The following is a 461,373-nucleotide window of genomic DNA, read 5'->3' as shown; positions in this document are numbered from 1 at the left end:
ATGTTTCAACTTCACCGGTAAAGTGCCCGCAAAAGATAATCGTAGAGGTCCAGAGGTTACGTAATAAATTAGCGGCTAGGTTACCCGTTAAAACCCACAAAAATAAAGGGCCGGCAATCAGAGGGAAAAGCAGGTAGTCTTTCACTAACTGGCGTGCTCCTTTACTAAAAAAGCGTTTTTTGAGTTCGCTATGCGATACCGTGTAATCACGGCTATCTTTTTTCTTACCGAAAAATACCCGCTCGGCAGCCATTTCATGGTACGACACACCCCATTGGAACAGCACGCTTAGCAATAGGTAAGTGATAAATTGCCACAGGTTTTTTACCCGCCAACGAAAGTCATTAGATAAACGCAGTAATCCATAGCCGAAGTCACGATCTTTACCAATAATATTTGTATAGGTGTGGTGCTCGTAGTTGTGAACGCGGTTCCAACTTGAACCATCGCACGCTATATCCCACTCGTAAGACTTTGAATTTATGTGTTTATCATTCATCCAGTCATATTGGCCGTGCATCACATTATGGCCAATTTCCATGTTATCGAGAATTTTTGCAGTGGCTAAACTAAGCACACCGACTATCCATAAAGCAGGCTGAATAAAGCCTAGCATTAAGAGAATACGGCCACTCCATTCAAACACACGCTGGCAAACAATAACGCGGCGAATGTATTTCGCATCTTGCTCACCCAGTTTCGATTTTATATCTGCTTTAACGCTATCGAGTTGGGTTGCTAGTTTTTCAAAATTGACTGTTTTTGTCGTGTTCATGCCGATAACTCCACGTCACTGACTGGTTGCGATATGCAAAGTTGAATTAATTGCTCTGAGCTATCAGAGAGCTCGCCGGTGCGAATATCACGCACGATGCCTTGCTTTTTAACGCATTGGCATTGATGGCAAATTCCCATGCCACAGCCAACTGTCACTGGTTGCTTATTCGCTTGTAAGTGAGTAAGTAAGGTTTGTTGGTTATCAATAGTGAATGTTTTGCCCTGATGAGTGAGTGTTAGTTCGAGCTTATCAGAGGTTGCTAAAACAGCAGGGACTGCACTGAAATGCTCACTGTCGATAGGCGTATTTAACTGCTTTGCTAAAGTTGCTGCTTGCTTATATAAAGCAGCTGGGCCGCAGACTAACCAGTGTTTATGCGCGTTTGTTGTCAGCCATGTCGTCGCATCGCCGTCTTTGCTGCGCTCAAGTAAGTGATAATCAAAATTGCTCAGTGATTGCTTTAGTTGCTCAAGCTCATCTTTAAGCCAGTGGCTGTTCGGCTTTGCATAGTAAAGCAGGGTTATAGTTTGTTTGCTATCTGCAGGTAAAGATTTAAGCATGGCTATAAATGGCGTAATGCCAGAGCCACCGGCAAGCATAATTATAGAGCGCGCGGTATTTGGCATAACAAACTGGCCTTTAGGCTCAGAGATATTAAGCCATTGTCCAGGCTTCAAATTTGCTAGCTTTGACGTAAATGCGCCAATCTCTTGGCTGCGGATCAATAAACGAATTTGTCGCTCTTGCTTTGCCAATTTTGGTTCGCTTGCGATGGTAAACACGCGAGTCAGTAGTCGCCCGTTCGTTTGTATTGTTAACGCAATATGCTGGCCTGCTTGATGATTTGGCCATGCTTTTTCTGGCTCAATAATCAGCTCGATGCTTTGTTCAGCAAACACGTGTACATGTTTTAGTTGTGCGCGAAAATACCCATCGCGCCAGCCAGGTTTAAAGCACTGGAGCACAGGTTCCCAGTATCCTGACCAAGATTGATGATGCAATAAATGTTTTGATAATGAATTTAATAACATTCTTTTTTTGCCTTTAGCTTACAAGTGTACGCTCACTAGGCGTACAAGTGTAAGCTGAAAAAAGATAATTTCAAGTCTAATTTGAGTGTTAGCTCTAAATTGGCGGGGAAATCCAACTTTTGAGAATTTAAACTTAATAAAAAGAGCTGAGAAAATTGCTAGTTTTTCATTTTAATTCATTGCTATATGCTTGATAGAGCTAACCCGAGTTGGCATGCATCTAGAAAAGAAGCCTTGAGTTCTTTTACAAAGAAGTATTTTCGGCTATTAATTGAGAACGACTTTAACCGTTTTAGTTTGTAGCTCTGCCACCGACATTGGGGCAAAGCTTAATTTACAGATTGAGGTGTAAGATGAGGGGATTCATTGTATTTGGAGCCAATCCAACCTAGTTAATAGCTAGGCAAACATTATCTCATCTGGGTTTCGTTTGAAGCTATCCTTACCTTCTAGATTACGCCAAACCTTTTCGTGAAAGTAAAACGCAACCGTATTGACTGCAGGCTCAACAATGGCGACCAGGCCACCAATTAAAAAACTACCTGTTAAAAAGTAGGTCACTGTAAAAGCGATTGTGAAGTGCATCATTGCAAAAGTAACTGTCTTAACCATTTTGAATACCCCAACTCTCATAATTTGATGAGTTTAGTATTGCTCATCATTTTTAATCTTTAAAATGGAATAATAAGATTGTAGTGATTTATTAAATGGAATGGTTGTGCCCAGTGTTGCTTGTTAATTTTCAAGTCAATATGCGCACATTGATGAAGAAGTTTTGAGCTTTTCGTCAATTTACTTTTCTATTGCGATAGTTCTAATGCATTGTTTGTAAATATATTTATGGATTTTTGATGGCTGTGAGTGAGTTGTGTGCTACTTGTTTTTTGAAGGGGGCGTTCAACGTTCTAGAGGGCCCAGACTTTTTGAAAGTCTAGACCCACAGCGGTTTGCTTGAGTGCAACTAGCTAATTTAAAAACTACTCTGCTGCATGGGGTAAAATAAATGAAAGTGTTGCTAAGTGCTCGGTCTTATCAAATACAGCGAGATTTGTACTTTTTTCATCATATATAGCGGCGACTACGTTTAAGCCTTGATTGCGTAGTGGCAATGTCACGATGCCTTCATCATTGCTTATTAGGGGCTTTTGATCTGGGTCATTCACAATATCATTAATCACTTTAGCGCCTTGAACTGCCTTACCATTAAATAGTATGCGATAACTAACTAATGCACCTTTCTGATCTGAAAAGCTGTTTCCTATTGGGATAATTTGTAACTGTTGTTCTTTAAGTTGAGGAATTTTAGTAAGAGGCCCACGCAAATGTACAGCATGTTTTTTTGTATGTTCGCTTAAAACTGCATCAGGGATTTGGTCGCGGCCACTTGCAAACCATTTACCATCTTTAGTTTTGCTCCATAAACCGTTATCGAGCATTCCTGTAACAGCATAAACCGTGTTATCGCTCAGTATCATCATATGCCCTGACTCAACAAGTTTTACACTTTGTTCTTGCCAATTTTTGTTATAACCAGTAACTCTTTTAACTTTGTCTTGGCGCTTAACAGTGTCTAAATCTTGTGCACCTTCACCATATATCAGTGCTAATTGTGATGAGCGCTCAGCAAACCATATTGCATGTGCTTGTGTTTTTGCGCTGTAAATGCTGGAAATTGATATGGCTAATGTAATGCAGGCTAAAGTAACTTTGTTCATTCTTCTCTCTAAGTGTTTATTAATTAAGCGTTAATTTGAGTTTTTTAATTTCTGTTGTTTGCGAGGGTAGTTCTCAGTGGTTTAATTGTTTATCATACTGCAAATGATAAGTATTGTTAATTGTATGTTCAAATGATGGATAATGTAAATCTTTACCTAATAACTACAAGCTTTATTGAATAACTACAATTCATACCTGAGAGATAGAATGAACAGATATCAAAAATCAGCCCTTTCAATCATGATTAGCGCAATTTTTACATCTTCCGTATATGCCACTACAGAGCCATCAGAGATAGAAAAAATATCAGTGTCGGGTGTAAGGCAAGCTTTTCGTGGGGATGTTCCTTTAAATGAGCAACCACAATCTGTCGAGTTTATTTCATCAGACACACTCAATGAGGCTGGTGTAACCACCTTAAGTGACATTTTCGATTTAACCCCAAGTATTTCAGAACAAAATGACTTTGGTGGTTTATGGGAAAGCTTTGCAATACGAGGTTTAGTGGGTGATGAGAATATTCCATCAGGCTTTTTAATTAACGGTTTTTCATCTGGGCGAAGCTTTAGCGGTGTTCGTGATACGAGTAATATTGATTATGTAGAAATCATGAAAGGAACAGGCTCTGCACTCTATGGACGCTCTGAGCCTGGCGGTACGATAAATATCATTACAAAAAAACCGCAGTTTGCACAACAAGGCTATGTAAAAGTCACTGCCGGTAGCTGGCAAAGTTATCGCACTGAAGGCGACTACACGAACGCAATTACGGACCAAGTGGCCTTTAGAATTAATGGTGCTGTGGAAGATAGTGAAGGTTTTAGAGATTATCATGAATCAGAAAAAACTGTATTAACGCCTTCAATTTTATGGCTAATTTCAGATAAAACGAAGTTGAATTATGAGCTAGAGTACGTTGATCAAAGTTTAACTTTCGATCGAGGTATTGTTGCTGTAGATGGTAAAATTGATGCGCTACCCATTGAAACTTTTTTAGGTGAGCCAAGTGATAAACCTACAGAAGTTAAGGCTATTTCTCATCAGCTTACCCTTGAGCATCAATTAGGAGAATGGTCGCTTCTAACAGGTATTAGTTATAGCGATTCAGAGTTTTTAAGCGAATCAAGTGATGCTGAGCTTGCTCCAAGCCGACAAGTATATTTCATTGATGGCGTGACACTGAGCAGACAACATAACCAGCGTGACTTTCAAACTAACTATATATCTGCACGCTCAGAGCTTAGCGGTAGTATAAAAGCTGCAGGTTTCACTCATCACCTTTTAATTGGTGCTGATGCCAGTAAGTTTGATTTTGATAAGGTTTGGTACAGATATCGCCCGACTATTGATGACACGAGTTACGCTATAAATATGTATGAGCCTGAGTACGGTAAAACGGCGCCTGAAGGTTCTCTGTTATTCGACACCACAGAAGTACAGAATAGCTATGGTATTTATATTCAAGACCAAGTCGACATCACTGAAAAATGGAAAATGCAAATTGGTGGTCGTTACGATTGGTTTGATCAAAGAATTGATAACCATAAAAACTTAACGCGTTCAGAGGCTGACAAAAGCACCTTCAGCCCTCGAGCAGGTTTAGTATATGCTCACTCTGAAGATCTACAATTTTATAGCAGTTATTCTGAAGGTTTTAGACCTAATAGTGGTTTCGATGCTGATGGAGAAGCATTTGAGCCTGAGGAAACAACCTCTATTGAAGTTGGAGTTAAATTTAATACAGACATTGTCAGTGGTAGCTTTACAGTATTTAATGCGCAAAAGAGCAACATGTTAAGCACTGACGTACAAGCAGGTGTATCTAGGGCTCTAGGCGAGGTTACGAGTGAAGGTGTTGAGCTAGACTTACACGGTAATATTACTAGCCAAACTTCGTTTGATCTTGCATATACTTACACTGATGCTAAAACAGCAAAAGATACTGTTAATACCGATTGGTGGGTTAGTTTGCCAAAAGGCACCCCTTTATTAAACATTCCAAAACATAGTGCCAATGTGCGTATTAAGAGAGAGTTAAGTGATTTAATCGATTCGAACTCAACAGTTGGTGTGTCGGTTCAATATGTTGGGGAGCGGCTAGGTGAAGCGATTGACCCTAGCTATTATTTGCCTTCATATACTTTGGTAAATCTGTTTGCAAACTACCATGTTAATGATGATTTGAGCTTACAGTTTGTTGTAAATAACGTATTGGATAAAACCTATTACGCTAATTCATACTCTGCAATTTGGACCCAACCAGGTGAGCCGTTAAATTATAAGGTTAGCTTACAATATAATTTTTAACGTAGGTTTAATTGCAACTTGCTTAGACTCCAAAGTCATTGCCTGCATTCTTGAGCGAAAGTTTTGCAGAACATTCTTTGACTTAAATAAAAAAACGAACCGTTGGGTTCGTTTTTTCTTATCATCGAATACATAGTGCTTCTTATAGTTATAGAAATAAAAGCTTCTGTATAATTATATTACTATTTGTTTATCACTTTAATTATAATATATTTTTATGTCTTAATTTAGGGATATAGCGCAATGATGAAATTTAGGATATTCGGTAGTTTTATTTTCTTTCTTTTAATATATAGCTTTCAGGTTTCAGCGCAAGAAAACAGGCCAAATCAGGTTTCTATAACCCAGTTAGCTGATGGGGTATGGCTGCATACATCATATTATACTTACCCAAATGGTACAGAATTTCCCTCAAATGGCTTAATTGTGAAAGAAGGAGATAGTTTAACCCTTATCGACACAGCGTGGGGGGAATTACTCACTTTAGATTTACTCGAAGCAATTAGCTCAGAAATAAAACTGCCAGTAAGCAAAGCATTTGTTACGCATGCGCACGGTGACCGAGCTGCTGGTGTCGATGTACTTGAGTCTAAGGGAATCAATGTTTTTGCTCATCCATTAACTGCTCAGTTAACCATAGAGCAAGGCGCGGCAGTACCTAACAATATTATCAAAGAACTTAGAGTAGCAGATTCAGTTGTTAAATTTGGCTCTCTTGAACTATTTTTTCCAGGCCCTGGGCATGCAATGGACAATGTTATGGCGTGGTTACCTGAAAAAAGAATCTTATTTGGTGGCTGCGCAGTTCGGTCACTTCAGTCATCATCTGTAGGTAACCTAGTTCATGGTGACATACACTCTTGGCTTAATATAACAAAGCAATTAAAAAGGAAATTTAAAAGTGCAGTGATTGTCGTCCCTGGACATGGCGCTGTTGGTGGATATGATTTACTCTCACATACAGAAAAAATAATAACCGATCATCTCAAATAGGTATAGGTTATGGCGGCTTTAGGCTCACATTGAACATTCTAAGGCCGCTTTCTCCCTTGTGCTTTGCGCGCCAAAAAAGTACGTAGAATCTCGCTTGAAAGTAACATTAAATTCGCTTTGTATTATTTGAAACTCGCCTTGCCGAATTTGGCTGGTAATGAAAAATGAACCTGCAGATACTGTTAATTAAAAGTAAATTCTTTTAAATCTGAACACACATCTAAAGGTTAAATATGCACACAATAAATAAAAAGGCATTAGCAGTTGCTGTCGCTTTAGCTTGCTCATTACCTGTACATGCACAAAACGAAAATCAGCAGGATATTGACAATAAAGTATCAAAAGAGCCGCAAAGTGGCTTAGAAATCATTTCTGTTACGGCAACAAAACGCAAAACGAAGTTGATGGAAACACCGGTAGCAATTACGGCGTTAACAGAAGCTGAGCTTAAAAAAAATGGTGTTAATAATATTAAGGATATTGCGAACCTTGTTCCTAGTCTTGATATTTCAACAGCAACAGACCAATCAGCACCCGTTATTTCAATGCGCGGGGTACGCTCAACCAACCTAACAGAGCTAGGTGATCCAGCGGTTGGTGTGCACTTAGATGGTGTGTATTCACCTAGAATGCAAGGTGCACTTGCACTTATGTATGATATTGACCGTGTTGAGGCATTGCGAGGTCCGCAAGGTACCTTATTCGGCCGAAACTCTACGGTGGGTAGTATCAATGTCATATCTGCAAAGCCACAATTTGAAAACTTCTTTGGCAATGTGAATGTTGAAGCAGGTAAGTACAACAGTAAAAACATTGATGGCATGATTAATATTCCAATTAATGAGGAGTTTGCAGTTCGTTTCGCTGCAAAAGGTTTGAAGCGTGACTCCTACTTAGAAGGCTACTACGATCCTAACCAATACGATACTCGCAGGCTCTCTGATGATGTATTAAATGCCCCAGTAATATCTGAAGACTCATATCAAGGCGTGGGTCAAACTGTCACTCAAAGAGAAAACTGGTGGATTGATGGTGCTGGTACAGACCCTGAAGCACAAAAAGTTCGCGCATTAACACCAGCGGATAAAAGTGATTTTTATAATAATGCCGATGAGTATTCATTTCGTATCAGTACACTTTGGGAGCCATTAAATGGTAATTTCTCAAACCATACGGTTTTCCAAAAGTACGTAAACAACAGCAGCAATAATCTTGATTTAGTTAACTGTGATAAGTTAAGAGGGCGCCCAGCTGAAATGGGAGGTGATTGCTCAAACTTTTTGCCAAGTGATAACACATATCAGGCTGTCGTGAATGTCCCAGGACAATTAGATTTAGATATCACATATCTTCGCAACACGTTAAATTATAACCTAAATGATGAATACAATATTGTGTGGTTGATGGGTTATGAAGACATGGAAAGAGAGTCTTCACAAGACAGTGAAGTGGGACTTGACCCTTGGGATGGTGCCACTTACTTCCTAGACGGCACTGGGGCTGAATCGTTTTCAACAGAATTACAACTTCAATCCGATGAGTACGGTGACTTTATATGGATTGTGGGGGCAAACTACTTCCACGAAAAAACAACAACAGTGGGTTATTATGATAATCCAATGGATGATAAAGCGTTTTGGGACCAACCGGATCGCTCAACAGATGCATTTGCCATTTTTGGTCAAGGAACATACAAACTAACTGAGAAGTTACATGCAACTTTAGGCTATCGTTTTAGTGATGAAACAAAGCAAGACAAAGGCGGCAGAACGTATCGATGCTCAAATGCAGATGGGTGTGCTGTAGGTTGGTTAAATAGAACAGAACTAAATAATCTTCCAGTCGACTATTACGAAGACCCATCTATCTATGCGTCTTACTTTGAAAATGACAACAAAGGAAGCTGGCAGCATCATGACTTCCGTGTTGGCTTAGATTATGACATTTCATCAGAAACCATGCTTTATGCATACTTAGCGAGTGGCTTTAAAGCGGGCGGTATTGGTGATGTATACGAAGTAGTTAACGATAGAACCGGTGACGTTACACGATTCGAAACGAAGTTTGACCCAGAAGAAGTATTAACGTGGGAGCTAGGTGCTAAATCAAGCTTTTTTGATAACTCACTTAACTTAAAAGCTGCTTTTTTCTATACAGATTATACCGATATGCAGTACGCATCGGTAGGTTCGATTGGTAATGTTGAACGCTTATCAGTTGTGGAAGATGACAACGGAACACCGATTTTAGGTGATGATGGCGAGCCTCTTCTTGATTATCAAAATCAACCCGTGATTGCATATTACACGCAGAATGTTCCAGCATCGACGATTAAAGGTATTGAATTCGAATTTGACTGGAAACCATATCCAAATGGTCGTATCACAGGTTACGTAACCTGGACTGATGCTAAAATTACGGAAGATTGGAATACCAAGTGGGACTATGATTCTGAGTATCTATTCGATATCTCTTATGAAGAATCAAAAGATCCTGAAAACACATTGTTAACCACTAACCTCAAGGGTAACAATCTAGCAATGACACCTAAATACACTGCGAATATTAGTTATACGCATACGTTCAATTTAGGTGAATATGGCTTTATTCATGGCTGGTTTAACGCAAGCTGGAAAGATAAATCGTATTCAACGGTGTGGAACCTTGATAAGCATTTAGATGATATGGATTTCGCTGTTTCAGACGAAGCGACACAGTATATCGATGATAGCCGAGATGCATTCGCGGTTTATAACGCTTCTTTGAAATATGAGCCGCAAAGTCAAAAATGGTATGCAGAGCTGTTCATCAATAACGCATCTGATGAGACTATTCAATATTGGAACAACACAAGCAAAGGTGTACCAAAAGGTAGTTTCGGTATGCCGAGATATTATGGTGTTAGAGCCGGTTTCTCATTTTAACCCTACTACTAAGCGCTCTCATATTGCTCAGCAATATGAGAGCTAAACAGATTATGAGGCAAAAAAATGAAAAAGTTTTGGCTACGTATATCAATTTTCTGTATCGCATTTTTATCCCCTTGTCTAAGTGCTAACTACTTTAAAGATAACTTTTCTTGGGGTTACGACACCAGTATTTGGACTGCACGACAAGGCAATAATGGCACGCCATTTGGTTGTACTTTTCAACCTAATATGCAAAGCCCCAGTGAACATGGTTTAACGCTGTCATTATCGCAGGGCACATGCTCAGAGTTACAAAGTAATCAGTTTTATAGCTATGGCAAAATACAAGGTCGTTTAAAATCAGGAAATGTTGCGGGTACAGTTTCATCGATATTTACTTACACATCATGGTGGGATAGCCCAGGTCGAGCATGGCAAGAAATTGATATTGAACTGCTGCCTTCTCTTGGCAATGTTGTACACACAAATATTATTTATCAGCCGCAAGGTGGGGTATATCAGAGCTGGGAGCAAGACATCGACCTAAGTCAATATGGGCTCGATTATCGTGAAAACTTGCTGATGATAGGTTTCGATTGGTCCAGTCGTGTTATTCGTTGGTATCTTTATGATGCCAATGGCCAAGAGCAAACTATTCGTATCGTTTATAAAGATAATGGTGATGGTGTGCTCGCAAATAATGAGATACCAGCCTACGCTTGGCCAGTGGATAACACCAAGATTATGATCAATCACTGGCATGGCGATAACTCACAAGAAGCCAATTACTTTCCTGGTCAATACTATGGCACTTCATCATGGGTATATTATGACTTTATTGAATACATACCTAATTAATCATTTAATTTTCAACGTGTTGTTTTATAGGTTTTAAATGTCTAGATTTAAATTTTCACCGCTTGTATTAAGCCCATTAGCCTTGATTGGACTTGTTTATACTCAGTGTCCGCTTGCTGTCGAGGTAGGTCACGTAAAATGGCCTGATGTAAACACTAAACTTAAGCAAGACCCTGCTGTTGAGAAGCAGGTTGACGAGCTCATTCAGACGATGACAATTGAGCAAAAAGTAGCGCAAATGGTTCAACCTGAAATCGGTTATTTAAGTGTCGAGCAAATGCGCAAGTATGGCTTTGGATCGTACTTAAATGGAGGTAACACCGCGCCTTATGGTAATAAACGTGCCTCGATGAAGCAGTGGCTCCAATATGCAGATGAGATGTATCAGGCATCAGTAGATGCTTCATTAGATGGGGCTGCAATCCCGACGATTTGGGGCACAGATGCAATGCATGGACATAGTAATGTTTATGGAGCTACGTTATTTCCTCATAACATTGGTTTAGGTGCAACCAGAGATAAAGATCTAATTAAACGTATCGGTCAAGCTACAGCAAAAGAAGTTTCTGCAACTGGAATAGAATGGAGTTTTGCTCCCACTGTCGCAGTGGTCAGAGATGATCGTTGGGGCAGAACGTATGAGAGTTATTCTGAGAACCCAGATTTAGTTAAAGAGTATGCCGGTGAAATGGTTGTTGGTATTCAAGGTAGCATCAACAATAATTTCTTAAAAGCGACAAATCGTATTGCAACAGCAAAGCACTTTGTTGGTGATGGTGGAACCGAGCGAGGTATAGACCGTGGCAATACTATTATTGATGAAAAAGGGTTAAGAGACATTCATAGTCCAGGCTATTTTTCAGCGATAAATGAAGGGGTTCAGTCAGTTATGGCGTCCTTTAACAGCTGGAATGGCCAACGTGTGCATGGTGATAAATATTTACTAACTGATGTACTTAAGAAGCAAATGGGCTTTGATGGGTTTGTAGTTAGCGACTGGAATGCCCATAAATTTGTTGAAGGCTGTGATTTAGAGCAATGTGCTGCTGCTATTAATGCCGGTGTCGATGTTATCATGGTCCCTGAGCACTTTGAGGCCTTTTATCATAACACGGTTGCGCAAGTGAAAGATGGCACTATCTCTGAAGAAAGAATTAATGATGCTGTTCGACGCTTTTTGAGAGCGAAAATAAGATGGGGAGCTTTCTCAAGAGGTAAACCATCAAGCCGTTCTGAATCACAGCATCCTGAATGGTTAGGCGCTTCTGAGCACCGTGAGCTCGCTAGAGAAGCTGTTCGTAAGTCATTAGTGTTATTAAAAAATAATGACCAAATACTCCCTATTAAAGCAACAAGCAAGATATTAGTTGCTGGCGATGGTGCCGATAGTATTGCAAAGCAAGCGGGTGGGTGGAGTGTTTCATGGCAAGGCACAGACAATACTAATGACGATTTCCCAAATGCAACGTCAATTTATGCCGGTTTAAAGGAGCAAGTTGAAAGTGCTGGTGGTCAAATTGAACTAAACGAAGCGGGAAACTACTCCGTTAAGCCAGATGTAGCGATTGTTGTTATAGGCGAAGAACCTTACGCAGAATGGTTCGGTGATATCGAGTTTCTTGAATATCAATATAAAACAAAAGCTGATCTTGCATTACTGAAAAAATTAAAGGCTGATGGTATTGCAGTTGTCACCGTATTTTTAAGCGGTAGACCGCTTTGGGTAAATAAAGAGCTCAATGCATCTGATGCATTTGTGGCTGCATGGTTACCGGGCTCAGAAGGTGAGGGGGTAGCAGATGTGTTATTGACAGATGCGAAGGGTAACACTCAGTTTGATTTCTCAGGTAAATTAAGCTTTTCATGGCCAAAGTATGATACGCAATATACATTAAACCTAGGTGACAAAACTTATGATCCATTATTTGCTTATGATTATGGATTAACTTATCAAGACACGGTTAATGTGCCTTTATTAAGTGAAGATACAACACCTAAAAAGGTGGCAAATGATGACGCTAAGCCTTTATTTGTAAGAGGACTTTCAGAGAACTTAGTGTGGGAACTGAAAGATTCAAAAACAGCAGCCATTGAAACAACAGGCTCTTCGGCAACCAGTGGTGATGGTACCAGCTTGTTAATGCAGTCTGTTAATTTGTCTTATCAGGAAGATGCAAGACAGTTCATTTGGCGAGCTGGGGCAAAAAAAGCAACCTTGAGCTTAAGCTATCAGCAGCCTGAAGTACTGAGTGATGCGAGTAAATCTGGTTTTCTTGAACTTAAAATGAGAATTAACACTGCGCCAAGTAATCAGGCTCAATTGCAAGTAATGTGTAATGAAGGAAATTGCTTGCGCAACATTACGTTTGAATCAATAGAAGCCTTGATGAATGATAAGAAATGGCATACGTTAGCCATACCGTTAAATTGTACATCTGCGTTAAATAATACGACAAAGGTGGCAGAGGTGTTAAATGTTTCAGCAAAGGCTGCCAGCTTAGCTGTTGCTGATATAGCACTGTCTAGTAAACCAAATGCAGATGCTTATTTACTCACATGCTCTGACTAAATCTTAGTAAAGCTGATGGGCAAGTAATGCCTATCAGCTTTACCTTATGGATTGAATAATTTGAATACTAGTAACCCTCGCGGCCATTTATTTTGGCTGTTTCAGATTTGTGGTTGGGTTGTTTACGCAATGCTAACCGAATTGATGATTAAAGTCCCAAGTGATGAGCCTTGGACTATCCATATCCCGCATTTGATTATTGATACAATTTGTGGGTTTATAATTACCCTCTCCCTTAGAAAAGTATTTACTTGCATCAACTTTATAGAGCTAAAGTTGAAGATTGCACTTCATATTTTCATTGTCATAACTGCAACGTTAATTTGGACACAAATTAAGTGGATAACACTGCAGTGGTTTTATGGAAACTTTTGGCAGCCAATGACATGGTTTGATTTTGGAACATGGACGTCGGCGTCATTAACAGTGCTTTCAACTTGGACCGCGTTTTATTATGGGATTAAAATTTATTTAGATAATTTAGAACAAACGCAAAAAGCAGCAGAAGCCACACACTTAGCTAAAGAATCACAATTAAAAATGCTGCGCTATCAGCTGAATCCCCACTTTATGTTCAATAGTATCAATGCAATTTGTACATTGATTTTGAAGAAAGAAAGTTTAGAAGCTGTAAAAATGCTCGAGAAACTGTGTGATCTATTGCGACATAGCTTATATACAGATCCGCTGGAAAAAGTAACAATTAAAGAAGAAATTGGCATTCTTAGCAATTATTTAGATATAGAAAAGTGCCGTTTCACAAATAAGCTTGTTGTTGATATTTCTGTTGCAGATGGCTGCAACGAGTTACTGATCCCATCTATGTTGATACAACCCCTTGTAGAAAATGCATTAAAACATGGCATGCGTTCAAACCAGCTAATGTGCATTACTATAGCCATAGAAAAAACTAAGAGTTATTTAAATATAAAAGTGTCTGATACTGGCAAGGGATTTGGTGATGAAAGCACAAATAAAAGAGGGATAGGATTAGCAAATTGTGAGCAACGTTTGAAGCTAATGTACGGAAAGTCACACCGTATAGAAAAGGGCAACTTAAGTGAAGGTGGTGCTTGGGTATGTATAACATTACCTATGAGTGGTCATAATAAATGATAAAACTAAACACGATACTGGTTGATGATGAATACAGCGCCGTCGAAGGTTTACGTATTCGACTTGAACAATTTCCTGAAATTAATATTGTTGGTAGTGCATGCAGTGTTGACGATGCTATTGAGCTTATAAATAACAACGAAATTGATTTAATCTTCTTAGATATCGAAATGCCCACCAAGTCTGGCTTTGAATTGATAAAGTATTTTCAACCCGAAGCATGTCCAGCAGTCATTTTTGTCACTGCTTTTCATCAACATGCAGTACAAGCTTTTGAAGTTAGAGCTATCGATTATTTATTAAAACCAGTCAAACTAGACAGGCTTGCAGAAGCTATAGAAAGAGTTGTAAGTAACGTAAAGTTATTCCAAAAAAGTGAGTTGATAGCGCTACAACAAGAAGTGAGTAACAAGGCTGAGCAAAACAAACACTCAGCCAATCAGTCAGACTATAATTTTGATAGTGATCACTTGGTTATCCGGGATGCTAAAAACCCGATTCAAATAATTTCATTCACCGATATTCTTTGGATTGATGCAGCTGGTGATTATATGTGTGTGCATACTGCAACCGAAACCCATGTTATGAGAGCTAGATTAAAAGAACTTGAGAATAATATGCTGCCTGAGGCCTTTTTGCGGATCCATAAGTCTACCATTGTCAATTTAACTTATGTAAGACAGCTTGAGCCATTGCGCAACTCAGAGTACATGGCAACCTTAACTACTGGTAAAACATTAAAAGTAAGTCGAACCTACAGTAAGCAATTAAAAAAGCTGATTTAAATAAATCGGTGCTGTTTACAATACCTCGTTATAAACAGCACCTTACTATGCAGTAGTATTTACGGCTGTTTTGACCAAACTGATTTTAGAATGTTAACCCCAATCGCACCGAGAACGATACCTGTTACTTTATCAATATAAAATGCGGCTCTAATGAATTTTTGTCTGATAGTCGTTTTTGACAACATATAAATAATAGCTACATCCCAAAAAAAGACGACTAATGTCATCCATACTCCTAAAAGTACTTTAAAGCTAATACTGACTTCGGGGGTTAGTGCAACAGTAAACAAGCTTAAATAAAATAATAAATTTTTAGGGTTTAAAATACCTGAGAGAAACCCAGTTACAAACTCTTTGCAAAAGCATGATAATGAAAATTCACTTGCAGTCTTAGTGCTTGTAGAAAAGTTAGCGTAGGCATTTTTAGGTGCTTTTAATGCATGATAGGCAATATACATTAAAAATAAGCCTCCAATAACTTTGAGCGTTACCATCAAACCAATTGAGGTGGATAATATGGCGCCAACTCCAATTAAGCATAAGGTAATATACACAGCATTAGCAGTTGCAATACCTAACGCAACGCCAATGGCGTTTTTTTGGTTACCTTTCAGCGCACTTTTAACAACGAGTACAAAATCAGGCCCTGGACTCAGTAATGCCAGAAAGTGTGCAGCTGCCACTGAAATAAAAATACTTATTAAGCTAATATCCATTAATTCCTCAAAGTCTATATATGAAAAATGAAGAGCGGGCTAAATTAGGCGTTCTTCCTTGCTTTAATTGAAAACACTAAAGGAACTTGATGTCCTTTGTGAAGTAATTGGTAACCTTTATCATGAACATATTCTAAGCCTTCAAAGCAGTCATAAGGGCTATATGGGTATTCGTCGAATGATTCTATCGTCAAACCAGCCTGAATGAGTGAGTTTATAATGTCACTAATTGAGTGACTCCAGGTTACTGTTTTTGACTTTGTACCATCACAATTTTCGGTGTATGTTCCTTCTTCTTCAATGGTAGGTTCAGAGTCATGAAAATAAGAGTAGCCATTTAATAACTCATTAAAAGAGTGAAATTCAACCAGACATAAAGTGCCGCCAGCTTGTAAAGAGTTAGCAATTACCTCAGCCCATCGATTTAAATCTGGTAACCAATTTAGAACACCATAAGAAGTGTATACAATATCAAAAAGTTGCTGGTTGATAGCGTCAAAATCGTAAACATTACTTTCGATAAAAGTGGCTTCTAAATTTAAGTTTTGTTTGAGCTCATTGGCATACTCAATTGCAGTAGGCGACAAATCAACACCCGTTACACACGCGCCAAGCCTTGCCCAAGAGAGCGTGTCTTGACCAAAATGACACTGTAAGTGCAATAGCGATTTATCTTTCACATCTGGGAGTAGGGCAAGCTCGATGGGATTGAGTGAGTTTCTCCCATTTTTAAACATTGGTATATTGTAAAAACTAGACTGGGTATGAAGATCAGTTCTTTTATTCCATGTATCTCTATTTACTTTAATATAATCCATATGCGTCCTATCCAGCTAACTTCTAATTAGGCATTGCTCAATCATTGCAGCAATGCCTAATAGAAATAATAATATATTATATTTTACACAACAAACATAAGCCTTTAGTCACATAGAGAACCTAGCTCAGCAACTGTTGTTTTCCAGTTCGATTTTTGATTATCATCTGAGAGAATGACAGAGCCAAAAAAGTTAACTTTCGGCTTTTCAAAACCACAATATTCGAGAGTGTAGCGGCATAACTGTTCTACTACGGGCTTTGCTAGTTCCTGAGCGAGCTCTTGGGGTGTATCCATGGTTAAGATCACTCTCGCAGTTTTGTCAGTTAGCAGTGGCGTCGGCAATAAGCTGTTTTGTTCGAATTTAAAGGTCACACCGGGTAAAAATACGCGGTCGAAAAGGCCTTTTAGTTTAGCTGGTACACTTCCCCACCAAATTGGCGCAATAAGTACTAGATGATCGGCCCATTTAAGTGCATCAGTAAAGGTGTCTAGGCATGGCTCGAAAGGTTGCACTTGGTCATAGCCGAACATCAGGTTAGGGTTAAAGTCCATTTCAGAGAGTTTAAATATGCGGATATTCGCCGCTTTTTTAGCTGTAAACTCATACGCACTCGTTAATGAATCAGCAAAGCTATGGGCTTTAGGGTTTCCGTTTAAAATGAGTATATTTTTCACAATTACTACCTCTATGTATTAGGAAATAATTGCAAGTCTAAAGCCTCCCCTTAACGGGAGAGTCAATCATTTTTTGAAAAACAAATAAATACGGTACATTAAATATATAGAATGTTATATGTAACGAAGCTGGTTTTTTCTTTTAACTCTTAGTAAGCCAGCGGAAGGATTTATGCAAAAAATCCACAGCGTTTTTCTCAATTAGCTCGCCATGGGCCATAACCAAAATTTCAGGCTGCCAGGCTAGCATCTGTTCAAAATGTTTTCTGGTCTTGGCTTTGTTAAACATAAAACTTAGACGCCAATCGATAGGTGTTTTTCCATCAGGGGCGATGATCCCAACGCCCTTGGCTATCCATTTTTGCAAAGGGTTAAAATTATCACCCGAAAAGTTTTCTACCAAATCAGTAACAATGAGTGTTTTAGAGCTTTTATGGAAAAACACACACTCTTCCATAAGAGGGGAGCCTGTAACTAAGACTTGGTTAATTTCATTTTGCCACTGCCACGCTAAATCGTCATTTAGGGACGCATCAAATGAGATATCGCTACGCTTTTTGATGACTTCATCAGTGCCATAGATTTGCGCATCTGGATATTTTGTTATCCATTGGGGTAAAAACAGGTGATGTAAATGATTTGGTGCAATAAGGTATTTGACCGAGCCTAACTGATCTATTTGGGTTTTTAACGCATCACTTAGATAGATAGGACTATGAACCCACAGATCGCCATTTGCGAGTTTAATGACTGTCATTCGAGTTGTAAAAGGTAAAAAGAAGAATTTTACTGCTTCACCATCAAAAATCCAAATGTCGTTTGCTAACTTTTCCATATTATTCCTTAATTAGAATTTAAGTTATCAAAAAAAAGATTAGTTTATTGAAAATGTTAATTTAGATTGTACTGCTTGTTCTAGGTCTACATGAGATACTATAAACCCTCCACTAAAGGGGAGAGTCAACTAATTATTTAGCGTTAATAATCCCAACACATGAATCGATTTTGGCTATTTTCTGTTCTGTTTGCTCAATTTGAGCTTGCAAACGGGCCTTTAAGTGTACTAAAAACTCGCTTATCTCAGCCCAGTTTGCTTCCCCGTTTTCATATTTTATAAACCCTTTTAGCTCAGCTAGTGTAACCCCCAACAGTTTTGCTTCTGCGATTAACCTCAATACTTCAATGTGCTCATTGGTGTAAACACGGTATTTTCCTTGGCGTTTTGGGGGGACAATAAGCTCTTTTTCTTCGTAAAACCGAATAGCTTTAACAGATAAATTCGTTTTTCTTGCTACTTCACCGATAAACACCTGTTACTCCATCTATACATCGATATTATTCGTTATATTTAAATAAGCGGTTAGTTTCGCCTTTTTCAAGCTCTCAAGTTAAATGTGTTGTTGAGTCGCGTATCAGTAATTCAGGTGTGAAAATATGCTCTATATTCGAGAGACTTTGTTTATATACTTGTTTTAACACCAAGTTGGCGGCCATGATCCCCATTTTCTCTACCGGGTTATCAATGGTTGTCAAAGTTGGGTACAAGTAATTTGTAAAATGAACATTATCGAATCCGACGATAGCTAAGTCTTTTGGTAGATCAAGCTGATGCTCTCGAGCATATTTCATTACACCAGATGCCATTTCATCATTTGCACAAACAACAGCAGTAAATTTTATGTTGTTGTTAAAGAAATGCTTTAAGCCGTTATACCCACCGGTTTCTTTAAAGTCACCGACAAATAGAGTTTGCTCATTAAAAGTAATACCGTATTCTTTAAGTGCTTTTTTGTGACCTTCTAGTCGATCAAATGCATCGGGTTTAAATAACGGGCCCGCAATGTATGTTATATCTTTATGGCCTTGAGCAAGTAAGTGCTTAGTTGCTAAATATCCGCCCATCACGTTATCCAGACTAATGCAGTTTTCTTTCATTTTATCTACATAGCGGCTGATCAAATAAATAGGGGTTTTACCTTTGTTTAATTTTACTAGATACTCATCACTAACAGCTTCAACATGAGCAATGATTGCATCGCAATTACGTGAAATTAAAAATTCTAAGCCATTCTTTTCTTTGTCTTCTTCACTGTGTCCCGGCGTAATAATGACATGTTTTCCGGCAGCTCTTAATTGAGCTTCGATAGCAGACATCATCTCACCAAAAAACGCGCCATCTAATTCAGACACTAAAATACCCACACTATTAGTGCAATTTGAAGCGAGAGAGCGAGCTATTGAATTTGGTTTGTAACCAAGCTGCTCCATCGCATCGAGGACTTTTTGTTTGGTTTTTTTGCTGACGTAGTCATTTTCATTTAACACCCGAGATACGGTTGATAAAGAAACGCCAGCGAGCTCTGATACCTGATAAATAGTTGCCATAATTACTGTTTGATATAAACCTTAACTGTTTAATTTACAGACTTGCACGCCTAATTGCCAAGTCTTCTGTTATTTTTTCTGTCATTTCAGATGTTAATGGATAAAAGGCCATCAGTGCTGCGGCTATTAGAGCAAACGCTGCTGGTAGCCAACTCATTAGTAGTATCATGCCATCGAGTGAGTGTGCAATGGTGGTTTCGTCCATTCCGTCATAGCCATAACTTGCAAGTACAACAAGCACTAAGGCTCCGGCAAATCCACCCCCCGTTTTTTGCACGAAAGTTCCTGCTGAGTATATGAGGCCAGTGGCACGGCGCTTATTTTTCCACTCAGAATAGTCTGCACTATCCCCAAGCATTGTAAAAAACAGGGTAGGCATCATGGCTGCGAAGAATTCAGACAGACAACCCATAACAAAGATCAGGCTGAGGTTATCATTTGGCAGCCAAAAGAAACAAATGGTAAAGAAGGCACTTAGTAATAATGAAGCGATAAACAAAGTACGTTTACCCAGAATCTCAGCTAATTTTCCTGTACTTAACGCGCCGAAAATTGAGACGATTAATAAAGCTATAAAGTATTGGCCAGTTAAAAGCTCATTACCTACGTAATATTTAAAATAATAAGCAATGACACCATATTTAATGCCATTAAACATCATTGTTAAAAAGCCCATACCTAATAAGATCAGCCATGGTTTATTTGTAAGTAAATCAACCATATCTCGTTGAGTGCCACTTAGCTTACTATGATCGCTTGCAAGTAAGCGACGAATTACGACAGTCATAAAAATCATTGTTGCCGCAAAAAACAAACCGGAGTAGAGCTCGCGATAATAGAAAAATAATGTGATCGCCAATAAAGGAAGAATGATAAAAGGTAAGCTTTTACTTAAATCAGTTAGCTCAGTTTTTAGTGAAACTTGCGTTTTTGTTGCAGGTTGAACGCGCTCCTTTGTACTTACAAACGTGATTAACATGAGTACAGTGAGTAAGGCTGCAAATACATACATAGTGTATTGGTAACCTTGTGCGCTATTTCCTTCCCCAAAGTATGCAACTAAATCAGGTAAAAAGCCCATAACTAATAAGCCACCTGCAAATGCTCCGGCAAAGCGAAAGCCAGACAGTTTAGTTCGCTCTAGATCATCACCAGTCATAACCCCCATTAAAGCAGAGTAGGGTACGTTACTTACCGTATAAGCTAGAGTGAGCCCTATATAAGTGAAATAAGCATAAAATAGCTTAGCTGCTGGGCTTATGTCAGGTGTTGTGAAGCACAACACCATAAACAAGGCTAGAAAAGGAGTTGACCACAATATCCAAGGACGAAATTTACCGAAACGTGTTTGCGTTCTATCTGCAATCATCCCCATTATTATATCTGTCACGCCATCTGATAAGCGCACAACTAAAAAAAGTAACGCAGCAGCGGCGGCAGAAATACCAAATGTGTCTGTATAAAAAACGGCTAAATAAGCCAAAGCACCACGCCAAACTAAATTAGCGCCGGCATCGCCCATCGCGTAGCCTATTTTTTCGTAGATGGGAAGAGTGTGTTTTATCATTATTGTTGTCTTATTATCGGCGCGTGATTAACTGACTATATGCTTTACCACTTAGCTTTACTGTTCGTACTTGTGTATCGTAATCAACATGAACAATTCCGAAGCGTTTTGAATAACCTTCTGCCCACTCGAAATTATCCATTAAGCTCCATGCAAAGTAGCCAGCTACATCAACACCTTGTAATATGGCATCATTCACTGCATTTAAATGGGCATTATAATAGTCGATACGATCTTGATCGTTCACCTCTCCATTCTCCATTTTGTCCGCCATAGCAGCTCCATTCTCTGTAATATAAATTGGCGGCAAATCATATTTTTGATGCAAGGAGTCTAATAATTCGGTCAATGCAGATGGGTAAATTTCCCAACCAATATCGGTCATCGGCGCTTGGTGAGGCAGTTCATGGTAATAATCTGTATCACTTGCTTCATAACGCAGTCTGGTATAAAAATTTACGCCTAAGAAATCTAAAGGTTGGCAAATAATCTCCATGTCGCCATCTAGAATGTCAGGTCTGTGAGCGGGTGGCAACTGCTCTATGATGTCAGGGTAAGCTCCTTGCATTATAGGTTTCATATACCATTGGTTTATATAGTCATCAGCAAAAGCTGTTGCTGCAATGTCTGCTTCGCTTGATGATACGGAATAACATGGAGTAAAGTTAAGCACGATACCGTTTAACGACTCTGGGCTATTTTTAGTTAGCACCTTCATTGCTAAACCATGGGCAAGTAATAAATGATGAGCGGCTTTTCGGCCAAATTCACGGCCTTTGATGCCCGGAGCGTGAACGCCTATTTCATAGCCCAAATACGAGCTGCAGAAAGGTTCATTCAACGTTGCATATGAATATACTTTTCCAGATAGCTCTTTACTAACTAGATCAACATAACGAGCAAACTCATACGCTGTTTCACGATTTAACCAGCCGCCCTTATCCTCTAAATGCTGTGGTAAATCCCAGTGGTATAAAGTGACGAATGCTTTAATATTTCGACGCATTAACTCGTCTAAAATATTAATGTAAAAGTTAATACCTTCTTGATTTAAGGTACCGTCTAACTTTATGACTCTTGGCCAAGAAATTGATAGGCGATAGGCATCTACACCTAAAGAGTCGATTAGCTCAATATCGTCTTTCCATTTTTTTACATGCTCACAGGCGAAATTACCGTTTGAGTTATCAGCTATTTTTCCTGGGGTCGCACAGAAAGTATCCCAAATACAAGGGAGGCGCTTATCAGCTGCTCCTTCGATTTGAAACGAAGCCGTTGCAACGCCATAGATAAAGTTTTTGCTAAGCATTGTTGAGTTTTTTGGTAACGTGAGCTGAGTCATGTAAAGAAACCTTTGATAAACAAATGCAAGTAAATCTTGCAGCTAAATTTAAGTTGTTATGGTAGCGCTTCCATCTTTATGCGTATTGCATGATTTGAAAGTTGTTGCGTTGTTTATGGTAGCGCTTCCATATTTAGGTTAGAGGCTATTGTCCAAACGGTCAACCGTTTATTTTGTTTAGCCTGAAAACAACCTAGGTAAGTCATTTTAATATTTAATAATTAATGAGTTAGTGTTAGGCTTTTTTTTAGTTATAGTGACAATTTAAGAGCTGAAAGTTGAGTGGTTAGATTATTTTCTCCGTTGAGTCATGGTTTTTACTTTTTAGCATTTTTACGCTAAGTGTTTTTAGTTATCACTAACCCTTGACGCCTAAAATCCTCATTAAGAGAGGCCTAACTCAGTTTGTAATTACTGTAAAGCGAGCGCTTAAAAGCGGCTTTACAGTAAATTTTATTATGCATATTTTAACAATAATCGTATCGGCTTTACTGTGGGCTCAGTCATCTATTCGACAGTACTTGTTAATAAACTCTTTATGAGTTGGCAATTGCGCTAACCGATGGGCAATTTGTTGTTTAATGCCTTGCATAAAGCGACTTAACTCTTGGTCATTCATTAAAGAAGCAACATAATGATATTGTTTTGGTTTAACACCTTGCCCAAGCATGACTTGAACCCAAGAGTCGACACGGAAAATATCGCCATCATCTAAAAATACTCGGCCAGTTTCTTTAAATAATGCGATTTTATGAGCAAGTGACTCAGGAATTTCCATAGCTTGGCAATGACGCCAAAATTCACTGTCTTGCCTATCCGTAACTTTATAATGCAAAACAATAAAGTCACGAATACTTTCGAGCTCTGACTTCAATTGCTTATTATATTCATCGATAGCTTGTTGTGTTACACCAGCAAAAGGATACAGGCGCATAAACCGAATGATACCGGTCATAATCAAGTGGATACTTGTTGATTCAAGAGGTTCTAAAAAGCCACTGGCAAGACCTAGCGCTAAACAGTTTTTGTTCCACCCTTTACGCCTACGACCAGTTTTAAATTTAATGATTTTTGGTTCGGTTAGGGTGTCTCCAATAAGGTTATCTAATAGTAATTTAGTTGCATCATGGTCATTTAAATAGCGGCTGCAATAAACTAAGCCATTGCCAACTCTGTTTTGCAAAGGAATTTGCCATTGCCATCCTGATTGATGCGCAATAGAACGCGTGTAAGGGAGAGGGTCTGATGTTCCTTTTGTTTGTACCGCAACGGCACTGTCGCAAGGTAATAAATGAGACCAATCTTCAAACCCTGTATGTAAGGCTTGCTCGATAAGTATGCCTTTGAAACCAGTGCAATCAATAAAAAAATCACCCGCTATTTCAGTGTTATTATCCAGCGATAAGCTTTTAATAAAGCCATTATCAGAATGTTTATTTACCCGTTCAATTTTACCTTCTATACGTTTGACACCGAGGTTTTCTGAAAATGCTCTTAAAAATGTAGCATAACGACTGGCATCCATATGAAATGCGTAATTAATTGGGTTTTGAGGGCTAATCCCAAATTTACCTTGCTTAGCTGCCTGTAGTTCATAGCAGTAATCTGCGAAATCATCGGTATTGCCCATTTTTTGCCAATGCAACCAAAAATGGTGGAACTCTCCAGCCCAACATTCTTTACCTGTCATACCGAAAGAGTGAATGTAATCACTGTTTGGCTGATGCCAATTCTCAAAGCTAATTCCCAGTTTGAATGTGGCTTGTGTGGCCCTCATAAATTCTTGTTCATCGATACCTAGCAATTTATGAAAGGTACGAATAGGTGGAATTGTTGCCTCTCCAACACCGACAGTGCCGATATCATCTGATTCAATTAAGCAGATTTTAATATCTTTATTTAGTAATTTAGCTAACGCGGCAGCTGTCATCCAGCCTGCGGTACCACCGCCAGCTATGACTACTTGTTTAATTTGTTGTTGTCTCATTTTGCCACCTTACTCCCTTTGTAATTGTTCTAATAACAGTCGATTAGTGGGTAGTTTTTGTAAGTATTGCGCAATCTTCTTGCGATTGAGTTGGTAGAGTTTTTGTGCCATCTGATATGTATGGTTATCAAGCTTTTTTGTTTGCTTGGTTTTGAAGCCCATGCCATAAAGCACGTATTGATAACTCGCAGAAGAAAAAATTTCTTCATTTTCTATAAAGTCAAATCGGCTGGGAGCTTGATATTGCCATAGTTTTAGCAAGCTCTGTAATTCACTTGGGATACTTTTATGGTGGTGGTTATCGGACCAATAGCTACTATCATCGCGACTACTCAATACATAATGTAGCTTTAGAAAATTGATGACTTGCTTCCAGCGGTACCTAAAACGTTTATTAAAACGTTTTCTCAACAACTGCATGTGTACTTGGTCTACAGGCATTTGTTCACTTAGCATGCTAATACTTAATTCAACCATTGCTAACGCCGAAGCTTCTAGTGGCTCTATAAATCCTTGCGACATTCCTATTGCAACACAGTTTTTATGCCAGAATACTTCTCTGTAACCAGGCGTAAAGCGTAATGTTCTTGTTTCAATATTGTTAGCTTGTTGAATGCCAACAGATTGTGCAGCATAACTTTTTAGTGTTTCAACAGCAGTTTCAACGTCACAATATTTATCACTAAATGTATAGCCAATACCGCGTCTAGTAGGTAATCCTATATCCCAAATCCAGCCAGCGGATTGTGCGGTGGATAAAGTCGCTGATGCAATATCTTGAGAAGGGCTTTCGTAAGGCAAGTGCGCTGCCACAGCAGTATTATTAAAAAGAATGTGACTTTGATCTAAAAATGGGATCTGGTAGTGCTTGGCTATTAACAGTCCTTGACTACCAGAGCAATCAATAAACAAATCACCGTTAATCACACCATTATTCTGTGTAGTGACACTTTCAATGTAGCCTTGAGCATTATTATTGGCGTGGAGGACATTATCGAGAATGCGTTTTACATTGAGTGTATTTACACAATGTTTTGTGAGAAATTGTGCGAATTTATGGGCATCTAGGTGATAACCGTAATTTGTAACACCCGCATATTCAGGTGTATTCAGTTGTTTAGGCGCAAGGGTAGCTTGACAAACAAAGCTTTGCACGTTCATTGCATCGGCGTATTTTTGTTCAGAAAACAACTGCTGCCATGCTGCATGAACATCATACTCATTATAGCCTTCAGGAACCATGAAAGGGTGATAATAGTTATCTGCCTGTTCTTTTCCCCGCCAGTTTATGAATTTTGAACCTTGCTTAAAAGAGGCATCACATTGCTGTAAAAAGTCAGTTTCTTTTATGCCAATTCGTTGCAATGTATGTCGCATCGATGGCCACGTCCCTTCACCGACACCGGAAATACCGATATCAGCAGATTCAATTAAGGTGATACTTTTATCTGGGTGTTCTTTGGATAGTAACCCAGCTGTAAGCCAACCGGCAGCTCCACCGCCAATGATCACAATATTATTAATTTTTTTGCTCATATGCTTACTTTAAATGTTAAAGCCGCTTCAATTAAGCGGCTTTATACCTATTCGCAATAATTGTTCATCTTTTAGGAAGTAAACTTATCGTAATTAGTCTACAAAAGAGACTCATTTAAACTAATTTAACAGTACTTTTGCCTTCTTACGAAATAGTTTCTAGCCCCAGTTGTTCACTCAAATATGCGAATAGGCATTTGGCTGTATATACAAAACGTAATATACATTTTCTACAGTAATAGGTTAGAAGTTATAACGTACACCTAAATTGTAGCGAGCCCCATTTTTGTCTAAATTCCATAACTGTGCTTTATATCGACCATGTTGACGGTTGTCTTGCTCAGTAATGTTAATTCCCTCTAAGAAGAAAGACAGTTGTTCACTGTAGTTATAAGCCACATTAAAATCGATTTGATAATATTCTTCAGTAAATGCGGGCTCATTTACATAACGTGCAGCATTATTTAAGAATTTATCACGCCAGTTATAGGCTATACGAGCTTGAAATTTATCATTCTCATACATTGCAATGAAATTCGCAGTATCACTCAAACCAACTAATGCAAATTGCGTTGTTGTTGGGTCTGCTGCGACATTGAAGTCAACATCACCATTTACAATCGTATAGTTTGCCTGAAAACCAAAACCTGAATCACCAAAGAAATGCTGTATTGCAAGTTCATAACCATCTATCTTGGCGTCTTTGTTATTGGTAGGGACTTGAGCTGTAAAGTCCATTAACGGGTCATCGCTATTAGGTAAAATATCGTATGCGGCTTCAAACTCTTCATAAGACATTGAATCAAAAGCGACCCCATTTTCCATTGCAGCAACCATTTGGAATAGGTTTGAATCAGTGACAGCTAGACCTCTTGCCTCAAGTTCAGCTTTTGCTGCTTGTGCGCGAGGGCCTGCAGATACATCTCGTAAGCCATAGTAATTTTGAGTCATAGGTGTTAAGCCTATGAAGTTATCAACTTTTTTATTGTAATAACCGACAGAAACATAGCTAACATCGCTGTAATACCACTCGGCTGAAACATCGATATTATCTGATTCAAGCGGCACTAAGCCTGGGTTACCAGTCGACGCAGGTGCATTGGTTGTACCTGGAATTAAACTAGGTCCAGTAGGCACTCCCACTGTCGCAGCAGAGCTTAAATTATCATAAGTAGGTCGTGCGATTGTTGTGCTATATGAGGCTCGAATTTTCACATCTTCAACTACGTTAATATCAAAATCTACGCTAGGTAAGAAGTGGTCATAATCAGAGCTTAGAGAATAATCTTGCTTATCAGTACCATATCGCACATTAAAGTCGTTGTTACCTTCCCATGCAACCGCATTTGGTAAATCAATATTTGCTGTTGATGTGATATCAGTCGTTTCGTATCGAGCACCAACTAAGAGGTTAAATGGCATATCGCCAATCTCACCTTGATGTTTATATTGTACGAAGGCGGCTTGGATATCTTCTTTTATTGTACGATTTGTTGCAAAGGCGCCGTCAGCGGCAAAATTAAAGCCGTACTGGCTTGCTGCCCAATAACCAATTTCAGATGCGCTACCTGTGAATCCTTGATCAAACGAACCTGAGGTATTGTAGCCATCTAGTTCACTTAAGAAGTTTGTAGGATCAAGGTAACCGTCTGGTAACTCTCCAGGGTTTTCAATCCCCCAGTTACCCATCGTATTACGTGTAAGAGATTGTAATGAATGACTTTCCATTGAACGTGATTCAATACCAAAATCAATTACGCCTGATTCGATTTCATATTTACCGAGCAAACGAAATTCATCAACGGTTGATTCTTGGCGTGCGAAGTTAGAGTCAAGAATAGAAGTACCTACATCATCTTGGTCTAATACACCATTACAGTTTAAATTAGCACGGCTGCAATCATCAAAATCAATCACCATTGATGGTAATTTGCGGCTAAAGTCAACTTCTTGAGAGGCAACAACATTTGCACCTAATCCTGCATTTACCCAACTGCCGTAAGGCGCATCAGGTTCACTCGTTGCCTTTGAGCTGTGCGCATCAAATACAAAACTAAGTCGATCATTAACAAAGTATTCAAGGTTTAAACCAATAGAGTCATTTTTATTAAGCTGATTTAGCTCTTGTAAAGCTAAACCGAGATCTCGTGTGGATAAATCTCTGCGCTCTTCTTTATAGTAAATTGGAGTTTTAACTGCATTATCATCAAAAATTAAATGCGTTTTATAGTTATCCATCCAGATAGATTGCTCAGCTCGCGACTCAAAGAGCTCTTGTTGTGAGTATGTATAATCAAGAGTTGCTGTTAATGATTCAACAGGGCTGTATTGCAACGTTAATTGCGCATTTGTACGTGTTCTTTCACGATCCGCAATTGTATATCGAAGGTCTGAGGGCATTGAATAATACTGTCCCATAGCAGGTGCGTTTTCGATAACAATATCATCTGCAGATTGAGGGATCGTGCCGTCGTAAGCTGTTGTTCGCCACTCGTTTACAAAAGCTCCTGCAGCCGAACTATCTCTTTTTTGAACGCTTGCAGTAAGCGAAACCCCAAACTTAGCTTCTTCGTCTGTCCAACTAAAAATGCCTGAAATTTCGGGTGTAATATCATCACCTACACGATTTGTTGTGTCGTGCATGGCCTTAACACCAATATTCGTGATCAAACCTGGATTGTCTAAAGGACGAGCAGTATTGATATTGATTGTGGCACCAATACCGCCTGATGCGATATTTGCTTTTCCTGTTTTATATACTTCAACAGATTTAACACTTTCTGATGCCAGATTAGCAAAATCATAGGCACGAGAGTTTGGTGAGCCCCCGCCAGCAGGAAGTGAGGCGGCAGGCATGGTACGCCCGTTTAGGGTTACCATATTATAATCTGGACCAAAACCACGTACTGTAACTTTAGAGCCCTCACCATTACTGCGGTCTATCGATACACCTGTGATACGTTGTAAAGACTCTGCTAAGTTAGTATCAGGGAATTTACCAATATCTTCTGATGAAATCGCATCAACAACACCCGAAGAATAGCGTTTTAGTTGTGTTGATTCTTTGATACTACCTTTAAACCCTGTTACTTGAATTACTTCAATGTCGTCGTTGTGTTCAGACTGCTCAGCATAAGCTGATAAGCAGGTGCTAGCACCTAAAAGCAAAGATAAGCTGGAAGCTAACTTTGTTCTTTTAAAGTTATGGCTTGGCATCAGGTTTCCCTCGTTCTTTATCGTTGTTATTCATGCTATTAGAGCATGATATTGTTGTCGAAATTGATTATTTTTCAAATCTGGAAGCGCTACCATAAAGAGGTTGAAAACCGCCCTTATGAAAGCGCTTCCAGAAAAGAGTAGTGTGATTTGCAGTTTACGTCAACAGCTATATCAACAAATTGTTAAAAAAGTTGCGTGAAAATCGAACGGATATTGATTGTTATATTTAACGGGTGGTAGGGGATATTGATAATTTTAATGGGAGCCATATACAACTCCCATTAACTTAGTCATTTTTAATAAGCAGCCTATTCTCTAAAAAATGATAGTGAGACCGAGATAAATATGTAAACGGCCAGTATTTTACTTAGTTATGCTAAAGCTACCTTGCATTATTGCCGAATGTCCCGGGGGTTGCGCAGAAAAAGATATATTCTTCTTTTGTATTTATAAGCGACGTTTTGAAAGATATCGAGGTTGATTCACCTCCCCCTATAACTTTAGAAACAGCGATTGCTCTAGAGTCATTTGGCTTTACATAGTTATTCTCGAAGCCGGCTTCATAGCTATCATTTGTTAATCCAACTAAATCCTCTTTTTTTGAGATAACCAAATTATGTCCCATTAAAGTTGCTGGTAGCTTGCCAGAGTTTTTTAGGTTTATAGTAACGGAAGTACAACTAGCAGATACGTTTATTTCACTTTTAGAAAAGTGCATTTCGTTTGTGGCTTCTATATTCACAATGCAATTATCTTGAGCCAAAGCAGGAAAAATAAAGCTTGCAAAGAAAAGACCTAATAAGGTGCTGCGGATAGACATTGAGCCTCCAGTTAAATGTTAAGTTATTTAGGTTTGAACTTATCAAGTAACGCTTTAACTCTCTAACGAGTAAATTAAATCTAATCAATTGATAAAACAGATGATTTAAAGCTATTTTTAAAAATTAAATGCTCAATAAAAGTTGGTTTCACATTATGAAACTATAAGTCAGTAAGGTAATTCATTAAATAACAAGTGCTTAGCTTTTCATAAGCCATATAATTCACCAAAGACGGCGCGTGTCTTGATTTGTTTCCTCACTACTCTATGCTTTGCTGGATCAAGGTCGCTCTAGATATGAATGTAAGGCGAGGCTTGGGGGGAGGAGTAGCGTGCTACGTGCTACGTGCTACTCCTTTTTTAATTTATTACGAAAGAAAACTTGGAGATCGGTTTTTCAGACTAATGCTCGAGCATTTATAAATTCAATATCTTACGCATATTTACATTGCAGTTTTTACATTTAAAAAGTAATCTATTTCAGTTGTTTGAATATGGATATTGTAAGTAATATGGAAAGTAGCAATGACCCTACACACCTCGATGAAAAAGATCACCAAGCAGAAAGTAATGGCCAAGATAAGCTCTCATCTAATCATGAGCTAGTTAAGCAATGGCGATTAAATCTGGAATCTATTAAGAATGATATTAGCTTTGAGCTCCCCTCAGAGCCTGATAATACGAATGAAAGTTTATTAGCTGCTCTTGAAGCGTTAGAGTATTTAGATAAGAAAAATACTCTACTAGACGAAAATGAAGATTTTCAGTTTACAGACGATGGATTTGAGGCTTATAAAGCCAAGTATCATGTTGCTTTTGAGTACTTGTCTGGACTAGAAAAATTTAATCCTAATAAATCACCTGCAAAATTCTACTTTTTCTCAAGAACTAAGCAACTTGAGCAACGGCTAAAAATGAGTAGCTGGATACATTCACTTTTTCACCTTTTAATGTTGTTAATTATTATTTTGACTTTGGGAGGAATTAGTCTTTTGATTTTACAAAAGACCCAGGGCAATTTGTTTGTAAAATTATTGCTGGGGTGGTTTTGGATTGAAAGTATTAAAAGCTCCGCACACTTAGTAAGTAAATACAAACAAGTCGCTAGTACTCCCTTTCGCTTTAGCGTTAGCTTGTTAGGCATTCACTCTGTAAATATTTTACTAAAAGTAATTACCTTATGGGTTATACCTTTTGTTTTTATCTTAAGTTACAACAAATATTGGATTGATGATTTTATAATTATTGGTTTATTTCTGTCTTGTGTTATTAACTTTAAACTCGATGATGAGCCGACTGAAGAGTTAAATAAACAGGCAATTACAAGAGTTGAGAGTGCAAATGTTTAAGTGGAGTATCTTTATTGCCCTTATGGCTTTTAGCACTACATGCTTAGCAAAAATAGATATTGACCTCGCCTGCAAAGAAAAGAAAGAACAGCAACATTCTCTACTAGAAAGACTATCAACATCGCTTACTGAAGCTCATTTAGCTGGACAATGTACTGGTTTTAAATCTGTACATAGGATTAATTTGAAAGAAGCTTGCTCTGAGTTTTTAGAGCAAAAAGCATCGCTATTAAGCTCTTTAAGTACCTCTTTAAAAGAAGCTAATCTGGCAGGTATGTGTGTTGGCGCTATTTATAAATTAGCCAAAGAGTGTAAAGCAGATACTTACAACATTGATTACACTGATATCGCTAGAGGAAGCATTACGGTAGAAATTGTTGAGCAGCGCCTCGGTTGCTACGGAAATACTTATGGCTGGTAAAAATACAAGTATTGCGGCTGTTGCTTGTCAGGCATTAGGAATTGACCGTAATTTGTTACCAGAGCGGTTAAGAAGTCGTTTAAATTATTACGTTAAAGATAAAAATCTCAATGCCAAACTACTGGATGAGGCCGATATAAAATCTGAGTCAGTCGACTATGTACCTAAGCCTATTAAAGCAGGTAATCACATATTTATACGAAACCTTGTAATTTTAGACACGCTTTTTGAAGATAAAAAGTTAGTCGTAAAGTGGTTAAACGGTGAAAAAGTCAATTCTGAAAATTTTGAGCAATTTGCTAAGGAATGGAAGGCTAAAAAATTACTCTTTCAAGCACTAGATAGGCGAATCGGAGATTTAAGGCTTTTTTTAATAAATAAAAATATAGATTGGTCACAAGATGAAATTCCATACCCATTTAGTGATGGTAAATATAGTTCAATGGAGTTGATTGCTAATTCTATAGAACTTGATAACCAATCGAGCCCATATGATTTAGCGCTAAAAGCTGTTATTGACGGAGAGTTTGGGGCTTTAGGTAAATTGATTTCTAATAATCCTGGTGCTTTTATCAGCGAACACGGTCAGTGGCTAGTAAATTTATACAACACTAAAAAAGCAGAGTACGAAGAATATAGTATGTTGCTCAATAAATATTAAAATATTTAATCTTTTTCTTTTTTGTGACTTTCACAGTTTGATACTTGCTCTTGAAGTCACCGCACAATGCGGTGACATTAGGAGATTCTAATGAAAAGATTTATAGTTTTTGAAGGGCTTGATGCCTGCGGAAAAACTACACTAAGTTCTTTATATGCAAAAGAAAAAAATGCTGTTGTTCATTCAGCTATAGTGGAAGAAGCGCTGGAGTTGAGAAAGATCATTGATTCTTTTGAGTCGAAAGAGAGTGCTTTTTTGTTTTTTTTACTTAATAACTTTCTGAGAAGTCATACTGTCTCCAGAGCAATAAAGTCACAGGATGTCGTAGTCGACAGGTATATTTTTTCAACTTTAGCGTATCAGACGATCATGCTTGGAGAAAAACTCGTTAAGAATATCTTTGATACACTTAATATCTCTCAAAACATTCTTCTTCCAGAAGTCATTATATTTGTTAAGGCTGATGCGGAAACAATAAATAGTAGGATAGGGGCTAGATGTGGCAGTATTCAGTGGTATGGAGATGCTATTACACAAAATAATTGTGTAGAAACAGCCTATAAAAAGATCTTTCAATGGTTTAATGTTCCAGTAGTCGAGATTGATACATCCGAAAAAAATGGTCGCTCGATTGAAGAAAACTACCAACTAATGAAAGCTCAAGTTGAGCGTGCCCTATCTAGTAGCCGCATCTAAAAATAGTTTATCAATTAAGGGGGAAGTGAGTACATGAATCATTTCCCTTTTGACAGCAATGCCATATTTTTTGGCAGCAAACAAGTAGAGTAGAAATTGTATTCCCAATCAACTATACGGCAATTAAGTTCTTCTGAACGGCTGTAAATGAATCGTGAAGCTTACCAGCCCAGACTTGATTAAACACTTATCACTTTTATCGTGACCTTTAATAGTGATTGAAGTTAGACCGCCCTCTTTCAAGTTAATCATCCACTAAATGTATCCTCATCCCACTCGGCAATAAGTAAAGCTGATATCGTTTCTCAATGCTCGATGGGTGTATTGTATTAACAACTTATCTAGCTAAATGGTCGCGTGACAATCATCATATTAATGATTGAAATGGTTTTGCAGGTTTAATTTTAAATAATTTGTTGTTTCCCTTTTTTGTGAATTTCACAGTTCGATACTTCCTCCTGAAGTCACCGCAGTCCGCGGTGATATTAGGAGTAAATTATGTATCATTTAATTCTTTTTTCATTACTCAGTGAAACCAATGAACTTTCATCAGCAGATGCGGCTGTGAAAACAGCGTTATTGAACCTTGTATTAGGAGGTTCATATGAATAAGACGATTGATGAGTTGGTAATAAATTATCACGTTACAGAAGTATGTAATTATTCATGCAAATTTTGCTATGCAAAGTGGGACCGCCCCAACGAATTACATGCAAATGATAATAGCGCAGAGTTAATGCTTGAAAAGTTAGCCTGTTACTTTTTTGATGTTAATAGCAAGCAAGTAAAAGCGGTTTTCCCTTATAAAACAGTGCGTATTAACTTTGCAGGTGGCGAGCCTTTAATACTCAAAAAGCGATTTGCACAATTGATTATGAAGGCAAAGTCACTTGGCTTTAATTTATCTTTAATTACTAATGGCCATTACCTAACAAACTCTTTCATAAACAATTATGGCGCTATGTTTTCAATGATCGGGATAAGTTTTGACAGCCAATATATGACTACACGTGAAGATATTGGTCGAATAGATCGCAAAGATAAGTCTTTTGGTACTCACGATTTAATTAAAGCTGTTAAACATCTTCGTAAAGTTAACCCATCCATCACAATAAAAATAAACACCGTTGTTAATAGCCTTAATTACCAAGAGTCATTCGAGCAGCTAATAGCAGAAATAAAACCTGAAAAATGGAAAGTTTTCCAAGTACTACCTGTATTAAATGACAACTTATTAATTTCTGATGAGCAGTTTACTGTTTTTGTAAACCGCCACGCTTCATTAAAAGAAGTCATGGTGGCAGAAGATAATGAAGCGATGACAACTTCTTATTTGATGATTAACCCTCAAGGGCGTTTTTATCAAAATAGTTCAACTCAAAATGGATATATTTATGGTGATTTAATATTAGATGTAGGGGTAGAGAAAGCATTAGAGGTCTGCCAGATAAACTGGGAGACGTTTGCTAGCCGATATAAAAAGGATAATACAATTAGCCTCATTAGTAATAGTGAGTATCAGCACAAGAATAAACAAAATAACATTGCCTTAAAACAGGGAGTATTAGCATGAGCTTTGTAAATAATGATGAGCAATTCGCAGCATTGTTCAAAGAGTCCATTGCGTCAGATTACAAAAATGCACTATTACTGGTGAATGTAAGCCCTGATGTTAGTTTGTTTAAATTTCGCAGGATACTTGAGAACTTATGTTTACTTTATGCTCAACGCCATAGTTATGAATTTAATAGTAAAAACTTATGGGAGCAAATAAACGAACTAGCAGAAATCAACGCAATTCACGGAGCTGATAGAGAGCTATTTCATGGTGTTAGGGAGTTAACAAATGATGGAGTACATAATAAGGAGTTAAGTAAAGAGATATTGGTTAGTAAGGCGTTAGTTTCAAGAACACAAGTTTTAAACTTGCTGGAGAGTGCTTACTTGAGCTTTGGGCTTGGTAAATGTATACCAAAATACGAGTTAATAAATGTGGGAGGCCAAGAACATAAAGATTTATGGTTTAACTGTTTAATGTCTTGTGACTATAAAGAGTATTTAAGCTTAGGTGATTTTTACGAAAAAATGGGCGAAGTTTTTGAAAGCGAAGACTTTGATGATAAATCTTTCACTGCGCGAGCACAGAGTATGTATGCTTTTGCAGCTGAGTCTTATAAAAGTGCTTTTCAACTTTGCTCAAAAAAAACGATAACCGATGTTATTAGCTCTGATGATAAACAAGTCAGTATTGCTCAGCAAAGCCATCAAATTCTATTTAAATATGCTCTTTTATGTCTCAATCATAAAGTAGATAACCTTCAAATTACTGAGATAACAATATTACTAAGCGCATTAGCAAAAAGGGGATTTTACGCTGCTTACGCTTATTTGGGGTGGTGTCATTACCTGAGTGAAGACTATAAAAAAGCACATAAATACCTTACCCATAAAAAAGCTGAAGACACAGTCTTTCTTTTTCAAAAGTTAGGTGTTTTATATTCTTCAGGCAAAGCTTGCCTTGTTAACGGTGATAAAGCTGTTGAGAGTTTTCAAACAGCAGCAATGCGAGGCTGTAATAAATCAATGTTTGAATTAGGTAAAATCTATTACAAAGGAGAGTTAGTTCCAAAAGATGACAAACTAGCTCAACAATATCTATGCCAAGCAATCGCTACTGGAAACTTTGATGCAGCTTTGTACCTTGATGAAAAGTACTTAAAAATAAGAGAGCTATTTTCTGGTTTACTAGATGAAATCAAAGGTGCCAAAGTAAAAATAGGGCCACAAAGGTCTTGTACTAAAACTCCTAAATTAGGGCGAAATGAACTTTGTTCGTGCGACTCTAATGCAAAGTATAAAAATTGCTGCGGAAAATAAATAATCGAGGTATGTCTCAAAAGGTTTACCTTAAATTAAAGCGAGGGACAGTGTCTCTCGTTTTTAGTTTTACCTTTTATTTTTGCTAATCCAGCATATTTTATATAGCATCACTAAATAGTATGAAACACTTTAAATCAAAGAGTTGTACGCAAAGCCTTGTTGGCTTGTAGTGTAGTATTTAGGGACGCGTTAAGTTATGGATAAAAGAAAGCTCATCGAAACAGATATCATATCTAAATTCATTATGCCTGCGGTTAAAAAAGTAGGTTGGAATGATATGACCAAATTCACCAAGAAGTGAAATTGCGAGACGTGAGGTCAATTTTCACTTTAAATAGCTATAGCTTTATATTACAAAAAAACTGAGCCAGACAGTTCTTTTCTTAAACTAATAAGTTTCAATAATTCTACTTTTGAAAATAATATTAATTAAAACTATGCAGGGATGCCATGAAACTAATTAACCCAAAATACCGTACTTTAAAACCAACGATTGAATATCTTGCTGATGAAGTCGTGCTCACTCAAGCTTGGAAAAAAACACATAATTACATTCGTGCATTTAACTGGTATGCAGATACATTGGAGTTAGATGTATCTGCCTTAAATATTGAGGACAATGTAAGCGAATGGAAAAGGCAGATTATTAGAAACAAGCTTAAACCTTTAGAGATGGTACCTGCTGCAAAAAGTGAAACATGGGTTATTGATCAAGATGGTTGGCATCCTAAAAGTATTGATAAACGAGAAGAAAACCCACCTATAAGGCCATTGGCTCACATGTCGATTAGAGATCAAACATGGGCTAGTGCTGCTATGTTGTGCCTGGCTGATGCGGTTGAATCAGAGCAAGGTAATTGCAGCGATAAAAATCAGAGTTTTGCACAAGCAAGAAGTAATAAGGTGTATAGCTACGGTAATAGACTGGTATGTGATTGGAAAAGCAAAGATCAAGCTTGGTTTCGTTGGGGAAATAGCGATACATACAGAAAGTTTTTTACTGATTATCAAAACTTCTTAAAAAGACCAATGGAGTTAGGAAGAAGTGTTTTAAATCAAGCCTCTTCTTCGGAGGAGGTTTACGTTGTTAATTTGGATTTATCAAAGTTCTACAACACAATTTGTAGAGATTTATTAATAGTTAGATTAAAAAGAATATCTAAAAAATTTGGTAACCCAGAGTGCACAAGATTTTGGGAAGCGTTTAACCGTATTTCAGATTGGAAGTGGGAAAAGCACGATTTAAAACTAGCTGCCGATTTAAAGCTAGGCAATGTTGAGCAAGGTTTACCGCAGGGGTTGGTATCTGCCGGTTTTTTTGCCAATGCATTTTTAATCGAATTTGATGAAAAGGTAGGTGAATTAATCGGTAGGAAACTAAGCCCTCAAAGCTCGATTTTTGTCCATGATTATTGTCGCTATGTGGATGATTTACGTTTAGTTATAAGTGCAAAAAATCTATCTGTAGGCTCTATAAGGCGTGCTTTAAATAGAAATATAAATAATCTTTTGAAAAAGCATGGTGGCGCTGATCTTAAACTGAATAATGATAAAACAAAGGTGACTCTTTTTTCAGATTTAGACGATAGTGGCAGTATGTCGAATCGGATTGAAATGGCTCAAGGAGAGCTCAGTGGACCAGCTGATCGTGATGTTTTAGATTCAGTTTCAGGTCTTTTAGAGAGCTTTTTAGATATTGAAGATATAGATTTACCTCCTTTAAAAAGTTCTCACAATGACTCTGCGTTGTTACAAATTGCTAATTACGATCATGATATTCGACCAGATACATTAAAGCGATTTGCAGCAAATAGGTTAGAAAGCATTGTAAGAAATAAACGCAGAATCAGTAACGCTGGTAGTGGAGAAGAACTGTTAGCTAAAAAGTTGATTACAGCTTGGATGAAAGATCCTTCGCTTGCATTAGTGTTGAGAAAGGCAATGGAAATTCACCCAGAAGCTGATTTATTTGAGCCAGTAGTTGAGGCTATTTTTTCTCGTAGTAGTTATGCGAATAGCGCAAAAATAAATGACACTATTACAGCGCAAATGATGGATTATTTGCTAGCAGACATATTTAGATGTGGACTTGATTTTATATTGACATTTCAGAAGTCAATCTACCCAAGTTCAATTAAACCAAACTCTGTGATTGATTTGATTGCTAACTATGCATTAGCAGTTATTGCAAGCGCTAATAAAAGTTCTAAATTTGTTGAAAGACAAGCATTAATGTTACTTGCAGCTACTAATAAACCAGTTATCAAAGAAAAGTCGAATTCGACTCTCCAGAATGAGTTGCACATTATTTTAGCTGGCGCTCAATCAAAGTTTAAGTATGAACACTGCGCTTTATATGAAATCTCAGCACAAATGACGGGAAAGTTTGATATTTATGCTGCTTCTCTGATTAAGTCAATGTGTGATTTTGACGATGTAAATAAAGCCAAGGCGTTGGACGTTTTCGCAAAGAGAGGCGGCCTCTTTTGGAATGCGATATGGAAACAGCTTAAAAAAAGAAAAACTCTTCATGCGCTTACTAAGAAATTTGATTGGGCAGCCCCTCAATCAAGTGCTCAGCCTAGAGCTAAAAAGCAGCTTTTATCCAAGGTTATTCATTCTGACTCAAATGGGTTTGAGTTTGAGCATGCGTTAATAAAGTTAGCATTAAGTTTATTAAAAGCAACTCAACAAAAGAGCTTTGGAAATACACCTATACTGGGTGCCACACCGGCTGAAATAGAAATTAAATTGGATGCGGTTACAAGATGGTCTGAGTTGTGGAGACCGTCAGTTAAGGTTGCTGAATCTAAGCGAAAAGGGAGTGTATCATTTAAGGACCCTCGATATGAGTTTCCAGAATGGATTGAGAAAAGCAGCGAAAGTAAAAAAGTCATTTATTGGATAGGTATTATATTAAGGGCCTCTGTAATTGGTAGTGCAGACTTTACAACTAACCGCTGGAAGCAAGGTGATATCGTCGCTTATAAAGGTGTGAAAACAAGTTGGTTCAAAAGGCGCATGGGCATGATGCATTCGCCTGAGACTTTAACTGGGGAATATTCTAAAGTAACAGACTGGTTTTCAGACTTATTAATTCGTTGCCTACAATGGCCAGGCTTCGAATCAACATTTGTGAGTGATTTAGATGTACGCTCTATAGAGTGCTTAGAAACATTTGAATTTTGCCTAAAAAAAAGGTTGAGTTATTTAAATAGTCTTATTTGTAACTCTTCTTCTTTACCCGCATTACCAACGAGAGTTGCAAGACCTAGCAAACGTAACTACCTAAGGGTTGCAACAGTTCAGCAGCTTTTGCCTATGTCGTCGGACTTTAGTGTTTCCGATCCTGAACTTAATAATCCAGTCTATAGGACTAAGCACCGTGAGCACTTATCTTCGGTTTGTAAACTAACGTTAAAAACTTTAGAAAGTAAAGCACAAGCTCAAGGTGAAAAAACTAAACCGTTTGCTGACTTAATTGTTTTTGCAGAAGTAGCTGTACATATTGATGATCAAGATCTCATTAAACGACTTGCTGATACAACTGGTGCTATTATTTTTGCCGGATTGGTATTTACTAATCATGAAGGAAAGTTAGTCAATGTAGCTAGGTGGTTTATACCTGATTATAGAGAAAGTGGAAGGCAATGGGTGATCAGAGATCAAGGTAAAGAAAACATGACTCAGGATGAGCTTGCTCTTGGGATTATTGGTTATAGGCCTTGTCAGCACATTTTAGAATTACATGGGTATGATGAAGGGCCTTTCAGAATTAGTGGGGCTATTTGTTATGACGCGACAGATATAAAGCTAGCCGCGGATTTAAGAAATACTACAGATTTATTTGTAGTGGTTGCTCATAACCAAGATGTAAACACCTTCGATAATATGGCTGCTGCTCTTCAATATCATATGTATCAACATATAGTTATTTCTAATATTGGTGAGTTTGGAGGATCAACGATACAAGCACCTTATAAAGAACGTTATGATCGTTTAATCTCTCATGCTCATGGAAGCAAACAAATATCAATTAGTACTGCTGACATTGATTTAGCAGCTTTCACAAGAAAAATAAAAAAATATAGAGCCGTTAAAACTAAACCAGCAGGAGTAAACAGATGACATGTTTTGAAACAGGTTTTGCCGTTTTATTAAATATTGAAACTTGGAAAAATTGGGTTCCAATTACTAGTTTATTTGTGGCAATAGGGGCTTTGATTATTGCTTTCTGGCAAGTTCAGGTAGGGCGTAATACTTCGGCTTCAGCACAAGCACATGGAATTTATCAGCAGTATTTAGCATTATGTATCGCTCACCCTGAATTAGCGAGTGGTGAGTATGTCGCTAAATCAAAAAATGATCCAGAATACGCGAAATATTTGTGGTTCTTCTCAAGTATGTTATTTGCTTTTGAACAAGTATTAGAAGCCAAACCAAATGATGAAAAGTGGATTGCCGTAATTAAATCACAGCTCGAGAAGCATAAAACTCACTTAGTAAAATCAAGTACAGCGGCTAGCAATCATTGGCATGAAAATTTAGAGGAAATTATACGAGAAATGAAAATTTAAAAATAAAACTACTTGGTGGGGGATATATTTTCCTTTTAATGTTTTTTAAACTTAGAGAAGAAGTACAGTTTTTTAATATTTCATAAGTATAAATTAAAAATTCAATTACCTTAGATAATAAAGTCAAGTTTATATAATGGTATTGTGAGACAAGGAGAACTTGAACATGCGAAACTATTTTTATGCCTATCATGGTCCTAAAAATAAAGACAATTTTGATTTTAAAAAAGGCTATGGTGTTTCTGGCGAAAAAACTTTAAAAAAAGTAAAGGTAGGTGATTTTGTATTCATTATTCAAAATTTAAATAAGAGTTTTTATGAGCTTTGTGGTTTGTATGAAATAGTAAAAATACAAGATACTAAAGTGGGTAAGCTTCGTTATAGAGTTGAACTAAGAGATCTATCAAATTTAGATAATTTAATTCAATTAGATGAACAGGAGTTAAGTAAATTACTACCAAAGGCAACGGGTGATAAACGTAGAAGTAATTTTCAAAGGCACTTCTGCAAGCAAAATTACTCTTTTCAACGTCCTCTTGATAATGAAGTCATTTCAATACTAAAAAGCTTACTTCCCAAAAAAAATCAGTTGCAAGAGCATTTAGATGACTTTGATGAGCAAGTGAAGGAAGCGCTTAACTCTAGTAAAGAAGCTAGAGAAGAGCGGTTGAGAAAGTCCTCAAAAAAACCTGAAAAGTTAACAGTCACTACGACTTTTTTTAAAAGAAACCCTGATGTTGTAGCTGAAGCTTTAATTAGAGCAAATGGTGTGTGTCAAGGTTGCAATCAACCTGCACCTTTCATTAGACGAAAAGATGGTACTCCTTACTTAGAGGTTCATCATAAAATTAAACTTGCAAATGGAGGAGACGATACAGTTGAAAATACGATTGCTTTATGCCCAAATTGTCATAGGGAAGAACATTTCGGATGATATTAATTGTATATAGGGATTAAACTAATGTCATCTTGGCGACAAAATTTGCTTTTAAGTTTGATTCCTTTCACACCGCAAAGAATAACAATTATCAAATTGAAAGTTAAGCTATCTAACCAAGGAATTGACCTCTCTACACGCATGTTGCAACGCGATCTTCAGTCTTTATACGATCAAGGCTGTTTTGGCCTTGAAAAAGATACGCGAACAAAACCTTATGCATGGTCTATTAGTAAAGAGTGGCGAGGAAACTCCCCGATACTCAGTACTGAGCTTGCTCAGCATTACTTACTGCTTGAGCAGCTTCTGCCACAGAATATTCCTATAGATATTAAACAAGCAATTCATGCTAAAGCTGATATTGCGTTACAGCGACTAAATGGCATAAAACCTGAGTGGTTAAACCTAAAAAGTAATAGAACGATTAAGGTGAATGTCGACAGCAAGGTTGTTGAACAAATTGAGCATGCAATAAAACATAATCGTTTAGTTAGTGCTGAGATCTATCGCGTTTTATATGATCAGGCACACTGGTTAGCTTTTCCTGAACTTAGCATCTATGGTCTTGAAGAAGACAACGGAATTCTCATGGCGCAGTTTATGGTAGGGACGCTGCATGACAAGTGCTATCAGATGCCGGTTTATCGTATTCGTAATGTGAAGGTACTACAAAAAATACGACGTGAACCAAATTTAGAGCAGTTAAGCTCATTAAGATCTGCGATTAATAAAGGAAAGCGTCAAGAGAGTATTAACTTGATTATCAAAGTGCCGTCTCAGTCTTCATTGAATCAAGGGTTTGTGCAATTTGGTGAGTTAATAGAGCAGAAAAGATTAGATGCTAAAACATCACTGCTTACATTCAATGCTCAGGACACAGAGCAATTAACAAATGAATTGTTTAGAGCATCACATTGGCTCGAGGTAATAGAGCCTCAAGCTGTACGCAGCAGAATCATTAAAAAACTAAATGAGGCTTCAAACACTTATAACTTGTGACTTTTAGTTGCGTCAAAAATTGACGCACCTTGTTGTTATGCTCTTTAAAAAAATGAGGAGCAATGATGTTTGAGTTAGTTGAGAATTTAGATGGCTTGTCTATTGGCGTTTTTGGTATTGGTGGCTGCGGTTGTAATACCGTCAATACTATTTTTAATGAGGTTCAAAACCCGCAAACTAAGTTTTACTGCGTAAATACTGATAAGGTTGTATTAGAGCACTCTCAAAGTGATGACTTTGTGTTGATAGGTGCTGAGCTTACAAACGGCTATGGCGCTGGCGCGGACCCAGCAATAGGGTTACTCGCCGCACAAGAAAGTGAAGAGCAATTATTAACGCTTATCGAAAGCTGCGATATTCTCTTATGCGCAACTGGCTTAGGAGGTGGCACTGGTACAGGAGCTAGTCCGTACATAGCTAAGTTAGCCAAAGATCTAAATAAGCCCGTAATCTGTATTGCTACTTTACCCTTTACCAGTGAGGGGGATTTTAGGCGAAAAGTAGCTGAGCAAGGGCTTGATGAATTAAAGCAGTTCGCTAATGCTGTTGTCACTTTACCAAATGATCAACTTATTGAGGTGCTTGGCAATGACATTGGCTTATTTGATGCCTTTAAGCACAGTAATCAAATTTTACATTCTTTAATTACCTCACTCATCGATATGCTGTGTTATCAGGGATTAATTAACGTAGATCTGCGTGACTTTCAAAGAGTAATGGACGCCCAAGGCGATGCTGTATTGGGGGTTGGAAAGTGTGCAGATGAAAGCGATTTACAAATGGCTCTTACGCAAGCCCTGAGTAACCCTCTGGTTAGCAGTGTTGATATGAGCACAAGTACAGGTGTTATTGTACAAATCAATTGTGTTGATGAGATCTCATTAGGCAGTTACAACACCATAATGGATACTGTACGTCATCAAGTTAGCCCTAACGCGGTGGTTATTTGTGGTGCCTCTAAAATTACGAGTTTGGCGAATAACTTTGAAATACTCATCATAGCCACTGGTGCAAAAAGTCAGTTAATTCATGCCAAAAACATAGATGAAACAATACCTAAAGTAGAGCAAACAACAAAAGCTAAAGCTGTTGTATCTAGTCAAAGTGATATTTTTGATATACCGGCTTTTATACGCAGTCAATCACCAGCCCCCTCTGGTAAGTAGTTTCATAGGTGTGCCACCAATTTAGCTCTGCGTATCTTTACTCAGTTATTTGGTAGTATTTTATTTGTTCTAAATACTACCAAAGCAATTGTAATGAGGATCAGTAAAAAACCTGACATTTGTATCTAGTAAAGAAAAATTAGCTTTTATCTCTTTAACTATATGCTTTTTAAACAAGCTTTTGTCTAAATAAACGTAAGAGGTATTTTGCTCAGCATTAAAAACAACTCTACCTCTGGGAAAGTTGTGGTAGTCAGTGTTGTCTAGCATTAAACCAAACAATTGATAAATATTATTATCTTCCCACTCAACTTGGTGTTGCAGCGTGCTATCAATAAATCCAAGTTGATCTGGCTTTAAGTCGATAGCACTTTGAGCTTTAAAGACTAATGTGTTTTCAGCAAACCAAAAGATGCCAACGTTGCTATTCATGAAGGACTCCTAAATTTATTTTTCCCGACATTACTCGGTTTAGTCCAATTTAGAACCCTTTTCATTGCCTCTTTCTACGAGAAAATTCTACTTTTTATATGGCGCTTGTTATCGCCACTGGTATGAGTAAGCAAATTCTAGATGTTATAAAACCTCTCACTTATCTCATCACATAACTTAGTTAGATAGATAGTCTCAGTGCATTAGTCCTGTAATATCGGATTAGAGAATCTTAACTACTATTAAACTTGATCTAGATCAAAGAAACTTCATTCGCAGCAATCTATATTACTCGGCTGCAATTTTCGCTGCTTTTTGAAATCTAGATTAGCTTTTAAAGGCAATACTCCATCAGCGTGCTTAAAGGTTTGTCATGGCATTACTCATCAATAACAAATGTATTAACTGTGATATGTGTGATCCTGAGTGTCCGAATGAGGCTATCTATATGGGCGCGAAGATATATCAAATCGACCCTAACAAATGCACCGAGTGTGTTGGGCATTACGATAACCCTACTTGCGTGAGTGTGTGTCCTATCGATTGTATTAAGCCAGATCCAAATCATCGCGAAACGTTAGATGAACTGGCAGAGAAATACGTTAAATTGACCTCTCAAGCTTCTTAGTTAAATCACTTTTCTTAATTCTTTTTACTTATTTTAAAGTGGCGCCCCGTGTTAATTGTTCTACAATTTTATGAACAACAACACGTTAATAAGAAATCAGGGCGTTTTATGTGGTTTAGCAAATCATTACAGGCTGAAATTGATGCGTTAAAGGCGGAACTTTATCCGTTAAAAGATCTTACTTCAGGCATTGATGAAGAGATGCTGGTGCTTAGACTACGTGCTGATGGCACAATGGCCTATATTAACCAGAACTTCTTAGATGAATTAGGTTACTCGCAAAGCCAGCTAATTGACTCGCCCTTTCAGGATATTATTACTGAACAATGTCAAAATACTGACCAGTTTAAAGATTTAAAAAACGCCATTGAAAATCAACAGCATGGAGTTGGGCACTTACAAATAACCCGTTATGACGGCAAACTTGAGTGGCTGCGATTAATTGCTCATCCTGTTCACACAGAGCAAGGGGAGCTTAATTACTTTGCTATTTACGGCACTGTACTTACTGATGCAATTTCTACCTCTCGTGAACAGCGCGACACTATTAATGCTATTTATCGTTCTATGGCGGTTATAGAGTTTGACCTTGAAGGCAAGGTTATTAACGCAAATGAACCGTTTTTAGAGAGTATGGGTTATAAAAAAGAAGAGATTGTCGGTAAGCATCATCGCATGTTTTGTGAGCCAGAACTTACAGAATCTGCTGAGTACGAAAAGTTTTGGCAGCGTTTAAGGCGCGGTGAGTTTGTTGTTGATCGCTTTAAACGTGTTGATCGTCATGGCAATGAAGTTTGGCTTGAAGCTTCATATAACCCAATTTCTAATGATTTCGGTGAGCTTTATAAAGTAATGAAGTTTGCAACCGTGATCACTGAGCAAGTTAATCGTGAGAATGCAATCTCCCAAGCTGCCGAAATTGCATATGGCACATCAACAGAAACTGATAAACTGGCTCAACAAGGGGCTGAGGTGTTACAAAACACCATGACGGTGATGAATGAATTAGCTCAGCAGATGGAACAAGCCGCACAAGAAATTTCTGCGCTTGATAAACAGTCACAACAAATTGCTGCTATTGTGCAAAGTATTAGTAGTATTGCAGAGCAAACAAATTTGCTGGCACTCAATGCCGCGATCGAAGCTGCCCGAGCGGGTGAGCAAGGTAGAGGCTTTGCTGTGGTTGCTGACGAAGTTCGACAGCTTGCATCGAGAACTTCAAAAGCCACAGAAGAAATTGTTGAAGTAGTTAACGATAATCAGTCTCTTACACAAAATACAGTTAAGGTTATAGAGCAAGGAAAGGTAAAAGCCGAGCAAGGTGTTTCATTATCAAATGAGTCAGGTCAAATGATGGAGGATATACAACGTGGCGCTCAACAAGTTGTAGATGCGGTTGGACAATTCGCTAACCAACTTAACCACTGACAAAAAGCCTACACAGCTAGGCTTTTTTAATGCTATTTAATTAAATCATTTCTTATTTTCCCTCAAGAAACTTCCTATTGTCTTGAAAGTTGATATTTACCCAACTTTTTTACGCTAAAATCATCGAACGGTACAGATTAAGTAGTCCTTATCAAGCTACTCTGTGATGATTTAAGTATTTAAGGTGGGATGCTTTATGTTTTTTACCCAGCCATTGAAAAAAAGGATAGCTCAGTTAGAGGATGAATTGTTTAGTGTATCTCAAGTCATAGATACATTAGATAATAGAATGTTTACACTGGAATTAGATAAGGAAGGTCGTATAACATTTGCTAATACACAAGTATTAGCTGAACTTGGTTATACAGAAATACAGCTAATAGGAAAACCTATTCTTGATTTGGTGCCTAATAATGCCAAAACCACAAGGCATTACCTTCATTTAAAACGAGCTATTTTAGACAAATCAGCCTGGGTTGGGGCCGTACAGCTTTTAAATTTACAGGATCAACAAGTTTGGTTAAGAGCATTTTTCCATCCGATTGTGAGCAAGCAACGAGGCTTTGAAAAGTTTTCACTTCACGCCAGTGTACTAACTCGCACAATTGAAACATCGCGAGAAAATAAAGACTTAGTTCAAGCGATAAATCGCTCTATGGCGGTCATTGAGTTTGATTTAGATGGCTATGTTTTAAAAGTGAATGATCAATTTTTAGCTGGTGTTGGTTATACGAAGAACGAAGTTATCGGTAAGCATCACCGCATGTTTTGTGAACCAGCTGAAGCTAATTCAACAGATTATGCCGAGTTTTGGCTTAAATTAAAAAAAGGCCTCTTTATTTCGACACGATTTAAACGTGTAGATAAATTAGGAAAACCAGTTTGGTTAGAAGCGACCTATAACCCTGTTTTTAATGAGCAAGGCGTGCTCTATAAAGTCGTTAAGTTTGCTACTGTGCTCAGTAAGCAAGTAAATCGAGAATTAGCTGAGCTTCAAACGGTTGATAATGCTTACAATATATCAGCTGAAAACGATAATGCAGCGCAGCAAGATGCTACAGGTTTAGATGAAATGGTCCGCGTGATGAATGATTTAGCAAGACAAATAAAACAAGCAGCAGCTGAAATGACTGAGCTCGATAAGCAATCTCAACAAATGACTGCCATTGTACGAAGTATTAGTAGTATTGCAGATCAAACAAACGGACTAGCACTTAATGCTGCAGTTGAAGCGGCTCGTGCGGCGGCACGAGGTCGCAGTTTAGCTGTTGGTCAGTTTTCACAAAAGATAAAGTGAATTTATCTATGCTTATACTGTGTTTTGCAATAACCACGAGATATATCAGGGTGGCGTAATTTTAAGTGTTTGGTTTGTCGGCCCGCCGCGCGTTTTCGCCAAAGTTTAAAACTAGAGCTTGTTAACTGCTCACGCATTAATGCGATTACGCTTTTTTCATTTAAGCCAAATTGCTGGTTGATTGCTTCAAACGGGGTTCTGTCTTCCCATGCCATTTCGATGATACGAGATATTTCATGTTCTAGGTGCTGCATTACGACTCCTTTTTGTTGCTTATACGTACCTGCAGCAGATTTAGATTATAAGATATCCTGTTGCCAGTGCTCTGCTAAAAAGTCGATGAACGCTCTCACCACATTTTGTTGGAAGTTACGCGACAAATACACCGCCCATAAGTGAGAGCCCGTAGTTGTATGCTCTGGCAGTACTTTAACAAGCTCACCTGATGTCAAATAGTCATTGGCGAGATCGCAAGGCAGATGAGCAACCCCCATTCCTTGTTTGGCAGCTTTTAGAAGTACGCCCACATCGTTGGCAACTATGTTGCCCTTAACAGTCACTTTTTGTGTGTTGTCGTCGCGTTGAAATTGCCAAACATTCTGTTTGTTATGAATAAGGCAATTGTGTGCTGTTAAGTCACTTGGCTCATTAATCGTTTGATTTGCTAATAAATAATCGTTAGATGCACACACTGCGGTTGCGATATACATTAGCTTGCGTGCAATGAGGCCTTCATCGGGCTGGTGGATGTAACGCAAGGCTATATCAACGCGGTCATCAACAAGCTGCGATAAACTATCCGAAAGTAAAAGTTCAAATCGAGTCTGTGGATGGCGTTTGGTGAACTCTTCAATGGCATCAAACAGCTTATGTTGTCCAAGCCCAATGGGTGAGGCAACTCTAATGGTACCTACCAATTCGTTGTTATGGCTGTGTGCTCGGCTTTGTAAATCAGACACTTGGTTCAATATTTGCTGGCAATAGCTAAGGGCTTCTTCGCCTTGAAGGGTTAAACTCACTTTGCGTGTTGTGCGATGAAATAACCTTAAATTTAGCCATTTTTCAATATCTTGAATATGCCTAGAAACTTGTAATCGGCTTAAACCTAAATGCTCAGCAGCTTGAGTAAAGCTGCCTGTACGGGCAACTTCGACAAAGCTAGTAATAGAATTGAGTTTATCCATTGGTATCTTAATATGAAACAATGTGTGTCTATATAGTGTATTTATCAGTAATTAGTGAACAAGTAAACTGCAATCATTGAAACAAACAACGGAGCATTCCTCATGAAATTAGCAGTTATTGGCACAACAGGTTGGATTGGCAGCCACATTACATCAGAAGCACTCGCACGTGGTCATCAAGTCAATGCATTAGTAAGAGACGCAAGTAAAGTAACTCAAGAAAACATCACTGTAACTGAATTTGATTTAACAAAAGACGATATCGCAATTGCAGCTGCAGGTAGTGATGTTGTTATTGCTGCAATTGGTGGTCGTGCTTTAGGTAACCATGACATTGTTGCAAACACAGCAAAGCAATTACTAAACGCGCTTGCAGGTACTGGCACACGCATTTTATGGGTGGGCGGTGCAGGTAGCTTAGAAGTCGCACCCGGTGTAACCCTTGTATCAAGTCCTGACTTTCCTGCTGAATACAAAGCAGAAGCAATTGCTCAAGGCGAGGCGCTTGATGTATTTAGAGCATCAACAACAGATACACTATGGACGTTTGTATCACCCGCAGCGGTTATTTACCCTGGTAATTCAGAAGGCCCATACCGTGTCGGTGGCGATAGCTTCTTTACTGATGCAAACGGCGAAAGCAAAATATCAGTTACTGATTATGCTAAAGCGATGCTTGATGAAGCGAAGTCGGCGGCACATTTAAATCAACGTATTAGTATTGCTTACTAATAGCGAGCCTTTTTTCAGGCTCATAAAATGGTATTCTTTAGCGATGTGTTTAGCTATTTATTTAATTTATGAGCCTGTTATTTTCTATTGCACTTGCAACCATTCCCGCCTTACCTGAAGCCGTCGCTAACAACGCTGTAGCGAAAGTTGTTATTGATGAACAAGCCTACTTCTTAAGTTTTATGGGCTTGAGCTCAGGCAAAGCACATACCGATGTTCACAATAAAGTGTGGGTACTCAAAGTTGGCGATAACGCATGGCAAGCGGCTAAAGCAGTGCCGAGTACATTGCCACTTACTGGTCGCTTGGCGAGTACTGCAGTGGGCGTTGGTAAACATGCCTATGTATTTGGTGGTTATACGGTGAGTGCAGAGCATCAAGAAATCTCTTCACCTGATGTATATCGCTATGATGTGCTCTCTAATTCATATACGCAACTTGCCAATATGCCCGTGCCTGTGGATGACAGTGTGGCGCTCTCATACCAGCAGCGTTATATCTATTTAGTCAGTGGTTGGCATAATGATGGGAATGTTAACCTAGTACAAGTTTATGATACGCAAACAGATACTTGGCAACAGGCTTCGCCATTTTTAGGTCAACCGGTGTTTGGCCAAGCGGCTGCGATCAGTGGTAATACTATTTTAGTGTGTGATGGTGTAAAAACACAGGCAAATGCTTATAAACGTCGTTCTTTTGCTGCAGTTGCACAGTGCTTAAAAGGCACTATTGATGCTGATAATCCTTTAAAAATAGATTGGCGTACCGTGCCACATCCAACAGGGGTTGCACATTACCGTATGGCTGCAACCAGTTTTAATGGTGACATCTATATGATGGGCGGCTCTGATAATCCATATAACTATAATGGTATGGGGTACGATGGCAAACCAGCGCTAGCGAGTGATCATGTTTGGCGCTTTGATATTGATAAAAACACGTGGCAAGTGATGCCAAAAGCCGATACTGCGAGCATGGATCACCGAGGTTTATTAGAGCACCAAGGAAGTTTGTATCGTCTTGGTGGTATGGACAATAATCAACAAGTGACGGCCGATGCACTTGGTTACAAGGTAAAGTTATCTTTATGAATATACTCTATATTACTGGGGCGGGAGTGAGTGCCGCTAGCGGTATACCGACCTTTCGTGGCGAAGATGGCTTTTGGACCATTGGTAGCAAAAATTACACGCCAATGGAAATGGCAACACGTGCTATGTACGAAACTAATCCACGAGAATTTTTAGCTTGGTATTATCATCGCTTTGCAACGTATCGCCATCACGGTCCCAATGAGGTACATCATTGGTTGAGTGATAAAAATCTCATTACGCAAAATATCGATGGTCTTGATGGCAAAGCTGGTAACACTGATTTTATTGCTATTCATGGTCGTTTAGATCAAATGACACTGTTTCACCATCAAGGTGACGATGTGATGGCTTTTAATGCGCCGTGGGAAAAGGTCAACGAAGACAACCTACACAGCTCGTTGCTTGAGGTGTTTAATATCAATAATGAAAGCCCGATGATTAACGAATCGTTTAAGCCTTACGTGTTGTTATTTGATGAATACTACACTGAACTTTATCGTATTTCACAGGCGCAACAGCGTATGCTCGATGCCGATAAAATCGTCTTTATAGGCACTTCTTTTAGCGTTAATATTACGCAAATGGCACTCGATATTGCACGCAGTCAAGGCATACCGATTGAAGTTGTTGACCCTGATCCTACTCACGTATTTCATCCGAATGTGACATACCACAAGATGACTGCGCTTGAGTATGTTCAGCAGCAAGGGTAAAAATAAGGCGCTTTTATTAAGCACCTTATTTAATTATTACTACTGTTCAGCTTTTGTTGCTGTGATGTTTAACCGCGCTTGTAAGGGATCTGGTAAAAATTCTGCAGTCCCCGACTTATTCATTTGCAGTATAAAAGATTCATCATTTTTATATGCTTGCCATGTCGGTAAGCCTGGGCCATTTGGTGTGCCTAATTTAATAAAATTAGTGACATAACGGTGCATTATTTTAGCAGCTTGCTTATCTTGCTCAGTGGCCACATGCCCATATTTAGCTGCCACAGTGTTAAAAAAGTACGGAATTTCGCTGGCGTGCTCTGCACCGGGTTTATCTAAAGTTTGCGCTACATAACCAAAACGATATAGAAAGGCATCATTACCCATATCTGTCACACGTTTTGCAACGAACCTTGCTGGCTCTTGCATTAAAGCATCTTGACCAACTTGATAATTGAGTAACGGTAACGGAGTGTCGCCATTTGCATCGTAAGTCATTTTGGCTTGTGTGCTGTGAGGGGCAAAGCTTGCGAATAGTGCTTCTTTTGAAGCAAAATTTGCAAAGCCTAAGTCCATATCTGTTGTGCCAACCATTGTTGCAACATGGCTAAATGTACCTTTGTTCAAGCGCGCTTCAGTCGTGGCATTGATAATGGTGCCATCAATAATTGGCCCGCCAACGTAAGTTGAATCATCATTGATTTGTCGGTTCAATGTGCTCAAGTTTAGATTATCAATCACTTCTTCAGCAGATAATTCCCTTAGCGCTGCAAGGGCATTTTCATCACTGCCTAAAATGGTGTGTTGCTTGGCAAAGTTTTTGCCAATTTTTTCAGCGCTTAAGACTGTGTCCTCGTCACTATTAAGTGGCAATTGCTTAAATAGCTCTCGCCCGCCAGCTGACATAATAACCGCTTGTTGGAATAAGCCATTTGCAGCAGGAGTTTGCATCATGGCATGAACCGATGCACCACCTGCAGATTCACCCATGAGTGTCACTTTTGAAGCATCACCACCAAATTGAGCTATATTTTGTTTCACCCACTCAAGTGCCGCAATTTGATCCATTAATGCGTAGTTACCTAATGCGTCATTCTCAAAACGAGTAAGTGCAGGGTGTGCAAAAAAGCCAAATCGGCCTAGTCGATAATTAAAGCTAACAAATATAACCCCTTGTTTAGCAAAGTTCTCACCTGAGTAAACCGCGGGCGATGCACCCCCATTTACAAAGCCACCACCGTGGATCCATACTACAACAGGGTATTGAGTATCACTGTGCTTAGTCGGTGTAAATACATTTAAATAAAGGCAGTCTTCCGAGGGCGTTGTTGTAAGCGGCGCAGCATCTGCTGCAAATGGCTTTTGCATACAGTCAGGCGCGTAATCGTTAAGTACTTTAACACCTTGCCATTTTGGCACTGGCTGTGGTGCTCGCCAGCGTAAGTCTCCCACAGGAGCTGCAGCATACGGAATACCTTTATAAGTAATAAAACGCCCTTGCTGTTGTCCTTGGATGAGCCCACCAGTCACAGCAATATGATCAGATTGAGGCTGTTCTTGGCAGCCTTGCAAAAATACGGCAGAGCCTAATAGTAAAGATGAGTAAAAAATCGATTTTAGAATACGCGATGTCATAACAAAGCCTAGGCTATTTGGATAAGGCTTATAATATTAACATTTTCAGATAGTAACAACGAAAAAACCAGCATAGCTACAAGGGGAGGCTATGCTGGTTTTAGTATTTGGCTAAACCACGCGATGCGTTGTTCATTAAAAAGGCCAAACAGACCTTTTATCACTTGGGCAGAAGTGAGCCAAATTAGATTAACCTTAGAAGCGTGTACGAATACCTAGTGTAATACGGCGCTCAAAGATATTTTGAGTGATCACATTATCTGACCACTGTGCGTAAATATCTTCTTTTTCCTCGGTTAAATTACTGACAGATGTATAGATACTGGTATCTTCAGCTAACTCATAGCCAGCATATAAGTCGTAATACAAGGTACTTTTAGTCCAAAATGGCATCACACCATCACCCATTACTGAGCTTAAGCTATCTAAGCGGTCGCTACGATAATTTGCTGCTAAACGAAGTTGTAATGGGCCTTTTTCATACCACAGTACAGCATTTGCTGATTTTTCTGAGTTGTCTTGGATTGGTAAGCTTTTGCCATACACATCAACGTTAGCGCTATCACTTGGTGCGTAAGTAAAGTTAAGTGATGTACCTAAACCATCAAATGGCTCTGGTAAGAAATCAAATGCTTGTTGATACGTTAATTCGAAGCCTTTAATTTCACCACCTTCACCATTGATTTCGGTAGTAACAGGTACTTCACGACGAATTACACCGTCAATATCAGGTAAGCCCATCATTACGGTGCCATTTTCAACAAAAGACTCAATATCCATTAAGAACGCAGAGATACTTAATAAACCACTTTCATTGAAATACCATTCGGCTGATAAGTTATAGTTTGTAGCGCGCCAAGGCTCAAGATCTGGATTACCATTTTGACGACCTTGAACCGCAACTAGTAAATCAGGACTTACTCCAAGTTCAGCGGCAAGAACATCACCAGCGCGAGTACGTCCAACACTGATACCCCCTGCGAGTTTACCAATGTCTAACGTTGTCATTGTTTTGCCGTAACCAGCACGTAAAATGAAATCCTCAGTCAGGTTTAAGTTAAAGTTCATCGATGGTAAGAAATCAGAGTAATCACGATTTAGCCATTTTTCACCCGTTTTCTCGCTAGCAGTACACAGTGAACATGGACGCGCTGAACCTAGTTGGTTTTGTAGCATGTCGAGTTCCGTTTTAATGTATTGAGCACCAATATTAGCTGTATAGCTCATATCACCAAGCTCACCAGCAAAGTTGAATTTAAAATAAGCTGATTGAGTTTGCTCTTTTACTTGGTATGTACGAGATGGATTTGCTAAACGTTTATTACCTGGATAAATAGCATTTTGGAAAGCCATAGGATCGTCCATGACTTTTGGATCAATTAAGTAAAAGCTTTGATTAGAGCCACCGGGGCCAAAATTACTAACTTGGTTTACCCAGCCATCAGGTAAATCACTAAAGAAGTTAGTATGGCCAAGGGTTAAGTCACCACCTGCAACACTTTTTTCGCCATCACCATTGGTGTCACCTAATGAGGCACCTGAATCTTTCCACATAACGTCTGCGCTTATGTCGCCAGTTGTAAATGGTGCTACAAGAATATAAGTTTCTCGCTCAACATCGCGTTTTGATGCTCGAATACCAAAATCAACGTTAGTTAGATGCTCTGTTGAAAATTCGTAACGACCATCGATACGTGCTACATCAAGTGTCGCTTCTTCTTCAAAGTTATTTTCTGAATATGTAGATACTAGGTTGTATTGATTGATATCACTTCCAAAGCCTTCTTCAAAACCAAGGGTGATGTACTCACCTCCACGAGAAAAATCAACCGCAACAGAATCAGGACCAACACCGTTAGGATTTACAGGTGTCGCGCCTGTACCATCATTTTTCAGCAAACCATGTTGTGCGCCTGAGGTTAAATAACCGTGGGCAACATTCTCAGTATGACCTCGTTCAGCACTACCATGAATATATCGAAACTCGCCTGAAAGTGGGCCATCACCTTGATATTCAAATTGCATACTTACGTTAGTTGATTCGCGATCATTCGTTAAGCTCTCTGAATAAGCACTTACCCGACGAGCCAAGAATGTTGCATCATTTACTGTATATATTTGACCACCTTGGTCATTATCTAAGCGAGGAATGAAGCTATCTGAATACGCCCAAATATCGCCACGAGCATTGTCGATCATCATGCCTTGTTTTCTATCAGCATCATCCATGTTGGTATAAAAAATATCACCGGTAAATGTCACTGCGTCTGAAATTCGATATTGAACTGTGGTGTTTAAGCCTAAACGTTCTCTCTCCGTTTCACGGTGCATCACACCATAAAATCGTTGGCTGTAGAAACTGTCATTTAGATCACCGTCACCGTTAAAATCGCGAGTAGTCTCATCTTTAACTTCGCTTGATGTCAAAATTGTACCGTTTCGGTAGTTAGCAAGCGTGCCTTCATCGTAAGCAGCAGTAAAAATAATCCCAAAGTCATCGTTGTTATAACCCGCAAAAGCAACCACTTTTGGATCAGTTTCTTCTGATAGGCTGCCACGAGTGGCCTCTCCAGTGAATGAGAAGGTAGTACCTTGCTCTAAATCGAATGGTCTGCGTGTTTTTAGATCTAGAGTGCCAGAGATACCGCCTGCTAGCGTATCTGCTTGAGGTGATTTAAGTACATCAATACCCGAGAGTAGCGCTGCCGGTACGTCGGTAAAGTCAGGTTGTAACGTGGTAATTGAACCTGCACTTAAAAACTGTTCGCCATTTAACAGCGTTGTCACTTGCGGCATACCGCGAACATTGATGGTTGAACCTTCCCCCGCCGAGCGACGAATTTGAATACCTGGAATACGTTGTAAAGTATCTGCGATCGTTACATCGGGTAATTTACCAATGTCTTCAGCGGTGATTGAATCCATTACACCAGTACTAAAGCGTTTGTTATTTATATCTTGCTTGTTACTGGCTGCAATACCTCGGACTTCAATGGTTTCGATTTCTTCATTTGTTAAAGAGTTTTGATCTGCAGCAATCGCATTGAAGCTGGTATAACCGCAAATAACAGCAGCAACGGCATTAGCCGTGATACTGCGACTCAGTTTATGTTGGCGACGGGTTTGAGATTTCATTTTTAACGTTCCTCATCCTGTTTATTTTAGGGTAATTATTATTTTCTGTTAATTTGTAACACGTATTGACTGTGTGCGTGTTATTAATTAACATTAGATTTAACAAAATTGCAATAACAATTACATTAAAAGCGTTATATTTTTTGTTTGATTTTTAAACTATCGCCATTAACTGATTGATTTATAAACAGGCTTTTGAAATGGAAAAATTTAGTGTCGCAAACCTAGAAACAGTAAATCGAGCTAATAAAGGGCTTGGTAATTACCAAAAACTATCTTCATCAGGTTGGAATGTCGCTAAGCAAGATGTCAGTTTGCCTTGTTTATGCCTGTATGAATCACGCTTAATAAATAATATTCAGTGGATGGCTGACTATACAAAAAAAAGCCATGTTCTTTTTGCACCGCATGGTAAAACAACGATGACTCCTGCAATTTTTAAAAAGCAATTAGCTGCAGGGGCTTACGCGATAACGGTCGCAACAGTTGCCCAATCACATGCCGCTGTAAAGAGTGGTGCAAAACGAGTGCTAATGGCAAATCAATTAGTTGGCCGTGCTAATTGCCAGCAATTAGATGAGTTGCTTGCTGCTAACGACATAACCTTTTATTGCTTGGTTGATAACCTAGATAATATACGCATGCTTGGCGAGTACTTTGCTAACACTAAGCATACGATTCATGTGTTGATCGAGCTTGGTGTGCCGGGAGGGCGCTGTGGCGTTGTTGATAGTAAAGAGCTGACATTATTGGTTGCTGAAATAGCTAACTATCAATCGCTTGCATTGGCTGGCATCGAAGTTTATGAGGGAGTGCTATCGCAAACTGAAGCGGTAAGTCAGTTCCTCGAATATGCCGTCGCAACGTGTAAGCAATTAATTGCTGATAACGCATTTGACACACAACAAGTGATGATTACAGCGGGGGGGTCAGCTTACTACGACTTAGTGTGTGAGGCATTTCATCCCGAAGAACTGACTCAAAACATGGTCGCTGTGCTTCGTCCGGGCTGTTATGTCACTCATGATCAAGGTATTTACGAACAAGCACAGCAGCAAATTTTAGCGCGAAATGAATTGGCATGCTCTTTAGAAACTGAGCTTACCTCATGCTTAGAAATTTGGGCGTATGTGCAATCAATACCTGAACCGGGTCGAGTGATTATCGGTTTTGGTAAGCGAGATGCTGCATTTGATGCGGGATTTCCAATTCCTTCACTACTGGTTGATCAAAACGGGCAAGTAAGTAAAGCAGATCCCACTTGGAAGATAGAGAAAATGATGGATCAGCACGCAATGATGAAAGTACCACTCGATTGTACACTTCGAGTTGGCGATATTGTCGCATTTGCTACTTCACATCCGTGCTTAACATTTGATAAGTGGCGCTACATCAATGTGATTGATGATAGCTACAACGTAGTTGATGTGGTCGAAACTTATTTTTAGGAGATAGACGATTGGATATAGTTTCAAGAATAAAAGAGCGCTTAGGGCATTTGCGCCAATCAGAACAAGCCGTCGCTCAATTGATTTTGGCGGATCTGCAGTTTGCAGCTTCTGCAAGTATTAGTGATTTAGCAGATAAAGCGAATGTTAGTCATGCGTCAATTACCCGCTTAGCAAAAGCGCTAGGTTGTAGCAATGTACGTGATATGAAGTTACAACTTGCGCAATCTTTAGCAGTAGGTGAGCGATTTATAAATGAAAGTTCTACGCAGCGAGAAGATATCCCCGCTATTTACAAAGCAATTCACGATATTTTAGATATCAACGCAGGACTAATTAAACAAGCCGATGTAGAGCAAGCTGCCCTATATATTGCCAATAGCCGCCATAGCTTAATTTTTGGTGTTGGTGGGGGGAGTTCCGTAGTTGCACAGGAATGCCATAATCGTCTGTTTCGATTAGATATTTTAAGTAATGCCTACAGTGACCCTGTGATGATGCGCATGACGGCGGCAAGTGTTGATGTGAGCGACGTTGTTGTGATGCTATCTCTGACGGGTTGTGCTCGTGACTTGATTGATACTGCGCGTATTGCAAAAGAGTATGGCGCTAAGGTTATCGCAATCTGTCCGCAAAGTGAGTTAGCAGATTTAGCCTCGATTCATTTACCAATCAAAACTAACGAATCTGATTACATTTTTACGCCAAGCACCGCGCGATATGCGATGTTAGCTGCAGTTGATGTGTTAGCCAGTGAAGTCGCAATTTTGACGCAAAAGAAATCTCGCGAAAAATTACGCCGCATAAAGCATGAGCTTGATCAATATCGCCAAGGACCGGACCGTGCACCGATAGGAGATTAGCAATGCAGTACACCGTCTCACAACCTGTTGATACATTAATTCAAGGCGCTAAAGTATTTGATGGCCTTGGCAACGAAGCGCTTACTTGTGATGTAGCTATTAGCGGTGATCGTATTGTTGCCATTGGCAAATTAACGTCATTGTCAGCAAAAGAAGTCATTGATGCTAAAGGCCTATGCCTTGCTCCTGGGTTTATTGATGTTCACACGCACGATGACCTTGAAGTACTGCGCAATCCAAATATGGCTGCAAAAATCAGTCAAGGTGTCACAACCGTAATCACAGGGAATTGTGGGATCAGTGCAGCCCCTGCAATTGTTAAAGGATGCGCTCCTGATCCGATGAACCTACTCGGTGCAGCCAGTGAGTTTAAGTTTGCCAACATGGCTGATTACATAGCAGCAATTCAAAGCGCTCCTTCGAATGTCAATGTAGCCGCTTTGGTTGGTCACACAACGCTTCGTAATAATGTGATGGATGATTTATTGCGCACGGCGACTGAAAGCGAAGTTACTCAAATGTGTCGGCAGCTTGAAAGTGCATTGAATGCTGGCGCGCTAGGATTAAGTACCGGCCTTGCCTATAAAAATGCGAATTTTGCCACAACTGATGAAGTTCAAGCGTTTGGACCTGTGCTAAAAGCACATAATGCGCTGTACACAACACATTTGCGCACCGAATTTGATGCTGTGCTTGACGCTATGGATGAAGCATTTGCGATGGAAAAGCTGTTTGATATTAAGGTGATCATTTCTCACCTCAAGTGCGCTGGTAAAAATAACTGGGGACGCGCGCCTGAGTTAATCGAACGATTTTCAGTTCAGGGAGCGCATTCTCGTTGTAGTTGTGATGCTTATCCTTATGCCGCTAGTTCAAGTACATTAGATTTAAAACAAGTGACAAGTGACTTTGAAATTTTTATCACGTGGTCGCAACCACATCCAGAAATGGCCGAGCGCTCACTACAAGAGATTGCTGATGATTGGCAGTTGTCATTAATTGATACCGCTAAAAAGCTGCAACCAGCCGGCGCTGTGTATCATGGTCTGAATGAAAAAGACGTAGCAATGATACTCGCTTTTGATAAAACCATGATTGGTTCAGATGGTCTCCCTTGTGACCCTCATCCGCATCCCCGTTTGTGGGGGTCTTTTCCACGTGTGTTAGGCAAATACGCTCGCGAAGACGGTATTTTTTCACTTGCGAAAGCGATCCATAAAATGACTGGGTTAAGCGCGAGTAATTATGGTTTAACCGATCGTGGTGAAATTGGCTTAGGTAAGTTTGCTGATCTGGTTCTTTTTGACAGCGATGCCATTTGCGATAACGCCACATTTATTAATTCCGAATTGCCGGCTTCAGGCGTCCATCGTGTATGGACCAACGGGCAGGCAACACTTCTTAATGACCAAGTTGTGCCAGCACACTCGGGCAAATTTTTAACATCAGTTGGAGAATAACATGATCAGACGTATTGGTATTGAAGGTGGTACAGGCACCGGTGGACAGCATTTACCTTTTGCTCGAGCGATAGAAGCAGGTGGTTGGTTAATGGTTTCGGGGCAAACACCAATGAAAGATGGTGAAGTTGTTGAAGGTGGCATTATTGAGCAGTCGCGTTTAGCGATTCAAAACTGCATCGATATTATGGATGAAGCGGGTTATGGTCTTGAACATGTGGCGCATGTAAAAGTGATTTTGACCGACTCACGCTATTTTCAGTCGTTTAATAAGGTATTTAAAGAATTTTTTGGCGAACATCCGCCGGCACGTATTTGCGCAGTCGCAGATCTGGTTGTTGACTGTAAAGTCGAAGTTGATGTGACTTGTTATAAAGCACCTTAAAAAACATTAAAGCGTTCAGCAGCAAAGGCTGTTGAACGTCAAAAGCACGAAACGAAATTATAACTATAAGCACCAAGCCAAACAGCAAGTAATCATAATAATGAGGCTTAGGTGAAGCAGGATGTCGTATGAAGTGGCAATTATTAATGGCCTTTTTAGGTTATCTGATTTTTATGATCTGGTTTGGCTGGTGGGTTAGTCGTAACAGTAAAACGGGTGATGATTTTCTTCTAGGCGGACGAAACCTTCCTTTCTTTTTAACCTTAGGTACTACTGTTGCAACTATGGTTGGAACTGGCTCATCCATGGGAGCCGTAGGTTTTGCCTACAGCAATGGTTGGGCTGGCATGATATATGGGCTCGGAGGTGCGTGCGGGATTTTATTGCTGGCTAAACTTTTTGCGCCGGTCAGAAAATACGAATTTATGACAATGAGCGAAGAAGTATCGTTTTATGTCGGTGCCAATCCGCTTGTTAAAAATACTATCGCTATTTTTATTTTTGTAGCCAGTATCGGTTGGCTTGGCGCACATATATTGGGTGGTGGTATGTATTTGGCTTGGTTAACAGGTCTGTCGCCGCTCAGTGCTAAATTATTTATTGCACTTGGTTTTAGTATTTATGTTGTTATTGGTGGTTATGTAGCCGTTGTATGGACAGATTCTATTCAAGCACTTGTGTTGTTTATAGGATTTTTCTTGATGGCGGGTGTCGCGTTGTATCAGGCAGATGGTTTAGTCGCAATAAACGAAGCACAACCTTTATTAAATCAAAGCTTTTTATCGTTAGATAAAATAGGTGTAGTGCATGGGGTTTCGTTATTTTTTGCAGTGTTGATTGGTGTTTTAGTCGCGCCTTCATTTCGTCAACGTATTTATTCTGGCAAGCATGTGAAAAGTATCCGGCAGTCGTTTTATTTATCAGGCGGCTTATATCTGCTTTTTGCAATCGTGCCAGCGATTATTGGTATGGCGGCATACAAACTAAACCCATCACTTGAAAACAGTGCATTTTCTTTCCCTTACATGGCCTTTGAGCTGCTTCCGTTTGGCTTAGCTGCGCTGGTTATTATTGCTGGACTTTCAGCTACTATTTCTAGTGCTAGCTCAGATGCTATTGCGGCTGTTAGTGTGCTTATACGTGATATTTATATACTGGTATTTAAACGGATGCCGCATGCAAGTGAAGTCATAATGCTTTCGCGAATTGGCCTGGTGCTAACTATTGGTATCGCGTTGTTATTGGCATTACTTACCAATGATGTGATTGGTTATATCACCAATATGATTGCCACTTTGATGTCGGGATTATGTGTATGTGTTCTACTCGGACATTTTTGGCCGCGCTTTAATTGGCAAGGAGCAATGACAGCCTTGTTTGTGTCATTTATTGTATCAATGGCGGTCATTTTAATACCGAGTTGGCAAGCTTATTGGAGTAATCCAATTATTCCAGCGACAACTGCATCAATGCTTCTATCGGTATTTGTAACGCTCATTACTCCAAAACAAATATGTGATAGTGAACAAGCATTAGCAATTTTAAATGCACAAAGAGAGGCGATGCATCATGATTAAAATCGCATTTTTTGGTGAAGCTATGCAGGAATTAAATGACGAGCACGTACTTCGTTTTGGTGGTGATGTTTATAACACTGCAGTGTACTTTAAACGCTTAGCACCACAGGCAGACGCGCAATTTGTTAGTGCTATCGGTATTGATGAAATAAGCCAAGCTGCCCAGACGCTTTGGCGACAGCAAGGGTTATCACTTTCGTTTGTGCAAACGTCAACGGATAAAACATTAGGACGTTATGGAATTACAACTGACAGTCATGGTGAGCGAAAATTTTGTTATGCACGAAGTGACAGCGCTGCCAAACAATTTTTTCAGTTAGATACACAACATAACTTTATAGAATCGTTAAGAACTACACACTTTAGTCATTGTTATTTATCGGCAATTAGTCTCGCTATTTTAGATACAGCTAATCGGCAGTTACTACTCGACGTATTAGATGACTTTAAGCGTGCAGGTGGCAAAGTGATTTTTGACAGCAACTACCGCTCGGTTCTTTGGCAATCTGAGCAAGCGACTCCGTTTTATTTAACCGCTTACAAGCTTGCCGATTATTTATTTGTGACTGACGATGATCATCATGGCGTTTTTGGTCAATGTAATGAGAAAGAATTAGTCAGCTTTTATCAACAATTTACCAATAAGCTGGTGATTATTAAGCAAGGTGTAGCTGATACTTTAGTGCTCAATAACAAGGAAATACAACGCTTTACTGTACAAAAGGCTGAGCATGTGGTGGATACCACTTCCGCTGGTGATGCCTTTAGTGCGGGTTTTTTAGCTACATATTTATACTCGCATAATACACAACAGGCTATAAGTACCGCACAACAAGTAGCGCTTCAGGTTATTGCTCAAAAAGGAGCGATAGTGCCAACAACAATCCAAATAGCGAATGAGGGTTAAGCAATGACTTATTTTTTACGTTTATTGATGTGTGCTTTATGCGTGACAGGCACTGCCGTCGCTAAACCGCCATTGTTGATGCCTATGCCTGTAAGTGTGACGAATCTTGATGGCCAGCTGCAACTGACATCGAGCCATCTATCAGTTTACCTTGATGAAAAGTACAGAAACTCAAGTAAGTTACTATTTGAAAATACGGCGTTTTTACAAAATTTTTCATCAGTTACTTGGCAAGATAAGCGCAGTGCTCAGTTAAAAATTGAGGTGGCTGCTTGGCTGGGTGATATCCCTCGATTAGATGTTGATGAAAGTTATCAACTGATTATTAGCACTAAGGCCATAACACTTAAAAGCCAAACACAATTTGGCATGTTGCGCGGTTTTGCAACGCTTAATCAATTGCTATTTTCAGCAAAGACACCTTATCAACTTAATGCAATGACAATCAACGATGCACCCACTTATCCATGGCGTGGATTGTTATTTGATAGCGTGAGGCATTTTTTACCTATTAGTGATGTAAAACGGACATTGCGAGGGCTAGCATCAGCAAAAATGAACGTATTTCATTGGCATTTAACCGATGATCAAGGCTGGCGTGTTGCCCTTAAAAGCTACCCGAAATTACACCAAGTTGCATCCGATGGGCTTTTTTATACCGCAGAAGAAATCAAAGATGTCGTGGCATATGCAGCAAATTTAGGAATTCGAGTTGTGCCTGAATTTGATGTGCCAGGCCATGCCAGTAGTATCGTGCTTGCTTACCCAGAGCTTGGCAGCGGAACAAAACTTGATGAGATAGAGCGTCGCTGGGGTGTATTCAGGCCTTTATTAGATCCAAGTAATCCTAAGGTTTATCGTTTTGTTGAAGAAGTTGTTAAAGAATTGACAGAGTTATTTCCTGATCATTATTTACATATTGGTGGTGATGAAATAGATGATAGAGATTGGCAAGAAAATACTCAAATACAATCATTTATTGCTAAGCATAAGCTTTCGGATACGCATGGCTTGCATGCTTATTTTAATCAGCGAGTTGCGGATATATTAGCAAAATATAATCGTAAGATGATAGGCTGGGATGAAGTGTTACACCCTAACTTACCCGAGCAAACCTTAGTGCAATCTTGGCGCGGCCATCATTCCCTCGCGGCTATACAGGAAGCTGGGTTCGATGGGTTATTATCGAGTGGCTTTTATATTGATCAACCACAATGGACCAGTTATCACTATCGCAACCACCCAGATCCAATTAAACCTAAAAGGGTAACTGCTAAAGAGGTAATTAACCACTCAGTTTTTACTTTGAAACGATTAAAAGGAAGTCCAGTCAAAGGAAAAGTGACGGTATTTAGAGATACTCAATCCTTGTTAGCAGCATTGGTATACATAGAAGGAAAAGGGCATTTTATTACTGACCAAGTTGCGCAATCAGAGCACGGTTTTGAGTTATTGATAGACACTTGGATGGGGCCTACAAAGCTTTTTGTAGGAAACATTGAAAGTAATCAAACTGCATTTGTGGGTAACACTCCATACAAGATGAAAAGCAAGTCAGAAAATAAACCAAGCTTAACGGCACTTAATATTTCACTTCACGATGAACAAGGTAAAGATAAAAGTGGCAGGGTGTTGGGCGGTGAAGCAACTATCTGGGCCGAACTTATAACGACAGAGAGCTTAGATACTCGCTTATGGCCTCGTTTATATGCGATTGCAGAGCGATTTTGGTCGCCAAAAACGCAAGTAAATGAGCGAGATATGTATCGTCGTTTAGCAGTAATGGATGAGTTTGCATTGCAGCATGGAGGTCGGCATAAGCAGCAATTTAGTGCTCGATTGAAGGCATTGTTAGGCGACAATGTAACACAAGAGAAAGTTGCTAATTTACTAAAATTTAGCGAGTTTTTAGAGCCTGCACATTATTACACCTTGCATCATTTAGCTTATTTGCGAGATGAATACCATCATGGGGCTCCCCTTGATAAGTTAGTTGATGTGCTGCCAGTTGAAAGCTTAATGCTGCGAGAGTTTGATTATAAAGTGGCTGACTACAAGCAGTCTTGTTCTAAAGCTCTTGATAGCTCATTGCAATTACAAGTTGATGAATGGCATAAGTTTATTAAGCATAACAAGGTCTTAATTGAAGGAATTAAAGAGTGGCGAAAACCCTACCTGCAAATTAAACACGCGCTGCAGTCAAATGAGTCACAGTTCATTGTTAATAATAATGGCACGATTGCTCAGTTAGTGGCTTCATTAAATCAATATAAAAAAGTGTCTTCACTTTGTAAAAACAGTGGATAATGAGCAATTAAAAGGAGTGTTAGTTTCGGAATTTATTCTGGCCTAATGCTCTATTTGTAGGGCTAAAAGGTACTTTTTTATGTGAATCTATCACTTACTGAGATAAACTTTATTAAAGTACCTTCACAATTGGTTTTTCAATGTGGTTTAGTAACAATAAAGATCAACTCATTCATGAGTTGCAGCATGATGTTGATAAAGGTCAGCAGTATTTAGCTGGGATCAGAGAAAATATTGCTTATATCGAATTTACACCCGATGGAACTGTTCTTGAAGCCAATGATTTGTTTTGTAAAACAATGAAAGTGCAAGCAGGCGATATTATTGGTCAGCATCATAGTAAGTTTTGTGCGCCTGAATATAGTAGCTCAAAAGAATACCAAACCTTTTGGCAAGATATTGCTAGAGGCCAAGCAAAGTCAGGGGTTTTCTCTCGCATTAATGGTGCCGGCGAAGATATTTGGCTGCGTGCAACTTATTTTCCCGTTAGGGGTGATGATGGCCAGGTACGCTGTGCGATTAAGTTTGCTTCAGAAATTACCAGAGAAGTTGAAAAGCTTGATGAAATGTCGGCAATTTATGATGCCGTTAATAAAAGTACCGCGATGATCCGTTTTACTCCTGATGGTCATATTATTTCTGCAAATGATAATTTTCTTAATGTTGTGGGTTACAGTCTCGCTGAAATCCAAGGTCAGCATCATAAATTGTTTTGTTATGATGACTTTTATCAAAACAACCCCAACTTTTGGCAAGAGCTTGCGAACGGGCGCATTTTTTCTGGGCAATTTTCTCGTAAAAAACGTGATGGCAGCCCGCTTTATTTAGAGGCAACCTACAACCCTATTTTTAATAAACAGGGTAAAGTGACGCAGATTATTAAGTTTGCATCTGATGTCACCGCCAGAGTTAACAGCACCGAAGAAGTTAAACATGCAGCAGAAAATGCTGGCTGCACTTCGAAGGAAACCTCGCAAGTCGTGACGAATGGTCAACAGCGAATTTTGAGCAGTGTTGAGTCATCAAAAAAAGTGAGCGAGCAGGTTCATCAAACTCGTGAATTGTCAGATGTATTAGCGCAGCAGTCATCACAAATAGGTGAAATTGTAACGACTATTAATAGCATCGCAGAGCAAACAAACTTACTAGCCTTAAATGCAGCGATTGAAGCCGCTCGAGCAGGGGAGCATGGTCGTGGTTTTGCGGTGGTCGCCGATGAGGTTAGAAATTTATCGCAACGTACTTCTGCGTCAACCAGTGAAATATCAGGTCTTATTGGGAAGACTCAAGAAATTGCAGCAAAAATGACAGCCCTTATCGAAGAAATAGAAGCGTTGTCTGGTGAGTCTCAACAAAATGTTGAAGAAGTCAGCATGATAATGGGAGACATTAAATCAGGTGCAGATAAAGTGGTGGATAAAATATCCGAAGTGATTACTCGCTACGATAAACTTTAAAACAAAAAGCCCGCATTGCGGGCTTTTTAGTGGGGTATTGATACTAATCTGCAATAATACATAATTATTTTGAGGGATTAAACCTGTCGCTATCTGCGTTAAAAATTCCTGATTTAGAACAACTAAATAACGAAATTTTTGCATTGTTACCAACAAGCTTTTATTGCCTCAAAATAGACCACTTAATTAAGTGAATTGGTATTAAAGCCAATATTATTCAGAAACTGTGAAAGACACGTTTAAGTCTTCACCCGATGTTACTGTAATTGGTTTAACTTGATAAAGCGTAAATGCTTCGTCTTGAGTTTCTACGTCATCGATATGCGCTGCACAGGTGTAGGCAAGTTGGTAATCACCTGGTTGAATGAACGCAAGTTCAAATTCGTATTGGTTATCTTCGCTATCGAAAATAACATCAGCAGTTGCAAGTGGTGCATCTAGTGGTGTTTCATCTTCGTTAACTTCATAGTTATCCATTGGCATTTCAACATCGCTGCTGTATAGGTAAACAGCATGACTGAATGAGCCATCTTCTAATGCGATATCGATATTATCTGTTTCACAGTTAGCGATGAGTACGTCGCTAACAGTACCTTCGATATCTTCAGACTCGGCAAGGTTTTCTAAACGAACACCGCGTGGTTTTAAGAAGATCTCATCACTATTTTGTGGATCAACCAATGACTTTTTAAGGTCAAACTCAATAACAAAGTCGTTACCAGCTTGGTTAAGGGTAAAACCATCAAGTTGGATTTCACCTACACCATCGTTGCCTTTACGCTTAACAACCAGTGGTGCAATGCTGTCATCTTCGTAAACAACATGCGAAGTCATGGTTAAATCGTTTGTGTCACCATTGATCACATCTGCACGGATCCATTGATATTCGCCAGCAGGAACTTCTTCATCTTCTAGTAAAGAAAATACATCATCACCTGTGTAGTCTAACAAGTTAACCATTTCAGGCATGGTTTCATCATCATCTTCACGGGTCTCAAAAGTGAACTCTTCACCACCTTGGGTTTTCAATGTGATTGAATCAAATACAACATTAACAGCTTTTAAACCTGTCACAGGTGCGTCAGACACACCTAACGTGAATTGTGCAGTTTGCGGCTGAGGGTCAACCGAGTCGTTCTTGTCGTTATCTGAGCCACAACCAACCAGTGCAAATAGAACGGCGCTGCTAAGTAATGTAGTTTTAAAGTTCATCATTTCTTCCCTATATGTTCTAAAAATTTACTAATAGTGTAATAACTAAAACTTAATGTAACTTGAACTACTAAAAGTAAGTTTCGGGTAACACCTTTGTACCTTTTTTGTAATGAGATGAAAGTTTTTAAAGGTTTAATTTCAAATAAGAGTGTTTTTGAGGTAAATCCATTTTTCATCCACATTTTGCTGACACCATAACGAAAAATAAAAACCTAGGAACAAAAATGAAAGTTATTGACTTAGAGAAGCGCTTTGAGCTTAGAACTTGGGTCTTGTTAAGTGTATTTAATATGCTCTTATTGGTAGGTTATATGCATAGTAAGTCGGAGTTAGGCAATTTATTTTTTAGTTTTTTACTGTGCAGTGTTTCGTTGTTATTGGCGCTACTTGTAGTGAACTCAAAACGCAATTTAACAGTGTGTCGCCATGGCGTGTATTACCGTAATTTATTTGGACAATGCCGTCATATGCATGCAAGACAAGTGCAGTTTATTCATCATTACTCACTTTTTGGTCTGCGTTTAGTTCTTATTATGAGTGAGAAATATGCCTGCTTTGCGCCATTTTATAGTCTCAGTCATAAGCAGCAACAACGCCTTAAGCGCTACGATAATGATTTATTCGATTGGTTAAAGAACTTACAAAAGACCAATGATTTTTGTTAAGCAGGAATTTCTACCTGCTTAACAATTACGCTAAAATGTTAGGTTTTATAACGACTTACATTTTGTTCTAATTGCGTTGCCGTGTCTGACAGCTCATGCATGTATGATGTGGCTACATCGGTATCATTGGCGGTTTTGTTAGCAATATCAACAATGGTCGTCATGTTTTGATTAATCGCTTCAGACACTGATGTTTGCTCTTCAGCGGCTGTGGCAATTTGTGCATTTTGTGATGTTATGGTGTTAACCGAAAGCAGTACTTCATTAAGCGCTTTTTCGACTTCGCCCGCCTCATTAACACTGGTTGCACTGCCTGATTTAATTGACTGCATAATGCTATTTACAGTTGTTGTTCCTTGCTGTACTTGCTCAATCATTGCCTCTATTTCGTGAGTACTGTCTTGCGTGCGTTTTGCAAGCGTACGCACTTCATCAGCCACCACTGCAAAACCACGGCCCGCTTCGCCAGCACGTGCCGATTCAATTGCCGCGTTTAGTGCCAATAGATTCGTTTGCTCGGCAATGTTTCTGATCACATCAAGCACACTACCAATTTGACTCGATTGTTGATTAAGCTGATCGACCGCATTAGCTCCTTCATCAACTTGTTTGGCAAGGCCGTTAATAACTTTTATAGCGATAAGTAACTGGTTGTTAGCTTGTTTGACTAAATGATCGGCATGTTCAGCAGCGGTTGAGGCCTCTTGGGCGCTGCGTGCTACTTCCATTGACGCCGCTGACATTTCGTTTATTGCCGTTGCAACTTGTTCACTTTCTTCATGTTGACGATTAATACCTGCGTGCATATTGGCAAGTAGCTCATTGAGCTTATGTGACGCTTGATTCATCGATTGCGATGATTGGCGTATATCAATAACCATTTTTCCGACGTCATCGGCAAAGCGGTTAAACGAGCTGCCAAGTTTGCCGAGTTCATCGTCTCGTTTCACCATTAAACGCTGGGTTAAATCGCCATCACCTTGTGATATATCGTTCATTGCTAGTACGGTTGTGTGAAGAGGGCTAGTAATACTGCGCGATACCACCACAGCAATCGCTGCGGTAATTGCAACTGCAAATACTGAAGCGATAATAGTATTAATAAAGGCATTATCGATACCTTCATTAACTCGTTGCTCTGTTACTGCAACTTGTTGCTCAAGGCCGCTGATCCAAAAACCTGTTCCTAGTACCCAATTCCATTTTGGTACCAAAGCGGCATAACCGAGCTTAGGATTTACACTGCCATTGGTATTTTTCCAAGAATACTGCACATAGCCACCGCCTTTCTTCGCCGCATCAATGAGCTCTCGTATCAGATAAACCCCATTAGGATCTTTAAAATCATAAAGGTTTTTACCCTCAAGAGAGGCGTTAACGCCATGGGCAATGTTGATACCTTTAACATCATAAACAAACACATAGCCGGTATCGCCAGCATCATCAAAACGCAAATTACGTAAGATACTTTTTGCTTGGTTTTGCAGCTGTTCAGTATTAGAGCCATCATCTTGCGCGATCAGGTGAGCAATCGAGCTCATGGCAATTTTTTGATAGTTACTGACTTCGGCCTTTCGGTCGTTTTCCATTTGTGTGGCAAAACTTTCAACGGTTTGTGCACCACTGTGTTTTGACTGCACATAGTTGTAGAGTGTCAGCATAATTGCAATGAGTAGGGGGGGAAGTAGGGCTAGAAAGAGTACCCGTTGCTGTATTGATAGCGCCATTTATCGCTCCTAATAAAAATCCGCAGTACTAGTTTAGTACGTTTAAAGATTTTTATTAGTCGACTTTATGGTTATATCAATTGGCTATAAAAAGCAGATCTAGGCGACTTGCTTATAAAAATACACCGTTGCGTCAAATTCACCGGAGGAACTTTTCGCAAAACCAGGAATAGTGCCAGCTTCAATATAATCGAGTTTGCGATACAAATATGAGGCAGTATCACCTTGGCGGGTATCAAGTACCAGTAATTGAATACCTAATGTACGGGCGTCGGTCTCTAGACTATTCATCAATTGTTTTGCTATTCCTTTGCCTTGATATTCGCTGTGTACCATGAGCTTTTCTACCTCGCCGCGGTGAGCGCCATTGGCCTTGGCGCACAAAGAAAGCTGCACTGAGCCAATCACCGTATCACCATCAAGGGCAAGATAAAGCCTACGGTAAGGAGTTGCTAAATCTCCATCGACCCCTTGCCAGTAGTCATGTGCTGACTGTAATGATAAAGGGGCAATAAAGCCGATTGATGCGCCACTGGCAACGCTATCAATCAGTAAAGTATTGAGTGATTTAGACACCCCTTTAATAGAGTGTACTGCTTTAAGTTTCATTATTTATTCTTGTTGAAATGGATACACAGAGCCTAAATTAAGTAAGCTGGTTAACTCATCAAGTGCCTGATAGCTTTCGGTTAAAAGCAGTGGGTCGGCAAAGTCGTCACTACTTAAAGAGTCACGGTAATGCTTATTCGCCCAACTCACTAGTTGAGTATATTTTTCTTCGCTGAAGCGCACACCCGGATTGATCGCTGCCAGTTCGTCAGTATTGAGTGCAACACGTAAGCGTAAACAAGCAGGGCCACCACCATTTTGCATGCTTTGGCGCAAGTCAAAAAAGCGTACTTGTTGAACTGGGTTATCTGCCAAAATCATTTCTTGAATGTAATCGTGAACGGCTTGATTGCGCTGACACTCTTTAGGAGCAACCAGCATCATGCTGTCATCATTTAAGGTAATTAATTGGCTATTAAATAAATAGCTGCTTACGGCATCTTTAATGTTCACTTTATTGGTTGGTACTTCAATAATATGCAGTGGCTTGTTGCCAAGGTAGGCTTGTTTAATTTGTTTTAAAGTATCAGCTTGATGCAAAAACGCTTGTTCGTGGCATAAAAGTACATTGCCATTGGCCACAGCAATTACATCGTTGTGGAAGACACCTTGATCTATTACATCAGGATTTTGTTGAATAAATAACTGATTTTCTGGCTTTAGCTGATGTAAACGGGCAATTGCTTGCGATGCTTCTAGAGATTGTCTTGCAGGAAATTTAACGGGTTTTGGTAGGGCGCTATTAAAACTACTTGCACCATAAACAAAGATCTCAAGCCCTGCATCTGCATGGCTGTCGCATAATCGATTATGATTTGCGGCACCTTCATCACCAAAAAAGCCTTGATCAGGTAAGTGTGTATGATGGCTAAAGTAACGCTCATCGTTAAACATGGCTTTTAGTAATGCCGTTGTTGTGACAGGTTCTAACGAGCGGTGAAATTTGTTATTTAAGTTAGCAGCCGTAAAGTGCACTTTGCCATCAAGAGTATCGACTGAAGGCGAAATAGTGCCAGCATTGGCTGTCCACATTGCCGATGCACTGTAACAAGCTCGCAGTAAAACAGGGTCGGCTTTAAATGCTTTTTCAATAATTTGGCTATCGCTGCCTGTAAAGCCTAAACGCCTTAGCACATTAATGTCAGGGCGAGCATGAGGTGCAAAAATACCTTGTTCTAGGCCTAATTCGTGCATTGCCTTCATTTTTTCAAGGCCTTGTAACACAGCCTCTTTGGGGTTGGAATGCGAAGAGGCGTGACTTAGTGAAGCGACATTGCCATACGATAATCCCGCGTAATTGTGAGTAGGCCCCACTAAGCCATCAAAGTTTACTTCTACTGCGTGCATACTTAATCCATCATTATTGTGCGTGTATTTTAACCATACAGAAGTTATTTAGCTGAAGCTAGCTAACTCCATTTCTACATTACGTAGACTTTGTTGAAGGCGCTTCTGAGTGGCAATTAAATACGCTTTTTGTTTGTTCTGTTTAACTTGTTGCTGTCGTGCAGCTTTATATAACACACGCTTGGGAATGTCGTACTGCTCAGACGCTTCGGTGATTGTAAGTTGATGAACCGAAATTTTTTTAAGCGCTTCAATAAATGCGGGGTCATTATTTAACATAGCGACGCTCCAAATCAGCAACATTATGCGGATCGTTTGCTTCATGCATATGCCATGTGCTGATGTCTAATCGCCAAAGTAGATAAAGAGTGTGAAAGAAGTTAGTCACGTTAGTCTCCTTGTTAGTGCCTGTTCATACTCACTATAGGAAGATCTGTGCCAAACCTTTATTAAATTTAAAAGCATTAAAAATCAATTGGTTAATATTTTTTGGCTGGGGAGTCCCTAAAATCAGGCACTAAAATAGTGAAAGGTAATTGCTGTAATGCACTTTAATGATGCGTGTTTTTATTAAAGGGCGAGGAAAAACGCGATGTGAAATCGCTGCTACAAGCTGGCACCTCGCTTCTCGTAACTTTACTCTCGTAACTTGAATCTTAATCTTTTGTTTCGCGCGCCAAGCAAGCGTGACGCCTACAGTCAGCAGCGGCTTTATGCCGCGACATGGGTGAAGTAGGAGAGATACGAGAATAAAACGCGATGTAAAATCGCTGCTACATGCTCGCATCTCGCTTCTCGAAACTTTACTCTCTCTAACTTTCCCCTCGCAACTCGTATCTTTCCCCTCGTAACTCATACCTCGTTACTCAAACCCTTCCAATACCAGCTTTCCGCGAGCCTTATGAGACTCTAAAATCCTATGGGCTTTAATAAGGTTTGCTACGTTTATCTTACCTAAATGTTCACCCAATGTTGTTTTGATTGTGCCGTTATCAACTAAGGTGGCTAGCTCTGAAAGAAGCTGATGCTGGGCAATCATATCATCGGTTTGGAACATTGAGCGGGTATACATAAACTCCCAATGCAACGAAATACTTTTACGCTTTAACTTTAAAATATCAAAGCTTGCAGGGTCGTCGATCAGTGCCAATTTACCTTGTGGCTTGATCACTTCCATAATGCTATCAAGGTGTTGGTCGGTGTGCGTTAAGCTAATTACGTAATCAAATTCACTAAGTTCAGCTTCAAGGCGTTGCTGGTTAAGGTTTTTGCTATGATCAAGCACATGATCAACACCTAAATCTTTAAGCCAGTTGGCGCTTTCTTCTCGTGCGGCGGTACCAACAACTGTTAAATTGGTAAGCTGTTTGGCAAGTTGCACTAAAATTGAGCCTACACCACCTGCGGCACCGATCACTAATACAGAGGCTGGTTTATTGTTCTTAGATTTTTCAATCTGTAAGCGATCAAACAATAACTCCCATGCCGTGATACTGGTTAATGGCAGGGCGGCTGCTTCACTATTGCTGAGGCTTCTTGGTGCAAGACCGACAATGCGCTCATCAACAAGTTGCAGCTCAGCATTACTGCCTTGGCGCGTTAAGTCGCCAGCATAAAACACACGGTCACCCACATTAAATAACGATACTTTGTCGCCAATAGCTTTAATCGTACCCACAGCGTCCCAGCCAATAACCTTATAGCCACTCTCGGGTGACACATTAGCGCGAATTTTAGTATCAACTGGGTTTACTGAAATTGCTTCTACGGTTACAAGAATATCGTGACCTGTGGCAACTGGATCAGGTAATTCAATCGCTTGTAGTGATGAGTCAGATAACGTTGGGGTTGCTGTGGTGTATCCAAATGCTTTCATGATGGTGTCCATATTGATGAGTTTTGAACACTATAGCGCATAGAATTATATTAAAAAGAGTTGTAATCCAAATTCACTTTCAAATAATTTTTGTTAATTAAGGTCACCATTTACTAAATCGAGTAACTCAATCAGTTGCAACGCTTGTTGATCGTTAATGCTTGGGAAGCGACAACGAATTTTCGACGGTATCTCAGCGGCTTGATCTTGCATCGCTTTGCCTTTGGCTTCGAGCTGAACGAGTCGTTTGCGTTTATCTTGGCTATCTTTGATGATCGATAATAATGCTTTGTCGCTCATTTTTTTTAAAATTTGCGTCATCGCACCGCCATCAATGGCGGTTTTTTCAAGTAGTTCAGCAATGCTGATCTGATCTTTTTCCCACAGCGCCATCATCACTACGTATTGCGGGTAGGTTAAATCTAATTGATTGAGAGAATCTCGATACGCACGGGCAATCCCATTCGATGCCATATATAAGCGATGGCATAGCTGGTTATCTAATTTTAGTTGTGGGTATTTCATGCTCGATCCTCAAAATTTAATAAGAGTATTTTAATTTGCATGCAAAATATTTGCAATCCCGAAAAAGCTGATCTAATATATTTTGCATGCAAAATATATTTCCACTTAATTAGGAGAGTAACCATGAAAGAACTACAAAGCGTCGCATACACAGCAAAAGCAACAGCTACGGGTGGTCGTGAAGGTACAGCAAAATCAGATGATGGCCGTTTAGATGTGGCACTATCAACACCTAAAGGGTTAGGTGGTGATGATGGTCAAGGTACAAACCCTGAGCAATTATTTGCAGCAGGTTATGCGGCGTGTTTTATCGGCGCATTAAAACTAGTTGCTGGCCAAGCAAAAATTAAATTACCAGCAGATACTCACATAAACTCAGAAGTATCAATTGGTCCTATCGAAGGCGGTTTTGGTATTGCCGTTAAGCTTGCGGTATCAGTGGGTGATCTTGATAAAGACACAGCCCTTGCTCTAGTTAATAAAGCACACGAAGTATGCCCATACTCAAACGCAACGCGCGGTAACATTGCTGTAGAACTATCAGTGATCTAATCATTGTTGATCAAATTAAGCCGTGCTTTAAGTACGGCTTTTTTGTTTTTCAGCAATCGATTTTGCTAAATCGCCTGAGTCAGTGAGCGCTGATACTAAGCCTTCGCGCGGCTCACTAAATTCTATTGGCTTAATCTTACTTGCTCGCTCTTTATCGAATATTGGTATTTGGCTCATCGCGTATTCAGATAAGGCGGTAATGGTTAATGATGGGTTTACCCCTAAATTACCCGGTATGATTGAACCGTCGATAACACGCAGGTTTTGATAGCCAAATACTTCACCCGAGCTATCAACTACGCCGTTGGAAGCATCAGTCCCCATAGCGACCCCACTCATGATATGTGCCGTCATCGGTACACCAAATAGCACTTCAGATAAGGCTGAGCCTGGCACACCGCCAAGTTTTTCGGCGTATAGTTTGGTCGCTTCTTCTGCTTTTGGAAAACTAACGCTAAGCGGCGTATCATTTTCTTTTTGCACTGCAGTTATGCTCTTTTTAAAGAAGCGATACCATTTGCGTCGCCACTCAAGGTGAATAAACGCCTCTGATTTTTGCATTACTAAAAATAGAATGGAGCTGCGGGCTTTGCCTTTTGGGCGCAGAACTCTGGCTGTTTTTATTGGATGGCGCAGTGTGTTAACTAAAAACTTAGTAATACGCTTTAGACCTTTTCCTGTCACCATGGGAACGTAAGGTAAATATAGCCATGTGCCATCGGCACCTTCTCTAAACCGGCAAATTTCAATGTTAGTGTCTTTGTCGACCGAAATAAATGAGCTGATGGCAACACCATCATCAACTTTTTTAGTGGTGTTGTTAGCGGTGGTGAGGGTTTCTGAGTTAGTGCGAATTTGCTTCCCAAGCCAAGCTGAAATATTGGGCAATGTTTTGTTTTTATCACGCATTTTTAAAAGCAACGGAACGGTGCCCATTACTCCTGCACTTAGCACAACCCCTCGTGTTGTCAGGGTATAAATATGGCTATTGCGATGACTGGTATCTTTAATTTTGATTTTGTATCCGGCGCTACCATCTGCACTGAGCGGGGTGATTTTTATTACTTCAGAGCTTGGTCTTATTTCTACGCCGTTGCGCTCGGCAAAGTAAAGATAGTTTTTCATTAAAGTGTTTTTAGCATTATGGCGACAACCAATCATGCAGCTACCACAGTAATGGCAGGTATTTCGCCTTGGACCATCGCCATTAAAGTATGGGTCGGGTAGCTCTTTGTTATAGGCTTCGCCGGGTTTTGCAAAAAGCACACCTGTGTTCACGGTTTTGAACGAGTCACCTTGACCCATCTGCTCAGCAACCTCTTTTAGCGTTTGATCGGCAACATTGGTATAGGTATTTTTGGCACTGCCTAACATGCGCTGTGCAAGTCCATAGTAGGGCATAAGGCTTTCTTTCCAGTCTGATTTTATGCGTGTCCACGCTGGAGATTGAAACACTTCATCATCAGGAATAAGGTGCACATTGGCATAAACTTGTGAGCCACCCCCAACACCGACGCCATGCAGCACTGTGACTTTGCTGGTAAACGAAAATTGAATGCAGCCTTTTAGGCCAATTTCTGGCTGCCACATATAGTTTTTGATATCTAAATTGGTTTTTGGAAACTCTTTATCGTCGCGGCGCAGGCCTTTTTCGAGTACTAATACCCGGTTACCTTTCTCGCTTAGGCGTAGCGCACTAACAGAGCCACCAAATCCGGAGCCTATAATAATTTGGTCAAAATCAAATGTGTGTTGCTGCATTATTGTAACCTGTTGGTGTTACCTACTATTAAAGACTTGGATTAGTAGTGGTGGCATGTTTAATTTCTCTACCTGCAATGCTTTTTATTATTAGTACTTTTTTTGCAATTAATCTAATGTGATCAAACAAATGGTCTAAACTATTAGTTAATCAATGATAATAATAGCAGGAAGAATCAATGCGGCAGTTAGCATTAGCGAAAAAGTTGTTATGGCTCACCGTAGGCAGTATTTTTATTACGGTGTTTGTTTTATCAAGCATTTTATGGTGGCAGCTTTCAAGTAGTAATCAAGAGTTAGCTAAACAATCTGAAAAGCTGATTGTTGCTGAAGTGGAAGAGAAACTTTCCTCAAATGCAACAGCATATGGTGAACAAGTCGCCGGCTTTATCAATGAAGCATATCGAGTACCTTACTCATTCGCTGCTATTTTAGGCGACCCTGATGCTGCAGCGACTCTAACGCGCGATGCTGTGGTTGAACTTAATCGCTCTATACTGAATAAAAACACAATACTCTCATCTATTTACTCGCAATTCGAAGCAAATGCATTTGATGGTCGTGATGCTAACTTTATCAGTGGCTATGACCACTCTGTAGCCGGTGCTGGTACATTAGAAATCTATTTCACGCGCAATCGAGATGGTGTCATTGAGCAACAAGTGGTTGAAGATGTCGCAGAAAAATATGTAGACACGTTAAATGAATTTGGACAGCGTGAAGCTGAGTGGTACTTGTGTGTAAAAGACACGAAAGTGCCATGCATTATGGAACCTTATCTATACGAAATCACCCCTGGTTACTCTGAAATGATGACGTCTTTAACGGTGCCAATTCTTCGAGGTAGCGAATTTATTGGTGTTGCTGGTGTTGATTTAACCCTACCTGTGTTTCAAAGCATGACCGAAAAACTGTCAAAAGAGCTGTATAACGGTAAAGCTCGAGTCACTTTATTAAGCTCACTTGACTTAGTGGTAGGTAGCAGCCATTACAAAGATAAGCTTGGCAGGCCGCTAAAAGAGGCGGTGACTAAAAGCACTTTAGACAATTACGTAAAAGCGAAAAATCAAAGTGGCGTATTTAAAGTCGGCGATCAGTACTTAGTTAATTATCCAATTACAATTAAGCTTGCTAAAACACAGTGGAACTTGTTGATTGAAGTGCCTGCTGAGCTTGCTCTTGAAGGCCCTCAAGCACTTGCAAATAGCATGAGTGAAAATGCTAATACCTTAGGTGGTTTAATCTTGGTTACAGGTATTATTATTGCTGGTGCAGCCTTTGTTATTATGACTTTAGTGATCCGCACTATCGTGGCGCCATTACAACAAATTCAACAGCGTGTTGATAACCTCGCCAGTGCTGAGGGGGACCTAACACAAACTCTACATGTTGATACACATGCTGAATTAATCGCATTGGCAACAGGCTTTAATGCGTTTCTTACTAAATTACGCGACTTAATTGGTGAGCTTAAAAATGTATCGACACAAACTAAAGAGCAGGCTCATTTGGCGACAAGTGTTGCAGTTGATACTAAACATAACGTTCAAGCTCAGTTCCAAGAAATAGAGAGCGTAGTGACGGCAATGAACGAAATGAGCGCAACAGCGCTTGAAGTGGCAAGAGCCTCAGAGCAGTCAGCGCAACAAGCTGATGAAATAAACAGCCTAGTTGTGAGCAGTGAATCTAGCTTGTCGTCTGCGGTTACTCAAGTTAAAACCATGTCGGATGAAATCAAGGAGGCTAATCAAGCGGTTGAAAAAGTGGCGGCGCGAAGCAACGATATTACCCAAATTCTTGATGTGATCAGAACGATTGCAGAGCAAACTAACTTGCTTGCACTTAATGCGGCAATTGAAGCGGCAAGAGCCGGTGAGCAAGGCCGTGGTTTTGCGGTGGTTGCTGATGAGGTCAGGGCACTTGCTTCAAAAACCCGCTCATCAACAGATGATATTAGTGGCCTTATAGATAGCTTACAGCTAGAAGTTGGTAATGCTTCTAAAGTTATTGAGCAAGGTGTAGTGCGCGCACAAACAGCGGTGGATGAAACATCAGTTGCCTTCGATGCATTGCATGAAGTTGTCGTCAAAGTGGATGAAATTACACAGCAAATTACTCATATTGCAACGGCCGCAGAAGAGCAAAGCTCAGTCACAGAAGAGATAAACCGCAACCTGACGTTAATTTCAGATGCCGCATCGCAACTAGCTGAGCTATCGACACAGGCCGGAGATGGTAGCCAAACTCTCAGTGCACTCGTCGCGCAACAGGATGATGAGTTGAACAAGTTAAAGACGAAATAACTTTAAGCTGCTAGTTGCAAGAGTAAAGGGACTAGTTGTGAGATACGAGGTTCGAGAAAAAACGCGATGTAAAATCGCTGCTACATACTCGTACCTTTTTCTCGTAACTTTACTCTCGTAACTAGCAACTCGTAACTCTAACTACACTGCGCTTGATTGCGGCCTCGGTTTTTGGCTTGGTACAATGCTTTATCGGCGCGTTTTAACATCGACTCTATGTGCTGATCGTTTGCTTGCAAGGTGCTTACGCCAATACTCACAGTGAATTTAACGTGATTGTTGTCGACGATGATGTCTTGTTGTTCAATATCGACCCTGATCTTTTCTGCAATAGCAAATGCTGTGTGTTTGTTTGTCATGGGCAAAAATAATACAAACTCTTCACCACCAACTCGCCCAGCTATATCCGATGTTCTGCTATGTTGAATGAGTTTATGTGCTGTGGTTCGTATTACTTCGTCCCCAGTGGCATGGCCGTACTTGTCGTTTATGGTTTTAAATTGGTCTAAGTCCAACAGCAAGAGTGAACAGGCATTCTGATGGTTAATGTATTGCTCAAACTGTTTATTAACTGTTTCGAAAAAGCCCCGGCGATTATAAAGCTGTGTCAAATAATCTGTTAAAGATAAGGCTAATGCTTCATGCTTTGCGCGCTCTAGTTCATAGGTTCGTTCTTCTACTTTTTGTTCGAGCATGGTGGTCAGTTTTTGTTGCTCTTTCTTACGTTGAATAAACACGGCTTGAATAAGTAATACAGCAGAAAGAGTGAATAAAAAGAAAAACTGCATGGTCACTTCTGCTGACTTTGGGTGATGATAATAAAAATAGCCCCAGCCTTGATTACTTCCGATCCAAGCTGAAAAAAACACCAACATATTCATGCAGCTGGTGGCGGTTGGTGATAACCTCGTGGCTGCATAAAGCAGCGGAAACAGCAGTAATGCAGGTTGTAAAAATGGTAATGTCATCGCTGTGTATGCAGGGCCAAAAATAAAATAACACAACAAAACCACGGTCAAAGTAAGTAAAAGAAGCTTAGAAAATTCACTAAGGGTGACCGGATGCGGCCAATTTCGCCATAAAAAGTAAAGGGCAGGGGTGAATACAATCGCCGCTAGGGCATTGCTAATGCTCCAATTTAATATGCCTACATATAAGCCATCAAACCACTCGATACCAACTAGTGAGTATATGCCCACACCGAAAAGTGCAGAAATCACACCAATCGCTATGCAAGCAACAATAAACACTCTGGCTAAACTGGTGACGCTCGTCAGCAGCGTGTGTTGTTTAAGTTTTCGGTTAATTAGCCAAAATGCAGTTAAAGCAGCGAAAGTATTTCCTGTCGTTGTCGCGGCATTTATTGCTATGTGTTTAAAAGTGAGTGGATTTAAGCCGCTGAGATAAAAGTAGAAAAGCACGACTAAACAGGTGCCTGATGCAACGCCCAACCAGGCTTTGCGACCAAATAACATCAAGCCAGCCAATGCGACTCCTGCAGGTGGCCATACCGCCAGTGTTTTTAACACTTGCATGGTAAACAAGCCAAACAGCAGATAAACAGAGCAAACAATGATATTAAATTGCCAAGGTTTGAGCTGTGTGTTCATACATCCCTTTAAGTGCTTTTGTAATAAACCCATGAGAAAGGCGAGTTAGCATTATTTAAAGTACTAATAAATTAGTATATTAGCAGTTGGGAAATAGGCAAATTCGATTAATCTAAAAGTGGTTTTACATAGCTGTTTGCTATTCATACAATTTATTAGACTAATAGTTAATGTGCTTAAAAAGTAAGCGAGCCTTACTCTTCATTGGCCTTTTTATTTTTAAAAACATTAAATATCAAAGTGTTAAAGTGTTTTTTGAGAGCCACTTTTTATTAAAAACCCCATTTTTATAAATTCATACCCTACCTTTTGCCTAATCGTGTTTTGCAGTTGGCTGCTTTACCCTAACTGCATAATAAAAACTCACACAATTTTTCAAGATAGGTAGTAGGAGAACTCATGAATACGAGGCAGCAATCAGCGTCTGCTGAACAAGGATCGGATGCTCATACCGACCAGCAAAGCTATCAAGCTCTTCATAAACCCAGCAGTGAATTTTCGAGTCGTGACGAATACCTTGAACACGAATTACAAATTATGCAGCCCAAGCGCTGGCGTCCTAACTTACCATTTCGTGATTATCGGTTTGAATTAGAAGACTCTATCCCAGCCATGGCAGGCACCATAGGCAAGGTGGTAATGGTGGGTGCTATTGCTGCAACATTTGCAGCGCCTCTGGGCCTAGGTGAAGGTTTTATTTTAGAAAACGTGCGTTATGAGCTGTTAATTGTATCGATCTTCATTTTACTATTTTCGGGCTTCTTTTTACCAACAGCAAACTTAGCGGGTACGCATGGACCGCTTATTCCTTTGATCCCGATTGTTGTTGCAGCGGGTGGTCACCCAATGGCCTTTGGTTTACTGATAGGGGCGTTTGGTCTGTTACTCGCGCTTAGTAAAGGGGGGAGTTTACTGGCGGGATTAACTAGCCGAGGAGTGTGTGGCGGTTTATTGCTCTACCTTGGTTTTATTGGCACGATTTCGCAGGTTAAAAAGCTATTTGCATGGGCTGAAAGTATTGATATGACCCATATTGCTTTCATTGTGATCTTGTCGACTATCGTGTTGTATGCCTTACTTGAGCACTACAAAAAACGTTGGTTAGCTGTGCCATTAAGTTGCTTACTTGGCGGGTTAATCGCATTTTTACTGGGAGCACCGTTTGAGTTTAAAACAGCACCGGGCTTACCAAATATGAACCCGATGTATTGGTGGGGTGAAAATACTGGTTGGATGTTGGGTTTGCCTACACTTGAGAGCTTTGTGGTGGTATTACCATTTGCGGTGCTTGCGGTTGCGATGTGGTCACCTGACTTTTTAGGGCATCAAGTATTCCAAAAAATTAGTTACCCTGAGCGCACTGAAAAAGTACAAATGAACATTGACGATACTATGTTTAGCGCTTCAATCCGCCAGACTTTTGGTTCATTGTTAGGTGGCTCTAACTTTACCTCTTCATGGGGAACCTACATTGTACCTGCAGCCATTGCTAAGCGCCCAATTCCTGCAGGGGCGGTGTTAACTGCATTATTTTGTATCATTGCCAGTATTTGGGGCTACCCAATGGATTTAGCAATTTGGCAACCCGTATTATGTGTAGCCTTGATTGTTGGTGTGTTTATCCCACTTCTTGAAGCTGGCATGGAAATGACCCGCGAAGGTAAAACCACGCAATCGGCCGCTATTGTGGTATTTTCATCGACTTTAGTGAATCCTGCATTTGGTTGGTCATTAACTATGTTGCTAGACAATCTGGGCTTAATTGGTTGTAAAGAGCGAAGCTCTGAATTATCCCCAATGAGTCGTTGGATCATTCCATTAATAATGTTTATTATTTTAACAAGCGTGATGGCAATGGTAGGTATGCTGCCAGGTATCCCTGCGTTAATGGCAGACTTTAGGCATTAATATAGATTAGGGTAAGGTGATAAACACCTTACCCTTTTTAAAGCTCTTATTTAAACTTAACTGTTTTTTCGCTGCGGGTGTAAGTACGGGTATCGGGTTTTGTCCATTGACCCTTTTTAAGGTAAGAGGTCGATACCACAAAGCTATTGTTTTTAAACTCGCTTGTCGATTTCACCTTGGTGATCCCTTCTTTGCTGCCTGTCACATTTTCATAAGCAACAAACTGAGTTGGGCTAAGTACATTCATTGTGCCTTGGGTATAAAAACCTGCCGTAGTGAAGTAATAAAACACCAAAGACTGCTTCTTATTGTCCCAAAAAATCATCGACTCACCACCATATTCACCTTCATTGATAGAGTGAATGGTTTTAATGGCGGTGCCATTGAGCGCGCGTTGCCACATACTCACATCCTGTACCGCAGGTTTACCAGCTGCGACATTAAAGTCAGACTGCCACGTGCCTAAATAAGGCTCAAACACTTTTAGCTTGTCATCAAGTTGTTGCTCTGCTGCCATAACAGAAAGCGAACATAGGCAGATTGATAGTAAAAGTGATTTGAGGTATGCCATAATAACGCCCCGATATAATTTAATTTATTTTGCAAAGTATAGGTGATAATTCTTTGATTAAGAAAACATTAGTTACATTTTCATTGTTGCTTTTAGCGTTATTATGGCTGATATCGTGGCAACTTAATATTACCTACTTTATTGCAGGCACTTACAGCGTAGCGAGCTTAATAAGCTTTTTGGTATATGGCTGGGATAAACGGTTAGCGATGCAACATGGCGAGCATGTGATAAGAGTGCCTGAGCGTACACTGCATATTTTAGGGTTAATCGGCGGCTGGCCAGGTTCATTAATTGCGCAGCAATGGCTAAGACACAAATCTAAAAAACGCAGTTTTATTGCTGTACTTTGGTTAACAGTTATTGTTAATTGCAGTGCACTGTCGTCACTGTATTACTTGCAACTGATATAAAGTATCAGCAGAAGTGTATTAGTCTCTTTCTAATAGCACTGCGCCATTTTGCTCTTCACCTAAATAATCGTCTTTATTGTAAATAGGGCATTTGGCCATTGATAAGCAGCCGCAGCCAATGCAACCGTTAACGCGCTCGCGCAATCGCTGCATGTATTGAATGCGTTCATCTAATTGGGTTTGCCAGCGCTTCGAAAGTTCTGCCCAATCTTGTTTAGTGGGTGTGCGCTGCTCAGGTAGAGTGCTTAAAGTTTGTTTAATGTCTTCAAGGGTTATGCCCATGGTTTGCGCGGCTTTTATTACGGCAATTCGGCGTAATACATCGGGTTTATAGCGGCGCTGATTACCGTTATTTCGCCAGCTGCGAATAAGTCCTTTCGACTCATAAAAATGCAAGGTTGAAACTTTTACGCCACTGCGTTTTGCCACAAAGCCAACCGATAGGTTTGCATCAATAAGTTTCTTATCTGACATAATTTGCTCCAAGGTGTTGACCTAAAGTTAGCTTGAGGTTTTACGCTGCGCACATCATAAAAAAGGAGTGATAGTCATGCAACAAAAACCAATAACAAATACGGTAATTATTTATTCAAGTGCGCGAAAGCAAGGTAATACGAGTTTACAAGTTAATGATTATAAAACGCAATATGGTGGTGATGTGGTATGTCTAGATGACTATGTTATCTCGCCTTATTGCTACGATAAGCAATATAAAAATGATGATTTTTATGCGGTATTTGAAGCGCTGTTGAATTATCAACATTGGGTAGTTGCATCTCCGGTGTATTGGTATAACACCACACCGCAGTTTAAAGCATTTTTAGACCGGATCACTGATTACATGGATGATGAAACACTCAGGCCTAAACTGAGAACACTTCGTGAAAAGCAGTTTTCATTGCTCTCAAACGCAGGATCTTCACACGCACCTAACGCGTTTATCGAGATGTTTAAAAACACCTTTAATTACTTAGGCATGACCTTTAAAGCGCATCAACATATTGATGCTAGTTAAACGCGTTTAAACAAGGTAGGCTAGAGTAAAAAACAACAGGAACTTTTATGAAATCAACACTGTTAGGTTTATCTTTAGCCTTATTATCTTCGTTTAGTCATGCAGAGCAAGCTGAGCCTGCTATTAAAGGTTTTGGTTTTTATTATGATGTGCCAAACCATGCGCCAATCTCTGATCAAACGGTTTTCAAAGTGGCATTTGATGTAGCTGATGCAGCAGAAAAAGGGGGGCAGAATAACAAAATGAACTCATTAGCACGATTCATTAATATGCACATAGCTCATGGTGTGAAACCTGAGAACATTCAACTTGCTTTAGTTGTGCATGGCGGCGCAAGTGTTGATGTACTAGAAAACAGTTTTTATAAAAAGCGCTTTGACAGCGACAATAAAAATCAGCAATTGATCTCACAATTGTTAGCACAGAACACTGTTGTGTATTTGTGCGGGCAGTCTGCAACGCACATGAAGGTAAAGCAACAGCAGCTTATACCGGGTGTACAAATGGCTTTGTCGGCAATGACCGCACACGCACAATTGCAACAACAAGGTTACACACTGAATCCATTCTAATGAATATCTTATGTTTTGGTGATTCAAACACCTATGGTATTTCGCCCGTTGATGGTAAACGCTTGGCTGCTTATGAGCGCTGGCCAAGTTTGCTTGGTATTAAATTAGGTGCTGGCTATGAAGTGATTGAAGCCGGACAGCCAAACCGTACGCTGGTGAACGACCCGCCTTTTAGTGGCGATAAACTGGGTATTAAATACCTCGAACCCTACCTCGCGGCTTATCATTTAGATGTGATTATTATTCAGCTTGGCACTAATGATTTAAAGCGCCGTTTTGCACTGTCGCCTGCTGATATTGCCAATGCCCTCGAAACACTCATTTTAGATATAAAAAACTACTATCTGCACCGCGAATTGCCCAAAATAATGATACTAAGCCCGCCTGCGGTGTATGAAGTTGGCGCGTATCAATCTATTTATGCAGGAGCAGAGCTAAAAGCAAAACTCTTAGTGGAAGAATTTAGAAATGTTGCTGACAGTAACAACTGCTGTTTTGTTAATTGCTTTGAACTTATAACGACATGTCCTTCGGAAGGAATTCATTTGCCAATCTCACAGCATGAGGTTCTTGTAGAACACCTGATAAGTATTCTCTAAAGTAAAACTTTGCAGTGCTCTTTAAAAGATTTGCCAATTTTTATCTTATCACCATTATCTAGCTCTACATGCTCGTTTGTAATAGCTATGACTCTGTTGTTATTCACTATGTATGATTTATGGATTTGAGTGAATGAACCTATTAACTGCTCTAAAAGCTGTTTTAGAGTTGTTGTTGCGAGGATCGTTTGGTCGTCTTGGTGTACTTTTACATAATTACCATATGCCTCAATATATTTAATTGTATCTAAGCTAAGCTTGCGTTTTTCGCGATCTATTTTTAAGGTGATTGATTTGCTTTTAGGAGCCAGGTAAATGCGCTCGCGCACTTTATTTATTGCTTGCTGAACACGTTTTGCAGATACAGGCTTGAGTAAATAATCAGTAACATTAAGTTCAAAGCCCGTGATTGCATATTCTTCATAAGCACTCACAATGATAATTTGAGGTGGATTAGCGAGTGCTTGAATGAGCTCTAATCCTGACAATTCTGGCATGTTTATATCTAAAAACACGACATCTATAGTTGATTTTGCTAATTCGTACAAAGCATCTTTAGCGCTGAAATGCTGAGAAACTACTTTGATATCTGAGTACGACTCTAAATGATGAAGAATTACTTGATGAGCAAGTGGTTCATCATCAACAATAATTGCCTTAATCACTTGAAAGCTCCAAAGAGAGGTTGGTTTGCCAAAGTCCATTGTGATTGTGCACCAATAAAGTATGTTTTTCGGGATAAAGCAGCTCTAAACGGCGCTTTAAATTTTTTAGTCCCATACCTGAATCATCGTTATCGCTTTTGCGAGGAATACTATTTTCGCAATATAAAGTTAAAACGTTGTCGTTTAATGTTAGTTTTATCGTTACTTCAGCGTTTTCTTGTGCGTGTTCAACACCGTACTTTATGGTGTTTTCAATTAAAATGATCAGAAGCAGTGGTGCTATAGAAAGAGATTGAGTAGTTTCAGGCCATGCTAGGTTGAATCTACAGTTATTTGCATGCCTTATCTTGTGCAGTTCAAGAAAGTTTTTAATGTAACTTAGCTCTTTTTCGAGTGGAACGAATAGTTTTTGCCCTTCATAGACGGTATATCTCAGTAAGTCAGCCAACTGTAATACCAAATCAGGTGTCTTTTCTGATTTTGTTAATGCAAGTGCATATAAGTTATTTAAAGTATTAAATAAAAAGTGCGGATTAATTTGCTGCTGCAGTAGCTTTAGTTCTGTTTTTATTTGCTGTTTGGCGACTTCTTCTAATTTATGGTGGTGCTGTTGGCGTTCAAACGCCAAGATAATGGGTGTAGAGATACTTAAAAATAAAAACATAAACTGATAATTGTACTTATTGATAATGTTTTGGCTGCCTCCCGGAGTTAGATTGGCGACATATGAGGGTAAGTCATTAACAGGTAATGTGAGCACAATAGCGACAAGTAATGGTGTAAAAATAACCATGCTAATTAAGCATGCAGATACAAAAATGAGCACTCCATGTCTGGCTAATAATTGACGTATTAAAATGTAACGATTAAATAAAAAAATGCCGTGAACGATAATTGCGTAGACCAGAAGCTGAGAAAAATACCAAATAAATTGATAATAGTTTGTAAGTAGCTTTTGAGTATCAAATATCAATGCGAATGGTTGATTTAGCAGGGGTGATTCATGGCTATTAAGTATGCCAGCCATGATAAACGCCCAGGCAAAACATATAAAAAAAACAACTTTATTTAATGTAAACAATGAGCTAATCCAACTGGTGAATTTAGATTTTTGGTTCTTCTTAAAACGTTGGGATGAAAGCCAAAATAAACTTGCTAGGCTGCAAAGTAACCAACATTGTTCTTGTAAGTAATGCCATTTATCATAAGTTGGCAAGCCGTTGCTTAATAGATAAGTGATTATTGGATAACCAATAAACCCTGACAACCACCACAATGAAGCTTGCTTTAAAGAGTGTTGAGATGCTATCCAGTGAGCGATTAAGAAGGGGATACACTCAAAAATTAGCTGTAAATTTACTGTTAGATAAGTACCTGGTGAATCAATTCTCAGGGAAAGATAACGAATATGGCTTTCAAGTAGTATCGCAGCGATTAATGGTAGTAAAGCAACCATGCTTTTTGTGTTTTTAGTTGATGATAAATAGCTAATAGCTGCCAGCAAAATCTACTCCGTTCATTTTTTATTTTTGCAACTTTACATTGTTGTTTTTTCGAACATTTATATATTACCCTAATTTCTAAATAATGTGGAAACTGAGGGCGTAACATACTGATAAAGGGTTACTAATAGATTTAGCTTAACGTTTTTATTGCTTTATTCATCCACATTTTGATGAAAGTTCTTTTTTTGATGACGAAAGCAGAATATTTGCTTTCATCATCAAACTTGACTCATTGATCATTACTTCATAGTAGCGAGCTTTGCCATTCCTTAATCTAGATTTGTGCTAATTAAGGAGCCAATAAATGCTAACACTTGAACATATTTCGAAAACATACCCTGATGGAACTCAAGCACTTAACGATATAACCATTGAGTTACCCAGCGGCATGGTAGGTTTATTGGGGCCAAATGGCGCTGGTAAGTCTAGTTTGATGAGAACCCTTGCATGCCTGCAAACTATTAATTCTGGCCGTATACAGTTTAGTGGCTTAGATATATTAAAAGACCCTGAAAAGTTACGTAAGCAACTTGGTTATCTACCACAACAATTTGGTGTTTACCCACATATAGGGTGTAGAGCACTACTTGAACACATAGCCATATTAAAAGGGCTTGAAATTAAAAAGACAAAGCAACAGATTGATGACCTGCTTACTGCGTTAAACTTAACTCAACATGCAAATAAAAGAGTCAGTCACTTTTCGGGGGGAATGAAACAACGCTTTGGTATTGCTCAAGCATTGCTGGGTGATCCCAGATTAATTATTTTAGACGAGCCTACTGCGGGGCTTGACCCGGCTGAGCGAGGGAGTCTCAATAACTTATTAGTTTCAATGAGTAAGAATCGACTGATTTTGCTCTCAACACACATTGTTGAAGATATAGAAAACCAATGTCACTTTGTGGCGATGATTAAAGGAGGTCAACTGATACAAAGTGGCCATATCGATACCTTAGTAAGTCACCTCAAAGGTAAAGTATGGACATTAAAAACTTTGCCAAACGAACTGCCCAAAGGTGCTTTAGTACTGAGCCAAAGTTATCGATATGGCAGGCCTGTCTTTCGAGTTTATGCCGCAGAACGCCCAACTATAGGAGCTGTTTTGGCGACAGAATCATTACAAGATAAGTACTTCTTTGAACTAAAATCTCAAAGAGGCGAATTATGTTAATAATTAATGAGTTAAAGTATCTTTTTCGTCAACCAATAGTTTGGGTGTGCTTGCTTATTGCGCCAAGTTTTGCATTTTCACTTTCTTCAGGGCTTGCAACAAGTAATGTTGACCCGTTACAGCAGTATCAATTGCATTTAGTGTCATTACACATGATGCAATTGGTTTTATTGGTTGGAGCATTATCGCCAGCAATTTTCTTACGTGATCACCTCTTTCATATGGACGAAATTATTGCTGTTGCATCAGTAAGTTCAAGACAAAAAAACTATGTTCGAATAGGTGGTTTTGTAAGTCTATTAATGATGGTTTCATTAAGCAGTACGTTGGTTATGAGTTTCGTAGATTTTCAAAATAATGGATTTAGTTGGCAAATACTTGGTTATACAATTTTTTATAGTGGTTTTGTTTTACTCATAAACTGTTTTTTACTTATTGCTTTGGCATTTTGGCTTTGTCAAAGGTTTCGAAGCTCAATGATTATCTATGCCGTTTTTGCAAGCATTTGGATAGCTTATTTGTTCGCTGCGAGTATAACGGGTAATCCAATTTTGGCAGGAAGTAATGTACTTAACGAAACGTTTTATCAGTTATTCATCTGGTTAGATCCATTTGCTTATACAACGGTAATAGCAAGTTTTAGCGAGTCGCAAAATATTCCTTTTTATATTAATCGTTTTGTTTGTTTTAGTCTGGCATTGGTTATTTTTACTTCCGCTGTTGGTTTGTACCCCCAAGCACATGCACGGGCAAAAAAAGCGGAGGAAAGGCATCTTGAGTCCGATTTTAGGCCTAACACTCACTATCAAACGGTAAAGCCTACATTTCGTCAAAGCTCGATTCTATTTGAGCTATATAAAGCTGCAATTTTAAATATCTTAAAACAACCAATAACAATCATTCTATTTTTTTTATGGCTAGGGTTGGTGTTTAATAGTGTTGCATCCTCCTCTCAGTATGCAGAGCCAATGAGTGTTATAAAAGCAACTAGCATTGATGCTGTTAATCAATATGCCTTTGATATGTATATATTGCTCGGGTGTTTACTGAGCGCTCTATGGAGTTGGCAACTTAGTTGTAATGCTAGGCACTATAAAGTAGCAGAGATAATTGCGGCAGCGCCTATTAAGACCGCTTCAATTTTACATAGCCAATTATTGGCAATAATGAGTTTGGTGTTTGTTTATTCGTTAATTGGCTTAGTTGGCGCATCTCTAGCTGAACTTTTTATTGGCAGTGACTTTGACTTCTATCAACATATTTATATTTTAGCTTTAATGGGGCTGCCGCTGGCTATTATTGCTTCAGTATTTGTATGTATTTTCAATTTAATGCGCTCAGAGCTCGTTGCATCTTTAGTGGTTTTGGCCATTTTGTTACTTAAATTTACTCCAGTAATGACTTATTTAGGGCTAACACACACGTTTTGGAGTGTAGCTTGGACACCATTGCAGCCGGCTAATGAATTTTGGGGCTATCGCGCAAGTTTAAGTAGTTACTGGCCTTATATTCGCGCATGGCTAGTGTTATTACTTAGTGTTGTGCTTGTTAGTCAGGCTTTTAATCATCGTGGTACAGGGTTGGGCCGCAGGGCTTTTAAAAGTAAAGATGCTTGGCTGTTAACACCTGCAGTTTTAGCTATCAGTTTATTTTGGCAGCTGCATGCTAATTTAATTTCAGAAAAGCCACTAAGTAACTCTCATAAACGAGAAAGATTTAAAGCAAACTATGAAAGAATGTTTACTGGTTGGAAATATAAAGCTCAGCCTAAAATCAGTCATATTGATGCAGAAATAGATTTTTACCCCTATAAGCAATCAGCACAATTTAACTTAACCTACTCATTTATTAATCCCCACACAAAACCAATAAAACAGGTATTGATAGGTCGCGCAGGCTTTTATCAATGGGCAGATATTAAGATAGAAGGAGCTGAGCAAGTCGCATTTTATCCATCGATGAATCAAGCTATTTACGAGTTTAAACCCGCACTCAAGCCATTTGAAACAAGGCAACTTAAAACACAATTTGAAGTTAAGCAAGCCAAATTATGGCCCACACAAGGGCATCAAATCATTACGCCTGAATTTAGTTATATTCGTTCTGTTCCACTTTTACCGACGCTTGGATATCAAAGAAACTATGAGCTAGGTGATGAGAAGTTAAGATTAGATTATGGCCTTCCACTCTATGTTAAAACACCACCTTCAAAGCTTTTTAATACTACATACCAAGTACCGGATAGCTATGAACGTATTACCATGAAAAGCAAGGTTACCACCGCAGTAGGTTATCAGGTCGTTTCACAAGGTAAAAATACAGAGCATATTATTGAAGGACAAAGAGCCGTTTTTAAATTTCAGACGACAGTGCCAATTAACAACTTACCTGCTTGGATGTCGTTTCCATTTGGAGCAACTGAGTTAATTTATGAGGGGGTGAAGTTACAGGTTTTTACTAAATCAAGAGCAATAGAAGCTGATCAAGATGCTGTAAAAGTTAACTTACAAGCTATGAGTGATACGCTTTCTTGGTTTAAGAGTAATCTTAATGCGTACAAAGGTTCAAAGCTCAGTTTGATTGACTCAACAGGTTTTGGTGGGACTGGGTATGCATTACCTGAAATTATTTTGATTGATAATAAAGTCGGTTTTAGAGCAAAACCAAGTGAGGGAGCAGGTTTTGATCAACGTTATCGACGTGCAGTACATGAAACGGCTCATCAATGGTTTGGTCATGATATTGGCAATAGTGTTCCTGAAGATAGCGCTTTTTTGATTGAATCATTAGCTAAATATATAGAGCTTGTGGTGATTGAAAAGCGTTACGGAAAAAAAGCTGTCGATGCATTAGTCAAATATGAAACTCAACGATATCAACAAGCTTCTAGGCTAGATATTTCGACAAAGCAAGCATTGGTAGATTCATCAAAAAGTTACGATCAGTATTCCAAAGCCACTCTTGTATTTGCAAAGCTTAGGAATGAATTTGGGGATGCAGTGATTGTGACAGCTTTAAAATCAGTATGGCAAAAATACGCATTTCCTAATCGACCAGCTACGTCAATGGATTTTATTAGAGCTTTACAAGAACAGCTTAATGAACAAGATAAAGACGTAATTAATAAACTTTTTTTGGAAGTATAAAAACAAAAAAGCCACAGGTTTTAGAACACTGTGGCTTGAGTATTGATTGCATAACAACCAAGGGAGTTAGGTGAGTTTAAAACTCATAGCTAATGCTTAAGCGTGTAGTACGAGGCATAATGTAACGACCATTCGGTGCGTCAGCATTACGAGGATCACCTTCAGTGATACCTTGCTCGTCAGTTAAGTTATCAACCGCTAACTGCACTTTAATACCTTCCATAGGTTCAACAATTAAACCAATGTCTACTTTTTCGTAACCTTCTAAAACAACCGTATTTTCGTTGTCGCCGAAGCGATCATCAACCGCTGAGATTGTGCCGTATAAGGTGGCATACATGTCGCTTACTTCAAAGTCATAGCTTGGTGTTACACGTACTTGCCATTTTGGCTGGCGTTGGCTTTCGTTGCCTTCGTTGCTCGGGCTTTCTGTTATCTCGGTTTCTTGAAGCGTTGAGTTTAAGTTAACTGAGAAACCAGATTCGTGGTTGTAGTTATAATCTAGCTCAATACCGTATGCTTCGTTTGTTAAGATTTCAGCGGGTACACCAGGGCGGCGAACAAAGGTGTCACCTTTTACTTCATTAGTGAATAAAGTTGCGTAGAAATCGGTGCTATCGGTAAGTAACTTATAACCAAACTCGGCTTGTGTTACTTCTTTAATTAACTTTTCGCCACCTTCGTATGCACCAAAGTTATCACGAAAATCATCGAAGTAAGGCATTTTATAACCGCGGTTTACACGAGCAAATACACCCATGTCATCGTTAATTGAGTAGTTAATACCTGTTGTCCACGATGTTTTACTTTCGTCATATTGAACTGACTTGTCGATTACGCCATCAAGACCTTCATCAACTGAGTATTCAACTTCGTGGCTTTCAAAACGAACACCCGCATCAAGTGTAAAGTCATCGTTGAATTTATACTGAGCGGTTGTATAAAACGCATTGGTGCGTGCATCACCTGTCGAATTGATATCGTAGTTAAAACCACAACCCTCAACACTTGCATTACACTCGATGCCGTCTAGCATTTCGCCGCCTGCTTCAAGTACGTGATACGCAGTGTTACCTAAGCTCCACCAGTCATTTGCTGATGTGCTTGCTGTGTAATAACCAAATGCTAGTGATAAGTTATCTAGCTTTTTAGCGAATGCTAAATCATTGGTGAATGCGCTAATTTCTTTTAAAACCACCCAACGGCCAAGTTGTTGAACCGCAGTGCCTGCATCGTATTCTGTGCCAGTTACTGCACCTGTTGCTGTTTCACCGTTATCAGCCACTGCACCAACCGTTGTTGCAGAGCCTGCCGGTACTAAGCCGTAAGTGTTTGCATCACCCTTGGTGATGTTGAAGCGATCTGTGAAGCTCCAACCGTTATCGAATTCAAGCTTAATGCTACCGCCTGAAACATGACCTTTCCAACCACGGCCTTCACCTAAATCGATTTGTTGCTCATCATTATTTGCGCCTGTGTAAATTATCGCTTGGCGATTTAAAGTACCCAGTTGCGTGTAGCTTGCATCAACACCATCAACATTTAGTGGCGTAGGTAAGTACCAAGCACCGTGGTCGTCTGTTTGACGGGTGTATAAATTAATGGTGCCGTTTTCTAATTCTTTAGTGATATTAATTGTGAACTGGCTGCCTTTTTCTGATGTAAAACCAGCATCACGGATACCTGGAGAGCTTTTAACATAACCTCCCACCATGAAATATAAATCATCAGAAATCTCACCACTAACCATAGCGTCAAGGCGTTGTAAGTCATAATCTGAGGTTGTGTATTTGAATACACCTTCGGTATCTTCACTACCACGCTTAAGGCGGAAGTTAGTTGTTAAACCAGGTTGGCCATTTGAAACAACAGGGTTTGGACCACCACGTAATGCTTCCATTGTTTCAATGGTTTCGTCTAAACGGAATAACGACGAGTTTTCTAAAAATGACAAAGTAGGCGCAGGGTAAATTGGCGAACCTTCAAGGCTTAAGGTTAAAAATGGTGCATCACCACCGCCAGGAAAACCACGTACAAATACGTTAGCACCAGATTCACCACCCGAGCTTTCTACCCACACACCCGGTACGGCTTTGAATAAATCAGCAGTACTTTTTGGTGATAATTTAACAATTTGATCAGCATCGATATTGGTAACGGCATAGCCTGCATCAATTTTACGTACGCCAATACCCGCTGGCGTACCAGATACAATAATTCGTTCAACTTTTTCTTTAGCTGGTTGCTCAGTTTGCTCTTCAGCCATAACTGTCTGGCCACTCAAAGCTAGCAAAATTGCAGAGGCTAGCGCACTGCGTGTGTATGTAGTTGTCATTGTGTGTTCCCATTTTTTATGTTGTTAAAAGCAATGTATTAGCGAATATTTTGAATTGTTAACACCTTGCTTTTATAAACCATAGAGATTTATGCAATCGTTTGCAATTTGTTTTTTCAGTTTTTTGTCCTTTTTTTACTCACAGAATGAGTTTGCCTGTTTATGCTTACTGAAAAAATATTATGCTTAATGGCGCAGCGATTTAGACAAAATGGTGGTATATTGCCAGCCTATGTTTTAAAGGAAGGCAGTGTTTCAGTTTCATGAACGATAGAAAATTAAAGTTAGCCGATCTTGCTAAGTTAGCCGGTGTTTCTACGTCGACAGTATCCCGTGCGCTCAATGATAACCCATTGATAAAAAAGGAAACTCGCGACAAGCTCCAACAGTTGGCAAAAAAACATAACTTTAGTTTAAACACTGCTGCTAGCCGCCTTCGAACCCAAAAAACCAATGTTGTTGCGGTTATTATTAACCTTGATGGTGATACAGAGCAGTCTATTAATGATCCTTTCTTACTTAAAATTGTCGGTGAAATAAATTTAGCGTTAAACAAATTTGGCTTAGAGTTATTACTTTCTAACTCATTTATGGCCAGTGATGATTGGGCTAATTACTTTATCAATAGCCGCCGCGCAGATGGCATTATTGTGGTCGGCCAAGGTAAAAGCCAAGCAAATATTGAAGCTGCAGCGAATGCTGGTGTTCCTTTAGTTGTGTGGGGCGATCCAAAAACACCCAGTAGTTACCCAATTGTTGGCAGCGATAATTATTTAGGCGGTCGCCTAGCGACTGAGCACTTATTGAAAAATGGCGCTAAAAACATTTTGTTTTTAGGCGACCCTGGGCATGCTGAAATTAGTGAACGGCATCGTGGTTATTTAGATGCCATTTCTGCAGCAAAAGCCACACCTCACGTACTCTCTATCGATATCACCAGTAGCGCTGCTTACAAAGGAATTAACCAATTATTGGTAGAAAAAGGGCTTTGTTTTGATGGCATTATGGCATGTAGTGATATGGTGGCTTTCGGTGCGATGAAAGCCCTGAAAGAGCGTTACATTAGCATTCCAAATGACGTTGCCCTTGTGGGCTTTGATGATATTGCTATGGCGGATATCAGTCATCCTTCGTTGTCGAGTATCAAGCAAAACACTCAACGTGCCTCAGTCATTCTTGTTGAAAAGTTGTTAGCTCAGTTAGCAGGGCAGTCGGTAGAGTCTCAAGTTGTTGAAATAGAACTAGTAAATAGGCAATCTAGTCAGCGCTAAACCTATTGAATGTTAGCGACATGTGTAATTTTAAATGCAAACGTTTGCATTTTATTTTTCGCTAAACTAGACTGAGTAAAAATAATCATAGGTTGAAGTGAATGAATCCTATAAGAATAACCATCGCGCTGGCATGCAGCTATTTTGTCTTTGCTTTAATGCTCAATAGTGTAGGCACTGTTATTTTACAAGCAATAAATAGCTTAGATGTAAGCAAAACACAGGCGTCTGTTCTTGAAGGATTTAAGGATTTAAGTATTGCTATTGTGTCATTTTTAGTGGCGTCATTTATTCCTCGCTTGGGCTATAAAATTGCCATGCTCGGTGCTTTATTACTGGTTGCAATTATGTGCTTAGTTGTACCGAGTATTGCTGAGTTTTGGGTATTAAAAGCACTATTTGCCGCAATTGGTTGCAGCTTTGCTGTGATGAAAATCTCTGTTTACTCTGTCATTGGTCAAGTGACTGATAATGCAAATAAGCACTCTGCTTTATTAAACACTATAGAAGGAGTGTTTATGCTAGGGGTGTTATCGGGCTATTGGATTTTTGCGTTATTTATAGATGCTGATAACCCGCAAAGTAGTCACTGGCTGAATGTATATTACTTGCTTGCAGTGATTGTTGCTGTAGCGTTTGTTTCAGTCATTGCAGCTCCAATAAAATCACCAGAACTAAAAACAAATCAGCAATCTCAGCTGCATGACTTTATTGATATGCTAAAGCTGGCCTATCAACCATTGGTGCTCATTTTCGTTGTAAGTGCATTTATGTATGTACTTATAGAGCAGGGAGTAGGCACTTGGTTACCTACTTTTAATAATCAAGTTTTAAAATTACCCGTAGATGTAAGTATTCAACTTGCTAGCTTGTTTGCTGCGGCACTGGCGCTGGGCCGTTTAGTGGCAGGGCAAGTACTTAGGTTTATTAGTTGGTTTAGTTTATTAATGGGCTGTTTGGTCGCTATGGGTGTACTTGTAGTGTTGGTGCTGCCTTTAACTCATGATGTTGATGGTAGCCAAGTGAAAAGTGTTTTTGATGTGCCTTTTGCTGCATATATGTTGCCGTTGATTGGCTTTTTTATGGCACCGATTTACCCATTACTTAATTCTGTGATGCTTAGTTCTTTAGCGAAATACAAGCACGCCGCTATGACTGGCTTAATCGTCGTTTTCTCTGCATTAGGTGGCACAACGGGCTCAATTATTACGGGCTTTGTATTTGATAAGTTCAGTGGTCAACACGCGTTTTATCTGACATTAGTGCCAATAGCCTTGCTATTAATTACTGTTTCAGTATTTAAAAGAATCACCTTACAGCCACAGTATTTAGAAGCATCAAACGTAAAATAAGGGATTATCATGAATTTCGTTAATAGCCAACTATTTAAAGACGTACAGTTAGCAGAAGTGTTTGCTGATTCAAAAATGTTTGCCGATGCAGTGCCAAAATTGTCTTGGCAAAGTGCGTGCGAGTTATATCAACTTGTTGGGCCTTTAAAAGGCGATGAACTACGAGAATTTGTGATGTCGAATTTTATATTTGCTGATCAATCTATTCCTAGTGCCACATTAGATTCCACATCAGTTAAGCAATATATTCTTGATTTATGGCCACACCTACATAGAAATGCCGATACTGATTTAGCAAGTTCACTTATGCCATTGCAATTTGATTACATTGTACCAGGTGGCCGTTTTCAGGAAATTTATTACTGGGACAGTTACTTTACAGCACTTGGTTTAGAAGATATTGAAGACTTAGCAACTATTGAAGCAATGGTAAATAACTTTATTGACCTGCAAAAGCGTAATGGCTGTATTCCGAATGGTAACCGTGTTTATTATAGCTCACGCTCACAGCCTCCTGTTTTAGCGTTGATGTTAGCGATGCTGTGGGATGCTAAATATAAATTTGAGGCTGATTTAACTTGGCTGGCAAACGCTGTAAAAGCACTTGAAGCAGAGTATCAGTTTTGGATGACTGGCTGTAACGACCTTAGCATTGAAACGCCTGCCATTAGGCGTGTTGTTAAAATGCCTAATAAGGCTATTTTAAACCGCTACTGGGATAGTGCGGCAACACCTCGTCCAGAGTCATTAAAAGAAGATTTACATGACGCTGAAGGGCTAACAACTGAGCAGCAGCAAAGCTATTTCCAGCATATTCGTGCTGCATGCGAGTCTGGCTGGGATTTTAGTAGCCGTTGGCTACGCGATCATAGTGAGCTCAAAAGTATTGAAACAACCAATATCATACCGATTGATTTAAATAGCTTATTGTATAATGCAGAACACACTTTAGCTCGCTTCTACCGTTTACTTGGTGCAGAGCAACAGAGTCAGTCCTTTGCTGAGCTTGCTACACTTCGCCTAGATACTATCAATACCTATTGTTGGAATTCTGAGGCAGGTGTTTACCGTGATTACAACATTCGACTCAATCAGCAAAGCAGCGTTGATTCAATGGCAATGGCCGTTCCTTTGTTTGTTGGTGCTGCATCTGTACAACAAGCCCAGCAAGTAAAACAAAAGCTGATGAGTGAGTTTTTAAAACCAGGTGGTTTAGTTACAACATTATGTAGTACTCCACAACAATGGGATAGCCCTAATGGCTGGGCGCCGCTGCAATGGTTTGCTGTAAAAGGTTTAACTGATTATGGTTTTGTCAGCGAAGCACAAGCGATTATGAAAAATTGGTTGAGCATGATTGAAATGCGTTTTGCAGAGGATAAATGCCTGCTTGAAAAGTACAATGTGTGTGAATTAGTCAGCCGTGCAGGTGGTGGTGAGTACACAGTGCAACAGGGGTTTGGTTGGACAAATGGCGTAACATCACGTTTTTATAAACTACTTGATGACAACCTTTGAGCTGTTTGTTCAGATCACGATTTGAAATTTATAGTAAGTGTGTCTGAAGGCATACTTACTATTAGATAAAATTTTTGATTTATTTCGTTCATTGAGACTGTTTTGTATATTTATTCATAAAGTACAATGGAATACATAGTATTAATAGTCCCAGCCATTGCCATAATGGAGCAAAAACAAACACCAACGCTGATTGTGCGTCATGAGAAAAATAAATTGAACCTAAGGTCACAATACCAAATAAGACACAAATGATAGTGACAATAAATGAGGCAATCTGTGTCATTCTTGTTTTACTGTGTTCAACCATCCACGCCATTAACAGGTAAGGTGAAATCCCCCATAGAACGAAGCCAATTGGAAGGCTTTGTGAACTGTCAAAATTATCAATGGTTATGAGTACAGTAATAATTATGGCTAGAACAGTGAGGGAATAAGCGCATTTGGAGAAAGTAATCCATTTCATAAATAAACTTAATTGACTGAATGCTATAGGTATTTACCTCTGATGGAGAATTAAGCAGAAAGTTCAATACATGGCCTTTTATTGTTTTGCTTTATTGACCTGCTAGCTCAAACAGAGCGGCAATGATTAAGTTTTCGAGATTTTTACTCGCAGCTACCCCTATGCATCCTTACCACGAGTATTAACCACACACTTAGGAATATATTTACATGCAAAGCGTTGCCGTTTTGAATTACATGAACGTCTTCAAGTAATACGCTGCAACGAGAGGATGTTGTAAAAGAGTTTTGGGTATAACCCACAGCTACATCATTGTCTTTAGTGAATGTTGAAGCGCTGATTATAAGAGTAGGTGTGTAAATAAATTTCATATAAACCTATTCATAAGTCGTCAAGGCATTTGCATTTTATAGCAGTCTTTATGTGAAGTTTTTTTATTAGGTAATGCTGAGCGCTTTTATTAGTGTAATAGACTTTAACTATTAAATTCACGTGTACTTTAATTTGTATTACAAAATGAAGTTCTCATTAAAACTGTGTATAATTTGCGCCCTTTAAATTATCTATTCACTTGTTGTATTGATATGGGGTCGTTAGTGAAAGTATTGTTTAAACAGCATGGTGTAATATTTATTCTTCTAAGTATGCTAACAGGGTTAATGGGGGCATTCGTTAACCCTTTGATGAGCTTATTTATAGTTGAAGGGCTGCAAACACCGCCCATTTATTTGGGGGTTTATATGGTGTCGGTAACCATTACGGGTTTAGTTATCAGTCAGTGGCTGGGTGGCATGGCTGATAAAGGCACAAGTGCACGTAAGTTATTTATGGTGGCTGTAGCAGGCATGATGTGCGCGTTAGTGACCTTTGCAAATGCCACTGCATTTTGGCAAGTGCTACTCGCAGGTGTGTTATTTCTAGCGATGGGAAATGCGGCAATCCCGCAAATGATGACGGTTGCACGACAATGGGCTGGACGTCAACAGAATATAGACATTACCAGCTTTAATTCGCGTTTACGTGCTGCTATCTCATTTGCTTGGGTGGGAGGCCCTCCGCTGGGCTATATGTTAGCTGCAGGGGGGGAGTTTAGTCACTCGTTTTACTTCGCTGCATTTTGCGCTTTGATTGCGCTAATCTTTGCATTTAAATTTATTCCTGATTACAGCACTAAAAAGTCACAATACAGTTTAGAGCCTGCAGCCGCAGCGAGTTTATCATTTTGGTTGTTAGGCTTATCGATAATGCTTGGTTCAACGGGTAATATTATGTATTCATCGGCACTGCCACTTTATAGCATTACTGAACTTGGGTTTGCTGAACATACCCCAGGACTGTTTATGGGGGTCGTGGCACTGTTAGAAATTCCTATCATGCTGTATGGAGCAAAACTAGCTAAAAAATACAGTAAAGTCTCGATGCTTGCGGTGGCATTTTGTTGTGCTATTGTATTTTATTTAGGAGTTTTTTTTGCCACTCAAGTGTGGCATTTAATCGCGCTGCAAGTATTGAACGGCCTGTTTTACGGTATTTTTGCAGGCATTGGCTTAACCGTATTACAAGATCAGCTTCCTGAGCGAATAGGGTTTACCTCAGCGTTTTACACGAACGCCATTAAACTTGGTGTTATGTGCGGGGCAGGGGCAACAGGCGTTATTGCACAGTTTTATAGTTTTAGATTCGCCACTCTTGGCTCTATGCTAGCTGCAAGTTTAGCCCTTGGATGCTTAATGTTGTTTAGCTATGTGAAGCGCCAAGAACAACAAAGTGCTGTAATGCCGGTGCTGCAAGAAGGTTTAGTTGAGTAACTTGCTTAAATAGATCAAAAAACCGAGCATCTGAGCTCGGTTTTATTATTTTTGTAATTAGCCGTTAGCGATTTGATCAAGTATATGCATGACACGCTCACTTGCTGCTTCCATTTTATTAATGTGATTAATAGCTGCGTCTTTATTGCCTGTTTGTAGCATCACTAACGCTTCAACACCATTACGGTGCACTTCACGGTGTGGCTCTTCTAATTGACGATAAGCATTGAGCTGTTTAAAGCCATTTGATTGTTCAGAGTTATACCATTTACCTAGTCTACACATGGTATGATCTGAAAAGTCATCAATCGACTTGTTACTTGTACCATTGGCAACCGCATATACTTCACCTTTCCATACAATATGGTCTAGTTTTACAGTTTGCACAAATGAGCGAGTAGCGGCATTAATAATAGTTTCTTTCATTGAATTGCAGTGATTCATGATCGAACTATAGTCGTTGTTCAAGGTATCAAAGCTTGTTGAAAGCTGGGTGTTATTTTGCTGAATATCTTCAACCGAGGTGACAGTTTCACCCGTTTTGTTAATGATTTCTTTTACTAAATCAGACACTTCTTGTGCTGATTTATTCGTGTTGGTAGCAAGCGTACGTACTTCATCAGCAACAACACTAAAGCCACGACCAGCCTCACCAGCACGAGCTGCTTCAATGGCGGCGTTAAGCGCGAGTAAGTTGGTTTGATCTGAAATTTTTGAAATGGTTGATACAAAGGTATTGATGCTATCGGCCATATCAGACAAGCCAGTAATGTTGCTGGTCATGCTCCCCATTTTGCCTGCCATACTCGCCATTTCACTGACGATATGCTGCAGCGCATTATTTGAGTCATTTAATAGTTGACTGATCTGTAAAGTGACTTGGCTTTCTTCTTCAATAACAAGGTATGAGTCGAGAACAGTTTGGCGTACGCCCTCAATTTGCGTGATACATTCAATCGAACTATTCAATAAATTAGCAAGGAACAGTTGATCTGCATCATCAGCATGATGATGTAATTGAGCTTCTAAGCGCTCGTTTTCATCACGCAGAACGTGATTGTCGGCTTTGAGTGCCTCAACTTCAGCTAATAGCGCGTTGTATTGATCTTGGAGTAAAGAGTGGCTTTTGCGTGAGACAAACATGCATGTTCCTAATTCAAATGGTTAAACCAATTCGCAATAATACTTAATCATTTTAAGGGATTAATACTTGTGGCGCACGTTGATTATAGAACAAAGTGATAATTTATTATCTGTTTTTTTACTAGAAAGGGAGTAATTACGACTATTTGCTCAATTGAGGCTGGAAAGTTGGTTATTAAAGCTGAAAAAGCCCAGTAAAAACTGGGCTAAAACAAGGGAGTTTAGTGATTAATAAAAAGAATATTTTAAAGTAAGTGACGTTGTACGTCCGTTAATAGTACGGGCACGGATAATGTCGTTATCTGGTACTGAGCCTTCTTCTGCTTCTGTGATACCTATGGTGTCAAACAGGTTGTTCACATTAAGCGATAGGCTTAAGTTTTCAGACAAGTTGTAACTTACAAAGCCATTTACTTGTGTGTAGCCATCGAACTGAAGATCATTACTATCTTGTGCGTAAGCATCTGTTGTACCAATAAAGCTCAGACCCGCTGCACCTTTGTCAAAGTTGTAAGTGGCCATTAGTGAGTAGATAAGGTCAGCTTGACGACGTGGTGTATTACCTACTAACTCCGGCGATAACGCATCTTTAGCGATTTCTGCATCTGTCCATGTAAAGTTACCACGGAAATCCCAATCGCCTACGTAGTAAGTTGATTCAACCTCAATACCTTTGGCTTCATATTCGCGGTCAAAGAATTTTTGCGATGTGGCTTCGAAGTTTTGTTCTTCAGTTTCTGCATAGAATGCTGTTGCAAATACTGATAGTGAATCAAAACGTTTTTTCACACCGAATTCGTATTGATTTACTTCATCAATCGCATCGGCTTCAGCAACTGAACCATCCGCTTCTACTTTACCGAATAGTAAGCGATCTGCATTTGCACGGCCGCCTTTACTAATACGAGCAAATGTCGCAAAGCTTGGATCAATTTGGTAATTAGCACCAATTGAGTATGAGCTGTAGTGCCAGTCATAGTTAACAATGCTTGGGTTTGCGTTATCTATACCAACTACACTTTGCTCCGGAATTGAGATTGTACCGTCGCTATTCATATCAACAGTTGATGTTACGGCGCCTGCGTAGTTACCACGCGCTTCACCTGAATCGTAACGAGCACTTGCATCAATGCTTAAGTCACCAAATTTAGTTGCTAAGTTAATGTAAGGTGCACGTGTTTCGTACTCTGTATCATAGTTGCGTTGACAGCAGTTACCCCAATAAGGAGTGCCATAGGCATATAAGCCATTATCAGAATAGCTATCACCATTAGCAGCGTACACATCGAGTAATGCTGCGTTATCGCCTTTTAGCTCCATAACATATGAGTTCCAAAGCCATGACATATCAATTGATTGGCTTGATGCAAAGTAACCAAAGGTCATGCTTGTGTCATCAGAAAACGATTTAGTTAACTTAAGGTCGTTAACTATTGAACCCATGTCGTTTAGTGTTACATCAAATGTGTGGATGCGCATTGCTAAATCGTCATCGCCATAAGCTTGGCCTGCTGAGCCACCATTTGCATAAACAAGTGATGCGCCATCACCAGCAATGCTAGAGGCAATTGAGCTTGCACTTGCTACTTCAGCTGGAATAAGAGAAATAAAATTACCGCTTACAGATGATGTTCTAAAACGGTTTTCGATGCGCCAGTCGTTATCTAAATCAAAAGCAGCTTCAAAGCCAACAGATGTAACAACCGGATTCATACCATCAGTCATGTCACCAGTGCTAATTTGATTATCACCATTTAAACGCAGTGTTTGTGTGAAAAGTGCTGAATGTGGCGTATCTGATTGTGCATCAAAACCAGGGATTGAATCGCCATTTGAGTACATAGGCATAGGTAGGTAACCTACACTTTTATCATCAAGGTGCTTAAAGTAAACACGCACATAGCCGGCATCAAATTCTTTAGTAAGGTTCGCCTTAATCTGGCCCCCTTTATTTGATGTATATCCAGTTTCACGCGGGCCTTCGCCTTGGCGAACAAAACCACCTATGTGATAACGCACACTGTCGTTAAGATAAGTACCATACTCAAAGTCTGTGCGAATTGAGTCATAATCAAGGCCTACAGTGGTTGATACACTGCCAGACTCGTTCTCACCGGTTTTAGAAATAAAGTTGATGATACCGCCTGGTGCATCACTTGCCGCTGTAGATGCTGAGCCACCACGGATTGATTCAACACTCTGTACTGTTGAATCTAAGCGCATGAAGATATCTGCGTTACCAAAAGCAATATCGCCAAACTGCATCACAGGTAAGCCGTCTTCTTGTAGTTGTAAGAATTTGGCACCACCCGATGCAACTGGTAAGCCACGTACTGCGATGTTGGCGTTACCTTCACCGCCAGTTGATTCTGAACGTACACCCGGGATTGTTCTGAATGCTTCTGCGGTAGAGCGTGGTGTTGATACTTCAATTTCAGCTAATGTAACACTGCTAACTGAAGAACTTGATGCCATAATTGTCGTACGGCGCGGTACACCTGTTACAACAATCGTTTCAAGGCCGCTTTTTTTAGCCTCTGGTTGTGCTTGCTCTTCAGCGTGTAAGTTTTGACTTACTGCTAATGCAAGCGCGCTTAATGTATAAAGGGCATGTTTGTGTGTTGTCATAATGTGCCTCGTCTCAATCCCAGATGGTTTGTTGTCTAAATTGCTATCTTAATCGATTAAGTAAAGATAACAATAATTTTACATAATGCAAGTTTTTTAGCGAAAAATTTGCACAATTTATGTTCGACAATTGATTTTTAAGAGTTTTATTTAGTGGCTTAGTGCGCTGTGCTGCGCTAATGCTTGCTCAGCAGGGTCACGTAAATAGTTATATAGCATGGCTAAAAACAATAAACATGCGAAACCTGTTGCGAGATAAAAGCCGTAACGAATGTGACCAAAGTAGTCACTGATCACACCCATTAATAACGGCCCCGCTGCAGCCGAAAGGGCGGTAAAAAACAAAATAACCCCAGCGACCGCACCGTGTTGCTGAACCGCAAAGCAAGAAATACCTTTCGAGTTTAAAGTTGGGTAGATCATCGACATAAACAGCCCCGATAATGGTAATAAGAATACCGCCCAATCAACGCCACCAAAAATTAAGCCTAAATAACAAAGAGCAATGCCTAAGCTTAGATACAGCATTGCCGCTTGCCAACTTAAATGATTTAACAGCCATACCGCTAAGAAACGCCCTGCAGCACGTAAAATGAAAAATAGGGTTAGCGCATATGTTGCCAGTAATTGCCATGGGCCGTTGTAATCACTAAGTAAAGTGGGCATCCATACATATATAGCCACTTCGGTCGCAACATAAAGAGCAATTGCTAAGGAAAAGCCAAGTGCATAGGGGTTTTTCATCATACTCATTGTGGTTGCAAGTGATGCTGGTTTAGCATGCTTTTCAAGCTTTTTAGGTTTAGGGTATTCTGCACGCCAAGCGATTAAGGTCAAAATTAAGCATAAGACCCCAGCGATGACATAAAGATAAGTCCAGCTTACCTGTTGGGTGATTAAAAAGCTGACAAGTGCAGGGCCTACAATGGCTCCAACACCAAAGAAGCCTTCGACCAAGTTCATTGTTTTTGTATGCTCTAAATTGTTTTTAGAGATGTCACCTAGTAACGCCAATGCGCCGGTTTTGAACAAGCCAATAGCAAGGCCAATGCAGCTAAGTAGCACTACAAATATACTAAAACTGCTGCTAACGGCAAATAAGAAACAACTTATTGTAAATAAGCCTAGTCCCAGCATTATGGTTTGCTTGCGACCAAAACTATCAGCCAAAAAACCTAAAAATAGGCCGCTAAAGGCAATTAATGCCATTGGTGCATAATGAAAGGCACTGGCCTGAGTCATGCTTAAGTTAAATTCATTGATAAGCTCTGGAATGATCATACCAACCGCATCAGATGTCATAGCAAACATAAAAAACATCATGTATGTCAGCCATCTAATGGTTTGCAAAGGATCGTGTGTTCTATTCATTGTTGTATCCCCACCGAAAGGTCTGCACCTTTACTATATATATTAGTGTATAAAAATTGTAAAAACTGCTTGAATAATTTGCTGTCGTGGTTAAAGATATATCTTAATCGATTAAGTTTCAACTTGGTATTAACAATTATGATCAACAATAAAGTGCAATTAATCACCTACGCAGACCGAATTACAGGTCAAGGTATTGATGAGTTAAGTAATTTATTAAATGGCCCACTTAACAATGTGTTTGCAGGTGTACATTTGTTGCCATTTTATAACCCGATTGATGGCAGTGATGCTGGCTTTGATCCCATTGATCATAGCGAAGTAGACTCGCGTCTTGGTAGCTGGGACGATATTAAAGTGCTTGGTGCCAACTATGATTTAATGGCTGACTTAATTGTTAACCATGTTTCAGCACAGTCTTTTCAATTTAAAGATGTATTAGCTAAAGGCAAGCAATCTGAGTTTTGGGATTTATTTCTAACCAAAGATGATGTATTCCCAAATGGTATGTCTGAGGCTGAACAACAAGCGATTTATCGTCCGCGTCCTGGTAGCTGCTTTACGCCAATTGCATGCGGCGATGGCCAAACCTATGATTTTTGGACTACATTTACCGATAATCAAATTGATATTAATGTGAAATCAACGGCGGGCATCGAGTACTTAAATACTGTACTTGGCAAATTTGCTGATAATAATGTTAACATTATTCGTTTAGATGCTGCTGGTTACGCTATCAAAGAAGCAGGCACAAACTGCTTTATGCTTGACGAAACATTTGAATATTTAAATAAGCTTTCTGCGCAAGCTAATGAAGCAGGTATGGAAACCATTGCTGAGATTCATAGCCACTTCCAAACTCAGGTTGAAGTCGCAAAGCGTGTAAACATGGTATATGACTTTGCCTTACCACCACTTATTTTACACAGTTTGTTTAGCAATGATGCGCAAGCTCTACTGAACTGGCTAACAATTTCGCCGCGTAACTGTTTAACGGTTCTCGATACCCATGATGGCATTGGTATCATTGATGCGGGCCCTATGGGTGATAAACCGGGCTTATTAAACGCCGCGCAAATTGATAACTTGGTAGAAACCATTCATGAAAAAAGTGAAGGGCAAAGTCGCCTTGCAACTGGTGCAGCTGCAAGTAACGTTGATTTATACCAAGTAAACTGTACATATTACAATGCATTGGGCGCAGATGACTTTGATTACCTACTAGCGCGTGCGATTCAATTCTTTGCACCAGGTATTCCACAAGTTTATTATGGCGGCCTGTTCGCTTGTGAAAATGATATGGAATTACTGGCTCGCACAAATGTAGGTCGTGATATTAATCGCCCATATTTAAATGCACAAGACATTGATGCAGCGCTTGCTAAACCTGTCGTTAAAGGCTTGATTAAACTCATTCAATTGCGTAATGAGCACTCAGCTTTTAATGGTGAATTTATTGCTAAAGGTGAAGGCAGTGTATGTCGTTTAAGCTGGCATGATGATAGCAGCTCAATCGAGTTAAAGGTCGACTTTGCAAGCCGTGAAGTGATGATTCTTGATCAGCGAGATGGCGGGCAAAGCATGACTAATTTAGCTGACTTATTAGCTTAACTGCTTTGACCCAATTGCAGCTGATAGTCGATTTCGGCTGTTTGCTGCTCTTTAGATATAAACAAGGTCGCAGCAATGCGGCCTTTTTCTTCGCTATTTTGATGGACAGTTGTGAGTTTTGGCACAAATCGCTGTCCTTCATCTATACCATCAAAGCCCACAATTCTGACATCCTCAGGAATTGATAACCCCATTTTTAATGCTTCGCGCATTGCGGCAAGGGCGATTAAATCACTCATACACAACAATACATTTGGTCGTGGGGTGCTGCTAAGTGCTTCTTTAGCAGCAATGCTAGCGAAGCGTTCGCTACTTTCTGGAATATTCCATGTTCTATCATCACCAAGGGTGACGCCAGCATCGCTGATTGCTTGGTGATAACCGCGCAGTCGTTGATGAGCGATAGACTGACCAGCCTCAAATTCATGATGTTCGTAAACTCGGCATAAAACGTCGTTATCGAGTAAGCGCAGGCCTAAAATAGCAACCCGATCATCATTATTTTGTAGTGCGTGTTTGGCAATATCAAAGCTGGCTTGTTGGTTGTTTACGTTTACAGAGGCATCGCGACCGATGTTAAAATCGACAGTTACCACATGTTTTGGTACTTGTTTCAATTGTTCAACAAGTTGCTTATTACGTGGGCGACCGTAGCAAATAAAACCATCAACAAAATCAACCACGCTATTTAGGTTATCGTTGTTACCTGAAAATAATAAAAGATTGATGCCGTTTTTTTCGAGTACTGCTGACACACCACGCATAAAGCTACTTGCAACCGGATCTGATACCATATATTCAACACTGTCTGGTAGCACTAGGGCAACAATATTAAAGGTGCCACGACGTAATGATTGCGCCGCTTTATTGGGACCAAAATAGCCTAGCTTTTTACATGCAGCTAAGATCTCTTCACGGCGCGCCTTAGATAATTGATCCGGACGGTTAAACGCATTTGATACGGTAGCATTTGAAACACCTAACTCTTTGGCGATACTTTTCAGCGTCCAACTTTTTGGCTTTGTCATTATAGCTTCTTAATCGATTTACTTAATTGTAAATTACCATATAAAGAGTCGAAAAAAAGTGTTTTTAGTCATAAAAATTAACGTACCATAAAAGAATGAGTAAGAGAGCAAAAAAAGGCGAGTAGCGAGTGATTTCTAAGTTACCAAAGTGGGTTGAGATTGGGGCATTTATTTTGGCGTTGGTAGCCGGTTGCGTGAATGCAGTTGGGTTACTTAGTTTTGAACATCAAGCTGTATCACATTTATCAGGAACTGCAACTTTGCTTGGCGCAGATCTAATGCATGGCAATAGCCTTGATGCTTTACATTTATTAGGCGTATTACTGTCATTTTTAGTAGGTTCTGGTATTGCAGGGTTTTTACTGCATAGCTCTGCACTTAAATTAGGTCGTCACTACGACACCGCATTATTAATCGAAGCAGGGCTTTTATTAGGCGCACTTTGGCTATTGTTTAATGGCTCTGGTTATGGGCACTTTTTGGCTTCTGCGGCATGTGGATTACAAAACGCATTGGCAACGACCTACAGTGGTGCAATCGTTCGTACCACTCATGTGACAGGGATCTTTACTGATTTAGGTATTATGTTTGGTCGTTTTTTCCGAGGTGAGGAGCTTGATAAGCGTAAGGCTAAGCTATTTGGCCTAATCATCTTCGGCTTTATTTTAGGTGGCTTATCAGGTGCATGGTTATTTGCAAAATTTAGCTTTTCGGCGCTTTATGTACCAAGTATTATATGTATTTTATTGGCATTGACCTATCGGGTTTATACTCGTTGCAATCCTAGGTTTAATGGTTAGCGATACTCTTAGGGGTTGCGCCAAAGGCTTGTTTAAACACACGACTAAAATGGCTCGGGTTATTAAAACCTAATTGATAACAAACCTGACTAATAGCCTCACCTTTTTCGAGCAATTTGTATGCTTTTTGTAAGCGTAATTGCTGCTGCCAAAGAGCTGGGGTGACACCAAATGCTAGCTTAAATTGCTGATAAAACTTACTGCGGCTCATACACGCTATCTTACATAACACATCAATATCAATATTCTCTGCGAGATGTTGTTCTATATAGCTAATTACATGGCTCATTGGAGTGGCAAGTTTACCTTTCTTACAGCTTGCGATCATTAAATCTCGGCTTTGTTGCTGTAATAGGCGGGTTATTAACTCATTGAGTGATAGATCAATTAAGTAATCACGGTGTTGTTCATTTTCGCTAAACAGAGTAATCATCCGTTCAAGCAGTTGTTGGGTTTGCAGGTTATGCTGTGTATGGACTAGCTTCGTTTGATATTGGAAAAAGTCATCTTGTGTAATTTTCTGGTTAAAATTTAGTATATCAACTACTTGGCTTATTTTGTCTGTGCTAATTTCAATCGCTAAACAGGTTGTTGGTTGGTTGAGCGAAGCATTTGGAAAATCGATTAATACACCTTGCTCTGGGGCCAGTACAAATGACTGGTTTGGCAAGAACTCTTCATGATAATCACTGTCAGCAACATGCATGATTTTTTTGCCACTGATCATGCCGCAAAATAATAATTCAGTGGAATGCAGCGCTACTTTTTGCGCATCTAAATAGGTGTCGTAAATACTTAATTCAGCATGCTCTCCAGCAAAACTTACTTTATTTTCAATAAGCACATCAATACGTTGCCGTTTCTTATCTAAACTTCTGCTGCTAACTGATGTGTTCATTGTTGCCTCGCTGTCGCCCTAAATTCTGGACAAATAGTCAAAAAGTCTGGACTAGGAATCAAGTGTACTTCTATTAACTAAGCTAACTTCAAAAGCTAGCGGTTCATTAAACAATAACCTACCGCGTAATTTAGTCAATGCTAAATAAAACACAACAATTTGAAGAGAGAACACATTATGATTTATGCAAACCCAGGTAGTGAAGGCGCAAAAGTTAATTTTAAAGCGCAATACGAGAATTATATTGGTGGCCAATGGGTTGCCCCTGTAAAAGGAGAATACTTTGAAAACATCAGCCCTGTGAACGGTAAAGTGTTTTGTAAAGTACCTCGTTCATCAAAAGAAGATATCGAGCTGGCACTTGATAAAGCCCATGATGCAAAAGCAGCGTGGGGAACAACGTCAGTCACAGAGCGCAGTAATATCTTATTAAAAATAGCCGATCGCATTGAACAAAATCTAGAGATGCTCGCGGTTGCAGAAACCTGGGATAATGGTAAAGCAATTCGTGAAACTCTGGCGGCAGACGTGCCATTAGCGGCCGATCACTTTCGCTATTTCGCAGGCTGTGTTCGCGCACAAGAAGGCTCTATTGGTGAGATTGACGAAACCACCGTTGCGTATCATTTCCATGAGCCTCTGGGTGTAGTAGGGCAAATTATTCCTTGGAATTTCCCATTATTAATGGCTGCATGGAAGCTTGCTCCAGCTCTTGCTGCGGGCAACTGTGTTGTTTTAAAACCGGCTGAACAAACACCTGCATCAATTTTAGTGCTGCTTGAAGTCATCGGTGATTTGTTACCAGCAGGTGTTCTAAATATTGTGAACGGTTATGGTAAAGAAGCTGGCGAAGCCCTCGCAACCAGTACTCGAATTGCTAAAATTGCCTTTACAGGTTCAACGCCGGTAGGTTCACATATTTTAAAATGTGCTGCTGATAATATTATTCCATCAACGGTCGAACTAGGTGGTAAATCGCCAAATATCTTTTTTAACGATGTAATGGAAAAAGATGATGAGTTTTTGAGTAAAGCTATAGAAGGGGCTGTACTTGCATACTTTAATCAAGGCGAAGTTTGTACCTGTCCATCGCGTTTATTTATTCAAGAAGACATTTACGAGCAGTTTATTGAGCGTGTTCTTGCCCGCACTTTACAAATCAAACGTGGTAACCCACTTGATACAGAAACCATGGTCGGCGCACAAGCATCGCAAGCTCAGTTTGATAAGATCCTAAGTTACATCGAAATTGGTAAACAAGAAGGGGCTGAAGTACTCGCTGGCGGTGAAGTAGAGCAGCTGTCAGATGAGTTTAACGGTGGCTACTACATTCAACCAACACTTTTAAAAGGCACCAACGACATGCGTGTGTTCCAAGAAGAAATCTTTGGCCCCGTTATTTCAATGTCGACCTTTACAGATGAAGAGGAAGCATTAGCACTTGCCAATAGCTCAGAGTTTGGCTTAGGGGCTGGTGTATGGAGCAGAAATATGAATCGTGCTTATCACTTTGGCCGTAAGATTGAAGCGGGCCGCGTTTGGACAAACTGCTATCACATGTATCCAGCGCACGCTGCGTTCGGTGGATATAAAAAATCAGGCATTGGCCGCGAAACACATAAACTCGCCCTTGATCATTACCAGCAAACTAAAAACCTATTAGTAAGTTACAGTGAAAATCCACTGGGCTTCTTTTAAAAGCAATTTCTTATTGTTGTCGAAACTACCCAAACGCCACGTCTAGTGGCGTTTTTATTTTGCGCAAATGTATTCCCAAATCTTCTTTTCTGTTATTAATAAATCATTGTTGAGTAAGGAATTTCAAACATGATTAGAAATACAACGGTTGATGATAGTAAAGCCATTGCTGCAATTTACAATCACTATGTTCTCAATAGTACGGTTACATTTGAAGTTGATGCTATCACAGACGTTGAAATAGCAAAGCGGATACAGGCTAATCTTGCCTCTGGCTTACCTTGGTTGGTTGCCGAAATTAATGGCAAGGTTATTGGATATTGTTATGCAACACCTTGGAAAGCACGTAAAGCTTACCAACACTCAGTGGAAATTTCGATTTATTTAGATGCTGGTAGTCATGCAAAAGGGGTTGGTACACAGCTCTACGCTGCACTGTTTGCTCAGCTAAAAGCGCAAAATGTACATGCTGTTATGGCAGGGATTGCATTACCTAATGTAGCAAGTATCGCCTTGCATGAAAAATATAATATGCAAAAGGTCGCGCATTTCCAGCAAGTTGGAAAAAAGTTCGCTCAGTGGGTTGATGTAGCTTATTGGCAAGTTATTTTATAACGGGCATAAAAAAGCCTGGCGAACACACAAGCCAGGCCTTTGACAACAATTTGGTTGAGTCACCGCAAGTGCCATGACTCGGAATAAAAAAGCTTAGAGAACACACAAACTAAGCTTTTGACAACAATTTGGTTGAGTCACCGCATGTGCCATGACTCGGAATAAAAAAGCTTAGAGAACACACAAACTAAGCTTTTGACAACAATTTGGTTGAGTCACCGCAAGTGCAATGACTCGGAATAAAAAAGCTTAGAGAACACACAAACTAAGCTTTTGACAACAATTTGGTTGAGTCACCGCAAGTGCAATGACTCGGAATAAAAAAGCTTAGAGAACACACAAACTAAGCTTTTGACAACAATTTGGTTGAGTCACCGCATGTGCCATGACTCGGAATAAAAAAGCTTAGAGAACACACAAGCTAAGCTTTTGACAACAATTTGGTTGAGTCACCGCAAGTGCCATGACTCGATATATGAAAAAGCCCAGAGAACACACAAGCTAGACTTTTTGTGACAACAATTCCGTTATAAAGCTAAGTTTTTCTTAGCGCGGTTTAGGTTGTGATTGACTAAATCATTACCCGATATTTTTACCGCTTCATAAAAATCTGACAGTGCAGCTGTGTCGTTTTTCGACATGATGCGTGCGATACCTCGATTACTTAAAGCGAAAGAAGTTAGCTCTCGGCGTTTATATCCGCGTACTTCGCTTGTATTAAGAAGCTTGATAGCTTCAGTACAAAGTGATTCTGCATCACTGAAGTTTTTAGACTTCACACTTGCTGCGCAACGATTGAATGCAAGTTCGTATTGGCTGTTTGAGTCAGTCGCTTGAGCTGTGCTATTTAACACTGCATCATATTGGCCTTGCATAATTGCTTGCGATGAATCTGAGTCGCTAATTACCATTAGTTTGTAGTCACTTTGATCAGCGATTGCAAAAGCTGAACATGTCAATAAAGAGCTAAGAGCAAGTCGTTTTAAAAGTGGTTTAAACATGATTGGTTTCCTCGTTAATCGCAGCATCGTTTGCTGATGAGTTAACTTTAGAGTAATCCATCTAAATCGACAAACGATTAAAATAAACCTGATAGATGAATTTTTTTAATCTATTCATATGTGAAGTACTTTTCATTGCCACAACAATGTCTTAGTGATTAAATAGGGTGTTTTTTGAACATAATGACTATTTAAAATGGATTTTTATGAAACGCTTGGCGCTTTACTCATCACTTATCTTTACAGCTCTTAACTTTAGCTCACTTAGTGTGGACATATGTCGCGCCAATGAGGCTAATACAGTAACTAACTCTGAAATTAATTGGTCTGAGCTTGCTATCAAAGATGTTGAAGCGGCTTATCAGTTATCGGTTATAAACCACCCTGGGATGCATGATGTGCGTAACTCTGGGTTTGTAAAACAGCTCGAAAAAGCAAAGCAAGAAGGCTTAAAGCTGGCTGTAAAAGCGCATAGTTCACAAGGTTTTTCTGCAGCTATTGCACGTTTTAGAACCATACTACAAGATGGTCATGCGGGAGCGGTTGATACCTTACCAAGTGAACTAAAGCCACAAAGAAGTTGGCCGGGCTTTTCAACTGTTTGGCGCGGTGATGCGTTGAAAGTGTATTACAGCGAACTAGATACAGTTGCCAAAGGCGATAAGCTCGTGAGCTGTGATAATACAGCAATTGATACTTTGCTAGTTGAGCGTGTTTTTCGCTATTACGGAGAAGTTGAACAACCCGGTAGTTGGTGGAACCATGGTTGGCGACTAACGATTGATGATGGAAATCCATTTTTGTCGCCTCTTGAGCGCTGCACTTTCGAAAAAGCCGACGGCTCTGCTTACAGCTTAAAGTTAAACTGGCGTATTAGGCCTGATACTGTCAGTGAAAATCTTAAAAATGCTTACAACGGCGATAAGTTACCAATTGAGCTTAATTGGCCTTTAGAGAATATTGCTTGGATCAGCATGCCAACTTTTGCACCCAATGAGCAGCAGCAAGCGGATTATCAAGCGATGCTGAGCGCTATTGAACAGCAACATGATAAGTTAATGCAAGCTAAAGCTGTGGTGCTTGATCTTCGTCATAATCAAGGTGGCTCATCGATGTGGAGTGAGCAAATAGCCTCAGCACTTTGGGGCAGTGAACAGTTTAAATATGGCCGCTATGAGTTACACAAAAATACCCAAGTGTGGTGGCGAACTTCTAAAGGTAATACTGACTATTTAGGTGATGTAGTCGCAAGCTATGATAAGGCTAGCCCGTGGTATCAATGGCTAAAGACGACCCACGAAAGTATGCAGGCGGCTTATGAAAAGGGTGAACATTATTATGTCGAGATACCTGCAGCAGAGCGACAAGCAATGCCAAAAAATGCCAGCAAATTTACTACACCGGTTTATGTGATTGTGCCAGGGCAATGTGCTAGCGCCTGTTTAGATGCACTGGATAGTTTTAAGCTGTTTGCAAACACACAATTAGTAGGCGCACCAAGTAGTACAGACTCTACCTATATGGAAGTGAGGCTCGAAACCTTACCTTCAGGCTTTGCTAAAGTCATTCTGCCGATAAAGGTCTATGTAAATAGACCACGTGAAAAAGGCTTTTATTATCAACCTGATATTAAATTCAATGAGCTTGAATGGACAACACAAGCGCTTGTTAAAATGATAGCTGAGTTGTAATTAAACAAGTTCTCCTTGCTTTTTTATATAATATGAATACGATCTGTATATGTTTTATATATAGGTCATATGATGGGTATTGTTAAAATTAGCGATGAGCTACACGAAGAAATCCGTAAAGCAAGTACAGCGATGGTGCGCTCAATTAACTCGCAATCTGAGTATTGGATTAAAATAGGCATGCTTGCTGAGCTTAATCCTACCATGACCTACAGCGATATTATTAAAGAGCAACTTCGCCAAGCTGATGTGAAGGCTAAGGATGTAAGTGATGAGTAAGGTTGTGATTAAAGATGCAGATGAAATTGCATTGATGCGAGAGTCTGGTCGATTACTTGCTGATGTATTTGCTTATCTTGACCCTTTAGTAAAAGAGGGCGTGACTACAATGGAAATAAACGATCTCGTTGAACGCTACATTGTTGAGCAGTTACAAGCAAGGCCATCAAGTAAAGGGCAGTACGACTACCCTTATGTATTAAATGCCTCTGTGAATGAGGTGGTATGTCATGGTTTTCCAAGCGACAAAGGCATTTTGAAAGCAGGCGATATTGTGAATATTGATATCACTCTCGAGAAAAATGGCTATTTAGCTGACTCTAGCAAAATGTACTTAATTGGTGATGTATCGCCTTTAGCAAAACGTTTGGTAGACACTACCCAGCAAGCCCTGTGGCACGCAATTAAAATGGTAAAACCAGGTGTGAGGCTGGGGGATATTGGTAATGCGATTGCAAATTTTGCTCATCAACATGGTTATAGTGTGGTTAAAGAGTACTGTGGTCATGGCATCGGCCAGCAAATGCACGAAGAGCCACAAGTATTACATTACGGCAAGAAAAATACGGGGCTTGTACTAAAAGAGGGGATGACCTTTACGATAGAGCCAATGATCAATCAAGGGGCAGCTAAGGTAAAAACTAAGCCAGATGGTTGGACCGTAGTTACAAAAGATAAAAAGCTTTCTGCGCAATGGGAGCATACTTTAGCGGTAACGGCTGAGGGAGTTGAAGTGTTGACCTTGCGTGAAGAAGAGCAACACTTTTTAAACTAAATTGTGTATTAACAGGCTAATTCAGTAACAGACTCTTCTGCTAACCAGTTTAGGGCCGCTGTTTTTGACTTAAACACATTCATTACCATGCCTGCTCGTTTATACAAATTGCAGTAGGTATCGGTAAGTAAGCTTCCGCCTTCAAGCCCCTCTTTGATGACAAAGGCTGTTTTTGCTGGTGCAATGCCTTTACGTCGCAGTTCTACAAAGTACACCATCAGCTTTTCGAGTGCCCCAGGAGTTGCCATGCATGAGTTTTCAAACTCAACCAATTCAAACCATTGGCCATAATCAGTGGTGAGTTTATTAATGTAATCTTTTTGCATAAAAGAGTGCGCGTCAATAATCTCTTCGTTGAAAGGCCCTATGGCAGTCGTTAAAAGAGTATGTTCATGTTGATAAAACTCGACAAGGCCATGTGGTTTAAAATCTTTGAATGGATAATGGTTGGTTGATACTTTTTTATGCATCCGTTCAATCCCTGAATGTTTATTGAGCTATTGATAATAGCAGTGAAACAAATTAATTCAATCTTTAGGTTTAATCAGTTATTAAAATAATAACAAAAGTATTAGTTTCGATTACCAAGTAGAACCCGCCTGAATGTAAATTGCGTTTTGTTCAGGGCCATGCGCAACATCTATGCCTATGCTAATACCGTAATGTTCATCAATTAAATAACGAAAGCCTGCGCCAACAGTATCAATGGTTTCAGCCTTAGATAAATCAGAAAAATTATCGGCAGCCCAGCCCATGCCAGTAAATAAATTAAGCTTTATTTTCTGCGTGACTTTATAACTTGCTTCTGCTTCGGCCACAAACACATCAAGGCCTTGATATCGAGTTGCAGATACACCCCGTAAGCTAATACTTGGTGGAATATAAACCGGTAAGCGTTTTTTACCACGGTTATTTACTGAGTCATATTGCATGCGCAGGGCAAAGTTAAATTTATCGGTGTAACGCCAGTAATTTAAGGCGGTAAGCTTTAGACTGGTGTAATCAACCTTACTGCCAATAGCCTCATCATAATATAAATACTCGGCCTTATAGTTAAAGCCCCGCTCTGGGTTCAGCGGGTTATCTCGGCTATCGTATTCTAGTAACGGACCAATGCCTGAGGTATTTACATCAAGCGATAGATGTTGCTTGATAATATCATTTTCGAGCAGAAAATCTTCGATAGGGTTTTCGGCTAAGCTAATATCAACTTGACGATATATCTGCTTAAAGCCATAAAAGAAGTTACTGTCGTCATAACGTAACTTAAGGTTTTGAAACACCGCAGGGCCTTCAATATTCAACGATAAAGGTGTAAGTAGTTTAATCTCGTCAAAGGTGTAAAAATCAAGGTTTATACTCGCCCAGCCAACAATCCCTTGATAGCGAATTCGGTCTTCATCCCAAAACGTAATGTGGCCAACAGCGCCGCCTTTGGTACCATTTTTAGTGCCCATTAGGCCTACTAAACTGATGCTTTGTGGCAGGGTCGAGCCTTCTTTTTTCTTCTTTTTAGCTTTCTTTTCGTTGTCATGAAAAAACAAACCAACAACCCCAAGGCCTGGCCCTACAGCAGGCTCTGTAATAAAGGTTGGTATAGGAAGAAATGAAATAGGTTCATCAACTTTTTGTTGTTGATTACTTAATTGCTGCTCTGCGGGTTTTATTGCATATTCATCGTAACTCGATGCAAAGCTTTGTGTGCTGAGCAAACTTGCTGTAAGCATATTTATTAGTACAACGTTTTTCACTTAATCCCTTACCTTGTTGTTTCTTTTTACTTCACATTTTAATTTATAGCTGATAGTTAAATTCGAGACGATGATCGCCATCTAAGAAGTCAAGGTTTTCGTTCCAGTTTGCGAAATAGCGTAGATTCATACGTGGGTTAATTTGATAACTGGCTGCAAATTCGTGAGTCAAAATATGGCTTTGGTTTAAACCATAATAGTGATCTTTATAGTTATCGCTTCCGCCGATAGTTGTTAGCCAAAATGGATTGTAGTTAAGCCAAATTTTATCGTTAATAGTAATTTTTGCGTACATACCCACTAAACCATATGCACCCATAATGGAATAACCACTGTCACGACTGCCGTCATCTTCTAGGGTATTTTCACCCAGCGATGCACCGACTCCAGCTAATGGGTAAAACGTAAAGCGTCCCATAGGTTTAAGGGCTTTAATGTAGCTATATGAGACATCCATGCTTTCGTCAGCAACAAGGTTGGCATTGAGGTTATAGTTAGCATCAATCTGTGTTGCACTCATTGAGCTTAAGTCAACCGAGAAATTACGAAAGCGAAATGAGTCAATAGAATCTGTCGTTCTGCTATCGCTTTCCCAACCAAGCACATCACCATAAATACCTTTGACTTCAATAACATTCATGCCAGCAGTTGTAGCTATACCTGTATCGTATGCTTGACCCACTTTAAAATTAAGGCCCTTGTTTGTCGCACCGGTACCGGCTTGTGTATAAACAGCCAGTGGATCAGACATGTCTTGTACTTCTTTTTGTTCAGTTGCAAAGCATGAAGCTGAGAAAATGAGGATAAGTGGAGTAAATTGAAGAGAAGTCATGTGCTGTCCTTACACAAAATATTAGAATAGATATACTTTCTTTCGCTACTTATAGCTTATTTATTAATCGAGTTCAATTGTCTAAAGCATATAATACTTGCTAAATTTAAAAAGCTTCTCTTAGCCTCTAACTATCAATTAATTGATGCTATTCATCATTTCTAGTTGCTTAACAAATTGCTGAACTTGCTGGTTGCCAGGTACTAAACGAGCGAGATTTCTTGCATAAAACAACGCTTGGCTGTAGTTCTCTTCTGCCACATACCACTGCGCCAAACTGTAGCTAATATCAGGGTTATTCGGTGTTAGATTAAAAGCACGCTCAAGGGCTGATATTGCTGCTGGCATATTACCTAAATCTTGTAGCAGCAGCGCATAAGTATACTGGTAGCTTGCATTATCTTCTGCGAACTGGGCAGCTTTTTTTAAATGTGTAAGTGCTATGTCTTTTTGTTTGGAGCGAATAAGGCTCATGGCGAGGGCATAATGAATATCGGCGCTTTCTTTATTAACCGTTAAGCCTTGTTTTAAGATTTTTTGTGCTGCCTTCTCATCGCCTTGATTGCGGTATAGATCAGCTAAGTTAACATAAGCAGGAGCAAAAATAGGCTCAATACTGATTGCTTGTAAGTAATGTGCTTTGGCTTGCTCTGGTTCTTGTAATGTGAGCGCAAGATTACCTAAATTGGTATGTGAGTAGCCGCGCTCGGCTTGGTATTGTTGGAGGCCTTTGTATTCATCAAGCGCTGCATTTAACCGTTTACTGTCTTGCACATTAAGACCGGCCGGAAACGGTTGAATTAACATGGCCGACAGAGCTCTTGCGGCTTCGGTTCTGATTGGTAAATGCTCATCATCAAGCAATGGGTTTAACAGGCGCCAGCGCTGGTTTATATCAAGCGGCATCGCTGCTTCAATCGCAGCTTGACGCTTTAAGGGCTCGCTGTCTTTTACTGAGCGAGCAATCGCAAGAACGGCATTATTATCGGGACTTGCTGCTAAACGGCTCAGTGCTGATGCACGGATAATCTCAGGAAAATTTTTATCTTGCACTATTTTAGTCAGCATAGTTGACGCATTAGGCAGGCGGTTATCTGCCGCATAAAACGCCTCAGAAAAATGCGCAGTGCCAAGATGTTTTGAATTTGGATGCCAGTCTTTCATTTTTGCGACGGCCCATTGTGGTGTTTTATCTTCATGGCAACTATTACACGCATTAGGGGCATTGGTTTTTAATGTTAAATCTGGGCGAGGTACTCGAAAACTGTGGTCACGTCTGGCGTCTACTTGCATATAGGTGGTCGCGGGCATATGACAATCGACACATTGGCTACCCATACTTGCCATTTTATGGCCGTGATGTTTTGGTGTATCGAACATCTCATGACTATGACATTGCGTACAGGTTTGATTGCCCGGTAGCTTTAATTTACCCGAATGAGGGTTATGACAGTTACTACAGGTTACCCCCGCGTTGAACATTTTACTTTGTAAAAATGAACCCCATACATAGTCTTCATCCCATACTTGACCATCAACATGGTAAAGCTCAGGAGTGAGTAATGAGCCTTGAAAGTGTTGTAAAAAACTATGTGGGTCTTTGCGGTCATCAAGCTGTGAGCGCCGAGCATGACACGTTGCACACACCTGTACCTGATCGCTTTTTACAAGTGGCTGTACGCTTTGCATCCTGCCATCGGCTTGTTGAGAAAAAAGCGGGGTTTGCTTTTTAATATTATGAGTAAAGCCCTTATCAGCAATGCTGCTATCGCCATCAGCCCATTTTAAATGAGCTTGTGTATCGCCATGACACGCTTTACAGCTCACGTTAATACTTGAGTAACTTGAATCAAAGCTATTCGTTTTAAGGTCAAATTGCTTTTTGAAATCAGTTGAGTGGCAATCAGCACACATATGATTCCAGTTTTGGCCTTTTTGCGACCAATGAAATAGGTCATGCTTTTTCTGCTCAGGATGCAGTACAAACCAGCGCTGCCCGCCGTCTGTTTTACTGCGTGAGTCCCACGCAAAGGGAAATAGTTGTATGTGGCCTTTGCCCATATCAAACATGTATTGCTGCAATGGCTCATAGCCAAATGTGTATAAAACAAGGTAGTCAGTCTGCTTGCCATCTAGGTTTGGCATGCTTATAAAAAGTTGTTGGTCTTGTTGATAAAAGCGCGCTTGCTGGCCCTGGTAGTTAAGGGTTTGCTCATTGAAATTACCAAGCACCGAGGTGGGAGTGGCTTTTTCCATAGCATGAAAATGATGGGATGTTTGCCAGTCTTCAACTTGGCTTTGATGACAGTTAATACACTGGGGTTCTGCAAACGCATTAAAGGCGAAAAAGCTGCATAACAGCCAAGCCAATCTTATCACTGAATAAATCCTTTTTATATTTACCACATGCACTTAAGAGTTATATCAGTTTGTTGCTGATAAGCAAAGTCGGCTTATAAAAACGAGGGCGTAAAAAAGCCCGAGAAACTCGGGCTTAGTAAGTTATAAACTTTTCTTCGGTGGCAGCGCGACGTTAGCAAAGATAAGCCCCGCCACTAAAGACATGAAAATCAAAAAGGTTTGCTGGCCAATATGGTCTGCATAAACGAAATCTTGGCCTTCTATCAGTGAGTTTAAACCAATATAGGTTTTACTACCTGGTACCAATACGATCAGACCTTGCATAGCTACAATGGAGGCTGGAGCATTGACAACGCGGTTGAATAAGTTGCTAAAAACGCCCACGGCTAATGCGCCTACAAATGTGCCTAATGTGTAGTCTAGGTACATGGCTGAACCAATACTTGTACCATACGCTATAAAGCCAGATGCAATAGACCAAACAGCATGCTTTAGCTTGGTTCTAAAAATGACGATTAGGCTGCTACATAGCATGAAAATAGCTAGCCAAGCCGTCCATTTAGGTAAAGGCTCGGGTTGCACAAAGTCACTTTGGCCAAAAATAGCAAAACCAATACCGATACCAATAAAAGCACCAAAATACAGCTTAAACAGCAGCATGAATGAGTCCATAACCCGAGCTGTACCAGACACTAAATGCCTAGCTGCTAACTCTGCTAAACCGAGGGCTAATGCTAAGCCGGGTATAAACACAATGATGGCTGAAAGTACCACCAGTCGTATGTTAATTTGGGCATCAATATAGACACTAATAGCACAGGCTATAATCGCCGATACAATGGCAACTAATGGTTCAAGCATATGTGCAACACGCTTAGAACGCGTTGACCAAAGCACAAATAAATACACAACTAAGGTAATGAGTGCTGACCAAAAAACATCATTCCAACTGGTACCCATCAACATTGCAAACGCGCCACCCGAGGTTGCAAACGCAACGCCGGTCATAAATTTATTATATGGGTTCGGCATAGTGTAAATAATATCGAGCTGTTTATCGACTTCTTGTAACGTCAGCTCCCCATTTAGCATTTTGTTTACTAGGTCATCGGTATCTGCCAGCGAGCCTAAATCATGATCGCCTGGATCAACACGCGCAACATGGGTGTACTCTTCTTCATGGCCATCAGTCCAGATCACAAAAGTCACGGATGTTGGCGACATAACAAAAGATGATTTCAAACCGAGGTAAGTCGCAACTTCCATTAAGTGTGCTTCTAGTCGGTATGCAGGTGTACCGTATTTATGAAGCATTTTGCCAAGCTTCACGATAAATTTTCGTTTTTCAGTAAACGTTGCGGTTTTCAAAGGCGTTTTGAACCAAAGGTTAAATTGTTCAGTTAAGGATAGACCAAAATTCAATAAGATATAGTCTAATAGCTAGACTATATCGCTTAAATTGACCAGCGCGATTTTAGCGACAAAAGCCGCTATGTCTAGTGTTATTTACGGCAAAATTACTTATTTTTTGCTTCAATCCACTGCGCCATGTATTGGGTCGAACGCATGGTGTGATGTTTAAGCATTTGGCCGGTAAAATTTTGCTGTCTATGCTGCGCTAATGACTCACTAATGGCGGTAATTTTAGCGATTAACTGCGACTGAAGTTTTGATTTATCATAATATTTTTGCAATAACTGCTGGCCATTTTGCTGTGCCTGAGTAAATAACGCTTCATCTTGATAAAGTGCTACTGCAGCATCTGCAAATTGCTGTGCATCTTCACAGATTGCGCCTGACCATGGCTCATCTTGATGCATGCCTTCACTACCAATAGGGGTTGTTACGCTCGGCGTATGCATGATCATCGCTTCGAGTAACTTACCCTTAATACCAGCCCCAAAACGCAGTGGCGATAAACACACACGGGCATCTTCCATTACTTTATAGGCATCATCTGCCCAGCCCTTAATTAAAAATCCGGTTTTTGGATTGTTAAGCGCTGTTGCCTTTGGTGGCGGGTAAGAGCCATAAATGTGGAGTTCGGTATCGGGTAATTGTTTGCGGATCAGCGGCCAAATCTGTTGTAAGTACAACACTGCATCCCAGTTTGGCGCATGACGAAAATTACCAATAGTCATGAAGTGTTTGCGCTCAGCAAATGTTTTGGTGCTAGTGGGAATATGCTGCAAATCAACCAAAAATGGTAAATGGTGAAGTAGGGCAGAATCGACTTTGAAAACGTCATTGAGTAACTGCATCTCGTAGTGCGAGATAATTAAGCTGATATCTGAGCGCAAAATTGCGGCGATTTCTCGTTTTGCAATATCGCTGTGTAAATCGCTTTGGCTGAATTCCCGGCCTGCTTTATGAGCTTCGTGACGGGCATTTCTTAGACACTGTAAATCTTCTGTATCAAGAATCTTAAGTGCGTTAGGGCAGTATTTATCGACTCGCCAACCGAACTGTTCTTCCATCATAAAGCGGTCAAACATCACAATATCAGGGTTATACGCTTGCACGTACTCATCAAAGCTAGAGCAATTTAATGCAATTACCTGAGTGGTAATGCCATCTTCGCTGAGTTCCACCATATGTTCGGTTTTTTGCGCAGGACTGGCAAATTCAACTTGCCAGTTTTCTGCACGAAAGGCGCGCAGGAGTGACATCATGTGGGTGCCGGCTGCCGACGAATTAGGCTCTGGCCATACATAGCCGATCACTAACACTTTTTTCATTGACTTGAGTCTCGTATTTTTAAGTTAACATCCACCAAGGTGCGAACTGGCGGTGTTGATTTATCTAATAGTTCTTTTAGCACCTGACAGGTGCGTTTACCGATTTCATCGGCATTAATGGCGATGGTTGAAAGAGAGGGCAACATTAAGCGCGAATCTTCTAAGTCATCAAAGCCAATAACTTTAATGTCTTTACCCGGCTCTAGGCCGTGTTGGCGCATAGCTTCAATCGCGCCGTAAGCAATCACATCATTAAAACAGACAATGGCCTTGGTATTCGGTGCTTGTTTTATAAGGGTATTAAAGGCTTCACGGCCACCTTGTCGGTTTGTCGGTGCCTTAATAACGGGTTTTTCGTCAGTGATATTAAATTGCTCAAGCGCAGCTAAAAAACCACTTAAACGTTCATGATAATCAGATATTTCTGCCGTGCCGCCTAAAAAGGCTACCTCTTCAATACCTTGCGATAAAATATGGCTGGTCGAAATATGTGTGCCTTTTTTGTTATCAGGCAAAATACAGGGTGCTGCTGAAAATGGAATTTCACGCATGATATTAATAACCGGAAAACCACTATTTATTAAATCATCTTGCCACTGTTGCTTAGTTCCCGGAGCCGGGCACATAATAAACGCCGATACGTTGTATTCTTTTAGGGTTTTCACCACTTGAGTTTGCCTTTCGACAGACTCCGCAATATTCACCAGCATTGGCAGCATGCCAAGCTCAAAGATGTGTTTTTCGAGTCCAACAGCAAGTTGAGCTGAATAAGGGTTGGTTAAGTCATTTATAACCAGCGCGACTAAGTTTGAGCGCTTGCTACGAAGTGCTGCAGCATCACGGTTATACACGTAGCCAAGCTTATCAATGGCAGCCAGTACTTTTTCTTTACTTTTTTTACTGACCTTATCACTGTTGGTAAGGACCAAAGACACCGTTGATTTTGAAACGTGTGCTTGTTCAGCAACATCCCAAATTGTGACTTTGCCTGTCGATTTTTTCATTTTTATTAGCAAAAAGTGGCGAATAGAGTGCTTTTATTTTAGCGTAATTTAGCTGTTTAAGTCACTGATTGGCTGCCAAAAGGGTCGAAACTCTTTATGAAATGCTGCAAACATGTTCTACTTGTTTACAGAATCGAAAATAAAAACGAAAAAGGAACGAACATGAAAGCATTTAAACTGCTTTTTGCGCTAGTTATTGGCGCAGCTGTTTGCACACCCAGTTTTGCTAATCAAGGTTATCAAACTCCATCGCCTGCGCTAGCTGCAGTGGTTGACGCTAAGCTTGCACCGAGTAGTTATTTATCAAATGATGGCGAGTGGCTGGCATTATTTGATAGAAAACGCATCGATACCTTACAAGATTTAGCCAAAGAAGAGCTAAAACTTGCGGGCATTAAGCTTAATCCTGCTAATTTTTCGCGCTCACGAGTACGAAATAAGTTTACGTCGTTAGTGCTTAAACATGTCGAAACCGGTTCTGAAATTGTTGTATCTGGTTTGCCAAATGGCATTTTACGCTCACCAAGCTGGTCAAGCGACAGTCAATACTTGGCGTTTGTCGTTGAGCAAGCATCGAGTGCTAATTTATGGGTTTATAATGTAAGTACTAAGCAAGCCCGCCAGCTAAGTGATACACCTCTTAATTCAGTGTTAACTCGCACACCTTATACTTGGTTGCCAGATAGCAGCGCCATTGTTGCTAATGCAGCGGTCAATATAGGTAAAGCTCGCTTAAGCAACGACAGCTCGCAGGTTGTGCCGGTTATTCAACAAAGTAGTGGTGAAAAAGCGCCTGCCCGTACATATCAAAACTTACTAACAAGCCCTTATGATGAAGCGCAATTTAAGTTCTTTGCCCAAAGCCAGCTGACTTATATTCCGCTCAGTGGTCAAGGTCAACCGATTGGTCAGCCGGGCTTAATTAAATCGTTTTCTGTCTCACCAGATTCAACCAATATTTTGGTTGGCATGATTGATGAGCCATTTTCGTATCAAGTGCCTTACAGTCGATTTGCAGCTACTTGGCAAATTTGGGGCATGCGTGGCTATACGTTAGCAGAGCTTGCTAAGCAGCCTTTAGCTGATAACATTCCACAAGGCTATGACAGTGTTCGCACTGGTCGCCGTGATTTTCAATGGCGAGCAGATCAAGGGGCTGAGGTAATTTGGGCAGAAGCACAAGACGGCGGCGATATGAAAACCGACGTGCCTTATCACGATCACCTTTATAGCCTAAGAGCACCTTTTAAACGTGATGCTAAGTTATTTGCTAAAGTTGAACGCCGATTTGATTCAATTACTTGGGGTAATGGCAATGTTGCTCTGTTATCTGAATGGCGCTTTAGCGACCGACAAGTTCGCACATTTGTTATTCAACCACGTAATGCAGATAAAAACCGAGTGCTATTTTCTGAGCGTAGCTATAACGATGCCTACAAAGATCCAGGTTACCCAATATATGAAAAGAATGATTTAGGCGCTGACGTATTAAAAGTCGTTGGCGGGCGTTATCTTTTCTTACGCGGTAACGGTGCATCTGAACAAGGCAATATTCCGTTTTTAGACCGTTATGATGTAAAGACCAATACCACAACACGCGTTTGGCAATCAGAAGCGCCATACTATGAACGTATACGTGCCATGCTTGATGACGAAGGCGAGCGTTTAATTACTATTCGCGAATCTAAAACTGAGCAACCTAACTTCTTTATTCGCGACCTAGACGATAAAACCCTGACTCAACTTACGACCTTTGAGCACCCTTACCCAGAATTTAAAGGAGTGACTAAAGAGTTAATTCGATACAAGCGTGATGATGGCGTTGAGCTTAGTGGTACGCTTTATTTGCCGCCGGGTTATGATTCAACTCAAGGCCCGTTACCGGTTCTAATGTGGGCTTATCCGCTAGAATATAAAGATAAAGCTGTTGCGTCACAAATGCGCGAGTCGCCGTATGAATTTACCTATATCGGTTATTGGGGGCCAATGCCTTATCTTGCAAAAGGTATTGCCGTATTTGACGACCCGAAAATGCCAATTGTGGGTGTTGACGGGAAAGAGCCAAATGACTTATTCCGTAAACAATTGGTAGCAAGTGCCAAGGCTGCGGTAGACGTGCTTGTAGAAAAAGGTGTCGCAGATAAAGACAAAATTGCCATTGCTGGTCACTCTTATGGTGCCTTTATGGTGGCGAACTTATTAGCCCATAGCGATTTATTTAAAACCGGTATTGCCCGCAGTGGTGCTTATAACCGCACCCTAACGCCATTTGGTTTCCAAGGTGAAGAGCGTGACTTTTGGCAAGCACAAGATGTGTATGCGGCTATGTCACCATTTTTCCACGCTGAGAAAATCAATGAGCCTATGCTGATGATCCACGGTCAAGAAGATCCCAATTCGGGTACCTTCCCAATGCAAAGTGAGCGTATGTACGCTGCATTAAAAGGCTTAGGTAAAGAAGCCCGCTTAGTGATGTTACCTTATGAGGCGCATGGCTATCGTGCTCGTAAGAGCTTGCTGCATGTGCTTTGGGAGCAAGAGCAGTGGTTAGATAAGTACTTATTAAGTGACGAAAAACCAGCAGAGCCAGTTGCCGCTGAAGGCGTTACTCAGTAATTAGAAAATTACTCTTATAAAAAATCCCCGCCCTTTAAGCGGGGATTTTTGTATTGCCTACTTGCATATTCTTATTCGTAGATAAACGGTAAGCAAATAAGAGGAAATATTGTTCATGTGCGCACATTTAAAGTCATGAAGTGGACTAATAATCAGGCCAGTTACCAGCAAGCATTATTTTTGATAGTGTAACTAGTCTACGTACTTACATTGATGAACAAGCAGGTGAACAGCACTTGAAGGGAAGATACAAATCGCTAAGTTTTTATATACCCAGCTAATTTTAGCCAACTAAAACAGGCCTTTGATGAGGTCGTTACAAAACAAGGATGCTCATGAATAAGTTTATAATTCTAATATTGTTTTTAATATCGTCTTGCTCATTACATGCAAAACAAACTAAAAGTTTAGAATTTTCTAAAGTGCTAGATAAAGAGGTCCCTTTAATTCTTGAAAAAAGCAAAGCGCGTGGTGTTGCTATATCGATTGTTCAAGGGAAAGAGGTGGTTGGTTCATATTATTATGGCTATGCTGACGCTGAAAATAGAACTCCAATCACACACAAAACTTTATTCAATGTTGGCTCTATTTCTAAAGTGATTACAGTTTGGGGCGCAATGAAACTAGTTGAACAAGGTAAAGTTGAACTTGATAAACCAATTAATGATTACTTAAAAAGCTGGAAAATACCGAGTTCTCAGTTTGATGCTAACAAGGTAACTTTACGTAATATTCTCTCTCATACATCAGGGCTTTCATTAAGTGGGTACAATGGATGGAGCGCTGAAGATCCATTACCTACTCTTGTAGAGTCATTAGAAGGCAATAACACAGGGGGGGGAGCCGTTAAAATTATTCATGAGCCTGACACTAAATGGTCTTATTCAGGTGGTGGTTACACGATAGTTCAGCTGTTAATTGAAGATCTGACTAATCAATCTTTCAGTAATTTTATGACTGAAAACGTTCTTTTACCCCTCGGAATGACGAATTCTTCGTTTGATATCAACCGTGTTTCTTCAGCAATGCTGGCTAGTCCTTACGATGAGAATGGCAACAAAACAGCGATGGTGTATTTTACAGAAACTGCTGCCGCTGGCTTTATAACAACTGCAGATGATTTAGCTAAGTTTAATCAGGCAGTGCTAAAGAATGAGCAAGGTAATTACATTGGTTCAAATATTTTATCAAATCAGCTTATAGCAAATATGATTCAAGCTCAGCCTCATACAGGAGGGCGATGGAGTATGAGCTATGTCATAGACTCTGAGAATAATAGTTTAGGTTTTGCAGGGTTTAATAGAGGCTGGACATCATTAACTCGCTCTGTGACAGATAAAAATATTGGTTATGTAATTTTAAACAATAGCAGCGTTGGTGGAGTGAATAATGAAATTGATCAACTTCTGCTGTCTGTAATTAAAGGTAGTTAAACTGAAGCGCACATAGCAACCATCTTAGCTCTGCGTAATCGGTTTTAACTGCTCGCTTAACCAATCAATAAAAACGCGAGTGCGCCTTGGTAAGTGACGTCTATTTGAGTAGACGATATTCATAGGCATGGGCGGTATGTTTTTATAACCCTGTTAGCAATCGCGTGTTTGTTTGCTTATTTAAGTGAATGTGATTTAATCGCTTTCTCTTTTTTAGCTATAAACATGTGATTGCATTTATGCTCGATTTAGCAGTACTCGCGGTTTTTATTCCGACCTTTTTCTTTGTTTCAATTACACCTGGTATGTGTATGACGCTCGCCATGACGTTAGGGATGAGTGTGGGTATTCGGCGTACGCTTTGGATGATGGTCGGTGAGGTGTTAGGCGTTGCCACGGTGGCCATTGCAGCGGTGATTGGGGTTGCCAGTATTATGCTTAATTACCCTGAGTTATTTGCCTTTTTAAAATACCTAGGTGGCGCGTACTTAATATACTTAGGTGTTAATATGTGGCGCGCTAAAACCAGCTTCAAACCTAAGGATGATGCACAGCAACAAATTGGCCGTGGGCAATTGTTTTCGCAAGGTTATATTACTGCTATTGCAAACCCAAAAGGGTGGGCATTTATGATTTCTTTACTGCCTCCATTTATCAATGTTGATTTAGCAGTTGCCCCACAGCTTGCTGTGTTAGTGGGCATTATTATGTTGAGCGAATTTATCTGTATGTTGATTTACGCTACAGGCGGAAAGAGCTTAAGGCTGTTTTTAGATAAAGGCGACAATGTGAAGTGGTTAAACCGTATTGCTGGTGCGCTAATGATGTGCGTGGGCGTTTGGTTAGCGCTTGGATAATACCCATCCGCATACTGCAAATTGGTATTATCCATGTTGAGTCTTAATCAACTAATTCGACTTGCTTTGACACATGGTTAAAGCACAGTTTCAGAGTATCAATGGCGGTTTTTGTTTTTGCCGCTAAGCTGTCTCTGGCTGGTGTTACCGCATAAACAGTGTAATTAGGCATTGCCCATTCCGGCGCTATTTCAACCAGTTCTTTCGATTTTAGTAAATGCCTTACTTCTGGCTCTGGTAACACGCCATAGCCAACACCATCACACACCAGTTTAATTAAGCTTTGCATATTATTTACAGTGATCTTCGCTTTCGGTAATGGCTTGCTTGCCAGCGTTAACGGGTTAAACGCATTACTGTCGGCGTTGCTATGTGCAATACGCGCAAACTTGCTAAGATCTTCCCAACTGGCTTCATCTAATTTGCTAATCGCATGGTCTTTATGGGCACATAGCTTTAACGGCCAAGTTGCTAACTTACGAGCAACAAGGTTAGAGTCAGTTAACGGGCCAATGGCAATCGCTAAGTCAGCGCCGCATTTGATCATATCGATAGGCTCATCTGTTAGAATTAACTGAATACGTAAATCATCAAATTCATTGATTAAGCGCTCCAATGGTTCACTTAATAGCCCACCCCCAAACCCCACGGGAGCCACTAATTTTAACTCACCACTCGGTTTATTTTGTAAATTCTGTAATTGCGTACTGGCTTGATCAGCAAGTGCCAGCATTTTTAAACAGCTTTGATAATACAGCTGACCAGCCTCAGTTAGAGTGAGCTCACGCGGGCTGCGATTAAATAGACTTAGTCCGATTTCTTGTTCTAATTGCTTAATGTGTTGACTGACAGCCGATGTCGTCATCGATAATTCAGCAGCTGCGCTACTCATGTTGCCTGTTTCAACAGTACGAGAAAATACACGTAATGTTTTTATCAGCTTGGAATTCATAGTTCAGGCCTTCTTAATTCAGTTTTAAGAAATCGTAAATTGTGAAAATCGGGACTTCTCATTAGTATGCAAATGCTAATTATTATCATTTATAAATAAAAAGTCACGGAGTATTATTATGACGAGGGTTGTTTCTTCTGTTTTACCACTCACCGCTGCTGTGTTAGCAGGTATTTCCCATTTTGCATACGCTGATGACAAAAAACAAGACATGGAAGTAATAGTCGTATCGGCTTCCGGTTACGAGCAAATGCTTAAAGAGGCACCAGCAAGCATTAGCGTTATTAATCGTAAGCAGCTTGAAAAGCGTTTTTACCGGGACTTAACTGATGCGATGACCGATGTACCCGGTGTGGTGGTCACAGGCGGAGGCGACAGAAAAGATATCAGCCTTCGCGGTATGGCTAGTCAATATACTTTGATTTTAATAGATGGCCAGCGTCAATCCTCTCGTGAAACTCGGCCAAATAGTGATGGACCGGGTGTTGAAGGCGCATGGACTCCACCTATTTCAGCGATTGAGCGTATCGAGGTTATCCGTGGTCCTATGTCATCACTATATGGCTCAGATGCAATTGGTGGTGTTATCAATATTATTACCCGTAAAACACCAGAAACATGGTACGGTGAACTACGCTTAGACAGCACTATTCAAGAATCAAGTGACTCGGGTGATATCAATCAAGGCAGTTTCTTTACTGCAGGTGGTCTAATTCCTGAGTTATTAGGTATGCAGCTATCGGGTCAGTTTTCAAAGCGTGACGAAGACGATTTTGAAGCAGGCTTTCGTGGTAAAGAGCAGAGCAATATTAAAGCTAAGTTCATTTTAACGCCCTCTGATAACCATGAAATTATGCTCGAAGTAGGTTCTGCAAAACAAAAACTCGACGAAACATTAGGTAAAACAGTTGCGCCTTTAGCTCAAGGTGAAAGTTGTGGCCGTAATGGTTGCCCAGAGTCATCAACCACAGAGTACGACCAAGAAAGCTACTCACTAAGTCATAATGGTTTTTATGATTTTGGCTCATCACGCAGTTACTTAAAGTACGATAAATTCGATAATACCTCTCGCGAAATGTATGTCGAAAATACCGATGCGCAAACAAGCTGGACTTTACCATTTAGCAATCATAATGCTGCATTTGGTGCGTCATATTTAAAAGAAGAGCTGGACGATTACACCAGTAACCGGATTAGTGACTTAACGCATGTTGAGAACGAGCAGTGGTCAGTATTTGCAGAAGATGAGTGGGCTGCAACGAAGCAGTTTAAACTCACTAGCGGTCTTCGTTATGATCATGATGGCAATTTTTCAGGTCATTTCAGCCCACGTTTATATGGTGTGTATACAGCAGCTAAGTCGTTGACGGTTAAAGGGGGTATCTCAACAGGCTTTAGAGCGCCGAATATTCGTCAATCTACCGCTGCGTGGGGGCAAGTGAGCCGAGGTGGCAATATTTATGGTAACCCAGATTTAAGCCCTGAAAAATCTGTAAACTACGAAATGGGTATCTACTATGATGCTAGCCGTGATTTATCGCTTTCAAGCACGGTTTTTTACAACGAGTTTGAAGATAAAATTACCCGTATTTCGTGCCCACTCACTCAGTGTGCTGATGGACCAAACCAGTTTGGTTCAATGCCAACGACCTATGTCAATGTGGATGAAGCCGTTACGCAAGGCTTTGAGTTATCAGTATCTTATGACATTACCAGTGAGCTTGATGTAAGTGCCAATTACACCTACACCGATTCTGAGCAAAAAACCGGTGCATACAAAGGCAGCCCACTTAACCAATTACCTAAGCATATTTTACAAACTTCAGTTAATTGGCGTCCGGTTGATAAACTAGGCACGTGGCTGCGTGTTCATTACCGCGGTGAAGAAAGCCAACCGACAACAGGCCCGTCACAAAGTAGCTTAATTGCGCCAGATTACACCTTGGCTGATATTGGTGGTAACTATGATTTAAGCCGCAGCATTAAGTTAGGTTTTGGTGTTTATAATCTATTTGATAAAGATATTACCGAAGGTGAATACGGCTATGTTGAAGATGGCCGCCGTTATTGGGTATCTCTAGGTTTTAATTTTTAACCGCATACCATAGTAAAAGCAAAGCCAACGTATTGCGTTGGCTTTGTAAATGGAATAGGGTTTAGTTTCGTAAAAAGCAATAAATTCAGATGTGATATCTTAGGGTTATATTTTAATTAACGTATAGCACTATAGTTATAGTTCGCTTTTTAGATAGTTCTACTACATTGGGTTAGTCATCAACTGACAGACAACAATGATAATGACTATAAAGGCGATATATGCAAAAAGTAACACAATCATGTAAACGAAAATCAGCGTCGTTTACTTCGCTCGCAGTGTTCTGTGCTGCTATTTTCTCACAACCAAGCTTTGCTGGTAGTTGGCAACAAAATGTCAGCATTGGCGGTTTTAATAATGTTCATATTTACACTCCTGATACGCAATCAAGCATAGGCAGTGGCCATTCTTTGATGCTGGTGCTACATGGCTGTGTACAGCCTATCAATAACTACTTAACGGCTAACCTTGAAGATGCAGCTGAAGCTCATGGCATGGTGATAGCAGTCCCTGATGCAATGAATAAAGCAGGTTATAGCTGCTGGTCATATTGGCAAGGGACAATCAATCGCAGCTCTGGCGATTATAAGAATTTGATTAATTTAGCCAATGCATTAAGTGGTGATTCAGCCCGTAATATTGACCCTAAACAAGTGTATATTGCAGGTTTATCATCTGGGGCGGCAATGGCTGCACAAACAGCTTGTGTAGCGCCTGATGTATTTGCAGGGGTTGCTCCAAGCGCTGGGCCAACCATCGGCACAAGTTCAAGTGGGGCGATTTCAACCTGTGAAACGGTTTCTGAAAACACCTTTGTATCTCGCTGTGAAAGCTATGCTGGCAGTTATAAAGATCACTTTGCCACACAAATAGCGGTGATTGGCCACGGTACTGCCGATACCACAGTAAATACCTGTTATAACCAGCAAAACGCAGATGGTTTTGCTGCCCTTTATGGGGTTAATCAACTTTCAGGTACGACGACAATAGGTGATGATGCAACACGCACTGCCGAGCAATCACTTTGGCAAGATAATCGGGTTGCTATGCTGTGGTTTAATAATTTGGATCACTCGTGGTCGGGTGGGCAAGGCGCGTCTGGCGATTATGTTGCTGCAAACAGTATTAATTTTGCTACTTATCTAGGTGAGTACTTTGCGGCTAATAATAAACGAGTTGATCGTAATGCAGGCCCTGAAATTAGTAATTTAAATGCCTCAGACAGTAATAACCAGCTCACCATTACAGGAAGCGCAATCGACCAAGAAGGCAGTGTAACCAATGTTGATATTAACGTGTATAGCCTAGCTGGTGGTGTGCCAAGCTTAATTGAGTCACTCAACGTGCAAGTCGATGCGAATAATGCCTTTAACGGAGTGACAAGTACACTCACTGATGGTCTTTATGAAGTGCGTGTCAGTGCCACAGATAATGAAGCGAAACAAGGTGATGAAGTTAATCTTACGGTACGCGTTGGGCCAGAGCCTGCGGCTACAGCACCGGTACTTAGTGATATTGCTGCTAGTGTAAACGGGCAGTGCGCTACAGTAACGGGCACGGTGATTGATGATAATCAAAACTTAAGTACCGTAGTGGTCAGTTTTAGTAATGGTGATGTGATTGCTACAGTGAATGGGCTTGAGTATTTTGCTGAGCAATGCAATCTAGCAGGTGGCAATAATACTGCAGTGATCACCGCAAGCGATGATACTGCGTTGACATCAACAGATAGCATTAATTTTGTCATCGATGCTGGCGTGACAGGCGATTACAATCTTCATATCAACGAAGGCCATATTAGCTGGGGCGAGGGTTATTCTGCCTGTTATTTAGCGTTTGGTACCGCTGCTTTTACTATGCGTGAATATTCAGCGGGTACAAATCAATGTCAGTGGATAGCTGATGATGATTCTAGTTGTGCAGGGCCGTTACAGGCATGTAAAACCACCACAGAACCTAATAATGACGCAGACAACGACGGTGTGCTCGACGGTATAGATAATTGCCCAAATGTAGCGAATGCTGATCAAGCCGATAACGATAATGACGGTATCGGAAATGTGTGTGACAGTACACCTGATGGTGAAACAAGTGACTCCGACAGCGATGGTGTCAGTGATAGCCTAGATAACTGCCCGCTGGTGGCCAATAGTGAACAGTTAGATAGTGATGCAGATGGTGTGGGTGATGCGTGTGACTCAACACCGAATGGTGATTACCAATGCACTGAAACTACCTCAAGCAACTATGCGCATGTGCAAGCAAACCGCGCAACCACGAATGGCTCTTACGCCTTTGCGGTGGGCTCGGGCGATAACCTAGGTCTTTATAACACCTTTTATACCAGTACTTTAGCGCAAACTAGTGCGGGGTATTACGAGTTAGGTAATTGCCCTAATTAATAGATGTGTGTCGCCCATACGGGCGACACTTCTTCTAATCAGCGTTTAGAACTTATAAGTCAGAGTTAGGCTACCGTTTGTTGGCGCGCCATAATAACCTACGGTTTGTAAGCTATTGATGTACTGCTCATCAGTAATATTATTAACGTTAGCTTGTACTGCAACTTGGTCATTAATATTCCAACGCGCGAAGGCGTTTAGCAGAGCGTAACTACCTTGCTTAACATTGTAATCAGTGCTTTCAATTTTAGATTGCCAACGACCATTTAAGCCAACAACTACTGCGTCTGTTAATGCATAATCTACTGTTACACCGACAACATCGCGAGGCGCCCATTTGTTGGTGTCATCACCATTTTCATCAGTTACATCAATATGCGTGTAAGATGCGACGATATTCATAGCGTCGGTGATTTTACCTGTGACTTCAAATTCATAGCCTTTTGACTCAATAGACACGCCTTCATAGTAGTAGATACCATCTTCAGTCAGGCCTGCGTATTGTGCAAAGTTATCTTGTTCAGCAGTAAAGTAGGCAAACGTTGTCATCAGGGCATCATCAAGCCAAGAAGCCTTAACCCCCGTTTCAAAGTTAGTGCCTTTAGTTGGTGCTAAGTATTGGCCATTGAAATCAGTTTGCTCTTGTGGCTGATAAATATCTGAGTAACTTGCATATAGGTTTAAATCGTCGTTTAACTTATAGGTAAAACCGACATATGGGCTAGTCTCGCTCTCGTCATTATCAATCGATGCACCTGCATTCATGCCTGAGCGCTCAAATTCAATAGTGTTAAAACCAACTACGGTGAATAGTTTATCAGTAATATTTAACTGAGCAGAGCCGAAGTAACGGGTTAGCTTTTGTTCAATATCTGAATACAGAACTGGCGTTAACCAATCAGGCTCTGGGATCGCATCTAAATCGTATGGGAACGCAGGCGTTGGGCCATAAGCTGGTGTATTTGCAAAATCAAACGGGTGTTGATACATCACATCATCACTTTTTGCATGGCTTATCCCAAAACTTGCTTGATGCTCTTTACCAAACATTTCAAAGGCACCAAATGCTTTAATTTCAAATAAATCAGCATCTACTTCGCTGTCGTAACGACCAGGAGAACCGACTAAGCCAAGGTTAGTATCTTTATCAATAGTGCCATAGGCATAAAAAAGTTTGTCTTGCTCTTCAAAACCACGGAAGTTGTAGCTTGCTTGAAGCTGCCATGCGTTTGCAAAAACATAGTTGTATTCAACAAATGCAGAGGTGTTAATGGTGTCCCACATTGTCCACTCTTGGGTGGTTGTGTCGCTGACATCCCATTTAGCTTGCGAACCATCTGTGTAGTTATAAACTAGACCGCCCCAGGTGTTGCCATCGGTATCTGCGTCTTGATATGAGTAACCTAAAGTAACAGTTGAGTTATCTGTAAGCTGACCATCTACCACCGCAGAGAAAAATTCGCGGTTGTTCTCAAGGCCATCAAGGTATGACTTTTTATCTTCTGCGGCAGCTACAAAGCGAGCAGCCCAACTACCAGACTCTGTCAGCAATAATGAGTAATCAGCCTGTAAACGTTTAAAACCCCATGAGCCAATAGAGACACCGAATTCGCCGCCGTTTTCGTTTTTAGGGCGCTTACGCACATAGTTTAAAGTACCCGATGCATTACCTACACCGGTAAGTAAGCCATTGGCACCACGAATAACTTCAATTTTTTCATAGCCGTATGCTTCCATTGCGCCGGTAACGATACCCCAGTCATTCGGTAAGCCAACCCCATCGATTTGTGTATTTTTAATTTCGAAACCACGTGATGTATAGTTAGTACGGTTGGTTTCCCATTCTTCAACATTGATACCTGGCGCTAAGCGTAAAGCATCATTGATATTAAATGCGGAATAATTTTTTAATTGCTCAGCAGAGATCACACTGATTGATTGCGGAGTTTCATCAATTTCAAGTGCTAAACCTGTAGCGCCTTCACTAATACGGTTTTGTCGAATACCCACAATTTCGATTTTTTCGAGGTTAGCCTCTACGTCAGCCGTTTGTTCTGCAAAACTGATTTGAGGGTATAGTGCACAAAGAATAGCGGTTGCAATAGGCAACTGAGTGAATTTCATTTTATCTCCGCGTGTTATTTAGCAAATTTTTATAGGGTTATTGTTTTTAATAAGGAAACAATCGCGGGTAAGTTATCATAAATGATAATGGTTATCATCATTGTTTGAGGTGAAGGTGATATATTAATACAAATAAATGTAACAAATTATGTCAAAGAGTTTTGTGTATATGAAAAGGCAAGTTTACTAATTGGGTATGAAAAAAGCGCCCTGAGGCGCCTTGATAAATTTATTTATTATTCGACATTGAGCTGCCAACCGAGGCGGTAATCACTAATAAAATAGCTAGCCATTGCCACATGCTTAAAAACTCACCTAGGATCATAAAGCCAGCCAATGCAGCAATGGCTGGCTCTAAACTCATCATGATGCTGAAACCTTGCGCTGGCATATTGCGAAGCGCAACCATTTCTAGTGTGTATGGTAGTGCACTAGACATGATGGCTACTAAAAGACCCAGTGGTAACACTTCCCAACTCAATAGTGCAGCCCCTTGTGAAACGCCGCCATAAGGCACAAGTACAATCGCGGCAACGCTCATACCCATGGCAACGGTCATCCCGCCTGAGCCTTGGTTTCCGGTCTTTTTGCCAAACAATATATAAAACGCCCAACACGCTCCTGCCGCAAGGGCTAAAATAACACCTATAGGGTCGAGGCTGTCTTCGCCCTTCATATCGGGTAGCAATAAAATAATGCCAGCAATGGCGCAGGCTACCCAAAATAGGTCGCGTTTTTTACGTGACGAAAGTAGAGCAACCGCAAGGGGACCTGTAAACTCTAGCGCAACACCTATCCCTAAAGGAATACGTTCAATGGCATAATAGAACAGAATGTTCATGCCACCTAAACTTAAGCCATAAACGATAATCGGCATGCGCTGCCCGATAGGCGGAAATGCTCGCCAAGGCTTAAAAACAAGGCACAAAATAGCTGCTGAAAAACCTAAGCGCAGTGCGGTTGTGCCTTCAGGGCCAATTAAAGGAAATAATTGCTTTGCAACAGAGGCTCCAGATTGAATGGTAACCATTGCAAGAAGCACGCAAATAACAGCAATAAAAAACGGTGGAATGGTGCGCAGCATCACTGTCCTTATGAAAGTTAATAGCTCAAGTTTGCGGCGATTCTACTGATGTTTTATTGGAGAAGAAATGTTTTTCGTTAAACGGACACAGATTTTCGATAAAGCGAAATATGGGTATCAAATTGCTTTGATATCTAGAGAAGCTAGCCTTGCTTATTTTAAGGTGAAAATGATGGTTTGTTTAGGCTGATTTTTGCTGATGACGTTTAGTCATAAACTCATTACAGCGTTTATAGAAGGCTTAAGATAACGAGCAAGGGTCGGTAAGCGTCTATATCAACGATGCCTTGGATGAAAAACGTATACCTCACAAGAGCCTGTCAGTGGTCGTCACCCACAAGGCTATATGGCCGTTGTTAATCCACGAACAATCGGTGCATCTGTTACTTTCCGATTTTAAGCTAATCGCTAATCGCTGGTATACTCAGCGACTAGCTTAATTTAAAGCGATTAATTTGCCCGTTTAAGTTATTTGCCAAGTTAGCCAATTTACTTGATGAATCTGAAATACTTTGCGTTTGTTGCTGTGACTTACGGCTTGTGTCTTGAACTTCGTTTAAGCGCCGGGCGATTTCTTCTGTCACTTGAGATTGCTGCTCAGATGCAGAAGCTATGGTCATATTGGCATCAGAAATAGCTTTTGCTTGAACGCTAATTTCATCGAGCATATGGCCAACTTTTTCTGAATTTACCACAGCCTCTTTTATTTGCGCATCACTTGAGCGGATCCTTTGTGTCACGGCATTGGTCGCCGATTGTAATGAGTCAATTTTCTCTTGGATCTCAAGGGTTGAGCTTTGTGTACGACTAGCCAAGGTCCTTACTTCATCTGCGACAACCGCAAATCCTCGGCCTTGTTCACCAGCTCGTGCTGCTTCGATTGCTGCATTGAGTGCCAGTAAATTAGTTTGTTCAGCAATGTTACTTATAACACTTAAAATAACAGTTACTTCATTTACTGAGGCTTCCAGTTGATTAAGGTCCGTTAGTGATTTGGTTAAGGTGTCGGCCACTGATTCAACAGAACTAACACCTTGTTGCACTACCTGTAGACCATCTTGAGTTTTTTGATTTGCAGATGTCGCACTGCTTGCCGCTTCTGCACAGTTTTGTGATACTTCCTTAACGGCCGTTGAGTTTTCGTATACTGAGCTTGAAATAACCTCAATTGCTTGGCTTTGAATATCATTCAACGTTTTAGCTTGCTGCGAAATTTCATCTAAGCTTCTCGCTGCCACTTGAGCTTGCTCTGATTGATCGTGTATTTCTCTAAGTAGTTGTGAGAGCTTATCGACCATAATGTTAAAGCTACTAGCAAGCTGACCTATTTCGTCATCGGCTTTGTGGTCTATATAACAAGATAAATCCCCCTCAGAGATACGCTTCGCTTCATCGATCAAGGCATGGGTGGCTTTAATCACTTTTTTTTCTAATTGCCAATAACACAATATTAAGGTGGCAATAATAGTGAGCACTAAAGCTGTACTTATTAAACTTAGGGTGACGACACTGTCATGATTGCTTTTTACATCCGCTGCACTTTTTTTCTTGATTGAGCTTAAAAAGGCTTGAACAGGCTGCTGAATTTTCTCAACTTCGGCCATGTATGCATCGTTGGTTAAAAGCTCGATAGCATGCACCCATTTTTTGTGCTCGGCTGGACTCAAATTATTAGTATCTTGACCAATCAAATTACTGACTAAACTAAATGCATTTTCTTCTGTTTCAATCAGTTTAAGTGATAAATCGTTTGATTTTTGTAAAAGGGCTAAGTCGTCAGCGGCAACATTATAAGCTTTTAAGCGCTGTTCATAACTTTTCTTTTCACCATTAAGCCAAGTTGTTTTTCCTTGAATTTGATCAACAAGCTTATAGTATTCGTCTTTATAGCGCTTATCTAAAGTCACAACATGTTGACGGGCAAGTTCAGTAAGGTGAATCGAATTTGAAGATGAAAGCTGTGCAAGATGGCTTAGTTCATAGCGCTGCTGGGCAGAGTATAAACTTTTATCTTGGCCTGCTTGCAACAATAAAATTATGACGAGTAGTCCTGCAGCAAGGGTAATAGTTGCTGCGAAAACGGCTCTTAATAAAAATCTTATAGACAAGGCTAAGTCTCACAAATTAAATAATGCATAATTTAAACATAGTGCAATAACCTACAACCGCAAAAATATTGTTACAAATGAACATTCATTAAGAAGGTTAATTCAAGGAAAGTTGAAAACTTTTAGTTACTAATGAAATGGTATGAGTTTTGCTTCGTCTAGTCTTTTTGCCAAGGAAGACAAAATGTTGACGATCAATTCGCCACGACTACGCACGCCAAGTTCACTGCAAAACACGCAATCTATTACCTCAACCTATGAGAAATTAGCTTCGGGGAAACGTATAAACTCTGCAAAAGACGACGCTGCTGGCCTACAGATAAGTCATCGATTAACAACACAATTAGCAGTGAAGCAACAAACACTTCGAAATTTACAAGATGGTATTAGCTATGGACAAGTTGCTGATGCTGGTTTATCAGAACTCACAGATACGCTTCAACGCATGCGAACTTTAGCTCTTCAAGCAGCAAATGGCTCAAATACAGATATAGATAGGGAAGCGTTAAATGAAGAGTTTTCACAATTACGAGATCATATAAATAGCGTTGTAGTAAATACAGAAATTTTTGGTAAAAAACCATTAATGTCTAAGCCTGAACTAGAGACGAATTTAGATAATGTTCCGGTATTAGATGAAGTGTTTTCTAATAATGTTCAGCAAGGGATGAGCTCAGGAGATATTTCTTTAGGCCTAATACCTGCGGGTTCAACGAACGTCAGGATTCAAATAAATGATAATGGTGCGAATGATGATTTAAATCTATTTACCCAAACTGGCGAGCATTTAGTTGGGCAAGATTTATCGTCTGTGCAATCTAGAATTGAGGCAAATTTATTTACTCCAGCAAATGGTTACCAAGGCACAGAAACATATAGCAATGGCAATTTATTTACGGGGGGAGGTTTTAATTTCCCAGCTGTAAATAGTCAAACTATTAATGGAATGAACTTTACCTACTCGGGGAATGGTAACCCAAGCTCAGGTAGTTCAAATGAAGAAATATTCATTGATAATGTAACCGAGCCGCTGCTTCTTACAGTGATTGGCTCGGGTATGTTTCGAATTACTGCCAGTTGGGACTCTCTAGGGAGTTTAAATTCATCATCTGCTGAATCAAGTGATGGTCCGATGATGGTAACATCAACAGACCAAGCAATTGGCGAAGATGGTTATATTATATTTGAAGATATTGATGCCAGTGCTGGTTCTTTAACAATTGAGGGCATTACTATAGGCCGCGAAGACTTGGCTCAAAATGCAATTGCTAGAATTGACACTGCATTGTCGCGTATCGGTGGGTTCAGAGCTGAAGTCGGGGCAAAAATGAATGCAATTGAGTCGACTATACGCAATGAATCTAATCAGTCGTCGATGCTAAGTTCAGCAAACCAGCGAATTGAAGATACCGATTTTGCCAAAGTAATGGCAGAAAAAGTATCACTAGATATTGTTCAACAAGCGGGTGTTAGTGTTGCTATGCAAGCGAGGAATATTACTAAGGATGGAATTTTGAGTTTGCTAGGGCAACTAGAATAGCTGCCCTAGGTCATTATTAGCTTTTGTCTGCAGGATAGACAACACCAAGCTGACTTCGCGCTTCATCAAGCACTGCCATGACTTGTTTTGACAGTGCATGGGTATTAACTGACGACTCAATTTGTCCGGCATTCGCTGCTTGAATGAAATGGCTTACTTCATGACGCATAAAGTGTTCATCAAATGGCTCAGAGAGCTCTTCGACAGTACCATCGTTCCCGATAAACTGCATGCGTTTTAATAGTGATACTGCTTCGATACGAATACGGCCTTTTTCACCTTGAATTTCAGTAAAATTATCGCCTTGCGAGATTTTAGAGTAGCTGATCAGCGCCTGCTTATCGGCATAATTTAATAATACGTCGCCAGCCCCATCAACACCGGTTTCAAGTAATACGCCACTGGCTTTTACTGTTTGTGGGGCACCCCAAATTGCAAGTAAGATATATAGCGGATAAATGCCTAAATCTACTAATGCGCCGTTAGCAAACTCTGGCAAGAAAGTATTTGGGCGCTCACCATTTTTATACTTATCGTAACGTGATGAGTACTGACTATATTGACCAATATATTTTCGTGGTGTGCCAATTTTTGTGATGGCATTTTTTAAACGTGCAAAGTTTGGTAAATGGGTGGTCATCATCGCTTCCATGTATAAGCGTTGATGCGTTTTTGCTGCTTGAATAATTGCCTCAAGTTCTGTGCTATTAGCAGCAGAAGGCTTTTCACCTAAAACGTGTTTACCGGCTTTTAAACACATTACAGCGTAGTCTTTGTGGAAGCTATTTGGTGCAGCAATGTAGACGGCATCGACTAATGGGTCTTGGCACACTTGCTCAATGTTGGTAAATACTTTTGCGTTTGCAATGTCGTGCTTTGCAAGGAAAGACTCACCTGTTTGCTGCTCTCGAGAGCAAACGCCATATAAGGAGAATTGTTCAATTTGTTTGGCTGCACTCAGTAGCGTGTCGCTTATAAAATTGGTACCTACAATCACAAATTTCATATTTACTCCTGGTTGTTTTGTGCAAGCCATGCTTGCCAATCCTGTTCAAATTTTTCCATTTGTTTATGTTTCTTGCTTAACAAATGTTTGTCTTCATCTTCTTGTGCCATATAAGGGCCAACGCGGCATAAAGCACAGTGTTTATCACCTAAATAAGCGGGTAAAGTCAGCTTAGAGGTAATGTCATGGTCAGTTTTTTCGCTAAATACATAGGTAATGCCGCTGGTGTCTTTAACGTGTTTATCGCGATCAACATTGCGAATTTTATAGCCCGGAAACACGCTAATATCGAATGGCATTTGGCCAAGATACTGGCAATTAAGTCCTTGATTTAACGTGCCTTCAATATTCCATTCGCGATACGGTTTTACATCTTTAGAGGTGATGTAACACAGCATTGGGCCATTTTTATCTAATGCGAATTGGCTTGCGTAGTCTAAGTAGTGATGCAACAAAGCGCGGTTTAAAACATTCATACCACCTTGTTGGGTATTTGCTTTGAATGCTGCTTCACCTTTAAACGCAGGTATAAGTGGAAATTGAAAAATAACCAGATCGAAACGTGCCTCGCCTAAGCGCAGCCATGAATCGGGCTGTGTAACATCAAACTCAGTGAGTGTTGCTACATTTAGTTGTTGCAAAGCGCTTAGTGCATTGTCGGCATATTTTTGCTCTATAGTGTTTGCATCATCATAGGTCGAAGCAACAAGCTTAGCGGGGTTTATATGACGAGCAATGGAATGCGAAAATGACAAATCACCATCCCCTACCGTCAAAATGCGCCAACTAGGGTCTAAAAACATGTTGTTATTTGCCTTGTTTTTGCGCTTTTTCAACTGCGATTTCAGGACAAAGCGCTAAGCGAGTTTTAAGTCCTTCAATCGCTATTTGCTTAAATATTAAGTTAAAACTTATTAAAACGGCAATAACGATATGAATAGGACCGTGCGTAAAGCCTGCATCTGTGTCAAAGAGCATTAACCCGAATAATAAGAACATGGTAGCTAAAAATATTTCAATCAACTGATTGGAATATAACTTTAGAGTACCTTGGTTTTTGTGATCTTTTTTGATGTGGATAGCACAAAAAAAAGGAATCACTTTAATTTTAAAGTGAGCGCCTTTTTCAACGTAATTTTCGCCGAGGAGGTCTAGTTTGGCGCGCAATTGATCTATCATAGCAAGTCCTTAAGAAACTGAGCCGCGGATGTTACCGCAAACAGGGCTAAAGGGCTACTCAGGATAGATACTCATACCAATCACAAAAATGTGGCATACAAATACAACTGAGGTTAAAACAAATCGCATTTTTTGATAATCAACGTGATAGGTTTGCCACTGCGGCGAGCTTTTCTCGAATAATAATACAAGCCAAAAGCTTGCCGCTAGCCAAGCGAGAGTCCAGGTTGTTGGTAAAAAACTTAAAAAGCCAATAGGTAAGATAGGAATGATCGCTTTAATGGCATCAGCATGCGTTTGCTGGCCTGCATGCCATAAGTTACCAGCCATAAAGGCTAAAATAGCGATGCTATAAAAAGTGAAAAAGTCTAAGTTGACAGCATTACTGCCTGCGATGAGTGGCCAGCCAACGCAGCCTAAAAACGGCAGTAAACCTAAGTAACCGAGTTGAATGTGATTAATAAACTTTTCCATAATGACCTTAAAACCGCTTAAATTAAAAAGCATACCTAACGGTATGCTTTTATCTTTTAACTATTTTATACCAGTTAGGCGGCTAAAACGATCGCTTTATTGTTGGCGTAACTCTCGACGTAGAATTTTGCCAACCGTCGATTTAGGTAATTGTTCCATAAAAATGATTGATTTAGGCACTTTATAAGCACTTAAGTTTTCGCGGCAATAGTCACTCACTTGTTGCTCATCAATGTGCTCTTTTAAGGTAATGTAGGCACAAACACGCTCCCCAGTTTTTTCATCTTTTGCGCCAATTACGGCCGCTTCGCAGATTGCAGGGTGCTGACAAAGTACGTTTTCAACTTCATTAGGGTACACGTTAAAGCCAGAAACAATAATCATGTCTTTTAAACGGTCTACAATTTTGTAATTACCACTTGGAAGTTTCAGACCCACATCACCAGTTTTGAAAAAACCTCGTTTCATACATTTGTCTGTTTCGTCTTGACGCTGCCAATAACCAATCATCACCTGCGGGCCTTTAACAACTATCTCGCCAGACTCACCGTCAGCAACAGGCTCGTCGTTTTCATCCCAAATTTCCACGGTGGTGTTTGATAGTGGGCGGCCAATGCTGCCAATTTCTTCTTTTTTAAAGTCATTAAGTGTGGCAACGGGCGAGGTTTCTGACAAGCCATAGCCTTCTGTGATTGTGCAACCTGTGGTGCTCATCCACGCATCAGCTGCAGCATGTGTTAAAGCTGCGCCCCCTGAAACTGTCATTTTTAAGTTTGAAAAGTTCAGAGCCTTAAACCCCGGGTGCATGCACAAGCCAATAAAAAGGGTGTTAATACCTGAAAAGTAATTAATTTCAAACGGTTCTATTTGCTTCACTAAAGCATCGAGGTCACGAGGGTTTGGAATAAGTACATTAAATTGCCCCATGGCAAATAGGCCAACCATGTTCACCGTAAAGGCGTAAATATGATAAAGCGGAAGCGGGCAAATACCGGTTTCTTGGCCTGGCGTTAAAATGTCATCAAAGCGCTCATTCATTTGCTCGGCATTGGCTAAGATGTTGCCATGACTTAGCATTGCGGCCTTGGCAACTCCAGTTGTCCCGCCAGTGTATTGTAAAACAGCAATATCGTCACGACTTGCCTGATGAGCGCTAAGTGGTGTGAGCCTTTCACCTTGGCGAATGAGTTCATTTAATGAAAATTGACCCTCTTGCAATGTCGGCTCAGCAACCGCGGCTGCAACAATAACGGTTTTGATCGAGGTATCATTGATAATCGTTGCTAATTTATCGGTAAGGGCGTCAAGAATAACAATGGCTTTAACATCTGCATCATTAAACTGATGCAGCATTTCACGAGCAGTGTAAAGCGGGTTGGTATTTACAACGATTAATCCGGCTCGAAATGCTGCATAGGTAACGATAGGGTAGTCAACAATATTAGGCAGTTGAATAGCGATTCGATCCCCCGCAACAAGACCGCTTTGATGCTGAAACCACTGTGCTAAATAGCGAGATTGTTGTTCTACTTGAGAAAAAGTGAGCGTTTTACCTGCACTGTTATAGGCAGGAAGAGCGGCATACGTCTGACATGTATGCTCAATTAATTGCGTGAGGTTATCATGTGTGTCCATGGTTGTTCCTTAGCGTGTTGTTCTTATTAGTTGTTGTTTGATGAGGCGATCAATCACAGAACTCATTATCCAATTCGGTAAATAACGGCTCATGATATAGGTTAGTTTAGATTGTAAGCCTAAGATCACCATTAATTTTTGCTTATCTAAGCCTTGTAAAACTTGCTTAGAGGTTACGGTTGAGTTTTTAAGTAAAGTGTCAATTTTATAAGTACAAATTAAGCTGACTTTAATATTGCTTGGTTTTAACTTTTGACGTAGCTCCTTTGTAAGAAGTAAGAAGCTGGGGTCTGGTGAAAGTTTGTTTGCATTGGTGGTGGGAGTCGTTAAAGCTAGGTGACTATTCATATCAAGGTAAGGGCTTATTGCATTAGCAAAATTGTGACTGGCTAAACCAAGTTTGTGACAAGGTTGCTCACTGTTCTCAAAACAAAATTGTGAGCACTCTATTGCTAATTCGGGTTTGCCTATCGCTGAAATAGCATTGTTTACCTGGATTTGTAACGCTTCAAAATCGGCAATGTTGCTCGCAAAAAATTCAACGTACTGATCTGTATTTTTAAGCTCAATTAAGGCATGTCTGGTTTTATCGCTAAATTGAAAACCGAAGAGAGCTACATCGTCACCTCGGCGAATATAATGCTTTGCTAACTCGAACCCAACGCCACTGTTGGCACCTGTAATAAACACTCTTCTTAACATGCATGACCAATAATTAGCGAAACTAGCTAGTCAATATATATAAGTTGTTAACAGAAAACTTAGCTTTAAACGACTTGTTTTTAACTTTTTACGCCATTAACAGGAATGAGACTTACGATAATTTTTTGGTGGAATACCATACCAACGCTTGAAAGCTCGAGTAAATTCGCTGTAATTAGAAAAGCTTAATATATCTGAGATGTTTGATAAGCTGAGGCTAGATTCAGTTAAATACTGATGTGCTAAATTACAACGCACGTCATCGACTAATTCACGAAAGGTTGTGTCATGCTTTGTTAAGTGCCGCTGCAAGCTACGTGCACTCATTGATAGCTTTTCGGCGATCAGATTTACACCAAACTCTTCATGAAGTAGATATTGTTTGATCAGAACTTCAACGTGATCAGAGATGTTTTCTCGTTTCGTGTCTTGAAGGTGTCCGAGCTGTTGGCTAAGTATAGAAAATAACTGTTTATCTGAATTTTTAATAGTGAGCTTGAGATATTTTTTATCAAATACAACTGCGGTGTGTGCGCAGTTGAATGTTGGAATTTGCCCAAGGGCTTGACGATAAACACTAGGATTTTCATCGCAACTGTGGGGAAGCTCCAAACGATGCAGTTTTATTTGATCATCGGTTAATTGCTTTAACAAATTGACCCCAACACTTAAAGCTAAGTCGGCACCATGGTAAACACTCAATTTTAAGCTACTGCGCACTAAAAACGACAGTTTTACATAGTCTTGGTCTACTTCAAGGAGTAAGTCAGCGCTATTTTGATGCACATGATAGTACTTAGTTAAATTTTTTAACGCCATTTCAAGGGTGTCGCAATTCCCCATCAAATAACCCACTGACCCCAAAATGTTCAAGCTTTGCCAACGGCCTAACTCTAACCCGAAATAGGGCAGGTTTAATTCTTTCGCTGTGATTTCTAACAACTGGATGAGTTGCTGATACTGCACAAAGTTATTGGCTTCTTGTAATTGCTTTCTGTCTAAACCAACGCGCGATAGTAGTGCGTCAGGGTTCACCAATTTACTTTCAATCAGTTCAATATAGCCGTGTAGAGCAGATACTCTAATTAGATCAGGTGCTTGTGTTAATCGGGGCATAGTGTGCTCTTTTTGAATGTGCTGGCGTAAAAAGTAAAAACAATTGCGCGAAAAGTAAAGTAATAGAGGTCATTAAAGTTTAACAATGTATTAACTGATTGGTCTGAGAACGGTGAATAGGGCCGCAATATACTTAAGAGGAACACACAATGCATTACTCAAAAGTTTTTATAAGTGGCGGCAATGGTTTCATTGGTCGAACACTTGCGCGCTACTTTAAAGCGCATGGAATCGATGTATGTGGGGTTGATTTAATTCCCTGTGAAGAGCTCAATATTATTGCAGGTAATTTAAATGAGCCAGCTAGCTGGCGCTCATTAATGAATGACTGCGATTTAGTTATTCATACAGCGGCAATTGTTTCAAACGCGTTTAGTTACAAGCAAACCTGGCAGGCGAATGTCGGTTGGACGAAAAATTTGCTTGATGCAGCTGTGGCAGCAAACACCGTAAAACGTTTTATTCATATTTCGTCGACCGCAGTCTATGGCAGTGATTTGCAAACTGACATTAAAGAAGATGCACCTTTGTTTCCTGATGGTCGAGCCTATAACGACTCGAAAATGATGAGCGAGCATTTATCGCTAAGCTATCACGCCAGTAAAAAACTCAATGTCACGATTATTCGTCCTGGCGATGTATACGGACCAGGATCACGACCTTGGATAGCCTACCCTTTACAAGAAATCGCAAAGGGGACATTTATGGTGCCCGAGGGCATGTTTGGACCTATTTATATTGATGATCTAGTCAAAGGCATTTACTTAAGCGCCATGAGCGATGATGCAAGCGGTGAGATTTTTAATCTATCAGGACCTGAGCAAGTGACTAATCAAACTTATTTTAATTACTTGGCTCAGGCGCAAAAGAAAAAGCAGGTCAAGGTTGTGAACTACGCCTTAGCAATAAAGTTAACAGGGTTTATCGAGTGGTGTTATCACTTGGTCGGTAAAACTACCGATATCAACCCATCAACAATGCGTATGCTAAGCCGTAAAAGTGCGGCATATAGTAATGAAAAAGCACATCGTATTTTGGGTTATAAGCCTGAATTTACCTTACAGCAAGGTATGCAACATGCATTGCAGTGGGCGTATGAGCAAGGGCTTTGCAAAGAAGAACTGCGGATAGATACCGCTCCAGTAAATTAAAGAAATATTAATAGTAAGTGAAAAGAGGGCACACTCATGGCATTACCAGATATTATTAACCATCAAGATTTTTTACTGACAATACATACCAACGATGAAAAGCTAATTAAAAACGCCTTACCTGGCGTACACATTTACCCATTGATGCTAGATTCTGAGAATGGGGTATGGGTACTACGTGTTTTATTTGAACCAGGCACGGTTTTACCAAGACATTTCCATACTGGAGTCGTGCACTTATATACGCTTGCAGGGAGTTGGCACTACACAGAATATCCAGATGATTTACAAGTGCCGGGTAGCTATTTGTTTGAGCCAGGCGGTTCGATTCATCAATTTCAAGTTCCAAAAGATAATACTGAAATGACCGATACCTTTATGGTAGTTATGGGCTCTAACATTAACTTTGACCCTGATGGTAACTATATGAATATTATGGATGCCGGTTGGATTGAGCAAGTGATGTTAGCTGCCGCAAAAGAGCAAGGAATTGAGCCTAACTATATTAAACCAAAGAGCTTATACGGCTTTAATAAGTAATTTTATTCCTTTATGTGAAAGCCCTTTATCATGTAACTGGTTGAGGGCTTTATAGTTTTTATTACTTTTAGCTGTTTAATCTAAAAAACAAATCAATTTAATCTAAACAATCAATTTTATTTTAATCGCTCACACCTCTATTGTATTAATCAAGCAGACGCAAGACTGCGTTAATTAAACATTTTTAAAACATCAATGAGGAATACTATGAGCACTTCATTAATTAACACAAAACTACAACCATTCAATGCAACAGCTTACCACAACGGTGACTTTGTAGAGCTAACAGAAAAAGACGTGCTAGGTAAGTGGTCAATCTTCTTCTTTTACCCAGCAGATTTCACTTTTGTATGTCCTACAGAGCTTGGTGATGTTGCAGATTACTATGAGCAACTTCAAGAAATGGGTGTTGAAGTTTACTCAGTATCAACTGACACTCACTTCACTCACAAAGCATGGCACGATACGTCAGACACAATTAGTAAAATCAAATTTCCAATGATTGGTGACCCTACAGGTCGTATCACACGTAACTTCGGTGTGATGATCGAAGACGAAGGTCTTGCTCTTCGCGGTACATTCGTAATGAACCCTGAAGGCGAAATCAAAGTAATCGAAACTCATGACCTAGGCATCGGCCGTAGCGCGAAAGAGTTAGTACGTAAAGTACAAGCTGCTCAGTACATTGCTAACCACGACGGTGAAGTATGTCCTGCATCATGGCAGCCAGGTGAAGAGACACTTGCTCCTTCACTAGACCTAGTTGGCAAAATCTAATTTGCCATAGCATTAAACGATAGCAAAGCCTCGCTTTGCTATCCAAATGTAACTTTAACTGCCCATCACAACTCACATTAAGCACATTAGCGGGTGGTGGGTAGTTTCCTAAAATTTTTCTAGCTTATTTATTCTGAACTCAAGGGCTAAGCCATGTTAGATACGAATATCAAAAACCAATTAACAAGCCACTTTGCTTCTATTACCAGCCCTGTTGAGCTGCTTATCGCCTTGGATGACAGCAATAAATCAACAGAACTTAAAAACTTAGCAAACGATTTAGCATCGTTAAGCGATAAATTCTCGGTGCGAGATAACCCAAACCAAGACGTACGTCGTCCGTCTATGGTGGTATCTTCACCTATTAACAATACGCAAATCACATTTGCGGGTGTGCCTATGGGCCACGAATTCACCAGCTTGATCCTTGCACTCCTTCATACAGGTGGTCATCCAAGTAAGGCATCAGAGAGTGAAATTGAACAAATTAAATCATTACCTGGGCCGCTTAACTTTGAAGTGTATATTTCATTAAGTTGTCAAACATGTCCACAAATAGTGCAAGCACTAAACTTAATGGCAGCACACAACGAAAACATTACGGCCACTATGATTGATGGTGCTTTGTTCCAAGACGAAGTGAATGAGCGTAATGTTTTAGCAGTGCCGGCTGTATATTTAAATGGTGAGCTATTTAGCCAAGGCGCAGTTAACCTTACCGACATACTAAACAAAGTAGATACTAAAGCAGCAGCACGCCAAGCTGAAGCATTAAGTGCTAAAGAGTTGTTTGATGTACTTGTTGTTGGAGGGGGGCCAGCTGGGGCTTCTGCGGCAATCTATTCGGCACGCAAAGGCTTGAACACGGGCGTGGTTGCAGAGCGTTTTGGTGGTCAGGTTTCAGATACTTTAGCAATTGAAAACTTTATCTCAGTTAAAGCGACCGAAGGCCCTAAATTAGTTGCTCAACTAGAAGAGCACGTAAAAGAATACGATGTTGATGTTATGCAAAACCAACGTGCGACATCACTTACTAAGCAAGGTAATTATCAAATCACACTAGAAAATGGCGCGGTTTTGAATGCTAAATCAGTGGTATTAGCAACCGGTGCACGCTGGCGTGAAATGAACGTACCAGGTGAGAAAGAGTATCGCGGTCATGGCGTTGCTTACTGTCCTCACTGTGATGGTCCGTTATTTAAAGGTAAAGCCGTTGCGGTTATCGGTGGTGGTAATTCAGGTATTGAAGCTGCAATCGACCTTGCTAACATTGTTGAGCATGTCACCGTGCTTGAATTTGCTGATACCCTACGTGCTGACGAAGTTCTTATTCGTAAAGCAAATAGCTTAAACAACATTACGATTATCAAAAACGCGCAAACGACAGAAGTTGTTGGCGATGGTAAACGAGTTACAGGCTTAAGCTATGTTGACCGCATCTCTGGTGATAAAAAATCGCTTGAGCTTGCAGGTATCTTTGTGCAAATAGGCTTGGTGCCAAACACTGAATGGTTAAAAGATTCAGAGTTATCACTGACTCGCTTTGGCGAAATCGAAATCGATAGCAAAGGTGCAACATCATTACCGGGTGTTTACGCGGCAGGTGATGCAACAACAACGCCGTTTAAGCAAATCATTATTGCAATGGGCAGTGGCGCTACAGCAAGTTTAGGTGCTTTTGATTACTTAATTCGCCACAGCGAAGAGACACAAAGCACCGAAGATGCAGCTTAATTAATGACTCTTGATTAGGCAGCTCACACCCATAGCTGCCGTCTTAAAGCCGCCCTCTCCAAAGGCGGCTTTGTTTTTACTGATACTGCGCTGCAGTAATAAACTCCGAGAAACTTTCACACCAAATAACCACTGTATTGTAATCGCTGACATCAATACCTTGTGGCACAGCTAATTTAAAACCATTGAATGAACGCACCCCTGCAACACGTTGCATTGTGCCTTTTTGTGCTAAAAAATCGGCTTCGTTATCGACAAAGTTGCGTGATAGGTAAAGTTGATAGTCAGGACCAGGAGATAAAGTGCCTTGCATAGAAATAGCATCATTTGTTAGGTACACCATGCCATCACCATAATGCAAGCGGTCTGAACCTTTAAGATTTGGTTTAAACTCAGCACTAAACTGAGCTCGACCTTGATGCTGCTTCAATATGCCAGCCTCAGGAGCAGGTTGCTCAGTTAAAATTGGTAAACTGTAAACCCCAGCCATAAAACCCGCAGCGAAAATTGCTGATGCCACGATAATGATGAGCAGTGCTTTTAGCATGATTACTCCTTATTATTTAGCGTTATTCTATGACGTTGCTTTAAAGAAAAATGTTTTTCAACATCACCAAAGTATTGCAAATAAAGTTGATCAAGCTCACCAGATTGCTGTAGCTTTTGCATGCCTTGTTCTAACATGTCTCTAATGTGTTGATTTTCTCTACTTAAATAAAAGTAATATTCACTGGGGTATTGCAACATGATGTTTGGTGCAATGACAAAATTGAACTGTTTTAGTCTATTTAGTTCACTGTCAATTGCTAGTACTGAGCGTGGAAAGTAATCACCAAGCCCTGTTTTGAGGGCTTTGATCATACCTGGATAATCAAGCTCTCCATTAACTGTTAAACCATTATTTTTCAGCACGGTATAATCAGACCAGCTCTGTTTTTGGAGGCCAACTAAGGGAGCTAATTCTGCAAGGGTTTTAATGGAGCTAAACTTTTCTTGGTCTTCGTCGCGGATAATCAGTAAACGCTGGCCATGTAAGCCTTTGTAGAGTGGGATAGTTGTTTTTACTAGAGAGTCAGTTTGCTGGAGAGGCAAAGATAACCAAGCTAGGGTAATTGTTTTATTCTGACTCAGCTGCTCTACAATACGTTTATTATTCATTGGCTTAACGTTGTAAAGCAACACAACATTCGCATCCATTGCAGCAAAGCTTTTGTTGAGAATATCGTGGATATATTGGTTTTTTACCGCTTCGATATAGTTTGGTTTTGCAAGCTGAATAACAATTTGCTCATGCGCAAAGCTTTGTAGACTCCACAGAACAAATGTTAATAGTAATATAAATGCTGCCCTGTTCATTAATGTAAGTCCCTGTTTTTTGAGCGCAGCTCTACATTATACTTTGAAAACATGCACCTGCTGTTGTAATTTCGAAGCCAATGAAGCCAATTCTTGGCTGGCTTGCGCATTTTGTTGCGAGCTTTCGCTAACCAGTGAAATGCTACTACTAAATTCATTAATATTACAACTTAGTTCGTTGGCAACAGTGGTCTGCTCATCTGTTGCAGTGGATACTTGGTTGTTCATATCGGCAATAAGAGCCATTTCTTGAGTAATTTCAGAGAGTAATTGTGATGAGCGCTCGGCGTATTCAACACTTTGTTTGGCACTTTCGTCGGCATTGCCCATGGCGGTCACTGCCTGCTGCGCCATTGCTTGTAGTTTACTAATCATTTCATTAATACTCGCTGTGGCTTTTTGCGTGTTGTGCGCAAGCTGCCTGACTTCATCGGCTACTACTGCGAAACCGCGACCTGACTCACCTGCACGGGCAGCTTCAATGGCGGCATTTAACGCAAGTAAGTTCGTTTGTTCTGCAATACCCTGGATCATCATCACCACTTGATTGATATCAGTTGATTGTGTGTTTAACTCATTGATTAGTTTTGTATTCGCATTAACGACATGTGATAAGCGGTTTATTGCATCAATATTTTCCTGCACAGATTGCTGACCCTGTTTGGCTGTTTTATCTGTGTGAGTTGCTTTTTCTGACGTTGATAATGCATTGGCGGCAACTTGCTCAATCGCACTACTCATTTGCGTAATGGCAGTTGCAATCATCGCCGATTGATGTTCTTGCTCTGTGGCTGTGCTGGCTACTTGATCACTAATTGAGTTCATTTGTTCAGCCGCAGATGAAAGTGTGAGTGTTGCGCTCGTTACATCATTTACTAAAGTATGAATGCGTTCCATCATGGCATTAAAGTGATGTGCTGCTTGGGCGATTTCGTCATTACCATGGGTTTTGGCGCGCAGACGTAAGTCGGCATTCTCAGAGATAGAACCTATCGTTTCACTCAGAGATAACAATGGGTTATGAATAGAGCGGTATATAATAAAGGCAATAGCCAGCAACAAAATAATTAAAACTGTGATAGATGCTGTCATAGCGATACTGACCTGAGCAAAATCTTTATCTGCGGAGTTTTTAAACTTGTTAGCCTCATTGATTTGTAAGTTTATAAGTCCTTGATAACTTTCACTGAGTGGGTCAAACACATCATAAAGACTTTTTACGAACACCTTGTTAGGTACTGCTTTAAGTTGGTCACTTTTAACTTGGGTTAAAAACGTGCTGAGTTCGCTTTCGACCACACTGAGGTTCTTTTCAACTATATTTACTAGGCGCTGCTCTTCTGTGGTGAGCTTGGTTCCTAAGTAGCTTTTCCATTTGTTGTCAGCGACTTTTTTTGCATTTTCAACGGCGGCTAGAAAGTCAGTTTTTGAAATTTGCTCAGCGCGGTATTTATGAAATAAATCAACAATGCTAACCGCGTAATTGTCCGATACTGTTTTTATCTGCTCAAGAGGTATGACTCTATCGTCATACAAACTGTCGATGCCTTTTATCAAGTTCGACATAATAGACATTGTAAAAATAGATGTGATCACAAAAACTGTAACCGGTAACAAAGCCAATACGGCTAATCGCGTACGAACGGTATAGTTATTTAACATGAGCGTGCAAATTTTTGTAAGGACTTAGTATTAAAATTAATAGATAAATGGTTTTAAGCAAATTTTTGCAATTATTTTGAAGCTTTTTATCTAGGTAGGTATTTCATCTTTTAAATAGTTATGAAGCGTGCTTAACGCTAGTCAAGTTAACAAAGCCAGTATTTACACTGGCCTTGTTTTGTACCTACTTTTACATTAATGGCCTCGGTTAGGCAATTGTCTAGGCATTTGTCTTTGTGTATTGCGGCGCATTTGTTGGCGCTGCATACCTTGCTGACGTGCTCTATTTGCTTGATTTAATTGCTGCATACGATTTTGCTGTCTGTTTTGCGTATGCTGGCGTTGCTGCAATGTTTGCCTCGCTTTACTTTTATCTATGCTTTGTAATTTATTTTGCACTTGTTGGCGGTCAATGTTTTGTGACCGATCTTTGATTTGTTGCTGTTTATCTCTGGGTAATGTTTGCCATTTACCCTCTACACGTTGTTGCCATTTATCAGCATCATGTTTGAGCACGTTACCCTTTTGATCAGCGAAAACATTATTTGCCTTATCGCGTTGGCTAATAGCAGTTTTTAAATCGCGTTTAACCTGCTGTTTTGAGGCAAGACGAGATTTACTTTGATCGCGCTTATAAATATTAAGTCTTGGCTGTTTATTAAGATGCCCCGGTTTATGGCCGACATTAATTTTGTTGCCTATATTGATGTTGCCATTATTAATAATAACTGGGCCACGGTAACCACCACCATACCAGCCATTACAACAATGATAAGGTCGATAATGGGTTGGCCAACCTACATTCCAATTCATACCTAGATTTAAAAAACCATTGCTCCAACTTAAGCCAAAAGACCAGCCTGTCCAGTTGTTATAGCCAATATTAAAGCCCCAAGTCGGTGGGCGAGGGTAGTAGTAGCCACCGCCCCAGTATGGCGGGTAATACCAACCTGTTCCATACACTGGCACGCCATAATATGGGTATGACCACATGTAACCTGGGTAATAACCGACGTAAACTACTTCAGGGGTTGACTCGTAAATATCAACATATGTCACGTTGTATACAGGAGAACTTGGAGGAATTTTTGCTATGTCGTCTTTTGGAATGCTATCAGCAACAAGCCAAGGCCCTTGTGCGGAGTCTGCCTTAAACCACACCGCATTATCGACAGCATAATATTTGCCTTTAATTTGCAGCACTTGTGCATCGGTATTAATGGCATAAGAAACCTGCGTGCCTGGGATCCGTTCAAACTTAGGCTTGCCATCATAATACACAGTCAAACTGGTGTCTTTACGGCTGATAGCCGCTGTTTGAGGCACTTTAGCATCTAATACAGCCTCGTCAGCTTCTTCAGTACCAGCAACCGAAACTCTGAGGCCACCTAAATCTGATTCAGGTGGAATATTGGCAAAGCTCTCTGGTAACTCATCACCACGTACAAATGTCCATGGGCCTGTTTGCTGTTTAGAGCGATACCAGCGCCCAGATAACAATACGTACATATTGTTAGTTTGCATATCACGCAGCCATGGGGTTTCTGTATTAAACACATACATGAGCTCGCCACCGGTTAGGCTTTTCCATTTAGCTTCGCCATCTGTTGCAATGAGCTCGGTAGGTTTAGTTGCCACAACAATGGCTGGTGGCGCAATAAGACTTGATGTTTCCGTATCTTTAGGGAGCATTTTTACAAGTTCAGCCGGTGGCGACTGAGTATATTCATAAGGCCCTTTGGCTTGTTTTGCCTGATACCAAAATTGCCCATCGGTGAGATAACAAAGTTTGCTTTTGCTATCTTTAATCACTGTCATGGCGGTGTTTAAAGCGCGCTCATATTGGCTGTTTTCAATTTTACTAAACTTAGGTTCACCATCAAAACTAAGTAAAACTGACAATTGCTCTTTGAAAATAATCGCCGGAGGATCGGTTTTTAATTGCGTTAAACTTTGTTCTGCTGCTTCTGCACTTTCCAGGCTGGCGGTGAGTTGCGAAAGAGAGGTTTCGAATTGACTGGCTTTTATTGCTTCATTAACGACAGCAGTAAACTGTTGTTCTCCAGCATCTTTTGATTCAGGCCAGCGTACATCGGTGACAGTCATATTGCGAACGGTGACGGTATCATTTTCGCGGTCAGTATCTAATTTAGCGGTAAACCAAAATACGCCAAACACAGCGTCATTGCCTGAAACCGAAAATGACATTGCTGCACGGGCTGTTAAAGTATTACCGTTTAGTTTCTCGGGTTGTGGTTGATAAACTATAAGTGTGCCTTGTGATGTTTGCACTTGTTGCGGCCACTCAATAGCTTGGCTATAAAATGAAAATAAGCAGAAAAAAGAGAGTATTAAAACCCTGAGGGCAGTAATAAAAGGCAGGGGGAGTTTCATGGTCAATCCTTGGCTAACATAACTATTTAAAGTATAGCCAATGACATCGAAAACGCTTGAAGATTGTTCCTTTTTTAGTGTATTAGTTCATATAGGGTATTAGGCAATTTGAGTTAAAAAATGTGCACCCGCATTTAAGCCCATTTCATAACCCGCACTGAGTTTTTCAAATGATTTTGTTGTTCGACCAACAGCAAAGTTAGGTGGCGGTGCAATAATATTAATTTTACAATCGCTTGGCGGGTTGGTAATAAAATCAATACTTTGATTGTAATTTTCTGCGCGTCTGAGGGTTGCTTCAGCTAATGCTGGGGTTCTCTTATAAAGACGCTTTACAAGCCAAGGCGCTTTAGCTGGCTTTTTCTTATAGCCAAGAGGTTGAGATAAAATAACGGTGATTTCTTTATTACCCATCTCGTATGCTTTGCGAATTGGAATAGAATCAGCGACGCCGCCATCAGTGAGTTGTAAATTGTCGATAATGGGAAATTCTCGATAAGCAATAGGGAGAGCACATGAGGCTTTTAATTGCTCTTCAAGATGAGCTGCACTAGCTTTTAAGTACTCTGCTTGTCCAGTTTGTATATTGGTTGTAACAATGTAAAACTCACTGGCTTGCTTTTTGAAGGTGTCGAGATCAAGGCGAATATCACGGATGGTTTCTTGCCACAGCCAGTCTAAATCAAACAGGTGGCCACCTTTAATAAAACGAACAAAATCAATAAATTCAGGTCGGCAAGAGTAATCGGTAATCACCGCATGGTTACGTTTGTATTGGGCGCACAAATAGGCGGCAATGTTTGTGGCTCCGGCAGAAACACCATAGCATTGATTAAAAGGTTGGTAATTGGCTTCAATAAAGGCATCCAATACGCCAGTGGCAAAAATACCACGCATTGCGCCACCTTCTACAACCAGTGCCTTGTTATTGTTCATTTTCGCAACCTTGCTTGTAACCGTGAGTGCTTCTAACCATAGCAAACACGGTTACAAAACTAAATAGAGTTTTGACTCTAACTAAGTTATACCGCTTCTACCCAAAGTACGCCAACTTGTTTGTCGGTCACTTTTACAGTACTACCCGCAGCAATGGGAGACTGACTTTTTAATTGCCATGTAATACCCGAATACTGATGCGTAGTTAACCCTTTATCATCAACATCAGCGTTCACGATAAAGGTAAGCTCAGCAAAATCGCTATGTATTGGCTTAGTATCGGTTTTATCTTGCATGCGTTTGAGTGGTTTCCAAAGCACTACAGCAAAGCCTAGAGTAAACACTATATTGCTCCAAAGCGCGGTGGTGTAACTCGTATCAAGTAAGCCTATATTCATTAATAAGCCACTGGCAAATAAAGATAAGCCTAAAAACAGTAGTACATAGGTACTCATACCCAGTACAGCAACTTCAACAATTAGCGCGATAACACCTATAATCATTAATGCTTCGGCTAAATGAGTATCTAAAAATGCCATCAGCTCACCTAACTTTGTTGCTTTTTATTCAAAGAGTTAATAATAGACATCCCTTGAGCAACCAATGAGCTTGCATCAGTACCACTTTCAGGAAGTAATACCACAGATGACTCACGAGCAATCGCTTCTTTAGCAGCAATAGCTTTAGTTGCTAAGTCGAGTTGAATTGCTTTTTGACCTTGCTCTGTATCCGCTGCTTCACCTACTTTACGCAGTGCATCTGCTTGCGCTTCAGCAACAGCGATAATCGCTTTTGCTTCACCTTCGGCGCGTAAAATTTGCTCTGCTTTTTCAGCTTCTGCTGCAAGAACTTGCGCTTGCTTCTTACCTTCTGCCACGTTGATAGCAGATTGACGATCACCTTCAGACTCTAAAATCTGCGCACGTTTTACACGCTCAGCTTTCATTTGTGCTTCCATGGCTTCCATTACAGAGTTTGGTGGCACAATGTCTTTAATTTCGTAACGTAAAACCTGAATTCCCCAAGGCTCAGAAGCTTGGTTAATCGCGGTAACTATGTTGGTGTTTAACATGTCGCGCTCTTCAAAGGTTTTATCGAGTTCCATTTTACCAAGTTCAGAACGCATCGTCGTTTGCGATAGCTGAGTAACCGCAAACACATAGTCATCAACACCATATGTGGCTTTATACGGGTCAAGCACGCGGAAATACAGCACACCGTCGACGATAAGCGAGATATTATCTTTCGTGATAGCAGACTGAGAAGGCACATCTTGCGCTTGTTCTTTTAAGCTGCGATCAGCGGCAATACGGTCGATAAATGGCACAATAAAGTTTAAGCCCGCTTCTTTGGTTGAATGGTATTTACCGAAACGTTCGATTAACCAGGCACGATTTTGCGGCACAAATTTAACGCTACTTTTTAGTAGCACTAAAACAAAAATTAGAAGAAAGACTTCTACATTTAACAAAAGGTCTAAAATGCTAGAAATGGGATCCATGTACTTTCCTTAATACAGTTAAAATTATTTTGCCACTCAGATTACCACCACAAAGCAAAGCAGGCTAATGATTTGTAATCGGTACTGGTTTTAGAGTTGCCTCATTGTGTTGAGTACAAACCTACGGCTCGTTTAATCGGTAAGTGTATGTTTTATCATATACATATGCTGATCAGCTTGCGCCACAATTTCATCGGCTGTTTCTTGTGTGCCTAAAAACATGGTGACGCCAACACTGGCAGAACCTTTGTAGTTAATATCTTGATGAATAAATTTAATTTCGATAGCGGTTTGTAGTTTATCAGCAACGCGATGGGCGTTGTGTTTGGCTGTTTGCTCATCACGACCTAGGCCTTCTAGTAAGACTATAAATTCGTCGCCACCAATGCGGGCTAAACAGTCTTTCTCGCGCACAGCGGCTTTCATTCTATTGGCAATTTCAACAAGATAAGCGTCGCCTGTATTGTGGCCATATTGGTCGTTTAATTTTTTGAATTTATTGAGGTCAATAAATATTACAGCACCATAACTTTGGTCGCGCTTACTCATTTCTAACGCAAGTGATAAGCGAATATAAAAATAGCGGCGATTTAAAAGTTCAGTTAAGGGATCGGTAGAGGCAGCATAGAGGAGTTGTTGTTCATGGTATTTTCGTTCAGTAATGTCAGTTGCAATGCCTAAAATGCCAATTACTTTGTTTGGCTCTGAGTCACAAAAAATAGGGGTTTTTACTTCCCAAAAAATAAACGTGTGCCCACCTGGAAAAGTCAACTCAACTTCTTCTCGTGTTCGCTCTCCTCTGAGTACTCGTTTATCGATTTTTGCGAGTTTTTTGGCATCTGGGCGAGGGAAAAAGTCGGTATCGGTTTTATATTGTAATTCTTGAGCAGAACATGCAAATAAGTCTAGAGTCAGTTTATTTGCATAAACGTAATGTCCGAGTTCATTTTTTATATAAACGTATGCGGGTACGTTATCGAGTGCAAACTTTAACTCAGCAATATGCACAGGTAATTTAGTTGTATTAAATTCGGCCATAATATGTCCCTATATAACAAGCCATAAATTGATAGTGGACGAAAAAATCTTAATAAACAAGACTAACCACAAAGATAAAATTACAACTAATGATTTAGGTATGATTTTGAAAAGTAATTAAAAAAATAATAATGAAGATGGTTGATGAACTTTGTTATTAAGTTTGGTTAGCTATTTTTAAGTATCATTATTTTTTAAACTATTGTAGTGGTCACTTTTGGCTTTTTTACAGATGTTAGTAAGGCTGTTTTTGTATGCTGAGCGCTAAATAAATTACAAACATTGATAAATCGCTCCAGAATTGCCATGGCAGCATTATTGATTATTGTGCTAGCAATTAAAGTAGCGAGGGTGTCATTATGTAAACCAGCCTCCACTTAAAAGTTCATTTGTTTTTTGTCATATAAGCATGATTTTGGCAAAAGCAGCCCTATTATAGCCATGCTATTAATGTGTAGGGTGTTTCCTTACTCATCGTAACCGGGGCTTTTGCTATTTAATAAGCGTAACAAGGCAGGCCAAGCAATTGCTCCACCCAGTCCCTTAGTGGCAATTTCTGTTTGCCCTTTGATACCATCAATAATCGCGCTAGGTACTTGTACGAGTTGCTCGGTATTTTGTGAAGTACGAGTTTGTACAGCGCATGCAGCTTCAAAAACATACATAAACAAAAATGCATCAGCGACCGTTTTACCTACTGTTAATAGGCCATGATTACGTAGCATTAGAAAGTTATTCGTGCCTAGGTCATTCACTAAACGGTCTTGCTCAGCAGGGTTAAGAGCTATGCCTTCGTAGTCGTGATAACCCAAACCTGAGTGCACAACAACAGCTTGCTGAGAGATAGGCAATAAGCCGTCTTTGTTTGCAGACACCGCCGTGCCATTGAGTGAATGGGTGTGAATAACGCAATGGGCATCATCACGCGCCATATGAATACAGCTATGGATATTAAACCCCGCAGGATTAACAGGGTATTCACTGTCATGCAGCTTATTACATTGTTGATCTACCTTGATGAGACTTGATGCCGTAATTTCGTGAAACATCATGCCATATGGATTTATCAAAAATTCGTTGTCTGTGCCGGGAACACGCATTGAAATATGGGTAAAAATTAGATCATCCCAGCCATATAAAGCAACTAGGCGATACGCGGCAGCTAGCTCAACACGGGCTTTCCATTCTTGCTCTGATACTGTGTGTTTTATAGTCATGGTTTTTTCTAAAATGGTACTTTGCGAACAATAATGTCTTTAAACATTACCCAATCACCAATAAAGCTATAAAAAGGGTGCGTAAACGTTGCTGGACGATTTTTCTCAAAGAAGAAATGACCAACCCAAGCAAAGCCATAGCCCACCACCGGGCATAAAATTATCCAGCTATATTGCTGCTGATAAATAGCGGCAAACAAAATTGCCAAAACAAACCAACTGCCAATGAAATGTAAGCGCCGACAGACTTTATTTTTGTGTTCTTGTAAGTAATAAGGGTAAAACTCTTTAAAACTCGCGAACTCGCGTTTACTTGCTACAGTGCCCATATTGCTGTCTCCGTTGATAATAACATGTTAACAATAGGCTTTTATTATTTTGTTTACTTGATAATATAGGTCATTAAATTGTTTATTTGGGACGCGAATGAGAACCTTATCAAGTTGGTGGCTCCGCGCTATGGCTGAATCGTTTAAATGGCAGGGCTTACCAATCAATGAGTTGTTTGCAGGAGCAAATATTCCTTTAGCAGAATTAAGCAGTCAAACAGCCCGATACCCACAAGCCAGTGTTAGTTCGCTTTGGAAGCAGGCGCAAGCGATGTTACCAAACACTCATTTAGGTCTTTATGTTGGCAGTAACATGAATGTGCGCGCTATTCCGGTGGTTGGTATGGCTATTGTTCAAGCAACACAGTTACTGAGTGCTTTTCGGCTTATATTGCGTTATCAAAAATTAATGGGCGACACACATAATGTGTCACTCATCGATCATGGAAGTGAGTATGAACTTCGCTTTAACTTTAGTGATGGTGAGCGCGATATGTCGCTGCTAAGCTACGAAGCACCGATGGCGTTTTGTTTAAAAATAGCGCGTACTGTAAAGGGAAAAGAGTGGCACCCAACGCGAATTTGCCTAAAGCGTAAAGAGCCACACAGTGAAATTAATGAACACTTTAACTGCAAAGTTGAATACGGCTCGCATACCCATAGCCTATTTTTTAGTGAAGAAACCGATAGTAAACCTGTGTTATCAGGTCAGATGAAACTGGTGACGCAAACCAATGTAACTCAGGTGCTGAGAATTTTACTCGAGGAGCATTTAATTCAAGGGCAAACCAACAGTAAAGCAATGGCAAAAGCACTTAATATGAGTGAAAAAACGTTGCAACGCCGACTTGCAAAAGAAGGCACAAGTTTTAGTAAAGAACTAGCAAGTTTAAGGCAGCAAAAAAGTGTTTCATTATTAAACGAAACTGATCTGTCAGTAACAGAAATTGCCTTTTTATGTGGCTATTCAGAGATTAGTGCATTTCATCATGCCTTTAATCGCTGGTATGGTATGTCGCCAAAAGTGTACAAGCAAAAAATGGCAATAATAGCTGAATCATAGTTAGTGCTACTTTGATCTAGTTGATGCCTGTCAGGTATTACTTTAATTATTAAATCGGTACAAATTGGTGTTTGTTCCGATAATATTTGAGTTTGATAACTATTTACCAAAAAACAATAATAAAAGCTTAACTAGCAATTGCTTAACACGAATTTGTTAACTAAAATTTCAAATAGGACGCAAGGATGATCTGAAACTAACCCCCCCCATTAAGTATGAGGCTGCTGAATGCGAAACTTATCGCTGCGTACTATTTTTATTAGTTTTGTGTTAATTGCATTGTTTGTTGTCACTGTGGTTAGCGCTTTAATCAATACCAGCCAATTTTCTCGGCTTTATTACCAACAAACAGAAAAGCAATTATTGCCTGACGCTGTGGGTAAAGTGGCTGCGGAAGTTGATGCTCAAATGCGTTACCCCATCTCTGTGTCACAGTCGTTAGCCGAAAATCAAATTTTGCATACTTGGATGACCGAAGGCGAAAAAAGCTCGCCTATTCATCAACGTGTAATGGCGTATTTTGCAGACTTACAAAGAAAAAGCGGTGCCTCATCGGTGTTTTGGGTGAGTAAAAACTCAATGAGTTATTACACGCAAGAAGGCTTTTTTAAGTCTATCTCTAAAAATGAACCAAGAGACAGTTGGTTTTTTGACTTTATCAGTTCAGATAAACGCCAAGCGCTCGCATTAGATGTTAGTGAGCAGGGCGGACACCTCACTTTATACGTGAATACTTTAGTTGAAATAGCTGGGCAACGCCTAGGTGTTGCAGGGCTTGGTTATGATATTTCAGATATTTCTAGCATTGTCACGTCGCGTAAAATTGGCGAGCAAGGTTATTTATTTTTAATTGATGATAGCAAGCGAATTATTGCACACGCAAATGATGCTTATATTGGTAAACAAGTTACCAGTGTGGCTTCATTAAGCACATTACAAGATTTTCTGAGTAGTAAACACACTGGCTTTACACTATCGCAAGTCGAGCTCGCAGACGAAGATGTTTACGCTGGTGTTATGCCGATTGAAGGTACTGGCCTTACTCTTGTGGCGATTCAGCCACGCCAAGAGATATCAAGTGCAATTAATACTGTCGTTTGGATGTCGATTATTGTGAGTGTCGTGCTTGCGGGCATCTTCTTAGTGCTGACGCTTTATTTTGCGAATTGGCTCAGTAAGAAAATACGCAGTGTTGGTGACGAGCTACTTGGTATGGCGGGCCACGGTGGTGACTTAACAAAACGCTTAGATGACAGTGTAGATAATGAGTTAGGGCATCTTGCTAAGGGCTTTAATGCAATTATAGGTAAAGTAGCCGAGTTGGTAGATGAAATCAGTGTCACTGAGCAAGCAATGCGAGAGGGTATTGACGACCTTGCGAACTTTGCCAATAAAACGTTTGTTGCCACTGAAGATCAACGCGCGCAAACAGACCAAGTTGCCACTGCTATTACACAGATGGGACAAACAATTAATGAGGTGTCTGATATTGCTCATCGCACAGCAAGCGACACAGAAGAAGCGGTAAGAGAAACCGTACAAACCAATCAGAGTATGGCTGCCACAGCACAAACTATGAATGAACTAAATGATATTTTGAGTACGGTTGATCAAAGTATCGGTGAATTTGCAAATCAAGCTGCAGAGATCAACTCGGTTGTTGAAGTGATCAATGCGATTTCTGAGCAAACTAATTTATTGGCACTCAATGCTGCAATTGAAGCCGCTCGTGCTGGCGAGCAAGGCCGTGGTTTTGCGGTGGTAGCAGATGAAGTGCGCTCACTTGCGCAGCGCACGCAAACATCAACTTCTGAAATTAGAGAGCAAATTTCGCGCTTACAAAGCTCGTCATTGCAATCACAAGAAGCGATTGCCGAAGGTACGCAAAGTAGCCAAAAAGTCACTGAACTTACGCATGTTGCGGTGTCTGCACTTCAGTCTATACAGCAGAAGTTTGAAATTATCAGTCAAGGTAATCATCAGGTTGCTGCAGCCACAGAAGAGCAAGGTACGGTTGTTGAACATATTAATCAGTCAGCACATGATATTTCAGACAGTGCCATGCAAATCCATAATAATGCAGAACAGCAACAACGCGGTACGCAAAGTTTATTGTCCCGTGCCCAGCACCTTAAAGACTTAGTAAGTCAGTTTAAAGTTTAATTGACTGCTCTTTAAATCAGCCTCGATTAAAAGACGTTAACAACATGTGTTGTTAACGTCTTACTGTTTTTTAGCTTACAAGTGAGTTTTTAGTTTACTTGTTAACTGCTAATTCCTTTCTTTTTACTAACAAATTGCGCAAAAAACTTTCATAGAGAGACTATTAACTAAGTTTTTAGTGCGTTTAAGAGCGCTGCGTATTACAATTGAGACTTTATATCATTACCGCATTTCCAGCTAATAGGTATTTCACTTCTTCATGACAGATATTACAACACACCAAGCATCTAGACGCCGCTTGTTGATTGCTTTAGCTATAACGTGTTCGTTTATGGTTATACAGATTATTGGCGCCTATTATTCAAATTCGCTTGCTGTACTTGCTGATGCTGGGCATTTGTTTGTTCATAACAGTTCTTTATTTATTGCACTTATCGCTTCAAGCATGGCGATTTATTTTGCGAAAAACTTTAACGATGGCTACCAGCGGGCTGAACTTACCGGCGGTTTGATCAATGGTATTTTATATTTAAGTATTAGCTTAATTATTTTGTATGAGGGTGGTGAACGTTACCTTCATCATAACGATGGTCACGATTTACAAATTAATAGTTATTTGATGTCGGTAATTTCTGCTATCGGCTTTCTTTTTCATGGTGCTGCTGCATGGGTTTTATATAAGGGACGTAAAGCTAGTATCAATGTATATGCCGTCTTTTTGCACTCATTTTTTGATTTAATTTCAACTGTTTCAACCTTCTTTGCTGGTATTTTAATTTATCTTACTGGGTGGGCTGAAGTCGATATTATATCGAGTATGTTGATTGCGACCTTTGTGTTGTTTACAGGGGCTAAAGTAATTATTCGTTGCATTCAAGGTTTACTTGAAAACAGAAGTAAATTACCAGATGTGGCTGATATTGAGCAAAGCATAGCCTCTATTGAGCACGTTCAGAATGTACACAATGTAACTGTAATGCGCCAAGATAAAGACATCGTTGTTGGGGCTCATGTCGTGCTAAAACAGCATTGTACCGTTGAAAAGCACGATGAAGCGTGTCGCTTAAAAGTAGAAAAGCTATTACTTTCACGCTTTAAAATCAAAAAAAGTGTGCTGCAAATAGAAAGCCATGAGTGCCATTATGTTAATTAAAGTGGCAAAAAGTTTAATTTTCTTTTAATTTAAAGGTATCACTATGAAGTTAGGATACCTTTTTTGCTTCAAAATAAGTCTTCATATTTTAACTTTTTAGCTGCACTACTGCTTGGTTGTATTGCTGGAGTTGTTAATTTACTGCCAATTTGGTTTCTAGATAGCTCAGAATTTATTCTTGGCCAGTTTTTTGTGATCTTAAGCTTACTGCTGCTTGGCTGGCGGTTTGCAATAATCACTTTCATTTTAAGTACAGGGTTTATTTTTTACCGTTGGGGGCATGCGTGGCCTTCCATTGTATTTGCCTTAGAACTGATATGTTTGCAGTTGTTTTGCTTATCAAAATCGCGCCCAGTTTTTTTAAGAGGCATGCTGTTTTGGTTTGTGATTGGTCTGCCGCTACTTTGGAGCTTTGGGCATTTCTTTTTAGGTTTACCAATCCTAACTATTGCCATTGCGCTTGCTAAATACTGTTTAAATGCGGCTATCTACTTATCTGTTATTGATTTATTGAGCTTCTTTTTTAGCCGTTATTCATGGCACAAACACTATTCGTCTTTATACAAAATTCTTAACTATGTTGTGACCTTATTGGTAGTGTTGGTGGTTATTTTAACCTCAATAGTACTAACCAATAACCATTATTCACGTATTGAGTACGAGATAAATGAGCAGTTAAAAGAGAAAGCGAAGGAAATTGCACGGATGATTGATGCTCACCTCGATCATCATAAAAAAGGCTTGGTATTAACGGCTCGAAGTATTGCCAATGGTGTTCCTCGGCAGATTGCGCTTGAAAATATGGCTAACTTGTATCCTGACTTTCGAACGCAGATCATTGCTGATGCACTGGCCAATGTTACTCATTTTTACCCACAATCGTTAGCGATTAGTTTGCAGCAATCAAACATACGCCCCAATGTGGCTGATCGTGACTATTTTATAAATGCACCGAATAATAAACTTGGTTATATCTCAACAATTTTTAAAGGCCGTGGCTTTGGCTCTTTACCGATTGTTGCAGTATCAGCTCCGATTTATATTGAAGACACCTTTACAGGGGTTGTTGAAGGCTCACTGATGTTTGATTATTTTGCAGGCCTCAGACCAAGCCTATTTAGTCACCAGGGGGAGCTATTGATTTTAGATCCCACCAATAAAGTAGTATTTAGCACCCTGGATGATTTTAAAGAGTTACAACAATTAACTGACGATGAGATAGACTCGTTTGCTGATGAAGCGCGTTTTAAAATGTTTGATGCGGAAGATGAGCAACAGTATTACGCTAGGGAAGCTCGCTCTACTGAACATAATTGGATTGTGATGACCATGCTTAATCGCAAACACGCAAACAATGTTGCTGTGAGTGCATGGGGTCAGTCTTTAGTAATGGTTTTGTTCATTATTTTATTAACTAGTGTATTTATCACTCAGTTAAGTCGCTGGTTAATTGCTCCAATTGAAAAGTTGGCTGAACAAATCGATAAATTTGAACCTGAACGTGCAATCACTGATACCGACTTACCAGAAACCTGGCTCGAGGTAAGTCGTTTGCAGTCTCAGTTTTCGAGTTTAGCAAACAAGCTTGTGCTTAATTTTAATCGCTTACATCAAGCGAACCATGAAAACGAATTATTAAATAATAAATTGACAGATTTTAATTCTCAGCTCGAGCAGCAGGTTAATGATAAAACAAACGAATTAGTCGAAGCTGTGCGTTTAGCGAATCAGGCTAACCGCACTAAATCTCAGTTTTTAGCAAATATGAGTCACGAAATTCGTACCCCACTAAATGGTATTTTGGGGATGACTCAACTATTGTTAGAAAATCCTAATCTGCCAGAAAGTGAGCGCGATGAGCTGGCAATGATACACCAAAGTGCAAATAACTTACTGTTGATTTTAAACGATATTTTAGATTTCTCTAAAATTGAAGCTGGTGCACTTAAACTTGAAAATCGCGCTGTTGAGGTTAAATCGTTACTTGCTCAGTTAGCTAAAATCTTTAGCACTACCAGCGTTAAGCCAGGGGTTCAATTTAACCTTAGTATTGCGGATGATATCCCTGATTATATCCGTTTAGATCCACTCAGATTTAGCCAAGTCGTCAACAATATCTTGAGTAACGCTGGCAAATTTACTGAGTTAGGTGAAATAAACATGCACTGCCAAATGGCAGATAATGCACTAGAAATAAAAATTCGCGATACAGGTATAGGTATTTCAGCGGATCAGCAAGTAAAATTATTTACTGAATTTACCCAAGCCGATATATCCACCACCCGTAAATATGGAGGTACTGGGTTAGGACTAACCATTAGTAAGCGCATTATTGAGCTTATGGATGGAGAACTCTCTTTAGTGAGTCATGAAGGTGAGGGAAGTGAATTCACTATTGTCGTGCCTGTGACTGAAAGTGGTGCAGAGGAAAAGGCAGAGCAAAGTATAGACAAGCCAATTCTAAGTGGCATTAACGTATTAATTGTTGAAGATAACCCTGTAAATCAAATTGTGCTGGAAAAGATGATGCAGGACACCCTGTGTACTATTAAAAAGGCCAATGATGGTTTAGAGGCGCTTAAAGAGCTTAAAAGCTTTACAGCAGACATTATTTTGATGGACTGCCAAATGCCGCACATGGATGGCTATCAATGTACACACGAAATCAAACAAAACCCTGCGCTTTATGGCGAAGCAATCATTATCGCTATTACGGCGAACGCCTTTGAAGATGATCAGAAACGTTGCCTTATGGCGGGCATGGATGACTTTATCTCTAAACCAATTAACAAAGATGAGCTATACCGATGCCTAAATAAATGGCTTAAAGCGCGTTTAGTCGATCAATAACTGCCTGAATCGTGCTTTCTGCTATTAGGTCATCGGCCAACATGGGTTTGGCAAAATAATAACCTTGTAAATCTTCGCAGCCCATTTCGGTTAAGAAGCTGATTTGCTCACTGGTCTCAACCCCTTCAGCTATACAATATAAACCTAAATTTGATGACAGCGCATGAATGGTTTTAATAATTGATTCATTACTCTTATCTTGGCCGATATTGCGCACAAAGCTTTGATCAATTTTGATCACATCAATCGGGAATTGGCTAAGGTATGTCAGTGACGAGTAACCTGTACCAAAGTCATCAAGTAAAAGTTTGAAACCAGCATTTTTAAGTTTTTGCAGTTGCTTTGAGGCTTTCTCTTTATCTTCTAAAAGCGTGTTTTCTGTAATTTCAAGGCGCAGCTGAACAGGTTTAACCATATGATTATTTAAAATCAGTAGTAAGCGTTCAGTTAAGTTCGATTTTAAAATGTGCGTTGGCGACAGGTTTAATGACAAATAAAACTGTGGATTAGCACGAAGCATTGGTAGCAGCTCTGTTAGTGCTCTATCAAGTGCTTGCTCAGTCAGCGCATCAATTAAGCCAATCTCCTCGGCAATAGGGATAAACTCTGCTGGTGATACAAAACCTTGTTCGTTCTTCCAGCGCATTAAAAGCTCTACGCCGTTTATTTTTTTAGTTTTGGCATTAACGATAGGTTGATAATTATTAAATAACTCATCATCTTTAAAGGCATCTTTTAAGGCATTTTCAAGTAATAGCTTTTTGGTTAGCTGGTTATTCATTTGCTCCGTGAAATATTTAAAATTGTTCCGGCCAGATTGCTTTGCGTGCATCATGGCTATATCAGAATTTTTAATTAAATCATCTGCAGTTTTTGCATCAAATGGGTAAAGAGCCACACCAACACTTGCAGAAATATTAATTGAAAAATCGTCGATAATGACTTTGCTTGCTAGCTCGTCAGTTAACTTTTTAACCAGCTCACTGAGAGTTTGTGGCGAATGTAAGTCTTTAATAAGGACTAAGAATTCATCACCACTTTGGCGGCCTATAACCGCGTTTTCGGGTAAGATCAGGCTTACTCTTTGTGTTATATCACACAGTAATTGGTCGCCTACAGCATGACCGAATGAGTCATTAACCGGTTTGAATTTATCTAAATCTATAAACAGCAATGCTGCGAGTTTATTGTGCTTTTTAGCATTACTTATGCATTGACTAATTTTTGAATGCATCAGAGTTCGATTTGGCAGCCCTGTGAGTGGGTCATAATTCGCTAAATAGCGTAAATCGTCTTCAGCGCGTTTTTGCTCTGTTAAGTCAGAAATAACAATCACATAATAGCTAATTGTGTGGTTTTCTTTGGCCACGGCAGTAACACTTATATGAACGGGATGTGCTGGGCTTTTTAGAGTGCGAATAACAGCTTCTGTTTTCCAGTTCTGTTTTGGTTTAAGTGTTTTTAATACATTGATATATTCAATATATTTGCTTCGACCAATTGCAGCAATAAAGTCGCTGCTAGTTAGCTCTGCAATATTGTTTGGCGTAGCGAATGCTTCACCAAAGCTGGCATTAGCAGAAAATGGTTTAAGTTGATTGTCTAAAATTAATAACCAGTCATTTATTTGTCCGAACGCTTCTCCGAGCACACTCGCCTGCTGTGCATTAGCGCGCTGTTCAGTAATATTGGTATAGATACCGGTAATTTTTAGAGGACGATTAGTTTCATCAGTTGCAACAATGCGGCCAATATCTTCGTACCAAAGCCAACCCCCATTTTTATGTTTTAACCGGTAAGTAATGTTCCATTGTTCATTATTAGTTTGTTTACAAAAGATTTGCCACTGGTTAGTAACATAATTGTGATCATGTGGGTGAACTAAGTTTATAAATTCTTTAAGGTTTATACCATCTTTGTACTCATCATAACCAAGTTCAGCAGAAAAACGTGTCGTTCTTAAAAATTGTTCTGCAAGGTTTATTTCCCAAACGCCACTTTTGGTGCTACTCAAGGCAAGTTCAGTTTGCTGCTGTGATTTTACTACTTCTGCGTGAGCGCGTCCTATCATTTGTTGACGAGCACGATATTGCCAAAAGATGAAAAATAAAATAACTAAGACGATAATAACATAGCTTGTAACGGCAATAGGAGATGACCAAGGTGCATGTGCAACATTAAACCTTAGTTGTCTAGTTGAAGATATTGCATCGTTTAATTCTGTTGACGATGTTACCGATAAAACATAATCACCTGGTGGCAATTTAGTAAAGAAAACTTCGTTGGTCGTTAGCTTGTTGTATTCAAGTGACGTTGGTCCATCAAGGGTCACTTTATACGATGTTTTATCTTTATTAATAGTATCAAAATTAGAAAAGGTAACAGCCAAGCCCATATCTTCAGAAGTGATCTGAAGAGGCGTGTTTATATATTTGTAGGGGTGGTAGTTGAGCTCACGCGATAGTAACGACACATTGGTGATTTCGGTATTTATATTGCCAGCCTCAACAGGGGATGATAAAAAGTCCTCCGGTGAAAGTAAAAGTACGCCACGTGTTGTGCCAAATGCAAGTTGTCCATTATGTAATGTAGTGTCGGAATCAATGTTAAATTCATTTACGGTTAAACCATCACGAATAAAATAACTGTCAAGTTCTAAAGAGCTTAAATCAAGTCGGTAAAGGCCATTTTGTGTACCCAGCCATAAAAATCCAAAGCGATCGATTTGCAATCCAAAAACAGATTTAGCTTTCAACCCTGATTGCATATTAATGCGATGTTTAACCTCATAAGTTTTAGCATCAATGCCGATAAGCCCTTCATCTGATGAACCAAGCCAAAGAGTGTTATTATAATCTATCACCCAGTCATCAATAGTATAGAACGCTAATGGGTTATAGTTTTCTGTTTGGTATATAAGTGTCAACTTTTCAGTCTGCTCATTGTAGCGATACAACTTGCCCGACATACTGAGTACATACTCGTCGGGGTAATCGGGAAGTGGCTTTAAAAAACCATGAGCATTAACTATGTCGACTTGTTCTTTTAATCCTTTAATTGTGACAAGTTCACCTGTTTTTCCGTTATATTTATAAAAGTTTTGTTCATCCAAAAATGCAAATTGATCATTGCCCATTGCACTAAAGCCCCAGTTAGGGCCGTATTCTATAAGGTGTATGGTTTCTGCATTGCCTTTTAAGGGCGCTAATTTGCCAGTTTGTTTATCAAAAAGTACAAGGCCAATATATTTCATTAGCCATAAATAGCGGTCACTATCGTCAATATTTGCTTCAGCAATACCATAAATACCGTGTTGGCCGTGAAATGCTTTCTCATCGTTGCTCACTAAGAATGGTGTAATCTTTTTAGTTGGCTGGTTGTACTTCATTAGGCCATTATCAGTGCCAATCCAAATCGTATTTTTTTGATCTTGTAATACCGTCCAGATATTATTATTGAAGCTAACTTGGTTGTTTTTTAATTCAATATGCTTGAAACGCCTTGCCAGTGTTGACCATGTAAATACCCCTTGAGAGCGCGATGCAAGCCAAAGCAGCCCAGTTTTATCAACCATCACATCTTGGATTGTATTGTCAGTCATTAAGTACTTACTCTGTTCAAAGTTTAAGATGAACTCAATAGACATAGTTTCGCGATTAAATTCGAACAAGCCTTTTTCAGTGACGATATACTCACCGAACGAGCTAACAGAATAGTCCCAAATATTTAAGTTAGGGATTAATAGTTTTACCTTATCAAACGTCAAACGATTGGCCTTTAGTGGGATATTGAACATTCCCTCTACTGTGCCTACAAGTAAGCCGAGCTCAGTATCGACCTTTAAAAATTTAACGTTTTTATTATCTTCTGTGGTATGTGTTTTATCTGTCAGTGGAATATGCGAGATATGTTCATCAGCAAGATTTTTTGAAAAAAGCCCATCCGAAGTGCCTATATATAAAAAGTTGTCGTGTAAGGTGAGAGCTCGCACGATATGCTCTTCCTTATTGATTGAAAATTCATGCAAAAACTTTTTAGATAGTTTGTTGTATGAATAAACATGCTGAGCAATTGCGAAGTAAAAAAAGTTGTCATCTTCAGTAACAGCTAAAATGGGCGAGAAGAAAACATCTTCTGGATCGAGTTTGCCAGAGTAAATTTTTTCAACTTTCAGGGTTTTAGGATCAATAAAAAAAGCACCTGAGAATTCGGTACTGACAAAAATGTTTCCGTCTTCAGTTTTGTGCATTGCGGTAATTTGCCGCTGATCAAGAATGAACTCTCCAGCAAAAGGCGATACCTGATAACCATCGTATCGATTTAACCCTTGGTAGGTGCCTATCCAAATGAAGCCTAAATCATCTTGTATAATTTTAGTTACACTGCCTTGTGTAAGGCCTTCATCAGTCGAAATTCGCTGCATTTGCAAAGCGTAATTTTGCGCAAACACAGTTGAAGTTAGCGTGAAGAAAAGCAGACTGAGAATCAAAAGAAAAAGTTTAGGCACTGACTGATTAACCCTAAATTATTATTTACGCATAATTTTTAACAAAATATAGCACAATTATGACCGTAAATAACGGTTCTGAAAAGTTAAATTAGTAATAAGGTCTACTTGGTATTGAAATTAAAACCTATGCTATAACTAGTTCAATTGTTATTTATCAGAGAAAGTGATGCGCCATTCATTTATAAGTCAAAAAAATCATGCTTTGTTATTGATTATTGACCTACAAGCAGGGCTTGAGCCGGTTATAAACGATTTTAATCAAGCTGTTAATTACACAGAAAAGTTGATTAAAGCAGCTAAGGCATTAGATATTCCCTATTTATTTACCGAACAAAATCCAACCAAGTTAGGTAAAAGTAGTGAACAGCTTTTACCCTTTATAAATGACAACAATTGCTATCACAAAATACATTTTAGCGCATGCCAAGAAGCGCAATTTAACAATCAATTGGCTGGCTTTAACCGTAAACAAGTGGTGATAACGGGTACGGAGTCACATGTTTGTGTACTGCAAACTTGTTTAGACTTAATTGCCAATGGTTATCAAGTGTTTGTAGTGGAAGATGCCATCGCATCACGTAATGAAAAACATAAAGAGCTGGCGATTAAGCAACTATTGGCAGCAGGTGCTATTATTACATGTACAGAAAGTGTGATATTTCAATGGCTAGAAAAAGCAGGGACAGATCAATTTAGAGCACTATTGCAATTAATAAAGTGAACCATGATTCGCATCAAACCGTATTGGCTCGATTAATTGTGTTTTTGTAAATTATCTAATAATTAAGGCTTTATCTATGACGAGCGTGCGCCGCCTTTTTACTTATTTGTTCCTTCTCTTATTTATTGAGTCTTTGGTTTTAGGCTTCATCTATTCGACTTTGATAACGGGTGTGGTAACCGGTTTATTACTGCTGTCTTTACCGCTTTGGATGCTCCATAAATACCCAACGAGCAAATTAACAGCCCATGTTGTTGCTGCCGGTTGCATGATGTTTTCGTTTTTACACATCCAACAAAGCTACGGCCTCATTGAAGTTCACTTTGAAATTTTTATTTTAATGGCCGTATTGATCATGTTTGTTGAATGGCGAGTGTTCATTACAGCACTTACTTTTGTGGCCGTTCACCATTTGAGCTTTTACTTTTTACAGATAAACGAAGTTGGTTTATACGTTTTTGACCCAGACAGATTGTATTTTAGCACCGTACTTATTCATGCCGTATATGCCATTGTTGAAGCAATTGTAGCGGGTTACATTGCTAAAACCCTCCATCTTGAACGCAGTTCAGGCTTATCGTTAAGTACAACAACAGAGCAGATAATGGCCGACGAAAACAGCATTAATATTAGTTTAAGAGCGGATGATAGACATAGTGAAGCTGTGGCGGGTTTTAACCGCTTACTGGGTTTTGTATCCACTGTGATAGGTGATGTTCAAAGTCAAAGTAGTGTTTTAAAAAATCAGTCTAAACAATTACTTGAAGTACATGACGAATTACATGAGCAAGCTGTTAAGCGTGAGCAGTTATCGACGGATATAGCGCAGTCGGGTGAACGAGTTTCTGAAGGCTTTGCTCATGTTGAACATGAAAGTAATGAGCTGCAAACACAGTTTGAGCAGCTCCATTTAAGTGCAACAGAAGCACTAAATGAAGTAGCGAATACAGACAGTAAAACAGCTGAACTTGCCAATAACCTTCAAGAAGCAGACCAAAACATTAGCCAACTTGTAAGTGCATGTTCGCATATCTCTGAATTACTTAATGAGATTTCGTCAATTGCTGAGCAAACGAATTTACTTGCGCTAAACGCCGCAATTGAAGCTGCTCGAGCTGGTGAGCAAGGCCGTGGCTTTGCGGTTGTTGCTGATGAAGTAAGAAATTTGGCAACACGAAGTAAAAATACTACAGATAAAATAACCAATACACTCGAAAGCTTGATGCAAAATAGCGCATCATCAACCAAGTCGATGCAAGGTAGTGTCGCACTTATCGAACAGTTATCAGCAATTAGCTCACAGATGAAGCTGCAAATTACAGAGATGACAGAGCAGGTTAATGTTGCCGCAAGTAGTTCACAATCGGTTGCACATGTAGTGCAAAATCAAGCGGGGAATACACGTGCCATTGCCGAGAATTCACAAGCCTTAATTGCTAACCAAGCCAACGACAACCTGATGATTGAAAAACTCACCGATCGCGTCCAGTTAATTGATGTAAGTATCGATGTGCTGGAGCAAGGTATTGCTAAATTCAAATAGTAAATGGGTAATAGTGGCAACCCTGGTTTGGGTTGCCTCTGTGGCATTGGCCTTGGTGTTTGCTTACTCTCAACAAGCTAGCACCTTTGATCCAGATAAAAAGCTAGCCACAGCCAACTGGCTACCTGCTTTTCAACAAAGAATGGGGCTTGGCATCACCAATACAGATACCTTGTACATTATTGATGAAAATACCTGTGTATGCTCAACGCGTTCACAACCGCACATAACAAGCCTTAGCAGCTATGCAGCAGAGCAAGGTGTTAAAGTAATAAAACTTAAACCAACATCTGCGGTTGCTGAAATTTTACCCGCTCAACCTGCCGCAGTACTTGTTTCAGAAAATCAACAGCTTGTATATGCAGGGCCATTATCAAAAGGACTCGCGTGTTCAAGTCAGAATGGCTTTGTTGAGTTAGTAATCGCAAACTTACGAGCAGGTTTTAATAGTCGGTTTATTAATTCAGATGCTGAGGGGTGTTATTGTAAAATTAATTGAGCTAGAAAGGTAAGTTAAAGAGGCCAAGTATTTTGGCCTCTGACTCTATAAAATTATTGAATTTGGCCGCGTATCTCACCGTTTGGGTTGGCAGGCGTATGGACATTTACATAATGACCGCCTGAAGCTAATACTGAGAAAATCTCAGCATTTATCATTAAGCCAGTGCTACTCATCCAGCGATTCATATCATCACTGTCTTGAACAAGAGGAGCTAACACAGGGCCATTTTCACCTGCTACGCCGGTATGAATATGGGCTGCACTTGCATCGCTTACACCCGATGTAAGTACTTGCAGCTCAACGCTATAATCGTTTGTATTAACAAGTGCATAACCATCGCCAGATGCATCCGTTGTAACCGCGGGTACTTCTTGTTCACCACTTAGCGGGAAGGTTACAAACACATAGTTATCAGTAAGGATTTGACCGCGTAGTTCACCACTTGGGTTAGCAGGAGTATGCACATTTACGTAGTGGCCACCTGATGCAAGTACTGCAAAAATATCTGCATTAATCATGGTGTTTTCAGGTGTTTGCCATAGATTCATGTTATCGCTTGATTGTTCTAACGCGGCAAGTACGTCGCCATTGGTGCCTATACGACCTGTATGAATGTGCGCTGCAGTTGCATCACTCACACCCTCGGTCAAAGCTCTTAATTCTAGATGGTAATTATCCATATTAACTAATGCATAACCATTTCCTGATGCCATGGTATCGACCGCAGGTACTTCTTGCATACCACTAAGTGGGAAAGTTACAAGCTGATAGTTGTCTGTTAGTATCTGACCTCTAATTTCGCCACCCGTGTTAGCAGGTGTATGCACGTTAACGTAATGACCACCTGATGCAAGTACCTCAAAGATCTCAGCGTTGATCATGGTATTTGCTGGTGTCATCCACATGCCTGCGTTAGTTGTTGACTGCTCAAGTGCAACGAGCACATCGCCATTTGTGCCAATTCGACCAGTGTGAATGTGCGCTCCTGTCGCGTCATCAACACCCATTGTGTTTACCACAAGTTCTAAAGCATAGTTATCCATGTTAATTAATGCATAACCTTCACCGCTTGCATCAGTTTCGACAGCAGGGACTTCTTGCTCGCCGCTTAGTTTAAAGCTCGTAAAGCCATAGTTACTAGTTAGGATTTGCCCGCGAAGCTCGCCGCCAGCATTATCAGGTGTATGAACATTGACATAGTGACCGCCAGAAGCAAGCACTGCAAAAATATCAGCATTGATTTGTGTATTACTTGGTGTCATCCAGACATTGCTATCATCCATTGATTGTTCAAGCGCCACTAATACATCGCCATTAGTCCCGATACGACCTGTGTGAATATGCGCAGCGCTCGCATCGTCCAAGCCTGACGTTACAACAGTAAGCTCTACGCTGTAGTCAGTAGTATCAACTAGGGCATAACCATCACCATCAGCCATGGTGCTCACCATGGGTACTTCTTGATTACCACTCAAGTCAAAGGTCGCAACTGCGTAGTTGTCTGTTAAGATTTGGCCGCGAATTACGCCACCGGCAAATTCAGGCGTATGAACATTAACATAGTGACCGCCGTCTAAAAGTACTGCCAGAGTGTCGCTGTCTATCATGGTGCCTTCTGGCACTACCCAGTCGGTCATTACTTCATCGTCTTGCTCTAAAGTCACGAATACATCACCATTTGAGCCTAATTTGCCGGTGTGGATGTGAGCAGCTGTTGCGTCATCAACACCCATTGTCACTGCGCGAAGTCGTAATTCTGTTGTGGCACTGTCATAAGATGCGTAGCCATAACCCATAGCATCACTGTCATTCATAGGAACTTGCTGATCGCCGTTTAAAACAAACGTGATGATGCTGGTTGTATCTGGCACAATTTGCGCACGAAGCTCACCGTTTGCATACTGTTCAGTATGAAGGTTAATGTACCAATCACCATCCATTAAATCAGCGATTAAACTTTCATCAAGGTCGGTGATTGCGACTTCATACACACCATCGGTAGTGGCTTCAAATGCAAAAGCAACATCGCCATTAGCGCCTAAATCGCCGTCGTGTATGTGTGCTGCGCTAAAACCTTCGACTGAGCTTGCATCAAGCGTTGCACGAAATTGCATTAAACTTTCGTCAAGCTCTACTGTTGCAGTCGCTGTTTGCATTGAATCATTCATTGGCACTTCTTGTTTGCCACTTAAAGTTACAGCATAGGTTTTACTTGGAGTGAATTCTTGAACTGGAGGAGGTGGCGGTGGTGTGATGACTTCTTTGTTATCATCGTCATCGCTACAAGCAGTTACCAGGAGTAGGCTGCTTAATAAGAGTATGTATTTCATCGTTCTTCCTTATATCTTTGTATGTTCGGACGTTACGACGTGTCCATTTCAATAAGGCTTACGGAAGATGTTTAAAATGCGATCAAAAAAGGTTGCATAAAAGTTAATTTTTAATTCTTTAGTATTGGTTTTTGGTGAAATTAAGAATTTAAACTTTTTAGCAATTATTTGAAAATGAATATTTCTAGCAGTTTGAATTAGAGATGTTTGGCTTATTAATGGGTACGAATTATGCATTAGATTTCTTTTCGAAAATTTCTTTGTTAAACGCCAATAAATAAACGATAGGAAAACTATGCAGCTAACTTCGTACACATCCTCATTCCTAAAAGAGCCATTATTAGATCAGCAAAATAAAAATGAGCTAAACCCAGCAAGTGAAAAAGCAACAAACCTTCAAGGCTCTAAACAACAAGAAGCAGGCGTTGATTCTGATCCACAATCAGAAGCTCAATCAAAGACATCACAAACACAACAAGAGCTAGTAGTAAAAATAAAGGAATTACAAAATAAGATTAATAGTTTAAAAAGCAACAAAGACCTAGCTCCAGAACAACGAGAAAGTGAGTTACTAGAGCTTAATAAACAACTTGATGAAGAAATAAATACAGTCCAGCTTGCCGTAAAAAGTAATGTTTCTACGATGATAAACTCTTTGTTTGCTCCTACTTCTAGTAATCACTCTGGTATGCTGTTTAACAATAAAGCGTAAGTTTAAGGCAAAGCGCTTGTTCGCAGTTACTTTGCCAATTGCATATTTATAAGTCCGCTAAATTACATATTTTATAAGTGAGTAGATGAAAATACACATAAAAGTAAATAGGAAGAACCATTTTATGTGAACTGTTATTGGTGACCCACGTTTGGCTGTTCTTATCATAGTGACTGGGTAATCATACTCAACAAGTGTCTTGAAGAGTTCAGGATGTTCTAAGCTCCAGTCATTTAAAGGTATTGAATCACCATAGCGAGTTTTAAAAATAACAGAAAATAGATAGGCACGCCTTGGTTGTGGGTCGTTAATATCGTAGCCGCTTTTGGTGCGTGTAAAATTCCATACGGCCTCAACATTTAGTAAATCTTCTCTTTTAATTGTTCGTGGTTTTCTGTCATCGAATAAAAGTGCGGGCAGGTAAACCTGTTCTTGGTTTATTTTAATTTCGCACAACGGGGATTCATGAATGAAGTAACGCTTATTGGCAATAAACATCTGAATTAAAAAGTAACTGAGATAAGTAATGATCACAGCGGCAATTGCACCTGAACCGGATTGTGTTTTCCAAACAAGGAGGCATGCAATGATGAATATAGCACCAGTGATTAACTTTGCTTTGAATTTCTGCGCTTTAGGTAAAGGGACTGCGCATCTCAAGATAGGTATTTCAGGTTGCACTTTCGTTTTTATGAAAGTCTGAAAAAAGATGGAGTTAAAGTTCTCACGAGTTAATTCAACTGTAGGCGCTTCCATGTGTCCTCGGTTACAGATTAAGTGTTGGATAAAAATAGTAAAAGCATTGCTTTATTACCAACTAAAGGGTTCGTTTTGTTGTTTTATTAAAAATGACTTATTTATCAAAACTAATTACATGAAATCTAGCATGCATTTCAATCTAAAGAATAGCTTATAGCTAGAGCGAAACAATACCTAAAAAGTTAAACATTTTTTCTTTACTCGCCTTGATCTAACTGCCCAAATCATAAGGGAAAATTTTTAGCTGTGTGCCATTTTGGAAATTTCGGTATAAAAGTTATGCAAATATTGCCTATAACACTATTGCGAACTATTACTGTTTAGATTAATATACTGACCATCAAGAGAAATGAGAGTGGTTTGCATTCATGTATATCTGTTTATGTCATGGTGTGACTGATAAAAAAATCGAACAAACAATTGATGATGGCGCAATGACAATGCGTGAGTTATCAAAAGAACTGCAAGTGGGTAGCCAGTGCGGCAAGTGTTGTGGTTGTTGTAAAAAAATTCTTAATCGCAAACTGATCGAGATTGCAGATATTACTGAGCAAGTAGCGTAATTACTTGCTCTTAAGCTTGCTTGCTTAACTATTTTTCCTTCGTTTAATTCTTCTAATTTATCCGCTTACTTACGAGTTTTTATTTGCTTTTAACCCCTTCATTTATTAGGGTTATAACAAAGCAGATACGTGTATCACACGGTCATTGGTAGGAAGCCATGATAATAGACTCTTCAAAATCACTTTTTTGTGTAGTACTTATTTTAATCACTGCGGGCTGTGCGCAGCTACCTTCACGAGAGTCCATTCAACCTAGCTATGCCATTGCAGCAGATACACCCAGCACCATAGGAGATGCAGTGGGTAATAATCATCCTGGGTTATCAGGGTTTTATCCTTTAGCAGATGGGGTCGATGCCTTTGTAGCTAGGTTAGCACTCATTGATTCTGCCGAGCACACCATTGATGTGCAGTACTATTTATACCACAGGCAGCAAACTACCATTTTATTTACGGCCTTTTTGTTAAAAGCCGCAGATAGAGGGGTAAGAATTCGCTTGCTGCTCGATGACTTGTCACAAGCTGACAGTGAGCTTGATTTAGCTGCACTGGCTGTTCACCCTAATATTGAAGTTCGATTATTTAATCCATTTCCTAACCGTCGTTTTAGAGCGCTTGGTTTTGTTACCAACTTTAGCCAGCTTTCTAGACGCATGCATAACAAGAGTTTTATTGTTGATAATCGAATTTTTATCACCGGTGGGCGCAACATAGGTAATGCGTATTTCTCGGCTGAAGATCACTCTGAATTTATTGATTTAGATGTTATGAGTGTTGGCGAGATAGTGCCTGAGGCATCAAAGGCATTTGATTTATATTGGAATCATCAGCTGTCTTTCCCTGTTGAAGACTTGCACGGTGAGCGTGATGAGCAATCACTTATTGATATCACTAAAACCTTATCGACCTATGTTGAGCAAAATCAGCAGAGTAATTACGTTGAGCAATTACGCGAAAGCGCCTTTGTAAAACGCTTATTGCACGATGAAATAGAATTCGATTGGCAAAAGTCTGTGTTGTTTTATGATCATCCCGATAAGGTGATGAACGACGTCAGTGAAAAATCGGCCAATATGTCGCCAATGTTATTTAAAGAAATGGGCGAGCCAAAACAAAAAGCAATTATTGTGTCGCCGTATTTTATTCCCCGTGAGCAGGGCGTTAAATTGCTAACAAACTGGGCTCAGCAGGGCGTTGATGTCACTGTACTCACTAATTCTTTAGCTGCTACCGATGTATCTGCGGTGCATGCTGGTTACAAAAAGTACCGAGAAGATCTTATAAAGGGTGGGGTTAAGCTGTGGGAGTTAAAACCCAGTGACTTAATGGCCATTAAGCGCAAAGCGGGACGTAAAGTAACCGGGTCATCACAGGCAAGTTTGCACGCAAAAACCATGACCTTTGATGATGAAAAGATTTTTGTCGGTACCATGAACCTCGACCCTCGCTCAATTGATTTAAATACCGAGATGGGTGTATTAATCGAAAGCAAAAAGCTTAGCCGCTTTTTGGCCCATTGGGTTGATAATCAAATGCCCGAATATGCTTGGAAAGTCGAGCTTAAAGAGGATGATTTAGTTTGGCTCGACACAGTGAGTAATGAGCAGTTTGATGAAGAACCACAAACTTCTTCTTGGCGACGTTTTCAAGTATGGTTTATTTCGTTATTCCCCATCGAAGATGAGCTTTAAGCCATTCCTTCAGTATTTATACCTAAGCCCAACTTTTTAGTTGGGCTTTTTGTTATCAGCCTTTAGTTGTTAACCATTTCGGGATAAAAAAAGGTATTTGAGCGTACACGTGTAAACCCAATATATTCAAGTGCTTAGCATGCAAAGAAAAAATAAATATAAAAAAATGTTAAAAAAACTGGTTGGACCAATTGATCTATTGTTCATTTTATGACGTAATGTAGGTATTACTATCTGGTCGGATGAGTTTATTATGAGCTTACGTACAAAATTAAAAAAAGTATTACCTAGTATTTCAATTACAGAACAAGAAGCGTTAGATGCGGGTGATGTTTGGTTAGAAGGTTCAATCTACCAAGGTAAACCTGATTTCGATGCACTTCGTGACGTGCCTGCAGCTAAGCTAAGCACTGAAGAGCAAGCATTCTTAGATGGCCCAGTGAAAGAATTATTATCAATGATTGATGATTCTGAAATTCAAAACGGTGTTCATCTTCCTGACTACATTCTTGATTTCTTGAAAAAAGAGCGTTTTTTCTCGCTTATCATTCCTAAATCATTCGGCGGTTTAGAATTCAGCCCTTATGCAAACTCTACAATCGTTGCGACTATCGCGACGAAGAGTTCTGCGGTTGCGGTAACCGTGATGGTTCCTAACTCATTAGGCCCAGGTGAGTTATTGCTTCACTTTGGTACAAAAGAGCAACAAGATCACTACTTACCACGTCTTGCAAATGGTCGTGATATTCCTTGTTTCGCACTAACTAGCCCAGAAGCGGGTTCGGATGCGGGTGGCATTCCAGATATTGGTGTTGTTAAACGTGGTCAGTTCAATGGCGAAGAAGTGTTAGGTTTAGAAATTACCTGGGACAAACGTTACATCACACTTGCGCCAATTGCGACAGTATTAGGTTTAGCATTCAAAGTAGTTGACCCTGATGGTTTACTAGGTGGCAAAGAAAACCTAGGTATTACCTGTGCGCTTATCCCTAAAGATCACCCAGGTGTTGAACTTGGTAATCGTCATGATCCTATGGGTATCCGTTTTTATAATGGTACGACACGAGGTGAAAAAGTATTTGTACCAATGGACTTCATCATTGGTGGTCAAAAGAACATCGGTCGTGGCTGGCAAATGCTGGTTAGCTGTTTAGGTGCAGGTCGTGGTATTTCGTTACCGGCGCTTGGTGTTAGTTCATCACAAGTAGCATTTAAAGGTGCTTCAGAGTACGCAGCAGTACGTGAGCAGTTTGGTCTTGCGATTGGTCAATTCGAAGGCATCCAAGAAAAGCTAGCTGATATCGCAGGTAAAACTTACCTTCAAGAAGCAATGCGTGTATTAACAACAGAAGGTTTAGGCATGGGCTTAAAACCATCTGTAGTTACTGCGATTGCTAAATACCACATGACAGAAATTGGTCGTAACGTGCTTGATTCAGCAATGGATATACAAGCAGGTAAAGCGATTCAAAATGGTCCACAAAACACATTAGCAAGTGGTTATGTTGCACAACCAATCGCAATCACGGTTGAAGGTGCAAACATTCTTACTCGTAACTTAATGATTTTTGGTCAAGGTGTAATGCGTTGTCATCCTTATCTACAATCTATGGTTGAGTCTATCCACAGCGAAGACAAAAATGCAGATAAAGAATTCAATAGCATTTTACGTAAAACAGTAGGCTACAGCGTAGCTAACAGCTTACGAGCTTTCCGTTTAGGTGTATTACCGTTTACTGCGGGTGCTAAATCGTCACTACCCGAAGTACGTGAATACGAAAAAGCAGCGCACAAACTATCTGCAAAACTTGCAGTTTATGCTGACTTCTCGTTATTGGTACTTGGCGGCAAACTTAAACAAGCAGAAATGTTATCTGCACGTTTAGGTGACGTAATGAGCTTCTTATACGCTGCTATGGCATCAATTAAATATTACGAGCAAAAAGTAGCAAGCAGTGAACGTGAACAAGCTGCGCCTTATTTCCACTATGCGACTCGCTTTGCACTACAAAGCGCTGAAGAAGCATTGCATAAGTTCTTAGATAACTTCCCTGCAAGTGGTACTCGTAAGTTTATGCGTTTCATTACGATGAACTACTCAATGAAAATGCCTAAGATCAGCGATGATTTAATTCGTGAACTTGCAACTCAAGCGCAAATGGATACCGCATTTAAAGCGCAAATCACTCACTTGGTTAACCCAATTGAAGGTGATGGTCATTACATCAATGAGCAAGCGTACAAAGCAAAAATGGCGTGCCTTGATTTACTTAAGAAAGTTAAAAAAGCACTGCGTGCTAAAACTATTAAGCCGGGCGTTCGTTTTGCAGAAACGCTTGATAATGCACTAGTTGCAAGTGTTATCAACGAAGAAGAGTACGCAAAACTGATTGATTACAACAAGAAACGTGAAAAAGCGATTCGTGTTGATGAGTTTGACTTTGATATGAACTTACTGGATGACAATGCAAAGCCAGTAAACCCACTTAAAAGTGTGGTAAACGAGTAATTCAACAATGCAAGTCCTGAGCAGTATTAGGACTTTATCTTCGAAAACCCGTGTTTAGCACGGGTTTTTTATTGCCTATAGGCCGTTGTGCCAGTAGCTAATTTCACCTACCATTGCCATCAGTTTATATAAATTACAGAGCGTTATGGATCTTAGGCAATTTGTTACATCTCACTTTTCAAACATTACAGGTTTGCAGCAAGCGGCATCAGTATGGAGCGGTTGCGGTGAGATTATTCGTTGCCAAATGGATGGTACTGCAGCGGTAATTAAAGCGATTGAAGTGCCTAGCCAGATCAATCATAGTCGTATAAAACAAAGTGATTTTGCGCTTGCCAGAAAGCGCCAATCTTACTTAGTCGAATTTAATTGGTATCGGCGTTACGCTAAGCAATTACCCCATGAAGCTGCGGCTATCCACTGCATTGAGGCAATACAAGAGGGCAGTAAGCAAGCGCTGGTGTTTAGTGATTTCAGTGCACTTGGCTACCAGCAAGCAAGTGCTACATACAGCGACATTCAAGCAATTATAAACTGGCTTGCACATTTTCATGCTTTTCATTTAGCAAGCTCTGCTGGTGGACTTTGGCCGCGAGGTAGTTACTGGCATTTAGCAACACGACCCGATGAGCTACAGCGTATGAGCGATTTAAGCTTAAAAGCGCAGGCACACGCTATTGATACTGCGTTGAGTGAGTCACCTTACCAAACGTTAATTCATGGTGATGCTAAGCTTGCCAATTTTGCTATTTTGCCACAAAACCAGCACGTTCTTGGCTATGATTTTCAATACGTTGGCAAGGGAATTGGGGTGATTGATGTGATGTACTTTTTAGGTAGTTGTTTAGATGATGCAGCATTAAAATCAGTTGCAGATGACTATTTAAATCGCTATTTTGATACCTTCACACAAGCACTAAAGCGCTATCAACCGAGTGTCAATCCTGCGCATGTCGTTAGCAGTTGGCAAGCGCTTTGGTGTTACGCATGGAGCGATTTTTATCGCTTTTTAGCAGGTTGGAGCCCTGATCATGCAAAAATAAATGGCTACATGCAGCAGCAATTTGCAACGTACCTAACAAAAATAAAGGAATAACAATGAATAAGCCAATGCGATTTGCCATTATCGGCTGTGGTGCTGTAACCGAACTGAAAAGCGGCCCTGCTTATCAACAAGCAGAAGGTATTGCGCTTATTGGGGTGACACGTCGCGACCTAGAAAAAGCCCATGATTACGCTAAACGCCATAATGTCGCAAAGGTGTTCACATCGCCAAGCGAACTAATTAACGATAACAGTGTTGATGCAGTATATATTGCCACGCCGCCAGATAGCCATAAAGCGTATGCTCTTGAGGTTGCAGCGGCAGGTAAACCTTGCTGTATTGAAAAGCCGCTGGCACCGAGTTATCAAGATAGCCTTGACATTGTCGCAGCGTTTAAAGAGGCTAAACAGCCGCTATTTGTGGCTTATTATCGCCGTTCGTTACCGCGCTTTAATCAAGTTAAACAGTTACTAGAACAAGGTGTTATTGGTAAGCCTCGTCATGTTAGTTGGCATTTAAGTAAAGCTCCTAACGCCCTTGATTTATCGGGTGAGTATAACTGGCGCACAGATCAAAACGTGGCACGAGGTGGTTACTTTGACGATTTAGCCAGCCATGGCCTTGATTTACTTGCCTACCTTTTAGGTGATTTTAATAAGGTGCATGGTTTATGCGCTAATCAACAAGGCTTATATTCAGCATTCGATGCTATTACCGCGCACTGGCAGCATCAATCTGGTGTTACAGGCACCGGGAGTTGGAACTTTGCTTCAGCAAATCGTTTTGATGATGTGATGATTTATGGCAGTGAAGGCGAGCTTAGCTTTAGTGTTTTTGACGAAAAGCCGATTGTGCTTAACAATGCACAGGGTGCACAACAGCTCGTAATTGATAACCCTGCACATATTCAACAATATCATGTTGAAAACATGGCGAACTATTTTCATGCTCAGCAACCCCATCCATCAACTGGTGAAACTGCACTACACACAAGTTGGGTTATGGAGCAGATTTTATCGGCTTAGTGCTCAAACGCAGCATTGAAGGCATTTACTATTTGTGTGTTTTCACCTTCATGAAATAGCGCCATTAGGCGCTCACTAATTAAAGTGCGTACTTTTTCTGTTTTAAGCGCTTTGTCGAACAGCGCGATTGCTTGTTTGCCGACCTCTGTTGGTGAGCAAGCAATATAACCAAACACCGCGGCTTTTTCTGGTTTAAGGCTGATATAGCGAATACTACTTAGATCCTGTGCTCGTTTATAACGGTTACTAAATATAGTTTGATATTCTAAAACGGCATCAATTTTATTTTGAAATAACATTTGTCCGAGCCTTGGTGCATTTCTTGCCCCATCGAGTATGAAAAAATGCTCATCATTTAAACGTACAAACTGATCAATCTCTTCTGAGTATGACCGACCTTTAACTATGCCTATTGTTAAATCGTAATGAAAAATAGCTTGTACTAGTGTGATTGAGTCTGGAATGGTGGGCTTATTAAATACCACTAGCTTATTAGGGGGAAAAGCCATTATTGGGTATTGGCTGAACACAGCATGGGCCTCGCGCTCAGGGGTTTTTAATTTATTATACAAGCAAGCATTATTCATCTTGCTTAATTGCTGCCATTCTCTTAACCGGCTTGCAGGTATAAAGCGCAGGCTGATTTCATCGCCTAGCTCAGTTGCAGCAGCAAGTAAGAACTTGGTGGCTTCATTTTTTGGATTACCATCATCTTGCGGAACAAAATCAGCCATAACTTGAATATCGAGTGTTTCACTGTGGGTAGGTAGGCAAAAGCTACAAAGTAGTATCGAAGTAAGGATAAACGTTTTCATTACTGCAGGGCCAAAAATAAATAAAGTGTTAAAGATTGCCGATACGTGTTGTTGCAAAAAAATTAATATTTGCAATGTCCTGTATGATTTTAGACCAGAACAAGAAATTAATGCAGTGAGTGTGCATTTTTTGCAGTCGAGAAGACTATTTTGCGCTAAAATAGGCGTAATTTATTTCATTTAGGTTCTACTTATGTCTATCCATGTAATTACTCATCCGTTAGTTCAACACAAACTTGGCCTTATGCGCGCACAAGGTATTAGCACAAAAAGTTTCCGTGAGCTTTCGTCTGAAGTAGGTACCTTGCTTACTTACGAAGCAACAAAAAACCTACCATTAGAAAGCGTGCAAATCACAGGGTGGGATGGTTCAACTTTAGATGTAGAGCATATTAAAGGAAAAAAAATTACTGTTGTGCCTATTCTTCGCGCCGGTCTTGGCATGATGGATGGCGTAATGCAATTATTACCTGCTGCAAAAGTAAGTGTGGTAGGTCTTCAGCGCAATGAAGAAACACTTGAACCAGTGCCTTATTTTGAAAAACTAGTTGGCAAAATTGATGAGCGTTTAAGTCTTGTTATTGACCCAATGCTGGCAACGGGCGGTTCAATGATCGCAACTATCGATATGCTGAAAAAAGCAGGCTGTAAAGATATTAAAGTGATTGTATTAGTGGCTGCACCAGAAGGCGTAGAAAAAACCCTTGCAGCGCACCCAGATGTTGAAATTTTCACAGCATCTTTAGACAGTCACTTAAACGAAAAAGGATATATTATTCCAGGCTTAGGAGATGCCGGTGATAAGATTTTTGGCACAGTGTAAGGCGCTCACGTGGAAAATCATCAAACATTTTCGTTAAAAACCATTCTAACAGGCGCGCAAATGCTGTTTGTAGCATTTGGTGCATTGGTACTTGTGCCGTTACTGACAGGCCTTGACCCAAATGTGGCTTTATTTACCGCAGGCTTAGGAACGTTACTGTTTCATGTGGTTACCAAAGGCCAAGTTCCTATCTTTTTAGCATCGTCTTTTGCTTTTATTGCACCCATTATCGCCTCAGTACAAATGTGGGGCATTCCTGCAACAATGGGCGGTTTAATGGTGGCAGGCTTTTGCTATTTTGCGCTTAGCTTGATTGTAAAGTTTAAAGGCGTAAATGCTCTGCATAAAGTGTTACCGCCTGTGGTTGTTGGCCCAGTTATTATGGTGATAGGTTTAGCCTTAGCGCCGGTTGCCGTGAATATGGCAATGGGTAAAGCTGGTGATGGCAGTGCGCAATTAGTTCCTTATGCGCAAGCTATTTGGGTTTCAGGTTTATCATTACTGGTTACGTTAATTTTTGCTGTTTGGGGCAAAGGTGTATTTAAACTTATCCCTATTCTCGCTGGCGTTATTGCAGGTTACCTTGCTTCGTTATTTATAGGTATTGTTGAATTTAGTGCGGTTACTCAAGCAAACTGGTTTGCTGTGCCGGCATTTACTTATCCTGAGTTTAAGTGGCAAGCTATTTTGTTTATGGTGCCTGTGGCAATTGCTCCGGCCATTGAACATATTGGTGACATGATGGCAATTAGCCAAGTAACAGGTAAAGACTATTTAAAGAAACCGGGTTTACATCGCACTTTACTCGGTGATGGCTTAGCAACCTCTGCGGCATCGGTTTTTGGTGGTCCACCTAATACTACTTACTCTGAAGTAACAGGTGCGGTTATGCTTACGCGTAACTTCAACCCTCGAGTGATGCTTTGGACTGCAATCATCGCAATTGTGCTCGCGTTTGTGGCAAAAATGGGCGCGGGATTACAAACTATTCCGGTTCCTGTGATGGGTGGCATCATGATTTTACTATTTGGTTCTATTGCTGTTGTTGGTTTAAATACCTTAGTAAAATCAGGTGAGGACCTTACTGCGCCTCGTAACCTGACTATAATCGCACTGATTTTAGTGTTTGGAATCGGTGGTATGCATATTGGTGGTGACGAGTTTAGTTTGCAGGGTGTGAGCTTATGCGCAATTTTGGGGATTATCTTAAATGCTGTCCTCCCCAAAGCAGTGCAACAAGCTGATTAGAGCTGAATAACTGCTGGAATATTGCACCAAAAAAGCGCATTAAATATGCGCTTTTTTTGTAACTATATAAAAAATAAGGAATTATAAAACTGGTCTACTAACTGCATTTATCTCTATGTCATACTGGTAGGAGCGATTATGCAAGAGGCAAATGTTGTGGATATTACCCCGTTTTTAGCGAAGCATCAGTTACCACTCAAGTATCAATACTTAAGTGAGCAGTTTTTTATACCCCTCGCGCACGATATCTTGAGCGCAAAAATGACCGGCCAACCTATGTTGGTGGCTATCAACGGCTGCCAAGGTTCAGGTAAAACAACTCTCGCTGATTTTTTAGTGACTTGGGTTAATAGTAATACCGAATTTAATAGCGTGTCATTATCAATCGATGACTTTTATTTAAGCCGTGATGCACGCAATGAGCTTGCTAAAGATGTTCATCCTTTGTTTGCGAGTCGTGGGGTACCGGGTACGCATGATACGCAATTAATGGAACAAACCTTATCGGCTTTGTTGGCAGGTAAAATGGATGTGCCACTACCTCAATTTGACAAGCTAACCGATGATCCTGTGCCACAATCGCAGTGGCCTAGTAACCAAAAACCGATTGATATCGTGTTTTTTGAAGGCTGGTGTGTAGCCAGTACACCGCAGCAACCTTATCAACTACAAACTCCAGTTAATGAATTAGAGCAACTAGAAGATGCCGACGGCATTTGGCGTCGCTGCGTAAATAGTTGCTTAGCGAATGAATATCAAAATGTATTCGCAATGGCTGATTACACCATTATGTTAAAAGCGCCTTCATTTGAAGATGTGTATGCTTGGCGGTTAGAGCAGGAGCATAAGTTAATCGCCAAAAAAGGCGAAGGGCAGGGTACTTTTGATGAACAGAGTTTAAAACGTTTTATCTCTCATTTTGAGCGTATTACGCGTGAAAATTTAGCAACCCTCGCGCAGAGTGTAGATGCTTTATTATTGCTCGACACAGAGCGTGACATCACTAAGATGGAACTACTCGCTGACCAAATTGCTCAGCCACTTATTTTTACTGACTTAGACGGCACATTGCTCGATCACGATAGCTACGAATGTGAGGTGATCAAACCATTTTTGGCAAAGTTGAATGATACCGGTGTCAATGTCATTTTTAATACCAGCAAAACCTTTGCTGAAGTCACTGATATTCAAAACGGTTTGGCTCATCATCAACCTTTTATTGTTGAAAATGGCGCGGCTGTTTACATCCCGAAAGACTATTTTAAAGTAAAGCCGATTGGCTGTGATGAATATCAAGGTTATTGGCGCTTCGCTATGACACAAAGTACCGATAAATTGCATGAAGATCTTAAACGATATGCGAGTGATTATAGTCATTGTGTACGCTTATTTAGTCAATTTAGTGCACAAGAAATAGCCGAATTAACAGGGCTACCCGTCGATAAAAGTGAACTGGCTTTACAAAGACAGTACTCAGATCCGGTTTGTTTCTCGGGCAGCGATGAAGAAAAACAAGGCCTGATAGATGCAATGAGCCAAGCTGGCTACGAAGTGCTTGTTGGCGGGCGTTTTATCCATTTAACCAAAGGTAACAACAAAGGGCTTGCACAAAAGTGGCTGTTAAATCAGTTTAAAAAAGCCTATCGCAATCCATTTACTGTGATTGCCCTTGGCGACAGTCAAAACGATGTAGCCATGCTAAAGGCGGCCGATACCGCCATATTAATCAATAACCCTGGCAGCCAAGTTCAATCACAAATACTACAAAAAGCCTGGCAGCTCAGCGAAAAACCAGCCCCTGCGGGTTGGGTTCAAGAAGTTTCTGCGTTAACTATCATCAAAGCGCGTTTTGCAGCAAAACAGGAGCAATCTCATGGCTGATTTCTATCAAAATGGCATTATCACTACGCTACACAATATTGCTGATCGCCCAGTAGAAGAACTAGAAAAAGAGTTGTTGGGCTTTTCTAAACAACGCCCAATGGGCCTTATATTACCCTCGCTTTACAGTGAGTTAGAAGGGCCAGCTTTGCAAAATATTATTGCTGAGCTGAAACATGTGCCTTACTTATCGCAAATAACCATTGGCCTTGATCGCGCCGACGAAAGCCAATATCGCCATGCACTGCAGTTTTTTGCAGAGCTTGATCAACACCATAAGGTACTTTGGAATGATGGCCCGCGTCTACAAGCCCTTGATAAAGAACTTCAAAAGTTAGGTGTTGCGCCACGAGAATTAGGTAAAGGCCGTAATGTTTGGTATTGCATGGGTTATAAACTCGCCACCTCAAAAGTGGAATCAATTGCATTACATGACTGTGATATATTGACATACGATAGAGCACTTTTAGCTCGCTTGATTTACCCTGTTGCTCATCCTCGTTTTAACTATGAGTTTTGTAAAGGGTTTTACCCTCGCACTGCAGAAGGCAAAATCAATGGCCGTGTATCTCGTTTATTAGTTACGCCATTACTGCGTTCATTTAAAACGATCTTGGGCAGTAGTGATTATCTAGAGTATATGGATTCGTTTCGATATCCATTAGCTGGAGAGTTTTCATTCCGTCGCGATGTACTCAACGATATCCGTATTCCAAGTGACTGGGGCTTAGAAATTGGCGTGTTATCAGAGATGTATCGCAATTACTCGCATAATCGTTTATGTCAGGTTGATATTGCTGATAACTATGACCATAAACATCAAGACTTATCACTAGGCAATCAAGCTGCGGGCTTGTCGAAAATGTCGATTGATATAACTAAAGCTCTATTCAGAAAGCTGGCTACTCAAGGGGTTACTTTTACGAGCGAAACAATTCGTTCATTAAAAGCAACGTATTATCGTATCGCCCTCGACTTTATTGAAACATATCACAATGATGCGCTTATGAATGGTTTAACATTGGATATTCACCAAGAAGAGAAAGCCGTTGAAATGTTTGCACAAAATATTATGAATGCGGGTCAGCATTTTCTAGAAAACCCAATGGAAGCACCATTTGTGCCGAGTTGGAACAGAGTAGCCTCGGCAATGCCAGATGTATTTGCTCGCTTAGAAGAAGCCGTAGAGCTTGATAACAAAGAATATATTTAACGGGGAAGGCACGTGACTTTAGAGCTACTCCAACAAAGGGTTATTCAGCATTTAACCTGCATCTACGGCGAGGTTGAACTATCAACAACGCTTGAACAACTCGCAGACAGATTAATCGATACCATGTTAGGTGATGATCCTGTTCGTGACCCAACGCCACATAAAAACCGTTGGGATGAGCAAGATATGATTTTAATCGCCTATGGTGATTCGATTATTCGCCATGCTAACACGGATGAAGCGGTTGCTAAGCCTGAAGAGCCGCCTTTGCATACCTTACATCGCTTTGTAAAAAACCAATGCTTGCCTGAACTTAATGCATTACACATTTTGCCATTTTACCCGTATAGCTCAGATGAAGGCTTCGCGGTAATGAACTATGTGCAAGTGAATGAAGCGTTAGGCAGTTGGCAGCATATCCGCGATATTTCGAAGGATGTCAGGTTGATGGCTGATTTAGTGATCAATCATTGCTCTAGCAGAAGTGTTTGGTTTGAAAACTTTATTCAAGGCAAAGAGCCTGGTAAGAGTTATTTTAAAACAGCAAGCCCGAGTGACGATCTTGTTCAAGTTGTTCGCCCGCGAACATCGCCTCTTTTACAAGCGGTTGAAACAAAAAACGGTTTGCAACATGTATGGTGTACGTTTAGCCACGATCAAGTCGACTTTGATTTTGCCAACCCAGATGTGCTCAATGAGTTTGTCAGCATTATTCGTCATTATTTAGATAATGGTGTACGAATTTTCCGCCTCGATGCGGTGGCATTTTTATGGAAAAAGCTGAATACCCGTTGCATTAACCTACCAGAAACTCACGAAGTGATCAGATTACTTCGCACCCTGATAGAGCATTTTGAGCCTAACGTGATTATTATCACTGAAACCAATATTCCAAACCGCGAAAACCTCTCTTATTTTGGTAATGCCAACGAAGCACATTGTATTTACAATTTCTCATTACCGCCTTTGCTATTACATACCTTACTGAGTGGCGATAGCACCGCATTAAAGCACTGGATGATGAGCATGCCACCCCCTCAAGAAGGGACTGCATACTTTAACTTTATAGCATCACATGATGGTATAGGTTTAAGGCCTGTCGAAGGGTTATTGGAGCAAAGTGAAATTGCCGAAATGGTCAGTACCACGGCTAAATATGGCGGTAAAGTATCATTACGTACCGCACCAGATGGCACCAACACCCCTTATGAGTTAAACATCGCATTGTTTGATGCGCTGCAAGGTACCCATAAAGGCCCAGATAAATGGGGGGTTGCACGCTTTTTATGTGCGCATGCCATTATGTTTGCACTTGAAGGTATTCCAGGTTTGTATATTCATAGCTTACTCGGTACTACCAATGATTATGAACGCTTTGAAAACAGCCAACATAACCGAGCGATTAACCGTCACCGCTGGCAAGAGTCAGATTTACTTGCCAAGTTGAGTAACGAAAATGCTCATCATCGTACTGTGTTTAAAGCGATGAAAAACCTAATGGCTATTCGTAAGGCACAAAGCGCTTTTCACCCTAATGCAACACAATATACATTACATTTAAGCGAGGGGTTATTTGGTTTTTGGCGACAAAGTATCAACCGTTCGCAAAGTATGTTTTGTGTTTATAACATCAGTGACGAGACGCAAACTCTTACTCTTGCCGACTTAAATTTGATTGGTACTGAGCAGTGGCGTGATTTAATCAGCGGTGAGCAAATTACCGAGCAGACAAAAACCATGTCGCTAACCCCATACCAAGCTGTATGGCTCAGCAATAAATGAAGGCAGGCACTGTAAATGCCCTTTACAGTGCGCTTTTTGTTGCCTCTAAGAGAAGAGATTCAACACTAAAGGGGAGGGCATTTTTATGCGCCTTACTGAAAACGCGAAAGTTAATTGCCAAGTTATCACTGTGAATTTGTTCAACGAGTTTAAGCGTTTGTTCGTTATGTTGACTGAAAATGGCCACTTTTTGATGAATAGGTCCAGAGGAGTGTTTATTCAGTAAGTCATGAATATTCACCACTGCTAAAGCCCCCAGCGTAACATGACCACCGATAGTGACGTCTATTTTTTCTGCTACAGCTCGAAGCGGCCAGTTAATTGCACCAACTAATACTTCTTTGCGTTTGTTTAATTCATCAAGCGCAGCAATCGCTCCTAAGGCCATAGCATCGTTGGCTGCCCAAACAATATTAATGGTTGGTTGATGGCTAAAAAAGCCAAGGCTATGACGATACGCTTGTGTTGCTGACCAGTTGGCAACAGTTTTCGCCGTGATGTGCGTATTATCATGCGTTAATATACTTTGTTTTAAACCTTGCTCCCTATCAAGAGCTGCATGAGTGGTGTAATCGCCATTTATCGCAAAAACATTAGCAGCTTGTTGACTATTTTCAATCAGCTTATTGGCAAGAAGTTGCCCCGCTTGTGTGTTATCGGGTACCACGCTACCTGTGATATTAATACCATGATCAATCAATCTTTTTAGTTCTTTTTCAGATGGGCGGTTAAGTAAAAAGTAGATCGGCGTAGAAGTGTGTTCTATGCTCAAAAGATGTTGGGTTAGCACGCTTTTCTCATCAACTAAAATCAGCATATCTGGCTTTGCTTTAATCGCTTTAGCCACTAATGACTTCATTTCAATATGATTTCGGTTGGCATAATGAATCGTTAAATCGAGATCAAAGTCTTTGGCAGCGTCACGCATCATCTGCGACACTTCAAACCAAAACGGGCCCGTGACATTAGTATCGGCATGGCCAGGATTTATAAAAATAACACTTTGCTTGGCAAATACACTCGGTAAGCAAAATAGGCAGATAGTGAAAAATACCGTTTTTAGCATGGGTAAGTTAAGTTAATTGACTGATTTGCCCTAGTATATAACTTGAATTGATAGGTTTTAAGTAATGGATTGGAATAAGATCGTTTTTGACTTCTTAAATGAAAAAGGGCTGCATAAAAGTGCAGCCCTAAGAGAATCAAATTTTTTACGATTAGAAGTCGTAAGAAAGTCTTAAGTAGCCGAAGCGGCCAATGTTGTCATAACTCGCACTTCCTGAGCCAGTACCTATCGTACCGAATGGAAGTTTGCGGTTAAAGATGTTATCAACTCCTAGCTTAACGCCAAAACCGTTTTCGAAGTTATACCCAACTGTTGCATCAGAGATAACATAGGTACCAAATTTAGTTAAGCTATTTGGATTCGGGTTATCTTCTAGATCTTGGTCTGTATAAAGGCTTACCTCATCAATATAACGAGTATCAAGCGTAGTGAAGAAACCATCACGCTTATATGAGATTGAAAGGTTTGCCTGCCACTTCGCTTCGCCAGTTGTACCTGCATATTCGATATAATCTTCAGGTTGATCTTGGAAAGGATAGTCTTTACGTTCAATTAAGTACGTACCAATTAAACGTGTAGAGAAGTTACCTTCTAATGCATCAAAGTCATAACCTAACTCAAAGTCAACACCCGATGCTTCTTGACCAGAAACGTTTAATACCGAGTTTTGAATCAATGTAATTTCACTTGATGCGCTATCACGTGTAATTAAATTACAGTATTGGTTATTGATACCGCCTTCAGCGTCAACACAGCGATCAAGAATTTCTTGAGATGCAATTGTTGAGATTGCGTCTTCAAGTTCAATTTTCCAATAGTCGATTGTAACAACTGAGTTTTCTAGGAATGAAGGTTGGTAAACTAAACCAATAGTCGTACTAGTTGACTCTTCACCTTTCACATCTCGGTTACCACTTACTAAACCTTCAAGGGTTTGTGCATCGTAATCTGATTCAAAATCTGCAGGCACACCAAGGGCTGCACAGTTCGCGCGGCGTACTTCTGAATTTTGTAAATCATTTAAGTTATCAGCTAAACAAGGATCGTCAACACTGTAGAAGGTTTGGCTAGGTGCACCGAAGATTTCGCCAATGTTTGGTGCACGAAGAGCTTCAGATTGTGTTGCACGAACACGTAATTGGTCGTTAACAGTCCAATCTAAGCCCACTTTCCAGCTTGTTGCATCGCCAATTGTGCTGTAGTCAGCGTAACGTACCGCTGTATCTAGGACTAAGTCTTGTACAAGAGGTAAGTCGGCAAGAAGTGGGATTGATGCTTCGAAGTAAATTTCATTTACGTCAAACTCACCTTTGTCTTCACCCAGCGCGTTAAAGAACGTACCTACTGCGTTGTCTGGCTCTTCAGTTTCACTTTCTTCTTTACGGTATTCAACACCGGCAGCAAAACCAACATAGCCAGCTGGTAATTCATAAATTGCAGAGTTTGCAAGTGATGCTGTTACAACAGTTTGGGTGATTGTTGACGTACCTGTTGATACGGTATTGATATAGTCAATTGCTTCTTGGCTAGGTGCACCAAAGCCCATGATATTTACTGGTACACAGCCATCAGCACGTGCTTCTTCACTACGACAAACAATGTTGCCTGAACCATCATCAATAGCATCCAGGGCATTGTAATAGTTCGCCATGATCATATTTGCGCCATTAACGCGCTCTAGATCTGTTTGACCGTAAACAACCGATGCATCTAATTCCCAATCTGTAAATACAGTGCCTTTTAAGCCTGTAACAAAACGGGTTGTTTCACGTGTGTTGTTTTCTATACGACGACCTAAATCAGTCATCATACGGTTAACCATAATAGAGCTAACACCTTCTTGTTCCATTAGATTTTTAACACTAGAGTCAAGATAAGGGTTGTCAATCTTAATGCTGTTATTTGGATTAAAGAAGAAGAATGCTGGCTGACCTATGCTTTGGCCTTCGCTGTTAACGTATTTTGCTTCAAAGTAAGCATTCATATCTTCAGCAACGTCATAGTTAACTTTAAAGTTTACGTTGTAACGTTCAAATTCAGGTTGAATCTCATTGAATTGTGCAAGGTTAAACGAATCACAATTAGCACAAGATAAGCCGTCGACTTGGTCGCCAATATTGAGTTCGCGATAAGTGCCATCTGGGTTGAATGAGTTCACATAGCCATTACTTAACGCGAAAACACCTGCATTATTGATTGCATAGTAGCCGGCATTTGGTGTGTAGATAAAATCAGGGAAGTTTGGATCGTCTTTGTTTTCTTCAGTTTGCGCAGTGTTACGCATGCTACGATAAGAGCCGTCAGTCCATGGGTGATCAAGCGCATTGAGCGTATCTTGTGCTGAATACTCAACAGCAAAGGCTACATTACCACGGTCATTATCGAAGTTTGTGCCATATGAGAATGTCGCTTTTTCGTTATTGTAATCGCTAAGGTCAGACTCACCGCGAGTTACACTTGCACTAAAGCCTTCAATGTTCTTTTTCAGAATAAAGTTAACTACGCCTGTTACAGCGTCGGCACCATATACTGCAGATGCACCACCTGTGATGATCTCAACACGCTCTACCCATACACTAGGAATTGTATTGGTATCAACTGATTGAGAGCCCGCAGAGCTAGATACATGGCGTTTACCATTGACGAGTACTAGCGTACGGTCAGTACCCATGTTGCGTAAATCAAGAATGTTTAGGCCTGCAGTACCGATAAAGCGACCTGAGTTTGAAAGAGAAAAAGTATTACCAAGAGCTGGTAATTTATTTAGTGCCTCACCGATATTAACAGCGCCGGTATTAACTAAGTCATCACCACTGATAACCGTTACTGGAGCTGGAGCTATAGCACCTTCGCGTAAAATACGAGAACCTGTTACTTCGATTCGGTCGATTGATTTAGCACCTTGATCTTCAGCAGCCATCGATTGGCTAGAAATGGCAAGCGCCGATGAGCAAAGAGCGAGCTTGATGCTGGCACCTAAATAATTATTTTTTATCATTGTTTCACCTGTTATTTTATTGTTCTTTCCCTGGAAGGGTTTTGTTAAATATCGTTTCCAATATGTTAACGGTTGTTGCTCTATCATTGTCCCTGTTTATTTCAAATAAAAAATACGTAGCAAAATGTATTAAGTTTAATTCATTTGTTTCAGTCACTTACGGGGAGGTTTTGTTTTTCATTTCAAAATTTAATGTTGGATTGTTTTTGTTTCTATAATTATGGTGGGGATATTGATGCGTTTATTTATATAATAGTGATGTGTTATGAACTTAATCTAAATGTCAGAATTAGGCTGTGCCTGAGTTTCGGTTTATAATGCTGCAATAGTTATATATATGAGAGTTTTATGAAATTTTTTATCGTTAGCTTATTGTTGTTTTATTCGAGTGTTGGTTCGGCTACCAGTATAGATCTTGAGGCCAATATGAAAAATATGGGACTTGCTTATAAAAACTCTGTACGTGCTAATGATCTTGCCACCTTTAATACAGCTATTGATGAATTTATTGAATTGTTAGAGACAGCTAAAACTGCTGATTTTAAACAGCATAAAACGGCGTCTTTAGAAGGGCTGAATAAAGTAATAAATCAAGCAAAACAAGCTAAGCAGCTTGCAAGTACTCATGGCCTTGAAGCTGCTAAGGCGCCGCTTAAATCTATTGATGAGCTCAGAAAAAAATATCATGAGCTACATGAGCCACCAGGCTTTTGGGAGTTGTTATTTGGTAAGTAAGTTAGATTTACTTTAATTTTAAAAAGGTGCCTCGGCACCTTTTTTAACGCTTTTTCTTTTTACCTTGAACTGCTTTAAAACGCGGATTGTCTTTATTAATAACATAGACACGACCCTTACGTTTTACGATTTGGCAGCCCTGGCGGTTCTTAGCACTTTTTAATGAACTTAATACTTTCATGTTCTTTCCTTATAGTAACTATTTGCTCGCTAAGTTTTTGAAACGACGATTAAATGCTGCTACACGTCCATCGCTTGCTAGGGCTTTTTGTTTACCAGTATAAAACGGATGAGAGTCGCTTGAGATATCAATTGGTACATAAGGGTAAGTTTTTCCCTCAAGTTCAATCGTACGCGAAGTTTTGATAGTAGAACCAATAATAAAGTAGCTGTCTGCTGCTGTATCATGAAAAGCGACTTGCTGGTAATCAGGGTGGATATTGGGCTTCATAATTCAACTCTATGTTATGTGATAATGTATCAACTATATAGTGGTTGTGTATTGATATCAAGATGAAAATAATTCTTATTTATTGTGTTCTGTTTTAAATTTATACAAGCTGAGCAATCAATAAGCAGTTAGCTTTAAAAAGCTGGATATTGTCGATAAGGCTGTTATAACTAGGTATGCGTGCTTATTTTAAAGAAGGATATGGAAGTGAATGATAAAACTAGCCGTGAAGAACTAGATCAAAATGTAATGAACATGCTTCGCGATAAAGACCATTCTATTTTAGCTAATCATGTAGATATTTTGTCTTGTAGTCACAACGATATTATTGAGCTGTTAGCACAATATTTAGCACTAAGTGAACAAGATGATGATGAACGTTTTGATACTTGGTTTGATAATCTAAGTAAAGAGCAACATACCGTCGTTAAAACTTTTGAAGTTTATCGCGGGCAGTATGAGCATTTAGATTCTTAATACCTATTCATGCTTGAATATATTGTGTTTAAGCATCATGTTTTATATGAAAAAAGCCACCCGAAGGCGGCTTTGCTGATTAGCGCTAACTAATTATTTGAGCATATAAGCACGTAATGTAAATTGCTCAGCTGTGCTTGTGCCATAATCACTTACAACAGTACGAATGTGGACAAAATCACCTGAGTTGCCATCATTTGGAATTGTCGCAATCCATTCACCATCAATATTTTGTATCTGTGCATCAACCCAGTTTTCTGGGGAGAACTTGTCTGATACAGGGCAGTAGATATATGCAGGAATTGAGGTAATTGCACACTCTTGACCATAGGCATATTGGAACTGTACGTCTGCTAATGGAACTTCGCCAACACCATCAAGTAAGCCTGATAACTTAACCTGTGCAGCTTCGCCTACATTCATCGTGTTTTCGATGTCTACAGGTAAATCAATCATAGGTATCAGTACTGGTTGTATACCTTGATGCTGCTCATTGGCAGTAAAAGTATAGAAGCCTTGGTATAGTGATCCTAGGTTGTCTTTAACAGGAGAGCGCTCACCAACACCACGTGCGTATGAACGCACCTCGAGTGTAATTTGGTGGTCGCCAGGCTCAAGAGTTAGGGTCCCTTGATAAGGGGATACCGGCTTACCATCTAAAGTTAAACCGAATGCCGAACTACCCATATAGCCAAACATCCCGTCGTGATTAGAGGCATCGCCAAAGGCTGCAATATTGAAGTGGAGTAAGTTAGTATCTCGGCGGATAATTGGCGAACCACTGCTGCCTAAGCTACCAGCACGAGGGCCTTTGAACCATGTTGTTGTTTCTTCTTCTGCGGGTGTCATTGTACGTGGACCATCAAAGTAAGCGCCAGAACTTTGCATTTGATAATTTGGCATGACGATATTCGTCCACGCATTCTTCGTTGTGGCTGTGTAATACTCTTCACGTACATGAGGTAGCATGATCATCTGTGTACTACCTGTAGAGTAAAACTCACCTGTACTGTTGGTCATTGCCATCGCATCAGTCCAAGACGGACGTTCATCATTTTGTGAATGATAAGAAGCGGTGATCTTATGCATCTTATGTTCAGTGATATTGATTTGACCTGATTGAATACGACCATCAGTAATATGATTAATAGAGTAGGCATAAGGTGAGCGTTCGGCTGCAATCCCTGACCAACTTACCATATTATTACCTGCTTCGATCTCAGTCATAAGCGTTTCACCTTGCTCAGAACTAATACCAATTACAGGTATTTTAGGTGTGCCTGTAATGGTTCCTTTATAGCGACCTGCACGAGATGGACGATAGAAGATTACGCCAATGGCGCCATTCTTCATCGCGTTACCAACCATGTAAGAAGTTAGATAATAAGGGTTAGTAATAAGGGCTATTTTACCTTCTAACTGAAATTGACTCCAGTCAGTGCTATAACCTGCATCACCTACTGGTACTACTTCAGCAGAGCCTTCGCCATGAAAAGAAAGTGCTAAGCCTTGCTTAATATAGTCAAGCTCAACGCCATTTTGCATTTTTACCGTTGTTTCTGGTGCAAGTGCGCGTGTAGTGACAAATGAGCGGAAACGATCATCATGACCTTGAGACCATGCAAACATATCACTTACATAATCTGGTGCCATTTCAATGCCGGCTAGTTTCGCTACTTTTTCATCGTCTAGGACATAGGTGAAACCAAAAGAATAACCTTGAGGAGCAAGAGGTTGTTCAGCTTTGAAGGTTACTTGTTGAGCTGTTCGAGCATCTAAATCAATTACTGTAGTACTATCAATTTTTCTATTTAGAACGGCCATTTGCGCTGCTGAATCAACGAGACCTGAATTTGAGTCAGGGTTATCGTAAGTCATGATATTAGCCACAATAGTATAGTAACCAGCAGGTACTTCAGCTTCTGCTTTCCCACCATTTAGTCGGACAAGTGAACCCCAATCATCTTCTTCATTAATTAGATACACCTTTGAAGGAGCACTTGCACGATTACCCCAACGGTCAGTTAAGTTGACTGTGAGAGAAACTTTTGGTTGATCTATCCAAAAAGAGACGGGAACAATAAGTTGCTCATTGCTTTGGCTTGTTGAAGTACCTGTAATACGACCAGTAATCGCTCCGTATGCACCGTTTCTCAATGCAACAGACGGGTCGATCCACATTGGTACTTGCGCTTCGCCATTGGCTGGTATTGTAATTGATTTAGCAGCTAGTCCTGCCAGTGTCGCTGGTAATTGTGTTTTACCATCTTCACCAATTAAATCGAGTTTTAATTTTAGGGTGATATCTTTATGCGAGATATTTTTTAAGGTTACTGATGTTTCAGTAAAAGCATCGTTTTCAGTATGCTTAAAAAAGCCAAGTTCTCTGTTAGGTGGGGCAATGATGGCTTGATCAATCGCGCGATTGATATCCATCGGGCCTGCGCCTTGCTCAAGTACATGTGAATCGGTTATTTTTACAGATGAAGTCAGTACATCTTTTATTTGTTGTGGTGTTAAATCATGGCGGGCCTGCATGACAATAGCTGCTCCTCCAGCTACGTGGGGGGCTGACATCGATGTACCAGAGTAAACTCGGTATGCAGTATCACCTAAGCCACCCGATGCAGCTGCTACAACTGACACACCTTGTGAGGTAATATCTGGTTTTGCTGAGTGACCATCTGGTGATGGACCGCGTGAAGAGAACGAAGCTGTATTACCGTCACGATCTATAGCACCAACGGTTAGTGCACTTGGAGCACAGCCCGGTGAACCAATAGTTTCACGGGTAAAACTATTACCTGCCGAGATAATAAATAATGCCTTCTCGCTAAGAGCTTCAACCATGTCAACGAGTGGGCCACTACAAGTTGTTGCCGTACCGCCGAGAGACATATTAACAATATCTGCTTGTTCATCCATGACAGCCCAATACATCCCATTTAGGATTCCTAGTGTTGAACCGCCGCCATTATTACCAAGTACCTTACCGATTATAAGCTCTGAACCGGGTGCAACACCGACCCATTTACCATCAGATTCGTGACCATTACCAGCCACGGTTGAAGCAGTGTGTGTACCGTGACCATTTATATCGTCAACACCGTTACTTGAATATGTAAAATCACGAGATGCAACTACACGTCCATGTAAATCAGGGTGTTCAGTGTCATAGCCTGTATCAAGAACGGCTACTTTAATACCTGCTCCATTGTAGTTAATGGCTGCTTCACCATAAGCGCCGGTTAAAGGTACTGTCGGTGTTAATGTCTCTGACTTTGAGACTTTATGAGCATGAACGATAGCATCTAACCAAATACCTTCTACATCAGCTTTTGATGCTAGCGTTTGCCAAGCTTGAGCGGCTTTATCTTTACTAATTGCGAATGCTGCACTGTCGATAAGTTCTATCTCGCTAGTCAATGATATGCCTGCAAATGTCTTTGGTACTGCCGTACCTGCAAGGCTGCCATCGCGATATTCAACAATTATAGGCAGTACATCAGTAGATGCATCATCATAACCAGACTCGTAAAGTTTATTGATATTAAATAATTCCATATCAATTGATTGTGAATTTACAAGGGCTTGTGCTTGCGTTGGGATAACATAAGTACTTTTACCACGTTTAAAAATACTCGTAATTGCATCAGAGCCATCTGCATTGAGTAAACGAATACCACCTAACTCACCGTTTTTATTGACGACCGCAGATACTTTGTCACCTGTAATCAGTGTAAAGGTAAGCGCATCTGTTTTTGTTTTAGTGATGGCAACATCTTGTGCCATTGCTGGTTGCGCTAAACTCAAGCCGAGCATAGCCAAGTAGGTCGCATTTATGCGACCAAGCCTTGAAAAAGGTTTCATCTTTCAATCCTTCATTTATGATTTAATTAGTTGAGAAGAGAAGAGCACTGTTCATTGTTAATGTGTATTGCACTCGCAACTTAAGTAACTCAACTAGATCAATCTAACGATTAAAAATATGAAAACCTACAAAACAAAAGTAGCAAATTGTATTAACTAAACGGTAACAATTTAAACGTTGCTGTAACTTTGTCCGGTCGTTCAGTTTTGCTTCATTTTAGAGTGGCAAATTAATCGGGTTATTTTATTGATAGGTCGTATTTAGTGACCACGTTATCTATATAACGATGTCTTAGAGTGTTTTTACCCTCGTTTCCAGTACCATAACTTAAAGCGCGGTTCATTAATTTGAGAGCTTTATGTAAGCTTTGTCGCTCCTCCAAAGTTAAGCCGATTTTAGTGCGTAGCTCAGTAATATCATCAATAAGTAATTTAGCGACATCTAGCTGCACTGCTTCTTCAACTAAGCCATTTTGTGTGAGGACGCCATATTTGCTGCATAAAAACTGTTGCCATACTTGTTGTAAATGTTCCTCAATTTCACTACCAAACAACTCTTCATTTATTGCAAATCCTTGCTCGGCCAGTTTACTCAGATGATTTGAATATTGCTGGGCAAAATAATTAAATGCTTGGCAAGATGAAGTAATGTCGTGCTTAATAATTAATTGCCCCCAACTCGCCGCGCCACGAGGGTAGTAGTCTTGATATTCTTCACATTGGTAAATACCTGAATATGAACTGCACTCTAACTGACTCTGCAAACAGTAACTTGGCTTTGGAAATAAACTACTTTGCTGCCATTCTGATAAGGTTTCCTCATCAATTGATAGGGTCTGACACAGCTCTTCGGTAGTGTAAAAGTAGGTTGCCAAAAATTTAGAAAGTTGCATTGTCAAATACTCGTTATAAATACTGTTAATATATACAGTGTTTGATTTTGGCTTAACTTTGATTTTTTCTCAAGTATTTTTATTTATTACAGCTCACTACTCGGAAAATGGCTGTGTTTATGATACAACTAGCGCAAATTTTCCAAACATTAAAAAAGTTATGCGCAACCTAGAAACAATTAAACAAGCAAGTTTGATCACCGCTATAAAAACACCATATTTAACGAATGGTGAAATTGACCTTGCTTGCTATGACGGCCTTGTTGAGCAACAAATTGCAGCTGGCGTTGATGGCATTATTGTGGGCGGTACCACAGGTGAAGGCCAACTAATGAATTGGGAAGAACACTTAATGCTGATTGCACATAGTGTTAGCAAATTCTCAGATCGTTTACTAATTGTAGGTAATACGGGTAGTAACAATACCCGTGAAGCGATTAAAGCAACCGAGTATGGTTTTGCTACAGGGATGGATGCTGCGCTACAAATCAATCCATATTACGGGCGTACGTCTTTGGCCGGAGTAAAAGAACACTTTAATCGTTTACTAGATATTGGTCCTGCGTTTATTTACAACGTAGCAGGTCGTACAGGTCAAGATCTAACCCCCGATATCATTGAACCACTCGCTAAGCACGAAAACTTTATTGGTGTAAAAGAGTGCGGTGGCAATGAGCGAATTGCTCATTATGAACAGCAAGGCATTGCTTGTTGGTCAGGTAACGACGATGAAGCGCATGATGCAAGACACATTCATAAAGCCCACGGTGTTATCTCGGTTACATCTAATATTATTCCAGGCTTATTCCGTCACTTGATGAATGAAAAGAATGATGCATTAAACGCAAAATTACAGCCTTTAATGGGGTGGTTGTTTTGCGAGCCTAATCCAATTGCGATAAATACTGCTCTGATGATGACAGGTGCGGTGAACCCTGTTTTCCGTCTACCTTATGTGCCACTATCAAATGAGCAACAAAAAATAGGGTTAGCATATATTAACGAACTTGATATTGCTGATATAGTAGGCGAAAAAGCACAACTTTTAGCTGAAAAAGACGTCATTTTACGATAAAAATGAATGAGTGCTTAATTACTTTTGTAATTAAGCACCATTGTTTTACTTTTTTGTAGCTAATAGGTAAAATTAGCAATCGTTTGGCGTTATAAGAATAATACTTGTGAAATTTGTTGTTGATAATCTGTGTTTATGGGTTGCACCCGAGCAACAAGTAGCAGGATTAAGCCACCTCGATCTTCTCGACCTTGATTTAAGCTGGGTTGCACCTATGCAGCGTCGCCGTTTAAGCCCTTTCATGAAAATGGCTCTTCATACTATGCATCAAGCACAAGGGAATCACGAGCAGCTCGCCGTAAATTTTTCATCGCGTCATGGCGACTTACCAAAAACGGCGAATCTATTACATTCACTAGTTGAACAAGAGCCTCTTTCTCCTACCGCATTTGGTTTGAGTGTGCACAATGCCGCAACCGGGTTGTTCTCTATTATTGCAAAAAATAAAGCACCAATGAATGCCATCGCAGGTGGGCAAGACAGTATTATTTCTGCCATGATCGATGGCTTTGCACGTGTTCATATTGGTGTTGAGCAGCAAATTTTAATAGCCCATGCCGAAAGCGTATTACCCGATGAATACTTACCATTTAGCGATGAGCAACAAATTGCTCATAGTGTGTCGTTTGTATTATCAAAAGCACAGATCGGTAAGCCGTATTTTGAATTAATAAAACTTCCTGAATCAGAACATACGCAAAGTGACTCATGTTTACCATTGAGTTTGCAATTGGCAGCTGCTTTAACAAGCAAAGGAACACAATCGCTGCTTTCACATCAACAATCAGCTTGGATGCTACAGTACCATGGCGACTAACTTTTATATAAAGTTGAATAAAATTTGGCGTGTATTGGCAACGGGGTTTTGTTTTACTGTATTTGGTTTTGGCGGTATTCTTCTAACCTTATTGGTTTTACCTATCCAACGCTTATTTGAACCCTGCCAAGCAAAACGTAAGCAAAAAGCGCGTTTAACGGTTCATTATAGTTTTAAATTTTTTGTTGCCTTGATGCATTACACTGGTGCTATCCATTTTTCGGTGCATGATAAACAGCGATTTCATGATCTTAAAGGGCAACTTGTACTTGCCAATCATCCTTCATTAATTGATGTTGTGGTGCTGATATCTGTCATTAAAAATGCTGACTGCGTGGTCAAAGCACACCTATTTAAAAATCCATTTATGCGCGGTGTAATTAAGGGCACAGGTTATATTAGTAATGAAGACCCACAAGAGTTACTAAACGAATGTGAAGCATCACTTGCTGCTGGAAATAACCTGATTATCTTTCCTGAAGGCACCCGCACAACCCCTGGTGAACAGTTAAAATTTAAGCGTGGCGCTGCGAATATTGCTGCTCGCTGTAAAGCCCCTATTACCTCAGTGCTGATTAGTATGAAACCAAGTACTTTGACCAAAGGCACACCATGGTATTGCGTCGCAGCAACAAAAGCGCATTTTGAAATGCGCTTTGCCAGTGACCCATTTACATTTAATGACACACTTAATAATGAACAACCCGCTATGCAAGCACGACAATTAACCCGTGATTTGCAACATTACTTTTCAGAGGAACTCAGGCACCTATGACTGAACTAAAGAACAAAATAAAACAATTAATCATTAGCAGCTTAGATCTTGAAGATATTACCGTGGATGATATTGAAAATGACCAACCTCTATTTGTTGATGGTTTAGGTCTAGATAGCATCGATGCGCTTGAGCTTGGTTTAGCCATTAAAAAAGAGTTTAACGTTAAAATTGACGCAAACTCAGAACAAACAAAAGCCCATTTTGCATCAGTAGATGCACTGGCAGAATTTATTAACCAACACCAATCATAATACAGACTTAGAAGTAGGAATAAGCATGAAAACCGCTGCTGACATTTACAACGTTTTACAGGGCATTTTAGTAGATGAATTTGAGATTGATGCTGATGATATCAGCCTAGATGCGCACCTGTATCAAGACTTAGATCTTGATAGCATTGATGCTGTTGACTTAGTTGTAAAGTTACGCGAAATCACTGGCAAAAAAATTGAGCCAGATGCATTTAAACAAGTGCGTACTGTGCAAGATGTGGTAAACGAAGTAGAAAAACTCGTTTCATAAACATTATTATGCTCAAAGCGATAACCACAACACTGCTCTTAGTGTGCTTATCTTTATACCCGTTTATTGTGTATTTTGGATTACAGCATATCTCATTAAGGCAAGTGAGCTTGGTACTGATGGTATTGGTCGGCTTAAGGCTTTTGCTTAGCAAAAAGCTGCTCAAATCTATGCCATGGATAAAACCCGCCTCTATTTTGGCAATTATCGCTTTAGCAACAACGCAGTTTTTTAACAGTGATCTGGGCTTAAAACTTTACCCAGTCATTATAAATACAGTAATGGCAATCACCTTTGCTTATTCGCTGAAAAATGGCCCAACAGTCATTGAGAGTTTTGCTCGAATTAAAGAGCCTGATCTTGATGAAAAAGGGGTTAATTACACGCGCCAAGTTACTAAAGTATGGTGCGCGTTTTTTATTATTAATGGCAGTATTGCGTTATACACTAGCCTATTTACTTCGTTAAAGACATGGACTCTGTACAACGGATTAATAGCCTATATTCTGATAGCTCTCTTAGGCCTTGTGGAATGGCTTGTAAGACAAAAGGTTAAAAGTAATGGTAGCGAGTAACCTGAAATTTCACCCAGACGCTGCATTTGTTGTTGCAGGGCAGCCAATAACACAAACACAGTTTTATGCTGATATTGCGGCTTATCAAAGTAAGCTCACAGCGCTGAAAACTGGCAGCCATGTAGTGTTATTCCATCCTGATACCTACCAATTTGCAGTGCGCTTATTTGCTTTAGCCTGTAGTGGTCATAATGTCATTTTGCCACCTAATGGTCAGCATGAAACATTAAGTTTATTGCTTGCGCAGTCTGCTTTTTTTGCTGGTGATGCAACTAATATCGATGACGATGTGTTATTTACCAACCTTGAACAAAGCCTTGGTCACACGCCTTTGCAAACTAACCGTTTACAATGGCCAACAAACACTGCTGTTATATTTTATACGTCAGGCTCATCAGGACAATCTAAACCGATTGTGAAACCGTGGCGGGTATTAAATAGAGAACTCGCAGTATTATCAATGTCATTTGACTTACCACGTCAATTTACGTTTTTAGCGACCGTATCGCATCAACATATTTATGGCTTATTGTTCCGTTTACTTTGGCCGTTGTCTAAGGGTCATATAATTGATAGCGAGCAAATTCAGTATCCAGAACATATCGCGCAAAGGTTAAAAACCATTCGATATGCTGTGCTCGTTTCAAGCCCAGCACAGCTTGGCCGTTTATGTGCTGATAATGTGTTAATACCTGAACGCGACAAAATTAAGTGGTTATTTTCCTCTGGCGGACCACTCAATAATGAGCATGCCGAAACTTTATTTAATCAGTTAGCTCGCCCTGCTACCCAAGTCTTTGGAAGTACAGAGACTGGCGGTATTGCTTATCGACAAGTTACGCAGGCGGCGGTCGATGTACCATGGCAGCCGTTTAATGGTAATTTTTTATCGTTAAATCATGAAGGGCGATTGATGCTAGATTCTGCGATTTTAGAGCAATCGAACTTTCCTTTAGATGATAGAGCACTCGTTCATAAAAATGGTCAATTTAAACTGTTGGGCCGTATAGACAGAACGATAAAAATTGAAGAAAAACGTTTAAATTTAGATGAGCTTGAGAGTTATCTGCAAAACCATGACTGGGTAAAAGAAGTAAAAGTAGTGGTTATTCCAGCCAAGCGTGTACAAATTGGTGCGGTGGTTGTGCTCAGTGATGAAGCTAATAAAGAGCTTGAACAACACGGTAAATTAGCAATAAACCGCGCATTACAAGCGCACCTCTCAAACCGCTTTGAACGTATTTGCTTACCACGTAAATGGCGCTACATCGATGCACTTCCTTTTAACAGCCAAGCTAAATTAAGTTTAAAAACATTGGAGCAGTATTTTGCCAAGCCTGAATAACGTAACCCCAGAGGTGGCCGTTTTATCACAAACTGAAACTAGCGTGAGTTTAGCGTTAACCATTGCAGCTGATTTAGATTATTTTCGCGGCCACTTTCCAGATGCGCCAATTTTAGCAGGCGTAGTACAGCTGGATTGGGCAGTAAAATATGCTCAGCAATATTTGGGTTTTGGCAAACTTGTACAAGATTTAGAAGTGTTAAAGTTTCAGGTAGTAACAACCCCTGATATGACGGTAAACCTAACCCTTGAGCGTAATGCAAAAGGTAAGTGCTTGTTTAGCTATCAATCAGACAAAGGCCAGCATGCGTCTGGTCGAATTGTATTTTGTGATTAAGCCATGAACCAGTTTTGTATTGTTATTCCTAATTACAATCATACACATGCTATTGCTGCTGTACTCGATGAGCTAAAAGAATTACAGCTGCCAATTATCATGGTTGATGATGGTAGTGACGAAGATGCCAAGCAAGTATTTGCAGAGCTTGACACTCAGTACGACTTTTTAACCTTGATAAGCCATGCTCAAAATCAAGGTAAGGGTGGGGCCGTTCAAACTGGGTTGTTGGCTGCCTATCAACAAGGGTTTAGCCATGCTATTCAGGTTGATGCAGACGGTCAGCACTCGTTAGCAGATATTAGTAAGTTGATTGAACTGAGTAATGAATCACCGAAAAAAGTGATCAGCGGTTGTCCAATTTATGACAGCTCAGTGCCTAAGCACCGTTATTTGAGCCGTTATATCACCCATTTTTGGGTTTGGGTGGAGACCCTAAGCTTTGATATTGTCGATTCAATGTGTGGTTTCCGGGTTTATCCATTAGCAGCTGTTGAACAATTAATGACAAAGCAACCGCTTGGCAAGCGCATGGACTTTGATATCGAGATTTTGGTCAGGCTTTATTGGCAAGGTGTAAAAGTCACGTTTTTGCCAACCCAGGTCATTTACCCTGAAAATGGCGTATCTCACTTTCGAGCCTTACACGATAACGTGGGAATTTCTTGGCTACATACGCGTTTATTCTTTGGCATGTTGCTACGCTCACCTAAGCTACTTTGGCGTAAGGTGGCTGGCTAATGGCTGTAAAGCACTGGTCAAAAATGCAAGAACGTGGCAATCGCTTTGGCATGCAGATATTGCTTGTGTGTTATCGCGTATTTGGTCGTAAAGGCTTGTGGCTGGTGCTGTTTCCAGTGGTGTTTTATTTGTTTTTAACAGGCAAAACTGCCCGCCAAGCATCACATACATTCTTAACTCAAGCGCGTAAGGTGAATGGTAATAGTAAAGCCGTTACTTGGCGTGACAGCTTTCGTCATTTTTGCTGCTTTGCAGACAGCGCTTTTGACAAAATAGATGCTTGGCTTGGGCGAATACAGCAACATAACATTCTTTACACTAACGAAGCGCTTTTTAAACAACTTGATGAGCAACAGCAAGGGGCTATTTTTATCGGCTCGCATCTTGGCAACTTAGAGGTATGTAGGGCCCTTAGCCAACACAGAAACAGTAAAACGATTAATGTATTGGTGTTTACTCATCATGCCGTTGAGTTTAATAAATTACTGAAAAGTATTAATCCGGATGTTGCGGTAAACCTCATTCAAGTAACCGATCTTGGCCCAGATATGGCGATTATGCTTAAAGAAAAAGTCGAGCAGGGTGAAATAGTGGTGATTGTCGGTGATAGAACCAGTACCACCACTACAGGAAGAGTAATCGAAGCTGACTTTTTAGGTAAGCCAGCCCCTTTTTCACAAGGGCCATTTATTTTAGCTGCGCTGTTAGATTGCCCGGTGTTTCATCTGTTTTGTTTAAAAGATAAAAAGCCAAATGGCGAAATATTTTACCGCGTGATTTTTGAAAAATACGCCGACAAGCTCGTTTTACCGCGTAAAACGAGACAACAAACATTACAACAAATTGTCAGTGATTATGCGCAAAGGCTCAGTTTTTACGCTGCGGCCTATCCGTATCAATGGTTTAATTTTTATGATTTTTGGCAAAATGACGAGCATGTGTCTCGTGGTCAAAACAAGGAGAACTAAGGTGTCAAAGCACACGACTACCGTATTTGGCGAGCAGCGTTTATCGATTGAAGATATTGTTCATATTGCATTAGAGCAAGGTGCTGTAGCGTTAACATCAGACCGTCAATTTGCGAATAAAATAGACAGCGCCGTAGCGTTTTTAGATAAGTTGCTTGAAGATGATGGCGTGATATACGGCGTTACCACAGGTTATGGCGACTCGGTAACCGTAAAAGTGCCACTTGATTTAGTCAATGAATTACCACTGCACCTTACTCGTTTTCATGGATGTGGCCTTGGCGATGTTTTTAATCTAGCCCAAGGACGCGCTATTTTAGCGACCCGTTTAACCTCGCTTTCACAGGGGTATTCTGGTGTTAGCTGGGATATGTTGAACTTATTACGTGACTTTTTAAATCACAATATTGTACCGGTAATTCCGCAAGAAGGGTCGGTGGGAGCCAGTGGTGATTTAACCCCGCTTTCGTATGTAGCCGGTGCCATGGTTGGTGAGCGCGATGTGTATTACAAAGGCGAAATTAAAAACAGTCTAGAGGTGATGCAAGAACTTGGCTTAAAGCCATTAAAGCTGCGCCCGAAAGAAGGGCTGGCAGTCATGAATGGCACGGCCGTGATGACAGCTTTGGCATGTCTTGCTTATGATAGAGCAGATTACTTAGTTAAATTGACCAGCCGTATAACAGCCCTTGCAAGCCTTGCATTAAAAGGTAACAGTCATCACTTTGATGATATTTTGTTTTCGGTGAAGCCACATCCAGGGCAACAGCAAGTAGCTGCATGGATCCGTGGAGACTTAAACCATGTAGAGCACCCGCGTAACGCTGACCGCTTGCAAGATAGGTATTCAATTCGCTGTGCCCCACATGTTATTGGTGTTCTTCAAGATAGTTTGCCGTGGTTTAGGCAAATGATTGAAAATGAACTAAATTCGGCGAATGACAATCCAATTATTGATGGTGAAGGTGAACACGTGCTGCATGGTGGTCACTTCTATGGTGGCCATATTGCAATGGTGATGGATAGCATGAAAACGGCTGTGGCAAATTTAGCAGACTTAGCTGACAGACAAATAGCATCGTTAGTGGATACACGCTATAACAATGGGTTACCCTCTAATCTATCGGCAAGTAACGATGAGCGCCGTTACATTAACCATGGTTTTAAAGCGGTGCAAATCGGTGCTAGTGCGTACACTGCTGAAGCATTAAAACTGACCATGCCAGCGAGTGTGTTTTCTCGTTCGACCGAGTGTCATAACCAAGATAAAGTGAGTATGGGAACCATAGCAGCGCGAGATTGTTTACGTATATTGCAGCTTACTGAACAAGTGGTTGCAAGTACCTTGCTCGCGAGTATTCAAGGTCTACGTTTACGTATTAACAGTGGTGAGCTTGAGTTTGCTAGTTTAACTAGTGATGTACAAAGTATGTATCAAGACATTAGCGAGTTTTTCCCGCTGCTTGATGAAGACCGTCCACTAGAAGCTGTTCTTCGCTATACGGTTGACGCTATTCAAACAAAACGTTGGAGTTTATATGCATAGTCGTGGCTCGTTGCTGAGCACTCATGTTGAGATTGAAATTCCTTTTCATGATTGCGATCCAATGAATGTGGTATGGCATGGTAATTACCCGCGCTATTTAGAAGTCGCGCGCTGCGAATTACTGCGTTTGTTTGACTATGACTATGTGCAAATGCAAGAGTCTGGCTATGCGTGGCCGATTATTGACATGCATATTAAGTACGTCGGCTCAGCATTGTTCACACAAAAAATCCGCGTTGATGCGTACTTAAAAGAATATGAAACACGATTACGTATCGATTACGTAATCACTGATTGCGCTACAGGTAAAAAGTTAACCAAAGCAACGACTATCCAAGTTGCGGTTGATATAGAGAAAAAAGAAATGCAGTTTGTTTCGCCGCCTGTTTTACATGAAAAACTTCAAAAGGTGATTTAATGCGATTAAGCGTGTTGTTACTGAGTGTGCTAGTTTTTTTTCCTGTGTTTGCATCAAGCGCAGTGACAGAGCAAGGCACATTTAGCCAAGAGAAGCATTTTAAAGGATTTAGTAAACCTTTTATATCAACAGGTTCGTTTGAACTTGCTGAAGATGGCCTCACTTGGCAGGTTGAGTCTCCGGTTAAAAGCACGCTATTAATTAAGCAAGGGCAAGTATATACCCTTAACGCTCAAGATGAGCCGCAGCTACAAAAAGGCGCTGAGCCTTACGTTAATTTACTGCAAGCAATTTTAAAGCATGATGAAGTGGCGCTTGCTGAGCAATTTACGATGACAGACCATGCAGAGCCCGGTTGTCAGACTTTATTACCTAAAGATGACCTGCTAAAGCAGCTATTTAGTCAGTTCGAATTATGTGTAGCAGCAGAGCAAGTGAGCCGTGTGCGTCTTCAAGAAGCAAATGGTAACTTTACTGTATTACGCTTTGCTTATCCTCACAATGAGCAAAAACAGTGAAAGCATGGGGCCTAACGCTCGCTTGGCTGAGCCTATTAGTTAGCGCCTTAGTGGCTGTTTTTATTCTAAAACAGCCTACGTTGAATAATGATATTTTGGCTTTGTTGCCAAAGTCAGAACCGCGTTTACAGCAAGTCGAAGAACACTTTTTTTCAGCTAACAAACAGCAGTTGAGCTTTTCTTTTCGTGGTGAGAATGCAGTAAAAGCTTATGATGAATTACATCAATGGCTGGCGAGCAAACACATTGAGCCTCGTTTTAAGTTACCAGAAATATCCCAGTTGGCAGCATTTTACGGTCAGTACGCAGGGCATTTAGTTTCCGAGGAATATAAGCAAGCGATTGGCGATGCTAATCGCTTTCAACAGTATTACTTTAATCAGTTGAGTAAAGTCGCTGATCCTTTTGTTTCAAGTACTATCAACCAAGACCCTACGCTTGCTACAGCGGGGTTCTTATCCGAGGCAATGGCGCACATGCAGCAATTTGAGCTGCAAGATGGCCGAATTAACATTAACTATCAAGGTGATGAGTATTTAATGTTATTCGTGCAAAGTGCTGACAATGCCTTTTCAATAAATCAATCAATAGCTTTGAGCAATGAGATAGTTACCTATATCGCTGAGCTTGAAAGCCGCTATCCCGATACACAAATTCGCTATGCCGGTGCTTTATTTCATACCGCAGCAAATGCGCAGCAAGCCAAATTTGAAATGACCTTGTTTGGTTCGGTGAGCTTGCTGGCGCTTATTTTGATGGTGGTGTGGGTGTTTCGCTCGATAAATGCATTGTGGCTGGCCTCTGTAACCGTGATAAGCGCCGCTATTGGTGGCACCATTGCGCTGATCAGTATTTTTAGTCAGGTGCATGTATTAACCATGGTGTTTGCAGTGACGCTGATTGGTATTGCCATTGATTATGCATTTCATGGCATGCTTGATTTAACCGAGCAGCCGCAAGGTTTTAGCCAAGGGCTCAAACTGGCGCTGCTCTTGTCGTTACTAACCACTATACTCGGTTACGCGAGTTTGTTTTTCTCGCCAGTACAGTTACTCAGTCAAGTAGGCGTATTTGTTGTTGCAGGGCTAGTTACAGCTTGGCTTTGCACCCGTATCTTATTTCCCTATTGGCAAGCTGGTTTAACCATTAACGCTGCTGCTCATCGATTAGCAAACATGTTAAGTGGTTATTTAAAACGATTAACGCATTATCGCGTTGCACTCAGCATGCTGATGTTAGTGTTTCTAAGTGCCTTTGCCTTACTAAAACCCCCTGTGATTAATGATGATGTAAAGCTGTTAAATGCAAGTCCTGCTGATTTAATGCAAAACGAAGCGTTGCATATGTCTTTATTAGGAAAAGATAATGGCCAAATCATGATTTTATTTGCCGATAATGCGCAGCAATTACTAGAAAAACAAGAAACACTCAAGACAAAAATAACTGGGCTCAATGGTAACGTATTGATGCTTAGTGACTTAGTGCCTAGTAAGCAATTGCAAAAACAAAACTACGAGCAATTACATTCGGCCCAGCAAGCCATGAGTGTGGTTAGCCAAATGACAGGGACGCCTGTTGAGCTCTCAACATCAATGCTTGATTTAAACGCGGCACTTAATTCACCATTAGCGCCGTTAATCGCTAACCAAGTGATCTCAAACAATACACTCACCGCAAGCTGGTTTATGGTAACCGGTGTAAATAAATCCGAGCTTAAGGGTTTGGCCAACGCTTCTACAGACTTAATTGTTTACGATAAAGTTGCGATGATAAGCGAAGGTTTAAGCCATTACTCAAATTCGTTACTGGTGACACTGGCCATTGCGATGATCTTTGCGTTATTACTTTTTAGCGTTAAATTTGGTTTTAAAACAGCATGTAAGCAAATTTTAGTGCTTATACTAACAACTTCTGCAGTACTGCTGCTCTGCAGTGCGCTGCAATCTCAGCTATCGATTTTTAATCTGTTAGGCTGTTTATTGATATTAGCCTTGGCAATTGATTATTTGGTGTTTTATCAAGTTAATAATTTAAGTCCTAGCAATGTGCTTGCAATTAGTTTATCAGCGGCTTCATCGATGTGGGTATTTGGCATGTTGGCCGTTTCGAAAACACCAGCTATTTTCAGTTTCGGACTAACGGTGTTAGTGGGGTTAGTATGTATCTATATCCTTGCGCCGCTCAGTATTGCATTACCTAAAAATAAGGAAAAATAATAGGTGAATAATCAAGTTCAACAGGCTGATGTTGTTATTATTGGTGCTGGCCCTTCAGGTGCAGTGGCAGCCAGTTTACTAGTGAAAAAAGGTTGGCATGTGGTGATGTTAGAGCAGCAAACCTTTCCTCGTTTTTCGATTGGTGAAAGTTTATTACCTCAGTGCATGAGCTTTTTAGCTGAGGCAGACCTTGAGCAAGCGGTGCAAGCACAGGCACAATCGCTTGGTTTTCAGTTTAAAAATGGTGCGGCGTTTCAGCGTCGGGGCGACCACACAACGATCGATTTTACCGAAAAATTTAGCGAAGGCCCTGGCACGACTTTTCAGGTAAAACGTGCGGACTTTGATAAATGCTTAGCCGATGGTGCCATGCAGCAGGGGGCTGAAATACGTTACCAGCATAGCGTGTTTGCGTACACCGATTGTGAAGATGGCGCTTTACTTGATGTTACAGATGAAAACCAGCAAAGCTATCAAATTAAAGGGCGTTTTGTACTTGATGCCAGTGGTTTTGGCAGAGTATTACCTCGCTTACTTGATTTAGAGTCAGCATCAAATTTCCCTGTACGCTGGGCTTTTTTCAGCCATTTTAAAGATAATATTAGCGATCCCCAGTTTGACCGTGAAAAAATCTTAATTAATGTTCATCCAGAGCATAAAGATATTTGGTATTGGTTGATTCCATTTAGTGATGGTACGGCAAGCATTGGTGTAGTTGGTAAACCAGAGCAGCTTGAAGATAAACTCCCCCTCGCTGGCTTAAATGAATTTATCGAGCAAGACAGCTATTTAAGTGAGTTATTAGCCAACCGAGAAGCTATAGGTGAAGCGCGTGCTATCAAAGGCTATTCTGCTAATGTGTCGAGCTTGTATGGTGAGCATTTTGCACTACTTGGTAATGCAGGTGAATTTTTAGATCCGGTGTTTTCATCTGGGGTGACGATTGCGTTAAAATCAGCCTCATTGGTTGCTCCTTTAGTTGATAGCTACTTACGTGGTGAGCAAGTTGATTTCAAAAACGATTACAGTGAGCCTTTGCAACAAGGAGTTAATTGCTTTAGAACCTACGTCAGTGCTTGGTATGATGGCTCATTTCAAGACGTGATTTTTTACAGTGAGAAAAACCAACAAATTCGCGAGATGATCAGTGCTATTCTTGCAGGCTATGCTTGGGATTTACAAAACCCATTTGTAAAACAAAGCAACAAACGCTTAAATACGTTGGTTGAATTATGTCGCGATTAACACGCTCTTTGCTTTTAAGTTTGAGCATATTAGTGGCTAGTTGTGCCAGTGAATTTGCTGTAAAAACGGGCGTTGATTTAGCGCCAAATGCAGGAATTTACTTGCTTGATCCACCTCCGTCATTAGTTGCTGATAATTGGCAGCAAGTGCTTGAAGTACGCCATGGTGATGAGCGGTATACGTTACTAGCGCAGCTGAGTTTAAATAGTGAAACAGGTATCAACTTGGCTGTTATGACGGCTCAAGGTATGCCTATTTTTCAATTAGAAAAAGCGCCACTTGGGCCAATTAAAAGCGAAAAAATGCTCCCAATCAACGCTGTTGATCCTCGTTATATTCTCGCTGATATCATGCTTGTGCACTGGCCTGTTACTGTGCTGAACTCTCAGCTTTATGGCTTGAACCTAGATGAACAAGGAACGACGCGACGTTTATATCAGGGTGAGCAGTTAATTAGTGAAATTCGCTATTTAGACGGTGCAACAGAACTTGTAAACTATCAGCGAAATTACAAAATTAAATTTCAAAGGGTTAATTGATTATGCCATTTTGGCTTAACGACTTAGGTATTGTTAGTGCATTGGGGGTTGGTCACCAACAGACAATGCAAAGTATCAGCTTACAACCTAAACAAACACTCACAGAGGTGACGTCGCTTGCATTTGAGCAGCGTCCAACCTTTGTCGGCTTGGTTAATGAGTTGCCATTAACAGCATCAATGCGATTTTATCAGCTAATCGATTTAGCGCTGGCGCAAATTGCAGACACATTAGCAAGCATAAACATTCCGAGCAGCCGTATTGCTGTGGTGATTGGTACCAGTACTGCAGCCATTCAAGAAGGTGAAAGAGGCCGAAAATCCCATGCGGCGCAGGGAAAGTGGCCAGAGGGATTTGATTATTACGACCAAGCGCTCGTCGCTCCGGCCAATTACATTGCCAAAAAGCTCGCTGCAAACGGGCCCTGTTATAGTATTTCAACTGCGTGTAGTTCAAGTGCCAAAGCGCTTATTAGTGCTCGCGCCTTACTTAGTGCCGATTTAGCCGATGTGGTGATTTGTGGAGGGGTAGATAGCTTGTGTCAACTCACTATCAATGGTTTTGATTCGTTATCTTCTATCAGTGATGAAATTTGTAAGCCATTTAGCGCTGACAGAGCAGGCATTAATATTGGTGAAGCCGCAGCGTTATTTGTTATGAGTAAAGAGCAGCATACAAAACAAAGTATCGCCTTTTTAGGTGGTGGTGAAAGCTCTGATGCCCATCATATTTCAGCTCCGATTGCTGATGGTTCTGGTGCAATCGCAGCTATGACAATGGCATTGCAAGACGCGAATTTAAGGCCATCAGATATCGACTACATAAATGCTCATGGGACAGCAACGCCGCAAAATGATGCAATGGAATCTTTGGCAATCAGTGAAGTGTTTGGTCAAAATACCAAGGTGAGCTCCTCTAAACATTTAACCGGGCATACTTTAGGAGCCGCAGGTGCTTTAGAGGCTGGGTTATGTTGGTTATACCTAGCTTATCCAGAGTTTAATGATTTAGTGTGGAATCAGGTTACTGAGGATGACTCTTTAGCTGAAATTGGCTTAATAACGCAATCAGAAAAAGCAGAAATTAATCACTGTTTATCAAATTCATTTGCCTTTGGTGGCAATAATGTCAGTGTAGTATTAGGACATCTAAATGAATCATTATAAAATTGAGCAAGTAGTCCCTCACAGAAAACCAATGATTTTGCTCAATCGTCTCAGTAATTACAGCGAAGAGTCAGGTTGCTGCGAAGTTGATATTAGTTCACACAGCCCGTTTTATGACGAGAGCTTAAATGGAGTTGCTAGTTATATTGGCTGTGAATATATGGCGCAAACTATCGCGGCCTACGCTGGTGCGCTGGCAAAGGACAAAGGGGATGAAGTTCAAATTGGCTTTTTAATTGGTACGCGCAAATATAAAACCTATGCCCCGGTATTTAAAAACGAGCAGACGCTTAAAGTATCGGTCACAAAATTATATCAAGAAGAATCAGGGTTAAGTGTATTTGAGTGTCAAATTCACAGCGATGAAACATGCTTAGCAGAAGCTAAAATTAATGTGTTTCAACCACAGGACCCAATGCAGTTTATAAGAGAAAATCAATGACAAAACGTATTTTAGTCACAGGCTCAAGCCGCGGAATAGGCAAAGCAATCGCTCTTAGATTAGCTAACGATGGCTTTGATATCGCTGTTCATTGTCGCAGTGGTGTGGCTGAAGCCGAGCAAACCTGTCAAGAAATTAGTGTCCTTGGTCGCCACGCAAGCTTATTGCAATTTGATGTGTGCGATAGAGAGCTTGCTAAACAACAAATTGAAGCAGATATCGCTGAGCATGGTACTTATTACGGCGTGATTTGTAATGCTGGTATCACTAATGATATGGCGTTTCCAGCAATGCAAGGTGATGACTGGGATAAGGTGATCCGTACCGGCCTTGATGGTTTTTACAACGTGGTTCATCCAACCGTGATGCCAATGGTGCAAGGTCGTAAAGGTGGACGTATCGTAACTATGGCATCAGTGTCAGGGATTGCTGGTAATCGCGGGCAGGTAAACTACAGTGCAGCGAAAGCGGGCATAATTGGTGCGACAAAAGCGCTTTCGCTCGAGCTTGCTAAGCGTAAGATCACCGTTAACTGTGTGGCACCTGGATTAATCGAAACCGAAATGACAGACGATTTACCAGTTGATGAAATGCTAAAAATGATCCCATTAAAACGTATGGGCTCAGTTAATGAAGTGGCTGGCACGGTGTCATTTTTATGTTCAGATGACGCTGCGTATATCACACGCCAAGTTATTTCTGTGAACGGCGGTATGGTGTAATGAAGCGCGTTGTTGTTACAGGCATGTCTGCCATTACCGCATTAGGTGATACATGGGGCGAATTTAAATCAGCTTTGCAAAAAGGTGAAAATGCCGTTCAGTACATGACTGACTGGGATGTTGCGCCAGAATTAAACACTCGATTAGCCGCACCTGTTACTCATTTTAGTAAACCAAGCCACTACAAACGCAAACAAGTTCGCTCAATGGGGCGCGTTGCTATGATGTCGACGCGAACCACTGAGCTTGCTTTAGAAGAAGCTGGTCTGCTCGAACACCCAAGTCTAACCGATGGTTCAACAGGTATTGCCTTTGGTTCGTCAACGGGGTCAACGCCACCATTATTAGCTTTTGCGAAAATGATGGAAACTGGTGAAATGAATGGCGTAACGGCAACTAGTTACATCCAAATGATGGCTCACACAGCACCAGTGAATGTGGGCGTTTTTTTTGGCTTAAAAGGTCGGGTGATCACCACAAGCTCAGCTTGTACATCAGGTTCTCAGGGGATAGGTTATGCCTACGAAGCCATTAAGTATGGACGTCAAAAAGCCATGGTTGCTGGTGGTGCAGAAGAGTTGTGTATCACTGAAGCCGCGGTATTTGACACCTTATATGCTACAAGCACCAAAAACGATGCTGCGAAAAGCACGCCACGGCCATTTGATCAAAATCGTGACGGTCTCGTTATTGGTGAAGGCGCGGGCACACTCATTTTAGAAGAGTATGAACACGCTGTTGCCCGTGGAGCGACTATTTATGCTGAGTTAGTCGGTTTTGGTTGTAACTCAGATGGTCAACATGTCACGCAGCCCACTGCAGAAACAATGCAAGTAGCTATCGAAATGGCACTGAATGATGCACAGCTTACTGCTAGTCAGATTGGCTATGTAAATGCCCATGGTACTTCAACGGACCGTGGTGATATTGCGGAATCTCTGGCGACTTTCAATGCCCTTGGGAAGAAACCAATTAGCTCATTAAAAAGCTATTTAGGTCACACCTTAGGAGCGTGTGGTGCCATTGAAGCATGGGCAAGTATTAACATGATGAATGATGGTTGGTTTGCACCTACTATCAATTTAACTGATGTCGATGCTGAGTGCGCTGATTTAGATTATATCAAGGGTAATGGCCGTGAAATACAAACAGATTACATCATGAGTAATAATTTTGCGTTTGGTGGCATCAATACGTCGTTAATCTTTAAAAAGTGGCAAGCATGATCAACCGCTGCATTTTAAGTATTTTATTTGTTCTAACTTTTAATGCTTATGCTGCAGAAGATAGTGCAGAAAAAGGTGCTGCAAAAATGGAGCTAGGCGCTGGCCTGTTTTATGCTGATATCCCACATTATTTGGGATCGGATGAAAGTGAGCACTACTTATTGCCTGTGCCTTATTTTCGTTATCAAAGCGATAAAATGGCCATCGACCGCAACAATTTCACTGGTTTTTTGTGGCAACAAGAAAATCTTCATTTAGATTTATCTGCCAATGTGGGGCTTGCGGTTGACAGTGAAGACAATAAAGCCCGAGAAGGTATGGATGATCTAGATTGGGTGTTTGAATTAGGGCCTTCACTTAATTACTACCTAATAGGTGAACCAAACGCTAAACAGCACTTGTATTTAAGCCTGTTTGCACGCAAAGCCATTGCAACGGATTTCTCTGGTATTGATGATATTGGTTGGCGTTATGGACCAAGTGTGTATTATCGAGTGCCGATCATCGAAAAGGCGGATTCACAATTTTCATTAGCGTTTCGTGGCAATATCAACTTTGCTACCGATAAATACCTTGATTACTACTATGGGGTGAGTGACTTACATAGCAATGAAACTCGCCAAGCATACTCAAGCCGTTCAGGTTTTTCTGGTGCTGATGTATCAATTGGGGTACATTTTGACACGCCAAAGTATTGGTTAGGTGGTTTTGTTAAATATCATCACCTTGCTGACAGTCAACAAGATGCAAGCCCACTCGTGAAGCAAGATTATAATGTTTCGGTTGGTTTTGGTGTTGCATGGAAGTTTTATAGAAGGAATTTTTAAATGAAGTTATTGACCCTTGCATGTGTTTTAGTTGCTTGTTTGTTTTCAGTAAAAAGTTTTGCACGTGATGATATACAAACCCTACCTATACAAGCATTACTTGAAACCAGTAAAGCGAAACAAGCACTGTTAGATATTCCACTTTACTTTGCTGATCAAAGTCATAACACCATTAAAACTAAGTATGGTGAAGTTATCACCAATAAGAAAACCAACGCGTTTAATAAAACGGACCGTGAAGCCTGTGAATGGGTAATGCTTAGTGCTTTAAAAGCATTACAAGAGCGTGCTGTACGTGAAGGCATGAATGCGGTTGTAAATATTCAGTCGTACTACAAGAAACGTGAGTTTGTTAGCCAAACCGAATATCAATGTGGTGCGGGTACATTTATCGCTGGTGTGGCATTAAAAGGCACTTTAGTTAAGTTATAACTAACTAAAGTCATTTTTTTTCTGTATAATTTGCGACCCTTGATATGATGGCCGCAGGTTATACAGCATGAATTTTAAATCATTTAGTTTTTCTTCTGAGCTTTTACAGGCATTAGAAGAGCTTAATTTCGAAACGCTTACTCCCGTTCAACGTAGTGCAATTCCTGCGGTAAGAAAAGGCAAAGACGTACTTGTTAGTGCGCAAACAGGCACCGGTAAAACGGCTGCTTTTGCATTGCCTATTATTCAAAAGTTATCAGAATCTGCTGTTAGTGATAAGAATGCGCCAAGTGCCCTAGTGTTAGCGCCTACTCGTGAATTAGCAGAGCAAATAGCCAATAATTTTAAAGCGTTTGCCAAATACACGGAATTAAAAACTGTTTGTCTTTTTGGTGGGGTTAATCTTGCAGGCCAAGCTAATGACTTAAAAGCGGGTGTCGATATTGTAGTTGCAACACCTGGCCGCTTACTTGACCAACTTCGTTTGGGTAACATTAGTTTAGCTAAAGTGAAGCATTTAGTGCTTGATGAGGCTGACCGCATGCTAGACATGGGGTTTATCAGCGATATGCAAAATATTATCAATGGCTGTGATGAAGCGCGTCAAATCTTATTGTTCTCTGCAACTTTTCCAGCTGCAATTAAACAGTTTGCAAGTAAAGTTTTAAAGCAGCCTGAAGTCATTCATGTAGATCAAACAAACAGTACTGCAGAAACAGTGCAACACGTTGTTTATCCAGTTGAAGAACGTCGTAAGCAAGAGCTTTTATCTGAATTGATTGGTAAGAAAAATTGGCAGCAGGTACTTGTTTTCGTAAACATGAAAGAAACCGCTGATGAGCTTGTCAAAGAGCTGAATCTTGATGGTATTCCTGCAGTTGTTTGTCATGGCGATAAAACACAAGGTAATCGCCGCCGTGCTTTACGTGAATTTAAAGAAGGTAAAGTTCGCGTACTGGTAGCCACTGAAGTAGCTGCCCGTGGTATTGATATTGAAGGTTTACCACGTGTGATTAACATCGACCTACCTTGGCTTGCAGAAGATTATGTTCATCGTATTGGTCGTACCGGTCGTGCAGGTAAACCTGGCCAAGCGATTTCATTTGTGAGCCGTGAAGAAGAAAACACGTTATTCGATATCGAAAAGTTAATTGGTCAGCGTATTAAGCGTATTGTTTTACCTGGTTACGAAGTAAGTAACCGTGATGTATTGATTGATAAAATAGTTAAAAAGCCATCACATTTACGCCGCAGTCGCACAAACAAGCCTTCAGGTCAGGCAACTGGCGAGGCTCGTGCGAAAAACCGTTCACGCATCGCAAATGTTCGCAAATCTTTGAAAGGCAATAAACTAAGCCTTAAAAAGTAATAAATTTTCTACAAAAAGCCCCATTGCTGTTTGGCAATGGGGCTTTTTTTGGCTCTATATATAGTACGAACGGAGTATTTTGTTAATTTTTATGGTGTTAAATGCAGAATTAGATTAACAAATGTACCATGCTGAATTACAATCGCTTTGAAATCAGTCAAGTAGCGTTTCTAACGCGTCAGTGTCTAAATGGATGTTTATGCAGTACTTAAAAAGAATTATAAAAAAAATAATCACCCCTACTTTTTTACTTGGTGTTGTCTGTGTGCCTTTTTATGCCAATGCATTTGATAAAGCAGAGTTCTCCCTTGCCCATATAAAAGAGTCCATCAGCGTTGATGGTGTAATGGATGAACCGCATTGGCAAGAAGCCACAAAAGTGTCATTAAAATATCAAAATGAACCAACCGAAAAAGGCACACCGCTTGTACAAACTGATGCCTATATGTATGAAGATGGTAAATACTTGTATGTTGGCTTTATTGCAAAAGATGATGACCCTTCACAAATTCGTGCTGCACTTCGTGACCGCGACACGCTTTGGCAAGATGACAATGTTGCCTTGATGATTGATACGTTCAACGATGAACGAACTGGTTATGAGTTTTATGTAAATCCACTAGGTGCGCAAGGGGATATGCGCATGACGGATATTGACGATTGGGTGGAAGACCCATCGTGGGATGCCATTTGGGATAGTGCAGGGCAAATTAATAACGATGGCTATGTGGTTGAAATGCGTATTCCGTTCACTGCTCTTCGCTTTCCAAAAGATCAAGCTGAGTTAACGTGGAGTTTTGCTGTATGGCGTAATTACCCGCGTGATGTATTTTATCAAATGTCGAATGTTGGTTTTGACAGAGATGTAAAATGTAGCTTTTGTCAGTTTGATAAACTAACAGGCTTTGCCAACATGACTGAAAGCCAAAACATTCAGCTTACGCCAACTTTAACTGCGCTTCGCCATGATACCAAAGACGCAGTGCCTGGTGATTGGCAAAATGGCGATATTGATACTGAAGCGGGCTTGGACTTACGTTGGGGTGTGACGCAAGATGCGGTTATTAATGCCACCATTAACCCTGACTTTTCGCAGGTCGAGGCCGATTCACTTGAACTTGATGTAAATACTACTTACTCAATTTACTACGCTGAAAAGCGTCCATTCTTTTTAGATGGCGCCTCTTATTTTAATACCAGCCAACTAGAGCTTTTATATACGCGAATGATTGCTGAACCTGATGTAGGTTTAAAATTAACAGGTAAAACCGGCGCGCACAGCTACGGCTTTATGTACGCTGACGATCAGAATACCAGTGTCTTACTTCCGACTAACCAAGGTTCGGGCTTTGCTAATCTAGCAGATAAAACACAAGCAGTTGCGGGACGATATCAATTTGATATCGGCCAAAAAGGCACAATTGGTGTGATGAGCACTCACCGTGAAAATGATGATTACCATAATACAGTGTTATCTCTAGATGGCAGCTACTGGTTTAATCAATCAGATAGTTTGCAGTATCAAGTAGCAAGCACAGATACCACTAACTCAGAATTTTTAGTTGATTATTATGGCGTTGATAAAAATCAATCAGATCAAGCTTATGCTATTGAATTTACTAGAACTAAGCGTGATTACGAAGTTTATGCTAATTACGAAAATATAGGTAAAGAATACCGCTCAGACTTAGGTTACCAAGCTAAAGTTGATTACGAGCAAATACAATTAGGTGGTGGGCAAACCTGGTACCGTGATGCTGATGATGCAATCACTGAGTACAGCTATAATGCTGAATGGGATAAAACTTGGGCGCAAAATGGCGACTTACTTGAAGAAGAATACGATGGCTTTTTTACCTTTAAAGGTAAGATGCAATCGCAAACAGAAATTGGCTTTATCCATCGTAATGAATTTTATGCCGGTGAGTTTTTTAATCAAAACATAGGTTATATCTACGGCGGTTTTAGACCCATCCGCGATGTCCGTTTCTTATTATATGCTCAATATGGCAGCAAAATTGACTACAGTAATGCAGCTCTAGGTACAATGGTCCGCATTGAACCTGAGATGACGTGGGATATTAACGATCATTGGCAGGTTCAGTTGGAGCACAGCTACAGCTACCTAGATAACGAGCAAAATGAGCGTGTTTATACTGCTAACTTAACGGATCTACGCGTTTATTATAAATTTAATATGCGTTCAATGCTGAAACTCGTTTTGCAGTTTGAAGATGTTGATCGAAACAACGAAGCTTATCGATTTGATGTAAGCCAAACTAACCGCGATTATGGTAGTCAGTTAGTGTATTCGTACAAGATTAACTCACAAACACTGTTTTATTTAGGGTATTCAGATAAAGGATACCAAGACGATTCGTTGGAAGGTCTTGAGCGTGATCAACGCACCTTCTTCACTAAGCTAAGCTATGCATGGCAGCTATAGCTGAAGCAATATAATAAAAACTTGGTCAGCTTATGGCTGACCAACTTCTTCGTTTACCTTAGTTCTTACCACCCCTTCAAGGCTTTTTAAGCCCCACTGCTTACCAATCTCGACAGCTTCATCAATTGGCTTTTTTAAGGTTATGGCATTGTATAGCGCAACGAGAGCGCCAACACGGTTGCTGCTAGCACAGTGAAGTAAGGTGGTTTGTTGTTGATGCTCATTGAGTAAGGCCTGAAGCTTAGTGGCATTTTCAATCGTAATATCAGCTTTAGATTGCACAGGAATATGGTAATAGTTCATGCCAAGCTCAGTCACTAATTCTTGCTCAGACCAATTTGTTTCGTTATCACCACGTAGGTTAATGATGTTCTCAACACCGAGTTGTTTTAACTTGGCAAAATCGGTTTGATTGGGCTGCCCTGAGGTTAATACATGCTCAGACTGGGCCTTTAGATTTAGAATATCCAGTTGTGTAGCGGTCGTTTGTGCTGCCGATACTGAAAAAGACAGTAAAGTAGCGCACGCTAATAATATGAAGCTCTTCATGTTATTCCTTCTATTAAGTTTAATTTTTGCGGTAAACGGTTTTACCACGGCTAATGGTTGCTAACACTTGTAAGTTATGAAGCTCTTCAGGCTTTATTTTCAACGGATTATTATCAAGGATAATTAAATCAGCTTGCATCCCTTGTTTTAATTGTCCTTTTGAGGTCTCTTCAAAGTGTTGATACGCCGGCCATGTCGTCATTGCTTGTAGTGCAGTATACACAGAAACACGTTGTTCAGGACCTAATACTTTATCTGTGCGAGTAGTGCGATTCACCGTTGCATCTAATACCCTTAGTGCATTTGGTAGAGCCACTGGCGCATCATGATGGGTGCTAAACATTAATCCTTGCTTGCGAACAGCATGAGTGGGTGAAATAAAATCGGCACGGGGGTGACCTAGCACCGAATTTACATGCCAATCGCCCCAATAAAAGGTATGCATTGGGAAGAGCGATGGAAATATGCCCAACTCTTTAAGGCGATTTACCTGATCTTGACGAATAGTTTGACCATGAATAAGTACAGGGCGGCGGTCTTTTTTACCAAGCTTGTTATTGGCATTTTCAACAGCATCTAAAAATTGCTCAATGGCGGCATCACCATTTGCATGTGTCATCACTTGCCAACCATTGGCAAAGGCCGTTTCTACATATTGATAAGCTTGTTCATCATTAAAAGTAGGGTAGCCTGCATAACCTTGCTCTTGGCCTTCAGGTGCTTTTAAGTATGGATGAGATAACCAAGCAGTTTTCCCTTGCGGTGAGCCATCAAAGTTAAGTTTTACACCCCCAATGCGAAAATGATTTGTGTAGTGTTTACTGTTATAGGTTGAGTCCATAAAACTGCTGCTGGTGGCCATATCAGCATACGCAACCACATCAATCACGAATTTATCAGCCTTTGATGCTCTTACCATCGAATCATAGGCTTCTTGAGTTGCTCGGCCTTCTTGCGCTGTGGTGTAGCCGTATTTTGTGTAGAGCTTTTGTCCTTCTTGTAGCATTAAATCTTGTAAGTCAGGATCAAACGACTGCATGAGTTTAAACAGTAAACCAAAGTGTGCATTTTCTTCGAGCACCCCATTAGGTTCTTGTGAGTTCGCCATACGACGAATTAGCCCACCTTTAGGGTTTTCTGTGTTTTCGTCGATGCCAGCCAGAGTTAAAGCTTTACTGTTTGCAACACTTAAGTGCCCCGAGGTATGAATGATGATCACTGGCTTTTCGGTGCTAACGCGGTCTAAGTCCATTTTAGTCGGGTATCTATCAAGCTCAGCATCATCGTAACCAAAGCCTAAGATAGCGCCGGTTTTTTCAATAAATGTGGTGTAATCAGGGTTATTCTGTGCGGCTGTAAGCATATTAACGATTTGCTCAACACTATTGGCATCACCATCTGGGCTAGGTAATACATTGGCTACCATGGCTTGCAAACCAACACCGTAGACATGGCTATGACCATCTACAAAGCCTGGCATCAAGGTTTTTCCTTGTAAATCAATCAGCTTTGTTTTGCCAAATTTAAACTCAAGGGCTTTAGTTTTATCACCCACAAAGATGATTTTGTCACCTTGGGTAGCGATTGCTTGTGCATATTCTGGTTCATCGCCAGTCATTGTAAGAATATCGCCACCATAATAAATGGTATCTGCAGCACTCACTTGCAGAGGTAGCGTTTTAGCTGTTTGTTCAGGGCGATTATCGCAAGCCGTTAAGGCAAGTAATGAACAAGCGATTGCGAGGTGATGTTTCATTTAAATCTTCCATGAATTTTAATTATGTCTAAGAATATAGTCTGTTTAAAAATTTTGTCTTTAAAAAATAGACTTAAATTTCATTAAAGTACAAGACTATAGCTGCACCATCGAGGCTACTACCGTTGTGAATGTTGATACCAATGCCAAAGTTGTCAAACCATGACGTCCACTTTCTACTGTCCCATAAAAAGCCGATACCGTATTCATAAAAGTGATCTGTAGAAAATGCAATACGACCATCACCACCTAAATCAATTCGCTGTCCTTTAATATAAAAAGCTTGCTCAAAAAGGCCTATTTTAAACATGTTAAACTTAGCTTTAATTCCATTGAGTGTACGCCAAGTTTCAGGAGCTGCATTACTCATTCCGTCAGGATGAGACAAGGCCCAGCCATAATAGTAATTAAAGTTAAGTTTGTATTCGTAATAGCCCCAGTGCCTTGGCAGGCGATAAATCATGGTCGCATTTGGATTTAGTACTAGTGCATTACTATTTAGGTTGGTGTAAAGATTATCAGCTAAAGGCTGTATATTACGTCTAGATTCGGGCGAGTTGTACTCGTAATCATTGTTGTAATGTAAGTAGTGACTGTTAAAGCCAAGTTGATATGACCATTTAGATCCAAGCGCTTTCTCTGCATTAACACCGATCATGCTGTTATACACCGTTTCTGAAATATAGTCGTCAGCGACATTGTCATACAGTGAGATAAAATCTGATTGATTTAAATAGCTGACTCTACCTGTCAAACTTAGTTTGTGCTGATAAATTGGCTCATCAAGCTGCCATGTATAAGGAATGCTGTAGAGTTTGAGTTTTTTTCTAAGTGCGATACTGTCTTCATCTTTACTAGCATGTTGCGAGTTAAACAATGTTTGCGGATCAAAATCACCAAACCCCAAGGTAATACTGTCACCATCAGTTAAAACTAACGAGGTTGCAAATGCGGTTTCGAGCTGCTTAGTTGGGTTTGCATAGCTGCTCGCGCAAAACACACACGTCATCATTATGCAAGCAGTTAAATACGGTATGTACTTGTTATTCATTAAAAAATCAACTCTCGCTCAAAAGTATTAAATAGCGAAGGGGGGGAATTTAGCTGTACTAGTCCCTAATTGCTATTCAGATCATACAAAAGTTCTTTCTCAGAACTAATAACAAAGGTTGTCAGAAATTTCACATACCCATATTGAATCAGAATTTTCTCATTAGAATGGCTAGGAGTTTAATCTAATGTAAATGATATGTACAAAGTGGATGTTCGTAATTAACAGTGGATTTGTTGCAATTACAATTAATCTTATAAAGAGGTCTCACTTTGAAAGTGTCATACTTTTTAACTAGTTATAATGGATTGAAACTTAAGTTTTCGACAATCATGCTATTTACTGGCTTATTATTATGTAGTCAACATAGTAAAGCCGAGCAAACTCACTGGTTTGTATCTGGGCAAATAGGTTCAGCTTCCACAGACCTTAGCACAAAAGACTTAACATCATCATTAAGTGAACAAGGGACCATTATTGATTCTGTTTCGATTAAAGACTCGGATACAGGTTACCAAGCTGCAATCGGTTATAAATTCAATTCAATTTATTCACTACAAGTCGGTTATGTAGATTTCGGTGAGAGACATTTCAGCTTTACAGGCGAAGTCACCGATTTAGACAACTTTCACACGGCCATAAAACGAATTTACCCTGAATCAGCAAAGGGGCCTCAGGTATCAATTTTAGCGTCGTGGCCAATCACCAAAATAATATCGCTGACTGGTAAGATAGGATATTTAGATTGGCACCAAGATTACCAATACCAATCAAACTCTTCACAGTTATTTAAAGCAAAACGCAGTGGTAACAGTGCCACCTTTGGAATTGAAGCGAGTTTTGATCTTTTTAAAAATATCCAGATTTTTCTAAGTTACGACCATGCAGCGCTAGATGCAAATGATGCTTCGATGATCTCAATTGGCGCAAGATATTATTTCGACTAACCCATTATCGATGTATGCGAGGGGCGTACATTTTAATTACCTCAAGGAATAGCTGAAACACGAGTAAACCATTTTAGATGAATTTACTACCAGCTTGAAATTTCTACAGGAACACGACGTCATGCTATCAACAATTATTAAATACCTATACCTCATAGCGCTTATTTCGCCTATGACTATATTGGCTATGCCGATTACAATTATCGCACCTACTGTGACCTTCACACTCGATGTTGAGCCAAGTGACAGCATTGAAACAGTTAAAGGGCTTGTTGAACAGCAGACTCAAATTGTACTGACTAGACAAATCATCACTTTTAATGGTCAAACATTAGAAAATGCTCGGTCATTGTCTGATTACAATGTGGTAAAAAACTCTATTTTGAATGTCACTAAATCGAATTTAGCCCCTAGTTTTTCCTATGAGAATCCATCGCAGCTACTAGGGAGTTTAAGCTTGGATGATTCTCTATATCCAAATATTACTTTAGATAATAATGAAGTCCCTTATATTATTTTAAAAAATACTTTCAACAATAGAGCCGATGTTTATAAATATGTGGATAGTGCTTGGGAATCAATTGATGGGGGGGAAACGCTTACTGATGCGTATGGCGAAACAGATATTGTCTTTGACCAAAATAATAATTTATATATTGCTTATATATCTGGCACTGGTTCGTCGCAGACAATTGTTGTAAAAAAACTTGTAAATGGTAATTGGACTGAGCTTGGCTCAGGCCAAATTAGCGGCACAAAAATAGAGCACATTGATTTAAAGGTTGATGATAATGATATTTTATATCTTGCCTATGATAACTCAACCGTATACGTGAAAAAGTGGGCTAATAATAGTTGGGTTAATGTAGGTACGCAGGCAAGTAATGGAAATGCTAAAAGCCCTGAAATTGCCTTTAATTCGAAAAATGAAATGTATGTCGTTTATAATAAAACAGTAAGTCCTGCCTCTGTTGAGGTAAGAAAGTTTAATGGCACATCATGGATAACTTTAAGCTCATCTGCTTTAGGGACTCAACCAGCGATAGATCCTCAAATAGCGTTTGACAGCCAAGACACACTCTATATTTCATTTATAAACTCTACGACATATTTGGGTCCTGTAAAGGTTTATAAATTTGTAGAGGATAACTGGGTTTCGGTTGGCGATACATCAAACCTTTCTGCAATGAGAAAATTAAATCTATTAATTGACTCAAACGACAACGTGTTAATTGCATTTAATGAACAGAGCACATATGGCCGAGGAAAACTATATGCTTTTGAAGGAGAGGTATGGAATTTAAAAGGGCCAATTGCCCCACCGGAAAAATCATATTATTTCGGCCTCGCAATGAGAGCTGTACTTAATTCAAGCGACATTATCTACGCTATTGACTTAAAGTCAGAGGTTGGTGGACCTTTTGTAATCACTAAGGAAAATGCTTCTTTTAGCAATCATTCTAAGAGCATTATGGAGGGAGCATCAAGCTTTAGGTTATTTGAAAATGTAATCGTTGAGGATGCTGTAAACGATAACGTTACCCTCACAATTACGATTTCAGATACGCAATTCGGGTCATTGTCAGGTACTGCAAGTGGTAACGCAGAACTTAATTATGATTCTAGCACAGGCGTTCTAACACTTTCAGGAACAGTCTCAGATATTAATGCTTCGCTTGAAAGTATTGAGTTAATACAGGCTGCAAATGGTGCAGGTCAATTCACACTCACGTTTTCATTAACGGATGGCACAGATACAAACTCTGCAATTGTGGGGACCTATTCAGTTGTTGTACCCAATAAAGCCCCTTCTATCGATATTAATACGGGCCTTTCATTAGATGAAGGTGCAACGAAAGTAATTAATACTCAGAGCTTATCGGCTTCAGATCCTGATGATAGCGGCACAGGGTTAACATACACGATTAAATCAGTACCTACTTATGGCAGTTTATTTGTCGATGCCAATGATAATAGCAGTTTAGATGCGGGTGAAAAGCTTTCGTTGAATGGTACTTTTACACAGCAAACACTGGATGATTCAAAACTTTATTATAAACACAATGGCACTGAAACAAACTCTGATAACTTTAAGTTCGATCTTGCAGATGGTGGGGAGGATGATGTTGCACCGATTATAGATCAATCTTTCATTATATCTATTACACCGCAAAATGATGCACCTAAAATATCTAAAGCCGCAAAATGGGAATATGTTGGTGATGCAAATTTTGCAAAAGAACGGATAAGTGATACCGCCATAGCTGTTGATAGAAACAGTGTAGTATATTCAGCTTTTACTTATTATCTCGAACCAGCAGGGTATGGAATTGCAGTAAAGAAATATGATAGCAGGACTTGGCAAAACATAAGTAACACTAATCTCGCTGAGGGCTCGGTTAATAGTAATCTTAGTTTAGCTATTAATCGTTCTGATGAGCTTTTTATTGCTTATGAAGATTCAGGGTTTGAGAATAAGGTTGTTGTAAAGACTCTTAAAAATGGCTCTTGGACAGTACTTGGGGGAGAGGCCGTAAGCGCAGGGGTCGCAAATCACGCTTCTATTGCTTTTGACAGTGCTGATAATTTATACCTCACTTACCAAGATTATTTAAATAATAACACTGCAACAGTGAAAAAATGGGATGGCACAGAATGGACCACTGTGGGTGAAGCCGCAATTGCATCTGGGGTTACATCGCAAATGAAGCTCTCTTTTGATAGTAAGGACACGCCCTATTTGGCATATAAAGTAGATATTAATCAAAATAATATCAATGTAGTTAAATTCGAGAATAATAGTTGGACTCAGGTCGGCTCTGCAAATTTTGAGACGAATGTAATGAGATTAGATTTCACTATTATTAATGATGTTCCATACGTTGCTTTTTCAAAAAAATCATCTCAACTCATATCTGTCAATAGGTTTAATGGTCAAACTTGGGAGTTGGCTGGTAACAGTGATCTTTTGGGCGGCAGTGGTTTCGGGCCAAAAATAGCAGCAAATAGTGACAATATTCCTTTTGTTGCTGTGAATGATTATGTCAACGGTGGAGATGTATCTGTAATGCAGTTGACGGGAAATACGTGGAACCATGTTGGTAAAGCCGGAATAACAACTAAGAGAACTACTTTTCCTTCTTTCGCAATTGATGACAACGATACACTACTAGTTTCATTTGGAGATACAGATAACGACAGTAATGCTTCTATGATGAAGTATGAGCAGTCAATTTTTGACAGCTTCTCTATGACTACCAAGGAAGATAGCAATAAAAACTTACTCTTTGGAGGGCATATAATAACTGATAAAGAAAACGATAATGTTACTCTTACCATCACTCTTGCAAACAATACATCAGGCAAACTTGCGGGTACTGCAAGTGGTAGTGCCAACTTAGACTACGATATTGAAACAGCTACACTCACATTGAGTGGCTCACTAGTCGATGTTAACGCAAGTTTAGCAAGCCTTTCGTATACGCCAGCTGCTGATTATTCTGGCTCATTGGGTATTTCGTTTAAACTATCTGATGGCAGTAACACTGTCACACCTGTAAATGGCACTATAACTGTTACTGCTGTTAATGATGCACCAACGATTACTTCACAAGCCTTAGTACTTGCAACTGAAGATACAGCTTATGCATATCAACTTGCTGTCACCGATGCTGACAAAGACGAAACATATAAATTTAGCGCTTCAATATTACCTAGCTGGTTATCGATAAATACATCTACAGGTTTACTTGTTGGAACACCAAGCAATAATGATGTTGGTGAGCATAATGTCTCAATTAAAGTAACTGATTCGGCCGGTGCTTCTGATATTCAAATATTTACCATTACAGTAGCTAATGTAAATGATAAGCCGGTAATTACGTCAACCCCTGATACTGTCGCAGTTGAAGAGCAGTTATACAATTATACTGTTTCAGCTACAGATATTGATGCAGGAGATACGCTTTCGTACACAGTGCTTGGCCTTCCAAGTTGGTTATCTTTTAATGAAGCTACTCGCAGTTTTAAAGGCACACCTACTAATGATGATGTAGCGTCGTATAAGATCACTGTTGTTGTCATGGATATGAGTGAAGAGGAGGCACGACAATCATTTACTCTAACTGTTTCAAACGTAAATGACGCTCCAGTGTTTTCATCAACACCTATTACAACTGCGATTGAGGACAGCATCTATAACTATACTGTAAGTGCAACTGATGTTGATAAAGGCGATATGCTAATTTATTCAGCCAAGACGCTTCCTAGTTGGTTAAGCATAGATGCTGCGACAGGTTTAGTTACTGGTACGCCAGGTAATGATGATGTAGGCATGCATACGGTTAGTTTAATCGTCACGGATAGTGCAAAAGAAACAGATTCTCAGATGTTTTCTATCACCGTTGAGAATGTAAATGATGCGCCTGAATTTTCATCAACACCAATTACAACTGCAACCGAAGATGAGTTATACAGCTATATCGTTTCGGCAACGGATGTGGATGCTGATGATAGTCTTTCTTATACAGCCCTTGGTATGCCTAGCTGGTTAACCTTTGATACTAAAACGCATACCCTAAGTGGCACACCCACTAATGATGATGTAGGTACGTATAATATTACGCTTGTTGTAACAGATGCGAGTAAAGAGGAGATTAAGCAGGAATTTACACTGAGAGTTGTGAATGTAAACGATGTACCCGATGTGCATGATGATAAAGTAAGTGTTGATGAGGACAACAGTGTTGCTATTAATATTTTAGAGAACGATTCAGATGTTGATAGTGGCTTAAACCCTGCCAGTGTCAGAGTGGTAACAGCGCCAACACTAGGAAAAACAAGCTTAAATACTGCGAATGGGGTTATTACTTATACACCGAATGAAAATGTTAATGGCTCTGATACTTTTACTTATACTGTCGATGACTTAGATAATGGACGCTCAGCTATTGCAACAGTGTCAATTACCATCAATTCGGTTAATGATGCACCATTTGCTAAGATTGATACGGCCATAACTGAAGAAGACATGGCAATTGAAATTGATGTCGCACTAAACGATTCAGATATTGATGAAGGTGATTCACTCGATTTATCTAGCTTAGAAGTTGTCACAGCGCCAGAAAATGGTAAAGCGAGTGTACAAAACAAGCGCATTCTCTATACCCCAAACACAAACTTTAATGGCAGTGACACATTTACATACCGTGTTGCAGATGGATCTGGAGCTATGTCTAATCAGGCGAGCGTAATGGTAAAAGTAGGTGAAGTTAATGATGCCCCAATCGCAACAAACGATGCAGCTGAGCTTGATGAAGACACCTCGATTGAATTGTCAATTTTAGACAATGACCTTGATGTAGATAGCGATTTAACAATTGATAATGTGACAATTACCCAAGCCCCAGCAAACGGCAAAGTTAGCGTTAATAGTACCTCAGGTACTATTGGCTATATGCCAAATGCTAATTTCTTTGGTAGCGATAGCTTCAGTTATAGTGTTAAAGATGACCAATCATTAATGTCAAATATCGCCGTTGTGAAATTAACGGTCAATAGTGTGAATGATGCACCCGTCGCTAACGATGATGTTGCTCAATTGCTCGAAGATACAGCCCATAGCATTAATGTACTGGGCAACGACTTAGATATTGATGGTTCGCTTGATAAGTCAAGCCTTGAAGTTGTTACCGAGCCAGAACATGGTAGTACAAAAATTGTAGACGGCATGATCAGCTATACGCCTAATGCTAATAGTAATGGTGAAGATAGCTTTAGTTATCGTGTTAAAGATGATTTGGGTGTTTGGTCAAATAATGCAAATGTCGCCATCACAGTAACAGCTGTAAATGATGCGCCGCTGGCAAATAATGATGTAATACAAATTGATGAAGATGAGAGCGTTATCATCGATGTAACAGGCAATGATTCTGATGTTGATGGTAGCATAGATGAGGACTCAGTTAAGATTGTTACTGAACCGGCATTTGGTAATGTAATAAATAATGTAGATGGTACAGTTACTTATACTCCAGTAAGCAATTATGTTGGTTTTGATACCTTTACTTATTCAGTGCTTGATAATGAAGGTGCAGAGTCGAATACGGCATCAGTGACTATTACCGTACTTGCTGTCAATGATGCACCATTGATTGAGTCGGCGCCAATCACTTCAGCAACACAGGATGAAGCGTACCGCTATGTACTTGTTGTTAATGATGTAGACAGTGCTGATAGCTATAAATTGAGTGCTACAGAGCTGCCAAGCTGGCTTAATTTTAATCCTGCGACAGGCGAGTTAAGTGGTACACCAAGTAATGATGATGTGGGCAATCATGCTGTTACTTTATTAGTAACTGATGCAGAAGGGTTAACTGATACACAAACCTTTGTTATCACAGTGGCCGATTTTAATGACCAAGCAACAGGTGGTATCAGTATCAGTGGCGAGGCAAAAGAGGGTGAAACCTTACGCGTTGAGTCAACTATTGACGATCCAGATGGTGTGGGAGAATTTACCTATCAATGGATGCGCAATGGGGTGTTAATTACAGGTGCAACACTGTCAGAATACATGCTAACCGATGCAGATATCGGCACGACAATCACGGTTGTTGTTACTTACATTGATGGCCACGGTAATACTGAGACCTTTACATCAGGTGCGACAAGCCCAGTTATTATTGCTAATGTTGCGCCTGTAGCGATTGGTGAACAACTAAGTACTAATGAAGACGAGAGCATCACCTTTACACTTGGGTATTTTGATGAAAATGGCGATGCACTGACATTCAATTTAGTCGCACCGGTTAGTAATGGTACGTTAACAATGGATGTTAATCGTTTTATGTATCAACCAAATGCAGATTTTAGTGGCTCAGATAGCTTTAGCTATACCGTATCAGATGGTGTTTTAAGCTCTGAAATAGCAACAGTGACGATTGTGGTGAATCCAGTCAATGATGCACCTGTTACTACACCAGATAACTTCACCGTCAATGCAGACTTAAATGAGTATGTAGTGCTTGATGTGTTAGCGAATGACATTGATGTTGATGGTGATGCACTAACATTAGTTAAAGCGCTTGCAAGTGTTGGCAGTATTCGAATTGTTGATAATAAGCTTGAATATTTGGCGCCTGTTGGCTTAAACGCAGAGGTGATCATTACTTATCAAATTAAAGATGCAAGTGGTGAAGTGGTAGATGTAACACTGGTTGTAAACGTTGTTTCAACCTTAACAGATATAACTATCACAGCACCTGAAGATAAAACGATTGCCTCAGAAGGGCTGTTCACTAAGGTGAATATGGGAACAGCAGTTGCAATGGATGCATTGGGTAATCCAGTGCGTGTTACGGCAAGTTCTAAAGGCTTCTTTGCACCTGGAACACATACCGTTGTTTGGAGTGCAGGAGAAGGGAACGAGCAAGTTTCAGCTACGCAATTGATCCATGTAATCCCGCAAGTTAATTTCAGTAAAGATCAAACTGCAACTGAAGGAACATACGTCATAATTAAAGCGATTCTCAATGGTGATGCAGTAACTTACCCTGTTGTTGTGCCATTTACCGTATCAGGTGATGCGATTACAGGAGAAGATCATGACTTATCTGAAGGTGAATTTATCTTTAAACAAGGTCAACGCGAAGCTCAATTGATAGTTAACCTTATTGAAGATGAACAGTTAGAAAGCACAGAAACTTTAACTGTTCATTTTAAAGAACCTAAAAATGCTGTTGTGGGTACGTTAGGTTCACACACACTAACAATTGCAGAGGGAAATGTTGCGCCAAGCGTAGAGTTATTTGCAGCTCAGCAAGGTATGAGTACGCGTCTAATTGATAAACAAGCAGGTGAAGTAACTATCAGTGCATTTGTTACAGATGCAAACCTAGCCGATACCCATGTATTTGATTGGCAAGTGTCTGATGAAGCAATCATCGATGCAGATGCCATCGATGATCAATTTAGCTTTGACCCAAGTTTACTTGCTGAAGGTGTTTATGAGTTTATGGTAACCGTTGATGATGGTGACAAAACTGATACAGTGAAAATTTCACTGACAGTGCTTGATTCATTACCTGAGTTATCAGCCATTGATTCAGACTTTGATGGTATCAATGATGATGAAGAAGGGTATGGCGACAGTGATAACGACGGTATTCCAGATTATCTAGATGCAAGCTCGCTTGCTAGCAATGTTGTTCAAGAAAAGCTGATCGAAAGTGAATTTTTCTTGATGGAGACAGAGCCTGGACTTCATTTGAGCTTAGGTAACGTTGCTTTTAAAGCATCAGGTAGCAACACCGGTATTACTGAAGGCGATGCAGTTAAATACGGACATAACGGATTAGGTGCAAAAGCTGATAATGGGTTTGACTACATAAATGGCGTGTTTGATTTCAATGTAAATGAAATTCCGGTTGCGGGTCAGTCTGTCAGTGTAGTGATAGCACAGTTTAGGCCAATACCAAGCAATGCTGTCTATCGTAAATTGATGCCAACAGGTTGGACAGAGTTTGTAGTCGATAGTCGTAATCGTATTGCATCAGCGCCTGGTGCTGAAGGGTTCTGCCCACCACCACAAGATGTGCTTTACACAGAAGGACTTACCGAAGGTCACTGGTGTGTTCAGCTGACTATTGAAGATGGTGGTCCAAATGATGCCGATGGCCAAGTTAATCGTGCAATTGAAGATCCAAGTGGTATCGCAACTTTAGATACGCATAATACTCAGCCAGTAGCTACGGATGATGTTATTACGGTAAAACGTAATATCAGCACCTACCTTGATGTGTTAGTCAATGATACAGATGCAGATGGTGATTTATTAACGCTTACGTCGGCAACCGTTGATATTGGTGAAGTCAGTATTATTAGTAATGAACTGCATTTTAGTCCACAAGCCGAACATGTAGGTACAGCAACAATAAACTATGGCGTATCTGATGGTAATGGCGGCTCAGCATTTGCAGCTGTGACCGTTGAGGTCGTTGAAAACAAAGCACCGCAAGTGAGTGCCATTATTAATGTAACAACTGATGATCAAAGCCCAATTAACATCGACATACTGGCTAATGTTACTGATGATGATAATAATGATTTCACTATTATTTCTGCATCAGCTGATAATGGGACAGTAGTAATCAATGATGATGGTACTATTACGTATACTCCAAATGTGGGTTTTGAGGGCACTGATACAGTGACCTTCATTATCTCTGATGGTGATGGCGGAATAACTCAAGGGAAGTTTAATGTCGTTGTTAAAGCCTATAAACGAGTGAGTGTTGAGCATAAAACAAGTGGGGGGGCGCTACCTCTGAGCTTAATCTCATTATTGTTACTGCTAGTGCTTATTAGATGCTATCAGTATCGGGCTCGCCGTTAGAAAGCAAAAGCCAAGCATTAGCTTGGCTTTTTTACACCTCTTTGAGAAGAGATTAAGGCTGATAATAAATCGGTGATTCAGGGCCAACTGGGAAGCCCAGAACAAATACCCATAAGTAGAATAACGCGACCCAACCAACAAAGAAGATCATGCTGTAAGGCAGCATGGTCGCAACCAGTGTGCCAATACCCATGTCTTTCTTATATTTAGTTGCTACAGCCAGTATCAAGCCAAAGTAGCTCATCATTGGTGTGATGAGGTTAGTAACCGAGTCACCAATTCGATATGCAGCTTGAATGGTTTCTGGCGCGTAGCCTATTAGCATTAACATTGGTACGAAGATAGGTGCAGTTACCGCCCACTGTGCTGATGAAGAACCCAAGCTTAAGTTAACCAATGCACACATTAAAATGAATAGCACGAATACTTCAGGACCAGTTAGGTTCAGTGTTTGTAAAAGAGCGGCGCCGTTAATAGCTAAAATTGTGCCTAGGTTAGTCCATTTAAAAAAAGCAACAAATTGCGCGGCAAAGAAAACCAGCACAATGTACATACCCATTGAGCTCATACTTTTGCTCATGGCATCAATGACATCTTTATCGTTCTTCATAGTGCCAACAACGCGACCGTAAACAAAGCCCGGAATACCGAAAGTCACAAAGATAAATACCACAATGCCTTTTAAAAATGGCGAGTGTGCAACAAGGCCTGTTTCTGGGTTACGTAAAATGCCGTCTTCAGGAACAATTGTCCAAGCAAGTAATAATGACACCACTAACAGTGAAACACCCGCCCACTTAAGGCCTGACTTTTCTTTATCGGTTAGGCCAGCAATGTCATTCTTTGGCAAATCATTGCTTGCTTCTTCAGGGTTGTACTTGCCAAGGCGTGGTTCAACGATTTTTTCTGTAACGAAAGTGCCTAAAATGGCAATTAAAAATACAGAGATCATCATGAAATACCAGTTTGCTTCTGCGCCAACTTGGTAATTTGGATCAATCATTTGTGCTGCAGGTGTTGTGATACCTGCAAGTAGCGGGTCAATGGTGCCTAGCAATAGGTTGGCACTGTAACCACCTGAAACACCAGCAAATGCGGCAGCAAGACCGGCAAGTGGGTGACGACCAAGGCTGTGGAATATCATCGCTGCTAATGGAATAAGTACCACGTAGCCAAGCTCTGACGCCGTATTTGATAAAATCGCAGCAAACACCACCATAAAAGTAACGAGCCTTTTAGATGCGCCCATCACCATGCCACGCATAGCAGCTGAGAGTAAACCTGAGTGCTCTGCGACACTTACGCCTAATAAAGCAACCAGTACCGTGCCAAGTGGTGCGAAACTGGTGAAGTTGGTAACAAGGCCGGTAACGATACGCTGGAGGCCTTCTGCACTAAGTAGGCTGACAACTTCAATAACACCATCAGGGTCGCGACCCGCAGCGCCTTCCGGACGTGGGTCGATAGCACTTAATCCAAACCAATCGGCGATGCCGCTAAAAACAATAATAGCAACGCAGAACATTGCAAATAATGTGATAGGGTGGGGTAGCATGTTACCCAAAAATTCAACGGTGGCTAAAAATCGGTTAAACAACCCATTATTGCCACCCTCATGGGTATTGTGAGAGTTTATAGTTTTTGACATGTCCAGTTCTCGTTATTTCAAAATGGCGCTAACCTAGCATTTTTTACCGGACAGATCATGTTTTAGCGGTGGGCAAAGCTAATAGGTACGTTCCAATACGCCCTTGTATAGCAAGGGATAGCGGCGCAAACGTTTACCAATGTAATCATCGGCTAGAATTTGCGCACAGATTTGGTCTACATCGTTACTTGCTTCAAACACCCAGTCAAATCGCTCAATAGCAAGCAGAAAACCACGTTTGAGGAACTGTTGTTCTCGATAGTAGCTAAGATTATCGCGGATGATATCTAACTTATCAGGGTTATTTTTAAGTTCATTAATAACTTGGTTGATAAACGCTTGCTGTTGCTTTGACTCAGTTTTTACCCGTCGTTTCATTATCTATTTATGGTTCCTGCTCTGCGATATATAGCACTTTCTTTAAAAAGTCTTCTTTGTTTTTTTCATGTTGGTAGTCAAGGTGGTAGGTATTGTGAAAACCAAAGCGAAGTAACACACCACTGCCTTTAAGATATACGGTATAACCATCGATATCGGAAAAAGCACAAATACCTTCGTATAGCTTCCCATCTTCATGATCTTCACCGTGTTGAATGATTTTCTCATATACAGAAAGAATTAATTTACCGTCTAGCTCATTTTTCATGATGACTCCTTTTTTGTGCAATACGTTTCATATCTATAAAAAGTTTAGTGCTATTTTTAATGTTTTGAGTGTTTCTAACCTCTACTTTGCGATAAATCATTAAATCTGCATTTAGCCAGCAGATGTCGAAAATTTACAATATTTTGGCTTACATTACGCTTACGCTTGGTTTTATTTAAGGAACGTACTATGAAATATAAGTTTTTCCTCATGATATTGCTGACAGGCTTGATGCTTGTAAGCCAAAGAATATCAGCGAATACAGACACGCTTATTTTAGAAAATGAAGCAGGGCAAATCGTCAAATTTGAAAGTTTCTTAGGCAAAAAACCAGTTTATTTAAAGTTTTGGGCAACTTGGTGTAAGCCATGTATGGAGCAGATGCCGCATTTTCAGCATGCTTACGAACAATATGGCGATAAAATTCAATTTGTGGCGATAAATATCGACCTCAATGATGATGCACACTCTGTTGCTAAGGTTAAAGAACGTTTTTCACTTAGCATGCCATTATTTACTGATCTCACAGCTCAGGTTGCTAAACACTATGAATTTATGGGTACCCCTTTTCATGTGCTAATTGATAGCGATGAAAAAGTGATTTTTCAAGGTCACGAAGCTGATAAAGCGCTTGATAACACGTTACGTTTGTTATCACACAATGGCAAAGTTGAAAAAGCGCGGCTACTTGGTGAAAAGCAAAGTGAAGCAACGCCTTTGGTTATTCCGAATAAAGGCAAAAAAGTAGTGCTTTTCACCGCAACGTGGTGTGATTGGTACTTGGCCGACACTCGCCCTGCTATGGCAAAGCAGTGCGTATTAGCACAGCAACATGTTAATAAGTTGGCGGAGCAAGGGATTGATGTCGAGGTTAAAGTAAGTCAGTTGTGGACCGATCAAACTGCAGTGCGAGAATATGTTGATAAATTCTCTGCAACCATGCCCGTTTCAATCGATTATGGTAATGATTTATTTATCAAAAATGACATTAATTCGGTACCAAATCTGCTTATATACAGCGATGGAAAATTAGTTTCTAAGCAGGCTAAATTTTAGCTAAAAACTGATTAATTTTGCTTTGTAATTATGTAAATTTAGCCTATGCTCTAGGCTCATTTTTTAGTGAGCCTAGAGCATGATTGATAAGGCATTATTAGCAAAAACACGCGAATTATCAGACCGATTAATTGCATTGCAAACACCCATTCGTATCCTTGATGCAATCAATTGGGATAAACAAATCAAAGAAGAGTTTTTTAAGCACAAATGCCAGAAAAACCCTACGATTGATCAAGCCTATTACCAACAGCGTGACCTTGGTTTTGTACCAAGCGAATTGCGCCGAGGTTTTTCTGATTTAAATCGCGATATCATCAGCCAATTAGGGCAGTTAAATCCAATCGCCCAATACATGAGCAAGATGTGTACTGAATATAAAACCGTACTCAGTATGATTGAGTATCGTGGTACCCCGGAGTTTCATGATCTATCTGTTGAGTTGTTTGGTCATCCTAAAGATTTATTTCATGCTGGAGAGCCTTCACTTTCTGAGCTTGCAACCATGCTTGAGCAGCCGCTAAAGAGTATGCTTGATGCCGATATATTGCCTGATGATCCAAAAAATATAGATGCCGAAGATGCAGTTAAAATTCTCGCATCACAAGTGTCTCAAACGATGCCAGGTATCGATGTTGAGGTCATTCTTAGTGACGGTATTGTCAGTGATGCTGCAGCTGGTGCAAATAATATAAAACTTAATCAAGATGTTAAGTTTTCCCAGCGTGAGCTTGATATTCTAGAAGTGCATGAAGGCTGGATCCATGTAGGTACGACCCAAAATGGCTTATCACAGCCTTATTTAACCTGTTTGAGTAAAGGCACACCTAGCTCTACGGTCACCCAAGAAGGGCTTGCTGTGTTGACCGAAATTATTACCTTAAAATCGACGCCTCGACGTTTAGCAAAATTAGTTAATCGTATTCAAGGTATTACGAAAGTCATTGATGGTGCTGAGTTTGTTGATATCTATCGCGACTATATAGCTCAAGGTTTAAGTAAAGACGACAGCTATACACTCACTCAACGCGTGTTTAGAGGAAGTACAGCAACGGGATTACCTTTTACCAAAGATATCGCCTATATCAAAGGTTTCGTTTTAGTGTATAACCTTATTCGTGTGGCAATACAATTAGGTCGCATTGATCAATTGCACTTATTATTGGTCGGTAAAATCTCAATTGATGATTTTAGATTGATATCACAGTTACATGATTTAGGTGTCATTGAAGATCCTAAATTTATTCCACCACACTTTAAAGACTTACGAGGCTTAGCAACTTGGTTGAGCTTTGGTCGTTTTATTGGCAACTTGTCGTTTGAACAGTTAGAAAACGATTACAAACCACTCTTTCTTTAAACAAATACACAAAAAAAATGCAGCTGGAATGAGCAGCTGCATTTTCAGTTTTAAAGCATGTTGCCTTACATGCTTTTAGTCGAGGAAACGATTAACCAGTAAGTGCGTCAACCTGTACTACATCATTGAGAATGATAACGTTTGCACGCTTGAAGAAGTTAAAATCTGTCGCGGTTGCTAATGTGTAAGCACCCATCATACGACTGATAATTAAATCACCATTGTCTAATTTTGGTAGCATGATTGACTCACTCACTACGTCGATACTGTCGCAAGTAGGGCCTGCTAATACTGATTCTACGCGCTCGTTTGATTGTTTTAACGACTCTATTGGGTATGATGCTTCATCAAATAATAAACCACTGAATGAGCCATAAATACCATCATCTAAGTAGTACCACGGCTTACCTTCACGAACTGCTTGGCCCATTACCGATGCAACACTAGTTACAGCACTTGCAACAATAAAACGACCCGGTTCTGCAATCACGCGAACTGTCTCTGGTAACAGTGCTAACGCATCATTAATTGGCGCACAAAATTCATCAATTGGCAGCACGTCTTTGCTGTATGGCACTGGGAAACCACCACCAATATCAAGCGTACTAAGCGCTGGTAATCCTAAGTCAGCTACTTCATTCATTACTTGGTTGCATGCAGCTATTGCTGTTACGTATTTAGCTGGGCTCGCTGTTTGTGAACCAACATGGAACGACAAACCTTTTATGCGAATACCTAATTGTTGCGCGTAAGTAATGATTTCGATGGCCATTGCTGGGCTGCAACCAAACTTTTTCGATAAGTCAGCGAATGACTCTGCATTACGAAAGCTTAAGCGCACAAGTAATTCAACTTGATCTTTGTAAGCAATGAACTTTTCTAATTCATTGATGTTATCAACCACAAATACGTTACAACCGTATTCAAGTGCATCACGAATATCACGATCACGCTTTATAGGGTGTGTGTGAATAGTGCGATCACTTGGCACGCCTTGACTTGCTACTAAGTCAACTTCACCGCTCGTTGCTAAATCAAAGCTTGCACCTTCTTCTAAAAGAGTGCGAACAACCGCCGCCAGAGGAAGTGGCTTTAGTGCAAAGTGTAAAACAACACCTGGTAAAGCACGGCTTAATGCACGGTATTGATGACGAACAGATTCACAATCAAGCACCATTAGAGGTGCGCCATGTTGTGTAACTAATTGTTCAAGAAGTTGGATTGATGGTTGTGCAATTGACTCATTAGCAGCAACCGCAGCTGCAGGTACTTTGGTTGTTAAATCTTGTGTTAGTGTAGAAATAGCCATTTTACTCTCCGGCAATTAAGCAACAGCTCGGGAAAATGGGAGTCCGAGTCAGTTGAGTGTCATTAAACGCACTTATTGTTATGTGCAATCAAATTCACTCTTGGATAGTTGCTCTATCGCCTTGCTACAAACAGTGTTTGTAATGTACTCGGATTGGCTATCATCAAGAAGCGGCGAGATAATATATCTGCTTTTTTTATTGTGCAAGCTTTTTTTTTAGGAAATTCATGAAGCGAAAATAAATCAATTAACTGTTGTTTTTGAAGGATATTTTGTATCTTCTTTTATAAACATTAAGCATTGCTTCGAGATCAGCTGACAGGTTATTGGCTTTATGAATGGCGTACAGATATTCCGCCATAGGTGGCGTCATCATGTATGTATTCATTAATCTAATAGCATGTATGCCCTCAGCCGTTTTACTACATGTGAAATAGCCATTAGTAAACTCAGGATACTCACTAATTGGACGAGAACTTACCAGCTTTAATTGATCTTCGTTTAAGTGAGCATATAGAGACTCAGGATATGCGACGATAAAGTCAATACGTTGATTTAAAAGTAGCTTACTTAATTGCAGAAATGGATTTTCACCATAGATATTAGCAATTTTTGAGCGATATTTTTCAAAAGATGAATCTAATTGTTGATAGCTCGAGGAACCAATAATTCCGAAAATATACTTCTCTTTTAAAAGAGAGGTAACAGAAACAGGGGAAGGAAGATTGTCTATATTTGATTTTAACCCGAAAAGCTGTCTTTGCATGTGCATAAAAGTGGGTACTTTTGAAAACAGCATGTGCTCAGCTCGTTCAGCTGACTTTATTGCATTGAAAGTACAGCTAGGCTCTTTGCTTGAAAGACGCTTAATTAATCGAGCATGATTCGTAAATTGTACACTTAGATGAAATTCATCGCCTAAAGCAGGTTTGATAACTTTAAGAAAATGCTCGTTGATGTTTCTTTTATCAAACTCATTAGCAAAATAGGAGTGGGATAGGATGGTTAGTTTGCGCTTCTCACTTGCTTTAGTATCAGTACTAAAAAATGTTATGGCAAAAAATGAAACAAGAATAAATGCCCAAGCCATTTGTTGAAGGAATTGATTTGTCTGACTGTTAAACCTTGGTGTCTTCATATGGCTCGGGTATTAATTAAAAACTTAATTATCGAGCATTGGTGCTCTCAAATATTTTATCAGCTGATGCAGCAACAAAGCCGGTGTATAGCTCGCCATCTGGTTTTGCATAACGCAGAGCGAATTCATAGAAACAGCTAGGTACAGCTACAACGCCATCACTAAATTCAACTTCACTGTCATCAGCAAGTGTTGAAGATTGCTCAAGTAAAACTTCTGGTGAACCTTTAATTTCACCACCAGATGTATTTAATGCAAAACCTGCATCTTTAAGTGCCTGGTTTACGCTTTCGATGTCATCAAATTTAGCAAGCTCATTGATGCTTACTGTAAAGTGATTAGCACGGTAGCCCCACGCCGACATCCACGCTGCATACTCACTCTCTTCTAATAGCTTTTTGTAAGTTTCTGAACTTACTTGCCAATGCGTACCTGAATAGAGGAAATTATCCGCTGTTACATCGCTTTCGTCAATCTGTGAAACCATATCATTTACGATAGCTTGTAATTCTTCTGAACATTGCTCAACAAGTAGTTCAGAGATAAATACTTTAGGTTGTTTTGGATCAGAATGTTCAAAGTGCTTAGCGTACAATTTCTTTGCCTCAAAATGGTACTCGCCGCATTCTTTATAACCAACTGCTAAAAAGTGCGCAGCTAGCTTTTCTAAACCGATTTTTTCATGATTAAAAGTGCGTAGAGCGATGTGATCGTTAATCACGTCATCTTTTTGAGTAGAGCCTAATAGCTCATGTACTTTTACTGCCGAAGGCGTAACTGATAAATAGTTTTCCCATAGGTTTTCAAATAGGGCGTTTACATCTGTGTGCATGTTTAATTCCTTCAATTAAGGCGGCGAAGCCGCCAATCAATTATTCAATAATTAAGCCCGGCGCAAGGGTCTGTGGTAAGTTAACTTTTTCGGCTTCAACAGAAGCAACAGGGTACGCACAGTAATCAGCAGCATAATAAGCGCTCGCTCTGTGGTTACCACTGGCACCAATACCACCAAACGGTGCAGCGCTTGATGCGCCTGTAATTGGTCGGTTCCAGTTAACGATACCGGCACGAATACGTTTTAAGAAATGTTGGTAGTCATTACTATCATCACTTAATAAACCAGCAGATAAACCAAATGAGGTGTTATTCGCTTCATTAATCGCGCTATCGAAATCTGTGTAGCGGTAAACCTTGATCAAAGGACCAAAGTGCTCTTCATCAGGCATATCTTCAACAGCTGTTACATCAATAATACCAGGGCTTACAAAACCTGTACCCGGTTCTAAATGCTTAAGCTCAACAAGAGAAGTCGCTCCCATATCAAGTAACTGTTGCTGAGCTGCAACCATACCTAATGCGGCTTTTTCGCTGATCATTGCACCCATAAATGGTTGATCTTCGCTGAAGCTGTCGGCTACTTTAATTTGTTTTGTTGCAGCAATTAATTTTTCTAAAATTGCATCGCCATTTGCTGAGTTCTCAATGAATAAACGACGAGAACAGGTACAACGTTGGCCAGAAGTAATGAAACCAGACTGAATAATATCGTGAACAGCCGCGCTTACATCAGCGACATCTTTTACGACTAGTGGGTTATTACCACCCATTTCCAGCGCTAAGATTTTACCTGGGTGACCTGCAAATTGCTTATGTAATAGATGGCCTGTATTAGAGCTACCAGTAAAGAATAAACCATCGATATCTTGATGAGATGCAAGCGCAATACCTGTGTCTACTTCACCTTGTACTAGGTTAATCACACCAGCAGGCAAACCTGCTTTTAGCCAAAGCTTTAAAGTGAACTCAGCAACATGAGGCGTTAGTTCTGATGGCTTAAATACAACTGTATTACCTGCTAAAATAGCAGGCACAATATGACCATTCGGTAAATGACCAGGGAAGTTGTATGGGCCAAATACTGCAACAACACCATGAGGCTTATGGCGTATAAATGCTTTAGCGCCCGGCATTGGGTTTTCTGTAGTGCCCGTACGTTCGTTATAGGCCCTGATTGAAATGGCAATTTTACCCGTCATTGCACCTACTTCGGTACGTGTTTCCCATAATGGCTTGCCTGTTTCACGGGCAATGATGGTTGCGAACTCTTCACTGTGCTCTTTTAGTTCAGCAGCAAAATTTTCAAGAATTACAATGCGCTGTTCAAGGGTCATATCAGCCCAGTCAAGCTGAGCATTACGGGCAGCTTTGATAGCATCGGCTACCTGTTCAGCCGTGGCTGTTTTACCTTGCCAAACAACCTCGCCATTACTTGGGTTGATTGAACTAAAATCATGACCAAGGCCTGCTTGCCATTGGTTATCGATAAGTTGAGTTGTTACACTCATTTTAAACTCCTTAAGTGGTTACAAACGGAAGAACCGTGCTGCATCCCCTTGTTTCAATTTAAGTGCATCTGCCACTTCTTGGCTGACGATTAACGTATGCTTAGCGTGGTTATAATGAGCATGTTTGGTGAATGTTGCTCTAAAGTCATTCACGCCTTGGTTGCAGATAGCTAATGTATCTGAGCTTTTCTCATTGATATGGGCAAGCTCACCAATGGTGATAGGGCAAACTTGTGACTCACGAACACTGCGAATATTGCCAAGTTTTGCTTCAACAGTTGGCCCTGCATCGAATAGGTCTACATAACCTCGGTGCTCAAACCCTTCTTTTTCTAGAAGTTTAAGCGCTGGCTTTGTTTTTTCATGGACCTTCCCAATCACAGCTTGTGCTTTTTTGCTCAGTAAGTTGGCATAGATAGGGTACTTAGGCATTAATTCGCTGATAAATACTTTATCGCCTAAACCAACTAAATGGTCTGCCTGTGGGAACTCAATGCTAAAAAAGTGCTCTTGTAACCATTGCCAGAACGGTGAGTGACCGTCTTCATCACTAACACCACGCATTTCTGCGATGATTGTGTCAGCAAAACGTTCACTGTGCTGCGCCATAAATAAGAAGCGCGAACGTGATAAAAAGCGACCCGTTAAACCTTTGCGGTTTTGCTCACGTAAGAACAAAGTACAAATTTCAGAGCAACCTGTATAGTCGTTACACATACTTAGAATATCAACGGTGTTATATACGTTGAGAGTGCGTGAATGGTGAACAGTTTTACCTAGATGGTAATGATACAAAGGAACTGACATACCCACAGCAGCTTCAATAGCCGTTGTACCTATAACTTCACCCGTTTCACTGTCTTCTAAAACAAATAAGTAGGTTTCGTCTTGTGGTTTATTAATGTCTTTTGCAAAACTGCGTTCAGCGCGTTCGATTTTTTCTTGTAGTAAATTGTCGTCAACCGGTAAAGAGGTAAAACCATGACCAGATTCAACAGCAATTTGTTTTAACGCAGCAAAATCATTTGCTGTTATAGGACGTAATACTTGCATTAAGTGCACTCCAATGGCGCATGCTTAAAGCATGCGCCAACTAGGATTAACCGTTTACAACGTCTGCAACCGCTTTTTCAAAGCGAGCTAAACCTTCTTTGATATCCTCTAATGGAATCACTAAAGACGGTGTAAAGCGAACAACATTTGTACCAGCAACAAGACTCATTAAACCATGTTTTGTGCTTGCTACTAGGAAGTCACGTGCACGGCCTTCAAATTTGCTGTTAAGAACCCCACCTAATAATAGACCTTTACCACGTACTTCACTAAACACGTCGTATTTTTCGTTGATTGCAGCAAAACCGTCACGTAAAAGTTGTTCACGCTCTTTAACACCTGCTAGTACTTCTGCTGTATTTACAGTATCAAAAGCAGCTTCTGCTACTGCACAAGCAAGTGGGTTACCACCGTAAGTAGAACCATGGGTACCCACTTTTAAATGCTCTGCAATGCTAGCCGTTGTGATCATTGCACCAATTGGGAAACCACCACCTAATGCTTTCGCAGTCGTAAGAATATCTGGCGTTACATCTAAACCTTGATATGCATATAAATCGCCTGTGCGGCCGACACCAGTTTGTACTTCATCAAAAATAAGTAATGCATTGTGCTTATCACATAACGCACGAACGCCTTTAACGAACTCGTTAGTTGGCGAAATAATACCGCCTTCACCTTGTAAAGGTTCCATCATAACGGCACAAGTGTTGTCACTGATAAGCGCTTCAAAAGCAGCTAAGTCATTATAGTCACAGTGATCGACTGCAGCTGGCTTAGGCCCGAAACCATCAGAGTAAGCCGCTTGGCCACCGACAGTAACAGTGAAGAATGTACGACCGTGGAAACCTTTGTTGAAGGCGATGATTTGATTCTTTTGCTCACCATGGACATCTAATGCCCAACGACGTGCTAGCTTTAATGCTGCTTCATTGGCTTCGGCACCTGAGTTTGCAAAATATACTTTATCTGCAAATGTTGCGTCTGTTAGCTTTTTAGCTAAACGCAATGCCGGCTCATTCGTCATAACGTTTGATAAGTGCCAAATTTTTTCGCCTTGCTCTTTAAGCGCATTGACAAGAGCCGGGTGACAATGGCCTAAACAATTAACAGCAATACCACCTGCAAAATCGATAAATTCTTTACCGTTTTGATCCCAAACACGTGAGCCTTCACCGCGAACAGGAATAACCTCTGATGGGTTGTAGTTTGGTACCATTACGTCGTTAAAAAGTTCTCTTGTTACTTGCATTTATTGCACCTAAATCTGGCTTAGTATGAAAAAAGTTAAATTGCAAAAAATAGGTCAGTTAAGCCGTTCCTGCCTAATTAAGCACGATGAGATTATTTTTCTTATCTATTTTTCTTATTATCTGGGTTAGAGACTTAAATTTGCAGTGCTATTTTGTGAAAAATGACTAAAATAAAAAGCAAATTAACGAACGGAGTAGCCAAATTGATAACTGCACAAGATGAAAAACTATTAGCTATTTTAAGAACCAATGCTCGTGCGAGTATTTCAGACCTTGCTAGAGCGCTTAACTTATCGCGATCAACAGTGCAAAGTCGAATGTTAAAATTAGAAGAAACAGGTGTAATCAAAGGCTATAGTGTAGACTATGGTGATGCCTATTTGAGCCAAATGGTATCGGCGCATGTTTCGATTAAAGTTAAGCAAAAACTCACTACCAAAACTAACCTTGAGTTAAAGCAGATTGATGCTATTTCACAGCTCTATGCAATTAGTGGTGAATTTGATTTGATTGCCGTTGTGCAAGCGCAAAACCTAGAAAAACTTAGCCACCTTTTAGATGACATTGGTAACTTGGATGGCGTGGAGCGAACCACATCATCGGTAATTTTAGAGACAAAGTTTAAGCGTTAACCCTTTTTCAGGTAAAATTGCTTCTATTGTCTATAATAACTCTATTTAGTTATTTAGGCTTGTATTGATGCTTGCTTCATTATTGCTCTCACTCACTGTGGCTCAGCCTTTTCAGTTAGGCACTAATCTGCCCCTTAATGCACCTCACAATGCAATAACTCATGTTGAATGTATTTTTAAGCAAATCAATGTGCCATTTAAGTTACAGAAGTTACCTTGGTTAAGAGCAAAAAGAGAAGTGCAGTTAAATCGACTTGATGGTTATTTTACTGCGAACCTGTTGTCAAAAATGCAGCAATATGGTGAGCTCTCAGCCCCTATGTTTCTAGAAAACTGGTACTGGTTTACCCATGCTGATTCGGCTTCGATAGCCGAACACGATCTTCGTTATGGAGTCGTAAGAGGCAGCCATCAGGCTGATTGGTATCAATTAACTAATCGGAAAATAGAAGTCGAAGTCAACACTACCCAAGAGCTTATCAAAGTATTCAAAAAGCAGCGGGTAGACAGAATACTGCTTGATTTAGAAGAGTTTGAATTCAACGCTGTGCAGTTACAAATAAAGCCAGATGAATATAAGCAAACATTCTACCGTTATGTGCCTTTGGGCTTATTTGCTGCAAATAAAACGCTTGAGGAGTTTCCTGAATTTTTAAATGCTTTTAACAGCCACATAAGTAGCTGTTCACAAAGCCCCTTTGTATTGTCAAAAATCGAAAAACAATCCTTAGTGAGAGCGCTTTTTGAACAAATAAAAGTATTAGCTAATGCAGAGCTGGTGCAACAAGCCGTAAAAAAAAGTAACAGGCAACTAATTTCGAGTGAAGAGTTAGAGCAGTTTGATAATCTGTGGGAACAGCAGGTTATTGATAATAAACCGATTATGGCCGAAAGCTACCTAAAGCTTGAAGGTTCACAATTCTTACAAGTGTGGCAAAGGCAGATGCAAGGCATCATTACTGAAATAATTGTCACAGATAAACAAGGTAAAAATGTCATTATTAGTGCAGTCACAACCGACTATTGGCAGGGTGATGAAGCTAAGTTTTTAAATATGTATCAGCAAGATGATGACTACTACATTGATACCTTGGAGTTTGATGAGTCGACTAAACATTTTCAAGTACAGTTCAGCGTGCCTATATTCGATGAAAAAAAACATCAGATAGGCGTACTGATTTTAGGCGTTGATGTTGAAAAAGCACTCTCTAAATAATGCTTCTTCTCTATTGATTGGATCTGGGCGCTTTGCGGATGACTTTTTTTTCGACTTCATCGAGTTTTATGACATAAGCATTCCCACCTATGCCTTTAAATTCTTCGTCAGTAAAGACAATGGTGTTGTCATCATAAAAGGTGATAGCTTCTTTTTGAGTTACGATACCTAAATCAATACGTGATACATCGGCTGAGAAAAACTTATCGCCTTGAAAGTTTTCAAATAACCAAATGCTGGTGGAATCAAGAAGAACCAATTTGCTCCGGTCTGGGCTGAGGGCCGCAGATGTGATCCAACATAGCTTTTCCATTGTGGTGCAAGTTTGAAACGAATCAATCAATTCAGCATCAAAATTAGCAGCATGATCACCAACTTTATAAACTTTCGTAATACCATCGAATGGTTCAGTACGATTTTTAGTAAATAGGTATAGGTGTCGGCCAAGCGCTACAAAGGCTTCTAAATCAAAGTTACGTTGATCAGGTTGAATAGGGCTGCCATCCATCTCTGGGTAAGTAAATTTGATTATCTCTGCTTCTGTGGTGTCGCTTTTGATGTCGATAGGATTTTCTATTTTATAAATGGTTAGCCATTTTCTGTCGTTTTTATTATTGCCAAAATCTCCTAAAAAGAAGTGACCAAATTTATTTTGCGTCATATCTTCCCAATCAATATTTTTAGCATTGGTTACCAAAATTTCTTTTGCAATTGAACCATCTTCATTAAGGCGGTAGAGTTTTGGCTGATCGCCACTGTCATTAATCGCCCAAAGCCGGTTAAATTTATCAAATTCAATCCCTGAAATTTCTCTCAGTTTCGGATCTACAGTTAAACGTTTTTTGCTGTACAGGGTGTAAATGGATGAAGCAATCAACAATCCGATGACGGTGACTGACAAGGTTAATACCGTAAGTAAGCTTTTTTTTAACATTAACAAGGGAGTGGCTTTGAATAATGTGTTCATTATAACTTACTAAAGCGGCTGCTGTATATTCCAAACCCCTGTCCCAGTGACAGACACAAAGTTAATGTTATCCTGCAAGACTTTATGGCCAACATTAACTGATGACTCAGGATGACTAACTAAGTAGCCTTGAACACAGTTAATGCCCATCGATTTAACTAACTCAAATTGAGCGAGTTCTTCAACCCCTTCGGCAACGATTTTCAAACCGAGTTTGCGGCCAAGCTCGCTAACCGAATGCATGATTTCATTATACTTAAGGTTATCGTTAGCTTGTGACACAAACAACTTATCGAGCTTGATCACATCTATAGGTAAGTCTGCAAGGGTACTTAAAGAGCTAAACCCTGTACCAAAATCATCAATTGCAATAGTGATCCCTTCCCCTCGAAGCTTTTCTAATGATTCTATAATCTTATTGCTTGCTTTGATTAAAGTTGATTCGGTAATTTCTAGCATTAGCGCTTTTGCTGGTAGCCCAGTTTTAGCAAGCTTTTCCATTACCCACTCATAAATGTCGTAATGCTTTAATTGGACGCCGGATAAATTAACCGAAATAGAAACTTTATTCATACCGGCATTGTACCAAGCTGACATTTGCCGACATGATTCAAGCATGATCCAATCGCCGAGTTCCAATATCAGGTTTGACTCTTCAGCAATAGGGATAAACTCATCTGGTGTAATGAAACCTTCAACTGGGTGCTCCCACCTAACGAGCGCTTCAAAGTAGTCAATAGCACAGTCATCTACGTGGACTATGGGTTGGAAAGATAGATGAAAACTATTACTGGAAATCGCAAGACGCATCTCTTCTAACAAGTAGTGGTAGCGGCGAATTTTTTTGCCCATTTCAGGTGAATACACCTTAAATATTCCGCGGCCGTCAGTTTTAGCCCGGTACATAGCCACATCTGCCATTTGTAATAATGCTTGTGGAGTAGCTGCACTATCGGGATAAACAGCAATGCCAATACTGGCACTAATTTTTATCAGCTTATTACCTAAGACAAAGTCGCGTTCAATTTCATGCAACACATTCTGTGCAACTTCTAATGCCTTTCCTTTATTATCTTTCAAGTTAATGAAGATAGAAAATTCATCACCTCCAAGTCGAGCTAGGTTTTGTTCTAATTGACTAATTGGTGAAATGTTACTTATTTTATGATGGCGTAAAACACTACTTAAACGAGATGCAACTTGAATTAAAACATCATCTCCAAAGCTATGACCAAAAGAGTCATTAACCTGTTTAAATCCATCTAAATCAATAAATAATAATGCGCAGCTAAACTTATTAACTTCCGCAATTCTTAGCTGTTTGGCAAGATGCTCTATATAAGCATGTCGATCAATAAGGTGGGTCAATTTATCTTGATAAATACTGACTTCAGTTTCGCGGGTGTAATTAGTGATATATGTACTTAGAGATTGAAAGTTATTTTGTAACTGTTCAAGTTGAGTACGTTTTGTATGATGAGAATTGATGGCAATATTTAGGCCACTGAGCAATTCTATAAATTGATTGTTAAGAAAATCAAGTCTTTGATTTTCTATTTTATTTTTGAATCTTAAACTTACTAGCCAACTTACAGCTAACGCTAATAACAGCAAGATGATTATGTTAATAGGTGCTAAAAGCGTAGCAAGTACAAGGTCTGAAGCACTCGTTGTAATTACAGAATCCGCTGTGACATTAATTACAATATAAGCGATGTCGTTGTTGTAAATTAAGTTCTGTCCACTTAAAACAAGATTATACCAAGGGGCAGCAACAACATTTACTTGCCCTTGTTCGAAGGTATGTATGTCTATGCCTTTAGGAGCATAAACTAAATCATTGACTTGTTTAGTCAAAAAGATATTAAAGCCGTATATAAAAGCTATTAGAGTTATAATACATATAGATAAAATTCGAAGAGTATTAGCCATAAATTACTACCGTTTTGGTGTTTTTGTTTTACTATAAAACCTCACCAGTTAATGAATTGAGTATATTGTTTGTGATTAAGATAGACAAAGTCTTTCTCATACTTTGGGGTTTGGATGAGTGCTTAATGTGAAAATTCATAGCGTTTAGTGTTATGTGTATACAACTTTAAGGTTGCATTAGGGTGATTTTCCTATAACTTTTATACTATTTTGTTTGTGTTGCTAAAACAATTTTTGTTATTAGTTTTTAAATCTGGTTACTAAAAGGTTTTAAATTTTTACATTTGTACCCAATATCGTGATGGTTGTTTTGTTTTTAAATTTTAAAGTTTATATATTTAATTATTTTATCCATAGGTTTTTAGTTTTATTTATTATCTATAGAGTTTCAGGTGGTGTTATTAATTTTGATAGAGGTGACTCTGTAAATATAGATTTCCGTGTCAGAATAAATTGCTATTACATTGCAGGTTTAGCAATGCGTACTATAATTTGATGAATGGCTTTCAGCTTTTAATTTACGCTTTTATACTTATTGTTTTTACACTTTTACTGAGATAATTTTTAAAAACGTTAATTGGACAATGTTGAAGTTAACGGTTGTTTTATAATTTTATTTTTTAATAATTTATGTGGTAGTAGCATAGTAAGTAGTTAAGAACTTAAACTTTATTTTTACTTATTTTGTTGGTTTATTTATAAAAACAGTGTGGCGTAAACAAGTTTTCATTTTTGGAAATAATTAGCTAATGTTTTTTGATGAGTGAAGTAGTGTCTCTTTTGGTGCTTTTACTCTAATTAATCACTTCAATTTTATTCACTTTACCCAACCTAAATTGTTATCTACTTTTTATAAGTTATGTAGAGAGCTGATAAAAATGACGCTGAAAATAAAGTATATTTTACCATCAACTTGGTTCAGTTATTGCTCGTAATAATATAGCAATATGATTGTTGTAATTTTGTATGTTTTACGCACTATTTTGGTGCAAAAAATAAACAGTTGCACTGTCATAATGCGTAAATATAGGTTTGATTTACTAACACGAACTTGATGTTTTTGTAAGCAAGATAGCAAAACCTGCAACGCACAGTTTCCGCTCAATGATTTATTAGTGCGGGACTGTGGCAAGGATTAATTTACCAATTGGTTGAATTGGAGCCCACTATGTTAAGTAAACGTTTTTTTAAAACTAAAGACGAAACCGAAGTTACCTTTGAATTCCAACACCCTGACGCTGATGATGTGCAATTAGTCGCAGAATTTACAGATTGGCAACCAGTGCCAATGAAGTTCAATAAAAAAGAACAAGTTTTCAAATACAAACAGCGTTTACCTTTAGATCAAGAATTTCATTTCCGCTACTTAATTAACGGCGAAACATGGGACAATGATCACCAAGCTGATGGTTATATTCCTAACGGTTTTGGTACTGATAACAGCATTGTTAAAACCCAGCGCGCTTAGGTGTTTTAATGCAGTCACTTTCGCAGTTATATTACCTGCATGGCATAGGCTATGAATACACTAAGTACACTGGCGAACATGTTATTTTCGATGAAAGTACACGTAGGCAGGCACTTAGTTGTTGTGGTATCGATACTCAAGATGAAGATGCAATTAAGCAACTTAATTTTGCATTAGATGCAGGTACTTGGCTGAATTTGTTGCCTCAAACAAGTATTGTTGAGGCACATCAGCCTATTTTGAAAGTACGCTTAGATGAACGTTTGTTATCACGATCATGCACATTAAGCGTTCCTTCGTTAAATATTTACTTTACCCGTGAAAACTTACAGGGTTTAGAGGTACTCGGAGATTATGGTTTAAATGGCATACGTTATCTCGAACTCGCTTTACCGGTTCCTGACATGCCGATTGGATATCATGATGCGCTAATTTCTGTTGCAGATCAGCAGTCTCACAGCCAACTTTGGGTAGTACCAAAAGAGTGTTTTTCTATTGATGATAAAAAGCGTTTAGGTTTATCTATTCAGCTTTATAGCTTATGTAATGAAGATGGTTTAGGTATTGGTGATTTTGCGGATTTAGAAAAGCTGATTCAAGAAGCAGCAGCACAAAATATGGATTATGTGCTACTTAATCCCTTGCATTTATTATTTGTGCATAGCCCAGAAAGAGCAAGCCCTTATAGCCCAAATTCCCGAGCTTTATTAAATCCTTTATATATTGCTGTATCGCAATGCGAGGACGCCAAAAATAATAAGGTACTTACTAAATTATTAGCAGATAAGCCGCAACCCAATTCGTCTTACATCGATTACACATCGGTCAGTGAATTCAAATATCAAGTATTTAGTTGTTTGTATCAGCATTTTTGCGAGTTTGCCTCACCAGATCGAAAAGAACAGTTCGCGATTTTTTGTGATACGCATAAGCGTAGCCTATCCACCATGCTGGTTGGCGATCGTGATTATGCAAGTTACTTACAATGGCAAGCGCATTCACAATTAAATATATGCCAACAAGCAGCCCGTGATAGTGGTATGGCTATTGGCCTAATCAATGATTTAGCTGTTGGGTGTGCAGGTGATGGTAGTGAGTTTAAAAGCCAAAACGAACTTTTTGCCGAAGGTGCGCATGTCGGCGCACCACCAGATCCTTGGGCTGAGCATGGCCAAAACTGGGGGCTACCAGCCCTTAATCCGCAAAAGTTAAGCAAGGACAACTTTGCATTCTATCGTTCGCTTATCCGAGCCAATATGGAAGACGTTGGCGGTCTGAGAATTGACCATGTAATGGCAATTCGTCGACTTTGGTGGTGCTTCAAAAATAATTCACAGCAAGATGGTTGTTATGTCTATTATCCATTTGAGCATTTATTAGCGGTGCTTAAAATTGAATCTCACCTTAATCAATGTGTGGTGATTGGTGAAGATTTAGGAGTTGTACCGAATGAAGTACGTGAAGCTCTAAAAGCGAGCGCAATATATTCTAATGGACTGTTTTATTTCGAAAAAGATTATCAAGGCGAGTTTTTAGCCGCTGAGCATTTTGCTCCTCAAAGCTTATTAATGATAGCAAACCATGACGTTCCACCTTTTAAAGGTTGGTGGATTGGCCATGATATTACCATTAAACAACAATATGGTTTGCTAGATGAAGGGCAAGCAAGGGCTCTGTTTGATGCGCGAAACCTTGAAAAGCAACGCATGCTAAACTTTATAGCGCGCGAATCAGAACAATATTTATCGTTAGATGCAGACGCTTTCTTGGTATATGAAGCTCTGGCATCGTCTTTAGCAGCAGCATCAGCAAGGCTATTTACTATTCAAATAGATGATTTAGACCAGCAAGTACTGCCTGTAAATATCCCCGGTACAGACAAAGAGTACCCAAATTGGCGGCGTTTATTATCGCGTCCAGCGGCGGAAATTATTAAAGCGCAACAGTCATTCTTAGCCAATTTAATCTCGATAAGGAATCAATAATGCGAAGTCGAGTTCGTCAAGAGCAAAATGCACAACCTATTATTTATCAAAAACAGATAGATGCATTAGTCAGTGGTTGTTTTAGAGACCCCTTCAGCTTTCTTGGGCCTCATAAAAGTGATGACTCAAGTTATGACATACGTTGTTTTTTGCCTGGTGCTAGTAGTGTTACGGTTTTACTTGGTACAGAAAAAATCGTTGCGCAGCAACAAGGTAATAGTCACTTATTTATTGCTAATATCAAGTCAAAAACAAAGCCTGACTACCAACTAGATGTCAGTTATAGCGATGAATTTAACCATCTACAACATGATGAGTACAGTTTTGATAGCACCTTAGATGAACAGGCTATGTATCTGTTTAATGAAGGTAGTTTAGAGTATGCGTATCAACATTTTGGTGCTCATTTTGTATCTCAACAAGGTGTCGATGGAGTACGCTTTACGGTATGGGCACCGAATGCTAGCAGTGTTTCTGTGATTGGTGAATTTAACTACTGGCAGCGTAATCGCCATTTTATGCGTTTTCACCCAGCTAGTGGTGTTTGGGAGTTGTTTATCCCAGATCTAAAAGAACATCAATGTTACAAGTTTGCCATCACAACATTGACAGGTGAAGTCCTTGAAAAAGCAGACCCGTTCGCGTTCAAAATGCAGCAAGCACCTGGCACAGCATCAGTCTTACAAAAGCTAAATACTGGGGTGGCGCTTTCTGAACAAGCGTTAGCTAATCGTGCAAAACGTAACAGTGTTAATGCGCCAGTCTGTATTTATGAAGTGCACGCGGGTTCTTGGCAAAGAAGAGATAACGGGGAGCGCTATTTAACATGGCGTGAGCTTGCCGATAACCTTATTCCGTACACTAAAGAGCTTGGTTTTACGCATTTGCAATTAATGCCTATCAGTGAGTATCCCTTTGATGGATCATGGGGTTATCAACCCGTTGGATTGTTTGCACCGACCAGCCGCTATGGCAGTTTTGAAGATTTTGTTTATTTTGTTGAACAGTGTCATGAAGCCGATATCGGTCTTATTCTTGACTGGGTACCCGGGCACTTTCCTAGCGATCCTCATGGTTTACATCGTTTTGACGGAACCCATTTATTCGAGCATGCTGATGTTAGACAAGGATTTCATCCAGATTGGAATACGTATATATACAATTATGACCGAGCAGAAGTTCGCAGCTTTTTAATTGCAAATGCAATGTATTGGTTAAATGAGTTTGGCATTGACGGCTTACGTGTTGATGCTGTTGCTTCAATGCTTTATCTGGATTATAGCCGTGAAGAAGGGCAGTGGATTGCAAACCAATTTGGTGGTCGAGAAAACCTAGGCGCCATTGAGTGTTTAAAACAAGTAAATATGCGCTGCTATGCAAAAAATCCAGGCATAATGATGGTGGCTGAAGAGTCGACAGCATGGCCAGGGGTTACACGCCAAGTTGATCATGATGGTTTAGGCTTTGGTTATAAATGGAACATGGGTTGGATGAATGACAGTTTGCATTATATGCAACGTGATTCGATATACCGTTCGCATCATCATCATGAAATGACTTTTTCAATGGTTTACGCTTACAGCGAAAACTATATTTTGCCGCTTAGTCACGATGAAGTCGTGCATGGTAAAGGCTCATTAATAGAAAAAATGCCAGGAGATGATTGGCAAAAGTTTGCAAACTTACGTGCATATTATGCGTTTATGTGGGCGCATCCGGGTAAAAAACTGTTATTTATGGGTGCAGAAATCGCCCAACGCAAAGAGTGGAATCACGATCAATCTCTTGACTGGCATTTGCTTGAGCATATGAGCCATCGTGGTATGCAGCAAACTATCAAAGAATTGAATGCCGTTTACACCAGCACCCCAGCCTTGTATGAGCAAGACACCAACCCTGCAGGGTTTGCATGGCTTGATAGCACTAATGCTGAGCAAAGTATGTTTAGCTTTATTCGCTATGCAAAAAAAGCGAAAGACTTTGTGGTGGTGATTTGTAACTTAACTCCACAGGTATATCACGATTATGTCATTGGCGTGCCAAAATCGGGCTCTTATCAAGTCGTTTTAAATACCGACAAAACTGACTATTTTGGTTCCGGTGTTGAAGTTACCAGTCACGCCGAACAAATCATTACAAGCCAAGCTATAGAAAGTCATGGTTTTAATCAAAGTATTAGTATCTCTTTGCCTGGTCTTGCAACTATTTACCTGAAGAAGGTGAGCGATGAGTCATAGTGTCGAACTCGAAGTCGGGGTGAGCTCTCCTTTAGGTGCGTCTGTTGTTGGCAATGGCGTTAATTTTGCTGTGTACGCCCCTCAAGCGCAACATATGTCGTTGTGCTTATTTGACAGTAGTGGTCATTCTGAGATTCTCACTCTCGCGATGCATATGAACGAAGGCGGGATATGGACGCTAAAAGTGAGTCCTCTGAAAAGTGGTGCTTTGTATGGCTTTCGGGCTGATGGTGAGTATGCACCTGAAAAAGGGCTATTTTTTAATAATCACAAACTGCTATTGGACCCTTACGCACGTGATATATATGGCGAATTTACTTGGAGTGAACGCCATTATGGGCAAATGCCTGTTGGGAAATTAAGCCAGGTTAACAACGCGATTGATATGCCTAAATCACGGGTACGGGAACTAACACCTTACGCTGGGAAAAAACCAAATCATTGCTGGGGCAAAACGGTTATTTATGAATGCCATGTGGTTGGTGCAACCTGTCGTCACCCAGAGATCCCAAAATCTTTGCAAGGTAAGTTTTTAGGTTTAAGCCATCCAAGTTTTATTGAGCACCTGCGCAAGATTGGTGTGACTTGCATAGAATTATTACCTGTCCATGCTTTTATAAGCGAGCAGTTTTTAACGGCGAAAGGCTTACAAAATTACTGGGGATACAACACGCTTAATTTCTTTACGCCGCATAAAGATTATCTAGTTAATGATGATATTTGTGAATTTCAAGAAATGGTGACGGCGCTACACAAAGCTGATATCGAAGTAATATTAGACGTGGTTTATAACCACACCGCTGAAGCAGGAACTGATGGGCCTATCTTGTCACTTCGCGGATTAGATAATCTCGGTTATTACCGTACAGTTGCAGAGAAACCAAAACATTACATTAATGATACAGGCTGCGGCAACACGGTAAATATTGATTCGCCTCGGACTTTACAACTTGTGCTTGATAGCTTGCGGTATTGGGTTGAAGTAATGGGAGTAGATGGTTTTCGTTTTGACTTAGCGACGATTTTAGCTCGTAACCCCAATGGCTTTAATCAAGCACATGCATTTTTTCAAGCTATCAATCAAGATCCTATACTTAGCCAAGTTAAACTCATTGCAGAGCCATGGGATATAGGTCCTGGCGGTTATCAATTAGGAGCTTTTCCCTCACCTTGGCGTGAATGGAATGATAAATATCGCGATACTATAAGGCGCTTTTGGAAACAAGAACAGGGTGTTATTGGTGAGCTAGCAAAACGTTTACATGGTTCGTTCGATTTGTTTGAACATAACTTACGTGGCCCTCTCAATAGTATCAACTTTATCACTAGTCATGATGGTTTCACGCTTGCTGATTTAGTCAGCTACGAAAATAAACATAATGAAGCTAATGGTGAGCAAAATCGGGATGGCCACAGTGACAATCACTCTTTTAATTGTGGTGCCGAAGGTTTTACCAATGACCCACAAGTAAGCAAATTACGCTTACAACAACAAAAAAATATGCTGCTAACTTTGTTACTTTCTAAAGGCGTACCTATGCTTTCTTTAGGAAGCGAAATGGCACACTCACAAGGTGGTAACAACAACGCTTATTGTCAAAACAATCGCACAAGCTGGCTTGCATGGAAAGACTCACAACTTAGTCACCCTTTAACCCGATTTATTGACGATGTACTGCGCATTCGTAAGCAGTTCAGTATTTTTAAACACCATTTTTTTGTTCACGATAATGACCCACGTTATGAGGTCGCATGGTTTACAGAATCAGGCACTAATATGCAACAAGATGATTGGCATCAAGGCGATCGTCAAGTGTTGATCTACAGCCTGACAGACAAGCACACAAATCAAGCTTTATTGATTATTTTAAATGCAGGATCAGAGCCGGTAAATTGCCAACTTCCTAGTTTAGAAAAAGGAAAGTGGCGATTAGCACTGACCAGTATTCACCCCATGTCAACACAGTTTGTTGATAAGGAACAACAGATTGCTGCTATGAGCAGCTGGGTTTTTACCGCCAATTCAGAGGATCTAAATCATGGCTAAAAATGCCGATCAAGTATGTGTTGTAAAGGGCTGGCAGGATGCGCCTATAGTTGATGAAAGTACCCTAGACGATGATTTATCACGCCATTTTTATTACACCTTAGGGCGTGACAAAGTCGGTAAATCACAACTGTATTTATACCATGCATTAGCCTTAACTATTAGAGACAGGCTTGTTGCCCGCTGTCGTGTTACTAAACAACAAATTCATGAGCAAAAGCGCCGTAAAACAGCTTACTTATCACTTGAGTTTTTAATGGGGCGTGCACTTGGTAATGCGATTTTAAACTTAGATCTAGACGAGCAAGTCGCTAAAGCATTACAAGAGTACTGTACAGAACTTGAGCAAGTTGCAGAAGCTGAGCATGATGCCGGTCTTGGTAATGGTGGCTTAGGGCGTTTAGCAGCATGTTTCTTAGATAGCTGTGCAAGCCTTGCATTGCCAGTGATTGGCTATGGTATCCGTTATGAATATGGGATGTTTAATCAAGCTATTGAAAATGGTCATCAGATTGAACAACCAGATAATTGGCTACGTGAAGGCCACCCTTGGGAGCTCAGTGCGCCTGAGCAATCAAAGCGTGTAAAATTTTTTGGTCATGTTGAAAGCTATACTGATAAATATGGCCGTGAGCACCGCCAATGGCTAGATTCTCACGATGTCTTAGCAGTGCCTTATGACGTACCAATTCCAGGATACAAGAACGATATTGTAAATACTCTACGTTTATGGAAATCAGAAGCTACTGATGAATTTGATTTGAGCGAATTCAACGCAGGTAGTTATTCAGAAGCGGTAGCTCGTAAAAACTTAGCCGAACAAATTACAATGGTACTTTACCCAAATGACAGTAGTGAGAACGGTAAGGAACTGCGTTTGCGTCAGCAATATTTCTTATCATCAGCGAGCTTACAAGACATCATTGATACTTGGGTTAGTAAACATGGCGAAGATTTTTCTGACTTTGCCGATTACCATGTTTTTCAATTAAACGATACACACCCAAGTATTGCTGTAGCTGAGCTTATGCATATTTTGGTTGATGAGTATGAGCTTGATTGGCAAGATGCTTGGTCTATCACTACTAAGACCATGGCTTATACTAATCACACTTTACTGCCTGAAGCATTAGAAAAGTGGTCAGTATCATTATTTGCCCGATTATTACCGCGTATCTTAGAAATTATCTATGAAATCAATGCGCGTTTCTTAGCTGAAGTTGCTTTAACTTGGCCTGGTGATGTTGAAAAACAACGTGCATTGTCACTGATCGAAGAAGGCCCAGAGCCACAAATTCGCATGGCGTATTTAGCGATTGTGGGTAGCTATTCGGTTAATGGTGTGGCTGCACTTCACACTGAGCTACTTAAAGCGGGCTTATTCAATGAGTTTTATCAGCTATGGCCAGAAAAATTCAACAACAAAACCAATGGTGTAACACCACGTCGCTGGTTAGCACATTGTAACCCTGAGTTGGCTAAACTGCTTAATCAACACATTGGTGATGAATGGGTTGCTGACTTTAGCAAAATTAGCCAGTTACGCCGTTTATATGACGATCCTAAATTCCATAAACAATGGCAAGCTGTAAAACACAGCAATAAGCAACGCCTTGTTGAGTTAGTGAAAAACCGCTGTGGTGTAGAGTTTGACGCCGAAATGATGTTTGACGTGCAAGTTAAACGTATTCACGAATATAAGCGTCAGCTATTAAACGTACTGCACGTTATTCACCTTTACGACCGTATTCGCCAGGGCGATACAGCAAACATTGTTCCTCGTTGTGTGCTATTGGGTGGTAAAGCTGCACCTGGTTACTACATGGCGAAGAAAATTATTAAATTAATTAATAACGTAGCAGAAGTAATCAACAAAGATCCGCTTGCTAAACCGTATTTAAGAGTTGCTTTTTTACCAAATTACAATGTAACAGCAATGGAAACCATTTGCCCAGCAACGGATTTATCTGAGCAAATCTCTACAGCAGGTAAAGAAGCATCTGGCACAGGTAATATGAAGTTCATGATGAACGGCGCTTTGACCATAGGTACGTTAGATGGTGCTAACATCGAAATTCGTGATGCTGTGGGTGCGGACAACTTCTTCTTATTTGGTGCACGTGCAGAGCAAATTGATGATATCAAAGCGCACTATAATCCAGAGCAGATTATTCACCAAACTGACAGTCTCTATAAGGTAATGCACTTACTTGAGAGCGGTCACTTCAACTTGTTTGAGCCTAATTTATTTGACGACATTATCGCGGCGATTAAGAGCCCGCACGATCCATGGTTAGTCGCTCATGATTTTGCCAGCTTTGTAGAAGCGCAAGAGCAAGTTGAACAAGCCTACTTAGACACTGCTCACTGGACCAAGATGAGTATTTTGAATACTGCAGCCAGTGGCATGTTTTCGAGCGATAGAACCATTAGTCAATACAGTGACGACATCTGGCATTTGGAGCCATTACTGGATACTAGTGCACAGCAAAACACACAGAAGAAAAGCAGCTAGCTTAAGACGGAGAGAGTTATGCCAAGTTATGCAAACCGATACATAAGTAGTTTAACCAGAGAAACGTATGCCCTCATCTTAGCAGGGGGACGAGGCTCACGTTTACATGAATTAACAGACTGGCGTGCTAAACCAGCAGTCTATTTTGGTGGTAAACACCGAATAATCGACTTTCCACTGTCGAACTGTATTAATTCAGGTATTCGTCGAGTTGGTATTGCTACTCAATATAAGTCGCACTCGTTAATTCGTCACGTAAACCGTGCATGGGGCCACTTTAAGAAAGAGCTGGGTGAATCTGTAGAGATTTTACCAGCATCTCAGCGATATGGTGACGAGTGGTATTGCGGCACAGCTGATGCGGTATTCCAAAATATGGATATCATCCGTCATGAACTACCTAAATATGTCATGATCCTCTCTGGTGACCACGTATATTGTATGGATTACGGCGGTTTGTTGGCAAAACACGTTGAGACAGGTGCTGATATGACGGTTTGTTGTATTGAAGTACCTTGCGAAGAAGCTGCAGATACATTTGGTGTAATGACGGTTGATGAAAGCAATCGTGTCCGTCGTTTTGATGAAAAGCCTGCTGAGCCAACGTCTGTACCAGGTAAGCCTGGGACCTGTTTAGCATCAATGGGTAACTATATTTTCAATACTGAGTTCTTATTTGAACAATTGAAAAAAGACGCAGAAACTGAAGGTTCTGGTCGTGATTTCGGTCACGATATTATCCCAGCTATCATCGAAGAGCATAACGTGTTTGCATATCCGTTTAGAGACTCTAACACAGATGGTCAGCCATACTGGCGCGATGTTGGTACGCTTGATTCATTCTGGGAAGCCAACATGGAGCTGGTAATGCCAGAGCCTCAGCTTGACCTTTATGATCCAAAATGGCCAATCTGGACTTATCAGGAGCAGTTACCGCCAGCGAAATTCATTTTTGATGATGATGACAGACGTGGTATGGCTGTTGATTCAACAGTATCGGGTGGCTGTATTATCTCTGGCTCTAAAGTTAAAAAGTCACTGCTGTTCTCGAATGTCTATGTTCACTCATTCTGTGAAATAGAAGAATCAGTGATTTTACCTGGTGCAAAAATACAGCGAAACTGCCGAATTAGGCGTGCTATTATTGACCGCAACTGTGAGATCCCAGCGGGCCTAGAAATTGGTTACGACCACAAGGCCGACAAAGAAAATGGCTTTAGAGTCTCGAAAAAAGGGATTGTGCTGGTAACTCGTGATATGTTGAATGAACTTGCAAAAAAGTTAAAACAACAAGAGCAAGATAATAAACGACTTGCTTAAGCAATCGCGCTAAATGAAAAAGGGAGGGCATGTCCCTCCTTTATTTATATTTGAATAATATCAATTTGCTTAATTAAGTATTATTGCTGATTGGTATAACAGTTTTATGGAGTACTGCAAAGCATGCATGTATTGATGGTAGCTGCAGAGAATGATGCATTACCGAATGCCAAAGTCGGTGGTGTAGCGGATGTTGTTAGAGATTGTCCTAAAGCTTTAGTAGAAAAAGGACTGAGTGTTGATGTAGTCATACCTGATTACGGCTTTAGTCATTTAGAGCGTCATCATATTGGTGAAGTGCATGTGCCATTTGCCGGACAAATGCAAAAGCTTGATGTGTGGAAACTAGCTAAAAGTGAAAAAGGTGTAACACAACTAGTTATATCTCACTGGGAATTTAGCCGTCATAACGGTGCTGTTTATTGTAATGATGAACCCGGCCGTCCGTTTGCTACGGATGCAAGTAAGTTTGCTCTTTTTAACGCCGCTGTATGTGAAGCTTTGCTACAAGGAATTATTCGCACACCGGATGTAGTTCATCTACATGACTGGCATAGTGCCTGTGTTGCTTTATTACTAAAAACAGACAGTCGCTACAGAAAACTAGCGCATTTATTCTTAGCCTACACAGTTCATAACCTTGCATTGCAAGGGATACGTCCTTTTAAAGGCGACAGCTCAAGCCTTGAAGCCTGGTTCCCAGGTTTAGGTTATAACGGCGAAAAATTATGCGATCCGCGTTACTTTGATTGCTTTAACCCAATGCGCACTGCAATTAACTTGGTTGATAAAGTACATCTTGTATCGCCAACTTATTGCCAAGAAGTACTGCGTCCAAGTGATGCTGAAAAAGGTTTTTTTGGAGGGGAGGGTCTTGAAGCTGACTTGCAAGCTGCCTATGAACAAGGCCGCGTAGTGGGCATTCTTAATGGCTGCGAATACCCTGGAATGAAGCTTGACGACATTAGTTTAGCGAGTCTTTATCAGCATGCTGAAAATGCATTATTTCAATGGATGGCAAAAAGCCCTGTATTAGATTCAAGCTATTACATAGCTCATCAAAGATTACTTAAATTTAAAACTCAGCCGTTTTCCGGGCCATTAGTAACAAGTGTTGGTCGTTTGACAGATCAAAAAGCACTGCTACTTCGTCAGCCTTATGATAAAGGGCTCGTGTTAGATGAGTTGTGTCAGCGCTTAAAACAGCATAACGGTTACATGATTATTTTAGGTTCTGGGGATGCTGAACTTGAGCAAATTATGACATCGGTTATGGCTCGTCAAGAAAACCTGCTATTTTTAAAAGGGTACGCACATTTTGTTGGTGAATACATGTACCATTTAGGTGATTTATTCCTAATGCCAAGTTCATTTGAACCTTGTGGTATTAGTCAAATGTTAGCTATGCGAGCAGGGCAGCCGTGTTTAGTCCATAGCGTGGGCGGTTTACGTGATACTGTCGACCATCTTGTCAGTGGTTTTAGTTTTCAAGGTGAGAGTTTAGCAGCACAAAGCTACGAACTTGTTACTAGTTTTAGCGATGCGCTTGAGCTTAAGAAATCACAACCAGATAAATGGTGTTCAATATGTGAACAGGCCAAAAATGCCCGTTTTACGTGGCAATCTGTGGCAGAAGGCTATTTATCAGGCTTATATCAATAAAAAATGCGTGATTCATGGTAATTAAGTGACTTTTTTGTCAATTTCAGCTATTAATTACTTAGTGTGAGATAAAATATAAAAAGTAGGTAAAGTGGCTGTATTTGTTGCTAGGCAAGCGGTCTTTAACCGTCGTCAACAAGTTGTCGCCTATGAGCTACTATTTAGAGATAGTTTACAAAATAGTTTTCCTGATGTGTCAGAGAGTACGGCAACGGCTCGACTTATTATGGAAAACCAGCTCAATTTAGGTACCCGTCATATTACGTCGGGCAAAAAAGCATTAATTAATATAGGTCCAGAGTCTTTGAAGCTGGACCTTTGCGCGTTTCTGCCAACTCAAGATGTGGTGATTGAGTTACTAGAAACCATGGAACCTACCGACGAAAATTACGAATATTGTCGTGAGTTGTTTCATAACAATTATAAGTTGGCATTGGACGATTTTGTCTATCAACCTGAATGGGATCGCTTTTTAAAACTTATTCGTCTTATCAAGTTTGATGTACAGCAAACTCCTTTTGAAGAAATTGCTCCTGTTGTTAACAAGCTTAAAGAACATAAAAAAATAAAGCTTTTAGCCGAAAAACTTGAAACAGCTGATGATTACGACAAAGCCTATAAAATGGGCTTTGACTTCTTCCAAGGTTATTTCTTTGCAAAACCCAAAATGATTCAGCATCGCGATATTGATTACAACTACGCACTCGTATTATCAATTTATGCTGAAGTAATGCGCCCAGATCCAAACATAAGCGAAATTGCTGGCTTGTTCTCGTTAGATACCGCACTTGCTTATAAATTGCTGCGTTTAATAAATAGCGGCGTGTTTCCTATCAAGAGTAAAATTGGCTCTTTAAAACAAGCGCTAGTTTATCTTGGCCATGAACGACTGAAAAAGTTTGTGAGCTTAATTATCACCGCCCACAGTGCCCAATCAAAACCAGCCGAGCTTACTCGGCTTTGTGTTGTCAGAGCACGCTTTTGCGAATTAATAGCTCAGCGTGTTGCTAAGCAGCAAACGGGTGAGGCTTTTTTAACGGGACTGTTTTCGTTACTTGATGCCATATTAGATCAGCCTATGGAAAAGCTATTGGATCGATTGCCGTTTCCTGACGAAATTCATGCTGCTTTAATGCAAGAAAAAAATATTTTGTATTACATACTTGAAACTGTCAAAGCTTACGAAACCGGCAGCTGGTGGGCGCTTGAGCAGGCCGTTGCCTATTTAAGTATTGAAAGTGCAGATCTTCCCAAAATATACGAAAATGCAGTAAATTGGAGCGATAGCTGCAGACAAAACTTATAAGGGATTTATGCGCAATATAAATATGGATGTTTTACGGGGTATTGCGGTACTCGGCTTGATGTTTATGAACATCTACAGCTTTGCTCTATTTGAGTACGACTATACCCCAAGTGCTGCGCCACCCTTTTCAGACTCACTCATTTACACCGTAAATACAGTTTTCATTGATGGGCGCTTTAGAAGTTTATTTTGCCTATTATTTGGTGCATCTTTAGTCATTCAATGGCAGCTTTGGCAAAACGTCGAGAAGCAACATAAACGGCTACAAGTTTTGGCTTGTATTGGCCTTGCTCATGGCTTTCTATTATGGGCTGGTGATATATTGTTTATTTATGCCTGTGCAGGCTGGTTAACCCTTAAATTTAGCCAGCAAGATGAAGAAAAAATACTGCGTATGGGCATATTGTTCTTATTCCTTGGTGCTTTCATTTCATTTTTACTTGCCTTTGTAGAGCCGGAGTTTACCCCTGTAACGCGAAGCTCTGAGAGCTTTTTAATGGCGTATGATGCGGCTTATTCTTCTTACTTCGCAGGATTCGTCAGCAACTTTTTGATGTTTATTATAATGCTTATTGCTGTGCCACTGATCACTATGTGGATGGCTGCAGGGTTAATGCTGGTGGGCGTTTATCTATATAAACAAGGGGTATTTGTTGACGGCTTAACGAAAGCTCAGCTTAACATGATTGTTCCAGCGGCTATTGGTTTAACAGTTGTAAGGTTGATGATAGACCCTAGCAGCAGTGTATTTATGTACGCGATTGTGGAACCGATTAATTGGCTTGCTGCTTTAGCCGTGGCCATTTGTTATTGCCACATCATTATAAAAGTAGTTAAAAATACACCTAGTAACTGCTTGTTGCTACAGCAGGCAGGGCGTATGTCGTTGACGTTATATCTAATGCAAACAGTCGTATTTATCCTGTTTTTTAAAGTCGCATACCCTACCGCAGCACTTAATTTTGATCGCATAGATTATTGGTTGGTAATTGCTGTTGTGCTTGTTTTTCAGTTGTTTTTTTGTAAAGTGTATAGCCAGTATTTTACACATGGTCCGTGTGAATTTATTTGGCGGAAATTGTCTAGATAATTCCTCATATACTACAATCAAAGAAAAACAAAGCGGAGTGGTAATGCGAATTTGTTTGTTGGTTTTTACATTGCTTTGCTATTCACCACTTTATGCTGGCGAGCAATTCTCTGTGCTGTTAGTTAATCCCTCTGTTAAAAGCGATGTATTTTGGCAAAAAGTGACTGATGTGATGCAGGTTGCTGCCAAGCAAAATAATGTTTCTCTCACAACAATTTACGGTGGTGGAAATCGCCACATTCAATTAGCCGAACTAAAACAATACCTGCAATATAACCCTAAACCTGATTACGCCATTTTAATCAATTACCCAGGTGGCGCAGAGCAATCAATGAGTTTGCTTGAACAACACAAAGTGAAATTTATCACCCTTGAAGAAACGATTGTTGGCGTAGAGCGAGACGAAGTGGGTAAACCCCGTCAGCGCTTTAAGTATTGGCTTGGGGAAGTATTTCACGATAACTTTAAAGCGGGTGAGCAACTTGGCAAAGCCTTACTTGATGAGGCAATAAATACGCAGCAAACGCCTCACTTCGTTGCGATTAATGGTCATTATGGCACTGAATCTGACACCCGCAGTGATGGGCTCGTGCACTATCTACGAAAACAAGATGTTGAGCTTGAGCAAGTTGTGTATGCTGGTTGGAATAAGCAAGAAGCCGAGAATAAAGTAAGCCGATTGTTACAACGATACCCTGATACTAATGTGATTTGGTGTGCCTCTGATTTAATGGCACAAGGTGCCCTTGAAGCAGTAAAAGGTAAGACAGATAGAGTCTATTTTATTGGTGGCATTGATTGGCTTGACGATAATTTAAACTTAATTGAACAGCAAAAACTCACAGCCAGTGTTGGCGGGCATTTTATGATGGGTGCATGGGCATTAATTAGCTTGGTCGATCATCATAATGGTAACCCTTATTGGCAAAATCATGATGCGATTAAATTTCAGCTTGGGGTGATCACAAAGCACAATATTCAAAGTTACAACTGGCTAAGAAACATCAAAGACTGGTCGGTTATCCCTTTTGAAACTTTCTTATTGCAAAACAGAAAAAGTACCGAGTACGCGTTCGATTTTGATACTCTACATAGTTTATTGAGCGAAAAGCCTAAAAACGCAGCACTACACTAAAAGTGTAGTGAAAGAGCCTAGATTCTACCTAGCTTGGTAAAGTCTTCTGGTATAAACTAGCGGCTTTAAAATCCAGACAGAAGTGTGCCATGACAGAGTTAAAGCGATTAAATAAATTTATCAGTGAAACAGGTTTTTGTTCACGCCGTGAGGCAGATAAATATATTGAAGAAGGTCGTGTTACTGTTAACGGCAACTTGCCTGAAATGGGCGTAAAAGTCAGTGACGCCGATGATGTACTCATTGATGGTAAACCATTAAAAGCAAAACCTAAGCTGGTTTATATCGCCTATAACAAACCTGTTGGTATTACTTGTACGACTGAGCGAAAAATCCAAAGCAATATTGTTAAAGCGGTTAATTACCCAGAACGTATTTTCCCTATTGGACGCTTAGATAGACCTTCAGAAGGGTTAATCTTCTTAACCAACGAAGGCGACATCGTTAATAAAATTCTTCGCGCTGGTAATAATCATGAAAAAGAATATGTAGTGACGGTTGATAAACCGCTTAACCGCCAGTTCGTGAATAAGATGGCAAACGGGATTCCTATCCTCGATACTGTCACTAAAAAGTGTAAAGTTAAACAAACGGGCCCACAGCAATTTACCATAGTGCTAACACAAGGCTTAAACCGCCAAATACGCCGTATGTGCGAATATTTAGGCTATGAAGTGGTGACTCTAAAGCGCACACGAATTATGAACGTGACCCTAAAAGGTTTAAAAGTCGGGCAGTGGCGTCACTTAACCGAACAAGAAATGGCTGAGATCAATAACTCAATTGCTGACTCAGGTAAAACGGAAGAGCGTTCAGTTGATGAAAATAAACAACCTACTCAAGCTCGTGCCAAGCAAAAACCACGCAATGAAGAAGAAAAAAAGCGCGACTTCTCTAAATACGTGAAAAAGGCACGAGGTGATGCCAAACAAGGTCAATCAAGATCAAAGGCTGGCAATTCTCACTCATCAAAACCAAATCAAACTAAGCGTAGCAGTACAAAACGCACCGGTACATTAAGCCTGAAAAAATAGGCTTCAGAATAATAATGTGACGTTAATTACACTAACGTTAATTAGCCTTCCACTTTAAAACTTAACTAGAGTGTTCACTTTTTAAAGAAAAAGCCCTAACAATTTGATGTTAGGGCTTTTGGTTGAGAGTCAATCTGTATTAATTAGCATGACGCTGTTTAGGTACTTTGATCTTAAACAGCATGGTATAGAGCACAGGCACAACAATCAGTGTCAGTACTGTGGCAAAACCAAGACCAAACATAATGGTTACCGCCATTGACTGGAAGAACACGTCAAATAGCAGTGGGATCATGCCTAAAATGGTGGTAATTGCAGCCATCGCTACAGGACGAACACGGCTCACCCCAGAGTCGAACACCGCTTTGTAAGGGTCTTTGCCGCTATCGAGTTCAAGGTTAATTTGGTCAACTAAGACAATGCCGTTTTTGATGAGCATGCCGCTTAAGCTCAGTAAGCCAAGTAGTGCCATAAAGCTAAATGCAGCATTCATTAGTAATAAACCTGCGGATACACCAACAATAGCCAGCGGCACTGTCGCCCAAATCACTAAAGGCTTTTTAACCGAGTTAAATAGCAGTACAGTTATAGCGAACATAGCTAAGTAACCTAGCGGCAATGAGCCGAAAATAGCTTTTTGCGCTTTGCTTGATGACTCATATTCGCCGCCCCACTGCAATTCATAGCCACGAGGCAGCTCAATAGCTTCTATGTCTTTGCGAACACGTGCAAAAAGCTTCGCTGGAGTTTCATCGCCAATAACATCGTGGTCGGCCATCACAGTGATGGTACGCTTACGGTCACGTCGCATGATCAAGCTGTCTTCCCACTCAACAACAAAATCATCAACCACTTGGGTCACCGGTACAAACACACCTAACACAGGGCTGTAAATTTGTAAGTCACGCAAGCTTTCAACGTTTAAGCGTTCTTCAGCAGGCGAACGAGCAATAATAGGTAGCATTTGTGTGCCATCTTTATAAACGCCCACTTGTTTACCCGATAAGCTAGTTAACAGCAGCTGATCAAGGTCAGATTTAGCAATCCCTAAACGACGGGCTTTTTGCTCGTTAAATTGCGGACGAATTAACTTAGAGCGAGCACGCCAATCGTCACGAATATTAAATGCCCCTGCATCTTGATGCAGAATGTCTTTTGCCTCTTTTGCTAACTGGCGAAGTACCACAGGATCAGCACCAGAAAAACGTGCTTCAATTTTTGCATCAGTGGATGGGCCAATTTCCATACGTTTAACTTTAAGCTGAGCATCAAGTACATGCTCGTGCTGATAATCACGTACTTTTTTGATCATGGTAGTAACAGCTTCGCGGTCTTTTACACGAATAATCAATTGCCCATAAGCTGGGTATGATTTTTCAGGTGCGTAAGTCAGCATAAAACGCGGTGCGCCTTGACCAACCGTTGTGGTTATTTCTTCAACCAGAGGGTCGGCTTGTAAGAATTTTTCAAGCTTTGCAACACCATCCATTGTGGTATGAATATCAGCGCCTTGCGTATGCCAATAATCAACATAAAACATAGGTGTATTTGATGCAGGGAAGAACGACTGTTTAATAAATTTAAAACCATAAACTGAGCTTACCAACATAATAACCATTAGAAGTAGCGTGGTTTTACGGTACCGCATTGCTGTATGTAACACGCCTTTATAGACATTAAAAATAACACCTTGGTAAGGGTCTTCATCATGATGCGGCTGTTTTTCAGTTGCTTGTTTAAACATCAAATCAGCGAAGAAAGGCGTTAAGGTAATGGCTGTGATCCAGCTCAGTAATAACGATATAAATAATACCCAGAATAAGCTTCCTGCAAACTCTCCACTGGCATCTGAACTCAAGCCAATTGGCGCAAATGCTGTAATAGCGATAACCGTAGCACCTAATAACGGCCACTTGGTTTGATCTACAATATTAGTTGCAGCTTGCAGTTTAGTTTGTCCGCGCTTTAGATTTATCAATATGCCTTCGGTTACTACAATAGCATTATCAACCAGCATACCTAAGGCTATGATCAAGGCACCAAGCGAAATACGTTGTAAATCAATAGCAAACAACTTCATAAATATGAAGGTACCTAATACCGTTAGCAGGAGTATTACACCAATCAATACGCCGCTTTTAAAGCCCATAAAGACTAAGAGTACGATAATAACAATGGCAACAGCTTCTAGTAGGCTGATAATAAAGCCACTTACTGACTTTTCAACTTCGGCAGGTTGGTTATAAACGCTGTTAATTTCCATGCCATGTGGTCGTTGATATTCAAGTGACGCTAAATGAGCCTCAATATTTGCACCAACATCAACTACATTGACACCAGAGCTAAACGACACGCCTACCAGTAATGCTTGCTGCTGGTTATAGCGAATAATATTATTAGGGACTTCTGCATACTCACGAAAAACGGTAGCAACGTCACCTAAGTAAATAAGTTCATTCTCACCTGGCTTAGAGATAAGTAGATTTTCGAGCTCTTTTACATCTTTGAATTCACCTGTTGGATGTAGGCGAATTGATTCATCGCCAACGCGCACTTTACCTGCGTTCGACACACTGTTTTGTGTTTGTAAAAGCTGGTAAATACGATTGGGTGAGATACCTAACTGGGCTAGTTTACGAGTTGAAATTTCAACCATCACTTGGGCTTGTTGTTCACCACCTACGGTTACTTTACTTACACCATCCACCAAAACAAGTTCGCGTTTTAGATAATCAACGTAATCTTTGAGTTCATCATAAGAGTAACCATCACCGGTTACCGCATACATCACACCGTATACATCACCAAAGTCATCCATAATCTTACTAGGATAAACCCCTGATGGCATTGACGCTGCTTGATCGTTGATTTTACGACGCAGTTCATCCCATATTTGGCGTAAGTCTTGTTTACGGTAATTGCTTTTCATCTCCACGGTAATTTGCGATTTACCTGTTGATGAAATACTCGTTACGTAATCAACATACGGCAGCTGTTGAATTGCATTTTCGATAGGAAAGGTAACTTCTTCTTCAACCTGTTGTGGTGACGCGCCCGGGTAAAGCGTGATCACCATGGCTTTTTTTAGGGTGAATTCAGGATCTTCAAGTTGTCCTAAGCCAAAGTAAGCGACTGTTCCACCAATCAGTAAAAACAGCGCAAACATCCAGCTAATGACTTTTCTTTCAATAGCAAGTGCAGCGAAGCTCATTATAAGCCTCGCTCTTTTTGCCATGGGCGCACTTTCATACCTTCTTCTAAAGAGTGCACGCCTGCTGCAACAACAATTTGGTCTTGCTCAATACCTGATAGCACTTCAATACCATCACGATGTAACTGGCCAACTTCAACAGCTTGTTTATGTACTAAGCCAGTATTTTGGTCATACAGCCACACATAGCTATTGTTATTTTCAGACTCGGTAGGCTCTGAAAAAACCGCTTCAACAGGCAATAGTGTGTAAGATGATTGTGAGCTAGTGATTTTGCTTAAATCTATATCAACGCGGCCAGTCATACCTGCAAGTAGATTAAAGTCTTCTGGTACAGGTAAAGAAAACACAACTTTGTAGGTTAAAGTGATAGGGTCGGCTTGGGTATCAAACTCTTTTATGGTTAATTGATATGACTTGTTTGGGTAACCATCGAAGACAACTTCAGGTTGATAGTCAACGTCTTTATCGATTCGTGCAATAAGTTTTTCGGGAACTTGAATTACTACGTCCATTAGGTCGCGTGTTTCAAGGCGTAAGATGTTTTGTTTCGCTTGAATGTTTTCAAAGTTTTTAACAAACACCTTTGCCACAGTACCCGCGAACGGTGCGCGTAATTCACTATTATCTAGATTGGTTTTGGCTATTTTTAGCGCTGACTCTGCAACTTGTTTATTGGCCAGCGCTTGATCTAACTCAGATTGGCTGGCAATTGAACGGTTAAATAGCTTTTGGACTCGGTCAAGTTGAGATTCAGCAAGTTCAAAGCGAGCTTTGCGTTCATCATATTGCAGTTGAAAATCTTCGGGATCGAGTTTTGCTAAAAGCTCACCTTTTTCAACATGTTGGCCCGCTAGAGCTGGAAACTCAAGTAACTCACCATTAACTCTAAAGGCTAGGTAAGAACCTTGGTTAGCAACAACTTCAGCAGGAAAGCTGCGAATGCTTTGCTCTGAATTATTACCAATATTAAAAAGTTTAACAGGGCGTACTACCGGCTCTGCTTCAACTTGTTTTGCTTGCTCTGAACATGCCGAAAGTAACAGAAACATGCTGCTAATTAACACGGCGGGTGCCAATCTCATTGTCTTCTCCATAGATAAGAAAGCATAAATTTGCTGCAGGATACGCTGCAAAGATATAAAATAAAAATTATTAAATTTTAGAAACAGTATTAATTTTATTTATATAGTTTGCCATTAATGAATTTAAATCAATTAATCGTTCTAGATGCTATTGTGCAAAGCTCTAGTTTGAGTCAAGCCGCAGTAAAATTGCATAAGACCCAACCTGCTCTAACTTTGGCTATTAAGAAGCTAGAGTCGGAACTAGGTTTTGAGCTACTAGATCGAAGTCAATATCGTTTACATTTAACTGAAAAAGGCCGTATTTTTTACCGAGAAGCGCGCCAATTGATGAATGCAAACAGTGAGTTAAGATCATTAGCTAAAGAACTTGCACTAGGCAATGAGGCAAATTACAAAATTTGTTATGAACAGCTTTGTCATCAACATAGCTATAACCAAGTGATTAGCCAAACCTTTAAGCGCTTTGCCAGTACAGAGTTTAGTATTTCTTCGGGTAAACGCTTTGTATCCCTTGAGCAGGTTAACAGCCATCAGGCTGATTTAGGAATTGGTCCTTGGTTTGATTTGTTTCATGCAACAGGGGATTTTGAGAGTCTACCAATTGGTAAATTTGATATTGGTATTGTCAGTGCTCCTGATGTGGTGCCAAATGAAATCAGCTTTGCGGATATTCAAAATTACCCTTGCTTAGCTATGTTTGAAAGCGACTTGAGCTTTGACAGTGATAGGCTTTCTTATACCTTGGGAGCTGCATTGATGAAAATTGATGATATAACCAGTGTTAAGTCGTTTTTATTGTCTGGTGCAGGTTGGGCAATGATTAGTTTACAACACTGCAAAGCTGAAATAGAAGCTGGTTTATTACAGCAAATTAAAATTACTGACCGTGAACACCAGTTTGGCGCAGAAATTCGCGTATTTAGACAGCACTCTGTCCATCATGGTCCTGTTGCTAGAGCTATTTGGCAAGATTTTAGCGAGATCAGTAAACAATATTTGGAGTATAGTCGTGCAGCAACCAACACACGTTAGTAAAGAGGATTTAATTTATACCATTATTTGTGCAATTCCAGAGGGAAAAGTAGCAAGTTATGGGCAAGTAGCAAAGCTTGCTGGATACCCTAACAATTCGAGATTGGTAGGGCGGCTATTAAAGCTCATGCCTGAAGGCTCAAGCATCCCGTGGCATCGGGTGGTAAATAGCCAAGGTAAAATTTCCTTTCCTGAGGGCAGCTGTAAACATCTTGAGCAACGACAAAAACTACTCAGTGAAGGCGTAACATTTAATAAGACTAAAATTAATATGCGCCTACATCAGTGGGATTAATAAACATATAAACTAATTGATACGTAGTGGCAGACACAGCCAACTAGCACGAATACATGCCAAATTGCATGGCTGAAATGGCGGGTTTTAGCACTGTAGAACAAAGTTCCTAAGCTGTAAGCAATACCACCTGCTAATAACCACCATAATGCACTTAAATCAAGGTTTAAATAAAGAGGATATACAAGCGCCAATGCAAACCAGCCCATTAATAAATAAGTGGCGAGAGAGACCTTTTTATTACCGTTTTTTACTAGCAATTTATAAATAACACCGCCTAAAGCTAGAGACCAAATAAACACTAAAGCGGCAATTGACCATGCCCCTGATAAAGTAATAACTAAATAGGGTGTATAAGTACCTGCAATAAGTAGGTAAATAGCACAGTGGTCACATTTTTTATAAATAGCACGAATTCGTTCTTTAGTACTGGCATGATATAAAGTAGAGGCTAAGAATAATACCAGTAGACTTGATCCATAAACGATGGCACTCACTGTCGCCGATGCGACATTAGATTGTGAAATCAAATCCCACAGCACATATATCGCAAAGAGTACTCCCATGCCGTGAGTGAGCACGTTAAGTTGTTCTTCTTGGCGTGAATAAGGGAGTAGTTTTGTCATATTTATTTACTAATACGCGTGTTTAAAACAGTTTCAGTGTACAAGTGTGCGCCGAAATTGGCAACGCTTATTTTTTAACTAAATATTGGTCAAAATATCTAAATCAGTTGGTTTTATTAACCACCACTGAATAGGAATAAAAAATAGATTAATATTTTAGTTATTGAAAATCAATGGGTTAAAAAATATTTTCAGAGTGGCACAACCTTTGATTAAGTAATTACGACTAATTACTTAAAGAGACAAGGAATACCACTATGAATAACTCACTTAAATTAACTACTGCTGCGTTACTTGTATTAGGGTCAACTCAAGCAAGCGCTACTGACTTTGAATTAGATATCAGCAACACAATTACACAATCTGTTAAAAGCTATGTTCAGCAAGCAAGTAACGAACTGAAACAAAGCGTAATGAACAGCATTGAGTTTGATGCTCAAAAGTTACTAGATACTTACATGAGTGAAGATGCAATTACTTCGAAAGAAGAAGAGTTAAAAGTTGCACAAGCTCCAAAAGCAACAAACAAACAGTAAGGAAGCAAGATAATGAGTAGTGAAATCAGCTTATTTTTACTTATGGTTGCACCGGTTTTGAGTTTACTCAGTGCATATGCATCTATCGAATTATTTCGTAACGTTGCACAATGGTTTAACTTCTAAAGTATAAAGTAGATATTAAGATTTCATGAAATATTGATCGGCGGATTAAAAGCGCACGTAATTAAAGGCATGTGGTTTTAGAATAGTAGACTTTATGAAGCGTGCGATTTTTCCTTTACCGGTTTTTATTTTACCTGAAGGGTTCACCAAGCTAAGAATATTTGAGCAACGTTACTTAACGATGGTCAAAGAAGCTGTACAAGATAATACAGGTTTTGTGCTTTGCACTTACCAACATGACACAGATCTTAACTTGCCCGAAATAGGTTGTTTAATGCAAATAACCGATTTCAATCAAGATGATAACGGCCAATTATTAATTGATGTTTATGCTGAGCATGCGGTATCTATTCATAATGCTAATCAGGATAAGCAGCAGTTACGTCATGCTGATATCGAAAGAATTTCGTCACCTTCGTGGTACATAAACACACCAATCAACGATGAAAATACCTTACTAAGCCACACGCTTCGCGCTGTGTTTGCAAATCAGCCAGATTTAGCAGGCCTTTATAAAACCCCACAATTTGATAACCTTGCCTGGGTTGTTGCCCGTTGGCTTGAGATTTTGCCTATTTCATTAGTTAAAAAACAACAACTTGCTTTTAAATCTAACTTTGAAAACTTGCTAAGTTTCCTCCATACTCTAATTAACAACGAATTTACTAATTAATGTGATCTAACCTCAACTTTTTGCCGTATTACTTTAAACGACAATAATTGGATGACACAAAGATGGTAAGTCAACAACTTAACACAGGTTGTAAACCTAACATAGGTCAATACTCTGCCATGCCAGATACACCAAGCAAAGAGCTTGCTGATGCTTTATTTGCTGTTGCCGAGCACCGCGATAAGCGTGCGTTCGCAATACTTTTCCAATATTTCTCGCCAAAAATTAAACGTTTTGGAATAAAGCAATTTGGTTCTGAAGCTCAAGCGATGGAGTTAGTTCAAGAAACGTTAACTTCTGTATGGCGTAAAGCGCATCTTTATCACAAAGAAAAAGGTGCGGCGACAACGTGGGTTTATACAGTTATGCGAAATGCGTCTTTCGATATGCTCAGAAAAATGAAAAGTAGTAAAGAAGAGTGTATCAGTGAAGATATTTGGCCGTTAATTGATGAAGCCCAGCCGGGGCAACACGAGTTCAGTGACCATTTAGAAGATAAACAAATCAAACAATATCTTGATAAATTACCGATTGCACAACGTGAAGTCGTGCGCGGAGTCTACTTTCAAGATATGTCGCAAGAGCAACTTGCTGAGCACTTAAACATTCCCGTAGGCACAGTGAAGTCTCGTCTTCGCTTAGCCTTGCAGAAGTTACGCAATGAAATGGGAGAACACCATGATTAAGCACCATCCAAGCAACGAATTACTTGCCAAGTTTAGTGAGGGTAATCTACCTGCCACCTTGAGTGTTGCAGTCGCTATTCATGTTGAAATGTGCCCAGTGTGTCAAAAAGAGATAGCCGCTCTTGAGGCAAAAAATGCTGACAGTGTATTTACCGAGGTCGCTACCGATTCGGATGACATGTTAGACATAAGCCTTTTTGATGCAATTACTGCAGATGAATCAATTGATGAAGTGTATGAGCAAGCACAGGTTTCTGTTGATGTTAAAGATAAAAGCTACACATTACCCAGAGCGCTTACGCGCATTGGCCACAGTAATTTTATGCAAATAGGTAAACTTGCCCGTTCACGCATTGATTTAGATGATGGTCCATTAAGGGCAAGCCTGTTGCACATTGATGCCGGTGGTGAAATTCCTGAGCACACACATACGGGTTTTGAGCTAACTTTATTATTAGATGGTGAGTTCAGTGATGAAGACGGACATTACGTACCAGGTGATTTTATGATGTTAGATGGTCGCCACAATCACACGCCAAAAACGATTGAAGGGTGCTTGTGCTTTACAGTCGTTAGCAGTGCGCTTCACTTCAATAAAGGTATTAGTAAATTACTCAACCCAATTGGTAATCTTATCTATTAGTAGGGTTTATATGCAGCAATCAACAATTAAAATTGGTTTAAGCGCTTGCTTAGCAGGCGACAAAGTGCGTTTTGACAGTGGACACAAGAAATCTAATTTTTGCATGGATGAGTTGGCTAACCATGTTGAATATAAAAAGTTTTGCCCGGAAGTGGCGGTAGGGTTACCTATACCTAGGCCAACAATTCGTCAAGTGCGTGTTGGCGATACCATCAAAGTGTGCCGCCCTGATGGCACTGGCGATGTTGGCCCTAAATTAACTGAGTACGGTAAACGAGTTGCGACAGAGCAAACCGCAGAATTAAGTGGTTTTGTGTTTTGTGCGAAAAGCCCTAGTTGCGGAATGGAACGCATTAAAATTTATAACGAAGCTGGTACGGGTAACACTTCAGAAGGGGTTGGTTTTTTTGCAGAGCAAATAATGGCACATAACCCATTATTGCCTTGTGAAGAAAACGGCCGTTTAAACGATATGCATTTACGTGAAAATTTTGTAATGCGTGTTTATACCTACAAGCACTGGCAAACGTTGAGCGAGCAGCCTCTTACAGTTCATAGGTTGACTCAATTTCATGCCCAGTATAAGTACTTATTAATGGCACATAACTATGAAGCTTACCGGAACTTGGGAAATCTGCTTGGCACTTTTGATGGCGAAGACATCCAAACCTTAGCTGATGAGTACATATTGGGATTAATGACAGCCCTTAAAAAGCCAGCATCACGTAAAAATAACGCCAATACATTAATGCACTTGCAAGGTTATTTTAAAAAATCGCTTTCTAAGATTGAAAAACAAGAACTGCGCGATGCAATTGATGAATACCGCCAAGGATTAGTGCCACTTTACGTACCACTTACACTGATAAAGCATCACTTAAAAGTGCATCCAAATGAGTACCTAGCCAAACAAGTCTACCTCGATCCATATCCGAACGAACTAAAATTACGCTACGGAATTTAATGAATACATTATTTTGGTTTAGGCGCGATCTGCGCCTTTTTAATAACGATGCTTTGTATCAGGCTATCGAAAATGGTTGCCAGCATGCGGTTTTTTTTATTACCGAAAAGCAATGGCAAGCGCATGATGTAGCAGCAATTCAGCTCGATTTACTAAAACGCAGGCTTCGTTTTCTAGGTGAACTTTTAGCCAGCAAAGGTATTAAATTACATGTTATTGATGCGAAAGATTACGTTGGATGCGTAGAAAAATTAGCGTTATTTTGCGATCAACACCAAGTAAAAAATGTATATGCCAATAACGAATATGAGCTTAACGAAGTTAACCGTGATAAAGCTTTTTTACAGCATGCTGACAGTAAAGGCATTACCTTTTATGCTTACGATGGTGATGTAATTGCGCCGCCTGGGAGTATCAAAAATCAAAGCGGTGAGATGTTTAAAGTTTTTACGCCATTTAAAAATGCATGGCTTAAAGTTTATCAAGACACCCATTTTTATTTTGCTGAGCCGCCTCAGATGTTCGAGCCTATTGAGTGGCAGTCAAGTGAGTTGTTAGCCACAGACGGTAGCTCAGATAAATGGCCTGTTGATGATGAAACGCTAAGCCACGTTTGCGCACGTTTCATTGAAGAAAAGTTAGCAAGCTATCAAGAGCAACGCGATATCCCAAGCATCAAAGGCACCTCTGGTTTAAGTCCTTACTTAGCTCTTGGCATTGTCAGCGTTCAGCAATTATTAGCACTTATTCAACAGCGTCATCCTGATGTATTACGCAGCAGCAAAAGTAACTTGTTTTGCTGGGTAAACGAACTGATTTGGCGTGAATTTTACCGTCACCTTATGGCGATTTATCCAAACCTAAGTAAATACGACAACTTTAGCGAGAAATACAACGCTGTGGCATGGCGTGATGATGAAGGTGACTTTCAAGCATGGTGCGAAGGTAAAACAGGCTACCCATTGGTTGATGCCGCTATGAGGCAGTTACTTCAAACTGGCTGGATGCATAATCGTTTACGTATGGTGGTAGCGAGCTTTTTAACTAAACACTTACTAATTGATTGGCGTAGAGGTGAGCGCTTTTTTATGCAACACCTTATTGATGGTGATCTAGCATCTAACAACGGCGGCTGGCAATGGGCTGCAAGCACAGGCTGTGATGCTCAGCCGTATTTTCGAATTTTTAATCCAATCACTCAAAGTGAGCGATTTGATCCAGATGGTGAATTTATCCGTAAATATTTACCAGAGCTGGAAAAAATTCCTGCCAAGCAAATCCATTTTCCGCATGACTATTTAGCGAAACAGGGTAAGTCGAGCAGTTATTGGCCAGCAATTGTTGATCATAAAGCAGCGCGAGAGCGAGCGTTAAACGCATTTAAGGTGTGACATGGAAAAGGCGACCCTTGATAGATTTATTAATGTTTATCAAACACTCAATAAAGATAATTTACAGTTATTGGATGATATCTATCACCCAGACATTCAGTTTGCAGATCCCTTGCATGCGGTAAATGGTCTTGAGTCGCTGCGTGATTATTTTAAAAATCTTTATGCTAATGTGATTTCCTGCGAATTTGTTATTGAAAATACCTATAGTAAAGAGGAAAACGCGTTTATTTATTGGACCATGCAGTATCGTCATCCAAAACTTAAAAAAGGCCAAGCAATTTCAGTTGAGGGACATAGCCGCTTAAAATTTAATGAGGACAAAATTATTGAGCATCGCGATTATTTTGACGTAGGGGCTATGCTTTACAGGCATATTCCAGTGCTTGGTTCTGCTGTAAAATTTATCGATAAAAGGGCGAGTGCATAATGACGACATTAATTACAGGCGCAACTTCTGGTATTGGTGAGTCATTGGCAAAGCTTTATGCAGACAAGGGTGAGCAAGTTATTGCTTGCGGTAGGAATACAGAAAAGCTTGCCAAATTAAGTCAGTACCAAAATATCGAGTCTTGCCAGTTTGATGCAACAGACCTTCAGGATATACGTTCGAGCACAGTGGCATATACGCAATTTGATCGTGTCATTTTAAATGCAGGGAATTGTGAATACATTGATGATGCACGTAATTTTGATAGTAGTTTGTTCGAGCGTGTGATCACCACCAATCTACTTAGTATGGGCTATTGTCTTGAGGCATTGTTACCAAAAATAAAACCCGGTGGGCAGCTCGTTATAGTGAGCTCTAGTGTAACTTACTTGCCTTTACCACGTAGCCAAGCTTATGGCGCTTCTAAAGCGGGAGTCAGTTATTTAGCTAACAGCTTAGCTGTTGATTTAAACGATGTGGATGTCACGCTAGTTCACCCCGGATTTGTTAAAACGCCGCTGACAGAAAAAAATGACTTTCCTATGCCAATGGCAGTCAGCGCAGAAGAAGCGGCAAACTATATTTTTAAAGGTGTCGCGAAAAGGCGCAAAGAAGTGCATTTTCCGCATCGTTTTACCTTCATTTTAAAATTTTTAAGAATGCTTCCTACGCCGTTGTGGCTGAAGCTTGCAAAAGGATTATCACGTTGAAAAAAGTGGCTGTTATTGGATCAGGCATAGCAGGTTTAAGCTGTGCGCACCTCTTGCACAAACATTACGATGTAACCGTATTTGAGAAAAACGATTACATAGGTGGCCATACTGCAACCATTGACGTAAAGGTTGATGGCGTTGAATACGCTGTTGATACAGGCTTTATTGTATTTAACGACCGGACCTACCCGTATTTTGAAAAATTACTTGAGCGTTTAGGTGTTGAACGCCAGAAAACGCAAATGAGTTTTAGTGTGCATAATGAGCAAACGGGATTTGAATATAATGGCCACACCTTCTTTAGTTTATTTGCTCAAAAACGTAATATCTTTCGCCCTAAATTTTGGAAACTATTGAAAGACATCGTTCGTTTTAATGAAGTGTGTAAATCATTGCATGCTGAAAAAAATTATAAGGCAAACCAAACTTTAGGTGAGTTTTTAGACGAGCATCACTTTAACGATTTTTTCCGTTTCCATTATATCTTGCCGATGGGGGCTGCTATTTGGTCAACAAGTATAAAAGAAATGGCGCAAGTTGGCGTAGAGTTTTTTGTTAAGTTCTTTTATAACCACGGTTTGCTGGATATTACTAATCGCCCGCAGTGGTATGTTATTCCGGGTGGTTCTCGCGAATACATCAAACCGATGATCCAAGGCTTTGCTGATAAAATTCGTTTAAATAGCAATATCAGCTCGGTATCTCGAAAAGATGGCAGTGTGCATGTGCATTTTGATGATGGCCATAGCGAAACATTCGACAAGGTGGTGTTTGCTTGCCATTCCGATCAAGCATTAAACCTATTATTAGACCCAAGCGCAGACGAAAAACGTGTTCTCTCAGCTATACCTTACACGGCTAACTCAGTGGTACTACACACCGATACAACACTTTTACCAAAACGAAAAGCTGCGTGGGCTAGCTGGAATTACCTATTAAACAACAACACAGACAAAGCCGCTGTTGTCACATATCAAATGAATATTCTACAAGGAATTAAAAGCGACACACAATTTTGTGTCACACTTAACCACCTTGATGGCATTAACAAAGATAAAATTCTACGAGAGTTTACGTACCACCATCCAGTATTTAACAAAGAGTCGATAGCAGCACAGCAGCAAAAATCCTTGATTGATGGAAAAAACAATAGCTATTTTTGCGGAGCATACTGGTATAACGGCTTCCACGAAGACGGTGTTAGAAGTGCTGTCAATGTGGCGCAAAAACTCGGAGTAGAGTTTGAATAGTGCTATTTATATAGGTGATGTTCGTCATCGGCGTTTTGCGGTTAAAGAGCATCACTTTAAATACCCGCTTTATATGATGTGGGTTGATTTAGCAAATCCTAATGAGCTAAATGGTATTCACCCTTGGCTTGGTTCTAGTGGCTTTAAGGCTCTTAAATTTAAACAAAGTGATTACTTTAATTATCAAACTGATATGCAGTTACCACTCAAGCAGCGTGCGCTTAATAAAATTAAAGAGCTAGGCATTTCTAATGAATTTGCCAATGTTTTTATGCTCGGACAAATGCGTTGTTTAGGGCTGTACTTTAGCCCTGTAAACTTTTTCTTCTTTCAAACTAGTAATGGTGACTTTACCCACATGCTTGCTGAAGTAAGCAATACCCCTTGGAATGAACGTCATTATTATGTAGTACCTCTTGAAAAAAAAGTGAACTTTAAAAAGGTTTTCTCCGTATCACCTTTCATGAACTTAGATATGAACTATCATTGGAATATTAGAATGAATTCTGATAACACCATGATTCATATTGAAAATAAAAAAGACGAGACTCTTTTGTTTGATGCAACCCTGCGTTTGAAAAAGCACCTCCTGACGAAGGAGCGGGTTAGTGCCGTGCTTAAACAGTTTCCGGCTATGACGTTTAGTATCTTTAAGGGTATTTACCTTCATGCTTTGAAATTGTTTTGCAAACGTGTGCCATTTATTGGTCACTCGGGCAAATAAGAGAATTCAACTAGGTGATGTGATGGAAAAAGTATCAAATTTAACGCAAGCCGCAACGACTGGCTGGATGACAAAGCTGTATAAAAAACTTGTCATAGGTGCATTCAACAGTATAGATACTGGACGTATTACGCTCATTGAAGGTGATCAAAAAGAGCATTTCGGTGATTTGACAAGTGATTTGAACGCAACGGTTACAGTGAATGATGCTGCGATGTATAAGTCATTTGCTTTATCTGGCAGTGTTGGTGCTGGTGAGGCCTACATTCTTGGTTATTGGGATTGTGACAACCTCACTAAACTTATTGAAATATTTGCCCTTAATCAAGATCAACTAGATGCCTTTGAGAAAAAATTTGCTTTTTTAAGTGGTATTGCGCACAGACTTAATCATCTTAAAAATAAAAACTCAGCCAGCGGTTCGAAAAAGAATATTGCAGCGCATTATGATTTAGGTAACGACCTATACAGTGCTTTTTTAAGTGATGAAATGCTGTATTCTTGTGCAGTGTATCCTTCAAAACAAGCCACCCTTGAACAAGCCCAATCTCATAAGCTGGCATTAATTTGTGAGCAAGTCGATTTACAGCCAGGTGATTCTGTTATTGAGATTGGCACAGGGTGGGGCGCCTTTGCGATTTACGCTGCAACACATTTTGATTGTCATGTTACGACTACGACGATTTCTGATGAGCAACATGCTTATGTAGAACAAAAAGTTAAAGAGCTAAAACTTCAGGATAAAATCACTTTACTGAAGCAGGATTATCGTCTGTTAGAAGGTAGATACGATAAGCTTGTGTCAATCGAAATGATTGAAGCAGTAGGTCATGAGTACTTACCAGGCTTTTTTGCTAAATGTCAGTCTTTATTAAAAGACAGTGGTGCAATGCTTATCCAAGCAATTACCATCGCTGATCAGCGTTACAGTCATTACCTAAAGAACTCAGACTTTATTCAGCAATATATCTTCCCAGGTGGCTGCCTGCCTTGCTTAGATGAAATGAATAAGCAAATAAAGCAGCAAACAGACATGGTCGTGCATAGTGTCAAAGATATTGGTGTTCACTATGCAAGAACCTTGGCTGATTGGCGTGAGCGCTTTGTTGCTAGTTGGCCTGAAATAGATAAAGTGAAATTTGACCAGCGTTTTTATCGCTTATGGCTATTTTACTTAGCTTACTGTGAAGGAGCATTTAGAACCCGCGCCATCAGTACCGTTCATTTAGTTGCCCGTAAACCGCGTTTTGGCCATTCTGGCGATGATATCGCGCTCAATTATTAATTTTGCGTTGTTTCAAGGAGTTTGGTTTATGGCCTTACTCCTCGAACACAATTCTCTGATACCCGCTTTAGCTGTTGTAGCTGTGATGACTTTTTTATCAACGCAGCGAAGACAAGATATTTGGCTAATTTTATGCGGCTTACCGCTTGCTTTAGGCTATGAATGGCTAGCGAGTAGTTTTAATTTACTCGCTTTTAAAGAGAGTCCCTTTCCCTTATGGCTTGCTGTACTTTGGACTGCGCTACTTCTAACTATTAATACTTCGATGAAATTTCTACAAAAGTTGCCTTGGTATATTGGCTGGGGTGTTTGCGCGTTATTTGCTCCAGCCAGTTACTACGCTGGGATGCGCTTTGAAGTACTTAACACACAATTTGCTATTTGGCAGTTTTGGCTTATTTATGGTTTAGGATGGGCGAGCATGTTTATGATTATCATCACTATTAATAAGCGATTTTTAGCGTCTAAATGATCAGTTCAGTTATGCTTTACGTAATGATTAATAACACAACTTTTAGGATTTATTGATGTATCAGTCACTTAAATTATCCTTGTTTGCTGCGTTATTTTTTTCAGCAGGGGCTATCGCAAACGGCTTTAAAACAGTAGGACAAGTCAAGATGGAGTATCTATTTTGGGATGTGTATAACGCCAAACTAGAAACGCCAACGGGTTCGTATCAATTTGGTCAGCACCCCAGCAAGTTAACACTTACCTATTTACGTGATTTTGATGCAAAAGACATCGTTAAAGCAACCAACGAGCAATGGCAACATTTAAAGCTCAATGACATGGTAGGTGCATACGACGAACAGTTATTAGCCCTTTGGCCTGATATCAAAAAGAATGATTCGCTGTCGTTTCGTACGAACGAGCAAGGCATTGGTACTTTCTACTTTAATGACAAAAAGTTAGGTCAGGTTGGTGACAATAAATTCGCTAATAACTTTTTAGCAATTTGGTTAAGTCCTGACACTTCTGAACCATCACTTCGAAAACAGCTTATTGGAGGGAAACATGATTAAGCTCAAAGCACTTTTTATTTTTGCTATGGTATTGTTAATTACCAGCTGCTCTGCGCCAAACGTTGATTATTATCAAGGCACAGAACCTAAGTTTGACTTTAAACAGTTTTTTAGCGGAAAGCTCAAAGCCTACGGCGTTGTTCAAGACCATAAAGGTGAATTAACTCGTAAGCTGGTTGTCGATATGAAAGCAACTTGGGATGGCAATCAGGGAGTGATTGACGAGCAATTTGTTTATGATGATGGCGAAACGCAAACGCGTATTTGGTATATCACCATCAATGAAGATGGCAGTATCACAGGTACAGCCTCAGATGTGGTTGGAGAAGCAAAGGGTGATAGTAATGGTAGTGTGTTCCACTGGACATATTCTGTCGAACTTCCATATAAAGATAGTACTTTAGTGGTGAATTTCGATGATTGGATGTACTTGGTAACACAATCACGCTTGATAAACCGTACCGCTATTGATAAGTTTGGCTTTGAGGTTGGGGAAGTTACCTTAGTTATCGAGAAAATTGAATGATGGTTTGGCTATCATAAAATTTAGTTATGGAAGTTAAATTAAGTCTTTATTAATACTGATGTCACTAACCTTGTGATTGATAGTTAAATAGTAGTCATTTTTGAATAAATTACGTAAAAATAGCAATTTGCTGTTGCTAACTTCTCAAAAATGCATAAAGATAGGTTTTGCGAAGGCAAAATAATAACGAATAGGAATCTAACAATGAATAAAGCTCAATTAGTTGAAAAAATTGCTACTGATGCAGAAATCTCAAAAGCGGCAGCAACTCGTGCACTAGATGCATTCACTGGCGCAGTTACTAACTCTCTTAAAGAAGGTAACTCAGTAGCATTAGTTGGTTTCGGTACTTTCTCAGTAAAAGAGCGTGCAGCGCGTACTGGCCGTAACCCACAAACTGGTGCAGAAATTCAAATTGCGGCAGCAACTATCCCAAGCTTTAAAGCGGGTAAAGGTCTTAAAGACCAAGTTAATCCTTAATAGGGTAACTTACTATTTATTGAAAAAAGGGCTTATAGCCCTTTTTTTGTGTCTGTAATTTAATCGCTACTGCGAAAAAGGCTTACGCCTTTAACGCTTTATCACCACGACCAATGCCAACTGCACCTGAACGCACTACCTCAATAATATCGGTTTCATGACGCAGGGTATCAAGGAAAGATTCGATCTTTTCAGTACTCGCTACAAGCTGTAGAGTGTAGCTGTGGCGACCCATATCTAAAATAGCACCTTGAAATACATCTGCAACACGAGTTACTGCTGCACGAGTTGTCTCATCTTGGGCAAATACTTTAACTAGCAATAGCTCACGTTCAATATGCGCCATTTCGGTTAGATCAATAATCTTGAGGACATCTACTAACTTGTTCACTTGCTTGGTGATTTGTTCAACGATACGATCATCACCCATAGTGGTAATGGTAATACGCGACAGAGAATGATCGTCAGTCGTGCCAACAGTAAGGCTATCGATGTTGTAAGCGCGCTGTGAAAATAAGCCTACAATGCGCGATAACGAGCCAGGTTCGTTTTCTAATAAGATTGATAAAATACGGCGCATTATGCTTTTACTCCTTTACGTAACCACATATCATCGACTGCCCCTAGCTTGATTTGCATAGGGTAAACATGTTCTTTCTCATCTACACAGATATCTAAAAATACTAACCTGTCATTTATAGACATGGCTTTTTCAATAGCAGGTTGTAGCTCATCAATATGATCAACGCGAATACCTATATGACCATAGCTTTCTACTAATTTTACGAAATCAGGAAGTGATTCCATGTAAGAAGATGAGTGACGACCTGAATACATCATATCTTGCCATTGACGCACCATGCCCAGAGAGCGGTTATTCAACGACACAACTTTTACTGCTAAATTGTATTGTAAGCAGGTTGATAGTTCTTGGATGTTCATTTGAATTGAACCATCTCCAGTCACACAGATTGACTCTTTTTCAGGGAAAGCAAGCTTCACGCCCATTGCCGCAGGTAAACCAAAGCCCATAGTGCCTAAGCCACCAGAGTTAATCCATTGGCGTGGGTGTTTAAACGGATAATACTGAGCTGCAAACATTTGATGCTGACCTACATCAGAGCTGATGTAAGCATCACCATTGGTTGCCTTGTAGATTGCTTCGATAACCGCTTGTGGTTTGATTTTATCGCCATCGGTGCTGTAGCTAAGGCATTTTTGTTCACGCCAGCTAATGATCTGACGCCACCAATCTTCTTGTGCAGAACGATCAATTGAAATAGAGCTTTTATCAATCGCCGTTTGTAACTGTTCAAGTACAGTTTGTAAGCAGCCAACAACTGGGATGTGCGCTTTGATTGTTTTAGATATTGAGGTTGGGTCAACATCAACATGAACGATGGTGGCATTTGGGCAAAATTTCTTAACATTATTTGTTACCCGATCATCGAATCGAGCACCTAAGGCTAAAATAACATCAGCATTTGCCATGGCTTTATTTGCTTCAAGGCTACCGTGCATACCTAACATGCCAATAAAGTTAGGGTGCGTACCGCTGATGCCACCCAGACCCATCAAGGTATTAGTGATCGGTGCGTTTAATGATTCAACCAAGTGAGTTAGTTGCTCAGAGGTGTTTGAAAGTATGATGCCGCCACCTGAATAAATAACCAGCTTTTTAGCTTCTAATATAGCGCTAACAGCTTTACGAATTTGTTTTGAATGACCCTTGGTATTCGGGTTATAAGTTCTAAGCTCAGTCGTTTTTGGAAACTCAAACGGAAACTTTAATTCAGGGTTAAGCATATCTTTTGGTAGTTCAACCACAACCGGGCCAGGGCGGCCTGTACTGGCTAAATAAAATGCTTTGGCTAAGATTGTTGGAATATCTTTTGCGCTACGACAGTTATAACTGTGCTTTACGATAGGGCGAGAGCAACCAACGATATCAGTCTCTTGGAATGCATCATCACCGATTAAACCTGTAGGAACTTGGCCTGAAAGTACCACCATAGGAATAGAGTCCATGTAAGCAGTAGCAATACCTGTAACACAGTTTGTTGCACCTGGGCCTGAGGTTGCAAGTACAACACCAACTTCACCAGTCGCACGGGCATAACCATCAGCCATATGAGTAGCAGCTTGTTCGTGGCGTACCAATATATGCTCAATATCTTCTTGTTGAAATAACGCATCATATAAATCAAGGACAGACCCGCCAGGATAGCCGAAAATATACTTTACATTCAATTCTTTAAGTGCCCGAACAACTAGTTCGGATCCATTATATTCAGTTGTACTCATCCTCATTCCTCTATCTGTGCAGCATAAATGCATAAAAAAACCCCCGCATAAGGCGGGGGTTTTTTAAAAAGCGTGCTTTCACCTTTTAATAGCCTCCCGCTGGGCTTGTAACTAAGACCAGTACGAGAACGTTGACGACTAAAAGGTGGCGGCGAATATTCATTATTCTTAATTTCTTCTAAAAACAGACAGCAGACTAAATGTTTGCTGTTTAAAAAATGTTAGTAGTATTTTTAAGTGTTTTAGAAACTGATGTCAACCGCAAAAGAGTGTTTTTGCATTAATTTTTCCATATTTGATTTTTATGTTGGTTTTTTTGCATCTGTATTTTGTTTATCCTGATTTTGATGGTGTAACTATGCATTGAATCGTTCGTGTAGTTAATTAATAACTCTACCAATAGATAATGCATTTTCATGTCTGAAATGCATAACTTAGCCACTTTATAAGAGATATTTATTTAGACACCCATTTTAATAAAAAGCTTCTTTAAATTATCTCAAAACATGACACCCAAATTAATTTCTAACAGCAAGCGGTCATTTAGTAAGATGTAAGTCGAGGTCAACAAATTATATAGACTAAGAAGTTTTGTACTATTTGATGGGGACTCTTCAAAAAAGCAATCTAATATGATGGCTTTATTTTTAAATTGTGCGTACAGGGTAACTCTACTTGTAAAGAAGGGGTCGCCTCCAGTTTGCAAGGAAGTTTAGTTTATAAAATAGAAACTCAATGCCTAACATGCAACTAAGCAAATAAAGCTAAACTATTTGTAATCGAGCTTCTTCGCTGTCGCTTCATGCGATTTGTATATGCATTGATAGCTCTCTCTTTACCCGCTGCATTTTTGAATGACTGTGTAAATGAGGTGGTGAGTGTAAGCCAGTTGTCAGCACAGATATTTAATCGTTCTAAGATAGGTAGTGCGTCTTTAGGTATTGCACCGGGTTTACCCTTTTGTATTGAGCGGCCAGTCCAATCAACGAGCTGCAAATATGTTTTAAGCTCAAATGGTAAGCCTTTAGACATATGATTATGTGGCTTACTAGCAAAACGCATCAATGATTTAGGTTGTTTGTCTTTTTGAGCTGATTCAATGCGTGTTTTTATACTTGTATAATCAGAACGCTCTGGTAAATCAGCTACTTTTACTCTTACTGGGTTCAAGTCAACGTAAGCAAGGCAAGCTGCAAGTGCGGCTTCATCTAGCAAGGCTTGCGATTTAAAGCGACCTTCCCAAAATCGCCCTTTGCACTCATCTTCTTGATTGGCCTTTCGTGCAATGCTCTCATTAAGCACACGCATAAACCAACTAATACTGCTGAGTCTTTCTCGGTATATATTTACTCTGATATTCACCTCTGAAAGCTCTGCTTGTGTTAGTAATTCGCCATTTAAGAATCGTTGACAAAGAAAAGTGCTTTTAAATAACTTGTGCCACCTAATCAGAATAGCTTTATTATTTAGACGCTTAGCTTTTGCTATATCAATGTGTAGAACCAAATGAGTATGATTACTCATAACTGCATAGGCACAAACATCAATACAAAATATTCGACCGAGTTTGAGTAGTTTTTTTCTACCCATTCGCGCCGGTGTTCATAAGAACGACCGGTTAGTGGGTCTTGACCACACAAATAAGCACGACGAACGCAGCGTGAAATACAGTGGTAGTAAGGTGTGTTTGAAACGCTAATTAAGTTTCTACGAGGGGTTGCCATGCTCTTCTCCTCCATGAGTTGAACAATCTAAGTTTAGGCACAATTTTTAGGAATGTGAAATATTAAGTTGGGTGTCTTGTTTTGCTTTTCTTATCTTGATAAATAAAAGTGGGTGTCTGATTAATTAGAGGTAATAAAAAAGCCAGTCTGAGACTGGCTTTTGGTAGGGGGGTTAAGGGTTATGTTGTCATAAGCCCTAAACAATTGTTCTCTTATAGACGCTCAATTACAGCTTGAGTGAAGTCTGTAGTGCCGTGGCTGCCGCCTAGGTCACGCGTTGTGCGGTCGCCTGTTTTGATTACATCAGCAACTGCGCTACGGATGCGCTCTGCAGTGTCAGCCATACCTAAGTGCTCAAGCATTTGGATAGATGCTAAGATCACTGAGGTTGGGTTAGCAAGGTTTTTGCCTGCGATGTCTGGAGCACTACCGTGTACGGCTTCGAAGATAGCTGCATCTTCACCAATGTTTGCACCAGGAGCCATACCAAGACCACCAACAAGACCTGCACATAAGTCAGATAAGATATCACCAAATAAGTTTGTAGTAACAATTACATCAAACTCATCAGGAGTCATAACTAGTTTCATACATGTTGCATCAACAATCATTTCTGTTGATTCGATTTGCGGGTAACGCTCAGCTACTTCACGTGCAACTTTTAAGAATAAACCAGATGTTGATTTAAGGATGTTAGCTTTGTGCACAGCCGTTACTTTTTTACGGCCTTCACGTACCGCTAACTCGTATGCAAAAGTTACGATCTTTTCTGCACCTTCACGGGTGATTTTAGACATTGCTTCTGCTTCGTTACCATCTTCAGATACTACTTGACCAAGGCCAGAGTACATACCTTGTGTGTTCTCACGAACTGTGATGATGTCGATATCGTCGTAACGAGCTTGTGTACCTGCGAATGATTTAACAGGACGAACATTAGCATATAGGCCAAACTTTTTACGTAAAGTTACGTTGATTGAAGTGAAACCTTCACCAACTGGTGTAGTTAATGGGCCTTTTAAAGTGATCTTGTTACGCGCGATTGTGTCGATTGTTTCTTGCGGCAGTAACTCACCAGTTTTTTCTAGGGCAGCAAGGCCAGCATCAACGAATTCATAATCAAAATCGCAACCTGCAGCTTCAAGGATCTCAAGTGCTGAATCAATAATGCTAGGACCAATGCCGTCGCCTTTGATCACTGTGATGGTTTGTTTAGCCATTTACTTTTCCTATTTATGAGTAGATAAACACGTAAACTCGTCGCGAAATAGCATGCGATTTACTTGTTAGAAGGTTTACGTGAATGTGTTTGAAAATTTAAGCGGCTTTTATAGCAATTTATTCAGCTTTTTGCCAGTTTATCCTGTGAATACTGACTATAAACAGACTAAAGTTCATATTTATTTAACGTTTTCGCACTTTTTAACAACACACTCTAAAAATTGTCTGCAAATTCACAGTTTTTGAGATATGCATAAAAATCTGCTTTTGATTGCCAACCAGCAGCCAATAAACTATCGGAAATAATTTGCTCTTGCCAACTACTAAACAGGGCTTTTGGTTGGAAAACATAATAAGTAAAAAGCTTAATTGCGACCCAATGCTTTTCGTTGATATCAAGTTGCTGTTTTTTATGTTGCTCACTACCTAGTAAATGCTGAGTCCAGCTATTGTCGCCAATCAGCTGATTTAAATACATCGTCAGAGGTTCTTGGTTTAATTGACTAACACCAAATAAACAAGCCAGTGGCGGGCTTATTATCTGTTCTTCGGCTTGTTCAAAAATGGTTTTACGTGAAAGGCTAGTTGCTTGATGCTCGCAAAGGAACAAAACATAGGCATATAACGGCAAAGCAACCTGTTCAAATTGAATTGAGTCGATGTGTTTAAATAGCGCCTGGATAATTCGCACCATATTCTCAAGGCGCTTAGATATATGCTGAAAAAGCGGATGAGAGGTGGTTGCAACTAAGCGTTGAAATAAGACTTTTTGAATAATCGCAGGGGCGTTATCGTATCCGACCATAGATAAACAATGGCGTAAGTCTTTAGCTCTTTGCTGCTCTTTATTATAGGGCTTAACGGCAACAGTAAGCTGCGTAATCAATTCAGGGTAGGGGCTTAAAAGCTTATCTAAGCTACGGTAGCTGTATTCTTTTGATACTTTTAATGTGCTAATTAGCTCTAAATATTGTTGTCTACGTTGCTGATTTAAAGGCTGTGGCTCGGCAAAATTAATGTTTTCACTAAACCATACGGTGTATAGCAAACGAGTATCTTTACAAAGTCTTTGTTTGTCAAAAATAGTTAAGTTTGCTTTAAAGCGGTGCCAGCGAATTTTATCTGGGCAACTGGCATCAACTAAAATATGGCGGCCATGTTCATCTGTGGCTAAATAGATAAGCACCTGCTCTGCGTACTTTACTTCACTTGCTGGAATATAAGGACCAATATGAGCAATCAATGCTTTTATAGCACTTTGAGCAAACTCGTTCGGAGTGCGCAAGTAGATATCAGCCATAGCTTTGTGCATACTAATATGACCACCCGAATCGCGATAAGTCGTATTCATAGCAATAATATTAGCTAGAGCTACTAGGGTTGTTGCACCATCGTAAATCATAATTTTTGGTGCGCTTAATAGTGCTTGTTTATATTTATTTAAACGAGCTAATAAATGCTGAATAGAAAGCGTATGTGGGCCTGAGTCTTTGAGTAGTTTTGCGGCTAATTGATGACGACACTGCCAAAGCTTTTTATCTTGAGCTGTGAGTGTTTGGCCTGCGGCTAATTTATTGCTTTGTGATTGCACACATAGGTAATTGGCTAAACAACAGCTAATTATCTGTTCACTAATTGCTTGGTTGTAGTTAAGGCTGTGGCATAAAGTACAGGCAATAACACATTGGTTTACGACTAAATTGGTCGTGTAGCCGTGGTTCGCAACATACAAACTTAATTGCGCTTGCATGCCTTTTGGGCAGGCTTGATATAGTAGATAATACCGCTCGGCAAGATTACTTAGTATAGGGAAAATTTGTGACCATTTTTGCTTTTGATGATAAAGCTTGAGTAACTGGTGCGTACTATCAAATAAGCGTGCCAATTCTCGTGGCGTCACGTTTTCCATCATAAGCTGTTAGGTTTCTTGTTGATAGCTTTCATAGGCACTTGGTCCCCATAATACCAGCTGACCATTTTTAAAAAGTAGGCCTGTGCATTCATCTATAGTGGTTATCCCATCAGATTTAACATGCTGAGTGCGATAAAAAATAATTTGCCAAACATTGTCCTCAACTCGTTTAGCATAGGTTAGATCGGGGCTACCTAAATAATCAAGTACAGCATTGAGGTTTTCGGGCTTATCAATAGATAGTTTCGCGATATAGCGTTTATTAAAAGCTTCACGGTCTTGCCAAATCATAGCTTGCGGATCATCTTTATAAAAAGTGATCACTAGGGTTGCTATCAGTGCATAAACACCTAACCCAAGTACCAGATATTGGAAAACCTTTTTAAACATGTGTAACTCTATAAAACTAACGCGAATTTTCAGTATACGCCCAGTTAGCAAACTGTGCTACGAGATTGCGACTAATTGAGCCTTAACTGCTTTAAACTAAAGCCTAAGTTAATATCGGTACGCAGCATGACAAGGTTTTTTGATATCACAAACATGTCCATACCAGCACTAAGCTTACGTTTTAGTGTTGGGTTTAAATCATCGTCATTAATAGCTGCTTCAATCGACTCATAATCATTTATAAGTTGCTGCGCTGATTTGTTGCCAATGCCTTTGACCCCAGGTATATCATTGGTTTTATCACCTGCTAAGGCCCAAAAATCAGCGAGCCGATGCTTGGGTACATTAAAACGCTGCTTTATATCTTCAACGTCAAGATATTGCTTTTTAAAGTAATCATATATAGCTATTTGCTCAGATAAAAACGGTAAAAACCCTTTATCTGTAGAGACGATAGTAGAAGGTACATTATTAGTCGCAGCTTTATGAGCAAGGGTAGCAATTATATCGTCTGCTTCGTCATTATCTGGTGAGAAAATCACAATGCCCGTTTCTTCAATTGCTTGTTTAAAGCGTGATAAGTTTTGTTTGAGGGTATCGGGCATCGGTGAACGAGTGCTTTTATATGCTTCAAAATAGTGATAACGCCAGCTTTTTTCACCATCAAACACTGCAATCGCGTGAGTAGCATTCGTTTGCTGGCGTAGTTTTTTGCAAGCATGTGCCACTCGGGCACAGCTTGCTTTTATCATATGTTCTTCACTGTGATGACTCTGATTACTATCAACAGCATAGATGCGTCTAATAAGATTAAGCGCATCTATTAAAAGTAATTGGGTTGTCACATAGGCTCCTATTAAGCTTTGATCTCATAGCAAGGAATATATCTACTGCCTGGTAACTTCATGCGGCCTTGCTCAACAAATGCTGCCAGTAGTTTATCCATATCAGCCATAAGTGCAGGCTCACCACTTAACACAAAGCGGCCATGCTGTTTTATGGCTTGTAAGCCTTCGTCTTTAACGTTACCAGCCACGATGCCTGAAAACGCACGGCGTAAATTAGCAGCTAATTGCTGAGTTGGTTGATCTAAATGTAGATCTAAGCTCGACATATTAGCATGAGTCGGTGCAAACGGTTGTTGGAAATCATGATCGATTTTTAGCGTCCAGTTAAAGTAATATGCATCACCTTGGCTTTTACGATAGTCACGTACCTCGACCATTTTATCTTTTAATGTTTTACCAACACGCTCTGGATCGTCGATTATCACTTCAAACTTATCAAGTGCCGCTTTACCTAATGTTTTCTCGATGAATTTACACAGCTCAATAAAGTAGTTTTCACTTTCTTTAGGGCCTGTAAGGATTACTGGTAAACATTGTTTTTCGTTATCTGGGTGCAGCAGAATACCTAAAAGGTATAGCAACTCTTCAGCGGTACCTGCACCACCTGGAAAGATAATAATGCCATGAGCGGTGCGAATAAATGCCTCTAAACGCTTTTCGATATCAGGCAAAATAACCAACTCATTTACTATTGGGTTAGGTGGTTCAGCGGCAATAATGCTTGGTTCAGTTAAACCTAGATAACGGTTGTTAGTAATACGCTGTTTAGCGTGGCCAATGGTGGCACCTTTCATTGGGCCTTTCATTGCACCAGGGCCACAGCCGGTACAAATATTTAATCCACGGAGGCCAAGCTCATAGCCAACCTGTTTGGTGTATTTGTATTCAACCTCGTTAATTGAATGACCGCCCCAGCATACGATCATACTCGGGTCACTATTAACTCTAAGTGCGCCTGCGTTTCTGAGCATATCAAAGACCATATGAGTGATGGCTTTTTGTTCTGTTAGGTCTTTTTCATATTTTTGACAAATAAACAGAATATCGCGAATAACCGAGAAAATATGTTCATGAATACCGGTAATAATTTCGCCATCAACAAAAGCGGATTCGGGTGGGTTTTCAAGTTCAATTTTAATACCACGCTCTCGGCTTAATAAGCGAATATCAAAGTCTTCGTATTTATTGTAAATTTCTAAGCTTGAATCGGTGTGGCTGCCCACATTGAGAACCGCAAGCACACAGTTCCTAAATAATTTATAGCGCTCGCTGGTGGATGATTGTTCGAGTAGATCAACTTCTAGTTGCGATAGTAAATCCAGTACACCTGTTGGATTCAGTTGTTTTAACATAAGCACTCTCCCGGCTCGTCAATGAGCCTTTATCATTATGTGTCAAAGACCTCACATACTAGATGAGGCCTTTATTTGCTAATGCAAACTTTATTTCGTCCCTCGTTCTTGGCTTTGTATAATGCTTCGTCGGCACGGTCAAAGGCAATTAGCGGGGTATCACCTTTTTTCAACTGGGTTGCACCAGCAGAAATAGTGATTTCTACTTGCTTATCTTTGAATTTAAACGGAATACTTTGAATAGTCTTGCGCAGCTTTTCTAGCGGCACAGTCGCTTTTTCAATCGCCATTCCACTCATTAGTAATACAAACTCTTCGCCCCCGTAACGGGCAATGAAGTCTGATTTACGAATTGACTTTTGTAATGCTTTAGCAATCACTTGCAGTGTTTTATCACCAGCACTGTGGCCATATTGGTCATTGATTGATTTAAAGTGGTCAACATCAATCACTACAAATGTGATGTCTGATTCCTGCACATTAAATAAGTTGAACTCATGATTGAACCGCTCATCGAACGCAGAACGATTTGGTAACTTCGTTAGACCATCCAGTAAACTCTTAAAGCGTTGTTCATTAAGGCGCTGCTTGTAGGTCGAAAGCTTGCTTTCTAAATGACTAATACGGTTATTAATATCGTTGAAGCTGGCAAGTAAGTTCTCGCGCTCCGTTTGTTCTAGCTTTTCTTTAGCGATTAAATCATCACTTAATGATTTTAACTCTTCTTCTACTAGCTCTTTAAGCGAAGAAATAGATGTAGCCTGCTGTGTTTGCGTATGCAAGTTTTTAATCTTGTTTTCGATTTGTTTATTCAGCGTATCATATTCGGCGCTGAGAGATTCTGAGTGTTTACTAGTAGAAACAATTGAATGATGTAAATCTTCAATGGTCTGATTTAAAGAGATCAAAAAGCTCTGAGCTGATTGCCGCTCTTTACTCATATTGCGTGTAACGATGCTAATTATATTCAGCGCAGAATCAAGTAGGTCGTCAACACTATCATTATGGGTGATTTTGCTTTTGATGCTATTTATTTGCTCGGCACTTTCTTCCTCGAGCACTAAGTCATTAGCAAGAGATAAAAGTTGCGTGGCAAGTTCAGGCTTGATTTGTGCTTCAGTTTTGCTTGTCGTTGCAAGTTTGGCTTGTAGGGCTTGATGATAGATAACCACTAACTTTGAGAGTAACGGAACAAAGTCATGATTAGACTGAATATTATTTAATTCGTGGTCGAGTAGATAACGCAGCGAACGACGGGCATCATCAGGCAGACCTCTCACTTTTTGTAGCTGCTTACCAGCGTCAGTGACACTATCATTCAGTTCGCGTTGAAGTGCCATTTGCTTAGTTTCTTGGTGTTTTAACAGGCCAAGCACATCATCTATTAGCGGTGAAAGTAAATCGAAATTTACACCTTTTTTTAACGCATTTCTAAATTTAGCCAATCGATTGTCTAGTTCAATGTCTAGTCCCTTACAGCTGAGTGATAGTTTCGCTGCAAATTGAGAAAGGACTTCAACTTGATGTTTGCGCGCATCTTCGACCACTGCACGAGCGTCGATCGCTTGCTTTAGCTTTTTATTAAGAACATCATGCTGTTGCTGCACCAAGTAATACCGCCATCAAATTTCAAAAATTGCTATACGATAAGTTTACAACAAATTAATACGAAATGTAGTTTCCAAGTCAAAAACTTAGCTATTTTGTCTATCAAACTTGTTGCAATGGTTGTTTATCGGTTTTTAATTCACATTTTTTCTCGCAATTGTTAGTCTGTTTTGCAATTTTGATAGTAATAAAAAGAGTTGTTATGAAAAAGTTTTTGGCAATGTCTATCTTGGCGGCCTGTTCTAACAGTGTGTTTGCAGATGTAAACTACTCACTGTCTATCACTCAGCCAGAGCACCACCTAGGTAATGTAAGTGTTGAGTTTCCCCAAACCGCACAAGCACATTTAGATATTAAACTTCCAGCTTGGCGTACTGGCCGTTATGAAATTTTAAATCTTGCCAATGGTGTACGCTTTTTCGAAGCAAAAGATGATGACGGTAAAGCATTAAAGTGGGAAAAAATTGACCACAGCACTTGGCGTGTTCATCTAAACGAGCCAACTCAAGTAAATGTAGACTACCAAGTATACGCTAACGAGCTAGGTAAACGCGCTCGACATATTGATGACAGTCATGCATTTATTGATGCATCTGGCTTTTTTATGTTTAGTGAATCATTCCGTCAAGACCCTGTGACTGTAAAACTAAACGTACCAAAAGAATGGCGTTCAGTGTCGGGGATGGAAAATGCGGGTTCTAAACATAGCTTTAAAGCTGCAGATTACGACATTTTAGTTGATTCACCAATCGAGAGTGGTATCAATGAGCTACATAAGTTTAGCGTTGATGGTCGTGAATACGAACTAGTTATCTGGGGTGAAGGTAACTACGACGTAGATCAAATGCTAACCGACCTTAAAAAGCTCGTTACAACTGGCAATGTAATTTGGGATAGCTACCCGTATGAGCGTTACGTATTTATGGTACATGCAACGTCAGGTGCCGGCGGTGCAACAGAGCATTTAAACTCAACAATTATACAACGTCCTCGCGATCGTTTTGGTTCTCGTAAAGATTATCTTGCGTTTATCAGCACCGCAGCACACGAATTTATTCACACTTGGAACGTAAAAGCGTACCGTCCTAAAGGGATTGCACCGTACGACTACACGAATATTAACTACGCGAAAACATTATGGATTGCAGAGGGCTCAACCAGCTACTTTGAGGATCACTTAATGGTTCGTGCAGGTATTGAAACAATGGATGAGTTCTTCGGTACATTAACCAAAACAGTTAATCGTCACTTACAAACACCGGGTCGCGAAGTACAAAGCGCAACTGAAACTAGTTTTGATAAGTGGATTAACCAAGGCGGCGATCATGCACGCAACTACAGCACCAATATCTATTTAGAAGGTTCATTGATCTCAATGGCGCTTGATATTGATTTACTAGAAAAGAGCGACGGCAAAATTAGTTACCGCGATGTTCACCGTGCACTTTACAACAAACACCGTTTACCAGATGGTTTTACGCCTGATGATGTTAAAGCGATTTTAAAAGAGCTAACGGGTCGTGATTACAGCGCATGGTGGCAAGCGAATGTGGATGAGCCAGCAGCTATCGATTTTGATTCACTACTTGCAAAAGTGGGGTTAGGTTTAATTCGCCCAGAAGGTGCAAAATCAGTACCTAGTATTGACTCGTTCGCTAAAAACAGCGGTGAGTTATTAACCTTAACTCATGTTCGCCGTGGCGGCGCTGCATGGCAAGCGGGCTTAACTACAGATGATAAAATCGTCGCGTTTAACAAAAAGCATGTTGGTAAAGATTTAACAGCCAGCCTTGAAACGTTTAAAGCAGGCGACACAGTGACTGTTGATTTCATTAGACGTGATGCATTGCAAAGTACGACACTGACACTTAGTGAAGACTTTGATAAAGAGAAAAAGGTACAAGCATTAAAAGATGCAACACCAGCTCAAATGGCATTGTTTAAAGCATGGATGGGCGTTGATCACCCAAACCTAGCAAAATAACTCGTTAATGGTTTTTGATTGGTAAGAGAGGAGCTGCGGCTCCTTTCTTTTTGTTTGGTGTTTGTTGCGCTTTTATAAACTGCTTAGTGTATTTTGCATTTTGTAGAGTGCTTTGGAGTTGCTGCTTTTTTCGTCGCCAAAACGATTTGTTAACTTTGTCTGTTCGGTCTCGAATATCACTTTGTGGATTATCGGGTTGTGATACTGGGTAGGGCAGCAATGAGTATCCATATACGCCGGTTTCCCAAACATGCTGTAAATCACAATCAACGGGGCGGCCAAATGTGGCTGTGGCCTTTAAAAGTGATTTTGCACCTTCCAAACTAACAGCAGTTGCACAGCAGCCAGACATAAGCTTTTTATGAATGACTAAATGCTGCTCATCAGCGAGTTGTTTTGTGAAAGCAATGTCGCGATTGCGGTCTTTGTAAGCAGCCAATTTTATTAGCTGCCAAGGCTGTTTTAATGTATTAATGTTGTCAATTGCACTGTGAATAGAGCGGTCGAGAACAAAGTCATCTTCTAAAATAATGGCGTAATCTAATTGCCTATCGACAATGGTTTGCCATGCTTTTCTGTGACTTAAGTAACAGCCAATTTCACCTTTGCTCAATGGCTTATGATATTTTTTTAGGTTTAAATCAGCACTATAGTGCTTGGCTATCTCTTTATCAGACAGCTCTCTTCCATCAATTGCATCAAGGCGTTCAAATGCCAAATTCTGTGCGTTGAGCTCATGGCTTACACGGTTTAATCGTTCAGTAGAGCTTGCTAAGTTGATTACAAAAATAGCGGTCATTATCGTTACCTGATGGTCAGTTTGAATCAGGCTAACAAGCTTTAATGACGCTTGGGTGTCAGAACTATTTCGTTTTTATGTCAGGGCGAGGGCTATTTAAAATCACTTTTTTTTCTTGCTCGGATAAAATGATCCAATCAAAAATTTCATCATTACTGCGGCCACAGCCAGTGCAAAAGCCATTTAGGCGATGACATTGGCCGATGCAATCTGTTTTGAATTGGCTGGTTGGTTTTTTTGAATTTGTCATAGTGATGAGAAGGCTAATGTAGCCTTCAAGAGTATTTTATTAGCCTTCAAGGGTATTTTATTTGCCTTCAACGGGTTTACCAATTTCAAGAGTGGTAGACCAAGGCTGTTTACGCGATAAGGTTTTACCCGAATGAATTGAGATAACAGGGTTGTTTTCGTCAAGCACAAACGTGGTGCGTAACGATTCTGCAGACTCTTTTTGTGTTTGATGCCAATTATTACCTGCTAAACAAGCTTGGGTAAAATTAACCGCACGGGTGTGATCGGCCACAGCTTGCTGCTGTTGCTCATAGTTGCCTACACAACGGTAGGTGACATTGTCTTTACCAAGCGCCGTGATTTGACAGTTATCAGCAATAAGGTTGTATTTTGCTGTCCATGTTTCCATGTATTTAGTATTTACACGGCTACGTTTTAAGCCTTCAAAGCGGTTGTCGTAAGCACCTAATAGGGCGTTGATTTTCTCGCAAGGGGTTAAGTTATCAATGGCAACTTGTTGTTCAGTTGTTAGTCCTGTACAACCTGTTAAAACAAGGCCAGTTAGTAAGGCGACGAGTGGCTTTTTCATATCAGGCTATCCTTTTAAATAGCAGTTCCTTAAACGTTTTCTAGAGGATACCTAAGCCCTTGTAAAAATGCTAATAAAGATTAAGCTGCTTGCAATTTTATGTGTGAAGTTATTACAATTAAATTTCGGATAAAATCCAAGGATCATTTATGCAGCAACAAGAAACGCAATCTTTTCTTGATTTCTTTAGAGATAGATTAACAAACCCCGCTTTATTTACCTATTTTTGGGTTTTAGGAGTTTTCCATTGGAAGTTGATAGGATGGTTTTTATTTGAACCTTTGGAATTTAGCTTAAAGTTACAACGATATAAGTCATTAGGATTTGAGATCAATTTCATTAACCCATTGTTCATCACAATACTTGTCATTATTTTTTCTCCTTTGATGAATAACTCGGTCGAATTTATTAAAAGAGCATGGGATCAAGCTTTTTCATGGATTCTCAAGAAAATAAATTGGAAAGAACTAGTTGATGCTGAAGATTATAATAATCTTTTAAATACTAATGAGAGTTTGAGAAGTGATAAAAGAGGTATGCAAGATCAGCTAGATAACCAAATAGGAAAGTTAAAGCAGAGTGAAGCTGATTTGAGTTCAAGAATTAAAGGGTTAGCTGATTTGGAGACAGAGAAAAATAAGTTAGAAGTACAAAACACCAAACTAAATAATGAATTAAATCAGCTTCAAAATGAAAGCCAAGAAAAAATCAAAGTAACTAAAAATGAAGTTGAGGAACTCAAGTCAAAGTTTGAGCTGCTTAGTGAGGAGCATAAAGAGATTAAATCTGAAAATGATGAATTAAAGAAAGATAAGCTAAGTTTAGAATCTCAGATAATCTCATTAAAGAAAAGTAGCTCTATTTATAATCAAACGGACCTTTTTGAAAATACAGCGGCCAAAACAAAGCCTAGCCAAGAGCAATTTTATCCTATAAGAGGCTTGGAAATTGATGGAAATAAAATAGATGTATTTGATTTAAATGAATGGGGGGATTACCCCCATATAATAGGCCTAGAGAAAGATGAGCTTTATCAGGTTAAGTTAAATATTGATTCAAATAAATTAGAGAAAGGAGATTCGATTCTATATTTCAATGGTCACACTTCTTTTGAAATAAACGAAGGGACTGAGATTGTTGAGTTCCCATTTGATAGAAATGAACAATCAATCGTTTTGACGGTATCTGGATTATCAAAGTTTAATAATAGTATTGATAAACAAACTTTTAGTGTAAACTTTAAGGCTAAGTAATTAAAAATCAGGGCTTTATAGCCCTGAAGCTTACATCTTAGTTTTACCAGCAATGTTGGTCACTTTTACTGAGCCAGAACCATCACTTAGTAACTCAAAGTTTGCCGCAGTATCAACGCGAATGCTTCCAGAGCCATCTGAAACGACAACATCACCCGAAATATCATTTAAGTCGATACCACCAGAGCCATCGTGTACTTCAATATTGCCCAGTGCGTTTGCAACATCAATATTGCCAGAGCCATCATGAATTTTAATATCACGGCTAACATTACGAACATCTATGCTGCCTGAACCATCATTGATTTCTAATGTGCCTTCAATGTCATTCGCGGTTATTGAACCTGAACCATCGTTGATTACTGTATCAGCTACATGGCTAATAATAATCTCACCAGAAGCATCGTGCACATCGACATTAAATGAATGCGGGATCGCAACAGTTAAATCAATGCGAGTTTGCTTGTTGGTATGGTGTTCACATTGTCCTGCACCAAGTGCGGCATTATTGCCTTTAGCTTCAAGCGTTAAGCAGTATTCATCGTGCGGCTGTTCTTGATAAATTTCAGCTTTAACGGTTACTTCATCACTGTCAGTGCCTGTAATGTGCAAAAAACCAGAGCCAGCTTCGACTTTCAAAGCACTTAATGATGCTGCATCTAGCTTAAGGTTTTTGGTTTCTTGCAGAGGCATTTCACCCCAAGCAAATGTTTGGGCTGATAATAGGCCTGCGGCAATAAGCGAGAGTGTTTTTACTTTACTTAACATGGTTCTTCCCTTTCATATTTGAGATGTTTTTAGCTTAGTCGCAGGTGCTGGTACAAAAGGTTTAAACAGTTTATAAACTTTTAAAAAAAATAATGCTTCTTAGTTATTTAATATCCAGCTTTTTTACCGTTAAAAGCGTTAACTCTGCCGTAAAAACATATCATTATTTTTTCCTTTTGCTAACTTATAGTATTTGCCCCCAAGGAATAATAATGAAAAAAATAATCTTCCTAAGTAGTTTATTGTGGATCAGCTTTTGTGCTTGTAGTGAGGAAACTGATGTAACCTTAAACGCTTATGCTGCAGGGTATGTCGCCAACTTTACTTGTAGTGCCACGTTTAATGCTGACAAAACGACTGAGCAAATCGTTACAGATGAACTCACGGGGATTTATCCTTTAATCGCAGACACGGTAAAAACACTGAAAGCAAATATTGATACCAAGCATAGGCGAGTCACTGTCGATTATGATAAAGATAAGCAGCGTATATCGGTGTGGCGTCCTCGTTTAGGTTGTGTTGATTTGCCTGTTGGAGCTAGCCTAGAATCTGCATCACTTGTGCAATCTCCGTTTAAAGAAAACCTAGCTGATCTAAAGGATGATGGTAAGCCATGGCAAACGCTAAATGGTGTTAATAAAACAACGGGCAATAAGGCGCTTGATGAGGTCATTGCTCAGGCTTTTACTCGTCATTATGGCGAAGGCGCACGTACTTCAGCTATTTTAATAGCAAGCCCTCAGGCGATTTTAGCAGAGCAATATAAAGCAGGCTTTACCCCAGAAACCGCACAGCGAACTTGGTCTGTTGCAAAAAGTATTGGCGCTAGCATCATTGGTGTGGCAGTAGAGCAAAAGCGACTTGATGTAACTAAACCAGCGGGGCTTGAAAGTTGGTCTCATTCGCTTGATCCGCGTGGTGAAATAACTCTTGAAAACTTACTTCATATGGCATCAGGCTTAGATAGTAATAAAGCGGGCAACCGGACAGATCGGGTTTATATGGGGGGCGGTTTAGTGTCTGATACTGCAACGCATACTGCGTTAGAAGTAAAGCCTGGCAGCCGCTGGAAATATGCCAATAACGACACCATGTTAGCGCTTCGCACTCTAAGAGAAACTTTCAAAGATGAAGCGAGTTACTTACGTTATCCGTATGAAAACTTGCTCGATAAAATTGGCATGCAACATACTTTTTTAGAATCTGACTGGCAAAGTGACTTTATTTTGTCATCGCAAGTGTGGACTACCTCACGAGATCTTGCTCGTTTAGGACTGTTACACCTAAATAATGGTCGCTGGCAAGGTGAGCAAATATTACCAAAAGATTGGTTAAGTTATATAAGTAAACCAGCACCTGCGCAGCCCCCTGAAGCTGCACCTGGATACGGTGCACAGTGGTGGCTTTATAACGAACGCTTCCCAGAATTACCAAACGATACTATCGCAGCGCGAGGCAACCGAGGTCAATATTTGGTGATTATTCCAAGCGAGCAGCTAGTTATTGTTAGGCGAGGGTATGATCTTGCGGGTCTTAAAGGCTTTAGTGAACATGACTTTACTCGTGATGTTTTAAAAGCACTTAGGCAATAAGATTTAAGATGCACCTGAAAAGGTGCATCTTAATGTACTTCATTTACTTATGGCGGCCTTGTAAGCAACTCACCACATCGGCCAATGATAAGCCTTGGCGCTGTAATAACACGGTTAAGTGATACAGTAAGTCTGCCGATTCATTGGTTAATTCATCGTTATCATGTTTCATAGCTGCAAGGGCAACTTCGACACCTTCTTCACCCACTTTTTGGCAACTACGGCTTAAGTCTTTTGCAAATAAAGACGCAGTGTAGCTTTTGCTTGGGTCATCATTTTTACGCGAGACAATAACTTGTTCAAGCTCGGCCAAAAACGATAAGCTAGGTTTTGCATCATCGCCAAAACAGCTTTGTGTACCCAAGTGACAGGTTGGGCCAAGTGGGTTTGCGAGTACTAATATAGAGTCGTAATCACAGTCGGTGTGCACCGAGACAACTTCAAGGTAGTTTTCTGATGTTTCGCCTTTAGTCCATAAGCGCTCTTTAGAACGTGAGAAAAAGGTTACTTTTTGTTTGTCGAAAGTGGCAGCTAATGCGTCTTGATTCATAAAGCCTTGCATTAAAATAACCCCAGTGCGTGCGTCTTGCACAATAGCTGGGATCAATTCGCTTTTGGCAAAATCGACTTGAGTAAGAGTGTCTTTGGTTAATTGCATAGTCTTGCCGCTACATTATTATCGATTAAAAATTGTTTTAGTTCGCCAATATCAATGACGTTCTTGTGAAATACGCTGGCAGCGAGAGCACCATCAACTTGGCTTTGCTGAAATACATCAACAAAGTCTTGCATTGTCCCTGCGCCACCCGAAGCAATTAGTGGAATATCGCACAGTGCACGCATTTTTGATAGCTGAACATTGTCGTAGCCTTTACGCACGCCATCTTGGTTCATGCAATTAAGGACGATTTCGCCAGCACCTAGGTCTTGCACGCGCTTAACCCATTCTTCGGTTTTGTAGCGAGTACGGCTTGATGCATTTGGATCACCCGTTAACTGGTACACCAAATACTCATCAGTTTTTTCATCATAAAAACTATCAATACCAACAACTACGCATTGTTTACCGAACTCATCGTGTAATTCTTTAATTAGCTCTGGGCGAGCGATAGCTGGGCTATTAATACTGATTTTATCTGCGCCACGTTCTAAAACACGTGCCGCATCAGCAACAGATTTAATGCCACCAGCCACACAAAATGGAATATCAATATGGCGCGCAATGTTCTCTACCCAATTTACATCAAGTAGACGCTTTTCGACGCTGGCACTGATTTCATAAAAAACTAGTTCATCAGCACCGGCATCGCTGTATGCTTTTGCAAGCTTTAAAATATCACCAACTACTTCATGGCCTTTAAATTTAACACCTTTAACGACTTGACCGTCTTTAACATCTAAACAAGGAATTATGCGTTTTGCTAACATGGAATCACCATGTTTTTAACTGTCTGATATTCTTGAGGTAATCTTTTTAATGGCTTTGTTTTTGAATTAAAATGGATACACATAGGCTACACTTATTATATTATTTATCTAATAATCTTTGAATAACAATTCAACGTTGTATTGTTAGAATCGCCACATTTGTTGATTTTGACTAGGAATATAACGCATAAGAGGTCGTTAGTTAATACCTAAGTGTAATAAGTGTTATCACTATTCTTCATAACTAAACTCAGCCAAATATAAGGGAATTGACTTATGCTCTCGCAACGGTTTGAATCTTTAAGTCAGTAAGTTTTTAGACTAGATATTTCTGGCTAATAGATGTTCCTTCGCGATTAAAAGTTGATAGTTCTTAAAGTCACAAAAGTGTAGATTCGAATCAACTCATAATTGTTCAAAAAATTCAAGTTAAGACCAATTTCTAGTCATGGCATTCGGGCTAACATATACTATTGATTCTGGGGTGGTTTGAGCAGTGTAGGCTTGCACTAAGCTAGCGGCTCTACGCTGCATCTCTTGCTTTAAGAACTCAGGCTTCAAAACAACGATGGAATCTGAAAATCCACTTAAATAATTTGCGATAAAGAAAGGATCTGGCTCTTTTCTATTGAAGTGGATTGGAAAGCTTAACTCCATTTCAACTAGCCAACAGTCATCAGTCTTTAATTTAGTAAAAGTTGCTTTATTAGCTAAAGAGGTGGCTTCAAAATTACTTTTAACCCATGTATGGCAAATTGCTGAGACTTTTTCTCTTGATTCATAATCTGTTTTTTTGACTGCAATAAATTGTTCTTTTGACCCAGCTAAATCAGAAAACTTACCTATTTCAAAATATCTGGTCTTATTGGTATTGTGCTCAAAAGCCAATACTTTTAAGTGTTGGTTTAACAGTACAATTCTTTGAGGTGATAAAATTAATTCTTTTGCATCAAAATTCTTGTGAATTGATTTGTAATTAGCAGAAAAGCACTTTTCTTCAAATGTACAATCAAAGACGAATTGCCAAGCTTTTCGTTCTTCAACTGTGGCTGATTCGTGATCTAATGCGCTATGCATGTCATAACCCATCGGATTGAAATCTATTTTAGATAAATATTTTGTCAGATCTGAATGATCTAATACTTCTCCAGCTTTTGTGAATTCAGTTTGTAAAACTGAAAAAATATGAGGTGGAATAAGTTCTGGTAAATATTCTTTGATAAATGCAAACGCAAATGCTCTTTCTTCTGACATTTCAAACTGCTCAACAGCATCATCTTTGTCTTTTTGTGAGGCCCAGTAATACCAATAAGCATTTCCCTTTTTTACTCTACAGAGTCCTTCCCCTTCGTCATCTAACATAGAAGTGATAATTCGAGATGCGTTTTTCTTGAAAGAACTAAAAGTGTCTTGGGTTTCTTTCCTGAAGCCAGACAATCTACTTTCAATAAGATCTTTTATTTTAATAGCCTTATCTTCACCGACATCTATGCTTCGCACGATCGCGTTTCTAAATTCTGAATTTAATGACTTCATACAAGTGAGAAAAACCTATAGGACAAGTATTGTCTCGATATTCTTTTAAAATCCTATTAATGTCAATCGAGGAGTAAATTTTATGCTGTCCGAACAACTATTGAATGTCATGAAAATGTTTTGTGAACCCTCGCTTTATCAAGATTTTTCAACGAGTACAAACATTTCGAGTGTGATTAATCAACTGTCACTAGGTCAGTTAAAAACCAATAGAGAGAAGTATGTTATTTCTTGTCTTATTACCTCGGTACAAGAAGCTCTTGAATCAAGTATACAAAAAACTAATGATTCGGAGGTCATGTCTGAACTGGCAAAACTGAACGATGAACTTAAGCATTTTCAATCAACATTACTCTCTGAAGAAAGGGAGATGCACTAATGAAAGCATCTACTAAAGAACTTATCAGCGCATTTCACATTAAGCGATGTGGCCATATCCACATTAGCAATGTTCAGCAATATGAATCCTTTCTTTATAAAACGCTCGTTATGAGTCTAATTGTTTTTGACGGCAACAATTGGGGGGATTTTGAGTTTACCGATTGGATTTCAGCAATAAGGCTTTATGAATTTAATAACAGTATGCCTAGCAAGTATTCAGAATTAAGGGAGCAACTAGAAAGCAAGCACAACGGTTTTTATATTGAGTCAGAGGACTTTCGCGATTGGCTTGAATATGACAAAGATGGAAAGCCATTAGAGCAAGAAGTTGACCCAAAATATGATCTTATCTCATCTGAAGACGATTACTTATATCACTTACATAAATCTATAGATGTTATGTTTCATGGTTCTCCAGAGGACAAGCAACATTATAACCATGCCAAATGGTGGAAAGCCGTTGGGGTATTCGAACAAAAGCACCAAAAACCAAGCCAATCAACGCAGTACTATGCAGATGAGCGATTCAGAGAAATGAGAAAAATCCGAAATGATTTTTGTCCCATTAAAAATTTACAATTTCAATATTCCAATGAGATCAACAATTAAATATTTAGGAGTGCTTTTATGCAGTATCAACAAAAAGAAGTCTATATCGGGGGCTTTAATCCTGTTTATGAATGTGTTCAAAACGGCTTTTTCTTAATTAGTGCGGGTAAACTTGGCGTGATGTTTTCGATTGTTGTTATGAGAGGAGATATTCTGCCTTGGGTTAGTGCATTTATTGGTGTCGTTACACTACTCAGAGCGAAACGTTGGTATGATAAATGGCAAGACAGAGAGCTTAGAATTAAATGTATTGATATCAATTACATTGAAAGATTAAGTAACGAAATTACGCCTCAATATAAAAAACAACAAGCCATTACAGCCATAACGAATAGAGCATCTAAAGTATGGTGGAGTTATTTGTTATTCTTTACTCCTCACATGGCTTTATTAGGTTTTTGTTGGTGGTTGCTAGATGCTTGGGGAACTACTGGATAGTATTTTCACTTTTGCTGAGAATATATTCGAATAACGATAGGATAAATTATGGCGAATCGATTAATTATTGAGTTTAGTGAAGAAGCGACTGAAAATTACTTAAGACTAGTAAGTCGAAAATCTGAAGACGAAGTTACAATGGATATGGAGCCTTCTGGTGTTAAGGTAGAAATTGATATCGGACCTGCACATTACGGGTGGGAGGCTGAAATTGCAGGCAAGTCTTTAGGTGAAGTTTTTGTGAAGCTTAAAGATACAGGTTCACCTAAATTAAAATCATAAGATTTCCCACTTGTGGGTAGCAAAATTCCGGCAGGCTTGGCCTGCTCCCGAACCTAGTTTTTGGCCAGTTGGGTTAGTCACTGAATAAGTAAATTTTCTGCATGTTTGATATAAAATCCCTTGGTTTGAGTCTTCAAAATAGTCTGCCGCTATAACGTTGAATACGTAACATGTATCTACATTCGTCCATTTGTATGCTTGGTGTGGCTCGCCAGATTGGAAAATCCTTGAGAGTTGCTCGAAACCCCAATGCCCAAAAGCTTCATATTGGTCTATTTGTCCGTCATTATTATCGTCCGAAGCACCATTTATGGGGCCACGGTTGTATTGTTTAACCTTGCTGTATAAATCGGTAGGTAAGCCGCAATTAGAGTTGCTAATTGCACAGCCAGAAAGGTTTAGCACGAGAATGATAGTAATGTATTTATGCATTTTTTCTCTCTTCCAATACTAATATGCTAAGCCCTTTGGGAACCAAAAAGCTTTCAAATTGGTTGATCAAAAAATGATAAATTTGAGAAAAGCTTCCAACAGCTTCAAATGATTTAACATGGTTGTAATCGTTTCCTGAAATATCACCTATTTCAGCTTTGGCTTTTAAAAAGAGGTAAGACTTTTGATTTTGAGTCTTATCAATCTGAATATCTGAAATAGTTAACCTGTAACTTAAATCATCAGAGAATAAGACACCTGTTTGGGCTATTAAGAGATAAGCGGAAGCAACCGAGCTTGGCTGTATACTAATTAAAAAGTGTTCTTCATTAACTGTTTCGCGATTCATTGATTCACCCATTTATAATGTATCTATTTAAATAAGGCTACGAAAAAATTAGGACGCTTGTTGTCCCAAAGAGAAGTTAATCTTTTGTTTTTGGGGGCGCTATGGCAGATTTAGAATTTACAGAATTAGCTTTAGAGATGGCTCTGACTTTTGCTGGAGATCACGTAATTCACAGTAAAGTTGAGTACGATTTTCATATAGAACAAATCGAGCTTTGTCTTTTAAAAAATCAAACGGACAGTGGTTACAGTGATTGGTTTTGGTCTTCAGCCTGTGAAGCGTATGAAATCAAGAAGGATTTACCATCAAAAATTATGGAACTTTATTTAAAATACTCACGGTGAATATGCCATATAACTTTAAACTGTAATTTACAGTTTACTTGGAAATATTCATGTTTTTATGGTTTATTGGGACATTATGAGTCCTAATCTAAAAGTACACTTACGGAAAGACTTGATTTAAGGAAGTATTGATATGAGCCAACCTAGGTATTTGACCAAATCACGATTTAAGTTAGCCACTGAGTGTCCAACAAAGTTGTTTTATACAGGTAAAAAAGCGTATTTGGATAACAAGCTAGATGACCCATTTCTAGCCTCATTAGCTGATGGTGGTTTTCAGGTAGGTGAATTAGCTAAGTGCTATTACCCAGACGGTCATGACATAACTTCTTTAGATTATGAAGAGTCGATTCAGCAAACTAATGAGCTATTAAAGCAAGAAAACGTCGTCATTTTTGAGCCAGCCATTCGCTTTGGCAACTTATTTGTTCGTGTCGATATTTTAGTTAAGCAAGGCAATGAGTATCAGCTTATTGAAGTTAAAGCCAAATCATATTCGGCTAAAAAAGATAAAGACTTTCTGAACAAGTCTGGAAAGTTAGACTCAAAGTGGAAACCATACATTTTTGATGTGGCGTTTCAAAAATACGTTTTAAAACAGGCCATACCCGGTGCGCTAGTTAGCAGCTATTTAATGGTTGTGGATAAAGACATGCCTTGTCCAGTTGATGGTTTAAATCAGAAGTTTAAATTAACTCGTGATGACAGAAACAGACGCGGTGTGTCTGTTTCTCATTCGTTATCTGCCTCGGATTTATCAGTAAAAATTCTCAAAAAGGTCAATACCGACAAAGCAGTTCAAATTGCTTATGAAACCGAATTGCAAACTGGTATGCCAGTAGAAGGCTTCATCCCTAATATCGAAGTACTAGCAGAGCAGTATTCTAACGATGAAAAGGTGATGCCAGTCATCGGCTCAAAGTGCAAAAGTTGTGAGTTCAAATGCTCGGAAGAAGATGAAGCGAATGGCTTTAAAAGTGGCTTTAAGGAATGCTGGAAAGAGCAACTTCATTGGAGTGATGAAGACTTTAATGAGCCTACGGTATTAAGTATCTCAAACTTTAGAAGTTCAAACCGCTGTATCGAAAATGGCAAAGTAAAGCTAAAAGACCTTTCTCCAGAAGACATCAACTACGAAGAGTCATCAACACCTGCACTTACATTAAAAGAAAGGCAGTGGCTTCAAATAGAGAAAGTACAAGAAAATGATTCAAGTGTGTATGTTGATGTCGATAGCATGCGAAATGAAATGGCCTCTTGGACTTACCCTCTTCACTTTATTGACTTTGAAACTTGTGCCGTTGCCATTCCTTTTTATAAAGGAATGTCGCCATACGAAGGCATAGCGTTCCAGTTTTCCCACCACATATTACATGAAGACGGTCGTGTGGAGCATGCAGGTGAATTTCTTAGTTCTCAGGTTGGTGAGTTCCCAAACTTTAATTTTGTAAGAGAGCTAAAAGCTCAATTAGAAAAAGACAACGGCACCATCTTTAGGTACTCAAACCACGAGAATGCTTATCTTAATATGGTTTATCAGCAATTAAAGTTGTCTGCTGAATTAGATAAGGACAAGCTTTGTGACTTTATTAAGTCAATCACTAAGTCTTCCAACAATAGCAAAGACAATTGGTTGGGTGACAGAAACATGGTCGATCAATGGGAGCTGGTAAAGAAATATTATTATGACCCTGCCACAGGTGGCTCAAACTCTATTAAGGCAGTACTACCTGCGATTTTAAATAGTTCTAAATTTTTACAAGAAAAATACGAACAACCTATTTATGGGACTCATGAGTTGCCTAGCTTAAACTTTAAAAATAAAGCTTGGATTGAATTTGATGACAACGGAAAAGTGAAAGACCCATACAAATCACTGCCAAAAATGTTTGCAGAAGCGTCTGAGCATGACATAGAGCTACTATCAGAATCTGATGAACTGAATAATGGCGGTTTGGCTTTAACTGCATATGCAAGGCTCCAGTTCACTGAAATGTCTGATTATGAAAGAAAGGAACTTGAACGCGGACTATTGATGTACTGTGAGCTAGATACTTTGGCTATGGTGATGATCCAAGAGGCTTGGAGGGAGATGATTAATGAAAACAAATAGAGTCAGAGAGAAGATACTGGCTTAACTATAAAACCGTGGCCAATATTAGTTGACCACTACAGTAACGTTTACCAACTAGTTAGATGTGTATAGTATGGGACATTGTATGTCCTATTAGCTTTGTACTATGCAGACAAATAGATTAGTTAGCCAACACAAGTTGGCAGGAAGTAATAATGAATAAAAAAGAGTACTTAAATCAACCTATGGTAAAAGAGTTTACATCTTACCTGTCTAATTTAATTGATGGGAACGAGTATTTTAAGCATGAGTATTATTGGTATGATGAAAAAAAAGACATATATTTCGATTCTTTTCTAGATGCATTATATAAATATGAATGGCCATTTAGGTATATAGATCGATTTATTAACGAAGTTAAAACTGGCAAATCGTTACATGATAATAAAACTTGCTTAGAAAGCTTTAGCAAAGGTTTGGTTTCAGCTATAGGCAATGGAGATCTTAAAGCATGCCAAAATTATTGTTTAATGATTTTAGATTGGGGAGGCGTCCTCTATCAGAATGAAGATAAAATATTATCTTTAGGCTCTATACTTCCAGAGTATCTAGCATGTTGCATAAGACTGTTTAATGGTCCAGATATTACTTGTAATGATAAATATAAAGTATCTGTTAATGGTGAATCCATTGATGTAATCATGAATGCAGGGTTTACAAAAATATATTCGCTAATCTGTTCGAGTTTTATTATTTATGATGGTCGAGTAGGCGGGGCGCTGGGATACCTAGAAACGAATTTTTATAAAAAAACAGGTAATGCACAAAGTAAATTATTAAGCTTTCATTATGGCTCTGCGAGAGGCAAACAAATTCGTAACCCGTCAGTAAATAATTTTAAATTCTCAATTCTTTCAGCTGGCAATGTTCATACTAGAGATAACTTAAAGGCCAACTGGCTTTTGGCTGAGGCACTTGAAAATCAAACTAGCTTGAAAGGTGATAAGGCTACGTTAATACGAGATATTGAGTGTGCACTATTTATGATCGGATATGATTTTCCTGAATTAAAACCCAAAGATGAAAGTAAAGACAAGGTAGAGAACTATAGTACTCGCTCAAGCTCTAAAGATTCAAAAGTAACAGCAGATTTAGTTAGAACATTTGCGTTACAACTCATTAAGGAAGGATTAAAAACACGAGCATCTATTGAGTTTACTTCCAGTGACATTAAAAAGGAGCTAGGTGGCGACTTAACTGCAATATGTAGCGCTCTAAAAAAGCCAACGTTCTTCTACCAATCTGGAGTTACTCTTGAAATAATTGACACTCCCCCTTCCGGCTTAGGAAAAGTAACCTATAGGGCCAAAAAGGCAGCTTAAATATTAGGATTCCCCCATGCAATAACGCAATTTATAAAATGAGTAAATTCAAGTTGGGACAATGTTTGTCCCATTTTTTATTGTTCTGTATTGGTTTTACAAATCGAGGTTAACGACATGTCTAAAAAAATTAATACTTTTATTGCACTTTTAGCAGGTTATTTGATGAAGAAGATACGTACTGGATTTCTGTATTCACAATCTATCTAATTTTTATTCAATTAGCAGTTACTAAATCAAATCTCAACAACGTAACCACAATCGAAATTATAGTTTTCTAGACTGGAGTAACCGCGTTGATTTGAAATTATTCTCGTATCAGCAATTTGATAGTTTACATTGTGATGAGTGTGACCATGTGCCCATATATCAATTCTATCTGTATATTTTTTAATAAACTCTTCTAAATTAGAAGAGAATGCGGCCGAAAGTAGGTCGCTTTGGTATTGCGTTGGTGTTGATTGAGGAGAAGGTGCGTGATGTGTAATCACAATATTTCTACCTGTATTGCTATTTTTTAATTCGTTTTCAATGAAATTTAATGAATTATCAAAAAACGCGATGGTATCGGATACCTTAAGTTTTCTGTATTTACCGTTATCGTTTATTGTAATGTGCTGAAAGTCGTTCATTTTAGCACTCGCATCAAATATGCATTCTTGTTTATTCGACTCACCAAAGAGTTTGAAATCGGTCCATAGGGTAGAGCCTATAAATGTAACGCCACCTATTTCGACACTATCGTTGATTAATACATGAACATTTGAGTTTTTAGATTGTTCTTTTAGTTTTCTATTAATCGATTGGATATTTGAACCATAATATTCATGATTCCCCGGAATGTAGACTACCGGCAACTCAAAGAAATCTTTAGCCCACTGTATGCCATGGTGTTTTGAGTGTATATCACCCGCTAAAATGACCACGTCTGCGTCAATTTTAGGTGGGGTCCAAACCTCAAATTCATTATGAATGTCTGAAAATAATGCCAACTTCATAGTATAATTCCTTTAATTAGTTCTGCTGTGCTATTAATAAGAAGAGGATCTAGTGTAAATATTGCTGTAAACCAATAGGTTGCAAGTAATGAAAGTAGGTAATTAAATACATTTGCAAGCTTTCTATCAGATAATGTTGCCTCAGAGGTTATTTGGGCAAACACAGCTGTCACAAACCAAAGAGCAAAATGGTAGCCATGCACCTCAAGGTTGAAGACATTAAACTCCCAATAATATGCCGTTCCCAAGGCCAATAGAGAAATGCTACTCAAGAATTGAGTAGTGGCTACAATATCCGGTGATTTTTGCAAATCACCATTGTCGTCTATTTTTCCCAACAAATGCATAGGTGAGGCAGTCAATATAAGTAAAAAGTATAGCGCAAGTGCCAACCAGCTTGGCCAATCCCAGTGCGAAGCAGCCCAATAAACACCAGAGATAATAATCGCTAAACCTAATAAATTAGGTACTAGGGCTAGAGCAAAGAAAAGTGTAAGGCCTGATCCAACTAAAAGAACTGGATCAGCACCTAAACCTGTTAATAGCATGACAGCAGTAACAAATAACTTTCCAGCGATTGATAGACCCATGAAGCCATTAATTGCCACAGCACCGATTATGTTTCCAGCGGCAGCCCCTGCGTTTTCTAGCTGATTAATTTCTCTGTTGTATTTCATCCTGACTCCTAGTCAAACCTTATTACATCAATACAACATAGAGGTTGTGGTGTTTCATAGTTAATGCGGACAAATCGTGAACGGCACAAAGAATTGAAGACTCATTTTCTTTAAACACGTCGTCATAACCATCCAAGTCACTGATGTAGGGAAAATAAGAATCAAGAAATTCCTTTAACGACTTCACATGTTCTGCTGCATTGAGGTGTGGGGCATGAATATCAAAATCTTCATCGTCTAAAATCAAAACGGAAGCAGGTAACGCTTCTTCTCGTGAAATTGTGTCAAAACCTTCAAGTCTTGATACTGGTTCATATTTATCAAACATGGCTTTAAGATCATTTTCACGAATGAACTTTCCAGTTTCTTGATAACGCTCGTGACACGTTTTTAAAATGAAGTATTCCTTGTTTTTAAATATAAACTCAATCGCATGAAATTCTGCGTTAGGGTAATGTTTAAAAATCTTTTGCCGATTTGCTTTAGTAAGATTGGTAAGATCCCACACAATGTTTTTGTATTTTTTTGACTCTTGAACCGACTTAAAAAACAAAGATCTTTGCTCGCGGCGGATAGGGTGGTTGAACTCGAGTTCAAAGAACTCTTTGTAAGTTAAATTATTGTCGTGAATTATTTTTTCTACGATGTCATCCGAAGATACGACATAATCAAACTTACTCCGTTGAACAAAGGTCGATTTACCTGTGCATGCCGGGCCAATTAGAACTGTTACTTGTTGTTTAGTCATTTATAAATTTCCTCTTTAAGTTTCTAATTAGTAGCTTACCTTAGGTAGCTGATACACCCGTCGTTGGAAAATTAAATTTATATTTACTCATTGTTTATAAAGACAAAAATGGAAAAATATGATAAGTTGATAACTTAAATTATGGAGTCGCTTTTATGAATGAATTAGCTAGAATCGCGTATGAATATGAGAACTGGCAGAAGGGGTATTTACATGAAAGCGGCGAATCAATTTCCATTGTTCAAGCGCAAATTTTAAAAGACGTTTGGATATCCATTACTCAGGCTGAATTAAGTCACAAAACAGATAGCAGAGACTACAAAAGGGATCGATCAAAAGGTGTTGAGTTATTTACTGCGTTGTTACTTCAATCTCTTGAAGCAAATCAAACATCAAATTCAAAAGAGTTAGCTGAGCAGGTTATTAAGTTTATCGATCACCTTATGCGTGAAAAGCTTGATAAGCGATTTCAATTCAATAAATTTATCAACGAACTTAATAAAAACCTAAAGCAAGACAAAACCACTGCTGAGCTAATTATTTCTATCATTGTTAATAATGCCAAAGGAGATCATAAACTTACGGCTGTCAATGTAACCAACACAACAGATTTAACCTTTGTTCATGAGTGTATGAAGCTATCAAGTATTGCATCTTACTCAAGTGCTAAAACCAGTAACAAAGTACGAGACTTAACAACAGATGAACTGGTATTTGAGACTCAAATACGGCAGTTAATATTTAGCTTTCTTGATACTTTAAACTTTTCCAAAGTAGTATTATTACCTAAAGCACTATTGTTTTATCATCACAGAGATTTAACGTCACAGCAAAGAAATAAAATTGAAGGTTGGCTAAGTAGTAGCGAGTGCCAAATTTTGAAACAGGTGTCTTACGCAGACTTACTGAATTTAACTAGCGTTATTAACCTCAAAGATAAAATTAACCAATTACTTAACGATGGCAATTCGCAAAATAAGCCATATACTGAAATCCTTAATGCGTGCCTCACTTGTTTGCCAGCTCAAATAGTGAATAGCCAGAGCTTCACTGCTAATAAAACACAATTCGAAGCTGAGTTTACTCAGCTAATCAACGTTCAGCTATACAGTGTACTCACACTCAACCCAAATATTATTGTAAATGTTGATCTGATTGCACGTCGTGCATTGTATTTATCATCACTGATAAATCTATTGGAATATACTCAAGTAAAATCCGGTTTTGACTACATTTTTAACAAAATTGAGCATAACTTTAACTCATTTAAAGCGGGAACATTTAAAGTGGCTAAAGTCTGGATTTTATATTTGTTGGAGCGTAATGAATATACTTACAATGGCTTTGCACTAGAGGATTGGTTAGAAGCACGGTTTAGATATTTTGTGCAAAAGAACCAGCTCATATTTAAGCTCAGTGAACTAAAAAGTAATAAGGGGCAATTCAAGAACTTATCAGAAGACAATATTCACTCGAAAAGAATTCAAGACAGCTTGTCTGGCAAAATAAATGAAGATTTTGTTAACTGGGTTGAAAGCCATGGTGGTGATGATATTTTCGACAATCGAAACATAGAGGCTATTACTCAGCAACTAGCTAGCCAGTTAAATTTAAGTAACGTTGACAAATTATCTTTAGAACAAGCCGTTACGCATGATGATAGTTATTTCGAATATCGGTGGAATTCAGTTTTTCAAGGACAAGATAAAAATATCTTTGTGACAGAGACAATTATTGATGCATTTCAAACTTTTGCTAAAACGGATAAAAGTGAGGACGGCTTTAAAATGCAACGCGCTCGCTGGAATCGAATAGTGTCACAAGTTGGTGGCGCTAGTCCCAAAGTGTATAAACGATTTAATACTGTTTTTTGCAATAGCATTGACCCTTTAGAAAAACATAAAGTCGTGACCAGTCGAAATAATTCACTTGCGTTAATTAATATGGATAAACGTTTAAATGGCCGTTACAAAGTTATCAATAAACTCGGCTCAGGTGGTAATGGTTATGTAGTTAAAGCCGCGGATAATAATCTATACCGTGAGGTTGCGATTAAGCTCAATGCCACTTCAGAGTTCACTCACCCAGAAGTGTTTAAACGAGAAGCCAGAATACTTGCTACTCTTAAACATGAAAATATTATTCAGGTCTATGATTTTATTAGTGTTGAAAAGTCCATTTTTTCAAGACATATAAATGCTGATGTTTATGGTTTAGTCACTGAATACCACTTTGGTGCAATGACTCTGGACAAGTATTTGGCCAACAACATTCTGAGCAACGATCAAAAAATTACGTTATTTCAACAAATTTGTAACGGTGTAGCAGCGGCTCATGCAAACAATCTTATCCACGGGGATTTAAAGCCAGAAAACATTATCGTCACCAATGAAGGCGTCGCTAAGTTGATCGATTTTGGTTCAGCGAGTTATGAACATTTGTCTAAAGCAAGCTCAGGCTCACTGGAATGGTTAAACCCGGATGTATTGATTGGAAAACCGCTCCAAAAGTCCTCTGATATATATGCTTTAACTTTACTGTTACTATTTATCTTAGAGATTGATTTTACGGGAGTTGCGGAGGCTGATGAAATCATAGACCCATTTCTATTTGGGAGTAATGAACAGCAGCAAAACGAAAGCACAGCAGATGAAATTGAAAGCATTATTACTCAGAAAGCTGAGCAGCATAACGCTAACCACGGTACTTTGTTTAAATTGATACTAGCTAGCCATTATTTACTTGAACAAGGCTGGCACTTTTCTGATGCTGAGTGGCAAAAGTACAACTTAGATAACGGTAAGTCTGAAGAAGCTGAAAAAGAATACTTTATGATTAGTGGAATTGGTAGTAAGGCAAATCAATTCCTAAATGCGCTTCACGCAATTGTTTACAAAGGATTTGCTTCGGAACAAAGAGTTAAAAGTTTGATAGAAACTCTGCTCAAAGGGCTGCTGACTTCAGCTTTAAACCAAGAGCTTAGTTATCAAGTTCAACAACAAAGTTGTAAAAAGAGCAAAGGTGTAAAGTCTAACAGTAACTATTTAGATCATGCTTTAATAAAATTAGCAGAGCAAAGTAATAATAAACCACTTGAAACCATCGAAACGGTTGAACAATTAAGTGCAGCTAGTTACGTCTTACTAGACGCCTCGGCAAGTCATGTTAATAATGAAGTTGTGTTAAAACCACAGCTTTTTATCAATGGCCGCCTGTTAACTAAACCTTATTTACAAAGCATACCAGAAGTTTACTCTGTTGATGATCCGCGAATTCAAAAAGTAATTTGCAAATTCAATTCTGTTGGAATGGATTACCTTTTTACTGATGTTATTGTTCAGTTGCATGATGGTTCACCCGCCAGATTATGTATCTATAATGACGGCGTATATATTGATAAGCATTCCCATCGATTGTTAGATGCTATTGAGCATGCCAAAACTATCGATCTAGTTGCTTAGTGTCAAAATATGATAATCAGATGTATTATACAGTTTCCAACGGTGGGTGCCTGATGTTGCAGTGGTTAAATAATCCTATTAATACAGAGGATTATTTATGCAAAGCACTCCATCAACCAAGATCACGATTATATTAGATAAAGAAATAACGTCATTAGACTTTATTAGAAACTATCATCCTGTTGTAATTAGGCACGCACTCTTAAATTTCACAAATATAGATCTAGACACATGTCTGGCTTACGTAAGCAATAAGTCTGTTATCCGATATTTACTGTTATGTGGCGTTAACGATGCCTATTCATTAAAAGATAAATTCAAACGAAATTTAACAACTGCGACACCTTCAAGCTGCAAGTTAGAAATCAGCAAACTAAAAAAGGCACTTCGTAAATCCAAACACATTTTATTATCACGAGGACAAAAGCTAGCGGTTGGCTTAAATTGTAGATCATTCTCCGGCGTAAGAGATTTAGCGGAATATGGGCTAGAAAACTTAAAAAATGTCTTACCATCAATTCCTGATTCGGCATTAGCAGACCTTATCGACTTTCAAGATAACACTGATTTGTTGTTAGAATGTTTGCCAGTTAACAGAATTAAAACGATTAAGCATTTATCTCAAAAGCAAATAGCGGTAAACAAAGACAAGCATTCAGCCTTAACATTGATAGCATTTGAGTTAAAACAATATTTGTTAAAGCCGGATTTATATGGTTCAGATCCTTACACGTTTCCGTTGAAAACTTATCAAGAAAAAGTCCTTGGGTTTTTAGAAATGGTGCCCGAAGAAATAAGGGCGTTGGGAATTTCAAAAGTAAGAGATGAATGGATTGTTTCGGCGTTAAAAGTGTTAGAGCCAATCGAGCAATTTAGATTCTTGTCCATTTTTGAAAACGAAACCGCCATTAGAGTGTTTTATTTATATAAAACTAAGCCAAGTTTTCATGAAGTGGGTTTCAAATATTTAAATAAAATAGTTAAGGCGATTTGTGTCGGAACTAAAGCATACAAACTTAAACAAAAACCAGAACTGACAGGCTTTGAGGAATCGAAAACACCATTTAACTTCCAAAGGTTGAATGGCTACAGCCCGCAAGTTTGGGAAGAATTAATTGACGATGTATCAGAAAAATTACTTTATTGCGCGACTTGTTTTTGTCGCAATGATGTATCGATGAACAATTTTAACGACTTCTTAAAAGCAAAAGATCGTCAGATAAATTACCAGAAATTCGATAACACGATTGAAGTCACTGAGATTGAAGCACTGGATTTCCAAGATAAGATTATTGGTGAGTGTGAGCGTATAAAAGCGTTTATTGATGACGTAAACTTTTCGGCATTAGAAAATGAAATCATGAAATTTCATGGCATTTCAGATGAATCTTTGGAGCGAGTTCCCGTAACACAAGAACCAGTACTATACCCCGATGAAGAATGCTCTGAGCCAGAGACAATCGAAGTCTATAATCACGATGATCTAATGACAAATATTATGTTGGGATTAAAAGAGCATGACGAAAAAATTTTTAATCAGATCCAAGCTAAAGGCAATAAAAAACGCATAGTTAAAGTTCCGTCTGACTTTATAGTTCGATTAAACGACCTAGCGACTAGTTTTCCAAATTGCGCTCATATTGTTGAATATTTAAGAGGGGTCATGACAGAAGCGTTTCTAACATCAAAACCGATCAATTTGCCCGTAATCAATCTTGATGGCGAGCCGGGGTGTGGAAAATCACAATTTGTCTTGGAGTTTGCTAAATTATTTGAACTTGAATTTACCTCTCTGCCGGTCACATCAATGGGGGATAAATTTGAGTTAATTGGTGCGCATCGTACTTGGAATAACGCTTCTATTGGAGCTTTCGCTAAGGCAATGTTGCTTGACGGTGAAACTTATAATCAATGTTTTTTGATTGATGAACTCTGCCAAGTTAAAAATTCCGGCGAGCGCAATCTAGTGCCAACTTTGCTCGGTTTTTTTGAAACGGAACAACGAAAGAGCTTACTAGAGAACTATTTAGATGTCGAAGTTGATTTTTCAGGCTTTATTATCTTTACAACAACAAACAATATCGAGAACTTAACACCTGCTTTAAAATCCAGAATCGTTTCTTTTACAGTAGAGAAACCTTCACCAGAGCAAATGAAAATCATTGGCCAGAATATATACCAAAAACATATTCAAGAACGTGGCCTTCAAGATATTCTATCCAGTGAAATTCCTGAAAAATGCCTGCACCATTATCTAGGCGTTGTACCAAGGCAAGCGAAGCAAATTATTGAATCTGCGATTAGAAAAGCCATTCAGCGCTATGATGTAAACAATCCTAGAACTATTTGCTTGAGCATTCATGACTTTGTATCAATTATGAATAACCAGTCAAATCCTATTGGCTTTATTCATTAAAGGTGGCTGTTATGAAAATTTTTGATCCTAGATTTTATGGCAACTTAAACTCGTCGAATTTTGATGTTAATGGAAAACTCATCACTATTGATATTGAATCATCTGGCATTAGTAAAAACGGATACCCAATTGAAGTTGGTTGGTACAGTAATGATTCCACAGGTTCATTTCTCATTAAGCCCGAGCCAGATTGGTTAGAGAATGGGTTTTGGTGTAAATACGCTGAAACTCACGTTCATGGTATTTCAAAAAAGATGTTGTTGCGAAAGGGGATTGATGTCGTCTCTGCGGCTATCAGGTTAAATGAAACTCTAGGTAACAGTGTTGTTGTATGTGATGTAGTTGAATTCGATGGAACATGGTTAACACAGCTGTTTGCTAAGGCTAATGTTATCCCTAGTTTTAAATTGATAGGCCATCTTGAATTAATTGATTTTAAAAAACGTAATGGATGCCATTTAATAAAATCATTTTCTGAGTTACAGAATTTTGAAAATAAACGACACAGAGCACAAGACGACGCCAAGCAATTGCATGAAAACATGCTAAAAATTACGGAACCAATTGCCTAAATAAGCCAATCCATTCACGTCGGAGTTTTAAAGTCTGTATTAATATACTAATTAAAACTCTGACGCTCGAATAACCTTTCAACACAAAGCTACCAAGTACGCAAAACCAACAAGAAAGCAACGAATAAAGAAAATTAGCAAATTCGCACATCGTGCGGGGATAAAATTATTTTATTCAAACCCCAGTGCTAGCGCACTTTATAGGCCTATCTATTTTAGGTAAATCCTAATTCCAAAAACTGATCTCATTTTCCAACGATGGGTGCCCTGTTGCGATAGTTCAAAATACAGCAACTTGAAGTTGGGAAATTCATTTAAATCACGTCAGAGTTTTAATTTAGTTATTAATACAGAACAAAAAACTCTGACTCGGGACGAGTTACTTCCAGCTTCACTAATAAAAAATTTTGGAGATGTATTTTGAAGCAAGTTAAATATTTATGTATAGCAAAATCAGGTGTTGTATTACCAAATGGTGTCGAAGCAGAACATTTTTATCGTGAAGATTTATCTATGTTTTTGGCTGAGCAATTAAAGCGCCAGACATTAATTGAGATAGATTATGTGTTGGTAGTGGGTGAAACTGATGTTGTATTTGGCGCAGAGTTAGCAATTCAATATGGTTTAACACTTTCAGTTTATGGGTATGAATATGATTTTCGCGATCATGAGATTACTGACTCGACTAAAGAGCAAGTATTAAGAGAATTACTGTCCGTATCTAAAGAACCCAAGTTATTTACTCAATCATTAAACGTACTGCTGAATAAATTAATTAAAAAAGTTCCATTACAGCTGTCTGAAGAACAGGTTGAAAAACTTATTTTAGCTGCCACTCCGCAGGCTTTGAAGATCGATGGTGAAAAGGCGGCTGTTGTCGCAAGAAGAAAAATTCACAAATTCTTCGAACAGAAAAAGCTGGAAGTGAAAGATTTAGTTTCACCTCGCTTGTCTGATCAAGTACATGAAATATGTCTTAGCTACAAAAATGAGCTAGTCGAATATATCAAACATAACCCCGGTTTCTATGTTTTAAACGAGCGAATGGGAGCAGGTAAAAGTCAAGATGTGATAATTCCACTCTTTGATGAGTTTTCTTCTACAGATGCTAAGCCAATTGTTATTACACCTACGATTGCTTTAAGCACGCAACTGATCAATGACAAACGCAACTATCAGCATCAAAAAGAATTAGACGTTTCAGAACTTAAGGCTGTAGCCGCTTGCGTAATTTCAGCGACTGCCAACTGGAAATATCAGAAATACGGCAAAGACTCAAAAGTCTGCTTAATTGAAGAATTTGAGGAGTGCGAATCGGCTATTTGTTCTACAGAGTTAATGTACCCGAAAACTTTACATCGTTGCTCTGAAGCTATGGAACAATGGCAGAATCTTTTACAAACGGAAACAGTGGTTGTAGCCGATGCCATGTTTTCAAATTTTAGTGCACAGCAAATCGTAAAAGCAGGGCGTTCAATTACTATTGTAAAAAACACAGATAAAGCTAAAACACAACACAAAAAATTAACGGTTTTCTCTTATCAGAAACAGTTAAGTAAATTGGTGGGCAGCTTAAATGCTGGTGAAAGAACTATTGCGTTCTGTGACGGAAAACATAGTCATAATGGTAAATTTAATACTATAGCCAATGTCATAAAAGAACAAACAGGTGTCAAGCCAATAGTCGTGGATAGTGTTTTCATGAAAAAAGGCCAACCAGACTATTTTTATGATTTAACGTCTCGTGTGGAGGAGCATCAATGTCATATCTTTTCTCCGGTTGTTACAAGTGGCGTTAGCGTAGTCACTAACCAAGTGAATTCAGTCAACATCTTTGCTTGTCATACTCTACTTCCTACTGAGGTTGTTCAAAGTTCGGGACGTTTCAGAAAATCAAAAAATATAACTATTTCTTTTGATAAAAGATCTCGTTTTATCACCACTGATAAGAGAAAAATATTCAATGAATTGGCCTATAAAGCCTATGAAGAACAATGTTCAAGCGATCTTTCAGCTTTATTTAAGGACAAACATTGTCAGTTGGTATTAGACCGTATCGCTCATAACCGACGAATGAAACAAAACTATGTTTTTACAACATTGCAATTGTTTGAAGATTTGGGTTATGAAGTTACCCTAGAAGCCATAAAAAATGAGAGTGAAGCTATTGGCAAACTCATTAAAAAATTATTTAAACAAAACAAAAGAAAGTTTATTGATATTGCCGCTAATACTTTCTACGACATGTCGGATCATCACTTCTTAAAAAATTCATTTGAAATATTAACGAATGAAGAAAAATTTAAACTTCAAGTTTACGAATTGCAGAGATTTTACAACCTTAAATCATCTGATTGCGTTGACTCAGCTAGACGATTAATCGAGTTTGACGATGGCGGTAAAAGCCGCAGACATTTAGAGCATTTTCGAGTATTGCAAGGAGGGTTTTGTCCAATAGAAAATCCTAAATTGGTTGTTATTCAGAAAATATTTAAAGATATTTTTAGTATTCTCAATGTTGATGAATTCAACTTAACAGCAAACTATATAACTGATGATATAGATAAACTGGCGCAGTACATAAAAACAGCAAAAATAGAAGGTTATAAAGTTAGAAATGAACTGATAGCGCTTGGTTGCTCAACAGATATCGCAGGGGAATATAAAGATAGAGGATATTTAACTCGGGGTATCCTAAATGTTTTATTTGGTCTTAAACAGGACTCGCAAAGGAATGGAGCAAAAAATGTAGATGGTAAAAGACCACCAAAATACTATTTTTTATGTCCTAATAAGAGTGAATTAACCAAAAAGTATTTTGAGCAAAAATATTATTCAAAAGCATTACATTCAAGTAATTAGAGTATCGCTTAAAAAATTTATCTAGATCAAACTTAAAAGTTGACGCATTCTTAATTTGTAGTACATTGTGGTAATCAAATTGATTATACCAGTGTCATACAAATATAAGTGCGTATATGAGCTTCATAAGAGAAACCAAAGAGAACGAAAACATAGACAACCTGAGCTTTGCTCAAAAGCAAAGGCTGTCTTTTATAGACTTCTCACTTATGTTCAAAGGAAGCGTGAGTCGTAAAGAATTGACCGCCAAGTTCGAAATGGGGATGGCCAATGCGACTCGCGATCTTGCTGTTTATAAAGAGCTAGCACCAAATAACATCAATTTTGATCAAAAAGAGCGCACTTATTTTCAAGCGAAAACCTTTAAACCACTTTTTAGTTATGATGCTCGCCAGACAATGGCAAAGCTGTCTAACAAAATTAGCGATGGTTTCGACGGTGTGTTAGAAATCCCATTTCCTGTTGATGCACCGTATCAGCTCAATGTCCCAGATATCTTTATTGTCGCGAAAATCGTACAAGCTATTTTAAAACAAAAGCCGATCTCTATTACTTATACCTCATTAAGTTCAGGCTCCAAGGCAAGGGAAATAGTACCTCATACCATAGTTGATAATGGCCTTCGGTGGCATGTTCGAGGGTTTGACAGAAATTCAAAATCATTTCGTGATTTTGTTCTGACACGTGTAACTAAAGTAACTATTAAAGCGGATACGCCAAGCGCAGAAGAAAACAAACTCGAAGATCATCAGTGGATGCGCATGATGCCACTGCAATTAGTGCCTCACCCAAACAATGTGCAGCACCCAACGGCCATAGCCCTAGATTATGGTATGACCGACGGGCAATTAGATATAACTATTCGTGCGGCAATGGCTGGATATTTATTAAGGCGCTGGAACGTCGATTGTACAGCTGATGCTGAGCTAGTAGGTGCAGAGTATCAATTATGGTTAAAGAACCGAAAAGCCTTGTTTGGAGCAGAAAATCTTACAATTGCCCCCGGCTACGTACCAGAATTGGAAGAATTATAAATGACTTCAACTAATAAACCGTTAAACAAACAAGCGATCAAAAAACACAAGGACTACCTTGGTGATTTAATTGGTGGCAGTTTAATGATCAAAGAAAGCCAAATCGTTGCGGAACTGTTGCTTAAAAAGCCATCGCAAGAAGAATGGTTAGATGCAATCGTTAACCGAAATATATTACAAAAACGTTCCGATGCGTCAGCTAAACGTAACGCTGCGACTATAAAAAAACGTATCGAAAATATGCCAGATGAATATCTTGAGCAGGTAGCATTTGGTAGCACGGAGCTTTCGACTCAACTGATGTTCGCAGCAACGTTAATAAATAGCACTTTGTTAGCTGACTTTATGCGAAATGTCGTGCTCGACGCAAAACGTATGTTTAGAGAAAGCCTAGACGTTGGGGACTGGGAATCGTATTGGGAAGACCGTTGCCGTCTGTTTCCTGATCTAGCTAATATGTCTGATGCGTCCACTTATAAAATTTCACAAGTTGCCTTTAAAGCAATTGCTGATGGTGGATACATAGAAACAACTCGCAATAAGAAATTGCAAAATGTTTATCTGCTGCCTGAAGTTAGGCAATTGCTTCTGTCGATAGACAGAGAGGACATTATTGCAGCTATGGAATTAATCTAAGGAAGGATACGTAACTATGACGACCTTTAGTACAACGAAACAACATAAGAACTTGAACGATAGACTCGATCAAATTCTACCTAAGATCGAGAGTGAAGATTTCCTTAAGAACCAAGGTTTAGGAAATGAAATTGGTTTTTATGTTTTTGATTATCCAGCTGAGTCTGAGTTAACGGTAAGAGAGCACTTGGCGTTTATCACAGACAAGTTAACAAAGCGCGGACGCAATTTCGCCAGTATCAATTTATTTGAAGCGATTCTGGAATTATTGGACTCGCGGAATCTTACCGAGCGGGCATTCAAAGTACAAAAAGAGCGCGGTGACGATGCACTGTTTAATGCACTAAAAGGCCCACTTGAACAAAATCGTGTTGCCGAATTCATTGCCTCTAAAATCGATCTCGGTGCAGATAATCAAGCTCAAACAGAATTTATATTATTACACGGCTTAGGCAGTGCATGGCCAATTATACGAGGCCACGGTCTGTTAAATGCCTTACATGCAAAAGTAGGCAACGTGCCAACCGTATTGTTTTACCCCGGCGAATACGACGGAACTGCACTAAAACCCTTTGGCCGTATCGAATCAAATAACTATTACCGAGCATTTAAACTCGTTCCATAAATGGACGTTTGAGTTAAGAAGGATAAAAAGAAAATGCAAATTAAAGATTTATTTATAAAAGACATAAACCGCCCAATCAATGGCGTAGTTAAAGCTGATCAATTAGAGAGCAATACTGTCTTTACTGAACTTGATGAATACGTCATCACCAAAGAACTCGCGACTCATTTTGAAGAGTTTTTTGATGCTTATATGCCATCGGTACGCGACCCTAAGAAAAAGGCCGAATCAGGTAAAATAGGTGTTTGGGTAAGTGGTTTCTTTGGCTCAGGTAAATCGCATTTTATTAAAATTCTTTCTTACTTATTGCAAAACATCAAAGCAACGAATGGCGAGATTGACAGATCAGCCATTGAGTTCTTTAAAGACAAAAAACTTGATGGGTTCTTACTTGGTGAAATCGACACTGCCGTAACCAAAGACAATACAGTCATCTTATTTAACATAGATAGTCGTGCTAATACTGATGATGGTGTTGATGCCATATTAAAAGTATTTCTTAAAGTCTTTAACGAGCAAATGGGGTTTAGTGGTGATTACCCTCATATAGCTCATCTAGAACGAGAGTTATTTAGTAAAGGGTTATTTGAAAGTTTCAAGAATACATTTTATGAGTTAACTGATTTGAGTTGGGTGGAAAATCGTGATTCATACGGTTTATACCTAGATGATATCACGGAGGTATTGAGTAAGGTCACTAATCAATCACTAGAATCAACACGTAAATGGATGGACCAACTTGAAAATAACTTTACCCTCGATATCGCCAATTTCTGTAAGTGGGTTAAAGAGTATTTAGACACTGACTTAAATCGCCGGGTTTTATTTTTTGTCGATGAAGTAGGGCAGTTTATCGGCAACAACACGCAAATGATGTTGAAGCTGCAAACCATTACGGAAAACCTCGGCACTATTTGTGAAGGTCGAGCGTGGGTGGTCGTTACCTCGCAAGAAGACATCGACTCTGTTATTGGCCACATGGCAGGCTCCAAAGGCCATGACTTTTCAAAGATCCAAGGTCGTTTTGAACGCCTATCGTTATCAAGTTCAAATACCAGTGAAGTTATCGAAAAACGTCTGCTATCTAAACAAGAACAAGCTCGTCCGGTTTTACAAACGTTGTACGACCAAAAGGGCGATATTCTCCGTAATCAATTAGCATTTGATAGCACAACCACCGCAGAACTAGCCAATTACAAAGACGCCACAAGTTTTATTCATAGCTACCCATTTGTGCCGTACCACTACAATCTAGTGCAAAAGATATTTGAAGCAATTCGTAAGGCGGGGGCAACTGGTCTTCACCTGAGTCGTGGTGAACGGTCATTGTTAGATGCTTTCCAAAGTGCGGCTAAACAAGTTCGTTACGAAGAAGTGGGTGTCTTAATCCCTTTGTATTACTTTTATCCAGCAATCGAAAGCTTCTTAGACACGTCCGTTAAAAAAGACATCGATCAAGCAGCAGAGAAAGACTCAATTTCAGACTTTGCGTTAAACATCCTCAAAACATTATTCTTGATCCGTTACGTCGACGTAATCAAATCCACTATGGATAACTTAGTAACCTTATGTGTTAGTAAGGTTGACGAAGACCGATTAACGTTAAGACGCGATATTGAACAAGCTCTCAATGCACTTGAAGCGAACTTACTCATTGCACGCCAAGGTGATGAATACATTTTCTTAACCAACGAAGAAAAAGAAATTGAAAATGAGATCCGCGAAACCGAAATTGAATTATCGGATGAAACTAAAAAACTCAGCGATTTAATTTTTGATGATGTACTGCGCAGAGATAATATCTACCGTTATCCTGAAAACAAACAAGACTTTCCAATTAGCCGCTTCTGTAACGGCATGCCGCGTGATGGCTCTCAAGAAAATGACTTAGTAGTTAAAATCATTTCACCTATCGATCCAAATTACGGCGAATATGATCCTACGGTTTGTGCTAACCAATCACAGGATGGCTTATCTTCTGGTGGAGCGGGCGCCATTATTATTAAGCTTGCTGATAACAACAAAGTTTTCGATGAAATTCGTACATTCATAAAAACCGACAAATTTTTACGCAGAAACACAGGTAATAGGCCAGAGCAACAGCAGTTGTTACATCAAAAAGGTTCTGAAAACCAAGACCGCAACCGTCGGGTTAAATTAGCCATTGAAGATCTATTAAAAGATGCAGAATTTTATGCATTAGGCTCACAACAAAACCCTAAAGGTGGAGCAATCAGTACCATCTTACAAGAGCTATACAAGTACGTTATCGAAAACACCTTCAGTAAATTAAAACTGGTTAAACCGTTTCCGGGCGATATTCGCAGAGAAATTCAAAACACCTTAGTGGCTGATGACATCGGTCAAATTGGTTTAGATTTACAAGGTCAAGAAGCCAATCCACTTGCCGTTCTCGAAGTTGAGAAATTTATTTCGCTTGGTGATGATGCCGGAAGACCAATTACAGCTGAAGATATTGTAAAACGTTTCTCTAAACGACCTTTTGGTTGGAACGATGAAGAAATTGTGTTGATCACTTCTCGTCTAGCATTAGCAAACAAAATCTGCTTCCAAAGCCGTCAGCAAGATGTCTCGTTAAAGAATGCTTATGATAACCTAATGCAAGTGCGTAAACGTGCAGAGCTTAGAGTTCGTCGTATTAAGCAACAGTCAGAAGCGAACCTAAAACGTGCCGCAAAATTATTTAAAGACGTATTCCAAAAGAATGCGCCTGAAAGCGAAAAGGAGTTGTTTAACGTTGCGCAATCTAACTTTGCCAATATCAAAAGCAAGTTAGATGCGTTCGCCAACAAAGCCTCTACCGGTCACTATCCGGGAGTGAGTGAAATTGAAAGTGGCCGAGTGTTATTGGCCGGGTTAATTGAAACACAATCCAGCTTCCAATTTATTGAGCAATTTCTTGCATGCGAAAATGACTTGCTCGATTTTGAAGAAGACTATCAAGATATCGAAGACTTTTATGAAACCCAATTTGCAACTTGGCAAAAGCTTCAAAGAGCGCTAACCATTGATTTTGATAGAAACCGTACTGCATTAGAAAAAGACACCGATGCTCTTACTGCATTGCAAAAGCTCGAAAATATCTACAACAAACCTCGTCCATATCGAGAGATTAAAGATATTGAGCCGTTAATCGAATCAGTAAGCAAAGTTAATGAGCAACTATTACAAGATAAACGAGCACATGCAAAATCACGCATTGAACACCGTATTGAACAAGTGCAAAAGCAAATCACAGCGGCGCATGTGCCAAGTGAGTTAAGCAACAAAGCATTACGACCACTGCAATTAGCCTTACAAAGATTAGGTGGCTTAAGTGGTATTGCCGAGATTTTACAAGAACAGGCAGATTCTATTAATTTAGAAGAAGAAGCTTACGATTTAATCAATAAGCACATCGAAGCTCAGCAAGCATTAGCAGCAAAACAAGCTAAAGAGGCAGTAGCTGCTGTACCTGATTCAACTTCGGATTCAAGTGCTAATCCAAGCCCTGCATCTGGTTCTACTTCAAACACAGGAAGTGGCGGCTACGAACCGTCAACGACTGAACCTCAGCAAGTTGCAGAGCCTGCGGTAAACACACCAATTCCAAAGAAAATTGTGTCTATCGACACCGCGAGCATTATTCGCGATGTGAATGCCACTGGCGTCATTGAAACCGAGCAAGACATAGACGCTTACCTTGCGGTATTAAAAGAAAAACTCACCACGTTAGTTAACAGCAATAACAAAGTGCGCATTCGTTAATCAAGGAAGAGTTAGAGGCTAATTACATGAACACTAAAAATTTAAAAGCATACGCACCTAAAGCACGTAGAGAGTTTATCGCAGCAGTTAAAAAGCGTGCTGCCCATTTTGGTATCTATGAAGATCGCATCGAAGAGGTACGAATAGAAGGTGGCGCTGCCATTATTGAAGGTCGTGCATTTACTCGTAAAGAAGGTGAGCAGCGCAAGAGATTAGAAAGCAAAATAGCTGAACGAGCATCTGCGACATATAAAGAAAAGTACGATATGTTTGTTCGTGAAATGGCCTACACATGGTTTAACCGTCTTGCAGCCATTCGTTATATGGAACTGCATGACTATTTTGACCATGGTTTTCGAGTGCTATCTAATCCCAGTAACCCTGACGGCTTACCAGAAATTCTAAGTCACGCGTCAGATGTTGCCGACAGCCTAGATTTAGAAAAAAGCCACATCATTGAGCTACAACTCGCAGGTGATAAAGAAGAAGAGCTATACCGTGAGTTACTTCTAGGCCAATGCCATCAACTAGCTAAAATAATGCCCCAGATCTTTAAAGGCTTAGGGTTTGAGGCATTAGATGACGCAACTGAATTGCTACTCCCAAATAACTTAACTAAAACCGACTCTATTCTTAAAGGATTAATCAACGACATTCCTGAAGAAGACTGGCAACAAATCGAAGTCATCGGGTGGCTCTATCAGTTTTATATCTCTGAGCATAAAGATGCAGTAATAGGCAAAGTGGTTAAATCAGAGGATATTCCCGCAGCAACTCAGTTATTTACCCCCAATTGGATTGTTAAATACCTAGTACAAAACTCGGTTGGAAGACAATGGCTGGCTACTTACCCTGATTCTGAGCTAAAAGGCAAAATGGAATATTACATAGAGCCTGCTGAACAGTCTGAAGAAGTAATTGAACAGCTAAAAGCTATTACGCCAACTAGTATTGACCCTGAAGAAATCAAAGTGCTCGACCCTGCATGTGGTTCAGGGCATATATTGGTTGAAGTGTACGAAGTTTTGCGAGAAATATATCTAGAGCGTGGTTACCGACTTCGTGAAATTCCAGAGCTTATCCTTACCAAAAATATCTACGGCTTAGACATAGATGATCGTGCGGCGCAGCTTGCAGGCTTTGCCTTAATGATGAAAGCCCGTGAAGATGATAGGCGTATCTTCCAGCGAGTTGAAGAGGGCGAAGTTGCACTAAATCTGTTTTCTTTGCAATCAACAGAACATCTAGATATTCCAAAGTTATGGAAAGCGTTAGATTTAGAAGGCAATCAACAAATTGGCTCAACGGGTGGCTTGTTTGATGAGGAACCTCGTCATCCTGAACTTGATTCAGGATCTGAATATGGAAAATATTTTGAACTGTTACAAGAGCTTAAAACAGCATTTTTACAAGCCAAAACCCTTGGTTCATTAATTCAAATTGATGTTGAGCATTTAGATAACCTTCTTTCACTTAAACAGCTTTTATTAGAAAAGTTTGCGAATTCAGATACTCAATCAAAACCAGAAGTAGAAAAGGTTTTACCAATTGTAAATCAAGCGATTGTGCTTGCTCAAAGGTATGATGCGCTGGTAGCGAACCCCCCATATTTAGGCTCGAAAGGGATGAATGCATCTCTTAAAGAACACGCTAAAAAGGCATTCCCAAATTCTAAATCGGATCTGTTTGCTGTATTTATGGAACGAGCTTTCGGATTATTGACTAAGAATGGTTACAACGCACAAGTTAACATGCAATCTTGGATGTTTTTATCTAGCTACGAATCGCTACGAGATTGGTTATTAGATACTAAAACCTTTGTAACTATGGCTCATCTAGGTGCAAGAGCGTTTGGGCAAATTTCAGGTGAGGTGGTTCAAACCACTGCTTGGATTTTGAATAATGTTCGCTATGAATCATACCAACCTGTATTTTTCAGATTAATTGAAGGAAATGAGACTGAAAAGCGTACAGCATTGGCAAAGAAAGAAAACAGCTACAATGAAGCAATGCAAAGCGACTTTAAAAAAATCCCCGGAAGCCCTATAGCATATTGGTTAGCTCCAGATGTATTTAATGCAATCGTAGCTTCAGGTAGAGCAAGTAGTAAAGCTAATTCTAGGGCTGGAATGACTAGTGGTAACAACGACTACTTCACAAGATATTGGTATGAAATAAACGGCAGCGATTTTTCGGATTCACAAGGAAGTTGGGAAGAAGCAATTGATTCTGGTTTCAAGTGGTTTCCTTATAACAAAGGTGGCAGTTATAAAAAGTGGTTCGGCAATATAAACCTTGTCATTAGATATGATGAACAGTATAGAAATAAGCTAAAAGTAACAGGTAATAACTGTGCTTCAGAAGAGTGCTATTTCCAAGAAGGACTGACATGGACAGACCTTACCTCAGGTAGATTGGGAGCAAGATTTTTAGAAAAAGGAGCAATTTTCGATATCGCAGGTCATTGTGCATATCCTGTAGAGCCAAATGGTCACCTTCTTTGTCTAGGATTAATGAACACTAATTTCATTAATGACCTTTCTAAAGTTATAAATGCAACTATGCACTTTCAACCGGGAGATTTTAGAAAGTTACCTTTTCCTAATTGTTTAGATGAAAAAAGAGTTATTGAGCTGGTAAAGAGTGCTGTTTCGTTAACTAAAAACGATTGGGATGAAAAAGAATACTCATGGCGTTTTAAAAGAAATTTATTAATTGGAAAGAAACCAAACCTCATAAAGGACTCATATTTACATTATTTACAAGAAAGCATAAGTATCAGCAGTGACTTAAAGGTAATAGAGTCAGAGCTAAATCAAATGTTTATAAAGGCTTTTGAATTGGATGATACTTATTCTTATGATGTACCAATAGAACAAATTACTTTGGAAAAAAATCCACATTACTCATTTAAGGGGGACAAGGAAAAATTTCTTTCAGTAATAATTTCAGAATTAATATCATATTGTACTGGATGTGTAATGGGCCGTTACTCATTAGATCGAGAAGGTATAATATACGCCCATTCTGGCAACGAAGGATTTAAACAGCTAGAAGCTGAAGGTGCGTACAAAACTTTCCCTGCGGATGACGATGGTATTATTCCATTAGCGTCTGAAGAATGGTTATTTGACGATGATGCTACGACTCGTTTTAGAGAGTTTGTTAAAACTGTTTGGGGGGGCGAGCACCTAAATGAAAACTTAGAGTTTGTAGCTGAAAGCTTGTGTTTGCATACACTTAAACCGCTCTCTACCAAAAAGGGCGGGGGCGAAAGTGCGATGGACATCATTCGTCGTTACTTCTCAACGCAATTCTTTAAAGATCATTGCAAGACCTACAAAAAACGTCCTATTTACTGGCTATTTAGCTCAGGCAAAGAAAAAGCCTTTGAGTGCTTAGTATATCTGCACCGTTACAATGAAGGCACATTGTCTCGTATGCGAACTGAGTACGTTACGCCATTAATGGGTAAATACGATGCGCAACTAGCAAGACTCTCAGACGACATTGTTAACGCCACCGGCTCAGAAGCCCGCCGCATTGAAAAAGACATCAAAGCGTTAGAGAAAAAACAAGCCGAACTCCGCACCTTCGACGAGCAACTAAAACATTATGCCGAAAAACGCATCACCCTCGATTTAGACGACGGCGTTAAAGAAAACTACGGCAAATTCGGCAACCTACTAGCCGACGTAAAAAACATCCACGGAAAGGCGGTGAAGTAGCATGAAGTTACAAAGTTTAAGCGATATTTTTGAAAAGCGACTATTGCGCATACCTGATTATCAACGTGGTTACGCATGGTTAGAACATCAGTATAATGACTTTTGGGAAGATATCCTGCATCTAAATATTGATAGGGTTCATTATACTGGGGTTATTACGTTAGAACCTGTGCCTAGGGATGTATGGCGTAAATGGGAAAATGATGAATGGATCATTGAGGGAGTCGGTTTTAAACCTTTTTATGTGGTCGACGGGCAGCAAAGGTTAACAACCTCAATGTTGCTTATGCAGGCAATCCTTGAATCAGTTGATGCTAGCGAGCTTCTAAATTATCAGTCTCTAGAAACTATTAGAAAGCAGTACATTATTAATAGGGCTGAAGACGGCCAGAGAGCAAGTTTTATTTTTGGATATGAGAAAGATAATCCAAGCGACGAGTATTTAAAAACAAAAGTTTTTGGCGTCCATTCACATAGCAACCAATATCAAGAAACGCTATACACGCAAAACCTATCTAAAGCTAAAGCGTTTTTTATGAAAAAGCTGAGTGAATTAACTACAGATGAAATAGCGGTTATTTATAAAAAGCTGACACAGAAGTTTAAATTCAACTTGTATGAAATTGATGATGAAATCGATGTGTATGTGACTTTTGAAACAATGAATAACCGAGGAAAACCATTAACAAGTTTAGAATTATTAAAAAATCGCCTTATTTACCTCTCGACACTATTTAAAGAGCATGAAGGTCATGCGGTGCTTAGAGCAAAAATAAATAATGCTTGGAAGACTATCTATGAGTATTTAGGGAAAAACCCAGAAGCACCTCTGAGTGAACATTTATTCTTACGTAACCATTGGACGATGTATTTTAAATATACTCGACGTAAGGGTGATGACTACATTAAATTTTTGTTGGATGAAAAATTTACAGCAAGAAATGTTACCCATCCTAAGAAAGAGGGAGACAGGATCTCTGTTGAGGAAATAGATAAATATGTAACGAGCCTTCAGCAATCTATTCGGCCTTGGTTCTATATGCATAACCCTTATTTTCCTCTCCCAGAGTATACCGATGAGCAAAATAAGCTACTGCTTGATAGACTTCACCGTTTGAGTTTCAGGGCATTCAAACCATTGTTGCTGGCCGCATATGTTTCCCAACAGTGCGTGGAGAAGATTAATTTATTACTCTCAGCGGCGGAAAGATACAACTTTACTTTATTCACTTTGAGCCAAAGACGTTCTAATACTGGTGATACCGAGTTTTTCTCAATGTCCCGAGACTTAATGACCAAAAAAATAACCATTGATTCAATCGTATCCTCGATTACTGAATGGGTCGATAAGTATTATGACCCCAATCGTTTTCTCGCATACATCTCGGAAAAATATGAATTAGGTAATCATGGATTTTTTAAGTGGGATGGAATTAGATATTTTCTTTATGAGCATGAACAATGGTTACGTTCACGAGGAAAGCAATCGTCAAATAAGTTGTCGTGGGAAAAGCTCTCAGCAAATAAAAAAGACAGCGTAACGATAGAGCATATTTTTCCTCAAACGCCAAAAGATCCGTACTGGCTTTCTCGCTTTGGCGCTTTTAGTAAAGAGGAAACACAATTTGTCGCACACTCTTTAGGGAACTTAGTTCCACTGAGTAGAGCCAAAAACTCTAGCTTGCAAAACGATAGTTTCGATTTAAAGAAAAATAACGGTAATGGCGTAGGGTTCTACAACGGGTCTGCTTCAGAAAATGAACTAGCTCAAAAAGAAGAGTGGTTGCCAGAATCAATTTTAGAACGCGGATTAGAGTTACTAAAATTTATGGAAGAAAGGTGGGATATTGTAGTTGGAGACAATAACTTTAAAACCAATTTGTTACATCTAACCTTTTTGAATGACAAGGAGGAGGTCACCATTTAGTTGTTGCATATTGCACTTTTTAATGCAAAAATTTGCAAACTCTAAATAGTGACACTATATATGGTGTCAGATGCCTAAAGAATTATATGATGAAGTAATAACTGCATTTCAGAATGCTGGGGCAAGTATGAGGTGCCAACAAGCGAAATCCTTGTTGGGAGAGTTAGGCTTTAATGTCAAAGATGGCCGCAAAGGGGGGCATAAGGTTTTTACTCATCCTCATTTAGAAGGTTTTACCTCAGGCTCACTTAATTGTGATCACGGTAGAAATCCAGAAATTAAAAAGCCTTACATAAAAAAAATAATAAAGGTATTAGAGAAGTACGAGAACGAACTCGTAAAATACTTGGAGAAACGAGATGGATAGTGAAAAAATGTTTGATGCAAGTCTATACAATATCACTGTACGAAAAGGAAATTTTGACGGCGAAGTGTTCTTTGAAGCTAAAGTAAAAGAGTTACCCGATGTAGCCGAATACGCAGAAACTTACGAAGAAGCATATTTACTTGCGCTTGATACGATTGAAACAACTGCTGAAGCTTTAGCTGAAGAAGGTAAAGTCATGCCAGCTCCTATTTTAGAAAATGATGACTTTAGTGGCCGAGTTACCTTGAGAATGCCTAAAAGTATGCACGCTGCGTTATCATCGTGGTCGGAAAGTGAAGATATTAGCTTAAACCAATTACTAGTTAATTGTTTAGCATTTAACTTGGGTGAGCAATTTGGTGTATCTCGAACGATTCACAGTATCAAGTCGTCTATTGGTGCTATAAAGCAAACAGAATTTATGCATGTTCAGCCTAAACGACAGCAAACAAGCAAAGTTGTACCGATTAAACCCATTCCTTTGATTGACGACGCTATGGAGCAAAGGTGTTATGGCTAATACAGGTGACTTTCAAAAGGCAAAAGATACGCTTAAATCACATGATGTTTATGTAAAAAACACTAATTGTTTTACTCGTTCTGATTTTGATCCTAAGAGAACTGATTTTGATAATTTAGTTTACCAATTCATGCATGTAGTAAAAGGCTCTGAGGTTTTTGGAGTGCAAGATACTGATGATAATGAAGAGTACTTTTTTAAAGTTTATGTAGACGTTGGTTGTCGTTTTATTAAAGAAGAAGATAAAGAGAATAAGGACTCAGAACCTTTAGCGCAAATTGAAGCGACTTTTTGTGCAGAATATCAAATGTTTGACAAAGAAATAGATGAAGATTCATTAAAAGTTTTTGCGCTTCAAAATGTTAGCTACCATGTTTGGCCTTTCTGGAGGGAACACTTAATGAATATGTGTAACCGTTTAAATCTTCCAAAAGTTGCATTACCGACGATGCAAGTGAAGCCTCAAAATGGTAATACGGAATAATTTAATTAAAATTAATTGAGACATTTCCATTTGCTAAAAGCTTAAAATTTTTTTTTTGCTTAAGGGCTTCTCGTAATTATGAGGAGTCCGATTTAACATTATCAACACATGCATGCTCTATTCACTATATTTCACCCATACTTTCTTGCTGTGTTCTATGTTATTCCTCAACCTAAAAACCCAAAAGTTAAGGCGAAATGTTTAAAGGCGCAAGAAATGAATTTAGAACAAATAAAACAAGGCATTTTAGCCAAATTCGATAAATGCCGATTAGTTTTCTGGCAAGATGAAGATATTGAGTTTCAGGAGCAATTACCGGTAATTGAAACTGAATTTGAATCGTCAGGTATCGAGCTTATTAAGTTGGATGAATACTCTTATTTTGAAATCAAGCAACGTGTTGAGCTAAGAGAGCCAAACACTCAATTTTTGTTGTATAGCAATAAATCACTAAATGAACCAACGCGAGATTGGCTTTACGATATTCGTCTTTACGCGGAACATTTTTATGCTGATTCAAGCTCAATGATATTAAATGAACTTGGTATGCGTATGGAGTTTCGCCAAGACATTAGCCGTTATAAAAAGTTTTTTGGTAATCAGCAACGTTACAGTAAACTTAAGAAGTTATTACCTGAAGGGGCCGATAAGCAAGCTCTTGAACTAGCAATGGTTGCGGTAATTGCCAAAGTAGAATCCGTTAGTTTTGTAGCTGTTTTACACCAATTGATTTCTCTGTTTGTTGACTCCCCATCTAAGTGTGATGATGCCATTGCTGAATTAGAGAAATTTGAATTAACTAAAATATTTTGGCGTCATGCCGTAGAAGAGTTTGGTTATATTGCTGTAGGTAATTGGGTTAGCGATGAAGAAAATGAACAGCCTGTTGCCAGTGTTAAGGACCTGATCACTAAGCTACTCGTTACAGATTGTTACCATGGTTTGCAGGCGTCTGGGGTTTCAATTAGTAAAACAGACTTTGCTACAAGTCTTTCTGCACATGTATTACCGCTTGCTATTGATTCCGAAAGCTTTGACAAGCTTCCTAAGTCTATTAAAGAGTTAATAGGCAATGCAGCTGCGAAGCGAGCAGCTGTGGTTAGTTTTGTATCTTCTTGGCGAGAAAGCCGTACTTTGTCTGCATCGTATAATGACATCGTTAAAGAAGTTGCTGATGAGTTGGAAATAAAACACAAGTTAGCCGAGTTTAAACATCCAAGTAATTTTATCAATGTTGAGACCTTCATCGAGGTTGAACAGCAGTTGATCAAATTAATTGCGACAGACTTACAAGCATATTCAGCGATTGAAATCAGTGATTGGGTGTCGTCTAAGTTAAATGGTCATTGGTGTAGTGTCGATAAAAATTATCAATACCTGTTCGCTTCATTAAGAGCAGCAAAAGAGTTTTATGATTTAAGAGATAAGTATCTTGATGGTTTTTATTTCGAAAGTGCGAAGGCCCTTTATAAAGCTTACGAGTCAGAGCTATATAAGTTTGATCATGCTTACCGGATATTCTTTGAAAACTTCATTAATTTACGTAAAAACAATGGTGGCGACTTATTACAGAGCCTTGGCTTAGTTGATGATATTGAAAACCTATATGTGAACTGGTACTTGAATGACTTAGCCATAGCATGGGGTAAATTGGTTGATAGAGAGAGTCTCCTTGATAATTGGAAGATCATGGGGGTTCATAATCAACAGCACTTCTATCAACAAGAGGTACGCGGACTATTAAGAAATACTCAAGCTAAACGTGTTTTTGTGATCATTTCTGACGCTTTACGTTATGAGGTTGCTCACGATATTTATCAGCGTATCAGCGATGAAGGGCGCTTAAAGCCAGAGCTAAAATCTCAGCTAGGTGTTGTTCCATCTTATACCCAATTAGGAATGGGAAGCCTGCTTCCACACCAAAAGTTAACTGCACATTTAGGTTCAAAAGTAGAATACAAAGCAGACGGTATTTCTGTACATGGCCATGATAATCGTCAAAAGGTGTTAGCAAAGCATAACGGCGTTGCTTTTAAAGCCGATGAGGTTTTCAAGTGGACAAGGCAAGCAGCCAAAGAGCAAATTGGTGAAGCTGAAGTCGTTTATATTTATCACGATTTAATTGATGCCATTGGCGATAAGCAAAGTACTGAAAATCAGACTTTTGAAGCTGCACAAGATACTGTTGTTGAATTAATCGAGTTGATCAAGCGGATCTTCAACCGTTTAAATGGCAGTCGAGTGCTCTTAACAGCTGATCATGGCTTCTTATTTAAAATGACCGATTTAACGGATTTAGATAAAACCGCCCATAAGTCAAAACCTAAGGGCGCTATTGAAGATAAAAAACGTTATGTTATTGGTTCAAATTTGCCTTCAGATGATTTTTATTGGACCGGGAAAATAGCCAACACCGCCGGAATTGACCCAAATTTAGGCGATGATGCAGAGTTTATTGTGCCACGAGGTAGTAATCGATTTAACTTTGTAGGCGGTGCTAAGTTTATCCATGGCGGCATTATGCCACAGGAGATCTGTGTTCCCGTGCTTCAAGTTCGTGAGCTTGATACGAAAGCACAGACAAAACTTGCTAAACAAAAAGTTGGAGCTGTGCCGTTACAGAATCCAGTTAAGATTGTTGCGAATATAGACCGAATATCATTTTTACAAACTGATCCTGTTGGTGATAAGCATAAGGCACGAGAGTTGGAACTTTGGATTGAAGATCCTGATGGGCACCGAGTGAGTTCTAAAGAGAAGCATACATTTGATTCAGCTTCAGAAAAACTCGAAGAACGTAAACGCAATATACAAATTAAATTGGAAGGCAGCGGTTTTGATCGCACGATAAGTTATAAATTGATAATGGAAGATACTGAAAGTAAAACCAAAACAACACACTCCGTTATTATTGATTTAGCCTTCGAAGATGACTTTTTTTAGGGGATAGTGCAAATGGAAAATGAACAATTACATAATAGTAACATCTCAAGTAACGAATCTTCTCAAATTAGAAGCGCTGATCTCGATGATTTAATGACGACCGAATTTAAAGGTCGTGTTGTTCGTAAAGATTTAACCAAGCAGTTAAAAGAAGGGGCGAACGTTCCGGTTTATGTGCTTGAATATTTATTGGGTATGTACTGCTCTTCAGCAGAGGATGAGTTAATCCAAGAAGGGTTGAAGAATGTTAAGAAGATCCTGACGGAAAACTATGTACGTCCAGATGAAGCTGAAAAAGCCAAGTCGTTGATCCGTGAAAAAGGCACTCATAAAGTCATTGATAAAGTAACGGTAAAACTCAATCAGAAAAAGGATATCTATGAAGCGAGTTTATCCAACATCGGCATTAAAGATGCTGTAGTTCCTAACAAAATAGTCAAAGAAAACGAAAAACTATTAACCGGTGGTATCTGGTGCATTATTACGGTGAGTTACTTTTACGAAGAAGGACAGAAAACGTCTCCGTTCAGCGTCTTTAGCTTAAAGCCTATACAAATGCCTTCAATGAACATGGATGAGGTGTATCAAGCTCGTCGTAAGTTCTCAGTTGATCAATGGATAGATTTGTTACTTCGTTCTATAGGGATGGAGCCAGCTAATCTTGATCACAGGTGTAAATGGCACCTAATAGCTCGTATGATCCCATTTGTAGAAAATAACTACAACGTATGTGAACTAGGGCCTCGCGGAACAGGTAAGTCTCATGTTTACAAAGAATGTTCTCCCAATTCGTTATTGGTTTCAGGCGGTCAAACCACGGTAGCTAACCTGTTTTATAACATGTCATCACGCCAAATTGGTTTGGTAGGGATGTGGGATGTTGTAGCCTTTGATGAAGTCGCGGGTATTCGTTTTAAAGATAAAGACGGCATACAGATCATGAAAGATTACATGGCGTCTGGTTCGTTTTCTCGTGGCCGTGATTCGATTGAAGCAAAAGCCTCAATGGTGTTTGTTGGGAATATCGATCACAGCGTTGAGACATTAGTAAAAACCAGTCACTTATTAGCGCCATTTCCAGATGAAATGATCGACTCGGCATACTTTGATCGATTCCATGCTTATATTCCGGGCTGGGAAATTCCTAAAATGCGCCCAGAGGTCTTCACAGACCGGTTTGGGTTGATCACTGACTACTTAGCTGAATATATGCGTGAAATGCGTAAAACGACGTTTTCTGACGCAATTGATAAGTTCTTTAAGTTAGGTAACAACCTTAATCAGCGTGATGTGATTGGCGTAAGAAGAACAACGTCTGGTTTGCTTAAGCTTCTTTATCCAAATGGTGAATATACAAAAGAAGATGTGCGCACATGTTTAACTTATGCTCTTGAAGTTCGCCGTCGAGTAAAAGAACAGCTCAAGAAAATTGGCGGTATGGAATTCTTTGACGTTAATTTTAGTTATATCGATAACGAAACGCTTGAAGAGTTTTTTGTCAATGTGCCAGAACAAGGCGGTTCAAATCTAATTCCAGCAGGAACCACAAAACCCGGAGTAGTACACTTTGTTGATCATGGCGCTTCTGGAAAATTAGGTGTTTATCGTATAGAAACACAAATGACACCGGGCACAGGTAAACATTCAACATCGGGCTTTGGTTCGGACACGAGTGCCAAAGAACAAGTCCGAGTCGGATTTGAATACTTCAAAGGTAACTTAAATCGAATCGCTGCTAATTCTCGTTTCTCTGAGCACGAATTTCACATACATTTTGTAGATTTACAAACATCAGGAAATAGTCACCAAGCGAGTTTAGGTGCATTAGTTGCATGCTGTTCAGTTTTACTTAATAAGCCTGTTCAAGAGCAAATGGTTGTATTAGGAAGTATCACACTTGGTGGCGTCGTAAACCCAGTTCAAGATTTAGCATCAAGTATGCAGATAGCGCTGGAGGCAGGTGCAACTAAAGTGTTACTGCCTATGGCATCAGCTAGCGATATACCTTCTGTACCTGCTGAAACATTCACCAAATTCCAAGTAAGTTTTTACAGTGATCCTGTGGATGCTGTGTATAAGGCTCTTGGGGTTCAGTAATGTAAATTTTAAAAAGAAAGAATGAAGTATAAAACTTGCTTTAGGCTAGAAATAAATTGAAAAATAAGAATTGACTGACCGAGCATAAAAAATCGAAATAGCTTAGGGCAGATACATATAAGATAGTTCTGATTATCAGATGTGTGTAATTTCAGATCTGGGTAGCCTGTGCGATGTTCTTGCAATATATAAGTCTAAGGCATCGTTAAATTTAGTTTTTGCCCCAAATGTTACGCCTGAATGTATTTATCGTAGAATAGTAATTTAATTTGCTATTCGAATTCTGCACTTAGGCCGATTTTTAACACTTAATTTTAAGACCTTTTACAGGTTAACAGCCAAAATCCAACTTGGGTTAATTAAACAAGGAAAATAGGGAAAATAGTTTATGTCAAACGTTAATGCATTTGTTAGAGAAAACGTAAAAAATATTGGTGAATATGTATACTTATCACCTGATATTCCTGAGAAAAAACTAAATAATGCTGTGTCTGCAATGAAATGTGAGGATCTTCTTCATTCGATAATAGCTATTCAGGATGCAACTTTGTTCGGTAAATCTGATGAAGGTTTTATTTTTACAGGCGATCGTTTTATTCATGATAGACATGGTGTTTTTTTATACTCTGATATCGAAAAAGTTGAGTATAAAGAAGAGAAAACGGTTAATGCTAAAGGTAAAGAAAGTATTAATGAATCTGTTGAAATTACCAAGGGTGGAAAAGTTTATGCTTTCAAGAATATGTATGGTGTTAAAGAGAAAAAGCTATCTGAATTTCTTAGTAAAATTGTATCTGAATTTAGTGATTTTCAGAATGAGAAACAAGCTGTTGACCTAGTAGAGATGAGTGATGAGTTTAAAGTTAATTACCTAAAACTCATTGTTAATATGACATTCGAAGATGATGGAGATGTTGATGAGACTGAGCTAGCAGAAATTCTACTTTTATCGACAAGATTACATCTAACAGTAACGGCTAGAAGTGATGTAAGAAAGTACATTCAAGATATAGAGAAATATATAGAGCCAGTTGAAAGTATATTGGCTTCAATTCGTGGTTTGAGTGATCAGTCACAGCACCAGTCGATAATGATCTCGTTAGCCAAGGATATAGTTAATACTTATTATTCCTCAAAGTCTGCAACCAATGGTGATGTACCTTTTTTACTAAAATATCAAGTAGCAATGGATCTTAGTGATGATGATTTACAGTTTGCTAAAGATGCAGTTTCAGAAGCATTCCAGATTTTGAAGGACGATGTTGATGATAATGTTATTCGTGAGAATGCTTCAAAGCTTGCCTCAACAGCAGCCGCGGTAGGCGCACCAATTGCAGCAGTATATATATCTGGTTCAGTAGTAGGTCTATCTGCATCTGGTATTACTTCTGGACTCGCTACTTTGGGTCTCGGTATGGGAATGACAGGCGGCTTAGCAATATTAGGGGCAGTTGGTTTCTTGACATATACCGGTGTAAGAAAGTTCTCTGGAGTAAATGAGTTAGATGGTTTTAAAGTTAAATTAGCAATGTTAAATGAAGCATTAAAGCTGACTCATCTAACTATAAAAAATACTATAGAAGATATTAATTATTTAGTAGAGCAACTTTCTAGTGCTATGAATGCTGGTGAAGTAAGTCGATCAGAAATTATGAAGTTAAAAGAGATGGTCGCAAAGTATACTGGTGCACTTCAGCAGGAAAGTAACAAAGCTGATAAATTCGAGAATGCAGCTAATCGAACTAGGTGCCCCAAAAAGCTTGATCACTTACGTTTACAAAATCTTTGTGAGGAAGCCACTAAGTTAAAGATTTATGATTTTATCATAAGCCGATATGAAGAAAATGAAAGCGGGGATTATGTATTAAAAGACAGTATTCCAACTGAAATGCTTGATAAGATGTCTTCTCTCTTTGAAAGCCTAGGCTATTATGAAATAAATAATGCATTGAAATCAAAACTTCAATCTAAGGTCAAGGGAATATTCAGTTAGATGGAAGAATTAAATGAAAAGGCTTTATCTCTAAAAGTTCAAAAAGAACAACTGTGTGTTGGAGGAAGTAAGCTAAGTGAACTTGACAGAGGTATTGATAATTTAAAAGAGTATCAATCAGAAACTGATTTCATGATTCAAGAGTTACAAACTGAGCTTGAGTGTTTGGGTGTCAGTTATGATAACAGTGATGAGTTATCTGATTTAGATGAAGCCGATAGGTTATTGTTAGAATTACAACTTGAGTCGCAAGAGATTTTGGAGCAACCTAAGTTAAAAAGAGTAGAAACACTTAACTTAAATCATATTTTAAATAATGATATGAGTTGGGAAGATTATATCTTATCAGTTAATGACTATGCTCAGAGGAACCGTATTAATACGGTTAATGCTTTTGAACGCTTGCTTACTAATAGTCAAGAAGCTGAGCTTAAAAACAGAATTCAGAAAGAATTCACTTATAAAGCTCCAAACTGCGATAAAATTGATTATGCAATTGCCAGCACTTCAGGTTTATTATGCGGAATAATTGACATTGTTTTTGTTGGTGCACCGGGAGAATCGCCAATAGGAGATTCTGTTGATCAGTTTGCCAATAAAGCAACAGAAAAGTTTGCTGGTATTTTAGGCTGGGACTCTGAAAAAGCTGAAGCTAAAGGATCAAACACAACGGCTAGTGCTATTGGTTTTTTGGAGAGAAAGTTTAAAGTAAATTATGATCAAGCAACGACAGCTTCTGTCGATGGAGCTGTTCCTAATTTATCTTTAAAAAACCATCATTTAAAAAGTTTGGGACATTCTCCAGATCTGATTGGCTTGTTTTTCTCTGTTCTTAATCAATTTACTAATACTTCTACGTTTATTAGTAACGGGAAGGTTATTACGGTTGATACAGAAACCAATGAGTTGCAAGGCGGTAATATTATTGCAAAGGTTTTTTGTGGTATCGCAAACTGGTTTGGGCACATTATGTCTGATTGGACTGGATCATCAGGCACGGTAGGCCAAGGAGGTCGTGGAACGGGTGTGCCAATACCATTTTATAATTTACTTTTGGGCTTGAATGCTGGTGAGTTCGATAAAAACAAACAATCTATTGCTACTATTGCTACTAAGGTCTTTGAAGAAGGATATGATGCTCGACATGGTATAACTATGGCTATCCCTGTTGTTATTAATGAATTGATCATTAGGCTCTGTTGGATGATTCGAGCTAGGTTTTCTGATAATAAGGAATGGAAGGATTGTATACCGACAGAGTCTAATCCTGAATTACGCAGAATGTTATGTGTTGGTCAAGGCGCATTATGCCTTGTCGATGGTGCTGACGCAGCAATTCGTGGCGGTGGCCAAGTTATAACTACATTGCTTAGAGTGAATTTATTTGCTTGGACACGATTCGCTCATCTGGCATTGAAAGAACTTAACGCATGGGCAATGCAAGGAAAAATAAATCACGAGTTGATGGATGTTTACCTAGATCAAGAGTTTGAGGAAATTCTTAGCTCTAGCTATGCAAGAAACCGCTAACTAAATTTAAAGAGGCGAATATCAAAATTCGCCTTCATTCTGGATTACGATCATATATTTTTTATTGTGTAGATGTCATGGGTTATTGAAAATTGTGCTAGATTGATTTTCTTCCGATGACATACGGCATTAACTTGATCATGTTATTAGCATCATCGATTCCACGATGATGTGAACCGGTGAGTGAGATTTGAGCAAGCTTTAACGCTCCCGCCATACCATGTCTTTTGCGTACTTTTTGAGTTTTAGAAAATTGCTTTTTAATGTTTAAGTGAGGAGCAGGAATAGGGTATGGTACATTATGAAAAGCACAGTCTTGTTCAAATTGCTGTTTGTCATACTCACCCCAACTGCAAAACAGGTAGTTATGGTAATTGCCTAGCCAATTTTGGAAAGTGTTAATTGCTTCAGGGTAATATGGTGCATGATCGACATTGTGTTGAGTGATGCTTGTTAAGTTCGTACAAAAGTCGGTTAGTTTAGGGTGTCGTTGCGGTTGAATAAACGTGTTGAACTCATCTAGTTTTGTAAGTGAGTCGGCACAAATTAAAACAGCCCCAATTTCGATCATTTCCATTTCGTTGACTGGAAAAGAGTCATCGTTATTGCAAGTTGCTTCAACATCAATAATTAAAAAGTATTTAAAACTGTCTAAGTCCATCATTTTCCTTAATGTTGTGTGGCGAAATTATAGCCTTTAACAAAAATTATATAAATACGGATTGAGTTAAAGGCTTAAATGATTACTAAAACGAAAATGTATTTTCAAAGTCACCGTCTGTTGGTTCTTTTATTCTCCTAAGGTACGGCTTTATCAACTCATAAGCAAACTGTTGTTCTGCGTCTTTTTTCCTTAACCAATTGAAATATAGCCAAAGCAATTTACGTAAAGCTCGCATAAATGCGATTTGCTGTTCAATTTGTTGTTTGTTCATGCCTTTGAAAGACATTGGTGGTCTTATCCATAAACCCCAAGAATAACCAGCTTTGTATTTAGATTTTTGCTTATGAGCTTTAAATTTGAGATTTACCTTTTTTACTAGTAAATATTTGCTGTTGTAAGTAGGTTGTTCTGGTAACGAATAAGCTTCAATAGTTCTAGTTACCTTTTGTTCTAAACTGTTAGAGTTTTCTATGCTAATAGCGTGTTTAGAATGGTCGTAGTAAACGCCACGTTCTTGCAATGAATTCCAACTATAACCAATACCTAATTTCGAGCCTGTGATTTTATATTTTCCTAAACTAAATGAAACACCTTTTATGCTATCTCGTCGTGTTTGAGCGAAACAGCCGACACCAAGATTGTTTAAGCGTTCGATGAATACGGGAAGGGGAATACTTTCGCCATGTTGTTCAATTGCCTTATCAATACAAGAGCGAATAGTCTGCACTTTAGTTTTGTATTTCGAGTCACTAACTCTTTTCCCATGACCATCTGTATATGGGTTGTGATCGTGTTTTAAGCCAAACTTTTTCTCTAACTTGTTTCGAATGAGAGCTGTTTTCTTAAAGCTATTACCTAGAACTAGTCGGCGATGAGGTGGGGTGTTAGAAATTGTTGAAACGGCTATATGGCAGTGATTATTTGATGTATTGCCATGCCAAAGGGCAACCCAATGGTGGTCATCGAAACCCAGTTTTACTAAAAGATCATCGACTAGCTCACGCCACTGGAATATATTAAGATATTCGTCTTCTTGTAAAGAAACAATTATATGTTCAAACGGATGCATAACACGAGCATTTAATGACTCTACTTTCAAAAACGTATTGATCAGCGGTGTCAAGCTGGCTTCTTTACCACCTAATTTTGTCATTACTCCGTTATCGAAAGATAGTAAAGGATTTGTTATTGGCAAAGAGTTACTGCTTCCAATAAACTTAATTGTTTCATGTGTAAGCTCACGACCATTAGCATCATGAGTGTGTTTCGTTTTTCCAAAGATATATTTAATAAGCTTTCTAATTCTACCTTGATTATCCTTTTTCTTGGATTTTACAAATTTAATAATCATACTAATTACCCTCATCTAATATACAGCTTTTTTGAGAGGCTAAGTCATTAAGTTCATCAGCTGATAAGTTTGATAGCGCAATTTGTTTAATTGATTCATCAAAATTTTTCTTAAGAAAATGAGACCAAACTTGAAGAGCATTGCCAGTTAAATAAGCCATTTGTATAGCATTAATTAGGTATTGCTCTTTATCTTGATGAGAATCAAATAGGGATTTATCAGACAATGCCAAATTCAGATGTTCAATTAATTGATTTAGTAGACGAACATTATTGGCCATTTCTTCAGCAGTTTGAGTTGGGACTGTAATGCCGTGAAGAGAATGTTCTTCTGTTAAGCTACAGATTAAAGTGTCACGAATGAAAGAGCCGATGGTATTATAATTAGCGGTTTTACAGGCATCAGAAATAATCTGATGCTCGTCAACGTTAACTCTTGTAACTAGTGATATTTTACGTTTTTTATTTGTCATAACTTTACCTTTATTAGTTATGACGAAATCAATCCTGTGTTTAAATTAAACTTATGTATCTCCATAAGACTTCGTCTTATTTTATTGTTTACTTTTGGTTGCATGAGCAACTATTTTTTAGATTTGTCGCGTGAGCGACAACAGGGGTTAAATTGAGTAACTTTTACGGCAGTAAAAATAGTTACTATTTAACATACCCTGCCATGCCGCCTTTTACCTATAATTATACAGAACTAACAATTGAAAATATAGTAACTATTTGTTTTGTATGAAAAATAAAATCTCATCAAGTATTTATCCGAAGTTTGTCAATGAGATATGAACGAATTGTTTGGAAATTATTTTGTCCGAATTTACTGTGTAAATTACTGATACTATCTTTGGATATAAATCGAGGTTATTGTTAACGTTAAAAACAAAATAGGGAACATGCATGCCAGTTGAACTAAAGGAAACATTAGTAATAGGTATCTCAGCAACAGCGTTTTGAATCGACAATGTTGTGGTAAATGACAAAATACTAGTCTCCAGCAAAATCTGAATCGTCAAACTCCGCAAACTCACTAGTAGTAAGCTCAAGTTTTTTGTATATGCTATGATTGAGGGTTTTTAATGCTAAAGCAATTCTAATTAAATCATTAGTTTTACGTGTCGCATCTTCACCATATTGTGCAGTTAATTCATCGATTATATCTTTATCAATACTTACATCTGAAATCTCAATTATTTGCTTTGATGGTTCAGGTTGTATCAACTTTGGAGATATATAGCTGTTTAGATAGTTAGCAATTTTCTCACTAGCATCTAATAATACTTGCCTATGTGTTTTAATATAGCCGCTTGTAACGTCGAAATAGTTTTGTGTATGGAACACTAATCGTTTTAATGTATAAATATTGATTTTGAGTTCATTGCCGTACGTGAGAAAGGTTTTTCTGTATATTCCAGTAGGGTAGAACCTAGTATTGGCTAGCTCTTGAATTTTTTTCTCATAGTGATGCTGATTAGGTTTAATGTGATCATTTTCAAGCACATTAAGAAATACATGATTGTGATCATAGTCATGTCTGATCTTAATCTCTCCTTTTTTCGCTTTATTTAATTTATCGGATTTAATTTCCTCCAGCTCTTTGATAACCAATTCAGCTTGCTGGTTTAATGGAACACGATAAATTGGTTCTCCATTTTTAAGACGTTCTGCTGCTTCTTTGTCATTCCACGACACAACGGTATAAGTTTTATCGTTATCTGAAATAGTTTCTATTTGATCCCATTGGATTCTAGCAACATCACCGGGCCTCCATCCAGTCCAAAACATGAAACGTAAAAAGTAATGTGCTCTGACTGCTCCCGGAATAGGTATATTGGTATACTTCATTTTAGGGTAGTCGTCTCTAGTCTCATTTTTAAGAGTTTTTAGTTGCATAATTGCTTGGTAATGGGCAGCAATGTGTTCTGTATCAAGACTTTCGTGGCGTCTTTTAGCTTTACCTCCGGGATTATTCCAACGCCCTCGAGCACGGCCCATGATTTTTACAGGGTTACGTTTAATATAATGCTCGTCATCCTGCTTTTCGTTAACTAGATCGATAGCCATATCATACAGAGAGCCTAAAAACTGAATAACTCTATCGCCTTCTGTAAATGCTTTGTTATTACCGTGGCCGTGATTGTTTGTAATACTTTTATGAAAGGATAGAACTGCTTGAGATGTAATGTCATTTAAGTCAGCATCCAAAAGACTTTTTAAATTGCTGGTCTTACTTTTGAAAGTATTTGTATTGACCAATTGCGATTCAGATTCTACATCCTGCCATTTTTGTTTTCTTTTTATGTGAATGTAGCTAAGAACATCTTTTTGGCGCTCATATCTGTCTCGCGTTTCTTTTTGAATGGTTCTGTTGTCCATGTATAAATTGTATGCATCTCGAATTGTGTAAACTCTGTTTTCACGTTTTTCTTTTTCAAGCTCTTCATACGGATCTTTTCCTCCTGCCATCCACGAAATAAATCGATAGGCAGTTTTTCTTGCTTCAAATAGGTCTATTTCACTTGCTTTGCCAATCACTCTTTTTTTTGCCCCACCAGATGCCCCCCTAATTCGCTTTTCGACAAAGTAGGTTGCATTACTGGAAGGATAAACTCTAATTCGTAAACCGTTAGCTGATTGATTCGTATCCTTGTAAACACGCTCTTCCTCTACCGGATATTTCGAGGTTAAAAGTTTTTTTATGTTGGTATGAGAAAATGAAAAATCTTTTAGTTGATCTCTCGGAAAATATTCGGCGAGGTTACTTTCTTTATTAGCCACCTTAGCTCCTTATGAGTGAATAAATAGTGCATAAAACCTGCATAAAGTTACTTTTTGCAGAGTGTCATAGGATACATATAGGCGACACTTCTTATTTATAATAGTGAATTGGAGACGTATAGGCTACATTTTTTATATTATTAACCTAATAGATAGGATAGGGCTTACTACTTACTTATAGTTGTAAGCCCTTTAAATAATTAGGTTTTTGATTCTTTTTTTAGGTTTTATTATTTCTTATAAATATCTGTTGTCATCTAAATAAGGGATTATGCGTTTTGATAACATGCTAACGCCTCCTCAACATTAAAGGCACCATCGAGTAATGATTTACCTAATATAACACCGCCAACGCCAAGTTTTTTCAGCTTTGCAATATCATCAAGTGAGCTTACACCGCCTGATGCTTGAACTTTAATATCGCTATTGTGGTTAGTTAGATCTTCATAAAGTGCAAATGAAGGGCCTGTCATCGTGCCGTCTTTACTGATGTCTGTACACAGAAAATCAATTACACCGAGAGCTACGTAAAAATCAACAAGTTCGAACAAACCAAACTTAGATTCACTTAGCCACCCATGTGTCGCTGGTGCCCAGCCGTTTTCCGTTTTATTTACATCAAGTGCTATAACGAAGTGCTTTGCACCAAATTTTTCAATCCAAGCTTGTACTTGCTCGCGCTTTTCAACGGCCATTGAGCCAATCACGACTTGGTTAGCACCGGCTTCAAGCCAGTCGGCAACATCTTGCTCAGAGCGAATACCGCCACCTACTTGATAAGGTACATTAAGCGCTTTGGTTGCCGCTTGAATATGCTGCCACTGTTTTTTATTTGGATCGCGCGCACCTTCTAAATCAACGAGGTGTAGTTTACCTGCGCCGCTATTTGCATATTCTTGTAAGCGTGCGCTAAGTTCGTAAGGGTAAAATTGTGCTGTATCATACTTACCTTGGTATAAGCGCACAATTTGGTTTTGTAATACATCGAGTGCTGGAATTATCACGTTTATTTCTCTTATTTTTTGCTGCGCTTACAGCTGCCAATCTAAAAAGTTTTGTAAAAGTCGGGTGCCTACTTTAGCACTTCGCTCAGGGTGGAACTGCATACCTGCGTAGTTATCTTTGGCAACAATCGCTGAAAAAGCTTGTCCGTATTCACCGCTAACTAAGGTGGCATCGTTCACTGTGTGAGCAAAGCTATGCACAAAGTACACTTGATCTTGCGCTGATAAACCTTTAGTGAGGGCATGCTCTTTTAAGACGCTTAGGTCGTTCCAGCCCATGTGCGGTGAAGTTAATTCACCTACATCAAGTTGCTTAACAATACCTGGGATTTTGCCAAGACAATCAACATTGCCTTCTTCAGTTTTGTCACAAAGTAATTGCATACCTAAACAAATTCCCATCAGCGGGCGCTGATATTCATCAATTGCTTGCTGCCAGCCACCGTCTTTTAAGCGTTTCATTGCAACAGAGGCATGGCCTACGCCAGGTAAAATCGCACGTTCAAAACCTTTTAATTGCTCAGGTGAAGTGATCACCTCTGGTGTTTTACCTAAGCGTTCAAAGGCAAAACGAACAGAGTTAATGTTGGCACAACCGGTATTAATTATAGCAATCATAAACACCCCTTAGAGCTAGCAGTTTGTTGCGAAGCATCTTTAGCAATCGCAGCGCGAAGTGCTCTAGCAAACGCTTTAAATAGACCTTCAACTTGGTGATGGCAGTTACCATCGCTAACCGACAGAATAAGGCTCATCGCAGCATTATCACTTAAGCTTTTAAAGAAATGTTCAACCATTTGTACGTCTAAGTCGCCTACTTTTTCACGGCTAAAATCGGCATTTAATACAAATGATGCACGGCCTGATAAGTCGATTTGTGCTTCAGCTTTGCATTCATCCATAGGCAATGCGAAACCATAACGACCAATTTGCGTTTTTGTACCTAATGCTTGTTTAAGAGCAAGACCAAGTGCAATGCCGATATCTTCAACTAGGTGGTGCTCATCAATGTGTAAATCGCCAGTTGCTTGAATATTAAGACCGATATTGGCATGGGTGCGAATTTGGTCAAGCATGTGATCGAAAAAGCCAAGGCCTGTGCTAATTTCACCATTTTTTGTTTGGTCTAAATTAACTTGCACATCGATTTGTGTTTCTTTGGTATTGCGAGTGACACGGCCTTCACGGTTCGCAGTTGTCAGCTTAGTGACAATGGCATCCCAGCTGCCATCATACAAAATGCCTTCGCAACATAAGTTCTTGGCAAGTCCGATATCTGTTTGGCGATCGCCAATCACAAATGAGCGTGCTAAATCGACTTTACCTGAACGCATTAGCTCAGTAAGTAATCCGGTTTTTGGCTTACGGCAGTCACAATTTTGTTCATCAAAGTGAGGGCAGATCAGAACCTCATCAAATTTGATTCCTTGGCTGTTTAAGATATTCATCATTTTGTCTTGAGCAATATCAAAATCAGCTGTTGGGAAGCTATCAGTTCCTAAACCATCTTGGTTCGAAACCATCACAAGGCGGTAACCTGCCGCTTGAAGTTGTAATAGAGCAGGGATCACATTCGGCAAAAACACCAATTTTTCAAGGCTATCAACCTGTTTGTCGGTGATTGGCTCTTCGATAATCGTGCCATCGCGGTCAATAAATAAATACGGGTTGCTCATGATAATTCCTGTTCTACTGTTTTGCTGGTCAGTGATAAGCCATCTAACCAAACTTTTACTTGTTCTAATTCTTGTTCATTACCGATAGAAATTCGTAGCCAATCATTTTCGCCATACAATGTGAAGGCACGCATCACAAGGCCCTGTTCAAGCGCGATAATAAATGATTGTTTGTCTTTTAATTTTAAGGTGACAAAGTTACCTTCACCGCTCAGTACTTTGATAACGGCAGGTGATTGCTCAAGCCAGTTTTTTAGTTTGGCTTTTAAGCTATTGAGAATTGTCACCTGACGTCGCATTGAAGCGATATTGTCACTACTTAATGCGTCTGCTGCAATGCTCGCAACAACGGTTGATACAGGGTAAGGCGCAATCACTTTACGAATAGGCGCAAGTAGCTCATTGTTAGCGAGTGTGAAGCCTGTTCTAAGACCCGCAAGTGCAAACGCTTTAGATAAGGTTCTCAGTACCACAAGGTTACTAAACTCATTAATGAGACTTGCAGCTGTTTGCTCTGGGCAAAATTCTATATAAGCTTCATCAACCACGACAATCGCTTTACCTGCAAGTTGCTGGGTGATTTTTCTGATTTTGTCTAGGCTAGTCATGCTGCCAGTTGGATTATTTGGATTACAAATAAACACCAGTTTTGAGTCAGCAACAGCGGTTACAATCTCATCAACCGTACCTTTTAATAACAGTTCTTGAGTTAAACCGTTAATCGCAATGTTGTGAGTGTCAGCGGTTACTTTGTACATGCCGTAAGTTGGCAAAAAGAGTGCAATGCTATCTTTAGCTGGACGACAAAACGTACGTACTAATAGCTCAATACCTTCATCAGCTCCGCGAGTCATTAGCACTTGCTCCGGCTCTAAATTAGCATAGCAAGCATAACGATTAATCACTTGCTGAGGCTGCGGATCTGGGTAGCGATTTAAATCAGCTAAATTGATATTTGGAGTACGTGAATATGGACTTTCGTTGGCATTTAACCAAGTAGTGCCTGTGAGCTTTTCACTTTTCGCTGAACTATAGGCTGTAAGTGCAGCAATGTTATCTGGCAACAGCGTTGTTATTTTTGCATTATCGCTCATTGTTCATAGCCTCAAGACGAATTGAAACAGCATTAGCGTGAGCATCTAGTCCCTCTGCTGCAGCTAAAGGTAAAATTGCTTTAGATAATTCACGTAAGCCATTTTTGCTGATGGTTTGCACTGTGTAAGTTCTAAAGAAGTCCAATAAGTTTAAGCTCGAATAGGTCGCACTGTAACCATACGTTGGTAGTACGTGGTTAGTACCGGACGCATAGTCACCGGCAGACTCAGGGGTGTAATCACCGACAAATACTGAACCGGCATTTTTCACTAAGCTTAGATAAGGCTGCGCATCAGCAAGTTGTAAAATAAGGTGCTCAGGACCATATTCAGCAGACACCGCAAAGGCTTGCTCAACCGAGTCCACTAATATCAAGCTTGAGTTAGCAAGGGCTTGTTCGGCAGTGTCTTTACGACTTAATTTTGCTAGCTGTTCTGTTAATGCTTGCTGTGTTTTTTCAATGATGCGTTCGTTGTTACATAGTAAAATAACTTGCGAATCAGCGCCGTGCTCCGCTTGCGATAGTAAATCTGCCGCAATAAACTCTGGGTTTGCACGCTCATCAGCAATCACTAGCACTTCAGAAGGGCCTGCTGGCATATCAATCGCCATACCCGGAATAGTTTGCGCAACAAGTTGTTTTGCCATAGTGACGAAACTATTTCCAGGGCCAAAAATCTTGTTTACTTTAGGCACTGATTCTGTGCCGTATGCCATCGCTGCAATCGCACCTGCGCCGCCACTTTCTACAATGGTTTTAATACCACATAGTTTTGCCGCATATAAAATGGCAGGGTTGATAGTTTCATCGGCTTTTACAGGTGTAGTAAGCACAACGGTTTGTGCACCACTTAACTGTGCAAGCACCCCTTGCATAATCACTGACGATGGCAGTGGCGCACTGCCACCTGGCACGTAAATACCAACCGCTTCAATGGCTTGATATTTAAGTTCACACAACACACCCGGTTGCGTTGTTAACTTAATGTCTTTGGGTAACTGTGCTTGGTGAAAGCGTTTAACATTGGCATAGGCCGTTTCGATAGCGGCTTTTAACTCGCTTGATAGTAACTGCTCAGCTTGATTAATTTCTTCAACCGGTACTAATAAGCGTGGTGTTTCGCGCTTATCAAACTCTTTTGCCATCTTTAATAACGCTGCATCACCATCTGTTTTAACTGCATTTAAGATGTCGATACAAATTGCTTCGACCTCTTTACTTGCAGTAACAGCAGGGCGGGTGAGTACCGCCTGCTGTGCTTGTTGATTTTCCTCATTCCAGCGAAACATGGATAATTACTCCATCATTTTTTCAATAGGCATAACAAGAATTGAGTTGGCACCCAATGCTTTTAACTGTTCCATCGTTTCCCAGAATAGGGTTTCGCTACTAACCATGTGCAGTGCTACATAATCGTCGCTACCTGCAAGCGATAGTAAAGTTGGTTGGCCAGTACCAGGTAGCAAGTCGCATACTTCATCAAGCTTTGCTTTAGGAGCGTGTAACATGATGTATTTACTTTCCTTAGCTTGACGAACACCACGTAGACGCGGCATTAGCGTATTGATTAAATCAAGTTTACTTTGATCTGCTAGGTCTTTGTTTTGAATTAAACATGCATTTGATTCTAAGATTGTGTCGCCTTGCATTAAGCCATTGGCTTCTAACGTTGCACCGGTAGACACTAAGTCACAAATCGCATCAGCCAGACCAGCACGCGGTGCCACTTCAACAGAGCCTGTTAACATTACCGTGCTTGCGTTGATGCCTTCACGTTTTAGATATTGGCTTAAAATTTCAGGGTATGTAGTTGCAATGCGTTTACCTTCGAACCAGCTTTTATCTTGTGGGCCAAGTTCTTGTGGCCATGCAAGTGCTAAACGGCAGTAACCAAAATCAAGTTTAGAAAGCTTATTTACTTCGAATGCCACACCTTGGCGTTCGCGTTCAGCTTGTACTTCAACGAGTACGTTTTCACCGACGATACCTAGGTCACATACACCGTCCATTACAAGACCCGGAATATCGTCATCGCGTACACGAAGTACATCAATTGGCATGTTGGTAGAGTGTGCGATTAAACGTTGTTCACGAAGATTTAATTTAACACCAAGTTGCTTAAGTAACTCTTGGCAGTCTTTTGATAAGCGGCCGCCTTTTTGGATGGCGATTCGTAAACGGTTGGTATTGCTCATTATTCATTTTCCTTTAATTCAAAAACTAAAAACCCCGAGGGAACCTCAGGGCGAAAATAAATAATTTGGTTGATTGCTCGCCAGAGGTTCCTTTTAGGAATAACCTCTCAGCGAAAAACCTGACAGGCTATTCCGGTGAATGATGGTGATGATGGATAGTTGTCAGATTGAAGCGCATAATTTTTCCTGTATTGCACTCGTTTGTATAAACCAGTGCGTAAATCTGTTTAAATAAGTTACGTATATAGATAAACATGCTTTGCTAATCTTTGGCAAGCATTTTTTTGCGAAATTAAAGTATATCTTATAACTGTCGATATATATTGGATAGGTAGGAGGTACAATAGGAGGTACAAATGGATATCATGATCCCCTTTTTAGGTCGAATAACGCGCTTACAGTTGGAGAGTAAAGGTGCGTTTCATATTGCGGGCGTAAAAGACGCGAACGTGCAGCGAATTGAACTCGAAAAGCGCCAAAAGCGTGAAATAGAGCGCCGTAAAAAAGCAGCTGAAAAAGCAGCTGAAAAAGATGATAAAAACAACAAAAATGCCATAGAGGAAGATGAAGAGGGTAATAAACACCTAGATACATGGGCTTGATACTCAATATAAGAATTTGTTTTTATGCAACAGGTCGTTTTTTTCTGCTAACGTAAATAAACACTTGTGTTGTTCCTTACAAGGCAATTCAATGGAAAAACCTTCAGTACCTTTAAACGAGCAAGCTAGGCTTGAAGAGCTTCGCTCGTTGGATGTTTTAGACTCTCAAAGTGAACCTGCCTTTGACCGAATCACTCGCCTTGCCCAACAGTTTTTCTCTGTGCCTATTTGTGTTATAAGCTTAATCGACGAGCAGCGACAGTGGTTTAAGTCATGTGTGGGGTTAGACGTCACAGAAACAGCGCGAGATATTTCTATTTGCGCCCATGCAATTTTATATAAAGACCCACTAGTGGTTGAAAATGCTTTAAATGATAAGCGCTTTGCAGACAACCCCTTGGTAATGGGTGATCCAAATATTCGCTTTTATGCGGGCTGCCCAATTACACTCAAATCAGGAAATAGAATTGGCACTTTGTGCCTTATCGATCATCAACCGCGCAGTTTTAATAAACAAGAAATTAAAGCGTTAACAGACTTTGCCGCAATTGTTGAACGAGAGTTTGCAATCATGCAGTTAGCGACTACCGATGAGCTTACCTTATTGCCTAATCGTCGAGGTTTTAATAGCACCGCAGAGCATTACCTTGATTTATGTATTCGCCATCATTTAAAGGCAAAATTAGTATTTATTGATTTAGATAACTTTAAAGCAATTAACGACAAATTTGGCCACGCCGCAGGCGATAGAGTACTGAAAGATTTTGCTGGGTTGCTAGAAAGATGTTGTCGTAAAGCTGATTTATATGCGCGTTTGAGTGGTGATGAGTTTGTTATTTTATTTACAGATTTAAATACCAGCGAATGCGAAGCAATCATGCAACGTTTGTTGCTGTCATTTAATCACTCACCCAATAGTTTTAATAACCAAGTTGAACTTGGCTTTTCTTATGGTATTGCTGATTTTTCAGACCAGCAGCCTTGTTCGTTGACTAAGTTACTTGCAGTTGCAGATGGTCGAATGTATGCCAATAAAGCACAAAAAAAGGCTCGATAATCGAGCCTTTAAAGTAAAAAGCGGTGCTTAATTTTTCGCTTCTGCCGATTGAATACTACTATGGATCAGCGGTGATATTGTTAAACCTTGTACGATGATTGAAAAAATGACTACCACGTAGGTTACAATAACGATTAAATCGTGTAGGTCAGAGCCTGCAATCATTACTTGATCTCGTGGGATCGCAGCAGCCATGGCTAGCGCTAAACCACCACGTAAGCCACCCCAAGTGAGTATCTTCACTGAGTGCTTATCGTATTTTCGATATTTTTTAAAGAACACAAATGGCGCACCTACACTTATAAAGCGAGCTAGCAATACTACAGGTACTATCAGTAAACCTAGGCCAACTTCTGCAAGGGTAATTGGCATAGTGACAATCAGCATACCGATGATCAAAAACAGCAAGGCATTTAAAAAGCTATCGGTGGCATGCCAAAAATCTTTTACATAGCGGGTATCTTCTGGTCCTGTGCGCTCGGTTGCCTTAGAGCGAGTAATATTGCCAAGTAAAATACCACTTGTAACCATGGCAAGAGCACCTGAAATTTCCCAAATATTTGCTGCGGCAAAGCCAGCGGTTGGTATTGTCAGTGTTAATAGCAAACGAATGTTCACATCGCGACTATTAATAATTAAAAAGTGCCCAACTAACGCAATTACTAGGCCAAACACGATACCGCCAATAGCATCCACTAAGAATAATTCAGCAACGTCAGTAAACGTGGCTTCGGTACCATAAAAGGCCACTGAAAATATCGTAGTGAAGATCACTAAACCAATGCCATCATTAAACAAAGACTCACCTTCAACTTGCACAGAAATACCTTCTGGGGCTCGCATTTGTTTAATAATGGCTAATACTGCAATTGGGTCGGTTGGGCTGATTAATGCTCCAAACAACAAGCAGTAAATAAACGGCACTGGCCAGCCAACAAAAGCAAATAAGTAATAGCTTAAGTAACCAACGATGACTGTGGAGGTAATCGTTGAAAATAATACTAATGCGGTTATTTCCCAACGCTGTTTACGAAGGGCTGCTAAGTTTATTTCTAATGCGCCAGCGAACAGTAAAAAACCCAACATGCCTTTTAATAGCAACTGATTAAAATTGATACTAGAGACTATTTGAGTTATTTCGAGGGCGGTGGTATCACCAAGCATTTTAACAGCAAGAATAAGTAGTAAAGAAATAACAACAGAGCCTGTTGTTATAGCAATAGTGGTTTGCATTTTGAGGATAAATTGGTTAGCAAAAGCAATAAAAATAGCTAATGCTGAAAGAAAACAAATGAGGTACCAAGCATTCATTGTTTGACCTTAAATATTTGTATAACAAGACGCAGAAAGCAGTCACTTTCTGGCGGCATATAGTACGCCTCTAATATAGGTATGTCACAGTGTTTATGCGATTTTTATTGTATTTTAGAGTAAAAATTCAATGCTCCGATTGCATATGTATAATAGGTGTTAAAAATGTCTAAAAAGAGACATAAAAAACCATACAAATATGCAATTATGATAAGCTCTGTTAGCTCAATCAGCAGGTTTAAATTGCGCAGACTCTTGGCTGGTATTAATAGCCCTAATTGGATAAGGAATAACGATTCCCTCTTCTGCGTAACGTTGATGTAATGCTTTAATAAACGCAGATTTCACCCAAAAACGGTTAAAATACTCTTTTGCTCTTAACATCACTGTAAAATTGATACTGGATTGATCAAAGGTGTGAAATACAACAAATGTATCGTAATCATCTACACCCCATTTGTGGCTTTTTAAAATCTGTCTAGCAACATCCAATGTAACTTGCTCAACCTTATCAAGATCTGACCCGTAGTGAACACCAACCTCAACAGGTACGCTAAGCTCTTTTTCTGGATAAAAATAGTTAATGATGCGTGATTTAGACAACTGGCTATTTGGGATCACTATCATATTATTAGGCAACATTTTTACCCAGGTTGAGCGCCAACCAATTTTCTCAACAAAACCTTGATCGCCACTTTCAAGCTCTATAAAGTCGCCAACCCGAATAGGTTTATCAACCACCAGCTGAACCCCAGAAAAGAAGTTTTCGAGTGTAGGTTGTAAAGCCAAAGCAACAGCAAGAGATGTAATGCCTAAAGAGGCAATAATAGGGGTGATAGAAATTCCTAACGTGCCCAATAACACCAGTAAGCCAACACATACTATTGCACAGCGGATCAAGCCTTTAATTATGCTATGGCTATTTGAAACCACAACCGAACGGGCACTGTAATAATCAACGGTGCCAAATAAGAAATGGTCTAAAAATAACACTAAGGCAAAAATACAAATAGCTTTGGCGGTGGCTGAAATCGGTAAGGGGTGCTCAGCCATAAAGCCAGTTGTGTTCAATAATTGACCAAAGATGATCACAAGCACCATCATTGTGCATAAGGTCAATGGCGTAGCAAGTGAGTCAACCAATAAAGAGTCGAACACAAAGTCGGTTCGCTGGGTCCACTTTTTTAAGCAATAAATAATAACAAACTTTAATAAAAACAATGCTATGGCAGCTAAAGTTGTGCCACCAATAACGACTAACCAAGGCTTATTTAGCCAATCGCTTTGTATCAGTTCAGTAATCATGCTTAATCCTTAAACCTTAGTTACTTGGTGTTATTGCAATTTATATACCTAGGCTTTTCTGCAATGAGTTATGTCTTCTAACTATCAAATAGAAAAGATGAGATGATAAAAATAAAAGGTACAAATGTTTAATAAATGTTATAAATTTGTATCATTAATTTTACACCTAAACTCCGTTTGTTAACATTTTGTACATATGAAATCCATTATCATATTGTTATTTAAGGAATAATGTTTTAGAGCTAATACTTTACTTGTAAATTTTTTGTTTCATTTTCAATTTCGCTCCATTCAATCTAGGCTGGTCATTAATCGGGAACAGTGCAGTCCGATTACAAGGAAAACATTAAATACATAACAATCTAACGGAGCGTAAAACGTGAATTTATCTAAAATCACACTAGCAACTCTTGCTGCTTTTGCTTTGACTCAAGCAACAAGTGCAGTAGCTGCGAATAAGAAATACCTAAACGAACAAACAGGGATTAACCAAGCTTTGCAAACCAATGCGTCATCGGTTTTGAGTGCAAATCCAAATCAGTTAGTTGGTTTAGGTGCAGGGAATGATTTAGTGGTATTAAAAGAAATCAAAACCAGTAACGGCAATACGACGCGCCGTTACCAACAAATGTATCAAGGTCTGCCTGTCATCGGCGATACGGTTAGCCTTACATTTGATAGTAATGGTCAGTTAAAGCGTGCACATGGTGCAGCTGTGTATGATATTGCCGCAGACATCGATTCTGTGTCTCCGGCACTTAACAAGAAAAAAGCAGTCGCTAAAGGGCTTGCTAATTCACCCGCTGCAATTAAGTCAGTCGGGTTAAAAAAACATAATGAACAATCACGTTTAGCTATTTGGCTAGATGAAGATAGTGTTGCTCATCTGGTGTATGAAGTTACGTACGTAACTTATGGCGAAAACCCATCTCGTCCGTACCAAATTATCGATGCAAACAGTGGCGAAGTATTATTTAGCTTCGATAACCTTCAACATGCCAGTGCAACAGGCCCTGGTGGTAACTTAAAAACAGGCAAATACATTTACGGCACTGACTTTGATAACCTAGATGTTGCTCAGTCGGGTAGTACCTGTACGATGAATAACGCTAACGTAAAAACCATTAACTTAAATGGTGGTACGAGCGGTTCGACAGCGTATTCGTTCACATGCCCTGAAAATACTTTTAAAGAAATTAACGGTGCGTACTCGCCTTTAAATGATGCACATTATTTCGGTAACGTTATTTTTAATATGTATAACGATTGGGTCGGTACTGCGCCATTAACTTTCCAGCTGAAAATGCGCGTTCATTATGGCAACAACTACGAAAATGCGTTTTGGGATGGTAGTGCCATGACTTTTGGTGATGGTCAAAATACCTTCTATCCACTAGTAAGCCTTGATGTATCAGCTCATGAAGTAAGCCATGGTTTTACTGAACAAAACTCTGGCCTTGTTTATTCTGGTAAATCAGGTGGTTTGAACGAAGCCTTCTCTGATATGGCTGGTGAAGCGGCTGAGTTTTATATGAAAGGCTCAAACGACTGGTTAGTGGGTCAGGAAATTTTTAAAGGTAACGGTGCATTACGTTACATGAATAATCCAACCCAAGATGGTAGCTCAATTGATCATCAAAACAATTATTACTCTGGCATGGATGTGCACTACAGCTCAGGTGTATTCAACAAGGCATTTTATAACCTTGCAACCACACCTGGTTGGGATACGCAAAAGGCGTTCGTGGTCATGGCTCGTGCTAACCAACTTTACTGGACTGCCAGCACAAACTGGGATTTAGCAGGTAATGGCGTGATGGATGCGGCCTGTGATTTAAGTTATGACCCAGCAGATGTACAGGCGGCACTTGCGGCAGTCGGTGTGACTTCAAGCTTAAGCGCAGGTAGCAGTTGTGGTACGACTGAGCCACCTCCAAGCGGTGATGAAGAGCTAACTAATGGCGTTGCACGCACAGGGATCAGTGGTGGTGCTAAAGATCAAATGTTCTTTACCCTCGAAGTACCAGCAGGTGCAACAAATTTACAATTCAATACAACAGGTGGAAGTGGGGATGCAGATCTCTATGTAATGTATGGTGCAAAACCAACATTGAGCAACTTTGATTGTAAAAGCACTTCATCTACTAGCACAGAAAACTGCGCTATTAGTAATGTGCAAGCAGGTACTTACTACGTAATGGTGGAAGCTTGGAATGAAATTTCAGGTGTATCACTAACTGGTAGCTTTGATTCGGGCAGCGGTGGTGGTGTAACACCTATTAACCGCACTGAGTCTAACTTAAGTGTTGCTACAAATAGTTGGACTCGTTTCACGCAAGACCTAGATGCTGGGTATTCGTCACTTGATGTGACTATTTCTGGTGGTTCAGGTGATGCTGACTTGTATGTGAATTTTGGTTCGCAATCGACTACATCTAGCTATGACTGCCGTCCTTATAAAAATGGCAATAGCGAAACCTGTACATTTACAAATCCTCAAGCGGGTACTTGGTATATCGACCTTCGCGGCTATCGCGCTGCAAGTGGTGTAACACTCACCATTTCGGCTAACTAGCCACCCTTTTAGGGAGCTCCGGCTCCCTTTTTTTATTTTTAATAAGGAGCGATTATGACAACCCGCCTAAAGCAGTGCCTAGTGGGCTTTGCCACTCTGTCACTGAGCCAATTAAGTTATGCAGAACAAGACGAAACAATTTGGGTGACCATTGATGCCCTTGCTGCAGAGCACTTTCAACAAGATACAGTGAGTAAGCATAAACTAAACAGTAATTTTGCGATGCAAAAATCAGTGTTGAATCAAGTTAATTTTATGCGCGTTAACAAACAGGATATCGCTGGTTTAAGTGAATTTATGCACGATAATTATCATCGCTGTGGTGGTTTTGTAGCCCATGACTCATTAGCAGATGCAGAGCTATATACTCAGCAATTAAATGCGCTGTCGCAGACTGCGATGAATGCAAGCTTGGTAAATTACAGTATTGATAATGCCGCGACAGTCAATGCGCTATTATCATCGATTAATAGTAGTGAACTGAGCGATACGGTTAATAGCATGATGAACTTTCATAACCGTTATTATTCAGTGCAAAGTGGTGTTGATGCGGCTGACTGGTTAAAGAGTCATTGGCAACAAATTGCCAGTAGTCGTAGTGATATCAGTGTTGAGTACTTTAACCATAGTTTTTCGCAGTCATCAGTTATTGTAACCATACCTGGTGCAGAAAAAGCAGATGAAATCGTCGTTATTGGTGGTCATTTAGATTCAATCAATCAGTCAAACCCGAGTAATGGACGTGCTCCCGGTGCAGACGATAATGCCTCTGGCATTGCGGTGCTCACACAAACCTTGAAAGCGATTGTGGAAAATAACTACCAACCTCAGCGAACGATTCAAATAATGGGATTTGCCGCTGAAGAAGTGGGTCTTAGAGGCTCGAAAGATATTGCACAAAGCTATAAATCACAGGGTAAGAATGTTGTTGGCATGGTGCAATTTGATATGACCGGTAATAACGGCAGCAGCACCGATATTGTGATGATGACGGATTACACTAATTCATCGCAAAACCAGTATCTATCGCAATTGCTCGATGCTTATCAACCCACAGTGAGCTATGGCTTTGATCAATGTGGTTATGGCTGCTCAGATCATGCCTCTTGGTATCAGCAAGGGTTTGCCGCCTCAATGCCATTTGAATCTACAATGAGTGATATTAACCCAATGATCCATACATCAAATGATGCCCAGTTTGATGCGGCTCACGCGAGTAAATTTGCAAAATTGGCCGTGAGCTATGTTGCTGAAATGGCGAAGAATGCTGGTGATGTAGTGACTGAGCCAACTAATGAGCTTGCAAATGGTGTAACTAAAACGGGTTTGGCGGGCTCAGCAAAAGAGCAACTTTTCTTTACGCTAGACGTACCCGCAATGAGTAGTAACCTTGAGTTTGTAACTGAGGGCGGCTCAGGTGATGCCGATTTATACGTGAAGTTTGGCAGTAAACCGACATTACAAGACTTTGATTGTAAAAGTACTACCTCTACAAGTAATGAAAGCTGTGTGATGTCGTCTGTTCAAACGGGCACTTATCATGTCATGGTTGAAGCGTGGAATCAGATTTCGAATGTGTCACTTACGGGAAGTTTCAGCACTTCTGGTGGCAGCGAAAACATTGACAGAACTGAGACAAATATTAGTGTCGCAACAGGGAGTTGGCAGCGCTTTACTCAACAAATACCAGAAGGCCTTAGTAATTTTACAGTGACTATTTCCGGCGGTAGTGGCGATGCTGATTTGTATGTTAACTATGGCTCAGCGTCGACAAGTTCAAATTATCTGTGTCGACCCTACAAAAATGGTAACGAAGAAAGTTGTCAATTTGATAACCCGCAAAGTGGTACTTGGTATATAGATTTGCAAGGTTACCGAGCCGCTTCGGGCGTGACATTAACGATTCAAGGACAATGATTTAAGAGCAATCATACTTTTAACCATGAGGAAGCCTTGCTTCCTCATTTAGTCTTGCCCTTGGCAAGTCAGTTACGTAAAATCTGCTCATCACTTTTAATCTATTGGCGAAGTTTATCAAACAACTTTTCAGTGCCACTGGCCCCCTTGCACTTTCTCTTGATGGATATACTCCTCGGCAGCCACAAATTGACATGGCCGTTGCAGTTGACGATGCCTTAAAAAAACGTCACCAATTAGTGGTTGAGGCGGGCACAGGCACGGGTAAAACCTATGCTTACTTAGCGCCTGCGTTAAAATCAAAAGGCAAAACCATCATCTCAACGGGTTCAAAAGCACTGCAAGAGCAGTTGTTTCACCGTGATTTACCCAATTTAGTCAAAGCACTGAGCGCCACCAAAAAAGTCGCCCTTTTAAAAGGCCGCGCGAATTATTTGTGTACGTATCGTTTAAGTCAGCATGTCGCGCATGTGCCAACAGATGATCCAGATGTAATGCATCAACTTGCGATGGTGGCAAAGTTTGCAAGTGAAACCCGTTCAGGCGATTTAGCAGATTGTATTGGCATAGAAGAAGACGCCAAGGTACTGCCTTATGTTAGCTCAACCGCTGATAACTGTTTGGGTAAAGAGTGCCCAGATTTCCAAGATTGTTATATTCGTAAAGCACGATTAAATGCAATGGAAGCCGATGTGGTGGTGATCAACCATCATTTATTCTTTGCAGATATGGCAGTAAAAGACACTGGCTTTGCTGAACTTATGCCAACCGCCGATGCCTACATCTTTGATGAGGCTCATCAACTGAGTGAAATTGCCAGTGACTATTTTGGTGAAAGTGTAAGTACCAAAAAGCTGGTGGATTTAATTAATGATTTACGAGCGATTTACCGTGCCGATATTCCCGATATGCTGCAATTAGGTAAAACTCTCAACAAGTTAGAAACTAGTGTCGCAGATTTACGCTTGCAGTTTGGGCTAGATGGGAGTCGTGGTGATTGGCGCGAAAAGCTAGCCGATAAAGATATTTGTGCTGCATTGCACCGGGTGATCAGTGATCTTGACTTTTTATACCAGGTGTTGAAATTATGCTTAGATCGTAGTGAAAAAATCGAGCATCCGTTTGAGCGTACATTAGCCTTTAAAGGTCAGTTAGAGCGGGTATTTGATACTGCACAAACGGGCTATAGTTATTGGTACGAAACAACCCGCCGATACCTAACGGTGAACATTACGCCACTCAATGTGTCAGCTAAATTCGCACAAATGATGAAAGACACTGGGGCTGGTTTTGTGTTTACATCGGCCACTTTATCGGTCGATAACGACTTGGCACATTTTAATGCCAGCCTTGGTCTAAAACCAACACAAAGTATGATTGTTGAAAGTCCATTTGATTATCAACAACAAGCAATGCTTTGTTTACCGCGCTATTTACCTGAGTCTCATGCGAATAATATGCCCCATGCTATTATCAAGCTGACCCTTGAGTTGATTAAATCAGCAAAAGGTCGCTGCTTTGTGCTGTTTACTAGCTATCGTATGATGCATTTAGTGGCTGAAGGTTTAACGACACAAATGGATTATCCGGTTTATATGCAAGGGCAAATGTCAAAACGCATTATACTTGAGAAGTTTACCCGTCATGGTAATGCCGTTTTACTCGGCACAGCTTCATTTTGGGAAGGTGTAGATGTTAGAGGCAGTACATTAAGTTGTGTTATCATTGACAAATTGCCGTTTGCCGCACCAGATGACCCATTATTGCAAGCAAAAATGCAAGATTGCCAATTACAAGGCAAGGACCCATTTGCACATATTCAATTACCCCAAGCGGTCATTGCATTAAAGCAAGGGGTAGGGCGACTTATTCGCGATAGTAAAGATAAAGGTGTGCTGGTTATTTGCGATAACCGCTTAGTAACACGCCATTACGGCCAAGTATTTTTAAAAAGTTTGCCACCAATGCGCCGCACGCGCGATTTAGCAATGGCAAACGCGTTTTTAGAACAGATCAATTAGAGTAACTTAGATGATTAAACACAATATTCTTGCCTTAGATGCATCAACTGAAGCTTTATCGCTGGTGCTACATTATCAAGGGCAAACATTTCATCATTTTGAAGAGTGCCCACAGCAGCACAGCCAAAAAATCTTGCCTTTAATTGATGAGTTACTCGCTAAGGCGCAATGTAAATTAGCAGACTTAGATGTTATTGGGTTTGGTCAAGGACCGGGCAGCTTTACAGGAGTGCGTATCAGTGTCGCGATTGCGCAAGGCTTAGCATATGCCGCACGCTTGCCTTTGGTTGGTGTATCAACATTACAGATGATGGCGCAACAAGCATTTGAACAAGACAAAGTTAGTGATGTGTTTTCAGCGATTGATGCGCGTATGGGTGAAATATATTATGCCCACTACAAGGCTGATGAAAATGGCTTAATGACGCTTGTTGATGAAGAGCAAGTAATTAAACCTGAGTTGCTAACGTTACCTGAAACAGCAGCAACTGCGGTGGGCACTGGTTGGAAAACCTATCCTGCGCTTGTCACTGAACTTGCAAATGTAAGTCTAAATGAAAACATTTTACTGCCTGATGCGAAGTACATGCTAGCCTGGGTTGCAACTGCCTTCGCTAGCGGTGATACAGTAACTGCAGCGAATGCGCAGCCTAAATATGTTCGTGATACAGTGACTTGGAAAAAACTACCTGGCCGAGAATAAAGAGACGATTAACGACACTTGCGTGCTTGTCAGTTATGGCACATAATTTAGTCATGTTTGATGTGGAATTACTAGTTTGACTTTACCTATTGGCTCAGGCTTTTATACCGGTGACATTCCCGGTCAATATAGCCGTAAAAATACCGTTACTGATAAGCCTAAAGCGATATCAGATCAAACGGCTGAGCAAAAGTCGTCAACAGAGTATGTTAAATCAAGCCCTCAAGCAGTTGCTATTGCCGATGAATTTAAAGCTGAGTCGCAAAGCTACCAGCAAACAATTTATGATAAACCAAGCAACCCAAAAACAAGTCGTGCTATTTCAACCTACACTGAGTTTGCTAACTTAGAGCGCCGTGCCGAAGTGCAAAGCTTAATTGGCGTTGATGTATACGCTTAATTAATAAAGCAAGCAACTGAATTAAAATGAAAAAAGCCTAAACAAATGTTTAGGCTTTTTTTATGATTGGACAGTATTCAATATAAATTACTGTTTTATATAATCAATCAGTTTGTCGGCAATCGCGGTATTGTTTTGCGAACCGTAGAAATCTTCAGCACGTTTACCATAGGCAAATACTTGTACATCAATAGCGGTGTGGCCGCCAGTAGTCCAACCTGTGAAGCTTGCATGATTGATGATATCTTTTACAGCAAGTAAAAGTGCTTTATCACCCATTTTCTTAGCTTGGCTAAGCTTAATGCTGTTTGCATCAGTGAATTCGATATCAGAATACTTTTGCCATACTGCTTTTAAGTCATCGCTTTCAAGTAGATCTTTTGTGATGGTGCCAGCAGTTGCTTTAACACCTTTAACAACGTCTGTTTCCCACTTATATTGACCATGAGCACCGAGTGTTAAGCCACCTGTTGAGTGATCGGCAGTGATAACAAGCAGGGTATCAGGGTTTTTATCTACATACGCTTTTGCTTGTTCAATCGATTTAGCAAAGTCATCCATTTCGCCCATTGCACATGCAATGTCGTTTGCATGACCACACCAGTCAATTTGGCTACCTTCGATCATCACAAAGAAACCTTTGTCGTTTTGACCATCAAGTAAATCGAGTGCTTTCGTTGTCATTTGCGTAAGGCGCGTTGGATTTTCGTCAAGCGCAAACGGTAAACCGACTTCAGCGAATAAACCAAGCGCTGGAACTTGCTTTAAGTCATTCATTGCTGCAAAGTCATCGCTGTACTGATAGCCAGCCGCTTTAAACTCTTCTACAAGGTTACGGTCTTCACGAACGTAATATTTCGTGCCGCCACCTAACATTAAATCAACCGGCAATTTGCCTGCGATTTTGTTATCGATATAGTCGTTGGCAATCTCGTCATAATTACGGCGAGATTCGTTATGTGAAGCAAAGCTTGCAGGGGTTGCGTGGTTAATTTGTGATGTCGCCACTAATGCTGTGGTCATACCGCGTTCTTTGGCAACTTCTAGCATGGTTTTTACTGGTTTTTTATCAGTATCAACAGCAATTGCGCCATTATAACTTTTATGACCACTACTAAGAGCTGTTGCACCCGCTGCACTGTCTGTTACATAAGTATGATCATCTGGGTAAGTATGCGCCATACCACGTAAAATAGTATCGAAAACAGTTGGGTCAACAACTTTAGTATTTGGATCATCTTTAAAGTAACGATATGCAGTTGTGTACGCTGGGCCCATACCATCACCAATCATATAAATAATGTTTTTTGGTGCTGATTCAGCCATTACTGAGCCTGCTGAGCATAATAATGCTAAAAGACTTAATTTTAATTTCATTGATGTAACCTTATTATTGTGCCCTTATTTATACTGCGAGGATTATTGTATACTAGCCAGAGGATAAATAAACGCCTTTAAGTTGAAACGCTTAATAAATAGGAGTAATTGTGCAACCATTTTCTTTTCAAACTGGCACTCAGGCAATGCATGGCCTAACCTTTGGTCATGGCGATGAGGTCGTGATTGCCTTACATGGTTGGCTTGATAACGCACATAGTTACATACCTATGTTACAAAATGTGCAGCTTAACCAGCGTTGGTATTGTCTCGATTTTCCTGGTCATGGTTTATCAGATTGGCGAAGTAGTGACGCACACTATTACTTTATTGACTACATTGATGACGTTTATAAATTTGTTGAGTCACTTGATGTGACTAAAGTGCATTTAGTTGGTCATTCAATGGGGGCTATGGTTGCTGGAGTTTTTGCCAGCTGCTTTCCTGAAAAGGTAGCATCGGTAAACTTCATTGAGGGCATTGGTTGCGTTACAACCGACAGCAATGACGTGAGCAGCCAACTCCGTAAAGCGATTTTAAATAGAGCGCGGGTAAACAGTAAAGGCCCTCGCGCTTTTGACTCAAAAGCGCACATTATTAGTGCAAGGCTCGCAAGTGGTGACCTTGAATACCCACAAGCAGAGCTACTGATGACACGAAATTGTTACGAAAAAGCAGGTAAGTGGTATTTGACAACCGATCCAAAACTTAAAAATCACTCAGGGTTTCGCTTTGATGAGGCACAATGCATTGCAACCATCAAACAAATTAACGCACCATGTCAGCTTATCTTAGGGGCGAAGGGTTACCCTTTTGTTAAAGATAACCTAGAGGCATATGGTAAATATTACAAGGAGTTAAAAATTCATGAGATACCAGGAGGTCACCATTGCCATATGCAAAGTCCTGCATTAACCTTAGAGCACATTCATGCATTTATTGGGCAGTATAAAGCAAGTTAATTGTATAATTGCACCAAATGTGGGATTATCTGCACCATTAGAGTATTTACTCCATTGAGAAACTGCCTTAGTTAGATTAAGGTTATTAAAAAATATAATTATAAACAGGAGCTAAGAGTGGAAAAAATCTGGCTTAAACGCTACCCAGAAGGTATGCCTGAAACAATCGACCCTGAGCATTATCACTCGCTACTCGACTTGTTTGAAAAAAGTTTTGCTGACTATAGTGACCTTCCAGCATTTACCAACATGGGTAAAGTGTTGACCTATAGTGAGTTAGACAGTGCTACAAAACGTGTTGCGTCGTACATTCAAAATGATCTTGGTCTAAAAAAAGGCGATAAAGTAGCGGTGATGATGCCGAATCTACTGCAAACGCCTGTGACTATTTTAGGTATTCTTCGTGCTGGTTGTGTGGTGGTTAACGTAAATCCACTTTACACTGTGCGTGAATTAGAGCACCAGTTAAATGACTCAGAGTCATCAGCAATTTTCATTCTTGCTAACTTTGCCGATACCCTAGAAAAAGCATTACCAAAAACTAACGTTAAGCACATTGTGGTTACCCAAGTGGGTGATATGGTGGGCGGTCTTAAAAAGCACATTGTTAACCTTGTGGTTAAGCACGTTAAGAAAATGGTGCCTAGCTACACATTACCAAATGCAATTAAATTTGCAGATGCACTAGCTGGTAATGAAGCGAGTTACAAAAAGCCTGAAGTTGATTTAAACGACTTAGCATTCTTACAATACACAGGTGGTACAACGGGTGTATCTAAAGGTGCAATGCTATCTCATGGCAACATGGTTGGTAACCTTGAGCAAGTATCTGGTTGTTTAGATAATGTACTAGAGCGAGGTAAAGAAGTGGTTATTACGGCACTGCCGCTTTATCACATCTTTGCATTAACTGCGAACTGCCTAACATTTATGAAATATGGTGGTTTAAACGTACTTATCACTAATCCACGTGATATGCCGGGCTTTGTAAAAGAGTTAACACAACACAAATTCACTGCGATAACGGGAGTAAACACCCTATTTAATGGTTTATTAAATACCCCGGGTTTTGCTGAGCTTGATTTCTCGAGCTTAAAAATGTCGCTTGGTGGTGGTATGGCGGTACAACGTCCTGTAGCTGAAAAATGGCAAGCTGTAACAAAAACCAAGCTAATGGAAGGGTATGGTTTAACTGAATGTGCACCACTTGTAACACTAAGCCCATATGACCTTGACGGTTATAACGGTTCAATTGGATTACCTGCACCAAGTACTGATATCAAGCTAATGCTTGAAAATGGTGAAGAAGCAGCTAAGGGTGAACCTGGAGAGCTTTGGGTTAAAGGCCCACAAGTAATGCAAGGTTACTATAATCGCCCTGATGCAACAGCTGAATGTTTAAAAGACGGTTGGTTTGCAACAGGTGATATTGCAACTTACGATGATGAAGGTTTCTTCTATATTGTTGATCGTAAGAAAGACATGATTATCGTATCAGGCTTCAACGTGTTCCCAAATGAGATCGAAGAAGTAGTCGCAATGCACGATGGCGTGCTTGAAGTAGCTGCTATCGGTATCCCTCATGAGGTAAGTGGCGAACAAGTTAAAGTTTTTGTCGTGAAAAAAGATCAATCTTTAACTGAAAAAGATATAATAAAGCACTGTCGTGATAATTTAACGAACTATAAGGTGCCTAAACTCGTTGAGTTTAGAGATGAACTACCAAAAACAAACGTTGGTAAGATTCTCAGAAGAGCCTTAAAGGACGAAGAAAAATAATTAAAGCCGGCATTAGCCGGCTTTTTTATGGTAAAGAAAGGGGTATAAGTGCAATATCAACTGATCGAAACACAAAATCAATTAAATGATTTTGTAGAAAAAATAACAGGTAAACCGGTACTAGCAATTGATACTGAGTTTATGCGTCGTCGTACGCTTTACCCTGAAGTTGCACTTATTCAAGTATATGATGGAGAGCATTTAGCGTTAATCGACCCACTGGCTGAGTTGTCGCTTTTTGATTTTTGGCAAGTACTTAAAAACCCTGAGGTGTTAAAAGTACTGCACTCACCGTCAGAAGATATTGAAGTGTTTCAAAAATATGCCGGTTTTGTACCAACACCATTGTTTGATACCCAATTTGCTCTACAAATACTAGGCCATGGTAACTGCATGGGCTTTGCGCACATGGTTAAAGAATTACTTGATATTGAAATTGATAAAAGTGAATCGCGCACTAATTGGTTACAGCGCCCACTCACTGAGAAGCAGCTAGATTATGCCGCTGCCGATACGTATCACTTACTGCCTTGTTTTGAAATTATTAAAAAACAAATTGATGAAGCTGGCTTTTTTGAGATCGTGATCAGCGAAAGCGAGTTAGTTGCGCAAAAACGTGCTTATCAAACACCTGCAGAGCAGCTTTACAAAGACATTAAAAATGCATGGCAATTACGACCGCACGACTTAGCGGTATTGCGCGAACTTGCTGCATGGCGCCGTGAAAAGGCAGAGCGCAAAAATCTCGCACTTAACTTTGTGGTAAAAGAGCACAACATGGTTGAAATTGCTAAGCGTAAGCCTACAAGTTTAAATGCGTTACGCCGAGTGCCAGGTGTTGAGCCTATGGAAGTTAACCGTTCGGGCGTTGAAATTTTAAAATGTATTGAGCGTGGTAAAGCTGTTCCTGTAAGCGAACAACCAGCACAATTAAAACGTTTAATTGATTTTCCGGCATACAAAAAAGCCGCTAAAGATATTAAGCAAAAAATTACTAAAGTTGCAAAAGAGCAGGGTATTCCTGAAGATGTATTGGCCTCTAAAAAACAGATTAACCAACTGATCAGCTGGAATTGGAAGCTCGATGCCGATGAGCGTAAAACTGCATCAAAACCAGACCTGTTTAACTCATGGCGCTATGAGCTTGTAAAAGACGTACTTAAAGAGTGGCAAAACTGAGCAACAGCCTATTAAAAGGGCTTTGTACTCGTCACTAAAAGCCCTGAAACTTGCTGCGTTTACGCGTTACCTGTAACCAATGCAGCAAGTTATTATCATATCGTTTTAATCGTTGTTTTTGTTTTGACGTTAAATAATAAAATGGCGCAAATATAAAGTAGCCATGACCAATAATTACCACGCAGTTAAAACCATATTTAGAATATTGTTTAATTAGTTTAGTTTTGTTTGGCTCAATATGAACATTACCAAACGCAGAGCTATAAAAAATACCGTGGCGACATATCGTCAGCTCATTTTTACTGTTCAATATCAAAAATATAATTACAATCGATGTAAGCATAAAAGCCATTAAAAGTAGGTCATGAAGTGGATGCTTTTGTGATGTCACTTTCAGTATAGACAATGTTAAAACGGCTAAAGTTACGAGGATAGCAAGTGTGCTTTTCTCTGAACTCTTCCTTAAATTCAATACTTTCATTCTCAGTCCTTGAGAGGTTTTTCTAATATAGTACTTTGCTACTTAGATAAAACAATCTGCCAAAAAAATGAAAATAAATGCTATTTTTAATGGTTTATTATTATGCTTTGAGCTTTGGTTTTTTTAGCTTGTTGAATTTAAATAAAATAATTAATTGTTATTCTCTAAGTCTAAATAAAAGGCGTCTGGTTGTCAGGAAAAGCAAGTAGTCGAATAAACCAAAGTCTATAGTGATATATGTCGGAAGATCTGCCTTGAGCGACTAGCTGCCATTCGGCATAACTTATCTAGCATTAATTGCCAATTCTCACTAGTAAGCAATCACCCAAAGATTTTAATTCCAAAAAGGAATACCTCAGTTTGCCTTTTGTATTTATAGCCTTAATAAACTAATAGATTTAAATTAAGTTTTGTGATTATTCGATTTTTCGGGTAGAAATTTATAACCATTGATCATTGCTGAAACCAGTCCTGACTTTTCTCTTCGTTCAGCAACGATAACACCTAGTATATGCAATGGTATAAGTATTACTAGGGCATAAAATGCGTATACATGAGCAGTGATGATGGGGGAGCGAAACTCTCTAAGCTGCTTATAACGTTCATCGTCAACATTAACTTTTGAATAAGGCTCGATTACGTCAAGTTGAGTCTCGTCAACCGCAATGCTTTTAGCAAAGTGCTGTCCTAACGGTGGGTAGTAAATATCAGTCCCTGCCAGTATTAAGCCCGTTGCCATTTGAATTGTCATTGCTATCAGCAAAGCTAATACCATGAGCTTTCCTATTGGATTATGGCCTTTGTATACTTGTTTGGGAGAACGTCTGAATTTAGTTAGTTCCTTCTTATACCCTTTCATAAATGGCAGAGTTTGTGACCACATGTCATTCGACGAACCAATAAAACCCATAACCAGCCGAATGATAAGGTTTATGGCAAAAATGTAACCGATAGTAACATGTATGGTTTTAAGCATTATTTTGGCGTCCACCGTTACACCAAGTGTTTTTCCATTAAAGATGATTAAGCCGATCACAATTAGTAAGCTAATTGTGATGACGTTTATCCAGTGAAAAAGCCTGATGCTTTTAGGCCATACATAAGTAAGTGTTCTAGTTTTGTTCATAACATTTCTCCTTTTCCAGAGATTGCGTAACTTATAAATGGCCTGTTTCGGTGATAGTTGTTGTCCAATACCTAATTTTTATGGTTGTGAATAGTAACTTTAGTTCTTCTTTAAGCTTTTCTAATTCACATTGCTCAATAACTACTTCAAACTTCAGCATATCTTTGTAGCCTCTTACTTGTTCCTCTAAGCTAAAAGCACTATGTTTCTTGCTGTAGCCCATGATCGGGAAAATGTTGAAGCCGGATGCTATATCACTCAGCATTAATTGGTCGATAACATCATCCTTGTGCTTCTTAGGGACTATGAAGGTAAAAACTAATGATGAACTAAACATTGCGCTGCTCCAATAAACGATACCAGATTGGTAATAAATAGAGTGTTGTTGCCGTTGAAGTCAGTAAGCCTCCTATAACAACTATAGCAAGCGGTTTTTGTATCTCAGCTCCCGGACCTGAAGCAAACGCTAAAGGCATTAGGCCAAACATTGCTGTGGTCGCGGTCATAAGTACTGGACGCAGCCTTCTTCGAGAGCCATCTACTACACGTTCAGTGATATTAGATATAGTGGTTTTGCTCTGTTCGAAATAACTAACCATAACGATACCATTGAGCACTGCAACACCAAGTAATGCAATAAAGCCAACTGATGCAGGAATTGATAAATATTGTTCAGATATTAGTAACGCAAAAACCCCTCCCATTAAGGCGAATGGGATGTTACAAAGAATCAAACTTGCTAAGGATACAGAGCGAAAAGTTGTAAATAAAATCACAAAAATTAAGATTAAAGCTAAAGGAACAACGATTATTAAGTTCTTCATTGCTCGTTGCTGATTTTCGAACTCACCACCAAAAGTTACGTAATAGCCGCTAGGAAGCGACAACTCAGAGTGAACTTTAGCTTGTAAGTCTTCAACAAAACTTACCACATCTCTGTTTTCAACATTGGTTGTAATTGAGACAAAACGTTTACCTCGTTCTCTTTCGATCAGTAAAGGTTCTTGTTCTACCTTAATGTCAGCGACGCTCTCTAGAGGTAAAATGGTATTATCAGGCATTAAAACAGATACTTGTTTCAAATCATTTATTGAGCCAATCTGACTTGCTTTGTGCTTCGACGAAGCACCGAAAACAATAGGCGTAAATTTATTAACGGTAACTAGTTTAGATATTTGTGAGCCTTCAAGTTGTGGCTTTAGAAAATCAGTTAATGCTTTAGTGGTTAAACCAAATTGATGAGCTATTTCAGGTTTTAATGAAATGCGAATGTATTTTCCACCCTCTATCAATGCTGTTTGTATGTCTTGACTACCAGATACTTGGCTTACTAACACTTTCATTTTTTCAGCGATATTTGCTAATTCTTGGACTTTATCCCCAAAAACTTTTATTGATACATCGCCTGTAGTGCCAGTTAGCATTTCAGTTACCCGCATTTGAATAGGTTGAGTAAAATTCGTGTTCATACCGGGGTAATTTGATAATACGTTGCGTATATCTTCGATTAGCTGTTGCTTGGTATCAAAGCGCCACTCATTTTGAGGCTTCAACTCCATGAATATATCCGTTTCATTTAGGCTCATAGGATCTAGGCCAAGCTCATCTGATCCAGTTCTGGCTACAATTTGAAGTATTTCAGGTACTTGTTTTAGTAGTGCTTTCTCTACTTGGGTATCAATATTTAAAGAGGATTGCAGGGTAATAGATGGCGACTTTTCTAGTTGAACAATGATGTCTCCTTCATCCAACGTAGGCATAAAACTTTTCCCCAAACTTACAAAGGCAAAAATGCTTGTGATCAACACCAAAAAAGCTATCGATGATGCTGATTTAGGTGAATTAATAACGCTTAATAGCGACTTTTTGTACTGTATTTGTAATGATTTGATGAAGCTAGGCTCACTCGCTTCATTTGATTTCAGTATCATTGAAGCTAGCACCGGGATGCAAGTAAACGCTAAAACTAGCGCAGATAACATCGCAAAAACAATCGTCAATGCAACAGGCGTAAACAGCTTCCCTTCTAACCCTGAAAGAGTTAATAGAGGGGAAAAAACAATAACGACAATTAATGTTCCTGATACAGTTGGCACAGAAACTTCTTTACATGCTCTATAAATAACATGCAGCTTAGGAAGTTTGCTGTTTTCTGAAAGCCTATTTACAGTATTTTCAACAACGACAACAGATGAATCAACAAGCATACCAATAGCAATAACTAAGCCTCCTAAACTCATTAAATTTGCTGATATGGAAAAATGGCTCATTAATATAAAAGTGGCAAGAGCTGCCACCGGCAAGGATATAGAGACAATTAGTGCCGCTCTAAAGTTGCCAAGAAATAAGGCTAGCAATATGATAACGAGCACTACAGCTTGAACTAATGCATTTGTGATGGTTTCAATAGCAGTACTAATCAAATTAGATCTGTCATAAAAGACATTGATAGTAGTGCCATTAGGTAGTGAGCGCTCTAGTTCTAAAAGTTTTTCTTTAACTGAACTTACTACTTGGTCGGTATTACTGTTTTTTAGCGCAATAACTAAGCCTTGTACGGCCTCTTCACCATTATGTGTCACTGCACCATAACGTATTAAACTTCCTTCGTTGATTGCTGCAACATCGGCTAACCTGATTATTCCTTGTTGGTTGTTTTTTATAACTAACTGACGTATATCATCAATTTTTTCAAATTGTCCTTGTGTTCGAACAACGAAATTGTCGTTACCTTTGTTTATTCGGCCAAGTCCTCCATTTAAATTGTTAGCTATTACGGCTTGTTCAATATCACTAAAAGAAACGTCTAGTGATTTCATTTTCAAAGTAGTTGGTGTTATTTCATATGTTTTTACATAGCCGCCTAAACTGTTTACATCTGCGACGCCTTCAACTGTTCGAAGAATCGGTCTGATCTGCCAGTCCAAAATATCACGTCGCTGTTGAAGGCTTAAGTTTGGATTATCAACTGTAAACATAAAAATTTCACTTAGAGGCGTACTCATAGGAGCAAGACCACCAGAAATACCCTCTGGGAGTTCAGCCCAAATATTCATCAGCCTTTCATTTACTTGTTGTCTCGCCCAATAAATATCAGTGCCTTCTTCAAAATCAAGTGTAATATCAGTAATAGAATATTTTGTAGTTGAACGAAGAATCTTTTGGGATGGAATACCAAGTAACTCTGTTTCGACAATACGTGTAATTTGAGTTTCTATTTCCGAAGTTGTCATTCCCGGTGCTTTTAAGACAATTTTTACTTGGGTAGGAGAAATGTCGGGAAAAGCATCAATTGGCAAATTAAACCAAGCGTTGACTCCTGCAGCAGTTACGAGCAAAGTCAAAATAGTAATAAAAATTCGTTGAATAAGAGAAAACCTGATTACCGCACTTATCATCGTTTATCCTCCCAGCCCGAGAAATAGACCTTGGGCAATGCTAACGAAGGAGCTAAGTACTTCGGCTTGAGGTGTTAGATTGTCAGATTGAACAATGTAGCTATCATTCTCATTGCCAATAATAATGACCTTAACTAAGTTTATTTCTTGTCCTCGTTTTACTGCAACATAGCTTTTGTTATTGAGTTCGAATAATGACTGGTGAGGGACTTTAATACCTTCAATTAAAACGATAGGTGTTAGTAACAGTTGTTGCCCGAGTTTAAGCTCACACGATGAGTCGAAACTACTCCAGACTGTTTGCTTATAACGGCTGATTGTTTCGTCAACATTTTCTACTTTTAGTATGCAATTATCTTCAGTTTTAAATGAGTTAACATTTTTTGCAGTGCTTGCTAATAGCGAAGATTTTACAAAAACATTATGTGAAGGAATTATTTCAAAAAGGTATGGTGATTGTTCGTTCGTATACTTAAGTTGACCATTAGAAGGACTGATTATAAAAATATCGCCGTTTTTATCGATGGCTAATTGTTGTAGTGCATGGCTTAAGTGTTCAAAACTTAACTTTGCTTGAAGATAGGTTTTGTTGATGTCTAACCATTCAGCACTTTTTATCGTTTTCGAATTTGCATAATTTTTAACAGACTCAAGATGCTTCTTACTTTTTAAAAATATTGATTTACTGGCATCTATTTCTTCTAAGAAGTGATGTACTTCTGGCCCTTCTATTCTAGCTACTTTTTGTCCTTTACTTACCTTAACACCCGGATTGTATAAAAAAGATATTTGTTGCGGTGTAAAAGGCAGTTGTACTTTGAAACTGGATTTAGGTTTAAAGGATACCTCTCCAAGCACTTGCTCTATCTCCATACTGTCAACCTGATGTACGGTTTTGAACTGATGTTTAAAGCTTCCCAATTGTGAAATGGCGATCACTGAATTGGTGACTTGTTCAGCTTGAGTTTGCATGCTTAAAACGGTTAAAAACATTGACGCTATTAATGAGAATAATCGATATGAGGTTGCTATCATTTGTTACTGACTCTTGTTAGGCTAACCGCGATAGTTGCCTTGTTTTGTTTTTAAGTGAACTTATCCTACAAATAATGTGTAGTTTTTACGTCAGGCATGTGTTGTAAATTCATAAGACAAATGTCCCATAAACTTTTTAACTGGTTGATTTTTAGATGAAAGATAAAGCGATAGCAGTGCTTCTAGCTATAATAATGGTACTCAATTTTTTTGATGTAATTACTGATATTTCTTTAGGTGTTCCGACTTGGCATATTGTCGAAGAAAGTTTGATTGTTTTAGCTTCAGCGATTGGTTTTGTTTTTTTGGTTCGAGATATTTCAAACCGCACAAAGCGTATTAATCAGTTGAAAAGTGAATTAGATAAATCGGGCATTCAACTAAAAAATATTTCGGAAGAAATGAAGCTCGCTCGTATAAAATACAGTGAAGTCATAAATGAACAGTTTAATCAGTGGGGACTGACAAAAAGTGAACAAGAAGTTGCTATGTTGATGCTGAAGGGATTGAGTTTTAGAGAAATTAGTGGTGTAAGAGATACTAAAGAAAAAACAGTTCGTCAGCAGGCTTCTAGTATATATGTCAAAGCGGATGTAGAGGGTCGACATGAGTTTTCAGCTTGGTTTTTAGAAGACTTCATGGAGCCAGACAGTACAATAGAGTAGTCATCCTTTATCTTGCCTACTATCACTAGGAGATTAGCTCTTTAAAGCGTATGTAAGGGTGAATACTTTAAAAAAGCATGGTCTTTACTGTAAATAAATGATGGTCCGCTATTAACACAGAGCGCTCTTTCGGCACTAACGCATAATTGTCCAATTTCAAGTCAGAGTTTGCATTGATAATTTTTTACGTAAACAGTCATTGACCTATGTTTTTTAATGGTAAATTATGATATTTCAATAAATATCACACTCAACTGTTACATTATTAATTTTGGAGAAATCATGGCTCATCCGATAGTTGAACAAATCAGAAAAGCCGATAATGCAATTGTTGCCGAAGACTTCGATACACTTCTTAATATCTATACAGATGACGCCATTTTAGTTATTGAGCCTGGTAAAAATGCAAAGGGTAAAGCTGCTATACGTAAGGCTTTTGAAGCAATTTCTGTATATTTCAAAAATGGGTTGCAAGTAAAACAACAAGGTTTAGAAGTTCTTGAAACCGAAGATACTGCTTTAGTTTTAGCAAATACAGTTGTGTCAGCACCTAATTACCCAGAAGTAATCCGAAAAGCGACATATGTTTTTACCAAAAGCTCAGAGGGTGTTTGGTTGTGTTCAATCGATAATTCGTATGGTCATGAAATCATTGTAAAGTGTGAATAACAACTATGGAGTCACTTTTATATCTGTAATTGTGTATGGCAAATACGATGCCACCCCCAAAATGAGCTGGCTAATTAGTTAACCGCCTTACGGCGATAGATGATTTTTTGTGTATTTTTAACCCATAACTCTAAATAGATTAATTGAGGTAACCTATTTGGAGTCATGGATAAGTGTGCAAGTCATTATCAAACAAGTCTTTGCCCATTTCGCGTTAACGCAAATACTCTAAGGGTGTCTTTGAGCGATCAGGTACAGTGTTATTCATTTAATGCTATTGGCTCTACTCCATAAAACTGATATTCCACTAACTTTATGTCATCACCAATACAAATGACTGTTTTAATATACCGTTCAGTTTTGTGCTCCCATATTCAAGAAAATGAGTGACGAGCGCACTTTCTTTTTACTGAATCTCTTTAGCTTCAATAAAAAATTATAGTTGGCAATACATTATGTTATTTGTTAAGAATAGATTTATTAATACATGAGCGTGACATCGGCAGAAAGATGCGCGAAGCGCGCACGATAAAATTGTTAGGGCGAAGGACCTATGAGCTTCGAACAAGAATTCCAAGAGTGGCTTGTGGATGCGCTGCCAGAGAAAGTACCAGAAGGTGTGGTCGCTTTCTCGTTTAATTTGTACGAGCCGGCTCTACGGGATGGAGTCAAATTCGGAGTGGAAGTTGTCGGTACCTCAGAGTTCGACCCAGAGGATGAAGATTGGGCTTGTGAGGAAGTATGGGAGCCGCAGGAAAGGCAGTTATTTATTCCTATCGAGTTTTCCGGAACTGATTGGGCAAAATGTCAGGATCGATTAAAGGAGCTTCTCTTGCAGTTACTGCTATCGGAACATCGATTGTCCTCTGTGCTTAAATCAACTCGAGGGATAGGGGTGGGCTTCGTAGATGGATCACTCGATATCGTCTGGCAGCCCTAATAAGGCCAGGCACGGCGACGGCTTTTCCGTTGCGGCTCAGCCTTCACTGCAAAGCCGCGCGTGCTGGCGGCGTTAGCCAACTGGAGGTAATTTGAAGTTTCAAGTTAGATACAACCCACATTCAGACCTGGCGAATTTAGCTCAATATCAACTTGATTGCATTGAGACGAAAAGTAGTTCTGGTCATTCCAATGGTATCAGTATGGATATGCAAGCATGTTTAATCTCACATGCATTTCTGGCTGAGGCGTTAATAAATATGGCGGGTTTTGGCTTACTCCGAGAAAGTTTCAAGGAAAAGAAACCGTATCATTGGAAACGAAAAAAAGTTTTCTCGATTTTAAATGTCGAGCATATCGAAGGGTTATATGAAGTCCTTGATGCACTTCAAGAAGCAAGAAATAGTTTGGCACATGCAAAGCCCGACAGGTATGAATACGATCTGGGTGACAGTGAGGACGAATTTGCAGTGTTTAAGCGACCTTATGATGAACTCTTGACGATTGAATTTCTTAAGCATGCAAACTCAACTCTCGATGAGCTGTGGTATGCAATGGGAAATAACGAGGACATAGAGGGCTACGGGTTAATTACCTCTGCGGTAGAAGTTGGCTAACAAATTGTTCAAGAGTGATTCGGCACGCGTGGCATTTTTACTATGCGTTGGTTTTAGTGGTTAAGGTAGTATGCGGAAGCATTGGTATAGCGTGCATCACACCTTAACAAGGCGTTAGGGCTTACTACGAAAAATTTGCAAGGGTGGCGAAATGATAAGGTTCTATCTGGTTCTTACTTTGTTGGGAATATTGCTACCATACGGGGCGTTTGTTCCTTGGCTAGTTAGCAATGGCTTAGATATTGGTCTTTTGTTCAGTGAAGCGGTGGCAACCCCAATTAGTATTTTTGCTTGGCTTGATGTCTTGGTTGCGGCGATTGCTCTATTAGGTTTTATCGTGGTGGATGGCAAAAGACATAAAGTGAAGTATCGATATTTTGCAGTGTTGGGAACTTTGTCAGTTGGTGTATCGTTTGGGTTGCCACTGTATCTTTACTTGAAAGAAAAGCAGTCGCTCCAACCGCAGCCCTAACAAACGCTTCTGTCCAAAAACAAGGTAATGCTTTTCTTACTCATCCAATCTAAATCTCAGTCATGAGCTCACTTGTTTAAAGCGAGCTCATTTCTACAATAACATTACAAACCAAGTAAAATCTTATCTAAGTTTTGTTTTGATTTAGCAACGCTTTGTAGCGGCGTTAATCCACGTGGGTATTCTTCTTGCTCAAGTACTAACCACTTGGTGTTGCCGTGGGATTCTAAAGTGTCGATGATGGCAGGCCAATCAATGTTGTTTTCGCCGATAATCGGGCTCATGTTGCTACCCTCAATCGTACGTACTTTGATGTGCGTAGCGAGAGTGCGGTTAGGGTACTTTTTAATGAAGTAAATTGGATCTTTAGCTGCGTAATTAACCCAGCCGATATCTAGCTGCAGTGGCATGGTTTTGGGGGTATGACTGGCAATATAATCCCAAAATGTTGCGTTATTGAATGCATTAAACTCTTTATTATGATTGTGAAAACCGATCTTCATATCAAAACGGATTGCATAATCACTGACTTTAGTGAGCTCTTTAACCAGAGATTTAACTCCTTCTGGGTGCCATGCTCGCTCATCCCACGGTACATAAAGTGTGGTAACGCCAAGGGTTTTGTAAAACAGTAGGGTGCTATCAATAGTGCTTTCGCTGAGTGCATCAAAGCCGATGTGGGCACTACTGGCAACTAAGCCTAATTCAGTGAGCTTTGCTTTTAAGGCTGCTGGGTTATTTGAGTAAGGGCCAAAATCTCCGGCAAATTCAACGCCGTCAAACCCCATTTTGGCAAGAGACTTAAGCGTACCATGGAAGTCATTTTTTAAGGTGTCTTTGACTGACCATAGCTGAACACTTACTGGCAGTTTTGCAAATAATTGACCACTAAATACAAGGCTAAGAATGAGCAATAAAATGCGGGTTTTAAACATACTTAAATCCTAAAAAAAGCAGGGGAGTGACCCCCTGCACTGTGTTAAAAATAACACAAGGGGGAAAGTTAATCGGTATAGGCGTACTCGCTCAGACCAAGCTCTGCTAAGACCTGATCTAAATGAGCTTTTGCTTCATCAGAAGGGCCAGGATAATCACCCGCAATTGGTACATTGCCGAGGTAACCTATGTCTTTACAGCCTTCAGGTGTACAGAAAAAGGCTGCGAGCACTAACTCTTTAAAGCGTAAAAAGGCTTTACCAATACGCTTAAACTGCGCCGGTGTTTGCTCGTTTAAAAACGCAATATCGTCTAGAATCGCACGATGTTGCTTTTCGTTCAGCGCAACAAATTGCTTTTTAAAACGAAGCTGTGCTTCATCGTTAAGCCACGCTAATGAATTTAAAATTTTAATTCTATCGCGTTGTTGGCCTTCATAAGGTGCGCTAACCCATTCATTAATAACTGCCGGTACTTGTAGCTCACTGGCTGAAGGAATATCACCTTCGCGCGGTACAATGTAATCAGATAATAGCGCTACTAACGTAAGTTCGTCAGCCGTTAAGGTCAGTGGCCAAGGTGATTCTGGTGGCATCACCAAATTAGGATCTTGGCCATAGCCTTTCGCGGTGACAGGCTTAATATCTAAATCAGGCCAATGCTCTTTTGCAGAGACAGCACCGTCATCTTCAAGTGCTTTTGTGCAACCAGCGGTTAAACCCACTGCCGAGCCTGCAGCTAATAAGCCAAGCCATTTTAAAGACTCACGGCGGCTCATGTTAGAAACATAGTTATATGAGTCGTGTTCGTTACGATGATGCATAATTAAAGTACCCCGTTATCAATTTGTTGAGCAAGCCAAGTTGAATTACGCATTGCCAGCGTCATGATGGTGAGCGTACAGTTTTTATGAGGATTTGAAGCAAATACACCGGCATCCATTACAAATAGGTTATTACAATCCCACGTTTGTCCCCATTGATTGGTGACCGAATCTTTCTTTGAGCTACCCATTCGTGTGGTTCCCACTTCGTGGATGATTTCGCCGCCTTTTGAAATTGCTTTTTCAGCAGGAGGGAGATCGCCAACGGTCGCACCCATGTTTTCTAAAATTTGCTTCGCAGTTTTTAAACCATGTTCAATTTGCTTTAACTCTCTGTCAGACCACTTAAAGTGGAACTTTGATACCGGAATACCCCATTTGTCTTTAACCTTTTCGTCAATTTCCATATAGGTATCTTTGTTCGGTAACATCTCGCCACGCAGAGCAAAGCCAACGTAAGAGCCATATGCATCACGAATTTGTTGTTTGAGGGCAGGACCATAGCCTTGTTTATCACCCGATACACCCGAGCCTGGTTGTCTAAAGCCACCGCCAATTTCAAAGTGATAACCTCGTGGAAAGTCTAGCTCATTGTTAGCTTGTGCTTGATGACCCCACCAAGGAATAAATAAGTGATTAGCGGTATGGCCATCTTCGTTATAACGTGGACGGCCTTTAAGTGCAGGAATTTGTGCACCTAACCATGCACCTGTCGAATCCATTAAGTTTCGACCTACTTGGCCACTTGAATTAGCAAGGCCTTTAGGGTGCTTTTTATTTTTTGAGTTTAATAAGATACGCGCTGATTCACAGGCACTGGCTGCTAAGATAACCACATCTGCATCAATGGCATGCTCAGTGACCGTATGTTTATCAACATAGGTTACGCCAGTTACTTTACCTTGCTCATCAACCTTGACTGATTTAACCATGGCATCGGTAATTACTTTTAAGTTACCCGTAGCTTTTGCCATAGGTAGAAGCGATGTTGTGGTTTGGAAAGCGGCGCCAATCGAGCAACCAGAACCACAAGGTGTTGCATAAAAACAGGCCATGCGGTCATCTTTCGGGCGGGTTAGTACCGCGCGGTGCATAGGCACTGCTTGAATGCCCATTTTCTTTGCAGAGGCGGCAATTAAAAGCTCAGGAACACGCGGCTTCGGTGGTGGCTGTAAAATACCTGGCGATGAATCTGGCATATCTTCATGGCCAGTATTGGTACCACACACACCAACAAGCTCTTCTGTTTTATCGTACCAAGGTGCTAAATCAGCGTATTCAAAAGGCCAATCAGCACCGTGACCATCACGGCTTTTACCTTTAAAATCGTGCTCACTAAAGCGTAATGAATAGCGGCCCCAGTGGTTAGTTCGACCACCTAGCATACGTGCACGCCACCAGTAAAAGTCACTGCCTTTAGCGCTAGTATAAGGTTCGTCAGGCACTTGCCAGCCGCCATCAACGGTTGCATCGTAAAAGCCAAAGTTTTTGTCTTTATTACCAGCCCCCATAAGTGGGGCTTCGTTGTTACGGCGAAACATCGGGCTTTCTGTTTTCGGGTCATAATTACGACCGGCTTCAAGTAATAAGACTTTGTGGCCAAGTTTGGTCAGCGTGTAAGCAGCCATGGCACCGCCAGCACCAGAGCCAACTACTAATACCTTATGTTTAAAATCAGACATCTTATAGCTCCTTAATTTTTATATTTTTAAACCACACTTTGTCACCGTGGTCTTGAAGCCCAATATGACCTTGCGATGCTGTTGCAAAGTTTTTCCAGGTTGCAAACTTACTGCCTTTAACAAGGGTATTCCAGGTTGTACTACCAATCACAATGCTGGTGGTGCTGATACCGTTTTGCCAAACTTGTAAGTGGTTGTCTTGCATCTTAATGCGTACATGGTTCCAGCTATTTGCAGGTTTGTGTGCCGCAGTTGGCGCTGCAAATAAATCGTAAATTGAACCCGCTAAGTGCGAATCAATTTCAGTATCTGGGTGTTCTTCGTTATCGATAATTTGAATTTCAGGAGCATGTGAGTAAATCATCTGCCCAGTTTCATCAGCCAGTACGAAAATACCACTATTACCCTTGGTAGAGATTTTCCAATCAATCAGTAATTCAAAATTTTGGTACTGCTTTTTGGTAAGCACATCACCGCCACCTTTGGTTAATGTCATCGCGCCATCTTCAACAACCCACGCAGGATTTAAAGATTCGCTTTTAAAATTGCGCCACTGCGACATATCTTTGCCATCAAACAATAACTGCCAGCCAGCTTGCTTTTCTTGTTGTGTAAGCTGATTGTCAGCCGCATTAGCGAGTGCACAGCTACTAACGGTAAGCATTAAAGTCAGTGCTTTAAGAGATTTAAACATAGTGTTCCTCGACGATTTACTTGCTTAAGACGCACATTTTTCGGTGCGTTTGTTGTTATTAACTACTAAATGCAACCCAATGAATGCGACGATTAAAATAATTGGGAAGATCAGTAGGTTTTGTAATACAGCCTGTCCGGCTAAAATTTCAATTTGTTCAGCACTTGCACCACTTGCCTCTGCCGATGAGCGGGCAGTGTCTATCCAACTACCAATTACTGGGTTCCAGATGCTCATAGCAAACATGCCTGCACCGCCCATTAACGACATACCCAATGCGCCAGATTTGGGAATGTATTCAGCAACGCAGCCAAGCATGGTTGGCCAAAAGTAGGTAACGCCAAGTGCAAATAGCATCGCTGCCAGATAAATCATGCTGCCCTCGGCTTGACTCATCATAAAGATCCCTAAGCTTGCACAAATGGCAGAACCAAGTAACACACCAGTAGGATTAAGCTTATGAACAATTGGACCCGCAAAGAAGCGACCAACTGCCATTAAGCCGGTGATTAAAGCTAATACCACCATAGGAGAAGCCCCAGAAGAACCTAAAATTCGCTCAATCCATTGTTGCGTTCCAAACTCAGTGGTTGCAGTGAACGTCATACAGGCAATTAAAAAGATGTATAACGGCGTGAATAAGTGGCGAATATTGCTGGTGGTCGAGTGAGCACGGGTATCAAAGCTAGGAAACTGAGCTTTAATTAGCATCGCGCCATAAATAACGGTTGGAACTAAAATTAATGCTACTTGCCACTGCCAATTTAGGCCCGCTCCCGACATAAAGTTAGAAGCAAGTGCGCCAATCACAATGCCACCTGGGAACCAAACATGAAAACGGTTTAGCATGGTAGTGGTATTTTTAGGATACATTTCTGCAATCAGCGGATTACAGCCCGCTTCAACAGAACCGTTAGCAAAACCAATCAAAAAGGTAGAAACTAACAAGCCCCAAAAGCCATCGGCAGTTATAGTCAAAACCAGACCAAGTAAATGACAGATAAACGCTAAAGCGACTAATTTCTTAGCGCCAATGGCATTATAAATAATACCGCCGACCATAGTCGCAACCGGAAAGCCCAAAAATGCCATGGCATTCACCCAACCAAGTTCGGTGTCTGTTAAACCAAATTCACTGCCAAGTTGACCTAAAATACCAGCACGGATGGCAAAGGTCATAGAGGTCACAATCAGTGCTATACAGCAAAGCCGAAAGACTATGCGGTTATAATTATTGTTGTCCATATTGTGTGTCCTGTGTGTTCTATTGTTGTCGGTTTTATAAACCTAAAATTCGATTATTACGCTCGGTGTTTGTTGCGCCACTGGCAAAATCGTCAAAGGCTTTGTCTGTTGGGTTTATTAAGTGAGCTTTAATAAACTCAGCACCTTCTCTTGCTCCATCTTCAGGGTGCTTTAAGCAGCACTCCCATTCAAGTACAGCCCAACCATCAAACCCATATTGAGTTAACTTGCTAAAGATTTGCTTAAAATCTACTTGGCCATCTCCTAAAGAACGAAAACGACCCGGTCGGTCCTGCCAGTTTTGAAAACCGCCATATACCCCAGAGCGGCCATTCGCAATAAACTCGGCATCTTTGACATGAAACGCTTTAATGCGCGAATGATAGATATCGATAAACGCTAAATAGTCGAGCTGTTGCAATACGAAGTGGCTCGGATCATAAAGAATATTAACGCGCGGATGATTATCAGTAGCCGCTAAAAAGCGCTCAAATGTCACGCCATCATGTAAGTCTTCACCCGGATGTAATTCATAACAGACATCGACACCATGCTCGTCAAAGCAATCTAAAATAGGTAACCAACGCTTAGCAAGCTCATTAAAACCTTGCTCAACGAGTCCTTGTGGGCGTTGTGGCCACGGGTAAAAGGTATGCCATAAAAAAGAACCCGAAAAAGTCGCATGAGTTGTTAACCCCAGGTTCTTACTGGCTTTAGCAGCTAGCATCAGTTGCTCTGTTGCCCATTCTGTACGTGCTGCAGGGTTACCTTTTACATGCTCTGCGGCAAAGTTATCGAACATTTCATCGTACGCAGGGTGTACAGCAATTAACTGACCTTGCAAATGGGTTGATAACTCTGAAATTGTAAGTCCATACTCTGTGGCAATACCAGTGACTTCATCGCAGTATTGCTGACTTTGGGCGGCTTTTTCTAAATCGAAAATTTCAGGGTTAGAGGTAGGTACTTGAATCGCTTTGTAACCTAAACCGCTTGCCCACTTACATAAGCCACGAAGGCTGTTAAAGGGGGCTTCTTTAGAAATAAACTGCGCCAAAAAAATTGCTGGCCCTTTGATTTTATTCATTCTTTATTATCCAATCTGTAATTTGTGCCACTTAATGTCTTGCTTTGATGAAGCAACTACGTGCTCAATAAATGCCATACCACGTATAGCTTCATTGATGCCAGGCACATCAAATGCTGAGTTTGTTGCATGGTCGCCTTGTTTAAATGCGTGAATTTGTGCTGCAAAATTGCTGTAGATATTAGCAAATGCTTCTAGGTAGCCTTCAGGGTGACCTGCAGGGGCTCGCAGTGCGTTTTGTGTGTCAGGGTGTAATTCACCCACACCCGCTCGCAGTAAAATAGAGGGTTGGTTGTGACCACGCAGCCATAAACTATTAGGCTCAAGCTGTGACCATTCAAGGCTTGCCTTGTCGCCGTAAATACGTAGCCGTAAGTTGTTTTCATCGCCAATAGCGATTTGGCTTGCTAGTAAAACGCCTTTACAACCATTATTGAATCTAAGTAGCACGGTGCCATCATCATCGAGAACTCGACCATCAACGACATGATCTAAATCAGCACAAAGCTCTGTAATTTCAAGGTCAGATACATATTCGGCTAAGTTAGCTGCATGCACGCCAATATCGCCCATACAGCAGCTAATTCCTGACTTACTGGTATCTAAGCGCCAACTTGCTTGTTTTGATGCTTCGTCTTCACTATGAGATAACCAGCCTTGGGTGTACTCAACAATCACCTTGCGAATCGTGCCAAGCTCACCGGATTTAACGCGATGTTTGGCTTCTTTTACCATAGGGTAACCCGTGTAAGTGTGGGTTAAACCGTACAAAACGTGCTGCTTTGCAATGATGGCTTGTAATTGCTCTGCTTCTGCAAGTGTTAGCGTTGCCGGTTTGTCTGATAACACATGAAAACCATGTTCAAGTGCCATTTTGGCGACGGGAAAATGTAAATGGTTGGGTGTTACAATAGCTACAAAGTCGATACGCTCATCAGCGGGTAATTTTGCTTCTTCGGTAAATAAGCTTTGGTAACTGTCGTAGCAACGACTGTTATCTAGCCCTAGTAACTCGCCAGTTGCTTTACACTTATTAGCATCTGAACTAAATGCGCCTGCAACAAGCTCTATCATCCCGTCTAATCGTGCTGCAATACGATGAATAGCGCCAATGAAAGCACCTTCGCCACCGCCAACCATCGCCATGCGGATCTTAGCTTTGCTCATCTTAAGCGCTCCTAATTTAAATAGCGTTAGCTACTGTTAATCTCATGTTATTGATAATAGGAAAGCTTGAGCAATAAGTGATAATAAAAATTCGGTTGACAATGCAACAAAATCGGCGTTTAAAATATATAGCATTATTCGGGAAAGAGACAAAATTGAGCGATGGATATACAAGAAATAATAAAAAAAGCTGGTGTAAATCAGTTGATTGCTGCATTTGACTTATTGCCAGATATTCTCTTTTGGGTAAAAGACACTGATAGTAGAATCTTGCATTGTAATCAACATTTTATTGAGCATCAGGGTTATAAAACACTTGAGCAAATATTGTTAAAAACAGACTTTGACTTTTCCCCAAAACACTTGGCGTTTCAATACGTCAATGATGATAAGCGAGTGATGGAAGGCTTCATAGTGACTGACCGTTTAGAACTTAATCAAACCCAACAAGGTGAGCTTGGTTGGTTTTCAACATCAAAGCATGCTTTAAAAGATCACGATGACAATGTGATTGGCACCTACGGGGTGACTCGGCACTTACAAAAAACCTCAAAAGCGCTTTCTCATGTTCGTGCGATTGAAGAGCCAGTAAAATTTATTCGCGAGCACTATCATCGTCAGATTAGTATTGATGAATTGGCAGAGCTTGCACATTTGTCAGTAAGTGCCTTAGAACGTCGCTTTAAAAAGCATTTGGCAAAAACTCCTAATCAGTTTATCAACGAAGTCCGTCTCGAAAATGCCCGCAAGCTACTGATTGAAACACAGCTACCCATTTCACAAGTTGCTTATCAATGCGGATTTTCCGAACCAAGTTACTTCAGCAAACAATTTCGGCGTTTGTTTGGTGAAATTCCATCACAAATGCGCTCACAACTCGGTGATTAAATTGCCGCTCTCGCCATTAAAATAGCCCCTTGCTCAGCACTGGCAAGGGCAGGGGTTAAACGCGCTTTACTAGCATAAGTTAAGTAAGGGGTAATGGCACTGGCAATACCGCCCATCAAGGTAATTTTTTTAATGCCTTGCTTTTCAAAGTATGAGATATAGCGGGCTATGTATGCACAAGCTTCATTGATTAATTGCTTACAAAAAGCGTCGTCAGAATGGCTAAAAACGAGGGGCGCAAATTTAGCGAGCTCAGCAGGGCGCGCCGATATTAAAAGCTGACTTAACGCTTGGCTGGAGTGGCAGTTAAGCTGGGTGAGTAGGGTATCTATGGCCGTTGAACTTTTCGCAACACCATCAAGTACTTCAAATGCTTTACGGCAAAGTTGTAAGCCTAACCAACCACCACTGGCACCATCGCTCAGTAATAAACCATATCCACCCAATTCGTTAAATTGGTTTTGCTGCTGGTAGCCTGCACAAAAGCCCGTACCAAGAATAATCACCGCGCCATCATGGTGTTGGTGTGCGCCTTTACACGCAATCAGCATATCTGTTGACAGGGTAAAGTTGGCAAATGGATGTTGCCACATGAGCATAGATTGATAGGCAGATTCGATATTGGCACCAGCAAGCCCGGCATGCACATAGGTATTTTTCAGCTCGCTTAAGGCAAGCCCAGCATCATGAAAAGCAAGTTCTGTAGCATGGAGTATTGAACTTTGACTTTGTTTATAGCTGGTAGCCACGTTTGCTGAGCCACTGATAGCTTCGCTAAGTAGGGTGCCATTTTCGTTTTCTAAACGCACCTTACATTTACTGCCACCGCCATCAATACCTAAAAAATAAATTGCTTTGCTTGCCATGCTTAATCCTTTGAAAGTAGCTTATTGATAGCCTCAGCGCTAATTGCACCTTGTGCGTTATGCACGCAAGAGTGTACATGTACAGATGCATTTGCTGAATGGTTTCTTATTAATTGCCAAAAAGCTTCCGCGTTTTCTAGGGTAACGCCACCACCCATAACAATTTCTATTTGATTAGCGCTGTGTGCTAAGTATGTGTTGAGCTGATTTAGACCATCAACAGCACTTTGGCCGCTTTGCCACGGCGTGCCTGCTGTTAATATGCGGTCAACTCCTAAGCTAATTAGTTTTTCAAGTGCGCATAACGGATTTGTCAGGCTATCGAATGCACGATGAAAGGTAACCATAAGCCCATAATGTTTTGCAGTGGCGAGTAAAGAACGAGTTACCTCTATATCAAGTTTTCCTTGTTTGACTGCACCAAATACTACCCCATGTGCGCCTACATTAGCTGCGAGTTTTATCTGTTTTTCCATTAATTTATGACACTCAGTACTTACAGTAAAATTGCCAGCTTCTGGTCGTATCATTACTAATAGCTCGGTATTTCTGGTCAGGCTTTTCAATGCGCATTCAATTGCAGAAATACCGGGTGTTAAGCCTCCTAGGTGCAAATTACTGCATAACTCAAATCGTTTTACGCCTAAGTTGCTAGACGTAAAAACGTTGTTCGCAAGTTGCTTTAAGTCGCCTTCGTTTAGGCAGACTTCGAGAATTTTACCATTGCTCATCGTCGTTCTTTTACCATATCTATTACACCTAGTTTCTAGTCACTTATTTAACTTGAATTATCAGAAAGTGCCTTTCGGGTTTTAATTTATATTTATCAATGAATTATATGTTTGTGTGTGTTTTTTAGAATTTAGGCTTAAATACAAAAAACATAAGGTTAACTATAAAGTAGAAAAGATAAAAATGAATATAAAATATTCCACACGCCGATTTTGTCATATCTCTCACCGAATTTTTATTATCACTTTTTGACCACTCACCCTATTCTGAATTGGAGTTTAACAAGCTATTAACTACCGATAATACGTTTTAAAACCGATAACAATAAATCGTTTTTGTGGAGGTTATACCAATTCGCTTAATTAAATGGTCTATTTTGAGGCAAGAAAACCTTGTTGATAACAAAGCAGAAATTTCGTTATTTAGCTGTTCTAAATCAGAAATTTTTAACGCAGTTAGCGACAGGTTTAATCCCTCTAAATGACTAATTATTATTGCGGGTTGGTATTAAAGCCTCATAAACAAAAACAGAACACACAACTGGAGATAGGCATGGGCAAGCAAACTGTAATAAAAACAAAAGGGCAGGGACGGCATTTCAAACGTAATGCAATTTTAATTTCGCTATTGGCTGCTATTAATACAAGTTACGCAGCAGAGCAAGCAAATGACGATGTAGAAGTGATTGAAGTACGAGGAATTCGTTCTTCAACAGCAGAAAACTTAGCAATAAAACGACTATCAGCTGCCACTGTTGATGCAATCACTGCTGAGGATATAGGTAAGTTCCCTGATAAAAATGTCGCTGATTCATTGCAACGTGTATCAGGTGTTCTAATTGACCGCGATGGTGGCGAAGGTAGCCGTGTAAGTATTCGTGGTACTTCACCAGATTGGACTCTAACCCAATTAAACGGTAACTATATTGCTTCATCAGGTTCAGGTACTCCTACCCGTAGTTTTAATTACACGTTATTGCCTTCAAGCATGATCAAAAGTGTAGAAGTGTATAAAAGTGCTGAAGCACGCATAGATGAGGGCGGTATTGGTGGTACGGTTATTTTACATACCCGTAAACCACTAGAGATGGAAGCAAACTCAGGTGCGTTAAGTGCTGAAGTAACTTACGATGATGTGTCTGAAGATACTAAACCGCAAGTCAATGTGCTTTATTCATGGAAAAATGACGACGAAAACTTTGGCGTACTTGCCGGCTTTACTCGTCAAGATCGCACCGTAACAACCATCACTAACAACGCGTCACACTGGCGTTTTCACTCAGATACAGTTGAAGGGGCAGAGCGCCCTGCGCTTGTCGACCAAGCAACTGGCGAAGTGTACAACAATGTATGGGCACCGCGGGCTATGAGTGTAAATAACTCAAACCAAGACCGTACCCGTGATGGTTATCAAGTGGCCGTTCAATGGGCCCCAAGTGACAGACTTGACTTAAACTTTAATTATTTTGGTGCCAAGCTAGGTTATGACCAAACAGGACAAAGCATTACCTTTGCTGAGTGGAATGATAATCATAACCCGTATTACGGTATTGTACTTGATGGCGATACCGTAGTTGCTTACGGTAACGGTGATAATGGTTTACTGAATGACAATAACTGGGGTGATGCTGATGTAAACGGCGGTGTGCCTGTGCGTCGCGGTTTGTTGTCTCCTCAACTTACCGGGCGTGAGCGTTTTGGTGAGTCAAAATCAAACACCTACGATTTTGAAGGCACTTATTATGGCGATACTTACAGCGTTACAGTAAAGCTGGGGCATACCGAAGCAGAGGGTGGTACCTCAAAAGAAACCTACGCTAATATTGATGCGCGGTTAGGCTCAGTAAATAGCTGGTTATGGTCAATTGAAAATGGTAAACCAAGCTATGAAGTATCGACCGATTTAGCCACTGATAAAGAAGCGTACCAATATTACGATTGGTTTGACTCTTACTCATCTGAAAATGAAGACTCTGAAGATTACATTCAAACAGATGTAAAATTTGACCTTGATGGTAGCTTTTTCACCCGTTTATATGTGGGGGGTAAATACCGCGATCACGAAATTAAAGGTATTCGTAACGACTTTCGTTGGGATGACGGCATAGCTGATAACGGTGGTTACCGAGGTTATTTACCTGGTACTGAGTGGTTCCATAATCCAGATTTTCATCCGGATGCACCAACATTGGTGAGCGACCACGTGGTTGATAACAGCGCCGGTGATACAGGTGCATTTAACTTTTTAGCATTCGATTTTGGAGCGCTTGATAACTACTTAAAAGAAAACTTTAGCCAAACAGTTGTACCTACGCTTTCGGGTACTTATGCCCTTGAAGAGAAAATTTGGTCTGTGTACACACAAGCTGATTTTGAATGGCAAGATTTTCGCGGTAATGTCGGCGTGCGCTATGTCAATACAGAGCTTAGCACTTTGACTTACGATGATGTCATTGGTCAAGACGATGACGATACCGACCCGAATGAGCGCAGTAGCGATGGCAGTGAAGTACTACCAAGCTTTAACCTTGCATGGGATGCAACCGAAGACCTTGTTGTTCGTTTTGCCGCAGCACGCACCATGGCAAGAGTGAGCTATTCAGACTTAAGCCAGGCCGAGTCATATGGTCCTCCAGTTAACATTAACTCACCTGATTCATGGACAGGCCGTGGTAATGGTACCTCAGTAAATACAGGGCTTGAGCCTATGTTATCTGACCAATTCGATTTAGGTATTGAATGGTATTACGGCGATGGTTCAGCACTTGGCGCGACGTTATTCTCTAAAGATATTTCTAACTTACCAATTTCGACAGTAGAAATAGTAGAGCGTGAACACGATTGTTGTAATGGCCCAATCGAAGTCGAAATGAACACCAAAGTCGGTGGCGGTGATGCAAAATCAGAAGGTTTGGAGCTGTTCTTTCAGCATTCGTTTGATAATGGTTTTGGTATTTTAACTAACTATACCTACACAGATACCAGCACCAGCGAAGTATCTACTGACGGGCAAAAAACAGAAGCCGAAATTCCAGGCACGGCTAAGCACCAATATAATGTGTCGGTGTATTTTGAAAATGACGACTTTAGTGTTCGTGCGTCGTATAACTGGAAAGATGACCGTGCTAACGGTATTCACCAAGGCTATAACTTATATACCAAAGACTATGGTCAGCTTGATGTGAATGCCTCGTACAACTTAACAGAGGATCTTTCGTTTACCGCATCAGTTGTGAACCTAACAGAAGAAGTTGAAGAAGGTTACTGGAAACAAAGCAATCGCTTTACTTATAACCAATATTCGGGCCGCCGTTTTTACTTAGGCGCAAATTATAATTTCTAACCGAAGACATGTTGTTTGTTGCAACCTAAAAAGGTACTTTTATTAAAGTACCTTTTTCTTTTTTAAGACAATAATGATTAAGTTTGTAAAAACAACTGAGCAAGACAAAGCCTATTTACTCGACCTAAGATTAAATACCATGGTTGAGCACTTAGAAAATCAGGGGTTATTTTTATCACTTGAGCAGCATCAAGCAAGAGTGGCTGAGCACTTTGAGCATAGTCATTTAGTGTTAAATGATGGGCAATGTGTAGGCGCTGCCAAGTTCATCGTTAGTGATCAAGCAATTAGTTTATTACAGCTACAAATTGCACCTAAAGAGCAAGGCAAAGGGTTAGGCACTAAGGTGTTAGATGCACTAAAAGCGCAAACAGCAAAGATAAATTTAACGGTGTTAAAAGCTAATCCAGCGTATGGATTATATCAACGGGCAGGGTTTAAAACTCTAGGCGAAGACGACTATGAGTTTCACATGCAGTGGCAGAAATAAAAAAGGGCGCTGTTAAAAACTAAGCGCCCAATTTTGACTATTTCTTTTCTTCGTCAGGTAAAGTGACGTTTAGCTCAAGTACTGCTAAGTCATCTTCGTTTTGGTCAAACTGAACCTGAACTGCATCAGTGTTTACATTCACGTATTTACGAATAACATCTAGGATGTCTTGTTTTAGCTGTGGTAAATAATCAGGTGTACCACGCTGTGAACGTTCGTGTGCGACAATGATCTGCAATCGCTCTTTTGCTAATGACGCACTGCTTTTCTTTTCTGAGCGGAAGTAGTCAAGTAAAGACACATTAACCTCCAAAAATCCGTTTAAATAAGCCTTTCTTCTCAACGTCTAAGAAACGAAAATCAACAGTTTCGCCTAATAAACGATTGATTGCATCTGTATACGCTTGGCCAGCATCAGATTCAGCATCTAGAATAACCGGTTGACCAGAGTTCGATGCACTAAGAACAGCTTGTGATTCAGGAATAACGCCCAGTAGTTTAATCGCTAAGATTTCTTGTACGTCTTCTACCGAAAGCATTTCACCTTTTTCAACACGCTCAGGATTATAGCGTGTTAATAGTAGATGTTCTTTTACGCTTTCAAGACCTTCTTCAGCACGTTTTGATTTGCTGTGTAAAATGCCAAGAATACGGTCAGAGTCACGTACTGATGATACTTCTGGGTTCGTTGTTACAATCGCTTCATCAGCGAAGTACATTGCCATCATTGCACCGGCTTCAATACCCGCTGGTGAGTCACACACAATGTAATCAAAATCTTTTTTCAGCTCGTTAAGTACGCGCTCAACACCATCACGGGTTAGTGCGTCTTTATCACGGGTTTGTGAGGCAGGTAAAATATGTAGCTTATCAACGCGCTTATCTTTAATAAGTGCTTGATTTAGGTTTGCTTCGCCATTGATTACGTTTACGAAATCATAAACAACACGGCGTTCACAACCCATGATAAGGTCAAGATTACGTAGACCAATATCAAAGTCGATAATAACGGTTTTAAAGCCTTTAAGCGCTAAACCTGTGCCAATCGCAGCACTTGATGTGGTTTTACCAACACCACCTTTACCAGAAGTAACGACAATCACTTTTGCCATGAGATTTATCCTTTAACCAAAGCTGAAATTTCTAATGAATCATTTTTTTGTTGGATTTGTACTGCGCTGCCCCAGTGTTCACCTTGTAGAGAGTCGCTGATCCAATAACTACCATTAATCGAAACAAGTTCTGCTTCTAATTTTTGGCAAAATATATTTGCTTCGTTGTAACCTTTTGCCCCTGCAATTGCACGGCCGCGAAGGGTGCCATAAATGTGCACGTTACCGTCGCTTATCACTTCGGCGCCATGACTTACAGCACCAATCACGATTAAATCGCGGTCTTTTGCATACACTTGCTGGCCCGAACGAACAGTGCCATGAATAACTTGCGCAGGCAGGTGAACGGTTTTTTCAACGATAGATGTATTTGTTTGTTGTTTAGCGGTTGCAGCCTTAACGTCTTGTGAATAATTTAACACCGACAAGCCTGCAGCTTTTGCGCTTTCGTTTTGCTCTTGAGAGCCATTACAAACCCCAACAGGGTTTAGCGAAAGGCCGCTTAACATTGATTTTAAGAAAGAGAAATCAAGCGCTTCATCTTGTACGTCGCTTAAGTTGATTACGATAGGCGCACCGGCAAAGAACTTAGGTGCTTGGGCGATTTTCTCATCTAACTGCTTACTTAAGAGGGCCGTATCTGCTGAAAATAAATGTAAAACAGATAACGTAAAAAGGTTCCCTTTTAATTCAAAAATTTGTTCCGACATACACGCTCAATTGAATTGTCTGGATTAGCATAATTTAAGTATAAACACAGGCTGAACAAGGCATATACAGTAAAAATCTAATCTATTTTTTCTAACTTATTATTTGACTCATGTTATAGTGTGCGCCTTCGTTAAGCAAGATATTATAGGGCCATAATGCTAACTGCGGTGTATAAAAGTATTAAAAAAGCGGATACATACCTTTTTGTAGAAAAAAGAGATGATTTCTCACGCGTACCTGAACCTTTACTAGAAACGTTTGGTCAACCTAAGTACGTGATGATGATTAATCTAGCAAGCCGTGAAAAGTTAGGTGTGGCAGACTTAGGCGCGGTTAAGCAAGCGTTAATTGATCAAGGGTTCTACTTGCAATTACCTCCGCCAGAAGAAAATCTGTTAACCCAATTTAAAAAAGACAAGGGAGTTGAGAGTGATTAAAAAACTTGCCGTCATTTTACTCAGTGCTTCACTAAGTACTTCAGTATTGGCAGAACAAAAGACACAAGCTGATTTTGACGTTTACGTTGCAGCATTAAAAAAAGAAGCAATTGAAAAAGGCTATGATGAAGCCTTAGTTGATCAAGCACTTGCAACAGCTAAATTCAAAAAGAAAGTTATTTCAGCAGATAAAAATCAGCCAGAAGTAAAAGAAACCCTCGAAACTTATTTACCAAAACGTGTGCCGCAATGGAAAATTGACCGCGCGCGTAAATTATACAAAGAAAACCAAGACGTTCTTGAAAAAGTAGCCAAAGAATACGGTGTTCAAGCGCGTTTTATTGTTGCACTTTGGGGCCTAGAAAGTAACTTTGGTAAAATCCAAGGTGGTCACAGTGTGATTGCATCATTGGTGACACTTGCGTTTGATGGTCGCCGCGAAGCCATGTATAAAAACCAACTTTGGGCAGCACTTGATATCTTAAAAGAGGGTCACATTACCCTTGATAAATTCAAAGGCTCTTGGGCTGGTGCAATGGGGCAAACGCAGTTTATGCCAACCTCATTTAACGCCTATGCTGTTGATTACAATGGTGATGGCCGCAAAGATATTTGGACCACAGAAGAAGATGCATTTGCTTCAATCGCAAATTACTTAAAGCAAGCTGGTTGGAACGATGATTTAACCTGGGGTCGCCAAGTTAAATTACCTGAAGGGTTTGATAACTCATATATTCTTAAACGTGGCACGAAAACACGCAGCCAATGGTTAGAGTATTGGAAAGATTCAGAGCGCAGCCTTGCAGATTGGCAAGCCATCGGTGTTCGTAAAATGGATGGCAGTGACTTACCAAACGTTGATGTTACCGCCGCAATGGTAATGCCAGATGACGTAAACGGCCGTATGTATCTAGCCTACGATAACTACAAAGCACTTATGCACTGGAATCGCTCGTATTACTTCGCAACCAGTGTCGGTTACTTATCAGATCGCATCGGTTACCCAGCGATTAAGTAATTGATTAATAAAAGTTAGCAAGTACCAAGGGTAAAGCAATAAGTTTTACCCGAGCAACTTGCTAACTTATTCGGCGTTAAAACGCCTCCTACAAACTCGCTAACTTTCCACTCGGTACAATTTTAAACCTTTACCTTGAGTGCTTGTTGCAGTGCATCAACGTCTTTACAGCCAAGGTATATGTTTTTTCCGTCAGTTAAAGTTATTTTAACGGCTTTTCCAACAGACGCGTTATATAACCAGCCATCACTTAGCATACGTATACCAATTCCTTGATACCATTTTGTTTGGTATTCAGAAGTGTCGGCAATCTGAGATAATTCAACCTGTTTGCTAATGATCCCAAACCCAAAATACCAACGAAGTTTTTGTTCATCGATTACTATTGTCAGTGAAAAAAACAACACAACAATAAGCAGGTTTATCGATATTATAATCAGTTTGAGGTTAGCCAGTTCAGGAGAGAAAATTATAAAGGCACTAATCACTAATAAAATAATAATTAACGTGTAATTAATTTCCGTTTGTTTATACATAGCCTAATATCCTTGTATGTCAGAACGTAAATAGACGCTTAATTATTAGTATAGCAAATGGAAACAAAGTTACGATTATCTCCTACAAACGCCTTAAGCAAGACCTACAAGAGTGCGCGCGAAACAAGTTTCACGCCTACAAGGTCAAACTCGCTAACTTATTCCCCTTTCCCCGGCTTTTTCAAAATCTTATCTTTAAAATCAAGTACCTTACCAATGCCAGAACCTAGTTTCATTAGGCTTTGCAGTTGCTCAGGGCTTAAGCGTTGTAGCTCTGCTGACCACTTGGTTACGGTTTCGAGTAGGTCGTGAATTTCTTGCATTTGTTGCTGAGCAAAGCGCTCATCATCTGTGTGGGCTTCTTCTAAAATGTTATCGCGAAGCAGGCTTAGGGTTGGGTCTATCTCGCGTTTTTTACGCTCTTCGAATACGCGGTTGGCCATATCCCAAATGCTGCCAGCAGGGCCGTAGTATTCTTTACGGTCACCCGGAATATGGTGCACTTTAATTAAGCGCCAAGACTGTAGCTCTTTAATGCCCATACTTACGTTTCCGCGCGAGATACTTAAGGTATCGGCAATTTCATTTGCCGTCATTGGTTCTTTAGTAATGGTTAATAATCCACACATTTGACCAATGGTGCGGTTAAAGCCCCAACGGCTACCCATTTCACCGCAGTGCATAACAAAAGCTAAGTTTTTTTCAGATAGGCTCATAATTTTTAGTATTCAAAAATTTCAGAAATTAAATGCTAGCACGCTCGGGGTATAACTAAAAGAAATAGCCACTATGCAATCTTCTGCTACTAAAGTGTAGATATGCCATATTTAAAATTTAAGTTATTGAATTTAAATAATAGTTTAATTAAATGCCACAGTGATTAGCTATTTGATGTGGATCAATAATAGTGACAGTTAATAAGTTTATCGTATAGGCTGAAATCCAATAATACCATGGAGGAACGTTATGAAAGCTGCAGTAAATAAAGAGTACAAGGGTAAATTAACAATCGAAGATATCCCATGCCCAGAGGTGGGAATTAACGATGTGCTAGTTAAAATTGCCGCGTGTGGAGTGTGCCACACAGATTTACATGCTTGTCATGGAGATTGGCCAGTTAAACCGAAAATGCCATTAGTGCCGGGCCATGAAGGGGTAGGTACTATCGAAAAAGTAGGTGCAAACATTAAACACTTATCAGTAGGCGACCGTGTCGGTGTTCCTTGGTTATATAGCGCCTGCGGGCATTGTGAGTTTTGTTTAGAAGGCAAAGAAACCTTATGCCTTGAGCAGCACAACACAGGTTATTCAGTCGATGGTGGTTACGCCGAATACTGTGTTGCCCATGGTGATTATGTGATTAAAATTCCTGAAGGATTAGGCTTTGCAGAAGCCGCACCTCTATTTTGCGCGGGGGTTACAACCTATAAGGCGCTTAAAGTTACCGATGCAAAAGCGGGTGACTGGGTGGCAATTGTTGGTGTTGGCGGCCTTGGTCATTTGGCGGTGCAATACGCAAAAGCAATGGGCTTTAATGTAATTGCCGTTGATACCGGCGAGAGCAAGTTGGCACTAGCCAAAGAGCTTGGCGCAGACATCACCATAGATTTTATGAAGCAAGTACCTTCAGAAACCATTTTTGAGCAAGTGGGCGGGGCACATGGTGTTGTGTGTACGGCTGTTTCAAAACCCGGTTTTGAGCAAGCTTATAAAAGCGTGCGCCGTGGCGGTAAGTGCGTACTTGTAGGTTTACCACCAGAAGATATGCCATTGCCAATTTTCGACACCGTGTTAAATGGTGTGTCTGTTGTTGGCTCAATTGTTGGTACGCGTAAAGACTTACAAGAATGCCTCGACTTTGCTGCTAAAGGTAAAGTTAAAGCCATTATTGAAGAAAAACGACTCGAAGATATCAATGATATTTTTGACGACATGCTAAAAGGTGATATCACAGGCCGAATCGTAATGACGCTTTAAACTTAAGTCAGTTAATGCTGTCAGGTTTGGTTGAGCGGCTCAATTGAGTCTGACAGTTTTTCATATGCTAAAAAGTAAGTAACTGTAACTTGTTTTTGTCGGATAGACGACACCTGTTACCAAGTGTCGCCCTCCTAAGAACCGTACGTGCAACTTTCACTGCATACGGCTCAAGCCTTCACGAAGGCACCTAATTGGTACCCAGCAACTTATAAAGCAGCGAGATTAGGCTCATTCCAAGAGTTGCGGCATTGCCTCTTTGCTTTTCTCTTTGCCAAGTATTCTTGGTATAAAGGATCAAAAGGCGTAGCTTCACTCCTGATTTTCACATGTCTCTCTATTGGCACCTTAGCTATTTGAAATAGATTAAACTGACAATCCATGTTCATGTTCATGTTCATGTTCATGCTCTTCTGCCAACCGTGAAATTGCCATTGGCCTCGACGGTTGATAAAGTACTTCATGGCGATCCAAGTTTTTGATTTTGTTGGATGACGCCTTTTAGCCCAATGCCATAACGCTAGAAATAGTTTGTGGCTCACATATCCGAATACTTGTTTGGCAACGCAATGGCGATAGTAATTCGACCAACCCCTGAGTTTCGGATTTATCAACTTGATTAGATCGTTAACGGGGGTAGTTGCGTGCTTTTTAATGAGTTCGCGCAAGTTACTCAGAAATATTAACGTGTTAGATTTGCTCGGTTTAATGAGCAGTTTTCCTTTGTACTTCCTATGGTTAAAGCCTAGGAAGTCAAAACCACGGCTAATGTGGGTAATGTGCGTTTTCTCTTCGGAGAGCGTTAAGCCTCTATGTGCTAAGAAGTCAGCAATCAACGGTTTGATATCGTTCTCCAGCACGTCCTTTGAAGTGCATGTGACTACGAAATCATCGGCGTATCCTATAAAGTTGGCTCTCGCCCCATTTTTAAGTGCGGTGGACTTAATGCGTTGCTCAAGACCTGCAAGAGTCATCAGCATCAAGGTTGGAGATATGATCCCGCCTTGTGGTGTTCCCTCGTCAGTGCGATAGAACAGCCCTTTGTCCATAAAACCAGACTTTAACCATTGTTCCAACATTCGTTTATCTACAGCTATATTATTCATAAGCCATTGATGCCCAATCTTGTCGAAACAGGCTTTGATATCTCCCTCAAGAACCCATTGCGCGGATTGCTTTTTACTCAAACAGAGAAAACACTGAGCAATAGCATCAGCAGTGCTTCTATTGCGCCGAAATCCGTAGCTATTTGGGTCAGCAAGTGTTTCTGACACAGGCTCTAGTGCAAGAAGGTGAAGCGCTTGTAGCGCTCTATCGACCATGCACGGGATACCCAAAGGTCTGAGCTTGCCGTTTTTCTTAGGGATGTAGATACGCTTGAGCGGTTTGGCTTGATAAGCCTTTCTGCTCAATTGATTGACTGCTTTCATGCGGCGCGTATCCGTATTCCAGATGACGCCGTCTATTCCGGGCGTTTTACTGCCTTTGTTTTGTGATACTCGCTTAACAGCAAGAAGTTTTGCCGAATGCGAGTGAGTCAGTATCCACTGCAACGCTTTCGCTTTGCTGTGTTTACCTTCTCTTGTTGCTTTTGCAATACGCATCTGAAGCTTTAAAACGTGCGACTCAACAGTTTTCCAATTTATGGATTGCCATTGAGCACTGTCAGGGGAGGCACTAATCTCTTTTGAAATCATCATTTGCGTTTCTCCTTGAATAAAGTTCTTCAAATTCTCTTGCAACGGAAGACCAGTCGGAAGTCAGCTCACTTTCGTGCCAGACAGACGTCTGTATCTGCATCATTACAATCCAGCCTTTGCTTTCTCCAACATCCTCTACCTGCATCACTATCGGCTATATAAGCTTTCCCAAAGGGAGTGATACAGGCTTACCGTGTTCCGTATGTTGCGCAATGTCAGGTTAGATGCCCGCTATAGTGCGGAGAGTTCAGTGATCACGAAAGAGCATGGGGCAATCTCTTTCCGACTCTCGTGCCTTTTGGCTACAGCGTATTAACCACTTCCGCTGTTTCATCGTATAACGCACCTTACGCGGATTCACTTATGTTCATCATACTGACTGCCTAGCACTCACCCGATTTGTGGTTATCAGGAGGATCGTCCTCTCACGATTAAGATCCCGATTGGCGCATACCAACCTTCGTTACATTGTCAGAGCCGCTACTTTATTCAGGCTCCTAGGATCATCTGGTGATACAGATGGTTCACTCATTAAGCGGTGAACAGCGCTTCATACGACTTCACGTCGCACGCCCCAAAACGAGTTAACGTAAATGCTCTAAGGGCAGCTTTGAGCGAAAAGCAGACATTGACCGTTAATCGTTTCAACGACGGCAATTAGCCATACGTTGCATGTTTGCTCCCTTACTGGTTTTACGATATCCAAAACCGACATAACGACCATTAAGCAAATACCAAAGTAAAATAGGTATGTGCTCCAATCATATAGCCAAAGAGGATAAAGCGTTAATAGCACTGCTACAGGCCCTAGAATGCTGAAGACAGCTCTGGTATGGTTTTTATTTTTGTGCCAGTTGTATAAGTTTACCAATAGTTCCAAAGATGCAAAAATAGGTAAAAGCGTATTTACAGCTATTCCTTCGAAGTGAGAGAAGAAGCCTAGTCCTAATGCCGATGCAAGTGACCTTAATGCAGGGAGGCAGGCCGTGCCGCTAGCCAAACGCCACTAGAGCCTACTCTGTCTAATATTTTATTTATCATTTGAAAGTCTATTGGTTGATATTACCATCATTCTAAACTCCGTATACAAGTACGGAGTCAATCATTTTAATGAGTCAATTATGGGGCAATGTGTTGGATCTTCGTTTTGCATACAGGTATTTGTCATACCCACAATTACTTTCTCTAAACGTTGAAGGTCATTAATTTTGTCTCGAATGATTGCTAACTTTTGTCGGTTTAATAGCTCAACTTGAGCGCAGTTGCTGTCCATAGACATTAGCGATTTTATTTCTCTTAACGTAAAGCCGAGCGCTTTGGCTTTTGTGATAAACCTAAGTTGTCCTGCTATTGATTCGTCATATTGTCTATAACCAGATATTGGTTTTTCAGGTTGTGTAATCAGTCCTTCTCGTTCATAAAAACGAATGGTTTCTACATTTAAATTTAATGATTGTGCTAATTTGCCAATGGTTTTCATTATTGCCTTTGTGAATACTACTAATCTAAAGTTATATTTAGTTCAACTATCTAATGACTTGATAATGCCACAGACTTCAATTGTACCGTCAGACCCGCAAGAGCTTGCCATTAGTTTTAACTCTTTTTTGAGTGCATTCAATTCCTTCATTCGTTGATTAACTAAAGTTAGTTGCCGATCAATTAATGCATTTACACTAGAGCAACTCTCCTCTGGCTTGTTTTTTAATTCAATGAGTCGCTTAATATCATTAAGCGGAATATCTAAACTTCGACAATGCTTTACGAACTCTAGCTCTTTAAATGCCTTATTAGAATACAACCTGAAATTCCCTTCAGTGCGATCAGGATCTGACAGCAAGCCCTCCTTTTCATAATATCGGATGGTTTGTACTGAATACCCCGATGTTTTCGATAACTCACCAATTTTCATAAAATTTCCAAATAAACTTGACCCTATAGTCACTATAGGATTTATAGTTAGAGCATACAAGTTAATCGGAGATGAAAATGAGCGATTGTGGGTGTGAAGTTGAGCTAAAAGATAACCAGCAAAAAACGGTGCTTTATTGGCTTCTGGCTATCAATGCCTCGATGTTTGTTTTTGAAATTGGCTTTGGTTGGTTATCAGAATCAACGGCTTTAATTGCAGATTCGTTAGACATGCTAGCGGATGCAATCGTCTATGCAATTGCACTATACGCGGTGGGAAAGTCAATCCAACATAAGGCTAATGCTGCTTTAGTGAGTGGCTATTTCCAACTGGGGTTAGGCGTGCTAATTCTAATGGATATTGCTAGAAGGCTGTATGGTGAAAGTGAGCCTCACTCTTGGTTTATGATTGGCGTAGGCATGGTTGCTTTAGTTGCAAATGTGATTTGTCTCATCCTTATTCGAAAGCACAACAACGATGAAGTACATATGAGAGCTAGCTGGATATTTTCAGCGAATGATGTAATTGCAAATCTTGGTGTCGTTATCGCAGGCATACTCGTTATGGTGCTGAAACAGCGTTGGCCTGATATCGTCATTGGTAGCATCATTTCAATGTTAATTCTTCGAGGCGCTTACCGAATACTAAGCGATGCTAAACAAGAATTAGCTGTTGCTGAGAAAACACGTTAAACACCAAATGAAGATAAACAATCAACCTTTGGTTGTTCAAAGTAAGGAAACATCAATGAATAGCAAATATCTAGAAAAAACCAAGATAGTAAATTTTGAACACTCTACAATTCAATCATTAATTTCTGAGCGTAATTGGCAAGAACTCGATGACTTCAACAAAATTGGTGCAGCCTACCAATTTGTTAAAGATGAAATATTATTTGGTTACAATGAGAGTGATGATATTTCAGCAAGCAGTGTTTTAGCCGATGGTTACGGACAATGCAATACCAAGGGTAACTTGCTGATGGCTTTGTTACGAGGATTAGGTATTCAATGTCGTTTTCACGGCTTTACTATTGAGCAGCGATTACAAAAAGGAGCTATTCCAACTTATGTATTTTGGTTAGCACCTAAATATATCATTCATAGTTGGATTGAAGTTTATTTCAAGGATCGTTGGATAAACTTAGAAGGCTTTATATTAGATGAACAATATTTAAGTTCACTACAGCACAAATTTAGTCAAATAAAAAACGAATTTTGTGGTTATGGTGTTGCAACAAAGTGTTTCTCTTCGCCAGATACAGATTGGCGTGGTCAAGATACCTATATACAAAAAGAAGGTATTCATGATGATTTTGGTGTTTATAATTCCCCTGATGAGTTTTATCTCGAAAAAGGAACTAACTTATCAGGAATCAAACGTTGGATGTATCAACGAGTGATCCGTCACTTTATCAATTTTAACGTAGTCAATGTAAGAAATTTAAAAGTTCTTGAGGTGGAAAATGCACAATCATAGCCATAGCCATTCGCATGGAAAAGACGACCGTATAGGTTGGACATTTTTCCTTAATGTTTCATTTACTATTATCGAATTTATTGGTGGTTGGCTAACCAACAGTACCGCTATTATGGCTGATGCTGTACATGACCTGGGTGACAGTTTATCTATAGGATTCGCTTGGATACTGAGTCGTTTCTCGGATAAAGAAGCATCCGATAGATTTAGCTATGGCTATCGTCGTCTTACCCTGTTTGGCGCATTAATTAACAGTATTGTATTAGTTATTGGTTCTGTCTGGGTGCTATTTGAAGCAATACCAAGATTATCTAATCCTGAAATGCCAATGGCTGAAGGAATGTTGGGTCTTGCATTACTTGGGGTTGCTGTTAATGGGTATGCAGTATTTAAACTAAAAGCGGGTAAAACGCTGAACGAAAAAGTACTTACGTGGCATTTGCTTGAAGACGTACTTGGCTGGGTTGCAGTCCTAATTGTTTCTATCGTGCTGCTTTTTGTAGATCTACCAATATTAGATCCTTTGCTTTCTATAGGCTTTACACTGTTTATATTGTTTAACGTTTTGAAAAACCTGAAAACAACATTGGCACTATTTCTTCAAGCTACACCTGATGAAGAAGTGCAGAATAATATTGAAAAAGCGATAAAGGCTATACCTGAAATTAATGGGATTCATCATATGCACTTTTGGTCATTAGACGGGGAAAGTCACGTATTAACTGCTCACCTAGAGTTAGCCCATAACTTTGAGGTTGATAAATTAATTAGGCTAAAACAACAAGTGGCTAAGGAACTTTCTTCTTATAATTTATCTCATACAACCATTGAGTTTGAGTTTCCTCAAGAAACTTGCCGTGACGAGCATGAAAAACATGCGCATGGCTAGTTTAGAAAACCTTTTTTTGATATTATAATTTTTCATATTTAAGTAGGTGTTTATTTTGAAATTCAATGTTGCGTTAAAAATACTATTAGTCGTTTCGATTGTTTTGCAATCGTTAACTGCTGTTGTATCCGCAACACCTGAGAATCACCAAATAGATATAGAGCACCTTCAAATTCAACATGATCATGCAGATGATCGAAATGTCTCAAATGATAATGTAGGTGATGAGCAGCATAATGAAAAAGATTGTCATCACTGCGGACATTGCAGTGGCAGCCACTTATCTTGGATTTTAGTCAGTAATTCAAATACCACGGGCAAACTAAACATTATCAATAAAACGCCTTATCAAATTGATCAAACAAGTACCTTTCTTGAAGCGATACTTCGTCCGCCCATTTCTTAATTAGATTAATTTTTAATGACCTATTTATCCTTTAATAATGGATAAAGGTTTCGTGTTTATTAATTTTAAAATTAAGAATTTTTATGTATATATATTTAAAAAATGCAGGTTTAGTCCTGTCTTTATGTATGGCTGTGAGTTTTTCAGTTGCCACTTATGCCAAACAGAAAAGTATTTCATGGCTAGATAGTCAAATAAATAAAGATCCCGAAGTTGTTGCGGCTAAAGAGTTACTTAATGCAAGTAATCATAGAGCCAAGAGCTTAACTAAAGCCGTATATAACCCAGAGCTTGAAGCAAGCTATGAAAAAGAGGGTGATTTTGATAATTATTCTATTGGTATCAGTCAAACGATTGATTTTTGGGATAAGCAATCAGCAAATAAAAGCATTGGTGAAATTGGTGTTTATGCAAACCAGCAACAATTGTTATCTCTACTCGATTCTAAAAAGGCTAACGCTTTAACTGCAATAGTTAATTGGCAAGCAGCAAAAAAGGTGGCTCAGTTACTTTCAGTAAGAGAAAATCAATTACAAACGCTCGTTGGAATTATTGAAGATAAGCGAAAAGCAGGACTTTTAGAGCCACTTGACGCTGAACTGGTTTATTTAAACTTGTCCCAAGTTTTCAGTGAAATATCTGAGTCGCAAATTGCTTTGAAAAATGCAGAGGTAAATGTTCAGGAGTTATTGCCTGATTGGACGCCTAATACTACCAATTTGTTTTCATTTACTTTTGGAGCAACAAACTATTCATTTAACTCTCAGTGGGTTGAGGAACATCCAAAAGTTAAACTCGCTAGAGCGCAATGGAAGATAAAACAATCTAAAGCTCAACTAACCACTATGGAATCTAAAGCCAATCCAACCATTGGAGTTAACGCAGGGAAAAGTGGAGATGAAGACTTGATTGGCGTGACTTTCTCAATGCCTTTAAATATCAGAAATAACTATTCAGATACTGTTAAAGCCGCTTATTCAGAAGCAATTGCAGCAGAGGCTAACTTTCGGTCGGTTTATCGAAAGCAGTCATTTGAAGCAAAAGCTAATTATGAATCGCTTATTGTCAGTAAAAAATATTATGAGCAATGGCAAAAACTGACAAAAGGCAGATTAGATAGCAGCGAAAACTTATTAAATAAGCGCTGGGAAGCTGGTGACATTAATACTTCTGACTACTTACTTGCATTAAATCAACGTGCGGAAGGGCTTCATGCAGGAATACGTTTGGAAAATCAATTCAAGCTTGCAGAAATATCCTTCATTTTAAGTATGGGTCAGTTATCCAAATTTGAGATTTGAGCGCTTTGTTTTTTCAGTAGCGAAAAACGAAATCTTAAATTTATTAAAAATATAGGTTACAAAAATGAATACAGTAATTAGTAAAAAATTTTTAGCCGTAGTAATTAGCTGCCTGTTAGTTGGGTTTACTACAAATCATGATGCTTTTGCACAGTCGTCAGATGGAACTGGTTCTGTCACAAACGTTTCGAAACAAGAAGAAAAAGAACATCAAGATGAGCATGAACACGAAAAGGGACATGAAGAAGATAAAGGTGACCATGACGAGCACGGCCATGAAGGTGGTAATAAAGAGGGAGAAGAAGGACATGAAGAAGGTATCACTATTGATCCAAAGAAGATGTCGCTTGCTAACATTAAAGTGGAAAGTGTTAAGCCTGAATATCAATTTAGCTCCGTATATGCACCTGGCGAAATAAAAGCTAATGGCTATAAAAGTTATGTGGTATCACCACGTACAGAGTCAGTCATTATCAGTCGCCATGCAGCGCTTGGCGAGTATGTAGAAATAGGTCAGAAGTTAGTTACATTATTTAGTGAAGCAATGGCACAAGCACAAGCTGACTATTTAATCGCTTCAACCGAATGGCAACGTGTAAAAAAGCTGGGTAATAAGACGGTGAGTGAAAGTCGATTATTACAAGCTGAAACAACATACAATGCGAGCTATGGCAAGCTCATTGCTTTAGGGTTAACTGAAAAAGCAATAAATGGTATTTCTAACAAAGACATTAAAGCATTTGGACAATATGCATTAACGGCGCACCGTGAAGGTGTCGTGCTTCAAGACGACTTTATCCAAGGGCAACGTGTTGATGCTGGGGATTCAGTCATGTTGTTAGCTGATGAAAAACAACTATGGGTTGAAGCAAAAGTTTCTCCAAATAAAAAGCTAAATTTATCAATTGATTCTCCTGCGGTACTTAAATTAGAAGGCCAGAGTTACAATGCCAAAGTTATCCAAGAAGCCCATACAATTGATCCCGTAACTCGTACAAGAATTATTAGATTGGGGGTACAGAATGCTGATGATAACCTTCATTCAGGTATGTTTGTAAAAGTTTACTTTCAGTTTGCCACAAAGCAGAAAGTGATGGCTGTGCCAGAAGAAGCATTGATCCGCAGCGCAGATGGTGATTGGACCGTATTTGTCGAAGACCACCCTGGAGAATTTAAAGCTGTAGAAGTAGAACTAGGCCGAGCCTTAGGTGATTTTAGGGAAATCATTGGCCTTGATAGTGGGACGCGAATTGTAACCAAAGGCGCATTTTTTGTTGCTTCTGAAATCGCTAAAGGCGGATTTGATCCGCATAACCACTAAGGAGCAAGACTATGTTTAATAAAATAATAGATTGGTCTGTTAATAATAGACTCCTGATTTTGATTGCGCTGTTTGCCACAATTGTCGGCGCAATTATGGTTATACCAAAACTAAATTTAGATGCCTTTCCTGATGTTACTAATGTTCAAGTTGCTGTAAATACTGAAGCGCCAGGACTAGCTGCTGAAGAAGTTGAACAACTCATTACGTACCCCATTGAAGCGGTCATGTATGCCTTACCTGATGTAGAACAAGTGCGCTCAATTTCTAAAACAGGCTTGTCTGGCGTCACGGTTGTTTTCAAAGAAGGCACCGACATTTACTTTGCAAGACAACTTGTATTTGAGCGTCTTCAAGCCGCAAAAGAACTGATACCAGAAGGTGTCGGCACACCCGAAATGGGGCCAAACACCTCAGGGCTAGGCCAAGTATTTCAGTACCTTCTTATTTCAGATAAAGATGCAGGCTATGATGCTATGGCACTCAGGAGTCTCAATGATTGGGTAGTAAAATTACTCGTTATGCCTGTCGATGGTGTTACTGATGTACTCTCCTTTGGAGGTATTGTTAGGCAGTACCAAGTAAATGTAGATCCATCTAAGCTTCTTTCTTATAACCTAACGCAAGAAGACGTTGTTGGTGCCCTAGATAACAACAATGCCAATGTTGGCGGATGGTATATGAACCGTGGGCAAGAGCAGCTTGTTATTAGAGGTGCAGGTTGGTTTGAAAGTGGTGACGCTGGTATTAGTAATATCAAACAAGTTCCCGTCAAAACAGTTGATGGGACAGTTGTGACGGTTTCGGATATTGCTAAAGTTGAAATGGGCAGTGAAATTCGTCAAGGTGCTGTCACAATGACGCGCAAAACCGAAGACGGTAAAGTCGAAAATTTAGGTGAAGTTGTCTCTGGCATTGTCTTAAAACGCATGGGGTCTAATACTAAAGCCACCATTGATGGTATCAATGCAAGAATCCCATTGATTAATCAAGCATTGCCTAAAGGTGTTCGCTTTGAACCATTTTATGATCAGGCTGATTTGATTGAAAAAGCCGTTGATACAGTAGTTGATGCACTATTACTAGCATTTATTTTCATCTGTATTGTATTAGCACTATTTTTAATGAATATACGTGCAACCTTCCTTGTCCTAATATCTATTCCAATTTCAATTGGTATCGCGTTAATGATCATGGCTTGGTGGGGCATTTCTGCAAACCTTATGTCATTGGGTGGCATTGCCGTAGCCATTGGTATGCTAGTTGATGGTTCAGTCGTGATGGTTGAAAACATGTTTAAGCATTTAAATAGACCAGACTCTACCCATTTAAAAACTGTAAAAGAAAGAGTGCCTAGTGCTGATACTGATCCACATGATGTAGAACAAGATGAGCATGGTATTAAGTTACGTCTTCAAAATGCGGGTAAAGAAGTGGCTCGTCCCGTATTTTTTGCAGCTTCTATTATTTTAGTCGTATTTACGCCTTTATTTAGCTTTGAAGGTGTTGAGGCAAAGTTATTTCAACCTATGGCAATAAGCATCATTTTAGCTGTTATATCTGCTATTGTGGTTGCGTTGTTTGTTGTACCCGCTTTAGCTACTTATTTATTTAAGTCAGGTGTAAAAGAGAGGGAAAGCTTTGTTCTTAGGCCATTAGACAAACTCTACAGAAAAGGGCTTACATTCGCACTAAAACGCACCAAATTAGTCATTTCAGCCGCACTTATATTAGTTTTCTCTGCCTTTGCATTAGTTCCATTAATTGGTACTGAATTTGTACCTGAGTTAGAAGAAGGGACGATAAACTTAAGAGCAACGCTTGCACCTTCTTCCAGTTTAGATACCGCGCTCACTGTGGCACCAATTCTAGAAGAAAAACTAATGGCTTTTCCTGAAGTAACCTATGCATTAAGCCGAATTGGTCGAGCAGAAATAGGTGGAGACCCAGAGCCTGTGAATAACATCGAAATTTACATAGGGTTGAAGCCTGTTTCTGAGTGGACCAGTGCATCTAATCGATATGAACTTCAAGGAAAAATGGAGAGATCTTTAGAAGAATTCCCTGGGTTGCTACTCAACTTTTCTCAACCTATTGCGACTCGTGTCGATGAGCTACTATCTGGTGTTAAGGCTCAGTTGGCGATAAAGTTGTTTGGGCCTGAACTTGAGGTACTGGCGGCTAAAGGTCAAGAAATAGAAACAGCAATTAAAAACATTGAAGGTGCAAGGGATGTTGCATTGGAGCAAATTGCTGGTGAAGCGCAATTGGTGATAAGTCCTAACAGGCAAGAACTATCACGCTTTGGATTGTCTGTGAGTGACATAATGGAGGTTGTGCGTGATGGTATTGGTGGTGTTGAAGCCGGACAAATAATCAATGGTAATGAACGTTATGATATTTACGTTCGCATAGAGGAAGAGTACCGAAGTAACAAAGAAGCTATTGCTGATATTCGGCTTCAATCACCTACTGGTGCTTGGGTGCGGCTGGGTGACGTAGCCTCAGTCTCATTTGAGTCAGGCCCACCACAAGTTAGACGCGATGATGTACAACGAAGAGTCGTTATCCAAGCAAATGTACAAAATCGAGATATGGGAAGCGTGGTTGCCGATATCAGAACGGTAATTGCTGAAAAGGTTGACTTACCTTCAGGTTATTCTGTTTCGATTGGCGGCCAGTTCGAAAGTCAAAAACGTGCTCAAAATAGGTTAGCTATAGTTGTACCTTTATCGTTAGCACTAATCGCACTACTACTTTACTTTGCCTTTGGTTCTGTTGGTCAAGCTATGCTGATATTGGTCAACGTGCCGCTTGCTGTAATTGGCGGAGTTTTCTCCTTATATTTATCTGGACAATACTTGTCTGTACCAAGCTCCGTTGGCTTTATTACCTTATTTGGTGTAGCGGTATTGAATGGGGTCGTTATGGTAGAAAGTATCAACCAACGTATTAAAGACGGTCTAGAAGCATCTAAAGCCGTTTTTGAAGGCGCTACTTCAAGATTAAGACCTGTACTTATGACTGCTATAACATCAGCTTTAGGTTTGATACCGATGTTAATGTCTAATGGTGTTGGTGCAGAAATACAGCGCCCATTAGCGAGTGTTATTGTTGGCGGCTTGGTAACTGCAACACTGTTAACATTATTTGTTTTACCTGTTTTATATCGCTGGTTTTCAGAGAAAAAAATAAAAGAGCTATCCAGATAAAATTACTGTGAACTCTAACCCCACGCTAAAGTCACGTTTAGCGTGGGGTTATTGAGTAGATGAACGAAAAGAAAGATTAGATTTAACAATAAACTAATAGTCATGACTGCTTTGTCGGAATATTTGTCGTTAAACAGGCCAAAGCTAACTTCCGCTTTCGTATCTTTGCAGTCTTAATCTCTATGTGTCTCAAGGTCGGATTATGGCACGTGCCAGACTCTAACTTCGAGTCTGGCTTAGGTTCAAATTTAAGCATCGATCTGTTCTGATACTTCTAACGCATCATCAACTTCTATTCCCAAGTACCTGACAGTGCTCTCTAGTTTTCTATGGCCAAGTAGAAGCTGACAGGCTCTTAAATTTTTAGTTTTTTTGTAAATTAGTGATGGTTTGGTACGTCTCATTGAATGAGTGCCATATTGAGTCTTATCTAACCCAATTGAGGTGACCCAAGAGTCAACTATACGTCCATATTGACGGGTTGAAAGGTGTTCAGAGGAATGAATTCGTGACTTAAACAAGTAATCATAAGAATTGAGAGTAAATTGCTCTATGAGCGCCACAATTGATTTCCTTGTATTTCCAGTAATTTCAAATTGAACAGGCATACCAGTCTTTTTTTGAACGACTATTGCCCGTGATTGGATTGCTTTACCATGTGCAATGTCATTAACTTTTAGTGAAACTAAATCACACCCTCTTAGTTTGCTATCTATGGCTAGGTTAAATAGTGCTAGATCTCTTATTTTATGAAAAAGTTCCAGTCGTATTCGGATAGCCCATATTTGCTGTAATTTTAGAGGTAACTTTTGTCCTACAAGCTTATTTTTATTCCAAGGCTCTTTAGGCTGATATATAGTTAACTGGTGCATTAGTTGTACTCCGGTGTTTATGGAGTTTTAAGCTTAGCTCGCTACAAAAGAATTCGGGTATGAGCGAGGAGCGGACACTGAAAAGTTAAATTTATTATTACTTCTTTGAGTAAGAGCCTAATTCTGTTCGATAACATTATTAAACGCCGCTTTGGGGAAAAATAACATGCTTAATATCTCGCTATTTTAATTACTTGTTTACAAAGGAAATTATTGGTGAAATTATCGGGGTATGTAATATACGCCGTTTTGGTGTGTTATAAACCACCAAAACGGTGTTCAATAAGCTGTTAGCCATTAATTCATACGTACGGAGTTTATATGCTTACCCATTCCTTCGAAGACCTGACTCAAACGTTTAGAGTTCTGCTTGAATCGAATCAAAGATTAAAACAATTAATTGATATTGATAGAGCAGAAGCCGTGGGTACTGTGGAAACTGCAATTAACGCAAAATTAAATGCATTCCATAATTTATATGATTTGATGGCGCAAGAATTAGGAAAGCCAGTAGATTGGTATTCAGTCCCTGAACTTTGCATAATTCTGGCAATTCGCAATGCTCGCCACCATAACAAAGCAAACAGAATTAGAAGTTTATGGAACTACCATAATCAAGTTTGTGAAAAGCCTACAAACAAAAAGAAGTATCTATACGTAAATTCTGTTGTACCTGAAGAGGAAGAAGGTGGAGGGTACTTTGATATACCTCTATCTTGGTCTGATTTAGACGATTTGTTAACTTTGCCACGAAATGAATCAAGATTGAGAGCTAATGCTAGAGATCTAATTCGTAACTATTTAAATGCAGATAAATTTGAAGAAGAGGCAAAATCTTTAGGTTTCAGTAAATCTCAAATATTTTTCAACTTTGTGCCTTTGTCTCTGAATGCAGGAATTGCATTGCACCCATTTGTGAAAGAGCATGTGACACCTGATTCAGTAGAGTCTGAATTTTTTTTACAGCACTTTGAAAATACAGCCTCAGCACTGACTAAAGAACACGACTATCAAGAGTTCACATTTTCACTACCAGAGTAAATGGCTAACAAGAGTCTAAGGTTACGACAGTCCGCAAATGGCACAGACTGTGTGAAAACTAATTTTTAATAAATTGTCTTGGGTATGTTCTTAGTTTGAAACCATTTAAGATGGTTGCGATCGATTTTTTCTCAGTATCGCAATTTTCTCCGCGCGAGCGAAACTGCTATGGCAACGCTACTCTAATTGCTTTACTTAGGCCGTTAACTCCCATAATTGTTATCATTCTTCTGAAGTTGTAAGCTAGGACATGAAGACTTATTTCTGTCCCCACGCTTTTTAAACCTCGTGTTAGTAAGTGGGTAGCTCCCATCCAGAGTTTAATTGTGCCAAAGGGGTGCTCAACAGTTTGCTTGCGATGAAGCATCAATTCAGGTTCATTCTTTAGCTTTTGAAGCATTTCTTCTGTCAGAATCTCATGCACCCACCGCCTTATTCGCCTAGGGTCTTTTTTAGAGTTAGTGCACTGACTTCTTATTTTACAATCTCGACAAGCAATGTGATTGAAGTAAACATCAAGGTATTTACCTTGCTCAAATACCTGCATTCGATTTTGAAGTTCATTACCAGCGGGGCATAAGTAAATATCTTTATTTGCATCGTATTTGAAGAGTGAGCGGTTAAATATCCCTTTCTTTTCAGAGGACGATGTATCCGTCTTGGGCATGATTGGCTCTGCACCCAAATCGATAGTATCTTTTATATCGGGCTGACTGAAGTAACCTTTATCTGCTAATACCCTTATATCTTCCTTGCGCAATGCTTTTTGTGCGAGTTTTGTCATTGACGCAAGCTGGCCTCTATCTGGCACGTTGGTCACCTCATGCGCCACTATAAGGTGGTGCTTGGTATCAACCGCACTTTGCACGTTATAACTCACAACTCTTGTAAAACCTTGAGTTTTCATTAAACGTGAATCAGGATCAGTAGTGGATATTTGCTTGTCAGGATGAGCTTCAACTTGTTCTTTAATCTCGTGTAGTTTTTTTAACTGGCTGCGAAAGTCAGCTAGCCTATCTTTTGTGGCTTTAATTTTTGTGACGTTAGCTTGCTCTTTATCGGCTTCATCAAGTAATTCAAGGTAACGTTCAATGTTCTTTTCGACTCGGTCGATGTGGAATTTAACTTTGCTTGGCGTAAAATTATTGCCTTTGTTGTTGCTAGCTTTAAACTTACTACCATCGATGGCAACAACTGGTTTCTCAAACATATTCAGACGACGGCAGACTTCAACAAACGTTTTGCACACATTTTTTATACCATCTCCGTTGTCTTTTCTAAAATCAGCAATCGTTTTAAAGTCGGGTGCCAACTTACCAAGTAGCCACATCAGTTCAATATTGCGTTGGCATTCGGTTTCTAATCGGCGGGATGATTGAATACGGTTGAGGTAACCATAAAGATACAGTTTTAATAATGTGGCTGGATGATACTTAGGGCGGCCTGTGGACTTTAAAGTTAATCCTTTAAACCCCAATTCAGCTAGATTTAGTTCCTCAATGAAAACATCAATCACTCTGACCGTATTATCTTCACTGACGTAATCTTCCAACGATTCTGGAAATAACGTTGATTGGTCACGACTTTCACCGCTTATAAACTTTGACATACTGCCTCAACCCTCAACTGAATCAATAGTCTAATTATATAAATATCAGTATATTAAGTGAACTAAATGTATAGATTAATAGATCATAAGCAGAACATACTTAGACCAAAAGGTGATCAGAGTTTTCACACAGTCTGGGCACAAAGCCGTCCTTCAGCTCTAACTCACTACTGTCCAAAAACAAGTTACTAATCAAAATCTCGCACTAAACAAACAAAAAAGCGCGGCTTACTTAAGCCGCGCTTTCTACTCATTATTCACAATTAAAGTGTGTAGCTAAAGGTTAATTTAGCATTACGCTCTTCTCCTGGCATACCGCCTAAGAACATTGCTTTTGAGTAATAGGTTTTGTTAAACAAGTTATTTAGGTTTAACTGTAGTTTCCAATCATCTGTTTGGTATTGAATGGCGGCGTCGTACACCGTGTAGCTCGGTACGTAGCCATCAGGAATACCAAACGAGGTTGAGTTTGTGCTGCGGTCATCAACATATTGCACGCCTGCGCTAATTGTCAGTGGCTCGGCTAAATTAAACCATTTAGCGTCATAGCTTAACCAGCTGCTTGCTGTTACATAAGGCACACCTTTTTGGCGAGTATCGAAAGATGATGAGTTAGGGTTTTTCTTATCGCGAGCGTCTTGATACACCGCATTTACGTTAAGTTTCCACTGCTCGTTTAAATCGGCATTTAAATCAAGTTCAACACCTTTGGTTTGCTCTTCACCATCGTAAAAGCTTTTTGGTACTGAGGCATCAGATACACCGGCTTCATAATCTGGGTTGGCATACTCAAGGTTTGTACGAGCACTATCAAATACCACCAGTGAGGCCAGTAGTTGATCGTCAAAGGCTTTTACACGCATACCAATGTCGTTACTGACTGATTCTGCGTCATCGCGGTCAGCTTCGTTACCCGACACACTACCAAGCACGCTGTAGGCTGTGCGACCTTTAGAGTGGTTTACAAAGAACGAAATATCATCGCTAAGTTTGTATGTTGCACCTAGGTTGTAGGTCATACCGCTGTCTGATGTATCTGCTTCTGGCGTTGGCTCGGCGGCACTAGCGCGGTAGCGCGCATCAACGCCAAAGTGTTCGTAGCTTTGTTTAATACGGTTGAACGCAACACCTACTCGGGTTGTGAAAGTGTCGTGAATATAGGCAACATGTTGAATACCTACACCCCAAGCTTGAACCTTTTTGTTGTAATCGCTGGTTTTTAGCGGGTCGTAATCATAAAAGCTGCCTTCGCCCCAGTTCGGGTTACGAATATCAAAAATGTAAGGTAATTGACCTTGGTAAATAACCTCTCCATCTTTATTTTTAATGACTTTGTCGGCATCGTAAATTGAGTATTGTTTAAAACGAATATCGCGGTCTTCGTAGTTGGCGTTTACAAGTAGTTCGTTATCAATACCAGCAAAGCTAAAGTCATAACGCAAGTCAGCAAAGTATTGCCATGATTTTTCGTCAGCTTCTACTTGGCGGTATTCTTGGCGGCGCGCAGCAAATGGGTATAGTACGTCATCAACTACTAATGGAGCGCGCGGGTCAGCATTGATCACGCCATTACGGTTCCAATAAACATAGTTGTAAGCACCCGTTTGGCGGGCAAAGCTCGATTCGTAATTACGGTATTGTAGTTGCTGATTTAAAAATAAATTATCAGTAATGAAGTAGTTATGAGTTAATTTAAAGCGTAGTTCTTCGCCTTCGTTATCATTCGCCATTGGCGAGATAATACCGTTATGGCCAAAGGTGTAAGGTGTTAAGCCATCATTTGCTGCCAGTGAATCTGCTAATTGCTGGCGTTGCTGATCGGTTAGTTGCAGGCCTTTTGCCGTTGCGTCGTTAATTAAATCAGCAGCGGTTACTTCACCTGCGGTTTTACCATTGACTGAGTCGCTGTTAAAAATACGAATAGGGTGGCCAATTGAATCAACGGCAATGGCATCTTTGATATAAGCGGCAGAAATCATGATGTCTTGTTTGTCGCTTAATACGTATTTTAACGCGCCATAAATTTCATCACGGTCGTCTTTTAAATCGCGGTAGCCATCGCTGCGAGCTGTTTTTGCGTTAACGCGATAAGCAAGGTTGTCGGTTAATGCTGCTGTACTATCAAAGCCTAGTGAGTAGCTATCCCATTGACCAAGCTCAGCATTAACGGTGTGCTGTTCAGTAAATTGTGGTTTCTTTTCAATCAGATTGATAACACCACCTGCGCTACCCATACCATATAAGCCCGTTGCTGGGCCTTTAAGTACTTCTACAGATTCAACATTGGTCATTGAGCGGGTTGGGTTAAAGGTGTTACCTAGGCCTGCACCGCCGTACATGCCATCGTAAGTATAGTTAGCGCCTAAACCGCGGATCACTAAGTTATCGCCAATACCGTAGTTATTACCGGCTTGGGTTACACCACTGATGTTACGTACTAAGTCTTGTAAGTTTGTTGCGCCTTGCGAGTTGATAAGCTCTTGATCAACAACCACAACTGGCGCTGGCGTTTCCATTAGGGTCATATTTGATTTAGTGGCAAGGCCAGATTCAAGTACTACACGGTTTTGTTTATCGTAAACGGTAATACGTTCAACTGAGTTTAAATCGTTGGCGGTTGCATTGAATGCGCTTAAGCAGGCTAGGGCTAAAATTGAGTATTTATGTGTCGTCATTATAGGTAATTAGTCGAAGTTTTTCGGTAATGATAATGCGATCTATTTTCATTTCAAGTTTTATTTATCTGTTTTGGGTAATTTCTCATTCTAGGCACAGGTTGTTAACAATTGGTTTTATGGTTGGTAATTTTGTTTACGATATAGATACAAGTGAGGGTTGCTGACTTCACTCATGCAAAGCCAGCATGTTAGCTTATTTAAAAACTTTGCCGTCTTTCATAACAAATTGTACATCTTCAAGTACTGCAATGTTTTCAAGCGGGTTGCCTTTAACGGCAATAATATCGGCTAAGAAACCGCTTTTTATTTGCCCAAGTTGATCATCAGCTTTAAGCAGTTTAGCGCTGTTGATAGTGGCAGATTGCAATGCTTGCAGTGGTGTCATACCAAATTCAACCATACGCGAAAACTGCTTCGCGTTATCGCCATGTGGGTAAATCGCCGCATCGGTACCAAATACCATGTTCACTCCTGCTTTTACTGCACGGCTAAAGCTATCGCGTTGCTTTTTAGATACTTGGCGTTCTTTGTTGAGGTTTTCTTCTGCAACCCCATTTTGTTCACCAAAGGCTAGGGTGTACTCAGTGTTGTAAATATCCATTGAGAACCAAGTACCGTGCTTTTTAGCAAGTTTAATGGCTTCGTCATCAACAAAACTAACGTGTTCAACACTGTCTACACCGGCAACAATGGCCGCTTTAATACCACTGGTACCATGCGCATGGGCTGCTACAGTAAGGCCACGTAAATGAGCCTCGTCAACAATGGCGTTCATTTCGTCTTGGCTATATTGTTGAATACCGACTTTTGTGCCTTTTGAGAATACACCGCCTGTTGCACAAAATTTTATGGCATTAGCACCGTACTTAATGTTTTCACGTACTTTAGCGCGCACGGCCCATGGACCATCAGCAACGCCCTCGGCGGTGTATTTCATTTCTGGTGGCAAACGGTTGTTATCGCAGTGACCGCCAGTAACACCTAACGACGGGCCTGCAGCCCAAATACGTGGGCCAACAATGTCGCCTGCGTTAATGCCATCGCGAACTGCAATCACGCTGTAGCCTTCTGCGCCTAAGTTACGCAGCGTTGTAAAACCTGCATACAGTGTTTTTTCGGCAAAGTGCGCCGCTTTGATTGCTTTACGCGGAATCGATTGACCAATTCGCTCACTGCGCGGCACGGTAGGATCGCTTGTTAAATGCACATGCATATCCATTAAACCTGGCACCAAAGTCAGCTCTGGTAATTGAACATGCTTATCGCCGTCTTTTAAATTCGGCTGTTTATTGCTTTGTACAGCTGTAATTTGACCATTATCTATACTAATAAGTGGTGATTTAATCAGTTTACCTGAATTTACATCTACCATGGCTTTTGCCGATAAGTAGGTTGTTGCATGGGTATTTAAAGAGGTTAGGCAAGTAAGGCCTAGGCTAATCGCAAGAACTGTCTTTTTCATTTTTATTCAAAATTGGTAAGTCGAGTCGCCACTCTAGCAATCAGCCTGCAAAGTGTAAATAAACTGCGATAAGTTACGGCTATACTTGCTAAATAGGGAACTAAACCCTCATAATTTACGCGTACTTAATATAAGGGCAGGGAAAGAATGAAAAACGTAAAACTAGCACTACTTAGTTCGGCAGTGATGTTTGCATTACTTGGTTGTAATGAATCAACGCCAACAAACGAAAAACCAACCACTTCGGTGAGCAAACAAGCGCCTAGCGCAAGCTCAGCTACAGAGCAACTTGATACATTACTAGCAGACTACTTTGAAGCAGGCCTAAAGTTTAATCCAATTGGCGGTACTTACATTGGCCGTAGCGAATATAACGACCAATTTATTGCACCTATTAGTAAAGCAAACCGCGACGAGCAGCTTAACTTTGTTAAAGAATACAAAAACAAACTAGCAAATATCGACAAAGCGCAATTAACGGGTCAGTCATTATTGAGCTACGAAATTCTAGCGCGCGATTTAGACCTTGCGATTGAAGGTGCTCAGTTTCCAAGTTACTTAATGCCAATTAACCAAATGGGTGGGGCGCATAATACCTTTGCTGCATTAGGTTCTGGGCAAAGTGCACAGCCTTTTAACACCGTGGAAGATTATCGAGCATTTGAAAAACGTGCTGATGGTTTCATCGCTTGGTTAGACAGTGTTGAGCAATCAATGCGCCAAGGCATGAAAGACAAAGTGGTTCTTCCTAAGCCGCTTGCTGAAAAACTATTACCACAATTTCAAACTCATATTGTAGAAAAACCAGAAGAGTCATTATTCTGGGGGCCAATTGCTCAGTTACCTGAGTCTTTCAGCGACGAACAAAAAGCACAGCTAACAAGCGCATACTCTGCGATGATCAGCGAGCGTTTAGTGCCGGCGTATCAAAAAATGGCTGACTTTTTAGCTAATGAATATATTCCAAATGCCCGTGAAAGCATTGGTTACAGCGACCTACCAAATGGTAAAGCATGGTATGAGTATCAAATCAAACAGCATACAACACTTAGCTTAAACGCCGATGAAATTCATGACATTGGCTTAAGCGAAGTATCGCGTATTTTATCTGAGATGAAAAAAGTCAAAGAGACTGTCGGTTTCGAAGGCGATTTAAAAGCGTTTTTTGAACACTTAAGAACTTCAGATGAGTTTTACTACGATACGCCAGAAGAGTTAATTGCTGCGTACGAAGCAGTAAAAGAAAAAATTGATGCTAAGCTGCCGCAAATGTTCGATATTGCGCCAAAAGCGCCATACGTTGTAAAAGCAGTTGAAGATTTCCGCGCTGAATCTGCTGCGGGTGCATCTTACCAGTCGCCAGCACCAGATGGTTCACGCCCAGGTATTTTTTATATCAATACCTTTAACTTAAAAGCACAGCCTAAGTTTTTACTTGAAACACTGTCTATTCACGAAGCAGCGCCGGGTCACCACTTTCAAATTGCCTTGCAACAAGAAATTGAAGGATTACCGCTGTTCCGTAAATTCGGTGGCTACACGGTATTTGCAGAAGGTTGGGCATTGTATGCAGAAAGCTTAGGTAAAGAGCTTGGTTTATTCACTGACCCTTACATGTGGTACGGTCGTTTATCAGATGAGCAATTACGTGCAATGCGTTTAGTGCTTGATACTGGTTTCCATGCGAAAGGTTGGACACGTCAACAAGGTATTGATTACATGTTGGCAAACTCATCAATGGCCGAAAGTGACATTATCGCCGAAGTTGAGCGTTATATTGCATGGCCGGGCCAAGCGCTATCGTACAAGTTAGGTCAGTTCAAAATTCAAGAACTACGTGACTACGCGAGCAAAGAGCTTGGTGATAAGTTCGACATTAAAGCTTTCCATACGCAAGTTCTGATTGATGGCGCATTACCTATGCCAATTCTTGAAGAGAAAATTAAGCGTTGGGTTAACGAGCAAAAGTAACACGCTAAACTTTGCGCGCATGCTGGCTTTACGCTAGAATGCGCGCTGTTTAGGGGCTTTGAGTAATACCATGTTAGAAGATCAATTTTGGCTTAAGCGCTCGCTTGAGCAAATGTCACAACCCGAATGGGAGGCCATTTGTGATGGCTGTGGTAAATGTTGTTTAAACACATTTATCGACAGCGAAGACGAAGATGAATTTACCGCAACGGATCAACTTCGCGAGGGTGAAGAACTCATCTTCACTAATATCGTTTGCCAATACCTAGACAACGACACCTGTGGTTGCAGCGAATATGAGAATCGTCAAACCTTGGTGCCTTCATGTGTAAAACTCACTAAAGAAAACCTCAAAGACATCTTTTTTATGCCGCAAAGCTGTAGCTACCGCCGCCTTTACGAAGGACGTGGTCTTGCGTCTTGGCACCCGCTACTGAACGGTGGCAGTAAAGACATGATGCATGAGCTAGGTATTTCGGTGCGTGACAAAACAGTTAAAGACTGTGATGTTGACCTAGATGACTTTGACCTTTACGTGGCCGAGTGGCCAACTAGAGACATTGATTAATGAGCGCCCTTAAAGCCAGCATTGGCTTGTTAAACCCAAAAAGCCCAACCAATGTGGGTGGCGTATTACGTGCCGCGGGTTGTTACAATGCCAAGCAGGTGTTTTTTACTGGTAGCCGCTATTTACGTGCCAATAAGTATCACACCGATACCAAAAATGTGCTTGAGCATATTCCACTAACGCAAGTTGAAAGCCTTGAGCAAGCAAAGCCTGAAGGTGCCACAACGGTGGTGATTGAGCTTGTTGAAGGTGCAACGCCGCTGCCTGAATTTAAGCACCCTGAAAACGCATTTTATGTGTTTGGCCCTGAAGATGGCTCGGTTAGTAAAGACGTGCTGAAATGGTGTGATGAAGTAGTGTATGTGCCAACCATAGGCTGTATGAACCTAGCCGCAACCTGCAATGTTGTGCTGTACGACCGACTTGCAAAGCTCGGTGGTATTGAGAGTTCAAACGACACCATTTGCAATAGTCGAGACACCAACAACTCACTTAAATGGCAACAAAAAAAGAGCGCTAAATAACGCTCTTTTTAGATTCAAACTCAAAACTACTTTTTAGTAATTTGTACGTTACTTTCAAGGCCAATACCGTTGTCGGTAATGTCTGTGGCAAAATAAACACCGACAGGTTGGTCGCGTAGCGTATCAAGCTCAGCCATTTCTTCATCAGATAATTGACCCGTTGCAGCAATCGTATCAAGCAAAGGTAATAGGATTTTTTGCACGTCGAATGCCATGTTCACAAAGCCATTTTTAGTGACACTTTGCGACTCTAAAGTCTCGGCAATTTGTGCTGATTTATCGCCCGTGAAAACCACAATATGATTGCCTTTCAGCGCCATTTTAATATCAAAGTTAAGTGGCACTGGCGATGGAATGTATTCATTGATCAACACAGCATCACCATTGGCTGGCAGTTTAATGTTAGCAAGTGGCGGTACAAAACCTTGCGCAATAGAATAAAGGCCATGGGCATCGGTTGCAGATAGAGTAACGATGGCATCAAGCTTATCAATTTGTGGGCCGTTGTAGTCATCAATGGTAAATGCAGCATCTTGAACGCTTACACTCATGCCTTGTACGCCATTTGCAAAACCCGACAGCATAGCAAGTCCAGCAGTACTCACATCTTGCATTTCATTTTGTAGTGCGACAATCGGGCCACAGTTAAACTCAGCTGATTTAATTGCACCGGTTAGCGTATTGGCCAGTGGCAGTACTTTTGCTACATCAATACCATAAGCAACGCTCATCATTTGGCCATCAAGCTGTGTGGTGTGTTTTGGTACAAAACCACGCACGGCTTGTAAAGTATTAAGTAAGTCTTGATCAGTGCTTTGCAGCACTGCTTTTACGTCAAAGTCGGCGTAGTCGGCTGTAATACGTGTTTTTGTTGTGCCTGATACTGTCGCGGGCCATTTAGCGGCAATAGCAGCAATATCATCTTGACACTGTGGTGTTGAAATCGCTGCTAAGACATTTGATTGCTGCGCTTTATCAAGAAGCTCTTTTAGCATCTGGTGTAAACGAGAGTCTTCTTTGCCTGTTACAGCATTGGCGATGCGTTGATGATCGACAAAGCCAACCGAGTTACCATCAAGCGAGAAAGTTTTAATAAGCTCAGGTAGTTTTTTAGTCTCAGCCAGTGATTGAGCTGGTTTTTCTACGCCAAGGGCAATACGTAAGTCTTGATCGTTAGAAAGCGAGGTAGTCAGCGTTAAGGTAGCCCAATTGTTGTGAGCTGATGCTATTAGGTTGAAGTTATCTAGCCCTTCAAGTTCAATGGCAAAGCGCGTGTAGCTAACGCCTTCAAGGCTTTCTGTTGTATAAGCAATACCTGCTTCATCAGCAGCTTGTTTAATACTATTGATAATACTGCTTTGATCTGCGACCTGAAAGCGCACAATAGGCATTAAACCTTGCGCATACATCATCCCTTTGTAGTCGTCACCAAAGCCCCAAATCGATTTAAAGGCATCGTAAGAGCTCAGTGATTGCTGGTATTTTTCCATCAGTGATGCAAGGAATAGGGCATTCTTATCATCAACTGTTTTAAGCTCAGCAATAACGGGCGTTAAATCGCTAGTACCTTTCATTGCATCTGGCATAAGCGCAAAATACTTGCTGTACGGAAACGGCTTAAGTTGACCATAAAAAACCGCCGTATCTGCTGGTACATAAGCAAGCTCAGGTAAATCTACATCAACACTGGCTTTGTTTTGTGAGTACAACAACGCACCTGCAACAATGGCAATCGCGCCCCCAGCTAGAAGCTTATTATTCATAGGATGAATTCCTTTTTCTTTAATTAGTTGAAAAACATACCATGAAATTTAAGCACTCTCCACTAGAGTGCTTAATAGATTTGTAAGCAATTATGAGTGGTTATAGAAGATCTTCGCCGCTAGGTAATGATGCAAAGGCACCATAACGGCTTACAGCAAAAGCGCCGGCTTTAGCAGCGTAAGCAATAGTTTGTTCAATATTAGCTTGCGTTTGGCAAAACTCTTTAAAGCTTTGTTTGTTTTCACAGTGCTGACCAATTCTAGACAGCATACCGCCAATAAAAGCGTCGCCTGCGGCAGTGGTATCAACCACTTTTGTAGCAGGTGGACTTACTTGGCCTTTAAAGTCAGCATGATAAAAGCTGATTGCTTCACCGCCATTGGTAACAAGCAAACAAGTTACACCTGCCTTTAAAATGGTATCAATGGTATGTTCCAGTGGCATTGCTTGATGGCTCTTTTGATTTAAAAACTCAAGTTCTTCAAATGATAGTTTGACGATATCTGCCAGTGAAATAACATGCCACATTCTATCTAGCGTATGGCGCATGCTTGGCCATAGGTTTTCGCGTAGATTCATATCAAAACTACAAATTGCACCGGCTTTTTTCGCCTGAGTTAAGCCATAAATAGTTGTTTGATAGATGTTGTGCTCAGTGAGACTGTTGCTGCATACATGCATAATAGCGTGACTTGCGAACATTGCATGGTCAAAGTCGTCTACGCGATACAGTAAGTCAGCTGCTGGTGGGCGATAAAAGCTAAACGAGCGCTCGCCACTTTCATCGAGTGATACAAACGCCAGCGCTGTTTTAGCAGCATCAGTGAATGTACAGTAATCAGTGTTTACCGCATGTTGGTCAAGCTCTTGTTTAATAAAGTGACCAAACATATCATCGCCTAACATGCCACAAAAGCTGGTGTTTAGGCCTAGTTTTGCAGCTGCAACAGCCACATTGGCAGGTGCGCCACCTGCGTATTTAGTAAATGATTCAGGTTGTTTACCATCTGATAAAAAGTCGATTAATGCTTCGCCAAAACACACTAAACTCATTATGCATTCCTCAAGGTTAAGGTTCTTAATACTTCGTAGCAGGCACCCATAGTATGATAGTCGGTTTTGCCTGCTGGCGATTTTTCGTCACTGTAAGGCAGATTTTCTGCTGATAAAATACGGTACCAAGCACCATATCGGTGATCTACCATATGTTGCCAACTGTACTGCCAAATTTTTTCGTACCATTGCCAATAGCTTTCATCATTTGTGGCATCAGCGAGTAGGGCTGCTGCGGCTAGTGATTCGGCCTGCACCCAAAAGTATTTATCGCTATCACAAATTTGTTTGTCTGGTGCAAAGCCATAGAAAATGCCCCCATGTTGCTGATCCCATGCAATGCTTAGAGTTTCATCAAAAAGGCTTTTCGCCCTAGTCACCAGCCAAGGTTCATCAATGTGGCGGTTCAAAATAATTAACAGTTTTGCCCACTCTGTTTGATGTCCAGGTTGAAAGCCCCATGGTCTAAATAAATGCTGCGGGTCATCTTTATTGTAATCTAAATCAATTTGCCAGTTTTTAGAGTAGTGCTCCCACACAAACTGCTGGCTGTATGCTGCTAGTTTAACTGTGAAAGTTTTGGCTAGCTCTTTCGCGCGCTCTAAATAACGCTGTTCATATGTTGCTTCAAAACACATGAGAAGAGCTTCGCATAAATGCATATTGGCATTTTGCCCTCGATACTCATCTGCACAGCTAAAATCGGCATTTTGTTCATCTAAATAGGCATTATACTTTGGTTCAAAATAGTGTTGCTCTAATAAATCCCATACTTGTGAGATAGTATTTTTACAGTCGCTAACACCAGCTTTTAAAGCAACTGCATTGGCAAGCATTACAAAGGCAAGCCCATAACAATGGTTGGTATCGTCTAAAACACTCACTTTGCCGTTGTTATCTTGTTTTATAAGCCAAGCGTAACCACCGGATGCTTGTTTATGGGCATGTTCAAGGTGGGCTAAACCATGTTTAGTGAGGCTTAAATATTCAGGGTCTTTGAACTCGATGTACGCCATTGCGTAGTTAAAAACAAAGCGTGTACTCGATACTAAATGGCGAGTGTGTTTATCGTAAATCGCGCCATTATTTTTAAAAAATTGATAAAAGCCCGCTAAGCCATGAGCTGAATAATCAACACAGTGTGGGTGATAAAAAGCAAGCGTATCTTGGATATGCTGCTTAAGAAAAGCAGAGCTTTTAAAGTTAACTGTGGCCATGGTCTATCAATAAATCTGTGTTCATCTTGCAACTATAGCAGGAAATAGAAATATTGGAACGTTCCTAGTAAATCTTTGTGCTATTTTTACTTCAATGTGTAGAATCAAAGGTAACTTGTTAACGGAGTGAAAACCACGTGAGTGAAATAAATACAAACCAATCGTTTGTCGCCGATGGTTCGCAGCAAAATAAAAATTACCTGCTACCACTGACGGCAATGACAACCCTATTCTTTTTGTGGGGTTTCATTACAGTTTTAAATGATGTGTTGATCCCGCGCTTAAAAGGGGTATTCGATTTAACCTATACAGAGGCAATGCTGGTTCAGTTTTGTTTCTTTGGTGCTTACTTTATTGTTTCGCTACCAGCGGGTATGTTGGTTAAAAAACTTGGCTATAAAAATGGCGTACTAACAGGCTTAGTCGTGGCATCAATTGGCTGTATGTTATTTTATCCTGCGGTTGTAGTGCATGAGTACTGGCTGTTCTTAGGTGCATTATTTGTACTAGCAGCGGGTGTTACCGTATTACAGGTGTCAGCTAATCCATATGTTGTGGCGTTAGGCCCTGAAAAAACAGCGTCGTCGCGTTTAAATCTTGCTCAAGCACTTAACTCCCTAGGTACAACGGTTGGACCATATGTAGGTGGTATTTTATTCTTCGGTACAGCGGGTACTTTAGCTGCAAATGCGGCAACTGCTGAATCAGTAAAAGTGCCTTACCTTATGTTAGCAGCAGCGCTATTAACTATTGCTGTTGTATTTGCATTCTTTAAACTACCAGTGATTGCAGAGCACACAGAAGAGCAAGACTGTAAAGCGAAAGGCCACAGCCTGAAAGAAGCACCACATTTAATGATGGGTGTGGTAGGTATTTTTTGTTACGTAGGTGCTGAGGTTTCTATTGGTAGTTTCTTGGTAAACTACTTCGGAGAAGAGCATATTGCTGGCCTTGAAGAGCATGCAGCTGCAAGCTTAATTGCTTACTACTGGGGCGGTGCAATGGTTGGTCGCTTTATTGGTTCTGCAGCTCTTCAGAAGATTGCACCATCAAAAGCGTTATTCTTTAATGCCATGATGGTTATTGCACTGCTGTTAGTGACTATTTTCACTGAAGGTGACTTAGCACTTTACTCTGTACTTGCGATTGGTTTATTTAACTCAATTATGTTCCCAACTATTTTCTCTGTAGCTATTGAAGGTTTAGGTTCACTCACCAGTAAAGGTTCGGGTTGGTTATGCTTAGCTATTGTAGGTGGTGCATTAGTACCATTAGTACAAGGTGTGGTTGCAGATACAGTTAACATACAACAAAGCTTCTTCGTACCAGTGATTTGTTATGGATTTATCGCTTGGTATGGCTTAAACGTTGTGCGTTTAGCTGATAGCTGGAAACAGCGCATCGGTTAAAAGTACTTTCTAATAAAAGCCCCGCACAGATTTGCGGGGTTTTTTTATGCCATTTATTTGCTACCAGGAACAAATTTAGATGACAAAATGATTTAATGAATACGTATTCAAGGGCGATTAAATCAAATCTGTTTAGGAACGTTCCAATTGATTTTTGCTGCTTTTTTATTAATGCGACTTAAGAAGTGGAATTGGCTGCCGTTAACAAAGTAATTGATTTTCAAAGAAAGCGTACTTTAATAAAAGGAACGTTTTTCTAGTTTTAGCTTAATTTTATAAGACAAAGAGCTTTAAATTTGTTAAATATAATGAGGCTAACAACGAAAAAAATAACAAACAGGTTTGTCATGCAAAGCACTCTTAAATTTACCACCAAGGTAACTGTGGCTGCATCACTGGTTTTAGTGATAGTGCTCGGTTTATTCACCATTAATAACTTCATCTCTATGCGCAGCCAAACGCAGGAGCAGCTTTCGCTTGTGCTGCAAGAGATTTCTCAGTCAGTGTCGCAAAATATAGCGAACTGGTTAAATGCCAAGTTAGCGATTGTTTCGTCAGTTGCAGACACCTATCAACTTGGTGACAGCAAAGAGCTAACACTTACACAGCTCAACACAGCTGACAAAGCTGGTAACTTTAAAAACACATATATAGGTATCACTGATGGCACATTTGTATTGAATGACCAATCGGTTGTGTTACCGCCTGACTACGATGCTACGACACGCCCGTGGTACAAACTTGTTGAAAACAAAACTAACACTGCTTTTACTGCCCCTTATATTGATGTAACAACCAATGAGCTGACTATTTCGGCTGTAGCCCCTATGCAAGCAAATGGTGTGTTTAGCGGTGTTGCAGGTGCCGATATTGATATGAAAACCATTACTAAGATAGTTAACGAAATTGACTTTTTAGGTTTTGGTTATGGTTTCTTACTTGATAGTGAAGGCCGCATTTTAAGTCACCCAGAAACTAAGTTTAACGACAAAAACATGCGCGATTTATTCGGTAAAAGCCTATCGTTACAATCTGAGTTTGTAGAAGTACAAGTTGGTGGCTTAGATAAATTAGTGTCGTTTACCAAAATTAAAGGAATTCAAAACGTTGATTGGTATCTTGGTGTGGTGATCAACGAAGAAATTGCCTATTCATCGGTCGCGTCATTTAGAAATATGGCGGCCATATATATGCTGATGGGTATAGCTGCTATTGTATTAATGATGCAGTTCTTACTTCGTTATTTAATGCGTCCAATGCAGCGCCTAAACGATGCAATTAAGGATATCGCACAAGGTGAGGGTGATTTAACCCGTCGTCTTGAGGTCGAAAACAATGATGAATTTGGTGAATTAAGTCATTACTTCAATGCTTTTATCGAAAAAATTCATACATCAATTGAGCAAGTTAAAAATACCACTGTTGAGCTTGAGCGTTTAGTTGAAAGTTTAGTGAACCAAACTCAAGGTACGCTCGATATGTATGCAGACCAAACAAAACGTACTGACAACGTTGCAACCGCAATCAACGAACTTACCTCTAGCGCGGTAGAAATCTCAAATAGTGCAAGTAATGCATCTAGCCTTGCGACCAGTGCGAATAGCCAGTCACTACAAAGCCAATCTGCGTTAGCTGATAACTTAACTGCTATAAATGCCTTGTCTCGTAATATGGAGCAAGCACAAAAAACGATTAATAGTTTAGATGCGCACACTGTAAGCATTGGTCAAGTACTTGAAGTGATTAAAGGTGTAAGTGAGCAAACTAATTTATTAGCGCTTAATGCTGCTATTGAAGCGGCCCGCGCAGGTGAAGCTGGTCGAGGTTTTGCGGTTGTTGCTGACGAAGTTAGGCAACTAGCACACCGAACACAGCAATCAACGCAAGAAATAGAAGACACTATTTCTCAGTTACAACAAGGCTCTGCGTCTGCGGTTGAAGTAATGACTGCAAGTATTCGTGACAGCGAAAAGAGTGTTGAACAAGCTCATGTAGCGGGTGATAAAATGGCTGAGGTGACGCGTGCTATCGAATCAATCGATGAAGTGAACCACAGTGTAGCGAATGCCACCACAGAGCAAAACCAAGTAATTCAAAGTTTAGACAGTGATATACACTCAATTAGTGAGCTTTCTAATCAAGGTAAGAGTAATCTTAATAACACCTTGAATGAGTGTACAAAATTAAAAGCCCAGTTCTATGAGCTTGAAAAATTGGTACTTAAATTTAAAGTTTAGTTTTAAGAGACTGCAATTTTGGATCAAAACTGGCTTAATGCCATTAATTTAAATAGTGTCGACACGGCGGATAAACAACGCCGTGCCTTCACGCTGTTTACAATGGCTTTTTTTGCCATTGTATTAATCACATCCTTAGTATTATCTAACTATCAAATTTATGCCTTACCGTTAACTATTATGTTAGTGGTCAGTGATGTGACTATTGTGCTGTGCATGTTTTATTACTTTCGCACTGGCGCTTTGGTGTCTGTTAGTTGCATTATATTGTCTATTATTCTGTTGCTCTGCGTGGCATTGGTATATACCGGTGGCAAAGAGAATACCGCTTTATATTGGCTGATGTTTTACCCTATTGTGGCTTATGTCACCTTAGGTTTAAAAGTTGGCAGTGTATTGGTTATTATTATGTATAGCAGTGCGGTTGCTTTGTTATTTACCCCTAATTTTGGTCAAGCGCATTATGGGCAAGTTGAAACCTCACGCTTTATAGCCTCTTTCACAATGGTGATATTGTTTTCTGCGATTAGCGAATACTTTAGACAAAAAAGCCATCAAAAAATTGCTGATATTACCTTAATAGAAAAGCGCGATGCGTTGACAGATCCACTTACTGGCCTTGCGAATCGTCGTTATATTTATGAGCATATTCAGCCTCGTCTTGAAGCCGAAGCGGCTAACTATTTACCGATGTCGATATTATTAATTGATTTAGATAACTTTAAATCAATTAACGATAGTTATGGCCATGATTTTGGTGATCAGGCATTAATAGCGTTTACCTCTATGATGCATGATAAATTACGTGGCACAGATATTAAAGCGCGCTATGGTGGCGAAGAATTCATTATTTTACTGCCTAAAGCTGGACTCAATATAGCTCATGCCGTGGCCGAAAAGCTGCGTAGTTATGTCGCTCAAAAACAGATCCCCTTCGATGTTGGGCAGTCTGTGACAATCACATGTAGTATCGGAATTGCCAGCCTAGAACGTGGTAGTCAATTTAGTAAAGCGATTAAACAAGCTGATGACAACCTTTATAAAGCTAAAGCAAAAGGGCGTAATGTCGTGGTTTCTGATTTAACCGAGATAAGCTAAATGGCAAGGTTAATTTATGTTTACGACCCTATGTGTAGTTGGTGTTGGGGCTATAGAGAAACTTGGTTAAAGCTTCAAGCAGCCCTTGGTGATAAACTTGCTATTGAATATAGAGTGGGCGGCCTTGCTCCTGATTCCGATGAGCCAATGCCTATAGATATGCAACAGTTTTTACAGCAAACATGGCTGCGAATTGAGCAGCAACTTGGTACACCATTTAATCATGAGTTTTGGCACACTGCTAAACCACGTCGCTCTACTTACCCAGCATGTAGAGCTGTGATTGTTGCAAGGCAGCACGAAAAAGAGCAGGAGATGCTTTATGCCATTCAAAAAGCCTATTACTTAAATGCACAAAACCCGTCAGACATAAGCACACTTGTGCTCCTTGCTGAGCAAATAGGTTTAGAAAAAAGCACATTTATAAAAGAAATTGAAAGTGAAAACATACATTCTTTATTAATGGCCGAAATAAACCAAGCTAGAAGCTTACCTATCCAAGGCTTTCCGTCTTTAGTTATTGAAAATAAAGGGAACTACCACGCTATCCCTGTTAACTATCTAGACTGGGAAAGCACTTATCAACAGATCGTTTCCCATATTTAGTTCCCAAAACCCTGCAAGTTTTGCCTTATCTTTGCGCAATATAAACTAATTGTTACAGCTGTCATAATTTTGTATTTTTTACGCAACACGCTTGTCATTTTTCACCGTTATCCTTTCGCACATTAAAACAACCCCACTAGTAAATTAAGCTAACTTAACGAGTAAAGGTGTATGCGATGAAAGGCGTTAAACCACTGATTTTAGCAGGTATTGTAGCGGCATCTGCGGCGGTACATGCAAACGATCTAGATAAAGTAATTGATAAAAGCAGCGAGATAAACAAATCTGCAGCGCAATCACAAACTAAAATCGACAAGATTGCAGATTCAATGCAAGGTCGTTTACAACAATTCAAAGCTCTTAATAAAGAAATTGAAGGCTTAACTGTTTATAACGCGCAACTTACCAAGCAGTTAAACAACCAAATTGCTGAAATGGACGCGTTAAATGAGTCAATGGATCAGGTATCAGTTATCGAGCGTCAAATTACGCCGTTAATGATGCGCATGATCACGGGCCTGGAACAATTTGTTGCACTAGACGTGCCTTTCTTAACTGAAGAACGAAGCAAACGTATCGCATCATTAAAAGAAATGATGGACCGCGCAGATATCACTTCAAGTGAAAAATTCCGCCGTTTACTTGAAGCTTACCAAGTAGAGGTTGATTACGGTCGCACTATCGAAGCGTATACATCATTACTTAATGTAGATGGTCAAGAGCGCGAAGTCGATTTCTTACGCATTGGTCGCTTAGAACTTATTTATTTAACACGCGACGGCAAAAAAGCAGGTAGCTGGGATAAAGAAACAAAATCGTTTGTTGAGTTACCAGATTCTGCAATCAGCCAAATTAACAAAGGTTTACGCATTGCTCGTAAGCAACTTGCCCCAGATATGTTAACACTGCCAGTCCACGCTGCTGAATAAGAGGTTTGAGATGAAATTATTAACGAAAATGACAAAAATGGCCGTATTTGCAGCTGGCCTTGGTTTTGCTGGTAGCAGCCTAGCGGCTGAGCCAATGGATTTAGATTCATTACTAAAAACATTAGAGCAAGGTAACGCACAGCAAAGCGCTGAGAATAAACAACGTGAACAAGAGTTCATGGCGCGTCAAAACGAACAAGTACAAATGCTTAAAGATACACAAGCAAAGTGTACTGCAATGTTAAATGAGTCAGAGCGCTTAGAAACTCAGTTTGAAGAAAATGAAGTAAAGCTAGCTAACTTAACTGACACGCTTTCAAACCGTATGGGTTCACTTAAGGAACTTTTCGGTGTGTTACAACAAGTCGCGGGTGATTCAAGTAACAAATTTATGACGTCAGTTGTTTCTGCAGAGCTACCTGGACGCAGTAACTTCATGGATGAGCTGGCACAAAAAATGGGTTCAACGTCAAAGCTTGCTTCAATCGATGATATCGAAAAAGTATGGTTTGAATTACAACGTGAAATGACCGAACAAGGTAAAGTATCACGCTTTACAACTGATGTTATCGTTGAAGGTGGCAGCAAAGCACAAAAAGAAGTGGTGCGTGTTGGTGCATTTAACTTAATCGCAGACGGTAAATACCTAGAGTACACACCTGCTACGAATACAATCAGCCAGCTTACACGTCAGCCAAGCAGCCGTTACACAGCAACTGCTACTGATCTGCAACAAGCAAATTCGGGTGTTGTTCAGTTCGCTCTTGACCCAACAGGTGGTTCTATCTTAGGTCTTTTAGTACAAGCTCCTGACACTGAAGAGCAAGTTCACCAAGGTGGTACTGTAGGTTATATCATCTTAGGTGTTGGTCTAATTGCTCTACTCATCGCACTTGAGCGCTTTGTATCACTGATGATTATGGGTAGCAAAATCCGTCGTCAGCTTAAAGACACCGTTGCACGTGATGACAACCCACTTGGCCGTGTAATGAAAGTGAAAGATCAGTACCCAGATGTAGCGTACGACACACTTGAGCTAAAATTAAGCGAAGCAATCATTCGTGAAATGCCGAAAATAACCCGTAACCTGACGCTAATTAAGATTATCTCTGTGGTAGCCCCGCTACTTGGTCTACTAGGTACGGTAACGGGTATGATTAACACTTTCCAAGCTATTACTTTGTTCGGTACAGGTGACCCTAAACTAATGGCGGGTGGTATTTCTCAGGCACTTGTAACAACTGTACTTGGTCTGGTTGTGGCTATCCCAACAGTATTCTTATACACACTTCTTAACACGCGTTCTAAAAATATGTTGTTGATTTTACAAGAGCAAAGCGCAGGTATTATCGCAGAACGAAGCGAGAAAGGAGCATAAATCATGGTGCTATTGATTGATGCAATCAATGCTCTACGTGATTTCCTCGACACAGGTGGCCAAGTTCTCTTGGTCATCGGGGTCCTCATCTTCGCGATGTGGTTATTGATACTTGAGCGTTTTATGTATTTCTTTGGCGGCTTTAAACGCTACAAGAAAGACGTAAAGAGCACTTGGAGCAATAGAGCAGAGCGTAACAGCTGGAACGCAGAGCAAATTCGCCAAGCGATGATTTCACGCGCTGGCATGCAACTAAATAATAACCTTGCGCTAATTAACGTAATGGTTGCGTTATGTCCACTTTTAGGTCTGTTAGGTACCGTAACCGGCATGATCGAAGTATTTGATGTAATGGCAATCACAGGCACAGGCAGTGCTCGTTCGATGGCATCAGGGGTGTCTAAAGCCACTATTCCAACCATGGCCGGTATGGTGGGTGCACTTTCAGGGGTATTCGCATCAACGTTCTTACAACGTCGAGCAAAACGTGAAGTGCAATTACTTGAAGACAACATGGTCTTAGACCACTAAACGAATTTTAGGGTGATGTTACACATCACCCACTAGGAGACTAACAATGAGAGCGCCACTAGGTAACTTATTTCAAGAAGACGACGCAGAAGAAATCAACATGACGCCAATGCTAGACGTTGTTTTCATCATGCTTATCTTCTTCATCGTAACAGCATCATTTGTCAAAGAAGCGGGTATTGATGTTAACCGTCCGGAAGCAGCAACTGCAGTTAAAAAAGAGCGTGCCAACATCTTAGTTGCTATTTCTGACAAAGGTGAAATTTGGATCAACAAACGCCAAGTAGATATCCGTGCAGTACAAGCAAATATCGAGCGCTTAAAAGCTGAAAATCCACAAGGTAGCGTGGTTATTCAAGCTGATAAGAAAGCCACAACTGATGTACTTATCAAAGTTATGGATGCATCGCGAGCTGCTGGCGCATTTGATGTGTCGATTGCTGCGCAAGAAGCATCATAAGGAATGTGAGCGATGCGTTATATAGTTGCATTAATCATCGCTGGTATCGTGACTGTCATGCTGTTTTTAGGCATGCAGGCACTGATCACCGGTGGTGAAGGGGCCATGTCTGAGCCCGTAAAAGGAAACGTACTTGATTTTGTTCGTCTGAAAAAAGAAGAGACAGTGCAAAAGAAAGAACGTAAACCGCAAAAGCCACCAACGCCAAAAGAGCCACCTCCGCCAATGGAATCACCGCAAATGCAAAATAGTGATCCTAACGCGAGCAATGCCAACTTTGACTTTGGTGCTAGCGTTGAAGCAGACGTTAACTTAGCGGGTGGCTTAGCGCTTGAATCAAGCGACGGTGAATACCTACCGATTGTAAAAGTAGCGCCTGTTTATCCGCGCCGAGCTTTATCGCGTGGTATTGAAGGCTATGTGATTGTTGAGTTTACAGTAACCAAGCAAGGCACAGTACGTGACCCGAAAGTTATTAAAGCTGAGCCTGAATCACTGTTTGACCGCGCTGCGATGGATGCAGCACTTAAATTTAAATATAAACCGCGCGTTGTTAACGGTGAAGCTGTTGAAGTAGCGGGCGTACAGAACAAAATTTCTTTCCAAATTAACGGTTAGAAAAGAGGAATGCGATTATGAAACCTTTAAAAGTTGCCGTGATTTGCGCGGCTGCTTTCACAAGCAGCCTGGTAATCCCAAGCGTTGTTAGCATGTTGCCAGGTGTAACAATTGCTACCGCCTATGCTGAAGAGCAAAAAACCAAACGAGTACCTGCACTGCGTGAAAAAGTCTATAGCCAATTAGCTCGTGCACAAAAGCTGGCTGATGATGGTGATGCAAAAGCAGGGCTGGAAGCACTTGATAGTATTCAAGAGCGCTCTTCAAGCATGAACTCGTATGAAATTGCCATGATGCATAATTTCTATGGTTTTATTTACTACAACGAAAATGACCTAGATAAAGCAATTGCGTCGTTTGAAAAAGTAGTAAACGAAGATGCGATCCCAGAAACATTACGTGTAAGCACCATGTTTAGTTTAGCGCAACTTGCGATGGCTAATAGCGATTACGAAAAGGTAATCAAATACTTAGCGCAGTGGGATGTGATTAACGATAAGCCTAAAACAGATGCTTATTACGTTTTGAAATCTCAAGCTTATTATCAGCTTAAAGATTACCAAAAAGGCATTGAAAGCATTAACCTTGCTATCGCAGAAGCCGACAGCAAGGGCGAAATGCCAAAAGAAAACTGGCTAATCTTACAGCGTGCTATGTACTACTCACTTAATCAGTCTGACAAAGTAGTCGAGGTACTTGAGCGTTTAGTTAAGCTTTATAACAAGCCAGAGTACTGGGTTCAGTTAGGTGGCATGTACGGTGAAACGGGCGCAGAGAAAAAGCAATTAGCGATTTTAGAAGCGGCATACCAACAAGGTTTCATGAAATCTAAATCAGATTTACGTCAATTATCACAAGTGTATTTATACAACGGCCTGGCTTTTAAAGCCGCGAACGTGATGAGTAAAGCAATGCAAGACGGTATAGCTGAAAAATCAGCGAAAAACTATGCCTTTGTTGCAGAAGCGATGGTACAAGCAAAAGAAAGCGAAAAGTCACTTCCTTACTTTGCAAAAGCCGCGGATTTAGTAACGCATGGTCAATACGAACAACGTATTGCAGAGGTAAGCATTAACCTTGAAAAATATGAAGAAGCAGCGGATGCAGCACGTAAAGCCCTAGATAAAGGCGGCTTAGAGTTTGAATCGAATGTGTATGTTGCCTTAGGTATGGCGCAGTACAATTTACAAAACTTTGATGCCTCTATTTTAGCGTTTGAGCAAGCGGAAAAACACAAAAAGTCACAGCGTTTAGCTGAGCAATGGATCAAGTATGTGAAGCGTGAAAAAGTGCACGCCGAAACATTACGTACCGCCTTACTCTAAATGGTATTCAACAGGTAAGCGTACAAAAGAACTCATTTATAATCGCAACACCAAAGCTGCCTTCGGGCGGCTTTTTTCCGTTCCTAAAGTTTACTAACTTACTCTTTTTAAAATAATTAATATTGTCATTTTATGTTTATTAAAGTGTAACTAGTTTGTCATACAGCTCCCGTAAGGTAGTCGCAGTTTAAAACTCAAGTGTCCCAAAAGCATTAAGTTTCAGTGCTTTTCGGTGACTTGAGTTTATGCGCTAACACAATAATTAAATATCTATCTTAACGGAGTGAACAATGAAATTATCTGACTTATTTAAAGTTAGTCTGGTAGCTGCTGCAGTTTCTTTAGCTGGTTGTGGTGGTGATTTAGTCGTTAAAGAAGGCGACACCACTGTAAATGAAGGCGATAACATCACTAATATCATCGATAATGGTGGTGACAATGGTGATAACGGCGGCGATCAGTCAGGTCGTGATGATTCTCAAAATGCGACAACTGGTTTCCCAACTGACATCGAAAATGCCTTAACACAAGGTTTAGCAACAGATGTTTCTTCAGAATTCCCAACGATTACAGATAAACCAGTTTACCGTTTAAAAGCAGATACGACATTCACTGCAGATGTAACGTTAACAAATGACGCTCATTGGATTTTAAATGGTCGCACAGCGGTAGGTAACGACCGTACAGATAATACTGTTCTTTATATCCAACAAGGTACTACATTAATTGGCGAATCGGGTGATGATTTCTTAGTTGTTCGTCGCGGTTCACAAATCGAATCGGTAGGTACTGTAAGCCAACCAATCACAATGACTTCTATTCAAGATGTGACTAATGTTGAAACGTCTATCGGTCAGTGGGGTGGTTTAGTTCTTCTTGGTAATGCACCAGCAAACTCATGTGGTGACCAAGAAGGCGAAGCAACTGCAGACGAGCTTGCAAACTGTGGTGTTGCAGCTGAAGGTGATGCAGGTCAATTCGGTGGTAACGTTGCAGATGATAACTCAGGTACATTGAAATACTTAGTTGTTAAACATGCTGGTAAAACTCTGGGTAATGGTGACGAGTTAAACGGTATTTCATTTGCCGGTGTTGGTTCTGCTACAACTGTTGACTACATTCAAGTACACGAAAACTTAGATGATGGTATTGAGTTCTTTGGTGGTACAGTAAACGTAAGCAACGTGGTACTTACAAGTATTGGTGATGACTCACTAGATTGGTCTTTTGGTTGGACTGGTACGGCGAAAAACGTATACATTCAACAAGCTGCGAACTTAGGTGATAACGCGATTGAAGCTGACAACTCTGAGTTTGATTCAGACGCTACACCACTGACTAACCCTACCATTGAAAACGTAACAATCGTGGGTGCTGAAGGTAACAATGGTATTCGTCTACGTGCAGGTACTGCAGGTATGCTGAAAAACGTTTTCGTTACAGGCCCTGCAACGTACGAAAACTGTTTACGTGTTGGTTCTGATTCAGTTCCTCGTGCAGAAGACGGTTCACTAACTATCACTAACTCAATTGTTGCTTGTCAAACAGCTGCGAATAATTTCGGTAGCGAAACAATTAATGGTGGTACTGTACAAGCGTGGTTTGAAGGCCAAGACGGTAACCAAACTCTTACACCTGCAGATTTAATGCTAGATGATAATGGTTATATGCCTTTAGCAGGCTCACCATTATTAGCGAATGGTCAAATCGGAGCATTTAGCGCAACAAATAACTGGATGGAAGGTTGGACTGTTGCTATCAATGGCGGTTTCCCAACTGATATTGAAAATGCAATGGCGCAAGGTCTTGCGACAGACGTTTCATCTGAATTCCCACAAATCACTGATAAGCCAGTGTATCGTTTAGCTGAAGATACAACTTTCACTGCAGATGTAACATTAACAAATGACGCTCACTGGATCTTAAACGGTCGTACAGCAGTCGGTGGTGACCGTACTGATAGCGCAACATTATATGTTCAAGCGGGTACTACATTAATCGGTGAAACAGGTGATGACTTCTTAGTTGTTCGCCGTGGTTCACAAATCAACGCTAATGGTAATACAACAGCACCAATCACCATGACATCTATCCAAGATATGACAGGTGCAGAAACAGGCATCGGTCAATGGGGTGGTTTAGTATTACTTGGTAATGCACCGGCTAACTCGTGTGGTGACCAACAAGGTGAAACAACACCTGAAGAGCTAGCAAACTGTGGTGTTGCAGCTGAAGGTGATGCAGGTCAATTTGGTGGTGACGATGCAGAAGACAACTCGGGTGTTGTTCGTTATGTTGTCGTTAAACACGCAGGTAAAACATTGGGGAATGGCGATGAGCTAAATGGCATTTCATTCGCTGGTGTTGGTTCTAAAACAAAAGTTGAATACATCCAGGTTCACCAAAACCTTGACGATGGTATCGAGTTCTTCGGTGGTACTGTTAACGTTCGTAATGTTGTACTAACTGATATTGGTGATGACGCGTTTGACTGGTCATTTGGTTGGACAGGTCGTGCACAAAACGTATATATCCAACAATCATCTGTTGAAGGTGACAATGCAATCGAAGCAGATAACTCAGAATTCGATTCAAACGCTACACCATTAACTAAGCCACTACTTTCAAACGTAACGATTGTTGGTGCTGACGGTAAAAACGGTGTTCGTCTTCGTGCAGGTACGGCTGGTGTTATCCGTAACATGGTTGTGACAGGCCCTGAAGGTTACAAAAACTGTTTACGTGTAGGTTCTGACTCTGTAGCAAATGCTGAGTCTGGTGAGCTTTCTATCGAGAACTCAGTTGTAGCATGTAGTGCAGACAATAACTTCGGTTCTGAAGCAATTGGTTCTGGTAATGTTCAGTCTTGGTTCGAAGGTCAAACAGGTAACCAAACACTTACAGCAGCGACATTAAACTTAGCAACAGATGGTTTCACGCCTAAATCAAACTCTCCGCTATTAGGTGCAGGTGTTGATGCGTCAGACCTTGACCCATTCTTCACTAAAACAAGCTACATTGGTGCATTTGACGGTGACAATAACTGGATGGAAGGTTGGACAGTTGCTGTTAACCCAAGCTTCCCTGAAGATATCACTAACGCAATGGAACAAGGTCTAGCGACTGATGTTTCTGCTAGCTTCCCACAAATTACCGATAAGCCAGTGTATCAGTTAGCACAAGATGTTGTGTTCACATCTGACGTGACATTAACTAACGATGCTCACTGGATATTAAAAGGTCGTACAGCAGTGGGTGGTGACCGAACTGATAGTGCAACTCTTTATGTTCAATTTGGTACAACACTAATCGGTGAAAACGGTGATGACTTCTTAGTTGTGCGTCGTGACTCTAAGATTGAGGCTGTAGGTACAGCAACTCAACCAATCGTTATGACATCAATCCAAGATATGACAGGTGCTGAAACAGGTATTGGTCAATGGGGTGGTGTAGTGCTTCTTGGTAACGCACCAGCTAACTCTTGTGGTGACCAAGTGGGTGAAACAACAGCAGATGAACTTGCAAACTGTGGTGTTGCAGCTGAAGGTGATGCAGGTCAATTCGGTGGTAACCAACCAGAAGATAACTCAGGTACGCTTAAGTATGTTGTTGTAAAGCAAGCGGGTAAAACACTAGGTAACGGTGATGAGCTTAATGGTATCTCACTAGCTGGCGTTGGTAGCCAAACTGAACTTGATTATATCCACGTTCACGAAAACCTTGACGACGGTGTTGAGTTCTTTGGTGGTACTGCAAGCATTAGCCACTTAGTACTGACAAACATTGGTGATGATTCTCTTGATTGGTCATTCGGTTGGACTGGTAATGCACAATACGTATTAATCAAACAGTCTTCTTCAGAAGGTGATAATGCAATTGAAGCTGATAACTCAGAGTTTGATTCAGATGCATCACCTTTAACAACACCTACTATCTCTAACGTAACTATCATCGGTGCAGATGGTGTAAACGGTATCCGTTTACGTGCAGGTACTGCGGGTATGCTTAAAAATGTAGTAGTGACAGGTGGTGAAGGTTATAAAAACTGCTTACGAGTTGGCGCAGATTCAGCTCCACGCGCTGAAGATGGCTCACTGACTATCAGTCACTCAGTGGTTGCATGTGCAGCAGATAACAACTTCTCAAGCCAAGCAATTGGTACTGGTAATGTTCAATCTTGGTTCGAAGGCCAAGAAGGTAACTCTATTATGGACGCAGCGATGTTAGGTCTTAGCGACAACGGTTATCAACCAAGTGCAGAATCAGCATTACTTGGTAGCGGTTCCGATGCTTCAAGTCTAAATAGCTTCTTCGACCAAGTAGATTACATCGGTGCAATGGATGCGCAAACAGACTGGACAGCAGGTTGGGTAAAAGTAGGTCTTAACTAAGACCTTCTAATCCATGGTCGGGGGCGACCCCGGCCAGCTTCTAGTTTTGTTTTCGGAGTATAATAATGAAATCTTTTACCCCCTCTAAACTTGTGCGTTCAAAGATAAACCACGCAGTGCTTGCAGCACTAGTTGGCTTATCAGTGAATACTGCCTATGCAGCGGATGAAGCACAAGAAATTGAAGAAGTGGTTGCTGTAGGACAGCGTTTAAAAGGGAGTGCTGGCGCGGTTCTTCAAGAGCGTCAAAATCAAGCTTTCGTTGCTGATATCATGGGTGCAGAGCAAATCTCTCGTACTGGTGATGGCGATGCTGCATCGGCACTTCGTCGTGTAACAGGTTTGACACTTGTTGATGGCAAGTTCATTTATGTTCGTGGTTTAGGTGAGCGATATTCGAGTACTCAGCTTAATAGCATGTATGTACCAAGCCCTGATCCAACTCGCTCAGTTGTACCGCTTGACTTATTTCCATCAGATATTATTGAAAGTCTTAGTGTTCAAAAATCGTTTTCACCCGATATGCCAGCGCATTTTGGTGGTGGTAACGTAAATATTAGAACCAAATCAATTCCGACTGATTTTTTATTTAAAGTCGATATTGGTACTTCTTATAACACCAATAACAGTGATACAGGCTACTTCTATGAAGGTGGTGATGATGACTGGATGGGACGTGACGATGGAACTCGCGCGTTACCAAGTGAGTTCATCGATGCCTTTTATGGTGCTGGCCTTGAGGGTGATATCAATACAACATTGGCTGAGCGCCAAGCATTGATGTCGGCTCTTGACTGGAATATTTCAGCAACTGAAAAAGACGTTGATCCTGAAATGAGCTTTTCAGTTTCACTAGGCGATCGCTTTGAAAGTGAAATGGGCACATTTGGTGTACTTGCTGCTGTTTCTTATGAAAATGAGTGGGAAGTAGCGCAAGAGAAAAGTGGTACCAACCTTGGCAGCTTAGGGTGTGAAGACAAGTGTTTTGCTCAGTATTACGATGGTACATCGACTGAACAAAATGTGCGTTGGAGTGGGACATTCAATATTGGTTATGAGTTTAATTCAAACCATAAAATTGAACTGACTAATATTGCCCTGCATGACATGCGTGACCGTGTTCGTAATCGTAATTTCTATGATGCCAACGAAACGGAAGAAGGTGTTCGTGATCTTCGCCGTGTTGATGTCGTGTATGAAGAGCGTGAAATGTTCTCCAGCCAATTAAAAGGCACCCACAACTTTATTGATTTTAACAACTTGTTTGTTGATTGGTATGCCGGTACAAGCCGTGCAAACCGTGATGCTCCAGGTGGTGTTGATGCTGTTTTCCAACGTAACTATGACGATGGGGCGTTTGTATCTGAGCAATTACAGGACGTTTCTGCAACTAACGTGACACGTGAATTCCAAGTTCTTCATGACGAAGTTGATACCTGGGGTTGGAACATGGGTATGCCATTTTATGGTGAAGGCTATGAGCTTGAGCTAAAAGTAGGTGGCGACTTCTCTGAGAAAACACGTAACGCAAATAATACGACATTCGGTATTACACACCGTGGTATTTCAGATGATTATTCATTTGGCTCACGTTTAGATGAAATTTTCGCTTACGATAACATCAATAATGATGCTTTCTATGCAAGTTCAACGGGGTCAGGTATTTTCGACGACAGAACAACTGACGGTGATAAATACAGTGCGGCACATAAGCTAGATGCTTATTATTTTATGGCTGACTACTTTATCGACAACACTTGGCGTATTACTGGTGGTGTTCGTTGGGAAGATTTTGCGCAAGTATCAGTGCCATTTAAGGCGCATAGTAATTTGTTTGATGCGACAACTGATGAGTTAGCTGAAGTAGCTATCAAAGAAGATGACTTTTATCCATCTTTAGCTGTGACTTATATCATGGATGAAGAAATGCAATTTCGTTTAAATTTAAGCGAGACAACGATTCGTCCAGATATGCGTGATGTTAGCTCTACTTTCTTCGTTGACCCGTTAACGGAATTCCTTGTTCGTGGTTCACCGACATTACAAAGTTCAAAACTTAAAAATGCTGATTTCCGTTTTGAATGGTATATGGCATCAGGTAATAACCTATCAGTTGCATTGTTCTACAAAGACATTACTAACCCTATTGAAATGGTAGAGCTTGCGGGTGTTGGTGGTGCGGCACCACAGTTATTAACTGCTAATGCTGAATCAGGTGAGTTAACCGGTATTGAGGTTGATTTCTTAACTGATTTTAGCTTTATCAGTGCTGACTGGTCGAGTGTATTTTTGTCGGGTAACGTTACGCTATCTGATTCAAGTGTGAAACTAGGCATTGATGATTCTGACGGTGTTGATTCGTTGTTTGAGCAGCAATTAAAAGATGCACTTGATGCAGATACAGTGTCTAACATTGTTACTAACGATGAGCGCCGTTTAGTGGGTCACTCTGAGTGGGTAGCAAACTTGCAGATGGGTTATGACTCAGCTGATGGTTTCCATTCAACATCACTTGTATATAACGTGTTTGGTCCGCGTATTATTGTACCAGGTACTCGAGGTAACGAAGATGCAGAAGAGAAGCCATTCCATTCGCTTGATTTAGTTTATTCTTACTTCCCGAACTTCAATACAAAAGTTAAGTTCAAAATTGAAAACATCCTTGGTCAAGATAAAGAAATTGAACAAGAAGGTTTATCACTTTGGAAGAAAGAAGAAGGCACTAAGTTTAGCTTAGGCTTCAGCTACGAGTTTTAATGAAACTCCCCCAAGGAAGGATACAATAATAAATCCTAACGTTGATTTAGCCCTGCAATAGCAGGGCTTTTTTGTTTCTGTATTGTCTATACCCAAACCACCTCAAGATGCAGAATTCAGCGTTTCACAGGTGCTTAATATCAAGGCGTTACTTTGCAAGAATGGCAGTCCCTTTTAAGAAGTAACAACGATGAGAGTAAGTGCCTGTGAAGCGCCCAAGGGGTTGGTTTAAAAGCGATTTATACTGCGTTATTGATTTTAACAATAGAACCACTATTACTTGCAATCAATGCCTTGCCTAAATCGCTTTTAATTCCAACTGAAACTCGCATCTTGAGGTAGTTTGGGTATATTAAACCATTGCGTGTTATGGTAGTTCTAAGTGTTAAAACAGGGATTTAAAATGGACTTACGGTTAATTATAAATGGTAAAAAAGCGGCTGATGAGCAGCTTCGTGACGCCATCGGTAAATTTCGAACTAGTCAGCCACTGGCGGTGCGTGTTACCTATGAAGGCGGTGACATTAAGCGCTTTATTAATGAAGCCGTAGCAGAAGGCGTAAAACGTGTTGTTGTGGCTGGTGGCGATGGCACCGTTAATGAAGCAGTTAATGCATTAATGAAGTTAGAAAAATCACAGCGTTTAGAGCTTGCTATTTTACCTATGGGCACGGCGAATGACTTTGCCACAGCCGCCCACATTCCTCACGGGTACTTGCCAGCACTTAAACTTGCCGCCAATGGTCAGCCGCATGCAATTGATACGGTAGAGGTTGATGAGCGTTACTTTGTGAACGTAGCCAGTGCTGGTTTTGGGGCTAAAATTACCGCTACAACACCGCCTGCACTTAAGAACATACTAGGAGGTGGCGCATATACATTGGCAGGGCTTGTACAAGCGCTTAGTTTTGTACCTTACAGTGGCGAGTTAACACTGCCTGATGGTGAGCGTGCTTCGGGCGATATTATTGCTGCTGCCGTGTGTAATGGTCGCCAAGCGGGTGGTGGTCAGCTACTTGCGCCACATGCATACATAAATGATGGCTTGGTTGATTTAGTGGCGTTTACATCATTTGCAATTTCAGATGTGCCGGCGGTTATCGAAGAGCTAAGCAACTACCCTAATTCATCACAAAAGTGGGTAAAACGCTTTCAAGTGCCTTGGCTTGAATGGCAAACACAAACAGAAATGCCTATAAACTTAGATGGCGAGCCAATCACCTCAAAACAACAGCGTTTTGAAGTGCATGCTGGCGCGCTAAACATGGTGCTACCAGACGCTTGTCCGCTAATACGATGATGAAAAATTTTGATGTTACTCGGTTTGCGCTGGTTTTGCTTGGGCCGCAATGCTAGATTACTTCTGTAAAAATTAAATTCTCACGCAATGGACTTTAATTTTTAACAGTTTAGGTAATTTGAATGAATCAAACAGTGGAACAAACAATGAAAAAAGTAGGATTAGTCGGTTGGCGGGGCATGGTTGGCTCTGTGTTATTAGAACGTATGCAGCAAGAAAATGATTTTTCTAATATCGACACGACTTTTTTCACCACCTCTCAAACCGGTCAATTAGGTCCTGATCTTGCTGGCCCAGCTAAACCGCTTTTAGATGCCAATGATATTTCTGAGCTTGCAAAGATGGATATTATTGTCACTTGCCAAGGCGGTGACTATACCAAAGCCGTTTACCCGCAATTACGCGAATCAGGTTGGCAAGGTTACTGGATTGATGCGGCATCGGCACTGCGCATGAGTGACGATAGTATTATTGTGCTTGACCCGGTAAATAAAGATGTTATCACAGCGGGCCTAGAGCAAGGCGTTAAAACTTATGTTGGCGGTAACTGTACCGTATCACTTATGTTATTAGCACTTGGCGGTTTATTTGAGCAAGACTTGATTGAATGGGTTAGCCCAATGACATATCAAGCGGCTTCTGGTGCAGGTGCTCGCAACATGAAAGAATTAATTGCACAAATGGGTGCAATTCACGAAACCGTTGCTGATAAGCTTGCTGATCCTAACGCTGCTATTCTTGAAATTGACAAATTAGTCACCGAAAAAATTGCCTCAAGCGATTTACCGCAAGACCAGTTTGGTGTGCCTTTAGCAGGTAGCCTCATTCCTTGGATTGATGTACCAATGCCAAGTGGTCAAAGTAAAGAAGAGTGGAAAGCGCAAGTTGAAGCGAACAAAATTTTAGGCAGCAGCGAACAACCTATCCCTGTTGATGGCTTATGTGTTCGCATTGGTGCAATGCGTTGTCACTCACAAGCAATGACAATTAAGCTTCGCAAAGACATTAGCGTTGAGAAAATTGAAGAAATTCTTGCTTCTCACAATGAGTGGGTAAAAGTGATCCCTAATGACCGTGACATTTCTGCTACAGACTTAACACCTGTAAAAGTAACTGGCACACTGTCTATTCCTGTTGGTCGTATTCGTAAATTAGCGATGGGCCCTGAATATATCAGCGCGTTTACGGTTGGTGATCAACTGTTATGGGGTGCTGCAGAGCCACTTCGCCGCATGTTACGCATTATTGTTGATGGTCAACATTAATCACACAACTCAACATTAAGGCTAGCAGCTTGCTGGCCTTTTTTAGCACTAAAGGAAAGTAATGCACACGCCTAGTAAATGGAAAATGACACCCGAAAGAGTGTCGCAGTTTATTAAAACCTACAGCTTTGCATTAATGGTTGATAGTGAGTTTGAGGCAACTCATTTACCATTAGTTTATAAACCCGATGAGGGCGAGTTTGGGACCTTATATGGTCATGTTTCACGGGCAAATGGTCATGGTAAAAGCTTGCAAAATACTCGGGTATTAGTGGTTTTTAATGGGCCTCATAGTTATATATCTCCGACATGGTATGCAGAAAAGCCTGCTGTATCGACATGGAATTATGCTGTGGTTCATGCCAAGGGTAAGGTTGCATATCTTGATGATGAAAACACCTTAGCTTGCCTAGATGAGCTAATTAGGCAATACGAGCCAAGTATTTTAAACGATACCAGTTTGCTACCAGATGAATATCAAGCAAAGTTACTGCGGGGAATTGTAGGCATTAAAATTGAACTTGACTCAATTCAGGCAAAAGAAAAGTTAGGCCAGCATAAATCGGCGGCGGATCAGCAAGGTGTTGTAGCTGGGTTAAAGGCCGATAAACACCCTGATTGTCAGGCTTTACTTAGCTATATGCTAAAACACGAAGTAGGAATAGGCAGCTAATTTGCATCCAGCAAATGCTGCCAATTGGTTGGAAAGTACCTAGCATGGTTTTGTTAAAAGCATGTTAATTACTAAGGCTAAAGTTAGTACATTCCATGTTCATGTCAACTAAATGACATATATATGAAGGTAAGTTTTGGGTATAGACAATAAAAATAGCCATAAACTGCACATTGATTTTATTAGCCCAATCTATTTTGCCCCATAAAAATAAACACTTATTTATTTGCTGAACTTCCAAGGCCTCACTATATTTTCTTAAGTACCTAGTTGGAAGTATGCTATGAATATCTCAAAAAAATTAAAGCTCGCTTTTGCATCAGCCATCGCGCTGCCGCTGATCATCATTGCTGCGCTTGTAATTACACAAACAAGACAGCAAGCTCTCGACAATTTTGCCGAGCTTAGTGAAAGAGAAGCCAGACAAGTCGATAATGGTATCAGTATGTTTTTTGCAGAAATTGAGAAAAATGTCGATTACCTTGCTTCTCATACCG

At 39.9% G+C, this 461,373-nt stretch carries 375 protein-coding genes and 2 pseudogenes (2 of these 377 only partly in view); 217 read left to right on the top strand and 160 right to left on the bottom strand.

Annotated features, from left to right (window positions below; translation table 11 throughout):
- From EVU92_RS19810 to EVU92_RS19795, 4 genes are all read right to left on the bottom strand, one after another.
- On the bottom strand, nt 1–775 hold the 5' portion of the coding sequence (locus tag EVU92_RS19810; protein ID WP_130052865.1) for an acyl-CoA desaturase. It extends 287 nt beyond the left edge of the window; only the first 775 of its 1,062 coding nucleotides appear in the window; its start codon is at nt 773–775; the stop codon falls past the left edge of the window.
- Nucleotides 772–1,809: an iron-sulfur cluster-binding domain-containing protein gene (locus EVU92_RS19805; protein ID WP_130052864.1), complete on the bottom strand. Its 1,038-nt coding sequence runs from the start codon at nt 1,807–1,809 to the stop codon at nt 772–774. The genes EVU92_RS19810 and EVU92_RS19805 overlap by 4 nt, the downstream gene beginning before the upstream one ends.
- A 399-nt stretch (nt 1,810–2,208) precedes the next feature.
- Entirely contained in the window at nt 2,209–2,421 is a 213-nt protein-coding gene (locus EVU92_RS19800; RefSeq protein WP_130052863.1) for a DUF2061 domain-containing protein, read from the bottom strand.
- Between the two features lie 365 nt (nt 2,422–2,786).
- Entirely contained in the window at nt 2,787–3,524 is a 738-nt protein-coding gene (locus tag EVU92_RS19795) for a DUF4198 domain-containing protein (protein WP_130052862.1), read from the bottom strand.
- Nucleotides 3,525–3,732: 208 nt separating this feature from the next.
- Between EVU92_RS19795 and EVU92_RS19790 the strand changes: the two genes are divergently transcribed.
- The 7 genes from EVU92_RS19790 to EVU92_RS19760 all read left to right on the top strand — a co-directional run bounded on the left by EVU92_RS19790 (nt 3,733) and on the right by EVU92_RS19760 (nt 15,062).
- A complete protein-coding gene (locus EVU92_RS19790) occupies nt 3,733–5,832 on the top strand; it encodes a TonB-dependent receptor (RefSeq protein ID WP_130052861.1) in 2,100 nt (699 codons plus the stop codon).
- Nucleotides 5,833–6,075: 243 nt separating this feature from the next.
- On the top strand, nt 6,076–6,825 hold the full coding sequence (bla, locus tag EVU92_RS19785) for a subclass B1 metallo-beta-lactamase (RefSeq protein WP_130052860.1): 750 nt from the start codon (nt 6,076–6,078) through the stop codon (nt 6,823–6,825).
- A gap of 233 nt (nt 6,826–7,058) precedes the next feature.
- The gene (locus EVU92_RS19780; protein WP_130052859.1) at nt 7,059–9,749 is read left to right on the top strand and encodes a TonB-dependent receptor; all 2,691 of its coding nucleotides are present in this window, start codon (nt 7,059–7,061) and stop codon (nt 9,747–9,749) included.
- A 66-nt stretch (nt 9,750–9,815) separates the two neighbouring features.
- Nucleotides 9,816–10,592, top strand: a complete 777-nt coding sequence (locus EVU92_RS19775; RefSeq protein ID WP_130052858.1) for a family 16 glycosylhydrolase — start codon at nt 9,816–9,818, stop codon at nt 10,590–10,592.
- A gap of 37 nt (nt 10,593–10,629) precedes the next feature.
- Nucleotides 10,630–13,161: a glycoside hydrolase family 3 protein gene (locus EVU92_RS19770; RefSeq protein WP_130052857.1), complete on the top strand. Its 2,532-nt coding sequence runs from the start codon at nt 10,630–10,632 to the stop codon at nt 13,159–13,161.
- 60 nt (nt 13,162–13,221) lie between these two features.
- Nucleotides 13,222–14,277, top strand: a complete 1,056-nt coding sequence (locus EVU92_RS19765; RefSeq protein WP_240701340.1) for a histidine kinase — start codon at nt 13,222–13,224, stop codon at nt 14,275–14,277.
- Nucleotides 14,274–15,062 carry a LytTR family DNA-binding domain-containing protein gene (locus tag EVU92_RS19760; protein WP_130052856.1) on the top strand — a complete coding sequence of 263 codons (789 nt, stop codon included), beginning with the start codon at nt 14,274–14,276 and terminating at the stop codon, nt 15,060–15,062. The genes EVU92_RS19765 and EVU92_RS19760 overlap by 4 nt, the downstream gene beginning before the upstream one ends.
- Nucleotides 15,063–15,121: 59 nt before the next feature.
- Here the strand turns inward: EVU92_RS19760 and EVU92_RS19755 are convergent, their stop codons facing one another.
- The 12 genes from EVU92_RS19755 to azu form a co-directional block, all read right to left on the bottom strand.
- Entirely contained in the window at nt 15,122–15,781 is a 660-nt protein-coding gene (locus EVU92_RS19755) for a LysE family transporter (protein WP_130052855.1), read from the bottom strand.
- Between the two features lie 44 nt (nt 15,782–15,825).
- On the bottom strand, nt 15,826–16,599 hold the full coding sequence (locus EVU92_RS19750) for a class I SAM-dependent methyltransferase (protein ID WP_130052854.1): 774 nt from the start codon (nt 16,597–16,599) through the stop codon (nt 15,826–15,828).
- A 104-nt stretch (nt 16,600–16,703) separates the two neighbouring features.
- Entirely contained in the window at nt 16,704–17,276 is a 573-nt protein-coding gene (locus tag EVU92_RS19745) for an NAD(P)H-dependent oxidoreductase (protein WP_130052853.1), read from the bottom strand.
- 142 nt (nt 17,277–17,418) lie between these two features.
- On the bottom strand, nt 17,419–18,111 hold the full coding sequence (locus tag EVU92_RS19740) for a DUF4336 domain-containing protein (RefSeq protein ID WP_130052852.1): 693 nt from the start codon (nt 18,109–18,111) through the stop codon (nt 17,419–17,421).
- A gap of 133 nt (nt 18,112–18,244) precedes the next feature.
- Nucleotides 18,245–18,586 carry a MerR family transcriptional regulator gene (locus tag EVU92_RS19735; protein WP_130052851.1) on the bottom strand — a complete coding sequence of 114 codons (342 nt, stop codon included), beginning with the start codon at nt 18,584–18,586 and terminating at the stop codon, nt 18,245–18,247.
- Between the two features lie 73 nt (nt 18,587–18,659).
- A complete protein-coding gene (locus EVU92_RS19730; RefSeq protein WP_130052850.1) occupies nt 18,660–19,661 on the bottom strand; it encodes a LacI family DNA-binding transcriptional regulator in 1,002 nt (333 codons plus the stop codon).
- Nucleotides 19,662–19,695: 34 nt separating this feature from the next.
- Entirely contained in the window at nt 19,696–21,228 is a 1,533-nt protein-coding gene (locus tag EVU92_RS19725) for an MFS transporter (protein WP_130052849.1), read from the bottom strand.
- Between the two features lie 13 nt (nt 21,229–21,241).
- The gene (locus tag EVU92_RS19720) at nt 21,242–22,570 is read right to left on the bottom strand and encodes a GH1 family beta-glucosidase (RefSeq protein WP_130052848.1); all 1,329 of its coding nucleotides are present in this window, start codon (nt 22,568–22,570) and stop codon (nt 21,242–21,244) included.
- Between the two features lie 499 nt (nt 22,571–23,069).
- Nucleotides 23,070–24,557, bottom strand: coding sequence for a tryptophan halogenase family protein (locus tag EVU92_RS19715; RefSeq protein ID WP_130052847.1), 1,488 nt, complete (start codon nt 24,555–24,557; stop codon nt 23,070–23,072).
- A 9-nt stretch (nt 24,558–24,566) separates the two neighbouring features.
- Nucleotides 24,567–26,093, bottom strand: a complete 1,527-nt coding sequence (locus EVU92_RS19710; protein ID WP_130052846.1) for a tryptophan halogenase family protein — start codon at nt 26,091–26,093, stop codon at nt 24,567–24,569.
- Between the two features lie 243 nt (nt 26,094–26,336).
- A complete protein-coding gene (locus tag EVU92_RS19705; protein WP_130052845.1) occupies nt 26,337–29,309 on the bottom strand; it encodes a TonB-dependent receptor in 2,973 nt (990 codons plus the stop codon).
- 385 nt (nt 29,310–29,694) lie between these two features.
- The gene (gene azu / locus EVU92_RS19700) at nt 29,695–30,132 is read right to left on the bottom strand and encodes an azurin (protein WP_130052844.1); all 438 of its coding nucleotides are present in this window, start codon (nt 30,130–30,132) and stop codon (nt 29,695–29,697) included.
- Between the two features lie 494 nt (nt 30,133–30,626).
- On the opposite strand from azu, the gene EVU92_RS19695 reads away from it, so the two are divergent.
- The 11 genes from EVU92_RS19695 to EVU92_RS19645 all read left to right on the top strand — a co-directional run bounded on the left by EVU92_RS19695 (nt 30,627) and on the right by EVU92_RS19645 (nt 43,818).
- Complete coding sequence (locus tag EVU92_RS19695) at nt 30,627–31,481, top strand: hypothetical protein (RefSeq protein ID WP_130052843.1); 855 nt, start codon at nt 30,627–30,629, stop codon at nt 31,479–31,481.
- Nucleotides 31,474–31,902: a hypothetical protein gene (locus EVU92_RS19690; RefSeq protein WP_130052842.1), complete on the top strand. Its 429-nt coding sequence runs from the start codon at nt 31,474–31,476 to the stop codon at nt 31,900–31,902. The genes EVU92_RS19695 and EVU92_RS19690 overlap by 8 nt, the downstream gene beginning before the upstream one ends.
- Nucleotides 31,892–32,563, top strand: a complete 672-nt coding sequence (locus EVU92_RS19685) for a hypothetical protein (protein WP_058584556.1) — start codon at nt 31,892–31,894, stop codon at nt 32,561–32,563. The genes EVU92_RS19690 and EVU92_RS19685 overlap by 11 nt, the downstream gene beginning before the upstream one ends.
- A gap of 90 nt (nt 32,564–32,653) precedes the next feature.
- A complete protein-coding gene (locus EVU92_RS19680; protein WP_130052841.1) occupies nt 32,654–33,259 on the top strand; it encodes a deoxynucleoside kinase in 606 nt (201 codons plus the stop codon).
- A gap of 604 nt (nt 33,260–33,863) precedes the next feature.
- Complete coding sequence (locus EVU92_RS19675) at nt 33,864–34,832, top strand: viperin family antiviral radical SAM protein (RefSeq protein ID WP_130052840.1); 969 nt, start codon at nt 33,864–33,866, stop codon at nt 34,830–34,832.
- Nucleotides 34,829–36,136: a DUF4145 domain-containing protein gene (locus EVU92_RS19670; protein WP_130053037.1), complete on the top strand. Its 1,308-nt coding sequence runs from the start codon at nt 34,829–34,831 to the stop codon at nt 36,134–36,136. Before EVU92_RS19675 ends, EVU92_RS19670 begins: the two co-directional genes overlap by 4 nt.
- Nucleotides 36,137–36,589: 453 nt before the next feature.
- Nucleotides 36,590–40,267, top strand: a complete 3,678-nt coding sequence (locus tag EVU92_RS19665) for a reverse transcriptase domain-containing protein (protein WP_130052839.1) — start codon at nt 36,590–36,592, stop codon at nt 40,265–40,267.
- A complete protein-coding gene (locus tag EVU92_RS19660; RefSeq protein ID WP_130052838.1) occupies nt 40,264–40,716 on the top strand; it encodes a hypothetical protein in 453 nt (150 codons plus the stop codon). The genes EVU92_RS19665 and EVU92_RS19660 overlap by 4 nt, the downstream gene beginning before the upstream one ends.
- A gap of 166 nt (nt 40,717–40,882) precedes the next feature.
- Nucleotides 40,883–41,650, top strand: coding sequence for an HNH endonuclease signature motif containing protein (locus EVU92_RS19655; RefSeq protein ID WP_130052837.1), 768 nt, complete (start codon nt 40,883–40,885; stop codon nt 41,648–41,650).
- A gap of 27 nt (nt 41,651–41,677) precedes the next feature.
- Complete coding sequence (locus EVU92_RS19650; protein WP_239977578.1) at nt 41,678–42,652, top strand: WYL domain-containing protein; 975 nt, start codon at nt 41,678–41,680, stop codon at nt 42,650–42,652.
- A gap of 62 nt (nt 42,653–42,714) precedes the next feature.
- Nucleotides 42,715–43,818, top strand: a complete 1,104-nt coding sequence (locus EVU92_RS19645; protein ID WP_239977577.1) for a cell division FtsZ family protein — start codon at nt 42,715–42,717, stop codon at nt 43,816–43,818.
- A 69-nt stretch (nt 43,819–43,887) separates the two neighbouring features.
- On the opposite strand, the gene EVU92_RS19640 is transcribed toward EVU92_RS19645, so the two are convergent.
- Nucleotides 43,888–44,250: a hypothetical protein gene (locus EVU92_RS19640; RefSeq protein WP_130052836.1), complete on the bottom strand. Its 363-nt coding sequence runs from the start codon at nt 44,248–44,250 to the stop codon at nt 43,888–43,890.
- A gap of 373 nt (nt 44,251–44,623) precedes the next feature.
- On the opposite strand from EVU92_RS19640, the gene EVU92_RS19635 reads away from it, so the two are divergent.
- The 4 genes and pseudogenes from EVU92_RS19635 to EVU92_RS19625 all read left to right on the top strand — a co-directional run bounded on the left by EVU92_RS19635 (nt 44,624) and on the right by EVU92_RS19625 (nt 47,603).
- A complete protein-coding gene (locus EVU92_RS19635; protein ID WP_054562570.1) occupies nt 44,624–44,878 on the top strand; it encodes a YfhL family 4Fe-4S dicluster ferredoxin in 255 nt (84 codons plus the stop codon).
- Between the two features lie 108 nt (nt 44,879–44,986).
- Nucleotides 44,987–45,766: pseudogene (locus EVU92_RS21810) on the top strand (PAS domain-containing protein); the annotation flags it as partial.
- Entirely contained in the window at nt 45,746–46,306 is a 561-nt protein-coding gene (locus tag EVU92_RS21805) for a methyl-accepting chemotaxis protein (protein ID WP_256854168.1), read from the top strand. The pseudogene EVU92_RS21810 and the gene EVU92_RS21805, both read left to right, overlap by 21 nt.
- A gap of 289 nt (nt 46,307–46,595) precedes the next feature.
- Entirely contained in the window at nt 46,596–47,603 is a 1,008-nt protein-coding gene (locus EVU92_RS19625) for a PAS domain-containing methyl-accepting chemotaxis protein (protein WP_168990045.1), read from the top strand.
- Nucleotides 47,604–47,605: 2 nt separating this feature from the next.
- Here the strand turns inward: EVU92_RS19625 and EVU92_RS19620 are convergent, their stop codons facing one another.
- Together EVU92_RS19620 and EVU92_RS19615 are read right to left on the bottom strand one after the other, a co-directional pair.
- A complete protein-coding gene (locus tag EVU92_RS19620; RefSeq protein ID WP_130052834.1) occupies nt 47,606–47,857 on the bottom strand; it encodes a TIGR03643 family protein in 252 nt (83 codons plus the stop codon).
- 45 nt (nt 47,858–47,902) lie between these two features.
- On the bottom strand, nt 47,903–48,787 hold the full coding sequence (locus EVU92_RS19615; RefSeq protein WP_130052833.1) for a LysR family transcriptional regulator: 885 nt from the start codon (nt 48,785–48,787) through the stop codon (nt 47,903–47,905).
- 102 nt (nt 48,788–48,889) lie between these two features.
- Between EVU92_RS19615 and EVU92_RS19610 the strand changes: the two genes are divergently transcribed.
- From EVU92_RS19610 to EVU92_RS19600, 3 genes are all read left to right on the top strand, one after another.
- Nucleotides 48,890–49,519, top strand: a complete 630-nt coding sequence (locus EVU92_RS19610; protein ID WP_130052832.1) for an NAD(P)-dependent oxidoreductase — start codon at nt 48,890–48,892, stop codon at nt 49,517–49,519.
- A 68-nt stretch (nt 49,520–49,587) separates the two neighbouring features.
- A complete protein-coding gene (locus tag EVU92_RS19605) occupies nt 49,588–50,610 on the top strand; it encodes a kelch repeat-containing protein (RefSeq protein ID WP_130052831.1) in 1,023 nt (340 codons plus the stop codon).
- Nucleotides 50,607–51,326, top strand: coding sequence for a Sir2 family NAD-dependent protein deacetylase (locus tag EVU92_RS19600; RefSeq protein WP_130052830.1), 720 nt, complete (start codon nt 50,607–50,609; stop codon nt 51,324–51,326). The genes EVU92_RS19605 and EVU92_RS19600 overlap by 4 nt, the downstream gene beginning before the upstream one ends.
- Before the next feature lie 39 nt (nt 51,327–51,365).
- On the opposite strand, the gene EVU92_RS19595 is transcribed toward EVU92_RS19600, so the two are convergent.
- A complete protein-coding gene (locus EVU92_RS19595) occupies nt 51,366–52,958 on the bottom strand; it encodes a carboxylesterase family protein (RefSeq protein WP_130052829.1) in 1,593 nt (530 codons plus the stop codon).
- A gap of 195 nt (nt 52,959–53,153) precedes the next feature.
- Nucleotides 53,154–56,093 carry a TonB-dependent receptor gene (locus EVU92_RS19590; protein WP_130052828.1) on the bottom strand — a complete coding sequence of 980 codons (2,940 nt, stop codon included), beginning with the start codon at nt 56,091–56,093 and terminating at the stop codon, nt 53,154–53,156.
- Nucleotides 56,094–56,293: 200 nt separating this feature from the next.
- Between EVU92_RS19590 and EVU92_RS19585 the strand changes: the two genes are divergently transcribed.
- The 8 genes from EVU92_RS19585 to EVU92_RS21860 all read left to right on the top strand — a co-directional run bounded on the left by EVU92_RS19585 (nt 56,294) and on the right by EVU92_RS21860 (nt 66,497).
- Nucleotides 56,294–57,541 carry an amino acid deaminase gene (locus EVU92_RS19585; protein ID WP_130052827.1) on the top strand — a complete coding sequence of 416 codons (1,248 nt, stop codon included), beginning with the start codon at nt 56,294–56,296 and terminating at the stop codon, nt 57,539–57,541.
- 11 nt (nt 57,542–57,552) lie between these two features.
- Nucleotides 57,553–58,404: a MurR/RpiR family transcriptional regulator gene (locus EVU92_RS19580; protein WP_130052826.1), complete on the top strand. Its 852-nt coding sequence runs from the start codon at nt 57,553–57,555 to the stop codon at nt 58,402–58,404.
- Between the two features lie 2 nt (nt 58,405–58,406).
- Nucleotides 58,407–59,864 carry a D-aminoacylase gene (locus EVU92_RS19575; RefSeq protein WP_130052825.1) on the top strand — a complete coding sequence of 486 codons (1,458 nt, stop codon included), beginning with the start codon at nt 58,407–58,409 and terminating at the stop codon, nt 59,862–59,864.
- Between the two features lies 1 nt (nt 59,865).
- Entirely contained in the window at nt 59,866–60,249 is a 384-nt protein-coding gene (locus EVU92_RS19570) for a RidA family protein (RefSeq protein ID WP_130052824.1), read from the top strand.
- Nucleotides 60,250–60,377: 128 nt separating this feature from the next.
- On the top strand, nt 60,378–61,826 hold the full coding sequence (locus tag EVU92_RS19565; RefSeq protein WP_130052823.1) for a sodium:solute symporter family protein: 1,449 nt from the start codon (nt 60,378–60,380) through the stop codon (nt 61,824–61,826).
- On the top strand, nt 61,819–62,733 hold the full coding sequence (locus tag EVU92_RS19560) for a sugar kinase (RefSeq protein ID WP_168990044.1): 915 nt from the start codon (nt 61,819–61,821) through the stop codon (nt 62,731–62,733). The genes EVU92_RS19565 and EVU92_RS19560 overlap by 8 nt, the downstream gene beginning before the upstream one ends.
- A 3-nt stretch (nt 62,734–62,736) precedes the next feature.
- Complete coding sequence (locus EVU92_RS19555) at nt 62,737–65,040, top strand: family 20 glycosylhydrolase (protein ID WP_130052821.1); 2,304 nt, start codon at nt 62,737–62,739, stop codon at nt 65,038–65,040.
- Between the two features lie 140 nt (nt 65,041–65,180).
- Nucleotides 65,181–66,497, top strand: a complete 1,317-nt coding sequence (locus tag EVU92_RS21860; RefSeq protein WP_130052820.1) for a PAS domain-containing methyl-accepting chemotaxis protein — start codon at nt 65,181–65,183, stop codon at nt 66,495–66,497.
- Nucleotides 66,498–66,710: 213 nt separating this feature from the next.
- Here EVU92_RS21860 and EVU92_RS19545 read toward each other — a convergent pair whose 3' ends face one another.
- Nucleotides 66,711–67,709 carry a DUF4382 domain-containing protein gene (locus tag EVU92_RS19545; RefSeq protein WP_130053033.1) on the bottom strand — a complete coding sequence of 333 codons (999 nt, stop codon included), beginning with the start codon at nt 67,707–67,709 and terminating at the stop codon, nt 66,711–66,713.
- Nucleotides 67,710–67,936: 227 nt separating this feature from the next.
- Between EVU92_RS19545 and EVU92_RS19540 the strand changes: the two genes are divergently transcribed.
- Nucleotides 67,937–68,377, top strand: coding sequence for a hypothetical protein (locus tag EVU92_RS19540; protein WP_130052819.1), 441 nt, complete (start codon nt 67,937–67,939; stop codon nt 68,375–68,377).
- A 38-nt stretch (nt 68,378–68,415) separates the two neighbouring features.
- Here EVU92_RS19540 and EVU92_RS19535 read toward each other — a convergent pair whose 3' ends face one another.
- The 6 genes from EVU92_RS19535 to EVU92_RS19510 all read right to left on the bottom strand — a co-directional run bounded on the left by EVU92_RS19535 (nt 68,416) and on the right by EVU92_RS19510 (nt 74,461).
- Complete coding sequence (locus tag EVU92_RS19535) at nt 68,416–70,104, bottom strand: methyl-accepting chemotaxis protein (RefSeq protein WP_130052818.1); 1,689 nt, start codon at nt 70,102–70,104, stop codon at nt 68,416–68,418.
- 99 nt (nt 70,105–70,203) lie between these two features.
- Nucleotides 70,204–70,713 (bottom strand): GNAT family N-acetyltransferase, encoded by a 510-nt coding sequence (locus EVU92_RS19530; protein ID WP_130052817.1) that lies wholly within the window; start codon nt 70,711–70,713, stop codon nt 70,204–70,206.
- Nucleotides 70,714–70,716: 3 nt separating this feature from the next.
- Nucleotides 70,717–72,060 carry an N-succinylarginine dihydrolase gene (astB, locus tag EVU92_RS19525; RefSeq protein WP_130052816.1) on the bottom strand — a complete coding sequence of 448 codons (1,344 nt, stop codon included), beginning with the start codon at nt 72,058–72,060 and terminating at the stop codon, nt 70,717–70,719.
- A 48-nt stretch (nt 72,061–72,108) separates the two neighbouring features.
- Nucleotides 72,109–72,339 carry a helix-turn-helix domain-containing protein gene (locus EVU92_RS19520; RefSeq protein WP_054562555.1) on the bottom strand — a complete coding sequence of 77 codons (231 nt, stop codon included), beginning with the start codon at nt 72,337–72,339 and terminating at the stop codon, nt 72,109–72,111.
- Between the two features lie 583 nt (nt 72,340–72,922).
- Nucleotides 72,923–73,936, bottom strand: a complete 1,014-nt coding sequence (locus EVU92_RS19515; protein WP_130052815.1) for a zinc-binding alcohol dehydrogenase family protein — start codon at nt 73,934–73,936, stop codon at nt 72,923–72,925.
- A 93-nt stretch (nt 73,937–74,029) separates the two neighbouring features.
- Nucleotides 74,030–74,461: a MarR family transcriptional regulator gene (locus tag EVU92_RS19510; RefSeq protein ID WP_130052814.1), complete on the bottom strand. Its 432-nt coding sequence runs from the start codon at nt 74,459–74,461 to the stop codon at nt 74,030–74,032.
- Nucleotides 74,462–74,584: 123 nt separating this feature from the next.
- On the opposite strand from EVU92_RS19510, the gene EVU92_RS19505 reads away from it, so the two are divergent.
- A complete protein-coding gene (locus EVU92_RS19505) occupies nt 74,585–75,013 on the top strand; it encodes an organic hydroperoxide resistance protein (protein WP_054553604.1) in 429 nt (142 codons plus the stop codon).
- Nucleotides 75,014–75,040: 27 nt separating this feature from the next.
- Here EVU92_RS19505 and EVU92_RS19500 read toward each other — a convergent pair whose 3' ends face one another.
- Nucleotides 75,041–76,774 carry a GMC family oxidoreductase gene (locus EVU92_RS19500; RefSeq protein WP_130052813.1) on the bottom strand — a complete coding sequence of 578 codons (1,734 nt, stop codon included), beginning with the start codon at nt 76,772–76,774 and terminating at the stop codon, nt 75,041–75,043.
- A gap of 179 nt (nt 76,775–76,953) precedes the next feature.
- Here EVU92_RS19500 and EVU92_RS19495 point away from each other — a divergent pair, with 179 nt between their 5' ends.
- Entirely contained in the window at nt 76,954–79,077 is a 2,124-nt protein-coding gene (locus EVU92_RS19495) for a methyl-accepting chemotaxis protein (protein ID WP_130052812.1), read from the top strand.
- Between the two features lie 137 nt (nt 79,078–79,214).
- On the opposite strand, the gene EVU92_RS19490 is transcribed toward EVU92_RS19495, so the two are convergent.
- Nucleotides 79,215–80,687 (bottom strand): diguanylate cyclase, encoded by a 1,473-nt coding sequence (locus tag EVU92_RS19490; RefSeq protein WP_168990043.1) that lies wholly within the window; start codon nt 80,685–80,687, stop codon nt 79,215–79,217.
- Nucleotides 80,688–81,086: 399 nt separating this feature from the next.
- On the opposite strand from EVU92_RS19490, the gene EVU92_RS19485 reads away from it, so the two are divergent.
- Nucleotides 81,087–82,595: a DUF3360 family protein gene (locus tag EVU92_RS19485; protein ID WP_130052810.1), complete on the top strand. Its 1,509-nt coding sequence runs from the start codon at nt 81,087–81,089 to the stop codon at nt 82,593–82,595.
- Nucleotides 82,596–82,641: 46 nt separating this feature from the next.
- On the opposite strand, the gene EVU92_RS19480 is transcribed toward EVU92_RS19485, so the two are convergent.
- Complete coding sequence (locus tag EVU92_RS19480) at nt 82,642–83,166, bottom strand: hypothetical protein (protein WP_130052809.1); 525 nt, start codon at nt 83,164–83,166, stop codon at nt 82,642–82,644.
- 53 nt (nt 83,167–83,219) lie between these two features.
- Between EVU92_RS19480 and EVU92_RS19475 the strand changes: the two genes are divergently transcribed.
- Nucleotides 83,220–83,579 (top strand): DUF1294 domain-containing protein, encoded by a 360-nt coding sequence (locus tag EVU92_RS19475; protein ID WP_130052808.1) that lies wholly within the window; start codon nt 83,220–83,222, stop codon nt 83,577–83,579.
- Between the two features lie 18 nt (nt 83,580–83,597).
- On the opposite strand, the gene soxR is transcribed toward EVU92_RS19475, so the two are convergent.
- Nucleotides 83,598–84,053 carry a redox-sensitive transcriptional activator SoxR gene (soxR, locus tag EVU92_RS19470; RefSeq protein ID WP_167657461.1) on the bottom strand — a complete coding sequence of 152 codons (456 nt, stop codon included), beginning with the start codon at nt 84,051–84,053 and terminating at the stop codon, nt 83,598–83,600.
- A gap of 76 nt (nt 84,054–84,129) precedes the next feature.
- Here soxR and EVU92_RS19465 point away from each other — a divergent pair, with 76 nt between their 5' ends.
- From EVU92_RS19465 to EVU92_RS19455, 3 genes are read left to right on the top strand one after another with little or no spacing between them, the layout of a single operon-like run.
- The gene (locus tag EVU92_RS19465; RefSeq protein WP_130052807.1) at nt 84,130–84,594 is read left to right on the top strand and encodes an NAD(P)H-dependent oxidoreductase; all 465 of its coding nucleotides are present in this window, start codon (nt 84,130–84,132) and stop codon (nt 84,592–84,594) included.
- Between the two features lie 47 nt (nt 84,595–84,641).
- Nucleotides 84,642–85,166 carry a DsrE family protein gene (locus EVU92_RS19460; protein WP_130052806.1) on the top strand — a complete coding sequence of 175 codons (525 nt, stop codon included), beginning with the start codon at nt 84,642–84,644 and terminating at the stop codon, nt 85,164–85,166.
- Nucleotides 85,166–85,765, top strand: a complete 600-nt coding sequence (locus EVU92_RS19455; RefSeq protein ID WP_130052805.1) for an SGNH/GDSL hydrolase family protein — start codon at nt 85,166–85,168, stop codon at nt 85,763–85,765. The genes EVU92_RS19460 and EVU92_RS19455 overlap by 1 nt, the downstream gene beginning before the upstream one ends.
- On the opposite strand, the gene EVU92_RS19450 is transcribed toward EVU92_RS19455, so the two are convergent.
- Together EVU92_RS19450 and EVU92_RS19445 are read right to left on the bottom strand one after the other, a co-directional pair.
- Nucleotides 85,762–86,430, bottom strand: coding sequence for a response regulator transcription factor (locus EVU92_RS19450; RefSeq protein ID WP_130052804.1), 669 nt, complete (start codon nt 86,428–86,430; stop codon nt 85,762–85,764). The two genes, EVU92_RS19455 and EVU92_RS19450, sit on opposite strands and share 4 nt — an antisense overlap.
- Nucleotides 86,423–87,934, bottom strand: a complete 1,512-nt coding sequence (locus EVU92_RS19445; RefSeq protein ID WP_240701339.1) for a histidine kinase — start codon at nt 87,932–87,934, stop codon at nt 86,423–86,425. The genes EVU92_RS19450 and EVU92_RS19445 overlap by 8 nt, the downstream gene beginning before the upstream one ends.
- Nucleotides 87,935–88,239: 305 nt before the next feature.
- On the opposite strand from EVU92_RS19445, the gene EVU92_RS19440 reads away from it, so the two are divergent.
- Both EVU92_RS19440 and EVU92_RS19435 read left to right on the top strand, forming a co-directional pair.
- A complete protein-coding gene (locus tag EVU92_RS19440) occupies nt 88,240–89,109 on the top strand; it encodes an ABC transporter ATP-binding protein (RefSeq protein WP_130052803.1) in 870 nt (289 codons plus the stop codon).
- Nucleotides 89,103–92,255 (top strand): M1 family aminopeptidase, encoded by a 3,153-nt coding sequence (locus EVU92_RS19435; RefSeq protein ID WP_130052802.1) that lies wholly within the window; start codon nt 89,103–89,105, stop codon nt 92,253–92,255. Before EVU92_RS19440 ends, EVU92_RS19435 begins: the two co-directional genes overlap by 7 nt.
- Before the next feature lie 76 nt (nt 92,256–92,331).
- Here the strand turns inward: EVU92_RS19435 and EVU92_RS19430 are convergent, their stop codons facing one another.
- A complete protein-coding gene (locus tag EVU92_RS19430; protein WP_130052801.1) occupies nt 92,332–94,590 on the bottom strand; it encodes a TonB-dependent receptor in 2,259 nt (752 codons plus the stop codon).
- A 263-nt stretch (nt 94,591–94,853) separates the two neighbouring features.
- On the opposite strand from EVU92_RS19430, the gene EVU92_RS19425 reads away from it, so the two are divergent.
- The 4 genes from EVU92_RS19425 to EVU92_RS19410 all read left to right on the top strand — a co-directional run bounded on the left by EVU92_RS19425 (nt 94,854) and on the right by EVU92_RS19410 (nt 101,005).
- The gene (locus EVU92_RS19425; RefSeq protein WP_130052800.1) at nt 94,854–95,861 is read left to right on the top strand and encodes a substrate-binding domain-containing protein; all 1,008 of its coding nucleotides are present in this window, start codon (nt 94,854–94,856) and stop codon (nt 95,859–95,861) included.
- A 101-nt stretch (nt 95,862–95,962) separates the two neighbouring features.
- Nucleotides 95,963–97,213, top strand: coding sequence for an MFS transporter (locus EVU92_RS19420; RefSeq protein ID WP_130052799.1), 1,251 nt, complete (start codon nt 95,963–95,965; stop codon nt 97,211–97,213).
- Nucleotides 97,214–97,222: 9 nt separating this feature from the next.
- Nucleotides 97,223–98,731 carry a trehalase family glycosidase gene (locus EVU92_RS19415; protein ID WP_130052798.1) on the top strand — a complete coding sequence of 503 codons (1,509 nt, stop codon included), beginning with the start codon at nt 97,223–97,225 and terminating at the stop codon, nt 98,729–98,731.
- Nucleotides 98,732–99,793: 1,062 nt separating this feature from the next.
- Nucleotides 99,794–101,005: a sugar efflux transporter gene (locus tag EVU92_RS19410; protein ID WP_239977551.1), complete on the top strand. Its 1,212-nt coding sequence runs from the start codon at nt 99,794–99,796 to the stop codon at nt 101,003–101,005.
- Between the two features lie 57 nt (nt 101,006–101,062).
- Here EVU92_RS19410 and EVU92_RS19405 read toward each other — a convergent pair whose 3' ends face one another.
- From EVU92_RS19405 to EVU92_RS19395, 3 genes are all read right to left on the bottom strand, one after another.
- Nucleotides 101,063–102,148, bottom strand: a complete 1,086-nt coding sequence (locus tag EVU92_RS19405; RefSeq protein WP_130052796.1) for a methyl-accepting chemotaxis protein — start codon at nt 102,146–102,148, stop codon at nt 101,063–101,065.
- Nucleotides 102,149–102,376: 228 nt separating this feature from the next.
- A complete protein-coding gene (locus tag EVU92_RS19400) occupies nt 102,377–104,776 on the bottom strand; it encodes a TonB-dependent receptor (RefSeq protein WP_130052795.1) in 2,400 nt (799 codons plus the stop codon).
- A gap of 150 nt (nt 104,777–104,926) precedes the next feature.
- Complete coding sequence (locus tag EVU92_RS19395) at nt 104,927–106,147, bottom strand: MFS transporter (RefSeq protein WP_130052794.1); 1,221 nt, start codon at nt 106,145–106,147, stop codon at nt 104,927–104,929.
- 138 nt (nt 106,148–106,285) lie between these two features.
- Between EVU92_RS19395 and gtfA the strand changes: the two genes are divergently transcribed.
- Complete coding sequence (gtfA, locus tag EVU92_RS19390; protein ID WP_130052793.1) at nt 106,286–107,758, top strand: sucrose phosphorylase; 1,473 nt, start codon at nt 106,286–106,288, stop codon at nt 107,756–107,758.
- Here the strand turns inward: gtfA and EVU92_RS19385 are convergent.
- The gene (locus EVU92_RS19385; protein WP_130052792.1) at nt 107,755–108,786 is read right to left on the bottom strand and encodes a LacI family DNA-binding transcriptional regulator; all 1,032 of its coding nucleotides are present in this window, start codon (nt 108,784–108,786) and stop codon (nt 107,755–107,757) included. The two genes, gtfA and EVU92_RS19385, sit on opposite strands and share 4 nt — an antisense overlap.
- A gap of 128 nt (nt 108,787–108,914) precedes the next feature.
- Between EVU92_RS19385 and EVU92_RS19380 the strand changes: the two genes are divergently transcribed.
- Complete coding sequence (locus tag EVU92_RS19380) at nt 108,915–109,586, top strand: YoaK family protein (RefSeq protein ID WP_130052791.1); 672 nt, start codon at nt 108,915–108,917, stop codon at nt 109,584–109,586.
- Here the strand turns inward: EVU92_RS19380 and EVU92_RS19375 are convergent.
- On the bottom strand, nt 109,576–110,484 hold the full coding sequence (locus tag EVU92_RS19375; protein ID WP_130052790.1) for an AraC family transcriptional regulator: 909 nt from the start codon (nt 110,482–110,484) through the stop codon (nt 109,576–109,578). The genes EVU92_RS19380 and EVU92_RS19375 overlap by 11 nt on opposite strands.
- Before the next feature lie 177 nt (nt 110,485–110,661).
- On the opposite strand from EVU92_RS19375, the gene EVU92_RS19370 reads away from it, so the two are divergent.
- Nucleotides 110,662–112,182, top strand: a complete 1,521-nt coding sequence (locus EVU92_RS19370; RefSeq protein ID WP_130052789.1) for an aldehyde dehydrogenase family protein — start codon at nt 110,662–110,664, stop codon at nt 112,180–112,182.
- A 129-nt stretch (nt 112,183–112,311) separates the two neighbouring features.
- A complete protein-coding gene (locus tag EVU92_RS19365; protein ID WP_130052788.1) occupies nt 112,312–112,797 on the top strand; it encodes a GNAT family N-acetyltransferase in 486 nt (161 codons plus the stop codon).
- Between the two features lie 527 nt (nt 112,798–113,324).
- Here the strand turns inward: EVU92_RS19365 and EVU92_RS19360 are convergent.
- Complete coding sequence (locus tag EVU92_RS19360; protein WP_130052787.1) at nt 113,325–113,798, bottom strand: hypothetical protein; 474 nt, start codon at nt 113,796–113,798, stop codon at nt 113,325–113,327.
- Nucleotides 113,799–114,004: 206 nt separating this feature from the next.
- Here EVU92_RS19360 and EVU92_RS19355 point away from each other — a divergent pair, with 206 nt between their 5' ends.
- From EVU92_RS19355 to map, 3 genes are all read left to right on the top strand, one after another.
- On the top strand, nt 114,005–115,489 hold the full coding sequence (locus EVU92_RS19355; protein WP_130052786.1) for a S41 family peptidase: 1,485 nt from the start codon (nt 114,005–114,007) through the stop codon (nt 115,487–115,489).
- A 72-nt stretch (nt 115,490–115,561) separates the two neighbouring features.
- Complete coding sequence (locus tag EVU92_RS19350; RefSeq protein ID WP_119853080.1) at nt 115,562–115,768, top strand: ParD-like family protein; 207 nt, start codon at nt 115,562–115,564, stop codon at nt 115,766–115,768.
- A complete protein-coding gene (gene map / locus EVU92_RS19345) occupies nt 115,761–116,543 on the top strand; it encodes a type I methionyl aminopeptidase (RefSeq protein WP_130052785.1) in 783 nt (260 codons plus the stop codon). Before EVU92_RS19350 ends, map begins: the two co-directional genes overlap by 8 nt.
- Before the next feature lie 8 nt (nt 116,544–116,551).
- Here the strand turns inward: map and EVU92_RS19340 are convergent, their stop codons facing one another.
- From EVU92_RS19340 to EVU92_RS19310, 7 genes are all read right to left on the bottom strand, one after another.
- Nucleotides 116,552–117,013: a hypothetical protein gene (locus EVU92_RS19340; protein ID WP_130052784.1), complete on the bottom strand. Its 462-nt coding sequence runs from the start codon at nt 117,011–117,013 to the stop codon at nt 116,552–116,554.
- Nucleotides 117,014–117,124: 111 nt separating this feature from the next.
- A complete protein-coding gene (locus EVU92_RS19335; RefSeq protein WP_239977939.1) occupies nt 117,125–118,294 on the bottom strand; it encodes a BamA/TamA family outer membrane protein in 1,170 nt (389 codons plus the stop codon).
- Nucleotides 118,295–118,337: 43 nt separating this feature from the next.
- Nucleotides 118,338–119,126, bottom strand: a complete 789-nt coding sequence (locus EVU92_RS19330; RefSeq protein WP_130052783.1) for a hypothetical protein — start codon at nt 119,124–119,126, stop codon at nt 118,338–118,340.
- A 138-nt stretch (nt 119,127–119,264) separates the two neighbouring features.
- The gene (locus EVU92_RS19325) at nt 119,265–121,505 is read right to left on the bottom strand and encodes a tetratricopeptide repeat protein (protein WP_239977938.1); all 2,241 of its coding nucleotides are present in this window, start codon (nt 121,503–121,505) and stop codon (nt 119,265–119,267) included.
- A 123-nt stretch (nt 121,506–121,628) separates the two neighbouring features.
- Entirely contained in the window at nt 121,629–122,855 is a 1,227-nt protein-coding gene (locus EVU92_RS19320; protein ID WP_082401625.1) for a threonine/serine exporter family protein, read from the bottom strand.
- A 149-nt stretch (nt 122,856–123,004) separates the two neighbouring features.
- A complete protein-coding gene (locus EVU92_RS19315) occupies nt 123,005–124,225 on the bottom strand; it encodes a glycosyltransferase (RefSeq protein WP_130052782.1) in 1,221 nt (406 codons plus the stop codon).
- A complete protein-coding gene (locus EVU92_RS19310) occupies nt 124,222–125,229 on the bottom strand; it encodes a LacI family DNA-binding transcriptional regulator (protein ID WP_130052781.1) in 1,008 nt (335 codons plus the stop codon). Before EVU92_RS19310 ends, EVU92_RS19315 begins: the two co-directional genes overlap by 4 nt.
- A gap of 162 nt (nt 125,230–125,391) precedes the next feature.
- On the opposite strand from EVU92_RS19310, the gene EVU92_RS19305 reads away from it, so the two are divergent.
- The 3 genes from EVU92_RS19305 to EVU92_RS19290 all read left to right on the top strand — a co-directional run bounded on the left by EVU92_RS19305 (nt 125,392) and on the right by EVU92_RS19290 (nt 130,135).
- Entirely contained in the window at nt 125,392–127,845 is a 2,454-nt protein-coding gene (locus EVU92_RS19305; protein WP_130052780.1) for a prolyl oligopeptidase family serine peptidase, read from the top strand.
- A 335-nt stretch (nt 127,846–128,180) separates the two neighbouring features.
- Entirely contained in the window at nt 128,181–129,278 is a 1,098-nt protein-coding gene (locus EVU92_RS19300) for a beta-lactamase family protein (RefSeq protein ID WP_240701338.1), read from the top strand.
- Nucleotides 129,279–129,517: 239 nt separating this feature from the next.
- Nucleotides 129,518–130,135, top strand: a complete 618-nt coding sequence (locus tag EVU92_RS19290) for a LysE family translocator (protein WP_130052778.1) — start codon at nt 129,518–129,520, stop codon at nt 130,133–130,135.
- Between the two features lie 43 nt (nt 130,136–130,178).
- Here the strand turns inward: EVU92_RS19290 and EVU92_RS19285 are convergent, their stop codons facing one another.
- Nucleotides 130,179–131,087: a LysR family transcriptional regulator gene (locus tag EVU92_RS19285; RefSeq protein ID WP_130052777.1), complete on the bottom strand. Its 909-nt coding sequence runs from the start codon at nt 131,085–131,087 to the stop codon at nt 130,179–130,181.
- A 118-nt stretch (nt 131,088–131,205) separates the two neighbouring features.
- Here EVU92_RS19285 and EVU92_RS19280 point away from each other — a divergent pair, with 118 nt between their 5' ends.
- Together EVU92_RS19280 and EVU92_RS19275 are read left to right on the top strand one after the other, a co-directional pair.
- Nucleotides 131,206–133,182, top strand: a complete 1,977-nt coding sequence (locus EVU92_RS19280; protein ID WP_130052776.1) for a ligand-gated channel protein — start codon at nt 131,206–131,208, stop codon at nt 133,180–133,182.
- Nucleotides 133,183–133,403: 221 nt separating this feature from the next.
- The gene (locus EVU92_RS19275) at nt 133,404–135,584 is read left to right on the top strand and encodes a PHB depolymerase family esterase (RefSeq protein ID WP_130052775.1); all 2,181 of its coding nucleotides are present in this window, start codon (nt 133,404–133,406) and stop codon (nt 135,582–135,584) included.
- Between the two features lie 45 nt (nt 135,585–135,629).
- Here EVU92_RS19275 and EVU92_RS19270 read toward each other — a convergent pair whose 3' ends face one another.
- The 3 genes from EVU92_RS19270 to EVU92_RS19260 form a co-directional block, all read right to left on the bottom strand.
- The gene (locus EVU92_RS19270; RefSeq protein WP_130052774.1) at nt 135,630–137,708 is read right to left on the bottom strand and encodes a TonB-dependent siderophore receptor; all 2,079 of its coding nucleotides are present in this window, start codon (nt 137,706–137,708) and stop codon (nt 135,630–135,632) included.
- Between the two features lie 229 nt (nt 137,709–137,937).
- Nucleotides 137,938–138,792, bottom strand: coding sequence for a DMT family transporter (locus tag EVU92_RS19265; protein WP_130052773.1), 855 nt, complete (start codon nt 138,790–138,792; stop codon nt 137,938–137,940).
- A gap of 431 nt (nt 138,793–139,223) precedes the next feature.
- Nucleotides 139,224–140,900 carry a methyl-accepting chemotaxis protein gene (locus EVU92_RS19260; RefSeq protein WP_130052772.1) on the bottom strand — a complete coding sequence of 559 codons (1,677 nt, stop codon included), beginning with the start codon at nt 140,898–140,900 and terminating at the stop codon, nt 139,224–139,226.
- A gap of 184 nt (nt 140,901–141,084) precedes the next feature.
- On the opposite strand from EVU92_RS19260, the gene EVU92_RS19255 reads away from it, so the two are divergent.
- Nucleotides 141,085–142,440: a flagellin gene (locus EVU92_RS19255; protein ID WP_168990042.1), complete on the top strand. Its 1,356-nt coding sequence runs from the start codon at nt 141,085–141,087 to the stop codon at nt 142,438–142,440.
- A 16-nt stretch (nt 142,441–142,456) separates the two neighbouring features.
- Here EVU92_RS19255 and EVU92_RS19250 read toward each other — a convergent pair whose 3' ends face one another.
- The 7 genes from EVU92_RS19250 to EVU92_RS19220 all read right to left on the bottom strand — a co-directional run bounded on the left by EVU92_RS19250 (nt 142,457) and on the right by EVU92_RS19220 (nt 148,552).
- On the bottom strand, nt 142,457–143,446 hold the full coding sequence (locus EVU92_RS19250) for a Gfo/Idh/MocA family oxidoreductase (RefSeq protein WP_130052770.1): 990 nt from the start codon (nt 143,444–143,446) through the stop codon (nt 142,457–142,459).
- A gap of 2 nt (nt 143,447–143,448) precedes the next feature.
- On the bottom strand, nt 143,449–144,249 hold the full coding sequence (locus EVU92_RS19245; protein ID WP_130052769.1) for a class I SAM-dependent methyltransferase: 801 nt from the start codon (nt 144,247–144,249) through the stop codon (nt 143,449–143,451).
- A 4-nt stretch (nt 144,250–144,253) separates the two neighbouring features.
- Nucleotides 144,254–144,625 (bottom strand): hypothetical protein, encoded by a 372-nt coding sequence (locus EVU92_RS19240; protein ID WP_130052768.1) that lies wholly within the window; start codon nt 144,623–144,625, stop codon nt 144,254–144,256.
- A gap of 54 nt (nt 144,626–144,679) precedes the next feature.
- The gene (locus tag EVU92_RS19235) at nt 144,680–145,099 is read right to left on the bottom strand and encodes a DUF3429 domain-containing protein (RefSeq protein ID WP_130052767.1); all 420 of its coding nucleotides are present in this window, start codon (nt 145,097–145,099) and stop codon (nt 144,680–144,682) included.
- Between the two features lie 96 nt (nt 145,100–145,195).
- A complete protein-coding gene (locus EVU92_RS19230; RefSeq protein WP_130052766.1) occupies nt 145,196–146,734 on the bottom strand; it encodes an AMP-binding protein in 1,539 nt (512 codons plus the stop codon).
- 9 nt (nt 146,735–146,743) lie between these two features.
- Nucleotides 146,744–147,436, bottom strand: coding sequence for an SDR family NAD(P)-dependent oxidoreductase (locus tag EVU92_RS19225; RefSeq protein ID WP_130052765.1), 693 nt, complete (start codon nt 147,434–147,436; stop codon nt 146,744–146,746).
- A gap of 96 nt (nt 147,437–147,532) precedes the next feature.
- Entirely contained in the window at nt 147,533–148,552 is a 1,020-nt protein-coding gene (locus EVU92_RS19220) for an AraC family transcriptional regulator (RefSeq protein WP_130052764.1), read from the bottom strand.
- A 149-nt stretch (nt 148,553–148,701) separates the two neighbouring features.
- Between EVU92_RS19220 and EVU92_RS19215 the strand changes: the two genes are divergently transcribed.
- The 4 genes from EVU92_RS19215 (at nt 148,702) to ahpF (ending at nt 152,754) form a co-directional block, all read left to right on the top strand.
- Nucleotides 148,702–149,703, top strand: a complete 1,002-nt coding sequence (locus EVU92_RS19215; protein WP_130052763.1) for an NAD(P)-dependent oxidoreductase — start codon at nt 148,702–148,704, stop codon at nt 149,701–149,703.
- A 36-nt stretch (nt 149,704–149,739) separates the two neighbouring features.
- A complete protein-coding gene (locus EVU92_RS19210; protein ID WP_130052762.1) occupies nt 149,740–150,243 on the top strand; it encodes a 2,4'-dihydroxyacetophenone dioxygenase family protein in 504 nt (167 codons plus the stop codon).
- Between the two features lie 207 nt (nt 150,244–150,450).
- Nucleotides 150,451–151,020, top strand: coding sequence for an alkyl hydroperoxide reductase subunit C (gene ahpC / locus EVU92_RS19205; RefSeq protein ID WP_130052761.1), 570 nt, complete (start codon nt 150,451–150,453; stop codon nt 151,018–151,020).
- Between the two features lie 153 nt (nt 151,021–151,173).
- Nucleotides 151,174–152,754 carry an alkyl hydroperoxide reductase subunit F gene (ahpF, locus tag EVU92_RS19200; RefSeq protein ID WP_130052760.1) on the top strand — a complete coding sequence of 527 codons (1,581 nt, stop codon included), beginning with the start codon at nt 151,174–151,176 and terminating at the stop codon, nt 152,752–152,754.
- A 76-nt stretch (nt 152,755–152,830) separates the two neighbouring features.
- Here ahpF and EVU92_RS19195 read toward each other — a convergent pair whose 3' ends face one another.
- The 10 genes from EVU92_RS19195 to EVU92_RS19150 all read right to left on the bottom strand — a co-directional run bounded on the left by EVU92_RS19195 (nt 152,831) and on the right by EVU92_RS19150 (nt 163,187).
- A complete protein-coding gene (locus EVU92_RS19195) occupies nt 152,831–153,301 on the bottom strand; it encodes a DM13 domain-containing protein (protein WP_130052759.1) in 471 nt (156 codons plus the stop codon).
- 2 nt (nt 153,302–153,303) lie between these two features.
- Nucleotides 153,304–154,110 (bottom strand): transporter substrate-binding domain-containing protein, encoded by an 807-nt coding sequence (locus EVU92_RS19190; protein ID WP_130052758.1) that lies wholly within the window; start codon nt 154,108–154,110, stop codon nt 153,304–153,306.
- 36 nt (nt 154,111–154,146) lie between these two features.
- The gene (locus tag EVU92_RS19185) at nt 154,147–155,772 is read right to left on the bottom strand and encodes a methyl-accepting chemotaxis protein (RefSeq protein WP_130052757.1); all 1,626 of its coding nucleotides are present in this window, start codon (nt 155,770–155,772) and stop codon (nt 154,147–154,149) included.
- Nucleotides 155,773–155,967: 195 nt separating this feature from the next.
- Entirely contained in the window at nt 155,968–158,166 is a 2,199-nt protein-coding gene (locus EVU92_RS19180; protein WP_130052756.1) for a carbohydrate-binding family V/XII, read from the bottom strand.
- 99 nt (nt 158,167–158,265) lie between these two features.
- Nucleotides 158,266–159,102, bottom strand: a complete 837-nt coding sequence (locus EVU92_RS19175; protein ID WP_130052755.1) for a patatin family protein — start codon at nt 159,100–159,102, stop codon at nt 158,266–158,268.
- 86 nt (nt 159,103–159,188) lie between these two features.
- Entirely contained in the window at nt 159,189–159,641 is a 453-nt protein-coding gene (locus EVU92_RS19170; RefSeq protein WP_130052754.1) for an NfeD family protein, read from the bottom strand.
- A gap of 8 nt (nt 159,642–159,649) precedes the next feature.
- The gene (locus EVU92_RS19165) at nt 159,650–160,603 is read right to left on the bottom strand and encodes a slipin family protein (RefSeq protein ID WP_130052753.1); all 954 of its coding nucleotides are present in this window, start codon (nt 160,601–160,603) and stop codon (nt 159,650–159,652) included.
- 132 nt (nt 160,604–160,735) lie between these two features.
- Nucleotides 160,736–161,641 carry a GGDEF domain-containing protein gene (locus tag EVU92_RS19160; RefSeq protein ID WP_130052752.1) on the bottom strand — a complete coding sequence of 302 codons (906 nt, stop codon included), beginning with the start codon at nt 161,639–161,641 and terminating at the stop codon, nt 160,736–160,738.
- A gap of 467 nt (nt 161,642–162,108) precedes the next feature.
- Nucleotides 162,109–162,858 (bottom strand): class II aldolase/adducin family protein, encoded by a 750-nt coding sequence (locus tag EVU92_RS19155; protein WP_130052751.1) that lies wholly within the window; start codon nt 162,856–162,858, stop codon nt 162,109–162,111.
- An 8-nt stretch (nt 162,859–162,866) separates the two neighbouring features.
- Nucleotides 162,867–163,187: a DUF962 domain-containing protein gene (locus EVU92_RS19150; protein ID WP_130052750.1), complete on the bottom strand. Its 321-nt coding sequence runs from the start codon at nt 163,185–163,187 to the stop codon at nt 162,867–162,869.
- 130 nt (nt 163,188–163,317) lie between these two features.
- Between EVU92_RS19150 and EVU92_RS19145 the strand changes: the two genes are divergently transcribed.
- The 4 genes from EVU92_RS19145 (at nt 163,318) to EVU92_RS19130 (ending at nt 170,416) form a co-directional block, all read left to right on the top strand.
- Nucleotides 163,318–164,250: an AraC family transcriptional regulator gene (locus tag EVU92_RS19145; RefSeq protein ID WP_168990041.1), complete on the top strand. Its 933-nt coding sequence runs from the start codon at nt 163,318–163,320 to the stop codon at nt 164,248–164,250.
- Nucleotides 164,251–164,478: 228 nt separating this feature from the next.
- Nucleotides 164,479–166,413, top strand: a complete 1,935-nt coding sequence (locus EVU92_RS19140; RefSeq protein ID WP_130052748.1) for a methyl-accepting chemotaxis protein — start codon at nt 164,479–164,481, stop codon at nt 166,411–166,413.
- Between the two features lie 259 nt (nt 166,414–166,672).
- Entirely contained in the window at nt 166,673–167,566 is an 894-nt protein-coding gene (locus EVU92_RS19135; RefSeq protein ID WP_130052747.1) for a cation diffusion facilitator family transporter, read from the top strand.
- Between the two features lie 63 nt (nt 167,567–167,629).
- The gene (locus tag EVU92_RS19130) at nt 167,630–170,416 is read left to right on the top strand and encodes a response regulator (RefSeq protein WP_239977694.1); all 2,787 of its coding nucleotides are present in this window, start codon (nt 167,630–167,632) and stop codon (nt 170,414–170,416) included.
- Here the strand turns inward: EVU92_RS19130 and EVU92_RS19125 are convergent.
- A complete protein-coding gene (locus EVU92_RS19125; protein WP_130052745.1) occupies nt 170,391–174,839 on the bottom strand; it encodes an EAL domain-containing protein in 4,449 nt (1,482 codons plus the stop codon). The genes EVU92_RS19130 and EVU92_RS19125 overlap by 26 nt on opposite strands.
- A gap of 253 nt (nt 174,840–175,092) precedes the next feature.
- Here EVU92_RS19125 and EVU92_RS19120 point away from each other — a divergent pair, with 253 nt between their 5' ends.
- From EVU92_RS19120 to EVU92_RS19110, 3 genes are all read left to right on the top strand, one after another.
- Entirely contained in the window at nt 175,093–175,647 is a 555-nt protein-coding gene (locus EVU92_RS19120) for an isochorismatase family protein (RefSeq protein WP_239977693.1), read from the top strand.
- Between the two features lie 76 nt (nt 175,648–175,723).
- Nucleotides 175,724–177,190 (top strand): methyl-accepting chemotaxis protein, encoded by a 1,467-nt coding sequence (locus EVU92_RS19115; protein WP_130052743.1) that lies wholly within the window; start codon nt 175,724–175,726, stop codon nt 177,188–177,190.
- A gap of 13 nt (nt 177,191–177,203) precedes the next feature.
- On the top strand, nt 177,204–177,689 hold the full coding sequence (locus EVU92_RS19110; RefSeq protein WP_130052742.1) for a DUF6436 domain-containing protein: 486 nt from the start codon (nt 177,204–177,206) through the stop codon (nt 177,687–177,689).
- Nucleotides 177,690–177,742: 53 nt separating this feature from the next.
- On the opposite strand, the gene EVU92_RS19105 is transcribed toward EVU92_RS19110, so the two are convergent.
- Nucleotides 177,743–180,022 (bottom strand): CHRD domain-containing protein, encoded by a 2,280-nt coding sequence (locus EVU92_RS19105; protein ID WP_130052741.1) that lies wholly within the window; start codon nt 180,020–180,022, stop codon nt 177,743–177,745.
- Nucleotides 180,023–180,317: 295 nt separating this feature from the next.
- On the opposite strand from EVU92_RS19105, the gene EVU92_RS19100 reads away from it, so the two are divergent.
- Nucleotides 180,318–180,734, top strand: coding sequence for a hypothetical protein (locus EVU92_RS19100; protein WP_130052740.1), 417 nt, complete (start codon nt 180,318–180,320; stop codon nt 180,732–180,734).
- Between the two features lie 57 nt (nt 180,735–180,791).
- Here EVU92_RS19100 and EVU92_RS19095 read toward each other — a convergent pair whose 3' ends face one another.
- The gene (locus EVU92_RS19095) at nt 180,792–181,490 is read right to left on the bottom strand and encodes a hypothetical protein (RefSeq protein WP_130052739.1); all 699 of its coding nucleotides are present in this window, start codon (nt 181,488–181,490) and stop codon (nt 180,792–180,794) included.
- Between the two features lie 371 nt (nt 181,491–181,861).
- Here EVU92_RS19095 and EVU92_RS19090 point away from each other — a divergent pair, with 371 nt between their 5' ends.
- From EVU92_RS19090 to EVU92_RS19070, 5 genes are all read left to right on the top strand, one after another.
- Nucleotides 181,862–182,056, top strand: coding sequence for a (2Fe-2S)-binding protein (locus EVU92_RS19090; protein ID WP_105181791.1), 195 nt, complete (start codon nt 181,862–181,864; stop codon nt 182,054–182,056).
- Between the two features lie 158 nt (nt 182,057–182,214).
- Nucleotides 182,215–183,747 carry a phospholipase D family protein gene (locus EVU92_RS19085; protein ID WP_130052738.1) on the top strand — a complete coding sequence of 511 codons (1,533 nt, stop codon included), beginning with the start codon at nt 182,215–182,217 and terminating at the stop codon, nt 183,745–183,747.
- Nucleotides 183,748–184,000: 253 nt separating this feature from the next.
- Nucleotides 184,001–186,256, top strand: coding sequence for an acyl-CoA dehydrogenase (locus EVU92_RS19080; protein WP_130052737.1), 2,256 nt, complete (start codon nt 184,001–184,003; stop codon nt 186,254–186,256).
- Nucleotides 186,257–186,401: 145 nt separating this feature from the next.
- On the top strand, nt 186,402–187,352 hold the full coding sequence (locus tag EVU92_RS19075; RefSeq protein WP_130052736.1) for a phosphotransferase: 951 nt from the start codon (nt 186,402–186,404) through the stop codon (nt 187,350–187,352).
- A gap of 2 nt (nt 187,353–187,354) precedes the next feature.
- A complete protein-coding gene (locus EVU92_RS19070; RefSeq protein WP_130052735.1) occupies nt 187,355–188,326 on the top strand; it encodes a Gfo/Idh/MocA family oxidoreductase in 972 nt (323 codons plus the stop codon).
- On the opposite strand, the gene EVU92_RS19065 is transcribed toward EVU92_RS19070, so the two are convergent.
- A complete protein-coding gene (locus tag EVU92_RS19065; RefSeq protein WP_130052734.1) occupies nt 188,323–189,141 on the bottom strand; it encodes a hypothetical protein in 819 nt (272 codons plus the stop codon). The two genes, EVU92_RS19070 and EVU92_RS19065, sit on opposite strands and share 4 nt — an antisense overlap.
- Nucleotides 189,142–189,334: 193 nt before the next feature.
- Here EVU92_RS19065 and upp point away from each other — a divergent pair, with 193 nt between their 5' ends.
- The 5 genes from upp to EVU92_RS19040 all read left to right on the top strand — a co-directional run bounded on the left by upp (nt 189,335) and on the right by EVU92_RS19040 (nt 196,088).
- On the top strand, nt 189,335–189,964 hold the full coding sequence (gene upp, locus EVU92_RS19060; RefSeq protein ID WP_130052733.1) for a uracil phosphoribosyltransferase: 630 nt from the start codon (nt 189,335–189,337) through the stop codon (nt 189,962–189,964).
- 9 nt (nt 189,965–189,973) lie between these two features.
- Nucleotides 189,974–191,212, top strand: a complete 1,239-nt coding sequence (locus EVU92_RS19055; protein WP_130052732.1) for a uracil-xanthine permease family protein — start codon at nt 189,974–189,976, stop codon at nt 191,210–191,212.
- 138 nt (nt 191,213–191,350) lie between these two features.
- Entirely contained in the window at nt 191,351–193,093 is a 1,743-nt protein-coding gene (locus tag EVU92_RS19050) for an HAD-IIB family hydrolase (RefSeq protein ID WP_130052731.1), read from the top strand.
- Nucleotides 193,086–194,306, top strand: coding sequence for a glycosyl transferase (locus tag EVU92_RS19045; RefSeq protein ID WP_130052730.1), 1,221 nt, complete (start codon nt 193,086–193,088; stop codon nt 194,304–194,306). The genes EVU92_RS19050 and EVU92_RS19045 overlap by 8 nt, the downstream gene beginning before the upstream one ends.
- 12 nt (nt 194,307–194,318) lie before the next feature.
- Complete coding sequence (locus EVU92_RS19040; RefSeq protein WP_130052729.1) at nt 194,319–196,088, top strand: sugar phosphorylase; 1,770 nt, start codon at nt 194,319–194,321, stop codon at nt 196,086–196,088.
- A gap of 22 nt (nt 196,089–196,110) precedes the next feature.
- Here EVU92_RS19040 and EVU92_RS19035 read toward each other — a convergent pair whose 3' ends face one another.
- Complete coding sequence (locus EVU92_RS19035) at nt 196,111–197,154, bottom strand: ABC transporter substrate-binding protein (RefSeq protein ID WP_130052728.1); 1,044 nt, start codon at nt 197,152–197,154, stop codon at nt 196,111–196,113.
- A 151-nt stretch (nt 197,155–197,305) separates the two neighbouring features.
- Nucleotides 197,306–200,152 carry a TonB-dependent receptor gene (locus EVU92_RS19030; protein ID WP_130052727.1) on the bottom strand — a complete coding sequence of 949 codons (2,847 nt, stop codon included), beginning with the start codon at nt 200,150–200,152 and terminating at the stop codon, nt 197,306–197,308.
- A gap of 348 nt (nt 200,153–200,500) precedes the next feature.
- Between EVU92_RS19030 and EVU92_RS19025 the strand changes: the two genes are divergently transcribed.
- Nucleotides 200,501–200,887 carry a cytochrome b562 gene (locus EVU92_RS19025; RefSeq protein WP_130052726.1) on the top strand — a complete coding sequence of 129 codons (387 nt, stop codon included), beginning with the start codon at nt 200,501–200,503 and terminating at the stop codon, nt 200,885–200,887.
- 43 nt (nt 200,888–200,930) lie between these two features.
- Here the strand turns inward: EVU92_RS19025 and ykgO are convergent, their stop codons facing one another.
- Both ykgO and EVU92_RS19015 read right to left on the bottom strand, forming a co-directional pair.
- Nucleotides 200,931–201,068, bottom strand: coding sequence for a type B 50S ribosomal protein L36 (gene ykgO / locus EVU92_RS19020; protein WP_130052725.1), 138 nt, complete (start codon nt 201,066–201,068; stop codon nt 200,931–200,933).
- A gap of 18 nt (nt 201,069–201,086) precedes the next feature.
- Complete coding sequence (locus EVU92_RS19015; protein WP_130052724.1) at nt 201,087–201,338, bottom strand: type B 50S ribosomal protein L31; 252 nt, start codon at nt 201,336–201,338, stop codon at nt 201,087–201,089.
- 207 nt (nt 201,339–201,545) lie between these two features.
- On the opposite strand from EVU92_RS19015, the gene EVU92_RS19010 reads away from it, so the two are divergent.
- Complete coding sequence (locus EVU92_RS19010) at nt 201,546–201,815, top strand: hypothetical protein (RefSeq protein WP_130052723.1); 270 nt, start codon at nt 201,546–201,548, stop codon at nt 201,813–201,815.
- A gap of 93 nt (nt 201,816–201,908) precedes the next feature.
- Here the strand turns inward: EVU92_RS19010 and EVU92_RS19005 are convergent, their stop codons facing one another.
- The gene (locus EVU92_RS19005) at nt 201,909–205,685 is read right to left on the bottom strand and encodes a S8 family serine peptidase (RefSeq protein WP_130052722.1); all 3,777 of its coding nucleotides are present in this window, start codon (nt 205,683–205,685) and stop codon (nt 201,909–201,911) included.
- A gap of 239 nt (nt 205,686–205,924) precedes the next feature.
- On the bottom strand, nt 205,925–206,578 hold the full coding sequence (locus EVU92_RS19000; protein ID WP_130052721.1) for a DUF6058 family natural product biosynthesis protein: 654 nt from the start codon (nt 206,576–206,578) through the stop codon (nt 205,925–205,927).
- A gap of 160 nt (nt 206,579–206,738) precedes the next feature.
- On the opposite strand from EVU92_RS19000, the gene dapA reads away from it, so the two are divergent.
- The 24 genes from dapA to EVU92_RS18880 all read left to right on the top strand — a co-directional run bounded on the left by dapA (nt 206,739) and on the right by EVU92_RS18880 (nt 228,848).
- Nucleotides 206,739–207,653 carry a 4-hydroxy-tetrahydrodipicolinate synthase gene (dapA, locus tag EVU92_RS18995; protein WP_130053029.1) on the top strand — a complete coding sequence of 305 codons (915 nt, stop codon included), beginning with the start codon at nt 206,739–206,741 and terminating at the stop codon, nt 207,651–207,653.
- Nucleotides 207,654–207,759: 106 nt separating this feature from the next.
- Nucleotides 207,760–208,470, top strand: a complete 711-nt coding sequence (locus EVU92_RS18990; protein ID WP_130052720.1) for a beta-ketoacyl synthase chain length factor — start codon at nt 207,760–207,762, stop codon at nt 208,468–208,470.
- Nucleotides 208,460–209,245, top strand: a complete 786-nt coding sequence (locus EVU92_RS18985; protein ID WP_130052719.1) for a lysophospholipid acyltransferase family protein — start codon at nt 208,460–208,462, stop codon at nt 209,243–209,245. The genes EVU92_RS18990 and EVU92_RS18985 overlap by 11 nt, the downstream gene beginning before the upstream one ends.
- On the top strand, nt 209,242–209,499 hold the full coding sequence (locus EVU92_RS18980; RefSeq protein ID WP_054554555.1) for a phosphopantetheine-binding protein: 258 nt from the start codon (nt 209,242–209,244) through the stop codon (nt 209,497–209,499). The genes EVU92_RS18985 and EVU92_RS18980 overlap by 4 nt, the downstream gene beginning before the upstream one ends.
- 25 nt (nt 209,500–209,524) lie before the next feature.
- Nucleotides 209,525–209,770 (top strand): acyl carrier protein, encoded by a 246-nt coding sequence (locus tag EVU92_RS18975; protein WP_054554554.1) that lies wholly within the window; start codon nt 209,525–209,527, stop codon nt 209,768–209,770.
- A gap of 8 nt (nt 209,771–209,778) precedes the next feature.
- Complete coding sequence (locus EVU92_RS18970) at nt 209,779–210,345, top strand: hypothetical protein (RefSeq protein ID WP_130052718.1); 567 nt, start codon at nt 209,779–209,781, stop codon at nt 210,343–210,345.
- Nucleotides 210,332–211,690 carry a class I adenylate-forming enzyme family protein gene (locus EVU92_RS18965; protein ID WP_130052717.1) on the top strand — a complete coding sequence of 453 codons (1,359 nt, stop codon included), beginning with the start codon at nt 210,332–210,334 and terminating at the stop codon, nt 211,688–211,690. Before EVU92_RS18970 ends, EVU92_RS18965 begins: the two co-directional genes overlap by 14 nt.
- A complete protein-coding gene (locus EVU92_RS18960; protein ID WP_063707686.1) occupies nt 211,674–212,027 on the top strand; it encodes a thioester dehydrase in 354 nt (117 codons plus the stop codon). Before EVU92_RS18965 ends, EVU92_RS18960 begins: the two co-directional genes overlap by 17 nt.
- 3 nt (nt 212,028–212,030) lie before the next feature.
- On the top strand, nt 212,031–212,768 hold the full coding sequence (locus EVU92_RS18955; protein ID WP_130052716.1) for a glycosyltransferase family 2 protein: 738 nt from the start codon (nt 212,031–212,033) through the stop codon (nt 212,766–212,768).
- Complete coding sequence (locus EVU92_RS18950; protein WP_130052715.1) at nt 212,768–213,736, top strand: acyltransferase; 969 nt, start codon at nt 212,768–212,770, stop codon at nt 213,734–213,736. The genes EVU92_RS18955 and EVU92_RS18950 overlap by 1 nt, the downstream gene beginning before the upstream one ends.
- A gap of 1 nt (nt 213,737) precedes the next feature.
- On the top strand, nt 213,738–215,282 hold the full coding sequence (locus EVU92_RS18945; RefSeq protein ID WP_239977050.1) for an aromatic amino acid ammonia-lyase: 1,545 nt from the start codon (nt 213,738–213,740) through the stop codon (nt 215,280–215,282).
- Nucleotides 215,275–215,700, top strand: a complete 426-nt coding sequence (locus EVU92_RS18940) for an acyl-CoA thioesterase (protein WP_054554548.1) — start codon at nt 215,275–215,277, stop codon at nt 215,698–215,700. Before EVU92_RS18945 ends, EVU92_RS18940 begins: the two co-directional genes overlap by 8 nt.
- Entirely contained in the window at nt 215,700–216,218 is a 519-nt protein-coding gene (locus EVU92_RS18935) for an outer membrane lipoprotein carrier protein LolA (protein ID WP_130052714.1), read from the top strand. Before EVU92_RS18940 ends, EVU92_RS18935 begins: the two co-directional genes overlap by 1 nt.
- Nucleotides 216,215–218,434, top strand: coding sequence for a transporter (locus tag EVU92_RS18930; RefSeq protein ID WP_130052713.1), 2,220 nt, complete (start codon nt 216,215–216,217; stop codon nt 218,432–218,434). Before EVU92_RS18935 ends, EVU92_RS18930 begins: the two co-directional genes overlap by 4 nt.
- 3 nt (nt 218,435–218,437) lie before the next feature.
- Nucleotides 218,438–219,679, top strand: a complete 1,242-nt coding sequence (locus EVU92_RS18925; protein WP_130052712.1) for an NAD(P)/FAD-dependent oxidoreductase — start codon at nt 218,438–218,440, stop codon at nt 219,677–219,679.
- Nucleotides 219,667–220,218 carry a DUF3261 domain-containing protein gene (locus EVU92_RS18920; protein ID WP_130052711.1) on the top strand — a complete coding sequence of 184 codons (552 nt, stop codon included), beginning with the start codon at nt 219,667–219,669 and terminating at the stop codon, nt 220,216–220,218. Before EVU92_RS18925 ends, EVU92_RS18920 begins: the two co-directional genes overlap by 13 nt.
- 2 nt (nt 220,219–220,220) lie before the next feature.
- Nucleotides 220,221–221,384: a beta-ketoacyl-ACP synthase gene (locus EVU92_RS18915; RefSeq protein ID WP_130052710.1), complete on the top strand. Its 1,164-nt coding sequence runs from the start codon at nt 220,221–220,223 to the stop codon at nt 221,382–221,384.
- Nucleotides 221,371–221,826 carry a hotdog family protein gene (locus tag EVU92_RS18910; protein ID WP_130052709.1) on the top strand — a complete coding sequence of 152 codons (456 nt, stop codon included), beginning with the start codon at nt 221,371–221,373 and terminating at the stop codon, nt 221,824–221,826. Before EVU92_RS18915 ends, EVU92_RS18910 begins: the two co-directional genes overlap by 14 nt.
- A complete protein-coding gene (gene fabG / locus EVU92_RS18905) occupies nt 221,823–222,548 on the top strand; it encodes a 3-oxoacyl-ACP reductase FabG (protein ID WP_130052708.1) in 726 nt (241 codons plus the stop codon). Before EVU92_RS18910 ends, fabG begins: the two co-directional genes overlap by 4 nt.
- Nucleotides 222,548–223,774, top strand: coding sequence for a beta-ketoacyl-ACP synthase (locus EVU92_RS18900; protein ID WP_130052707.1), 1,227 nt, complete (start codon nt 222,548–222,550; stop codon nt 223,772–223,774). Before fabG ends, EVU92_RS18900 begins: the two co-directional genes overlap by 1 nt.
- Entirely contained in the window at nt 223,771–224,601 is an 831-nt protein-coding gene (locus tag EVU92_RS18895) for a MipA/OmpV family protein (RefSeq protein ID WP_130052706.1), read from the top strand. The genes EVU92_RS18900 and EVU92_RS18895 overlap by 4 nt, the downstream gene beginning before the upstream one ends.
- Nucleotides 224,602–225,033 carry an excinuclease ABC subunit A gene (locus tag EVU92_RS18890; protein ID WP_130052705.1) on the top strand — a complete coding sequence of 144 codons (432 nt, stop codon included), beginning with the start codon at nt 224,602–224,604 and terminating at the stop codon, nt 225,031–225,033. It begins immediately after the preceding gene.
- A 67-nt stretch (nt 225,034–225,100) separates the two neighbouring features.
- Nucleotides 225,101–226,402, top strand: a complete 1,302-nt coding sequence (locus tag EVU92_RS18885; RefSeq protein WP_130052704.1) for a DEAD/DEAH box helicase — start codon at nt 225,101–225,103, stop codon at nt 226,400–226,402.
- 193 nt (nt 226,403–226,595) lie between these two features.
- A complete protein-coding gene (locus EVU92_RS18880) occupies nt 226,596–228,848 on the top strand; it encodes a carbohydrate binding family 9 domain-containing protein (protein WP_130053027.1) in 2,253 nt (750 codons plus the stop codon).
- A 30-nt stretch (nt 228,849–228,878) separates the two neighbouring features.
- Here EVU92_RS18880 and EVU92_RS18875 read toward each other — a convergent pair whose 3' ends face one another.
- From EVU92_RS18875 to EVU92_RS18865, 3 genes are all read right to left on the bottom strand, one after another.
- Complete coding sequence (locus EVU92_RS18875) at nt 228,879–229,397, bottom strand: protein tyrosine phosphatase family protein (RefSeq protein ID WP_130052703.1); 519 nt, start codon at nt 229,395–229,397, stop codon at nt 228,879–228,881.
- Nucleotides 229,398–229,416: 19 nt separating this feature from the next.
- Nucleotides 229,417–231,153, bottom strand: a complete 1,737-nt coding sequence (locus EVU92_RS18870; protein ID WP_130052702.1) for an amidohydrolase — start codon at nt 231,151–231,153, stop codon at nt 229,417–229,419.
- A 73-nt stretch (nt 231,154–231,226) separates the two neighbouring features.
- Nucleotides 231,227–232,204: a Solitary outer membrane autotransporter beta-barrel domain gene (locus tag EVU92_RS18865; RefSeq protein ID WP_130052701.1), complete on the bottom strand. Its 978-nt coding sequence runs from the start codon at nt 232,202–232,204 to the stop codon at nt 231,227–231,229.
- A 308-nt stretch (nt 232,205–232,512) separates the two neighbouring features.
- Between EVU92_RS18865 and EVU92_RS18860 the strand changes: the two genes are divergently transcribed.
- Together EVU92_RS18860 and EVU92_RS18855 are read left to right on the top strand one after the other, a co-directional pair.
- Nucleotides 232,513–233,151 (top strand): outer membrane beta-barrel protein, encoded by a 639-nt coding sequence (locus EVU92_RS18860; RefSeq protein ID WP_130052700.1) that lies wholly within the window; start codon nt 232,513–232,515, stop codon nt 233,149–233,151.
- Between the two features lie 121 nt (nt 233,152–233,272).
- Nucleotides 233,273–242,545 carry an Ig-like domain-containing protein gene (locus tag EVU92_RS18855; protein ID WP_130052699.1) on the top strand — a complete coding sequence of 3,091 codons (9,273 nt, stop codon included), beginning with the start codon at nt 233,273–233,275 and terminating at the stop codon, nt 242,543–242,545.
- Nucleotides 242,546–242,597: 52 nt separating this feature from the next.
- Here the strand turns inward: EVU92_RS18855 and EVU92_RS18850 are convergent, their stop codons facing one another.
- The 3 genes from EVU92_RS18850 to EVU92_RS18840 all read right to left on the bottom strand — a co-directional run bounded on the left by EVU92_RS18850 (nt 242,598) and on the right by EVU92_RS18840 (nt 244,839).
- Nucleotides 242,598–244,193, bottom strand: coding sequence for an AbgT family transporter (locus EVU92_RS18850; RefSeq protein ID WP_130052698.1), 1,596 nt, complete (start codon nt 244,191–244,193; stop codon nt 242,598–242,600).
- A 78-nt stretch (nt 244,194–244,271) separates the two neighbouring features.
- On the bottom strand, nt 244,272–244,571 hold the full coding sequence (locus EVU92_RS18845) for a hypothetical protein (protein ID WP_130052697.1): 300 nt from the start codon (nt 244,569–244,571) through the stop codon (nt 244,272–244,274).
- A 7-nt stretch (nt 244,572–244,578) separates the two neighbouring features.
- Nucleotides 244,579–244,839, bottom strand: coding sequence for a DUF3081 domain-containing protein (locus tag EVU92_RS18840; protein ID WP_130052696.1), 261 nt, complete (start codon nt 244,837–244,839; stop codon nt 244,579–244,581).
- A gap of 189 nt (nt 244,840–245,028) precedes the next feature.
- On the opposite strand from EVU92_RS18840, the gene EVU92_RS18835 reads away from it, so the two are divergent.
- Both EVU92_RS18835 and EVU92_RS18830 read left to right on the top strand, forming a co-directional pair.
- A complete protein-coding gene (locus EVU92_RS18835; RefSeq protein WP_130052695.1) occupies nt 245,029–245,895 on the top strand; it encodes a redoxin family protein in 867 nt (288 codons plus the stop codon).
- A 79-nt stretch (nt 245,896–245,974) separates the two neighbouring features.
- On the top strand, nt 245,975–247,255 hold the full coding sequence (locus EVU92_RS18830) for a flavohemoglobin expression-modulating QEGLA motif protein (protein ID WP_130052694.1): 1,281 nt from the start codon (nt 245,975–245,977) through the stop codon (nt 247,253–247,255).
- Nucleotides 247,256–247,346: 91 nt separating this feature from the next.
- Here EVU92_RS18830 and EVU92_RS18825 read toward each other — a convergent pair whose 3' ends face one another.
- The 6 genes from EVU92_RS18825 to EVU92_RS18800 form a co-directional block, all read right to left on the bottom strand.
- Nucleotides 247,347–248,564 (bottom strand): type III PLP-dependent enzyme, encoded by a 1,218-nt coding sequence (locus EVU92_RS18825; RefSeq protein ID WP_130052693.1) that lies wholly within the window; start codon nt 248,562–248,564, stop codon nt 247,347–247,349.
- A 247-nt stretch (nt 248,565–248,811) separates the two neighbouring features.
- Nucleotides 248,812–249,702 (bottom strand): hypothetical protein, encoded by an 891-nt coding sequence (locus EVU92_RS18820; protein WP_130052692.1) that lies wholly within the window; start codon nt 249,700–249,702, stop codon nt 248,812–248,814.
- Nucleotides 249,703–249,730: 28 nt separating this feature from the next.
- Nucleotides 249,731–250,534, bottom strand: coding sequence for a DUF1338 domain-containing protein (locus EVU92_RS18815; RefSeq protein ID WP_130052691.1), 804 nt, complete (start codon nt 250,532–250,534; stop codon nt 249,731–249,733).
- A gap of 40 nt (nt 250,535–250,574) precedes the next feature.
- On the bottom strand, nt 250,575–252,047 hold the full coding sequence (astD, locus tag EVU92_RS18810) for a succinylglutamate-semialdehyde dehydrogenase (RefSeq protein WP_130052690.1): 1,473 nt from the start codon (nt 252,045–252,047) through the stop codon (nt 250,575–250,577).
- A gap of 18 nt (nt 252,048–252,065) precedes the next feature.
- Nucleotides 252,066–253,100 (bottom strand): arginine N-succinyltransferase, encoded by a 1,035-nt coding sequence (gene astA, locus EVU92_RS18805; RefSeq protein WP_130052689.1) that lies wholly within the window; start codon nt 253,098–253,100, stop codon nt 252,066–252,068.
- A gap of 46 nt (nt 253,101–253,146) precedes the next feature.
- Entirely contained in the window at nt 253,147–254,352 is a 1,206-nt protein-coding gene (locus EVU92_RS18800; protein WP_130052688.1) for an aspartate aminotransferase family protein, read from the bottom strand.
- A gap of 204 nt (nt 254,353–254,556) precedes the next feature.
- Between EVU92_RS18800 and EVU92_RS18795 the strand changes: the two genes are divergently transcribed.
- Nucleotides 254,557–254,985 (top strand): Lrp/AsnC family transcriptional regulator, encoded by a 429-nt coding sequence (locus tag EVU92_RS18795; RefSeq protein ID WP_130052687.1) that lies wholly within the window; start codon nt 254,557–254,559, stop codon nt 254,983–254,985.
- Between the two features lie 67 nt (nt 254,986–255,052).
- The gene (locus EVU92_RS18790; protein ID WP_130052686.1) at nt 255,053–256,201 is read left to right on the top strand and encodes a cellulose-binding family II protein; all 1,149 of its coding nucleotides are present in this window, start codon (nt 255,053–255,055) and stop codon (nt 256,199–256,201) included.
- A 10-nt stretch (nt 256,202–256,211) separates the two neighbouring features.
- Here the strand turns inward: EVU92_RS18790 and EVU92_RS18785 are convergent, their stop codons facing one another.
- Nucleotides 256,212–257,135, bottom strand: coding sequence for a hypothetical protein (locus tag EVU92_RS18785; RefSeq protein ID WP_130053026.1), 924 nt, complete (start codon nt 257,133–257,135; stop codon nt 256,212–256,214).
- A gap of 42 nt (nt 257,136–257,177) precedes the next feature.
- Entirely contained in the window at nt 257,178–259,100 is a 1,923-nt protein-coding gene (locus EVU92_RS18780; RefSeq protein ID WP_130052685.1) for an EAL domain-containing protein, read from the bottom strand.
- A gap of 1,168 nt (nt 259,101–260,268) precedes the next feature.
- On the opposite strand from EVU92_RS18780, the gene EVU92_RS18775 reads away from it, so the two are divergent.
- The 11 genes from EVU92_RS18775 (at nt 260,269) to rluF (ending at nt 276,899) form a co-directional block, all read left to right on the top strand.
- A complete protein-coding gene (locus EVU92_RS18775; protein WP_130052684.1) occupies nt 260,269–260,568 on the top strand; it encodes an isoamylase early set domain-containing protein in 300 nt (99 codons plus the stop codon).
- A gap of 8 nt (nt 260,569–260,576) precedes the next feature.
- The gene (gene malQ, locus EVU92_RS18770; RefSeq protein ID WP_130052683.1) at nt 260,577–262,553 is read left to right on the top strand and encodes a 4-alpha-glucanotransferase; all 1,977 of its coding nucleotides are present in this window, start codon (nt 260,577–260,579) and stop codon (nt 262,551–262,553) included.
- Nucleotides 262,553–264,790 carry a 1,4-alpha-glucan branching protein GlgB gene (gene glgB / locus EVU92_RS18765; protein ID WP_130052682.1) on the top strand — a complete coding sequence of 746 codons (2,238 nt, stop codon included), beginning with the start codon at nt 262,553–262,555 and terminating at the stop codon, nt 264,788–264,790. Before malQ ends, glgB begins: the two co-directional genes overlap by 1 nt.
- On the top strand, nt 264,780–266,837 hold the full coding sequence (gene glgX, locus EVU92_RS18760) for a glycogen debranching protein GlgX (protein ID WP_130052681.1): 2,058 nt from the start codon (nt 264,780–264,782) through the stop codon (nt 266,835–266,837). Before glgB ends, glgX begins: the two co-directional genes overlap by 11 nt.
- Entirely contained in the window at nt 266,830–269,352 is a 2,523-nt protein-coding gene (locus EVU92_RS18755) for a glycogen/starch/alpha-glucan phosphorylase (protein ID WP_130052680.1), read from the top strand. Before glgX ends, EVU92_RS18755 begins: the two co-directional genes overlap by 8 nt.
- An 18-nt stretch (nt 269,353–269,370) precedes the next feature.
- Nucleotides 269,371–270,672, top strand: coding sequence for a glucose-1-phosphate adenylyltransferase (gene glgC, locus EVU92_RS18750; RefSeq protein ID WP_054562381.1), 1,302 nt, complete (start codon nt 269,371–269,373; stop codon nt 270,670–270,672).
- Between the two features lie 123 nt (nt 270,673–270,795).
- Entirely contained in the window at nt 270,796–272,334 is a 1,539-nt protein-coding gene (locus EVU92_RS18745) for a glycogen/starch synthase (protein ID WP_130052679.1), read from the top strand.
- A 91-nt stretch (nt 272,335–272,425) separates the two neighbouring features.
- On the top strand, nt 272,426–273,640 hold the full coding sequence (locus EVU92_RS18740; RefSeq protein ID WP_130052678.1) for an HDOD domain-containing protein: 1,215 nt from the start codon (nt 272,426–272,428) through the stop codon (nt 273,638–273,640).
- 7 nt (nt 273,641–273,647) lie between these two features.
- Nucleotides 273,648–274,730: a DUF418 domain-containing protein gene (locus EVU92_RS18735; RefSeq protein ID WP_130052677.1), complete on the top strand. Its 1,083-nt coding sequence runs from the start codon at nt 273,648–273,650 to the stop codon at nt 274,728–274,730.
- 43 nt (nt 274,731–274,773) lie between these two features.
- A complete protein-coding gene (locus tag EVU92_RS18730) occupies nt 274,774–275,865 on the top strand; it encodes an ABC transporter substrate-binding protein (protein WP_168990040.1) in 1,092 nt (363 codons plus the stop codon).
- 89 nt (nt 275,866–275,954) lie between these two features.
- The gene (gene rluF, locus EVU92_RS18725) at nt 275,955–276,899 is read left to right on the top strand and encodes a 23S rRNA pseudouridine(2604) synthase RluF (protein WP_130052675.1); all 945 of its coding nucleotides are present in this window, start codon (nt 275,955–275,957) and stop codon (nt 276,897–276,899) included.
- A 139-nt stretch (nt 276,900–277,038) separates the two neighbouring features.
- Here the strand turns inward: rluF and EVU92_RS18720 are convergent, their stop codons facing one another.
- Together EVU92_RS18720 and EVU92_RS18715 are read right to left on the bottom strand one after the other, a co-directional pair.
- On the bottom strand, nt 277,039–280,110 hold the full coding sequence (locus EVU92_RS18720) for an efflux RND transporter permease subunit (protein WP_130052674.1): 3,072 nt from the start codon (nt 280,108–280,110) through the stop codon (nt 277,039–277,041).
- Complete coding sequence (locus tag EVU92_RS18715; RefSeq protein ID WP_130052673.1) at nt 280,110–281,195, bottom strand: efflux RND transporter periplasmic adaptor subunit; 1,086 nt, start codon at nt 281,193–281,195, stop codon at nt 280,110–280,112. Before EVU92_RS18715 ends, EVU92_RS18720 begins: the two co-directional genes overlap by 1 nt.
- Nucleotides 281,196–281,312: 117 nt before the next feature.
- On the opposite strand from EVU92_RS18715, the gene EVU92_RS18710 reads away from it, so the two are divergent.
- The gene (locus EVU92_RS18710; protein ID WP_130052672.1) at nt 281,313–282,230 is read left to right on the top strand and encodes a LysR family transcriptional regulator; all 918 of its coding nucleotides are present in this window, start codon (nt 281,313–281,315) and stop codon (nt 282,228–282,230) included.
- Nucleotides 282,208–282,525, top strand: a complete 318-nt coding sequence (locus tag EVU92_RS18705; protein WP_239978154.1) for an MGMT family protein — start codon at nt 282,208–282,210, stop codon at nt 282,523–282,525. Before EVU92_RS18710 ends, EVU92_RS18705 begins: the two co-directional genes overlap by 23 nt.
- Here EVU92_RS18705 and EVU92_RS18700 read toward each other — a convergent pair.
- On the bottom strand, nt 282,522–283,151 hold the full coding sequence (locus tag EVU92_RS18700) for a hemolysin III family protein (protein ID WP_130052670.1): 630 nt from the start codon (nt 283,149–283,151) through the stop codon (nt 282,522–282,524). The genes EVU92_RS18705 and EVU92_RS18700 overlap by 4 nt on opposite strands.
- A gap of 257 nt (nt 283,152–283,408) precedes the next feature.
- On the opposite strand from EVU92_RS18700, the gene EVU92_RS18695 reads away from it, so the two are divergent.
- The 15 genes from EVU92_RS18695 to EVU92_RS18625 all read left to right on the top strand — a co-directional run bounded on the left by EVU92_RS18695 (nt 283,409) and on the right by EVU92_RS18625 (nt 294,603).
- Complete coding sequence (locus EVU92_RS18695; protein ID WP_130052669.1) at nt 283,409–283,687, top strand: hypothetical protein; 279 nt, start codon at nt 283,409–283,411, stop codon at nt 283,685–283,687.
- 220 nt (nt 283,688–283,907) lie between these two features.
- Nucleotides 283,908–284,486, top strand: a complete 579-nt coding sequence (locus tag EVU92_RS18690; protein ID WP_130052668.1) for an LON peptidase substrate-binding domain-containing protein — start codon at nt 283,908–283,910, stop codon at nt 284,484–284,486.
- 62 nt (nt 284,487–284,548) lie between these two features.
- Nucleotides 284,549–285,172, top strand: a complete 624-nt coding sequence (locus EVU92_RS18685) for a sigma-70 family RNA polymerase sigma factor (protein WP_130052667.1) — start codon at nt 284,549–284,551, stop codon at nt 285,170–285,172.
- Nucleotides 285,165–285,815, top strand: a complete 651-nt coding sequence (locus EVU92_RS18680; protein WP_130052666.1) for a ChrR family anti-sigma-E factor — start codon at nt 285,165–285,167, stop codon at nt 285,813–285,815. The genes EVU92_RS18685 and EVU92_RS18680 overlap by 8 nt, the downstream gene beginning before the upstream one ends.
- A gap of 10 nt (nt 285,816–285,825) precedes the next feature.
- Nucleotides 285,826–286,779: a DUF523 and DUF1722 domain-containing protein gene (locus EVU92_RS18675; protein WP_130052665.1), complete on the top strand. Its 954-nt coding sequence runs from the start codon at nt 285,826–285,828 to the stop codon at nt 286,777–286,779.
- Nucleotides 286,779–288,170: a deoxyribodipyrimidine photo-lyase gene (gene phrB / locus EVU92_RS18670; protein ID WP_130052664.1), complete on the top strand. Its 1,392-nt coding sequence runs from the start codon at nt 286,779–286,781 to the stop codon at nt 288,168–288,170. The genes EVU92_RS18675 and phrB overlap by 1 nt, the downstream gene beginning before the upstream one ends.
- Before the next feature lies 1 nt (nt 288,171).
- Nucleotides 288,172–288,600, top strand: coding sequence for a nuclear transport factor 2 family protein (locus EVU92_RS18665; protein ID WP_130052663.1), 429 nt, complete (start codon nt 288,172–288,174; stop codon nt 288,598–288,600).
- Nucleotides 288,600–289,310, top strand: coding sequence for an SDR family NAD(P)-dependent oxidoreductase (locus tag EVU92_RS18660; protein WP_130052662.1), 711 nt, complete (start codon nt 288,600–288,602; stop codon nt 289,308–289,310). Before EVU92_RS18665 ends, EVU92_RS18660 begins: the two co-directional genes overlap by 1 nt.
- Complete coding sequence (locus tag EVU92_RS18655) at nt 289,307–290,563, top strand: FAD-dependent oxidoreductase (protein ID WP_130052661.1); 1,257 nt, start codon at nt 289,307–289,309, stop codon at nt 290,561–290,563. Before EVU92_RS18660 ends, EVU92_RS18655 begins: the two co-directional genes overlap by 4 nt.
- Nucleotides 290,556–291,287, top strand: coding sequence for a DUF1365 domain-containing protein (locus tag EVU92_RS18650; RefSeq protein ID WP_130052660.1), 732 nt, complete (start codon nt 290,556–290,558; stop codon nt 291,285–291,287). The genes EVU92_RS18655 and EVU92_RS18650 overlap by 8 nt, the downstream gene beginning before the upstream one ends.
- A gap of 22 nt (nt 291,288–291,309) precedes the next feature.
- Nucleotides 291,310–292,572, top strand: coding sequence for a cyclopropane-fatty-acyl-phospholipid synthase family protein (locus tag EVU92_RS18645; RefSeq protein ID WP_130052659.1), 1,263 nt, complete (start codon nt 291,310–291,312; stop codon nt 292,570–292,572).
- 28 nt (nt 292,573–292,600) lie between these two features.
- Nucleotides 292,601–293,044, top strand: coding sequence for a DUF2878 domain-containing protein (locus tag EVU92_RS18640; RefSeq protein ID WP_239977574.1), 444 nt, complete (start codon nt 292,601–292,603; stop codon nt 293,042–293,044).
- A 55-nt stretch (nt 293,045–293,099) separates the two neighbouring features.
- Nucleotides 293,100–293,597: a chalcone isomerase family protein gene (locus EVU92_RS18635; protein ID WP_240701337.1), complete on the top strand. Its 498-nt coding sequence runs from the start codon at nt 293,100–293,102 to the stop codon at nt 293,595–293,597.
- Entirely contained in the window at nt 293,590–294,123 is a 534-nt protein-coding gene (locus EVU92_RS18630; protein ID WP_130052657.1) for a DUF3833 domain-containing protein, read from the top strand. The genes EVU92_RS18635 and EVU92_RS18630 overlap by 8 nt, the downstream gene beginning before the upstream one ends.
- A 204-nt stretch (nt 294,124–294,327) precedes the next feature.
- Nucleotides 294,328–294,603 (top strand): HU family DNA-binding protein, encoded by a 276-nt coding sequence (locus tag EVU92_RS18625; protein WP_036972004.1) that lies wholly within the window; start codon nt 294,328–294,330, stop codon nt 294,601–294,603.
- A gap of 82 nt (nt 294,604–294,685) precedes the next feature.
- Here EVU92_RS18625 and ilvN read toward each other — a convergent pair whose 3' ends face one another.
- From ilvN to EVU92_RS18580, 9 genes and pseudogenes are all read right to left on the bottom strand, one after another.
- On the bottom strand, nt 294,686–295,183 hold the full coding sequence (gene ilvN / locus EVU92_RS18620) for an acetolactate synthase small subunit (RefSeq protein WP_130052656.1): 498 nt from the start codon (nt 295,181–295,183) through the stop codon (nt 294,686–294,688).
- Entirely contained in the window at nt 295,183–296,907 is a 1,725-nt protein-coding gene (locus EVU92_RS18615; RefSeq protein ID WP_130052655.1) for an acetolactate synthase 3 large subunit, read from the bottom strand. Before EVU92_RS18615 ends, ilvN begins: the two co-directional genes overlap by 1 nt.
- A 750-nt stretch (nt 296,908–297,657) precedes the next feature.
- Nucleotides 297,658–298,631, bottom strand: a pseudogene (locus EVU92_RS18610) (transposase).
- 212 nt (nt 298,632–298,843) lie between these two features.
- Nucleotides 298,844–299,851, bottom strand: a complete 1,008-nt coding sequence (locus EVU92_RS18605) for an isocitrate dehydrogenase (protein WP_130052654.1) — start codon at nt 299,849–299,851, stop codon at nt 298,844–298,846.
- Between the two features lie 215 nt (nt 299,852–300,066).
- Nucleotides 300,067–301,764, bottom strand: coding sequence for a hypothetical protein (locus EVU92_RS18600; protein ID WP_130052653.1), 1,698 nt, complete (start codon nt 301,762–301,764; stop codon nt 300,067–300,069).
- A 6-nt stretch (nt 301,765–301,770) separates the two neighbouring features.
- A complete protein-coding gene (locus tag EVU92_RS18595) occupies nt 301,771–302,154 on the bottom strand; it encodes a DUF3192 domain-containing protein (protein WP_054563904.1) in 384 nt (127 codons plus the stop codon).
- Between the two features lie 71 nt (nt 302,155–302,225).
- Nucleotides 302,226–302,999 (bottom strand): flap endonuclease Xni, encoded by a 774-nt coding sequence (gene xni, locus EVU92_RS18590; RefSeq protein WP_130052652.1) that lies wholly within the window; start codon nt 302,997–302,999, stop codon nt 302,226–302,228.
- Between the two features lie 11 nt (nt 303,000–303,010).
- Nucleotides 303,011–304,354 (bottom strand): nucleotide 5'-monophosphate nucleosidase PpnN, encoded by a 1,344-nt coding sequence (ppnN, locus tag EVU92_RS18585; RefSeq protein ID WP_130052651.1) that lies wholly within the window; start codon nt 304,352–304,354, stop codon nt 303,011–303,013.
- Nucleotides 304,355–304,425: 71 nt separating this feature from the next.
- Nucleotides 304,426–305,961 carry a GGDEF domain-containing protein gene (locus EVU92_RS18580; protein WP_130052650.1) on the bottom strand — a complete coding sequence of 512 codons (1,536 nt, stop codon included), beginning with the start codon at nt 305,959–305,961 and terminating at the stop codon, nt 304,426–304,428.
- Nucleotides 305,962–306,164: 203 nt separating this feature from the next.
- Between EVU92_RS18580 and EVU92_RS18575 the strand changes: the two genes are divergently transcribed.
- The gene (locus EVU92_RS18575) at nt 306,165–307,946 is read left to right on the top strand and encodes a PDZ domain-containing protein (protein ID WP_130052649.1); all 1,782 of its coding nucleotides are present in this window, start codon (nt 306,165–306,167) and stop codon (nt 307,944–307,946) included.
- Nucleotides 307,947–307,950: 4 nt separating this feature from the next.
- Here the strand turns inward: EVU92_RS18575 and EVU92_RS18570 are convergent, their stop codons facing one another.
- The 3 genes from EVU92_RS18570 to EVU92_RS18560 form a co-directional block, all read right to left on the bottom strand.
- The gene (locus EVU92_RS18570) at nt 307,951–308,745 is read right to left on the bottom strand and encodes a glycosyltransferase family 25 protein (RefSeq protein ID WP_130052648.1); all 795 of its coding nucleotides are present in this window, start codon (nt 308,743–308,745) and stop codon (nt 307,951–307,953) included.
- 64 nt (nt 308,746–308,809) lie between these two features.
- On the bottom strand, nt 308,810–308,995 hold the full coding sequence (locus EVU92_RS18565; RefSeq protein ID WP_130052647.1) for a DUF1289 domain-containing protein: 186 nt from the start codon (nt 308,993–308,995) through the stop codon (nt 308,810–308,812).
- Nucleotides 308,996–309,052: 57 nt separating this feature from the next.
- Nucleotides 309,053–309,565, bottom strand: coding sequence for a hypothetical protein (locus EVU92_RS18560; protein WP_130052646.1), 513 nt, complete (start codon nt 309,563–309,565; stop codon nt 309,053–309,055).
- 149 nt (nt 309,566–309,714) lie between these two features.
- Here EVU92_RS18560 and EVU92_RS18555 point away from each other — a divergent pair, with 149 nt between their 5' ends.
- Complete coding sequence (locus tag EVU92_RS18555) at nt 309,715–310,818, top strand: hypothetical protein (protein ID WP_130052645.1); 1,104 nt, start codon at nt 309,715–309,717, stop codon at nt 310,816–310,818.
- 30 nt (nt 310,819–310,848) lie between these two features.
- Here EVU92_RS18555 and EVU92_RS18550 read toward each other — a convergent pair whose 3' ends face one another.
- The gene (locus tag EVU92_RS18550; protein ID WP_130052644.1) at nt 310,849–311,586 is read right to left on the bottom strand and encodes a hypothetical protein; all 738 of its coding nucleotides are present in this window, start codon (nt 311,584–311,586) and stop codon (nt 310,849–310,851) included.
- Nucleotides 311,587–311,798: 212 nt separating this feature from the next.
- Here EVU92_RS18550 and EVU92_RS18545 point away from each other — a divergent pair, with 212 nt between their 5' ends.
- Nucleotides 311,799–313,178 (top strand): serine hydrolase, encoded by a 1,380-nt coding sequence (locus tag EVU92_RS18545; RefSeq protein ID WP_130052643.1) that lies wholly within the window; start codon nt 311,799–311,801, stop codon nt 313,176–313,178.
- 43 nt (nt 313,179–313,221) lie between these two features.
- Here EVU92_RS18545 and hisIE read toward each other — a convergent pair whose 3' ends face one another.
- The 3 genes from hisIE to EVU92_RS18530 form a co-directional block, all read right to left on the bottom strand.
- Nucleotides 313,222–313,836: a bifunctional phosphoribosyl-AMP cyclohydrolase/phosphoribosyl-ATP diphosphatase HisIE gene (hisIE, locus tag EVU92_RS18540; RefSeq protein WP_130052642.1), complete on the bottom strand. Its 615-nt coding sequence runs from the start codon at nt 313,834–313,836 to the stop codon at nt 313,222–313,224.
- A complete protein-coding gene (hisF, locus tag EVU92_RS18535; protein ID WP_130052641.1) occupies nt 313,827–314,606 on the bottom strand; it encodes an imidazole glycerol phosphate synthase subunit HisF in 780 nt (259 codons plus the stop codon). Before hisF ends, hisIE begins: the two co-directional genes overlap by 10 nt.
- 429 nt (nt 314,607–315,035) lie before the next feature.
- A complete protein-coding gene (locus tag EVU92_RS18530) occupies nt 315,036–316,142 on the bottom strand; it encodes a WYL domain-containing protein (RefSeq protein WP_130052640.1) in 1,107 nt (368 codons plus the stop codon).
- An 82-nt stretch (nt 316,143–316,224) separates the two neighbouring features.
- On the opposite strand from EVU92_RS18530, the gene EVU92_RS18525 reads away from it, so the two are divergent.
- The 4 genes from EVU92_RS18525 to EVU92_RS18510 are packed head-to-tail and all read left to right on the top strand — an operon-like array spanning nt 316,225 to nt 317,852.
- Nucleotides 316,225–316,521, top strand: a complete 297-nt coding sequence (locus tag EVU92_RS18525) for a hypothetical protein (protein ID WP_130052639.1) — start codon at nt 316,225–316,227, stop codon at nt 316,519–316,521.
- Entirely contained in the window at nt 316,521–317,132 is a 612-nt protein-coding gene (locus tag EVU92_RS18520) for a hypothetical protein (protein WP_130052638.1), read from the top strand. Before EVU92_RS18525 ends, EVU92_RS18520 begins: the two co-directional genes overlap by 1 nt.
- 18 nt (nt 317,133–317,150) lie before the next feature.
- On the top strand, nt 317,151–317,570 hold the full coding sequence (locus EVU92_RS18515; RefSeq protein WP_130052637.1) for a hypothetical protein: 420 nt from the start codon (nt 317,151–317,153) through the stop codon (nt 317,568–317,570).
- Nucleotides 317,571–317,618: 48 nt separating this feature from the next.
- On the top strand, nt 317,619–317,852 hold the full coding sequence (locus tag EVU92_RS18510; RefSeq protein ID WP_130052636.1) for a hypothetical protein: 234 nt from the start codon (nt 317,619–317,621) through the stop codon (nt 317,850–317,852).
- Here EVU92_RS18510 and EVU92_RS18505 read toward each other — a convergent pair.
- A complete protein-coding gene (locus EVU92_RS18505; RefSeq protein ID WP_130052635.1) occupies nt 317,847–318,284 on the bottom strand; it encodes a hypothetical protein in 438 nt (145 codons plus the stop codon). The two genes, EVU92_RS18510 and EVU92_RS18505, sit on opposite strands and share 6 nt — an antisense overlap.
- Nucleotides 318,277–318,633 (bottom strand): hypothetical protein, encoded by a 357-nt coding sequence (locus tag EVU92_RS18500; protein WP_130052634.1) that lies wholly within the window; start codon nt 318,631–318,633, stop codon nt 318,277–318,279. The genes EVU92_RS18505 and EVU92_RS18500 overlap by 8 nt, the downstream gene beginning before the upstream one ends.
- Nucleotides 318,634–318,734: 101 nt before the next feature.
- Here EVU92_RS18500 and EVU92_RS18495 point away from each other — a divergent pair, with 101 nt between their 5' ends.
- The 3 genes from EVU92_RS18495 (at nt 318,735) to EVU92_RS18485 (ending at nt 322,433) form a co-directional block, all read left to right on the top strand.
- A complete protein-coding gene (locus tag EVU92_RS18495) occupies nt 318,735–318,977 on the top strand; it encodes a hypothetical protein (protein WP_130052633.1) in 243 nt (80 codons plus the stop codon).
- Nucleotides 318,978–319,110: 133 nt separating this feature from the next.
- A complete protein-coding gene (locus tag EVU92_RS18490; protein ID WP_130052632.1) occupies nt 319,111–321,090 on the top strand; it encodes a DUF2779 domain-containing protein in 1,980 nt (659 codons plus the stop codon).
- Between the two features lie 176 nt (nt 321,091–321,266).
- Nucleotides 321,267–322,433: a hypothetical protein gene (locus tag EVU92_RS18485; protein WP_130052631.1), complete on the top strand. Its 1,167-nt coding sequence runs from the start codon at nt 321,267–321,269 to the stop codon at nt 322,431–322,433.
- Nucleotides 322,434–322,669: 236 nt separating this feature from the next.
- On the opposite strand, the gene EVU92_RS18480 is transcribed toward EVU92_RS18485, so the two are convergent.
- The 3 genes from EVU92_RS18480 to EVU92_RS18470 are packed head-to-tail and all read right to left on the bottom strand — an operon-like array spanning nt 322,670 to nt 324,856.
- Nucleotides 322,670–323,431, bottom strand: a complete 762-nt coding sequence (locus EVU92_RS18480; RefSeq protein ID WP_074988784.1) for a metallophosphoesterase — start codon at nt 323,429–323,431, stop codon at nt 322,670–322,672.
- Complete coding sequence (locus tag EVU92_RS18475; protein ID WP_130052630.1) at nt 323,428–324,108, bottom strand: hypothetical protein; 681 nt, start codon at nt 324,106–324,108, stop codon at nt 323,428–323,430. Before EVU92_RS18475 ends, EVU92_RS18480 begins: the two co-directional genes overlap by 4 nt.
- Nucleotides 324,109–324,130: 22 nt before the next feature.
- The gene (locus EVU92_RS18470; RefSeq protein ID WP_130052629.1) at nt 324,131–324,856 is read right to left on the bottom strand and encodes an AAA family ATPase; all 726 of its coding nucleotides are present in this window, start codon (nt 324,854–324,856) and stop codon (nt 324,131–324,133) included.
- Between the two features lie 155 nt (nt 324,857–325,011).
- On the opposite strand from EVU92_RS18470, the gene EVU92_RS18465 reads away from it, so the two are divergent.
- The 17 genes from EVU92_RS18465 to EVU92_RS18385 all read left to right on the top strand — a co-directional run bounded on the left by EVU92_RS18465 (nt 325,012) and on the right by EVU92_RS18385 (nt 355,819).
- Nucleotides 325,012–328,317 carry a serine/threonine-protein kinase gene (locus tag EVU92_RS18465; protein ID WP_130052628.1) on the top strand — a complete coding sequence of 1,102 codons (3,306 nt, stop codon included), beginning with the start codon at nt 325,012–325,014 and terminating at the stop codon, nt 328,315–328,317.
- A 97-nt stretch (nt 328,318–328,414) separates the two neighbouring features.
- Nucleotides 328,415–330,733: an AAA family ATPase gene (locus EVU92_RS18460; protein ID WP_130052627.1), complete on the top strand. Its 2,319-nt coding sequence runs from the start codon at nt 328,415–328,417 to the stop codon at nt 330,731–330,733.
- Between the two features lie 11 nt (nt 330,734–330,744).
- Nucleotides 330,745–331,305, top strand: a complete 561-nt coding sequence (locus EVU92_RS18455; RefSeq protein ID WP_082918325.1) for a hypothetical protein — start codon at nt 330,745–330,747, stop codon at nt 331,303–331,305.
- A 420-nt stretch (nt 331,306–331,725) separates the two neighbouring features.
- Nucleotides 331,726–334,167 carry a hypothetical protein gene (locus EVU92_RS18450; protein ID WP_130052626.1) on the top strand — a complete coding sequence of 814 codons (2,442 nt, stop codon included), beginning with the start codon at nt 331,726–331,728 and terminating at the stop codon, nt 334,165–334,167.
- Between the two features lie 116 nt (nt 334,168–334,283).
- On the top strand, nt 334,284–335,201 hold the full coding sequence (locus tag EVU92_RS18445; protein ID WP_240701336.1) for a WYL domain-containing protein: 918 nt from the start codon (nt 334,284–334,286) through the stop codon (nt 335,199–335,201).
- Nucleotides 335,202–335,837, top strand: a complete 636-nt coding sequence (locus tag EVU92_RS18440) for a DUF1819 family protein (protein WP_130052625.1) — start codon at nt 335,202–335,204, stop codon at nt 335,835–335,837.
- A gap of 16 nt (nt 335,838–335,853) precedes the next feature.
- Nucleotides 335,854–336,462 (top strand): DUF1788 domain-containing protein, encoded by a 609-nt coding sequence (locus tag EVU92_RS18435; RefSeq protein WP_130052624.1) that lies wholly within the window; start codon nt 335,854–335,856, stop codon nt 336,460–336,462.
- Nucleotides 336,463–336,495: 33 nt separating this feature from the next.
- Nucleotides 336,496–340,230 (top strand): BREX system P-loop protein BrxC, encoded by a 3,735-nt coding sequence (gene brxC / locus EVU92_RS18430; RefSeq protein WP_130052623.1) that lies wholly within the window; start codon nt 336,496–336,498, stop codon nt 340,228–340,230.
- A gap of 26 nt (nt 340,231–340,256) precedes the next feature.
- Nucleotides 340,257–343,958 (top strand): BREX-1 system adenine-specific DNA-methyltransferase PglX, encoded by a 3,702-nt coding sequence (pglX, locus tag EVU92_RS18425; RefSeq protein ID WP_130052622.1) that lies wholly within the window; start codon nt 340,257–340,259, stop codon nt 343,956–343,958.
- A gap of 1 nt (nt 343,959) precedes the next feature.
- On the top strand, nt 343,960–345,885 hold the full coding sequence (locus EVU92_RS18420; RefSeq protein ID WP_130052621.1) for a DUF262 domain-containing protein: 1,926 nt from the start codon (nt 343,960–343,962) through the stop codon (nt 345,883–345,885).
- Nucleotides 345,886–345,955: 70 nt separating this feature from the next.
- Nucleotides 345,956–346,252 carry a type II toxin-antitoxin system HicA family toxin gene (locus tag EVU92_RS18415; protein WP_130052620.1) on the top strand — a complete coding sequence of 99 codons (297 nt, stop codon included), beginning with the start codon at nt 345,956–345,958 and terminating at the stop codon, nt 346,250–346,252.
- Nucleotides 346,245–346,772, top strand: a complete 528-nt coding sequence (locus tag EVU92_RS18410) for a toxin-antitoxin system HicB family antitoxin (protein ID WP_205987951.1) — start codon at nt 346,245–346,247, stop codon at nt 346,770–346,772. Before EVU92_RS18415 ends, EVU92_RS18410 begins: the two co-directional genes overlap by 8 nt.
- Nucleotides 346,765–347,256, top strand: coding sequence for a preprotein translocase subunit SecB (locus EVU92_RS18405; protein WP_130052619.1), 492 nt, complete (start codon nt 346,765–346,767; stop codon nt 347,254–347,256). Before EVU92_RS18410 ends, EVU92_RS18405 begins: the two co-directional genes overlap by 8 nt.
- A gap of 216 nt (nt 347,257–347,472) precedes the next feature.
- Nucleotides 347,473–350,199 (top strand): BREX-1 system phosphatase PglZ type A, encoded by a 2,727-nt coding sequence (pglZ, locus tag EVU92_RS18400; protein WP_130052618.1) that lies wholly within the window; start codon nt 347,473–347,475, stop codon nt 350,197–350,199.
- Between the two features lie 12 nt (nt 350,200–350,211).
- Complete coding sequence (gene brxL, locus EVU92_RS18395) at nt 350,212–352,296, top strand: protease Lon-related BREX system protein BrxL (protein ID WP_130052617.1); 2,085 nt, start codon at nt 350,212–350,214, stop codon at nt 352,294–352,296.
- A gap of 388 nt (nt 352,297–352,684) precedes the next feature.
- Nucleotides 352,685–354,289 carry a hypothetical protein gene (locus tag EVU92_RS18390; RefSeq protein ID WP_130052616.1) on the top strand — a complete coding sequence of 535 codons (1,605 nt, stop codon included), beginning with the start codon at nt 352,685–352,687 and terminating at the stop codon, nt 354,287–354,289.
- Nucleotides 354,290–355,819 carry a hypothetical protein gene (locus tag EVU92_RS18385; RefSeq protein WP_205987950.1) on the top strand — a complete coding sequence of 510 codons (1,530 nt, stop codon included), beginning with the start codon at nt 354,290–354,292 and terminating at the stop codon, nt 355,817–355,819.
- A 97-nt stretch (nt 355,820–355,916) separates the two neighbouring features.
- On the opposite strand, the gene EVU92_RS18380 is transcribed toward EVU92_RS18385, so the two are convergent.
- From EVU92_RS18380 to hisG, 10 genes are all read right to left on the bottom strand, one after another.
- Nucleotides 355,917–356,480 carry a 3'-5' exonuclease gene (locus tag EVU92_RS18380; RefSeq protein WP_130052615.1) on the bottom strand — a complete coding sequence of 188 codons (564 nt, stop codon included), beginning with the start codon at nt 356,478–356,480 and terminating at the stop codon, nt 355,917–355,919.
- Nucleotides 356,481–356,565: 85 nt separating this feature from the next.
- The gene (locus EVU92_RS18375) at nt 356,566–357,834 is read right to left on the bottom strand and encodes a relaxase/mobilization nuclease domain-containing protein (protein WP_168990039.1); all 1,269 of its coding nucleotides are present in this window, start codon (nt 357,832–357,834) and stop codon (nt 356,566–356,568) included.
- Nucleotide 357,835: 1 nt separating this feature from the next.
- Nucleotides 357,836–358,306: a hypothetical protein gene (locus tag EVU92_RS18370; protein WP_130052613.1), complete on the bottom strand. Its 471-nt coding sequence runs from the start codon at nt 358,304–358,306 to the stop codon at nt 357,836–357,838.
- 520 nt (nt 358,307–358,826) lie between these two features.
- Nucleotides 358,827–360,617: an integrase arm-type DNA-binding domain-containing protein gene (locus EVU92_RS18365; RefSeq protein WP_130052612.1), complete on the bottom strand. Its 1,791-nt coding sequence runs from the start codon at nt 360,615–360,617 to the stop codon at nt 358,827–358,829.
- A 269-nt stretch (nt 360,618–360,886) separates the two neighbouring features.
- Nucleotides 360,887–361,621 carry a 1-(5-phosphoribosyl)-5-[(5-phosphoribosylamino)methylideneamino] imidazole-4-carboxamide isomerase gene (locus tag EVU92_RS18360; protein ID WP_130052611.1) on the bottom strand — a complete coding sequence of 245 codons (735 nt, stop codon included), beginning with the start codon at nt 361,619–361,621 and terminating at the stop codon, nt 360,887–360,889.
- A gap of 27 nt (nt 361,622–361,648) precedes the next feature.
- The gene (gene hisH, locus EVU92_RS18355; RefSeq protein WP_130052610.1) at nt 361,649–362,239 is read right to left on the bottom strand and encodes an imidazole glycerol phosphate synthase subunit HisH; all 591 of its coding nucleotides are present in this window, start codon (nt 362,237–362,239) and stop codon (nt 361,649–361,651) included.
- Complete coding sequence (gene hisB / locus EVU92_RS18350; RefSeq protein WP_130052609.1) at nt 362,236–363,297, bottom strand: bifunctional histidinol-phosphatase/imidazoleglycerol-phosphate dehydratase HisB; 1,062 nt, start codon at nt 363,295–363,297, stop codon at nt 362,236–362,238. Before hisB ends, hisH begins: the two co-directional genes overlap by 4 nt.
- The gene (gene hisC, locus EVU92_RS18345) at nt 363,294–364,391 is read right to left on the bottom strand and encodes a histidinol-phosphate transaminase (protein WP_130052608.1); all 1,098 of its coding nucleotides are present in this window, start codon (nt 364,389–364,391) and stop codon (nt 363,294–363,296) included. The genes hisB and hisC overlap by 4 nt, the downstream gene beginning before the upstream one ends.
- Complete coding sequence (gene hisD / locus EVU92_RS18340) at nt 364,381–365,682, bottom strand: histidinol dehydrogenase (RefSeq protein WP_130052607.1); 1,302 nt, start codon at nt 365,680–365,682, stop codon at nt 364,381–364,383. Before hisD ends, hisC begins: the two co-directional genes overlap by 11 nt.
- 6 nt (nt 365,683–365,688) lie before the next feature.
- Nucleotides 365,689–366,588, bottom strand: coding sequence for an ATP phosphoribosyltransferase (hisG, locus tag EVU92_RS18335; protein ID WP_130052606.1), 900 nt, complete (start codon nt 366,586–366,588; stop codon nt 365,689–365,691).
- A gap of 356 nt (nt 366,589–366,944) precedes the next feature.
- Between hisG and EVU92_RS18330 the strand changes: the two genes are divergently transcribed.
- Both EVU92_RS18330 and EVU92_RS18325 read left to right on the top strand, forming a co-directional pair.
- Nucleotides 366,945–367,190, top strand: coding sequence for a hypothetical protein (locus tag EVU92_RS18330; RefSeq protein ID WP_130052605.1), 246 nt, complete (start codon nt 366,945–366,947; stop codon nt 367,188–367,190).
- 91 nt (nt 367,191–367,281) lie between these two features.
- Nucleotides 367,282–368,247, top strand: coding sequence for a sensor domain-containing diguanylate cyclase (locus EVU92_RS18325; RefSeq protein WP_130052604.1), 966 nt, complete (start codon nt 367,282–367,284; stop codon nt 368,245–368,247).
- Nucleotides 368,248–368,274: 27 nt separating this feature from the next.
- On the opposite strand, the gene EVU92_RS18320 is transcribed toward EVU92_RS18325, so the two are convergent.
- Both EVU92_RS18320 and EVU92_RS18315 read right to left on the bottom strand, forming a co-directional pair.
- Nucleotides 368,275–369,558 (bottom strand): sodium:proton antiporter, encoded by a 1,284-nt coding sequence (locus EVU92_RS18320; protein ID WP_130052603.1) that lies wholly within the window; start codon nt 369,556–369,558, stop codon nt 368,275–368,277.
- Between the two features lie 225 nt (nt 369,559–369,783).
- A complete protein-coding gene (locus tag EVU92_RS18315; protein WP_205987949.1) occupies nt 369,784–370,863 on the bottom strand; it encodes a mechanosensitive ion channel family protein in 1,080 nt (359 codons plus the stop codon).
- A gap of 379 nt (nt 370,864–371,242) precedes the next feature.
- Here EVU92_RS18315 and EVU92_RS18310 point away from each other — a divergent pair, with 379 nt between their 5' ends.
- From EVU92_RS18310 to EVU92_RS18290, 5 genes are all read left to right on the top strand, one after another.
- On the top strand, nt 371,243–373,438 hold the full coding sequence (locus EVU92_RS18310; protein ID WP_130052602.1) for a pre-peptidase C-terminal domain-containing protein: 2,196 nt from the start codon (nt 371,243–371,245) through the stop codon (nt 373,436–373,438).
- A 54-nt stretch (nt 373,439–373,492) separates the two neighbouring features.
- Nucleotides 373,493–375,355, top strand: a complete 1,863-nt coding sequence (locus tag EVU92_RS18305; RefSeq protein ID WP_130052601.1) for a M28 family metallopeptidase — start codon at nt 373,493–373,495, stop codon at nt 375,353–375,355.
- Between the two features lie 104 nt (nt 375,356–375,459).
- Nucleotides 375,460–377,376 carry an ATP-dependent DNA helicase gene (locus EVU92_RS18300; RefSeq protein ID WP_130052600.1) on the top strand — a complete coding sequence of 639 codons (1,917 nt, stop codon included), beginning with the start codon at nt 375,460–375,462 and terminating at the stop codon, nt 377,374–377,376.
- A 10-nt stretch (nt 377,377–377,386) separates the two neighbouring features.
- On the top strand, nt 377,387–378,079 hold the full coding sequence (gene tsaB / locus EVU92_RS18295) for a tRNA (adenosine(37)-N6)-threonylcarbamoyltransferase complex dimerization subunit type 1 TsaB (RefSeq protein WP_130052599.1): 693 nt from the start codon (nt 377,387–377,389) through the stop codon (nt 378,077–378,079).
- Between the two features lie 76 nt (nt 378,080–378,155).
- Nucleotides 378,156–378,479, top strand: a complete 324-nt coding sequence (locus EVU92_RS18290) for a hypothetical protein (RefSeq protein WP_062565644.1) — start codon at nt 378,156–378,158, stop codon at nt 378,477–378,479.
- An 87-nt stretch (nt 378,480–378,566) separates the two neighbouring features.
- Here EVU92_RS18290 and EVU92_RS18285 read toward each other — a convergent pair whose 3' ends face one another.
- A complete protein-coding gene (locus tag EVU92_RS18285; protein ID WP_054563873.1) occupies nt 378,567–379,856 on the bottom strand; it encodes an alkaline phosphatase in 1,290 nt (429 codons plus the stop codon).
- Nucleotides 379,857–379,966: 110 nt separating this feature from the next.
- On the opposite strand from EVU92_RS18285, the gene EVU92_RS18280 reads away from it, so the two are divergent.
- From EVU92_RS18280 to rnd, 3 genes are all read left to right on the top strand, one after another.
- A complete protein-coding gene (locus EVU92_RS18280; RefSeq protein WP_130052598.1) occupies nt 379,967–380,818 on the top strand; it encodes an alpha/beta hydrolase in 852 nt (283 codons plus the stop codon).
- A 117-nt stretch (nt 380,819–380,935) separates the two neighbouring features.
- Nucleotides 380,936–382,597, top strand: coding sequence for a long-chain-fatty-acid--CoA ligase FadD (gene fadD / locus EVU92_RS18275; RefSeq protein ID WP_130052597.1), 1,662 nt, complete (start codon nt 380,936–380,938; stop codon nt 382,595–382,597).
- A gap of 48 nt (nt 382,598–382,645) precedes the next feature.
- Complete coding sequence (rnd, locus tag EVU92_RS18270; RefSeq protein WP_130052596.1) at nt 382,646–383,776, top strand: ribonuclease D; 1,131 nt, start codon at nt 382,646–382,648, stop codon at nt 383,774–383,776.
- Between the two features lie 34 nt (nt 383,777–383,810).
- Here rnd and EVU92_RS18265 read toward each other — a convergent pair whose 3' ends face one another.
- The 5 genes from EVU92_RS18265 to EVU92_RS18245 form a co-directional block, all read right to left on the bottom strand.
- On the bottom strand, nt 383,811–384,257 hold the full coding sequence (locus tag EVU92_RS18265) for a hypothetical protein (protein WP_130052595.1): 447 nt from the start codon (nt 384,255–384,257) through the stop codon (nt 383,811–383,813).
- Between the two features lie 403 nt (nt 384,258–384,660).
- Nucleotides 384,661–385,383, bottom strand: a complete 723-nt coding sequence (locus tag EVU92_RS18260; RefSeq protein WP_130052594.1) for a cytochrome b/b6 domain-containing protein — start codon at nt 385,381–385,383, stop codon at nt 384,661–384,663.
- A gap of 31 nt (nt 385,384–385,414) precedes the next feature.
- The gene (locus EVU92_RS18255) at nt 385,415–385,720 is read right to left on the bottom strand and encodes a DUF3240 family protein (RefSeq protein ID WP_055022338.1); all 306 of its coding nucleotides are present in this window, start codon (nt 385,718–385,720) and stop codon (nt 385,415–385,417) included.
- The gene (locus tag EVU92_RS18250; protein WP_130052593.1) at nt 385,713–388,781 is read right to left on the bottom strand and encodes a CusA/CzcA family heavy metal efflux RND transporter; all 3,069 of its coding nucleotides are present in this window, start codon (nt 388,779–388,781) and stop codon (nt 385,713–385,715) included. The genes EVU92_RS18255 and EVU92_RS18250 overlap by 8 nt, the downstream gene beginning before the upstream one ends.
- 3 nt (nt 388,782–388,784) lie before the next feature.
- Nucleotides 388,785–389,774: a hypothetical protein gene (locus EVU92_RS18245; protein WP_130052592.1), complete on the bottom strand. Its 990-nt coding sequence runs from the start codon at nt 389,772–389,774 to the stop codon at nt 388,785–388,787.
- A gap of 197 nt (nt 389,775–389,971) precedes the next feature.
- Here EVU92_RS18245 and EVU92_RS18240 point away from each other — a divergent pair, with 197 nt between their 5' ends.
- The 5 genes from EVU92_RS18240 to EVU92_RS18215 all read left to right on the top strand — a co-directional run bounded on the left by EVU92_RS18240 (nt 389,972) and on the right by EVU92_RS18215 (nt 393,178).
- A complete protein-coding gene (locus EVU92_RS18240; RefSeq protein ID WP_130052591.1) occupies nt 389,972–390,481 on the top strand; it encodes a LuxR C-terminal-related transcriptional regulator in 510 nt (169 codons plus the stop codon).
- Between the two features lie 282 nt (nt 390,482–390,763).
- On the top strand, nt 390,764–391,150 hold the full coding sequence (locus EVU92_RS18235) for an SgcJ/EcaC family oxidoreductase (RefSeq protein WP_175580347.1): 387 nt from the start codon (nt 390,764–390,766) through the stop codon (nt 391,148–391,150).
- Nucleotides 391,151–391,703: 553 nt separating this feature from the next.
- Nucleotides 391,704–392,090, top strand: a complete 387-nt coding sequence (locus EVU92_RS18230; RefSeq protein WP_130052590.1) for a hypothetical protein — start codon at nt 391,704–391,706, stop codon at nt 392,088–392,090.
- A gap of 202 nt (nt 392,091–392,292) precedes the next feature.
- On the top strand, nt 392,293–392,706 hold the full coding sequence (locus EVU92_RS18225) for a hypothetical protein (RefSeq protein WP_205987948.1): 414 nt from the start codon (nt 392,293–392,295) through the stop codon (nt 392,704–392,706).
- 151 nt (nt 392,707–392,857) lie between these two features.
- Nucleotides 392,858–393,178 (top strand): DUF2834 domain-containing protein, encoded by a 321-nt coding sequence (locus EVU92_RS18215; protein WP_130052588.1) that lies wholly within the window; start codon nt 392,858–392,860, stop codon nt 393,176–393,178.
- A gap of 104 nt (nt 393,179–393,282) precedes the next feature.
- On the opposite strand, the gene EVU92_RS18210 is transcribed toward EVU92_RS18215, so the two are convergent.
- The 7 genes from EVU92_RS18210 to EVU92_RS18180 all read right to left on the bottom strand — a co-directional run bounded on the left by EVU92_RS18210 (nt 393,283) and on the right by EVU92_RS18180 (nt 400,812).
- Complete coding sequence (locus EVU92_RS18210; RefSeq protein ID WP_130052587.1) at nt 393,283–394,113, bottom strand: sugar phosphate isomerase/epimerase; 831 nt, start codon at nt 394,111–394,113, stop codon at nt 393,283–393,285.
- 68 nt (nt 394,114–394,181) lie between these two features.
- Nucleotides 394,182–394,937 carry a gluconate 2-dehydrogenase subunit 3 family protein gene (locus EVU92_RS18205; RefSeq protein WP_130052586.1) on the bottom strand — a complete coding sequence of 252 codons (756 nt, stop codon included), beginning with the start codon at nt 394,935–394,937 and terminating at the stop codon, nt 394,182–394,184.
- A 2-nt stretch (nt 394,938–394,939) separates the two neighbouring features.
- The gene (locus EVU92_RS18200) at nt 394,940–396,619 is read right to left on the bottom strand and encodes a GMC family oxidoreductase (protein ID WP_130052585.1); all 1,680 of its coding nucleotides are present in this window, start codon (nt 396,617–396,619) and stop codon (nt 394,940–394,942) included.
- A 1-nt stretch (nt 396,620) separates the two neighbouring features.
- Nucleotides 396,621–397,313, bottom strand: a complete 693-nt coding sequence (locus EVU92_RS18195) for a DUF1080 domain-containing protein (protein WP_130052584.1) — start codon at nt 397,311–397,313, stop codon at nt 396,621–396,623.
- A gap of 24 nt (nt 397,314–397,337) precedes the next feature.
- Nucleotides 397,338–398,558, bottom strand: a complete 1,221-nt coding sequence (locus EVU92_RS18190; protein ID WP_130052583.1) for an MFS transporter — start codon at nt 398,556–398,558, stop codon at nt 397,338–397,340.
- A gap of 34 nt (nt 398,559–398,592) precedes the next feature.
- On the bottom strand, nt 398,593–399,645 hold the full coding sequence (locus EVU92_RS18185) for a sugar phosphate isomerase/epimerase (protein WP_130052582.1): 1,053 nt from the start codon (nt 399,643–399,645) through the stop codon (nt 398,593–398,595).
- 6 nt (nt 399,646–399,651) lie between these two features.
- Nucleotides 399,652–400,812: a Gfo/Idh/MocA family oxidoreductase gene (locus EVU92_RS18180; protein WP_130052581.1), complete on the bottom strand. Its 1,161-nt coding sequence runs from the start codon at nt 400,810–400,812 to the stop codon at nt 399,652–399,654.
- 162 nt (nt 400,813–400,974) lie between these two features.
- Here EVU92_RS18180 and EVU92_RS18175 point away from each other — a divergent pair, with 162 nt between their 5' ends.
- Nucleotides 400,975–401,700, top strand: coding sequence for an AraC family transcriptional regulator (locus tag EVU92_RS18175; protein WP_130052580.1), 726 nt, complete (start codon nt 400,975–400,977; stop codon nt 401,698–401,700).
- Here EVU92_RS18175 and EVU92_RS18170 read toward each other — a convergent pair.
- Together EVU92_RS18170 and EVU92_RS18165 are read right to left on the bottom strand one after the other, a co-directional pair.
- Nucleotides 401,697–402,566, bottom strand: coding sequence for a BadF/BadG/BcrA/BcrD ATPase family protein (locus tag EVU92_RS18170; RefSeq protein ID WP_130052579.1), 870 nt, complete (start codon nt 402,564–402,566; stop codon nt 401,697–401,699). The genes EVU92_RS18175 and EVU92_RS18170 overlap by 4 nt on opposite strands.
- A 2-nt stretch (nt 402,567–402,568) precedes the next feature.
- The gene (locus EVU92_RS18165) at nt 402,569–403,297 is read right to left on the bottom strand and encodes a copper homeostasis protein CutC (protein ID WP_130052578.1); all 729 of its coding nucleotides are present in this window, start codon (nt 403,295–403,297) and stop codon (nt 402,569–402,571) included.
- Between the two features lie 553 nt (nt 403,298–403,850).
- Here EVU92_RS18165 and EVU92_RS18155 point away from each other — a divergent pair.
- Together EVU92_RS18155 and EVU92_RS18150 are read left to right on the top strand one after the other, a co-directional pair.
- Nucleotides 403,851–406,640: a TonB-dependent receptor gene (locus tag EVU92_RS18155; RefSeq protein ID WP_168990038.1), complete on the top strand. Its 2,790-nt coding sequence runs from the start codon at nt 403,851–403,853 to the stop codon at nt 406,638–406,640.
- 73 nt (nt 406,641–406,713) lie between these two features.
- Nucleotides 406,714–407,130, top strand: coding sequence for a GNAT family N-acetyltransferase (locus EVU92_RS18150; RefSeq protein ID WP_239977573.1), 417 nt, complete (start codon nt 406,714–406,716; stop codon nt 407,128–407,130).
- Between the two features lie 37 nt (nt 407,131–407,167).
- Here EVU92_RS18150 and minE read toward each other — a convergent pair whose 3' ends face one another.
- The 3 genes from minE to minC are packed head-to-tail and all read right to left on the bottom strand — an operon-like array spanning nt 407,168 to nt 408,952.
- A complete protein-coding gene (minE, locus tag EVU92_RS18145) occupies nt 407,168–407,431 on the bottom strand; it encodes a cell division topological specificity factor MinE (protein WP_054552047.1) in 264 nt (87 codons plus the stop codon).
- 1 nt (nt 407,432) lies between these two features.
- Nucleotides 407,433–408,242, bottom strand: a complete 810-nt coding sequence (gene minD / locus EVU92_RS18140) for a septum site-determining protein MinD (RefSeq protein ID WP_130052576.1) — start codon at nt 408,240–408,242, stop codon at nt 407,433–407,435.
- Between the two features lie 5 nt (nt 408,243–408,247).
- Entirely contained in the window at nt 408,248–408,952 is a 705-nt protein-coding gene (gene minC / locus EVU92_RS18135) for a septum site-determining protein MinC (RefSeq protein WP_130052575.1), read from the bottom strand.
- A gap of 156 nt (nt 408,953–409,108) precedes the next feature.
- On the opposite strand from minC, the gene EVU92_RS18130 reads away from it, so the two are divergent.
- Both EVU92_RS18130 and EVU92_RS18125 read left to right on the top strand, forming a co-directional pair.
- Entirely contained in the window at nt 409,109–409,390 is a 282-nt protein-coding gene (locus tag EVU92_RS18130) for a YcgL domain-containing protein (protein WP_130052574.1), read from the top strand.
- Nucleotides 409,383–410,408: a lytic murein transglycosylase gene (locus EVU92_RS18125; protein ID WP_130052573.1), complete on the top strand. Its 1,026-nt coding sequence runs from the start codon at nt 409,383–409,385 to the stop codon at nt 410,406–410,408. The genes EVU92_RS18130 and EVU92_RS18125 overlap by 8 nt, the downstream gene beginning before the upstream one ends.
- Before the next feature lie 122 nt (nt 410,409–410,530).
- Here the strand turns inward: EVU92_RS18125 and EVU92_RS18120 are convergent, their stop codons facing one another.
- On the bottom strand, nt 410,531–410,944 hold the full coding sequence (locus EVU92_RS18120; protein WP_130052572.1) for a hypothetical protein: 414 nt from the start codon (nt 410,942–410,944) through the stop codon (nt 410,531–410,533).
- Nucleotides 410,945–411,102: 158 nt separating this feature from the next.
- Nucleotides 411,103–411,660 carry a MarR family transcriptional regulator gene (locus EVU92_RS18115; protein WP_055021667.1) on the bottom strand — a complete coding sequence of 186 codons (558 nt, stop codon included), beginning with the start codon at nt 411,658–411,660 and terminating at the stop codon, nt 411,103–411,105.
- Nucleotides 411,661–411,910: 250 nt separating this feature from the next.
- On the opposite strand from EVU92_RS18115, the gene adhP reads away from it, so the two are divergent.
- On the top strand, nt 411,911–412,921 hold the full coding sequence (gene adhP / locus EVU92_RS18110) for an alcohol dehydrogenase AdhP (RefSeq protein ID WP_130052571.1): 1,011 nt from the start codon (nt 411,911–411,913) through the stop codon (nt 412,919–412,921).
- A 209-nt stretch (nt 412,922–413,130) separates the two neighbouring features.
- Here the strand turns inward: adhP and ltrA are convergent, their stop codons facing one another.
- The 4 genes from ltrA to EVU92_RS18085 all read right to left on the bottom strand — a co-directional run bounded on the left by ltrA (nt 413,131) and on the right by EVU92_RS18085 (nt 416,533).
- The gene (gene ltrA, locus EVU92_RS18100; protein WP_130050855.1) at nt 413,131–414,621 is read right to left on the bottom strand and encodes a group II intron reverse transcriptase/maturase; all 1,491 of its coding nucleotides are present in this window, start codon (nt 414,619–414,621) and stop codon (nt 413,131–413,133) included.
- A 598-nt stretch (nt 414,622–415,219) separates the two neighbouring features.
- Complete coding sequence (locus tag EVU92_RS18095) at nt 415,220–415,621, bottom strand: MerC family mercury resistance protein (RefSeq protein WP_239978102.1); 402 nt, start codon at nt 415,619–415,621, stop codon at nt 415,220–415,222.
- Between the two features lie 102 nt (nt 415,622–415,723).
- Nucleotides 415,724–416,101 (bottom strand): MerR family transcriptional regulator, encoded by a 378-nt coding sequence (locus tag EVU92_RS18090; RefSeq protein WP_004588890.1) that lies wholly within the window; start codon nt 416,099–416,101, stop codon nt 415,724–415,726.
- Between the two features lie 42 nt (nt 416,102–416,143).
- Nucleotides 416,144–416,533, bottom strand: coding sequence for a Cd(II)/Pb(II)-responsive transcriptional regulator (locus EVU92_RS18085; RefSeq protein WP_004588889.1), 390 nt, complete (start codon nt 416,531–416,533; stop codon nt 416,144–416,146).
- A gap of 77 nt (nt 416,534–416,610) precedes the next feature.
- Between EVU92_RS18085 and EVU92_RS18080 the strand changes: the two genes are divergently transcribed.
- The 7 genes from EVU92_RS18080 (at nt 416,611) to EVU92_RS18050 (ending at nt 425,141) form a co-directional block, all read left to right on the top strand.
- Nucleotides 416,611–417,225: a cation transporter gene (locus EVU92_RS18080; protein WP_004588888.1), complete on the top strand. Its 615-nt coding sequence runs from the start codon at nt 416,611–416,613 to the stop codon at nt 417,223–417,225.
- A 55-nt stretch (nt 417,226–417,280) separates the two neighbouring features.
- Nucleotides 417,281–418,012 (top strand): transglutaminase family protein, encoded by a 732-nt coding sequence (locus EVU92_RS18075; protein WP_004588887.1) that lies wholly within the window; start codon nt 417,281–417,283, stop codon nt 418,010–418,012.
- Complete coding sequence (locus EVU92_RS18070) at nt 417,999–418,901, top strand: cation diffusion facilitator family transporter (protein ID WP_004588886.1); 903 nt, start codon at nt 417,999–418,001, stop codon at nt 418,899–418,901. Before EVU92_RS18075 ends, EVU92_RS18070 begins: the two co-directional genes overlap by 14 nt.
- A gap of 55 nt (nt 418,902–418,956) precedes the next feature.
- Complete coding sequence (locus EVU92_RS18065) at nt 418,957–419,307, top strand: hypothetical protein (protein WP_004588885.1); 351 nt, start codon at nt 418,957–418,959, stop codon at nt 419,305–419,307.
- Between the two features lie 83 nt (nt 419,308–419,390).
- Nucleotides 419,391–420,608 (top strand): TolC family protein, encoded by a 1,218-nt coding sequence (locus EVU92_RS18060; RefSeq protein ID WP_008468875.1) that lies wholly within the window; start codon nt 419,391–419,393, stop codon nt 420,606–420,608.
- 64 nt (nt 420,609–420,672) lie between these two features.
- Nucleotides 420,673–421,929, top strand: coding sequence for an efflux RND transporter periplasmic adaptor subunit (locus EVU92_RS18055; protein ID WP_002962258.1), 1,257 nt, complete (start codon nt 420,673–420,675; stop codon nt 421,927–421,929).
- Nucleotides 421,930–421,940: 11 nt separating this feature from the next.
- On the top strand, nt 421,941–425,141 hold the full coding sequence (locus tag EVU92_RS18050) for a CusA/CzcA family heavy metal efflux RND transporter (RefSeq protein WP_004588883.1): 3,201 nt from the start codon (nt 421,941–421,943) through the stop codon (nt 425,139–425,141).
- Nucleotides 425,142–425,389: 248 nt separating this feature from the next.
- Here the strand turns inward: EVU92_RS18050 and EVU92_RS18045 are convergent, their stop codons facing one another.
- Complete coding sequence (locus tag EVU92_RS18045; RefSeq protein WP_004589486.1) at nt 425,390–426,013, bottom strand: tyrosine-type recombinase/integrase; 624 nt, start codon at nt 426,011–426,013, stop codon at nt 425,390–425,392.
- A gap of 321 nt (nt 426,014–426,334) precedes the next feature.
- On the opposite strand from EVU92_RS18045, the gene EVU92_RS18040 reads away from it, so the two are divergent.
- Nucleotides 426,335–427,054, top strand: coding sequence for a hypothetical protein (locus EVU92_RS18040; protein ID WP_058155173.1), 720 nt, complete (start codon nt 426,335–426,337; stop codon nt 427,052–427,054).
- Between the two features lie 166 nt (nt 427,055–427,220).
- Here the strand turns inward: EVU92_RS18040 and EVU92_RS18035 are convergent, their stop codons facing one another.
- The 3 genes from EVU92_RS18035 to EVU92_RS18025 all read right to left on the bottom strand — a co-directional run bounded on the left by EVU92_RS18035 (nt 427,221) and on the right by EVU92_RS18025 (nt 432,803).
- Entirely contained in the window at nt 427,221–428,663 is a 1,443-nt protein-coding gene (locus tag EVU92_RS18035; RefSeq protein ID WP_069439015.1) for an IS1182 family transposase, read from the bottom strand.
- A 263-nt stretch (nt 428,664–428,926) separates the two neighbouring features.
- On the bottom strand, nt 428,927–431,338 hold the full coding sequence (locus EVU92_RS18030; protein WP_130052570.1) for a TonB-dependent receptor: 2,412 nt from the start codon (nt 431,336–431,338) through the stop codon (nt 428,927–428,929).
- 196 nt (nt 431,339–431,534) lie between these two features.
- On the bottom strand, nt 431,535–432,803 hold the full coding sequence (locus tag EVU92_RS18025; RefSeq protein WP_130052569.1) for an amidohydrolase family protein: 1,269 nt from the start codon (nt 432,801–432,803) through the stop codon (nt 431,535–431,537).
- A 147-nt stretch (nt 432,804–432,950) separates the two neighbouring features.
- Here EVU92_RS18025 and EVU92_RS18020 point away from each other — a divergent pair, with 147 nt between their 5' ends.
- The 3 genes from EVU92_RS18020 (at nt 432,951) to EVU92_RS18010 (ending at nt 435,866) form a co-directional block, all read left to right on the top strand.
- On the top strand, nt 432,951–434,774 hold the full coding sequence (locus tag EVU92_RS18020) for a DUF885 domain-containing protein (protein ID WP_130052568.1): 1,824 nt from the start codon (nt 432,951–432,953) through the stop codon (nt 434,772–434,774).
- 70 nt (nt 434,775–434,844) lie between these two features.
- The gene (locus EVU92_RS18015) at nt 434,845–435,342 is read left to right on the top strand and encodes a YcgN family cysteine cluster protein (protein ID WP_130052567.1); all 498 of its coding nucleotides are present in this window, start codon (nt 434,845–434,847) and stop codon (nt 435,340–435,342) included.
- Entirely contained in the window at nt 435,342–435,866 is a 525-nt protein-coding gene (locus EVU92_RS18010; RefSeq protein ID WP_054552060.1) for an RNA methyltransferase, read from the top strand. Before EVU92_RS18015 ends, EVU92_RS18010 begins: the two co-directional genes overlap by 1 nt.
- A 26-nt stretch (nt 435,867–435,892) precedes the next feature.
- On the opposite strand, the gene EVU92_RS18005 is transcribed toward EVU92_RS18010, so the two are convergent.
- The 3 genes from EVU92_RS18005 to EVU92_RS17995 form a co-directional block, all read right to left on the bottom strand.
- Complete coding sequence (locus EVU92_RS18005) at nt 435,893–437,629, bottom strand: hypothetical protein (RefSeq protein WP_130052566.1); 1,737 nt, start codon at nt 437,627–437,629, stop codon at nt 435,893–435,895.
- A gap of 100 nt (nt 437,630–437,729) precedes the next feature.
- Complete coding sequence (locus EVU92_RS18000) at nt 437,730–438,683, bottom strand: carbohydrate kinase (RefSeq protein ID WP_130052565.1); 954 nt, start codon at nt 438,681–438,683, stop codon at nt 437,730–437,732.
- Nucleotides 438,683–439,900, bottom strand: a complete 1,218-nt coding sequence (locus tag EVU92_RS17995; protein ID WP_130052563.1) for an AGE family epimerase/isomerase — start codon at nt 439,898–439,900, stop codon at nt 438,683–438,685. Before EVU92_RS17995 ends, EVU92_RS18000 begins: the two co-directional genes overlap by 1 nt.
- A 137-nt stretch (nt 439,901–440,037) precedes the next feature.
- Here EVU92_RS17995 and EVU92_RS17990 point away from each other — a divergent pair, with 137 nt between their 5' ends.
- The 16 genes from EVU92_RS17990 to EVU92_RS17920 all read left to right on the top strand — a co-directional run.
- Nucleotides 440,038–441,309 carry a sugar MFS transporter gene (locus tag EVU92_RS17990; protein WP_130052561.1) on the top strand — a complete coding sequence of 424 codons (1,272 nt, stop codon included), beginning with the start codon at nt 440,038–440,040 and terminating at the stop codon, nt 441,307–441,309.
- Nucleotides 441,310–441,656: 347 nt separating this feature from the next.
- Nucleotides 441,657–443,546, top strand: a complete 1,890-nt coding sequence (locus tag EVU92_RS17985; protein WP_130052559.1) for a methyl-accepting chemotaxis protein — start codon at nt 441,657–441,659, stop codon at nt 443,544–443,546.
- 18 nt (nt 443,547–443,564) lie between these two features.
- Complete coding sequence (locus EVU92_RS21645) at nt 443,565–444,644, top strand: diguanylate cyclase (RefSeq protein ID WP_239976781.1); 1,080 nt, start codon at nt 443,565–443,567, stop codon at nt 444,642–444,644.
- A complete protein-coding gene (locus EVU92_RS21640; RefSeq protein ID WP_167658882.1) occupies nt 444,645–445,250 on the top strand; it encodes a DsbA family protein in 606 nt (201 codons plus the stop codon).
- Between the two features lie 176 nt (nt 445,251–445,426).
- Nucleotides 445,427–446,179, top strand: a complete 753-nt coding sequence (locus EVU92_RS17975) for a DUF3450 domain-containing protein (protein WP_130052557.1) — start codon at nt 445,427–445,429, stop codon at nt 446,177–446,179.
- 10 nt (nt 446,180–446,189) lie between these two features.
- The gene (locus EVU92_RS17970; RefSeq protein ID WP_130052555.1) at nt 446,190–447,557 is read left to right on the top strand and encodes a MotA/TolQ/ExbB proton channel family protein; all 1,368 of its coding nucleotides are present in this window, start codon (nt 446,190–446,192) and stop codon (nt 447,555–447,557) included.
- 3 nt (nt 447,558–447,560) lie between these two features.
- Nucleotides 447,561–448,088 (top strand): MotA/TolQ/ExbB proton channel family protein, encoded by a 528-nt coding sequence (locus EVU92_RS17965; RefSeq protein ID WP_054552070.1) that lies wholly within the window; start codon nt 447,561–447,563, stop codon nt 448,086–448,088.
- 46 nt (nt 448,089–448,134) lie between these two features.
- On the top strand, nt 448,135–448,548 hold the full coding sequence (locus EVU92_RS17960; protein ID WP_063707380.1) for a biopolymer transporter ExbD: 414 nt from the start codon (nt 448,135–448,137) through the stop codon (nt 448,546–448,548).
- A gap of 12 nt (nt 448,549–448,560) precedes the next feature.
- A complete protein-coding gene (locus tag EVU92_RS17955; protein WP_054552071.1) occupies nt 448,561–449,166 on the top strand; it encodes an energy transducer TonB in 606 nt (201 codons plus the stop codon).
- Between the two features lie 17 nt (nt 449,167–449,183).
- Nucleotides 449,184–450,491 (top strand): tetratricopeptide repeat protein, encoded by a 1,308-nt coding sequence (locus tag EVU92_RS17950; RefSeq protein ID WP_130052553.1) that lies wholly within the window; start codon nt 449,184–449,186, stop codon nt 450,489–450,491.
- Between the two features lie 290 nt (nt 450,492–450,781).
- Entirely contained in the window at nt 450,782–454,882 is a 4,101-nt protein-coding gene (locus EVU92_RS17945) for a hypothetical protein (RefSeq protein ID WP_130052551.1), read from the top strand.
- Between the two features lie 65 nt (nt 454,883–454,947).
- The gene (locus EVU92_RS17940; RefSeq protein WP_130052549.1) at nt 454,948–457,638 is read left to right on the top strand and encodes a TonB-dependent receptor; all 2,691 of its coding nucleotides are present in this window, start codon (nt 454,948–454,950) and stop codon (nt 457,636–457,638) included.
- Between the two features lie 403 nt (nt 457,639–458,041).
- Complete coding sequence (gene yegS, locus EVU92_RS17935; RefSeq protein ID WP_130052547.1) at nt 458,042–458,938, top strand: lipid kinase YegS; 897 nt, start codon at nt 458,042–458,044, stop codon at nt 458,936–458,938.
- Between the two features lie 122 nt (nt 458,939–459,060).
- Nucleotides 459,061–460,203 (top strand): aspartate-semialdehyde dehydrogenase, encoded by a 1,143-nt coding sequence (gene asd / locus EVU92_RS17930; protein WP_130052545.1) that lies wholly within the window; start codon nt 459,061–459,063, stop codon nt 460,201–460,203.
- A gap of 61 nt (nt 460,204–460,264) precedes the next feature.
- Nucleotides 460,265–460,876 (top strand): FMN-binding negative transcriptional regulator, encoded by a 612-nt coding sequence (locus EVU92_RS17925; RefSeq protein WP_130052543.1) that lies wholly within the window; start codon nt 460,265–460,267, stop codon nt 460,874–460,876.
- A gap of 283 nt (nt 460,877–461,159) precedes the next feature.
- Nucleotides 461,160–461,373, top strand: partial view of a methyl-accepting chemotaxis protein gene (locus EVU92_RS17920; RefSeq protein ID WP_130052541.1) — the start only. The gene runs 1,745 nt beyond the window's last position; the window shows 214 of its 1,959 coding nt (coding positions 1–214); it begins with the start codon at nt 461,160–461,162; its stop codon lies off the right edge, out of view.

Origin of the sequence: Pseudoalteromonas sp. MEBiC 03485 (genome assembly GCF_004195145.1) — a bacterium.
Taxonomy (GTDB): Bacteria; Pseudomonadota; Gammaproteobacteria; order Enterobacterales; family Alteromonadaceae; genus Pseudoalteromonas; species Pseudoalteromonas apostichopi.
This window is presented reverse-complemented; position numbering and strand designations above follow the sequence as displayed.

Coding starts and splice junctions, on each gene's coding strand:
- EVU92_RS19805 (WP_130052864.1), bottom strand. CDS start 1,809: ATGTTATTAAATTCATTATCAAAACATTTATTGCATCATCAATCTTGG.
- EVU92_RS19800 (WP_130052863.1), bottom strand. CDS start 2,421: ATGGTTAAGACAGTTACTTTTGCAATGATGCACTTCACAATCGCTTTT.
- EVU92_RS19795 (WP_130052862.1), bottom strand. CDS start 3,524: ATGAACAAAGTTACTTTAGCCTGCATTACATTAGCCATATCAATTTCC.
- EVU92_RS19790 (WP_130052861.1), top strand. CDS start 3,733: ATGAACAGATATCAAAAATCAGCCCTTTCAATCATGATTAGCGCAATT.
- bla (WP_130052860.1), top strand. CDS start 6,076: ATGATGAAATTTAGGATATTCGGTAGTTTTATTTTCTTTCTTTTAATA.
- EVU92_RS19780 (WP_130052859.1), top strand. CDS start 7,059: ATGCACACAATAAATAAAAAGGCATTAGCAGTTGCTGTCGCTTTAGCT.
- EVU92_RS19775 (WP_130052858.1), top strand. CDS start 9,816: ATGAAAAAGTTTTGGCTACGTATATCAATTTTCTGTATCGCATTTTTA.
- EVU92_RS19770 (WP_130052857.1), top strand. CDS start 10,630: ATGTCTAGATTTAAATTTTCACCGCTTGTATTAAGCCCATTAGCCTTG.
- EVU92_RS19760 (WP_130052856.1), top strand. CDS start 14,274: ATGATAAAACTAAACACGATACTGGTTGATGATGAATACAGCGCCGTC.
- EVU92_RS19755 (WP_130052855.1), bottom strand. CDS start 15,781: ATGGATATTAGCTTAATAAGTATTTTTATTTCAGTGGCAGCTGCACAC.
- EVU92_RS19750 (WP_130052854.1), bottom strand. CDS start 16,599: ATGGATTATATTAAAGTAAATAGAGATACATGGAATAAAAGAACTGAT.
- EVU92_RS19740 (WP_130052852.1), bottom strand. CDS start 18,111: ATGGAAAAGTTAGCAAACGACATTTGGATTTTTGATGGTGAAGCAGTA.
- EVU92_RS19730 (WP_130052850.1), bottom strand. CDS start 19,661: ATGGCAACTATTTATCAGGTATCAGAGCTCGCTGGCGTTTCTTTATCA.
- EVU92_RS19725 (WP_130052849.1), bottom strand. CDS start 21,228: ATGATAAAACACACTCTTCCCATCTACGAAAAAATAGGCTACGCGATG.
- EVU92_RS19720 (WP_130052848.1), bottom strand. CDS start 22,570: ATGACTCAGCTCACGTTACCAAAAAACTCAACAATGCTTAGCAAAAAC.
- EVU92_RS19715 (WP_130052847.1), bottom strand. CDS start 24,557: ATGAGACAACAACAAATTAAACAAGTAGTCATAGCTGGCGGTGGTACC.
- EVU92_RS19710 (WP_130052846.1), bottom strand. CDS start 26,093: ATGAGCAAAAAAATTAATAATATTGTGATCATTGGCGGTGGAGCTGCC.
- EVU92_RS19705 (WP_130052845.1), bottom strand. CDS start 29,309: ATGCCAAGCCATAACTTTAAAAGAACAAAGTTAGCTTCCAGCTTATCT.
- azu (WP_130052844.1), bottom strand. CDS start 30,132: ATGTCTATCCGCAGCACCTTATTAGGTCTTTTCTTTGCAAGCTTTATT.
- EVU92_RS19695 (WP_130052843.1), top strand. CDS start 30,627: ATGGATATTGTAAGTAATATGGAAAGTAGCAATGACCCTACACACCTC.
- EVU92_RS19690 (WP_130052842.1), top strand. CDS start 31,474: ATGTTTAAGTGGAGTATCTTTATTGCCCTTATGGCTTTTAGCACTACA.
- EVU92_RS19685 (WP_058584556.1), top strand. CDS start 31,892: ATGGCTGGTAAAAATACAAGTATTGCGGCTGTTGCTTGTCAGGCATTA.
- EVU92_RS19680 (WP_130052841.1), top strand. CDS start 32,654: ATGAAAAGATTTATAGTTTTTGAAGGGCTTGATGCCTGCGGAAAAACT.
- EVU92_RS19675 (WP_130052840.1), top strand. CDS start 33,864: ATGAATAAGACGATTGATGAGTTGGTAATAAATTATCACGTTACAGAA.
- EVU92_RS19670 (WP_130053037.1), top strand. CDS start 34,829: ATGAGCTTTGTAAATAATGATGAGCAATTCGCAGCATTGTTCAAAGAG.
- EVU92_RS19665 (WP_130052839.1), top strand. CDS start 36,590: ATGAAACTAATTAACCCAAAATACCGTACTTTAAAACCAACGATTGAA.
- EVU92_RS19660 (WP_130052838.1), top strand. CDS start 40,264: ATGACATGTTTTGAAACAGGTTTTGCCGTTTTATTAAATATTGAAACT.
- EVU92_RS19655 (WP_130052837.1), top strand. CDS start 40,883: ATGCGAAACTATTTTTATGCCTATCATGGTCCTAAAAATAAAGACAAT.
- EVU92_RS19650 (WP_239977578.1), top strand. CDS start 41,678: ATGTCATCTTGGCGACAAAATTTGCTTTTAAGTTTGATTCCTTTCACA.
- EVU92_RS19645 (WP_239977577.1), top strand. CDS start 42,715: ATGATGTTTGAGTTAGTTGAGAATTTAGATGGCTTGTCTATTGGCGTT.
- EVU92_RS19640 (WP_130052836.1), bottom strand. CDS start 44,250: ATGAATAGCAACGTTGGCATCTTTTGGTTTGCTGAAAACACATTAGTC.
- EVU92_RS19635 (WP_054562570.1), top strand. CDS start 44,624: ATGGCATTACTCATCAATAACAAATGTATTAACTGTGATATGTGTGAT.
- EVU92_RS19625 (WP_168990045.1), top strand. CDS start 46,596: ATGTTTACACTGGAATTAGATAAGGAAGGTCGTATAACATTTGCTAAT.
- EVU92_RS19620 (WP_130052834.1), bottom strand. CDS start 47,857: ATGCAGCACCTAGAACATGAAATATCTCGTATCATCGAAATGGCATGG.
- EVU92_RS19615 (WP_130052833.1), bottom strand. CDS start 48,787: ATGGATAAACTCAATTCTATTACTAGCTTTGTCGAAGTTGCCCGTACA.
- EVU92_RS19610 (WP_130052832.1), top strand. CDS start 48,890: ATGAAATTAGCAGTTATTGGCACAACAGGTTGGATTGGCAGCCACATT.
- EVU92_RS19605 (WP_130052831.1), top strand. CDS start 49,588: ATGAGCCTGTTATTTTCTATTGCACTTGCAACCATTCCCGCCTTACCT.
- EVU92_RS19600 (WP_130052830.1), top strand. CDS start 50,607: ATGAATATACTCTATATTACTGGGGCGGGAGTGAGTGCCGCTAGCGGT.
- EVU92_RS19595 (WP_130052829.1), bottom strand. CDS start 52,958: ATGACATCGCGTATTCTAAAATCGATTTTTTACTCATCTTTACTATTA.
- EVU92_RS19590 (WP_130052828.1), bottom strand. CDS start 56,093: ATGAAATCTCAAACCCGTCGCCAACATAAACTGAGTCGCAGTATCACG.
- EVU92_RS19585 (WP_130052827.1), top strand. CDS start 56,294: ATGGAAAAATTTAGTGTCGCAAACCTAGAAACAGTAAATCGAGCTAAT.
- EVU92_RS19575 (WP_130052825.1), top strand. CDS start 58,407: ATGCAGTACACCGTCTCACAACCTGTTGATACATTAATTCAAGGCGCT.
- EVU92_RS19570 (WP_130052824.1), top strand. CDS start 59,866: ATGATCAGACGTATTGGTATTGAAGGTGGTACAGGCACCGGTGGACAG.
- EVU92_RS19565 (WP_130052823.1), top strand. CDS start 60,378: ATGAAGTGGCAATTATTAATGGCCTTTTTAGGTTATCTGATTTTTATG.
- EVU92_RS19560 (WP_168990044.1), top strand. CDS start 61,819: ATGATTAAAATCGCATTTTTTGGTGAAGCTATGCAGGAATTAAATGAC.
- EVU92_RS19555 (WP_130052821.1), top strand. CDS start 62,737: ATGACTTATTTTTTACGTTTATTGATGTGTGCTTTATGCGTGACAGGC.
- EVU92_RS21860 (WP_130052820.1), top strand. CDS start 65,181: ATGTGGTTTAGTAACAATAAAGATCAACTCATTCATGAGTTGCAGCAT.
- EVU92_RS19545 (WP_130053033.1), bottom strand. CDS start 67,709: ATGAACTTTAAAACTACATTACTTAGCAGCGCCGTTCTATTTGCACTG.
- EVU92_RS19540 (WP_130052819.1), top strand. CDS start 67,937: ATGAAAGTTATTGACTTAGAGAAGCGCTTTGAGCTTAGAACTTGGGTC.
- EVU92_RS19535 (WP_130052818.1), bottom strand. CDS start 70,104: ATGGCGCTATCAATACAGCAACGGGTACTCTTTCTAGCCCTACTTCCC.
- EVU92_RS19530 (WP_130052817.1), bottom strand. CDS start 70,713: ATGAAACTTAAAGCAGTACACTCTATTAAAGGGGTGTCTAAATCACTC.
- astB (WP_130052816.1), bottom strand. CDS start 72,060: ATGCACGCAGTAGAAGTAAACTTTGATGGCTTAGTGGGGCCTACTCAC.
- EVU92_RS19520 (WP_054562555.1), bottom strand. CDS start 72,339: ATGTTAAATAATGACCCCGCATTTATTGAAGCGCTTAAAAAAATTTCG.
- EVU92_RS19515 (WP_130052815.1), bottom strand. CDS start 73,936: ATGAAAGCATTTGGATACACCACAGCAACCCCAACGTTATCTGACTCA.
- EVU92_RS19510 (WP_130052814.1), bottom strand. CDS start 74,461: ATGAAATACCCACAACTAAAATTAGATAACCAGCTATGCCATCGCTTA.
- EVU92_RS19505 (WP_054553604.1), top strand. CDS start 74,585: ATGAAAGAACTACAAAGCGTCGCATACACAGCAAAAGCAACAGCTACG.
- EVU92_RS19500 (WP_130052813.1), bottom strand. CDS start 76,774: ATGCAGCAACACACATTTGATTTTGACCAAATTATTATAGGCTCCGGA.
- EVU92_RS19495 (WP_130052812.1), top strand. CDS start 76,954: ATGCGGCAGTTAGCATTAGCGAAAAAGTTGTTATGGCTCACCGTAGGC.
- EVU92_RS19490 (WP_168990043.1), bottom strand. CDS start 80,687: ATGAACACACAGCTCAAACCTTGGCAATTTAATATCATTGTTTGCTCT.
- EVU92_RS19485 (WP_130052810.1), top strand. CDS start 81,087: ATGAATACGAGGCAGCAATCAGCGTCTGCTGAACAAGGATCGGATGCT.
- EVU92_RS19480 (WP_130052809.1), bottom strand. CDS start 83,166: ATGGCATACCTCAAATCACTTTTACTATCAATCTGCCTATGTTCGCTT.
- soxR (WP_167657461.1), bottom strand. CDS start 84,053: ATGTCAGATAAGAAACTTATTGATGCAAACCTATCGGTTGGCTTTGTG.
- EVU92_RS19465 (WP_130052807.1), top strand. CDS start 84,130: ATGCAACAAAAACCAATAACAAATACGGTAATTATTTATTCAAGTGCG.
- EVU92_RS19460 (WP_130052806.1), top strand. CDS start 84,642: ATGAAATCAACACTGTTAGGTTTATCTTTAGCCTTATTATCTTCGTTT.
- EVU92_RS19455 (WP_130052805.1), top strand. CDS start 85,166: ATGAATATCTTATGTTTTGGTGATTCAAACACCTATGGTATTTCGCCC.
- EVU92_RS19440 (WP_130052803.1), top strand. CDS start 88,240: ATGCTAACACTTGAACATATTTCGAAAACATACCCTGATGGAACTCAA.
- EVU92_RS19435 (WP_130052802.1), top strand. CDS start 89,103: ATGTTAATAATTAATGAGTTAAAGTATCTTTTTCGTCAACCAATAGTT.
- EVU92_RS19430 (WP_130052801.1), bottom strand. CDS start 94,590: ATGACAACTACATACACACGCAGTGCGCTAGCCTCTGCAATTTTGCTA.
- EVU92_RS19425 (WP_130052800.1), top strand. CDS start 94,854: ATGAACGATAGAAAATTAAAGTTAGCCGATCTTGCTAAGTTAGCCGGT.
- EVU92_RS19420 (WP_130052799.1), top strand. CDS start 95,963: ATGAATCCTATAAGAATAACCATCGCGCTGGCATGCAGCTATTTTGTC.
- EVU92_RS19415 (WP_130052798.1), top strand. CDS start 97,223: ATGAATTTCGTTAATAGCCAACTATTTAAAGACGTACAGTTAGCAGAA.
- EVU92_RS19405 (WP_130052796.1), bottom strand. CDS start 102,148: ATGTTTGTCTCACGCAAAAGCCACTCTTTACTCCAAGATCAATACAAC.
- EVU92_RS19400 (WP_130052795.1), bottom strand. CDS start 104,776: ATGACAACACACAAACATGCCCTTTATACATTAAGCGCGCTTGCATTA.
- EVU92_RS19395 (WP_130052794.1), bottom strand. CDS start 106,147: ATGAATAGAACACACGATCCTTTGCAAACCATTAGATGGCTGACATAC.
- gtfA (WP_130052793.1), top strand. CDS start 106,286: ATGATCAACAATAAAGTGCAATTAATCACCTACGCAGACCGAATTACA.
- EVU92_RS19385 (WP_130052792.1), bottom strand. CDS start 108,786: ATGACAAAGCCAAAAAGTTGGACGCTGAAAAGTATCGCCAAAGAGTTA.
- EVU92_RS19375 (WP_130052790.1), bottom strand. CDS start 110,484: ATGAACACATCAGTTAGCAGCAGAAGTTTAGATAAGAAACGGCAACGT.
- EVU92_RS19370 (WP_130052789.1), top strand. CDS start 110,662: ATGATTTATGCAAACCCAGGTAGTGAAGGCGCAAAAGTTAATTTTAAA.
- EVU92_RS19365 (WP_130052788.1), top strand. CDS start 112,312: ATGATTAGAAATACAACGGTTGATGATAGTAAAGCCATTGCTGCAATT.
- EVU92_RS19360 (WP_130052787.1), bottom strand. CDS start 113,798: ATGTTTAAACCACTTTTAAAACGACTTGCTCTTAGCTCTTTATTGACA.
- EVU92_RS19355 (WP_130052786.1), top strand. CDS start 114,005: ATGAAACGCTTGGCGCTTTACTCATCACTTATCTTTACAGCTCTTAAC.
- EVU92_RS19350 (WP_119853080.1), top strand. CDS start 115,562: ATGGGTATTGTTAAAATTAGCGATGAGCTACACGAAGAAATCCGTAAA.
- map (WP_130052785.1), top strand. CDS start 115,761: ATGAGTAAGGTTGTGATTAAAGATGCAGATGAAATTGCATTGATGCGA.
- EVU92_RS19340 (WP_130052784.1), bottom strand. CDS start 117,013: ATGCATAAAAAAGTATCAACCAACCATTATCCATTCAAAGATTTTAAA.
- EVU92_RS19330 (WP_130052783.1), bottom strand. CDS start 119,126: ATGACTTCTCTTCAATTTACTCCACTTATCCTCATTTTCTCAGCTTCA.
- EVU92_RS19315 (WP_130052782.1), bottom strand. CDS start 124,225: ATGAAAAAAGTGTTAGTGATCGGCTATGTATGGCCAGAGCCTAATTCG.
- EVU92_RS19310 (WP_130052781.1), bottom strand. CDS start 125,229: ATGAAAAAATCGACAGGCAAAGTCACAATTTGGGATGTTGCTGAACAA.
- EVU92_RS19305 (WP_130052780.1), top strand. CDS start 125,392: ATGAAAGCATTTAAACTGCTTTTTGCGCTAGTTATTGGCGCAGCTGTT.
- EVU92_RS19300 (WP_240701338.1), top strand. CDS start 128,181: ATGAATAAGTTTATAATTCTAATATTGTTTTTAATATCGTCTTGCTCA.
- EVU92_RS19290 (WP_130052778.1), top strand. CDS start 129,518: ATGCTCGATTTAGCAGTACTCGCGGTTTTTATTCCGACCTTTTTCTTT.
- EVU92_RS19285 (WP_130052777.1), bottom strand. CDS start 131,087: ATGAATTCCAAGCTGATAAAAACATTACGTGTATTTTCTCGTACTGTT.
- EVU92_RS19280 (WP_130052776.1), top strand. CDS start 131,206: ATGACGAGGGTTGTTTCTTCTGTTTTACCACTCACCGCTGCTGTGTTA.
- EVU92_RS19275 (WP_130052775.1), top strand. CDS start 133,404: ATGCAAAAAGTAACACAATCATGTAAACGAAAATCAGCGTCGTTTACT.
- EVU92_RS19270 (WP_130052774.1), bottom strand. CDS start 137,708: ATGAAATTCACTCAGTTGCCTATTGCAACCGCTATTCTTTGTGCACTA.
- EVU92_RS19265 (WP_130052773.1), bottom strand. CDS start 138,792: ATGCTGCGCACCATTCCACCGTTTTTTATTGCTGTTATTTGCGTGCTT.
- EVU92_RS19255 (WP_168990042.1), top strand. CDS start 141,085: ATGTTGACGATCAATTCGCCACGACTACGCACGCCAAGTTCACTGCAA.
- EVU92_RS19250 (WP_130052770.1), bottom strand. CDS start 143,446: ATGAAATTTGTGATTGTAGGTACCAATTTTATAAGCGACACGCTACTG.
- EVU92_RS19245 (WP_130052769.1), bottom strand. CDS start 144,249: ATGTTTTTAGACCCTAGTTGGCGCATTTTGACGGTAGGGGATGGTGAT.
- EVU92_RS19240 (WP_130052768.1), bottom strand. CDS start 144,625: ATGATAGATCAATTGCGCGCCAAACTAGACCTCCTCGGCGAAAATTAC.
- EVU92_RS19235 (WP_130052767.1), bottom strand. CDS start 145,099: ATGGAAAAGTTTATTAATCACATTCAACTCGGTTACTTAGGTTTACTG.
- EVU92_RS19230 (WP_130052766.1), bottom strand. CDS start 146,734: ATGGACACACATGATAACCTCACGCAATTAATTGAGCATACATGTCAG.
- EVU92_RS19225 (WP_130052765.1), bottom strand. CDS start 147,436: ATGTTAAGAAGAGTGTTTATTACAGGTGCCAACAGTGGCGTTGGGTTC.
- EVU92_RS19220 (WP_130052764.1), bottom strand. CDS start 148,552: ATGCCCCGATTAACACAAGCACCTGATCTAATTAGAGTATCTGCTCTA.
- EVU92_RS19215 (WP_130052763.1), top strand. CDS start 148,702: ATGCATTACTCAAAAGTTTTTATAAGTGGCGGCAATGGTTTCATTGGT.
- EVU92_RS19210 (WP_130052762.1), top strand. CDS start 149,740: ATGGCATTACCAGATATTATTAACCATCAAGATTTTTTACTGACAATA.
- ahpC (WP_130052761.1), top strand. CDS start 150,451: ATGAGCACTTCATTAATTAACACAAAACTACAACCATTCAATGCAACA.
- ahpF (WP_130052760.1), top strand. CDS start 151,174: ATGTTAGATACGAATATCAAAAACCAATTAACAAGCCACTTTGCTTCT.
- EVU92_RS19195 (WP_130052759.1), bottom strand. CDS start 153,301: ATGCTAAAAGCACTGCTCATCATTATCGTGGCATCAGCAATTTTCGCT.
- EVU92_RS19190 (WP_130052758.1), bottom strand. CDS start 154,110: ATGAACAGGGCAGCATTTATATTACTATTAACATTTGTTCTGTGGAGT.
- EVU92_RS19185 (WP_130052757.1), bottom strand. CDS start 155,772: ATGTTAAATAACTATACCGTTCGTACGCGATTAGCCGTATTGGCTTTG.
- EVU92_RS19180 (WP_130052756.1), bottom strand. CDS start 158,166: ATGAAACTCCCCCTGCCTTTTATTACTGCCCTCAGGGTTTTAATACTC.
- EVU92_RS19175 (WP_130052755.1), bottom strand. CDS start 159,102: ATGAACAATAACAAGGCACTGGTTGTAGAAGGTGGCGCAATGCGTGGT.
- EVU92_RS19170 (WP_130052754.1), bottom strand. CDS start 159,641: ATGGCATTTTTAGATACTCATTTAGCCGAAGCATTAATGATTATAGGT.
- EVU92_RS19165 (WP_130052753.1), bottom strand. CDS start 160,603: ATGGATCCCATTTCTAGCATTTTAGACCTTTTGTTAAATGTAGAAGTC.
- EVU92_RS19160 (WP_130052752.1), bottom strand. CDS start 161,641: ATGGCCGAATTTAATACAACTAAATTACCTGTGCATATTGCTGAGTTA.
- EVU92_RS19155 (WP_130052751.1), bottom strand. CDS start 162,858: ATGACTATAAAACACACAGTATCAGAGCAAGAATGGAAAGCCCGTGTT.
- EVU92_RS19150 (WP_130052750.1), bottom strand. CDS start 163,187: ATGGGCACTGTAGCAAGTAAACGCGAGTTCGCGAGTTTTAAAGAGTTT.
- EVU92_RS19145 (WP_168990041.1), top strand. CDS start 163,318: ATGGCTGAATCGTTTAAATGGCAGGGCTTACCAATCAATGAGTTGTTT.
- EVU92_RS19140 (WP_130052748.1), top strand. CDS start 164,479: ATGCGAAACTTATCGCTGCGTACTATTTTTATTAGTTTTGTGTTAATT.
- EVU92_RS19135 (WP_130052747.1), top strand. CDS start 166,673: ATGACAGATATTACAACACACCAAGCATCTAGACGCCGCTTGTTGATT.
- EVU92_RS19125 (WP_130052745.1), bottom strand. CDS start 174,839: ATGCAGCGAATTTCGACTGATGAAGGCCTTACACAAGGCAGTGTAACT.
- EVU92_RS19120 (WP_239977693.1), top strand. CDS start 175,093: ATGCGCCATTCATTTATAAGTCAAAAAAATCATGCTTTGTTATTGATT.
- EVU92_RS19115 (WP_130052743.1), top strand. CDS start 175,724: ATGACGAGCGTGCGCCGCCTTTTTACTTATTTGTTCCTTCTCTTATTT.
- EVU92_RS19105 (WP_130052741.1), bottom strand. CDS start 180,022: ATGAAATACATACTCTTATTAAGCAGCCTACTCCTGGTAACTGCTTGT.
- EVU92_RS19100 (WP_130052740.1), top strand. CDS start 180,318: ATGCAGCTAACTTCGTACACATCCTCATTCCTAAAAGAGCCATTATTA.
- EVU92_RS19095 (WP_130052739.1), bottom strand. CDS start 181,490: ATGGAAGCGCCTACAGTTGAATTAACTCGTGAGAACTTTAACTCCATC.
- EVU92_RS19090 (WP_105181791.1), top strand. CDS start 181,862: ATGTATATCTGTTTATGTCATGGTGTGACTGATAAAAAAATCGAACAA.
- EVU92_RS19085 (WP_130052738.1), top strand. CDS start 182,215: ATGATAATAGACTCTTCAAAATCACTTTTTTGTGTAGTACTTATTTTA.
- EVU92_RS19080 (WP_130052737.1), top strand. CDS start 184,001: ATGAGCTTACGTACAAAATTAAAAAAAGTATTACCTAGTATTTCAATT.
- EVU92_RS19075 (WP_130052736.1), top strand. CDS start 186,402: ATGGATCTTAGGCAATTTGTTACATCTCACTTTTCAAACATTACAGGT.
- EVU92_RS19070 (WP_130052735.1), top strand. CDS start 187,355: ATGAATAAGCCAATGCGATTTGCCATTATCGGCTGTGGTGCTGTAACC.
- EVU92_RS19065 (WP_130052734.1), bottom strand. CDS start 189,141: ATGAAAACGTTTATCCTTACTTCGATACTACTTTGTAGCTTTTGCCTA.
- upp (WP_130052733.1), top strand. CDS start 189,335: ATGTCTATCCATGTAATTACTCATCCGTTAGTTCAACACAAACTTGGC.
- EVU92_RS19050 (WP_130052731.1), top strand. CDS start 191,351: ATGCAAGAGGCAAATGTTGTGGATATTACCCCGTTTTTAGCGAAGCAT.
- EVU92_RS19045 (WP_130052730.1), top strand. CDS start 193,086: ATGGCTGATTTCTATCAAAATGGCATTATCACTACGCTACACAATATT.
- EVU92_RS19035 (WP_130052728.1), bottom strand. CDS start 197,154: ATGCTAAAAACGGTATTTTTCACTATCTGCCTATTTTGCTTACCGAGT.
- EVU92_RS19030 (WP_130052727.1), bottom strand. CDS start 200,152: ATGATAAAAAATAATTATTTAGGTGCCAGCATCAAGCTCGCTCTTTGC.
- EVU92_RS19025 (WP_130052726.1), top strand. CDS start 200,501: ATGAAATTTTTTATCGTTAGCTTATTGTTGTTTTATTCGAGTGTTGGT.
- ykgO (WP_130052725.1), bottom strand. CDS start 201,068: ATGAAAGTATTAAGTTCATTAAAAAGTGCTAAGAACCGCCAGGGCTGC.
- EVU92_RS19015 (WP_130052724.1), bottom strand. CDS start 201,338: ATGAAGCCCAATATCCACCCTGATTACCAGCAAGTCGCTTTTCATGAT.
- EVU92_RS19005 (WP_130052722.1), bottom strand. CDS start 205,685: ATGAAACCTTTTTCAAGGCTTGGTCGCATAAATGCGACCTACTTGGCT.
- EVU92_RS19000 (WP_130052721.1), bottom strand. CDS start 206,578: ATGCAACTTTCTAAATTTTTGGCAACCTACTTTTACACTACCGAAGAG.
- dapA (WP_130053029.1), top strand. CDS start 206,739: ATGCGCAACCTAGAAACAATTAAACAAGCAAGTTTGATCACCGCTATA.
- EVU92_RS18985 (WP_130052719.1), top strand. CDS start 208,460: ATGGCGACTAACTTTTATATAAAGTTGAATAAAATTTGGCGTGTATTG.
- EVU92_RS18980 (WP_054554555.1), top strand. CDS start 209,242: ATGACTGAACTAAAGAACAAAATAAAACAATTAATCATTAGCAGCTTA.
- EVU92_RS18975 (WP_054554554.1), top strand. CDS start 209,525: ATGAAAACCGCTGCTGACATTTACAACGTTTTACAGGGCATTTTAGTA.
- EVU92_RS18970 (WP_130052718.1), top strand. CDS start 209,779: ATGCTCAAAGCGATAACCACAACACTGCTCTTAGTGTGCTTATCTTTA.
- EVU92_RS18965 (WP_130052717.1), top strand. CDS start 210,332: ATGGTAGCGAGTAACCTGAAATTTCACCCAGACGCTGCATTTGTTGTT.
- EVU92_RS18955 (WP_130052716.1), top strand. CDS start 212,031: ATGAACCAGTTTTGTATTGTTATTCCTAATTACAATCATACACATGCT.
- EVU92_RS18950 (WP_130052715.1), top strand. CDS start 212,768: ATGGCTGTAAAGCACTGGTCAAAAATGCAAGAACGTGGCAATCGCTTT.
- EVU92_RS18940 (WP_054554548.1), top strand. CDS start 215,275: ATGCATAGTCGTGGCTCGTTGCTGAGCACTCATGTTGAGATTGAAATT.
- EVU92_RS18935 (WP_130052714.1), top strand. CDS start 215,700: ATGCGATTAAGCGTGTTGTTACTGAGTGTGCTAGTTTTTTTTCCTGTG.
- EVU92_RS18920 (WP_130052711.1), top strand. CDS start 219,667: ATGTCGCGATTAACACGCTCTTTGCTTTTAAGTTTGAGCATATTAGTG.
- EVU92_RS18915 (WP_130052710.1), top strand. CDS start 220,221: ATGCCATTTTGGCTTAACGACTTAGGTATTGTTAGTGCATTGGGGGTT.
- EVU92_RS18910 (WP_130052709.1), top strand. CDS start 221,371: ATGAATCATTATAAAATTGAGCAAGTAGTCCCTCACAGAAAACCAATG.
- fabG (WP_130052708.1), top strand. CDS start 221,823: ATGACAAAACGTATTTTAGTCACAGGCTCAAGCCGCGGAATAGGCAAA.
- EVU92_RS18900 (WP_130052707.1), top strand. CDS start 222,548: ATGAAGCGCGTTGTTGTTACAGGCATGTCTGCCATTACCGCATTAGGT.
- EVU92_RS18895 (WP_130052706.1), top strand. CDS start 223,771: ATGATCAACCGCTGCATTTTAAGTATTTTATTTGTTCTAACTTTTAAT.
- EVU92_RS18890 (WP_130052705.1), top strand. CDS start 224,602: ATGAAGTTATTGACCCTTGCATGTGTTTTAGTTGCTTGTTTGTTTTCA.
- EVU92_RS18885 (WP_130052704.1), top strand. CDS start 225,101: ATGAATTTTAAATCATTTAGTTTTTCTTCTGAGCTTTTACAGGCATTA.
- EVU92_RS18880 (WP_130053027.1), top strand. CDS start 226,596: ATGTTTATGCAGTACTTAAAAAGAATTATAAAAAAAATAATCACCCCT.
- EVU92_RS18875 (WP_130052703.1), bottom strand. CDS start 229,397: ATGAAGAGCTTCATATTATTAGCGTGCGCTACTTTACTGTCTTTTTCA.
- EVU92_RS18870 (WP_130052702.1), bottom strand. CDS start 231,153: ATGAAACATCACCTCGCAATCGCTTGTTCATTACTTGCCTTAACGGCT.
- EVU92_RS18865 (WP_130052701.1), bottom strand. CDS start 232,204: ATGAATAACAAGTACATACCGTATTTAACTGCTTGCATAATGATGACG.
- EVU92_RS18855 (WP_130052699.1), top strand. CDS start 233,273: ATGCTATCAACAATTATTAAATACCTATACCTCATAGCGCTTATTTCG.
- EVU92_RS18850 (WP_130052698.1), bottom strand. CDS start 244,193: ATGTCAAAAACTATAAACTCTCACAATACCCATGAGGGTGGCAATAAT.
- EVU92_RS18845 (WP_130052697.1), bottom strand. CDS start 244,571: ATGAAACGACGGGTAAAAACTGAGTCAAAGCAACAGCAAGCGTTTATC.
- EVU92_RS18840 (WP_130052696.1), bottom strand. CDS start 244,839: ATGAAAAATGAGCTAGACGGTAAATTAATTCTTTCTGTATATGAGAAA.
- EVU92_RS18835 (WP_130052695.1), top strand. CDS start 245,029: ATGAAATATAAGTTTTTCCTCATGATATTGCTGACAGGCTTGATGCTT.
- EVU92_RS18830 (WP_130052694.1), top strand. CDS start 245,975: ATGATTGATAAGGCATTATTAGCAAAAACACGCGAATTATCAGACCGA.
- EVU92_RS18825 (WP_130052693.1), bottom strand. CDS start 248,564: ATGGCTATTTCTACACTAACACAAGATTTAACAACCAAAGTACCTGCA.
- EVU92_RS18820 (WP_130052692.1), bottom strand. CDS start 249,702: ATGAAGACACCAAGGTTTAACAGTCAGACAAATCAATTCCTTCAACAA.
- EVU92_RS18815 (WP_130052691.1), bottom strand. CDS start 250,534: ATGCACACAGATGTAAACGCCCTATTTGAAAACCTATGGGAAAACTAT.
- astD (WP_130052690.1), bottom strand. CDS start 252,047: ATGAGTGTAACAACTCAACTTATCGATAACCAATGGCAAGCAGGCCTT.
- astA (WP_130052689.1), bottom strand. CDS start 253,100: ATGCAAGTATTACGTCCTATAACAGCAAATGATTTTGCTGCGTTAAAA.
- EVU92_RS18800 (WP_130052688.1), bottom strand. CDS start 254,352: ATGCAAGTAACAAGAGAACTTTTTAACGACGTAATGGTACCAAACTAC.
- EVU92_RS18790 (WP_130052686.1), top strand. CDS start 255,053: ATGCTTGCTTCATTATTGCTCTCACTCACTGTGGCTCAGCCTTTTCAG.
- EVU92_RS18785 (WP_130053026.1), bottom strand. CDS start 257,135: ATGTTAAAAAAAAGCTTACTTACGGTATTAACCTTGTCAGTCACCGTC.
- EVU92_RS18780 (WP_130052685.1), bottom strand. CDS start 259,100: ATGGCTAATACTCTTCGAATTTTATCTATATGTATTATAACTCTAATA.
- EVU92_RS18775 (WP_130052684.1), top strand. CDS start 260,269: ATGTTAAGTAAACGTTTTTTTAAAACTAAAGACGAAACCGAAGTTACC.
- malQ (WP_130052683.1), top strand. CDS start 260,577: ATGCAGTCACTTTCGCAGTTATATTACCTGCATGGCATAGGCTATGAA.
- glgB (WP_130052682.1), top strand. CDS start 262,553: ATGCGAAGTCGAGTTCGTCAAGAGCAAAATGCACAACCTATTATTTAT.
- glgX (WP_130052681.1), top strand. CDS start 264,780: ATGAGTCATAGTGTCGAACTCGAAGTCGGGGTGAGCTCTCCTTTAGGT.
- EVU92_RS18755 (WP_130052680.1), top strand. CDS start 266,830: ATGGCTAAAAATGCCGATCAAGTATGTGTTGTAAAGGGCTGGCAGGAT.
- glgC (WP_054562381.1), top strand. CDS start 269,371: ATGCCAAGTTATGCAAACCGATACATAAGTAGTTTAACCAGAGAAACG.
- EVU92_RS18745 (WP_130052679.1), top strand. CDS start 270,796: ATGCATGTATTGATGGTAGCTGCAGAGAATGATGCATTACCGAATGCC.
- EVU92_RS18735 (WP_130052677.1), top strand. CDS start 273,648: ATGCGCAATATAAATATGGATGTTTTACGGGGTATTGCGGTACTCGGC.
- EVU92_RS18730 (WP_168990040.1), top strand. CDS start 274,774: ATGCGAATTTGTTTGTTGGTTTTTACATTGCTTTGCTATTCACCACTT.
- rluF (WP_130052675.1), top strand. CDS start 275,955: ATGACAGAGTTAAAGCGATTAAATAAATTTATCAGTGAAACAGGTTTT.
- EVU92_RS18720 (WP_130052674.1), bottom strand. CDS start 280,110: ATGAGCTTCGCTGCACTTGCTATTGAAAGAAAAGTCATTAGCTGGATG.
- EVU92_RS18715 (WP_130052673.1), bottom strand. CDS start 281,195: ATGAGATTGGCACCCGCCGTGTTAATTAGCAGCATGTTTCTGTTACTT.
- EVU92_RS18710 (WP_130052672.1), top strand. CDS start 281,313: ATGAATTTAAATCAATTAATCGTTCTAGATGCTATTGTGCAAAGCTCT.
- EVU92_RS18700 (WP_130052670.1), bottom strand. CDS start 283,151: ATGACAAAACTACTCCCTTATTCACGCCAAGAAGAACAACTTAACGTG.
- EVU92_RS18695 (WP_130052669.1), top strand. CDS start 283,409: ATGAATAACTCACTTAAATTAACTACTGCTGCGTTACTTGTATTAGGG.
- EVU92_RS18690 (WP_130052668.1), top strand. CDS start 283,908: ATGAAGCGTGCGATTTTTCCTTTACCGGTTTTTATTTTACCTGAAGGG.
- EVU92_RS18685 (WP_130052667.1), top strand. CDS start 284,549: ATGGTAAGTCAACAACTTAACACAGGTTGTAAACCTAACATAGGTCAA.
- EVU92_RS18680 (WP_130052666.1), top strand. CDS start 285,165: ATGATTAAGCACCATCCAAGCAACGAATTACTTGCCAAGTTTAGTGAG.
- EVU92_RS18675 (WP_130052665.1), top strand. CDS start 285,826: ATGCAGCAATCAACAATTAAAATTGGTTTAAGCGCTTGCTTAGCAGGC.
- phrB (WP_130052664.1), top strand. CDS start 286,779: ATGAATACATTATTTTGGTTTAGGCGCGATCTGCGCCTTTTTAATAAC.
- EVU92_RS18665 (WP_130052663.1), top strand. CDS start 288,172: ATGGAAAAGGCGACCCTTGATAGATTTATTAATGTTTATCAAACACTC.
- EVU92_RS18660 (WP_130052662.1), top strand. CDS start 288,600: ATGACGACATTAATTACAGGCGCAACTTCTGGTATTGGTGAGTCATTG.
- EVU92_RS18645 (WP_130052659.1), top strand. CDS start 291,310: ATGGAAAAAGTATCAAATTTAACGCAAGCCGCAACGACTGGCTGGATG.
- EVU92_RS18640 (WP_239977574.1), top strand. CDS start 292,601: ATGGCCTTACTCCTCGAACACAATTCTCTGATACCCGCTTTAGCTGTT.
- EVU92_RS18635 (WP_240701337.1), top strand. CDS start 293,100: ATGTATCAGTCACTTAAATTATCCTTGTTTGCTGCGTTATTTTTTTCA.
- EVU92_RS18630 (WP_130052657.1), top strand. CDS start 293,590: ATGATTAAGCTCAAAGCACTTTTTATTTTTGCTATGGTATTGTTAATT.
- EVU92_RS18625 (WP_036972004.1), top strand. CDS start 294,328: ATGAATAAAGCTCAATTAGTTGAAAAAATTGCTACTGATGCAGAAATC.
- ilvN (WP_130052656.1), bottom strand. CDS start 295,183: ATGCGCCGTATTTTATCAATCTTATTAGAAAACGAACCTGGCTCGTTA.
- EVU92_RS18615 (WP_130052655.1), bottom strand. CDS start 296,907: ATGAGTACAACTGAATATAATGGATCCGAACTAGTTGTTCGGGCACTT.
- EVU92_RS18605 (WP_130052654.1), bottom strand. CDS start 299,851: ATGGCTAAACAAACCATCACAGTGATCAAAGGCGACGGCATTGGTCCT.
- EVU92_RS18600 (WP_130052653.1), bottom strand. CDS start 301,764: ATGATGGAAAACGTGACGCCACGAGAATTGGCACGCTTATTTGATAGT.
- EVU92_RS18595 (WP_054563904.1), bottom strand. CDS start 302,154: ATGTTTAAAAAGGTTTTCCAATATCTGGTACTTGGGTTAGGTGTTTAT.
- ppnN (WP_130052651.1), bottom strand. CDS start 304,354: ATGTTAAAACAACTGAATCCAACAGGTGTACTGGATTTACTATCGCAA.
- EVU92_RS18575 (WP_130052649.1), top strand. CDS start 306,165: ATGAAAAAGTTTTTGGCAATGTCTATCTTGGCGGCCTGTTCTAACAGT.
- EVU92_RS18570 (WP_130052648.1), bottom strand. CDS start 308,745: ATGACCGCTATTTTTGTAATCAACTTAGCAAGCTCTACTGAACGATTA.
- EVU92_RS18565 (WP_130052647.1), bottom strand. CDS start 308,995: ATGACAAATTCAAAAAAACCAACCAGCCAATTCAAAACAGATTGCATC.
- EVU92_RS18560 (WP_130052646.1), bottom strand. CDS start 309,565: ATGAAAAAGCCACTCGTCGCCTTACTAACTGGCCTTGTTTTAACAGGT.
- EVU92_RS18555 (WP_130052645.1), top strand. CDS start 309,715: ATGCAGCAACAAGAAACGCAATCTTTTCTTGATTTCTTTAGAGATAGA.
- EVU92_RS18550 (WP_130052644.1), bottom strand. CDS start 311,586: ATGTTAAGTAAAGTAAAAACACTCTCGCTTATTGCCGCAGGCCTATTA.
- EVU92_RS18545 (WP_130052643.1), top strand. CDS start 311,799: ATGAAAAAAATAATCTTCCTAAGTAGTTTATTGTGGATCAGCTTTTGT.
- hisIE (WP_130052642.1), bottom strand. CDS start 313,836: ATGCAATTAACCAAAGACACTCTTACTCAAGTCGATTTTGCCAAAAGC.
- hisF (WP_130052641.1), bottom strand. CDS start 314,606: ATGTTAGCAAAACGCATAATTCCTTGTTTAGATGTTAAAGACGGTCAA.
- EVU92_RS18530 (WP_130052640.1), bottom strand. CDS start 316,142: ATGAAGTCATTAAATTCAGAATTTAGAAACGCGATCGTGCGAAGCATA.
- EVU92_RS18525 (WP_130052639.1), top strand. CDS start 316,225: ATGCTGTCCGAACAACTATTGAATGTCATGAAAATGTTTTGTGAACCC.
- EVU92_RS18520 (WP_130052638.1), top strand. CDS start 316,521: ATGAAAGCATCTACTAAAGAACTTATCAGCGCATTTCACATTAAGCGA.
- EVU92_RS18515 (WP_130052637.1), top strand. CDS start 317,151: ATGCAGTATCAACAAAAAGAAGTCTATATCGGGGGCTTTAATCCTGTT.
- EVU92_RS18510 (WP_130052636.1), top strand. CDS start 317,619: ATGGCGAATCGATTAATTATTGAGTTTAGTGAAGAAGCGACTGAAAAT.
- EVU92_RS18505 (WP_130052635.1), bottom strand. CDS start 318,284: ATGCATAAATACATTACTATCATTCTCGTGCTAAACCTTTCTGGCTGT.
- EVU92_RS18500 (WP_130052634.1), bottom strand. CDS start 318,633: ATGAATCGCGAAACAGTTAATGAAGAACACTTTTTAATTAGTATACAG.
- EVU92_RS18495 (WP_130052633.1), top strand. CDS start 318,735: ATGGCAGATTTAGAATTTACAGAATTAGCTTTAGAGATGGCTCTGACT.
- EVU92_RS18490 (WP_130052632.1), top strand. CDS start 319,111: ATGAGCCAACCTAGGTATTTGACCAAATCACGATTTAAGTTAGCCACT.
- EVU92_RS18485 (WP_130052631.1), top strand. CDS start 321,267: ATGAATAAAAAAGAGTACTTAAATCAACCTATGGTAAAAGAGTTTACA.
- EVU92_RS18480 (WP_074988784.1), bottom strand. CDS start 323,431: ATGAAGTTGGCATTATTTTCAGACATTCATAATGAATTTGAGGTTTGG.
- EVU92_RS18475 (WP_130052630.1), bottom strand. CDS start 324,108: ATGAAATACAACAGAGAAATTAATCAGCTAGAAAACGCAGGGGCTGCC.
- EVU92_RS18470 (WP_130052629.1), bottom strand. CDS start 324,856: ATGACTAAACAACAAGTAACAGTTCTAATTGGCCCGGCATGCACAGGT.
- EVU92_RS18465 (WP_130052628.1), top strand. CDS start 325,012: ATGAATGAATTAGCTAGAATCGCGTATGAATATGAGAACTGGCAGAAG.
- EVU92_RS18460 (WP_130052627.1), top strand. CDS start 328,415: ATGCAAAGCACTCCATCAACCAAGATCACGATTATATTAGATAAAGAA.
- EVU92_RS18455 (WP_082918325.1), top strand. CDS start 330,745: ATGAAAATTTTTGATCCTAGATTTTATGGCAACTTAAACTCGTCGAAT.
- EVU92_RS18445 (WP_240701336.1), top strand. CDS start 334,284: ATGAGCTTCATAAGAGAAACCAAAGAGAACGAAAACATAGACAACCTG.
- EVU92_RS18440 (WP_130052625.1), top strand. CDS start 335,202: ATGACTTCAACTAATAAACCGTTAAACAAACAAGCGATCAAAAAACAC.
- EVU92_RS18435 (WP_130052624.1), top strand. CDS start 335,854: ATGACGACCTTTAGTACAACGAAACAACATAAGAACTTGAACGATAGA.
- brxC (WP_130052623.1), top strand. CDS start 336,496: ATGCAAATTAAAGATTTATTTATAAAAGACATAAACCGCCCAATCAAT.
- pglX (WP_130052622.1), top strand. CDS start 340,257: ATGAACACTAAAAATTTAAAAGCATACGCACCTAAAGCACGTAGAGAG.
- EVU92_RS18420 (WP_130052621.1), top strand. CDS start 343,960: ATGAAGTTACAAAGTTTAAGCGATATTTTTGAAAAGCGACTATTGCGC.
- EVU92_RS18415 (WP_130052620.1), top strand. CDS start 345,956: ATGCCTAAAGAATTATATGATGAAGTAATAACTGCATTTCAGAATGCT.
- EVU92_RS18410 (WP_205987951.1), top strand. CDS start 346,245: ATGGATAGTGAAAAAATGTTTGATGCAAGTCTATACAATATCACTGTA.
- EVU92_RS18405 (WP_130052619.1), top strand. CDS start 346,765: ATGGCTAATACAGGTGACTTTCAAAAGGCAAAAGATACGCTTAAATCA.
- pglZ (WP_130052618.1), top strand. CDS start 347,473: ATGAATTTAGAACAAATAAAACAAGGCATTTTAGCCAAATTCGATAAA.
- brxL (WP_130052617.1), top strand. CDS start 350,212: ATGGAAAATGAACAATTACATAATAGTAACATCTCAAGTAACGAATCT.
- EVU92_RS18390 (WP_130052616.1), top strand. CDS start 352,685: ATGTCAAACGTTAATGCATTTGTTAGAGAAAACGTAAAAAATATTGGT.
- EVU92_RS18385 (WP_205987950.1), top strand. CDS start 354,290: ATGGAAGAATTAAATGAAAAGGCTTTATCTCTAAAAGTTCAAAAAGAA.
- EVU92_RS18380 (WP_130052615.1), bottom strand. CDS start 356,480: ATGGACTTAGACAGTTTTAAATACTTTTTAATTATTGATGTTGAAGCA.
- EVU92_RS18375 (WP_168990039.1), bottom strand. CDS start 357,834: ATGATTATTAAATTTGTAAAATCCAAGAAAAAGGATAATCAAGGTAGA.
- EVU92_RS18370 (WP_130052613.1), bottom strand. CDS start 358,306: ATGACAAATAAAAAACGTAAAATATCACTAGTTACAAGAGTTAACGTT.
- hisH (WP_130052610.1), bottom strand. CDS start 362,239: ATGATTGCTATAATTAATACCGGTTGTGCCAACATTAACTCTGTTCGT.
- hisB (WP_130052609.1), bottom strand. CDS start 363,297: ATGAGCAACCCGTATTTATTTATTGACCGCGATGGCACGATTATCGAA.
- hisC (WP_130052608.1), bottom strand. CDS start 364,391: ATGAGCGATAATGCAAAAATAACAACGCTGTTGCCAGATAACATTGCT.
- hisD (WP_130052607.1), bottom strand. CDS start 365,682: ATGTTTCGCTGGAATGAGGAAAATCAACAAGCACAGCAGGCGGTACTC.
- hisG (WP_130052606.1), bottom strand. CDS start 366,588: ATGAGCAATACCAACCGTTTACGAATCGCCATCCAAAAAGGCGGCCGC.
- EVU92_RS18330 (WP_130052605.1), top strand. CDS start 366,945: ATGGATATCATGATCCCCTTTTTAGGTCGAATAACGCGCTTACAGTTG.
- EVU92_RS18325 (WP_130052604.1), top strand. CDS start 367,282: ATGGAAAAACCTTCAGTACCTTTAAACGAGCAAGCTAGGCTTGAAGAG.
- EVU92_RS18320 (WP_130052603.1), bottom strand. CDS start 369,558: ATGAATGCTTGGTACCTCATTTGTTTTCTTTCAGCATTAGCTATTTTT.
- EVU92_RS18315 (WP_205987949.1), bottom strand. CDS start 370,863: ATGATTACTGAACTGATACAAAGCGATTGGCTAAATAAGCCTTGGTTA.
- EVU92_RS18305 (WP_130052601.1), top strand. CDS start 373,493: ATGACAACCCGCCTAAAGCAGTGCCTAGTGGGCTTTGCCACTCTGTCA.
- tsaB (WP_130052599.1), top strand. CDS start 377,387: ATGATTAAACACAATATTCTTGCCTTAGATGCATCAACTGAAGCTTTA.
- EVU92_RS18285 (WP_054563873.1), bottom strand. CDS start 379,856: ATGAAATTAAAATTAAGTCTTTTAGCATTATTATGCTCAGCAGGCTCA.
- EVU92_RS18265 (WP_130052595.1), bottom strand. CDS start 384,257: ATGAAAGTATTGAATTTAAGGAAGAGTTCAGAGAAAAGCACACTTGCT.
- EVU92_RS18260 (WP_130052594.1), bottom strand. CDS start 385,383: ATGAACAAAACTAGAACACTTACTTATGTATGGCCTAAAAGCATCAGG.
- EVU92_RS18255 (WP_055022338.1), bottom strand. CDS start 385,720: ATGTTTAGTTCATCATTAGTTTTTACCTTCATAGTCCCTAAGAAGCAC.
- EVU92_RS18250 (WP_130052593.1), bottom strand. CDS start 388,781: ATGATAAGTGCGGTAATCAGGTTTTCTCTTATTCAACGAATTTTTATT.
- EVU92_RS18245 (WP_130052592.1), bottom strand. CDS start 389,774: ATGTTTTTAACCGTTTTAAGCATGCAAACTCAAGCTGAACAAGTCACC.
- EVU92_RS18240 (WP_130052591.1), top strand. CDS start 389,972: ATGAAAGATAAAGCGATAGCAGTGCTTCTAGCTATAATAATGGTACTC.
- EVU92_RS18235 (WP_175580347.1), top strand. CDS start 390,764: ATGGCTCATCCGATAGTTGAACAAATCAGAAAAGCCGATAATGCAATT.
- EVU92_RS18230 (WP_130052590.1), top strand. CDS start 391,704: ATGAGCTTCGAACAAGAATTCCAAGAGTGGCTTGTGGATGCGCTGCCA.
- EVU92_RS18225 (WP_205987948.1), top strand. CDS start 392,293: ATGGATATGCAAGCATGTTTAATCTCACATGCATTTCTGGCTGAGGCG.
- EVU92_RS18215 (WP_130052588.1), top strand. CDS start 392,858: ATGATAAGGTTCTATCTGGTTCTTACTTTGTTGGGAATATTGCTACCA.
- EVU92_RS18210 (WP_130052587.1), bottom strand. CDS start 394,113: ATGTTTAAAACCCGCATTTTATTGCTCATTCTTAGCCTTGTATTTAGT.
- EVU92_RS18205 (WP_130052586.1), bottom strand. CDS start 394,937: ATGCATCATCGTAACGAACACGACTCATATAACTATGTTTCTAACATG.
- EVU92_RS18200 (WP_130052585.1), bottom strand. CDS start 396,619: ATGTCTGATTTTAAACATAAGGTATTAGTAGTTGGCTCTGGTGCTGGC.
- EVU92_RS18195 (WP_130052584.1), bottom strand. CDS start 397,313: ATGTTTAAATCTCTTAAAGCACTGACTTTAATGCTTACCGTTAGTAGC.
- EVU92_RS18190 (WP_130052583.1), bottom strand. CDS start 398,558: ATGGACAACAATAATTATAACCGCATAGTCTTTCGGCTTTGCTGTATA.
- EVU92_RS18185 (WP_130052582.1), bottom strand. CDS start 399,645: ATGAATAAAATCAAAGGGCCAGCAATTTTTTTGGCGCAGTTTATTTCT.
- EVU92_RS18180 (WP_130052581.1), bottom strand. CDS start 400,812: ATGAGCAAAGCTAAGATCCGCATGGCGATGGTTGGCGGTGGCGAAGGT.
- EVU92_RS18175 (WP_130052580.1), top strand. CDS start 400,975: ATGGATATACAAGAAATAATAAAAAAAGCTGGTGTAAATCAGTTGATT.
- EVU92_RS18170 (WP_130052579.1), bottom strand. CDS start 402,566: ATGGCAAGCAAAGCAATTTATTTTTTAGGTATTGATGGCGGTGGCAGT.
- EVU92_RS18165 (WP_130052578.1), bottom strand. CDS start 403,297: ATGAGCAATGGTAAAATTCTCGAAGTCTGCCTAAACGAAGGCGACTTA.
- EVU92_RS18155 (WP_168990038.1), top strand. CDS start 403,851: ATGGGCAAGCAAACTGTAATAAAAACAAAAGGGCAGGGACGGCATTTC.
- EVU92_RS18150 (WP_239977573.1), top strand. CDS start 406,714: ATGATTAAGTTTGTAAAAACAACTGAGCAAGACAAAGCCTATTTACTC.
- minD (WP_130052576.1), bottom strand. CDS start 408,242: ATGGCAAAAGTGATTGTCGTTACTTCTGGTAAAGGTGGTGTTGGTAAA.
- minC (WP_130052575.1), bottom strand. CDS start 408,952: ATGTCGGAACAAATTTTTGAATTAAAAGGGAACCTTTTTACGTTATCT.
- EVU92_RS18130 (WP_130052574.1), top strand. CDS start 409,109: ATGCTAACTGCGGTGTATAAAAGTATTAAAAAAGCGGATACATACCTT.
- EVU92_RS18120 (WP_130052572.1), bottom strand. CDS start 410,944: ATGTATAAACAAACGGAAATTAATTACACGTTAATTATTATTTTATTA.
- EVU92_RS18115 (WP_055021667.1), bottom strand. CDS start 411,660: ATGAGCCTATCTGAAAAAAACTTAGCTTTTGTTATGCACTGCGGTGAA.
- adhP (WP_130052571.1), top strand. CDS start 411,911: ATGAAAGCTGCAGTAAATAAAGAGTACAAGGGTAAATTAACAATCGAA.
- ltrA (WP_130050855.1), bottom strand. CDS start 414,621: ATGATGATTTCAAAAGAGATTAGTGCCTCCCCTGACAGTGCTCAATGG.
- EVU92_RS18090 (WP_004588890.1), bottom strand. CDS start 416,101: ATGAAAACCATTGGCAAATTAGCACAATCATTAAATTTAAATGTAGAA.
- EVU92_RS18085 (WP_004588889.1), bottom strand. CDS start 416,533: ATGAAAATTGGTGAGTTATCGAAAACATCGGGGTATTCAGTACAAACC.
- EVU92_RS18080 (WP_004588888.1), top strand. CDS start 416,611: ATGAGCGATTGTGGGTGTGAAGTTGAGCTAAAAGATAACCAGCAAAAA.
- EVU92_RS18075 (WP_004588887.1), top strand. CDS start 417,281: ATGAATAGCAAATATCTAGAAAAAACCAAGATAGTAAATTTTGAACAC.
- EVU92_RS18070 (WP_004588886.1), top strand. CDS start 417,999: ATGCACAATCATAGCCATAGCCATTCGCATGGAAAAGACGACCGTATA.
- EVU92_RS18060 (WP_008468875.1), top strand. CDS start 419,391: ATGTATATATATTTAAAAAATGCAGGTTTAGTCCTGTCTTTATGTATG.
- EVU92_RS18055 (WP_002962258.1), top strand. CDS start 420,673: ATGAATACAGTAATTAGTAAAAAATTTTTAGCCGTAGTAATTAGCTGC.
- EVU92_RS18050 (WP_004588883.1), top strand. CDS start 421,941: ATGTTTAATAAAATAATAGATTGGTCTGTTAATAATAGACTCCTGATT.
- EVU92_RS18045 (WP_004589486.1), bottom strand. CDS start 426,013: ATGCACCAGTTAACTATATATCAGCCTAAAGAGCCTTGGAATAAAAAT.
- EVU92_RS18040 (WP_058155173.1), top strand. CDS start 426,335: ATGCTTACCCATTCCTTCGAAGACCTGACTCAAACGTTTAGAGTTCTG.
- EVU92_RS18035 (WP_069439015.1), bottom strand. CDS start 428,663: ATGTCAAAGTTTATAAGCGGTGAAAGTCGTGACCAATCAACGTTATTT.
- EVU92_RS18030 (WP_130052570.1), bottom strand. CDS start 431,338: ATGACGACACATAAATACTCAATTTTAGCCCTAGCCTGCTTAAGCGCA.
- EVU92_RS18025 (WP_130052569.1), bottom strand. CDS start 432,803: ATGAAAAAGACAGTTCTTGCGATTAGCCTAGGCCTTACTTGCCTAACC.
- EVU92_RS18020 (WP_130052568.1), top strand. CDS start 432,951: ATGAAAAACGTAAAACTAGCACTACTTAGTTCGGCAGTGATGTTTGCA.
- EVU92_RS18015 (WP_130052567.1), top strand. CDS start 434,845: ATGTTAGAAGATCAATTTTGGCTTAAGCGCTCGCTTGAGCAAATGTCA.
- EVU92_RS18010 (WP_054552060.1), top strand. CDS start 435,342: ATGAGCGCCCTTAAAGCCAGCATTGGCTTGTTAAACCCAAAAAGCCCA.
- EVU92_RS18005 (WP_130052566.1), bottom strand. CDS start 437,629: ATGAATAATAAGCTTCTAGCTGGGGGCGCGATTGCCATTGTTGCAGGT.
- EVU92_RS18000 (WP_130052565.1), bottom strand. CDS start 438,683: ATGAGTTTAGTGTGTTTTGGCGAAGCATTAATCGACTTTTTATCAGAT.
- EVU92_RS17995 (WP_130052563.1), bottom strand. CDS start 439,900: ATGGCCACAGTTAACTTTAAAAGCTCTGCTTTTCTTAAGCAGCATATC.
- EVU92_RS17985 (WP_130052559.1), top strand. CDS start 441,657: ATGCAAAGCACTCTTAAATTTACCACCAAGGTAACTGTGGCTGCATCA.
- EVU92_RS21640 (WP_167658882.1), top strand. CDS start 444,645: ATGGCAAGGTTAATTTATGTTTACGACCCTATGTGTAGTTGGTGTTGG.
- EVU92_RS17975 (WP_130052557.1), top strand. CDS start 445,427: ATGAAAGGCGTTAAACCACTGATTTTAGCAGGTATTGTAGCGGCATCT.
- EVU92_RS17970 (WP_130052555.1), top strand. CDS start 446,190: ATGAAATTATTAACGAAAATGACAAAAATGGCCGTATTTGCAGCTGGC.
- EVU92_RS17965 (WP_054552070.1), top strand. CDS start 447,561: ATGGTGCTATTGATTGATGCAATCAATGCTCTACGTGATTTCCTCGAC.
- EVU92_RS17960 (WP_063707380.1), top strand. CDS start 448,135: ATGAGAGCGCCACTAGGTAACTTATTTCAAGAAGACGACGCAGAAGAA.
- EVU92_RS17955 (WP_054552071.1), top strand. CDS start 448,561: ATGCGTTATATAGTTGCATTAATCATCGCTGGTATCGTGACTGTCATG.
- EVU92_RS17950 (WP_130052553.1), top strand. CDS start 449,184: ATGAAACCTTTAAAAGTTGCCGTGATTTGCGCGGCTGCTTTCACAAGC.
- EVU92_RS17945 (WP_130052551.1), top strand. CDS start 450,782: ATGAAATTATCTGACTTATTTAAAGTTAGTCTGGTAGCTGCTGCAGTT.
- EVU92_RS17940 (WP_130052549.1), top strand. CDS start 454,948: ATGAAATCTTTTACCCCCTCTAAACTTGTGCGTTCAAAGATAAACCAC.
- yegS (WP_130052547.1), top strand. CDS start 458,042: ATGGACTTACGGTTAATTATAAATGGTAAAAAAGCGGCTGATGAGCAG.
- asd (WP_130052545.1), top strand. CDS start 459,061: ATGAATCAAACAGTGGAACAAACAATGAAAAAAGTAGGATTAGTCGGT.
- EVU92_RS17925 (WP_130052543.1), top strand. CDS start 460,265: ATGCACACGCCTAGTAAATGGAAAATGACACCCGAAAGAGTGTCGCAG.